The organism is Paenibacillus sp. 2003 (assembly GCF_031455635.1).
In the GTDB taxonomy this organism is placed as follows: Bacteria; Bacillota; Bacilli; order Paenibacillales; family Paenibacillaceae; genus Paenibacillus; species Paenibacillus amylolyticus_B.
Genome location: NZ_JAVDTB010000002.1, coordinates 346029 through 807401, shown reverse-complemented (window position 1 = coordinate 807401; position 461373 = coordinate 346029). Strand labels below are relative to the sequence as shown.

Below are 461373 nucleotides of genomic sequence, written 5' to 3'. Positions count from 1 at the left end.
GTGCCTCGAATAAAACTGGCTTTGGAGCGGGAAGAACATATTTTGATCTATGGGGATTATGACGCCGATGGCGTATCCAGCACATCCTTGATGATCCATTTAATGCGTCATCTTGGGGCATCGTACGATATCTATATCCCTCATCGCTCGAATGAAGGGTATGGGTTGCACAATCATGCGTTGGATTGGGCCCATCAACAAGGCGTTTCATTAATTATTACCGTGGACACCGGAATCAGTGCTGTTGAACAGATTGCCTATGCGGCAACACTGGGCATCGAAGTCATTGTGACAGACCACCACGAGCCGCCTGAAATTTTGCCAGAAGCCTTTACTCTTATTAATCCAAAACTTCCGGGATGTCCGTACCCTTTTAAAGGTTTGGCCGGAGCGGGAGTAGCCCTGAAACTTGCTCAGGCACTAATCGGAGAAGTACCCGGTGAATGGATGGAGATTGCCGCCATCGGTACCGTGGCCGATCTGATGCCTTTGGAAGGGGAGAACCGGGTTATCGTCAGTTATGGGATAGAATCGATGCGTGGTTCACGTCTTCCCGGTGTAAGTGCATTGCTGGAAATCAGTGGGGTGGACCAGAGTCAGGTGACTTCAATTAATATTGCCTTCGCCATGGCGCCTCGTATTAATGCCAGTGGACGTTTGGATCATGCTGGGAGAGCAGTATCTCTTCTCACCACCGAGAATCTGGATGAAGCTCATACGTTTGCGGGTCAGCTTGATCTATTGAATCGGGAGCGGCAGCAAGTCGTAGAGGGCATATTACAAGAAGCAACGGCACAGTTGGAACAAAAGATACAGCTTCGTTCAGGATCCGTTCCAGATGTAATCGTATTGGCTGGGGAGGGCTGGAACGTCGGAGTGGTTGGTATCGTGGCTTCCAAATTGCTGGAGCGTTATTACCGACCTACACTTATCCTTGGGATCGATCCAGAGAGCGGTGTCTGCAAGGGCTCTGCGCGCTCGATTGAGGGCTTGGATATCTATGAGGCACTCACAGTCAATAAACACACTATGGACCATTACGGGGGGCATCCTGCTGCAGCAGGTATGACCTTGCATCGGGATCAGCTGGAAGAACTTGAGGCTGGTTTGAATAAGTTTGCTGCATCTGTATTAACTGAAGAGGACTTTGTACCTCAACGTCTTGCGGATGATGAATGCAGAATCAGTGATGTTCCGCTGAAAGTGATCCAGGAGATCGACAGATTGCAGCCTTTTGGGATGAGCAATCCTTCGCCGCGGTTTGTATTGAGAAGTGTGACTGTGAAGGAAACCAGAACAATGGGACGAGAGAAACGCCATCTGAAACTGGTTCTGGAACAGGATGGTCAGCAACTGGAAACCGTTGCTTTTGGCAAGGGGGCGTTAGCTGAGTTCCTTCTCCCAGGTTCCGTTATTGATGTGATGGGAGAACTGTCCATCAATGAATGGAATGGGATGAGAAAACCTCAACTGATGCTTCAGGACATTCATGTTCCTCAGGTCCAAGTATTTGATTTGCGCGGTAATGCCGAGCCATTAAATGCGATGAAACATTTCTTGAGTTCACTTGAGGTGCATCTGCGATATAAATCTGGTTCTGTTGGTGCTATTGTTCGGAAAGAAACAGATGTTTCCGAGGGAAATTCATTGTATGAACCTTGCCTTTGGGTATATGATAGAAAGGTCGGGTTATTTCCGTGTAATGCTGCTGCACAGCATTATGGACAGGAACAAGTCCGGACGTTATTTGTGTTTGATACGCCGGAAACCCCGGAACAACTTGATGCCATGCTGGCTTTGTTCAGTGGAGCTGAGAATATCATCCTTCTGCACGGATCAGGCAACCGCCGAGATCGCCTTCAGATGCCTTCCAGAGATCTCTTTAAGCGTATTTATATGCAGGTGTTGAAATGGAAAGCTGAACCCGTGGAGGAACAAGAGATTACTCCTGTGCTCAGTCGTCAGTGTGGTTGTTCGTCGCGCATGATTACGATGATGTTGGATGTATTCGAAGAGCTTTCCTTCATTACCCGTGATAACGGCAAAATTGCGTTTGTGGATAACCCGCCTAAGCGTGAACTAACCGCTTCTCGTCACTATCAGGCGCTCGAAAACATGGCCGAGATAGAACAGGTGATGCTGGATGCAGCCACACCGCAACTGACACAATGGATGATATCCCGGATGAAGGGCGTATCTTAGATGGAAGTTTGTGTATTTATTTTAGGAGGAGATTATTTTGGATTTTAAAGATTATATTCGTGTCATTCCTGACTTTCCACAACCGGGAATCAGCTTTAAGGACATTACGACATTGTTGAAAGATGGAGAAATGTACCGCAATGCGATCAATGAATTGAAAGTGATGGTTTCTGATCTCAAAATTGACGTCATTGCTGGACCTGAAGCACGTGGTTTCGTTGTGGGCGCCCCTCTGGCGTACGCTCTTGGTGTCGGTTTTGCTCCGATCCGCAAAAGTGGAAAACTGCCTGGAGAGACGATTGAAGTCGGTTATGATCTCGAGTATGGCAAGGATACACTTGCGATGCACACAGATGCGATTGAAAAAGGTCAAAATGTCCTGATCGCTGATGATCTGCTCGCAACGGGTGGAACGATTGCAACTTCCATCAACTTGATTGAACAATTAGGTGGGAAAGTTGTCGGTGCTGCCTTCCTGATCGAGCTGTCTGATCTGAATGGTCGTTCTAAATTGCCTGAAATCGATGTATTCACATTGATGAACTATTAAGCTGAAATCTCCACATTTACCGCTGTGATTGAAACATGAATTGCTTTTTCCGTTTCCCGGGAAATAATATACAGCATTAATGATTATCAAAAAGCCTGTTCTTCCAACCGTAAGGTTAGGGAGAACAGGCTTTTTGATGTGTATATGATGGAATTAATCGGGCGTTTTTTCAGTGATAGGCTGTTTTTGTGAATCGTCATTCAACCAACCTAGGACTTCAAACAGTTTGAACAACAAACTCATCAGGATTCCGACAATGGTTGCCAGTGCCATCCCTTTCAGATGAATACCGTAGAAGGTAACTTCTGTACCACTTAACCCGATGACCAGTACAAGTGTAGTAAGCAACAGATTGGTCGGTTTGGCAAAATCGACTTTCTGTTCAACCAGAATACGCAGACCGGATGCTGCAATAACTCCGAACAGAAGCAGGGATACTCCACCCATAACAGGCACAGGAATGTTAGCTACAAGCGCCGAGAATGTTCCTGAGAAGGATAGTACGATTGCAATGACTGCTGCGCCACCAATGACATATGTGGAGTATACACGAGTCAGTGCCATAACACCGATGTTCTCACCATAGGTTGTATTTGGAGTTGATCCAACAAACCCGGACAGAATGGTGGAGACCCCATTACCAAGCAGAGAACGATGAAGCCCAGGGTCTTTCGAAAGATCTTTGCCTACAATGCTGCTCGTTACAAGCAAATGTCCAATATGCTCAACAATTACGACAAGCGCTACAGGTAAAATGGTGAAAATAACGGACCAGTCAAATGTAGGTGTTGTTACGGTAGGCAGTGAGATGAAATCTGCGTTTCCAATAGCCTGTTTATCAACCAGACCCATGGAATAGCCAAGGATATAACCAACTACGATACCGATTAGAATATGAATGATTTTGGGGAATCCACGGAACGTTACGGCTCCAATGACAGTGATACCGAGTGTGGCCATGGATAAAATAATGGGTTTGGCCTGAGGCACCCAGTTCGGGTTAGCAACAGGATCAGAATTAATCAATCCGGCCATTTGCGCTGCAACAGGTACAAGCTCCAGACCGATCAGGGCAACAATGGCACCCATAACCGCTGGTGGGAATACCACGTTGATCCATCCTGTTCCAGCATATTTGATAATAAGAGCCACGAGGCAGAACACAAGTCCTGTAATGATAAAAGCTCCAAGTGCCATGGAGTAGCCGTTCTCTGGATGTGTTTTCAATACTGAAGTGACAGGAGCAATAAAGGCAAAACTGGAACCAAGATATGCTGGGATCTTTCCTTTACACATCAGTATGTACAACAGTGTTCCAATCCCGTTCATCAGCAGGATCATACTTGGATCGACACCGAACAGGTTAGGTACAAGCACCGTACTGCCAAACATGGCGAACAAATGCTGAAGGCTAAGCAGTGAACCTGAGCCAAGTGGCATCTTTTGATTAACCTGAATTTCGCGTTGCAATGAATTTCATCTCCTTTTCCGAAACACAAACTTTCAATAGATTACAGAGTTTCTCTTAATTAAGCAATAACATTTTTGACGTAGCAGAGCGATGGAATTTATAATTTCATGAATTATCCTTCTATTTCAGCAAATAACGGCAATAATACATAAGAAATAAGAAATACATCCAATCCCCTGTGAGTCATAGGGAAATGGGTTAGAAGTAATTCAGATCACCAATATAAAAATTGGATAAGCGCTCTTATTCGTCAGCAGTTGACGGGAAACGGGCGAAGCGTCATAATTATAGGAAATTACTTTTACGGGGAACCTGTGTTGCAGCACTGTCACGGGTTCCATTTGGTATAGAAAGGACACGGAACAGATCAGAATGGGCATAGAGCAATTACTCGAGAAGGCCGGGGCATATATCAAAGAACCCGATCTGGTGCGCATACGAGAAGCTTACGAATTTGCTGATCAGGCCCACCATGGACAGACGCGAAAATCGGGAGAACCGTATATTCTGCATCCGCTTGCGGTTGCCGACATTGTTGTGAACATGCAGATGGACACCATCTCCATAATAGCAGCGCTTCTTCATGATGTAGTAGAGGATACTACGGTCTCACTTGAAGAGATCCGCAATCATTTCGGCAATACGTGTGCCATGCTTGTTGACGGCTTGACGAAGCTGGAACGTATTCAGTTTCGCTCCAAGGAAGAACAGCAGAACGAGAACTACCGCAAAATGTTCATCGCCATGGCGCAGGACATCCGTGTCATCGTGATTAAATTGGCTGACCGTCTGCATAATATGCGGACACTCAAGTTTCAGTCGGAAGAAAGCCAGCGCCGGATTTCATATGAGACGCTGGAAATTTTCTGTCCGATTGCAAACCGTTTGGGTATCTCTGCAATCAAATGGGAAATGGAGGACATCGCCCTCCGTTATTTGAATCCGCAGCAGTATTACCGAATTGCTAACCTGATGCACAAAAAACGTGCGGAACGTGAGCAATATATTGATACGGTTATGGATGGAATTACGAACAAGCTCGATGAGATGGGAATTCAGGCAGACCTTTCGGGCCGCCCGAAACATATCTACAGCGTGTTCAAGAAAATGACCACCAAAAACAAGCAGTTTAACGAAATTTACGATCTGCTTGCCATTCGTATTATTGTGGATAATATCAAGGATTGTTATGCTACCCTGGGAATTATACACACGCTATGGAAACCGATGCCTGGACGCTTTAAAGACTACATTGCGATGCCGAAGGCGAACATGTATCAATCGCTGCATACAACGGTAGTTGGTCCCAATGGCGAACCAACAGAAGTACAGATTCGGACATGGGATATGCACCGGACTGCTGAATTTGGTATTGCTGCCCACTGGGCCTACAAAGAAGGGGCTGCGAACGGAAATCATTTTGAAGATAAGATTACGTTCTTCCGTGAAATTCTTGAACTTCAAAACGAAGCACAGGATGCATCAGAATTCGTAGAGTCACTCAAAATGGATTTCTTCTCGGATCTGGTATTTGTATTTACGCCAAAAGGAGAAGTCATCGAATTGCCGATCGGCTCTGTTCCTTTGGATTTTGCTTATCGAATCCATACGGAGGTTGGTAATCGGACCATTGGTGCCAAAGTAAACGGTCGGATTGTTCCGCTCGATTATCATCTGAAGACAGGTGATATCATCGAAATTTTGACGTCCAAACATTCTTACGGACCGAGCCAGGACTGGATGAAAATTGCGAAATCATCTCATGCACGAGCGAAGATCAAGCAATGGTTCAAGAAGGAACGCCGTGAAGAAAACGTTGAAAAAGGTCGGGAGAGCTGTGAGCGTGAACTGAAACGCATGGGGCTTGATCCTTCTGCGTGGATGACGGATGACAAGTTGATGGAAGCTGCCAAAAAATATGCGTTTAACGATATTGATGACATGCTTGCGGCTGTTGGATTCGGTGGGATTACTGCTGCACAGATTGTAACCAAAGCAACCGAAAAACTGCGTAAAGAGCAGGAAGAGTCCAGTTTGCTGGAATTAAATTCCGAGATGCGCGAGCTGAAACCTGCGCCTGAGCGCAGAAATCGACCAACCAACGGTATTCGTGTCAAAGGCATCGATAATCTGCTTGTTCGATTCGCACGATGCTGCAATCCTGTACCTGGGGATGACATTATCGGATACGTTACACGCGGACGCGGCGTTTCCGTACACCGTAGTGACTGTCCGAATATCCCGACAAGTGCAGACGGTGAAGAAGCAGCACGTGTTATTGAGGTCGAGTGGGAAGAGAATATCGAAGCAAGTTACAGTGTGGATATTGAGATTACAGGCCATGATCGGAATGGCTTGCTCAATGAGGTGCTTCAGGCTGTATCTGAAAGTAAAACCAATATATCTGCCGTTACAGGACGGACAGATAAAAATAAATTAGCATTGGTGCACGTCACAATCCTGATTCGTAATACGGATCATCTGCAATCCGTTGTAGAACGGATCAAACGGGTGAAAGATGTCTATTCGGTGCATCGGATCATGCAGTAAGGAGCCTGTAAGATGAGGGTGCTTGTACAACGCTGTAAAGAGGCTCAGGTAACCGTGGGAGACGAGCTTACGGGTAAGATCGAATCCGGATTAATGCTGCTCGTGGGCATTACCCATGAGGACACTGAGAAGGATGCCCAGTATCTGGCTGACAAAATTAGTGGGTTACGGATATTTGAGGATGATCAGGAGAAGATGAATCTCAGCCTGCTTGATGTAGGCGGTGCTGTATTGTCTGTTTCCCAGTTCACCCTGTACGGAGATTGTCGCAAAGGAAAGCGTCCGAGCTTTGCGGCTGCGGCCCGACCAGAAGCGGCGGAACTGTTATATGAAACGTTTAATCAACTACTACGGGATAAAGGTATTCAGGTTGAAACCGGGCGTTTCGGAGCGATGATGGATGTAACATTTACCAACTGGGGACCCGTGACTTTGATGCTTGAAAGTCCGGTTCGTCAGGAACTACGTGCATAATTTCATGGGGTTCAGGCCATAATGAGGGATAATTCGTTGATGACTATTTCATGATCAAAGGAGCATCCATCCAATTATGCGCCAATCTGCGAAAGAAACACGTACCCGTTCAGAACCTCTGTTACTCCCTGGCAACCTGTATGAATCATTGCACCTTGCCCGTTCGGCTGCTGAGTATGTTGCAACGATCTGGGCACTTCAGGATTCGGACAAAGGAAAGCAGCGTCATCTTCCGCGATCTTGAATGTTTACACAGGTATATAATTATCCGATATTTGGATTATACAGATTCTGAAAAAGTCCTGATTCCTTACCGAATCAGGACTTTTTGTCGTGAGTAGATCTTTTTTAACTATTCGTTTGACGACTGCTTTACAAAATGAAATTACATTGAATTGTTATAAATTGCTCCGGTGAGGGTAATAACAAAACGAGGCACAACGAAGTGCCAATGTACTGCAAGACCCGATTTTATAAAGAAAGTTCGAACACGGAAAGGAGAACATACGTTATGAGTAAAGTTGCTTTTTTATTGGCGAATGACTTTGAAGATTCGGAGATGCAGGTCCCGTATGACGAAGTAAAAAAAGCTGGACATGAAGTGGAGATTATCGGATTAAAAGCCGGTGAGACCCTTAAAGGTAAAGGAGGAAAGGCCTCCTATACCACAGATAAGGCGATTGGTGATGCATCCGCTTCAGATTATGATGCAGTTGTGATCCCTGGTGGATCATCCCCTGAGAATTTGCGAACTGATGCGCACATCTTGAAGTTTGTCACTGAGATCAACAGTGCGAAGAAACCAATCGCAGCGATATGCCATGGTCCTCAGATTTTGGCTAGTGCCGGTCTGTTGAAAGGCCGCACCATTACATCCTATCCACCACTTAAGGATGACATGGTAAACGCAGGAGCAGAGTTCAAGGATCATGAGGCCGTTGTGGATGGAAACTATATTACATCTCGCACGCCTGATGATGAGCCAGCGTTTGTGCGCGAACTGCTAAAAGTTATTTAACTTCACCCGGTTTTAACTGACATACATTAAGTATTTTAACTACGTTACATCGTGACGTGTATAAACTTCACGTTTGCATTTCATTCCGAAAAAGGAGGGTTTGACATGACAAAACATATTCAGGCGTATTTTCGAACCGAAGACGAGGCGGAGGGAGCAAGAACTTCACTTCAGACGTTCCGTACAGAGCATTTGGAAGTAGGTCAACTCGATAGTGCGATAGGTAGAGACACGCGTGTTATGGTACCACTGGTGCCATATAATACAGCAGGTGGCGTAGGTACCAACGGAGCAATGGGTGTAGGTGCAGCCCCTGGTGTTCCAGCCAGCGAAAATGTGATCCCTGTGGTAGCCAATGTGGACCGTGATGCAGAACGGGATACTCGTGACAGAGTGAATGAGGATGGAGACCTGCTGCAAGCGGCGGATGTGTCTTCGGCCGATTATGATGATCTACACTATGTTCTGTCTGCCAAAGTAAGGGATGAGGATTATGACGAAATTGTTCATAAGCTTCGTTCCAACCATGCCTATGTGGAAGATTTGAATTAACGTGTAGATACCTCTTTGCCCTTGCACTGCTTGACTACAGAGTCGAGTGATGTGCAAGGGCTTTTAATCATAAATATATTAAAAAATTAGAATATAAAGCGCTATCATTATTGTAATATTACTGTAATATTAGTTACATAAGCCTTTAACATAGTGGGCTTATAATAACACACATGACCCCCTTTTTTTATATATCTTTTGAGCCTGCACACCGTGTGCAGGCTATTTTTTTGGGATGAAAATGTATATGTTTTGTGTAAAGCTTACCCCTTTATATAAATATGCTAGAATAGAGGAATGGATTCGAATATATTAAAGCCAGTTGTTTCATAGTTAAGCTTCATTGGATGGTACATCAAGCATTTAACGTTTGGGCTCAGGCGAATGCAAATCACGACAGTGTGTATGAGGAACACAACGCCAGAGAAATCCGTCTCATTCCACAAGAACAGTATAAAAGGAGTTTCAGGTCAGTCTTTATTCCTTCTAATACTCGCAGAAACGCCCCCGTCCTTATACAAGGGCGGGGTAGCCGTTCTGCTTGCTCGCTGGAAACTGTAAGTTATATAGAATGCCTGGTACGAGAAATGGCACCTAAATGTTAATGCAACTGTGTTCTCATACAACTGGCTAGTGACAGATTTAAGGGGGAATTAGTTTTGAGTAAGGTTGGAAGAAATGAGTTATGCCCATGCGGAAGTGGGAAAAAATATAAGAAATGTTGTCTGAATAAGGAGTCCTCACCCGCAGAATCTATACTGCGCCTGATATCAACGGAGCAGCCTGTCCAAGAAGCTACAGTTCAGCCTGAGAGCAAGCTGACTCTGACCAAACTGAATAGGATGGTAACGCAAGAACTGAAATGGGAACATCAGGCTCACGAACAGCTGGCCCTGGAGCTGATTGAGAACATGCGGAACCAATACGAGGGAGAGCTCATTTTGGAAGCTCTGATGTTATGGAACGGTTATTCACGCCAGACCCGCCCCACTGTGAAGAAGACAGGCTCCTTCTGTGCTGCAATTGAGTATTTGCTGTCCGAGGAGTATGGCTTCAATGTCTCAAAAGCTGAAATGGCTAGTAAATATGAGGTAACGACAGGTACGATCTCCCGAAAGGTCAATGAGATGTTCAGTTACATTGAAGAATACGGAATGGGCGGCGAAACGGACGAGTTAATGGTGCTGAACGGTCCAGGCACACCGAAGGACAAAGCGGAGGCTCTGCTACATAAGGCGAGGGAAGCCAGTTCTGCCAAACGCAGAGTACAACTGGCGAAAACGGTGCTGGAGGTGTATCCCGACAGCTCGGATGCATATCTTATTCTGGCTGAGGAATCGGACAATGAGTCAGATGCACGGGCGTACCTCAAGGCTGGAATCGCTGCTGGTGAACGCGAACTGGGTGAGCAGTTTTTTGAGAAGAACAAAGGGGACTTCTGGGGGCTTCAAGAGACTCGCCCATATATCCGGATATGCAAAAGCTACGCGGAATCTTGCTGGTTTGGTGGAAATACCCAAGAAGCGGCACAAACCCTGGAGCATATGCTGGAACTTAATACGGAAGACAATACCGGAGCACGTTACCTGCTCGCTGCTGTGTATTTGTACAGCAACCAATTGGAGCAGGCAGAACAATTGATGACTAAGTATGGAAAAGGTGGCGCCTCAACTGCCTTTGCCTATGACCAGATCATTCTGGAGTATAAGAAGAATGGGATCACCTCCCAGCTCAACAAGCTGTACAGTGTGGCTCGGGGGATGAACAAACATGTGCCGGATTACCTGCTGGGTTTGAAACGGCTGCCGCATAACCTCCCTGATTTTGTTGGAATGGGCGACTCCAACGAAGCGATTGAATATGTCATTATGCACTCCCGTCTATGGGCGAGCATGCCTGATCTGCTGAAGTGGATGCTGAAACAATAGAGATATAAGAAGGCAATAGAAGTTGGAATTCATTCGAGGAATCCAGCTTCTATTGCCTTTTGTACAGCTTCTTCCCGGTTACGAACGCCCAATTTCATATAGACAGTGGAGGCATAATTCCTCACTGTGCCATCAGATAAATATAATTTGGCGGCAATGGTTTTATAGCGTAGACCTTTGCAAACAAGCTGTAATATTTCCATTTCCCTTGAAGTCAGGCCGAAGTACTCCGTTTTTTTTGGTTTCAATACTCCGGTTCCAGTGTTGTCCATTTCGAGCTTCTCAAACAATTTATGCGACATCTCTTGATCAATCAGTGTACCCCCGCGATAGACAAGACGAATCGTTTCAGCAAGTTCACGGGGTTCAATAGATTTCAATAAGTAGCCATCTGCTCCACTTCGCAGAACTTCTAGGGCCTGTTCAGTATCCTGAAACGTGGTTAGAATTAGAATTCGAATGTGCGGCCATTTTTGTTTAATGATTTTGGTAGCTGAAATTCCATCCATATTGGGCATGTCCAAATCCAAGAGTATCACCTGGGGCTGATCCTGCTCACAGCTTTCAATGGCTTGTAAGCCATCCTCAGACAATCCGACCACGTTCAGATCCTTGTGCCCCTCCAGAATGGTCCGTAGGCTTTCCCGAATGAAGGCTTGGTCATCCACGATCAGTAAGCGAATAATCTCATCCGATAATTCCACTTGTCTTGGCAATGTGCAAGTCACGAGCGTTCCTTCCCCAGGCTCGGAATAAACGGACACTTGCCCTTGTAGATTCATGGCGCGTTCTTTCATCGCGTTCAAGCCAAAGCCATCCTGCCATTCTTCCATTCCTTTACCATTGTCCTGTATTTCCAGTCTAGCTTGACGCTGCTCAAATTTTAGCGTAGCGGTGATTTCCGTGGACTCCCCATGCCGTACGGCGTTAGTTAACGATTCCTGCAAACAACGATAGAAGGCCATCTTGGCCATTTTGGGTAATGGGTATTCCTCTCCAAAAGTTCGGAAATGAACGTTTACTTTTGCTTGTGCTTGAAAATCTTCAACTAATTGCTGCAATGATTGAAGCATCGGCTGGATCTCCTGCGGGGACTCTACCTGATGCAAGTATCCTCTGATTTCTTTTAGACTTCTGCGGGCTAGATTCAACAAAGAACTGACATTCTGTTTCCCTGCCTCTGTAGAAAGTTCAGGACGCAATGTTTCTAACCCCATGATGATAGAAGTATAGGAATGTCCGACAGTATCGTGGAGATCCTTGGACAGCCGGTCACGTTCTTCGGCTAGCGTGATACGTTCAATTTGGGAAAAATACTGTTGTAGAACCGTATTCTGTTCCCGGATGAGTTCACTCTGTCGATGATTGACCACCAGCAAATGAAAGGCAAACCCAATGGCATAAGCGAGTCCGATATGGATCATCATGACCCAATAATTGCTCTGATTGGATAATACATTAATCAAAATCGGCAAGAGCAGGATTGTTACGGGCCCTGTCCAACGATAGGATTTATGAGCGCTATTCACCGCAATCAGAAAAGCATAGGTCAGAAACGCGAGATAAGCTTCCGGAAAAAAATATGTTAAATACAAGCATAGTCCGCCCGAAAAAATAATTTCTGTAAGCAGATAATATTTATAGCTGAGCTGTAAACAAAGCCAGGGAACGGAAAAAGCGAAAATCTGCCAAACAATCAAAGCCCAAAGCGGCAGGGAGATCTGAGCATGAAACTGTACGGTTGTGAACATGAGAGAAATACTTAAAATAAGCCGAAATATGAACATGATCCAGTCATACCAGAACCACTGTTTTACCGTTTCAAACAAGTTACTCTCTCCTTACTAAAGTCTTCTATATCTTTTTACTTACAATTATGAATCGATTAAACGATAATTTCTCAAGTAAGTTTTGACAAGTGTAAATTGTAACACAGAAACTATCGGTTTAACCTTTTTGTCATTTGACGCGTATAGCCGCCAATTAGACGAACCAGAACGTTTAATAGCCCGGAACTAATAAAAGCAAAAACAACTCCCATAGCCATAATAAAAAGTGATTTCATGAAGGTATCTATCTGCATCCCGAAAAGATGGGTATCAAAGATAGGAAAGAACAGCGGAGTTAGCACTAACAAAAGAGGCATTACGCAGAGCAAAGCAGCACATAGGAGACATAGAAGACCAATCCATAACTTCAACATCAACCAACAGATCGCGACCCAGTTACGTGTATCCATAAGTTCCTCTTTAGCTTGCGCCCATAAAGGTTGGTCTGTTCTTATACTCCGTTCGTAAGGCTGGGTGGTGATATCGGTATAAATCTTCGTTTGTATACGTTCGAATTGCACGAAGGTTAGCGTGGTTCGCAATACTTGTGTGAGCAGGGGAATGCCTGCGACTGTAAAAGAAAGGCCTATGCCTAATGTCAGAGTAACCAAGTAAAAGCAAAAGTAAAATAATCCTGTAGCAAAAGTGAGCAGTAAGAAGTACCCATTTTGGAAAAAGCAACGGATCGTTTTATTCATGAATGTTCCATCGTCCCTTCAATGTAATAGACGTATCATACCGATTCTCGTGTCACTTCATCCAGTGTGAAAATGTCATGTGACATGATTAGAGAACCCAGAGAAGATGGTGACGAAATGCAACTTGTTCGTATGACAGGAAATTTGCAATACTCGGGTAGGCCTAGTGGTCATAGGCAAATATGATAAAGGGAGAGGAACCATGAAAAAAGCAATTCGCAATGCCAGTCTTGCAGTTCTACTATTATCTGCAAGTATCGTAACAGCATGTACAGCTACTAATGATGTAGCTGCATCAAATCAGAAATCAATAGAGAAAGTCAGCTTGGAAGGGCCAAAAGATTCAAAGGAAGTAGAGGCGTTCGCTAACGCTGTATTTGCGGATAAGATGAAGGAATTCAATACCGTTGGCTCCAATTTTGTAGTCGTTAAGGACGGGAAAGTGCTTTTAAGTAAAGGGTACGGTTATGCAGATAGAGAAAAGAAGATACCCGTTGATAAAGATACTGTTTTCCAAATTGGATCTGTTACCAAGTCTTTTACAGCATTGGCGGCTATGCAGCTTGTCGATCAAGGAAAAATTGATCTTAAGCATGACATCCAAGAATATCTCGGTGGAATGAAGGTACCAAACAAAACCGGAAAACCGCTGACGATGTTTGATCTGCTTACCTATACGAGCGGGGTAGACTTGCCGGATATCGTCACTGATTATTCGGTGGAGTATTTGAATAAGGACATTTCAATGAAGGGGTATCTCCATAAGAATATGCCAACTGTGGTAAGAACTCCGGGAGAAGTTTATACGTATGACAATTTTGGTTTTATGTTGGCGGGATATGCAGTAGAGAACGTGAGCGGCATGTCTTATTCTCAATATATGGAGAAAAATATATTCAAACCATTAGGAATGGACAAGACCAGTGTTAGATTAACTCCTGAGGTACTATCCAATATGGCTGCACACTATGGACCGAGCGGTGAGCTTCAGCCGACAATGGGAACTGCGCCTTCCGTGAAGCCTGAGGGAAGTATGACTTCAACAGGTGAAGACATGGCTAAGTACTTGATTATGCACTTAAACAAAGGAGAATTTGAAGGCAAGGAAATCGTCAGCAAACAAAGCGTAGATTTGATGCAAACCTATCAATTTTACGCTGATCCTACAATTCCTATCACAACCGTTGGATTCGAAGGGTATTTCAACAATGTCATGAACGGTCAGCATGTAATACTCAAGGGAGGAAATGTTCCGGGGCATTCCTCGTTAATTGCCATCTTGCCAGAGAAGAATACTGCCTTTTACTTGTCTTATAATAACGATTCAATGATGAGTTTAGGTGTGTATGAGGCATTTATGAATCACTATTTTCCTAAGACTGTAAAAACACAGCCATCCACCTATTCAAAAATAAGCAAACAAACCGCCCAAGCTTACGTTGGACTATACAGAAACACGCGTTTATATGGAGTAAGGACTAAAATTTCTTATGCGGATGGGAATTTGTTGATGGAAACGGGGACTACCGGCAAACATACGCTGAGAATGATTCATCCGCTTCTATTTGAAGATGAATCCGGTAATAAAATGGCATTCAAGAAAGATAAATCCGGTGATATCACCTATTTCTATTATACGAATCCCCAAGGAATGGATTTCGTTGCGCATGCCCAAAAAGTAAAGATGAAAACAGGATTCTCCGATGTGCCCAATGGCAGTGTATATAAATCGTATATTGATAATCTTAACAGCTTAGACATTATGGGAGCCAAATCAGGTAATCGCTTTGATCCTAAAGGAAAGATGACACAGGGAGAATTTGCGGATGTATTGCTGCGCGCCCATGGCATGCATACGTTTCCGGATGAATTCCGTGAAAATAAGAAACGGATGATAGCCGGAATCCCCCATTATCAACCAAAGTCCTTGATTACAAGACAAATGGCGGCAGTTATGATTCAAAATCTGAAGCATGCAGCGCCTGGAACGAATGTTAAACTGATCGGCAAAACGGATTCATGGGCGGTTGATGCTATCACTGCGCTTGTTTCTCAAGGTATTGTAGACCCGGATACGAAGATTAATTCGAATCAGACTGTTGATTTCCGGTCCACACAAACGTTGAGTCGCCAGGAAGCTAGCGCCCTGCTGGATAAAGCTTTTGATTACTACACCTTACCGATCAAACCCTGAATTTAATCGTATGAAAAGTGAGGCACTGGATGGAACAGCTCTCACCTTTTTATGCACCAAGGAGCGGTGTCGGAGTGGCCGTCAGGGAGAAGCCTTCCCCCTGCCCCCTGTTATGGCTACGGCTACTTTCAGCACCTAACGCTCCTTGGCATCTTTCATCTTAGGAAATACTTTGGCCCATTTTCGCGTGCGCAGGCGGCCGCCCGTTTGGCATCTATCAGTTGTTGGGCTTTGGCCCATTCTTTTTTCGTCAGTGTGATTAAATTTTTTGTGCTATCTTTTCATGTTAACCCTTGACTTTAGCACTGCGGTTCATTACAATCAGAAAATAATACGTTGACTATAGTCAATACAAGTCGTTTTTTGAACTATATTACTGATTTGATGACGGGACCAAGTACTCCGTGCCCACATGACCAGAGAGGAATCCCCAGGCTGTAAGGATTCTCTTGATGAGCGGACGAATGACTTCCCCGAGAACAGACGGCGAACATAACAGACATGATCTGTTGACAAGTAGCCGGCCTGCGCAGGACGTGCGTTACACGTAGAGCGGAATATCTGCTTGATCAGGGTGCACTAGGCAATCCTGAATCACCAGAGATCACCTGAACGGCTAAAGTGTCAGGTTTCCGGAATGTGGGTGGTACCACGGGTGAATGTATATTACACAATCTCTCGTCCCTTTGTTTGCTGTATACACAGCGACAGGGCGAGGGGTTTTTTTGTTATATAAGTTGATTTTAACATTTATACCATAACGGAGATTGTAGAACCAATCTGTAGAAGCGAAGCGTTCGCCTTTATCCCCGGATTTTCACATAGGAAAACTAAATCAAAGAATCTGGGGATAACAGCGATCGAAAGATGGTACTACAGTCGGAGTGACCAGGTGTAACATTTTTGGATTAACTGTAGAGAAAAAAATCAATGCTGGAGGGATCAAGATGGCTTTTCAAAAACCGACTGGAACGCAGGACTTACTGCCTGGAGTTGTCGAGAAATGGCAGTACGTAGAAGAAAAAGCAAGAGATCTGTGTCGACGGTTTAATTACCGTGAGATTCGTACACCGATCTTCGAACAGACTTCTTTATTTGTACGCGGTGTAGGAGAGACTACCGATATCGTTGAAAAAGAAATGTATACCTTTGATGACAAAGGCAATCGCAGCATGACTCTTCGTCCGGAGGGAACAGCGGGTGTTGTCCGTGCGTATGTAGAGAATAAAATCTACGGGGAACCGGATGTGAGCAAGTTGTATTACATCGGTCCGATGTTCCGGTATGAGCGTCCGCAGGCAGGCCGTCAGCGTCAGTTTCACCAGTTTGGTGTAGAAGCCATCGGTGCACTGGACCCGGCGATTGATGCCGAAGTAATCGCACTGGGCTACCAGTTGTGTGTAGAGCTCGGTTTGAAGGATGTCAAAGTGGAGATCAACTCTGTTGGTAACTCGACCAGCCGTGCAGAATATCGCGAGACGTTACTTGGATTCCTTAGACCGATGAAAGACAGCCTGTGCAAGGACTGCCAGTCACGCATGGAGCGTAATCCGCTGCGTGTACTCGACTGCAAAGTCGATCAGGACAAATTCGTAGGGGCACCGTCCATATTAGATAGCCTGGATGAAGAGTCTTTGAATCACTTTGCCAAGCTGCAGGCATACCTGGATGATTTCGGAGTGGATTATGCTGTGAACAATCGTCTGGTACGGGGCTTGGATTATTACACCCTGACTGCGTTTGAATTAAAAGCCCAAGGTATTGGAGCGATTGATACCGTTGGTGGCGGTGGTCGATACAATGGACTGGTCGGAGATATCGGTGGACCTGATCAGCCGGGCATCGGCTTCGGTATTGGTCTGGAACGTATTCAACTGATTCTGGAGCACCAAAATATTGAGGTGACTACGCTCGCTCCACTGGATGTGTACTTTGTTGCTCTGGGAGAGGCTGCTGATCGTGAAGTGAACCGTCTGTTGTTCAAACTTCGTCAGTCTGGACTGTCTGGTGAACGTGATTATCTGGGCCGCAAGATGAAAGCACAGATGAAATCAGCTGACCGTTTCAAATCCCGCTATACCGCCATCCTTGGTGATGACGAGCTAGAGCGTGGTGAGATCGCCCTCAAGTCGATGGATACGGGTGAGCAACAAACCGTGAAGCTTGATGATCTGGTAGCGGCAATTCGCGAAGGTAAATAAGCACGAAGTGTGACATTAAGATTAAAACTTTCGAGTAACACAATTGATCCGGCAAAATTACTGAGTTTCACCGACGATTCCAACGAATTGGAAGTTGGCGAGCCAGAGGTAACATGCCTTTTCGAATACATGGTCTACACGTAACCGGGCTGTTGAAGAGCAGGTACTAACTGCCCATACAGAACGGAAATTCACATAATGAGGAGTTTGGTTATGAAAAGAAGTCATCATTGCGGCGCATTAACACCCGCACACATCGGTGAAACAGTAACATTGAACGGTTGGGTTCAAACCCGCCGTGACCTGGGGGGCGTACTCTTTATCGATCTGCGTGACCGCAGCGGGATTGTACAAGTTGTCTTTAACCCGGCGTATTCCGGTGAAGCTCTGCAAATCGCAGATCGCGTACGTAGCGAGTATGTTATCGCTGTAACGGGTAAAGTTGTTAAACGTGATGCAGAAACAGTTAACAAAAACCTGCCTACAGGCGAAATTGAAGTTCAAATCACAGAAATCGAAGTGCTCAACGCAGCAAAAACACCTCCATTCTTCATTGAAGATGGTGTAGAAGTTGATGAATCCCTTCGTTTGAAATATCGTTACCTGGACCTGCGTCGTCCGGAAATGTTCGAAACACTGAAATTGCGTTCCAAAGCATCCAAAGTTTTCCGTGACTACCTGGATGGAGAAGAGTTCGTTGAAGTCGAAACACCAATTTTGACGAAGAGCTCCCCGGAAGGTGCGCGTGATTATCTCGTACCGAGTCGTGTGCATGAAGGTGAATTCTTCGCCTTGCCGCAATCACCGCAAATTTACAAACAATTGCTGATGGTCGGCGGACTTGAGCGTTACTATCAGATCGCTCGTTGTTTCCGGGATGAGGATCTGCGTGCAGACCGTCAACCAGAATTCACTCAAGTCGACATCGAGACTTCTTTCCTGCAACAGGATGACCTGCTGCCAATGATGGAAGAACTGATGGCCAAATTACTGCGTGAAACCAAAGGTATTGAGCTGGAACTGCCTTTCCAACGGATTACGTATGCAGATGCAATGGGTAAATATGGTTCAGACAAACCAGATCTGCGCTTTGGTATGGAACTGGTTGAAATGAACGATATTGTAGCAAACAGTGGAGTGAAAGTATTTGCTTCTGTCATCGAAAAAGGTGGAGAAGTGAAAGTGCTGAACGCTAAAGGCTGTGGCACATGGAGCCGTAAAGAGATCGATGATCTCGGACCATTTGCTGCACGTTACGGTGCGAAAGGTCTGGCTTGGATTCAAGTGAAAGACGGCGAGTTCAAAGGGCCAATCGTGAAGTTCTTCACGCCTGAAGAAATCGAAGCTGTCAAAGAACGTACTGGTGCTGAAGATGGCGACTTGTTGCTCTTCTCCGCAGACACCAAAAAAGTGGTTGCTGACGTTCTGGGCGCATTGCGTCTGAAAATCGGCCGTCAACTTGGATTGATCGATGACAGCAGATTCAAATTTGCTTGGGTTGTGGACTTCCCACTCCTCGGATATGATGAAGATGCGAAACGTTATGTGGCAGAACACCATCCGTTCACACGTCCAAAAGATGAAGATGTACATCTGTTCGACACTGATCCGGGTGCAATCCGCGCTCAAGCCTATGACCTTGTTCTCAATGGTTATGAAGTAGGTGGCGGTTCGATGCGTATCTACAAACGTGATGTTCAGGAAAAAATGTTTGCTGCCCTTGGACTCTCACCAGAAGTAGCGAATGAGAAATTCGGCTATCTGTTGGAAGCATTCGAATATGGAACTCCACCGCATGGTGGTATTGCCTTTGGTCTGGACCGTCTTGTGATGTTGCTGGCGGGTCGCACGAACTTGCGTGAAACGATTGCCTTCCCGAAAACGGCAAGTGCAACGGATCTGCTCATGAATGCACCTTCTGAAGTGGATGACTCGCAATTGGAACAACTTCATATCCGCGTAGCCCGTAAACCGGTAGCGGAAAAGAAATAAAGGAGGCATCGATTCTCAATGCTCCATCAATTTTCAAGAACAGAACTTGCGATCGGACCTGAAGGTCTGGACGCATTGAAGAATAGTACAGTCGCTGTGCTCGGTATTGGCGGCGTAGGTGGAATTGCTGTAGAAGCTCTTGCCCGTAGCGGCGTTGGGCGCATCATCCTGATCGATAAAGACGTCGTGGACATCACAAACATTAACCGCCAGATTCATGCGCTGACCACGACAGTAGGGCAGAAAAAAGCGGACCTGATGGTGGAACGTGTGAAACTGATCAATCCGGAATGTGATGCGATTGCCCTGAATATGTTTTACACGGAAGAGACGTATGAGGAATTGTTCAAATATGAACTGGATTATGTGCTGGATGCATCCGACACGATTATCTACAAAATCCATCTCATTAAAGAGTGCCTGAAACGTAAAATTCCGATGATCTCCAGCATGGGTGCGGCGAATAAAATGGATCCAACGAAATTCCAGGTTGCGGATATTTCGAAAACGACCATGGACCCGATTGCCCGTGTTGTACGTACGACACTTCGCAAAGACGACATCAAAAAAGGTGTGAAAGTGGTCTTCTCGACTGAAAAGCCGATGAAACCGCGTGAGGACGTAACACAAAAAATCGTTCCCGAGAATGCTCCGGAAATTCGTAAGGCTAAACAGCCACCTGCGAGTAACTCATTTGTGCCTCCGGTAGCTGGACTGATTATGGTCAGTGTTGCGATTAAGGATTTGTTAGAGATTGCAGAGAACAAGCAGCAGTAACTTGCTGCCAACTGAAGAAGCGTGGATGCTCATAAGGCATCTGCGCTTTTTTGTGTAATCAGACTTCGCAAGACCGGAGCGGATGGGACGTCAATCGTCTATGATAGCCGAACTGTATCCCTAGATAAATGTCAGAGTTACGTCATGTACTTCAAAGTCAAAACCGTGTATGATATTCACTGCTGCGCGAAATGATGATACATACATAAAGAATTGGCGGCCATATAAGCTGAATAAGATTTACACAAGAACGAAGAGGACAGAAGAAACCTGAAGAAGCAGAGCGTTCGCCTAAAAGCTTTCTGAAAGAAAGCTACATCGGAAGCATACGCTATCACCGGATTCGTACATTTAAAAAATTTGAACAAAAAATCTGGGGATAACAGCGATCGAAAGGTTGTTCTGTCCGCGTAGTGGTGGAGTGTAAATACTCAGTTATTCAGCCTATATAGAGAGAGGGGAATAGAACGAAATGAAACACGGATGGATGACCAGACGTCTTGGCATGGAGCCAGGAGACCAGTGGAAGAAGGAAGTTGTGGCGGGAGCCATATCCTATTTTGCCGTGGTCTATATCGTTATGGTCAATGCTACAATTCTTTCCGATGCCGGAATGCCCTTGCAGGCAGCTATGGTTGGAACCCTGCTGACATCCATTGCAGGCTGTTTGCTCATGGCATTTGGCGGAAATTCACCGATTATCGTGGTACCCGGAATGGGGATAAATGCATTTTTTACGTATACACTCGTACATTCCATGAAATTAAGCTGGCAAGAAGCGCTGGCCGTTGTAACCGTTACAGGTATACTGTTTGCCATTGTTGCGTTTACGTCACTATACAAAATGATCAGCGAAGCGATCCCGAAAAATCTGCAGCATGGCATTACGGTGGGGATTGGTTTGTTCCTCACATTTATTGGTTTGCAAAAAAGTGGAATCGTGATCGCGCATCAGACCACATTTGTCGCGATAGGGCACTTTAATGATCCGAATGTCATTACTGCCTGCGTTACGCTGGTGCTGGCCTTGATTTTATTTATCCGTAATGTACAAGGTGGACTTCTAATTAGCATTTTGGTTGGCACAGGCCTTGCCTACGTACTTGGAGCAGTGAACCCGGGTGAATCCGTATCTGCGATGGATGCGCTGCGTCAATATGGCGGTTTGTTTGGTGAATTGTCCTTGATGAAGCTGGCTGATGTAGCATTCTGGATCGCGGTATTTTTGCTACTGCTAATTGTGGTGTTCGAAAATATCGGTTTAATTACAGCTCAGACACAGATGATTGGTCGTCCGGAGCGATTCAAGGGAAGTCTGCGGGCACTATCGATTAGTACCGTGCTGGCAGGCATATTCGGAAGCAGTCCTCCAGTTGCCGCCGCCGAGACGACAGCTGGTATTGCCGCAGGTGGTCGCACAGGTTTGACTCCACTCGTTACAGCCGTGTTATTCGGGGCTACTTTTTTCTTCATCCCGCTGCTCGGTTACATTCCGGACAGTGCGATTGCACCCATTTTGATCATTATTGGTGGCCTGATGGTGCAAGGTGTGAGAGATATGGATTTTGGTGACTTCACAGAGGCCTTCCCGGCATTTCTGATCATGGTCATGATTCCATTTACATATAGCATCGTGGACGGTATGGCGTTTGGATTTATTGCCTATCCATTAGCGAAGCTGGCAGCAGGTCAAGGTAAACAGGTACCGGTGGTCATGTATGGCATTTCCATCCTCTTTTTAGCCAATTTTGTGTTACATGGTATCTTGTAAAGCTGTGTTAAACAACAAAAGGCACATCATGTAAATTTGTACGTATGATCTCTGGTGAGCAGATGGAGAACGGGAGGAACGGGAATGGAAGAGCAGCAACAAGCAGGGCAGAATGAACCGAAGGTAGGAAAAAAGGGATTTAAGGATTTCGTCAAGCTTATCGCTTCCACGAATCCGCCAAAACTGATTTTGATTCTTGCCCTCATCTTAACCCTGATTCAAACAACAGCCGGACTGATCGTGCCATTGATGACCAAAGGTCTGATTGATGGACTTACCACTTCGGCATTGAACAAATCTGTGATTTTGTTATTGCTTGGGGCATTTGTGATTCAGGCGATTGCCTCAGGTATTAGCATTTATATGTTAAATTACGCAGGACAACGCGTGGTCGCAACGCTTCGCACTAAGCTGTGGAACAAGGTCTTGTCGCTGCGAATGCCGTATTTCGATCGCAATCGGACAGGCGATACGATGAGTCGGATTACCAATGATACAAGCCAGATCATGACGTTGATCGCGGATTATCTGGTTTCCTTTGTGTCGAACATCGTTGCCGTTGTGGGTGGCGTGGCGTTACTGTTCTATTTGGACTGGGTGATGTCGCTCATTATTTTGAGTCTGGTGCCACTTACGTTGTTGATTCTGTTGCCGGTGGGTAAGAAAATGTACAAGATCTCCAAGAAGCAGCAGGATGAGATGGCAGGTCTTACGTCCGTGCTCAGTCAGGTTATTGGCGAGATTCGCTTGGTCAAAGCCTACGGCACGGAGAAACAGGAAGTGGAAGCAGGAGATTCCCGGATTCGTAAAATGTTCACTTTTGGTTTGCAGGAAGCACGTATCCTCGCTCTGATCGGTCCCTTGTTTACATTTGTCATGACTGCCGTGTTGGTCGTTATTCTGGGTGTGGGGGGAATGCGCGTAGCGTCTGGCATGCTGTCACCGGGTGAACTGGTCGCGTTCATATTGCTGTTGTTCCAGGTCATTATGCCAATGGGACAATTCACGACGTTATACTCCCGTTTACAGAAAGTTGTAGGTGCAACAGAGCGCATACAAGCTATCCTTGCCGATGAGGAAGAGCCACATCACAGCACCAAGGTAGCTCCAAAAGGAAATGAGACGATTGCATTCCATGATGTACACTTTTCCTATGTCACAGGGGAGGAAGTGCTGCACGGAATCAATCTGACGGTACCTACACAAAAAGTGACAGCGATTGTCGGCCCAAGCGGTAGTGGCAAATCAACACTGTTCTCCTTGATGGAGCAGTTCTATATGCCCGATTCAGGCCATATTTCATATGGGGGACAAGCCATAACGGATTATTCTTTGGCCTCCTGGCGTAGCAAGATTGGGTATGTATCTCAGGAAAGTCCACTTATGGCGGGGACGATCAAAGACAACATCACGTACGGATTAGGTCGTGAGGCCACGATGGATGAGATCCGGCGAGCTGCTGAGATGGCCTATTCTGCCGACTTTATCGACAAGCTACCACAGGGTTATGACACGGAAGTGGGCGAGAGAGGAATTAAGCTATCCGGGGGCCAACGTCAGCGGATTGCTATTGCTCGTGCCTTACTGCGCAGTCCGGATATTCTTATGTTGGATGAAGCCACATCCAGTCTGGACAGCACCTCGGAGTATGAAGTACAACAGGCTTTGTCCAACCTGATGGAAGGAAGAACTACGATCGTGATCGCGCACCGATTGTCCACAGTGGTGGATTCCGATCAGATTGTTGTATTGGAGCATGGACATGTTACCGGAACAGGAACTCATGCGGAATTGATCAGCAGTCATTCGGTGTATCGTGAATTAGCGCAGAAGCAGTTTGTCGCACAGGAAGGTCAAAATTGAAATCAGAACTAGATCAATTACTGTTTTTCAAAGATAAGGTTCAAATATAGTTTTACTTAAGACCGTTGTTCATTCGTTCAGTACGAGCGTGAGCAACGGTTTTCTTGTATGAGTTCATCCAGGTTGCTGTAGCTTTTTCCACAACAATATGATATAGTGGGTATCCTTTTGCGTCGTCAGTGATTGGCGATGCAGAGCAAAACATATTCTTAGGAGGTAACTGAAACATGTCAGACAGCTTTCAAAGTGCCTATCAAGAAGAAGAGTACAGGTTAGAGCGAACGATGGAGGAAGTGGACAGTCAGCTGGAACGACTGCAAAATATTCCGGTGTATACCGGCCACGACTTCACAGAACAAGTGCTGGAAGCTGGACGCGAAGAGCGCCGCACCGCCTTGTCCAAGAGCGCGCAGCAACCCTATTTCGGACGCTTGGATTTCGAAGAACAGGGCAGTGGTGCACGGAAACCGTTGTATATTGGTAAAATCGGCGTAGACCGCGAAGAGGTGGGAGAGCATCCGCTCGTCATCGACTGGCGTGCTCCTGTCGCCAGCCTGTTTTACTCATTTACAGGAGGCGAAGCCTCCGCGACGTATGAAGCCCCGGAAGGGCTTATTGAAGGTCTGGTGTACCTGAAACGAAACGTTGTCATTCGGCAGCGAATATTGGAACGTGTGGCGGATACATATAACCGTGATAGCGACCAGCCAGCGGTATCGGATGAATTCCTCGTTTATCGTCTGGGAGAGAACAAGGATAACAAACTCCGTGACATCGTATCTACAATTCAGGCGGAGCAGGATCTGATCATTCGTGCGGCGCGAAATACCGCATTGATCATTCAGGGTGTAGCTGGATCCGGGAAAACAACGGTTGCCCTGCATCGGCTTGCCTTTTTGCTATATCAGTATAAGGAGCAGGTATCTGCGGAGAAAATGGTTATTTTTGCACCCAACCATATGTTCCTGGATTACATCTCGGATGTGCTTCCGGAACTTGGAGTAGGGGACATTCAACAGCGGACATTCCCGGATTGGGCGATGAACCTGTTGGGGATGGAGATGCCTTTGGCGAATACGTCGGATACATTGAACACCTGGTTCGAAACACCTGATGCACGGCCTGAATTGAATGATGATGTACCTGGACGTTACAAAGGATCGATCCGTTTCATGGAGCTTATTCGAGAGTGGCTCTCGGGGATGGAAGCGGATTCCGTACCGGATATGGACTTCAGTCCATGGGATGGTAAGGTGCTCAGCAAGACGGAGATCGAGAACTGGTTCGGTGAGGAGTACAAACATTATCCGCTGGCCAAACGCAAAGAACGGGTCATGGCGCGGGTTCACCGCTGGATTGAGATGGAACTTAAGAAACCGATGCCAGAAGCTGTGCGCAAAGAACGCAAGAAAAAAGCATCTACTCGTGAGAAAGCTTATGCCAAAAAATGGCCTCAATACGAGCCGCTTACGTTATATAAACAGTTGTTCAAAGCTGCAAAAGGGGGGGCTGTGCCAGCTTCGCTCAGCGGGCTTATTCCAAAACTAGTCATGAAACAAACGGCAGCAGATCTGAAGCAGGATATCGTCCGTGAAGAGGATTTGCCTGCATTGGTATACATTCATACATTGGTCCATGATATTGAGGGCTCGGAGCGGTTTGACCATATTGTGATCGATGAAGCCCAGGACTTTTCACCTTTCCATGTGGCGTTATTGGATCGTTTCGTCAAAGGGCATTCCTTCACCATACTTGGTGACTTGTCCCAAGGGATTCATGAGTACCGTGGTGTTCATGCGTGGGAAGAGATGAGTTCTCTGTTTCCTGAGGAACAGAATGCATACTTTGCATTGACCCGAAGTTATCGTTCGACGATGGAAATTATCGACTATGCCAATACGATTCTGGAACGTGGTGTCAAGAGCGGAATTACGGCGATTCCTGTTTTCCGTAGTGGTGATCCGGTTCGGACATTGGCTTATGGAGGCGAAGGGCGGACGGCAAGTCTGGAGCAGGCTTTGAAGGTGTTAACCGTCAAAGACTACCGAACGGTCTCCATCCTGACCCGTACACTGCATGAAGCAGAGGAACTTCATCGTGAACTTCAGGACGCAGGCTGGGATCTAAACCTGATCGATGGTGGCAAAAAGCAGTACACGGGTGGACACTCCGTTTTACCGGTCTATCTGTCTAAAGGGTTGGAGTTTGATGCCGTTATTGTGGCAGACGTAGACCAGAAGCATTATTTGCCAAATGCAGGTGATGCAAAGCTGTTGTACGTTGGTTGTACACGGGCCTTGCATGAATTGTGGTTGTTCCATGACGGTGTACTGCCGATCTATGCGGCTGCAACACATAATCCCGACGGCGAGCCTGTAACCATTCAGGGTTGGCCTGAGATTGGGTAAATAAAGTTTGCTTAACCAAAGAAAGGCATGACGTTCATGGGAAATCCCATAAGCGCATGCCTTTTTCTGCTTTTGTGCGAGAATCGCTTAATTTTCCGAGAAAAAACGACGGAGGAAGTTCAAGTTTATGTTACGCTATTTCCCATTCTGGACGAGCGACGGTTTACCAGGAATATGCCAACACCAATGAATAAACCGCCTGCCAATGCAAACCACTGTACATGCTCTCGTAGCAAAATCCAACTCGACAATACACCAAAGAACGGTGCCAGAAACAGATACGAACTGGTTTGGGCTGGGTCACTATTCTGAAGCAGATAAAACCAGAGTGAGAACTGAATGATGGAGCAAACAAACGTTAACCAGAGCAGAGCCATAACCGAGGTGGTATTGACCATAAAGTGAGGCTGTTCAGTCCATGCGCTCAATAGAAGAAGCGCAGCACCTCCCGCGAGCATCTGATAGGCTGTTAAAACAAAAGTATCGTAGCCATCGCCCCAGCGTTTGATGAGCAATGTGGATACTGCAAAGGAGATCGCACCACCAAATCCAATCCAGGTTCCAGGACTAAAGCTCATCTGCCATCCAAAGGTTAACATAATCCCGATGAAACCGAGTATAACACCGGTCCACTGACTGAAACCGTAGGTCACTCTATATAAGAGAGCACTGAGGATAATGACCAGTAACGGATTGGTAAACGTAATAATGGCGGATTCACCGGATGTAATCCAATTCATGCTGTAGTAGGCGCAGCCCATCACTCCTGCGGATTGAAACAGACCAATGAGGATTATTTTCAACCAAGACTGCCACTCGGTAGGCAAAGGACGTTTGCGTAGAAACCAGGCCATCAATCCACCAGCCAGTACATAACGTATGCCCATGAGCAGGAAGGGTGGGGCATATAACATGCCGATCTTGCCAACCGGAAAAGAAGTGCCCATGATTAACGTTGTCAAAATGATCAATAGTGTATATTTCAATGGTTTGATGATCCGGGTATCTTTATCATGACTGGAGCTCATAAAGTCTGTCCGCTATCTACAGTAATTAGTTGCCCGGTCATGGATTGCTGTTCCAGCGCAGCACAGATCATGTGTGCGATATCTTCAGGTGAGGCAATATGCTGTAATAACACTTCTCCACCAAGACGATACATTCGCTCCTCATTTCCAGCCCACCACCTTGTAGCAACTGCGCCAGGGACGATAGCATTCACCCGAATATGTGGTGAGAGTGCGTGCGCAAGTGATAAAGTTAGACCGTGAACTGCCGCTTTGGAGACAGCGTATGGGAGAGAGGAGCCCGAACCCGTACTACCTGCGATACTGCCCAGATTTACGATAGAACCACCGCCAGCCTGTCTCATACCTTCCATCACTGCACGAGCGCAATGAAACATGCCTTTAACATTCACATCAACCAGCTCATTCCAGACGTCATCTGTAACTGACTCCAGATCGTGCATGGGGATATGACGCGTGATTCCAGCGTTATTTACAAGTGCAGTGATCGGGCCATAGGTTTCAGTTACTGTAGTGACCATCCGCCGGACATCAAGATCATTGGCAACATTAGCTTGAACGGCGAATGCATGGCCTCCCGTATCCAAAATGTGTTGAACAGTCTCTCTTGCTGCATCTTGTGAGCGGGAATAGTTGACAGCGACCAAGGCTCCGCGTTCAGCGAGCATCTCACTTACAGCACGGCCTATACCTGTTCCACCACCTGTGATCAGAGCAATTCTATTTTTCCAGTATGTCATGCTGAACACTCCTTATCATCATCCAGTCAGATGACTGGTTTGGGATCTACATGAATTGTAGTCCGGTTTACACATGAAGTATAATGATTGGTAATGAAGCGGATATCATTTTGAATGATGTCAGAGTGGGGGGACCATGGAGAGCGGGGATCTTAGAATATTTCAGTGTGTTGCACAGGAAGGGAATCTGACCAAAGCTGCTGCTAAACTAGGGTATGTGCAATCCAACGTAACGGCACGAATCCGGCATCTGGAAGCAGAAGTAGGTACAACGTTGTTCATTCGTCATAACCGAGGCATGACGTTATCTCCAGCCGGAGAAATGTTGCTGACCTATGCAGATAAAATTATTGGTTTGCTGAATGATGCTTCCAAGGCACTTCGGGCGACGAGCACACCATCGGGTCCAATGCGAATAGGGTCTACACAAACCGCAGCGGCCGTGCGACTACCTGAACTTTTCGTCAGATATTATAAACAGTATCCAGATGTCTCCTTGTCACTGGTTACTGGCAATTCGCAGATACTTATGGATCAGGTTATTGGGTATGAATTGGAAGGAGCATTTATAGGCTGTCCCTGTGATAATCCTGATATCGTTTCTATTCCCGTATTTGATGAGGAACTATTTGTTGTCTATTCTGGTATGGGTCCTACGGATGAAGATCTTAAGAGTAAACCCATTCTTGTCTACAGCATGGGGTGTTCCTATCGTCAGATTTTGGAGGAATGGTTAGAGGTGGGTGGTGTTACCCGCCCAGTAATTATGGAATTCGGAACCCTTGAAGCGATTATTAGTGGAGTTACGTCCGGCATGGGAATTTCCTTATTACCAGAGATTGTGATTAGACATCAGATCAAAAATGGATTACTGCGCACGCATACACTCCCCGTAGGTATGAATCGCATGATGACTCATTTTATTATTCGCAAGGATGCCTTTGTCAGCAGTGCACTTCATGCATTTATGGCTATGTTACCGCGAGAGTATGATATGATAGAGAGTGGAGAACCATCAGAAGTGTAATTGTAATCAAGGCAAGGCAATCCGTTAAGGAAGTGATGAGCAATGGATTTATTTTCGTTTCAACAAGACTCGAAACCACAAGCCAGATTGCTTGCGGACCGCTTGCGGCCAGAGCATCTGGATGAATATATTGGACAGGAACATATTATTGGACCGGGGAAATTACTCCGGCGCGCCATCGAGGCTGATCAGATTTCGTCCATCTTGTTATATGGCCCTCCGGGATGCGGCAAGACAACCTTGGCACATATTATTTCCCAGCAAACGCAAGGACAGTTTGTACGTCTGAATGCAGTGGAAGCTTCCGTCAAGGATGTGCGTGAAGTCATCGAACAGGCGCAAACGAACAAACAGCTGTATGGAACAAAAACCATTTTGTTCCTCGACGAGGTACATCGGTTTAACAGTTCACGTCAGGATGCGCTATTGCCAGCGGTAGAGAAGGGCACGATTATTTTTATCGGCGCAACAACAGAGAATCCCTTTCATTATGTCAATGGGGCCTTGATGAGCCGTTCTACTCTGTTCCAGCTGGAATCGCTAAACAAGGATCATTCCCTAATTGCGATGCGCAGAGCATTGAGTGATGCGGACAAAGGTCTGGGGTTCATGGAACTACAGGCGGATGATGAGGCGCTTGAACATATTGCTACGATGGCCAACGGGGATATTCGGCGTGCGCTTAACGCACTTGAACTGGCTGCATTGACGACGCCACCGGAGACGGATGGATCGATTCATATTACGCTTGGTGTAGCAGAAGAGTCTATCCGGCGCCCCATTGTGAAGGCGGATGAATCCACCCAATATGATGTGCTGTCTGCATTTCACAAGAGTATTCGGGGTTCCAGTGATGCGGCATTGTTCTGGTTTCTATACGCGGTGGAGAAGCTCGGTATGGACCCAATGACCTTCATTCGGCGCCTGATTGCAGCGAGCAGTGAAGATATTGGACTTGCGAACCCGCAAGCCATGACACAGGCTATTGGAGCACTTGATGCGTACCGGAATAACGGCTGGCCCGAAGCCAAGCTGAACATTGCACAAGCGATTCTGTTTGCAGTCGAAAGTCCAAAATCCAATGCGGTGTACACCGCCATTTCCAAAGCCATGAACGCGATTGATGAAGTGAAATCGGCAGAAGTTCCGCTTCACTTGCGAGATACGCATTACTCGGGTGCTGTAAAACTTGGACATGAGGGCTATCAATATCCACACAACTATCCAGGGCATTTTGTGAAGCAAGAATATTTGCCAAAGCAGCTCTCACGGAGAGTATTCTATGAGGCAACGGAGCAAGGCAATGAATCGAAGATCAGGCTGAACCAACAGCGGCGCAGAGAACTGTAAGACAGACAGATCACTCGGGAGATGCACATAACATGAAAGAGCTTTTGTATATAGGGGCGGGTGGATTTCTCGGTACAGTGACCCGATATGCCATACAGTTAGCGATACCAACTGTCCACGGAGGGTTCCCTTGGGCAGTGCTGCTAATCAATGCGATGGGCAGCCTTTTTTTAGGGTGGTTTTTTACCATAGCTGTTCCAGGCAAAATAACACCACAACTTCGACTGGCGATTGGCACAGGTTTTACTGGTGCATTTACGACATTCTCCACGTTTACACTGGATATTGTTCGTTTATCCGAAGGGGGCGAATGGATCAGTGCCGCTATTTATATGATCGTAAGTCTGTTGGCGGGGTTGTTGCTCTGTGCGCTGGGAATGAGCCTTGGACATCGTATGTTGGGAGCACAAAGACAAGAGGGTGATGCCTCATGATCCTGTGGATTGGTTTTGCAGGTGTGCTGGGTGCGGTACTGCGTTACAGTCTGGGAAAATGGGTCTCTGGCTTGCTGGGAACGGCTTTTCCATGGGGAACATGGATCATCAACATCAGTGGTTCACTGCTGCTTGGGTTGTTATACGGATGGCACCAATCTGCAATGATCTCGGATGCAATCTGGGTGATTTGGGGAACCGGATTTTGCGGTGCGTACACCACGTTCTCTACCTTTGGTTATGAGACGTTAGGACTTATGGGTCGACAACGATACGCAAGCGCGGCGCTTTACGTCGTCAGTTCGGTTGTAGTTGGGGTGTTGGCCTCCTTGGCAGGAGTCTGGTTGACTGCATAACGAACTATTTTTATTTTTTTTGCAAAGAAAGCAGGAAAAAAGCCATCCTTCATGGTATACATGAAAGACGGCTTTTTTAATAGGGATACACGGTATTGTGTATAATCCGCATTTTAATGGACAAGCTCTATTATTGCATTGCGGGTACAGGTACTTTTTGCACCTGATCGATCGTACCCCCACCCAGGCAGACCTCTCCGTCGTAGAAAACAACAGCTTGTCCTGGCGTAATGGCTTTTTGCTGCTGATCAAATTGTACATCCACACTTCCATCTTCCTGCCAGGTCAGTGTAACACCTTGATCCGGCTGACGATAGCGGAATTTGGCAGTACAACGGTATGGCACATTAGGCATGTGCTCTGTACCAGCAATCCAGTTCACACCCGTTGCGGTTAGACCAGTGGAGTAGAGGCTTGCATGGGCATCGCCCTGAACAACAAGCAGTTGATTTTTCTCCAGATCCTTGTCTGCCACAAACCAGGGTTCACCATTGCCGGAACCACCAATGCCAAGACCTTGGCGCTGTCCAAGTGTGTAGTACATCAGACCGTCGTGACGACCTTTGACTTCACCGGTCGCGATATCAACCATGTCTCCGCCTTTGGCAGGCAGATAGTTGCTCAGGAACTCTTTGAAATTGCGCTCGCCGATGAAGCAGACACCTGTGCTGTCTTTTTTCTTGGCCGTATACAAACCAGCCGCTTCTGCGATTTTGCGTACTTCCGGTTTGGGCAGATGACCAATCGGGAACATGGCTTTGGATAGTTGGTTCTGATTGAGTGCGTTAAGGAAATACGTCTGATCCTTATTGTTGTCTACACCACGCAGCAACTTTAACGTGCCATCTTCTTCAATCAGGCGAGCATAGTGTCCTGTAGCTACATAATCTGCGCCGAGATCCAGAGCTTTGTTCAGGAATTCACCAAATTTGATCTCACGATTACACATGACATCCGGATTTGGCGTGCGGCCCGACTTATATTCATCAAGGAAATAGGTAAATACTTTATCAAAATACTCTTTCTCGAAGTTGACAGTGTAGTAAGGAATGCCGATCTGTTCGCATACGCGGCGTACATCCTCTGAATCTTCTTCAGCGGTACAGTGGCCGAACTCGTCGGTGTCATCCCAGTTTTTCATGAAAATGCCGATGACATCGTACCCTTGCTCTTTCAGCAACAGCGCGGTAACGGAAGAATCGACACCTCCGGACATGCCAACGACGACCCGTGTATTTTCAATTGTTTTGGACATCGTTATCACCATTTCTATATATAAATGTGTTTCGTTTCTTATTCTAGCATAACCGGACTCAAGATACGATACACCCGGCCAATTTTGGATAGTGTCCACCACAGACGCACATTTTGGAATATCGTCAATCTTTCTTTTCCATAAAGCATGCAGATATGTTAACATTAGCTGAGGGTTATGATCGGAATACGGAGAATTAGAAAGTTAAAGATTAGTTCTATGAATCTCTGCTGTGGACAGATCGTGAAACAGACGGTCGTGGACCACAGGATTAAATATAAAGTTTCCAATCGTTTCTGAAAATTGAAAGAGGTGACTCCTTTGAAAATATCGACAAAAGGCCGTTACGGCCTCACAATCATGATGGAGCTTGCTGCCAGAACAGGCGAAGGCCCTACATCACTTAAAAGCATTGCCGAGCGCAACCAGCTCTCGGAGCATTACTTGGAGCAACTGATTGCTCCACTGCGTAATGCAGGACTGGTGAAGAGCATTAGAGGTGCTTACGGCGGTTATATCCTTGCAGGTGATCCTGCAACCGTAACTGCAGGCGATGTGATCCGTGTACTGGAAGGGCCAATCTCTCCAGTAGACTTCACAGAGGAAGATGATCCCGCGAAGCGTGACCTATGGTTGCGTATCCGTGACGGCATTGCCGAAGTGTTGGACTCTACAACACTGAAAGACCTGATTACATTCCAGGATCAAGAGAAAAAAGATAGCTACATGTTCTATATTTAACAATGACTGTGCGAGCATGACATGCCAACTTACTTGAGCCCCCATTTGGGGGCTTTATCCATGCCTTAACATATGTTCATACAAAGGCTTGAGGTTGGTTAGCATTATGAGGCTGTAAAACATATTTCGTAACAGCAAAATAAGATAATTTAACATATAACGGGGTGAAGATAAATGAAACGAATTTATTTGGATCACGCCGCATCGACACCTATGCATCCACAAGTCGCAGAAGCGATGATGAACGTCATGACAGGACAATTTGGCAATGCATCAAGTATCCATGCCTTTGGGCGTGAGGCCAAACGGACTGTCAGCGGAGCAAGGGATGTCATTGCGGCGTCTTTGGGCTGTTTCCCGGACGAATTGGTATTCACCGGAGGTGGCACGGAGAGCGACAATCTGGCAATCTTTGGAGCAGTCTCATCCAGGCAGGATAAGGGGAAACACGTCATTACGACGGCCATTGAGCACCATGCTGTGTTGCATACGTGTCAGGAACTGGAGCGGCAAGGTTATGAAGTAACCTATCTATCTGTTGATCGATACGGACGAATAAATCTGGATGAGTTGCGAGAGGCTATTCGTCCGGATACGGTGCTGATTACCATGATGTATGCCAACAACGAAGTGGGCACGATTCAGCCTATTCGCGAGGTGGGTGAGCTTGCTCGTCAGCATAATATCCTTTTCCATACCGATGCAGTTCAGGCTCTGGGCAGCCAGAATATTTCATGTAAGGAGTTGCCTGTGGATCTGATCAGCTTCTCTGCGCATAAAATCAACGGACCTCAGGGCGTGGGTGCACTCTATGTACGGCGAGGAATTGTGTTGGAAGCAAGAGCTCACGGTGGGTTGCAAGAGCGTCAGCGTCGCGCTGGTACGGAAAATATCGCAGGTATTACCGGATTTGCAGAGGCTCTCAAGATTGCATCAGCACAAACGGAGGCGCATCGTCAGCATGATTTGGAATTGCGTAAACTTTTGTTGGAACAGCTTGAAATTCATGTGGGGACGGAGAACTTTCACGTGAATGGACACCTGGAGCATACGCTGCCAAACATCCTGAATATCAGCTTTCCGGAAGTGTCCACAGAGACGATGTTAATGAATCTGGATATGGAAGGGATTGCTGTTGCAAGCGGTTCTGCCTGCACTTCCGGTTCACTTGAAGTCTCTCATGTGCTCAAAGCGATGAAACTGCCTGAAACATTTTTACACTCTGCGATTCGATTTAGCTGGGGATTGGGTAATACTACGGAAGAAATCATGATAACCGCCGAAAAAATTGGAACCATTCTTGGACGACTGCGTAATAGACCCTAAGGGGAACTTTACACATGGAACAGAAGGAGGGAAGAAGTTCCATTTCATCGGTTGGATAGAAGCGGTTTTGATGATCGGCGTCTGATTGCCACTCATCAACATTGGGCATACCTAGCAATAGCGCCGCGCCTATTTAATGATAAGAAGATGAGGGGGACCCAGCGATGAAGCTTCAGGAAATGATCGGACTTGCCGTTTTTGATGTTGAGGACGGGAAGCAGGTCGGTAAAATCCAGGATTTCATTGTGAATGATGATTGGGAGATCGAAGGCATTGAGCTTGAGAGCAAAGGTCTGTTTACCAATCATGTCAAAATCGTGCAGTGGCAAGATATCGTTGCCTACGGCGAAGATGCCGTCATGATCCGTAATCAACAGGCTGTCCGCAAGACGGGAGCCGACGACATAAAATACACGTACCTCCTCGGTCGGTCTAAATTGAAGGAGATGTCCGTGCTCACCGAAGAAGGTTTGCTGCTTGGGCGTGTCTCCGATGTTTATTTTGACCAAGAGTTGGGAAATACAATAATAGGGATTGAAATTACGGACGGTTTTGTGTCCGATCTGATCGAGGGCCGCAAATGGCTGCCATGTACAAGCGATATGTCCATCGGGGAAAGTGCCATTATGGTGCCGTCTCTGAGTGAACAACGCTTGGAAAATGCCATTCATTCTGTTAATGGATAGGTGAATGAATATGAAATGTCCAAACTGTAGTTCCAAAGATATCGGGAAAATTGGTTCCCACCAGTTTTATTGCTGGGGATGCTTTATCGAATTAACGGTGAACGGTGAGAAAATGTCTGTATATCAGGTGGAAGAAGACGGTACGCTGAGTTCCCTGGATGATTTGTTTTTCGGGGACGAGCTGCCACAAGACTTCCCTCATCTTCACGCTTCTTCTTAATAAGCAGAATAACTTCCTCTATATGCGGTTTCATGACAATGTCTGTCGTGGGAGACTGTCATTAATTGTTGGCAGATGTATATAGATGCGGTTACATAGTGGTTCGGCTGGTGTATGTATGATTATATGCTAACCCGTGCTGCAAAATGCGCTTCCTTCTCTGATGAAGGAGGCGTTTTTTTGGTTTAAGAAAAAATGTTGGATTGCTCCTTTCCACTTCTGCGCTGTGTTAATAAATATTACCTTTCCTACATATACTGACTCTCAGAGCCAGTCCAAAAGGAGAGATGCAAGTGGAGCAATTAACGAAAAACAAGCTGTTCCGTTACGCGATCTGGCTGCTGCTCGGATTGATTATTTTATATTTTATATGGCTGCTGCGGCCTTTACTGCTTCACATATATGCGTTCCTGAAAACAGTGTTGGCACCCTTTATCGTAGCCCTTATCATATCTTATGTACTCAATCCGATTGTCAGCATGCTGGGAGGGCGCAAGGTGCCGCGTACGATTGCGGTACTACTCATATATGCCTTTTTCCTGACCTGCATCGGTGTCATTCTGATGAATGTGATTCCGGTATTGATTGAACAGCTGGGGGAACTCAACGAGCATATGCCAGAACTGTCCATGCGTGCACAGAGCCTGATGAACAATATGGATCACAAATTAATGCCGCCAAGTGTGCGAACAGGCATGAACAGTTGGTTTTTTCAGATGGAGGATCGACTAACTCAGGGCATTACCGTACTAATGGACAATATCGGGGCGACCATTAATGTGTTATTTAATGTGTTTATCGTGCCATTTCTGATCTTTTATATGTTAAAAGACTTTGAGGTATTTGAGCGCACCATTGTGGCGTATCTTCCGCGTTCACGTCGTAAAGCGATTGTCTCGGTGATGAAAGAGATCGATACTGCACTGGGGAACTACATTCGGGGACAGTTTATTGTCTGTGTCATTGTTGGTATCTTTGCCTACATTGGTTATATCGTCATTGATATGCCGTATGCCCTGCTGCTTGCAAGCATTGTAGCTGTGTTTAACATTGTGCCCTACCTGGGGCCGTTCCTTGGAGCTGCTCCTGCTGTCGTCATGGCATCAACCGTATCGTTTAAAATGGTACTACTTGTTGTCATTGTGAACACACTGTGCCAAGTGTTGGAGAGTAATGTTATTTCTCCTCAGGTGGTGGGACGTACGTTGCATCTGCATCCACTGTCGATTATATTTGCACTGCTCGTCGGAGGTGAACTGGCAGGCATTGTAGGTTTAATTCTGGCAGTACCTGTTTTTGCCGTGCTGAAGGTGATTGTGCAACACTTTTTCGCCTATTACATCAAACGAAGGACCGACTAAATAACAGGGTTAAAACATCAACGCGGCCGCGTTGACACCCGCTTGTGCTACCGATATAATGATTGTGTATGTTTAGAACATGAAATCGATGATGAAATAAAGTACGCCGAGGGTTCCTTTCCTCAGAGAATAGACTTCATCGGATCAGGGTGAGCCTGAACTGATGGCTGGAAGAGTCTTGAAAGATGAAGCGGCGGAAAGCTAATTTCGGAGTGCAGGACAACCCTGCCGGGAGCGACCGTTATTTCGCATGAACGAGGAGATTGTTTGTTTGTCCGTGCAGCAAGGGATGAACAGCAATAACCAGGGTGGTACCGCGATAACATCGTCCCTGATTATTCAGGGGCGTTTTTTGTGTTTATTTTTACAAAAACAATGTTGACCAACCGGAGCGAATACGCAACGGACTATTATAATTAATGGGGGCATCCAGTATGAAAGCCAGTGAAATCCGGTCCAAATGGATAGAATTTTTTGCAAGTAAAGGTCACAAAATCGAGCCGAGCGCATCGCTTGTACCTCACAACGATCCTTCTCTTTTGTGGATCAATGCAGGTATGGCACCGCTCAAACCATATTTTGACGGACGTGAAAAGCCGGAGAACCCGCGTCTTGCGAACTCCCAAAAATGTATACGTACCAATGATATTGAGAATGTTGGTAAAACGCGTCGTCACCATACGTTCTTCGAAATGCTCGGCAACTTCTCCATTGGAGATTACTTCAAGGAAGAGACCGTAACATGGGCGTGGGAATTTTTGACCAGCAAAGAGTGGATCGGATTTGATCCGGAACGTCTTTCCGTAACGGTATATCCGGAAGATGAAGAAGCTTTCAAACTGTGGAACGAAAAAGTAGGACTGCCTGCTGAGCGTATCATTAAATTGGATGAAAACTTCTGGGATATCGGCGAAGGCCCATGTGGACCTTGTACCGAGATCTTCTATGACCGCGGCGAAGCTTACGGAAACGACATGAGTGATCCTGAAATGTATCCAGGCGGGGAAAACGAACGTTATCTGGAAGTGTGGAACCTGGTATTCTCCCAGTTCAACCATAACAAAGATGGTAGCTACACACCGCTTCCTAACAAAAATATTGATACAGGTGCTGGTTTGGAGCGCTTTGCTTCCATTCTGCAAAATGTGGATTCCAACTTTGACACAGACCTGTTCCAACCGATGATTCAGAGAACAGCCGCTCTTGCGGGTGTGAAATATAACGACAGCGTCGAGATTGATGTTGCACTGAAAGTCATTGCCGATCATATCCGTACGGTTGCCTTTGCAGTAGGTGATGGCGTTCTGCCAAGTAATGAAGGACGTGGATATGTCATCCGTCGCTTGCTTCGCCGTGCAGTTCGTTATGGAAAAGTGCTTGGACTTGACCGTCCATTCCTGTATGAATTGACAACAACCGTTGGTGAAGTGATGGGCATGTACTACCCTGAGGTAGTAGACAAACAAGAGTTCATCGCCAAAGTAATCAAAACCGAGGAAGAGCGTTTCCACGAAACACTAACAGATGGTCTGGCTATTCTGGCTGATATCAGCGGCGCTGCCAAATCCGAAGGACGCACCGTTATTAGCGGACCTGAAGCTTTCAAACTGTATGATACGTACGGTTTCCCGTTTGACCTGACAGAAGATTATGCTGCAGAGCATGGTCTGACTGTGGACCGTGAAGGTTTTGATGCTTCCATGCAGAAACAACGTGAGCTTGGACGTGCTGGGCGTCAAGAGAACGAGAGCATGAAAGTTCAAGGCGGACCACTTGCTGACCTGGAGGTTAAAAGCGAGTTTGTTGGTTATACTGACCTGTTGACGGAAGCAAAAGTGGTAGCCATCGTAGCTGGTGACGCCCTTGTTGAATCTGTAGGCGAAGGACAAACGTGTCAGGTTGTTCTGGACAAGACTCCGTTCTACGCGGAAAGTGGCGGTCAAGTGAGTGATCAGGGCTTGCTGCGAGGTGCTGGTGTAACAGCAAAAGTACAAGGTTTGTTCAAAGCTCCACTCGGACAACATGTACATCTGGTGACTGTGGAGTCTGGTGAACTGCGTGTAGGTGATGTGATCAACGCCGAAGTAGACTCAGCGAAACGTGGCGACATTATCAAAAACCATACAGCAACCCACTTGCTGCACAAGGCACTCAAAGATGTGCTCGGCACACACGTAAACCAGGCAGGATCGCTCGTAGAGCCACAGCGTCTGCGGTTTGACTTCTCTCACTTCGGCAGCATTACGCCGGAAGAGTTGACAGAAATTGAGCGTCAGGTGAACGAACAGATCTGGAATCGTCTGAACGTGAACATCGAGCTGAAAGCTATTGATGAAGCTAAAGAAATGGGTGCAATGGCCCTGTTTGGCGAAAAATATGGAGATATTGTACGTGTTGTTCAAGTTGGAGACTACAGTTTGGAACTTTGTGGCGGCTGTCACGTAAATAATACTTCAGAGATCGGAATCTTCAAACTGGTGAGCGAGAGCGGAATTGGCTCCGGCGTACGCCGGATCGAAGCTGTAACTGGCCGCGGCGCATATCTGTATGTGGAAAGCCAGTTGGAACTGCTCAAACAATCAGCAGCACTGCTCAAAGCAAATGTGGCTGATGTACCTAAACGGATTGAAGGTCTGAACCAACAACTGAAAGAAGCAGCCAGAGAGACTGAATCCCTGCAAAGCAAGCTGAGTGCCATGGAAGCGGGTCAATTGACGGATCAAGTGGTACAAGCAGGAAATACACAATTGCTGGCAGCACGCGTGGATGCTCCGAACATGGATGCGCTGCGTACAGTGGCAGATGAGTTGAAAGTAAAATTGCCTAACGCGGTACTCGTATTGGGTGCTCCAGCGGACGGCAAAGTGAATTTTGTTGTAGCTGTACCTGCTGAACAAGTAAAACAAGGATTACACGCAGGCAAAATCGTCAAAGAAGTCGCAGCAGTATGCGGCGGCGGTGGCGGTGGACGTCCAGATATGGCGCAAGCCGGAGGTAAGGATGCGACCAAGCTGGATGAAGCGCTGAAACTGGCGGTTTCGCTGGTTAGCGGGCATACTGCATAAATCGAACGAGGGCTTTCAAAGGGCCAAAATATAGTTCGAAAGGTTCTGTTTGTTTATACGGAGGTTGGATCGGGATGTTTCTTCCCGTCCAACTTTTGTACCTGAGAGCGAGTGGAATCGACTGATGCAATATGCTGAAGCCAGTAAAGGACAAGCAAAAAACACAATTGCCTTATCCTTTGTTTACTTGTGGCAGTCAGAATATGTTATTATATAAACAGAAATCAATTCGGCAGGACATGGTCCCCATGTTCATGCAGGAGCGAGGTGTCATCAATGGACTCCATGGATAAGACGGTTAAATTTAATGTGAAAGGTGACGAACAGGAAGCATCATCCAAAGAGATTCTTCTCACGGTTTATGATGCATTGGTCGATAAGGAGTATAATCCGATCAACCAGATTGTTGGGTATCTGATTTCCGGAGACCCGGCATACATTCCTCGTCACAACAACGCACGTAGTCTGGTCCGTAAAAAGGAGCGCGATGAGCTGATTGAAGAGCTTGTACGTTCCTATCTGGCCAATCACCGGTAATGTACGCCGCTTCCGCTGTGTTGCAGCCATGCAGACAGCGGGAAATGAACCGACAGAAGACAGCCTGAAGCTTGAGAAGGCGATTATTTGTAATCGATCTGAGCAGGCCCCAGGATGGGAGAGCATGGATGAAAATATTAGGTTTGGACTATGGGGACCGAAGAATCGGAGTTGCCGCGAGTGACGCCTTCGGTTGGACTGCCCAGGGATTGGAAGTGCTAGAACGCCGCCGTGATGAAGGCGAGTTCGCTCGGATTGCCGAACTTGTGCGTGAGCATGAGATTAGTGAGATCGTAGTCGGACTTCCCAAAAACATGAACGGCACCGTAGGACCGCGCGGTGAGATATGCATTGCTTTTGCCGAACGCCTGCGGGATGAACTGAATTTACCTGTTCACCTTTGGGATGAACGGCTGACAACCATGGCAGCAGAACGTACGCTGATCGAAGCGGATGTCAGTCGAAAAAAACGCAAGCAGGTTGTGGACAAAATGGCCGCAAGCTTGATTTTGCAAAATTATTTGGATGCCAATAGTAGAAGGTGAGGGGGATCAACAATGGCTGAAGATCAACTGGGTATGGAAGAAGAAGCGGAAATTATTTACATTGCGGATGACGAGGGTAATGAAGAGGAATTCGAAGTCATCATGAAGTTTGAAGTAGATGGATCGGAGGCCAAGTATATGATGGTTGCTCCGGTTGAACCTGAAGATGGCGAAACGGATGTATATGCATTCCGTTATGAAGAAGAGGGCGACGATATTAAACTTTTCGTCATCCAAGATGATGCCGAATGGGATATCGTCGAGGAGACGTTTAATACATTTCTTGCTGAAGATGAAGAGGAAGCGAACTAAATGACGGACTATAGCCGCAAAGACCTGAAATGGACAGATTCACTGCGTCTGGCATTCGGTGCTCATGTTGAGCTCGAAGAAGAGAACGGTAAATCACAACCGTATGACTTGTTGGCTGAGTTCGAAGTCGGCGGTCAGCAATACGCGGTGCTCCGCAGTTCGTTGCGACCTTATGACGAGGTTGAACTTCTGCGGGTATCACCTGGAAGTGAAGACCAGATCATGCCGGAGTTAGTTACGATCGATGATGATGATGAGTGGGAGAACATCTCGGAACTGTATGATGAGTGTACACTCCCCATTGACGAAGATTAAATCAGCTTCAAATTGAAGAAACCGGGAGGGCGGAGAAGTCCGCTCTTTTTGGTTGTGTAAAGGAGTTGTTTCTTTTTTGAAAGGGAAAGCAATTGTAGTCATACTGCTTATCATTGTAGTGCTTGTCGGAGGCGCAGGTGGATACGTATGGAGTATGATGCGTCCTGTGGAAGCTTCTACAGAACCGGTCGTATTCGAGATTAAGAGCGGATCGGGAACTTCGAAAATCGCGGATCAGCTTCAAGAAGAAGGCCTCATTCGAAGCGGGTTAACCTTCAAAGGGTATTTAAAGTGGAAGAAACTAGGTTCTAATTTCATGGCGGGTACATATTCTATGAATCCTGGCGTGACATATGATGAGATTGTTAGCAAGCTGAGTAGTGGTGAAGTTGTACCGGAGGAAATGGTGAAATTTACGATTCCGGAGGGTTATAACGTTCTGCAAATGGCGGGTAAACTTTCTTATGAGCATGTTGTAGATCGGGATGAATTCATCAAGCTGGCCAATGATCCTTCGGCCTTTGATGTAGATATCATCAAAGATATTCCAGTGGATGAAGAACTTCGCTACGTATTGGAAGGGTATCTATTCCCGGAGACCTACGAGCTGAAAAAGGGAAGTTCCACGCATGATGTGATGCAACGGATGCTGGAAGAATTCCAGACCAAGATTAATTCCATTCCTGATTTGGAAGCAAAGCTCCAGGAAAAGAACCTTTCCCTGCATGAACTGCTGACGATTGCGTCACTCGTGGAGAAAGAAGTTGTAGTGGACGAGGAACGTGCTCTGGTTGCAGGTGTAATCTACAATCGGATCAATCAGGATATGAAGCTGGAGATTGATGCTACCGTGCAATATCTGCTCGACAGGCCAAAGGAGCGATTGTTCTACAAGGATCTGAAGGTGAAAAGTCCCTATAATACGTATCTGAATAAAGGCTTGCCACCAGGTCCAATTGCCAGTCCAAGTCTTCCGTCCATTGAGGCAGCGCTAAATCCGGAAGCTTCGGAGTATCTGTTCTATGTGACAAAAAAGGATGGCTCGTCTGGACATCTATTTGCAAAAACGTATAAGGAACACCAGCAAAATATAGCCAAAAGTAAGGCTGCGCAATAAGCGGAGGGGATTATATGAGTAAGAAACATGAACTGCTCGTTACAGCAGCGAATGTGAAAGAGGCAGAAGTGCTGCTCCAGGCAGGAGCAGATGCTCTGGTCATTGGAGATGATCGATTCGGCATGCGTCTCCCAGGCAGCTTTAGCGTGGAAGAGACAGCAGAGGTGGTTGCCATTGCAGCCAAACATCAGGCACGTGTGTATGTATCCATGACTAATCTGATGTCCAACGAGCTGTTGAAAGAATTGCCTGAATATGTTCAAGCACTTGGCAGAATCGGTATTGATGGTGTGGAGTTTAATGATCCATCCGTGCTGGCTACCATGAAGGAATACGCGCCACATGTGAAGCTGCACTGGAATGCGGAGATGACTTCAACGAACTATGCTACAGCCAACTATTGGGGAACTAAGGGAGCGAGTCGCGTTGTACTTGCCCGTGAGTTGAATATGGACGAGTTGACGGAAATGGTTCCTTTTTTGAAGGTGGAAGCTCAGGTTCAGGTGCATGGCATGACGAATATTTATCATTCCAAGCGCAGTCTGGTGCAAAGTTATATGGCTCATCAAGGGCGGCCGGTTGAGGGACATCTGGGCAAAGAACGTGGATTGTTCCTGATTGAGGCTGAACGCCGGGATGAGAAATTCCCGATCTATGAAGACATAAATGGTACACACATTATGAGCTCAGAGGATATATGTATCCTCGAAGATCTTCATCTGTTGATGGAGGCGGGTGTGCACAGTTTCAAAATTGAAGGTATGTTAAAATCACTTACCTACAATGAAGCTGTTGTACGTGCATATCGGACAGCGATTGACAGTTATGTAGCCGATGCTGATGCATATGCGTTCTCTGAAGAGTGGCTCGCTGAGGTGCGGGAGTTACAGGACCCTGAACGTGAATTGTCGTTTGGATTTTTCTATAAAGAACAAGTGTATTAATAGACGAGGTGAACAGAATGGAAACAGTGGCGGTACAGCGGAAGTTCTCGGGTAAACGTAACCGTCTGGACAAACCGGAGCTGCTAGCTCCGGCGGGTAATCTGGAAAAACTGAAATTTGCAATTCATTACGGTGCAGATGCTGTATATATCGGTGGACAGGCCTATGGACTGCGTTCCAACGCGGATAACTTTAGCTTTGAAGAGATGCGTGAAGGTGTGGAATTTGCCAAAAAGTATGGAGCCAAAGTGTTTGTAGCGACGAACATCTATGCACATAATGAGGATGTTGAGGGTATCGAAACATACCTCCAAAACCTCTATAATGCGGGAATCTCTGCGATCATCGTAGCTGATCCAGCTATTATTGAAGTAGCCCTTCGTGCTGTGCCGGGCCTTGAGGTACATCTGAGTACTCAACAATCCACACTCAACTGGCAAGCGGTGAAGTTCTGGAAAGATGAAGGACTCCCGCGAGTTGTTCTCGGACGTGAGACCAGCTTCGAAGAGATTGAAGAGATCAAGGCCAATGTGGATATTGAAATTGAAGCCTTTATTCACGGGGCAATGTGTTCCTCGTATTCCGGACGTTGCGTGCTCTCCAACCATTTTACGGATCGGGACTCCAACCGGGGTGGCTGTTGCCAGTCTTGTCGCTGGAAGTATGATCTGTTCGAGGATGCCAGAGAAGATACGGTGTGGGTCAGCGAAGAGGACATGCAGATGAAGGCACCTGCGCCATTCAAACTGGGTGAGAATCAGCTTCCCCTGTTCCAGGAACAGGATAATTCATTCTCCATGGGATCTAAGGATCTGTGCATGATTGGTCATATCCCAGAGTTGATTGATGTGGGCGTGGACAGTTTCAAGATCGAAGGACGTATGAAATCGATCCACTACGTGGCAACTGTGGTTAACGTGTACCGTCAAGCTATTGATGCCTATATGGCCGACCCGGAGAATTATGTTCTGAAACCTGAATGGGTTGAAGAAATGAACAAAGCTGCGAATCGCCCGCTGAATACCGGGTTTTTCTATGATACACCAGACCATGAAGATCATATCTATGAGCCGGAAGAAAAGGCCGTGCCTTTTGACTTCGCTGGATTGGTCATGGGGTATGATGCCGAAACAGGAATGGCAACCATTCAACAGCGCAATCACTTCAAACCAGGACAGGAAATTGAATTTTTTGGTCCGGGAGGTCACTTTTTCAAACAGGTGGTCGGCGAAATACAGGATGAAGAAGGCAATGTTCTCGATGCTGCTCGTCACCCGTTGCAACTGATTAAAATGAAGGTGGATCAGCCGGTTTCGTATTTTGATATGATGAGAAAAAAGAAATAGGTTCAAATACCTACAATGTGGCAATATTGTATTATGATTTAACAAAATAATGTTATGAAATCAACATGTAGGACCTCCGCTTATCGGCATATGGGGGTCTTTTTTTTATAGAAAAATAGGAATAAAGTTGTAAAATATTTCTGGGATATGAAAGGGGAACGAAGAAAGCTGTCGAATACTACATATTTATAGGGGAGAGAAAGAAAAATCCAACAAGTAAATAACTGGCAGGTGAATGGGAATGGTTCAAAAGAAGCAGAAAGACAGTGGGGAGCAAGTGACAAAATCCGAGCAGGTTAATCCTGAGCAGGTTCAGAAAGTGAAGAAAGAAAAAGTAGGTAAAAGTAAAATTAAAGGGAATGGGAAAAAATTACTTAAGTTTGACCGTAGTAAATTGAAGCTGGGCTGGATCAAGACCGATTGGGTAAAAAAACAATTAAAAAACCGGGATTGGAAAAACCTTGGAGGGTCTTCTTTCAAACAAATTAGGAAGGCAAATCCGGTTAAATCCGTAGGGGTTAAACTGTTCTTGATCTTTTTTGCGGGGATCATGATTTTTGTAGTGAGTTTAGGTCTATTATCCTATTCAAAAGCCAAGGGTACGATAGAGAAAAATGCTTCGCGTGCCAATCAGGAGACCATTGATCAGACCAAACAAAAAATGGACATTATTTTGGAGAGATTTGTGGATACATCCACACAGATTTTCTTTGATCCGGAAATGCAGTCCTTGTTACAAAAAATGTCAGATCAAAATCTGACTGCGTATGATACATTCATAAATTCAAGTTCGATCAATAAACAATTGTCCAATATTGCATTTACGAATAAATCCATGGAAGCGATTTATTTGGTACCTACGGACGATACAAAGTCCATTATGGGTACCGGTAGCAACAGTTCATCCATGGGCAGCATTCGCCAGGAAGCATGGTACAGTGAGTTGATTGAGGCGGGCGGTTATCGCTGGCTTCCAACAGAGATCAAGGAAGATGGTTCAACGCCAACGTTCAGCATTGCACGTTCCATGAAAAACCTGCAAGGGACTACTCAGTCGTATGTTCTGGTTATTGAACTGAAACTGGAAGTTCTGGAGGAACAATTGAAATCGCTTGATCTGGGGCCGGGAGCTATCCTTCAACTGATTGCTCCGGATAATAAAGTGGTGGCATCCTCCATCTCGGATGGTACGGGACAAGATACAGAGCTTGCATTTGTCAAAGAGTTGACCGAACCAGCAGGTAGTACGAATACGGAGTATATGGTAGATGGCAAATCTACGGAAATGTTGGCTGTATACAGTACGATGGATACATCCAATTGGAAACTGGTTGGTATGATACCTACCTCTGTTTTGGTTCAGGATGCAAAAGGCATTCTGACCCTGACCTTGTGGATGGCGCTGATTGATGCGGGGATTGCAGTATTGATCGGGGTCTGGATGGTGCGTATGATCGCTCGTCCACTTGGTAAATTGAAAGACCTGATGCAGGAAGGTTCGAAAGGTAATCTTAAAGTTCGTACACCTTACAGCTCCCAAGATGAAATCGGTCAGCTCTCTACCGCCTTTAATCTGATGATGGAGCAGATCACAAAGCTGGTTGAACAAACGAATCGTTCTGCGCAGGAAGTATTGGATACGGCCTCTGAGCTGAGCAGTGCATCCAAGAAAACGGCTGTATCTGCTTCGGAGATCGCCGTAGCTACAGAAGAGATCGCAGGCGGTGCAGGCAGTTTGGCAACCGAAGCGGAACGTGGTAATGAATTAACTGACAATATCTCTCGTCAGATGCAGAGTGTAATTGCTGCTAATGAACAGATGGGTGATTCTGCTCGTCATGTAGAGAAGTCCAGTCAGACAGGAACACAACATCTGAATCAGTTGATGACCAAAACCCAGAAGACAGAAGAAATGATTGGTGCACTGGTGAATAAGGTTGATTCGCTGAAAGAGAGTACGTCTTCTGTTCTGAAAGTGCTTGAAGTGCTGCAAAACATAACGAAACAGACGAATATCCTTTCCCTGAATGCGACCATTGAAGCAGCACGTGCCGGTGCAGCCGGACGCGGATTCATGGTGGTGGCTGATGAGGTTCGTCAGCTTGCGGCTCAATCCAGACAATCCATTGAGATGGTTGGAGAGATCACTGACAAAATCATGACCGAAATGAATGAGACCGTGGATGCGTTGTCTGCAGCCTATCCGTTATTCAAGGAACAGATGGATGCGGTCAAAGACACCAACGTCATCTTCGCTTCCGTACAGGAACAGATGGGGGCATTTGTGGAACGTTTGGGCATGGTGACAGGTTCTATTGGAGATTTGAACAAATCTCAAGGTACGTTGTCTGAAGCAATGAGCAATGTCAGCGCTGTAGCTGAAGAATCTTCTGCAACGTCCCAAGAAGTAGCTTCCTTGAGCAGTGAACAGCAAAATATCAGTAACCAGCTGGTAAATCTGTCTGGCAAGCTGGAGAATGTGTCCACTGAACTGAAAGAAACCTTGTCACGCTTCACGGTGTAACAAGCCAACATTGAAATGAGGAGAACCTGTCCCGTACATGGGACAGGTTTTCTTTTGGTTTACCGGATAATTCCAAGCCTTATCAGCAATAATATGTCAAAACGACAAAAGGTGAGATTTAGATGCATCTCCTTGCGAAACGGCGAATCTATATAACTTGTATTCTTCTAACTCTTGTCTTTGGATTGCTTATATTGCGATTGGGATGGGTCCAGATCGTTCAGGTAAATCAGACCATGCCTGGATTTCACCGAACGGTACGTGAAATGTCCGTATTGCAGCGTGAACGCGGGGTGATGCTTGATACGGGCCGGGGGCAATTTACAGATTACAAGGGTGAGGCGTTGACGGGTAAGCTGCAATGGGGCTTGGTTCTTTTTCCACAGGCAGTGCCATTAGAGAAACTACGCAAGCAAGGGGCATTAGAAGGCTCAGAGATGACACAGTTGGCAGCTATATTACATACCGATTTGAATCAATTGAAGAAGGAATGGAATCAGGAAAGTGTACCTCATTTCTGGACAGCAGGTACACATCAGCCTGTTCATTTGACCGCTGCTCAGGTGGAGCGCCTACGTAGTTTGCACCTGCAAGGAGCTGGCATCTATCCAATGATGACAAGGTATCTTCAGGGGCATACAGGGATGCAGTGGATGGGTTATCTGGCTGAACAGCCTGAGTCCTCCAAAGTTCTAACTGGGCATCAGGATGAAGTAAAACAGCCATTTGCTATGAAATCAGGAGCAGCCGGACTGGAGAGGACACTTGAACCCCTATTAAGGGGTATTGGCCCTACGCTTGTATCACGCATGGTCTCGGGTGGTGGAGAGATTATCCCTGATATTCAGCCGCATGTCATTGCACCGACCAATAGCCATTATCCTTTACGTGTAGAAACCACAGTGGATGCTGAGTTACAGCGTGGGTTGGAGGAGTTGACGCAAGAATCTGGATTACAAGAAGGGGCCATTGTTGTGTTAGATGCCGCTAACGCAGATGTTCGCGCCATGATCTCACGCCCTTTCTATCAGCCACAACATGTGGACCCCAAGCAATCGGCCTGGGGGAATCGTGCAGTACAGGGAGCCGTACCGGGTTCCATTTTCAAAATTGTCACTGCCGCTGCTGCTTTGGAGTATCATGCGGTTTCTAACGGAGAAGAATTCCATTGCGGTGGTGAGTACGGAAGATATGGGCTGTCTTGCTGGAAGGAGCATGGTCATGGAGACCTGAATCTGGAGCAAGGATTCGCTGAGTCTTGCAACATCGTATTCGCTGAAACGGCGCGCAGGCTTAGTATGGAACAACTGGAGAACACGGCTGATCGTCTGGGACTCGCGCGTCCGATTGGCTGGGAGGGGAAGCAGATGGCAGGAATGCCCGTGTTACGACACTTTGATCATGAGGATCAAGGGCGTGTGAGAACAGAGGCTGTTACTGGTGCTGATGAAGGTGCGAAAATACAGACAGCAATCGGTCAGCGCGATGTCTTGGTCACACCGCTGCAAGCTGCCAATCTGATCGTTACATTGTTACATGATGGAAAGGTTAGTGCCCCACGTCTCGTTAAGCGCATCCGATATGCGGATGGTGGCACCATGCTGGAGATGCCCTTGCATGATTCACCTTCAGCATCAGGACAGATTGCTCCCGCAACAGCGCATAAACTGTTATCCTGGATGAATAAGGTAGTTCGTGAGGGAACAGGAAAATCCCTGCAGCGTGCACGGTGGCATGTTGCAGGGAAATCAGGTACAGCTCAGGTACAGAAACATGGAGAGAAGCGCAACAATCAATGGTTCATTGGTTATGGACCGGTAGAACAACCCAAATATGCTGTAGCTGTTCTTGTTCAAAATGTCTCTCCTGACAGCCAACATCAGGCGACGGCACTCTTCAGGAAGGTGATGGACTACTTGGCTGAGTCCTCATGATTCTTCGCAGGAACGGGACGTTGTACAGTAGATTCGGCAGAATTCGATGAGGCCTTATTAACGGGTGGGTCCATTACTAATGGAGAGGACTCAAATTCATCTTTTGGCAGGTGAATCCACTTTTGCAGGTACCCTTGTTGTAACAGTTCTTTCAGAAGGATCAGGAGCACTGGAGATAACACTACACCAGCCAGGCCAAAGATCGAAAGGGAGATCAGCATAAACGAAAGCATCAAGTACGCCGAAGATACACCAATCGAGTTACCCGATATTTTCGGTTCCAGCAACTGCCTTGTCAGCATCGTCACTGCCAGAATCACAATCAGGCCAATCGCCAGGCTGCTATTGCCAATAATGAATAAGTAGACGATCCATGGAATAAACACAACAGGAACGCCAAGCAATGGTACCAGATCAAAAACCGCACAGACTGCTGCAATGGTAAAGGCGTTAGAGGTTCCCAAAATCAACAAACCTGCATAAATCAATACAAACGTAATGAGCATCATGATCATCTGTGCCTTCAAATACGAGCGGATTGTCTTGAACACGTGATTACGCATGAATTCAATAGCTAACTTTAATGTTTTGGGCGTCTTCGCACGGGCGAACTTGCGCCAGGATTCAATCTCGATACTGAGGAAAAATGCCAGAATAATCGCAATTCCGAAGTTCGTAATAAACGAAGAGAATGAACTGAGGAAGCCTACGACGAATTGCGCTCCGCTCGTTACCCATTTGGACAGGAACCCGGTCAGTGTTGCAAAATAATCATTCGCTTTTTCCATAACTCCATCAGGGAGAGCGTCTGACTTGTCCTGAATGAATAACACCAGATTGGTGAATTCACGTTGTATCATTTCAATGTATACAGGGAAGTTATCTTGAAGATTGGAAATTTGTGAAATGATAATCAAGCCTACCCCAAAAAAGGCAGCGACAATCAATGCAAGAAACAACAAGACGGAGATGGCGGCTCCAAGTGTCTTGGGCAGTCCTTTGCGATGTAGAAATTTGGCCAGCGGCTCAATCATCCAATACACAATGAATGATAGAAAGACCGGTGCAGCCACATGGTATAATTGACTGAAACCGTACATGATCACATACACGGTTAATACGAGCAACGCGATGTCAAAGACAGTTCGCCCGTATTTTTTGTAAAGCGGTAGCATGGACATGGCTCCTTTGATGGCAATAATTAGATTGTATTTATTGTACACGATAGCTATCTTTTTGGGAAAACAGGATTCAAGAAAAGTCTGAACTATGATAAAATTAAAGGCGGTTTATTTTAGATAGTGCCATAGTGCACCGTAATTCAGCAGGAGAAGTGGGGAGCTTGCAACATGACAATGATACTTCAGAGTATTCTACTGTGGTTATTGTATCTTTCATCTTTTTACGCATTTATTCCAAGTTTGATTAGCAGGCTTTTTGGTTTTCGTGTATTTCGACGGGGAAGAAGTGATACACAATTTGCATTAACGTTTGACGATGGGCCAGATCCACATTATACGCCAAGATTGCTCGATCTGCTTCGTCAGCATCAAGCAAAAGCCACATTTTTTGTCGTTGGAGAACATGCTGCGAGTCATCCTGAACTCATACAACGCATACATGACGAGGGTCATCTTATTGGCATTCATAATTATATTCACAAGACGAACTGGCTCATGCGGCCGCGTACTGTTCGTGATCAGATTCAGCGAACAGGTCAGATTATCCATGAAGTAACCGGCGTGAAAACTTGTTATTATCGTCCACCGTGGGGGATTATGAATCTGTTTGATTTTTTCAGCAAGAAAGAACGAAAGATTGTACTGTGGTCTTCTATGTTTGAAGACTGGAGAAGCCGAGTAGGTGCCCAGAGATTGACTGAACGGATGCTGAAGGAACTGAGAGGCGGAGAGGTCATGCTGCTGCATGATCGAGGAACGACCCTTGGTGCAGATGCACACGCGCCGGAGCAGATGCTTCAGGCGCTGGAAGTCGTCTTGCAGGAAGCTGAACGGCTTGGGCTGCAAAGTGTACGCGTTGATACGCTGATGGGAGGTATCACAGTGAGTGAATCTCAGAACAAAACGCAATTACAAACACCATTGAAGCTATGGAAACGAATCGTTGTTGCCTTATGGTTGGGCTGGGAAAAGTTGTTCCACTGGGTATATCATCTACGGACGGCTTCGCCAGAGGACCCAATGCTGCACTTCAGATCACGTGTATACCACGGAGCACGGGTGGAGATGAATGATGGCCATGTCATTCAAAATGGAGATCCGGTGATAGAACTGCATTTTGACAATCAGAAGTTGTTTGAACTTGGAGTGACGTCACGTTCCAGTATGCATTTGGCTATTCGCATGATTCGGACCATGGAACAGCAATTGCCGGATCTGGCACGCATGGTGACACTCGAACCGGAGTTACGCTCTGCCAAAGCCATATACGGTGTGAGTATGATTAACAGAGGTCCGGAAAAATTTGGATTTACCGTACAAGAATTGCCCCCTGGACCGTTCAGTGCTGCATCCAAAGTATACCTGAAGCTACTGTTAAGTGTAATCCACCCGGCAGGAACCAAACGCCTGAAACAGCGTACAGAACAATTGGTACCCAAGATGATTGCCATGCCGCTGGATCTACTGTTGGAACGTTACGGTCAACATACGATGCAGGTGGCAGCAACGGTAGAAGAATCCGGAGATGAATCGTTGTTAATTGAACAAGAGATATTGCCAGAGCGGAACTAAACGGACTAATCATACCAACCAGCAAAAAAAAGGGTTGCCCTTCGCCAGATTTGGCAGAAGAGCAACCCTTTATTTATTAGATTGTTTCCGATAGGTCAAGTAAAGGAAAGCGTAAATTAGATACTCAGTACGCCACCGTTGCTTGCATTGGTAACCAGTTTGGAATAACGAGCCAGGTAACCGGTTTTTACTTTCGGTTCAAAGCCTTTCCAACCTGCGCGACGACGTTCAAACTCTTCGTCACTGATGTGCAATTCGATGATACGGTTGTTCAGATCCAGCTCGATGATGTCTCCTTCTTCAACAAAGGCGATTGGACCACCTTCAGCTGCTTCCGGAGAGATATGTCCGATACTGATTCCGCGGGATGCGCCAGAGAAGCGTCCATCGGTGATCAAACCAACTTTGGCGCCCAATCCCATACCTACGATCTGGGAAGTAGGAGCCAGCATCTCAGGCATACCTGGTCCGCCTTTAGGTCCTTCATAACGGATAACAACAACATGTCCTTCTTTTACTTTGCCGTTAGCAATACCTTCCAGCGCTTGTTCCTGGGAGTCAAAGCAGATGGCAGGACCTTTGTGGTATCCGCCAACCGAAGCATCAACTGCACCAACTTTGATGATAGCGCCTTGTGGTGCAAGGTTACCAAACAATACAGCCAGGCCGCCTTTTTCGGAATGCGGGTTATCCAAGTGGTGAATGACATTTGTATCCTGGATTTCTTTTCCTTCAACGTTCTCACGGATCGTTTTACCCGTTACAGTAATGCAGTCACCATGAATTGCGCCTGGTTTCTTGAGCAATTCGTTCAGCACTGCGCTTACGCCGCCTGCATTATGAACGTCTTCGATGTGAAGATCGGAAGCAGGTGCAAGTTTCGCCAGATGAGGAACGCGGTTAGCTACTTCATTGATACGCTCGATTGGATACTCGATGCCTGCTTCATGAGCCAGTGCCAGCGTGTGCAGTACTGTATTCGTAGATCCACCCATCGCCATATCCAGAGCAAACGCGTTATCGATCGCTTCTACAGTAACGATATCACGTGGTTTCAGATCCATTTTAATAAGTTCCATCAGTTGTTTGGCAGATTGTTTAACAAACTCACGACGCTCAGGAGCAACAGCCAGGATGGTTCCGTTACCTGGCATAGCCAGTCCCATCGCTTCAGCCAGACAGTTCATGGAGTTTGCAGTAAACATACCGGAACATGATCCACATGTTGGACAGCCGAACTGTTCAAGTTCAAGCAAGCTCTTATCATCGATTTTACCTGCTTGGTAAGCACCTACGCCTTCAAATACAGAGGTCAAGGACAGAGCTTTACCATTGCTGTCACGACCGGCTTTCATCGGTCCACCGCTGACAAACACGGTAGGGATATTACAGCGGAGTGCACCCATCATCATGCCGGGTGTAATTTTATCGCAGTTCGGGATACATACCATGCCGTCGAACCAGTGAGCAGATACAACCGTTTCCACGGAATCCGCGATAATGTCACGGCTTGGCAGCGAGTAACGCATACCAATGTGTCCCATGGCAATACCATCATCTACTCCGATGGTGTTGAATTCGAATGGAACGCCACCGGCTTCACGAATAGCATCCTTTACAATTTTACCGAATTCCTGAAGGTGGACGTGGCCGGGCACGATATCGATGTATGAGTTACATACGGCAATAAACGGCTTGCCGAAATCCTCTTCTTTAACGCCCGCTGCGCGGAGCAAACTCCGGTGTGGTGCACGGTCAAAACCTTTTTTGATCATATCGGAACGCATCTTCTTGGCTGACATGGTGTATTCCCCCCAAATATATAATATTGAGCAACATGAATGGAAAAGTAAATGGCAGTGCATCTGTCGTTTAATTTCATCCGTACTCTAAAAAAAGGACCGGCATGCCGGTGTCGAGCTCCCCGTAGTTTGTGAAATTCTTTGCTGCTTTAAACCCGTGAACACCCGGTTTTTCTATTGAGTCTATCACAACCGTCGTCATATTTCTACAATCAATAGAAAGAAGCCTCAAACCATTTTCATGGAATTAGACTTCTTGATTTACGGTAAAGCTATGATCATGTTTCGATGTGGCGAGCGGAATTCATTAGTTGCTTCCACCTTTGCGTCCAATCTCACGATAGAATTCCTTATTATGAGTTTCGGAGGTTGCTTCGCCGCCCTTGCGACCAATCTGCTTGTAAAAGTCAGTGTCATGGGCATCTGAAGTCGCTTCTCCACCCTTTTTTCCAATCATCTGGTAGAAGCTTCGATCATGGTTCTTGGAAGTCGCTTTGCCACCTAATCTGCCAGCTTCCTCACGGCTCATCTTGCGTTCTGACGTCGGTTGACGTGCCATTACAAATCACTCCTTACAACGATAAGTTGTTTTTTGTAGCGCGTATCCCTAATTTACCACCTTATTTCCAGCCTGAAACAACACACCAGAATAGAATCGATGGTGAAGAGATCCGTCAGAGCGTTAGGCCGATCGTTTAAACACCTCATGTCGATTGAAAGAAAATCGGGATATATCCGGTTCAATTAAAGGTTTGAACGTGTGACGTACAGCCGGCAGAGCCAGTGTGACTGCGAAGAGTATGGCAATGACCAGTATGACTGGAATATACGCCGAGCTTCCCATATAACTGTAGACTCCGGACCAGATCGCGAGACGAACGAGAAACCCATGCAGCAGGAATACATAGAGTGTGCGCCGTCCAAGGTCCGTCAGTCTGGAAGTCAAGGAAGGTACCCAGGCCAAGAACAGTGCTGCCGATGCGATCTCCAATAGGTAGACTCCAAGTCGGAAGATGCCGGCATACCATTCGTGGTGACCCAGTTCGGCGTACGTCATGCTGCCGAGTAACCATCCGGTTGAAATATTCAAACCCCCATACCCGATCCATACCAACAGTGCAGCAGAGAGGATGGCTGCGGTTTTTCGCCCCCAACCGGATAATAAACGTGAACGGATGGTTGCTCCATAGTCATAACCGATGACAAAGAACGGCAGAAATACAAACGTACGGCTGAAGCTGAGCCAGAACCCGTCGATGGGCAAATACCCGGCAATTATACCAAGCGCAATCGATCCAATCAGCCGATATATTGGTTTCCAGGAAATCGTCAGACGAAGCAACAGTCGCCAACAGAAATGACTCGCGAGAAACCATAACAGCAAGTAAGGTGCAAAGAAGGATAGCCGCATATGGGGTGTGTGGAATACGGTAAAGTCCATCAATGCGTATAAGGACTGAAACAGTACATACTGTAGTGCAATCTGCTTCAGGACGTTTCGCCCAGATGCACCTTGGAGTGAGTGTGTCGCAAAATACCCGGTTACCCATACAAAGAGCGGCATGTGAAACGTATATATCCACAGGAACAGAGCTTCCGCTCCTGCAAAACGTGTGATGAGTGGTTCAAGTGCATTACCAGCTAGGACACAGACGATAAGCATAAAGCGCAGATTGTAAAAGAAAGATTCCTGATCATCCCGGATCAGTGTCTGATTTTTCATGGTGTAGCCCCCTTATAGACCCTGGTTGCCAGGTCATTTGCATCTGTAATAAGGGTAATATGGATGTGCATTATCTATTGTGATTTAATTCACATTAGTAAGCGTTATCTTTTCTCAAAGCTGTGACAACAAAATGAACGCAACGGGATTGACAACGGTTGCATAGAGGATGACAATAGAAAAAGAAGATGAGGGAATGTAACTATAAGGAGGGAAGAAATCATGTCAACGAGTCCCTATCCAAGCCCGGAAATTATTACGTTTGGGGAGAGTATGGGTTTGCTGACTGCCAAGGATACAAGAGGGCTGGAATATGCAGCCACATTGGACAAGTCTTTCGGGGGTGCTGAGAGCAATCTGGCTATTGGCGTATCCCGCCTGGGGCATACTAGTGGTTGGTTTGGACGCTTGGGCAATGATCCGATCGGCAGTATGATTCTGAAAGCCATTCGCGGTGAAGGCGTAGATGTATCCCGGGTAAGGTTAAGTGATCACGAGCCCACTGGTTTGATGATTCGTGAGAACGCTTCCGGGAAAGCCTCGGTGCATTATTATAGGAAGCTATCTGCTGCAAGTGCGATCACACCTGATGATCTGGATCCCGACTATATTGCCGGGGCGAAGATATTGCACGTTACGGGTATAACGGCAGCGATAAGCCCGTCGGGACTTGCTACGGTAGAGGCTGCCATACATATTGCCAAACAGGCAGGGGTGAAAGTAAGCTTTGATCCGAATCTGCGTCTCAAACTATGGTCTGCGGATGAGGCCCGTCCGGTTATACTGCGTATAGCTGAACTGGCGGACTACTTTTTACCGGGGCTGGACGAGATGAAACTTCTATATAACGAAGAAAATGATCAAAAAGTACTTGAGCGTTTATCTGCCATGAATGCTGTGTGCATTGTGAAGGGTGGCCCTGATTTGACCTACGTATTGGCGAATGGTACCCTAACTGAAGTTCCGTACTTTAAGGCGGATCATGTTCTGGATACGGTAGGTGCAGGAGATGGATTCTGCGCGGGATTTTTAACGGGTATATTAAAAGGATACTCCCCGCAGGAAGCAACCCGTCTCGGCAATTTGACCGGTTCCATGGTTATACAGGCTGTTGGCGATTGGGAGGCGCTCCCGACGTGGGGGCAGGTCGAGGCCAAGCTGAACAATGTTGCCCATGTTGAGCGCTAGTCGCTGCTGAAATCATATATGGCTCATCTTCGTTCTTAAATGTAAGGCTTGTATACACAACCACCACATTGACAAGGGAGAGAATGAAATGAAGAAGCTTCAGCTGTTGCAAAAGATTACGGACAATGGGGTTGTGGCAGTTCTGCGTGCAGATTCTGCTGATCAAGTCATTGCCATGGCCGAGCAAGCGATTGCGGGTGGCATTAAAGTTATCGAGATTACGATGACCGTACCCAGTGCACTCAAAGCCATTGAAAAATTAAGCCGTGTATACCATTGGAACACACAAGATCCAGAGAAATTCGCGATTATTGGTGCGGGAACGGTGCTTGAACCGCAAACGGCGAGAGCGGCTATCATGTCGGGTGCCGAGTTTGTCGTTGGACCTTCCCTGAACCCGGATACGGTTCAGATCTGCAACCTGTATCGAATTCCGATTCTGCCTGGTGTGATGACGATTGCTGATGTTCAACGCGCCTTGGAACTCGGCGTGGACATTGTGAAGTTGTTCCCGGGTAATCTGTATGATCCTTCGATTATCAAAACGATGAAGGGCCCTATGCCTCAGGCTAATTTTATGCCAACTGGCGGGGTATCCTTGTCTAATCTGGGAGATTGGATCAAGGGTGGAGCAGTGGCTGTAGGGATCGGCTCCGACTTGACATCGGAAGCTGTGAAGACGGGTGACCTGAGTCATGTCCGTCGCAAAGCGGAACAATATATGGATGCTTACCGCAAGGCCAAGGCTGAATAATATTTTTTAATTCGTAGAAGGGGAGCCTGATGAATGAGGGCTCCCAATTCTGTGAGCCGCGGCACCTGCGGAAGTGAAGAAAGGTGATTAACGTTGAGAAATCGGTATAATACAGGGCGCAAGAAGAGGGGCATCGGGAAATTCCTGCTCGTACTTTTGGCGCTCATTGTCATTGGATGTGGATTTGTTGCGTGGAAATTATTCACACCCTACGGTCCACAGGAAACAGCTCAAACTGCCATGGAAACAGCCAATCGGGTGACTGTGAGCGAACAAGAGAACTGGATTGATTTTGCGCCAGACAAACCGGCGGGTAAGAGTGTTCTTTTCTACCCTGGCGGACTGGTAAAACCGGAAAGTTATGCACCCCTTGCGCATGAGCTGGCTGCTGCCGGTCATCACACCATTATTGCCAAGATGCCAGTTAATCTGGCAGTGCTCAAGCCAAACCTGGCAGATGAGATTCTGGCCGCATATCCAGATGAACAATTCGTTATGGGTGGACATTCTCTTGGTGGATCCATGGCTGCACGTTATGTAGCCGTGCATCCAGATGCACTTCATGGGATCTTCTTCTTGGCATCTTACCCGGATGAAAAAGGAAGTCTGTTGACATTGGGTCTACCTGCCTTATCCATTCTGGGTACTAAAGATGAGGTTGTGAATATGACCAAATATCAGATTGGACGTATGTATTTGCCTACGGAGACGGTATATTACACCATTGAAGGTGGTAACCACGCCCAGTTTGGTGATTATGGTCATCAAAAAGGAGATGGCGAGCCGGAAGTGAGTGGAGAAGAACAGCTGAATCAGACGGTCAAGACAGTACTGGGTTGGTTAAGTACGATCAAGTAGATTTTGATTATTCTGCATTAAGGGCTGTATGCATTTATAGCATAACTTGATGGAGGTGGTACGGATGGCTATCCTTCAAGTGAATGGAGCGCAGATCCCATGTAAAGGTATCCTATTTGATAAAGATGGAACACTGCTGGAATTCCTCCAACTATGGGGGCCGTGGGCAGAGACGTTGCTGAGTCAGTTACAATCACGTATGAATGAGCTCGGAGCTTCATTTACGGTTGAACTGGAGCATGTCCTGGGCACCATTCATAATGCAGAAGGTCACATTGTCGGCTATGATCCGCAAGGTCCACTTGCCATTGCGACTGTGGATGAGTGCACGGGATTGCTTGCCGGGCAGTTATATGCAGCAGGCATACCATGGAATGAAGCGATCACAACGATACGCCAATTTTCAAGTGTAGCCATGCGAGAGGTTAGGCAGAGGAAATCGGCTGAACCGATGCCAGGATTACTTGCTTTCTTACAGAGTTGCAGGTCAGCGGACATACCACTGGCAGTTGTCACTTCAGACAGTACAGCGGCAGCAGAAACACATCTGGATTGGATGGGGATACGTTCCTTTTTCACCTCCATTGTGGGCTGTGATCGGGTGACCCAGGGCAAACCGGATGGAGAAGCAGCACTCTTGGCTTGCCGTGAATTACATATCGATCCTGCGGAGGCCGTTGTAATTGGAGACAGCAATGGGGATATGCAGATGGGGCGTCACGCAGAGGTATCCTATACGCTCGGTTACTGTCCACAGTTAGATCAAGGATCGCACCTGGTTGATGCCCATGCCATTATTCGCCATTATAATGAGCTAAGTGTGATTATATAAGTCACTCTGGCCAAAAGGAGGAGAGAGGATGAACGCAACAGAACAACTGGCTGCCTGGATTCAGGAAAGCTCCCGGATTGTTTTTTTCGGAGGGGCCGGAACTTCAACGGAAAGCGGGATTCCCGACTTCCGCTCGGCTGCGGGTCTGTATCAGACGGAGCAGCATTCGCCTTATCCACCGGAAGAGTTGTTAAGCCGACATTTTTTTGATCAACATGCCGATATTTTTTATGATTTTTATCGTGGCAAAATGCTTCATCCAGATGCGGAACCGAATGGGTGTCATCGACTATTGGCCCGTCTGGAGCAGGAAGGAAAACTTCAGGCAGTGATCACGCAAAATATCGACGGACTCCACCAGAAGGCAGGCAGCAGCACTGTCTTGGAGTTACACGGCTCAATTCATCGTAACGGCTGCATGGATTGCAAGCAGTTTTATACGCTGAATGATATTATACAGTCCCAAGATACCGTGCCTCGCTGTACCACATGTGGTGGTGTAATCAAACCGGATGTGGTGCTGTACGAAGAGGAGCTGGATCAGACGACATTGTATCGTTCCATTGATGCACTGTCTTCTGCAGATCTGTTACTCGTGGGAGGCACGTCACTGACGGTATATCCGGCGGCCCAGTTAATTACGTATTTTCAGGGAAAACATACCGTTCTGCTCAACGCTACACCTACCGCTTACGACCGCAGGGCTGATTTGCTGATTACAGAGCCGATTGGTGAGGTAATGAATATTGTGGACCAGCTTCTTGGTTGAACGTATGGACTGAATAACCGCATTCTCCGGCATAGATCGGATACAAGAGGCGGAACCTGGGGAAAGAAGGGATTCATAATGGTCTACGTAGCAAGCGATACTCGCTATGAAACGATGAAATATAACCGCGTTGGACGTTCAGGTTTGAAACTGCCAGCGATTTCACTGGGGCTGTGGCATAATTTTGGCGGTATCAATAACGCTGAGAATGGCCGTAATATGATTACCCGATCATTTGATCTGGGTATTACACATTTTGACCTTGCCAACAATTATGGCCCACCGGCAGGTTCGGCAGAGCAGTTATTTGGACAGGTATTGGCCCAGGATCTGAAACCTTATCGTGATGAACTGGTGATCTCCACCAAAGCGGGTTATTATATGTGGCCCGGGCCGTATGGCGAGTGGGGTTCACGCAAAAATCTGGTATCCAGTCTGAATCAGAGCTTGAAGCGTATGGGCCTGGATTATGTGGATATTTTCTATTCACATCGTTATGATCCCGAAACACCTTTGGAAGAAACGATGATGGCACTGGATCATATTGTTCGCTCGGGCAAAGCCCTGTATGTAGGGATCTCCAACTATCCCGCAGAGCAGACAAGACAGGCTGCCGAAATTCTGAAAGGTCTGGGTACGCCCCTGTTAATCCATCAACCGAAATACTCGTTGCTGGACCGCTGGATTGAAGATGGTTTGCAGGACGTGCTGGATGAGTATGGAACAGGCAGTATTGCATTCTGTCCATTGGCACAAGGTGTGCTCACGAACAAATACTTGAATGGTATCCCGGAAGACTCACGTGCCAAAGGACCGTCGGTATTCCTGAATGAGAACAACATCTCTCCAGAGACGCTCCGCAAAGTGCGTGCGCTAAACCAGATTGCAGCGGCCCGCGGTCAGAGTTTGGCCCAATTTTCACTCTCATGGGTGCTGCGTAATGGCAGGGTAACTTCTGCGCTGATTGGCGCAAGTCGTCCTTCCCAGATTGAAGAGAATGTGGCTGCGCTCAGTCAACTGGATTTCTCTACAGAGGAATTGGAACGGATTGAATCCATCCTGTCTCCGGAGCCTGATGACAAATAAATAAAGTGCAAAAGGTGCATCTTAGCCATAATGGCGGAATGCACCTTTTTTTTGTCGTACGTGGTTCCGTCCGTTATGTTGCTCACCGTTTGTTTTGTTGAGCATTCTTCTGTAACCCCTGATGTAGTGGACGGGACAGTATCTTCTCTCGATACAGGCTGGGCGCTTCACCGTGAAATCGTTTGAACTGTTTGGAGAAATACAGCGCGTCTGGCAGTCCAACCGATGCAGATACCTGTTCGATGGACAGATCTGGGCGTTCTCTTAGGAGTTGGCGCGACTTGTCGATCCGCAGTTTTAGCAGATACGTGACTGGCGACAGTCCGGTTTCCTGTTTGAAAATACGGGATAGATAGGCCCGGTTGTACCCAAGACTCGCAGACATTTGTTCAATGGAGACAGGATAGGCATACTGGGTAGACATATATTGAATCATCTGTTTCACCGTACGTCGGATGGAGGATTCACCGGGAATTAAGGTTTGGCCCTGCGAAAGGTGATTCTGTGCTTCGGCTAGAATCATATATAACGTACCCAGTGATGTGAAATGGGAGCTTTCTTTGCGCTCGGCAAAAGCATCCTGCATCACGGATAACCAATCGGAAATTCCACAAGAGGGTCCGGCATGAAAGACGGACTTTTCCGTGCGGAATCCGGCTTCTTCGGTATATTGGGCAGCCTGGCTACCCGTGAAAGCGATCCAACGGTATTGCCATGGATTGCGGGCATGTGACTGGTAGCTTACCAGTTGCCCGGGATGAATGAGGAAACAATCACCTGCGGATAACTCGTAGGTGTGCAGCTCGGTGCGGAACGTACCCGCCCCATTTTCTACATAGTGCAGCAGATAATAATCAAACAATTTAGGTCCGAGGGCGTGACCCGGTAGGGTCTGGCTTGCTCCGGCAAACAGGACATGCAGTGCCCCTTGTTCATAATAGACCGGATTGGAGGCAACTGAATAACTGAGTGCTCCGCTTTTACCGGAAGGTGATTCCTGTATTTTTTCGTTAGAAGATGTAAGGGACTCTTTCTTGGCGTTGGATTGGTCTGTCATGGTCGTTTCCTACTTTCCGGGATGCTTCGATCATTATACGCCTTAAGGTCACATTTATCCATATGAAACACACATGGTTGCATTACATGAGGCACCGCTTTCTTATATAATAACATTAAGAAAACCACAACAACGAGGCGAGGTGCAGCAGCAGTGAACGTAACTGAATTGAAACAAAAGTTTATTGAGAAGTACGGAGAGAGTGGAGCGGACATCCGTGTATTTCATGCCCCTGGGCGTGTGAATCTGATCGGTGAGCATATTGACTATAATGGTGGATACGTGCTTCCGGCAGCACTTGAATTTGGAACAACATTGATCATTCGTGAGCGTCAGGACAACAAGTTGCAACTGGCTTCCACGAACATGTCTTATGAAGGGGCACTGGATACCACCTCGATCGGTAAGGAAAAAACCGGAGAATGGACCGACTATCCTGTTGGTGTCATGGTTGAATTGCAAGGCAAAGGCGTAAATGTAACAAAAGGCTACGACTTCCTGTACCACGGGGAGATTCCGAACGGGGCAGGACTTTCATCATCTGCATCTCTGGAGGTACTCACCGGATTTGCGATTCAGTCTCTGGAGGGTGTATCGGATATTGATACGGTTCAACTGGCGCTTTTGTCCCAGAAAGCGGAAAATGAGTTCGTAGGCGTCAACTGTGGAATCATGGATCAGTTCGCTGTCGCAAACGGTGCTCAGGATCACGCGATCCTGCTGATGTGTGACACACTGGAGTACGAAAAGGTTCCTTTCCGTACAGGCTCCTACAAATTGGTCATCGGTAACACAAACAAACGCCGGGGTCTGGTAGATTCGGCATACAATGAACGTCGCTCCCAATGCGAGCAGGCACTTGCCATCTTAAAGGAACAGCTGCCTGCACTGAATTACCTGGCTCAATTGACGCCAGAGCAGTTCGTAACACTACAGGATCAGATCAAGGATGAGAAAGTAAGACAGCGTGCACAACATGTTGTGGAAGAGAACGCTCGCGTGCTCGCATCGGTCGAAGCATTGCAGGGTAATGATCTGGAAAACTTTGGCAAGCTGATGGACGCTTCTCATGAATCGCTTCGCGATTTGTACGAAGTAAGCTGTGATGAGCTGGATGTTATGGTTGAAGAAGCTCAGCGGATTCCAGGCACGCTTGGTGCCCGGATGACTGGCGCAGGATTTGGCGGTTGTACCGTATCACTTGTGCATGAAGATGATGTCGAGCGTTTTGTGAATGAAGTGGGCGCTGCATATGAAGCGCGTACCAGTCTCAAAGGTGATTTTTATGTGTGCGGCGTAGGCGACGGTGTTAAAGAATTGAAGGAGGCGAAGTAAAATGGCAATTTTGGTGACAGGTGGAGCAGGGTATATTGGATCTCATACGGTAGCGGCTTTGTTGGAACGTGGAGAAGAAGTTGTTGTACTGGATAACTTGCAGACAGGGCATCGTGAGGCGCTGCTCGGCGGTAAGTTGTATGAAGGGGATCTGCGTGACAAAGAAATTCTGGCGAAGCTGTTCGCTGAGAATTCAATCGATGCAGTCATTCACTTTGCAGCCAACTCACTCGTAGGCGAAAGTATGAAAGACCCGGTTAAATATTATGACAACAACGTGTTTGGTACACTCTGTCTGTTGGAAGCGATGAATGCAGCGAACGTACGCCGCATCGTCTTCTCCTCTACAGCAGCTACCTACGGCGAGCCTGAGAAAGTGCCAATCGAAGAGAGTGATCGTACAGAGCCAACCAACGTATACGGCGAAACAAAGCTGATGATGGAACGCATGATGTCATGGTTCGATAAAGTTCAGGATATCAAATACGTTTCCCTGCGTTACTTCAATGCAGCCGGTGCTCATGACAGTGGCAAAATTGGTGAAGATCACCAACCAGAGAGTCACTTGATTCCACTGGTGCTGCAAACGGCTTTGAAACAACGTCCGCACATCGCCGTGTTTGGTGACGACTATGCAACAGAAGATGGAACATGTATCCGTGACTATATCCATGTGAGCGACTTGGCTGATGCACATCTGCGTGCAGTAGATTATCTTCGCAAAGGTGAGAACAGTAATGTGTTCAACCTGGGTAACGGCACAGGATTCTCGGTAAAACAAGTGATCGAAACAGCTAAAAAAGTGACCGGCCTCGATATTCCGGTTGTACAGGAACCACGTCGTGCGGGTGACCCGGCTGTGCTGGTAGCTTCATCTGCAAAAGCGAGATCTGTCCTGGGTTGGAATCCAAAATGGACCAATCTGGAAGATGTCATTCAAAGCGCTTGGAGCTGGCACCAATCACGTCCTGACGGCTACGGAAAAAACTAGGAGGCGAACACCTTATGTCACAGACTCATATTGCAGCAGGTGCCACAGAGCGGACACCGGAGCAGCAGGAAGCACTGCATGCCATTGAACGTCTGGTTGCATTTGCCTTGCAGAAACAATTAATCGAGGAAGCGGATTGGGATTATAGCCGCAACCTCTTGCTGGAACAATTCGGATTCTCGGAGCCTTATGCCGGCGAGTTGGACACAACTGTGCCCGATGGTCCACAGGCAATGCTGGATACGTTGATCGATTATGGGTTTACCATTGGACTCATTCCTGAAAATAGTGATACGTTCCGTGATTTGCTGGATGCCAAAATCATGGGTCATTTGATGGCACGCCCGTCCGAAGTGGTACGTGCCTTCCGCCACACCGAGCAGACGGAGGGTATTGAGGCGGCCACATCCCAATTCTATGACTTGTCGATTAACTCCAACTACATTCGGATGGATCGGATCGCGAAGAACGTTTACTGGACACAGGATACGGCCTATGGAGACATGGAGATTACCATCAACCTGTCAAAACCGGAGAAAAGTCCAAAGGAAATTGCCATGGCGAAATTGCTTCCGCCTCCGGTATATCCAAAATGTCAGCTGTGTCGTGAAAATGTAGGATACGCTGGTCGGGTGAATCACCCGGCCCGCCAGAATCTGAGAGTCATTCCGTTGGAGCTTAACAACGAGCCATGGTTGTTCCAATACTCGCCATATGTGTACTACAACGAGCACTGCATCATTTTCCATCATGATCATGTGCCGATGAAACTGACCAAAGATACACTGCGCAGACTGCTTGCCTTTGTCGGGGAGTACCCGCATTACTTTATCGGATCTAACGCGGATCTGCCGATCGTAGGCGGTTCTATCCTGACACATGACCATTTCCAGGGTGGTCGTCATACATTCGCCATTCAAAATGCACAGCCAGAGGCAGTCTTCCGTCATGCGGATGCACCTGGACTTACATTGAGTCTTGTGAAATGGCCAATGTCCGTCATGCGTCTGGCCTCACACGATCCTGCAGAGCTACTTGAAGCGGGTAACGCCGTATATGAAGCGTGGAAGGTCTACAGTGATCCTGCTGTGGATATCGAAGCATTCAGTGAAGTGGACGGGGAGCAGGTACCACACAATACGGTAACACCAATCGTTCGTCGTAGTGCAGACGGTGGCTACGAGATGGATCTTGTATTGCGTAACAATCGCACGAATGATGTGCATCCTGAAGGGATTTTCCATCCTCACCGTGAAATGCACCATCTGAAGAAAGAAAACATTGGTCTGATCGAAGTGATGGGACTTGCCATCCTGCCAGGCCGTTTGAAGGAAGAGCTGGACAGTATCGCGGATATTCTCGCGGGAGATGCCGAACTTGCTGAAGCCGCCAAAGCCTCTGATCATGTGTTGAACAAACATCTGGGCTGGGCCGAAGAATTGATTGAACGGTTTGGTCCTAACCTGGACAAAGAACAAGCCGTTGCCATTGTACAGCAGGAAGTTGGCTTGAAATTTGCTGAGATTCTCGAACATGCAGGTGTCTACAAATATGATGAAGCAGGACGCCAGGCTTTCCGTCGTTTTGTAAGCAGCATGGGATACACGGAATAGGAATCAACATAATTAACATAACCCAAGAACACCCGCCCATTCATGAGCGGGTGTTCTTGTCGTTCCTGACATTTGTGTGCATTGGAATGAACTTCCCAGCCAGTTATAATGGAGTGAAGTCCTGGAGTACCAAAATGAATTGAGGAAATGGGGTTAATAACTTGGAAAAGCAGACATTGGATATTCCGTTGATTACAGATGCTGAGGAATTGCAGGGCATGGTGGGTGAGCCGCATGAACATGTGCGTAACAAGGCAATCTCATTTGTGGATTCACATGTTCAGAACTTTTTATCCATGTCACCATTATTTTTCCTTTCCACGTCCGATCATGATGGAAAAAGTGATGTGTCTCCACGCGGCGATGGAGCGGGATTCGTAAAAGTGTATGATACATATCGACTTGTTTATCCTGAGCGCCCAGGCAATCGGCGGATAGACTCGTTGTTGAACATTTTGTCTGACCCTGGCATCGGTATGCTCTTTTTGATTCCGGGAATGAATGAAGTGCTGCGTATTAATGGCACAGCAACCATTACCAAGGATGAGGAATTCATCGCCAGCATGGGTTGGAGTGGTAAAACCATAGGTGCAGCTGTCATTGTGGATGTGGAAGAGTGTTTTATCCATTGTCCGCGGGCATTCAAACAGGCTGGGTTATGGGACCATGAAACATGGGTGGACGCTGAGGATTTGCCTTCAACGAGCGAGATGTTTAGAGCACATTTGGAGATTAACGGATTGTTATAAAGTGAGTGACTATCGATTTGTTTTTCTATAAACGGGGTACTATAATTGGAGTTGCACTAAAAATTCTAAACTCCCTTGGAGGCGACAATAGATATGAGATCTTTCCAATTCTATAATCCAACCCGGCTGATATTCGGTAAAGGACAACTGGAAGCATTAAAGACAGAAGTGCCGAAATACGGTAAACGGGTTCTGCTTGTATATGGTGGCGGCAGTATCAAACGCAGTGGGCTGTATGATCAAGTGATCGGATTGCTTAAGGAAGCTGGAGCAGAAGTGACTGAACTGGCAGGCGTTGAACCTAACCCACGTCTTTCTACGGTGCATAAAGGGGTAGACCTTTGCAAAACGAATAACATTGACCTGATTCTCGCTGTAGGTGGCGGTAGTGTACTGGACTGCTCCAAAGCGATTGCTGTAGGTGCTAAATATGATGGCGACATGTGGGATTTTGCTCAGCGCAAAGCCGTTGCACAAGACGCTCTTCCGCTTGGTACCGTATTAACGATGGCAGCAACGGGTTCGGAGATGAACTCCGGTTCGGTTATTACGAATCAGGATACACAAGAAAAATTGGGCTGGGGTAGCGCATATTCATTCCCTGCATTCTCCATCCTGGATCCGGTGAATACATACACTGTTCCACTGGACCAAACGGTATACGGTATGGTGGATATGATGTCCCACGTATTGGAGCATTACTTCCATCTGGATGCCAACACACCGGTTCAACTTGGCTTCTGTGAGACAATTCTGCGTACTGTCATGGAAGCAGCACCGCGTCTGGTTGAAGATCTGGAGAACTATGAACTGCGCGAAACGATTCTGTATTGCGGAACAATGGCATTGAATGGTGTGCTGAATATGGGTCTTGCAGGAGACTGGGCAACACATAATATCGAACACGCGGTATCCGCAGTGTATGATATCCCGCATGGTGGCGGACTGGCCATCTTGTTCCCGCACTGGATGAAGCATAATTTGGATGTCAATGTGGATCGATTCAAACGTCTGGCAATTAATGTATTCGAAGTGAATCCTGAAGGCAAGTCTGACAGACAGATTGCCGAAGAAGGTATCGATGCGCTCAGCAAATTCTGGACATCCATTGGTGCCCCTAACCGTTTGGCTGATTACGATATCGATGATAGCCAGATCGATGTAATGGCTGATAAAGCTATGCTGTTTGGTCCATTTGGTAACTTCAAGAAACTGCAACGTGAAGATGTTGTATCCATCTACAAGGCTTCTCTGTAATTCTATAATCACTGACAAGTGAACGGACACATCCTGTGGTCCAATAACCGCAAGTCTCCTTTATGGGGGCTTGCGGTTTTTTCATGTATTCGGACTGTACACGTGAATGATGGAGGAACATGAAGCATGAAGTAAAGAATGCCATGATAATACCCATTATCGGCTCCAGAATACATTTGAGGAAAGATTTTGAAACATTTTGATGTTAGTTACGTATTTATTTACATGTGGAATGCCCAGTTAGGATGAATTTGCGGCAGAGAGAGGAGGAACAGGGGATGGAGACGATATATTGGGGGTGTCTGATCGGAGGGGCCATATTTGCGGTTGTCAGCCTGGTGCTGGGTGACTTGATTGACGGCTTGCTGGACGGGGCTTTTGAGATGCCAGGTCTTGATTTTTTCAAACCCGTTGTGTTAGCTGGTTCCATTACAACCTTCGGTGGGGCAGGCATTATGCTGACACGTTATAGTTCATTAAGTGCGATGTCGGGTCTAATATTATCCCTGCTTATAGGTATTGCTGCAGCCATGCTGGTATTCTTCGCATATATCAAACCGATGCGTAACAGCGATGTCTCGATTGCCTTTTCAATGAAAGAATTATCTGGGAAAATTGGGGAAATTACCATTCCGGTGCCGGAAAAAGGGTTTGGTGAAGTGATGATCCGCTTTGCATCAGGTAGTACGATTCAAACAGCATCCAGTTTTGAACACCTCCCCATTGCGGCGGGAGCCCGTGTTGTTGTAGTGGATGTTGTAGATGGTGTACTGCGTGTGTCGGAATGGGATGAAAACGTACTTAAAGATTTATAAGTATTCTTACCACCTAAGTAGTTTAAGCACTCATCATAAATGAATAAGGGGAGAGATGTGGAATGAATTTAGATTGGGATGTGTTGTTGATACCTGCCGTTGTTGTTGGTGTGATTCTGATATTGGGATTGGCTTTTTGGGCGAGATACAAAACGGTTGGACCGGATGAAGCGATGATCGTTACGGGATCATTCTTGGGTAGCAAAAATATCTCTGATGATGATTCTGGCCGAAAAATTAAGATTGTTCGTGGTGGCGGTGCATTTATCCTGCCGGTATTCCAGCAATCAGAATTTATCTCCTTGTTGTCCCACAAGCTGGATGTCTCCACACCTGAAGTGTACACGGAGCAAGGTGTTCCGGTTATCGCTGATGGTGTCGCTATTATCAAGGTTGGAGGCGCTGTAGAGGACGTTGCTACGGCAGCTGAGCAATTCATCGGTAAACCTGTAGAAGCGCTGAGAAGCGAAGCACAGGAGGTACTGGAGGGGCATTTGCGGGCCATTCTCGGTACAATGACGGTGGAAGAAGTATATCGGAACCGGGATCGGTTTGCACAAGAGGTTCAAGGCGTAGCCGCTAGAGATCTGAAGAAAATGGGTCTGCAAATTGTTTCCTTTACGATCAAGGATGTTCGTGACAAACAGGGCTACCTGGATGCTCTCGGTAAACCGAGAATTGCAGCAGTGAAGCGTGATGCCGAGATTGCCGAAGCGGAAGCCATGCGTGATGCGCGTATTCAGAAGGCCAATGCGGAAGAACAGGGCCAGAAAGCAGAGTTGCTGCGGGATACCAATATCGCCGAGGCAGCCAAAGAGAAGGAACTGAAAGTAGCCACGTTTAAGCGGGATCAAGATACAGCCAAAGCGGAAGCCGATCAGGCGTACCATATTCATGAGGCACGTGCTAGACAAACCGTAGTCGAAGAGGAAATGAAAGTTGAACTCGTTCGTAAGGAACGGGAAATTGACCTCCAGGCCAAGGAAATCATCGTACGTGAGAAGCAATATGACGCCGAAGTGAAGAAAAAGGCAGAAGCAGATCGTTATGCAGTAGAGCAGGCGGCCGAAGCAGACAAAGCTAAAAGAATGCGTGAAGCCGATGCAGTACAGTACTCCATTGAAACACATGCCAAAGCGACAGCTGAACAGAAACGACTTGAAGGTCAGGCTATGGCGGATGCTGAACTTGCCAAAGGTACAGCGGACTCTGAAGTTATTCGTTTGAAGGGACTTGCAGAAGCAGAAGCGAAGGAAAAACTGGCTGAGGCGTTCCAGAAGTTTGGCGAAGCGGCTGTACTCGATATCATTGTCAAAATGCTGCCTGAGCTGGCTGGCAAAATTGCCGAGCCGATTGCATCCATTGATAAACTGACTGTGGTAGATACAGGTAAAGGTGAAGGTGCCACGCGGGTGAGTAACTATGTTACGGAACTTATGGCGACGGCTCCAGAGATGCTTAAGAGCGTATCCGGCATTGACGTTGAGCAGCTGATCAAGGGCCTTACCAAGTCCAAAACACCTGCACCGGTTGCCATTCAACAGAGCGAGCCTGTAACAACTCCTTCTATAATCGACAAGATTGTGGAAAGAGCTGGAGTTGACGAGTAAGAAGCACTTCGAATCTTGCATGGTTACTCTATTGACCTTAAGACGAATTTTTGTTACTTTTTAAGCGAGACGTCCGGCGCGGTTTGCCCGCTCCGGGTGTCTTTTCGTTCGTAACAGGGTGTGACTTAATCACACCTAAGATGGTGTGAAAAAGAGGTGCAAACAATGAGCAGCCTGCATGTAGATAAAGCGCTAAATAATAATGTAATCATTGCACAGCATCCAGAACACGGGGAAGTCGTTGTTATTGGTAAAGGCATTGGATTTAACCGAAAACCGAGTGATCACATTCCATTGATGGCTGTGGAGAAAATGTTTATTTTAAAAAACCAGCAGGAGCAAGAGCAGTACAAACAGCTTCTTCCACAGGTGGATGAAGCACTGATCGAGATCATTAACGAAGTTATTACGTATATTGCAGAGCGTACGGACGTTCCTCTGAATGAACATATCCATATTGCATTAACCGATCACATTTCTTTCGCGTTAAAACGCAAGGAGCAGGGCATTATCATACAAAATCCATTTTTATATGAAACCCGCGAAATTTATCCTGAAGAATATCGAATGGGAGAATACGCTGTTCGTCTGATCAAAGAGAAAATGGGTGTAGATCTGGGGATGGACGAGATTGGTTTTGTTGCCCTCCATATCTATAGCGCAATGACCAATCAAAATATATCCCAGGTACGTGAGCATTCACAATTGATCACTGATTTGGTGAACCTGGTGTCTGATCAACTCGATTATTCGTTTGAAGCGGAATCGCTTGATTACTCTCGTTTGCTGACTCATCTTCGTTTCGCCCTTGAGCGTGTTCGCCGTGGAGACAAAGTGGAAGAACTCCATAAGTTGGATTCCCTGCTCAAGTTGGAGTATCCCGAAATGTACTCGCTTGCATGGAAACTGACCAAAGTAATGGAGAAAAGACTGAAACTGCCGGTTTATCCTGCGGAGGTAGGTTATCTGACCATTCATCTGCAAAGGCTGAATCAGCGGAAGGAAGAAGAGAATAAGTGAGATCATTCCAGCGATGGAATGCGGAATTTATTTTTTTGGTGTAAAGGCTTGCAATAGATTAGAACTGGTGCTACAATGGTTTCCGTAATCAAGCAACTGAATAAACATAAGCGACGTGTTACTGACTCGATCAGGCATGAGTTAATTAAAGTGTGATTGTTCTTTCCTTGTACAGGGTATGCTATACCCCAAGGTTGGCACAGTTTACTTTATTAATTCATGCCTTTTTTGTGTTCCCTTGCTTGCATCACAACATATAAATTAGACGAAAGGGAGAAACGACGCGATGTTCAAAAAGCTTTTTGGTGTATTGCAAAGAGTAGGTAAAGCTCTCATGCTGCCTGTAGCCATTCTACCTGCGGCAGGTTTGCTGCTCGGAATTGGTAACATGTTGGTTAATCCAGATTTCTTGCAATATGTAACGGCGCTCGACACCCCTTGGGTGAACTCGATCGCAACAATTATGATGAACGCAGGTCAGATCGTATTCGATAATCTGGCATTGCTGTTCGCTGTCGGTGTAGCTGTCGGATTGGCTGGTGGCGAAGGCGTTGCAGGTCTTGCAGCGATCATCGGTTACCTGGTCATGAATGTTACATTAGGATCTGCGGTAGGTGTTACTCCGGCAATGATCGGTGAAGTACCGGGTTATGCCAGCATCTTGGGTATCCCAACATTAAGTACAGGCGTGTTCGGAGGTATAATCATAGGTATTGCCGCCGCGCTGTGTTACAATCGATTTTTCAAAATCGAACTGCCGTCCTACCTGGGTTTCTTTGCAGGTAAACGATTTGTACCGATTATCACATCGGTAGTATCCCTTGTAATCGGATTGCTTCTTGTGATTATCTGGCCTCCGATTCAAAATGGACTGAATGCTGTATCTCACTTCATGGTAGATACAAGTCCGACCTTGTCGGCGTTCATCTTTGGAGTTGTGGAACGGTCATTGATTCCGTTCGGTTTGCATCACATTTTCTACTCCCCATTCTGGTTTGAGTTTGGTGAGTATGTGAATAAAGCCGGAGATGTTATTCGTGGGGATCAGAAGATTTTCTTCAGCCAGTTACGTGATGGCGTTGCTCTAACAGCAGGAACATTCCAAGTTGGTAAATTCCCGTTCATGATGTTTGGTTTGCCAGCAGCGGCACTTGCGATGTACCATGAAGCAAGACCGGAGCACAAAAAGTATGTTGCAGGGATCATGGGTTCAGCTGCGCTGACCTCGTTCCTGACAGGGATTACAGAGCCGCTTGAGTTCTCGTTCCTGTTCGTAGCACCAATCTTGTTTGCAGTACACTGTATCTTTGCAGGTTTGTCTTTCATGACCATGCAGATTCTGGGTGTAAAGATCGGTATGACCTTCTCCGGTGGGTTCATTGACTTCCTGATCTTCGGGATTATTCCGAACCGTACACCTTGGTGGGACGTTATTATTGTCGGATTGATTCTTGCGGTGATCTATTACTTCGGTTTCCGGTTTATCATTCGCAAATTCAATCTCAAAACACCTGGACGAGAGGATGCAACGCCTGAAACCGAATCTGGCGGAGGCTCTGGTTCAACAGATGATCTGCCCCATAACATTCTTGAAGCTTTTGGTGGCAAAGAGAATATCAAACATCTGGACGCTTGTATTACTCGTTTGCGGATTGAAGTTAATGAGAAATCCAATGTGAAAAAAGATCGTTTGAAACAATTGGGTGCATCTGGTGTACTTGAAGTGGGTAATAATGTTCAAGCCATCTTCGGAACACGTTCCGACACGATCAAATCTCAAATGCAGGATATTATTGCAGGACGAACACCAGCACCAACGCCAGCAGCTGCCAAACCAACCCCTGAAGAGGAAAAGGCACAAGGTGAGCAAGGCGAGCGCATCGTTGCTGAGGATATTGTCATGCCAGTTAATGGTGAATTACTGGACATTACAAACGTACCTGATCCGGTCTTTGCTGAGAAAATGACAGGTGATGGATTCGCAATTTTGCCACATGATGGTACGATAACTTCTCCTGTGTATGGTAAAGTGTTTAATGTATTTCCAAGCAAACATGCCGTGGGCATCATGTCCGATGGTGGCAAGGAAGTGCTTGTTCATATAGGTGTTAATACGGTGAAGTTGAAAGGTCAAGGCTTTAACGTACTGGTACAGGAAGGTGATCTGGTATCGGCAGGTCAGCCGATTATGGAAGTGGATCTGGAGTATGTCAAAGCAAACGCTCCTTCGATCATTTCACCAGTTATTTTCACCAACCTGCCAGAGGGCTCCACGGTAACTCTGAAGAAGAGTGGAGTGCTGAAAGTTGGCGAACAGCCAATCATTGAGATAAAATAAGAAGTGTTACGACGATGGCAAGCAAGTGTAAATATATGCAATGCCTAAACCAAACTACTGAAAGTGAGATGATTGTAATGCAACAAACATTCAGAATTACAGACGAAGATGGTATCCACGCACGTCCGGCGACAGCCCTGGTAAATACAGCAAACAAATTCAAAGGTGCAGAATCCTTTGCAGAAGCTAACGGTAAAAAAGTAACGTTGAAATCTATTCTGGGTGTTCTTTCCCTCGGATTGGAACAAGGCGACACTATCAGCATCATCGTTGAAGGCGAAGGCGAAGCTGAAGCTCTTCAAGCTTTGACTGACGTTATGGTTAACGAAGGGTTGGGCGAAATTAATGCTTAATGTCTCCGGGATCGCGGCTTCGGCGGGTATTGCTATCGCCAAGGCGTTTATCTTGGAGCATCCTGATTACTCTGTAGAAAAACGCCAAATCAACGACGTTGACGCAGAGATCGCAAAACTCGACTCAGCTCTGGGTAAATCCCAGGCTGAGCTTGAGGCGATCAAAGAGCGCACTTTACAAGAGCTTGGCGAGAAAAAAGCTGAGATTTTTGCTTCGCATTTGCTCATTCTGAATGACCCGGAATTGATTGATCCGGTTAAAGCTAGAATTGCAGATGACATGATCAATGCAGAATTTGCTTTGAACGAAACGGCATCGCAATTTATCTCCATGTTTGAGAACATGAAGAGTGCTTACCTGCAGGAACGTGCTGCAGATATGCGTGACGTTACCAAACGTGTGCTAAATCACTTGCTTGGTATCGACTTCATGAGTCCAGCTGAGATCAATGAAGAAGTGATCGTGCTTGCGGAGGATCTGACACCTTCCGACACGGCTCAATTGAACCGCCAATTTGTTAAAGGTTTCGCAACTAACATTGGTGGACGTACTTCTCACTCAGCGATCATGGCTCGCTCTCTTGAAATTCCTGCTGTCGTTGGAACCAAGGACATTTTGGCTCAAGCGAAACAAGGCGATATGATCATTGTTGACGGTCTGGATGGTCACGTACTGGTTAACCCTACTGATGAAGTTATTGCTGAATACCGTGCCAAACAGGAACAGTATGATGCACAACGTGCAGAGTGGAGAAAACTTCGTGATGAGCCAACGGTAACGGTGGATAACGTTCATGTTGAACTTGCAGCCAACATCGGTACACCCAATGATGTAACAGGTGTTCTGGAGAACGGCGGCGAGGCTGTAGGCCTGTACCGTACCGAGTTCCTTTACATGGGCAGAGACAAGCTTCCATCCGAAGACATTCAGTATAATGCTTACAAAGCGGTACTGGAAAAAATGGAAGGCAAACCTGTCGTTGTTCGTACACTCGACATCGGTGGAGACAAAGAGCTTCCGTACCTGGATCTGCCAAAAGAAATGAATCCATTCCTCGGCTTCCGCGCAGTTCGTCTGTGTCTGGACCGTCTGGATATCTTCCGTACACAATTGCGTGCATTGCTGCGTGCAAGCGTACATGGAAACCTGCGTGTCATGTTCCCAATGATCGCAACGCTTGGTGAATTCCGTGAAGCAAAAGCTGTCTTGCTCGAAGAGAAAGAGAAGCTGGTTGCTGAAGGTATTGCTGTTTCTGACAGCATTCAACTCGGTATCATGGTCGAAATTCCTTCGACTGCAGTTCTGGCGGATCAGTTTGCCAAAGAAGTGGATTTCTACAGTATCGGAACGAACGATCTGATTCAATACACAATGGCAGCAGACCGTATGAACGAACGTGTGGCTTATCTGTACCAACCTTACAACCCAGCCATTTTGCGTTTGGTTAAAATGGTTATCGATGCAGCGCATCGTGAAGGCAAATGGGTTGGCATGTGCGGTGAGATGGCAGGAGACGAAACGGCAATTCCATTGCTGCTTGGTCTTGGATTGGATGAGTTCAGCATGAGCGCAACCTCCATCCTGCCAGCTCGTAGTCAGATCACCAAGCTGTCCCGTGCGGATATGCAGGAACTGGCTGCTAAAGCTCTGGATATGCAAACGGCTGAACAAGTCGTTGAATTGGTTCAAAGCATTCAAGCGTAATGTAATTTTACGGGGTTTCCACCCGATTTTAAGGGTTTCTTTTTCCGATAAAAAGCTGCAGTCGTGCAGCGATTTTGCCGGTATCCGCGATTCATTGTGGATATCGGCTTTTTTTGTTATCAACAGGGTAGTGTGATTCGGAGGGAAGGCAACATAAAAAGCTCTTGCTGATTGGAATGTCAGCAAGAGCTTTCGTGATAACAATGATTTGATTAACTGCAAGCGCAGTTTAGTACAGGTTTGCGGGCCGCGGTAGTCTCATCGAGTCGAGTAACCGGTGTTCCGTAAGGTGCGTTGAGTACCAACTCTGGTGTCTCTTCCGCTTCTTTGGCAATCCGTATCATCGTATCAATAAACCCATCCAGTGTTTCTTTGCTTTCGGTTTCAGTCGGCTCGATCATGATGCATTCCTCAACGTTGAGCGGGAAGTATACCGTAGGCGGGTGATATCCAAAATCAAGTAATCGTTTGGCAACATCCAGTGTACGCACACCATACTGCTTCAATCCCCGACCAGACATGACGAATTCGTGTTTGCATACCCCTGGATACGGAATCTCGTAGAAAGGTGCGAGACGGGCCATCATATAGTTGGCATTCAGTACCGCACACTCAGATACACGGCGCAAGCCTTCCGGTCCATAGGTGCGAATGTAGGCATAGGCACGTACCAGAATACCGAAGTTTCCGTAGTAGGCTTTCACTCGGCCAATGGATTGATCGCCTTCACGATCGAATGCATACATACCGTCATTGTTTTTGATCACCATCGGCTTAGGCAGGAACGGAACCAAACGACTCTTCACGCCGACTGGTCCGGCGCCAGGTCCACCACCGCCATGAGGCGTACTCATCGTTTTGTGCAAGTTCAGATGCACTACGTCAAAGCCCATATCACCCGGACGAGTAATGCCCATAATGGCATTGGAGTTCGCGCCATCGTAATATAGCAAACCACCAGCCTGGTGTACGATGGATGCAATCTCCTGAATGTCTTTCTCGAACAAACCAAGTGTATTCGGGTTTGTCAGCATCAATGCTGCTGTATCCGTACCAACGGCTGCACGGAGTGCATCCAGATCGACCAGTCCGTCTGCACGGGATGGAATCGTTACAGTTTCAAACCCTGCAACGGTTGCACTTGCCGGGTTGGTACCATGCGAAGAATCGGGCACGATGACTTTGGTACGTTGTTCGCCACGACCTTCGTGGTAGGCACGAATCATCATGAGTCCAGTCCATTCTCCATGGGCACCAGCGGCGGGTTGCAAGGTCACAGCGTCCATCCCTGTCAGACCTGCAAGGTCGTTTTGCAACGTATATAACAGTTCTAGTGCACCTTGAATGCTGGATTCATGCTGGTACGGATGGATTTTGGCGAATCCATTGTAACGGGCAACATCCTCATTGATCTTCGGATTGTATTTCATTGTACAAGAACCCAGTGGATAAAATCCGTTATCTACACCGAAGTTGCGACGGGACAGCGCAGTATAGTGCCTGATAACATCTACCTCGAACACTTCTGGGAGTGCTGCTGCTTCCGAACGGAGCATTTCCCGGGGAATCAACGTCTCGGCATCCTGACGAGGAACGTCACATTCTGGCAAGGAATAAGCGACACGTCCAGGGCTGCTGAGTTCAAAAATCAATGATTGTTCCGGAGCAGGAGACAGGGTCTGTGCACTGAATGTTGTATCCGTCTCAGGTTTAGGCGAAGTGGAGAAAGAGGTGCCTGTTTCCGATTGTCCTTGTGCCGGTGTTGTCGTTGTCGTCGTTTCCTGAGTCACAGCGATCCCTCCAATGCTCGTGCGAATTCGTCAATCTCTTCCTTACTGCGTCGTTCGGTAACAGCAATCAGCATATGTCCGGCAAGCTCCGGATAATCACGTCCGAGTTCGTAACCACCAATGAAGCCTGCATCCAGCAGTTTCAGTTGAAGAGCATCCACATCGGTTCCTTCAGGAAGTTTAATTACAAACTCATTAAATGTGGGTGCATTAAAAGTAAGGCTAACTCCAGGAATCGCAGTTAATGTATTCAGGGTGTAATGACTCTTTTGCAAATTCAGATCCGCGACATCGATCATACCCTGTTTACCCATGATGGACATATACACAGATGCGCTGAGTGCAAGCAAAGCCTGGTTGGAACAGATGTTGGATGTCGCCTTTTCGCGGCGGATATGCTGTTCACGTGCTTGCAGTGTGAGTACAAATCCACGTTTTCCGTTGCGATCCTTGGTCTGGCCTACAATTCGGCCAGGAATTCGGCGCATATGAGGCTGGGATACAGCGAAATATCCGCATGTCGGGCCGCCGAGTGAAGCGGCGATGCCAAGGGGCTGCGCATCACCTACAACGATGTCGGCACCCAGCTTGCCTGGGGCTTCCAGCAGACCCAGCGATAGCGGGTTGGCACTTACAACGAGCAGGCCCTTGTGCGCATGCACGAGGTCGGCAGCCTGCTTCACATTTTCCACGGCACCAAAGAAGTTCGGACTCTGGATCATGACAGCAGCGGTATCGTCCGATATGGCGGCTTGCAAGGCATCCCAATCAGTGACGCCATCCTTATAATCAATCTCGACAATCTCCAGACGGAGTCCGTGCGCATATGCCTGCAATACCTGGCGGGCTTCCGGATGAACGGTACGGGATACGATGAGCTGTTTGCGACGAGTTGCCGCTGCGGCCAGATTACCTGCTTCCGCAAAAGCTGTTGCACCGTCATACATACTGGCATTGGCTACAGCCATACCGGTTAATTCACAGATGTAGGATTGAAATTCGAAAATGGCCTGTAGTTCACCTTGGCTGATCTCAGGCTGATAAGGTGTGTAGGCAGTGTAAAACTCGGAACGGGAAATGACATGATTGATGACGGAAGGAACATGATGATCATATATACCTGCGCCGAGAAAGCTGGCGTGTGTTTCGAAATTGGCGTTGGCGCCTGCTTGTTTGGACATATGACGTGTCAGCGCATATTCATCAAGTTTGGAGGATACGGGCAGCTCGCCCTGATAACGAATCTCTTTTGGAATGTCCTGAAACAGTTCCTCCAGCGTATCCACACCGATGGTTGCGAGCATGGCATCCTGATCTTGCTCAGTCATGGGAATATAACGGTGCTTGCTCATGCTTGATCAGCTCCTTGAGTAGGTGTCTTAGACGTACGTGTCCGTTTATGAAAAGGGGTCTTCACGACCTCGGCTTTCAGTTTCTTCCCTCGGATCTCAATTTCAAGCGGGGTTCCCAGCGCAGCGTATTTGCTGTCGATGAGGGCAAGCCCCAGATTACGCTTCAATGTAGGTGATTGCGTGCCTGTTGTCACTTCACCGATTTGTACGCCTTCGGCGTAAATCGGATAGTGGGGGCGAGGAATGCCGCGCTCCAGCACTTCGATGCCGACCAGTTTGCGGGCGGGCCCGTCATTTTTTTGCTGTAACAAGGCTTCGTGTCCGATAAAAGGTCCGGCATTCAGTTTCACAAACATGCCAACGCCAGCTTCTAGCGGAGAGATCGTTGCAGATAATTCCTGCCCATACAGAGGCAGCTTGGCTTCAAAACGCAGCGTATCCCTTGCACCAAGTCCAGCCGGAACCAGCCCGTGCTCTTCTCCAGCCTGCATTAATCCATTCCAGACCATAGCGGCCTGATCCGCAGGAACATATAGTTCAAAGCCATCTTCACCTGTATAACCGGTACGGGACAACAGTAATTTTACTCCGCATATTTCAGCATCCGGCACAAAACGAAACGGTTCAATCGAGCTTACATCCGTATCTGTAACTTTCCCGATAATGTCTACAGCCAGTGGACCTTGTAAGGCGAGCAGCGCCGTCTGCTCCGAATCGTTGGTCATGCTTACGCCGGGGATCAGGTGCTCTTGCAGCCATGCCCAATCCTTGTCGATGTTGGAGGCGTTAACCACGAGCATATAATGCTGATCTTCCAGCTTATACACGAGCAGATCGTCCACCACACCGCCATCTGGATAACACATCAGGGTGTACTGGGCTTGACCGGGAACCAGCGTGGTCACATCATTGGTCGTCATTTGTTGCAAAAAAACTTCAGCCTGCTCACCCTGTACTGTGAATTCGCCCATATGGGATACATCGAATAGTCCAGCACGCTCACGCACCGCTTCATGTTCTTTCTGAATTCCGCTAAATTGCACCGGAAGCTCCCAGCCTCCAAAATCAATGCACCGTACGCCTTCGTATTGCTGATATAGTGGGAAGAGTGGTGTTCTAAGCAAATCGGACATCAAATCACCTCGTCATGGACCGTCAACCGGCCGGAAATATAATCGTGGATCAATGAAGCAGGGTATTTTTAAATTTTTCAGCTAGATATTTTCATCACATAAGTATGGTAAGCAGCTAGGGCAGCGTCGTTCTACATCCTGTTTTTCGTTTTTTGGGAAAAAGGAAAAGGACAGGCCAAAGAATCGGCATGCCAAGTAGCACGCTGTATTCTAAGGCTCTGTCCCTTGTACCTGAGAGTTACCCCGCTGCGGTTGTGCAGCAGGTTTCCCCTTGGGTGATCATAACGCCCGCACAGGGCGAATAGATGCTCTCCAGAGTTGCGTCCCGTAAAAGTCCTTTTGCCTGAGAGATTCACCCCCGCTTATCGGTGGTTTACTCCTTCGGCGTTACCTCATGTACATCCCGAATCGGGTGTCACGGGTAATCTCTCCCTTTACATTCATCCGCGGGTATATCATGGTCCAATAAACACATTTACTCCTCTCATTAAAACGTGAATCCACTACCGATGTCAAGAACGATATCATTGATAATGAATAAAAACCGAATGTTTAATTTAGATTTAATGTTATTGTTCGTGTATTTATAAAGAGTACGCTTACTATTCTAATATTCACCAGTATATGAAGAAAGAGTGTAATCCGGTTACAGGATTTAGAGGTCTTCAGCAAATAAATTGTGAGGTATCTTGACATTTGAATCAAAAATATCATACGCTATATTCTGGGAAAAAGGTTAAGGTCAAAGAACGCATGCACTCATTAATGAAAAGCGAGGCGGATATCGATGAGCGAATTGAAAAGTGATTTCCTGTACAGTGAAGAGCACGAATGGGTGCAAACCGTAGGGGAGGATACTGTACGTATTGGCATTACCGAGTTCGCGCAGCATCAGCTGGGTGACATTGTGTTTGTGGAATTGCCTGACCTTGAAACCAATGTAAAAGCAGAGGACAGCATCGGAACGATCGAATCGGTCAAAACGGTTTCGGACTTGTTCTCTCCCGTCACAGGTTCAATTATTGCAGTGAATGATTCGTTGCAGGACTCACCTGAACTTGTGAACAGCTCTCCTTACGAGGAAGGCTGGATGATTGAGATCCGTGTTGAGGGAGATCTGACAGCAGCATTGTCTACATTGATGAATGCAGACGCGTATCGTAAACATACGGAAGAATAGGATCAACGAACTTGTACTTATTAACATATATTTTATAACCAAAATGAAATGAGTTTCATATTTTTTTGACCTGTGTAAGCCGGATGCTTGCACAGGTTTTTTGTGCTTTCCAAGAATGGTTTTGAATAGGGATCGAGGCAGATTGGGGATGTAAATCACCTGATTGGACCAAGCTATAGGTTAGAAAATGATTCTGGAAATGATAAAAGTCATAGGCAAGAAAAACCTTGTGTACCAATGGGTTCAGCCATTATGCATCGATTAAAAAGATTACATAACCTAATGTTGTCATCATTGTTCATGACGAAAGTACGCTTTCATTTCATTGAACAGGAGAGCATTCTCGCTTAGGATTACAGCAGGGGAGAAATGATACCCCTTTCATAAATCATAATCACTTGATCCAAGGAGGATAATACAATGAGTAATTTGGACCAATCGTCCAATTCCAAAGGTGGGCTACGGGTAGGTGTGCAGCGTTTTGGCCGATTCCTGAGTGGTATGGTCATGCCGAATATGGGAGCGTTCATCGCCTGGGGATTAATTACGGCCATGTTCATTCCAACAGGCTGGTTCCCTAACGAGACACTGGCACAGCTAGTTGATCCGATGATCAAATATTTGCTGCCACTGTTAATCGGTTACACCGGGGGTACGATGGTGCATGGTCAGCGTGGTGGTGTCGTGGGTGCCATTATGACCATCGGGGTCATCGTGGGTAGTGATATCCCGATGTTCCTCGGTGCCATGATTGCCGGACCACTGGCAGCATGGATTATCAAAAAGTTCGATAAATCCATTGAAGGTAAAGTTAGAGCCGGATTTGAAATGCTGGTTAACAACTTCTCAGCCGGTATTATTGGCGGAATCTTGGGGATTTTTGCATTACTGGGCATCGGGCCTGCTGTAGAAGCGATTAGCAAAGTATTGTCTGCCGGGGTACAAGGCTTAATGAATCTGGGCTTGTTACCGCTGGTCAACCTAATCATTGAACCAGGTAAAGTATTGTTCCTGAACAATGCAATCAACCACGGGATTCTTACACCAATTGCAACAGATCAAGCGAGAGAATTAGGGCAATCCGTATTATACATGCTTGAATCGAACCCGGGTCCGGGACTTGGTATCTTGCTTGCTTACTGTTTCTTCGGACGCGGAATGGCCAAATCTTCTGCACCGGGTGCCGTTATCATTCATTTCTTCGGGGGAATTCATGAGATCTACTTCCCTTACATTCTGATGAGACCGATTCTGATTCTTGCTGCAATCGCGGGTGGCGTCGCAGGTACATTAACATTCATGCTAACCGGAGCAGGACTTGTTTCGGCACCATCACCGGGTAGTATTATCGCGTATTTCCTCTTAACACCAAAAGGTGGATACCTGCCGATGCTCGCAGGGGTGCTTGTAGCAGCAGTCGTTTCCTTCCTGGTTGCAGCAGTGTTGCTGAAAACGGGTAAACAAAAGGACGAAGATCTGGAGTCCGCATCCAGTCGGATGAAAGACATGAAGAGTCAAGGAACCGTGCCAAATGCTGGCATTACGGCTAATCATCGTGAAGCAGGCAGAGCCGCAGATATGGCTTCTTCTACAGTGAAAACAGATGTGAAGAAAATTGTCTTCTCCTGTGATGCAGGTATGGGGTCGAGTGCCATGGGTGCATCCATTCTACGCAAGAAGATGAAGGCAGAGGGGATTGACGTTACTGTGACCAATACGGCGATCAGTGATATTCCGCCGGATGCAGATGTGGTGATCACACAACAAACATTAACCGATCGTGCTCGCTCCGTTGCGCCGAACGCAGAACATATATCCATCGACAACTTCCTAAAAAGCCCGGAATACGATGCGCTGGTTGAACGTTTAAAATAATTGCGTGCATTCGTTTCCCCTGAGCTGGAGGCCGAGATATGAGTATTACCAAAAGACAACGTGAAATTGTGGAGTTTCTGCTGGAGCATCCACATGAAGTCACTGCCGGCGAAATTGCCGTTGAAGTAAAGGTCAGTACCCGAACGGTTCACCGGGAGCTGCAAATGATTGAACAATGGCTTGAACCTTTAGGCATGAGACTGGAAAAAAAATCAGGAACCGGTATCCGAATCGATGCCAGTTCCGATGATCTGGCTGTATTGCGCCAGCAACTAGAGGGTAAAGAATATGTAGAGTTTACGCCAGAAGAGCGTAAGCTCTTCATGCTTTGCATCCTGCTGGATGAACCGGAGCCTGTAAAGTTACTCGCCTTGGCTTCGGATCTTAAAGTGACCGTATCCACCGTAACCACTGATCTGGACGATCTGGAGTCACGGATTCGTCAGGCGGGACTAAAGCTGGTTCGTAGACGTGGATATGGCGTCAAGATTAACGGGAGTGAGACGATTCATCGCACAGCCATAGCTGCACTTGCTCTGGAATTTCTGGATGAGTCCGACCTGTTCGGAAGACAACCTGAACAAGGCGGCTCCATCGTAAACCAAAAATTGCTGGATATGATCGGACATGGTGATGTGCTTACGATCGAAAATGCGTTATGGCAACCAGACATCGAATGGCTGGAGAACATCCCGGAACGGCAATACATGAAGCTGCTGATTCAATTATCCGTCGCGGTAGTACGTATTCGTAAAGGCATTGGCATTGGCCGCATACCTCCCCTGGAGAACAAGGGAGATGAAGTCGCAAAGCAGGATGAGATGAAGGTTCCACCTTATATGGCTTCCCGCTTGTGTGGTGTGTTATCCACCCAGCTGGGGCTGACATTCTCCCAAGATGAACAAGCTTATTTTCATAGACTATTACTTGAGACAGAGCAGCGAATTCACTCTTCGAGGCTGTTGCCAATAGACGACTTGATTTTACTGGACAGGGTACATTCTCTGATTGATCAGATGCAGGCAAGAACGCATTACACCTTTCATGAGGATCGTCTGCTTCGTGAAGGTCTGCTTGGTCATATGCAACCTGTCATGGAGCGAATTGAAGGGCAACAGATGATTCGTAATCCGTTACTGCAGCAGATTCGCAAGGATTATGATTCCCTCTTCGAAGAGGTCAAACAATCCGTGCATCAAGCTTGGCCAGGTACAGACGTTCCGGATGAGGAAATTGGTTTCCTGGTCATGCATTTTGGGGCTTCCATCGAGAGGTTACGTGCATTGAAACGGGAGATCCGGGCGATCATCGTGTGTACAAGCGGAATTGGATCATCACGCATGCTTTCCAGCCGATTGTCCAAGGAGATTCCCGAAATTCGGATCATGGATAGCGTGTCCTGGTATGAAGCTGCCCGGATACCTACAGATCAATATGATCTGGTCTTATCCACTGTTGATCTCCCAATGGATGAGCATCAGTATTACAAAGTGAGTCCACTGCTTACGGCAGAAGAGAGCGAACGTCTGCGTCATTTTATTAGGACAACAACGTTACAACGACAGCATCACAAGCCGCATGAAACAGAGGTTCAGACGACAAGTCGTTACTCGGACCCTGATGGAATGGAAGCTATTTTAGTTGAAATCGTTCGAATCATTGGCAAGTTTCAGGTGTATCCGCTGGATAACCAGGATATCGGTTTCTATAAGACCGTATACGCGATGTGTAATGTACTCCATGAATCTGGTGTGCTTAAGGAACCGGAGGAGGTCGCAAAACGGCTGGAGGCACGTGAAGCAGTGGGGAGTCAGAAGATTCCCGATACAAGACTTGCGCTGTTTCATACACGTAGTGAGGGGATCTACAGGCCGTCCATCAGCTTGTTTCAGCTCACTGAGCCACTCCTTCGTACGCCGGATGATCCGGCAGGAGTTACCCATGTCCTCTTGATGCTCGGTCCCAGAGAATTATCCAAGGAAAGCCTGGAGGTTCTCAGTGAGATCAGCGCACTGTTATTACAGGAAGAAATGATTACATTGCTGGAAAAGGGAATCAGGGATGAACTCATTCATTACCTGTCCCAGGAACTTGTTGGATTTTATCGCAGTAAAACCGAAATTGGAGGTCAACCATTATGAGTATGTTAACAACAGATAAAGTCATCATGAATGCGACGGCTCAGGACAAATACGAAGCGATTCGTATGGCAGGGCAGATTCTGAAGGATGCGGGACATATTACCGCTGATTACATTGAGAAGATGATTGAACGAGAAGAGATTGTCTCGACCTATGTAGGGAACGGACTTGCGATCCCTCACGGTACGAAGGAATCCAAAGCTTTCATTTTATCCACAGGTATCTCTGTCATTCAGTATCCACAGGGTGTTGATTTTGGCGAAGAAAAGGCTTATATGGTCATTGGTATCGCGGCTCAAGGCGGGGAGCATATGGAAATCTTGACTAGCATCGCGGTGATCTGTGCTGAGGATGAGAATATGGAGGCCCTGCGTCTGGCGAAAACAGCCGAAGAAGTAATCGCTATTCTGGAAAGTGAAATGGAGCTATGAAGGCCCTACACTTTGGCGCAGGTAACATTGGACGCGGATTTATCGGCTTGATTCTGTCCCGCGCAGGGTATGAGGTGGTTTTCTCCGACGTGAATCAGACCCTGGTAACCGCTCTTCAGCAACGGGGGCAATATACGGTGGAACTGGCTAACGAGAGCAAGGATCAGGAGACCGTCACAGGCGTAAATGCAATCGATGGAACCCAACTGGAGACGGTTGCCCAAACCGTTGTGGAAGCTGATCTGATTACAACCGCAGTGGGTGTGAGTGTGCTGAAACATATTGCACCAGGGATTGCAAAGGGACTTGAGAAAAGACTGAATTCCGGTCCTGCTCAAAACCCGCTTCACATTATCGCTTGCGAGAACGCCATTGGAGCCAGTACACAATTGAAAGAGCATGTGTATGCTCTGCTTGATGAAAAGGTACGTTCACTTGCGGATCAGTACGTTTATTTTCCAGATTCAGCCGTAGACCGGATTGTGCCTATTCAGCATCATGAAGATCTTCTGCATGTACAGGTGGAGCCTTTTTACGAGTGGGTGGTGGATCGTTCCCAGATGGCTCCTGCATTCAAACCAGTTGAGGGCATTGTATATGTCGATGATCTGGAGCCGTATATCGAACGGAAGCTGTTCACGGTTAATACAGGACACTGCGTTGCAGCATATATCGGTAATGTGCACGGGTATGACACGATTCAGAAGGCTATTGCCGACGAGAAGGTGAAATCGATTGTCTACGGTGCTTTGCAGGAAACTGGAAAAGTTCTGGTGAAGCGCTTTGGATTTAATCCTGAAGAGCATGAGCAGTATATTGTCAAAATATTGGGACGGTTTGTCAACCCGTATCTTACCGATGAGGTTACTCGTGTTGGTCGTTCCCCGCTGCGCAAGTTGTCTCCGAATGATCGTCTGGTTCGCCCGGCCCTTCAGGCCTATAAGGATGGAACTGAAACGACCTATCTGGCTATGGGCATGGCAGCAGCCTGCAAGTTCGATGTCTCCGATGATCCGGAAGCAGTTGAACTGCAGAACATGATCCGCGAGAAGGGAATTACAGCAACCCTCCACCATTATACGTCCATGGATGAGCATCATCCGGTGCTTGAACAGGCTGTTGCCCAGTATAACCAAATGTAAGAACAGTGGTAGCCAGCTAACAGTATAGATGAGCCATAATGGAAGAAGAGCCATACAGTTGTTAACTGTGTGGCTCTTCTTTTGGTTGGAGTTTATCGGCATAGTCATCCAAACAGCGTTGACATATGCACGATTTTCGGCGTTGCTCTGGCGGAATGCGGTCAAACACACCTTCGGGGAAAGTAGCCCGGTTACACCAGCATTCCGAATGAGGATGTCCTGCGGCATAGGAACAGCGATTAGTTTCCCCGCATAATGGGCAGACAAGAACATCGATATGGATGTGCTCTTGATCGTCTTGTTCTGCAGACATACAGTTCTTCCCTCCCTGTGGAATAGCTACGAGCTGAAGTTAAACATACTGGTCCCAGTATAACAGAAATGTGCCGGTGATTATGGATTTCACTCTGTATATATGACTTCCAGTTCACTACATCTGTTTCTCCCATCGACTATTCTTCAGGCGGTAATTCGATCTGTAGGCCTTCCACATGTTTGCGTCCCATCAACTTACGTTTCTTTCGATTTTCCTTTGTTTCTAGCACAATGTCCAAGTCATAATCTTCACCCGGATAAAGCTCATTGGCAGATATATGCAGGGTCAGGCGTTTCTTATGGATTTTTACTTTGCGTCCACGTAACATGACCCCGATATTTCCACGGCTATCCTCCACATCACAGACGATGCCCGACTGATTAAGATAGGCTGCATATACCCGATCTCCTTTGCGAAAAGTTTTGGCAGGAGCAGGAGAATCCGACTCTCTGGTTGTTGTCTTTTTGTGGAGAGCGATTGAATTCTTTGAATGCTTCGACTGGTTCTTCCTGGATAACTCTACTGGGGCGTCTGCTTTTGTAACGGAACGCTCAGGCGTCATGGTCGGAGTTTCCAAAGGAGGTGACGTGAACACAAATGTACGATCTCTCGAAATACTTTGATCCGATAGGGACTTGGATCGCTCGATTATTCGCTGTGGCATGCCCAGCTTTAATGCGATGGAATAAGCATAGCTCTCACCAGCTTCTCCGATCCGCAATCGATACAGCGGCTGGAGAGAAACAGTGTCAAATTCCATACGGGCATTTTCGAATCCTGGCGTGGCCGCAGCAAAATGTTTGATTTCACCAAAATGCGTTGTCGCCACAACGGTTGCTCCGCGGCTGTGCAGTTCCTCCAGCATGGCGATGGACAGTCCGACACCTTCACCGGGATCTGTGCCGGAGGCCATCTCATCAATGAGCACCAGAGTTGACGTATTGGCCTGTTCCAGTATGCCAATCATATTGCGAATATGTGCAGAGAATGTACTGAGCGCCTGTTCCAAACTCTGCCCGTCACCAATATCAACTGCTACCTCGGTATAAACAGCCATCTCGCCACCTTCCTCCACCGGAATAAGCAAACCCGATTGCATCATCAGGGTTAACAAACCAAGTGTTTTGAGTGCGACCGTTTTCCCCCCGGTATTCGGGCCAGTAATAATGAGCGACGAGTACGTTCTGCCGATTGCAAAATCAAGGGGAACCATGGAAGAACCCATGAACGGATGACGTGCACGTTGAAGGCTGATATGGCCCTGAGTATTGACTCGAACGGTACGTCCGTCCATGGTGGCCGCATATTTGGCTTTGGCAAACAGGAAGTCTAATACACCTACCGTTTCGGTGTTCAGGGCGATTTCACGGTTATACGATTCGGCCAGGGAGGTTAAATCACCGAGAATTCTCATCTCCTCTCTAGACTCCTCCGCTTGTAGAGCCGCCAATTCCATCTGTAAATTTACTAACTCAACAGGTTCGATATATACGGTTTGCCCGCTCCCGGATTCATCCAGTACACTGCCTTTCACCTGTTTACGGAACTCTTTCTTAATGGGCAGAACGGTTCTTCCTCCACGTTGGCTGATGACATGCTCCTGCATAATCGAGCGATGTTTGCTCACCAGAGAATCAAGCTTTCGTTTCATGCGTTCTCCATTCACGGTCATTTTTTTGCGAATACGAGTCAGCTCCTTGCTTGCTTGATCCTGAATGCGTCCACTATGGATGCAGCGCTCGATCTCACACAGTAAAGGTTCGATCAGAATCATAGATGCAGCGTAGCGACTAACGGTGGGAGCGGCCCCGGATTTGCCCTCCATGTATTTCATAAGTTGTGCACAGCTCCGCAAGAACTGAGCGAGATGACTGAAGTCGCGTTCACTGAATAGATAACCGGTGCCAAGCAGATCCATAATGGTTTCCATTCCGTCGAGTGACGGGAGGGGGATGCTGGCCCCGAAGCGAATCAACGCAGCCGCTTCTGCTGTTTCTTCCAGGCGAATCTGAATCAGGTGAGCATCTGCCATCGGTTTTAGTTCTCTGGCATAACGTTTGCCCAGATATGACAGGGCGCAGTCTGCAACGTTTTTTTGAATTTGTGGATAACCCAGACTGTTTAATGTGTTCTCATTCATGCGTAATCTCTCCTTGAATTTGAATTGGGATTGCAGTTGGCATGCGAAACATATTCCTGGAAAACGCAAAAAGGGCGGAGAATGAACAAACGTCATTCTCCGCCCTAAACATATGGGAAAGCAAAGTCCACTACAGGTCTATAATAAAAAATCCGCGCTGAACTCAGCGCGGAAATAGACCCGGACAATGACAATCCCGGAGGCGATTTATGATATCCGCTGTTCTTAACTAAGTACAGGGATCTGGCGCATCATGAAATACACGTATGCCATATGGGCACAAGCGCAATGAAAGGCCAAACTCCTGAATATGAAACTTGGTTAGTTAAGAACATTCACCGACATTAAAAATCTCTCCTTTGATTGAGGAATATGCAACCAATATAAACTGGAAATTGGTTTGAAGTCAACCTTTAGAATAAATGAGTGGACTTGAATAAGAATGGGTTTTAAAATAACAATAGTAAAATAATCCAATGAAAGCGATTTAATTTAATAAACATACGTATAAAGGAGGATGCTCTTCTTGCCTAAGTATTTACTGCGTTTGCTCTGCTTTACCCTGATCCTCGGAGCCCTTCCAGTCATTGTTATTGGTTCGGTCTCGTATACGATTGCATCACGTGACATTGAACAGAAAGTACGTGAAAGCAACCTTCAGATATTGCATCAGACCCAAATGCGGGTAGAACAAGTTCTGCGCAGCCTGCAATTATCATCCATCCAGTATGTCAATTCGCCCTTGGTACTTCAAGCGATGAAGAAACCGCTGGACAGCAGCGAATTTCAAGAGATTCGTGACCTGACGTCAGGCTTTAACAACTTGCAAGCGGTTACGAACATTGACCAAGCCTATCTGGTTAATCTGGACGAAGATTGGGTTGTTTCGATGCGTTCTTTTGGCAAATTGGATGATTTCAGCATTCGGGACCGGATTGGTTCTTATCTGACCTACACTAACAGCCTGTTCTGGGTTACTCAGAATGCCAGTTCAGCCAAAGAAAGTGTACCCGTTTCAGCTGGCATGGGTGAACTGACACCCGAACAGGCACCTGCCCTTATATCATCGGATAATGTGGTCAGTATGGTATTCAAAATTCCGATGATACCAACCAATGTGAAACCAAAGGGATTTCTTGTGATTGATATCGCCGATACGGAACTGAGTACGTTTTTGAGCCGAAATACGAATTCTGGAGATATGTACGTTCTGGATCGGGAGCAAAAGTATTTTCTGAACGATATGCAGCAAGGCGAGAAATATGACGCGCTGAATAAGGAAATTCATGAAATGGTGCAAACGACGGGGGAGCCAGAAGGTTTCTTCAATGCAGAGGTGGAAGGTAACCAAGTGGCGGTTAGTTATAGGCAATCTCCACTCAATGGCTGGTTATACGTGTCCGTTGTATCTCTTGGACAGATCACGGCCCAGTCACAGAAAATTGCATTGGTTACAGGTGTTGCTACACTGGTCATGTTATGTGTAACGGGATTGGTCGCCATATACGGCAGTCGGCGGATGTATTCACCGATCTCCAGACTGCTGCAATTTACGAAGGGGTTGGATTCCCCAGTTGCTCCGTCAGGACGCCGACAGGATGAATTTATCTATATTGAGGAGCAATTGTCAACCTTGTTCAGCTCGGAGAAAACGATGCGTGAGCAGATGAAGGGGCAGCATGTGCACCTCCAGGAGTTTTTTATGACCAAACTGCTGACAGGCAAAATCTCGGAAGAAGATTTCAGATATCAGGGAGAAATGTACGATTTCCCGACAGGATGGGCAAGTCTTGGTGTACTCATGCTCCAGATCGATACGTTGGAAGGGACACGATATGAGGAACAGGATCGAGATCTGCTGCTGTTTGCTGTCAACAATATGGTAGGTGAGCTCCTTCCTTCAGGAGTTCGGTTCACGCCGGTTATGCTGGATGATGCTCAGGTCACCGTACTTGCCTCCGAACTCACGGATGAGGTGAAGCTTAAGGAATGGATGCACACCCAGGCAGACTGGATTCGCGAACGTGTCGTGACGTATCTGAATCTGCCCGTAAGCATTGGCATCAGTCGTTCTTACACTTGTATTGGGGATACGCCAAGGGCGGTTCAGGAGAGCCGAGAGGCTCTGCAAGGCCGGGTAAGTCTGGGCAGCCGTATTATTTTGCATTATGAGGATATACAGCCACGTGGTCAGATGGAGGCTGCGTTGTATACCCAGTTACGCATGATTGAAGATCAGCTGGCTTCGGCGCTCAAGCAAGGAGATGAAGAGAAGACAGACGCCTACTTTAAGCAATATTTGGGGCTGCTTGCAGACAAGAAGCTTCATTTCAGTGAATACCCCGTCATTATGGTTCAGTTATTGTCTCGTGTATATCAGCTTGTGCAGGAGCAAGGCGGGGATGTAGCCGAAGTACTGGGTGAAAAAGCATCCATGTCACATTTGCTGAAGTTGTCCACATTGGACGAAATGACCAATTGGTTCCGCAAGCGGCTGTTCCTGCCAGTCATCCGTTTCTGGCGAGAACAGGAAGAATCCCAATACATGAACATTGCGAGACGCATGATTCGTTTGATCGAGGAACGTTATGACCGTGAATTATCGCTGGAAGCCTGTGCCGCTGAGCTTAATTTTCATCCTGTCTATCTAAGTCGGGTATTCAAGAAGGAAGCTGGAGTCAATTTTACGGAATATCTTGCAGAGTATCGTATGGAAAAAGCAAAGACCTGGCTGCAAACAACAAATCTTAAAATATCGGAGATTGCCGAGAAATTAAACTATACCAATCCAACCGCATTTATTCGTACGTTTCGAAAAATCACAGGAACAACCCCCGGCAAGTACCGGGAGCAGCAGCGATAAAACAAACCTGCTCTGCCCGCCATGGCAGGCAGGCTTTTTTATGTTCGGATGAAGGAAGAAGACCACTTTTCTCCATGAAGTTAAGACAGGAATATGGAGGTTGAAAGCAGTCCATTACGCCTTTAGATTCTGTGAGGGAAATGAGCTAAACCCTTGCTACATAAGGAAAAACAAAAGGCTAAAACGAGACGATAGCCAGTCATTCGTTTATCCTCCACAATGAAGACATGAATTCAGGAAGTGATATTTTGTAATCGTTTCCAATGTGGGGAGGAAGACAATATGAAAGCCGAAACGGCGGCTCGAACACGGCCCGCTACCCGCAGTGACAAAAACCTGCTGTGGAGGGACATTATCAAAAACCGGTGGCTGTATATCATGTTAATACCGGGTGTGCTTTACTTTGTTATCTTCAAATACATACCCATGTATGGCATCACGATGGCTTTTCAGGATTACACGCCTTACAAAGGCATCTTGGGGAGTGACTGGGTAGGGTTCAAACATTTCCAGCGTTTCTTTGGAGAACCACAGTTCTGGACATTGTTTCGAAATACGTTTTTGCTTGCCATTTATAACATTGTGTTCTTTTTCCCACTGCCGATTGTACTGGCACTTATGATGAATGAGGTTCGCCGTGAACGGTTCAAACGATTTGTACAAACTCTTGTTTATGTTCCACACTTTGTTTCCTGGGTCGTTGTTGTCGGTGTGTTCTACATGCTGTTCACAACCGAGGGTGGTGCAATTAATGAATTGCTCTATAACCTGACTGGACAAAAAGTGGCGTTCCTGCTTGAACCCGGTTGGTTCCGAACGATGATTGTCGGACAATCCATCTGGAAAGAAGTCGGTTGGGGCACAATTATCTTCCTGGCTGCGCTTTCCGGTGTGGATACACAGCTCTATGAAGCTGCACGGATTGATGGTGCCAATCGCTGGCGCCAAACCTGGCATATTACGTTGCCGGCCATTCGCAGTACAATCGTCATTTTGCTCATTCTGCGTCTGGGCAATTTCCTGGATACAGGCTTTGAACAGATCTTCCTGATGCTGACTCCGACGAACCGGGATGTGGGCGAGGTATTCGATACCTACGTGTACACGAAGGGTCTTACACAGGCACAGTACAGTTATAGTGCTGCTGTCGGGTTGTTCAAATCGGTTGTCGGGCTGGCGCTTGTCCTTGGTGCCAATACGATGGCCAAAAAATTCGGGGAGGAAGGCGTCTACTAACCCTCGGGAGCAGACGTTCTTCACCAGACAGGAGTGAACATTAAGATGCAACAGGATAAAACGTGGGGCAACCGGATCTTTGATTTTGTGAATCACGGCTTGCTGTTGTTGATTGGAATTGTGACGGTCATCCCGTTCATTTATATTTTGGCCGTCTCGTTTACCAGTCCACATGAAGTGGCTAAGGGAGGATTCATTCTTTTTCCAAAAGAGTTCTCTCTGGCTGCGTACCGTTACATTTTCTCTACAGATACCTTGATTCGCAGTCTGGGTGTATCGGTCTATATTACCGTGATTGGTACCTTCATTAACCTGCTGTTTACGTCACTTATGGCCTATCCGCTCTCCAGAAGATACCTACGTGGACGCCAGCCCATATTGCTCGGTGTATTGTTCACGATGCTCTTCAGTGGCGGGATGATTCCAACATATTTTGTCGTGAAATCCTTGCACCTGACGGATACGTTGTGGTCGCTGATGTTACCTACTGCCATTAGTGCTTTTAACTTGATCGTACTGAAAAACTTCTTCCAGGCCATTCCCGATGAACTGGAGGATGCAGCCAAAATTGATGGATGTAACGATGTCGGCGTATTGTTCCGGATTGTCCTGCCTTTGTCCATGCCAGCGATGGCGACATTTTCACTCTTTTACGCGGTGGCCCACTGGAACAGTTTTTTCAGCGCTGTTATCTATATCAACGATAGTGAGAAGTGGCCTGTCCAAGTCTGGCTGCGTGAGATTGTCATTCTGGCACAGAGCCGAATCGGAGACACAAGTATCGAAGAGACCGAGATCCAGCCGCTTACCATTCGCATGGCGGTTATCGTATTCTCCACAATCCCGATTATGCTGGTATACCCATTCCTGCAAAAGCACTTTGCAAAAGGAGTGATGCTGGGTTCGGTGAAAGGTTGAGTCGTCACATGGTTCAAAGTCAGTTCACTACGACTGCATAAAAAAGGGAGGTTTTCATGTTATGAAAGCAACAAAAAAGAAAGCCGTAGCTGTCTTAAGCACACTGGCACTGGTGACAGGTTTGCTGGCAGGATGCGGATCAGACGAAGGTCAGGCTGCCGAGGGTGGCGTACAAAATGTGTCCATAGCCATTGCGCAGGTGGGTGATGTGCCAAGCAAAGGCAATGAAGTTCAACAAAAGATTGAAGCGTATACCAATACCAAACTGGATATCCAGTGGATTCCGGCTTCGGCCTACAATGACAAAATTAACGTGATGATCGCTTCAAGTGATATGCCGAAAATTGTGAAGGTGCAATATAACCCAACGGTGACCAGCGCGATGCGTAATGACGTGTTCTGGGAAGTGGGCCCATTGCTGAAAGACTACAAAAATCTGTCGGCACAGAATGAGCGTTTTTTTGACAACATCAAGGTAGAAGGCAAAATCTATGGGGTTCCTGTATTCTCGGATATTGCGCGGGCTACAGTGATCTATCGCAAGGACTGGTTCGAGAAGCTGAATCTTAAGGTGCCAACCACACCGGATGAATGGTATGAGACGATTAAAACACTGGCAACCTCCGATCCGGATGGAGATGGTCAGGATAATACGTTTGGACTGATGCTTTTCAAAAAATATAATGAGGACCAATATTCCTTCACGACGCGCCTTGGCGTAAGTTTTGGTGCACCTAACAAGTGGAAGGTCGAGGAGGATGGCAGCTTCACGCCGGAATTCATGACACCGGAATATATGCAGGTACTGGATCTGCTGAAACGTTTGTATGACGAGAAACTGCTGAACCAGGACTTTGCCGTATTCGACTCTACAGAAGCGGAGAAAAAGTATGATTCCGGCGTTGTGGGTATCCGTGTTGGTGTTGCGCAGAATGGAAAAAGTCAGCAAGAGCGTCTGTCCAAAAACAATCCGGATGGTGTGGTAGACATCGCTGGTTTGCTTGGGCCGAACGGAGATCGTGTGGCAGGACAGACGGGTAATTCGGGAATTCTGGCATTCCCTAAATCGACGGTGAAATCGGAAGAAGAACTCAAGAACCTGCTCTCCTTCCTGGATAAACTGATGGACCCTGAGATGGCTACCCTGTTGATGCGTGGTATGGAAGACAAACATTACACCAAAGTGGGCGAAGATCAGGTGGAGATGAGTGACTTCGATGCATTCCAGCGTGAAGTGAAACCTTACCGTGACAACCTTCCTTATGTCGAAGGGTATAACGTACCGAAATTGAAGGATACCGAACTGGGTGAAAAAGGTACGGCACTTGCCAAGGAACTTGCGGAGCACGCTGTGCCAAACCCTGCGCTGACGTTATATTCTCCAACGTATGGTGACCGTGGTGCGGATCTGGATCAGGTGATTGCCGATGCGCAGACCAAATACATCATGGGCAAGATCGATCGAAGTGGCTGGGAAAAGGAAATCGAGAATTGGGGGAATGCTGGTGGAAACAAGATTCGTGAGGAATATGCCGAAGATTACAAAAAACAGGCTCAATAAAGAGCCGGAAGCGGAGGTTTGATCATGAAGGAAACAATGCAATTCACATCCGTACGCATGGCACAGCAATTCATGGAAACTTATCGCAACCATGAGCTGTACTCCACGTGGCATTATGAAAACGGCTGCTTGCTGAAAGCGCTGGAGGAGCTGTATACGCACACGGGGGAGCAAAAGTATTTTGACTACATCCGTGAGCTGATGGATCATTTTGTTCAGGAGGATGGCTCTATTCGCTCCTATTCGGTAGAGGAATATAACTTGGATCAGATCAATCAGGGGAAATCGTTGTTCCTGCTGCACGAGAAAACGGGAGAAGAGAAGTATCGCAAAGCTGCGGATTTGCTGATGACCCAACTTAAGGGACAGCCACATACGAGTGAAGGCGGGTTCTGGCACAAAAAGATTTACCCTTTCCAGATGTGGCTGGATGGATTGTACATGGCTACTCCGTATCTGACCCAGTATGGCGCGGTGACGGGTGAAGAGAAGTGGTTCGATAAGGCGGCTCTACAGCTCTTGCTGGTGGAGCAACGTACACGTGATCCGCGTAGTGGTCTTTTGTACCATGCCTGGGATGAGAGCAAAGAGCAGCGCTGGAGTTCGGGAGAGACCGGATGTTCTCCGCATGTCTGGAGTCGTGCGATGGGCTGGTATGTGATGGCGGTTGTGGATACATTGGATCATCTGCCGGTAGATCATCCGCAGCGCGGGCAGATTGTGGGCATCTTCGAACGGGTAGCAAACGCTCTGCTGCATGTGCAGGACCAACAGACAGGACTATGGCCACATCTGCTGGACCAGCCGGGGCGCGAACGGAACTATCTGGAGGCTTCCGGCACCTCAATGTTTGTCTATGCATTGGCCAAGGGTGTACGTAAAGGATATCTAAGGGGCAAATTCAAAGCGGTTGCGGAAAAAGGATATCAGGGTCTGCTACAGCATCTGCTGCAAACGGACCGTGAAGGCGTGCTGTCCTTGACGCAGTGTAATGGCGGAGCCGGTCTTGGAGGAAGCCCGTATCGTGACGGGTCCTATGAATATTATGTGACCGAATCCATTCGGATCAATGATCCGAAGTCGGTTGCTCCGTTCATTTTGGCAGGGGTGGAGATTGAACTGGCGTAATGCTGGTTCTTCTCTTTAAATCATTTATGATAGCGCATACATGGTTGGTGTGAAATGAGGTAAGTTTGCTGAACAATTTGGCTATCCAAAAGGAGAGATGGTTCATGAGTCCAAAAGGTCCAATGTCCCGTTTAGGCGGAATCGTTGTAATTGGTGCAATGTCCGCTGGATTGCTTGCAGGTTGCGGGGGAGAAAAAGCGCCTGCTGCAGGGGAAGGTAAACTTCCCATATCCATCTCTTTAATGCAGGTAGGTGATATACCGGCCAAGGAGAACGGGATTGAACAGAAGATTGAGGAATATACCAATACGGATGTCAATGTACAGTGGATTCCACAGTCTGCTTTTGATGATAAGGTGAATGTTATGGTTGCTTCAGGTGAGATGCCGACCATTATGCGTGTGAATTATGTACCGACCACATTTAATGCCGCCAAAACGGGACTGTTCTGGGAACTGGGGCCTTACTTGAAGGATTATAAGAATCTTTCTGCCCAATCCGAAGCTTATTTTAACAATATCAAAATTGAAGGCAAGGTGTACGGTATTCCGAACTTCCGGGATATTGGACGGACTGCGATCGTATATCGCAAGGACTGGTTTGATACATTGAAGCTGGATATACCAAAAACGCTGGATGACTGGTATGAAGTGATGCGCTCCATTCGCAAGGATGACCCTGACGGGAATGGTAAGGAAGATACGTACGGCGCACTGCTCTTCAAAAAGTATAATGAGGGTGTCTCTTCCCCACTGACGCGGATTGCTGTAAGTATTGGCGGTGTCAACAAATGGGGTGTGGATGATGCTGGGAAACTTACCCCGGAGTTCTTGACCACCGAATATGTGGATACGATGAAACTTTTCAAGCGACTGTTCAGCGAGGGACTGATTAACAGTGACTTCCCTGCCCTTGATCCTTCTGATGCAGACAAAAAAATGGATTCGGGCCTGGTTGGCATGAAGCTGAATGGTGTGGCTCAGAACGGAAAATCTTCTCAGCAACGTCTTACGCCAAATGCTCCGGATGGAGAGATTGATGTAGCTCCGTTCCAGGGACCCGATGGTATTCGCATCGCCGGGGAGCCGGGAAACTACGGAATGCTGGTCATCCCGAAGGCATCCGTTACGGATGAGGAGCAATTGAAGCAGGTTCTTACGTTCCTGGATCAGTTGATGGATGAGGAATTAAGCACGTTACAGTTACGTGGATTGCTCGATGTGCACTACACCAAGACTGCGGATGGCAAAACCGAACTCAAGGATTTCGATGCTTATCAGCGTGAAGTGAAGCCATATCGGGATAATTTGTTAAGCATTGAAGGTTATAATGTACCTGAACTGGTCGATGTTCCGATTGGCATGAAAGGTACCAAGATGGCGCGTGAGAATGAGCAGTATGCCATCGCCAATCCGGCACTCACCTTGTCTTCGGCGATCTATACCGAGCGTGGTCAGGAGCTGGATCAGATGATCTGGGATGCGCAGACCAAGTACATTATGGGGAAAATCGATGATGCTGGTTGGGAGCAGGAAATCGCAGGCTGGAGAAAAGCTGGTGGTGATCAATTGATCACGGAATTGGAAGCATCCTACAAGGAATTAAACGGGAAATAAAGCGGGCTGAAATAAAAAAAGGTTGATCAAATGGAATGATATGGTTTATCCTATGAGTGAGTTCATTTTCCAATATCATAAGAAAGACCACACCCTTAAAGCATAAGGCTATGAATCTGCGGATTCATGGCCTTTTTTTGTGTTTTAGGCGAATGAAGTGGGTCTATGGAAGGAGGGGTGCACGCCTTGAAGTGATGGGGATGGACGAAAAATAATACCAATAGCCTAGTACAACATGGTAGAATATTGATTATTATGGCAAATTTAGGTTTTGGTTATGAAGAGAAGTGACTAGGTTGACCAAGTAAAGCATCCCCATACTAAGGTACATAGGAGCGTGAATAGATTGAAGAAGCAGATTGAAGGACATGAGAAGAAGAAAAAACGGAACGGTTGGATCGTCGGGTTGGTGACAACAGCATTATTGGCAGCAACACTATTACCCGTTGGCCCCGTACATTTAACGTCAACAGCGAATGCTGCATCGGGAATAAGTGACACTGCCCTTAGCAAGTTCAAAGATATCAAGGGCCACTGGGCTCAAGCAACAATTGCCAAAGCGTATGAAAAAAACTTGATCTCTGGATACCAGGATGGAACGTTTCGTCCCAATGGCAAAATCACGCGTGGGGAATATGCGACCATACTTGCCCGTGCGACTGGACTGGAGAAGGTAGAGGGGCAGAATCCCTTTGCTGATCTCAAGGGACATTGGTCTGAAGCGGCGGTTAGCCAGCTTGTAGGACAAGGATTCATTAACGCTGGCGATTACGCCAAAGGGTTCAATCCAAATGCGGAGCTAACGCGTTACGAGATGATGAAATGGATTGCAAATGGACTGATCAAGTCCGGAGCCAGCTTCCAGGATGCGTTTAATGACACAACAAATACGCTACTTCCTACACCAGAAGTGAACCGCGGCACCATTCGTGCCGAGCAGATTCCGTATCTTGCCCTTGTTCGTGGGACTGGCATTGTGGGTGGCTTCCAGGATGGCACATTAAAACCCGCTGATTCCACCACTCGTGCAGAAGTATCGGCCATTTTGCTGCGTTATATGGACGTGGAGGGCACGGATGCCGGGAAGTACAGTGACCTAAATGAGATGAGAGAGGTTGGTACGACGGGGACGAATTTAACGACAATTAGTAACTATAGGTATACGAAGAATTCAGTTAAAGTAAGTGATATATCAAAAGAAGAAATTAATTTATCCAATAAATCTGGTGTAGTTACACTCCATAGATATATCGTCGTGGATGTTACCCAAGGTAAAGTAAAAGGTATCTATGCACCATTATTTATTGGTCCAGAAACACATCTATTCAAAGGTAATTATATGGCTTTTGCAGATATATCTTTTACATCCAAAATTGATAAATCCAACTTAATCACCTTCAATGGCGGCCTATATAGTGGTTTTTTACAATTTAATCGATTGGATCTTAAGCACACCTCTAAGAACGGGTTAGTTACTATTCCGGAAAGTTCGAGAGATTTGATAAAAAAAGATGTGAAGAAGAGATTTTGGATCACATCCGTTTTAGTAGGGAAAAGTGGGGCATATATCTTTAATGAAAAAAGTGAAAATGTACTACAAATTCAGAATATGTAAGTAGTACTAAATGGTGGTGAAGTATTTTTGCAGGTCCATGGTGAGAAGAAATCCCTAATTGTTATCTTAATTTTTCTTATTAATATACTATGTTTGAATTTATCATCGCCTATAGAAGCTGCGAGCTCAGATTCGTATGGACCCAAGAAACAGGAAATATCAAATACAATACAGTCGTTAGAAAGGGTAGCGAATCCGGGTGTTTATTGGTATCAGCTTGATAATGGTAGCTTCAGGGCAGATCACACTAACGGACCAACTTTCTCGGATAACCTTAATAGTAATTCATGTTCTAGACCGTACCCAGCTGAGAAAGAAATACCTAACGAAGTGGATTTTTCCCGGTGGCCCGCTGAACATTGGCCAGAGTTTCAATCTCAAAGAATTACACAGCGAATGGTAGAAAATGTTCGTATTAAGAGTGTAGATTATCAAACAAGCGTGAAGCAGTTATTCTATACTGGGGTTGGTACTACGGTTATAAGAGAAGGTAGTACTGTCGTAAAGATCATTACCAAAACAGGGGGCTCACATCAAGTAACTGAGTGGAATGATTATGAGAATGGTGGTAGAACAAATCAAGGTTGTCTCAAGCAAATAGTAGCCTACCATACACCAATGGACATCATTTGGGAAGGCGATCTGGTTGAAGAAAAAGAAATCGATGTAACACCGGATTCGGTTTTGACTATTGGACAAACAAAGCAGATGAAAGCTGAAGTTAGCACAAGACATTATGGCGAAACAGATTTCAACACTGGTATCGACGTATCCCGAAGAGAAGCAGAGATCAAATGGTTTTCTTCTGACGAGACAATTGCGAGTATAGAGCTCAAAACAGGGATGTTAAAGGCCGAAAGTCCGGGCAGGGTCACTGTGCGTGCGATCTGGAACAATGGTACATATCTGATCTCGGATACCGCCACCATAACCGTCACGTCTGAGCCAGGACTCGTGGTGAATTTGCCGAATGCTTGTAAAGCTAATACGACACCTCTACAGGCAGAAGCAGTTCTAACCAAACCAGATCGCTCTGTTCATAAATTGACGGCTCATCCCAAATTGACGTGGCAAAGCTCGAATCCGGCTGTGGCAACGATCGGCGCTGATGGCAAAATCACGACAAAAGGGATCGTGGGTAGCACTACCATCAAAGCTCATTTTCTTGATTCTGCTCAGCAACTGGATGAACAAGGGACTCAGGTGCTTGAGGTGAAGGACTGCACGGATAATGGGGAAGGTGGTAATGATGGAGATCCGGGGGGCGACCCTGTGAACGCTTGCCCTGTGACCATCAGCCCACCTAGTAGAGGCACGGTTATCGAAGCATCGGTTATAGACCCATCTGTTCGAGGTGTGTTGAAGGCAGACGAGCGTGGATCTGAGAGGTTCGATGTTACCCGTGGTATTCCAACTTCGGAAGATCTCTATGCCAATGTCTTGGCCAAGGAATATCTGTTTCAGCACCGTTGGGTTAACATGACAGGAACGGTGACTTACACGGTTCCTGTGAAAAGGGTTTATCATAAAACCTGGACGATTCCGGGAAGAGCGTCTAGTGGTGAGGGGGATCCAGGAACACCTCCTGAGCCCAGAGAACTTGACGTCCCTGGGGATAAAACCATGCAAGTAACAAGGACATATAGCTATTGGCAGATCGATAACCTGGAGGTATACAAGTTAAATGAGGCCAAAGTATCTAACTATGCACTAGGCGGTTATGGTGACACCGTGACCCTGATGCCCAATGCATATACACCGCCGACTCTGCAATCAGCTATGGATACTGCGGTTACCAATCATGTGAAACCTGCGCCATGTCAAGAAATTGATCTTGGCATCAAAGGGGTTCCGGGTGGTTCCACTGAACCGCCTACGCCAGATGAAACGTCATTGTTTCAATCTGAAGCTGAAGCGAAGGTTAGAGAGAACAATGTTAATAACGACAAGGTGACCTTTAATGGAGCGACAATTATGGATCCTGCCCCATTGGAGAAAACCGCTCCAAGACCTGGGACGATCCCGCACCCTGGCATGATCGGAGACGATGTTCTGTACCAGAACCGGCTTACGATCAAAAACACATTGATGAACAAAGCTAACCAGCCAACCACGGGTGAGATTACGTATGGACTGCTCCCTGGCAATGTTAACGGAGGCCAGGATCAGAAGCTCCCCATTCTGGGCATTAATTCGGTGACAGTACATACTCCAGTTGTAAACTATGCCTGGGTGTCAGATGATCAGCCGCATAACCAGAAGACCACGCCTGATCCGACCAGAGCTGCACTTATTTTAGAGCGTCCGTTTATTGTACGAATCCCAACCTCAGGGCAGCATTTGGATGTAGCAAGTTATCCTGGGTATGGAAACCATGATTATGCGAAATATTTCCGGATCAAACAGGTTCGTTTTCCATTCGATGTTTATAATGCTGCCAAAAGCCAATTTATTCCGGCCATGACATGGGTGGATATTCCGGTAAATCAGTTGGACACTCCTTTTTATCTCCCTGTATGGGTAGATGAAGGGAATTACCAGGTCGAGTTTCGTAATATCGCCGAAAATGCACCTGAAAACTTCACAGAACAACAGGATGCCAACACCAATCTGACTCATCATGTCGCAGCAGATACCGTTGCTGTAGAGGTTATCGGACGATTGTATGATTTTCACATCACCGATATTTCAGACTACAACTGGGAGAATGTATTCCGCAAGCGGATGGGCAGCTCCGAACCAACAGGTGTGAGTTACTGGACCGGAGGAAACAGTATAGACGGAGATCCCCGAGGTAATTTGGCTCCCTTTGTACTTCCCATTCGTCCCGGCAGTCATCCGGTACAGGGGTTCCGAAATGCTGCAGTGAAGACGGGTTACCATTTCAAGTTTGATCTGAAAACCAAGGGTAATATGTTTGGGAAACAAGATGGTATCCGAATCACGCCGACGTTCTCTTTTGTGAGTAAAGATGGCACCACCCGGCAAGAAGTGGATTTATACTACCATCGAGGACAGGAACGACTCATTCGTATCGGATCGGCGCAAGATTTAGAAAAACGCTTTGTTGTCCTGAACTCACGGTTGCGGAATGTCCCCGGTACGGAGTTAGGTGATACAGCGCGTTATCAGTATACCTATGAACTGTCGGCGGAGGAACGAAATCAGGGTACAATGGCTGAACATATGGTTCGTTTCGTGGATCAGACCTCTCATCATAAAACGTGGGCAGGTCGTTATGACTGGATGATTCTTCCTCCACAGATCCGCACACTCATTGGCCCAAAAACAGATATTCCCTCCAGTGTTAATGTGGATCGGGCGAATGCAGCGATACAGCGCTGGTATGGGGAATATAGCTTGCCAGCGGATGTATATGCAGTGCCCAAAGAAACCGATCTCGAGTCGCTTGCCAGACAAAACCGGTTGGATGAGAAGGCAACGGTATTTCTGAGGGACGGTTATATTGTAGTAAATTTTAATATTGAAACTTTGCGCAGTGGCAATACGAATGCACCACATCTGCAATATATTCATGCACCGTTGATGAATCAGTGGCAAATGGAAGGTTTCGATAACAGCCCGGTAGATGGTCAGGGAAGAAGCTGGCCGATGAAAGATGGGGACGTGGTTTTGTACCACGCGGATCAATCCAGCCGGAATGATTTCCAATCCCAGGTACCGCATTAGAGAGATATCGTTTTACCCATAAAGAAGGCAGGCGTCATGTGAATCTACATGACGGTTGTCTTCTTTTGTGTAATTCGGATTATGGTTGGGCAGCAGAACGGGTATAAAGGGTAAGGAGCACTCGTACCATCCATGTTCATCAATTTTCTCAACGAGAGGGGAACAACACACATGATTGAAGAGGATAAGCAGGAACTATTGATTTCAGAAGATACATACAAAGGAAGAGATTTAGGTGTCACATTAGAAGCACAAACCTGTCACTTCAAAGTCTGGTCACCGTTAGCTGTTCAGATGGAACTACTTTTGTATCCACCTTTGACAGGGGGAACCCCGGAGGAAGAGCCCAATCAACGGAAACAGCAGACGTTACCTATGCAAAAGAAAGAACAAGGCATCTGGGTTCTGGAACTGGAGGGTGATTTAAGTAGCTACCGTTACATGTACAAGCCTACTTTCGAAGATGGACATTCAACCCATGCTGTAGATCCCTATGCACGAGCAGTGACCATGAATGGAGAAATGGGTGTAATTGTGAGGATGGAGCAGACACATCCGAATGGATGGAGTGAGGATATTCGCCCGCAATTGACCAGTCCTGTAGATGCAGTCTTGTACGAACTGCATGTACGTGATTTTTCCATTCATCCATCATCTGGTATAACGAATAAAGGCAAATACATGGCTTTCACCGAGACGGGTCTGCGTGATTCGGAGGGCAACACACTGGGGATTGATCATTTGGTTGAACTCGGGATTACCCATGTGCATTTGCTCCCCGTGTTTGATTTTGCGACGGTGGATGAATCCAGAGTAGATGGTGATACGACGGATGCCTCCAACTATAACTGGGGATATGACCCGCTCCATTATAATGTCCCGGAAGGTTCCTATGCATCACGTGCAGATGACCCGGAGACACGAATCCGTGAGTTCAAATCCATGGTGCTTGCCCTTCATAACAAGGGAATAGGTTTCATTATGGATGTGGTATATAATCATACGTTTGATACGGCAGGCAACTCTTTTGAAAAACTTGTACCAGGGTACTACTATCGTCAAAACGCCGATGGAACCTATAGCAATGGTTCAGGTACAGGCAATGAGGTGGCTACTGAACGCGCCATGGTTCGCAAGTTTATCATCGACTCGGTCCGCTACTGGGCAGAGGAGTACCATGTGGACGGTTTTCGCTTTGATCTGATGGGCCTGATCGACACCACAACGATGAAACAGCTTGCAGCGGAATTACACACCGAAGTGTCACCTTCCATATTGTTATATGGTGAACCATGGGGCGCACTGGATTCGCCGCTTGGGGATGATATGACCCTAAAAGGAACGCAACACGGGGCGGGTTTTGCTGTGTTTAACGATAATTTCCGCGGAGTGATCAAGGGAGACAGCGATGGAATGGGTACGGGATTTGCGACGGGGGCGGACGGGAAAGAAGACGAATTGTGGACTGGCGTCCGGGGAGCCATTCAGGATTTTACGGATGGTCCATCCGAGACGATCAACTATGTAACGGTGCACGATAATCTCAACCTGTGGGACAAAGTCGCACGTACACAAGGACTCCACGATACATTGAATTTCCTCACCTATGACGATGATGGACGTATTCGTGGTTGCGAAAGTGTGGAAGAGGGTGTAGAGAAGGCTAAGCCTTACCTACAGATTGATCCGGAACACATTCTGGAGAATGAGACCGTTAGGCGTTGTCTGCTTGCCAATGGTATCGTTCTAACCTCCCAGGGTGTTCCCCTGATCGCGGCTGGAGATGAGCTGCTTCGCAGCAAATATGGGGATGCCAACAGCCATCAGAGTGGGGACGCAGTCAATGCCATACATTGGGAGCAGAAGAAGCTGTTCAAGCCGGTATTTGATTATTATCGTGGGCTGATCCGTCTTCGGCGAGAACATCCAGCTTTTCGGCTTCGTACACGGGAAGAGATCGAGAAGCATGTTCGTCTGATAAAAAAAGGCAATGGGCTGCTAGCCTATGAACTGAACGGTACAGCAGCCAGCGATTCATGGGAACGCATTGTTGTCATCTATAACGCTGCGAAAGAAAACCGTGAAATCGCTGTTCCCACAGGGACATGGAATGTGATTGTAGAGAAAGGACAAGCAGGCGTTGATACGATACGTACCATACAGGACAGACAGGTACATGTGAATGCGATATCCATAACGGTGATGTATTCCAATTCCTGATCGACCCTACTTGCCAGGCAAGGAAATGTAGTGTGCTAGTAAGAGAATGAGTGCTTACAAGGGCATGTCCAATTTCCTATAGCTTGGGTGAAAAATGAAAATGAGTCGCCCTTCCAATCGGAAGGGCGATTTTTTGTAGAGTTAAAGAGTGATGGCTCGACCATAACAGGAGTTTCTTATACTCGGAAGTACTAGAACATCCGCCAGTTCAATGTGTAGTTAAGTATAGCTTTGTTTGGAAACCAAATGACATCCTGCATTATATTCTTGTATATTCCAAACTTTTTTTGTCAGGACAGGTACAAATGCTGTCAATCTATGGCGCTTGTTTTCATATCCTATATTTTGAAAGCGATTGCTAATTGAATACGCAAATTGGACCGATATGATGAGTACAGACAACCCCGGGTTGACAAAACACGTCCCGCTCCGTAACATCGGGACAACACGAAATCAATGGATATAAAGGCGGTGGGAACGATGCCGGAATGGACTTCTTTTCGTTACGAAGGCAACGATCTTGGCTTAACATATACTCGTGCAGCAAGTACTTTTAAATTGTGGGCACCTACGGCACAACGGGTTTATATATTGGTTTTTGACGATGAAGGGCACTACAACGAGGATGGTAAAGTACAAGATCATGAAAATGGGCAGGAACATACTCTGACGCGCGATGCGGACGGAATATGGAGTCTGAAGCTCAGCGGCGATTGGGCAGGACATTATTATATGTACCGAATTATCCATGATAATCAGCGGATTGAAGTGGTTGTTGATCCTTATGCCAGAGCGGTAACGGCTAATGGGCAACGAACGGCTATTATAGATCCTGAGACCACCAATCCGGTTGATTGGGACCTGGATGTCAAACCTGCTTTTCTGCGTCCTGTCGATGCCGTGTTATATGAGTTGCATGTTCGTGATTTCTCCTCGGATCCACATGCAGACATTCCGTATAAGGGAAAATATCTGGCATTCACGGCATCCGGTCTGACGGATAGAGCAGGCAATAGTATTGGCGTAGACCATCTTGCCGAACTGGGAGTCACTCATGTACATCTTCTGCCTGTGGCGGATTATCAGACGGTGAATGAACTCGCTACAGCAGATGTGGGTTCAAATGTCAGAGCACCATACAACTGGGGGTATGATCCCCAGCATTATAACGTTCCCGAAGGTTCGTATGCGACAGATCCTCGTGATCCTGCAGTTCGAATTCGGGAGCTCAAATCACTCGTTCAATCGCTGCATAGACAAGGCATTCGCGTTGTACTCGATGTTGTCTATAATCACACGTATAGCGTGGAAGAGGGGCCTTTTGAACGAGTTGTACCAGGCTATTATTACCGTTATCGGGAGGATGGCACCCTCAGTAATGGTTCTGGTGTAGGCAATGAATTGGCAACCGAACGTCCAATGGTGCGAAAATATATTCTGGATTCTCTCCGATATTGGGCAGAAGAATATCATGTGGACGGATTTCGATTTGACCTTATGGCCCTGATTGATACGGAAACGATGAATGAATTGACACGTGAATTGCGGGAGCAGATCGATCCGGCGTTTCTGATCTATGGAGAACCCTGGATGGGTGGAGACTCACCTTTGGAACGCAAAACATTAAAAGGAACCCAGCGTGGTCAGGGATTTGCTGTATTTAATGATCATTTTCGCAGTGCAATCAAGGGCGATAGTGATGGCAGTGGCAGAGGGTTTGTCACGGGTGCCGGAGGGCAGGAATACGAGCTTATTAGGGGATTAGCAGGAGCATTGGATGATTTCACATCTTCACCTGTGGAAGTTGTCAATTATGTAACTGCCCATGACAATCTCAATCTGTGGGATAAAATTGCGACAACAATGAACCTTAGACATGAATTAGGATTTCCCGTATGGAAGGACGGACAGCCGGTGGGAGGCGGAAGTGCTGAGTCGGCGGTAAAAGCAGCAGATCCATATCGGTATGTGGATGCAGATGATGTTTTGAATCATGAGATGGTTCGTCGCTCTTTACTGTCTTCCGGCATTCTGCTTACTTCTCAGGGAATTCCGTTTCTGCATTCAGGGGATGAGATGCTCAGATCCAAAGCCGGTGATCATAACAGTTATCGGAGCGGGGATGCGGTGAACGCCATCACATGGGCCAACAAATCACGCTTTAGACCGGTGTTCGACTACTATCGTGGTCTTATTCATTTGCGGCGAACACATCCCGCTTTTCGTATGATTGATGCTGAACAGGTACGAAATCACCTTCGTGTTATTCGTGCGGATGGCAATGTAGTTGCCTTTATACTTCAGGATGGTGCGAATCAGGACACCTGGAATCAGATTATGGTCATCTATAACGGAACGGAACATGAGCAGCATGTCGACCTGAGGGAAGGGGACTGGCATGTTGTAGTTAATGATCATCAGGCAGGCACAGACGTGATCGAGACTGTTCGTGGTACTGTTCAGGTAGAACGATGGTCTTTAATGGTACTGTATGACACAGAGCATGCTGGAGGCGCTGAACCATCAACAGTGGAGATTAGTTTTCCTCGTCAGGTATATAGTCCGAAGGAGACCACTCAACTGCGAGCGATCGTACGGGACAGCATTGGCAATGTGGTAGAAAAAGCTCCAGTTACCTGGACTTCTTCTGATCCGGATATTATTCAGATCCAGCCTGATGGTACAATCCATGCACTGGAACGAGGGGAAGCTTCGATCACAGTCCACTGTGGGGACATAACGGCAAGCTGTATGTTACAAGTGGACTATCGTCATGCTGAACGAATCGAAATTGTGGGCGAACCTGTCATGTACATGACTCGAATCAGTCGCTTCCGTGCTTTGGTTTTGGATCAATTTGGTCAGCCGCTTCAGGATTCAAATATACGCTGGAGCTCTTCTCATCCAGAAATTGCAGCGGTGAGTGCAGCAGGGATCGTACGTGCGATGACACCTGGAGTAACCCGGATTATTGCTGAAGCTGGAGGAATCCGGGCAACGCTTGGCGTAACGATTCATAAACAGGTTTCGCGAACTGTCACGCTTCGTTACGAACGGGAAGACCAGCATTATGAAGGTTGGGATGTCTGGGTATGGGGCACAGGTATGGAGGACGGAGCAGTACGGCTGGAACAAGTCGGAAATGCCGCCGAAGCCCGCTTCCGCGTTGCTCCGGGTCTGCATCACCTGGGATTGATCATTCGATTGAACGAATGGGAAGCTAAAGATACGTGCGGAGACCGTTACGTGGACATTGTACCTGAAGATGGGGATGTACACATTATTGTCCGTAGCGGATCAGACGAGATGCAGATCATTCGTGAAAGTGAAAAAACAGAGGATCGTAATAGCGCATAGTTTCTTTATTTATAACGTCGAATGTAGTTCGTCAAAACCTTGTTAAACCAGCAGTTGGAAGAGATTCCGACTGCTTTTTTGGTCTGATTATAAGCTGCATAACTTGCCAAAAAATAATTAATTGTCCTGTTTCGTGTTTGAGATCCTCTATCATTGGGGTAAATATAGATATGGCCCACGATTCGGCCAAAGGAAAAAAGACCATCATGGTCTATGAGATAAGCCTCAGCGCTTTCCAACAAATATAATGTAGTGATCCCTTGAAGGAGGATGTTCAATCATGAAATCCAACGGAAAAATGGCTCAACTTACAGCAACGCCAAGAACGGAAAAGAAAGGTGCAGCACTGCGCCTGTTAAGACAAGGCGGACGAGTTCCCGCAGTTGTTTACGGCCCGGGACTTGAAGGTGCTTCAATACATGTAGATGAAAAAGAAATGCTGAAAGTGGCACGCACAGGCCGCTCCGAAATGTTCAACCTGAATGTGGAGGGCGGTAAAACGGTTCCGGTGCTGATCAAGGATCAGCAAGAGCGTAACGGACGTTTGCTGCATGTGGACTTCCTGCAAATTTCCAAGAACAAGCCGATCAGCGTAAGTGTATCGATCGACTTCCAGGGAACAGCGGCCGGCTCGAAAGCTGGCGGTGTATTCCAGACACAGGAGACACAGCTGGAAGTAGAAGGATTGCCTGCGGATCTGCCAACGTCCATTGAGGTGGATGTCAGCGGGTTGGACATTGGCGATCGCTTGACTGCTGCGGATATCAAACTGGATAAAGGTTTGACGCTCGTAACATCACCTGAGTCCATCATCGCGTCCGTCATGCCGCCACAAGCGGCTGAGGAAGAACCAACAGCTTCTGCTGAGGAAGCTGAACCGGCAGCTGAAGAAAAAGCTTCAGAAGAATAAGCGAAGCTCAGGGATCTTGCCAGATCTCATGCTTAACCAAAGCCCAGTCCTCGTGACTGGGCTTTTTTTATTTTCCGAGCAAGAGAGTTCAATAGGCACATCGTTCGCATGAAAAATGAGAATGTACTACAATACATGTTAAAGGGTAAGAAAGTGGGTTTAATTCAATGTTTGATCCAACGGTGTATGACAATCTGAAAGTCGGGTTTGAGAATTATCTTTATGATATGGATAACCTTGACGAACGTATTCAGATTACGGGACGTAAAGATCGGCTGGAGATGGCGGTGATGTCCAGAGAGTTCACATTACAATTCTGTCTCAGGGATCGCCCGGAAGTAACAGGGGAAGTTGTATTAAGCAGTTCCCTTGAGGAGCTTGCAGCGGAGATCCTGGAGACGCCTGGTGCGAATCCAGGTTGCCGCTTGGAACTACGGTTTAGTATGGTTGTGAAGGAACCTGAGAAGCAGTGCTCGGTTATTCGTCCGATATTACAGAAGAGCTGGCCTGAGCAGAGGATGTGCCAGAACATCCGATATATCTTTGATGAACAGCCAATCATGTATAACGTCACGGCTCACGTTTATTTTGACCGCAGTGTGAATGAAGACCAGATGGGGGACATTGCTGAACTCTGTGAGCATATGGCAAATGTGATGAATCAATTATTACAGTTGCATAACCAGTAATTCCGAGAAAAGCCTTGTCTCTTTGTAGAGATCAGGGCTTTTTTGTATTATTTTTAGAAAATTGTATAGGCTTTCAGGCTTAGGTTTAAGGTCTTTTGGGTTAATGTTTTACGCAAGCAAGTAAGAGAATGTATATTAAAAGGGGGTAAGAGTGCAATTGGACTATACAAAAATGGTGAAATTGCGAAAAATAATATTGGGACTAAAGATTTAGTTCTGTACTAAAGGAACTAGTTTTCCTTGCCGATAAAATATCGAAGGGGAGAAACTACATGACAGAGAAATTAATTCGTCTGCTGCGTATACTTCAGGCTATACAAGCAAATCCTGGAATTTCGGCCAAGGAGTTGGCGCTGAAATGCGGTACGACTGTACGCACGATTTATCGTGATCTCCGGATTTTGGATAGGGTCGCCCCGATTATGAATGAAGGATACGGCAAGGGTTACCGATTTATTGGTGAGTTTGCGATGTATCCATTAGATTTTACTGAACAGGAAGCAATGGTCTTCTCCATGCTTCCGTCCGTAGTTGATACCTCCAAGTTACCTGCTGAGTTCGATTCAGCGTTTGACAAGGTTATGTCGGCTCATACCAAATTAAAATCAAGAAACAGTGACATTGTAGAGAATATTGCAGGAATTATTCGGATGGGCACGCCAGCTTATCGTGAGGAAGGAAAAGACCCGAATCTGCTGATTCCCATCATCGAGGCTATTCTAAGCCAGCAAACCATTCGTACTCAATATCATACGCTGACAAGAAATGAGATCACAGTCCGGGATATCGATCCCTATTATCTCATTCCACGTGACCAACGTTTTTATTTGATCGGATACTGCCATTTGCTGCAAAAAGTTCGATTGTTTCGGATCAGCCGTTTTTTGGATGTGACACGAACAAATGCCGGTTTTGACAAGGGTGATTTCAACATAACGCAGTACATGAAGAACACATGGTCTATTGACCGTGGTGACGAAAATATCCATTTCAAGGTAAGATTCTCTGAGAAAGTGGCCCCCTACATAAAAGAAGAAGAAATGTTTGTTCGCCCGCGAATGACAAATATGTCGGATGGGGGATTGTTATTTGAAGTGACACTGAACAGCAGCAGAGAATTTTTGAAATGGTTGTATCAATTTGGGCCCGAGGCAGAAGTACTTGAACCTCGTGAGTTTCGTAGAGAGATACGCAGGCAACTTGTCGAGTGGTTGGAACATTATGAAACGGATGTATCATTGTAAAAAATTTAATCATGGAGAAATACAGGAAAAGGAGCAGGTAATATGAGCACCAAATTATTCGCAGCTATGTATGGGATGGACCACTACCATGGAGTACAGGTTTTACAAGTGGGGGATACCGTGTATCTCGTCAAAGATCCAGATAATCGGTTGGACCATCAAGCGATTAAGGTTGTTATTCCCCCGATTGGAGCCGTAGGTTATATCGTTAATGATCCACTTGTCGTACCTCATGGATGTTGGACCGGGAAAGCATTCTACGATGTATTTCATCAACTCACGTGTGCCAAAGTACGATTCATGATGAGAGATATGGTTATTATGGAGTTAATTGAGATGAGTCACATTCCTGTTCCGCAGATGGATTCTTTGATTAAGGGATGGCAATTTCGTGAAAAAGCTTGATCATCGTAACAGAAGAAAGGCTCATTTACGGATGAGCCTGGTATAAGTGGCTTCCAGATGCATGGCTGTTCTTGCCCAACTGAAATGTGCCCTTGCGCTGTCTCGGCCAGCCTTCCCTAACATCTCGGCAAAAGTGGGATTGCTTGCAAGTTTGTACAGGTAAGAGGTGAAACGTTGGGGACGCTTATAAGCAGTGACAAGGTATCCATTGATACCTGATTCAATAATCTCACGAATACCTCCGTTATCCGATGCAATGACGGGTAATCCTGAAGCCATCGCCTCAACATTAACCAGGCCAAAAGCTTCATGTTCTTGAGACGGACAGACCAGACAATCGACTGCCCGATACAACTGATCGATATGCTCATGGTTTATCTGACCACGGAAGGAAACATGGACTTTTTGTTTTTGGGCAAGTTCGCGAAGTTTACGCATGTAATACGGAGGTCCTTTGCCTGCAACAACCAGTTGAACAGGCATCTGTTGCTGCAGGAGGGCAGTAGCACGAATTAATACGTCTACACCTTTTCCAGGGATCAGCCTGCCGACATACAGAATAGAGAATGGTTTAGTTACTCCAAATTGTGTACGCAGATGAATCTGTTCTTCGCTGGATTCAACAGGTCTGAATCGGCTTAGATCTGCACCCAATGGAATAACACTCATCCGGTGTTTTACCAACTGAAATCTGCGGCCTAACCTTTGTCTGAGGGATTTGCTATTGACGGCAATCCAATCAGCTTTTTTCATTAATGTGAGTTTGGAAGGTCCGGGCTGAGCAAATGTTAACGAGTGAAGATAGAGTACAACGGGAGTGTGTGGAAAAGCTCGTTTGATGGTAGCCATACTTCGTGGCCTGTTATCCACTTGAATTACATCGTAGGGTTGTTTGGATAACAAACGTATGACTGCTTTGGTGTACATGACAGGACTCGACGCAGGGACACGTTGAATGGTGATCCCGTCGATCTGTTCTGTGGCGGCGAGACCTTGCATTTGACGACTTATAATGGTCACCTGATGGCGATGGGCTAGTTCACGAGCGATGCCCAGGATACAGATTTCCACGGAACCATTACCGGGCAAAGGCAATTTCTCGGGTGCAACCATAGCTATTTTCATGATCAGGCTCCTCCTTGTCCGACATCTGTAACAATCTTCGTCATATATCTTATGAGAAGTTAATGCATTTGGCTCCTGCGAAATGGTAGATGAACCACCCATTAAGTATGCAGGAAAAAATCTGCTGCATGGCATTAAGCGAGATATTCAGCTTTTGTGATATACTGTACGGGAACAATTGAATTCGTTACATGTATAAAAGCAGGAGGAAAATAATGTTACATTCTACGCTGGGGCGCTTCCGGCTGATGTTGTGGTTGCAGGGCATTTCGTACGTGTTGCTACTGTTTGTTGCTTTTCCGTTGAGAGATGCCGGGGTTATGCCACAGGCTGTCACATGGTTTGGGAATCTGTACGGTTTTTTGTTTTTAATGTATTTGTTATTTATGGTGACTATGTACACCTCACAGAAATGGCGTCTGCGCCGTCCAATTGCTCTGTTCTTTGTTTCTTTCATTCCACTGGGGAATATGATCTACGATGTTGTCGTATTCCGTAAGCTGTATCGTCAACTAAATAAAGCTTGACTTTATTTAACGTTATGAAATATGATGAGTACAGGTTAAACAACCCGTTCCAACTAAAACTACATATTCCTGTTAAAGGGGAGTAGCTTTTACAGTAAAGTCGTCAATTCGGGATCATATCCCCGGCTTTATTGGCAGCAATTTTGTTGTTAGCGAGACCTTTACCAAGTTTTCATGCTCGGTAAAGGTCTCTTTTTGTGGATATAAAAGGACCTTACCAGTGATGGTAAAGGTCCTTTTTTTTGTACATCATAAGAATATTAAGGAGGAGTCAATGTTGGATGTTTCATTATTATTAGAATATGGGTGGGTGCTTGCTGTCTTAGTGGTCCTTGAAGGATTACTCGCAGCAGATAATGCATTGGTACTCGCAATCATGGTTAAACACTTGCCTGAAGATAAGCGCAAAAAAGCGTTGTTCTATGGTTTGATGGGTGCATTTGTTTTCCGTTTAGGTTCGTTGTTCCTGATCTCTTTCCTCGTCGATGTATGGCAGGTGCAAGCGATCGGTGCCTTGTATCTCCTGTACATTTCGATTAACCACATCGTTAAAAAGATACTGGGTAGTCGCAATAAGACAGATGAAGCAGCTGATTCAACGCCTAAGAAACCGAAAAAACAATCCGGTTTCTGGATGACCGTTTTCAAGGTCGAAGTAGCGGATATCGCATTTGCAGTTGATTCCATTCTGGCTGCTGTTGCTTTGGCCGTGGCGTTGCCACCAAGTGGATTGCCTGCAATCGGCGGACTCGACGGTGGACAGTTTATCGTTATCTTCCTCGGTGGATTCATCGGGCTTGTGATCATGCGTTTTGCAGCCTCATACTTTGTGAAATTGCTTCATTCCCGTCCAGGACTTGAAGTTGCGGCCTTTGTCATCGTAGGTTGGGTAGGGGTTAAGCTAGCAGTTATTACACTCGCGCACCCTTCATTGGGTGTTCTGGATGAGCATTTCCCCGAAAATAAAATTTGGAAATTCGGATTCTATATTGTACTGATCACCATTGCGGTATGTGGTTGGTTCCTGTCTTCCAAAGTTCCTGAAAAAGAAGACGAAAATCCGGTTGAAGAGTTGGAAAAACAAGCAGGACTGTAATAATCATGTTACGCTAACAACATCATTATTATTTGGAAAACAGGAGATTGTCCTAGGACAATCTCCTGTTTTTGTTTACATATGCAATATGCAACAGGGTCCAATTTCCAAGAAAAGGGTTGACACATGAATTCTAGTCCCCTTAATATAAGACTAACATTAACGAAGGGAGGCCGAGAGACATGATGCTTGGTTATGATTTGATTCAAACAGGGCGCAACGTAGACACAATAGCATATCCGGCTCATCGTTTCATTGGCCTCATACGGTCGACATAGGGGATAGGCATATCGTTTAGCGGTTTTTATAATCGATATGCGTTCTTCGCTTATATTATAGCGATGGATGACAGACACACAGCATGTTTATGCTGCTCTGTTCTCCGTTATTGTCATTCAGTAGAAGTCATGGGCGATTAGCCTATGGCTTTTTTTATATTTATTTTACAGCTGAATCAGCAAACCGAATTTGCTGAACGTACAGGAAGGAATAATACACTTTTATGAATACAGAATTTAATTTATTTACTAATCCAAATGAAATCGCAGGTGGCTACCGGCATGAAGTAAAATTGCCTGCAGGCGACCTAACCGTATATGCGGCGCAACAGCTTTTCTCCTCGCTCGATTACAAGGTATTCGAGATGGCAAACAATAATCTGCAGATTCCGGGAATCTCTTATATGAGTTACACGCCAGACGTACACATCGGTGTAGGTACATGCATTGGAACAACTGCCGTGTGGGATGCGCAGAGCGGATACGTTTCTCCCTCCATCGTGGGCAGTGACATCGGCTGTGGCATGCGAGTGCATATGACAAACTTGCACAAGGACGAATTGAAAGACATCAAGCTTCGCCGCAAACTCGTCAAGGCCATTGAGAAAGTATTGCCGATGGAGGCGAACCAGCGAGGTCATTACTCGGATATAAGACTGGAGCATATTGTTCGTAAAGGACTGCATGGTTTACCCAAAAAGTATGTTCCGGACAGCTATACACCGAAAAAATCAACCGCGTTGACACATGTGGAAAGCAGTAAGTTCAGTTACGATGAGGACGTGTTAAACCACGTTCCTGATATGACATGGCATCGTTCGCATCGTCAGCTCGGGACACTGGGTGGGGGGAATCATTTTGCCGAGATCCAGGCGATTGAGATCGCTGAAGAGAATCGTGAAATCGCTGAAGCTTGGGGATTGTATGATGGACAGATCGTGGTCATGATTCATTCCGGCTCTCGTGCATGGGGTGGTTATGTAAGTCAGACGAGCTCGTCAGCGATTGCCAAAGTCATGCAGCGGCTTAACCTGGGTACATCCGATCCCAGACTGGTATTTGCTCCACTGGAGCATGCGGAAGGTCGTCATTATGTGAACATGATGTATTCTGCATTGAATTACGCTGTTGTCAATCGGCACCTGATTGCGTATGCTATTCGCGAAGCATTCCGGGATGTGTTTGGCTCCAAATGTGAATTCCGTACGTTATACGATCTGATGCACAACTATGCCTGGGAGGAATCCCATGCAGACCAAGGTTCCGTTTTTGTACATCGCAAAGGGGCGACACGTGCGTTGCCGACAGGTCACCCGGACAATCCAAAGCCTTATCTGACAACAGGGCATCCGGCGCTTATTCCCGGTTCCATGGGAACTGCTTCATATATCATGGTCGGTCAGCCGCAGGGTGCTGATAATTATTATTCAATATGTCACGGTGCGGGTCGCATCCGTTCACGGACGGCAACAAAACGATTGATTAGCGTGGAAGATTTTGCTACGGCACTGGGTGTGGGTACAGAAGATGAGATCGTGGTAAACCAACGCTCACTTGAATCCATTATTGATGAATCACCTCAGGCTTATAAAAATGTAGATGAAATTATAGACAGTGTTACCGGCGCAGGCCTGGCTCAAGTTGTAGCCAAATGCAAACCGCTTGTAGCGGTAAAGGGAGCGAAATAATGACAATAAACGAAAAACAAACAGATCCAACCCAGGCGATCTATACCTATGACGAACAACATGATACCCGAATTCGAGTGGAAGGGTACGCCATCTATTCAAGGCTGATTCGTGGAATCAGTGAGGCGCTCCATAAGCGCTATGGAGTTGAGTACAAGCTGTATGCCAGTTCTGACCCGAACAATGAATATTGGGAGTTACTCCGGGAAGACCTGCAAAATGGCAGTGACGAAGTGGAATTGGTAGCCCGTATATTCGAGGATTTGGAGCTTCAGACGTTGCACTACGACGATGATGGAGATATACCCACTTATGGTGTGCATTACTCCATTCGCAATAACGTATTTGCTTATCCGAAATGGGGCGTAGCACTTGTGCGGGTTCCGTTTTTCCGAGAGAACGGGATCTATAGCGAAGACTTTGTCTTTGCCGTCGGTGATGAGGAGATGAAGCAATTTCTGGGAAGTGTCCGGGAACGGGAACGTCAGCAAAATATGAAAAAAGTGACGGTCTACACCGATGCCCGGAATGGCAGCGATCGCCATGTGGAATCGATCACTCGCTCCGTGGGACGAGAGGATGTTGTTCTCTCGGCACAGATCAAGCAGGATATTTTCCGCTCACTGGATCAGTTTTTTGAAGCGGATCGTTCTTTTTACAGAGATTATGATATCCCGTACAAACGGGGCATTTTATTGTATGGGCATCCGGGGAATGGTAAGACCACGTTGGTAAAATCCATTGCGGGAAGTATTCCGGGACCGGCTGCGTATTGGCAGATTACGGAGTATACCAACAGTGAATCGGTGCGTGAAGTGTTCGAGGCTGCCAAGCGGTTGGCACCGATGGTACTGATCATTGAGGACATCGATTCGATGCCGGATGAAGTCCGTTCCTTTTTTCTGAATACACTGGATGGAGCTACGTCCAAAGAAGGCATTTTCCTGATTGGGACAACGAATTATCCTGAGAAAATAGACCCTGGCCTCATGAACCGTGCTGGACGGTTTGACCGGGCTTACGAAATTCCGTTGCCAGATGAAGCGCTCCGCTTGCAATACTTGCGCCAACGAGGCTTCACCGTATTCGCGGGTGAAGAAGGCACGATAGAAGCAGCTCGTTTGACCGACACGTTTTCTCTTGCACAGCTAGGTGAGTTGTATGTGAGCGCTGCGCTGGAATGGCATCAGAATGGACAGACAGACATTGTGAAAGTCATTCAGTCGATACGTGGCGAGCTGGATAAGAGCCACAAACATACTTGGCTGGCACAGCCAGGTAAGGGCCGTGCAGGCTTTTATTGATCAGATCTAACCCATCCATCCTATAATATGATGCAATTTTATAAATAATCCTACCTCAATTGGTGATACTAACCTTGTCTGCTCTAACATACAATGACTTTCGGGAGGTACATAACGCAGCCCTGAGCTGGTGAGATGCCGGAAAGTAACGCGATCTGTTTCATACCTGACTAAGGCTTGTTTTGCAGAGGAAGATGCATGGGACAAAAGGTAATATGCAAAAAAAATTTATGCCAATTGTTTAAATGCTTCTGTAGCGGTTAATAGTAGACAGACAACAACAAAAACTTTAATTAGAGGTGAATGATATGGGTTGGTTATGGTCATTAATTATCGGTGGTATCATTGGTTGGTTGGCAGGTTTGATCGTTGGTCGTGACATTCCAGGTGGTGTTATTGGTAACATCATTGCTGGTTTCATCGGTGGATGGTTAGGTGGAGTAATCTTGGGCGATATGGGTCCTGAGATGGGCGGATTCTACATTGTACCTGCATTGATTGGTGCGATCGTTCTTGTAGCCATCGTAAGCTTGATCTTCCGTTCGATGGGACGTAGTCGCGGGTAACTTAATCAAGATAATTTCTTGAATTAGTTGTCAGCTAAATGTATTACCAATGAAGAGGTTGATTGAGAGCCATAACCATGGCTTTCAATCAACCTCTTGTTGTTTTAAAATATATAAAGATATGCGTAATAGCTATCTATATAAATTGGACTAAACATTTACACGAGAACGTAGAGGACAGAAATAACCTGAAGAAGCGGAGCTAAAAGCTTTCTGCAAGAAAGCTGCTTCGAAAGCATACACTCGCCTTTATCACCAGATTTTCTCCTTGTAAAGCCAAATATAAAAAATCTGGGGATAACAGCGATCAGAAGGTTGTTCTGTCATCGGAGTGGTAAGTGTAGAAGGTAGTTTAGATAAGAGGGGATGAACGGAATGGAAAAAGCTACATTCGCCGGCGGATGTTTCTGGTGTATGGTTACACCGTTTGAAGAACAACCGGGCATTCATGGCATTATATCGGGTTATGCCGGCGGTCACGTCGAGAATCCAACATATGAGCAGGTCAAAACCGGGGAGACCGGTCATGTCGAAGTGGTTGAGATTACATTTGATCCAGATGTATTCCCTTATGAACGACTGCTGGAGCTATACTGGCCGCAGATTGATCCCACGGATGACGGAGGTCAGTTCCAGGATCGGGGGACACAGTACCGTACGGCAATCTTTGTGCATAATGAACGTCAACGTGAGCTTGCTGAACAGTCCAAACAGGAACTGGCAGCCAGCGGACGATTCACTCAACCGATTGTTACGGAAATTCGGGATGCCGTCGTGTTCTATCCGGCTGAAGACTATCATCAGGATTACCACAAGAAAAACGAGAAACATTATAAGGAAGACCGTGCGTTATCCGGACGGGACGAATTTATAGACGAGAATTGGAAATAATGCATCAGATCACATGAAAAGCCGGGCGAGTTCCAGTTGGAACTCGCCCGGCTTTTTGGCTGTATGGAGGCTGAAATCAGCCATAACGGTTATCTGATTGTTCCCACCAATATTTCTACGTCAATGGTAATCTTCGACAAGGAAGTTTGAATGCTCACCAGGGATGATCCCGACCGATGCCAGGAAAGTGGTGTCATATGAACGAGTGAATCCAGCATGTTTGCGGTGACGGGGAGCGTGTAGGTCAGCGGAATGCTGGCGATGAGATGATGATGTTTGCGGAATCGGTCCAGCGTAAGTTCCCGGGCGTCTGCTCGATCAGGTCGATTCAGGAACAGCATTTCTCTTAGTTCAATTAAATATCGTTCACGGGGGATGACTTTGATGATCCATCCCCCATCCTTCAGAATTCGTCCAAACTCTTCATAGTTGGAAGGAGAAAATATATTCAGGATGATGTCCAGCTGACCTTCTGCAAACGGACTGCATGCCAGATCGCCGACAAACCAAATTTGCTGGTTGTAGGCAGAGGAAGCCATGGCAATGCCTTCTTTGGCAATGTCGATGCCCCAGCCAACGGCTGGAGTATTCTGCGTAATCTGCTGCAGAAATGTTCCCTCTCCTGTGCCTGCATCCAGAATATGCACGGGATAGCTGATGTCAACCGAATAACGTGAGATCCACCTGCGTAGTACTTCGGTCAAAGGAGCATAAATACCGGTTTCCGATAAGATATTCCTTTTGGCAGTAAATAAACGTTTGTCATAGTTGCCCTTGAAAAAACGTGTCATGAAATTGATATAGCCTTGTCTTGCAAAATCAAAGCTATGCCTGGACACACATTGAATGCTCCCTGAGTTAATGGTTGCCATAGGGCTATGACAGATGGGACAGTTCAACATATGGATGTATGGATTAATAAGCGCAGCGCTACGTTCTCTGCGATGGACTGACATGGAATAACACCCCATTCATTCAGATTTGGATAACTGAAGAAAAGGGCATAACAAATAAACCTCTGCACGAAATTCAAAAAAAGAGGTTTATGGCTATGCCCCAAGTTATCTATATCGAATGAACTGAATAATCATAGGAAGGTTAAGCTCCTTTTGCCTATCAAGATTAGGGTGAAGCAAGAGAACGTTACTAGTATAACAGGATGAGAAGAAATGACAAGTAAGGGGAGCCAGGCGAATTTGAAATAAAAGAGCGCCCTGTCAACCGTTTAGACGGTCATACAGAAGCGCTCTGTTCATTATTTTGCAGCAGCCTTTAATACATACTTGGACAATGTCTCATCGTTCATGGAATAGATGACATCATCCACATAGGTTGAAACACCTTCTAATGAAGGAACCGAGGCACTGGTAGTGTAGATATGCACGTCTTCCAGCGTCAGTGGATCAAGAATGTATCCTGTTTTGGCAAAATCAAGCTGATACTGACCATCCTGTGTCTGGTCGACATGCATCAATGCAGGCTGTGCGTCCTTGAACGTACGCTCAGTCACTTTGCCTTTCATCGTGTACAGTTCCAGCTTCTGCCCTGTAAAGACTGTATAACCGTTGCCAGCTGTCTGAATGTAGGCATCACCAGCAATGGCACGTCCCCAAGCAAGCTTGCCATCGATGCCAAAGCCCATCAGTCTGTTACCGGTTTTCTCAAAATTGGCACGCATAATGATGGATCCATCGTCGAGAATGGCCAGTGATTCACCGCCTCCATCCCCTAATGTATTCGCATTGGCTGGGAATTGGTAAAAGGACAGACGATTCAACGTACGATCATAGATCTCCACTTTGGGATTCGCAGCTTGCTGCCAGAAGTTGCCTACCTTGGTTTGTTTACTGGCATCCACTACAATTCGACCATGATCAGCCTTAAGCACGTTGCCGTTGATGGTCTTTTCGGTAATCAGCGTGCCCTTTTTGTCATATAACGAGATGGCGGAGCGAACCGAACCATTCGATTGTACGCCCTGACTTGAAGCAACCATCAGCGTATCGTTATCCAATAGGGATATGCTTGCAGGTGAATTCACCGTTTTGATCCAGTTGGTTTTACCGGATGTATTGAATGAGTACAATTTTTTGGTTTTGTCCGAATATTCCATATACACATAAGCTGTACCGTTGCTGGCATATACCGAATCGGAGTAAGTGGTATAAGGACCACTTTTCTCATGGAATATCGTATTCCACTTCAATTGTCCAGTTGTAACATCGAATGCTTGGAGAGAGTCCAGTTGCCAGTCGAGTGTTGTTTTGCTGCTTGTTTTGGTCACGGGCTGGGAGGCATGTACATATACAAGATTTTTGGATGGCACGGCATGGATTCCCTTGATCAGGACATCTTTCTCTGTATTAGCCTCAGATAACATCAGGGAAGATGACGTCCACGCCGGTTTGGGCATGGATTCGGTTGAAGCAGCGGCGTAACCTGTTGTATTCATGGTGAAGAGGAGCATGCCGCTGAGAATGAGGGCAGCCCATGTTTTGGACTTGTGTTTGGTCAATGTATGCAAGTGATAAACCACCTTTCTTCTTCGGTTCAAATAGAACCGATTGTTGAATTTTACCATTAAAGTCAAGCTGAATTCAACCGAACGAACTGTAACCTTTTATCATTGGTTTATCGAAATAACCATGTTTGGGGAAGTCTAACGGTTACAGGGAATTCATTTTCTTTCGATGAAGGTGGAAGTCTGATATATTTAGTGCGGTGACAAGCCATATCAGCGTAAGACGTTGGATAGAACATAGGAAATGAAACAAGGAGAATAGCTATGAACTGGAGTGAAAATGTGACCCTATGGGTCATTGGATGTATCATCATATTGTTGCTGCTGGCCTGGATTATTCGGCGAGTTATCGGGCGCGGGCAGCGGATCCGAAGTGAAGCCAATCCTCGTAAGATCACAATAAAGGACATCGACAAGATGGAGGATGGTTCGGAATTTGAATTATATCTCTATCATTTATTCGAAGAGCTCGGGTACGATGAGGTGCATAAGACAACGAGCAGCCGGGATTTTGGGGCAGATCTGGTGTTTGTTGATAGACTCGGCAGACGAAGTGTGATACAAGCAAAGCGATATGGTGCGAACCATCCCGTAGGATTGAGTGCAGTGCAGGAGATATATACATCCATGCGTTATTATGAAGCCGACCGGTCAATTGTATTAACGTCCGCTCGTTACACCGAAGCCTGTCGGACGCTTGCAGCGGTTAATGGAGTGAAACTGCTAGACCGGGAAGACCTGATGGAATTAATCCTGTTATTCAAAGCCAGAAGAGTGGAAGAAGCATTGGAACTGATCGAAGAAGATGATCACGAACCAATCGAGACGTGGCAGTCCCGGCGAAAGCGGCAATCCCGCTAGGTTGCATTGTGCTACTGTGCTTTAATGTAGATTTTTAAATATCGAAAGTAGTAATGTAGTCAGGATTAACGTTTTAAACCGTGGAGGCTCCCTCAAAAAAATGGATGATGCGACAGATGCAGATTTTAAAACAATTATAACCAATCGCTAGGTAAATATAGGCGACTGGTTATTTTTCTGGATAGATATTTAGAGCTCCGTTTGTTCATCTGTTGGTTGTAGCATTCCGAATATTTGATTCACCCACCCCTGGTATCGACAATGTTCACCTCAAGACCGTGACATTTAAAATTGTGGTTAGGATTTTTCCTAACCTCATCTTTTTGAAGTTCATACATAGCTAATTTATAATTTATTTCTTCCATATGTTTCAAACTTTCTTCGATTTTCTTTTGTAATTCAATTTTATGTTTCTTTAACATTTCCTCTCTTTCTAAATAGGTGGAGTTCCCCATCTCATAAGATTCCTTGTAGTCTTTAATTTTAGAAAGTGGCATCCCTGTTTCTTTGAGACAAAGAATAAAAGAAATCCAATCGATTTGTTGTTCGGTATAAACTCTATTCCCTTTTTCGTCGCGTGAAATATTCGGTAATATCCCTTGCTCTTCATAAAATCGAAGTGTCTTTGCAGTTATATTATAATTCTCCACCACATATTTCATTGAAAAAAACATCTGATCGCCTCCATAGTTACAGTTACTGTAACTGTTATTTTATCAAAATAGAAAATTATTAAAAGTAAATCCTTTTAAATTACGTATCAAATCCCTGCTTTACTTCCCCTTAGGTTAACCTGATATTCTTGAGTAGAACTTGTGGTTGGGCTGGATGAGATAGGGTTACCTTCATCTGTTCCATAAATAAGTACTTAGAAATCAAAATACAAAGGAGAACGTACAATGAGTAAATTTAATAACTTGTTTGAACCCTTTATATTCAATAAAGGGATTACCTTAAAGAATAGAGTGGTTATGTCTCCGATGACGACATGGTCAAGTAATGATGATTACACGATTTCCGATGAGGAAGTTGCATATTATAAAAAAAGAGTGAATGGTGTAGGTTTAGTTATCACGGGCTGTACTCATGTCCTACCCAATGGGATTGGATTTACACATGAATTCGCCGCATATAATGATTCATTTATCCCTAGTCTAAAAAAATTGGCAGATGCTGCTAAGAGTGGAGGAGCTCCAGCAATTCTTCAATTGTTCCATGCTGGAGATAAAGCGATTGCTGAATTAGTTCCTAATGGTGACGTGGTAAGTCCGAGCGGTGTTGCTCTGACTGAAGCAGTATCCCCTAGAGAACTCAAGCATGAAGAAATTCTGGAAATTATACATGCGTTCGGTGAAGCTACAAGACGTGCAATTGAAGCTGGTTTTGACGGTGTTGAACTCCATGGAGCCCACGGTTTTTTACTTCAAAGCTTTTTATCTCCATTCTTCAACAAACGTCAAGACCAATGGGGGGGATCACTGGAAAAACGTCTGAGTTTTCCAATAGCTGTTATTCGAGAGGTGAAAAAAGCTATTGAGAGATATTCGACAAAACCATTTATTTTAGGTTACCGCATTTCCCCAGAGGAACATCAACAAGATGCCCTTAGAATGAAAGATACTTACGCACTGATTGATAAACTGATTGAAGAAAATGTTGATTATGTTCATGGTTCCTTGGTACAAGCCCTTACATCAAAACCAAAATATAACCAAGATAACAAAAAAACGTATCTTGAGCTGATTGTTGAACATGCCAACAATCGGATTTTTGTAATTGCAGCGGGTTCCTTGGAAAGCCCAGAGGATGTCTCTGAAAGCATGGAGAAAGGACTCTCTTTAGCGGTAATTGGACGTGTATTAATCTCCGATCCAGAGTGGGTTGAAAAAGTTCAACAAGGAAGGGAGGCGGAAATCCAAAACGTGATTAAATCATCTAACGTTAGAGATCTTGTGTTGCCAGCGAAACTATGGGGTGTCATACAAAATGCAGGTCCATGGTTTAAAGTTGAACAATAAAGAAGATGAAAGATCAAAAAAGGCCGCTATTAATAGCGGCCTTTTTTGATTTCAAGAACTTTTGTATTAATTATATTGCAACAGGTTTTATTCACTCTTCTTGAGGAAAATGGGCAATTTACGTTGCAGTTTCCCTTTGCCATAGCTTAAATAATTATAATTTGGATGACATGGTTTACTTATCCTCTTCAACAAAAAAGCTTCACCTTCACTTGCATAGCTGCACATGATATATTGAGTGTATATCAACCAAAGGAGAGTGTGATCCATTATGGCACGTACACAAACACAAAAAGCATTACGTAAAGCAGAGCGGTCAGGTCAATGGTGCTCGGAACAGAGCCGAAGAGTTAACGGAGATTATGGTGCGTTATCCCAGCATGTACGGCTCATGCCTACGAAGCAGGAAAAATTGCAAAAGGTCAAACACAAGAAGCAGATCATCCAGGATGGTAGTGCTTCTTTTTATTTTGTCTATAAGGTACGGATTGCTGGATAAGTAAGACGATAGAATTCTTTCTTTGGTTGGAAAGTAATGATGTGGACTGTTAAAATCAATGTATCGTTATGAATTGGACTATTAATCCTTGTATATACAAATGAAGGGAAGAACCTATACATATGACAACAGCGCTGCACATGAATAAAAAAATCGTTCGGCGTTTTTTGCTTCAAACGCAAGCTTTACTGGGACGTTGGCCCGCCGTTTCCTTACCTTCGGGACCCAGCCAAGTTTTGAGTTTGATTCGCTCCCTTGGTTGCGTGCAGATTGATCCTGTGGCTGCTGTAACTGGAAACCAGCATTTGGTGCTGGGAGCCCGTGACCCTGGTTATACTGCTGACAGCTTAAATACGTTGCTGAGTGATCACAAGGTGTTTGAATATTTTGCAAATGCTGCCTGTGTCATTCCAATGGAAGACTATGCTCTCTTTGAACCTGTGCGTGCTCGATTAAGGGAGCGTCTGGCTCCGTCCTTGCAAGGTTTAGAGAAAACAGTGCAGCATGTGTTACAGCGTTTGAAGGAAGAAGGACCTTTACCTTCAAGAGCCTTTCGTGCTGTTGAGCGGGTTAGTGGTTATTGGGACAGTGCAGATGTGCCGAAGACCAAGGATACGACACTTGCTCTGAATTTACTGTTAGACTCCGCTGTAATTCGTGTGGTGGCGAGGCAGGGGAATGAACGTTATTTCCATATCACCGAATCCGGATTGCAGCAACAGGGACTTCCGATGAAAGAAGACATGGATGTGTTGGCCCAGAGACAGGCTCTGCTGGATAAATACATTTATGCGTATCGTGTCGTAGATGCCCGTGATCCCCGTCTCGGTTGGCTGAAATCTACAGCGGCTGAACGACGCGCCGATATTGCTGCCCGTGTGTCAGATGGGCTAATGATCCCGCTTAAGGTGGAGGACGTGGCCACGCCTTATTATATTCGTGCTGAAGATGAGGAATTGCTGCTGCACATGGAAAGGGAAGAGCCGCACTATGATCCGTCAGGCCCGGTCCGTTTCTTGCCGCCGCTGGACAATCTGTTATGGAGAAGAGAACGTATTGTTGATTTATTCGATTTTCATTATAAATGGGAGATTTATACCCCAGAGGTGAAAAGAACCTACGGTTATTATGCCATGCCTATTCTTCACGGTGATCGGTTGATTGGGCGTATGGACCCACGACTTGATCGCAAAACTGGAGTACTTACCGTTCGTTTGTTATCTATGGAAGAGACTGTTCCACCTGTGGAGGAATGGATGGCGGATTTTCGGGAGGGACTTCAATTCTTTGCGTCCATGCATGGAGCACGTTCCATTACTATCGAGAAGACGGTACCAAAAGAGCTGAAAAAGCTGCTTAAATCGATTTGATTAGGGGATATACGAAAGAATGTATGGATACGGAAAATTGGAATTGTTGAGGGGGAAAGGATCTAAAAGGGACAAAAAAGGAGGAGCCAGAGGGCCCTCCTTCTTCATTTGATTTTTAAATCACATCTCTAGAATTACATCAGAAGTGTTAACGAAAACGAAAACCTAAGCTCACGTCCACGCAAAAACTTCTTTAGTTCACCAGATGAGGCACTTCAACGTTTGGATCAACATCTGCTTCATAATCCACACCATCGGTTTCAAAACCAAACAGCTGGAAGAATTCGCGACGGTAACCTTCCAGATCGGACAGATCGTAGATGTTTTCTGTGGTCAACTCATTCCAGAGCTTCGCCACTTCTTCCTGAACGTCAGCTCTCATCTCCCAATCGTCAATGCGAATGCGACCTTCAGCATCGGTTGGAACTTCTCCCCCCGCATACAGGCGATCAGCGAACAAACGTTGCAATTGCTCGATGCAGCCTTCGTGCAAGCCTTTTTCTTTCATGACTTTGTACAATGCTGAGATATACAATGGCACCACTGGAATTGCCGAACTGGATTGAGTCACCAGCGCTTTGGCTACAGTTACGTACGCACGTCCACCTTTGGCACTCAGACGATCATTCAGCTTATGTGCAGTCGCTTCCAGATGATTCTTGGCTTGACCGATGGAACCATCACGATAAATGGCATGCGTAAGTTCAGGACCGATGTAGGAAAAAGCGATTGTTGTTGCATCGTCAGCAAGCACGCCGCCTTGTTGCAGGGCATCCATCCATAGTTCCCAATCGTCTCCACCCATAACGGTTACCGTCTGACGAATTTCCTCTTCGGTTGCCGGCTCAAGAGTAACAGAGCTGATTTCGCCTGTGTGGAAGTTTACCGTTTTGTTCGTGTAGGATTGTCCGATAGGCTTCAGCACAGAGTTGAATACTTCACCTGTGTTCGGATCGGTACGGCGTGCGGAGGCTACGCTGTATACGACCAGATCCACTTGACCGAGTTCACTGCGAATCAGTTCAACGGCTTTGTCTCGTGTTTCGTTTGCGAATGCATCACCTGTAATGCTGTACGATTTCAGGCCTGCTTCCTCAGCGGCTTTTTCGAATGCAGCGGAGTTGTACCAACCTGCTGACGCCGTACGTTTTTCTGTAGAACTGCTCGGACGGTAAATGCCGACTGTATTCGCTCCCGCTCCAAAAGCAGAAACGACGCGTGACGCCAGACCGTATCCGGTGGAAGCACCGATCACGAGTACATTACGCGGTCCTTTCAGCTCAGGCTGGGATTTCACATAATCAATTTGTTCCTGCACTTGCGCAGCGCAACCTACAGGATGGGAAGTGGTACAAATAAAACCACGTGTTCTTGGTTTAATAATCATTTATTTGCATCCTTTCATATTCAGCTCATGTTTCAGCATTTCGATAAAATGCTCTTACACATACTTTCTTATTGTAAAACAATTACCTCGGAAACGGAAACCGTTTCGTTTGATTTCGCCGGAAGGGTGGCGTTATATCTCTAATTTTGCGATGATGTGAATAGAATGTACTCGCTTGTTAGGATAGAAAGGATAGGGATACCATGCTGAAGGAACGCATTGAACTGCTAAGCAAAAGAAAACAAATCTCCCGTAAAGACCTTGTGGAAGGTCTGGTCACGCAGGCCCACTTTGCCAATATCCTGGCGGATCGTTATCCGCTACCTGAGGACTTGGCAGAAGCCATCGCCGGGCGTCTTGGGGTATCCCCTTCCTATATTCTAAAAGCTGCGGCACAGGACGAGGAAACACTCGAACGGGCAGAGGCCATCTTCGAACAAATGTCTGTTCCAGCGTCAGCGATATCCGAAGATACGGTGCATGCTCTGGCAGATCGGGATGACACGTTGACCGTAGAGTTGACAACGGCCTTGATGAAGGCGGTCTATTATCAACAATTAAACGATGCAACGGCTCATGAGTATATACATACGTCCTACCTCAATTTTTACCTGGAGAAATACGGTCGTCCAGACGATATTGATCTGCCACGTCCGTTAGTCAAGGCACTTTTATTCTATAAAATACAATATTATCGCTCCAAAATGGCTTTTGTGGATGTATTAACTCATGCAACCAGGCTCAGTGAGCTGGCGCTTCCTGGCAGTGAATTCTGGTTGTCTGTGCAAAATATCAAGATGGAAGCCTACATTCAGGTCAAACAGTATGAAGAGGCAAAACAGGTATTCGAGCTTACAATGCGTCATGTCTATGATCAGCGGATGTTCCATCGGTTGTCTGGGTTATATGTGGCATATAGTGGCTATTGTTTTGCGATGGGGCTGGTTCAGGAGGCACTCTCTGCATTGACAATGGCGGAGGCAAACCTCGTGTATGCGGGCAATCAGGGAGATCTGGTGACGGCGATTGCCAACAATCGGATTGTCATGCTGACGATGACAGGTGAACTGGATCAGGCACAGGCAGAGATTGAACGATTTGAATCGTTATTGCAGCAGGAAACGGAAGAAACTCAGCTCGCGATGCAGCCGCTCATCGGTGTATATCGATGCGAAGTAGCTCTGGCACGGAAGAACTGGGGCGTGCTCGCGCAGAGTGTAGATCAACTCTTGAAATGTGCAATAACACAGGACCAGCAGATGAGCGCAACCTTCTACCAGAGCCATCTGGCTCTTGCGCATGGAGAACGCGAAGTTTTCATGGAGCAGGCGCTTGCGTGTCTGCCTTATTTTGAATCCGCACAGCATGTCATGCGACTTGAACCGTTATATGAGGGGATGGCCGTAGTATCCGAGGATCAGCGCAAATACAAGGAAGCAGCCATGTATTATCGGAAGCTGGTATATTTGTTACGCAAAAAATAGAGTGAGGATCGGCCTGGATGGGTGCCCTTAAATGATGGGGCGGCAACAAGCAAGGAAATATGATCCAAAACGTGGCTGACTTTATTCTCTGCTCAAGTAGTGCTTCAGCAATACTTTTCATGGTCGGATCTAATCGATCTGGGTGGAAGTGTAGCGCAATACTTGCATAACGGGAAACGTTAGCCCGATAAAAACTAGGAAGAAGCTGATCATTATGATCGGCCACTTCTGCACCTTTTCTTGGCGGTTCATCGTTACGGCTCGCTTTATGAAGTATATTCATGCTTGCAATGGACCACGCTTAAAGTTAAATATCATCATATGCGGGAGGATCACTTCTTGAAATTTGAACTAGGACGTTGCTTACTGAATGAACGATTGATGGAATCCGGAAAGTCAGCGGAATGGTTGGCAAAAGACTTACTTTTTAAACCGGAACGAGTTTACGACTTTATTGAAAACAAAAGAGTGATGCCACTCAAAATTGCCATATCGATCGCCGATTCTATCGGTTGTGATGTTCGTACCCTGTATGAATTAATACCGAACGATAATGAAGTAAAGAGAGTGTGATGGAATGAGTGTAGGTTGCTCCTTTTTTGTTTGATCCGATGGTAGATGAGTGACTAAGTCATATCTAACAGAACACGTTTAGGCACAAAATATAGCAGTCAATCGTGAAATGAAGATCGGATAAAGAGATCTTTTTTTGCGAAATTGGCTTGAATCCTTACCAAAGAAACGATCATCCCGTAATTCAATTGCCGGATTTTTCGTTTTTTTTGTATGCCGCCAGAAGGGTATTCAAGGACAAGTCACGGTGTATATAATTTAACTATAATCATAAATAAAAACAATGAGGTGTTTACTATGGGATGGTTCGGTAAAAAGAACAAACAGGAAGATGCAATTGCTAAAGCGGATAAAATGATGAATAAAGGACTCACTGGCATGATGATGAAAGGTTTCGTATCCAAGGAACATCGGGAGGCCATCAACCAAAGTCTGGATTCGGCAAAGCAGGCACAGTTGGCGGCAAGTGGTTCGCTTCCGTTAACGGCAACAGCAACGGTGGTTACGATCACTGATACGGGGAAACTGATCAACTTTGATCCGATTGTCGTGCTTGTATTGGATGTGACAGAAACGAATGGCAACCAGTATCAGCGTACATTGGAGACACTGGTATCCAAAATGCAGATTCCACGAGTAGGCGATCGAGTGGGATTAGGTCAGAATCCAGCGAATCCGTCCGAACTGATCTATATGGGACTGGTTTCCATCTAGAAGGTTTTTGCTTGGAGGACAGTGTACTCCATTTATACAATACGTATAACAACTGATTACTGACATATCGTTAGAGGTTTGGATAGAGATATGAAGAGAAGGATTAAGAGAGGGTGGGCCATATGGTAGGTTTCCTGAGATTCATTGGCGTATTAACTGTGTTTGGAGTGGGGTTCTCCCCATTTCTGGCACAGAAGATGTGGGATGATCCGTTTATCATCATGCAAGCCTGGTGGTATAAACCGGCGATCTTTGCGGGGTTCGGGTTGATCTTTGTTCCTGCGATTTTGAGTAATATTTTTGGCGTAGGTCGAGTCAAGACAGGTTTACCGGCAGTGGGTGTCATTAAGAGCATACAACAGACTGGCACGTATATAAACGAACAGCCGGAGGTTCGATTGGGTCTAACGGTGTCGCGTAAGGGGCGCGAGAAATACGATACGGACATGAAAACCGTTATTCCCCTGACATCCATGGCACAGTTTCAGCCGGGCAGCTTCATTCCGTTAGTGGTCTCTGTGAAGGATGAACGCAAAGTAGGGCTTGATATGAAAGGACAGTTATCACAGGAGGATATGCAGCAATTGTTGGATGAAAAGATGGTACAACAAGGGGTATCCCCTGAGATGATGGATATTGCAAGAACAGGCGAAAAAGCGATGGCCAAGATCCTTGATGTCACTCCACTTGGGAGTGGAGGCAGTAATAAGATCAAGCTTCAGCTCAAACTCAGCATAACGAAAACGAACGGTGAAACCTTCAATGTGACAACGCAAAAAGAAATTTTGTCATCTGCGCTGCCACAGGTGCAGCAAGGCCATATCATTAACGTCATTTATTCAAGACAAGACCCGACAAAATTGGTGTTGGCATTGAATGTACAGGAGCGACAATTAAGTGACTTATTCTCTTCCTGAGGATATAGACAAAAGAAGGTCGTGCAGGTCATGGTTATGACGTGTACGACCTCCTTATTGTATTTGGTAGGTAGGAGAGATGCAAGCAACGGACTGTTTTCAAACAATACCAAGGCGCATGCGATAAGAAAAGAGTACTTTTCTGGATTCTCCGTCAAATACACGATTAGCCAGTGCTCTGAACTCGTCAGCAGCTGTTAATAGATCATCCGCTCCGAGCTTCAACGCCGTTTGCAGGCCGCCTTGGCTCAGGGCGAGATTGACGTATCGATCAGCAGTAAATGTCTCGTGGTGATGAAACACGATTTCTCGGACATATCGGAACAGCCCGGACTGCTGAATCTGCTGCAAATGCCCATCCTTGCTCCATTTGTGTGCGTGACTATCCTGGGGAGCCAGACTGGCTGCTCGTTGATCTGCTTCCTTATTCAGCTGCAGATAGGCTTGTTCTAACTGCCAGTCTAACATTGGCGGCCAGTCGCAATCGTAGGCTGCAAATATGCCGCCTGTACGAAGTACACGTGCAAACTCGCGTAGTGTGGGTTGCGGCTCCATCCAGTGAAACGATTGCGAGCAGGTCAGCACATCCACACTGCCATCTGGTAGTCCGAGGTCGTGAGACAAGCCGGACACAAACCGCAAGTTATCCGGCTTCCCGGCAGATTCCCACTTGGATTCTGCTACAGACCTCATGTCATCGCTGGGTTCGAAGCCGATGATACGTTCTGCCTCATTAAGCCAGATCCACGAAGATAAACCGGTGCCACAGCCAACATCTGCGACCATGCGCGGTGTGCTGCCAAGATATGTCGTTAGAATATCCACCACTTCAGTGGGAGCAGCTGGTCGGTTCTGATCGTATAACGTACCAAAACCTTTGAAACGTTCCACATTGTTGCGTCTAATGTCTTGCATGGATAAACCTCCTTCGGTCAGGTGGATGACGGAGAGTCAGCTGTGATCAAAAGTTGTATAGGCCTATATTATATCATTCATTGTTGGGAAGTTTGTTCATGACGTTCTGCAAATGTTCAACGGCTTGGATATGACGTCTGAGCAATTCCTGTCCAACATGAACAGGCTCGATTACGGTCAGCTCGGAACCAAACGACAGCAGGAAGGAGTAGAGCCATTCCCCTACATTTAATTCGAGAGACACACGGAGCCTGCCATCAGGCTCTTTTTTAATGAGGGAAGGTTCGAAAAAATCATACACTCGGTATGCAATATTGCTGGAGAACGAGAGTGTCAGAGGAGTCAGGACAGGAGCTACTTCTGATTCAGGGTCGTTTGATCCGGCAGTAACAGAGTGATCGTGTTTTCTCGCCAGAAAAGTCAACTGGGTGATCCGTTTCATCTTAAATGTCTCGAATTCTCTCCGGTCAGGGTCATCATGGATATATCCTTTGAAGTACCATGTACTGTTTTTGAATATAAGTTTCTGTGGCTCCACCGTTGGAATGCTCTTCTCTCCATCCGAATTAACATAATGAAACGTAATCAGTTGATTCGTTAATATGGCTTGTTTCACCTGATTGAACAGTTCTCTCTCCTGCAGAGGGATGCTGCCCCATGGTGAGAAATTGAATTCGATCCAATCCAGCTTGTGATCAAACAGAGCGGTCAGCCGTTGCAGCATATGAGCACTATTAAGGTGTGGGATCGCACTGATGCTGTATAGTCCCATCAAAATTTCATTCTGGTCTTCTTCCGACAGCAGGGACTTGTCCATGACATAGTTGTCCATCAGATGAATACCGCCATGCTTTCCGGTCGTGGTATAGACGGGGATGCCCGCAGCGCTTAGCCGATCGATATCGCGGTACACCGTACGTACAGAAATCTCGAACATACGGGCGAGTTCTGGTGCAGTGGCTTTCTTTTTCTCCAATAACAAAAGCAACATTCGAAATAATCGGTTATTTTCCATGCTCTGATTATACCATGACAATAGGTGTCAGGGTATGGGTGGTACACTGGTTACATAGTCTTGTTGAGATATGAAGGAGGAACTGGTCATGACAATGAAAGAAGGATTTTACTGGGGTGGCGCAACGGCTGCCAATCAATTCGAAGGTGGATGGAACCAAGGTGGCAAGGGGCCAAGCACGTCTGACATGATGACAGGAGGAACCCACACGATTCCACGCCGGATTACGCCTGTACTGGAAGAGGGCACGTATTATCCGAGCCATGAGGCGGTTGATTTTTACGGACATTACAAAGAAGATATTGCCATGATGGCAGAGATGGGCTTCAAAATGTTCCGCATGTCCATCAACTGGTCCCGAATCTATCCGAATGGTTACGATCTGGAGCCAAACGAAGAGGGATTGCAGTTCTACGATAATGTTTTTGCCGAGTTGAAAAAGTACAATATTGAGCCGCTCGTAACGATCTCCCATTATGAAACACCATTCGGTCTGACACAGAAGTATAATGGCTGGGCTTCCCGTGAAGTCATCGACTGTTATATCCGTTATTGTACAACCCTCTTTAATCGATACAAGGATCAGGTCAAATACTGGCTGACGTTCAACGAAATCAACTGTCTGACGATGCCGATGGGTGCTTATATGGCTGCAGGTATTCTGTTTGAAGGTAAAGAGACACTGGTCGACGGAGTGGATGATCCACAGACTCGTTTCCAGGCATTACATCACCAATTCGTTGCGAGTGCCAAAGCGGTGAAGCTGGGACATGAGATTAACCCTGATTTCCAGATCGGCTGTATGGTCGCTTTCATGACCACCTATCCAAACACATGTAACCCGGACGACATGTTGCTTGCACAGAAGAAAGACCAAATCTCCAATATGATCTGCGGTGATGTACAGGTTCGTGGAGCATATCCTGGATTCGCCAAACGTTTCTTCGCTGAAGAAGGTATCCAGATCGAGATGCAACCGGGAGACGAGCAGACCTTGCGTGAAGGCTGCGTAGACTTCTATTCCTTCAGTTATTATATGTCTTTGGTTGAAAGTGCGGACGAGTCCCTTGAGAGAGCAGAAGGTAATCTGCTGGGCGGTATCAAAAATCCATATCTCGAAGCTTCCGACTGGGGTTGGCAGATCGATCCAAAAGGATTGCGATATACGCTGAATCATCTGTATGATCGTTACCAGATTCCACTGATGGTCGTTGAGAATGGCCTGGGTGCTGTCGATGTGGTTGAGGAAGATGGCTCCATTCAGGATGACTATCGCATTGATTATCTGAAAGGTCACATTGAACAGATGAAAGAAGCGGTAGCGGATGGTGTGGATCTGATTGCCTACACGATGTGGGGATGCATTGACCTGGTTAGTGCGTCCACTGGAGAGATGAAGAAGCGTTATGGCTTCATTCATGTCAACAAGGACAATGATGGTAACGGAGACTTGAGCAGAACACCGAAGAAGAGCTTCCACTGGTACAAAAAAGTCATCGAATCCAATGGTGAAGAGTTATAAATTGGTGTGAAAAAAACCAGATCCGCCTGTTCCCTTAAATGGGACAAGCGGTCCATGTGGTCCTGAACGAATTCAGGACTACTATATATGAATATAAAAAATACCCGGTTATCCTTCAGTTAAGGAAAGCCGGGTATTTTCTTGTGTAGTTCAATAGCGGGCCGCCTAGGCCAGTCTTCTGCTTTGCAGTTGGGACATGCGCTCCAAATGCCGCCGATAAAACCATATGCATGTGGAGAGCCAGCAACCACTCAAGAAGTATCCGCCTACGATATCACTTGGATAATGCACCCCCAAGTAGATACGACTTATACCAATGGTCAGTATAAATACGGCGCTGGCAACAATCATCAGAACACGTCCTGTGACGGTGGGTACATGTTTCCAGATTAGAAAGGCCAGTCCACCGTACAGGCTAAATGCTGCCATAGAATGCCCACTGGGAAAGCTATAGCCGCTCACTTCGATAATCCGGTTAATGGTAGGTCTGGCACGCTGGAATACCAGCTTGAGCAATGCATTTAACAGGGTTGAACCGGCGAGCACACAAGCGAGGAAGAGTAGTTCGCGTTTGTGTCGCAGCCAAACGTATAACACAATCATGGAAATGATTGTAATGAAAACTACAGGCATTTCACTGCCGATCCAGGTGAAAAACTGCATGAATTGCGTCATGCTGGGGGATTCCAACCCCTGAATCCAGCCGATCAGCGTATCATCAAATCGATGAATCTGGTTATCGCTGATGGATAGGGCGATGCTTATAAAAGCGATCATGCATAACGCTGCAAAGAGCAGCGGGAATGAGATGTTCTTTTTCCAGTTGTGCATCAAATGTTGAGATCCTCCGTGATCGTTAATTTCGTATGTTGTCTTCTTGCGTATGTTGGACATAACGATATTTATATTGTGCTATAATTTTACAATAAATATAGCAGTAATAAAAATATGTAACCTTAACAACGCTTATTCAAGCAGAGAATGTAGGAGGGGGGCGGTCGGAATGAAACGACGTTTGGTGATGTTTATGTTGATCTTACTGTTGGTTACATCTGAATTAGCTCTATTTCCCGGAGAGAAAGTGTATGCTTGCAGTTGTGTGGAGAGTGGTGTTCAAGAGAGATTGAAGAGCTATGCCACGGTATTTACAGGAGAAGTGGTGAAAAAAGGCGAGTCTCAGCAATCGAAACATGATGGCTTATTAAGAGAGTATACCTTTGATGTAGATACGGCATGGAAGGGAGTTCATGCCAAAAAGATGAAGATCATAGGGAGTGACGGAGGGTCTGACTCCTGCGGAGTTGAATTTGAGAAGAATCGGTCCTACCTGATCTTTGCCAGTCTGGATGAACGAGACAACAGACTGCATACGAATCTGTGCAGTCGCAATGTTCCAATTGAACAAGCCGGAGACGATTTGAAATTGCTGGGTGCGGGCAATGTTATAAGTAAAGAAGATTTTGGAGAAACCAATGATGGTGGTGGGCGAAATGGGCCTTTCTATCTTATCTTATACGGTGCAATCATTTTATTGGCAGCATTGGCAGTCGTGTGGATATGGAAACGAAAGAAAAGAATCTGATCAGGTCTAATGTAAATTGAAAGTTGGATTGTATAACATAAGTTTTGTATGACGAAAAAGAAGCCAATCCCCGTACAGAGCGTTAAGAAAACTTTGACGTTCTATACGGGGATTTTCAGGAGTGACGTCAAAACTGTATCCAATTGGAGTCGAGATTATCGATCTTATGAAACTAGTTCAGCTGCAACATGTATTCATAAGCCGTGACACCAAATACCCGTTTGAAATGACGATTCAGATGGGTCAGATCAACAAATCCGCAATCTGCAACAGCAGCATAGACGTCCTTCTGCATTTCGATGGACTGACGGGCACGCTCTACTTTGCAGTTCAAGAAAAACTGGTAGGGAGAGATACCCGCTTGTGACTTGAATTCACGGATAAATTGAAACTTGGACATGCCAAATTCGGAACTCAGGTTGTCCAGCTTGAGCACATCTTCGGTGCTGCAAAACATGATTTCCTTGGCTTTGCGGACCAGGTTGTCCTGAGGCAACCAGAGCTTGGTGTCCATTTCCTTCTGAGCCAGAAGGTGAACGAGATCGAAGACCCGTTCGCTGCACTCGGCTTCGTCCTGTCTGAGTTGAACGGCATCGTTCAGCATCAGGATCTTACGTGCAAGCTCGGGATCATAGACGATGGGACTTCCAAAACGCAATTCCTTTTTGCCTATAATCTCCTCTACCAATTCAGGCTTCAAATACAGCATGACATAGTCAATCCCAGCCTTATCATAGGAACTTCCATCGTGGGACTGTTCACGGTTAAACAACATGACACCATTTTGGTGAGACGCCTGATATTGTCCGTCCAGGTTGTATTGTTGAATGCCACGCAGGGTTACGCCGACCGCATACTCTTCATGGCAATGTTTTTTGTATGCAAAATCAGTAAAGCTGGCGGATAGTGCCAGCACGTCTTGCGACTTTTTATAGTTAAACCGTTCCATGCAGCACACCTCCCAAGCTTTAGATTAATCCGGATACTATAATGGCTGAGTATAACAAAAAAAGTGCCATGAGAATACTCAGTAATTTTTGGTGCCGATTTAGCAACGTTTTAAAAACCGTACCAAAAACAACCCAACTGGAATAGGCCAGAAAACCAATGAAGGTAATTATCAGCACGAACAGAAACGATGAGAATGAACTTTGATAAAAGGGCAATACATAACTTGGAATGACAGTGAAAGTAAACAAGACCACCTTTGGGTTCACAAATTGCATGATGAAACCGTTCCAAAATCCGATAACTTGTTTCGGTGCATCCTCGGTGGTACCCGTCTTGTAGATCTGGTACGCCAGATACACCATGTAAAGGCCGCCGACAATCTGCATCACCTTCAGAATTCCGGGTAACACTCCTGCAAGAAGCTGATTAAGAAAAGCTGAAACGGTAAGCAGCAGACCAAATGCCAACGTAGCTCCCCAGACATAGCGCATTGTTTTTCGTGCGCCAACGATCTGTGTAGAAGAAAGAATTACGATATTGCTGGGGCCAGGGGTGAATGTAACGACGATGCAGTAGATTAAAAAAGATGCAAGATTCATAATGATGATGCTCTCCTCTGGTTGTAGTTTAGTTCCATGATCATACGTCCAGAGGGAGAAACCATATAGTACATTATTGCAGCAGGTACACCGTTAGCAACAGAAGTTTCCTTTTAAAAAGATAAGGGGGAGTTTTCTTTTTGAATGATTGCGTTTACAATTTAAACGAAGTACAAGGTGATCAGACAACTTGAGGAAGTGAACGGAATGAAAAAAATGCTGCTTGTTTACATTTTGCTAATCTCAGCATTTGCGTTGTATGTGTTGAGATTCGAATACACCAGCCAGGTAAACAGTTCATGGGAGGACCGTGGGCTGCGCGGCGATATCGGAGAGACGTATATCATGATTACATTCCAGTCCGGGCTGGAGTATTGGAAGAGCCCGCTCAAAGGCTTCGAGGATGCCGCGGATGCGCTTGGCGTGACCGTAGAATATCGCGGGGCTACCCGGTATGATGCGAAGGAGCAGACCATGGTAATCGAGCAGGCTATCGCTCGTAAGCCCGCAGGCATTGCTATATCTGCAATCGATCCTCAATCGTTAGTTCCAGCGATTAACAAGGCAATCAACGCAGATATCCCTGTTGTATTATTTGACGCGGATGCACCTGATAGCCAGGCCTATTCTTTTCTTGGGACAGATAATTACAAGTCAGGTGTAATGGCTGCCGATAAAATGGCTGAACTGCTGGGTCGTGAGGGAGAGGTCGCGGTATTAACCTTGCCTGGGCAACAAAATCATGAAGAGCGGACGAAGGGCTTCCGCGATACGATCAAGGAGAGATACCCTTCCATGCAGATCGTTGAAGTTGCAGACGGACACGGTGATGCGATGGTATCCAGAGACGAAACACAGAGAATGATGAAGGAACATCCCGAGCTGGCGGGTATTTTTGTGACTGAAGCCACCGGAGGAGCAGGGGCGGGGGAAGCCGTTCAAACTGCCGGGGACAGACATCCATTGCAGATTATTTCGTTTGATACAAATAAGGCCACATTGGATATGATCAAGAACGGTACGATCTCAGCTACAATTGCACAGGGAACCTGGAATATGGGATATTGGTCACTCCAATATTTGTTCCATCTGCATCACCAGTTAACGGTTCCTGCCCCATCCTCATCCGGTGAAAATGCACCGCTTCCCGTGATGGTGGACACAGGGATCTCTGTGGTGACACGCTCGGATGTGGATGATTACTATGCCAAATAACAAGGAGGACTTCAAGAGTCCAAGGCCTTGGAGCAGGAGAGCAATTCTCTCCACTTTTAAGAATGGGATTCGGCGTTTACGCTTGCGTAATATGCCCCTTCGGTACCAGCTGATGCTGCTTTTTCTGCTATTTGCCATTGTACCTTCCGTAGGGCTTGGGTTGCTTGTGAACTGGACGGTGGAGCGGGTAGTTGAGCGACAGGTTGAAGGGCATACCATGCAACTGATTGGCAAAGTGAATGAAGCTCTGAACAGCAAAATGGAGAATTTGCAGAATATGACCTATCTGATTGCATTTGACCCGAATATTGATGCTTTTATGAACGACAAAATGCCGTTGAATGATGATGATGCAGGCATCGAACCGATGACCATGGACACAATTACCGAAACGGAGCAAAATCGGTTATATGGCATCAAACAAACCTTGCAGGGATTCACAACATTGTATCCTGAAATCGCCGGGATTGTTCTCGTCAATGCAAGTGGTGACTATATTAGCAACGAGATGTATCCCCGAGCGGAACAGAGCCTGATTCAGGAAAATTGGTATCAAAAAGCTTCGGCCAATCCGGGCATCTTCATGGTGTTGGGTCAGCCGAAAGAGCGTAATCTCACGACACATGTACGGTACAAGGATGATGAGATTGTATCGGTTGCACGTTCCATAACGGATGAAGCGTCAGGACGTGTGCGGGGTGTTATTATGATTGATCTTAAACTAAGGTCCGTCTCTCAGGCTGCCCGTAATGTAACCTTGGGGAAATCCGGTTATGTGATGGTGACGGATGCAGAAGGTCAAAGTGTATACAAGCCGGAGCACCCGCTAATAGAACACATTCCCACAGACTGGTTCCCCTCCGGTGAGAGTGGAACATTTACCGCCGATACAGAAGGTGGAACGTTATTATTCATGTATCAGTCGTCTACCTTTACGGGTTGGAGAACGGTAGGGGTATTTCCCACGAAAGACTCGATATCCGAAGTACGCCAAATCCAGTTTTACGTGGTTAGCTTTGTATTTGTGGTGTGTTTGTTTGGCCTGAGCGCCTCTTCATGGTTCTCCCGTTCCATTGCTCAGCCCATTTTCCGGCTCATGTCCTACATGCGCAGGGCGGAGACCGGCAATCTCAGACCAGGACGCTGGAGCGATCGGGCTGATGAGATTGGCATGCTTGGTAACAGTTATAACCGAATGCTCGCGCAGATTCGACAACTGATATCACTAAATGAATTGCGGGAGCGGCAGAAACGCGACGCTGAAATGCGAAGTTTGCAGGAGCATATCAAACCACACTTTTTGTACAATACCTTGGATACAATTCATTGGATGGCACGCAAAGAGGGTGCAGAAGATGTATCCGGCATGGTTGGTGCGTTATCTCGATTATTTCGTATAGGGCTTAGTAAAGGACAGGATTACATTCCGCTGCATTCCGAGATTGAGCATATGACCAGCTATATGCAAATTCAGCAGACACGATACCGCGATCGTCTTCAGTATACATTGAATATTCCAGAGGAACTGCGGGATCTTTTTGTGTTAAAGCTGCTACTTCAGCCCCTGATAGAGAATGCAATCTATCATGGAATCAAGGGCAGGCGTGGGCCGGGACACATTCGGGTGGAGGCCAGATTGGAACATAACAGACTGCTGCTGACCGTTCAGGATAATGGAGCAGGCATGTCCAACGAACGGCTTGCCGAGATGCAGCAGCTGCTCGAAGCTCCTTTGGCAAGTTTGGAAGCGTCTTCGCCTGGGATGACAGGCAAAAGTTATGGAATGTTGAATGTGCAGGCCCGTCTCCGGCTGTCCTTTGGCGATGAGTACGGTATTGTGCTGGAGAGCCAGGAAGGGGAAGGAACTAATGTGACCATTATTCATCCGTTGATGCGAGAGCTCTCGGCAACCAAGCAAATCAGTAACGAAGAGAGGCAGGAGAGTGAATGGGAAAATTCATGAAGTCGACCGTGACAACTTCCACTGAAACAGATGAGACATCGGCATTGACTACAGTAATGGAGATTACGCCGGATAGCCATGTGGCGAAGAAATACCGCGTGCTTATCGCTGATGATGAACCGATCATTCGTGAGGGGATTCGGGATGCCATTGACTGGACAACTCTCGGGATGGAGGTTGTTGGTGAAGCGGAAGATGGCGAGGAAGCGCTGGAACGGGCGGCTGATTTGGGTGTGGATATTGTTCTCGTTGATATGAATATGCCATTCCTGAACGGAATCGAACTAATCCGTGCCCTTCAGCAGAAGTGCCCGGGCTGTCGTTACCTGATCATCTCGGGACATGATGAATTTGCATATGCGCAGGAGGCGGTTCGTCTTGGCGTAGAGGATTACATCTTAAAACCTGTGCAAGCAGAACAATTACATGCTGCACTTGAGCGATTACATCAGCGACTTACTGAAGAGCACCAGAGGACGGCATATGTACAACAGGCAGCTCATCAGATTGAACGTAATATTCCGTTGCTTCGCCAGCGATTTATGCTGGAGTGGCTGGAGGGGCAGGCTGAAGGGAGGGATCTGACCGAGCAGCTTGTGTTTTTGCGGTTACCCGCCGTCCCACCTGTGCAGATCGGGGTCGTACGCTGGCCTGCCGCTGAAGCTCGTCAGACGATACTGAGAGAGAATGATCGTCAGTTGTTTCTGTATGCAGTGGAAAATATAATCAGTGAACTGCTGGGGGACGTGCCACATGTCCTGTTTCGGGACGTAAGCGGGTTGATCGGCATGTGTCTGTGGCAGGAAGCCCCTGAAGAAATAGAGTCCCTTCTGGAACAACAGATTAGTTCTTGCCTGAATATTGCCATTCATGCTCATGTGGCGACACATGCAGGGACACTGGAAGAAACGCCGGATACGTACCGTCATTGCCGTGAACGGGTATACGGAGAAGTGCAGTTGTCGCCTCTGGTTCGCCGGGCAAGACAACTTATTCACGAAGAATATGCCGAGCGGGAACTGACCCTGGAATCGCTCGCTTCCCGTCTACAAGTATCTGCCGTATATCTTAGCCGTGTGCTGAAGAAAGAGTTGAATGATTCCTTTGTCACGCTTGTCACGCATGCTCGCATTCGCAAGGCTATACAGCTTTTAGACTCAACAACACTGCCGATCCACACCATAGCTGAGCGTGTAGGTTATGATACCCAGCATTATTTCAGCACTGCATTTAAGAAAACAATGGGCATTTCGCCAGTGCAGTATCGAAAGAACGGGGGAACGGCTTATCATCCTTCTGCGAATTAAATATCGTATTACAGTTGTTCATTCAGACGTGTGATAAATGAGATGGATGTGTTCTACTTCGTGTGAAGCGAAGTGGAGCATGTCCTTTTTTTTGACTCGGGTATGGTATCTCATGGGTCACACTTGTATTTTAAGCGTTTTCATCAAAAGTTAAATTTTTATAAAAAAGGTTCAAAACGTGCAAAGACCTTGCGGCATCTCGAATGCTACCATTGGTCTCAGACAGGAACACCAAGCAACAGAATGTACCATATGCATTGTAAGCGTTATCTTAGAACTCATTCAGAACCGTATGACGTGAGGAAAGGGGAACTTCATATGAAAAAAGGAGCAATGCTCATCTGGCTTCTGGTGATGACCTTGATGCTCTCGGCCTGTAATCTGGCAGAGAGCGGCCCAGGCAGCAAAGAAAAGGGATATGTCGGTATTTCGATGCCAACCAAATCATCAGAGCGATGGGTGGGAGACGGGGAGAACATGGTCCGTCTGTTTCAGGAGCAGGGGTACAAAACCGATCTTCAGTATGCTGAGGATGTGGTTGAAAATCAGATTTCACAGATTGAAAACATGATCACCAAAGGTGTGGATGTGATGGTGATTGCATCCGTGGATGGCAATACATTAACGGATGTAATCAAGAAAGCGCATGACGAAGGGATACAAGTGATCTCGTATGATCGGCTCATTCGCAATACGCCTTATTTAACCTATTATGCCACGTTCGACAATTTTAAGGTGGGGGTGCTTCAAGCCTCCTACATCGAACAAAAGCTTGGGCTCAAGGATGGAAAAGGACCGTATAACATTGAGCTGTTTGGCGGCTCTCCTGATGATAATAACGCCTATTTCTTCTTCGACGGTGCGATGTCTGTCCTAAAGCCGTACATCGATTCCGGCAAACTGGTGGTACGCAGCAAGCAGATGACGATGGCCCAGATTGCGACCTTGCGCTGGGACGGTGCATTGGCCCAGTCACGGATGGATAACCTGCTGAGTGCGTATTACTCGGGTGATCATCTGGATGCAGTATTATCTCCTTATGATGGAATCAGTATTGGTATCATCTCATCCTTGAAAGGGATTGGTTACGGTACTTCGAACAAGCCGCTGCCCGTTATTACAGGACAGGATGCCGAACTTGCCTCGATCAAGTCGATTGTGGCCGGGGAACAGACGCAGACGGTGTTCAAGGATACGCGGAAGCTAGCGGAGAAGACGGTAGAGATGGCCAATAGCATTTTGCAAGGAAAACAGGCGGAAGTTAATGATACAACATCATATAACAACGGTATTGAGGTTGTTCCGGCGTATCTCTTGGATCCCATCTCCGTGGATCGTACAAATGTGGAGCAAGATATCGTTGGTACCAAGTATTATACGAAGGAAGAAATCGGACTGAAATAATAAATGAAAGGAGCACATCCCATGGCCGGAATCATTCTGGAAATGAAAAACATCACCAAAACCTTTCCTGGTGTCAAAGCGCTGGAAAATGTCAATCTGAAAGTCCGTGAAGGCGAAATTCATTCCATATGTGGTGAAAATGGCGCAGGTAAATCTACATTGATGAAGGTACTGAGTGGTGTATATCCACATGGCACGTATGAAGGCGACATTTTATTTCAGGGCAAAAATTGTGAGTTCAAGGATATCAAGCAGAGCGAGGATCTGGGGATCGTCATTATCCATCAGGAGTTGGCCCTGATTCCCTACCTTTCAATCGCGGAAAATATATATCTGGGCAATGAGCGTGCCAGCAGAGGAATTGTCAACTGGAAGGAAACTTTTGTAGGTACACGAGAACTGCTCTCGAAGGTGGGACTGAGCGAAAATCCAAACACGCTGGTATCCAGCATCGGGGTAGGCAAGCAGCAACTGGTCGAAATTGCGAAAGCGCTCTCCAAAAAGGTTCGACTGCTAATTTTGGATGAGCCAACCGCTGCGCTGAACGAGGACGACAGTGAAAATCTGCTGCAATTGATGCTGGAATTCAAGAAACAGGGCATCGCCTGTATCCTTATCTCACACAAGCTGAATGAGGTATCCAAGGTATCCGATTCGGTGACTATTTTACGGGATGGCAAGACAATTGAGACGTTGGATATGAAGAAGGAAAAAGTGACGGAGGACCGGATTATTAGCGGAATGGTAGGGCGTGATCTCACCAGCCGTTATCCGGAGCGTCATGCGACCATTGGTGAAGTTATCCTTGAGGTAAAGGACTGGACGGTATATCACGAACATCATGCCGAGCGGAAAGTACTGGATCAGATCCATATGAATATCAGACGTGGTGAGATTGTCGGTATTGCCGGGCTGATGGGCGCTGGGCGTACCGAGCTTGCCATGAGTATCTTTGGCAAATCCTATGGACGGAATATTTCGGGTCAACTCATTAAGAATGGTAAACCGATCCACAACAATACCGTCACAGAGGCTATTCAGAACGGTTTTGCTTATGTGACAGAAGACCGCAAGGAATACGGACTCATTCTGATGGATGACATCAAGCGCAATATTTCCTTAACGGGTCTGAGCAAGCTGACGCGAAACGCAGTAGTGAACGAGCGTGAAGAAGTACTGGTGGCGGAAAAGATGAAGAAAAGCATGAACATCAAAGCACCAAGTATTTTGCAGAAGACCGGTAATCTGAGTGGAGGCAACCAGCAAAAAGTGGTGCTCAGCAAATGGATTTTTGCCGGACCAGATATTCTTATCCTGGATGAACCTACCCGCGGTATTGATGTGGGAGCGAAATTCGAAATCTATACGATTATTCATCGGCTTGCTGCTGAAGGCAAGGGTGTACTGGTAATCTCATCCGAGCTTCCGGAGGTTCTTGGCCTGTGTGACCGGATCTATGTGATGAATGCCGGACGAATCACCGGTGAAGTCAGCCGGGAGCAAGCATCGCAGGAAACGTTGATGAGATATATGACCAAGTCTGGAGGCGGCAAGCATGGAAATGATAACAAAACTGTTCAAAAATAATATCCGTCAATACGGTATGATTATTGCCTTGGTAGTGATTATGCTCTTGTTCGAGGTACTTACAGGCGGGCTGTTGCTCAAGCCGATTAATATTACAAATTTGATTTTGCAGAACAGCTACATTCTGGTGCTGGCGATCGGAATGGTGCTGGTCATCATTACCGGGCATATTGACCTGTCTGTTGGTTCCATTGCAGCCTTTGTTGGTGCCGTTGCGGCGATTATGATGGTTGATTGGCAGCTTCCGGCTTGGCTTGCAGTCATCGCTTCCTTGCTGGTTGGGGCTTTAATCGGTGCATGGCAGGGCTTCTGGATCGCCTATGTGCGGATTCCGGCATTTATCGTGACGCTGGCAGGGATGCTGCTGTTCCGCGGCTTGACGATGATCGTGCTGGAGGGGCAATCGATCTCTCCTTTCCCGGGTGGTTTCCAGAAAATAAGCTCGGGTTTCCTGCCGGATATTCACTTCTCAGGCTTCGGTCTGGTATCCATTATTGTGGGTCTTGTACTCACCGTCTGGTACATTGTCAATGAACTGCGGGAACGCCGTTCTCAGCGAAAATATGGCTTCGAGGTTGTGTCACAGGGACTATTTCTGCTCAAGTTGATTGTGGTGGCTGCCGTGACAAATCTGTTTACATTTGTACTCGCGAGTTACGCGGGAATTCCGAATATTCTGGTCCTGCTGTTTGTCCTGATCGTTGTGTACTCCTTCGTTATGAATCGTACTGTCATGGGACGGCATGTGTATGCGCTTGGAGGTAATGAGAAGGCCGCAGGTCTGTCTGGGGTCAAAACAAAAAAGGTAACCTTCTGGGTTTTCGTGAACATGGGTACACTTGCCGCGGTATCCGGGTTGATCTTCGCCGCACGTCTGAATGCGGCTACGCCAAGAGCAGGTACCAACTTTGAGCTGGATGCCATTGCGGCCTGCTTCATCGGTGGTGCTTCCGCTTCAGGGGGGATAGGTACGGTATTTGGTGCCATCATCGGTGGTTTGGTTATGGGTGTGCTGAATAACGGGATGTCCCTGATTGGTCTCGGTATTGACTGGCAACAGGGGATTAAGGGATTGGTACTGCTGCTGGCTGTAGCATTTGATATCTATAATAAAAATAAAAGATCAGCGTAACACTTGGTAAAATGAAAAAACAGACCTTGATCTCAGGATCAGGTCTGTTTTGCTGTATGCACAACTTAGTTACATCAAGGCATCGAGGAAACGTGTGGCGATGCCAAAATAGATAAACAGGGACAAGATATCATTCAATGTGGTGATTAGTGGGCCAGAGGCAACAGCTGGGTCGACTTTGAAACGACTAAGCAGAAGCGGGATGCATGTACCGGTCAGTGTACCAATGACAAGAGTGAGGAACAGAGATACCCCAATAATGGCGCCCAGTAGCCAGTCCCCTTGCCAGAAATAAGCGATGACAGTGATCAGTAATCCACATACCAAGCCAATCATGGTGCCTACTTTGATCTCCCGACCAATCAGTGCGAGTACGGTGGCTTTGTCGAGTTTGCGTCCGATCAGTCCGCGTACCACAACAGCCAGAGACTGCGTTCCTGTGTTACCGGTCATACCTGCGATCATCGGCATGAAAAATGCCAATGCCACAACCTGATTGAGTGTATCCTCGAAGAAATCCACAATACTTCCCGAGATTAGACCAATCAGCAGTAATAGAATGAGCCAGGGAAGCCTGCGTCTGACGGCCACGAGTGGTTTGGTATCAAAGTCGATATCCTTGCCGCCGCCCCCCATCTTGGCCAAATCTTCACTGGCTTCATCCATAATAATATCGATGACATCATCCATCTGAATGATACCGCATAACCTGTGATTTTCATCCACCACCGGAAGTGCAATAAACTCATAACGCTGTAGAAGCTGTGCTGCTTCTTCCTGGTCCATATCTACCGTTGCATGGATCACCCGCCGGGTCATCAGTTCTTCAACCTGGGTCTTATCGTCAGCCAAGGCAAGGGATCGATAACTCACGACACCGACCAGTTTGCCTTCATTATCGGTTACATAGAGATAACTGGAGGCTGAGATATGCATGGTACCTTGCGATTGTCGTAAGGCCTCCTTGGCTGTCTCATGAGCGAGCAGGGTCCGATATTGATCTGTCATGATGCGTCCTGCCGTCTCCGGCGGGTAATTAAGCACGGATCGGATAATAGCAGAGTGATCCAGGTTCATGTTGGACAGCAATTCTTCTCTGCGTTTGGCAGGCAAATCGTGCATGAACCGGATCAAATCACTTTTGTCCATCTGCTGCATGACTTCAAGTGTTCGTTCCGGCCCAAGTCGTTCAAACAGTTGAATCTGTTCGTGCAGCTTCAAGGTCTCGGCGAGATCCGCCAGAGCATCGGGTTTGAACAGGAGCAGAAACCGATTGGTTTCTTCTTCAGGGAACTTTTTATATACAAGTGAGAGGTCGTAGGGATGCAGTTCTTTCACCAATTTATAAAAATCGGGAAGGTTCCGGGATTGTACATGTTGTACGAGTTGTTCGGTGATCTCCTCTACGGAGAAATCTTTCTTGATATGAGGTCCGTTCATATCGACACTCCTTTCTATTCGGTCAGCTTCATATTTTTAAACGAAATGGGTTGGCAATTAAACAAATGGAGAAAAAAGAGAGTACCCAAAATGATATTGTAATCTTGCTCAAACATTCGATATGGGCTTACAAACAGCCGCTGCAAGGATATACTTGTTGTACAGCAACAGACGAGGAGGACATGCGCTAGTGGAAGTAGATATCAGAACACAATTGCTCAGCATGGTTGAGCCGGAGTATCAGAAATTCTCGGCTGCACTTATTCCCAACATCACGAATGTACTTGGTGTAAGGTTGCCAGCCTTACGAAAAATTGCCAAGCAGCTTGCCGCCGGGGACTGGCGCACGTATCTGGAAACGGCAGAGGATGAATATTTTGAAGAAGTGATGTTGCAAGCAATGGTCATTGGACATGTACAGGCTGATCTGGACGAGCTGTTAAAGGCTATTGAAACATTTGTACCCAAGATTGACAACTGGTCGGTGTGTGACAGCTTCTGTGCGGGACTGAAATATACGAAGGTCCATTCGGAGCCCATGTGGGCGTTCTTGCAGCCGTATCTGAGATCAGATCAGGAATATGAAATCCGGTTTGGTGTGGTAATGCTGTTGAATTTTTATCTGAATGAGAGATATATCGAACAGGTTCTATCCGCATTGGATCAGATTAGGCACGAGGCGTATTATGTGAAAATGGCAGTTGCTTGGGCCATCTCAATGGCTTATGTGAAACAACCTGAGGTGACAAAGCGTTATCTGAACCATAATACCCTGGACGATTTTACGTATAATAAGGCACTTCAGAAAATCACGGAATCTTATCGCGTGGATCCGGAGAGCAAGCAGATCATCCGCAGTATGAAACGTAAGGTGAAGAAGCAGGTTACCTCCTAGTTCTAGCATTAAGCATTCCACCGGGGAGAGGGCGATAAACGAATGAGAAAAAAGTTGATGTACACCACGATGCAGTTGGACGGTCGTCCATGGGTGCTGCTCGCTACGGAACAGGGATTGTGCCGAGTGGTCATGCCCAACGAAACACTGGAGGACTGGAACGGCTGGTTACAGAAAGTTGCACCTGGCGTGGAACTGGAAGAGAACGAGCATGCGCTGAAACGAACAGGCATGATGGACTGGTTGCAGTCCTATTTTGCAGGAGAACCCATGGCTTATACAGATGCAATCCCACTGGACTTGATCGGAACGAACTTCCAGCAGGAGGTATGGAGAGAGCTAGGGTGTGTGCCTTACGGTGAAATTCGGACCTATGGTGACATAGCCGCTGCGATTGGAAGACCTTCGGCTGTGCGAGCGGTTGGGGCTGCCAATGGGGCCAACCCAATTCCAGTTCTGTTACCATGCCACCGCATTATCGGGGCTAATCGCAAGCTGACGGGGTTCCGTGGAGGGTTGGAGATGAAGCGCAGACTGCTGGATATTGAACAGATTGAAGGCGTGACCGATGGAGGGCATGCGCGGTTTCATTTTTAATAGACTCACGTAATCAAGAAAATTAAGATGATTGGACAGGCAGGCACTTTATTGTGCCTGTTTTTTGCATGTATTAATGTAGCGTAATGCAAACGTTCCGCATATGGAACACCAACTTTTTACGTATTTTTGCCCGGTGAAACCGTATGGTACCATGGATCATAGATCAATCGGTATCCGGGGGACGTAATGCCGGGTAAGAAAAGAGGGATGACATGATGAAGCAGGCTTATTGGTTAACCAACCTGACTGTGGAGCGGGGTTATGTTCGGGAGGGAGAACAGGTGACGGGGACACGGACAAGCCCCGCTCATCTGCGGATTGAAGATGGAGTGATTGCGGAGATTGTGGAAGGAAACAACCGGCTGTCTAGCGATCTACCACAAGTAGATGGCAAGGGACTTCTGCTGCTGCCTTCGTTCGAGGAGGCACATATTCATCTGGATAAAACCTACTACGATGGGCCATGGACAGCCGTTAAGCGTATCTCCAGTATTTTCGAACGTATTGAAGAAGAGAAGGTTCTGTTACCCAAGCTGCTGCCAGATGCCAAGCGTCAAGCGGAGAGTATTCTGACCTTGATCCAGGGGTACGGTTCCACTCATGTACGTAGCCATTGCAATATTGAACCTGTCAGTGGCTTGAAAAGACTGGAAGCGACGCGGCAGGCTCTGGAATCATTTTCGGGCAAAATCTCTTCGGAGATCGTGGCTTTCCCGCAGCATGGACTGCTTCGATCCCATTCAGTGGAGCTTATGGGCCAAGCGATGAAGGAAGGTGCAACACATGTGGGCGGACTTGATCCTCATACGGTGGACGAACAGATCGAGAAATCACTGACCGCCATGGTTGAACTGGCTGTTCAGCACCAGGCGGGCATCGATATTCATCTGCATGATGGCGGGCAGGCCGGCAAACAAACGCTGCAGGAGCTCGCGAATCTGACCGAAGCAGCAGGGCTTCAGGGTAAAGTTACGGTAAGTCATGCATTCTGGTTCGCCCGCGCAGAGCAGCAGGAAGCAGAAGAAATGGCGCAGCGAATGGCTTCGCTTGGGATGAGCATTGCTTCCACGGTGCCCATTGGCAGAACGATGATGCCTCTTCCCATGCTCCACCGTATGGGCGTGAACGTGAAGCTGGCAACAGACAGCCTGACAGATCATTGGTCTCCTTTTGGCAATGGGGATATGCTTGAGAAAGCGGGACGATTCGCAGAACTGTACGGATATAGTGATGAATTGTCCTTGTCTCAATCTTTGGCTTTCGTAACAGGCGGTATCACACCGCTGGATTCACAAGGGGAGCAAGTATGGCCGAAGGTAGGCGACACCGCGAGTTTTGTATTGGTGCATGCGAGTTGTTCGGCGGAAGCCGTTGCGCGGCGATCTGCGCGGCAGGCCGTATGGTACAACGGGCAATTGGTGAGCGGATCGATATCGGATTGAGGAAAATAGAGCGGGTACAGCCACGGGAAACCGTGGTTTTTTGGCATGGGAAAAAAAGAGGAAAGAACTGTTCGCAACTACCACATTTTGGGTTATGATGGACGTAGTTAATGAAGGGAGCAATACGAATGAAGATTGAATATGCAACGGAAGCTGACTACGACTATATCATTGATAGAGATCGGCATATCCATCAGCCACTTGTGAAAACGAAGATTAGTGAGAAAGAAATATTCATCCTATGGGACGAGGACGAGGGATCAAGAGTTGGATGGATGAGGTACGGTTACTTTTGGGACAACCTTCCCTTCATGAATATGATCTGGATTGATGAACCCTATCGAAACGGCGGATATGGCAAAAAAGTCGTACATCACTGGGAAAATTTAATGAAGCAACAAGGCTTTGATACGGTGATGACTTCAACGCAATCAGACGAACATGCCCAACATTTCTATCGAAAGCTGGGGTATGTTGATGCAGGGGCTCTGTTGCTGGATACACAACCTCTGGAGATTATGTTGATCAAGAAAATCTAGTAAATAAGCTGCAAGGAGAGAGGATTGTGGATGTGAAGAAAGTAACCCTACAACCCATAACCAAAGAAAATGAACTTGTGTGCATCCACCTTAAACCACGGGAAGATCAGCTGGAGTTGGTCGCAAGCAATGCGGATTCATTGATTCATGCAACGAAAGAAATTACGTCCAAACCATACGGTATTTTGGCAGAGGATCAGATGGTCGGTTTTATTTTATTTGATAACGAGATCTACAATGACGGGTATTACTGGATTCTGCGCTTCATGATTGACGAGAAGTACCAGGGGAAGGGTTACGGCAAACTTGCTATTCAAGAAGTGGTTCGTATGTTGCAAGAGAGAAGTGACTGCCAGCAAATCAGGGTATCCCATGTTCCGCATAACATTTCGGCAAATGCGCTGTACAAACGTTGCGGGTTTCAGGACACGGGTGAATTCGAGGACAACGGTGATATCATTTTAAGTTATCAAGTGAGGTAACAGGAAGGGGAAGCTTGATGATAAGAGAGGCAGAAGCTAGAGATGCAACGGTTATCGAAAGACTGTATAAAGAATTATTGCCGAACAACTTAAACACGAAGGTACTGGTAGAACGCATTGAAGAAGTACGGAATAATCCAAACAGTTTCTTGTTCGTGTATGAAATGGGTGATCAGGTGATCGGAACGGCTCATTTACATATTTGTTTGGATGCTTTGGTGGAAAATAGACCCTTCGGCGTCGTTGAGCGGGTTATTATTACGGAACATGTGCAGAGCAAGGGATATGGATCTGAATTGATGAAATATGTGGAAGACATATGTGTACAGAAAAATTGTATGAAGGTGTTTCTTACCAGTGGATCATCCAGACATGAAGCACATCACTTTTATACGAAATTGGGGTACGACGGAGAATCCAGCAAGGCATTTAAAAAGTATCTATAACTTATAACATTCATCAAGGAAAAGGAAGTAGAAGCAAAGAAATGAAAGATAACAAACATCCAGTTCAAGATCTCCGACTCATCGTTACCTTGCTCGTGGCTACTTGTTGTTGTCTAGGTGTTGTGATGTATTTACGTGCCCAAACAGATACAAATATGTATCGATTTCTAAGTTGGGATATGTTCCTGGCATGGGTACCATTCATCATCTCATCCTGCATTAGATACATATTTAATAAGAAATTAACCACAACGAGCATGATATGTATGGGGCTGATGTGTGGAGTATGGCTCTTTTTTCTGCCCAATGCGGCCTATCTTTTTACGGAGATTCTGCATTCATTCAGATATTTTGATGCTCAAGGGGAGGTTAGATTTTGGGTTAATATTGATTTTTGGTATGGACTCACCCTGACGTTTGCCGTAGCAATCATCGGATTGCTGCTCTCGACTTGTTCGATCATTCAAATCCACGTAATGTTAAACCAATTAATAAATAAGTACATTAGTATGATGGTTGTCGGTGTTATTTTGCTATTGAGCAGTATAGGGGTCTACATTGGTAGATTTAATCGGTGGAATTCGTGGGATATATTATCCAGGCCCGGGAAGATCTTTGTGGATTTTGTGAATGATTTTAATACAACGAACAGCATAATGGTTGAGTTTGTCGCCATTGTATTTACGGTTCAACTTTTTGGCTACATTATTTTATCTTTGCTAACCGCAAGGTCTAGCAGTTCATCTTCATTTGAAAGGGCAAGGATCTGAAATTATTAAGGCGATAACGCAGGAAATTACGGAAGAATTGTTGGCTGTGATGGATATGTACCAAAGAATCACACGGCAATTAATCGACCAACTGATATTGGAAACCGATCAGCCTGATCGGACGGAAATTCTCGCAGGGGCGTACCATTTGTTGTCCAATGCGGATGTAATCCAAGGAGAAGAAGAATTAACGGGAAACTGGTATTTTGATGTTCACGGCGAGGCGTATAGAAAAATGATTTGATTGGTTGCCGTTTAATTAGAATTGAGGAGGAATTACGTATGAGTTTAACAGAATGGTCCATAGATATACTTCAATATGATCTGTCGGATGAATATTCGATTCGCAGAGCTGATTTTGCCGAATGGGGATTATTTTGCACGGTTTATTATGATATGCGTTATGTCGGATTTTTCAGGGAAGAAGAGTTCAGTTCTTCCAAGATCAGTGCCTACTGGATTTACAAGGGGGAAAGCAAAATAGGTGGCGTGAGAATGGAGCCTAACCGGATGTATCATTTGTTTTTTATCCCGCCATTCCAGCAGTGCTTTGATGTATTGAAACTTCTGAAGCATAAATTATTACAGTGGTCGGATCGCACGAAACGCATTCTGACCTTTGAGATTCTTCCAGACCAAGTCGATCTATACGCAAGAGCTGGATTCTGGCCAGTGGAGTTCAGATGTCGCTGGATGCAGCGGCCTACAGATCATTTTGAAATCGAATGGGACAGCAGGGTAACCGTGAAGAGTCCAGAGATTATTGAAAGTGAAACCGGCACTAGAAAATATGTGAATGAAGATGAGATTGCTCAATGTGACCTGGAGAGTTTTGCAGGAAGTCTTGAAGCTACACGAAGAAAACATACCACGCTTGCAGATTTTATCCCAAGCGATGACCCTAATTATACGAATGAGATTCTAACTCAGGCATCTACACTTGTCTACGATAAGGAGACGGGGCAGCTTATTGCCAACTGTCGTCTTTGTCTGCAGGATAATCAGGCTGCCGTATATAGCATAGGGGTTCGGCCGGCATATAGAGGCAGAGGTCTTGCTACACTGATGTTACAGAGAGCTTTGAATGAGCTTAAGGGTAAATATCCTGTTCTGCGATTGTATGTGATGCAAGGAAATGATGCGGAGTCCGTGTATCTGAATCTGGGCTTTATTCCGGGTGTGCAGGAGATTCAGACGATGTATATTCCTGAGGATGAATCACAATGAAGGTTGCCATCTTAACCGATATTCATGGGAATGTTCCCGCGCTTCAAGCGGTATTGGCTGATATGGATTCCAGAGGAGACATTGAGCATACATTTTGTTTAGGGGATATGATCGGTATTGGCCCTTACTCTAATGAAGTGATCGAGATGCTGTACAATCGTGAGAATATGATAGCGATTTCAGGGAATCACGAAGAAGCTGTATTGAGTTTGCTCCAAAATAAGGGTCCATTAGAAGGGCATAAAGGCATTGCTGAGCACCACGAATGGATTGGTCAACATCTAAGTGCAGAATCGATCAAGAAAATCCAAGCTCTACCGAAATTCGTTGAAAAAGAGGTAGAAGGACATCGGTTCCTTTTGACTCACTATCATATGAGCAACGACAAGTTGGATGTCATCGACAAAGAACCATCCGGATCCAAATTAGACGCGAAGTATCAGGGGACGGCCCATGATTTGGTTTGTTTTGGCCATCATCACATTCTTCATTATTATAAGACAGATCAACGAATTTATCTGAATCCGGGAGCTTTAGGCTGTAACGATCTTGCCATTGCCAGATATGGGATCGTGGATCTTCAAGAGGGCAAACTGGATGTGAGATTCATTGGCGTTCCATATGACAACAGGGAGTATCTGCAATCGTATGAACGGTTGAACGTTCCGGATCGGGCTTTTCTTTTGCAGGCATTCCATGGGAATCAGTTGGAGAGAGAGCATATAGACGACAGTGAACGTTCGTAGAACGTGTTGTTGCTTTGGAAAGGAGCGATGTACATGGGAATGATCATTATGTTGGTGGTGTATCTGTTCCTCGGTATTTATGTTGTGAAAGTTGGAATAGATAACTCAAAAAATAGCCAGCACACCAAAGAAATATTATCAGAGTTAAGGGAGATTAAGGACCTATTGAAAGAGCAAAGGTAAAGATTGATTAGGCTTGTGCTTCAAAAGTAGCTGAGGAGCAGCATTTTCGAAGCCTCCCTCTCCTGTAGGTCAGGAAAGGGAGGCTTCTTGTGCAGCTCAGCTAGCCACTTCAACCCAATACACGAATAACAATATCCTGATCATGGTTACCAAAACCGGCACCGTAGATCGTTAATCCGCCAACGTTGGGACTTTCCTCGTCAACTGTGAAACGAAGCGTCCAGAACGGTTCGCTAAGCTTAATATCCGCGAGAGTAACGTCTGACATCCGCTCACCATCCATATAGGTACCGTAGGCATCAATACGAATGGTCTTCAACAATCCATACTGATTCACATTGCGATGCCACCATTCTGGCGTATATTTGCCGCGTGCTGCTCTGCCAAAGTCGGCAGGGCTTGTCCACGTTCCGAGAGAAACGCCATTGAAGGTGAAACGAATATCGGAAGGCCAATGATCTCGCAATCCCGGAGCTTCAGACGCCAGTTCCATCGAAATTTCAATAGCATCGATTGTCTGGTCAGGAAGGACAAAGTTCGGTGTTTTATATTCAACATAGCCCTTCCCAAACCACAGGATAGCGGCGTGTACCCGCTCAGGATCAAGGAAGTAACGCGGATCATCCCATACGCCGATTTCTTTTTCAAGTGTTCCTAGCCCACAGGTAGGGTGAATATCAAAAGCAGTGTAGTGTCCCACGGCTATCGTCTGTTCTCTGGTTCGTGAAGTTTGGCTTGCGGATGGCAGCTCGATTTCAATCTGATTTTGCTTGAGGTAACATAATTTGTGCGTGCCTCCGTTGATCCGAACTCGTCTGCTGCCAATTAGACCCGCATCCTCCAATTTGCGAATATGCATCGTGACAATGGAGGGGCTAAGCTCCAATGCTGCGGCAATATCTTTCACATTCATTTCGCGATCTGCAATCATATCCATGATTCTCCATCTGACTTCGCTTGCCAACGCCTCATATAAAGGAAGGAACTGGGGCTCTCCATTTGCTTTGATCATCTGCACAACTCCCTACCATCACTCTTCTAAAATCATATATATATTAATTTAATAAAATTAGCTTCAAGATGCAATCCAGATTGATTGAAAGTTTACGCCCGATGGTGTTTAATTTTTGTAGTTGTTACGAAGTTGAATTCTTATATTTGTGAATTTTATAAAAGAGATGGAGTGGAGTAATGAAATACAATAACCCTGTTGTAAAAGGTTTTTATCCAGACCCTAGTGTGATTAAGGTGCACGATACCTACTATATGGTGTGTAGTTCTTTTCAATATTTTCCGGGCGTACCGCTCTTTGAAAGCAAGGATTTGCTGAATTGGAAGCAGATTGGTCACTGCCTGACTCGTAAAAGCCAGATTCAACTCGAGACGGTGAACAGCTCCGGGGGTGTATTTGCCCCAACCATCAGGCACAATGACGGGCGTTTTTATATGGTGACAACGAATGATACGACACATCAAAATTTCTATGTCTGGACGGATAATATCTACGGAGAATGGTCTGAGCCTGTCTATGTGGATCAAGGCGGAATTGATCCCGATTTGTATTTTGAAGATGGAAAGACCTTGTTTATGAGTAACGGGGTGGATGATGAAGGCGTTGGTGGAATTGTCCAGTGCGAGCTTGAAATTGAAACTGGCCGAAAATTGACCCCGAGTCGTTCAATATGGAACGGAACAGGTGGACGATATCTGGAAAGTCCGCATCTCTATAAAATAAACGGTTATTATTACCTGCTTGCAGCTGAAGGCGGCACCGAATATGGTCATATGGTTACGTATGCTCGGGGCACTTCTTCTTCGGGACCGTTCGAAGCCTATGCGCACAATCCAGTTCTGACCAACCGCAATCTGGGAGGTTATGAGTTGCAGGGAGTAGGGCATGGTGATCTGGTTCAGGATGATCGGGGGAACTGGTGGCTCTTTCACCTGGGATTCCGACAGATTGGCAAATGGGCTACGTACCATCATCTGGGTCGAGAAGTATTTCTGACTCCAATTACGTTTGGTGAAGACGGATGGTTTACAGCCGGGCATGAAGGCACAACGCTGACGAGTTTTGAGACGAATCGCATTCCCGACACGGTGATCCAGCAGGATAAGAAGCATTATACGTTTGCAAATACAGACTGGAACCTCGACTGGTGTTACCTTCGTCATCCAAATACAAAGCATTATCAGCTTGAATCAGATAAGCTTACGCTAACAGGAACCGATGTAACGCTGGACGTTCCGGCATCCCCAACGTTCATCGGGTTACGTCAAAAAGACTTTAATGCAACAATTTCAGTTGATGTCAGTGTAACGAGTGGAGAAGCCGGTATCACGATCTACATGGATGAGAATCATCATTATGAAGTGGCTATTCGTGGGCAGCAGGACGGTTATAAGGTGATCGAGCGTCTAAATATCAGTGATATCAAATCGATAGAACATGAAGTGGAACTGGGAAATAAACAGTATGCAACGCTGGTGATCCGCTCAAGCCAAGAACGCTACAGTTTCCTGTTTCAAGCAGATGGTGAAGAGATTCTGCTGGGCACGGCACAGACGAGATACCTTTCCTCGGAGGTGGCAGGAGGTTTTACAGGCGTACTTATTGGTTTGTACGCGAGTGGGCAAGATGCTTCCGCTGAGTTTACAAATTTCAAATGTGAATATCATTAAGAAGTTAAGGGGAGGGCCTCAGGGTCCTTCTCTTTTTTTTAATTTGTGTCAATATATAGATATATTAATAAATGCCAATAGAAGAGAGGTATGCAAACGTGGAAGTACATTATAGGATGCCGGAATCATTAGAAGGCATCGTTCGAATAGATATGGCATCACTACATAATCTACATGTAACAAAAGGGTAAAAGAACGTGTTATTTAATTATATAGCTTGATTGAATAACCAAGGAGGAGTTGTATGGAGGATCAATGGAGAATTGCAAAGTATGATCCGGCATGGCGTGATTTGTTTCTCGAAACGGGTTCGAAATTAAGAGAAGCGTTAGGAGAAAAGGCCGTGCGGATTGATCATGTTGGGTCCACTTCAATTGTGGGAATAGACGCGAAACCCATCATAGATATACAACTATCTGTTTCTAATTATGAGAATCTGTTGGACTACAAGTGTGAGATCGAAACCGTCGGATTTGTATTCAGAGCAGAAAATTCGGATAAGACTAAACGTTACTTTCGTGAAGAACCCGGAAACAGAAGGATACATATACACGTTAGACAGGTAGGCAGTTTCTCCGAGCAGATGACCTTGCTGTTCAGAGACTATTTAAGGGAGCATCCGGAAGATTGTTTGAAATATGCAGAAGAAAAGCACAGACTCATGTCATTGTATAAAGATCAGCGTCCCAAATATGTTGAAGGAAAAGGACCAATGGTGTGGAGCATATTACAGAGAGCACACAGTTGGTCTCAAGAAATCGGATGGCAACCGGCAAAATCTGACGCATGAGCACATCCAATGAATAGAGATAACTGTATTGGAGTGATGAGATGAACATGGGAAGAAAGCTGATAACAACCGTTCTAACCATCATTGGTTTTACTTTGGCTGCAAGTCTCATATCGATGAATGAATCCTACAGTTTTGATTTTTACATTGTTATTTATCTGGTATACGCGACTCCCTTGATCGTATTGATCGGGCTACCTTTATCGATATTGGTGGACTATCTGGTAAGCCGAATTCAATTCGACAATCATGTATTGTATCTAAGTACGAGGATATTAGGCTATGCATGTGCTGGAGTTTTAGGCATGTATATTTATTATCTGGTCATGGGCGCAGGAGAAGCAATCTTGGATTTCAAAGAGACGTTAGTTCTGACCTTATTTGGCGTTCTTGCTGCTATCCTATTTGTACTGATTGATATGGGATTGGAAGTTTTGTTAAAGATACGAAGAAGAAAGATTTGAATTAAATTGATTCGTCAGGAGGAAAGCAAAATGACAACGCATTGTGCACTTCTAATCATTGACGTACAGATAGCGATGTTTGATGAAACAGATCCCGTCTATCAGGGGGGACGATTGCTTCAAAAGATCCAGGTGTTAATTGCCAAGGCCCGTGAAGCAGGGCATTCCATCATATATATCCAGCACAGCGAAGGGGCAGGCAGTCCACTGGAACGAGGAACTCCGGGGTGGGCCATTCATCCGTCCATTGCACCTATAGCTGGTGACCTCGTTATTGAAAAGGAGACATCGGATTCATTTCACGAAACCAATCTGCATCTGAAATTGCAAGAAGATGGCGTGACGGAGTTGATTCTCGCGGGTATGCAGACCGAGGTATGTGTAGACACGACTTGCCGCAGAGCGTACAGTCTGGGTTACACGGTCATTCTGGTTCAAGATGCGCACAGCACATGGAATTCAAAGACGCTTCAAGCGGAGCAGATTATTGAACATCACAATACGGTACTGAGACTGTTTGCCAATGTGTTGGATACGGAGAATGCGCTGTAATGCTAGGAAAACGTAGGCGATTCTGGTTTTTCATAGGTGCGGCAATCCTGTTTCTGTATTTTCTAATCACGAGTAACCCTGATCCAAATAAGCCGATTTCGAGAAATCAAGTGATAAGCACAGAGATGAGCATAGTCGTGTACACCAGGACAGGCGATGGTGGAGCACACACTAGGATTGACAATGTTACGTTAAGTAAAGAAGACATTAGCCGTATAGTCGGCTGGCTGAATGCAGCCCCGGAATCGGCCAAAATACCAGTAGATGATGTCACAGGAAGCATTAGTGCAGGAATTGCTTTGAGATTTAAGCATAACGCTGAAATTACAATTCAATACAATCGGAAACAGATTATTGTATCCAGAAAAAGCAGATTTAATAGAGATACGAAATATATACTTGATCAAAAGGACTTAAGAGACTTTATGGATCAAAAGTTGAAAGGGACGTATTTTGGTAAAGATACCGTTAGTGTTGAATAGGGGGAGATGTATTGACGATAAACAAAAGAATAATGAATCTATCAGCCTGGCTTGCTGTATTAGCCATCCTATGTATTCCTGGAACTTTATATACTGAAGATGGACCGCTCCGAACAGAGTATGGTTTCCCAATCCGATTCTTTACGGATTATCATTATGCCAACTCGGACGGAACAATCTGGTTTATATCTGGCATCTCTTTAAATGTACTTCTATATTTGTTCAATGTCCTGTTTATTTATGCAGGTATTCATGTAATCTTATATATTAAAAAGAAATTAACTAGGACATAAAGATGGAGTGATTACGATGAAACAACTTCCAGTAGAATGGAAGTCAGACCGACTTATTATCTCAAATGTGGAAGAATCCGATATTCCTGAACTTGAGTCCATATATGAGACCAGTCGGTACTTGCATCAATGGGATGGACAAGAGCATGATCGGAACTATGTGAAAGAATGTTTTGAAGAAGGCCACCTTCCGCCGGGAGGCAGGCTGGAGAATTATCGAATTCAATCCATTCGTATGGCTGAGGATGACCGCTATATTGGTTTGTTAAGTGTATACCATGGGTATCCCTCCGAGGATTCAATCTATCTCGAATTTCTATATATCCAGAGCGAGATCCAGAAGCAGGGATATGGACAAGAATTAATTCAGGCACTGACTCTTCACTTTTCTGAGCTTGGTTACAAGGAAATTCGAATTAACGTGGCACTCAAAAATTGGCCTGCATTACGCTTCTGGATCAAATCCGGATTCAATCAGATGAGCGGAATTTATGGTGATCTTCAACATTCGGAGGATACCTTTGCCAATACAGAATTGATCAAATCTCTCTGAAAAATATGCTGATAAAGGGGAATATACCAATGGAAACATTCTTTCGTTATAACTGGATGGTGCGTGAGCAATGGTATGTGTGGTGTGAAGATGTACCGCTTGAAGAATTGCTTCAGCCTCGCACGGGCGGAGTAGGCAATATATTACAAACATTATTTCATATCATTGATGTAGAGTGGAGCTGGCTTCAGTTGCTTCAAAGCAAACCGGATGATGCGGAAGATTTTGCAAACTACCAGAATCTTGAGGCGGTAAGGCGACTCGATCGCAAGTTACGTCCTGATGTGGAGGCGTTTGTTAAAGCATGGGATTCAAGTATGGAAAAAAGAGCATATATCGATCATCGCTCAGCTGGCAAGGTCAGTACATATTCATGGGGAGAAGTAATGCGACATGTGATCGCCCATGAGATTCACCATATGGGACAGCTGTCGGTATGGGCCAGAGAATTGGGTAAGCAGCCTGTATCCGCCAATGTCATTGGCAAAGGCCTGATGATACCTGACTAACAGGGAGAAAGCGGCATGACATGAATGAACGGAGGAAAACGATGACAATTCAACTTAGCCAGATGAATTGGATAGAACTGGATGAATGTATCCAGCAGGTGATTGAACAGGAGGTTCAGATCATTCCCTTGCCACCTGGACTGGAAGCGAGTGTGATGAGAATTGAAATGGAAGATCAGCAGTACGTATTGAAAGTCTGGGACAAGGATTCCAAACCGGATATCGCCAAACAATATCGATTATTGTCCAAGCTTTATCAAAGTGGAATTCGTGTTTCCAAACCCTACGGTTGGGGATTAGACGAGCAAGAGAATCAAGTGCTGTTAACGAGCTATGATGGAAAGCCGCTTAACCAATTAACACAAACCAAACTGACACATTTGGCTGAGCGATTAATGGAGGTCCATCGTTATCCGGTGAATGAAGTGAGTACTGGAGAAGATGAAGAATACATATTCAGGTACGATTTTGTTCAATACTTTTTTCCTCAAATTGAATTACATGACGATATAAATGATCTTCTGGCAAACTTGATCCAGCAGGTCCAGATCAGACAGGACCGTTTGATTCATGGCGATTATAATCTGGGAAACATTCTTGAGATGGACAACCATTACACCATCATCGATTGGACTAATGGGCAGTATGGTGATCCAAGGTACGATATGGCATGGTCTGTTTTTCTGATCACCATCTATAATGGGAAAAGTTACGGCGACATGTATCGCGCTAAATTTGCACGTTCTGCAAGTTATGTGTACACGCTGGAAGAGGAACAGGTTTTTAGAGCGATAGCTTGCCTGCGCTGGATTCTGTTAAGACGCGTTGGGGATGTACCCATGGGGCCGGATGTAATGGAAAGGGTTCACAGCATGGCTGTCCATAATCCGTATTTGAATGAACACCTGCTGTTTAAATAAAATAAACAGCCAGTCCTAAACTAGCGATCCTCGCATACCTATGATAGTAGAGGAGCGTGATCGATATGGAGCAAAAAGTGCAAATTTACTTTGAACTGAAGCAGCAGCAAAAAGATATTGAGCAGCAGTTGTCTGTACTACGAGATGAGATTGTCGCGTATTGTGCAGAACAAGGGGTCTATGAGACGCAGGTTGGTGGTTACACCGTGAAAACAGTGCTGCAGAACCGGAAGGAATACGATGATCAGAAGCTATATGCTTCTCTTCCAGACCCGGACATCTGGCGATTGTTGTCCAAGGTAGACAGCCATAAGCTGAAAAGCCTGATTAAGCTAAACATTCTGTCCGAGGAGCAAATTAACCCGGCATGCACAGTGAAACAGGTGACCTTGTTACAGGTAGACAAGCTGTAACGCTTCGTACTCTCTTTGTATATGTGTTGAATTTAACTGAACCTCCCGATCACAAAACACCTTCGAAGAAATGTTCTGTTGCGATGAGCAGCGGAACAAACGTGGAGGTGTTTTTGTTTTGCGAACAGGTCCCAGGATCATAAATAGTTAAATATGAGGGGGAAGAAGTATAATTTGTTCATTGTAAGCGCATTCAACAAACGATATGATGGATAAAAAATGGCAGGGAGGAATTGTAAATGCCAACCGAAATTCCATCACTACATGCTGCGTACGCTAATACGTTCAAAATAGGTGCTGCTGTACATACCAGAATGTTGCAGTCCGAAGGGGATTTCATCGCCAAACACTTCAATAGCATCACGGCTGAAAATCAGATGAAATTCGAAGAAATTCACCCGGAAGAGAATCGTTATACTTTTGAGGCGGCGGATAAAATTGTTGATTTTGCTGTTGCTCAAGGTATTGGGGTTCGCGGACATACTTTGGTCTGGCATAATCAAACATCGAAATGGGTCTTTGAGGATACCTCAGGTGCTCCTGCTTCCAGAGAGCTGCTATTATCTCGCTTGAAGCAACATATTGATACGGTAGTAGGTCGATATAAAGGGCAAATATATGCATGGGATGTCGTCAATGAAGCGATTGAAGATAAGACCGACCTGTTCATGCGGGACACGAAGTGGTTACAGCTAGTGGGAGAAGACTATTTGCTGCAAGCATTCAGTATGGCTCATGAAGCTGATCCAAATGCGCTTCTTTTCTATAATGACTACAATGAGACGGATCCGGTCAAACGGGAGAAGATATACAATCTGGTTCGGTCTTTGCTGGACAAGGGAGCACCTGTACATGGAATAGGCATGCAGGGACATTGGAATATTCATGGTCCTTCGATTGAAGAGATCCGAATGGCTATTGAGCGTTATGCTTCACTGGATGTGCAGTTGCATGTTACGGAGCTGGATATGTCCGTGTTTCGTTATGAGGATCGTCGAACGGACCTCACCGCGCCAACTTCGGAGATGGCTGAGCTACAGGAGCGTCGATATGAAGAAATCTTCAATTTGTTCCGTGAGTATAAATCATCCATTACCTCTGTGACGTTCTGGGGAGTGGCCGACAATTATACTTGGTTAGACCATTTCCCGGTACGTGGACGCAAAAATTGGCCCTTTGTTTTTGATCAACAGTTGCAGCCAAAGGAATCATTTTGGCGTATCATTAACCCTATGTCCTGAACATCAGGGAAGTGGAGAGAATCGGTCACGATGTGGCCGATTTTTTGCTGTACTTAATATAGATTATACAGTACGGTTATCTCGTGAATGATAGAGGCGTTGATTTGTGTGGATGATAAAAATATGGTATTAAATGGAATTGTGTGATAGGGTTGAAGAAATGGTGAACCAAATTCTTTCCTGAAATGAGATGAGAAGATGGATTGCATCCGAAACTATTTAATTACTTTTGCCGGAAATTTTGCATTTAGTTATTATATCTTTGAAGAAGGTACTTTTGCCAAACCGCTGATGTTTGCTACATTCATGCTGTTGCTGATTATGACAATCGATTACATGAAAAGTAGAAATAAATATACATTGGATTAGGGTATGTCCATGTTTTTAAACGATTCTGGAGCATAGGGTCGTTTTTTTATTGTATGTAGAACAGCATCCATTTACATCAAGACCATTGTTCATTACACTTGATGAGTAGCACCTCATTAACTCAGTTTTTGTTAACTCAATTCAGATCATCAGGAGGATATCATTATGCATCAATCCGCACATATTCAGGAAGCAAGAGATTACATATTAAACCGAATCCATACCAAACCTGCCGTAGGCATGATTCTGGGTTCGGGACTGGGAGCGCTCGCGGACGAGATTGAAAATGCGACCGTTATTCCGTATACAGATATTCCGTATTTCGCTCAATCGGAGGCTATCGGTCATGCCAATGAATTGGTTATTGGTGAACTCATGGGCAAAACGGTTGTAGCGATGAAAGGCCGCCTTCATTATTATGAAGGTTTTACATTGGACGAAGTGACTTTCCCCGTTCGGATCATGAAGGCGCTGGGTGTCGAGCAATTGCTTATCACCAATGCCTGCGGAGCCATCAACACAAGCTTTGAGCCGGGTCAACTGATGCTCATTACAGACCATATTAACCTGGTAGGTAATAACCCGTTGATGGGACCGAATAACGCCGAACTGGGTGTGCGCTTCCCAGACGTATCACAGGTATACAATCGCGAACTGCGCAGCATTGCCCTTAAGGTTGCAGAAGAGCAGAATGTTGGCCTGCAGCAAGGTGTCTATGCATGGTGGAGTGGCCCGGCATATGAGACACCAGCGGAGATTCGTATGATTCGTACGATGGGTGCGGATGCAGTGGGTATGTCCACGGTACCTGAAGCCATTGTTGCCATTCATGGCGGTATGAAGGTACTAGGCATTTCCTGTCTGACCAACATGGCCTGTGGTATTCTGGATCAGCCGTTAAGTCATGATGAAGTTATTGAAGTGGCTGCGCAAGTGAAAACAACCTTTATCGGACTTGTAAAAGGCATTTTGAAAGAAATCTAATCGTTAGATGATTTTTTATCCAGGCCACGATGGATAGGATAGAGTTTTCATCCAACCAAATCGAAACCACAAAAAAACGTATGTTTCACGAGTTGTTACTCGTGAGACATACGTTTTTTTATTTTGCAGAACTATGAACCATTTGAGAATTATCAGGCATGATTGCTGGTGTAGACTCCCTGATGATGGGTTTGGTCACAATGTGGGAGACCTGATATGGCTGTGTCGGGCTATTAATCCGGGATAACAACATCTCTGCAGTCTTAATGCCCATCTCATTGCTATAAATATGAACCGTCGTTAATGCTGGCTCAATAATTCGAGATTGGGGTGCATTATCGAATCCGCATATCGCAATATCCTGTGGCACAGCGACATTTCTATCTTTTAACGCCCTGATCAGATCAACTGCTATAAAGTCATTAGCGCATACGTAAGCGGAAGGTAGGGAGGCCAGCTCTGCCACTCGCTGGTTCAACCATCCTGGCTTGGAGAAACACAGGCGATCATTATCTACGATGCAATGGGACAGGTCGACCTGCAACCCTGCCTCCAGCATGGCACGCTGATATCCAACCCATCGTTCATTAAAGCTCTTGCAGTGATTGTAATCTCCGACGAATCCAATACTTGTGTAGCCGCTCTCAATTAATTTTGTGGTTAACTGATAGATGCTATGTTCATTCTCCATGAGTAGCAAATCTGCTTGGAATTCGGGATAACATATGTTGGAAGCGCAATCGATAAAGATGGTGGGAATGCCCAGATCGGTAATCAGCTTTGTATATTCCAGATCAAATAATTCAATGCAAATAATGCCGTCTACTTTGGCTATATCAAAATTGTTGGGAAGTGTAAGTGTATCTTGATCGTCTTCACGCACGATATGAATCGAGAGATTGTATCCCTCCGCACTGATTCTTTTCTCCAAACCACTGATTAACAACGAACCAAAGTGAGATGTATTAGGCAGGTTTTCAGTTAACAGGGCGATATTGCCCGGAGGCTTGGTTAGAACATGCTCATTGTCCATATAGGCAAACTGTTTATATTTAAGTTCAATTGCTTTTTTAATTACACGATTTCGGGTCTCATCCGGGATGTTTCCGCTATCATTTAATGCTTTGGAAGCCGTATTTCTGGAGATCCCCAAAGCATCAGCGATGTCTTGTATCGTGACTTTTTCCTTTGCCATCTAATGCTTCACCTCTAATCCTCAATAGTCATCCATATTCTTCTCTAAGTCAAATGTATAATAGAACGGGACAAATAGCAATCTCTGTTTTACAAATGCACAATTAAATTTACATTTAGCTAGGCGAATTCTATTTTCATAATTGTTCCAGAAGTTTCGTTAACTAGTGTAACAAAGATGATCTATTACAGTCATGATGTAGAAATATCTATGCTGATATTAACGATTTAGTGCTGTATATATGCAAATCTAATCCTCTTTAGTTACATTAATGCAAAGATAAAATGATCAAATGCACAAATATTTTTTACAAAACGTATTGACTAAATCCGTTGAAACCTGATAAATTGTAAATTATTAAATAGGCAATTGTAAATATTGAAAGCCCTTACCGAAAACAATTGTCAACTTCTAGAATGAACGGGGGTATCGTGTTGGATAACATAGCCGACAGCAAAAAGGGCGAAGGAAGGGTACTGAAAGTGAGGACGACAAGCGGTCATAGGTTGCAGCAGCTCAAAAAAAATTACTTTTTATATATGTTGCTTGCACCAGCCTTAATTTTGACTCTTATCTTCAAGTACATTCCGATGTACGGAGCCATCATTGCGTTTAAGGATTTCAGTCCGATCAAAGGCATCATGGGAAGTGATTGGGTAGGACTGAAGCATTTTGAGAAATTTATAGCTTCACCCAATTTCGATATCATTTTAATGAATACGCTTAAACTCAGCTTTTTGGGATTGATATTCAGTTTCCCGGTGCCCATTTTACTGGCACTCATGCTGAATCAGGTACGCAAAGCTGGCATCAAGAAAAATATTCAATTGTTTCTGTACGCACCCAATTTCATCTCGGTTGTTGTTGTTGTGGGTATGCTGTTCATCTTCCTCTCACCGACAGGGCCAATTAATCAATTAGCCACATGGATTACAGGTCAGCCGATCATGTTCATGTCTGAACCGGAATATTTCCGCTGGATTTACATTTTGTCCGATATCTGGACCGGAGCCGGTTGGGCTTCCATCATATACGTTGCGGCTTTGGCCAATGTTGATCCGGAGCTTCACAATGCGGCTAATCTGGATGGAGCCAATCTCCTTCAGCGTATTCGCCACATTGACCTTCCAACGATTCGTCCGATTATGGCCATCGTCTTTATCCTTGCAGCTGGCGGGATTATGTCCATTGGATTTGAGAAGGCCTATCTGATGCAGACGTCCATGAACCTGCCTTCCTCCGAGATTATTGCCACGTATGTCTACAAGGTGGGGTTACAGTCTGGAGATTACGCTTATTCTGCGGCAGTTGGATTGTTCAACTCGGTTATCAATGTGATTTTGCTGGTGACGGTGAATCTGATTGTGAAGAAATTGAATGAAGGCGAAGGCCTCTATTAGGAAAGGAGTATTATCCATGGTTGTTAAACACACGGGAATGGATCGATTGATCCTCACACTTAATGCCATCTTTCTCACCTGTGCTGTACTGGTTGTGGTTGTTCCCCTGATTTATATTGTTATCGCCTCATTCATGGACCCCACTGTGCTACTGAATCGTGGACTGTCCTTTAATGTATCGGACTGGAGTCTGGACGGATATCAGATGATTTTGTCCAATCCAGCCATGATCCGGGGGTTTGCAAATGCGGTATTGTACTCGGTTTCCTTTGCACTGATCACCGTGACCGTATCCATATTTGCAGGTTATGCATTGTCGGATGATAGGCTAGCGGGACGTGGATTTTTCATGATTATCTTTATCATTACGATGTTTTTCGGCGGGGGATTAATCCCTACTTATCTACTCATACGTAATCTCGGCATGCTTGATACGGTGTGGGCGATCATCATCCCTGGAGCCGTTAACGTCTGGAACATCATTCTCTCCAGAACCTTTTTCAAAGGAGTCCCTCGAGAACTGAAAGAAGCTGCAAACGTGGATGGCGCCTCTGAGATGAAGATTTTCTTCCAGATCGTCATTCCGTTGTCGAAACCGATCATTTTTGTACTCGCACTTTATGCATTTGTTGGGCAATGGAATTCCTATTTTGATGCAATGATCTATCTCGATAATCCGAACCTGCATCCGTTACAGCTCGTTCTGCGTTCCATTCTGATTCAGAATCAGGCTGCACCGGGCATGATCAGTGATCAACTCGCGATGGCAGAACTGAAACGGCTCTCCGAGATGATTAAATACTCAGCGATTGTCATTTCGAGTCTGCCACTTATCATCATGTACCCGTTCTTCCAGAAGTATTTCGAAAAAGGTGTCATGGTCGGTTCCCTCAAATAGTGAACAGCCTGCGATACAGTAAGTTGATCCAATCCAACTCATGGAGGTCATTATTATGAAAAAAGTGAACAAGTCGAGAAAAGCCGTTACAACGGCATCCATTTCCATGTTATCTGCAATGCTCTTTCTAACCGCCTGTGGCGGGGGTGGAGGCGGCGCGGCAAGTGAGGCGCAATCCCCTGATGGCAAGGTGACATTGAACTTTATAACACAGAGCTCTCCGCTGGCTCCCGCTGATCCAAACGACAAGCTGATTAACAAGCGACTCGAAGAGAAAACCAATGTGCATATCAACTGGAAGAACTATACGAGTGATGTGTTTGCAGAAAAAAGAAATCTGGCGGTTGCCAGCGGTGATTTGCCGGATGCCATTTTTGATGCAGGTTACGGGGATTATGATCTCCTGAAACTGGCGAAGGACGGGGCGATCATTCCACTTGAGGACATGATTGAACAACACATGCCCAATCTGAAAAAGGTGCTGGAGGAAGCTCCCGAATACAAGAGCATGATCACGGCTCCAGACGGACATATCTATTCATTCCCATGGATTGAAGAACTCGGAAGTGGCAAACAACGGATTCAGGCAGTGGATAACTTGCCCTGGATTAATGTGGAATGGTTGAACAAGCTTGGACTGAAGATGCCAACGACAACCGAAGAACTGAAAGAAGTATTGATCGCGTTCAAAACTCAAGATCCAAATGGCAACGGTAAGGCAGACGAAATTCCGTTATCTTTCATTAACAAACCGGGCGGAGAAGATCTGACATTTCTCTTTGCAGCATTTGGACTCGGAGAGAACTGGGATCATACCGTAGTAACCAATGATGGGAAAGTGGTCTTCACGGCAGCTGATGAAGGCTACAAGGAAGCGGTTAAATACATTCATGAATTGGTTCAGGAAGGTCTCGTGGATGTCGAATCGTACCAGCAGGATTGGAACACGTATCTTGCGAAAGGCAAGGATAATAAGTACGGCATGTACTTCACATGGGATAAGGCTAACATTACAGGCATGAATGATACGTATGATGTTCTGCCTCCGGTTGCCGGGCCTAACGGAGAGGTCAATGTCACAAGAACAAACGGAATAGGACTTGATCGTGGTCGCATGGTCATTACCAGCAGCAATAAAAACCTGGAATCCACAGCGAAGTGGGTAGACCAACTGTACGATCCACTCCAATCTGTGCAGAACAACTGGGGTACCTATGGAGACGAGAGTCAGCAAAATATTTTTGAATTCGATGAAGCCAAAGGGATGCTGAAGCATCTTCCACTGGAAGGATCTGCACCTGTGGAACTCAGACAAAAAACCAGTATCGCAGGACCATTGGCCATTCTCGACAGTTATTATGACAAATACACCACCAAACCGGAAGATGCTGCATGGCGTATGGAACTGCTCGATAAATATATGGTTCCACATATGAAAGCGGAGAACGTATATCCAAGTGTGTTCTTCTCCATTGATGAACTGGATCGATTGTCCACCATTGAAACCGATCTCTTCGCTTACGTGTTACGTCTGCGTACAGAATGGTATCAGAACGGGAAAGTAGATCAGGAATGGGATGCTTACCTGAAAGAGCTGGATCGCCTTGGATTGCAAGAATGGCTGCAGATTAAACAAGCGGGATATGACCGTAATAACCAATAAAGAAAAGTACGGAGGAGAAACCATAATGTCGACGATTCAACAACAAGATTACCGAAATGAATACCATTTTTCACCGAAAGAGAAGTGGATGAACGACCCTAACGGCATGGTGTTTTTCAATGGAGAGTATCATTTGTTCTATCAGTACCATCCGTTTGGTACGACATGGGGACCGATGCATTGGGGTCACGCGGTAACCCGAGATCTCGTCACTTGGGAGGAACTTCCTGTAGCTTTGGCACCGGATGAACATGGGATGATCTTCTCCGGCAGTGCGGTGGTGGACTGGAACAATACTTCCGGATTTTTCGAAGATGAGCCGGGGTTGGTAGCCATTTTTACACATCATCTGGAAGTACCAAATGATCATCCTGTACAGCGTCAAAGTCTGGCGTATAGCAAAGACAACGGCAGAACCTGGACTAAATACGAGGGTAATCCGGTATTAAAGCATGAGTCCTTTGTTGATTTCCGTGATCCCAAAGTGTTCTGGCATGAGCAGACCAAGGAATGGATTATGATTATCGCTTGTGGTCAAACGGTATGTCTGTACCGATCTCCCAATCTGAAGGATTGGACGCTAGGAAGTGAATTTGGCGAAGGGATCGGTTCACACGATGGCGTGTGGGAATGCCCGGACCTGTTCCCGCTTGCAGTGGATGGAGATTCAGAGCAGGTGAAATGGGTGATGCTCGTTAGCATCGGTGCAGATCCTGCTTTTAAAGAAGGATCCAGAACACAATATTTTACCGGAGATTTTGATGGAAGTACATTTGTCCCAGATGAGGCATCCCATTCGATTCGCTGGATTGATCATGGCCGGGATAACTACGCAGGAGTTAGTTGGTCTGACATTCCGGCTGAAGACGGCAGACGCCTGTTTATGGGGTGGATGAGCAACTGGATGTATGCCAATCAGACGCCGACCAATGATTATCGTGGAGCAATGACCATTGCACGGGAGCTGTCACTCGAGACAAGAGTCGGAGAAGTAATACTGATTCAACGTCCTGCACGTGAACTTAAGCAAGTCCGTACGCCAGTATTGTCCCTACAGGATGCTTCGATTCAGCAAGTGAGTGAGCAGTTGAACACTTTGCAACTAGTGAACTATGAGATCCATGCAGAGTGGACTCCAAATCAGTCGTTCCATTTTGCCTTAAGAAGCGGAGCTGACAGCGAAACGGTTGTTGGCGTAGACGCCAACCAAGGGGAAGTATATATCGATCGTAGTGGATCGGGAATAGGCGATTTTCATGAACATTTCCTGAGCCGCCATACAGCTGAGTTAAAAGATGTAAATGCGAATCAAAGTTTGCGTATCTTTGTAGATCAATCATCTGTTGAGGTATTTGCAAATGATGGTCAGGCGGTTATCACGGATCTGATCTATCCGGATGTGGATTCCAAGGGCATCTCTGCTCATGCAGAAAATACCGATCTGGTCTTCTCTTCACTTCATATCTATGAGATATCATCAACCAAGGCTAAAGGTTAATTGTAATGAAGGAAAGGAGCCCAAAACGATGCGTATTGGAGCTATAGAAGCGGGCGGAACGAAGTTTGTATGTGGTGTAGGTAATGAGCATGGACAGATTGAAGATCGGATCAGCTTTCCAACAGAACATCCGGAGACCACTCTTGCCAAGGTGATCGACTATTTCAGGGATAAAGATGTGGAAGCCATAGGGATCGGCTCCTTTGGTCCGATTGATCTGCAACAGGATAGTCCCACCTATGGTTATATTACGACCACACCTAAGCCTGGGTGGGAAAACTGTAATGTGATTGGAACCTTGAAGCATGAATTTCCAGTTCCTTTTGGATGGGATACGGATGTGAATGCTGCCGCGCTCGGTGAAGTGACGTGGGGAGCGGCGCAAGGGCTGGATAACTGTGTATATTACACGATTGGCACAGGAGTTGGTGTCGGACTTGTGGCAGGGGGCCAACGAGTACACGGATTGTTACATCCCGAGGGTGGACATATTCGCACAAGACGCCATCCAGACGATCACTTTGCCGGATTATGCCCGTATCATGGCGATTGCCTGGAGGGAATGGCAGCAGGTCCAGCCATTGAAGCTCGCTGGCAGATTCCTGGCAGTGAACTGCCGGCAGATCATCCGGCGTGGGAGATCGAATCCTTTTACATTGCGGAGTCGATTACAACGGCCATCTTGCTTCATTCGCCGCAGAAAATCATCTTGGGTGGTGGTGTGATGCAGCAAGATCATCTGTTTCCACTGATCCGGGAGCAGGTAGTGCGGAATCTCAATGGTTATGTGAATGCAGCCCCAATCACGCAACATATTGACCAATATATCGTCCAGCCCGGATTGGGCCAGCATGCAGGTTTGTGTGGTGCGCTAGCATTGGGACTGAAAGCATTGCAACATGCAGCACAAGCTTCACATGTTTCCTAGTTTTCTATAATAATCTACATCCCAGAAGGGATGGCTGTGGGTTCGCTTATTTGTATAAGCAAGACTGCACCGTCCTTTTTGGGCTTTTTTATTTTTTGAGGAGTTTAATAGGTTTGAAAAAAATAGTGCGTTCTAAAATCCGATATTGCTCAAGTGAGCTGCCAAAGGTATGATTTTTAGTGTTCTACCTCTAAAAAGTGCGATAAGACATTCAAAAATTAACGTGTCTCTAATGGAAAGGAATTCATCAAATGAACCCAATAACAATGCGTCAAGCTGTAAAGGCAGACCAAGAGCAACTCGCTGATTTGCGAGCCTTGGTACTGTACGATGATCTAACCAGGCTGGGAAGGTACGATGATGTGAAGGTGCGTGAACGTTTCCGTAATACATTCAATCCTGCCCAGACACAGATTATTGAAGTGAAGGGTTCAATGGTAGGTTGTGTAGCGTTGAAGCCCAAGTCTGAGGCATATCTATTGGAACATTTCTATATACATCCCGATTATCAAGGCCAAAGAATTGGAACTCAGGTACTGAACATGCTGCTGGAACAGGATGAAGTTCAGGGGAAACGGATTAATTTAAATGTTTTGCAGGGAAGCCCTGCTCGGCGATTGTATGAACGATTTGGATTTATATTGGACAGTGAAGATGAGGTTGATGTGTTTATGTCAAAGCACCTTTGAGAGAATGAATCCTTGTTGCAAGATAGGGATATCATCTCCAAGGTGGAAACCTATTAAGTATTTGTGAATACATGGCAATAGTGATTGCTTGACTCAGGAAGATTATGATAGTATCGAAGTCAGAGAATATATGGAATATTTACAAAATGTAGGACTTTTCTTGTTCCGATTCCTATACTCTTAGGCAAACGTTCGAACAGAATCTGATCACAGAAATGGTGTCACAAAAATGGATTTTCAAAGATTACATGTCTCACATGGAGGAGGAATCTTTTTTGCAAGAATATCCTGTGGCTTATGATCAGTTTGATATTCACTTCTATCAGGTCGTGGAAATGTTTTCTGAACAAAAGCTGGATGTAGGTGCGTTAGATGAGGATTTAAGAGTTCTTGGATTAAACTCCATTTCATTTATCAAACTGATCATTGCCTTGGAGAACGAATTCAATATTGAGATGGACGATGAGTATCTTGAATTGGAGAACTTCACAACATTGCAACATTTGAAAGACAGTTTGCGTAAGTGCATCAATTATGAGATTCCCAATGAGTCATAAAGGGAAAATGACGACACAAGCTCATATCAGACAATCACAGCATCGAGTTCCGTTTATTGGACTTATAACCTCAAAATCAGGAGTGATATGTGATGAAAGTTGAACTGAATGCGGAGCAATTGATGTGGCAGGAACAATTCAAGGATTTTGTAGACAGCGAGATTATTCCATATGCTAGTTTAAATGACAGCGAAGAACGAATTCACCCGGAACTCCTTGCGAAAATAACGGAGGCTGGTTATCTGGGCTCCATGTTGCCAAAAGAATATGGCGGGATGGAACTGGACAATATCACTATCGGGATTCTTAACGAAGAGGTTGGACGTGGGTGCTCCTCTGTCAGAAGTTTGTTAACCGTTCAGGGGATGGTGGGTTTAGCGATCTTGCGTTGGGGAACGGAGCAACAAAGACAGTACTGGTTACCTGCATTAGCTACGGGAACAACTTTGGGTTCATTCGGATTGACAGAACCGAGTGTTGGAAGCGATGCTAAAAGCATTGAAACAACGGCCGTATTAGACGGAGACGAATACATACTTAACGGTCATAAAAAATGGATTACCATGGGGCAGGTTGCAGACGTATTTTTGATTCTTGCCCAATGTGAGAACAAGCCGACAGCGTTTATCGTTGAGAGAGATTCCATTGGGTTCAGCGTTGAACCTATGAGCGGGTTACTTGGAGCGAGAGCATCGATGATTGCTGAACTGAAAATGGATTCTTGTCGTATTCCGAAGGAAAACCTCCTGGGTCAAGTCGGTACAGGGTTATCACATGTTGCTTTACCTTGTCTGGATTATGGAAGATACACGATCGCTTGTGGCTGTGTAGGTTTAGCCAAGGCATGTCTGGATGCATCGGTACATTATGCCAATTCCAGAATCCAATTCGGAAGAGCTATACGCGAGAATCAAATGATACAAAAAATGATCACTGAAATGTCAGTGAATATGAAAGCGGCACGGATGCTGTGTTACAGAGCAGGATATTTAAGAGATGTGGGTGATCCAGAGAGCATTATGGAAACTTGGACTGCCAAATACTTTGCTTCAACCATGGTGAACAAAGTTGCCAGTGATGCGGTGCAGATTCATGGTGCCAATGGTTGCCATCGAGACTATCCCGTAGAGAGATATTATCGGGACGCCCGGATCAATGAAATTATCGAAGGCACGACTCAAATGCATGAGATTTTAATCGCAACACAGGAGGTTGTAACACACCGCCGTGAAATGAGACGTTCAAATAAAGCAGAAAAAGTTAAGGATAGCGCGAATCGAAACGTTTAGATTTTGCATTGCAGGACCTAAGGAAGAGCCCTTTTTTTGCATTAGGCAGGATCATTCATTATGCTATGAAAAAAGGGCTTGATCATTAGGTTCTTTGATGTTTTACCATAATTGATTTAGGAAAGATACGGAGTTGATTAGGATTGAAACGGATTGGGCAGGGACAGACAGCGGAAATATTCAGACATGGTGAAACTTCAATTTTGAAACTTTTCAGAGAAGATTTCTCTGCGGAAGCGATTCAGCATGAGTTTGATAATACTCGAATCGTTTTGGAACTTGGAGTTAAATGCCCACAAACAATCGATATGGTGACGATCAATAATCGTAAAGGTATCATATTTGAGTTGGCCAGTGGAAGAACACTTTTGGAAGAGATGATTATTAAACCATGGTCTATTGAGCGCAGAGCAAGGCAGATGGCAGCACTTCATCATCAAATACACCAGCAATCGGGTGAACAGATTCAACAAAAGCATAAGACTGTATTAGAGAAGAATATATCAAACGCAAGCGATCTATCGGACATTGAGAAACAACAGATTATGGACTATGTACATAGTTTGCCGGAAGGCAGATCTCTATGTCATGGGGATTTCCATCCTAATAATGTGATTACAGGCAAAGAATCCTGGATCATAGACTGGATGACAGGCGCATCGGGCTGTCCAGCAGCAGATGTGGCAAGGACGCTAGTATTATTAAAATACGGAAATTTGCCCAAAGGCGCTCCATTGATGATGAAAGTTCTGCTGAAGATAATCAAAAGCAGGATGAGTAAAGCGTATATCGAGTATTACTTGTCTCTCTCGGGCATGGACATTCGCGAGATACATCGATGGGTTCTTCCCATTGCTGCAGCCAGACTAACGGAGTGGATACCACCTGAGGAAAAAAAAGATTTATTGGATTACATTCGTAATCAGCTTAAAAAATTCAACACAACTTAGATCAAGATTAGGAATGAATGTATAGCACCGTACTTGTCAAAACCGTCCGAAAAACAATCAGGAGGTTAACGATAATGGATTTCCAACTACGTTCTGTTGTTTCTTATGATATGGTCGTCCGTGAAAAAAAACATCTATTTGACTTGTCTCTCAGAAGACAGATTGCCATATTTGAGGTTATGGATGCCTTGGAAATCAGTGTGTTTAGCAAAACGGTGCAGGTTAAGGCAGGGGCTGTGCTGCTGGCAAATAAAATAAGACTGCAAAACTACGATAAACCTGTTCTGAAAATGAGAGGTATTATTTTTGGATCGGATCTGCTTGAGCGACTGCCAAGCTGCCACATATTAAGTGAGAATGGTAGTAAACACTATGATCTTGCTGTAAGTCTGTTGAACCGAACGGTAGAGAGTAGAGAGGACATCGAAATAGCTGAAAGAGATTTTCTTGAAGTATACTCCAGTTACTATCAAACGAATCTGGCTAATTTGATGCGACCGGAAACGGATCGGGAGGACTCGGTCAAACGGAACTTGGTCATGATATGCAAGTATATCCAAAACAATTATGAGCAGCCAATTACTCTGCAATTTCTGGCGGATATGGTTGGTTATAATCCAGTGTATCTGTGTAATCTGTTTTCTAAGGTTTTCAATGTTTCGCCACTGAAGTACCTACAGCAGATTCGGGTGGATAAGGCACAGGAGTACGTAACCAAGACGGATCTTCCAATCTCTGAAATTACGACGAAGCTAGGGTACAGTTCTAGTACACAATTTAGTGCAATGTACAAGAAAAAAGTGGGCAAAAGTCCAACCGAACATCGCAATCAATTCAGAAGCAACAAGGGAGATTTCCCCCTATCTATTCAATCTACATAATGTATTCAATAACACAGAAAATATTGTATTTTTTTACGTAAAATGATAAATTACGATAAAAATAAGAATACGAGGAATGATAGGGCTAATGAAGAAAATTCAACTTTTTTGTTTGCCTCATGCAGGTGGATCAGCCATGATTTTTCATCGCTGGAAATCATCTTTAAGCCCTTTTATTGACGTAATACCGATCGAATTAAAAGGAAGAGGCGCTCGAGTGGGGGAACCATTCTATGAAAGCTTTGAAGAAGCGATTGAAGATATCTACCCTGCGGTTTCCTCGCTAATTCATGGGCCTTATGCTATTTTCGGACATAGCATGGGCAGCTGGATGGCGCTCGAACTATATTACCGACTTGCACAGTCAACGAAACAATTGCCTGAACATATGATGCTTTCAGGCAATCGTGCACCACATATTTTCAAGGATGAGAATATTCACGCATTGCCAGACGAAGAATTCAGAGAGACGATTCAGAACATGGGTGGAACGTCGGATGAGGTCTTTACCAATAAAGAGCTCTTTTCGTTATTTGCACCTGTACTTAGAGCCGATTTCAGGATTGTCGAACTCTATCGTTTTCAGCCTAAGCCTTTCAAGGTTCAGAGTGATATTACCGTGTTAACTGGCAGAAGCGATACTCGAGTGAAATCTAGCGATCTGATCGGATGGAAAAAGTACGCTGGTTCACAATGTGACATTGTCAAATTGGATGGAGGACACTTTTATATCCAGGAAAATATTCAGGAAACAACGAGAATTATAAATGAAAAACTGCAACCTTATGTAATCTAGTTGACAAGGAGTGTGTTCCAGTTATGTGCATGGATAACTTGGCTCAATTATTTAACTCCCTTGGTTCAGTCACAGACAGAGGTATTACTTTTCTGAATGGCAGCAAAGAAGAAAAGGTTGTATCGTACCAATCCCTTCTGCAATCAGCCAAAATCCGATTAGGAGAACTTCAAGCATTCGGGATGCAGCCGGGTAATGAATTGATCTTCCAACTGAACTCGGAAGAAGAGTTTATTGTCACCTTTTGGGCGTGCACGCTTGGAAAAATCATACCGGTTCCGATAACCGTAGGCGGTAATCAGGAGCAAAGAATGAAGCTTTACAATGTGTGGAAAACGTTGAACCATCCGTTTATTGCTGCTGATCAGGATCTCACGGAAAGCTTGGACAAGTTTGCCCGGAAGAATGGACTGGAAGCGGTTGTCCGTGAAATGCATGCCCGAATCTTTATAGTACAGGACATCTCGAACGTACGAAAAGAACCTATTGTTGAGGGGATTGAAGCTAGCATCCAGCCGGATGACATAGCCTTTATCCAATTTTCTTCAGGTTCTACGGGACAAACCAAGGGTGTAGTAATTACACACCGCAATGTCATGATAAATATACAAGCTATGAATATAGCAACCCAAATCTCCTCTAAAGACCGTTCTTTGAGTTGGTTACCCCTGACCCATGATATGGGTCTGATTGCGTTTCATCTTACAAGTACCTTCCAAGGTCTGCAGCAGTTTATTATGCCAACTTCCTTATTTATCCGTCACCCTACATTATGGTTAACCAAAACTTCTGAACACCGTGTCACCCAACTATATGCTCCAAATTTTGCTTATAAATATTTTCTGGATTCATATAATCCACTAACCTTTTCATCAACCGATTTGTCTACGGTACGTTTTATTATGAATGGTGCTGAGCCGATATCTCCGGCACTTTGTTTCAAATTTTTGGAGGCGATGAGTCCTTATGGACTGGCTTCCAATACAATGCTGACGGCGTACGGCTTGGCCGAAGCAACCGTTGGTGTTTCCTTTGGTAACGTCGGTGATTTGACTTGTTATGTACTGGACAGAAGATATCTGGAGACCGGGAAACCATTCATAGAAGTTGAACCGGGCTCAGAACATGCTGTTTCTTTTGTGGAAGTAGGCAAGCCGGTTCAATACTGTGATGTACGAATATGTGATGATTATGATAATCCGGTCGATGAATTGGTGCTGGGCAGTATTCAAATTAAAGGATTGAGTGTTACGAGCGGTTATTACAACAATGCGACAGCTACGGAAAAAGCAAGTACAGCCGATGGATGGATTCGTACTGGAGATATTGGATTTATGAATGATGGCGCAATAGTCATTACGGGCAGAACCAAGGACATTATCTTCATCAATGGTCAAAACGTATATCCGCATGATATTGAACGTGTAACGGAGGAACTGGAGCAATTTGATCTGGGGAAAGTCGCTGTATGTGGTGTCTCCAATCCACTTACAGGATCGGAAAGCGTTGTAATGTTTGTACTGTATAAAAAGGACTTGCCATCTTTTATTCCAAGAGTTGGAGAAGCCAAAGCACATATTCAGCAGCGGATGGGGATTGAACTCAAGTCCGTGCTGCCCATAAAGCAAATTCCTAAAACGACGAGTGGAAAATTTCAACGTTACAGGCTTCGGGAACGGTACGAAACAGGGGAATTTAGTGAAATGGAACAATCCATTCAGAGCATGTTAAGCCATATGCAGGAGATCAAAGAAGTACAACCAGCTCGTGATCATATCGAACAAAAGCTGATTGAGATTGTTGAGTCCGTAGCGGGACTTAGGAATGTCGGAGTAACGGACAACTTGGCTGAAGCTGGATTCGATTCACTCAAAGTAACGCAGATTCATCAGGCAATCGATGAAGCATTTCCAGACAAAATGGCAATTTCCAGCTTGTATTCACATACCTCTATTGTCTCATGGGCGAATCTGATCAGACAAGACAGAGTGGAACTGGAGCCTGTACGGATGGATCGGAGCTTTTTCCATACGGATCGAGGTTACGAAGCCTTATCGTATCAATTCACACTCCCAGCTTCATTGGTACAGGATATGCGACTGATTGCACAATCTGAAGCGATCAGTATTCATGTGCTGGCATCAGCTATGTATGCTTACTTGCTACACACTTTGTCAGAACAACCCTCTATTGATATGCACGTATCCTATGGCACAGCGAGAATGATCACACCTGTACGATTGAATTTCGATCAATACAAGACAATGAAAGAGCTCTTTCAAAATGTTCATCAACAGATCATAACAAGGCCTTCGGATCAAGCGTTTCCCGTCGAGCAGATGAGCCAGATCAGAACAAGCAACACGGAGTGGGCAATTATTCCTTTATATGGTGAACAGCATCTGTTCAAGGCATCGGACGATGTACTGAACTATTACGATCTGATTATCCTAGTGTCGGACGAAGGTGATATTCTGCAGTGCAATTGTCGTTTTAATGGACGTAAATTAAAACAGAGCCGTGTGAAACGTCTTATTGCCAATTATGTGAGAGGACTTCAACTATTGGTACAACCGGAATTGAAATGAAATTTCATAGGGGGACGGCCATGCTTGATCAATTGTTCGACAGAGAGCAATGGGGAGAAAAAGATGACCAGGACACTACTATTAAACTGGATATAACAACGGATAATAGACATGATATAGCTGTTATAGGTATCGGTGCAAAGTTGCCGACCGGAGAGTCGCTGGATGAATTTTGGAAGATGCTTGATTATGGAATTGATTGCATACGTGAATTGCCCAATCGTCGAAAGGGCCAGTTGGATCAATACTTGCTTCACAAGCAAGGTTCATTGGAGCATGTACGTTATTTGAACGGAGCTTATCTGGACGAAATTGATGAATTTGATTATTCCTTCTTCCGTATGAGTGTACAGGAAGCCAAGCTGATGAGTCCGGTCCAACGATTGTTTTTGCAAACAGTATGGCGTGCGGTTGAGGATGCAGGTTATGGTGGTGACCGTTTGGCCGGAAGTTCAACAGGGGTGTACGTGGGTGTAATCGGAGATCAAGAAGGTTACAAGTACAAACAGATGGTCGAGGAATTAAGTCCGGACATGTTACCAATCGCTACCGTAGGCAACCTTTCGTCCATCATTCCTGCAAGAATTGCGTATCTACTTAATCTGACGGGGCCGGCTATGGTTGTAGACACAGCATGTTCCTCTTCGCTGGTTGCTCTGGATATGGCAGTACGTGCGTTACGTGAAGGAAGCTGTGATATGGCTATCGCTGGAGGGATCAGGCTGAATATGATTCCACTGGATAAAGAGTATTACAAAATCGGTATTGAATCCAGTGATGGGACAACAAGAACCTTTGATGAAGATGCGGATGGGTCCGGAATGGGTGAGGGTGTAGTAAGTGTTGTACTTAAACCTGTGGAACAGGCATTGCGGGATCATGATCATGTGTATGCAGTCATAAAAGGCACAGCTGTGAATCAGAATGGGTATTCGGCAGGGATCACAACTCCCAATGCGGTAGCTCATGAAAAAGTACTGACTCATGCTTGGCGTGATGCTGGAATTCATCCAGAGAGTCTTTCCTATCTGGAAGCACATGGAACAGGTACGCTCATTGGGGACCCGATTGAACTGGAAGGTATCCAATCGGCTTTTCGCAGATTTACGGACAAAAAACAATTCTGTGCCATAGGATCGGTTAAGTCCAATGTAGGTCATTTGTACGACAGTGCAGGGTTAGCGGGTCTGTTGAAAGCGATTATGGCACTCAGATCCAAACGTATTCCCTCTACACTTCATTTTAATAAGCCAAACCCAAAATTTGAATTTGATAAATCACCAGTCTATGTCAATGTCATTTCAAGAGAGTGGGAAAGAGCGGCCACTCCTCGAAGATGTGGAGTTAGTTCATTTGGGTTAAGCGGCACCAATTGTCATGTTGTACTGGAAGAAGCTCCGAACATATCAGTGGAATTGGGGCGCGATGAACATTATCCCTTTTTGATCTCAAGTGTATCATCCCGAAATCTCTCCAGTCAGGTGCAATCATATGTGAAGTGGATCAATGAGAACCCGAAGGCCGATGTTAGGGATGTATGCTGCACAGCAGCTACTGGAAGACAGCATCATGCACACCGAGCAGTGTGGGTGGTCAATTCGTTGGATCAATTGCTGCAGCATTTAAACGACTTTCTTGCAGAACCCAAGACCGGTAAATATAAACAGGATACATTCAAGAACAGTAATCAGATATTCACTACGGAAGAACTTATCTCGAAGTGGCATATCGAAGGATGCGATAGAGCAACCGTGCTAAAGGGGTTGTGCACACATTATCAAGGCGGAGCTCAGATCAATTGGTCAAGAATCTATCCAGATGTGACCTATAACAAGTTGAGCTTGCCCGCATATTCATTTGAGGAGAGTAAGTGCTGGATCGATACTAATCCCGATAATTCGGTACAGACTGAGGAAGAAGCGATGTATTATTCATTGTCATGGAAGCCTTGGAGCGAGATCGACAAGACTAACTCATCCAGCATCCATAATGTTGAACGTATTTTATTAATAAGAGATGATACACAGCCACATGCAACCCAGTTGGTGAACCGAATTCGTGAAGCTGGAGTAGCAGTTATCGAAGTTATATTGGGAACATCTTACCTTCAACAGGATGCACAGACATATGTAATTCGAAATAACGAGAGTGATTACATGAAACTTTTGCAGGAAGTGTCCTTTGGAGGGTCCTATCGGATCGTGCATATAGCATCACTTGACCATGTAGAAACTAAGGAAAACAGGCTGGGCAAAGGTCTTATGTCTGTATGGAGACTGACCAAGGCATGCTCACACGTCTTTGCAGAGCAGGTTGAGATGATTTTGGTGACAAGCTTTGCTAATGAAGTGACGGGTGACGAGAAAGTTCTGTATCCGGAGAATTCAGCGATGCTGGCTTTCGGACAGACGGTACAGCGTGAGATTCAGAATCTCGAATGCTTCTGTATAGATGTTGACCAAGATTGGGATACCTCTCAGTATTTGCGCTACATTTTGGGGCCGTTGGAGAAGAAGTCTTTGGCGATTAGAAACGGACAAGCATATCAAGCTGAATTTGCACCTGCTGATGTCTGTTCCATGCCTGATGCTGAGATGAACTGGAAAGAAGACGGCGTATACATTATTACAGGCGGACTTGGTGGTCTGGGGATGGAGATTGCTGAACGCTTACTGTCATTAGGACGTATGAATCTGGCTTTGATTGCAAGAACGCCACTGCCCAAACGTCACAATTGGGACATTATTCTAAATGCAAAAAATACTTCACCAGTTCTAAAAAGCAAGCTTCTTCGGTTGCTTGATATGGAGAAACGGGCCGGAGAGATGACGTATCTTGGAGCTGATGTTGCCGATGCCGATCAGTTAAGTCGAGCCATTGAACAATTAAGAAGTCGATTTGGTTGTATACGTGGCATCATCCATGCAGCAGGCGTTGGTAGTACACAACATGCTGACCAGATGACCGAGGAAGAGTTTACGGCAATGCTGGCTCCGAAAGTGAAGGGGACTCATCTACTGGATCAGCTGACAGCCGAAGATCAGCCGGATTTTCTAGTCATGTTCTCGTCCGTCGCTACGTTATTTGGTTCTACTGGACAGGCTGCTTATGCCGCCGCGAATGCATATCAGGATGCCTATGCCCCGATGCGGAACCGCAAAGGGATGCGTACGATAACACTGAATTGGACTACTTGGAAAGAGGTAGGCATGGCTTCCAGAGCCGGGTTTGATTTTGACACCTTATTCAAAGCGATGCCCAAAGAGTGGGCATTGGATCGATTGTTCGAAATAATGGGAAAACAGACCGACCGTCTGCTGGTGGGGGAAATGAACTGGAATTCACCCTATTTAAACATTTTGAATAACTACCACTTTCATCTTGATGCCAACATCGGACAAAGGTTACAAACATTGATGAAAATACCGGAGAGGTCAAAGCAAATATCAATGAAGAAGGAATCCGCTTCTACTGTTCAGATCGCAAGGGAAGAGCATGAACTTGAATTGGAATCTTCCGTGGAGATGGACCGGACTATTGCGAATATAGTTGGACAATATTTAGGCATTAAAGAGATGAATGTGCATGACAGCTTTTTCGAACTCGGTGCAGACTCCATTATGATTAAGCAGATTTTCTTGAAATTGGACAAAACCTACCCTGGAAAACTCATACTGACCGATCTGTTTGAATATCCAAGTATCTCCAGACTGACTACTTATATGAGCACCACAGAAAAGCAGAAGCCTCACCAGTCTCCTCAAAAGGAAACTTTTGAAGAGGAACGGGATACAGATCTTGAGAATCTGTTCGATGAGATCGAACGTGGAGCAATGGATCTGGATGAAGCAATCATCAACCTTCAAAAGATGTAGGGGGACGTGAAGCGTGGAGAAAATTCTGAAGCTCCTGGTAGAGAGTGTCAAGGACCAGAAGATGAACAAAACAACGGCGGCTCAGATCGTGAAAATGCTAAAAGAAGGGGAAAAGAAACCCGTCAAGGATATCGCCATCATCGGTATTTCAGCCAAGTTGCCCAATATGGAAACACTGGATGACTACTGGGATAATATCCAAAGTGGTGTAGATTGCATACGTCCCATTCCCAAGACACGAAAATCGGATATGGACGCTATTCTCTCTTATATGGATATACCTGAGGGAGATATTCAATATTACGAAGCGGCGTACCTGGACAATATTGACCAATTCGACCATGAATTCTTTCGTTTGCCTCCCAAAGAAGCCAGTTTAACGGATGTTAATCAGCGTTTGTTTATGGAGACGGCATGGGATGCCATGGAGGATGCAGGATACGGTAACGATAAATTATCGGGCACCAATACAGGTGTCTATGTAGGCTTTTCCAACAATATCAAAGATATGTATATGCGATATATTACCGAAACGATGCAGACAAGTGCACTGTCCATTGTCGGGAATTTGGCTTCCATATTATCCAATCGAATCTCGTATCTTCTGAATCTGAAGGGACCCAGTATTGTTGTTGATACAGCGTGTTCCTCTTCACTCGTAGCTGTCGCCATGGCATGTCAGGCCATACGGAACAAGGAATGTGATATGGCAATTGCGGGCGGTGTGAAACTTCATCTCATGACACGCGAGAATCAGAATGAGAAAATCGGGATGGAATCTCCAGACTATCGGACCAAAACATTTGATGATTCTGCAAATGGGGCGGGAATGGGCGAAGGAGTCACTGCTTTATTGCTGAAACCACTAGACGCTGCAATGCGTGATGGGGATCAGATCTATGCGGTAATTAAAGGTTTGGCCGTCAATCAGGATGGAAGTTCTGGCGGATTGACTGTACCGAACCCGTCCACTCAGGCTGAGTTGATTGTAAAAGCGTGGGAGGACGGTAACATTGATCCCGAAACGATCTCGTACTTCGAACCGCATGGTACGGGGACAGAATTGGGAGATCCCATTGAGATTAAGGGAATTCAGAACGCGTTTAAGAAATATACTTCCAAGAAACAATTTTGTGCGATCGGTTCGGTTAAAACCAATATCGGTCATCTGTACGAAGCGGCTGGAACTGCTGGCTTAATTAAAGCAATTCTGGCGCTGAAAAATAAAAAACTCCCTCCAACCTTGAACTTTGAAAAGCCAAATAGAGCGATTGACTTCAGTGGATCACCCGTTTACGTGAATACTACACTGCGAGAGTGGACCACGGATGGAACAACTCCAAGACGGTGTGGTATCAGTTCTTTTGGAATTGGGGGAACCAACTGTCATCTTGTGCTTGAGGAAGCGCCGGATCGGGCAAATGCAGAGCATAAAGCGAACACTTCTGTAACAGATCCATCCATTCTGACGTTGTCCGCCAAGTCTGAGGAATCGCTGCGTCAGATGATCAGTAAGTATATCTATTTTCTTGAAAAAGATGAACTGCCAACATTACAAGATATATGTTATACCGCCAACACGGGAAGAGGGAAATTCCCATATCGGGTAGCAATCATAATGAACAGCAACATCGATTTGCATCAGAAACTTACCCAGCTGGAGCGTTCAAAGCAGCTATTTGGTACTTCACATGGTTCGCACATCTATACCGGTTTTCACAAGCTGGTTCAAGATGAGGAGGCAGCGGATCAGGAATTCAGAATGTCGCTCTCATCCAGACATGAGATGAGCGTATCGCTGGGACAAGCTCTTGGAAAATTCATGAACAGTGGGCAGCAAGACGTCAATGCGTTACATCAAGCTGCTTCATTCTATGTCTCTGGGGGCGATGCTGACTGGGAAGCGCTTTATGCGAATCAGAGTGTATACAAGGTCAGTTTGCCATCCTACGCATTTCAGACGCACAGATGTTGGATCGACATTCCAAAACGTAACAGAAGATCAGAAAAGGTACAGGCAGAGGGCATGTTTTATCAAGCTGTATGGCAACGATATAAGCCCGTATCTCGAGATTCTGTCGTCTCAAAAATGAAAGGCACCGTACTTCTCTTCCGCGGAAACGATCAAGTCAGTGCTGCCTTGACGGTTCGATTGGAGCGTGAGCCCGAAGCACGAGTCATTCAGGTAGCCTGGGGGGATCGTTACGAGAAGTATGATGATTCGCACTATGTGATTCGTGGCGATGAAAGTGACTACATTCAGTTATTGGATGATATTAAGGGTCAGGGGCTAACCAGTATTATTCACGGGTTTACTCTGGCAGAGAATGATTCAGATGATTATTTACAAAGCGAGGAACAATTGAAGTTAAGCCAGGACCGTGGAATTCAGAGTGCATTCTATTTGACCCGTGCCATTCTACATCATCATATGACAGAGGGACTTCAGCTTCAATTCATATCCTCTCTAGCGAATGCAGTTACGGGTTATGAAGGTCAGGTAAGACCGGAGAATGCAACGCTTAACGGATTCGCGAAAGTCATTGAACAGGAGTATCCGGAGATATCCTGCCGATTCATTGATGTGGATACAGATACCGATGCGGATACGATCTATGCAGAATTGAATGGCTCCCATGACCGTTTCCAAGTAGCGTATCGACATAATCAGTCATACGTAGAAGAATTGGATATTGCCAATATTCTGGAAGCCAGTCATGAGGAAGTAACTATTCGTGAGAACGGTTTATATCTTATTGCTGGTGGAACAGGCGGAATTGGTTTGCAATTCGCGAAGCATCTGGCTAATGAGCGCTGCATTCGTCTGGCGCTAATCAGTCGTAAGGCGATGCCTGATCGCACTGTGTGGGACAAGCTTATTCAAGAAAAAGATCCAAAGATAATATCCATAGAAATGATTGAACGAATGAAAACCATTATGGAGCTTGAAGCCGGAGGATCAAGTGTTGAATTAATCAGTGCAGACATCTCCGATCTGGAGCAGATGACTCAGGTTGTGCAGAGGTTGAGAACAAAATATGGACAAATCCATGGGGTAATTAATAGCGCTGGTGTTGCCAATGATGGCTTGATTATCCGCAAGGAAGAGGTTGCATTCCAAGAGGTTCTGAGACCGAAGGTTCAGGGAACCTGGGTTCTGAATCAAGTAACAGCGCAGGAACCACTCGATTTCTTCGTTATGTTTTCTTCTGGCATATCCATGTTAGGAGAACCGGGACAGAGCGATTATGTTGCTGCAAACTGTTTTCTGGATAGCTTTGCGTCTTACCGCGCAAATGGATCGGGCCGAACGCTAACTATTAACTGGCCTGCCTGGAAGGAAACCGGGATGGCTGCCAGATTTGGTCTGAATGTGGATACAGCTTTCAAGACGTTAGCGACTCATCAAGCGATCAGTGCTTTTGACATGGTATTGAGCCGTCGTATACGTCGAGTGTTGATCGGTGAACCCAATTATGCGAGTGAACTCCTACCGTTGCTAGAGTCGTCAAGGATTATTCGATTTTCGGAAGCCATGACAGCTCGAATTCAACAGGGACGTAATCATTTGAATCATCATAACAACCAGCTGACGAGAACTGAATATGAACAAAAGGTTGAACTGCACGGACGAGATAACGGTATATATACAACTACGGAGAAGGAACTTGCCCAACTGGTGGGACATGTTCTCGGGTTTACCGGGTTAGATGTATATGACAACTTGTTTGAACTTGGCGTTGATTCAATATCAATGATGCGCATTATTACTGAAATACGGGTACGCTACCATGTTCATCTAAACTACCACACTTTCTTTGAAGGTATGAATCTGGCAAAGCTTGCAATTCATCTGATTAGTGCACTCAAGGAAACTGGAGCGATATCCGAGTATCCCCAGCAAGAGCCGGATCCGGCGACCCTGTATGAGGACTTCCCTTTGACAGAAGTACAGATGGCTTATCTGTTAGGGCGAGACGAGCGGTTTGAGATGGGGGGAACATCCACTCACTATTATCTGGAATTGGAAACCAAATTGAACATGGCGCATTTCCAGACTGCATTGCAAAAAGTGATTCAGCGCCATCCAATGCTGCGAGCGGTCATATTGCCGGAGGGCATACAACGAATATTGCCACAGGTACCAGATTATCAACTGGAAATCGTTGATGTGTGCCATCTGAATGAGCAGGAAAAGTGGAAACACATTGAGGTGGAACGGGATCGAATGTCCCATCATGTGTTTGAGCCGAGCCAATGGCCGCTGTTTGAATTCAAAGCTTTTAAAATAGATGATACACGGCATTACCTGTTATTCGGTTATGATCTGCTGATCTGTGATAGTGCGAGTATCCAGATCCTTGGAGAGGACCTGGTGCATTATTGCCGCGAGCCGGAAACGGAACTTCCTGCACTGAAGTTTTCGTTCAAGGATTATATGATGGCATACGGACAACTCAAAAAAGGTGAGATGTACGCACGTGACAAGAAGTACTGGATGGATCAGTTGGACACTTTCCCTTCCGCCCCAGCACTTCCGTTGAAGCAGGAGCCCAGACATATCAAGAAACCGCATTTTTCACGGCTAAGCTGGATATTGGAACAAGATCCGTGGGACCAATTAAAGCATAAGGCACAGCAAAAAAATGTAACACCTTCCGCGCTTCTGTGTACTGCCTTTGCTCGAGTTTTGGCCCGTTGGAGCAATCAGGATCGACTTGCCATCAATCTGGCGGCGTTTAACCGCTTTCCATTTCATGAAGAAACCAATCAAATTATCGGTGATTTTACATCCATCATGTTGCTTGAAATTAACGAACAACAAAACAAACCTTTTTGGGAACAAGCAAGAGATGTGCAGAGTGGCATGCTCAATATGTTGGAACATCGACATTATGACGGCGTGGAATTCATACGAGAACTGGCCCGTCATCGAGAAGCGGGTACTTCCGCCATTATGCCGATTGTATACACCAGCACATTATTTGTGGATGCCATTGGAAGTTGGCAGCATATCGGTGATCTGAAAATGGGTATCAGCCAGACTTCCCAAGTCTACCTTGATAATCAGGTAATGGAGACTGACGGGAGACTGACCATTAACTGGGACTATATACAGGATCTTTTTCATTACGATACACTTTCCGCCATGTTCGATGATTATACAGCGATAATTACTCATCTGTGTGAGCAAGAGGATATCGAGTTTTTACCAGGTTTGCCTGAACAGGATAAGGCCATATGGAAGGCATTTAATGCAACAGCACAATCATTTCCTATATCTACACTGCATGGGTCTTTTATGGAGCAGGCGACCAAGACTCCTTATCAGACAGCATTGATATACGGTAATCAGCAATTGACTTATCAACAGCTGGATGAACGTTCCAATCAACTCGCTCATTACTTGACGCAACAAGGAATAACACGGGGAGACCGGGTGGGATTGCTAGCCAAACGTGGTATGGAGACCATTATGAATACCATCGGCATTCTAAAAGCAGGAGCGGTATACGTGCCTGTTGATCCCGATTATCCTGAAGATCGTCAGCAATACATTTTACAAAATAGTAACTGCAAAATGTTGCTGTTACCCGAACTTTATACGGTTGAGGGACTGGCTGAATTTCCGGTGGAGCCACTGGAAAATGGTGCAGCACCTGACGATCTTGCCTACATTATATATACTTCTGGCAGCACAGGAACTCCAAAAGGGGTAGCTACTGCCCATGGACCGGCAATGAATACCATTCGGGATATTAATATGAAGTTTGAAGTGACGGATCAAGATCGGATTCTTGGTATCTCTTCAATGTGCTTTGATCTGTCAGTCTATGATATTTTCGGTGCACTTGCGACGGGTGCAGCACTTGTGATCATTGCTGATCAGCGTGATATTCATGACATGTACGACGCGATACAACAGCATAAAGTAACCCTCTGGAATTCAGTTCCAGCCATTATGCAACTGATGGCAGATTACGTAACCGATCAAACCAATGAACAATTAAGACTCATCCTGCTCAGTGGGGACTGGATACCGAAGAAATTGCCAGAGCAAGTGCATGGGCGTTTTCCTTCAGCACAGGTTATCAGCTTGGGAGGTGCGACAGAGGCATCCATTTGGTCTATCTATTATCCCATTGATACTGTCAAGTCTGATTGGAAGAGCATCCCGTATGGAAGACCACTTGCGAATCAGACATTCTATACGCTTGACTACAAGGGTTGTCTGAGTCCAGTCGATGTCATTGGTGAGCTGTGTATCGGTGGAGCAGGATTGGCTCAAGGATACTTTAATGATCCGGTGAGGACCGACAATGCATTTTTTAATCATCCGGAATTGGGACGTTTATACCGCACAGGTGATTTTGGAGTCTTGCGAAGAGAAGGTTACATTGAATTCCTTGGCAGACGGGATTCCCAAGTGAAAATCAGGGGTTATCGGGTTGAACTTGGAGAAATTGAAAGCCGACTATCTACAGTTCCTAGCGTGAAGCAGGCTGTCGTTATAGATAAAGTGGACATGCAAGGAACAAAGGTACTGGTAGCCTATTACTCAGCGGAGCGAAGCTATGACGAATTGGAGATGAAGCGTCTTTTGGCAAAAGCACTTCCGGATTACATGGTTCCTCAGCATTTAATCCAGTTGCCTGAATTTCCACTTACACCCAATGGAAAGATTGATCGGAAAGCGTTACCGGAACCAACCTTTGGACAACAGTCCAGTGCACTTGCAGGAACGGAAAGCCCAACGGAGCAAAGGTTAATTGAACTCTGTGAATCGGTATTTGGTATGAATGGAATAGGAACTCACGACAGCTTTTTCCAGATGGGGATCAATTCAATTCTAATGGTGCAGCTGGTGAATCGGATTGGGCAGGAATTCAATCAGCGTCTCAGCTTCAAGGAATTTATGGCCCTGAGAGATATTTATGAACTGGCGGCTCTGCTTGAGAACTCTGTGGAAAATGAAGAGTCAGTGGGAACAATTCATTATCCGCAGCATGATCCATGCCCTGATCCTGAAGGCCGACCATTCCCGCTGACCGAGGTACAGATGGCTTATGTCGCAGGAAGAAGTCAGGCTTTTGAAATGGGGGGCACTTCTACACACGGTTACCTTGAATTCGAAACTCAACTGGAGATGACGCGCTTTAATGAAGCACTAATCAAGCTGATTGAACATCATCCTATGCTGCGGGCAATTATCCTGCCTACCGGAGAGCAACGAATCCTTCCACATGTACCTGTATACCGGATGGATATTGAAGATATCAGTGGTTTGAGTCCTGACGAGATGGAACGGGTGATCATAGCCGAAAGAGAACGCATGTCTCATCATATTTTTGAATTGGAGAAATGGCCTTTATTTGAGATACGCGCCAAAAAAATATCTACGGATACACATCTGCTATTGTTTGGATATGATCTGCTCATTGCTGATGGGGCAAGCATACAGATCTTCAATAATGATCTACTGAAATTCTATCATCATCCCGAGATTAATCCGGAGCCTAATCCATTTACATTCCGCGATTATATTCTTGCTTACAATGAATTCCGTAAATCGAATACGTATCTGGCTGACAAACAATACTGGCTTGCCCGAGTAGAGGAGTTCCCAGCAGCACCTGCACTCCCATTGAAGATAGATCCTGCACAGATCAGCGAGCCGAAATTCAAGCGACTTAATGAAGTGTTTGAACCACAGCGTTGGGAGATATTGAAAAAGATTGCTAATGGACACGGGCTAACACCTTCAGCGCTTCTCTGTGCAGCCTATGCCCAGATCTTATCGTACTGGAGCAATCAACAGAAGATTGCACTGAACCTGACAGTCTTCAATCGTTATCCATTCCACCCAAGCATACAGGATATCATTGGGGACTTTACTTCCATGATTTTAATTGATGTGGATATGGCTTCGGGGAATGATTTTATGGGTCATGTGCGTCATGTTCAGGACAGTATACTGGAGGCGCTGGAGCACAGGCATTATGAAGGCATTGAATTCATACGTGATCTCTCCAAGCATCATCAAATGGGGAACAAGACCGTAATGCCAATTGTCTTCACAAGTATGATCTTTAATGAACGTGAGACATCTGAAGCAACTCAGGGACTGATTGGAAAGGTTCGAACTGGGGTTAGCCAAACATCGCAGGTATATCTGGATCATCAGGCTTCGGATGCGGGAGGGCAACTAACGCTAACCTGGGATTACGTGGATGACTTGTTTGACCAACAGGTGGTCGAAACGATGTTTGCGCAATATATTGCGCTGCTGGATGGCCTAATTGTGGGAGAAACGATTACAGGGCCTGACATTCCTTCAGTCGATCGCAGCATTTTGGAAAGGTATAACCAATCAGAAGAAAATATCATGCCAACAACATTGCAACATTTGTTTGACCGGATAGCTAAACATTATCCAGATCAGGACGCACTGTTGTTTGAGGATGAGCGGATGACGTATTCGGAGCTGGACCGAAGATCCGGTCAACTGGCAGGATATTTACTTGAACAGGAGATCGGGCGAGGGGTTCGAGTTGGCGTTGTAGCAAGGCGCCGTATGGAGACCATTGTAAATGTAATGGCTATACTTCGCACTGGTGCGGCATATGTACCACTTGATCCGGATTATCCTGAAGATCGGCAAGCTTACATGCTTAAGAATAGTGATTGTCAAATTGTATTGGACGTGGATGCCTATGATCAGGTCTCGGCTTCAGGTTATCCTCTACTCGAAGGTGAGCCATCTGGAACACCTGATGACATTGCATATGTAATCTATACCTCGGGAAGTACGGGTAGACCGAAGGGGGTTGCCATTACTCATGGGGCTGTAACGAATACGATTCAGGATATGAACAGAAAGTTCGGTGTTCATGAGAAGGATCGCATGCTTGGCGTATCTTCCATGTGTTTCGATTTATCCGTATATGACGTGTTCGGTGCACTTTCCTCGGGTGCAGCTCTCGTAATTGTATCCGACCAAAGAGATATCCGAATGATGAAAGAGGCCGTTGATCGCCATCAGGTTACAATCTGGAATTCGGTTCCAGCAATTATGGATATGTTCATGGATCGCCTGGAATCCGATGCTGGACGAAGCTACCGTTGGGCAAGTGATGAAGAGATTCAGGCGTCAACCCAACTGGCTGTAGAGAAAGAGTCAGTAGAATCGGTGTACCACTGGTCATTCTCCACGCTGTGGCGAATGGATGGAAAGCATATCTACGTGGATGAGTTCAAATGCCCTGAATATGCAACAGGTATGTTCCCTGAACTGTATTTCTTGGCACAAAAGGGGATTCGGCAATCCGAGATTGCTTCTTTCTTCCCGAATGTACCTGCTAGTGAAGTGAATTCGCTCATGGAACTGCTTATTCGCAAACGTGCTTTGGTCAGCGGACTTATGGAGCCGGCAGAAATTTTCAAGAAGCAGACGCAGTTATTCCGCAATCCGTATGACGAAAAGGTGGCATACGATGCACAGGCATACGAAGCATTCAAAAAAATACAGTTGCATCGTAATTTCGGTGAGAACACCACACTTGAGGTCTCACTGGAGCGTGGTGTTGAATATCCTGATTTCATCTCCAAGCGACGTTCTCATCGTTCCTTTAAGGAGGATCAGCCTGTCACCATGAAACAGTTCTCCGATCTGATGGGAGTACTGGGTCAGTATGATCAAGGACAGGAAATTCGTTATTACTATCCTTCTGCGGGAGGACTATACCCGATAGATGTGTTTGTGTATGTGAAGGAAGGGAGAGTTGCGGGAATGGAGGCGGGCTTGTACTACTTTAGTCCAGTGGATCACACGGTACGCCTTATTCATGGGAACCAGTCATTCTCAGATGAAATGCACTATTACACGAACAGGTCCATTTATCAGTCTTCAGCGTTTACTGTTTTCTTCATTTACAACGCTGAAGCAACCATGCCGAAATATGGCGCGCAAGGCTATTTATACTCCCTTATTGATACCGGAATTATGGTGTCCACACTAAACAGTGTTGGAGAGATGTTGGGCATTGGGATGTGTTCGATCGGAGATATGCCTTTTGATAAAGTAAAACCGTTATTCAATTTAAATGAAAATCAGATCTGGCTTCACACGGTGGAAGCAGGATTGAAGCCAGACGATGAAATGGCTTCTACGGAAGAATGGAGCAGCAGAAATTATATCAGACAAAATCCAAGCGTATCGATATCCTATGGCGAAAACCCAATGGCTGCTGACCCATCCCTACTAACGGAACGTTCCGTAGCAGTCCTGGGTGCACAGACCGCTCCGCTGGCTAAGTTAAATATCCAAAGTTCTGATATAGAAAGAGCAGTAAACAACATAAACGAGGGTAATCATCAAAGCAGTCTTCGTCTTATACTACTCAGCGGTGACTGGATACCTCTATCGTTACCGGGCAAAGTCAGAAAACTGTGTCCTGATGCAAGCATTGTGAGTCTTGGTGGTGCAACAGAGGCTAGCATTTGGTCCATTTATTACCCTATTAAATCAATATCTGATGAGTGGAACAGTATCCCTTACGGGTATCCGTTGGCGAATCAAACATTCCATGTGCTCGATTATAAATTGCGTCCATGTCCGGTTGATGTTCCAGGTGAGATGTTTATCGGCGGAGTAGGTCTTGCAAATCAATATGTGAATGACTTGGATAAAACGGAGAAAGCATTCATTCAGCATCCGCTCCTTGGTCGTTTGTATAGAACGGGAGACCATGGCGTCATGCGCAAAGAGGGATACATTGAATTTTTGGGCAGAAAGGACAACCAGATCAAAATCAGGGGGCATCGCGTGGAACTTGGTGAAATTGAAGCCATATTCATTCAGCACCACGCCTTGAAGCGTGTGTATGTAATGGACAGGCAGAACGAGCAAAAGAAAAAATATCTGTGTGCCTATTATGTCTCTGATCAAGAAGTTTCCATTGCTGAATTGCGAGAGTTTCTGATATCCAGATTGCCGGAGTACATGGTGCCTGCATTCTTTATCCGTTTGGAAGCCATCCCTCTAACAGCGAATGGAAAAATCAATCGTAATGCATTACCTGAACCAACAGTTCTACACACAGCTCAGGTCCAGTACAAGGCTCCCGCCAATGATATTGAGAAACAATTGGTACAGATATGGAGCGAAGTACTTGGCAATGCTCACATTGGTGTGAATCAGCATTTCTTTGAGATCGGCGGCGATTCTGTTCTGATGATCAAAGCACATGCCAGACTTGATGACCAATATCCGGGAATTGTGAAAATAACCGACATGTTTAATTTGCCAACTATTTCGGATATTACCGCATTTATCGAGAATCAGTTGGACGAGATGGATGTAATCCATGTATCAAGATCCCGCATTCCTTTGTCCATGGATTATTTCGTGGAGGGAGATTCAACATCAAACGAAACAGAAGAGTTGCAGTTTGCCTTATCAGCAGAACTCTATGATCGTGTGGTGAATGCTGCCAGCAGGTGGGACGTGGAGGTGGATGATATTTTATTTGCCGGCTTTGCGTACCTTCTCGCACAGACCTCCAACAGTGATCGGATGAGTGTGCATGCAGCCATTGGGCAGTCCGATTATATTCAAGTATTTGATCTGGACTTCGGATCGTTGGAACAATTTAATGAATTATTCCAGCTTATCCATCAATCCAAGGGTCAAGATGGCAGAGAGACCTTCCACACCAAGCATGTTAGTACACTTTTGCAGGAACCCGGTACGGGAACTTTACCTTTGTTCTATAACGCTGGTGCAGTTGCTTCGGGAGTGCCGGTGTCAGAACTGTACGACTTAACGTTACAAGTGGTTCATCAGGAGGACAGCCTGCACTTTATATGTGGATTCCGTTCAATTAAATGGCGGAAAAGCAAGGTCGAGTCACTCTTGCAACTCTACTTTAAACTACTGAACCCGATACTCGAATGATCTCAAGCCGACTGTAAAGGAGAGCAAAATGAGAAAAGGATTAATGGGAAGTATTAAACTGGATGATCTCCTGGAATCCGGGGCAGAATCGGTCGATATCGAGAGTGTTTCGACTAAGGACATTGCCATTATTGGAATGTCCGGCAGATTCCCGGGTGCAGAGGAACTCGAGGCATATTGGAGCAATCTGGTTAACGGTGTGGACAGTATCAGCGATTTTCCCGCAGAACGACAATCTTTCACAGATTATTATATGAAGACACGGGGAGAGTCGGTCACATATACCAAAGCAGGGTTTTTGAATCATATTGACCGATTCGATTATCGTTTCTTCAACCTGTCTCCCCGTGAAGCTTCTCTCATGGACCCCAATCAGCGGTTGTTTCTTGAAACGGCCTGGCATGCCATTGAGAATTCGGGATATGGAGGCGGTAAACTTAAAGGAAGCAATACAGGTGTGTACGTTGGGTTTCGTAACGATGAAGTATATGACTACAAAAGATTAATTACTGACTTGGAACCTCAGGCAGATCCCAGTGCAGTTCCAGGTAATCTGGCCTCCATTCTGGCTAGCCGGATTTCTTACTTGCTGGATCTGAAGGGGCCGAGCCTTTGTCTCGATACAGCATGCTCATCTTCTCTCGTAGCCATCCATCTCGCGTCCCAGGCCATTCGAAACGGAGATTGTGATCTGGCTGTCGCTGGTGGCGTAAAGATACGTTTGTTTCCCCTGGATGAAGGGAACAAGCTTGGTGTGGAAGCGCCAGATGGCAAAGTGAAGGCGTTCGATGCAGATTCGGATGGGACGGTGTGGGGTGAAGGCGCTGCTGCTATTATACTCAAACCTTTGAACAAAGCACTCAAGGATCGAGACCATATTTACGCAGTCATTAAAGGAAGTGCTGTGAATCAGGATGGAACTTCCGTTGGCATTACAGCGCCTAATACCGCCTCACAGACAGATTTGCTGGTGAAAGCATGGAAAAATGCGGGGATTAACCCGGAGACGCTAAATTATATTGAAACACATGGTACGGGGACAGATATGGGAGATCCCATAGAGTTTGAGGCCATTCGCAGAGCGTTCCAAAAGTTTACGAACAAGAAACAATTCTGTGCTATCGGTTCAGTGAAGACGAATGTGGGCCACTTGGATTGTGTAGCCGGCATGGCTTCGCTTTTCAAGGTTATTATGGGAATGCGTGAAGGCATGATGCCACCCACACTTCATTTTCAGCGTCAAAACTCAAAAATCAACTTTGAAGATTCTCCGGTCTATCTCAACACACGCCCTAGAATATGGCATGCCGAAGGAGCTCCACGCAGATGTGGTGTCAGCGCGTTTGGTCTAAGTGGAACCAATAGTCACATTGTAGTTGAAGAGCCGCCACTTTATCACAGGGCAGATCCCGCAACGATCCCGGATATGCAAATTTTGACGATCTCTGCCAAAAGTGCTGCCAGCTTAACAAAGCTGGTGCATGCCTATCAGGCCTTGCTCGCTTCAGATCCTGAACTTTCGCTGGCAGATCTATCATTTTCGGCTAATACCGGACGGGGGCACTATACTCAAAGGCTTGCGATCACTTACAGTGATCGCAAGGATTTGGAAAGAAAATTGAAGCTGGTATCAGACGCGAATGGGGGTCCAGATCTCGAGATAAACGGAGTGCGTACAGGCATGCATCGGATTATAACAGCGGGTGCAGGGGAGTCCACGCGAAGTACAGGAGAAATCACGGAGCAGGAGGCCAGACTACTTGGACAGAAGGCCAAGGCATGGCTTGCTGAACCTCATCTTCATCCGAGGCAAGTGCTGTTGGAGGCCATTTGTGATTTGTATGTTCAGGGAGCCGATGTGAGTTGGGAGGATCTGTACAGAGAAAAGTCTGTGCGCAGAATTCCACTTCCTTCATACCAGTTTGAACCGAACATATGCTGGCTGGACTGGAAATCGGACATGGATCAAGGCCAGACAGCTGACATGGCTCGGAGCATGTATAGAACACGCTGGATCGCGGACTCTTTGGAACCACCCAAACCCGATGAGTCGCAGCAGCCAATTGATGATGGGATAACCCTGATATTGCGAAAAGCTAAAGACCTTGAAGGCGAAAGGCTCGAAACCACCTTGCGTAATCTGGGACGAAAGCTGGTATCCGTGACATTTGACGGAGATGTTGCTGTTATGGAAGGACTCTCAGGTCTAGTGCAACTTTCTTCAGAGGATGCTTATGATCACCTGCTTGGTGCACTGCCTTTCAATGATATAACCCGGGTTATTCATCTACTGAGTTCAACGCCCAGAATGCAGGTGCACAATCTGGCGGATCTTTCTCAGGCGGAAATAGAGGGTCCTCTGAGTCTGTTCAGACTGGTCAAATCCCTTGTGCAGAGAGCAGTGTCTGGCCCTGTAGAAATATCAATTGCTACGACAACTGCTTATCAAGTGACGGGGGACGAAGTGGAACTGTATCCTGAGCACGCTGCCTTGATTGGCTGGGCTAACGTTATAGGAAAGGAATATCCGCATATCCGTTGTCAGTGCATTGACAGAGATGAACATAGTTCACTTGAATCTATTCCGGAGTTGGTTGGTGGTATAGGCATCTCCAACGAGAATTCTGCCTATCGGAATGGGATTCGTTATGTTGAACAGCTGGATGAATGGAACACGGAGACTCAGGAAAATAGGGACTGGCAACTGGTTGAAGATGGAGTATACATCATAACTGGTGGAGCAGGGGGGATAGGTTCAGAGATTGGGAGATGGATGGCTGGTCAGGCAAAGGTACGAATTGTCCTACTGGGACGGACAGAATTACCCAACAGAGAGCAATGGCCAATGCTTCGTAAGAATGGGAAAGACCTAACTGCTATTCAGCAGATTATTCGTGAAATAGATGCCATGGAAAGTCTCGGAGCAATGGTAACTTATTTTAGCGTAGATGTATCCGATGAAATGCGTCTTGCTCATACGTTGGATGATATCAGAAAAACGTTTGGTTCTATACGTGGAATTGTGCATTGTGCAGGAACGGGCAGTAATCTGTCTACCGATCAGAAGAGTGAAGATGACGTCAAGCGCACGTTGGCGCCCAAGATCAGGGGGACATGGCTGCTTGATCAACTTACCCGACAAGATCAGCCTGATTTTATGCTGCTATGTTCTTCTGTCGCTACAACATTCAGCACGTTGACTATGGGAGATTACGTTGCAGCCAATGCCTACCTGGATACGTTCGCTGCACAACGAACCAAGCAGGGACTTCACACACTCGCCATTAACTGGGTGACCTGGAGGGAGCGGGGAATGGCAGCACGCTCGGGTTTTACGGCGGATACTATATTTAAGGCCATTTTGCCTGAACAGGCGATCCATACTCTCGCAGACGTTGTTACTCAAAAAGTAGACCGCGTTATTATCGGGGAATTAAACATAGATGGTGGGGGCATTCCTTTACTCGAGCGTTCAGGGATTCGGGTTGCTCCACCTTTGCTCGAAAGATTGAAGAGAATGAAGTCTAGGACCAGGTCTATAGCGGATATGGCTTCTACCCGATCACTTTCACAACATGGCACGGATCAGGTGATCCTCACTGGAAAAGAAAAAGAGGATTACACCGAAGCAGAACGACGTGTCGCTGATGTTTGCAGACAGGTATTGGGTTTCGAGGAAATTAACATCCATGAAAATTTCTTTGAACTGGGAGCCGATTCCCTCTTGTTAAAAACGATGCATGCCAGATTGGAACTGCTTGATCCAGGTTCGCTTATGATTACGGACTTGTTTGAGCACGCAACGGTTTATAAGCTGGCCCGTTTTTTGGTAGATAAACGCCAGGGAAGCAACAACATGACACATCATGCAACGATGAAAGGAACGGAACAGGACATAGCCATTATTGGCATTTCCGTCAAACTGCCTAACGCCAACAACACTGATGAATTCTGGGACAATATTCGCAACGGGTTGGATTGCAGGACCGCATTGTCTGCAGAACGAAAGGATGCCATTGATCGCTATATTCGATATAAACAGTTTCCTGAGGGCAGCGTTGCTATTGTGGAAGGGTCCTATATTGATGAGATTGATAAGTTCGATAATACCTTTTTCCGTTTGTCTCCCAAGGAAGCAAGCCTGATGGACCCGCATCAGCGTCTCTTCCTGCAGGCATGCTGGGAAGCAGTTGAAGATGCCGGTTGTGTAGAAGACATTAGTGGAAGTCATACCGGGGTGTTTGTTGGATACTCGCCGAATATTCGCGATATGTATTCACGCCTTATTTATGAAACCAATCCGACTCTGCTATCCAGCGCTATGGTGGGCAACACAGCAGCAGTTACCTCTGGAAGAGTATCTTATATGCTGGACTTGAAAGGGCCATCGATGGTCGTAGATACAGCCTGTTCATCATCCCTCGTTGCTGTAGATGCTGCTTGTCAATCGATTCGTAGCGGCAAGTGTGAAATGGCCATAGCTGGTGGGATTAAAATCCATACCATGCCGATTCATCACACGAATACACGCATGGGAATAGGCATGGAATCCATGGATGGAATCACTCGTGCATTTGATGAGGAATCGGAAGGGACGGGATTTGGCGAAGGCATTGGTGTAATCATGCTCAAACCACTCGAAAAAGCTAAACAGGATGGCGACCAAATCTATGCGGTCATTAAGGGATCAGCATCCAATCAGGATGGCAGTTCTGCCGGGATGACAGCACCAAATCCGGCGGCTCAGGAAGACGTGATTCGCAAAGCATGGGATGATGCCGGCATTGATCCTGCGACTATTGGTTATGTGGAAGCCCACGGGACGGGTACACCTTTAGGGGACCCGATTGAAGTAAACAGTTTGACGAATGCATTCCGTATGTTCACCGACAAACGAAATTTCTGTGCTATTGGATCTGTCAAAGCCAATATGGGTCATCTGCTTGAAGCAGCGGGAATCGTCGGGTTGATCAAAGCGGCGTTGGCTCTTAAAAACAAGGAATTGCCTGCAACGATTCACTTTAATCGACCCAATGAAAATATCCCGTTTTACGATTCTGCCATATACGTCAACACCGTTACTCGTAAGTGGGAGGTTGAAGGCCATCCGCGGCGAGCTGGCGTCAGTGCGTTTGGCATGAGCGGAACCAATGCCCATATTGTGCTGGAAGAACCACCGGCAGACTATACCCATAAAGAACTGTCTGACCATGTTCCTCACGTTGGGCCACAGTTGTTCATGCTTTCGGCCAAATCACGCGAGAGCTTGCAGCAACTTGTTACGAGGTACGTTGCATATGGTCCACAATTATTACAAATGGATCTGCAGGATATATGTTACACGGTCCAGGCTGGGCGCAGTCATTATCCGCATCGATTAATTTTTGCAGTGAATACGACAATGGAGCTTGTCTCCAGTTTGATTGAATTGAACCGGCTCTATTTTTGGGAGTCTGAACTGGGCGAAGCAGGCAAGGTTTTCTATCGTTATGGAGAACACCGATTGGTATCAGGTACGGATGGGATTAGACGTCCGGATGATCTTACTCTGGTTCAGAAGGAAAGTTTGAACGCCGAAATTCAAGAAGTCGCATTAGCGTGGAAGAACGGCCTCTACAGGGACGAATCCATGCAGGTCAAAATTAGTGAGTTGTATTCGGCGGGCGCAGATTTGCCACCATTATTATGGAATGACGGACAGGCACCTCGTAAAGTGCGGCTCCCGGTGTATGCTTTCGAGCGTAAGACACACTGGCTGGACATACCCGACGTCGCCCCGGTAAAAGTGGAACGTATGGAACAACCATTTCATGTTATTCGTTGGGTTAACACTCCATCCACCGATGGGACATCATGGATGTCCTCCGAATCTGGAGATGTATTATTGTTCACAGGAAAAACTGCTCTTTCGGCATCGATCTATGAGAGATTACTAGCTGCGGGTCGGAAGGTTGTAAGAGTAGAGATTGGACTTCAAAAGGATTCTACTCCAGACGATGGATGGTATGGCGTTGATTCAAATAAACAGGCGTATGAGGATTTGTTAACCGATCTTCAATCTGAGTATCAATTCACACATATTATCCATATGTCAACGACTGAGCAAGCAGTATTTCCCGAGAGTATCGAACAATTAGAGGTGACCCAGCAGCGTGGGGCTCGCAGCCTGATGTATCTTACACAGGCGCTGGCACATGTGGGTTATGAACGCGGACTGAGCCTTACGCTGGTATCTGATTATGTGAACGAAGTGACAGGCAATGAACGTGTCCTTCAGCCGCAACAAGCTCCTTTTATGGGAATGGGACGGGTTGTAGGTCAGGAATTGATGGGCATATCCTGCAAGTTTCTGGACGTGGATGATGTTGTCTCTGCTGAAGATGTGTTACAAGAGATCGGCCGAAAGTCTGAGCTATATCTTGTTGCTTACCGGGAAGGTACTCGTTATGAGGAACAGTTCGAGACTTTGGACGATACGACGGTAATCGGCCATTCGCCAGCAATTCAAAATGACGGTGTATACGTGATTACTGGCGGCACGAAAGGCATTGGTTTGGAAGTCGCCCAGTACTTGGCTGACAAGGGTGCAGGACATGTTGCTTTGCTTGCCCGTTCACCTTTTCCGCCGCGTGACCAGTGGACTGAATGGCTTGATCAGAACAGAGACAGGGAAGTGTGCGAGACGATAAATCGGGTGATGGATCTGGAGAAGAAAGGAACGTCATGTTCATTTTATCAAGTGGATGTCGGGCATCTGGATAGGCTACGTGAGATATTTGATGAACTTCGACATACCTGCGGTCCCATTCGTGGCGTAGTCCACAGTGCCGGTGTACCTGGTGAAGGCATGCTGATGCGCAAGACGGAGGAACAGTTCTCAGCGGTGACAGGTCCCAAAGTCCAAGGAACATGGGCGCTTGATCAGGTCACGCTTGAGGATAATCTTGACTTCTTCCTGCTCTTCTCCACGATCTCTTCGGTGTTTGCTGCTCCGGGCCAAGGGGACTATGCTGCAGCAAATGCATACCTGGATGCATTTGCTGCATATCGAAGCAAGCTTGGGAAACGAACCCTAACTATGAATTGGAACACATGGAGAGATACGGGGATGGGCGTTCGTTACGGTATCAATGTGGATGGCGTATTCTCCGCCATTCCTACGGAGCAGGGCATTGCATGGCTGGATCGTGCGATGGGAATGACCTTGAACCGGGTGATCGTCGGCGAGATCAATCGTGAAAGCAAATTGCTTGGTATGATGTCAAGTGTTGCTGTGAGACTATCTGATGACCTGAGATCCCTCGCTACTGATGAGAAGACTGTTTTTACTGAAACTCAGAACCAGACCGGTTATGCAGAAGTTACTCTGGATGGCAGGACAGGAGAAGGAGCATATAGCGATGCTGAGGATCTGATTGCCAAAATCTTCGGTTCGGTACTAGGGTTCAGTGAAATCAATATTTATGACAGTTTCTTCGAATTAGGGGGAGATTCGATCATGTTGGGCCAGATGCATGAGTTATTGGATCGGCATTTCCCCAATAAAATCAAACTGGTAGATCTGTTCGAATATACAACTGTAGACAAACTCAGCAATTACATTGCAGGCAATGAGCAACATATCCTGCAAGCTGCACCGATAACATCCGCATCAGAAGAGCAGGACGGAGATTGGAATGACTCATTAAGCCATATGCTGGACAAGTTGCAGGACGGGGAAGTATCTGTCGAAGACATTCTTCATCGTTTGGATGAAATACGGCCAGGGGAGTGAGCTTGTGGAGAAAGTCTACAAACATGTTGTTGAAAACATAGCCTCCGGCAAAATTGACAAAGTGACGGGGATTCAGGTCATCAATCTGCTGAAGCAGGAAGAAGCAAATCATCAAGAGGATATAGCAGTCATAGGCATGAGCCTTAAATTTCCCCATGCGAATCATCCGGAGGAATACTGGCACATTGTTGAGCAGGGGATTGATTGCATAGGTGATTATCCATCTGATCGAAAATCTGTAACGGATGAGTACCTCAGACTAAGCGGATATTCAGACGAATTCCTTCAATATCTGGATGGTGCTTTTCTGGATGAAGTGGATCAATTCGACTATAAGTTCTTCCGTCTCTCTCCAAAAGAGGCCAGTCTGATGGACCCTTGTCATCGTTTATTTTTGCAAACGGCATGGCATGCCATCGAAGATGCCGGTTACGGCGGGCAAAGGCTTGCAGCAAGCAATACCGGCGTCTTTACCGGATTTGCCAATAGCAACAACTATAAGGAAATGATCAAGGATACTAATCCGGAAGAGTTGTCTATTGCGATGACTGGAAATATCGCGTCAATGCTTCCTACCCGCATCTCGTATCTGCTTAATCTAAAAGGACCGACCATGGTAGTGGATACTGCTTGTTCGTCCTCGCTAGTATCCGTTTATCTGGCTTGTAAATCGCTGATGAACGGGGATTGCAACATGGCGATTGCCGGAGGAGTTAAGCTGGATATTTTGCCAGTGGATAATGATTTTCTGAAGATTGGGATTGAATCCACCGACTACCGGACAAGAGCTTTTGATAAAGAAGCAGATGGATCCGGTATGGGTGAAGGTGTGGCTGCAGTAATTTTGAAGCCGCTTCGTCAGGCTCAGAAGGATGGAGACCACATCTATGGTGTAATCAAAGGCATCGCCTTGAATCAGGATGGAACGTCCATGGGCATCACGGCCCCCAATCCGGTTGCTCAATCCGAAGTAATCGAGGAAGCGTGGAAGCGAGCAGGTATCCACCCGGAATCCCTGGCCTATATTGAAACTCATGGAACAGGAACGAATCTGGGTGACCCTATCGAAATTCAGGGGCTGGAACGTGCTTTTCGAAAATATACGAATAAAAAGCAATTTTGTGCAATCGGTTCGGTCAAAACCAATGTCGGGCATCTGTATGAAACAGCAGGGATGGCCAGTCTGATCAAGGGTCTTTTATCATTGTATCATCGGAAACTCCCGCCTTCCCTTCATTTTAATTGTCCAAACCTGAATATTGATTTTGGGAATTCACCCGTCTATGTCAATACAAGGTTAAGAGAGTGGGAGCGAGGTGCTGATCCGCGTAGATGCGGGATAAGCACATTTGGTTTGAGCGGAACGAATTGTCATATAGTGCTGGAAGAAGCTCCTGTACAGGCCACGCTGAACGTTACGGATGATGGGCATACGGGTGTTCATCCATTCACGTTGTCTGCGGGATCAGTTAATGGAATTCAAATCCTGATGAAACAGTATCTGGACGGAGTATCTACCTTCCCTGACAGGTATTCATTACTGGATGTGTGTCGAACAGCCAATGCATGTCGCGGACATTATGCTCACCGAGTGATCATTTTGGCTGAACATTTGGAGGATTTGCGCATTAAGCTAACCCAGGTTATATCTGGAGACTTTCACACGTTCACAGCACCTTGGTTTCATTATGGGGAACACCGACTGATCAGCGACAATCGGGAAGTTTCAGGGGGACATGATATTACCCAGAAAAACGTTCGTGCGTTAAGTGAAGAGGTCAGACAAAAATTGAACCAGATGAATGAGGCTACATTCGACTGGGGGCGCCTGTGTACTCTTTACGTGCAAGGGGCATCCGTGGACTGGTGGCGTCTGTATGAGGGCAAGTCTACGAAGACCGTACCTCTGGCGGGTTATCCTTTTGATCCGCAGAAGTGCTGGATTGACATGGGAAGCAGACCAGCAGAAGAGAGTGTCCACCCTGACAACGGATTGTTTTCTCTTACGTGGCATGAGCTTGAGGGAGAGTACGAGGATAACGAAGTTCATTCAAGCGAGAGAGTTGTACTCTTTACAGCCGATGACAAAGGTGGGGCTGACCTTGCATTGCTTTTGCAACAATCGGGTAAGGACGTCATTAAGGTTTGCCCGGGAGATTACTTTGAACAGAGGAACGATACTGATTTTCGAATTGGTTCGAAAGAGGTCGATTTTGATTCTTTAGTCAATGCTTTGGATTTAAAATCATGGTCACAGGTCATCTACGCACCTACCTTTGCTTCGGACACTTCTGTTCAGAATCTGGTGGAGTTGAATGAATCACAGGAACGCGGCGTTTACAGCCTGCTGTATCTGGTTCGTTCATTGACCAGACATGGTATTGATTATGATATGGATATGGTGATTTTGACCCAATGTGTCCATCATGTCACAGGCAAAGAACAGCTTCTTAGACCTGAGCTCGCACCGCTAGAAGGTCTTGCCAAGGTGATACGTAAGGAGCATCTGAACATACAATGTCGAGTTATCGACGTGGAAGATATGCTATGGAGCAAGGGGAGTGCAGAGTCTGTTTTCAGAAAAACAGATCACTTCCTTACCGCCATTCGAGACGGAAAACGGTATGTTCAGTCATTCGGTACACTCCAGCCTGTTGCAGAGTCGGACAGTAACAACGGACAATTTCCAGCTCTTCATTCAGAAGGGATATATCTTGTGTCTGGTGGAGCCGGAGGTGTCGGGATTGAAGTATCCAAATATTTGGCTGGCAGGGACAAGGTACATCTGGCCTGGATTAATCGTATTGCCTTTCCACCCCGGAGAACATGGGAAGCAATTTTGGAAGCACAGCAGGATCAGTCGTTATGCCGAAAGATTCAGGGAGTGCTTGATATTGAAAATATGGGAGCTACCGTTGAAATATACAGCGCTGACATTTCCAAAAAAGAAGAGATAGTTCCAATTGTAGAAGAGCTGCGTCAACGTCATGGGAAGATTCGGGGAGTTATCCATGGTGCGGGAATCGGAAGATCCGACTTATTAATGAATCGTACGGATGACCAGTTTAAAAGCATCTTCAACCCTAAGGTTATGGGTACACGCATTTTGGATGAAGTTACCCATTCGGATGATCTGGATTTCTTTATTCTGTTTTCTTCGGTAGCAACGATGTTTAGCGGAGCCGTTCAAGGAGATTATACCGCAGCCAATGCTTATCTGGATGCCTACGGGGAATATCGGAACAAGCTCGGCAGAAGGACACATGTGGTGAACTGGACGACCTGGAAAGAAACCGGTATGGCCCTCGAAGGTGGTTTCACAATCGATACCATTTTTAAGACGCTGCCAACCGGTAAAGCTCTTGAAGGGTTCGAGCAGGTGTTATCTCATAATGTACCGAGAGCACTTGTAGGTTATCTCAATTATGAGAACGGTGGAGTCTTTCTGCTCGAAAAATCAGGGGTGATGCTATCTCCTGTGCTGACTGCGCAAATTGAACTATTCAAGGAGAAAAAGAAGCAGGAAAAAGCGACCAAAGCAAAGAGTGCAGCGACAAATCCAGCAGGAGAAGTGAGTTTGACAGGAAGTCTCAACGAAGAGTTTAGTGATACGGAAAAACGTGTAGCCGAATGTTGCAGAAAAATATTGGGTTTTGATCAAATCGATATTCACGACAACTTCTTTGAACTAGGTGCGGACTCTATTCTGCTGATGAAAATTCAGAGTGAGATTGAGCGGATTTTTCCAGGAGCCATTAATGTTACGGATCTGTTCGAATACTCGAATGTTCATCATCTCGCAAAATTTATCGGTGGAAAAAACAAGAAGGAGGAACAGCGTCCTTCTCCAGCGATGCATCTCAAGAAGCGTACTGCGGCGGAACGAGATGGAGATATTGCGATTATCGGCATGGCTGTGAATGTGCCGCTTGCTTCCACACCTGAGGAGCTGTGGGCGCATCTCGTCAACGGCACGGATCTGGTTCGGTCGTTTCCGGAATCGAGAAAAGTGGATATTGACAAGCATTTTGCGTTCACAGGTCATGACCAGACACAGATGAAATACAACGAGAACGCGTATCTGGAAGACATAGACAAGTTTGATGCAGGTTTCTTTCGGTTATCGCCCAAGGAAGCAAGTCTTATGGATCCCAATCAGCGATTATTTCTTGAAGCTGCGTGGACTGCAATTGAGGATGCAGGGTATGGCGGCACCAGATTGAGTGGTAGTAAAACGGGCGTATATCTTGGATATGCGGCAACCTTGCGAGATCTGTATGCACGTCTCTTATATGAAGTTGATCCTGGGAGCGGTTCAAGCTCCATGGTGGGTAATCTGACAGCCATGATGTCTGCGCGGATCTCATATTTATTGGATCTAAAGGGTCCAAGCATGGTTATTGATACGGCCTGTTCATCTTCATTGGTGTCTGTAGACATGGCTTGCAAAGCTATTCGTAGCGGACAATGTGATTATGCACTGGCTGGCGGAATCAAGATTAATCTGTGCCCGGTGGATGATGAAAATATGAAACTTGGCATTGAGTCTACAGATCATCGCTCCAAAGCTTTTGATGATGAAGCAGATGGAGCAGGTATTGGAGAAGGGGTTGCAGTGGTACTGCTGAAATCACTTCAGCAGGCATTGGATGACCATGATTCGATCCATGCTGTAATTAAAGGCGGGGCTGTGAATCAGGATGGCAGTTCAATAGGCATCACGGCACCTAATCCGGCATCTCAAACAGAGGTAATTATATCTGCTTTGGAGGATGCAGGAGTTGAACCGGAGACAATCACCTACATTGAAACACACGGCACGGGCACGACATTGGGAGATCCGATTGAAATTAAGGGCATATCCGATGCACTGTCGAGCTACACAGATCGCAAGCAGTTCTGTGCGGTGAGTTCCATCAAGACAAACTTGGGGCATTCTTCGGAGGCTGCTGGAGTGATTAGTTTGGTGAAGGCGGTTATGGCACTGCGTGAGAAAAAGCTTCCTCCGACGCTGTACTTTAATCGACCTAATCGAATGATTGAATTTTCCAATTCACCGGTCTTTGTGAATACCCGTCTGCGTACTTGGCATTCCGAGGAAGGACCGCGACGTTGTGGGATCAGCGCGTTTGGGATTAGTGGAACCAATTGTCACGTTATCCTGGAAGAGGCCCCAGTACAAACATTTGTCCAAGCTGAGGAACGCAGACCTTATATTTTGCCTCTTTCCGCCAAAAGTAAAGACTCTCTGTCCAGATTGATCGCAGCTTATCATGATTATCTCGATAGTTACGATGAACTGGATTTGTTAAGCCTGTGCGGAACAGCTGCTCAGGGAAGAGGACACTACAAGTTGCGTATCGCCATTGCTTTTAAAGACAAAGAAGAGCTGTTAGCCCGATTGGACAAACTGCGTGAATGCCCGTTTAGCGAGATTAAACCGCCCGTTGCTTATGCATCTGAACATCGGATGGTTCCCGAGACGAAGGAGCCTGGTGTTGGCGAATTGACGGAACGAAAACTTCGTGAACTAAACGAGAAATCAGATAGGGTACTGAATCTCATTAAAGACCACGGATGGGAAGATCAGCACTTGGAGGAAATATCGATTCTTTATACACAGGGAGCCGATATTGACTGGTCCAGATTGTACGCAGAAGAGGAAACCTTCCGGCTCCATCTTCCAACGTATCCTTACGAGCGCAATCGTTGCTGGATTGATATTCCCGAACGAGTGGCGGTTCAACCAGCGGTTGTGCAGAAGGAAGAACCAACGATGCATTACACCATTGGCTGGGTGGAAGCGAATAATCCTGAGAGGCTTATTCCGAATCCGCAAACCGTCTTGCTTTTGAAGGGGACAATTCCTTTATGTGACAGTCTCTCCCGGGAACTTACTGAACGTGGAGCACATGTAATTGAAGTTACTCTTGGTGCAACATATGCGAAGATCTCTCCGGTTCATTATCAGATCGATGGTTCGGAGGATCAGTATCTGCAATTATTGAAGGCTACGAAGAATCACAGAATAGATCAGATTATTCACACCTTTACCATAAATGGTCATACAGCACCCGAGAGTCCGAAGGAACTGGAGGATGCCTTATCCCAAGGTGTGCATAGCTTGTTTTACCTCACGAAAGCCATTGCAGGTGCAGGATTGCGAAATCGAATGCGCATTGTTCTGTTATCCCAGTATGTTAACGAAGTTAGCGGCCACGAATTACACCTTGCTCCTGAATATGCAACGATGTTTGGCTTGGGCAAAGCGATTGGACAAGAGCATCCTCAGCTGGAATGCAAAGTCATGGATATAGATGATGACACCGCTATTCCTATTTTGCTTAATGCAATGAATGCAGATGATGTTTTCTACTCCACTGCTTATCGGAATGGTCAACGATATGTGGAAGAGTTTAGGAAAACAGATCTGTTGGGAGCTGAGCTCTCTGATGTAACCATTAAGGAGCAGGGGGTCTATCTCATCACCGGCGGAATGGGCGGAATTGGCAGAGCATTTGCAGAACACTTTGCCAACAGACACAACGTTACCTTGATTCTTGCAGGCAGATCGGATTTCCCTGATCGGGAAACATGGCCAGCCATTTTGGAGGATAACAAGGATCTGGAGCAATGCAACAAAATTAAATGGATACAGTCGATTGAGAACAAAGGTTCCACAGTAGGTCTCTACAGCGTGGATACAGGTGATCTTCAACAAGTATCAAGACTCATCGAGAACATCCGAGAACAGTACGGCAAAGTGGATGGCATTGTTCATGGCGCAGGTGTGGCCGGTGAGGGATTCCTCGCAGCCAAGGATGCCGAGACTTTCAACCGTGTACTGCTTCCGAAAGTCCAGGGAACCTGGAATATGGATCAGGCAACAGCCCACGACCCTCTGGATTTTCTTGTTCTGTTCTCAACCACTTCAACGTTGTTCAGCTCTCCGGGTCAAGGAGATTATTCAGCAGCGAATAGCTATCTGGATGCTTATGCAGCGTATCGCAATCGCAGGGGTGGACGAACATTAACGATCAATTGGGTGGCCTGGAAAGAGACCGGGATGGCCAAAGATTTTGGCGTAAATGACGACATGGTGTTCAAGTCTGTTTTAACAAAGTCTGCATTAAAGGCCTTTGACCAGGCTTTTCAGCGTAAAGTGCATCGGTCTATCATCGGCGAACTGAATTATGACTCGGAATATATGGCCTACGTAGGTGACATGCCAATGATGATGTCGGAGGAAGTATACAACACGATTCAGGATCAAAGTGCCAGCGTGATTGCTGAAGTGGAGATGAGAAAGGCAACGATGAACAAAGAAATCTCTTTACACGGCCGCAATGATGGTCAATATACAGCCATGGAACAGATGTTATCCCGGATTTGGTCACTTCATTTGGGACTGACAGAAATGGATCTGTATGATGATTTTTACGAATATGGCGGTGATTCCATTATTGGACTCAAGATGGCATCGGATATATACAGGGAAACGGGGATACAGGTTAATCCTTCGGATGTGCTGCAATTTCCGACGATCTGGGGACTGGGAGTGCACCTGCAATCTCTGGTCGATGTGGAGAATGCAACAGTCGGACAACAGTCTATCCCTCGTGCAGAAGCCAAAGAAGAATATCCACTTTCATCAGCTCAAAAAAGGATATTCTACCTTTGTACTCAGGACCCGGACAACATCAGCTATAACCTGAACAAGGCGTTGATTATGGAGGGGAATTTTGACCCTTTCACGTTGAATGGTTATATGAACACTCTGATTCAGCGCCATGAATCGTTCCGTACATCATTTCACTGGGAACAAGGAGAGCCGATTCAGAGAATTCACGAGAACGTGGATTTTTCGATCGAAACGTTGCCAGATGTCATTCGTGGAACGGAAGCAGTGGAGGATGTAGTGAAGCAGTTTGTCCGACCGTTTGATCTGGAAGCGGCACCGCTGATTCGCATGATTGTCGGTTCGTTGGATGACGGTCGTCATCTGTTGATGTTCGATGTGCATCACTTGGTTACAGATGGTATGTCGATGGACAATATGATGCACGAAATTACGTCAATGTACAGTGGTTCACCCCTGCCGGATATTCCTTATCAGTATAGGGATTACTCGGAGTGGAGCAACCAGTATCAGCAATCGGATTCGATTAAATCACAGGAAGCCTTCTGGCTGGAAACGCTGAAAGGGCCATTGCCCACACTTCAACTTCCAACAGACTTTATACGGCCTGATCGAAAAACCTATGATGGAGCCAAAATGACTTTTTATGCCGACGAAGCACTCACTGCTCGTATAGGCAAGCTTGGAGCACGTACAGGAACCACGCTATATATGTTGCTCTTATCCGCCTTAAATGTCCTGTTGCATAAATATACGAACCAGAGTGATATACTCATCGGTTCGCCTGTAACGGGTCGCCAACAGGGTAACTTTGATGCCACCATTGGCATGTTTGTGAATACAATCGTCCTGAGAAACGAACCTGTGCCTGATGACTCATTCAGGGAGTTACTTCTGGATGTGAAGCAGCGTACGTTATCGGCTTTTGCGCACCAGGACTGTCAATTCGACCGAATTGTGCAACTTGTGAATAGTACACGTGATCCGAGCAGAAATCCGCTGTTTGATGTGTATTTTGCACTGCAAAATGTAGGGATGTATACCGGAGAGATTGAGGCTTTCAAAGGCACATTAATTGATTATGACAGTGGAGTTTCACGGTTTGATCTGGCACTGGATGCGATTGAGCGGGAGGGTACGATCGAGTTTATTCTGGAATATAATACGAGCTTGTTCTTGCCTGGCACAGCTGAATATATCGCCAAAGATTTCGTGAAAATTCTCGAGATCATTTCAGAACAGCCGGATACATTGATCTATGATATTGAAGTTGATCGTGTCACGGATATCACGGATGAAGCTGTAGATGAAGAAGTGAATTTCAATTTCTAGCCAGATCACAGAGGGGCGTTGATAGGAATGAAGGTTGGTGTAATCGGAGCAGGCGTCATGGGAAAAGGGGTTGCGCAGAGCCTTGCCCAGTCCCGGCACAACGTGGTTTTGATCGACGTGAGTGATGAAGTTTTGGATCAGGCGAGAACAGCCTTGTTTACCAATATCCGATTTTCGGGATTTTACAACAAGGATACCGAAGCCGAAGACCCGGAAACTGTGCTTTCGCGTGTGGAGTTTACGACACATTATGATTCGCTCAGCGATGCTGATTTTATTATTGAGAACGTGCCTGAGCAATGGGATGTGAAAAAAGAGGTCTATGCACAGCTTGAAAACTATTGCCCCGATTCTTGCATTTATTTGGTCAATACATCATGCATTTCGATTACAAAAGTGGGTTCCATCACCAGACGGCCTGATAAGGTCATCGGTGTACATTTTATGAATCCGGTCCCGTTAAAGCCCGTAGTCGAAGCTATTCAGGGTTATCACACTTCGGATACAACGATTGAAGCGACCAGATCCCTGCTCCATACCATGGGCAAAGAAGCCATACTGGTACAAGATCTCCCCGGTTTTGTATCCAACCGAATATCCCATCTTCTAATGAATGAAGCTGCCTTTGTCGTTCAGGATCAGGTAGCTTCACCGGAAGAGGTTGATGACATATTCGTCAAATGTTTCGGACATAAGATGGGCCCGCTTCACACAGCGGATTTGATTGGTCTGGATACTGTGGTTCATTCATTGGATGTACTCTATGAGAGTTATCAGGACCCGAAATACAGAGTATGTCCCTTGCTTCGCAAGATGGTGGATGCCGGATTGTTAGGCGCAAAAAGCGGTCAAGGCTTCTTTGAGCACGTGATTCTGTAAGTGTATCGACTATAAATTATACGAGGTGACTGTGCATGGAGTCCAAAGTCAAAGTAAAAACATTTCTGAGTCGTTTCTATCGCAAACGTGAAATTCAGGATGATGAGGATATTTTTGAATTGGGTTTTGCCAATTCCCTGTTTGCGATGCAGATGGTGATGTTTCTGGAGAAAGAATTCAACATTCGGATTGAGACCCAAGATATGGATCTGAGCAACTTCCGTACGTTGAACAAGATTAATGAACTGATTGAACGAAAGACAGCATAGACTGCCTGAAGGTCTTGAAGCAATAGTTTGGAACAATATGCCAAGGAGGGGTTCAGGTATGGGTGATCCATCGGTAAGTTCGGTAATGGACAAGCAAAAGCAAGAGAAGGTGAAGCTGGTCGTCTGGGATCTGGATAATACAATCTGGGAAGGTGTCCTTCTGGAAGATGAGAATGTTGTCTTGAGAGAGGGAATTATTGATGTGATCCAGACACTGGACGAGCGTGGGGTTCTGCAATCCATCGCCAGTAAAAATGACCATCAGACAGCCATGGAGAAGCTTGAGGAATTCGGAATTCATGAATACTTCCTATACCCCCAGATTCACTGGAATTCCAAGTCGAGCTCGATTCAATCCATCATAACTTCCATTAATATCGGAGCGAATACGGTTGCTTTTGTGGATGATCAGATGTTTGAGCTGGAAGAGGTACAGTTTGAGCATGCTGAAGTTCGATGCATAGATGCTGCCCAGTACCTGGACATTCCCGATATGGAGATGATGAATCCCCGTTTTATTACAGAGGACTCCAGACTTCGCCGTTTAATGTACAAAAGCGATGAGATCCGTAATAAGGCGGAAGAGGAATTCACAGGTCCCAAAGATGACTTTCTGGCTTCACTTGGCATGACATTTACGATTTCTCCCCTCAAGGGAGATGATCTGCAGCGTGCAGAAGAGTTAACGGTGCGGACTCATCAGCTGAACACTACAGGGTATACCTATTCCTATGAAGATCTGGAACAACTCAGTCAATCTCCTAATCACAAACTTCTCATTACAGGACTGGAAGACAAGTATGGAGCATATGGAAAAATTGGACTCGCTTTGCTTGAGATGGAAGAGGAGTACTGGACCGTGAAGCTGCTGCTGATGTCTTGCCGTGTAATGTCGCGAGGGGTAGGCACGATTCTCATGAATTATATCCTGGAACAGGCGAAAGAAGCCGGGGTCAAGATACGGGCTGAATTCAAAATGACCGATCGTAATCGGATGATGTATCTGACCTATAAATTTGGCGGATTCAAAGAAATCCATCAGGAAGAGGACCTTGTCATTTTTGAACACGACATGAGCTATATTCAGAAAATTCCTTCATATGTGGAACTGAACATTATTAATAATTAATACACCAACCCTATTAATGGAGGTTACGATATGGAAAAAATAGCACTGCTGTTTCCGGGACAAGGTTCTCAGTATGTAGGTATGGGAAAGAGTTTCTATGATCAATATAGCATTGCCAAGCAAACGTATGAGGAAGCGAGTGACGTTGCAGGTGTGGATCTGGCAAAACTATGTTTTGAAGGAAGTCTATCTGAACTGAATCAGAATGAGAACATGCAACCTGCTCTTCTGGCAACGAATGTAGCGGCTTTCAGAGTGTATATGGAAGAAGTGGGGATTCGACCACAATTTTGTGCAGGTCACAGTATGGGTGAATATTCGGCGTTGGTATGTTCAGGTGCCATGACATTTTCCGATGCTGTTCGAATCACCAAATTGCGTGGTGCAATGATGCAGATTCATATTGATCGGGGCACAGGATCCATGACCATTATGGACGGTATTGACGCATCCATTGTGGAGCAACTCTGTGAACAATACAGCGGCGAGCAGGGTGTAGCTGTGGTCTCCTGTTATAATTCGCCAACACAAGCTGCCGTATCCGGTCATCAATACGTACTGGAGGAGATCGAAGCAGCCGTATTGGATGCCGATGGTCAGGTTACTCCCCTAATGTCCAGTGCACCCATTCATAGTTCGCTGATGGCGGAAGATGCAGAGCGGCTCGGTCAAGAACTGGCAAAGTATTCGTACAATATGTTCAAATGGCCGGTACTATCCAATGTTACAGGTCAACCTTATGGTGATGTGGAGCGAATTCCGGGATTGCTGACAGATCAGATGGTCAAACCTGTGCAATGGACACGGATTCTTCAATACCTTGAGCGTTTCGGTGTCACACTTGCCATCGAAATGGGACCCAAAAATGTATTGAATAAATTGACTAAAACGAACTGTCCTGATATCAATTCGCTCTGCTTTGGTGAAAAAGCGGAACGTCAAAAATTGATCAGCATGTTTCAATCGGATGGCAAGAAGAAAAAAGGAATACCCACAGTCATAACTAAATGTTTAGCCATTGCAGTGGCAACGCCGAACCAGAATTGGGATGAAGCAGAGTATCAACAAGGTGTTGTTCAGCGTTACAAACGAATCCAGGCAATTCAGGAGCAGGTTGAAAATGCGGGGGACAAACCCTCAAAAGAGCAAATGATAGAAGCGTTGGAACTGCTCAAGGGCATCTTTGAAACTAAAAAGTTACCTGTTAAAGAAAGAAATCAGTGGATGAATCATATCATTGATGATACTGGACATCACTACGAACTGGCTGAGTATCTGGTACACGAAGCTGTCGGCGTAAAGTGATTACATTAGGGGCGAAATACGCTGTAATAGCGTATTCGCCCTCCCATGAATTCAGCAATACAGGCAATACATAAAGGGGGAGAACAAGTGAGAGTGCTATCCGCTGAGAACGTCACTAAGTCCTATGGTAAACACCTAGCGTTAGATAACATGTCCTTTGAGCTTCGCAAGGGTGAGATCCACACAATTCTGGGGACCAACGGTTCAGGGAAAACAACATTTATTAAAGTCCTGGCGACTCTGTTGACCAAGGACTCCGGAATTGTCAATATCGGCGGCTACGATTTGGATACCGATGCGAACATCATCAGGAGACTAATTGGATACGTGGGTCAAGATACTGAACGCTCTGCGTATGCGAGATTAACTGTTCGAGAGAACTTAATATTCTTTGGAAGACTTACCGGACTTAGCAAACAAGAGATTTCTAACCAGATTGACAAATTAAGTACGTATCTGGATTTCTCGGAACATCTGAACAAGCAATTCATGCAATTATCGGGAGGCCAAAAGCAAACCGTTGTCATTATGCGAGCCCTGCTGCATGATCCTGAAGTGATATATCTGGATGAACCGACCAAGGGCCTGGATCCCGTGATCTCCAGACGTGTACGTGAGTTCATTAAAAGTTATGTGCGGGATGAGGGGAAATCCATTATTCTGACCTCTCACATTCTGACTGAGGTAGAGGACATGACGGACCGTGTGTCCCTGATGCGTAAAGGAACGCTCCTTAAAACAGGTACAATTGCAGAACTAAAATCCAACCTGGGCGCAGTTGAATTCATCGACATTCCCAGAGCAGACTTGCCCCCTTCCATTCAGGAGCGAATCACTGCTCTGCCGGAGGTAACTTCCACTATTATTCGTGAGGAGGAAGACACGGTTTCCTTCGGAATCACGAACCTGTACGACGGGATGGGCGCGGTTATTAGTGAATTAAAAGAAGGCAATATCCATACGACCATTCAGCATAGACAACTAACACTTGAAGATTTGTTTGTTCAGCTCTATGTGAAGTCTGATGAGAATTTAGAGTACACATTGGCAGGAGGCAGAGAACAGTGAGTATCGAATACGCTAAAACCGGGACAGGTCAGGAAACGCTAAAGCTGCAAGCGATAGGTAAACCTACCGGATTTTTCACCGTCGTGTGGGCAACAACCGTGAAGGAATTGCAGATTGCTGTAAGGTATCTGCCCAACTTCTTCGGTAACTTCCTACAGTTGGGTCTACGAGTACTCTTTTTCCTGCTGATGTCCACGTTTGTTGTATACGAGGGAGAGAATGTACTTCAAGGAGATAACCTGTTTATCTTTTATCTGGGTGCAATACTTGTATGGTTGTTCTACGGAGTAGCGTTAAACGCACCGCTCGGCGCCGTGACGAATGATCTCCATAACGGCACTTTGGAGTATCTGTACTGCAATCCAATCTCTCGTTATGCGTATTATGTAGGGACGGTTGTAGCCAGTGCATTAATGAATGTCATTGTGTTCATACCGATGTATATCCTGCTTGTTCTGTACGCAGGTCTCAACTTTGCTGAATCCATGATGATTCTAGTCACCTGTCTTGTGGTCATCGTTGCATTAATGGCGCTTGGCGTCATGATTGCACTACTGGGGATTCTGTACCGCCAGGTCTCATCCATTGTGGGTATTTTGTTTATCATGTTTGAATTTGTAGCAGGTGCTTATTTCCCAGTGGACCAGTTTCCGGCAGTCGTTCGTTGGATCGCATATCTCCTGCCTTATACCTGGGGGTATGATATGGTGCGTTATTACAGTTTCAAAACAGAGTGGGTACCCCTTGCACCGATCTGGATGGAATGGTGCATCCTCATCTTTTTTGCCATTTCGTATACAATCATCTCAATCGTTATGCTGCGCAAGGTAGAAAAGATGGCAAAGAAAAAAGGTCTCAACCTAATCTGATTATTCTTGATCCCAAAGAGAAGGGGAGGCGTGCTAATTGTCAGCAGAGCCAGGTGCATTCATGCAAAATTTGCTATTATCGAGCCGAAAGTTCGAAGAGGAGAAGCAATATTGGCTAAACCATCTCTCGGGGGACCTTCAATTCAGCATGTTTCCTAGTGAACAAACGAGGGCAACATGGGGTGAGCAAGTGTTTGAGGAGATGCAATTTGCATTTCCTCAACCTGTTTCAGAACAAATCTTTCGCATTTCCGGGAACACCGAAGCAGGGGCATTTATTCTTCTTCTGGCAGGTGTCACATACGTGTTACACCGTTATCTGGACAATGACGATATAACTGTAGGTATTCCCGCTTCATCTGGTGCAACAAATTCAAGTCAACTACGTGCTATTCGCATCAATTTTGGTGAAGAGTGTTCTTTTAAGGAAGTTGTTCTTCAGCTCAGGACCCTTGTGGGTGCAGCCAAAAAGTTTAACCATCTTTCGCTGGAGAAAATTCTTGAATTGCTTGGTCATGAAGGGACAGACTTGCCAAGGGTGGCCACTGTGGTTCGTATGGACAATATGCAGGAGAATCTACAGGAAACAGGCCCCCTAGCCGATATGGTGTTTTCACTTCAAATGTCTAAAGTGGGGCTGGCGCTACGCATGAATTACAATGCCGCAATATATTCTCCAGCAACTATTGAACAGATTGTAGACCACGTGATGCGTGTGCTCTCTATTTGTACAGCACATCCAGATGAGGGATTACATCATATAAAGATGCTCTCGCTCAAGGAAGACCAAGTTATTCAATATCTGAATGATACGGAGATACGTTTTCCTGAAGTTCGTTCAATCATCCAGATGATCCAGTCTTGGTCTGCGCAACAGCCGGATATTCCCGCAGTGATCTGCGGAGATAATATTCTTACCTATCGAAGCTTGGATTGCAAATCAGATCAAATTGCGAAATACCTGTTAGCTCAGGGAGTAAGATCAGGTGCTATTGTAGGAATTCTGTTAACCCGATCGGAAGACATGCTCTTGGCTATGCTGGGTGTACTTAAGGCGGGGGCTGCTTACATGCCGATGGACCCTGCATATGCAAATAATCGTTTGCAGTTCATGCTGGAGGATAGCCGGGCTGCGATTGTGCTAACGAAGCCCGATCTGATCGGCTCACTCATATACACAGGCCAAATAATCGATATTTCTCGCATGGAAGAATGGGATGACCAACATATCTCACTGCCAGTTGTTTCGTCGGAGCAGTTGGCTTATTTGATATATACTTCCGGATCTACAGGCAGGCCGAAAGGGGTCATGATTGAACATCGGGCACTAAGAAACTTTGTGGAAGGTGTATCCCGCAGTATTTCTTTTGAAGCTGGCAAACGAATTCTCACCCTCACAACATTTTCCTTTGATATCTTTGTACTGGAAACGCTCGGGGCACTCGCTAACGGGTTAACACTGATCATGGCAGTAGAGGAGGATCAGTTAAGTCCAAGCCGTATTGCGCATCTAATTGTTACTCACAACATTGAATTAATTCAAATAACTCCTTCTCGACTGCGGATGCTTCAGATTGGGCTTACAGTCGATTCACCGGTATGGAGCATGATTCAAATATTGATGATTGGAGGGGAAGCTCTACCGTATGCCTTGTATGAGGAGGTCGCGGGGATGACCTCTGCCCGCATCTACAATATGTATGGGCCCACAGAAACAACAATATGGTCGAGCATTAAGGAACTTTCCCCTACGGCGACAATTTCGATTGGTCATCCGATTGCCAATACCCGTATTTATATACTGGATAAGCGGTATCGGCATATGCCAATCGGAGCAACGGGAGAGTTATGCATCGCAGGAGATGGAGTAGCCAGAGGTTATTGGAACAGACCTGAGCTTACGGCCGAGAGGTTTGTAAAGGATCCTTTTCATGAAGGTGCTTATATGTATAAAACGGGAGATCTCGCACGTCTCAATGCTAATGGAGATCTGGAGTATCTGGGTCGTTCCGATTTTCAAGTGAAAATACGTGGTTATCGGATCGAACTCGGGGAGATCGAGAACAGGTTGCTCCAGTACCCGGCTATCTCGGCTGCTGCGGTCACAGTTCGGTCAGATCAGGATGGGCAGTCCCTGTTATGTGCCTATTACACAGTAACGGAGAGCCAAAGTCTCAATCAGGAGCAATTGCGATCTTTTTTGCTGACAGAGTTGCCTGAATATATGCTGCCCTCCAGATACACCATGTTGGATCATATGCCATATACGGCCAATGGGAAATTGGACCGAAAAGCTCTTCCAGATCCCTTGCTCTTACAGGGAGAAGGGGCAGATATTACACTTCCACGTAATGCATTAGAGCAGGTGCTCGCCGAATTGTGGTCGGATCTATTGCAATTGAAAGAGATTGACGTTCATGCCCGCTTCTTCGAAATTGGAGGACATTCACTGAATGTCATCAAACTTGAGGCGAATATGGAGAGGCAGAGTATTCCGCTTACTGCTGATGAAGTGATGCGGCATGAGACTATTGCATCACTGGCTGAAGTGCTTCGAAACAAGGGATATGCAGCGGATAAGTATAACTCTGAAAAAGAGATACTTCTTGAAGAGCAGGATATGCCAGAGACAGATGGTGCAATGAAGCAATGTACCGAGGAAGTCGGGGCAACGGCGGAAGCGGATCATCTTATATTACATCATTCCCATAGGCCAATAGTTATCATCGCAGGAATAGAGCCGTTTAATGATGTTTTCTACAAAAACTGCTTCTATAATTCACTCTTTCCCGTATTGAACTTCTATTCTATTGGTGTACTGCCTGTGATGATTAACGACCGAATGCACTATAGATTCGATGAACATCAGGGCATACTCCGATTAGAGTATCAAGCTGTATTATCAGATGACCAGCTAATTGAGCGTATGGGGATAACTTATGAATTGAAAACCTACAGCGGGGATGTACGAAAAGAGATTATAGAAGCGGTTAACTTGAACCGCCCAGTAATTATCCGAGTGGACTGTTATTACGAGTCCTTGCGCAAAGACATGTATTTACGTACCCACTGGCCTCATTCCTTATTAATCTATGGGTATGATCTCCAGCGGCAAGTGTTCCATGTAATAGAACATGATCACCGGGACAATCTCACGTATCAACCGATGGAGATGCCTATGAAAGATATTGTACAAGCTTACGAAGGATTCGTACGGCATTTCATGGAGGAAGAAGAAGTACCCACGTTCTACGCATTTTCAGCTTGTGAAACTGACTCACACAAAAGAAACAGCATCATGCTGGGAGAACTGCGTGATATGTTTATTGATCATGTGCGCGTTACACCAGGAGAGATTAATCAGGAACTGAGTCATCTTCTGTCCTTCATACAGAAGATGTATCAGTTCAATGAAGAAGATTCACCTGATATGGTCTATGCTGAACTTGTTCTACAATCCATTGTAGACATTGTGAATGCCAAAAAGGTCGAAACCTATCGTATGCAACGGTTATATGAACATCATACCGATCTTGTTTCTGCTGCTCAGGCAATACAGGATCATTGGGGTGAGTTACGTAATGTGCTGGCGAAGGCGGTATATCGGGAGAATATGACACATAATCAGTGGAGAAAATTCACAGGCAAGCTGGAAGCCATTCATGAACTGGAGAAGCATAACTTAATAAATTGCTCAGGATTGGAGATCAGTCATGATTAAAAAATTGCAAGTGAACGAGCCTTTAATGACTACCTACCCACATCACGCGAGTCTCTTTTCCATGCTGGACTTGGACAAGCGTTCACGTAGCTGGATTTATCATAATTATCTATTGGTCATCCTGCATCACAATGATGAAGGGGGCTATGGATTAGACGTCTGTTCACAGTATTATCCTTGGCACAAATTCAAAATGTCGACATGCCCCATGTTGATTACAAGGGTGTACGATAGAGATATGATTTTAAAACAGTGGGAACTGCAAGATTTTATAGTGGAACTAATTCAAAAGAATAATTATATTTATTTCCTGAGAAATATTCCTGGCGGTGGTAAACATGAGGTATTCATCTCTGGATTCGATTCGGATCGTAAAGAGTTTCTGTGCCATGATTTTTGGGATGGATTCTACGGTGAAAAATGGCTTCCCTATGATGAGATCACTGTTATTCAAGATTCGAATTTCGATGCTGAATGGTCTACGGATTACCTAAACGGAATATGGGCCATTGAAAAGACAGATGAGTACAAGGAACCAAGTGAATATTATTATGAAACGGTTCTCCAGTTCTCCAAAGAGGATCTAATGAATATTTTGAAAGAATACGTAGGAGAGACTAATCAAGTTCGCAGTATTCTGAGAAAGGATCACCGTTATCTTGGAAGTGAAATATACGATAAGATGATTGATATGCTGGGGATGCAGAAGAAAGGGATGCAAAATCAGCCGTTTGCTATACATCCTTTTCACCTGCTTTACGAACATAAACAACTGCTTGCTCAAGCCATACTTGACATTCTCCCCGATCCTTCGATAAAAATAAGGTTGGAAGAGCTGGTTAGCGAAGCTTTAAAACTCCGTAATCTGGTCATGTATATGAATCAATTCATCATGGAGCAGGGTGTATACAAAAAGTATGATGTCATGCTGGATAAAATCATTGAATTGAAAAATATGGAATTGGATATTATGAAACATGTATTCGAATACGAGTATCAATCACAGTTAGGACAATAACTAATACGATGTATAGCCGATAAGATAGACCCATTCATTTAATTCTTGAATGGGTCTATTGAACTTTTCTATTATACTTTCCGATGACGTTACCCTAATATGGATAATAACCTACTTTTTATATAGGAATTATATAGTATGGAGAATGCCCAGATGCCACAATGGAAGAGAAATCTGTATATTGTGTGGTTCGGCCTGTTTTTCAATCATATGGCGTACTCACTGTCCGTTCCGTTTTTTCCTATATTTCTGCAAAATGATCTTGGTATCCAGAGCGGTCTGGAAGTTTGGTCTGGTATCTCTATCTCCATCAGCTTTCTGATCAGCGGATTATGCGCACCCTTCTGGGGATCACTGGCTGATAAATATGGCAGCAAACTGATGCTGGTCCGTTCCGGAGTGGGGCTAGGCATTGCACATCTGGCTAACTTCTTTGTGTATGATCCGTATACGTTTATCGCCGTAAGGGTCTTTCAGGGACTCATGGCTGGTTTTCATCCCGCCTCGATTACACTGATCGGTACCAATACTCCGGATAAACAGGTGGGTTATGCACTTGGCGTGATCTCCACGGCCAGTGCTGCGGGCGGGATTCTTGGTCCTCTTGCCGGTGGTGTGTTGAGTCACTGGATCGGACTGCGAGGATGCTTCATTGCATCGGCTGTGATTACATTGCTCGCGGCTTTAATGGTCCTCGGTGTTAAGGAGTCACGACAAGCTCGTACGATAGTTCCAACGAGGATCATAGGGGATTTGAAAAGAGCAGCTTCCACGCAAGGTTTGATGCGAATCTACGGTTTGATTCTCCTAGTCTCGACCTCCGTGCTCATCATCGAACCGGTGCTAACGCTCTATGTCGTCCAGATTGGGGGTGATGTTGGCAGTGCAACACTTAGTGCGGGCATTGTCTTCTCGGCGATTGGTGTGGCTACCGTCATTATGGGACCGCGATGGGGGAAGATTGGTGGCAGGATCGGATACGAGAAAACCCTGTTTATCGGTCTGATTGGCGGCGGAATTGGCAGTCTGCTGCAAATGACAGCAACGAATCTGATTTATTTTGGCAGCCTGCGATTTGTCTATGGTCTGTTCTTTGCCGCGGTTTATCCGGCGCTTAATGCGCTGATCATCAAGTATGCTGATCACGACTTTCGTGGGAGGGCTGTCAGTCTGAGTCAGACGGCGAGCCAGTTCGGTATTGTACTTGGACCGTTAATCGGTGGTTTTCTGGGTGGATGGATCGGCATTCCGTTTATTTTTCTCTTCACAGGGATTGTGTTGCTGGGAGCGGCTTGGGCAGTCAGAGTTAGTAATGTGAAACAGGCGGACTCGAACTGAATGGTCATCACCACAACTTAGGGAGGGATATATATGTCACAACGGCAATTGAAGTTGGGAGCTAATCTGAACGGAGTGGGTAACAGCATTTCCTTTTGGCGTCACCCGGATATTCCCATTAACGCGAGCGTTAGTCTGGAGTTCTACAAGAAGCAGGTGCGTATCGCGGAAAAAGGGAAGTTCGATCTGCTCTTTATTGCAGATGGCCTCTTCATTAACGAGAAGTCCAATCCTCATTTTCTCAATCGCTTCGAACCTCTCACGCTTCTGTCCGCACTCGCCGGGGCAACTTCCCACATCGGGCTGGTTGCTACATTGTCTACTTCCTATAGTGAACCCTTCACGGTTGCGAGGCAATTTGCCTCGTTGGATCAATTAAGCGGTGGGAGAGCCGGATGGAATGTGGTTACTTCACCTCTGGAAGGTTCGGCCCTTAACTTTGGCAAAGGCGAACATCCCAACCATGCGCTGCGCTACGAAATTGCGGAAGAACATCTGAATGTGGTCAAAGGCCTTTGGGATTCCTGGGAGGGGGATGCCTTTATCGGAGACAAGGAACAGGGCGTATTTTTCGATCCTGCCAAGTTACATACGCTGAATCACAAAGGAGCGCACTTCTCGGTACAGGGTCCACTTAATGTGGGGCGTTCGAAGCAGGGCCATCCGGTGGTTTTCCAGGCGGGCTCATCTGAATCTGGTAAAGATCTGGCCGCCCGATCGGCGGATGCCGTCTACACAGGACATGAGACGCTGGAGGAAGCAAGGGATTTCTACCGGGATGTGAAGGCAAGAGCGGTGGCTTATGGACGCAAGGCAAAGGATATTCTGATCTTCCCGGGCATCGGCCCGATTGTGGGCAGATCGGAGGAAGAGGCGGAGCAGAAGTATCAGGAAATTGCCGAACTGGTGAGTATTGATCAGGCGTTGAACTATCTGGGGCGGTACTTCGATCATTATGACTTCTCCCAGTACGCACTGGACGAACCTTTTCCCGAGATTGGGGAGATTGGCAGCAACAGCTTCCGCAGTACAACAGACAAGATCAAGCAGCAGGCACGAGAACAAGGGCTGACCTTGCGTCAAGTGGCATTGCTGGCATCCACTCCACGTACATCGTTCATTGGTACACCGGATCAGATCGCAGATCGGATACAGGAATGGTTTGAAGGTGAAGCGGCAGACGGATTCAATGTTCGTACCGTGGTACCCAATGGATTGGAAGATTTCGTGGAGCTAGTTGTCCCGGTTCTGCAAGAACGAGGGCTGTTCCGCACGGAATATGAACATGGGACACTCCGAGAGAATCTGGGTCTTGAGATTCCGCGTAACCGGTATACGTTAGAGAGCGTGAGATAGAGAAGTTAGAGCGGTAATGACGTTAATATAACGTTGTTGCGGCTCTTTTTTTATGGTTTCTTTTTTGGAGAGTACTGCTATTATAAAATGATAAAGAAAATGATACACAAGCTGCAATTCCAGACGAGTCACAGGAGGAGATTGGGATGATTAGAGGGTTAACGAATGCGGGACTGGGCAACATCGAGTCTAATGAACAATATATCATAGATGCGGCCAAGCACGGATTCGGATCTGTAGATTTGAATCCGCTCTCATTGATTGAAACGTATGGCAAAGAACGGGCGCAACATCTGCTGGAAAGCAATCAGGTGATCATCGGTTCATCGGGCCTGACGGTAGAGTGGCGGACGACAGATGAGCAGTTTCGTGAGGGATTGCAATCGTTAGTCGCTATGGCTGAAGCCTCTGCTTCGCTGGACTGTTTCAGCTGTTGCACGTATATTTTACCCTCAACGGATCAACCGGCAGCGCAATTTATGGCTGCGGCTACGAAACGTTTGAGACTCTGCGCAGATATCTTGGACGCTTACGGCATTCGATTAGGGCTGGAGTTTGTTGGCTGCCATCATTTGCGGACGCAATGGAAGAATCCGTTTATCTGGTGTGTGGAAGATACGCTGGACTGGATCGAGACGATCCATGCGCCTAACGTAGGTTTGCTCGTAGATTCCTATCACTGGTATACGAATGGTCTACCGATGGAAGATCTGTTGAAGTTGAAGAAAGAGCAGATTGTTCATGTTCATATTAATGATGCTTATGATTTGCCGATCGAGGAATTACTGGATTATGAGCGTTTGTATCCCGGCGAAGGGGTCATTGATCTGGGCGGATTTCTGAGAAATCTGCAGGCGATTGGCTACAATGGTGTGGTGGCTCAGGAAGTACTGGCCCCGGCATCGAATCTTGGTTCAAGTGAGTTGTTCGCCAAGTCAAAAGCTGGATTCGATAAGGTGTTTGCGACAATATAAGCTACTGAAAAAAGGAGGACTGTTCCAGCCATGTTAAGGGCTATGGAACAGCCCTTTTCTGCTTTCTATTAATCCAACAAACCACGTTCTTTCAGTAATTGTGTCGTAACCACCCACAGTCTGTTTTGCATGGCCTCATCTCCGCCAGGATGTATAGGAACAATAGATGCTCCAGTTCCCACATTGAAATATCCTCCTGATACCTCGCCATACTTCGAATCCACAGCCAACCGAGTTATGATATCCGCACCCCGGCGCGGGTCGCCAATGTGCAAAAAGGTTAAAATGCGTTCAAGCACACTTGCAAACCATAGCTCTCGTCCAAGACCCGTAACATTAAAGCCAGGATTCAAGGCATTTACGCGAATTCCGTTTCCACGCCATTGTCTGGCTAGTTCACCAGTAAACATAATATTGAGCAGTTTGGTTTTGCCATAGATTGGAGAGGAACCACGTGCAGTAAAAGGAGTGATATCCGTTAAGTCATCTGGCAACACCAGGGTGCCGTGATTCCGCGAAGCTTCAGATCCAACATTGACGACACGGGCATGGCCCGACTGAATGAGGGAAGATTGCAATGTGTGCGTTAACAGCCAAGGTGCCAAATAATTCACGGCAATCATCTCGGCAAATCCTTCGGACGTGACTCTCTGTTCAAAAGCATGAAGTCCGGCATTGTTCAGAAGTACGTCTATACGTGGATAAGCGGCTGCAATCTCAAGCCCAACACGTTTTACATCACTCAGTAAGGACAAGTCTCCATAGAAAAATTCAATTTTGGCAGAAGGCATGATTTCCTTGATTTTGTACCTGGTAGCCTCGGCACGTTCCTTGCTTCGGGCGGTGAGTATAAGATGTGCCCCGCGTTTGGCGAGTTCCATGGCTGCAAGCTGCCCTAAACCGCTTGTTGCTCCGGTAATTACAATAATGGGATGTTTAGTTTTCATGAGAAGATCTCCTTTTGACACGAATAGATTCGGAATTATATAATGGACATAAATCAACTATAAATATTAATTGATATTTGTCAACTATATTTCGAGAAGTCTACTTTCATGTATCCGGGAGAGGGAGTTAACAATAATGAGTGAAAATCCAGTCAAAACCAAAGATAGAGCAGCCCTGGAGCTAGCGCTGGGTGAGCAGATTCATGCACTAATCAGTGCTTCGCATGCGCTTAACGTTCGGTCTGCCGAGCGTTTTGATGCGAACCTGCAACCTGCCGCTTTTCAACTGGTACGGTGGCTCTACTCCTACGGCCCAACAAGCGCGGCGGCTTTGGCAGAAGCGAATGCAATGGACCGCAGCTCGGTCAGCCGATTAATCAAACAACTCGAAAAGTCGGGATATGTTAGCAAAGAGCAAGATCCCAAGGATCGGCGCGGGGTGTTCCTGTCTCTTACGGAACTTGGTCAACAATCGACGGTTGATGCGCTCAAGGAGAAGGAGTCAGCTTTTTATGACCGTATATCAAGATGGGATGATAAGGAACTGGAGCGTTTCACCACCATGCTTCGGCAGTTTAACGGATTGGATGGTTAGTGAGAGGTTCTATGGTGGATTGTATTCGATACGCGAACTAAGTGGACATGTCACTATTGAGCGAGAAAGGCTATAAAATCATAGCAAAAGCGGACATCTAGTGATGTCCGCTCGCGATGTAGTACAATGATTTATAGTTTCCAAGGGAGCCGAGGCACCTTATAACGGAAACCCTCATTCTTTTCTTTTCTCACATATATCCAAGGTGGTGGGACAGGGGTGCCTAGTGCTTTATACAAGACATTCCCTTCATCGCTTACGGAATATTCTTCGATACTATTTTGCATATCCTCCCAATGAACCTTACCTTGGTAAGACAGTGTCTGGCCTTGAACGATAACATGAGGTGCACCTGAAATAACTCTCTGCGTTATGTTGAGAACCCCAACCTTTCCTGAGAACAACATCATCAATTCGCTCATGAAAAGGATGATAATCAAAATGACGATGCTCATAATCCATCGCTTTTTTCTCATTTTGTGACCTCCACTACCTAGGGGATCATTCCCTCATAGTTAATGTCTTTTAATGACATAATCTCGTCAGAGATGGTATTGATTTTGACTGAATAGGGCTTAATAGCTTGCAGGAATTCATTAATGGTTTTCTTGCGATCATTATCAAAGACGGCAGATGTTATGTGATTCTCCTTTAATACGTTATCGTTCATTATGACTTGTTTAGAATAACTATCTGAATTACTATAATCGATTAGATGCGTAACCCCCGTGAATTTGCCATTAGTTAATATACCTTTGGAGAATTCGGATGGTTTAATCCCAATATATTTTTCAGAAGAACCGTGTTTCTTGTTATAATTGATAATCGTGTCAAAAAAGTCCTTATCTCCGGTTAACTTTTCGTTGAAATAATCATTTTTGAGAGCAATCGTAGTCGTATGATCAGTATATCCTAGTGAGACAGTATCTGAAGAGTGGATTGCGTAATATCCCTGAGACATCTTGCCCTGATTGAATGTTCCATCGTTAATGGTGTTGTTGTAACGGTCATGTACAGGGTAAACCTTGCCATCAGAAGTAAGATACTGTACTTCTAACCATTGCGTAATTTCTTTTCCTTTACCATGATATGTATCATTAATCCATGATCCGGTGTAGGTTTTTGTAGTGAATTCACCTGTTCCATGGCCCATATTAGATTCATTGTAATCCTCAAAGGGGACACCTCCACCTTCAACTAATGTATATGTATACTTGCCTTTTCCTTGCCGCGTACCACTCACCCAATCTCCAGAGTAAACTTCGTTTTCTCCCCATCTTGCAGTTCCTTTACCATGAGGTTTCCCATTTAATACTTCACCATAGTACGTCCCTCCATCTGACAATTTTAAGTTTACTTTCTTCGATGCTGCTTCTGTTGGAGTAGAGTTTGATAATAGTCCAATGATAATGGTGATCGTTAATCCAAAACCTAGATAGAATCTTTTCAAAAGTGTGCAACTCCTTCAATGAATAATGATCTTTGCGTTGTTAGCCATCTTCAACATTATCGGTTTATGTATCGTATTTTTCCAGTTTAAATATAAAGTGGAGATCGGTCGGATTTCACAAACAACTCGCCCCCAGTTCACAAAAGCAAAGATGTAAAGGCTGAAAGAAAATCCCGCTTAACCCCAAGTACCTGCGGCTTCAGAGCATATTATGCCTATGGTTCGTGGGTACTTTTTCTATACTCAGCGTATACGTCATTCTGATTTTTTTACAAAACCCACTATTTTCTCCTTATCATCATTCCTCCTACGCCAGTTCTCCTCCTAATGATCCACAGCAGTGGTGGAACTTTCCTGAATCGTGAACAAACTCTGAATTTTGTATCACCTCCTAATCGCTTCGTTATCCCTAGATTGACTCTTCAAATATGGAGCAGTAAAGAGTATGACTTCGTCAGGATAAGTTAGAAAAACCTTTAACGGAATATGAAAGAATGCAGGTATATGTAAAATTTTAAATATATACTTCCAGGCCGTTGACCCTGTCCCAAAAGTCTCTTATATTTACTCCCGACACAACAACTCAGAACGGGTGGTGGGACGATTTTGTTCACTAATAAACGCAAGAAGATACTCGCTATGCTTACACTTATACCCTTGGCTACAGGGATGGTCATGGGAGCTTTCCCTGCTGCGATAACGTATGCAGATGCGGGGGATAACACATCGATCAACAGCTCGGCACCAGGTTCATGGCAAACGGGAGATTTGCATGTACATACGTTTGAGTCCGATGATGCACAGGTTTCACTGGAGAACGTGCTCGATGCGGGTTTAACCAAATATGGGCTGGACTGGATCGCGCTTACGGATCATTTGCGGTTATCCAAGCGAGATCACAACGGGAACGATATTTCGGGTGGACCAATACCGATGTCCCAAGGAATGAATGAATATCAGGTACCACAGATCAAGGCAATTCAGGATGCAGGCAAATACGCAGGGAAAACGATCTTTTCCGGTTTCGAATGGGACATGCCGACACACGAACACGTTGGGGTGGGGATTCTTACGGATGAGCCGAACTCAACCGAAGCGCTGAACGCTGCCAAGGAATTCGAATACCGTTTCACGAATCGCGCAGCGAACCTGTTTAATGCAGCGGACGTAACAAAATGGGATGAGAACGGAGGGCGTGCCTACACGACTCATCAGGATGCCTTAACCGCCATCAATTGGCTCGCAACGAACTATCCAATGACAAGTTATGCGATGATCAACCATCCTTCACGCGGCAAAAACAAATATACCATCGCGGACTTCCGTGAGTTCAACGATCTGGCTCCACAAGTGGTATTTGGTATCGAGGGCATGCTGGGTAACCAGATGGAACCGGATCGTGGAGGGTACAACACAAGCTACAATGTAGCTAATCCGACTGCTGATGATGGATACAAATACCGTACATACGGCGGTGTAGACTATATGGTCGCCAAGGTTGGTGGGCTATGGGATGCATTGCTTGGAGAAGGACGTCACTTCTGGAACTATGGTAATTCGGATTACCACTTCAAGACGATTGGCACAAATTCCAGTGGTTATTATCCGGGCGAATATGCCAAGACGTATTCCTGGGTTGAGGGTACAGGTATGCAGGCTGTTCTGGATGGACTGCGTTCGGGAAAATCATTTTCCGTATTTGGCGACCTGATCAACGCACTGGATTTCACGGCTTCCGGAGCGGGTGCTCAGGTTGAGATGGGTGGAGATCTGGGCGTGACCCAAGGCGATGAAGTTGAGCTGAAGATCCGCTTCAAGAGTCCAACGACAAGCAACAACTATGAAAATCCAATCAACAGCGGCACGTCCGCTGGACAAGTACCCGTGGTGGATCATGTCGATCTCATCGCTGGGGATGTGACAGCCAAGGCACAGAAGGGCACAGCCGCATATAACAAAGACACCAACGACTCTACCAAAGTACTGGCTACCTTCACATCCAACGATTGGACGACAGATGCCGAAGGCTATAATGTCATCACGTACAAGATCAAAGCCACAGATCAGGACAAGTATTTCCGCCTGCGCGGTACAAATCTGGGCATGAACGTGACCGGTGAGACTGTCAATGGTGAACCGCAGCTTGATCCGAAAAATACAACAGCTGATGCAACGACCCGTTTTAATCAAATTAATGATAGCAACTACCGCGACCTGTGGTTCTACTCCAACCCAATCTTCATGAGTGCCACACCTTACAGTGACGCACAGGCGGTAACCGATACGCTTCAAGCAATCGATCTGGGCGATCTGAACGCGGTCCATTCCGATCTTACCCTTCCTGTTGAAGGGAAGCATGGAGCAACGATTAGCTGGTCCAGTTCTAACCCGGAACTAATGAATAACGAGGGCAAGCTACTAGCCCAACCGGACAATAATGAGCGATTGGAACTGACGGCAATCGTGCAACGTGGCACGGAATCTCAACTCAAAACGTTCACTGTCATTGTGGAAGGCACGAATAATCAGGCGCTAGTGTTGAAAAGTAACATGACTACCGCTGACGGCCAGCCGTATCACACGGATACATGGACGAACCAGTCCGTAATCGTTAGTGTAACCGGAGCAGTATACGCACCTGCTACTTCTGCGATCATCGAGTTGTCCCGTGATGGAGGGCAGACGTATGAACCATATACAGAGAATACGACTTTGGAGGTAATGGAGCCGGGAGAGCATAACCTTTTATTCCGAGCAACCGATGATCTGGAACAAACGTATACTTTACCTCTGGTCATTAAAATTGACCGTGAGATTCCCGTCATCACCATGCAAGGTAGCAGCCAGATGACGCTGAACGTGGGAGATACATACAACGAGCCTGGAGCACAGGCTTCTGATAATGTCGGCATCCGTGGTTCCGTGCAGGTGGATGGCACGGTGAACACACAAGCAGCAGGAATCTACACCCTTCGGTATAACGTGAAGGATATCGCTGGTAATGAAGCACAGGAAGTTATCCGTACCGTGACTGTACAAGCCCGCTCAGGCAATGGTGGCGGGGGTTCAGGTGGAGGTAATGGAGGCAACTCTGGTGGGAATTCTGGAGGAAGTACACCAAGTGTGCCAACAACGCCTACCGTTCCAACCACACCAACCAACCCGGATACGGGGTCAGATTCATCCACTGAAGTGAAGGTTGAGGTGGAAGCGAATCAGCCGGTCCAAACGGGTTTGAAAGACATCGTGCAATTCAATGTTCCATTGGGAGCCATTGGTTCCAAGGATACGCTGCAATTGTCTGTGGTTGCCAAGGACAAGTTGCAGAATACAGCTTCCCTGAATGTACTTGGACAAGCTGTACAGATTAGCCGCAGTGGCGGAAGAACGTTGAATGATCAGGCGGCATTGAGCCTGAATGTGGACTCGGCAGTGCTGCCTAATGGCACCCAACCTGCAATCTACTATTATAATGAAGCTCGTCAGAGCTGGGTATTTATCGGTGGCAAGATGAATGCAGCAGGAAGTATAACAGCTAATGTAAATCATTTGGGTACTTTCGTTGTGTCAAGCTATGTACCAGTAAATCTGTCTGACCTGAATGGACACTGGGCTTCCGACTATGCAGATCGTTTGTTAGGCATGAATGTGATTCAAGGTTACACAGATGGTACATTCCAACCATCGAAGAAGATCACACGGGCAGAGTTTGTTACGTTGCTCAGTAAGGCGCTGGCATTGAAGTCCGTGGAGTCAGATCTGACATTTGCAGATCAAGAGAATCTGCCAGACTGGGCAAAAGGTGATATTGCCGCAGCCGTGCAAGCCGGAATTGTGAAAGGCTACGGTGATAATACATTTAAGCCCGATCGGACGATTACTCGTGCCGAGATGGCTGTCATGATGGCGAATGCGCTGAAAGTAAGTTCAGATGCACAAGCCGGAATGTCTGGTAATACATCCGTTAAACCAAGTTTCACCGATGCATCGCAGACCCCATCTTGGGCACAAGAAGCATTGGATGCAGCGGTGCAGGCCAAGATTGTGAGCGGATATACGGACCATACCGTTCGTGCAGGAAGTGAAACGACCCGAGCGGAAGCTGCGACGATGATCTATAACTTGTTGCTCGCCCTGTACGTGTAAGAAGTAACAAAGAGAATTAACCGTATATAAAACAGCAGATATAAAGTAGATAAAAAACTGATATCCTTTTGGGTATCAGTTTTTTGAGATTAAGACTTGCTCATCTTCGGGGGTGGTATGTAAGACGTTCCATTGCTGTAATTCGCGAAACGAAAGGGCAAGTTACTATGATAGAATAAGTTAGGTCTGGATGATGAAACAGTGGGGGCTTGGAACATGAACAAAACGGAGCGGCAGCTTGCGATTACGCTTGAATTGCAGCGAAGAAAGATGTTAAGAGCAGAAGATTTAGCTGCTCAATTCGAGACAAGTGTACGTACGATATATCGAGATATCCAGGCATTAAGTGAAGCTGGCGTTCCGATAATGGGAGCCCCGGGTCATGGGTATTCCCTGATGGAAGGATATTTTCTCCCCCCGGTAAGCTTCACCGCAGAAGAAGCCGTATCCCTGCTCATGGGAGCTGATTTTATCGAACAGAGATTGGATACAGAATACGCAATGGAGGCTAAGTCGGCTCAACGAAAAATTGAAGCGATTTTACCTGAATCCATTCGTAATGAATCCACACGTGTACGGGAAACGATGCGATTGCTTCATACGGTTGAACCTTTAACCCGAGCACGGGTGAAAACATACCTTAATCAGATACGTAATGCCATTCTGGATCAACGTAAAATCAGTTTTATGTATCTGAAAAAAATGCCAGGAACGGATGGAAATCGGTATAACATGCGTGAGGTTTCACCCTATGGCCTCTCACTGGTTCAGGAGAATTGGATGTTAATTGCACGTTGTGATCTGCGACAAGACATTCGTCATTTTCGTTTGTCACGGATGACTGAACTTTCCGTACTGGAGGATCAATTCCTTTTGCCACCGGATTTTGATCTAAACAGTTATCGACCTCCTGACGACCGTAACGAACAAGTATTAATCAGAGCAAAACCTGAAATTGCTGACAAAGTTATGGAGGCCCTTCATTTCTATATGGATGCATTTGAGGAGCGAGAGGATGGTGTGATTTTTCATTTTCGTGTCCGCTATCCGGAGGAAATATTGCATTATTTGCTTGGCTGGGGTGGAGATATCGAGGTCTTGAAGCCGGAGTCTTTACGCTTCCGAATGCAGGAAGTAGCCAAAAACATCTTAAAACACTACTGACATACACCTGTCAGTAGTGTTTTTTTATACTTTGGTATATCACAGATCAAGAGGAGTGGGTTGAAGGATGAGAAGTACAACGGAAGTATTGGAATCATTGGAAACGAGTGTAGAGAGATATTTGGCAGAACTAAGAAAATTGGATATGGATAGCTTACATAGAAAACAGAGTGAGGAGGAATGGTCCATTGGACAGATGTATGTACATTTGATTCAATCAGCGCTTTTCATGCATCTGTATAATATTGAGCAGTGTTTGAGCAGCAAGGATTTGACATTAAACTCGGATGAGGAAAAAACAGAATTAGGTAGGCAAGTGTTTGAATTAGGACAATTCCCTCCTATTCCCGTAAAGGTTCCTGCTTCTCCTCAATACACCCCGCAACCACCCGAGAGCAAGGATTCGTTGATAGATGGTCTTCACATGGTCGTGGAACGGATGAGGAGTACAGAACCTCTTGTATACCAAGCATCAGTAAACAACAAAATACGTCATCCAAGGCTTGGCGCTCTAAACGCTAAGGAGTGGTTTTTGTTGATAGAGATGCACTACAGACATCATTTTTTACAATTGGATCGATTGATATCGATTCTGTAAATGTAAACGAGAGAAGGGGATGGGATGTATTTATGAAACCAAATCAGGACAGTAGATATTGGATTGGTGTTGTATCAGCTTCTCATGTGAATGTAGCCGTAGAGGGAGGGTTTGCGCAGCTGTGCCATGGTAAGTCAGCGATGTTGAGACAGATGTCCCCGGGTGACTGGATGATATACTATTCTCCTCGCACAGACATTTCAACAGGCAAGCTGCTTCAGGCTTTTACCGCTATTGGTCAGATTATCGACGACAGGGTTTACCAATATCAGATGTCGGAATCATTTGTACCCTTTCGCCGAGATCTCAGTTATCTTCCATGTCGAGAAGTAAAGATCGCAACGTTGTTAGACCAACTCAGTTTTACACGGGGGAATCGCAATTGGGGGTTTCCATTTCGTAAAGGTCACTTTGAAATTGGGGCTGAAGACTTCATGATGATAGCTTCCGCGATGTTGGAAGATGAGACACAATCACTACTGGATGCTAGCTTAAACCAGACATGTTAACCGAAAAGGCCCATAGATTGTCTATGGGCCTTTTCGCTTTATGGATAATCATATCCTCCACCGTTGATATTACATTTGCGAAGACGATGGATGCCCAAGGAAAGACCTTTAATCGCCCCGTATTTCTCAATAGCTTGAATCATATACACAGAACAGCTTGGTTCAAAACGACATTTGTTCCTCACCTCAATGGGGGCAAAACGTTGATAAATTCTAATACTCCATATGAGGATTGCTCCAGCACGTTGTAGAACGATGAAAAACATACTTGCTATGAAAACAACCTGGGCACTTAGCAAAGCATATACTGGGGTGAATAGATTCAAGAGATAGAAACATATGATAGAGATGATTAGCCCTGTGAATAATGCAAGTGTAACGTTAAGCAAAGACTTCAACCAATCGATTTCTGGAATAACATGAGTTCTTATATAGAAACTGCTTCGAGGATCGTTTTCTTCATGATGTGTATGTAAGAGTCTAATAAGTTCTTCTTCGGATGGCATGTTATTATATATCAGTTCCTCAGATTCTGAGTTTCTCATGATTGTTGTGCGATTAATGCATCTCTCTGTAGAAAATCAGCATATAATGATGCGTTGTAACGGGTTGCTGGAGACAACCGGGCTTCTCGGTAACGGCTAGCGACTCCATGGATTGATAGATCCATCCGGATTGTGCTTTGTGATTGATGATATCAGCAAATAAATTAACAGCAGCCTGAGTATCACCTCGGTTTACTTGAACATTTTTCGGACCTGGAACGACTGTGTACTCTCTCATTTAAATTATCCTTTCGTATGTTGGAATTATGCCAGTAGACATTCCATTATTTTACTATGGGGACAGTAAACTGTCGATTGAAACTTATTAGATGAAATTGAATTAAATTATAGGCCATCGAACAGGATAGTCTTTGTTGTTATTAAGGTTTAAATTCAAGTGGAAAGGTCAATAAAAACTCTGTAAGCAACGCTGTACAATCCACTGAAAACCAGTACAATTGAACCTATAAGAACATGAGATAAAGAGAGGTACTTCTCCATGACAGAAACAAGTGGAAATCGCAAAGTTGACGGCTATATAAAGAAACTTAAATCGTGGAAGGAAGAGTCCGCGAAGCTGAGAGAGATTATTCGAGATTTTGACCTGACAGAGGATATGAAGTGGATGCACCCTTGTTACATGCTTGATGGGAAAAACATCGTTTTAATCCATGGATTCAAAGAGTACGTAGCCATTCTGTTTTTCAAAGGTGCTCTGCTGAAGGATACACATGGCATTTTGGTCCAGCAAACGGAGAATGTACAGGCAGAGCGCCAGCTTCGCTTCACCAGTCTGGAGCAGATTGTGGAGCAGGAGGCCATGATCAAAGCCTATATCCAGCAAGCGATTGAAGTGGAACAAGCCGGACTGCAAGTGGAGATGAAAAAGACTGCCGAATATAGCGTTCCTGAGGAACTTCAGCAGCAGTTCGAAGAGAATCCTGCTTTCCGAGATGCATTTGAAGCACTGACACCCGGACGTCAGCGGGCATATCTCTATTATTTCTCACAACCAAAGCAATCCAAAACAAAAGTGTCACGAATTGAGAAGTACATGCAGCCGATCTTGGAGGGTAAAGGGTTGAATGATTAATCTTATAACAATATATTTGAGGGAAATGAAGAGTTAAACGAATTGAAAGCCTTTCAGATATAATTCGAAAGGCTTTTTGCTGTTTTTGCTAAAGGTTTAGATAACAGGAGAGTGTCCCATATGATTCGAACTTACCAATACTACGCAATTTTTAATTTTGCTGAGGATGGAATTAATGTTACATTTCCTGATTTGCCTGGATGTATCACCTGTGGCGATTCAGTTGAAGAAGCATTATTGATGGCGAAAGAAGCACTTGAATTATTTTTGGATGGAGAACCTGTTGAAGATATTCCGCCACCTCAAAGCATAGTGCCTAAATTATTCAACTCTAAAGATAAAGCGTATTTAATTGAAGCAAATATTACGTATTACTGATGAATTCTATGTTTACATATCTGAATTCACCAAACTGAATTTAGAACATCGTCGACTTCTTTGATTCTTGTGACAGATGGTGTTTGAATTAGATTTCCTTTGACCATGATCATAGAGATGTCGGACAAGGCTTCGATATGTTCCAGCGGATTTTGCTCCATAATAATCAGATCGGCATGTTTTCCGATATCCACCGTCCCTGTAACATCCTCAACACCCAGGATCTTCGCATTGGTTCGGGTCACCATGTCGATGACCTGTTTGTTGTTCAGGTTGGCCTGTCTCATGTAGTGGTCCATCTCTCTCCATATATCATAGTGAGTCACGTAAGGCATAGCGGCATCAGTGCCTATACCAACGGTGATGTCGTTTTCGATCGCTTGTTTCACGCCTTTGAGCATGGAATCGTAGACGAGTCTGGAATTCTCTTTTACTGTTGCACTTACCTTCGTTACGCTGGTATCCAGTAAAGCGGATGGATAGGCGGCTTGCAGGGTGGGGATGAGTGCGGTGTAGCCATTCAGGGCATTGGGATTATTTTTGTACAAACGAATGATTTCGTCATCCATCTCCGAACCGTGCTCGATCGTATCGACGCCACCTTGTAACGCGACCCGTACGCCTTCCGTGCTCTCAACATGCGCTGCCACCCGCAAACCAATCTTATGCGCTTCATCACAGATCGCTGCAACTTCGTCAACCGTCATCTGTAAACGTCCAGCTTCGCCCACCATGTTCGCATCTGTCACGCCACCCGTCACACAGATTTTGATCAGATCTACACCGTGTTTCACATTCAGCCGTACATTTTTCCGTGCTTCCCACGGGGAATCGCCCACCAGAGCGAGGAATGGAGCGCCATGTCCGCCCGTTACACTTAGGAAAAACCCGGAGACAAGCAGATTAGGACCGACAAAGTCACCGTTGTTAATCTCATCCCGCAGCTGAACGTCGGTGTAAAAGAATTCCCCCACACTGCGCATCGTGGTCACACCCGCATGGAGTGCAGTCAGCGCATTGCGTTTCATGCGTTTTTTCAAAACGTTTCTGCCGAACTTCGTGTTCAATATCCGATCATAGGCAAACTGCAACAAACCCTCACTGACAGAGAGAGTGAACGGTTTACCATCTGCAAAGAGGTGCACGTGGGCGTTGGTCAGGCCTGGCATTACGTATTTCCCTGAGAGGTCGATTGTTGTGTAGTGACTCGGGATGATTAACTCATGATCTCGGCCGATATCCTGAATAATTCCTTGTTCATTGACGAGAATCGTCATGTTTTTTTGCAGATTGCGGCTTGAGTCGCCGTGGATCAGATTGACGTTTTTCAAAGCATAAGCGGTGTTCATATTGTGTTCCTCCTTAGAATGGTGAGTGAAGCTATGTAAGTTGAATGATGGGGATGTACACTTATCACTCCGATGACAGAACAACCTTCGGATCGCTGTTATCCCCAGATTTTTTTATACCCTCTTATTAGGGGAAATCCGGTGATAAATGCGAACGCTTCGCTTCCTCTAGTTATTTCTGTCCTCTCCGTTATCATGTAAATGTAGGTTCAACTTAAATAGTTTGGTAAATGGTAAATATTCAACTTAAAAATGAATAATTAATTCATTTTTGGATCAAAAAAATAGAGCGACTTAATGTTAGATATTTTTTTGTGTGCAAACCAAGTGAAAATGACCTGATATGCACGCTTTGTCTACCCGGTAAAAGTGATGAGAAGAAGCGTTATTCGTTGAGGCTCTTCATGCCGTATAGTCTGTATACATATAACGCTTCGAATATTTGCTTCCGGCTGTCCTCACTCATATCCCGCTTCAATAGATCCAGATTCATGTCGATCACGTTGTGTGCGAGGATGTTCAGTAGGATCAAGTTCTCCTCGGTGCCAATCTCATACCGTTTATATTGATTCTTGAGATAGGCCTTCTTGGTTTCGATCATCAGCTCGACAAGTTCATTTTTGGCGTTGGTGTAGATGGTTCCTTTATTCTTTTCAAAGATGATGACGATCTGATTCCGGTATTTCCGTAATACGTCTATCTGTTCTTGCAACAGCGCCGATTTTCGCTCACTTTCCGTTTCCTCGAACAAGGTCTGATTATCAAAGTGAATCGTCTCCACCAGCACATTTTTCAGATAATCCACCAGATCCGGCGGCACGACAGCGTAAAATAGTTCTTTCTTATTCTTAAAATAAGTATAGATATTGCCCACGGAAATATTGATCTCATCCGCGATATCGCTCATCTTGGCATCCACATAGCCCTTTTCAAAAAAGACTTTGAGCGCCGCATATTCAATCTCTTTCCTGACTTCGTCTTTCTTGGCTTGCACCATCGGGAACGACTCCTTAATAATGAATGGTTGGTTCGTTATTAGAATAGGCTTTTTTGGAGGGGGTGTCAAATTGAAACTGGAGACATTATTTTAAGTATATTTCAGTATTAAATCTATGAATATAAGATTACTAGATTTTTATATTTTGAAATGTGGAGGTCCTTCAGGCTCTTTCAAATTATTTTTGAACTTTGTAGAATGGTGATAACACCTTATTATTAAAGAATTAGTTTTGTATTAGTGCTATGTGAAAAGGGGTATGAAATAAATCCGTAAGTAGTTAATTAAAAGTTTTAAAGCAACATTAAGGTATGTTTAATAGATAATTAATATATATGTTTAGCTTAGTAAGGGATTAATATCATTTCAAACAAAATAAAGTTTTCAAGGAAGGAAAAATAAAAATGAATAGTTTAAAACATGAAAATTTTACAATAAAAGATTTATATGAATTACAAAAATACAATAAATTAACAATAAATAGAGATTACCAACGGAAACTGTTTTGGGATTCAAATGCGAAGGTAGCTTTAATAGATTCTATTATCAAGCGATATCCTATTTCAAATATAACTTTAAGTAAAAATGGAACAAATAAATTTGAAATTGTTGATGGTATGCAACGATTGGATGCGATATTTGATTTTATTGAGAATGAGTTTCCATACGACGAAAATGGAATAAAAATTTATTTTGATAATTTCAATGATACGGAATCAATGAACTTTCAGAATTACCTTATTATAGCATCGATTATTGAAAATAGTGGTATTGAGGAATCAAATGATGTCTTTCTTAGAATTAATTCATTCGGCAAATCTCTGAATCCTCAGGAAATAAGACAAGCTGCAAATAAATCTCATTTTTCAAGGATAGTTAAGGAACTAGCAACTTCCTTTAGGAAAGAAAAGACAATATCGTTAGAAACGAAAATAGATTTCGACAAAAAAAGGAATCTGCTTAAGTATGGGAACGAATTTCAACCTGATATATCTTTTTGGTCTTGTCAAGGTGTTTTTTCAACTAAAGAAATATTGCGTTTAGATGATGAGGAGTTTATTGCAGAGCTAATCTTAGCAATTATTCTTGGAAAACCGTATATTTCATCAAAGGAGCAACTGGACAATTGTTATGGTAAAGGAAGTGAAAACAAATTAAATGAAGTAGAGTATGCAATAGATGTTTATGGAGCTGAAAATATAGAAAAGCAAGTACGGCAGGTGTTTAAAGAGATTGAACAGATCTTCAGTGTATCTGATCAGAATTTTTATGAAGTTGTAAGTTATGAAAATTCGAATAATAGAGATAGCAGAGAGGCATTTTTTTCTCTATTCATGGCAATCTATGAATTAATGTTTAGTAAGGGCAAAGAATTGTTTAACAAAAAAGGAATCAATGATTCTCTAGAAAAGTTCACAAAAAGATTGAGCTATAACTTGGACAACCCTTCTAAAGCTAGAGACGAGAACTGCAAAGTATGTAAAGGTCTTATAGAAGAATTTTATAAAGGCTCTACAGATGCAGAAACTATTTCTAGAGTGACAGTATCACAGTTTATTAGTCATTTAGAAGTTTCAAAACTAGAGCCTCCAATGTTTGATTTTAAACAGGGGTTTTACAAGTTAGATGATTCAAGACAATTTGATTCAGAAATGCCTGATAAAATTAATCGAACCATTGCAGCCTTGGCCAACTTAGGGAAAAATAAAACCGGGTTTATATATATTGGAATTGCAGACAAAGAGGCAGATATAAAGCGCATTGAAGATCTGGATAAAATAAGTATTCCATCTGAACATGACTTTGGAATCGTTGGACTTGAGAGAGAGGCGAAACTAAAGGGTGTCTCATTGGATCAATATATTTCTTTTATAGTTGGTAAAATTAAAAATTCTTTGTTACCTGATTGGCTAAAAGTACAAATTTGTTCATCAATACTTCCCATAACTTATAGGAACAATACTGTTCTCAGAATACAAGTTAGGTGTGGTGATAATCCTGTTTGGTACAATAATAAAGTTTACTATAGAAGTGGAAGTTCAAACTTATATTTTGAATCAGATGAAGTAGATAGTATTTATCGATTATTTAAATGAGAAACTATATCACAGATAAGATTAATTAATATTACTTTAATTCCCGAATCTCAATAATCTCCCTTATGTCGTCAATATCCAGTGCTTCTGCAATCCGTTCAATATGAGCAAAGTTGATATTCTCCCGTTTACCAGACTGCAACTCACTTAATGCAGCGTGACGGATATCGGACAATCGGGCCAGTTCGCGCAGCGAGATATTATGTTTTTCTGTGAGTTTATGAATATTGACGACGACTTTCTTAGCCATGAGTATCACTCCTAAATTTTCCATATGGTCTTGACGTTACGCATGAGCGTACCATATACTTTTTGTATATCTGGTACTCTTATGCGTACCAATTTTAGGAGTGGTTACATGACAAGTACCAACAGCGAAGACCTCGCTTCGCAGTACGCACAACTCATCCAACAAGAAGACGATTACGTCGACCAACTGGTTACATGCAACAAACTCATCCTGGATGCCATGAACATCATCGCGAAGCAGGCGGGTGTGCTAGAGATGGATACCGTAAAACAAGCAGCATTTCACCTTCATTCCATGGAACAGGATCTAAACCGAAAGTTATTTAAAGTCCGATTGGAGAAGAGCATCTTGGCAAATCAAATGAGCCAGTCTACATAAAACCCCCTTAACTAAAGGACAGTGCAGGATCACACAAGATGATCTTGAACTGTCTTTTGTCTTTCCATCCAAACGTTTTCCACTTCCAATTAAGCATTGACTTTCCTGCCAAATCCCCCTACACTTCAATTATTAAAATACTTTTAAAAACATTCATCGAATGGTTCAAAATGAACGAAAGGAGGCATACAACTAACTATGCTACCCACATCACACAACACCCAGCAGGTGAAGCGCATCAACGTTGAATTGGTGAAGAACACACTCCGATCAATGGGCGTCGGCACGAAGGCTTCCATTGCGAACCTGACCAAACTCAGCGTAGCCACATGCGGCACGATCCTGAACGAATTACTCCAAACGGGTGAGATTATCGACCTGGGTCAAGATGAATCGAGCGGTGGAAGACCGGCGAGTCGTTATCAGTTTAATGCAGACTACGCTAGCGTACTGTGCCTGATTATTCGAACAGAGGGCGGCATTCACTCGATCACACATACATATGCCAATCTGAATGGAGAGATGGCGGATGAACACACACTCTTTTTGGATGAGATCAATGTAACGGTGGTAGAGGAGCTGATTGCAAACCTGATCGAACAGCACCACAATGTGCAGGCGATTGGTATTGGCATACCTGGTGTGGCGCACAACGGCGTTATTCGAATTTGCGATGTACCGGAGCTGATGTATCAGCCGCTCGGGCCAAGGCTCAAGGAGCAATATGAAGACGTGGAAGTGGTCATTGGCAACGACATGAACCTGACGGTCTACGGACTATACAACCAGCAGCAATTTGAGGAAGAGAAGAACTTCGCGGTGGTGACTTTTCCGGAGAACCATTTTCCGGGTGCAGGCTTTATCATTGATGGTCGTCCGCTGACGGGGAACACACAATTTGGGGGCGAGGTGTCCTTTTTACCTTTTGGCGTGTCACGGGAAGAGCAGCTGCGTATGTTGAAAACGACGGAAGGGTTGCAGGAACTCGTCACAAAGACGCTGATCTCCATCATTGCGATTATTAACCCGGCAGCGATTGTCGTTACGGGCGATACAATGGACCCGGCTATGCGGGATGACCTGTTACAAGGCTGTCTGGATCACCTGATCCCACAGGAGCATATGCCAGAGTTGATCATCCAAAGAGATACTCGGCGCGAATATGTTACGGGGTTGGTCGCGGTAACGCTGGAAAGCCTGACCTACCGCATTCAGGTGGTTGAAAAGCAGTGGTAGGAACTACTTATTATGAATTGAAGTTAAGCAAAATTTTTTACACGAGAATGGAGAGTGCGGAACCAATCTGAAGAACGCCTTTATCACTGTATTTCCACCTTTAGGAACGTTTCAAAAAAATACAGGGATAACAGCGGTCGGAAGATGGTACTGCAATCGTAGTTATAACAAGCAATCATTTTTCTGAACACACTGGAGGAACTTATTTTGAATCAGCAAGCAGGTACACAAGGGAACAAACGAAAGTTCAACAAGCTGTACGCCATGCAACTGGCAACGATCTTTCTGGGATTTATCGTATTTGGCATATCGGAAAATATTAAGGGGCCGGCTATTCCGCGCATTCAATTCGACTTCAATCTGGATGAGAAACAGCTCGGGACGTTATTGTCCCTGAATGCACTGGGTTACTTGATCGCCTGCTCGTTCACGGCTATTCTGGTACGCAAATGGGGCATCAAGGCCGTCAGCATTATTTCATTTGCATCGATGATTCTATCTGGTGTGTTCATTTACATGTCTCATAACTATCCGCTCTTTGCTTCTTCATACTTCTTCATGTACATCGGAAACGGCATGCTGGAGATTGCTTTGGCGATTCTGGGTGCACGGATCTTTGTGAAGAACACAGGTACGATGATGAACCTGTCCCATTTCTTCTATGGGTTAAGTTCAACAGTGGCGCCTTTGCTGGCGACAGGGGTGATGTCGTTGAGCGTGTTCGGACATGTACTGGACTGGCGCGGCATGTATCTCGTGATGTTGTCACTCTGTCTGCTGCCGATCATTGCGGCGCTGCGCAGTAAATTTCCGGGGGATGATCTTCCTCATGAAGATCGGACCTCGCTCAAGACGTTAACACGTGATCCAGCCATCTGGCTGATGGTGCTCATTCTTTCTTTTGGCGTGGTATCGGAACTGGCGGTTGGGGGTTGGCTCGTTAACTTTCTGGAGAAAGCCTATACGTGGGACACGGTGAAAGCTTCGGGGTTACTGTCAGCATTCTTCCTTACGTTCTCGCTTGGACGTTTGCTGCTGGGTCCTCTAACGGACCGGATCGGATTTGTACTGTCGCTTATAATCTTCTCTGCGTTCTCGGCCATTTGTACGTTCATTGCGCTTGCGGGAGGAGAGGGGCTCGCCATCTTCTTTGCCATCTCGGGTGCAGGTATAGCGATGATCTATCCAACAGTAATGGCGTTTATCGCACGCAGATATCCGAACGGCAGTGACACCGCGATTACGTTCACGGTTACCTTGATGGGGGTTGGTAGTGTCATCGGTAACTATGTGATTGGCTGGGTCATTGAAGGCGTGAAGCATATGTATGGGGCAACCACTCAGTTAGGACTGCTGCGCGGACTTCAGGCGGGATATGGATTCATCGGTTTATGTGCAGTGATCTGTGCGGCATCTGGAGTAGTATTGTATGTATATTTGAAAAGAAGGCAGGAACTGATTTAGTTGTTACGTAACACCAAGCTTTATAAAGAACTCTTTCTCACTCGAACTACTGAGTGGAAGGAGTTTTTTTTATACTGCGAGAGAGACTTTTCATACATATAGATCAGGATCAACTGACCAATTGGTACGATATAGACCTTCAGTCCGACCAGCTGGACAAAATGTTACAAAATAGCATCACGATTAAAAACACAGATGGAAAAGGCTCCCCAAGCTCCCGTTCGTTCGGCGGACATGGCAGTTATTCGGGTCCGGGAGTTGTCTCATTGATCACCGAGCAATTATCCATAGAAACGGGTAACACGATCGATCCGTTAAAGGGAGAAGCAGTCATGCATATTTTTGGAGTGTATCCTTCTCCGTTAAAACAAGAGTTGGAATTGGTTGAAAAAATATGATTAATCGATTGGATATTAGTCATCGTCCCCTGGATCGATTCGTCTGCATTCGTTGGTTGATTGGTCGGCGTTCCGGAGCACTTCCGCGGAGAGAATGGCCAAGCAACCATGAGCTTCGGTTATATCTTAAAAGTCTAGTGATCGTATCAATCGATGTAGGAAGTAGAGACCTCTTACCTGAAGATTAATCGTTTTGTTCAGGTAAGTTCGGATTTGTTCTGCAAGCTTGATCACCTGCTCGATGTTTTGGAATTCTAACAGTGCAATTGATTGCTTTAAGTGTACAGTATCCTCGGAATAAACAGAGCTTTGCAATATCTGGATCATCTTAATTTTAAGCAGGTGTGCTTCATTATATAGACGGTATTTGTTATCACAGTTACGTTCAGTAGTGAACAGGCCACTTTTCTCCCAGTATCGAATCGCTGATTTAGGGACCCCCGTCCGTCTAGAGACCTCGTGGATGCGGAAGCGCTGGTTCAAGTCGAAAACTTGACCTCCGTCGGCATACGAATTCAACTCCTCTACGAGTTGTTCCAAACTTGCTTTTTCCTGATGCAGTTTGACCTCGCTCTCCCTTACGACCCACAATGCGTCATCCAACTCATTTCTTTGGAGACCATGTAGTACCTCGGTCGTCACCTCCATCCCGAATGCAGGGGCCATGGCTTGAATACATGCCAGATAGGCTTCATGCCTTTCCGTATACATGCGATAACCATTGTCAGAACGCTCAGCAGGAGGGATTAACCCCTTCGCTTCGTAGTTTCGCAACGTGCTAGCGCTTATCATAAATTTATTCGCCAGTTTTTTTGGTCGCATTCCCATGTTATTCCGCCTTTCTAAAAATAATAACATTGGAACTATTATAACCTTTGCTCTATCCTTATGTTGATTTTACTTGTACTTTCCTAAAAAACCTTCCAATTGGCTTACATGTTGTATGATGAAGGTAATACAAATCAAGGAGGAATAAAATGACCTTTAATCCAGTATTCCATTACGAGATGACAATCGAGAAGATTAGCCAGGTAGGCAATCGGTATATTGAAACGGCATGGAAGCCCTTGTATGATTCTATGCACGATCAACTAATGGTCGCTTTTCATGAGATAGAAGATGCTGCCTATGGGTTGTATTTAGACAAGCTGATGCCTCTACTTTTTGATGGCCTTGAGGACGCCGGCTTTGAAGCAATGGAATCACTCGATGATCATGATTTCGTTATCGGCAAATGTTTACTATTTCGAAATTCGCTAGAAAAGTGGGGAACAGAGGAAAATAGGTCCAGGTTATTTTGGAATGTTGTACGTAGTAAAAAAAGCCAACAACCTATTGGAACTTTATTGACGGAAATTCCTCATTCCCATCTGAAATTTGAGATTCCTACAGCACCTGTACTCTATTCGTTGAGGGAAATTGAGAGAGAACAGATCGTGCAAGGAATCCGACGCATTAAGGGATGGATCGAGATTGACAAGCGCAGTGCCAGCATAAAATGATTCATTGGAAGGTGGGGTTGATTGGAACGATGTATGGAAAACTGGAGCTAGTGAACGGAAAATGGAAGTTAAGCGAAGTTCACCCGCATGTTGTAATTCGCTTGAAGCAGCTGTTTCCACGCGTTGCAATGAAACAAGCGGGCACATTTTTGTTTTCGAACAGATCGAATATATGTACGGATCTGGTCTGGTTTACTCAGCGGTTTCCGATGGAGATAACTTCTGAAGACAGGGTTAAGCTATTGCGTGGCCACGATAAGTTCTTTGAGAAGAAAGCGTACATGGAACAGATACTCACTCCTGATTATGACCCCATCTTACGCCCAGGCCTCAAACCTGGACAAAAGATTCGCCACTATCAATTACAGGCTATCGATCTGTGCTTGGAACGCCGTTCTCTGCTCCTCGGTGATGATCTTGGCCTCGGAAAGACGTACACAGCGGCTGGCATGTTGTTAGAACCGGATACACATCCCGCTGCCGTTGTCGTTCAGGCTCATCTCCAAGACCAATGGAAAGAGAAGATTGAATCCTTCACAGAGCTTATTGTTCATAAAATTGAAAGAACACGACCATATTCGCTTCCCGTTGCAGATGTTTATTTGTTCAAGTATAGCCAGCTTGCCGGTTGGAAGAACTTCTTTGCAGACGGCCACTTCCAATGTGTCATTTATGACGAAATCCAAGAACTTCGAACCGGTCTTACAAGTAATAAAGGAGAAGCCGCGAAAATTTTGTCCGATGCAGCAGAATTCCGGTTAGGTCTTTCGGCAACACCGATTTACAACTACGGTACTGAGATTTGGAATGTCTTACAATTCCTCGACCCCGACCTATTGGGAACCTATTCAGAGTTTATTCGGGAATGGTGCAGCAATGATCGGAAAGTTCATGACCCGGTTGTACTAGGTAGCTTCCTTCGGGAGCATAATGTCATGCTCCGGCGGACGAAAAGAGAAGTTGGCCAACAGTTGCCCCCCGTCAACCAGATCGTCGAGGTGGTCGAGCCCGATTTATCAAAGTTAAAATCGGTGAAAGCACAAGCAAAACAACTTGCCTTAAAAGCTTCCCAAGGGACATACCTGGAACGTGGTCCAGCAGCTCGTGAGCTGGACCTTTTGATGAGACAGGCAACGGGTGTGGCTAAGGCTGCAGGTGTTGCGCAGTATGCGAAACAGTTGTTGAAAGCAGGCATCCCCCTGCTTCTTGTTGGATGGCATCGCGATGTTTATGAGATATGGCTTAAGGAATTAGCAGATTATCGCCCAGCTATGTATACAGGCAGTGAGTCGGATATGCAGAAGATCGAATCCGTTAGGCGGTTTGTCCAAGGGGAGACAAATGTATTCATATTATCGTTACGTAGCGGTGCAGGATTGGACGGTTTGCAGTATCGCTGCTCGACTATATTGTTCGGGGAGTTGGATTGGTCGCCTAAGGTCCATGAGCAAATCATTGGTCGATTAAACCGTGAAGGCCAAGAGGAGAAAATCACAGTAGTATACTTAAATGCAGAGGAAGGTTCCGATCGGGTCATGCTAGACGTATTAGGCGTGAAGCATGCCCAATCGGAAGAAATAATCGACCCTCACGACCTAACGAACACTAAACCAATTCAGAAGCTAAACAGGACCCAAGCGCTTGTCAATCAGGTCCTATAAAGGAATTGAATTGTACGAACAGGTCGATGGAATGGAATTTGAAATTACAGGAGTTGATGACGGACTTAATTTCGTGAGCTATGGTTTGCAGATCAGGACAATAATTTAGGTGTGATTGTTTAAAAATATCTTCTTTGATTATATTCAAATCAAATAGAGCAGTTTGCAAGTTGTCAACTGCTCTATTTTTCGTTTAGCCGTTAATGAACTGGATCAGCATAGCATGACGTATGAGCAACATAAGTCTTCCAAAAATGTTGGGAAGCATCATCCAATCTACAAGTGCTTTTTCAGTTTTTCATATGTGCTGAGTTCGGTACTATGAAGGATACCGTAGTTCCCCCACCAGGTGTACTTTGTTTTTTTTTTCAGGGCTCGTATCATTAAAAGTACCGGGAACCTTTGTTGGATTTGCAATACTAAGCCTGTCACTAAAGGATACACGGGGAGAAAGAAAGATATCTGGGTGAAAGTTCCACTCCCGTTCAGTGTGATCGTCTGTCTATCATCAAATTGCCAACTGGATAAATCAAGTTCCCCTTGTACTGCATGAGGTTGACTTGGAGGAGAGTACTCCGTATACCACAACAGCCTCATTCCGATTAAAGCTGCTAAGTAAATTAGGACCCCTAAACCATTGTTGAATATCACTCCCGGGGGCATATCGTACTCCTCTTCTAGTACTGCTACGAGTTTTTGATAACACTCAAAGGCCTTTATTGGTTCGCCCATCTTGTCATAGAGCTTCATTAAAGAAAATGAAGAATTTTCCTCGGCCGGATTGAGACGGTTTATTTGTAAGTATGTTGTCAAAGCTTCGCTAAATTTCTGTTGATCTTCATACCACTGTCCTACACATAGAGCTGTATTAAGCCATAATTGTTTGAGTCTTTGTCGCTCTCCCTCTGCCCACCAGTAATCGTATTCTTGCAGATAATCACCTGTATAGCTGTTAATTTTCTTAAGGTAGGTTTCCAGATTGTCTTCCGAAATATCTTTAACGTCCGGAGAGGAATTCCACTCTGCTACATCCAGGATGACATTCTCTAGCTTCAATTACATTAGTCCATAGCGAGTCTACGATAAATGATTTTCGAACTAGCTGCCCTCTGTGCTGAAGTAGATACAGAAAAAGTTCCTGCGCTCTGGTGGTTCTCCATTGAATTAACGAGAAGTGGCCAGCTGTTTGCAGCTCTTCAATCATGACTTGTTTGAACAACGTCATCTTAAGTGGTTTTAGAGAATCAGCGTGATTAAAGCTCACGGTGTTACTATTGATTATTCGATTCATCGTTTTGGACAATCGATCGAAACGGACCGGTTTTAAAATATAATCAATGGCGTTCACTTCGAAGGCTTTTACAGCGTATTCTTGGTAGGCCGTGACAAATACAACGATCAAACCAGGTTCATGCTCCAGCAATCTTTCGGCTAACTCAATACCATTCATCTCTGGTAATTCAATATCAATAAAAGCAATATCCACCCTTGTATGTTTTGTTATATCTATGGCGTCATAGGGGTTTGTATATTTACCGATAATTTCAAGACTGAAGTTAGCCATCTTCATTAAATGATGCTCTAAATAAGACAAAGCTAAAAGTTCATCTTCAATAATAATAGCCTTCATCTTGGAATACTCCTTATTTAACTTGTGAGTTTATTTTAACTATATTGACTTTATCACGAATGTTGAAGAATGGAATTAAAACTCGAATTATGTAGTCACCTATACATATTCTTATACAAAGAGATGATGAAATAGAGATGATTTTGATAAAAGGACGGTTTTTTTTAGGTGTTACTCATCTGAAGATCTCATGTCAAATAAACCTTATATTTATAAGTAATGTTTCTGAAGGAATGGAGGTATACATTCCAAAATGGAATTTCTGAATGAATCACTTAACATTTTAACGTAGCTACCATGTACTTTGGTAACTGGTTTGAAATTTCATAAACTGATAAAGCCCCGCTAATCCTTAGGATCGGCGGGGCTTTGCATATGAATATACGAGTAGATTAGTACGGGTATATCATCTATACTAGTATCTTAACAAATCATAACCACAGGCCATGTAGAGTAAGGATTTTTTTAATCATATACCAGCTACTCTACTATACAGTCCGCATTCCTCAGGCAAGCCTATGACTTGTTCAAAGCCGCTCTTCTTTTCCAACGTTTCAAAAGCACGTACAATCCAAATGCGCCCAAGAAAACGACCGCTGCCGGAACGATATAAGGTTTAACAATCTCATCCACATGCTCCCATTGAGAGCCTAATTTGAAGCCTAAGTAAATGTACAATGAGGTGATCGGAAGCATGGCCAAGAAGGTAAAGATACTGAATTTAAATACATTCATCTTCGCCATACCGCAAGGGATGGAGATCACGGTCCGAATGCCGGGAACAAAACGGCCATAGAAAGCGACCCCGCTGCCATATTTCTCGAAGAATGTATCGGAAGCGTCCAGATGGTGGGGGCGAATCAAGAAATACTTGCCGAATTTTTCGACCATCGGTCTGCCGCCGTATCGTCCCAGGGCATATAACGTCAGAGGGCCAAACGTTCCACCTACGGTACCCGCTAGTATAGCCAGCCACAGCTTCATATCTCCAAGATAAACCCAATATCCTGCCATGGGTAGTACAAGTTCAGCAGGTACGAATTCAAACGACAAGGCAATAACGAGACCTGCGTACGACAAATCTTTGAAAAAAAGTATAAATTGCGTGATCCACTCCGTCATGCTTTCCCTCCACGAATCTATCTATTTTTTATAGTTAAGAAACACTCCTCTACAAAGAGTAACAATAGCGAATAGAGCTTGTCAAAACTCACATGTATATCCGATTTAGCCCGTCACGATGGGATATGTTAGACCATACATAAGATAACTGATCGCTCCTAACAATCTGACACCAATATAACACTCTGAAAATGTTTCCAATTATAGTATGATAAGACTATCACTAGCTTCTTCACCATCCTATACATACAGAGAAGGAGATCAGAACATGACCGTAACTTCGATTATCGATCAAATTCACATTATTGAATACGATCCCTCTTACGCTGCCGCACTCGCGGATATGTGGAACCGCAGTAATGAGAGCTGGGGAGGTGGCACCAACCTTAGAACAGAGGAAACGGTTCGCCGCGAGATGGAGAGTTCGTCCAATCTTCACGCATTTCTAGCCGTTCATGAGAAAGAGGTCGTTGGCTTCTGCAGTTTTGCTCATTACCGCTATGATGAGAGAGCCCTATATGTACCGCTGCTTAATGTACGCCCCGACTATCACGGGTACAAGGTCGGACGCAACCTGATCCTGAATGCTGTGCGCAAGACCGTAGAGGCTGGATGGCCCCGCCTGGATCTGTTCACATGGGCAGGCAATACGAAGGCTGTACCGATGTACAAGAAATGCGGATTCTTCTGGGAGAAAAAAGATGAGAATGTGCATCTAATGAATTTCATCCCCACCATCTTGCAGACCGAAGCACTTGCTCCTTATTTCGAGGAGCTGGATTGGTATGCAGACAGCACGCGTGAACTCGTCGTCGAGCCGGATGGCCGACGGGAGCGTGGGTTTGATTTCTTTGACTATACGTGGAAAAAGGGAGAGGTCTCCCTGCGGGCTGAGTTTGAAAAGTCGGGTCGCGGGCTGACTGCCCTCGAAACACCGGATTACGAAATCTCCACAGAGGTCGATGATCATGATCTGGTTTTCGGTTCCAGCTATAAGGTTCGCTATCGCATTAAGAATACATCTCCGTCTGATCTGGCGATTGAGATCAAGGGTGAGGACAACAAAAACATTCGATTTGCGCTCGACGTTGCACGAGCTGTGGCTTCGGGAGAAACCATCATCGTGGAAGGTGAATTTCACCTTGATCCGATTACAGAGGAACAGAATAACAACAAGACGCATCCCGTTGTCGCCAGCACATGGCTGATCGGTGGTAAGAAAGCGGAGTTCAGGTTGGGTATTGCCCCGAAATTCCCGGCCAAGATCAAGACCGTTTTGCCCGTGAAGGAGCTCTATCCAGGTATCCCCGCGGAGTTAATTCTGAATGTGGAAAATAATGTGGATGCAGAAACGGAGTTCAGCCTGAACCTGCCTGAGGATGAATTCCTTGAATGGGTGGATCGTTCGATACGCTTTACGGTGCCTGCCAAAGGCAAAGTGTCTGTGCCTGTACCCTTCACCTTGCGTTCATATGGTCTATATTTCCAAGAAGTGGAAGTGATGGCTGTCCCCGTGGGGAACAATGCGATATCTTTTACAAGCAAAATTTCTGTCCTGATGAAGGGAATTGAAGGCAAATATGGCGGGCAGATTGAGGATCAATGGGTGGCCGTCAATGGGGCATTCTCGCTCCATATGAACAAGCATGATAATGTCATGTGGATTGAATATCCCGGTTCCCGTCATTCATTCTGGTGGACTTATCCGAAGCTGGGTAAGCCGTTTGTCGAAGAGTTATCCAAGAAACAAGCAAAAGAAGTGAATATTTATCCCGAAGGGGAACGTCAGGTTCTTGAAGCACTGTATGACTCGGAGGATTTCCCTGGCTTGCAGATCAAGTCCGTGGTCAAGCTGTCTGCGAATGGAATCGCCGAATTCCACCACGAGGTGGAAAATACACGAGATACCGCCTGGGAAGAGGACTTGTATCTAATGAATAACTTCGGGTTCTATGGTAACAGGTTGATCCTTCCTTATCAGGGGCGCTTTGTGGACATGGGCGATGATTATGCGGGTGATCCGAACCATTGGAATAGCTCACAGATTACGGAGAACTGGCTGTTCTGCAAAGAAGAGTATGGCGCGTGCGGCATCTATTGGGACCCTTCCCTGAAGCTGCTTCGTCCGGAATACACGCTGGGGTTGCAGCATGAGCTGGGACGTTTGGAGGCAGGGGCTGTGGCGCGAACCAAGGAAACGGTGTTTGCTCTGAATACGTTTGCCAAATGGCATGATTTCCGTGCGTTTGCACGGAAACAGCGTAACCCGGTCATTCCATTGCTGGACAGTCATCTGGATCTGACACTCAGTGAGGGGAATCCATTTGCTCCGGATGTGCTGCAAGCAACGTTGACTGAACATAAACTGGTTCCGCTTGCGGGCAAGCTGGAGCTGTATGTGCAGCAGGGTAGCGAACCGGAGGTTATGGCAAAAGCGAAGGAATTCAATCCGGAGCAGAATCTAAACTCCGCCAAGCTGACATTTTCACCAGACGAAGTGGACCGCCACCAGCATGTGAGTGGTTGGAAAGTTCGTGGGCTATACCGGGGCGAAGATCGGATTCAGGAGCGAACGGCTCTTTGGTTCCCGCAGAGCCGAACAGAGGTGAAGCAGAAGATTGAAGAAGGTTCATCTGGACCTGTGTACACCGTAGACAATGAAGTATTGTCAATCTCCGTTGCTCCTGAATTCGGGAGTGTAGTACACTCTCTAAAGGTTGCAGGAGAAGAATGGCTGGACAGCTCGTACCCTGAACCGGCTCCACGCTCGTGGTGGAATCCGTGGTACGGCGGGTTGGGAGTGGGAGTTCCGGGCATGAATGGTTTCAGCCGCCAGTTGGAACAGATAGTCGCTTCCTGGACAGAGCAGAAGGATCAATACGGCAACGTCTGGAAGGGTATTAAGCTGACTACTCGAATTGAGAAGCATGAAGCGAATCGGGGAATCACAATCCACCAGCATTATCTGATGCTGCCGGGTGTTCCTGTGCTCTGCACGCTGCTTGCGGTGACAAACGAAAGCGGCCTGACGCTGACGGATTACTCGCTTGCGGAGGAACGTTTCCTCCAGCCTTCATCTGTATTTGCAGAAGGTTGGATAGAGCAAACAGGCAAAGATCGATTCCCGCTGGGCAAGGTGGATGTGGGTCTGCCACTTGAAGACCTTTTGCGAGTAGGATCGGTTTCGCGCGAGAACATGCTGCATGCGGTCCATCGTTACCCGAATCAGAGTGCATGGGCTTTTGCCAATAATCAGGTGACGGGTCTGAACGTAAATCATCATCTGACAATTCGTCAGGGGGAAACGGTCTGGACGGAGCCGACATATCTGGTTCTGGGACCAATCCGGCTGAGTTCAGCGGATGTGCATGACCTTCTCAAACTGAATTTTGCAACTTCTACCGAGGAAAAGGAGGCTTCACATGCCGATCATTGATATTCACATTCATCTGTCGGACATCGACAGCTTTCACCGAACAGCGATCGATCTATCGAAAGTGGATTACTCTGCCGCTGGTCTTAAAGCAGAGTTTGATAAGAATGACGTCATTCTGGGCATTGGAATGGGGGTTACGGAGCAGACGAAGGGAGCGTTCCCGGATTCCAGTTCCCCCAACCCGATGGGGCTTGATTTGGAAGAGAAGGTTCCGTCATTCCTCATGGAATGCGTGGGCATCAATCCCAATGCGCTAGACGGTAAACAAGCTCAGGAAGAGCTGGACCGGATTGAAGCTAGACTGCAATCCCCTGAGGTAGCCGGAATCAAACTCTATGCCGGATACTATCATCACTATGTGTATGACAAAATCTATACTCCGGTCTATGAACTCGCAGCCAAGTACAACTTGCCTGTTGTGATTCATACGGGTGACACTTACTCCATGAACGGGTTGCTCAAGTATTCGCATCCACTGACCGTGGATGAATTGGCCTTTCAGCAGCGCGGCGTGAACTTCATGATCTGTCATCTGGGTGATCCCTGGGTGATGGATGCAGCTGAAGTGGTGGCGAAGAATCCTAATGTGTATGCGGACTTATCTGGTCTTGTGGTGGGGGATCGGCCTCATTTTGAACGGTTCATGAACGAACCTTTATTCATGGATCATTTCCGCCGGGCTTTGGTCTATTCGGATCATTACGAGAAAATGTTGTTTGGCACTGACTGGCCGCTTGCACCCATCGATCTGTACGCCGAATTTGTCCGCCGGCTTGTACCGGAGCAGCATCATGATAAAGTCTTCTACGAGAATGCCTTTGGGCTGTTTCCACGTATTGGACAGCGGATTGCCGAGTTGGGTTAAAAGGGAAGTAATGAAACTTTAATATTTGAGGGAATATCATCCGTGTATGTCATTCAAGAAAGCATGCGATGTTCACGCTGAATTCCTGCCGTATAAGCTCCTGCCACTTTGCTGGCAGGAGCTTTTTGGGTTCAGGAAAACTGAATTTATCTTACGTCCAATCTGAAATGAAGGGATCAGGAGAACAAAGGTTCAGTCACCATTTTCATATACTTTTTTAAGTCGTCTTTGGCTTGGGGGGAGTGTTGCCAAACTCCAAGGTTCCAACTCATATAACGAATTCCGAGATATCGGGATGCCGAGGAGAAGTACTTTTCAAATTGATTTTGTGGAATATCGTATCCTTGAGAACTAAGAGCCTCACGATAGATCTCAACTTGTCTCATATGTGCACAGCGCAGAGGGATATCGAAGAACAGGGAGCCATACCTTGATTCCTCCCAATCGATAAAATAAACGTCCTCATTGTTGTGTACCAATACATTGCCGGGATTCAGATCATTATGAATCAGCGTATGCGTATGTTCGTCCTCGATAAGAGTTTCAAGATCATTTACGATGCTATTTGCTACAGCTTCAATCTCCCCAATGAGCGTTGAGTCAAATTCCTCAATGAATGATGGACTTTCTATGGCGTTTTTCCAAGAAGGTCTCCAACGAGTTTCTATCATATCAACGATATGAGATCGATCCACATTAGATATCCAGGGCATTTCTTTTTTTGCCCCCATATTCGTTCCGTGTATGTAAGCCAATGCTCGTAATTCTTTATTCTGAAGCAGATTTATATCCAAATGACTATAATCGGTTTGGTAGTCCACATCCTGGATAGAGATCAGGCTGCGATCCTTGTTATGAGGTTCATTTGTTAAACTATAAGGTACATTTGCTCCTTGTAAAAATAATCTGGACAAGGCAGAGCGTTCAATAAACGTGGCCTTCTTGGTCACGAGAGAAATATCCCTGTTCACTCCATTTATAAGGAATTCAATATAATGTCGAAGCAATTCAACGGCTTGAGATCCTGTACCGACAGGGTTACTTTTGATACTTCGAATGTGAACATCCGAGGATACATATTGATGAATGGTTTGTTTTATTAGTTGTTGTAATGTGATAGACTCCATGCTCATCTGTTATCTCCTTCTTGCCTGTATTTGTTTTTACGAATAAAGAGAACTATAATGGTGGATGCACAAAATTTCAGACTTCTTTGGAGGAACATACGTTATGAGATCTTTTCAGTTTTATAATCCGACCCGGCTGATTTTTGGCAAAGGGCAACTTCAAGCACTACAAACCGAAGTTCCAAAATACGGAAAGCGTATTTTGCTTGTATATGGTGGTGGAAGCATCAAGCGTAGCGGCCTGTACGATCAGGTGATCAGCCAGTTGAATGAGATTGGAGCAGAGGTGACGGAACTGGCTGGTGTAGAACCGAACCCGCGTCTGTCTACGGTTCATAAAGGTGTAGAGTTATGCAGAACACATCACATTGATCTCGTTCTTGCGGTTGGCGGCGGCAGTGTGCTTGACTGTGGTAAAGCCATCGCAGTAGGGGCCAAATACGATGGTGACATGTGGGATGTTGTTGTGCGCGAAGCAACTCCGCAAGGCGGACTTCCACTGGGTACAATTCTGACGATGGCAGCAACAGGTTCCGAGATGAATAACGGTTCAGTGATTACGAATCAGGATACACAGGAGAAATGGGCATGGTTCAGCGAATATTCTTTCCCAGCGTTCTCGATTCTTGATCCGGTGAACACATTTACGGTACCTCTGGATCAGACTGTATACGGCATGGTGGACATGATGTCGCATGTGTTTGAACATTATTTCCATCTGGATACCAATACACCGGTTCAGCTTGGATTCTGTGAGACGATTCTTCGTACCGTCATTGATACAGCCCCTCGCCTGATCAAAGATCCGGAAAACTATGAACTGCGCGAAACCATTCTCTACTGCGGAACAATGGCGCTTAATGATGTTCTGAATATGGGGCTTGCTGGAGACTGGGCATCTCACAATATTGAACATGCTGTGTCGGCCGTGTATGACATTCCTCATGGGGGTGGCCTTGCCATTCTGTTCCCGCACTGGATGAAGCATAATCTGGATGTGGATGTAGATCGATTCAAACGTTTGGCTGTTAATGTATTTGATATCAATCCTAATGGAAAGTCAGACAAACAAGTGGCTGAAGAAGGCATCGAAGCACTGCGTAATTTCTGGACTTCGATCGGTGCCCCTAGCCGTCTGGCTGACTATGACATCGACGACAGTCAGATTGACGCGATGGCTGATAAAGCGATGCGATTCGGCCCGTTCGGATTCTTCCAAAAATTGCAGCGTGAAGATGTCGTGCAAATCTATCAAGCGGCACTGTAATTGGAATTTCACTTATATAGTGAATGTAATAAACAAGGACCTTCCTGTACTTCTGAGGAAAGTCCTTGTTTTTATTTTAACATCATCTATTGTACGTTCAACGGTATATTCCAGATCATATCTTGCGAGCACTTTAAGATTGTTCAACGGCTGCCTCATTGCCACCAGTATACATCCGTTTCAGATACAACTTGCTTGGACGGTGCAAGAGCACGATGAGCAGGGCGAAGAGATGAATCAGGATAAACAGGTTACTTTCATTGGGAATAGCAACAAGTAGCGCCAAACTTAGAAATGTGACGGTGAGCTTGAACTTTCTCTTGGTAATGAATATAACGGCGAGCAGGCTTGGTCCAATCATAAACAACATCCTGCCTACGATTACGCCAGAGGCGTAAGCCAGATCATCTCCTTTGCGTGAGAAAGCAAGATAGGCCTCCATATTCTGGTTAAAATCGATGAGGAACACAATAAAGGACACCATCACGTAGATCAATTTTACACTCAATAAAATGCGCACGACATTTAAAAGTGTGGGTAAAGCTGTTTTTACCATACCACTACTCCTCTTCTACTTCGAACCTATAACCTCAGATTCTCCTGGTTGTCATCTCGCGAAGGAGCTTCCTGCTTCAGATACACCTTGCTGGGCTTGTGGAGCAACAGACAGAGCAACATGAAGATGTGAAACTAGACATGGAAATTCTGAAAGAACACAATGTCAAACAATAGAGCCTGGCTCATGAACGTAATGGTTAGCTTATAGCTTCGTCTTGTGATCCATACGATGGTCAGAACCGGGGGACGATATGTATTACAGACATTAATCGATGTTGATGTCATATTTTGTATTAACCCAAAGTCTACATTTTCCAATCGTCAACACCGATCTTGGACCTACAGATATCCGCTTCCAAAGCAGCTTCAATACCATGGCAGCAGGCAATAAACAACTGATCTCCAGCATGAACCATTCCATCGGCATCCTGAATATAAGTACATCCGAGCTGGAAAAGTCCACTCAGCAAACCTCGACCACTATTGCCGAAACAACGACAACAGCATTTGAGATTTCACGAGCTATGGAGTCCCAGGCGAACGATACCGAAGCCATTGTTGATAAATTCATGAATGTCGGCAACAAGATTGAGAACGTGAATGAGATGTCGCAGTCCGTTATGCTCAAGGCAGATGAAATTACGGATGCATTCAAAAATAATCATGAAGTTATTGATGCGCTCATTGCGGTGAACGGGCAGAACGAGATTGAAGTTGGCAACATCTCCAAAATTACAGTGCAACTCGCTGAAAGCTCCTCGGGCATTCACCAGATTACAGGTACCATTGCCGAGATTGCGAATCAGACGAAATTACTTGCGTTGAATGCTTCCATTGAGGCTGCAAGAGCGGGTGAGCAAGGGCGCGGCTTCGCCGTGGTTGCTTCCGAGATTCGCAAGCTGGCAGAGCAGACGACAGCGCAATCGGAGGATATCAACCGAATTGTCATGCAGACAATTAATCACGTGGAGCAGAATAACCGAAGTGTTCAGGCTATTGAGGAGATTGCGGAACAGCATAAGAGCAGTGTGAGCCAGACCAAGGAGACTTTCAATTTTGTCACAGAGAATATGAATGAGATGATGAGCCAGGTTCAGGCCATTGCCACTGAGATCCAATCCATTGAACGTGATAAGGATGACGTCATTGGAGCTGCACAGAATCTGTCCGCTTCCGGTGAAGAAGTATCCGCGTCTGTGGAAGAAGTCACAGCGACGATGCAGGAGCAGTCCGGTATGACAGAACATTTGGCGGATATGGTGCAGAGAATTGATGGACTGACCAAAGAACTTGCCGAGGAATCATCCCGATTCAAAATAAAGTAGCATAGCGGCCTCCTGCGTAGTGAGAAGCAGTATAGCTATTCTGTGAGACACAGCGTAGAATTTCTTCAGTTTGCACAGTTAAATGAATACGAATGAAACCCGTTTCTCAAAAGAGAACCGGGCTTTTCAAAAATGTGAGCACCTGTAGCCATTTATGGCTACAGGTGCTCTTCTGTGATATGCTACTCTCCTCGAATGGAAGGCGCATACGCCAGCACTTCCATTTCAATTAAATAAGGGCCTAACCCGCTGAATACGGTAATGCGGGCGGGATAGGGCTGCTTAATCATTCGCGCATACACTTCGTTGTATGCGGGCTGATCCTCCACTCGTGCCAGATGAGTCGTTGCCTTCACGATATGATCCAGTGTAAGTCCGGCTTCTTGCAGGATAACCTCGATATTGCGAATGCACTGCTCAGTCTGCTCCTTAATGCCGCCGATAGGCTCAAGGGTCTGTGGATCAACGCCTACCTGACCTGCGACGTAGACCAGATCTCCTGCACGGACAGCGTGGGAGAAAGGAAGTGGGAACTTGGGTGCTGTACTGGCATGTATGATGGTAGACATAGAAGTTATCATTCCTTTCCTAGTGAGGGTGTATATTGGGTGTTAACTGATGCCAGTTCGTAACCTGCTGATAATGATGAGCGATGGACAACAGGCGGTCTTCTCGGATGAGTGGACCGGCAAGTTGCATGCCGATAGGTAATGGCTTCCCTGAGGTGGTATCAAACCCGATGGGGACGGTAATGGAAGGTAGCCCTGTATTGGTAAAAGGTCCGTTGAAAATGGGACTACCGGTCTTATAGCCATAGGGGGCCACATACGGCGTGGATGGGGTCAATAACACATCCACTTCATCGAAAAGCATCATCATCTCGCTGCGGAATATCGTTCGAATGCGCTGTGCCTGCAAATAATCAACAGCACTCGTTTGAAAGCCGAGTTCAAGCTGCTCCCGCATCGTGTGACCGTAGCGATCGGAGGCTTCCGCAAAGCGTTCCTGATGGAAGGCGGCAGCTTCTGCCCGCATAACCGTACGATGAGCAGCAATGGTCTCTTCCATATAAGAAGGCAGATCTACTTTTTTCCATTGCATGCCCAGCTTCTCAAGTACAGCGAGTGCCGACTCTACCGCTAACAAGATTGCCGGTTCATCGGTCTGGAAGAAGTTGCTTGGCAGCCCGATCACCATTCCTGAAACAGGATGCTCAAGAGCGCTTGTTAAGTCTGGCTTGCCGTGAGGCAGTGTGAAGGAGTCCGGCTCATCCTGCCCGGCCATCACTTCCAGAACGATTGCGTTATCTTGTGCGGATCGAGTGAAGGCGCCAATATGATCCAGACTCCAACTGGCTGTGATGACACCGTTACGGCTAACCCTGCCGTAAGTTGGCTTCATACAGGTTAATCCGTTGTAAGCTGCGGGTCTGAGCAGAGATCCAAAGGTCTGAGTTCCGAGAGTGAAGGAGGCCATACCAGCCGCTACAGCAGCGGCGGAGCCTGAACTGGAACCGCCTGGGGTATGTTCTAGATTCCACGGGTTGCGGGTTGGCGGCTCTCCTCCCTGGAACGCATACTCCGTTGTTGTTGTCTTACCTAGGAGGATAGCGCCGGCAGCCTGCAACTTATCAATGACAGTAGCATTTGCCTTGGGTACGAAGTCAGGATAGGTGCTTGATCCAGCCGAGGTCCGTATGCCAGCGGTATGGATAATGTCTTTCGCTCCGTAGGGAATGCCATGCAGAGGGCCGAGATAGTTGCCATTCATTAGCTTACGCTCAGACTCTTTTGCGGCCTGAAAGGCTTGTTCCGCAGTGACTGTAACGAAGGCTTGCACAGCAGGCTCTACATTCTCAATTCGTTTCAAATAGGACTCTGTAAGCTCAACAGGAGATATCGTCTTGTTTTTAATCAATGTTGCGGCTTCCGCAATCGTCAGCTCGTTCAGTGGTTTCGTAATCATCGCAGAGGCACCCTCCTATGCGGAGCATTGGGGCCGACTTCTTCTGGCAGCTTGAAGCTTCGAATCAACTTCAAGTCGGCTGTATATAGGGCAAGCTCCTCGCTGGTAATAACTCCGTTCGCGTATTTCGCACTTTCCGTACGGCGGTGTGTGAGATAGTCGTCCTGTTTCAGAGTAATCAACCTTTCTCTCTCTATTTGGTGAAGCTTGAATCGATAATCTCCTCGTAAGCGACGTCTTCCTTCAGATTGCCAATGAAGCGCTGCATATCGATTGCTGTGTTAAAAGCTGATTCATTGATGAGTCCCTCCGCAGGATATACCTTGCTGTCGATCATGCGTTGTACCGCTTGCTCCACGACGGTTTTGTCCAGATTCGGGAATTCCTTCACGGCAAGTGCTTTTGCGCCTTCAGGATTCGATTGAATGTAGTCCAGGGCTTGCTCGATGGAGGTGACAAAGCGCTGGGTGAGATCAGGATTCTCCTCAATGAAGCTTGCGGTTGTATTCATCGTTGCAAAGGCGAAGTCAGGATAATCCTTCGTGAAATCATGGACGATATGCAGCCCTTCTGCAATGCCTTGATCCAACTGAGGCTCGTAGACGATAGCAATATCGGCTTTGCCGGCTAATACAGCACCAAGCTCGGAGCCATTCTGAACCTCGGTGATCGTCACGTCTTTGACGATATCAATGTTGTTGTCAGCGAAAAGCTTCCGCAGTAAGCTGTTGGAGCTTGTAGGTGCCAAACCTACAACAATGGTTTTACCTTTGAAATCCTCTGTTGAGTCCACCGTTACTCCTTCTCGTGCAACCGCCCAAACAGGAGCACTGCCGGACAGAAGGACCAGTGAGCGAGCATCGCCGCCCCTTGCATTCGCGAATGCGACATGCTCAGGACCGTGGAAGGAGAATGCAGACTCGCCTGAGATGACCGAAGACAATGCTGTTGGTCCACTTCCTGCAGCGCGGATAGAGGATAGCTCAATACGATTCTCCTCTAAGAATCCTTGGTTATTCGCTACATAGAGCGGAAGGTAGAGCAAATTGTGATACACCTCGGACACCATGATTTTATCCACCTTCGCAGTATCTTGCCCCTCATTACTGGATGTACCTCCGCCACTTGCAGGTGTTGCGGCATTGCTTCCGCATGCGCTGAGTAGTGTGGTCAATATCATCGTCATCGTTGCCAGAATAGCTATCTTTTTGAATGTACGCATTAGTCACCAGGCCCCTTTAATGGTTGTAGTTAAGTTAGTCGTTGCGGGTCAGTTTAGACAGATGTGGTTTTGCTGTTGGTCTTGTTGTCGTTCCATGGAAGAAGACGGGATTCAATATAACCGACACAGGTATAGAGGAGCATTGCGACAAGCATTAGCATGAACACGCCGACCCATACGGCCGGAAGGTTAAATAGGTTGCCTTCGACGAATACCATGTGTCCGAGTCCTTTGTCAGAAGAGATGAATTCTCCGCCTACAACAGATACCAGTGCCAGACCGATATTGATCCGGAAAGCTGAGATAATCCATGGCAGAGAGGAAGGAACGATAATTTTGCGGAAAATTTGTGATTTTTTTGCACCGAAGGATTTCATCAGATTAATCTGGGATTCGTCTATCTGATGAGTCGCTTGGTAGGCGGATAATAGCGCTACGATAAACGTTGCGACAGAGGCGAGAGCAATCTTGGAGAAGATGCCTGAACCGAACCAGATAATAATCATGGGGGCAAGGGCAATTTTCGGGATACCGTTCATGGCTACAATGAAGGGATCGAGTACACGGGCAACAGATTTGGAATACCACATGAGCAATCCTGCCAACGAGCCGATTAAGCTTCCTGCTACGAAGCCGATAACAGTGGCATTCACCGTTGCAAAAGCGTCTGTAAGCAGTTGCCCTGAGCTGGCCATCGTGATGGCGGCATCAAGAATGGCGCTTGGTGATCCCATGAGGAATCCGTTAACCAGTTTCAGACGAACGGCGGATTCCCAGATCACCAGGATGACCGCTACAATAATGAACCGCCACAGCATCGTTATGAGCCATTCTTTGGAGAAGGTGGACTGTCTGCGTTTGCTCTTCACAACTCCAGCAGGCTTTCCGGCAAGGGTAATTTCAGGTGATGTGCTCTTCATTAGCTGATCCTCCCCATTTGGATATCAAGCTCTGACCAGATCGATTCAAAATACTGCTTGAACTTCTGGTCGGAGCGGGCTTTCAGTGCTGAGCCATACTGAGAAGCGAGACCAATATCGTAGACCTGTTTCACGGTTGTTGGTCTTTTACTCATAACGGCAATACGGTCGGAGATGGCGATGGCTTCCTCAATGTCATGCGTGATAAGCACGCCTGTCTTGCCCTCGGATTTCAGGATGGACAAGATTTCATCTTCCAGAATGAGTCTGGTCTGATAATCAAGTGCGGAGAAGGGTTCGTCCAGTAATATAATATCGGGCTGGGTAACGAGGGTACGTATTAGGGCTACACGTTGGCGCATACCGCCTGATAGTGTGGAGGGATAGGCTTCTGCGAATGAAGCCAGGCCATAACGATCCAGATAATCCATGGCAATATCGCTGCGATCCTTTTTGGACATGCCCTTCACTTCCAAGCCTAACGTGACATTGTCCAGGATGCTTCTCCAAGGAAGTAACAGGTCCTTCTGCATCATATAACCGACATGCCCGGTGGTCTGATCGATCTCTTCGCCACAGACGATTACCTTGCCATTTGTTGGCTTGAGCAGACCTGCGATAATATTGAAAATCGTACTCTTGCCACAGCCGCTCGGTCCCACGATACTGAAGAACTCCTGTTTCTTGATTTGCATCGAAACCTCAGCCAGGACCTGGATATCTTCTCCGGTTGCACTGACAAATGATTTGGATACGCCTTGTATCTGTATAGCCATGATAGGTAGCCCCTTTCCTTCAGCCTGATGATGGTTTATTTCTTGATGTGAAATGATGTTAATTAATATAACATTGATAAATATATTCCTAATCATATAGACTGATTGACGAATTGTCATTAGTTACTCTGAACATAAAAATAGAATTAAATCAGTTAAAATGCACAATTCAGGTTGGGTTGGGAAAAGAAAAACAAAAGAGCGTGTCATTATACATGACACGCTCTCCGTTCAAGACGTATGATCAGCTTCGCTAAGGGCTGAATTAACATTCAGCAGCGACTCCAGTGCAAAGGCCAGACGGAAGCGCAGACTCTCCATCGGGTTCTTAATGTTCCGGCCGGTCAGTTTCTCGCATTTTTCCAATCTGTAGATGACTGTATTGCGATGTACAAACAATTCTTTCGCTGTATCGACGATCTGGCAGTGATTCTCATAGAAGGAGGACAGAGTTTTCATCAACTCGTTGCGTTCGTTTGGATCTCGGCCTTCGAAGGGTTTAAAGGTTTCCTGGTGGAATTGCAGCATCTCATCGTTGGGAATCATGCGCAACAGACGGCTTATATCCATGGTTTGATAGGAGTGAGCGAAGCGGGTTTTTCGTATCTGATAGCCGGATTGGAGCGCCTTGACTGCTTCTTTATAGGAGAGTCCAATATCCAGTACATTCGTGTAGGGATTGCCTATTCCGAAAGAAAGACTAAGCTGCGACGCCATATACAGATTGCCCGCAATCCACTCAAGCTGCTGAATAACAGTGTGTTCATCCCAAGACGATTCGGCCAAAAAGACGAGTATGCCGAACTGGTCATTCTTCGTGAACATGACAAAAGAAAGATCCAGTTTGGTGAACTCCTGCTTAATCAGCTCGTAATTAGCATCTCGTTCCGAGATGAACCGCTCTTCTCCTGAGGGAGTGAGAATGTGATTAGGTTTGTTCGTTAAAGGTTCATCCATCTTGGCGATGATGAGAACGGAACTTCCTTTTGCCTGCAGCCCGTATTTCTTGCCGCGATGCAGCGCTTCTTGTTCCGAACGAATGAAGCCTTGAATGAGATCGGAGAAATATTCATTTTTGTAACGACGGGAACGCTCTTTGACCGCTTGCTTCTTGGTTAACTCCAGACCGATTACATTGACGGCTTGTTCCAGTGCCAGAGTGGAGAGCTTAGAGCTTGCGGAACTGTCGTATAGTGCGATCAAATAGCCCTCGTGCCGATCCGTGAAGATGGGATGAAACTCGGCATGTCGATATTTCTCAGCGGTAAGCAGACAGATGGAGATTGTGGTATGGAAGGAAGGGTGCTCATCTATAAATGTCAGTAAGGGTGCGGCGAGAGATTGGTCATCCATCTGTTCTGCATAATGGGAGCTGGCTGTAATCTGCTTCTTGGAGCCAAGCAGCAGTACGGGTGAGGATAACAACTGAGACAACGTATCTACGATAGAGGGGATACCTTTTCCTTGCATCACCATCGTGGAAAATTGCTTATGAATAGACAAGGCATAGTGGAGCTCATGGGTTTTGTTCTGTAGGATGGCACTGATCGAATGTTGAAATATTTCACCGAGTGTATTGTCTATCTCAGACAGCTCAATGATCGGGAAGCCCAGCCTGTCCGCTGTCTCGAGCAGTTGCGGAGATAATTCAAGAGAGAAGCGCTGTGTCTTGACAGCAAGCGCCGCACAACCAATCGCATGCATGTCAGTAATGAATCCAAGATGAGCTTCGGGTCGGTCTTTCAGGATATAACCGTTGGTCAGCAGCATATCTCCGGGTTTCAGGAATTGTACAATATCTGGCGCGTCCATAATATTAATCGATTGCACCAAGCGATCGAGGCCACGATGTCCGGCAATAACCTTTGCTTTGGAGAGAATGGGGATAGTCAATAACTGTTGCAGATCCATCTTCAACCCACCGCTTTCGTCATAATATGTTATAAAATCTAACATTAAGTTAGGTGGGCGTAAAGAAGAGTTTGGATAAAGAGGCTAAAGGATAACGAATTTTTAAGCATATTGTACAAAGTGCTGAGGTGGACATGTGTCTTTGCGTAAACTATGACTCTTGTACATAAGCTAAGATTCACAACTGGTTAACTTTGTGAGAAAATGGAAATTAAAAGGCGGTGTAAAAATGCCAGCGACCTGGACATACAGTGCAAACAAAAAGAGACATTCTCCCTTATAAGAAAATAATCTTATACTAGGAGCTGTTCATACTATGAAAATTTCAGACCGACTATTAAGACAGTATTTAGATCATGTTTATTGGATATGTGGAGGCCCTTGCGGCGGAAAAAGCACGATGACAAAGTTACTTTCTTCAAAATGGAATATGAATTATTATTCTTCAGATGACCACACGTTCGATTATCAAAAAAAGGCTAATCCGCAGGATCATCCCGCAATATTACGACATTTTATTGATTGGGAATGGTTCTTTTTAGGACGAGGGAATGATAGAAATCACTGGTTAAATTCCGTGTTTGACGAAAGTGTGGAGTTTATCATCTTGGATTTGTTACAGATGGGGAAAGAGAAGCCAATCGTAGTAGATACTTTTATGGAACCTGCTTATCTAAGGGAGATTGCTGACCCCAACCGAGTTATTTATATGTTTACAGAAGATGACCTCATTCGAGAAGATTATCTGGGTCGAGATCATCTGAGAGGCATGGAGGGTTTGTTTCCTAGTTTATCAGATCCACAACGTGCACGGGACGAAACGTTAAACACGGTGGTTAGAGCATCGAATCATTACCTGCAACAAGCGGAGCAGTATCAATTAAAATGGTTTATGAGAACATCTCAATCCAATAAAGATCAGATGTTAATGGAAGTTGAGAAGCACTTCGGTTTTTCGAGAGACTGAAGGGTTAAATTATATCAGTCGTCGTTACACTTAAGGAATACGGTAAGTCAATAAACCACAGAAAGCAGCCGATTAACCTAATCGGCTGCTTTTGTTTCAGGTAAGAGGCAGGTTAACTCAATGTCATCTTGCGAATTACAAGTGTAACTTTTGACTAATTAATAGCGTTGTTAATAACGAGGAATTTCTTATGAGCTTTAATAATAACTAATAAAAGAATATGAGGGATGAAGTATTGAAGAAAAAGAGACTATTTTATATTGTTGTAACATTAGCCTTAACAACAGTGACCCTAACTGCCTGTGATTCAACAAGTCCAACTCAAGAGAATTTAGATACTCCAAAATCTAGTGTGTTATCAAGCGAGTCCCAAAGTGCAACCCTTTCTAATTCTTTAAGCGAACAAGAGAGCAAACCCTCCCACTTTATTGCTTCTGAAAGCGCGACAGTACAGCAATCCTTTTCGGTAAATCCGGAATTTGTACACATAAAATTGCTTATGAAGAACAATAGTAGCCATGAAGTCAATGTTAGTTTGACGCACTTAGATACTAGTAAAGTGTATTTCGCTAGAACGATTGCTCCCGGGGAATCTTTAGAGTGGATAAATATTAAAGAAGGTTTCACACAGCGAATGAGTACTGGAGGCTACTTGCTTCAATGGAATGGTGGCGGTTATCTCGTTGATGGGGAAGTATGGGGATCATTCGAACGAAGTTGAAAGGTAATACATAAATCAATTAACAATTGCTTGGACACTAATTGACTAAACCATTTCTTATCTGATGAACTAGTAAAAATGCTACAGAAAGTGGGAACAACATCTATGATTCCATTAGTATATGACCAGATTAACCATTGGGGAAAAGACGACGAGTTTTTCCTTGCCTTACTAAATAAATTAAAAGTTGAGTCTATCGTTGACTTAGGCTGCGGAACAGGAAGATGGACGACTCATCTTGTTCAGTACGGTTATAAAATTACAGCTATTGATCCCCATGAAGAAGCAATTGAAGTAGCGAGAATTAAAGATAATGCAGGCAAAGTGAATTGGATTGTAGGAGATAGCTCAAATTTACAAACCAATACCTATGACGCGGTTATTATGACTGCCAATGTGGCACAGGTATTTCTTACTGATGATAGTTGGAAGAAAGTAATCTCAGACGTATTCCGATCCCTAAAAGTTGGCGGTCACTTTATTTTTGATAGTAGAAACCCTCTGGCAAAAGTGTGGGAAGAGTGGGAGAAGGACAGGACTCCGGAATTAGCTAAAGATATGCGAAGTGGAGAACCTCTTGAAATCTCTACAGAATATGAAGGGTTTGAGGGGGATATCTATACTTTTTATGAAACTGTGAAAAATACAAAAACAGACGAAGTCCTAGTTCATGAAAAAATGCAGATCAGATTTCGAAATCAAGAAGAATTGGATGAGTCGCTGAAACAAACAGGGTTTTCGAAAATTGAAACATATGGCGATTGGGATTTTAAACAGGCAAATTCTAAAAGTCGATCCTTTATTATTCATTGTGTAAAATAGAGACATTAAAATGCAATATAATAGCGCTCCTTAAATGTCAGAAAGCAGCTGATCCATGTGATCGGCTGCTTTTTTTCAATTAAAGGGCAGGTTAATTCATATAGAATGCAAAGTTAACTTGACACAAAATGCAAAGTGAACTATGCTAAAAATGCAAAGTAAACATTGCAAGGACGTGATTACATGAAGACAAGAATTGCAGAACTGCGTAAGCAGCATAAACTGTCACAGGAAGAATTGGGACAAATTGTTGGCGTTACCCGGCAAACCATCACTTCTCTAGAAAGGGGAAAGTATACGGCTTCCCTTATTCTTGCTTACAAAATTTCTAATTTTTTTGGACTCGCTATTGAAGATGTTTTTGATTTCAGCGAAGTGGAGGAGATATAAGTGGACAAGTACAAGATTAAAGTAGAAACTCGCAAAAACGCACTGTCACTGGTAGCTGCTGCTACGATATTGATCTATGTAGCACTTATAGTTTACCGAGGTGGACTACCCGATCTGCCTAGTTTTATAAAGGGATTTCATACAGGAGCTTTTATCGGGGTTGAAGTGGTCGTCACTTATTTTCTTGTCAGGTATATAAAGGCCAGCAAAAGTGAAGCCGAGCTGAAAAAGCAGTTTATTGAGGAGAATGACGAGCGGAGTGTTACAATACTCCAGAGTGCAGGCACACTCAGCGTAGCAATTATTCTCATTAGTCTGGGCATAGCCTCCATGATCGCCGGTTTCTTCAATCCCATGATATTCTACACCTTACTAACTTGTTTATTATTTGTTTTAATCGTATTTTTGGCACTATGGATGTATTACGGGAGAAAAATCTAAGGGCAGGTTCATGATAAAATAGAGTATCTTACTAAATTTGGGGGTGGTGACGAGATGGCTGAAATTCTTGACAAAGGTCCTTTTTATCATGGGACACGAGCAGATTTGCAGATTGGAGACTTGCTCACAGCTGGCTTTCGCTCAAATTACAATCCGGATGTTGTGATGAATCACATTTATTTTACAGCTTTGCGTGATGGGGCCGGGTTAGCTGCGGAGTTGGCAAAAGGCGGTGGTGAACCGCGCGTGTATCTCGTTGAGCCGACAGGCGAATGGGAAAATGACCCAAATGTGACGGATAAGAAATTTCCAGGTAATCCGACGCGATCATATCGCAGCAAAGCCCCACTAAAAATTGTTGGCGAAGTGAAAGATTGGGTGCGACAAACGCCTGAACAACTCGCAGTTTGGCATAAACGCTTGGCGAAAATAGATAAAGGCGAGATTCTAAATTAGTCTAACTATTAAATGATCAGTAGACTTCATTGAACTAACGGGAAACGATAGCTAAATAATACAAAAAAAGTAGCTGATCCATGTGATCGGCTACTTTTATTTAACTAACGGGCAGTTCTAGGCACTCTTTTTATTCGTATGGAAGAGACTTGGGATGAAGATTGCCGTTAGAGCAATAGCGGATAATAAAAACGCGGAATGATACCCCTTTAAATTATTTACAATAGTTGGAGGCAATCCGTGTAGGGTAGCTGCGACGACGGTTGCGATAACAGCTGAACCAAAGCTTGAGCACAAGTTCTCTATAATATTAATCCCAACCCCTTGAGGAATTAACGCAAGGGCAGCTTCGGTCGCCGTGAAATGACGGAAGTTCTGAAAGTACAATGGAAGAATTAACATAGGTCCCATGATAGCGGCATTTGTCAAGAATAACCCGATACTGGAGGCTGTGAAGCTTTTATGTGCGAATAAGTTCAATGGCAGCACGGTTTGATTTTTTCTTACGAGATTATATACGAAATAGATGAAGGCTAAAACGAGGCCAATCCCAGCCAAAATAATAGTTTCGCTATTGTTAGATGAAGCATGTTCCACGGCTTTTGTAATTCCATAGATCATTACCGCACTCATTAGTGACAGATCGATAATCCCAAATAAATCGAGTCTACTATCTTTGTTGAAGGGTTCAAAATTGGGCATCTTTTTCATCATTGGCGGGGCAGCAATTAAACCGATGAATACGTTTATAAAGAAAATCCACCGCCAGGATGCCCCTTGAATAATGAATCCCCCAAGAATAGGTCCTAAGATGGGACCAAAGATCATTGGGGTACTGACAATAGCCTTGAACGTTTGATTGAAACAGAAGACATGATGCATTAATTAAAGAAGATGCAATTCAACCAACGGAAGTTTACATTACTGGTAAATGAGCAAAATTATAGCTTGACTCTAAAGGATAATGGTAGGTATTATTTCCATATATTGATGATTAGGAGAATGGCCTAACGCTATTCGCGCTTCCCATCCTGTGTTATGAATGCGCAGGACTTAGGTCTAGCGCGTTTTTTTATTTTTGTTACAAAAGAAATGGAGGAATGTAAATGGCAATCATGACAGATTCAAGAGGTAACATTTTTCTAGAATTTATTCGGATCGAGTACAATAAGGTCATTACAAGCACACTGGATGCTCCACTAACACATGCTCTAATTGTGGTGAAGTGCCAAGGAAAGTATCTATTCATGCATAATAAGTGGAGAAAAAACTGGGAACTTCCAGGGGGGATTATTGAAGCTGGAGAGCAATGTGTAATTAGAGAATTGTATGAGGAAACCAATCAAATTCTGGATACAGCTGAATTCAAAGGGCTAATGAAGTTTAGACTCCAGCCAAGTTTTCATGGACCGGAACGGATAGAGTATGGAGCTCTGTTCATGGGTGAACTGTGCCAACTTGATGATTTTGCTGAAAACGATGAAGCTTCTTCAATAATTCTTTGGGATGGCACATCCGAGATTGGTGATATCGCAGAAATAGATAAGAAGTTAATTGAATTTGTGTGATACAGGATTGCACTAACAGTAAGAGATAGTTCAGGGAAATCAAGGAACGAATTGAGCAACCCTTTCTATACATCATTCGTTAGAGTATGAGAGAGGTGATATGAAGTTAATAAAATGAGTAGTAGCGTCATAATGTTGGTGTTAGCGTTATCCATGATCTTTGCGGGATGTTCACCAAAAGAAAAAAATGAAGATACAATTACTGAACGTATAGTAACATCTGATTTCGTTCTTGAAGTAACAACACCAACTGTTTTAGGTACTGGTGAGAGAATGAAAGTAAAAGGAACTCTGAAATATAGAGGTATGAAACCCGTTGAAGTTTCCCATGGAAAACCTATAATTCGTTTCTCCTTCTCCGGTAGTAACGAGGAGCGTAATTATACGGATGTGGGATATGTAACTGAATTTAAATCAGGTCAAGTGGTTGAGGTTGAAGATGAATTTATGGTAACCAAAAAAGGGAAACAAAATCTCATTGTGGATATGACCGCGGATATCTCTTTAACCACGAATCCAATTGAAATTCTTGTGAAGTAATTTTAGTTACATTGATTTGTCGGGTAGATAATTACGATTAATGGATTTGTTTGTGAATAAACCAAAGCAAAAGAGAGCCAGACGTTTAAGTCAGGCTCTTCTTGGCGATATATTGTGTCTCTGTGTCATTTGAATCCTGGCGCTTTAAGAATATCTTACTTGGTCGATGTAAGAGCACAACTAACAAGGCGAATAGTTGAATAAGTCCAGTTAATAGTCCTTCATTCAGTAGTCCGATAAATAAAGCGATACTCAGGAACGTAACAGTCGATCTGAATTGTCGTTTGGTGATGCAAATGATAGCAAGCAAACTAGGAATGATCAAAAATATGATTCTCCCAGTAATTTCATTAGAGAAATTAATCAAATCATTGCCGTTCACTTGATAACCGGCAAAGGCTTCAGGATTTTGACTGAAAATATAGAGAAATACACTGAAAGAAACAATAAGGTATATAACCTTAATACTCAACAAGATGCGGACTACGTTCAGGATTGTGGGTAACTTCATAAGTTTCAATTTTCCTCCTCGACACTTCTAAACGGATACATTGTCTAACCGTGTTTTTGGTATAACTAGACTTATATCTTTAATTAGGTATTCCATTTTGTGTATCTCCCAAATTCATATGTGGTTATCTAAGTATACGGTTTGCTTGTAATTATTTGTATTAAACTAAAGTCCATATTAATTAATCAAATTTCCACCTCTTTTGTCCTGAAAAATGGTTGGAAATAGATTGGCAGAGGTACAGAGGCACTGCACGAATATGAAATCTTTACGAAAATAATGCCTAATGAACTCATTAAAATTGGATAAAAAACCTCCCGTCCCACGGAGCATCAGGGATTGGGAGGTTTAATTATAATGCTGATTCAACGTTTATCTTACAAACCATCCGGTAGGCTGAGGGGCTACGTCTGCGGTATCTCGTAAATCATGGACTTTGACATTACTCCCATAGATCATGGAATCACTACTCAGTCGGAATGAAGGGAAACTGTGCTCGGATTGCAGACGCAGAGAGGGTTCAAAGTAAATCTGCTGCTGTTTGTTGATTACAAAGGGAAGCGACCCCGCTTCTACGGTAACATCATCGCTATCCGGTTCGTTTAAGATCAGAAGTACCGCAATTCCGTCACAACCGCATCCATCGGTATCATAAAACAATTTGAAATAGCCTGGTCGATCTCCCAGCTTTTCAGTAAGTCTTGCTTCTGCCAGCGGACTGACTTGAATGATCATGACGTTGTTCACACTCCTCTAATCTCCAATGAATTCGCTTACAATTTAATATATGGACCATAAACGCAGATTAGAAGGTGAAATAAAGAAAAGCAAACATGTCCTGTAAAAATATTGACGCTAATGCGCAATGCAACGAACAATTCACGTATGATTGTCATACCAGGAACTTCTATGGGTTCAGTGTGAAATCATTCGCCCGTCAATGAAACCCATTTCATCGGCATTCCTTATCTGGTATGATAAGCAGGGAAAATAGGGAAAATTAGAGAAAAAGGAAGGTTCCGCTATGACACCGATCACCATATACGACATCGCCAAGGAAGCAAATGTATCTGTAGCGACGGTCTCCCGGGTACTGAATGATACGGCACCTGTGCGTGCAAGCACCCGAGAGAAGATTATGTCCATCATCGAAAAACACCAGTTTCAGCCCAATGCGCAGGCGCGCAGTCTGATCAAGAAAGAGACGGGTACCATCGCCATCATCCTGCCGGACATTACAAACCCGTTTTTCCCGGAAGTGTTCTGGGGCGCGGAGAATGAGGCTCGCGGATTGGGGTATACCTTCTTTCTGTGCAATACCGCAGGCGACTACAACAGGGAATCTGAATATTTGTCCATCCTGCGAGAGAAGCGGGTAGACGGGATTATTTTTCTCGGCGGTCGAATCAACATGCAGGTCTGTCCGGATGACATGGCTCAGGAATTGATTGATATGGGCAAACGTATGCCAATCGTGCTGGTCAATGGCAATATTGCCAAAGGCGGGTTCCACCGGGTGTACACGGATGAAGGTGCAGGGGCAGCCCTTGCAGCTGAGCATTTGCTTGAACTGGGGCATCGCGATATCGCCTTTGTTGGCGGCCTGAAAGAGTTGTCCACCACCATGGTCAAGGTCAGAGCTGTGCAGAAGAAACTTCGGGAGCATGGACTCGAAATACCAAAAGAACGGCAACTGCTCGGCAGCTTCTCCATCGACGACGGCAAACGGGAGATGTCCAAATTGCTGGATCGTGACAATCCGCCAACCGCAGTCATCTGCGTCAATGACAATACAGCGATTGGTGCCATCAAGTCGACGATTGAGCATGGGCTCTCGATTCCACAGGATATATCCATTGTGGGTTATGATGATACACCGCTCGCCAGTGCCGTTATACCGGAACTGACAACCGTATCCCAGAACACGTATCAGCTTGGCAAACAGGCTGTGGATGTACTGCATGAGTTGATTAACCAAGGCAAACCGAAGAAGCAGATCATTCTGCAACCGGAGCTGATTGTGCGTCAAAGTACAGGACCTGCTGCAAGATAAAGGGCCTGTAATTAGAAAAGAAAGCGTTGACATTTCCTCGAAGGGTGAAATATAATGAGTGCGTGAATGAAACCCCTTTCATAAAGTGGAACGGGTTTTATGTTTCAGCTTAATGAAACCCATTTCATGAAACGGGTTTCATTGTAGTCATCCATTCATTATATCAAGGGGGCGTAACGTATGAGAAGAAGTCTAAAGGTCATTTCGTTATTGATGCTGGTCATGGTAATGGGTCTGACAGCCTGTAGCAGCGGGAGTAAAAACGGTTCTTCCGGCGAGTCCGGTGGCAAGGTTGATTTGAGCATGACGATCTGGGGCTCGGAGGATGAGAAGAAAATTTATCAGGAGCGACTCGACATCGTGAAGCAGACGTATCCCGATATTAATGTGAAACTCAACGTGGTTGCAGGAGATTATGACCAGAAGGTACAGACCATGATCGCCGGAGGAACAGCACCGGACATCATGATGATTGCCGAGAACTATCAGGCCTACGCCTCCAAGAATCAGATTATACCGCTGGATGACATGATTAAGGCGAACAATGTGAACATGTCTGAGCGTTATTCCGATGATATTGCAAACCTGATGAAGTATGATGGCAAGCAATTTGGTTTGCCGGATCGGGCAGGCGCAATGGTCCTCTTTTATAACAAAGATCTGTTTGATAAAGCCGGGGTGGAATACCCAACCAAAGATTGGACGCAGGACGATCTGATGGCGGCTGCTCAGAAGCTGACGGTGAAGGAGAACGGCAAAACGACTCAATGGGGCTACTACCCAGGCAGCTGGTGGCCGCAATGGATGCAACTGATCTACCAGAACGGTGGCTCATTGTTCGATGAGAGTGGCAAACCAACTTTCGATACGGAGCCTGTGCGTAAAGCATTACAATTCATGAATGATCTGACCTTCACCCACGGTGCAGGACCAACGCCAACTGAGATTGCCGACATGGGGAATATCGGAGCCGATCCGCTGTTTGCACAAGGCAAGATCGCCATGGAAACAACCGGTTTCTGGAACATTGGTTCGCTTGCTAAGGTCGAAGGCATCAACTGGGATATTTCTCCGGTATGGGGCGAAACAAACGCATTCTTCAACGGGTTAACGATTACCAACGCATCCAAACACAAGGAAGAGGCATTCAAAGTGATTGAAGCCATGACGACACCAGAAGCACAGATGCCAATGGTCAAAGCCGGTCAGGATGCTCCTGCAACCAAAGCGGGTCTGTCCAGTGATGAATTCCTCAATGCTGAATATGGTGGCAAAAAAATTAACATGGCTGCGTTCAGTGAATCGACGATCTATGCAGAACCATTCAACCCGCAATGGAACGAAATGATGAAGCTCATTAACGATAAGCTGGGTGTGTACTTCAATAACAAAGCATCGCTTGATGATACCGTAACCGAAATTCAGAGTGGACTGGAAAGACTCTACAAATAGAGGATTTTCTGAACATGCACAAATAGCAGCGACAGCAGGACAGGTGGAATCGGCGTGAATGCGGATTCCATCTGCTCTCTGCGTCATGGGAGGGCTTAACGTGAGAAAAAAGGACGGGAAATGGTTCTACATCTTCATCTCGCCTTGGCTGATCGGGTTTCTGGGGCTGACTCTGGGTCCGATCCTGTTTTCCATCTATATGAGTTTCACGAATTGGGATCTGTTCCAGTCCCCTGAGTTCATCGGTATCGACAATTACAAAACGTTACTGACCGATGATCCGATCTTCTGGAAATCCGTCGGCAATACATTCTTCTATGCGCTGATATCCATTCCGCTGGGCATGTCGATCTCGCTCTGGATTGCATATTACCTGAACAAGAAGATCAAAGGTATCACCTTCTTCCGTATTCTGTTCTATCTGCCGTCGGTTGTTCCGGTGGTTGCGAGTTCATTGCTCTTCATCCACTTGCTTGCACCGACTGAAGGATTGATCAATCAGGCACTTGCGATCTTCGGTATTCAGGGTCCTGCCTGGCTTCTTGATCCCAACTGGGTTAAGCCTGCATTGATTCTCATGTCCTTATGGGGTGTGGGTGGTGGCGTGGTATTGCTGCTTGCAGGGATGAAAGGCATTCCACAGGAGCTGTACGAGGCCGCTGCCATCGATGGGGCGAAAAGTACACAATCGTTCTTCCATATTACATTCCCAATGCTGACTCCCGTCATTTTCTTCAATCTCGTGACTGGCATGATTGGAGCGCTCCAGACCTTCGCGCAGGTATTCATTGTTACTGCCGGGGGACCTGACAATTCAAGTCAGATGGTTGTTCCCTACTTATTCCAGAATGCGTTCCAATTCTACAAAATGGGATATGCATCGGCGATTGCCTGGGTACTATTCATCATCATCATGGCGTTGACACTCGTTGTATTCCGTTCATCGGCGCTATGGGTGCACTACGAGGAGGGAAAAGCCAATGAGTAATCCATCGACTGTGGAGAAGACGATATCCTATATTTTTCTGATTCTGGTCGGGGTGCTGCTTGCTTCGCCTTTCCTGTACATGATCTCCATTGCACTGGCAAGTGACGCAACAACCGTCAAATCAGCTTTTACCTTCGTTCCAATGGAGTTCCAATGGTCGAACTTTTATACGATTTTTACGAATAACAATCTTGGCACGTATCTCAAAAACTCGGTCATCATTACCGTCTTTACGATTGTCGGATCGGTATTATCAGCTTCGATCGTATCCTACGGCTTTGCCCGAATCAAGGCAAAAGGCAGCCGTTTCCTGTTTATCGTGTTGCTCAGTACGATGATGATTCCGGGTGAGGTGACGATGGTACCGCAGTTCATCATCTTCCGTCACCTGGACTGGATTAATACATTTTACCCGCTGATTGTACCGAGTTTCTTCGCCGGAGCGTTCAACGTGTTTCTGATTCGCCAGTTCGTCATGAGTATTCCAAAATCACTGGATGAAGCCGCCATGATCGATGGTATGGGGCACCCGGGAATCTACTGGAAGATCATCATGCCACTGACTTATCCGATACTCGCGGCCATTGCGATCTTCTCATTCTCCTATAACTGGGGGAACTTCATGGGGCCGCTCATCTATATCAATGATCCGGAGAAAATGCCGCTGGCACTTGGGGTGCAGCTGTTGACTACGGTAGGTGGCGGGCAAATGCCGCCATGGAACCTTGTTATGATTGCTTCCCTGTTCCTCACCATTCCGATGGTGCTGGTATATCTGTTCGGACAGCGTTATGTCTATGAAGCCAACATTAGCGGTGGAAGCAGCGGAATCAAGTAACTGAGGTGTCTGTAGTAGTTGTATGTACTGCACCTGATGTTCAGGGTCAACGGAATAATCAACGTACATGGAGAAGGGATTGTATAGCCCATGGCGCATGAAGAACAACGCAGCAGGAGCAAACGGAACTATATCCTCATGGGTGTAGCCCTGATTGTCCTGCTGGCAGGAGGAGGAATTGTTATCAATCATTATGCCAATGAATCATCCAAATCACTTGAGTTCCAAGGGGAGCCGGTACGTCTGAAGCTGGACCAGTCCTATGATCATTTTGAAGGCTGGGGCACGTCACTTGCCTGGTGGGCCAACAATCTTGGCGGTTGGAAGGATCAGGAAAAGGTTAGTGAAGTGATGGATCTGGTCTTTGACCCGGAGAAAGGGTTAGGTCTGAACATCGTTCGTTACAATATCGGCGGTGAGGAAAATCCGGAGATGAAAGCTCTTCGCCCTGGCGGTGATGTACCTGGCTTCCAACCTGAGCCTGGAGAGTGGGACTGGGAGGCTGATGCAGGTCAGCGGGCTGTATTACAAGGCTCGATGGAGCGTGGCGTGAACATTGCCGAAGCATTCTCCAATTCACCACCTTACTGGATGACAATCAGTGGATCCGTTACCGGAGCCGTGGATGGCAGCAATAACCTGCGTGACGACCAGTATGATGCGTTTGCCGATTATCTGACCGAAGTTGTGAAGCATTATCGGGATGAGTGGGGGATCACCTTCCGCACACTGAATCCGCTCAATGAACCTTCCTCCGACTGGTGGAAGAAGGGCAATATGCAGGAAGGCAGTCATTTTACGAATGAGAAACAGGCCGAGATTATCAAGAAAGTTGCTGCTTCGTTGAAGAGCAAAGGACTGGATGGAACCGTCATTAGTGCCGCGGACGATAACAGCATTGATGAGACGGTGTTTAATTTCAACCTCTATGATCAGGACACGCTGGACGTAATCCAGCAGATCAATACCCACTCCTATAATGGTAGCAAAATGGAAGAGCTGCGCACGCTGGCAGAGCGCCATGGCAAGAAGCTGTGGATGTCCGAGTACGGAACCGGCGGCAGCGAGCCGCACAGTCATGAGGATATGACCTCGGTGCAGGAGCTGGCAGAGCGGATCATGTTTGATCTGAAAATCATGCAGCCATCCGCATGGGTATACTGGCAGGCCGTTGAAGATGAAGGTGCCAATAATAACTGGGGCTTCATTCACGCCAATTTTAACGGAGAAGAGCAGTATGAGATGACCAAACAGTATTATGGCATGGCTCAGTTCACAAAGTTCATTCGTCCAGGCGCGACGATTATTCCAACGGATGGTGGACGCACGCTGGCTGCCTATGACGCGGAACATCAGAGATTGGTGCTGGTGATTCGTAACGAATTGTCAGCGGGTACAACAGCGTTTGAACTGGAAGGGTATACGTATGGAAAATCATCCGCCGCGCAGGTGTATCAAACTTCACCGGATCGGAACATGGAACAACTTGAAGACATACCGGTGTACGCTAACGGACTGGAAGTGCCTACGGCCGACAATTCCATCACAACCGTTGTACTGGACGGCGTAACGTTGCAGTCAAAGTGATAACAGTGATCTGAAAGTTGTTCTGTTATTGTAGTCTCGGTGTAAATTGTCATCTAGTTCAACGGATTTGGTTCGCCTTATATTTTAAAAGAGTATAGGACATATGAAACTATATAAATTAAACTAAACATTTACACCAAACGGAGAGGACAGAAAGGACCTGAAGAAGCGGAACGGTCGCCTACAAGCTTCCTACAAGAAAGCTACATCGGAAGCATACGCTATCCCCGGATTTTACCCTTTGAGAAGAGGGAATCAAAAAAATCTGGGGATAACAGCGATTGGAAGGTTGTTCTGTCATCGAAGTGTGCAGTGTAAATAATCTCTAGTTCAATTTATATCAATAAAGAGAAGGAGGGGATATCTTTGACAGAGAAAGCATCCCTTTTGCTGCAGGAACAGGATAAGAACACCGCCAGGGCTGAGAACAGTGTTCAATCTGAATTAACATACGATGCACGCAGTTTTTTCCTGAACGGAGAGCGTGTATTTCTGAACAGTGCAACAATCCATTATTTCCGTATGCCAAAGGAGGAATGGCGTGAGGTTCTGCTGAAGGCGAAGCTGGCAGGTATGAACTGCATCGACACCTACTTTGCGTGGAACGTGCATGAACCGGAAGAAGGACAGTGGTCCTTTGAAGGGGACAACGATTGCGGAGCATTTCTGGATTTGTGCGCAGAACTGGGCATGTGGGTCATCGCACGTCCGGGTCCGTTTATCTGTGCAGAATGGGATTTTGGCGGTTTTCCATACTGGCTTGGTACGAAGGACGGCGTGAAATTCCGGGAAAACAATGAGATGTATCTGCACTATGTGAATTTGTATTTTGACCGGCTTGTGCCAATTATTCGGGAGCGACAGTTATCAGCTGGGGGTACGGTCATTCTTGTGCAGGTGGAGAATGAATACGGGTATCTGATGGATGACGCTGCTGCAAGTGACCATATGAATACGCTGAGAGATGGATTGTTGCAACGTGGCATTGACGCTACGCTGATCACTTGCGTTGGCGGGACGGAAGGCACCATTGAAGGGGCTAATTTCTGGTCGGGTGCTGACGGGCATTATGAGAAACTTCGAGTCAAACAGCCGGACACCCCGAAGATGGTCACTGAATTCTGGACCGGATGGTTCGAGAACTGGGGAGGGCCTTCGGCCATTCAGAAGACAGCGCCTTTACTGGAGAGACGTATCATGGAGATTCTGCGTGCCGGGTATACCGGAATCAGTCACTACATGTTCTATGGTGGCACGAACTTCGGTGGATATGGCGGCAGAACGATGGGTAGCAGTGATATCTTCATGATTACGTCCTATGACTATGATGCACCGCTAAACGAATATGGACGGGTGACACCGAAATATGCGGTAACCAAGAATCTGTCTTACTTTGTCCATGCTTTCGGGGCCTTTCTGATGGAAACAGAGGAAATTCCAGAAGAACAGATCGTTGTACGTCATCCTGAAGGCATATCTGTACGAGGCAGACAGGCTGACAACCAGAAGATTTGGTTCCTGGAGAGTCACAAGGATGAACGGGAGACCATGCACATTACGCTGGAGGAAGGCCGGACTCTTCCCGTATCGCTGAATCCAGGACAGATTGTTCCGTTGCTGGATCGAGTACAGATTGCTGAACACGTATACCTGACTGCAGGAACGATGATTACGGGCAATGAAATGATAAACGGAGAATTGACCCTGTTCATCGTAGCTGCTGCCGGGCAGCGTTCTGTTATTGAACTGGAAGCTGGCGCATTGAACGTCACGGGCAGCACGGTACAAGTGCTCGTTGAACACGATTCGGCTAGGAACGTATACCGCTTCGATCTGTTCCATTTCCAAGAGACGGGAATGATGCAATTGGAAGCAAACGGCACACCGATCCGTTTCGTCATTCTGGATCAAGAGATGATGAATCGAACATGGCGATTGGAAGCAACAGATCAGAAGGGACTACGTTATGTGATCGGTTTCGATGACGTGGACGTGATGCCATCTGGTCAGGTCAAGGGCATGATCACGGATCCGGATCGCACGATTATGCTGCTTGGTGACTGGACAGATGGAGAACGGACGTTAACAGGTCACGAGTTCTTTGACGGTGAGGAGTCTATTACAGGTATACAGCAGCAGCGCCCATGGACATCACCTAGTGCGCCGACGTTATCTGCTTCTCCTGAGCTGTCTCGTATTACGTTAACTGCGAAGCAACGCTCGGCGAGTGGACAACCGGAAGACTTTTCCCGGTATGGACAAGATTTTGGTTATCTATTGTACGAATGCGATTTCGAGAGTGCAACCGAAGGAATCACCAGTCTCATTTTGCCAGATATTCAGGATACCGCCAGGATTATTGTCAATGGAGTACAACAGGTACTGGTTCGTCAGGTAGGTGCCGCAGGAGTTCAGTTACAAGTAGCCCAAGGGAAGAACACACTTCAGATTCTGGTGCAGCATATGGGCAGATTGAACTTCTCTCCGTATTTGGGTGAGAGCAAAGGTCTGGCTGGTGCTGTGTATCTGGATGGCAAGGTTCAGGATATTCGTCGGGATTGGCATACGGAAAGTGGACTTGTGCATCTGGATGAGGTGAACTCTCTCCAAGAATCTCCACTGCTGAGCAGAAGCTTTACGCTGGATGGCATGGATCGTGCGATTCTCGTGGGTGCACTGAGCAAAGGCCTTCGTATCAATGGCATCGAAGTTCCGATGGAAGGATATCAGGATTGGTTTGCCTTCCAGACGTTAAACATATCCTTGTATATCAAGCCCGGAGAGACAAATACACTGGAAATGCCGTATAGCCGCTCTTCGCTGGATCGACTGGAACTAATCACATATCCGAGTGAGGGAGAACTGAAGGATTGGCGTATGGCAGGGACGGATGCATTGCTTCCGCAACAATGGGTGAGCTACGAGGTAGGACAGGAATCGATCCATCATGGAGCACAGGGGTCAATCCAGCGTGCAGGACAGCCTGGTATCGCTGCAGGTGGCAATTGTACTGCCAATCTGGTGCCCCACACCACGAATGAATCGGTTAATCGTGCTACATTGAGTGAGAAGTCTCACCCTGTATCCAATCATACTCCAATCCGAGGATCGTATGGTCAGCCGGTCTGGTACCGCTGGCGTTTCGCGAAACCTACGGTTTCGGAGCATCATAAAGTGAATCTGATGCTTCGCCTGACCGGGATGAGCAAAGGAACCATTCACCTGAACGGACATCATCTGGGCCGTTACTGGCAGGTTGGTCCGCAAGAGGATTACAAGATTCCAGTAGCATGGCTACAGGAAGAGAATGAATTACTTTTGTTCGATGAAGAAGGCAGAACACCAGAACGGGTACGATTCCTGTTGGACGCATTATCCCGTTATCCGTGGGTCGCGGTGGAGTAGAAGCATGGCAGAGATAAATTAACTAGAAATGGAATGGGCTTGAAAATAGCAGCATACAACGCAACATTTCACCTTTTAACACAGTCACACTACCTCATTTTCTTAGTCAAATAATCCTAGCTTGTGAATCTTTGGATTCAGTCTTGTGAGTGAATTAGCTAAGGGAATGGGGGAACTGTGGTGATCAGGTTGGTACAACCCTAAGGTAACACTTGTAGTTTAATGAATTGTAACCGTTTACATATATAAAAAGTGTTCATCCATGATCTGTGGAGGGAGTGATGCTTCATGTAATTGGAATTTGAACAGGTAGTCGTGAGGTGTTGCTCATCAGCGGCAGTCCCAGGTACGCTTTGTCTTTGGTAATACAGTAAGGTAATCCTCTGTTCATCACTCATGGATAAGGAGATGACCCAATGTTGACGAAGAAGGAAGAGGGAATAGGAATAGGAGTAGGAGCAGGAGTAGGAAAGTCCAAAGGTTTCAAGGCCGGAATGATCCTGCTGTTCGGAACATTACTTCTATTAACAATGTTATTTCCCAATACAGCGAGAGCGGCGACAAGTGTATATACGATATCAGCCTTTACGAACACAAGTGAGTCCAATATGTATATCTACGAATCTTATAATGCGACCCACTATGGATTGCTGAAAGGGCCAGCCTATACACCTCCGGCCGATCTGATCCGCGATCCCAGCATCATGAAGCACACCGATGTTTTATATTACGTCATCTACACCACGAACTGGTCGGGTAACACCATTGGCATCGCCTCCAGCCCGGATAAGGTAAACTGGACATTTGTCCGTAACATTACATTATCCACACCTGCCACAATTGCACACACCTGGGCACCAGAATGGTTTAAAGACAGCAACGGCAGTCTGAACATTATCGTGTCCCTCTCACCAGGCAACTATGAGAATTTCAAACCTCATGTCCTCACAGCTTCAGGTAGCAATCTAGCGTCTACCTCATGGTCTGCACCTACTGAACTGGCAGGCATTGCTCCCAATTATATCGACACTTTTATCGTGAAGACAGGCTCAACCTATCATGCGTTTACCAAGAATGAGACCACTAAATACATTGAATATGCGACATCCACTTCGCTAAAGGGTCCTTATACCTTCAAAGGTACAGGAGATTGGGCAGGTTGGGGCTCTTGGGTGGAAGGTCCGGCGCTTGTTCAACTGGATAATGGTTCATGGCGAATCTACTTTGACGGCTATGCGACACAAAAATATTATTACAGCGACTCTGCTGATAACTTCCAGACCTGGGGTGCCAAACAAGAGATTGCGGGTCTTACCGGACTGGTCCGGCATATGACCGTATTGAAAGAGTCCGGACAGCCGGGTGATATCCGCAAGTTGGAGTCATTCAATGTGCCGGGCAGCTTCATTCGTCACTACAACTATCAGGCACGGATCGATGCCAATGTCAGTCCGGCGGAGGATGCACAATTCCGTATCGTTCCCGGGCTGTCGAATGCAACAGGCATTTCGTTTGAGTCCATGAATTATCCGGGTTATTTCCTGCGCAATAATAATGGCAACATCACACTCGTGAAAAATGACGGCAACACTACCTTCCGAAATGACGCCACGTTCAAACGGGTAAATGGACTTGCTAACACTAGTTGGACATCATATGCCTCGTTTAGTAACCCAAACCTGTATCTTAGACATTACAACAATGTGCTGAAATTGGAAGCTGTCGTTACCGCACTTGATAAGTCAGACGCGACCTTCCGAGAGGTTGCACAATAATGGGTGTTCGTTTTCTAAAATACAAATAAGTTAAACTATACATTTACACGATAACGGAGAGGTCAGAAATAACTTGAAGAAGCGAAGCGTGCGCTTAAAAGCTTTCTGAAAGAAAGCTGCATCGTAAGCATACGCTATCCCCGGATTTTCCCCTTTTAAAGAATAATTAAAAATCTGGGGATAACAGCGATCGGAAAGTTGTTCTGACATCGGAGTGCAAGTGTAAATAATAAGGAGTGAAGTGGATGAAGTGGTTAAAACGAATGAGCTCGCTGCTGCTGGCAGGAAGTCTGCTAACAAGCAGTTTAGGTCTGGGCACAGAGGTATCTGCTGCAGGAGCCTACACGGCTGTTGCCGATCCATCGAAGCAATATCAGACGATGGAAGGATGGGGAACATCCCTCGCGTGGTGGGGCAAAGTGGTTGGAGAATATTCCAATCGGGATGAGTATGTGGAGAAAATGTTCAACGCAAATACCGGACTGGGGCTGAATATCCTGCGGTACAACATTGGAGGCGGGGATAATCCATCATCCAATGTCCTTGAATATCGCAAAGCCGTTCCTGGTTACCAGCCTTCTCCGGGCGTGTATGATTGGAATGCAGATGCAAACCAACGATATATGCTGCAAGCTGCCAAAGCTCAAGGCGTGAATGTCATCGAAGCTTTTGCGAATTCCGCACCTTACTGGATGACCATCAGTGGTAATGTGTCCGGTTCGGCCAATGGAGGTAACAACCTCAAGCCCGATTACTACGATGATTTTGCCGATTACTTAACCGAGGTTGTGAAGCATTTTCGGGATAACTGGGGGATCACATTTGATAGTGTAACTCCGCTGAATGAACCGATCTCGACATGGTGGAAGCAGGGCAATGACCAGGAGGGCATGCACTTTGACCGGGCGGATCAGGACACAATTCTGAGTCAGGTACAAGCTTCATTGAATGCGAAGGGCTTGTCCACAAAGCTGAGCGCACCGGAAGAATACAGTATCGATGACACCAATGTGTCGTTCAACAGCTACAGCAATGCAGTTAAATCAGCGATCACTCAGATCAACACCCATACGTATGGCGGAAACAATCGTACTGCTTTGCGCAACACAGCGACGTCTGCGGGCAAACATCTGTGGACCTCGGAATACGGAGACGGGGATGCAAGCGGACTTACGATGTCACGGACCATCCTCAAGGATATTCGCAATATGGGTGCAAGTGGTTGGGTGTATTGGCAAGCCGTGGATAGTGCAGAAGGATGGGGATTCTTCAAGAACGTGTTGAACAATACACAAACGACCAGCTACACCGTGAACCAAAAATATTATGTCATGGGCAATTACAGCAAATTTATTCGTCCTGGATACAAGATTATCGGCATGAGTGATGCCAATACCCTTGCAGCCTATGATGCAGCTTCCGGCAAAGTTGTGCTGGTCACAACCAATTCGGATTCGACGGATACAACGGTAACCTATGATCTAAGTCGTTTTACTGACACAGGCACGTCTGCTCAAGTATATCGGACCTCTTCAACAGAGAAGTTGCAGCAACTGACCAATATTTCGGTGCAAAACAAAACCTTTACCGCTACGGCCAAGGCCAATTCGGTCACAACCTACGTCATTTCCGGTGCAAATTACAATGGTAGCACAGGATATGAAGCCGGGGCCATCTACAAATTAATCAACCGCAACAGTGGACTTGCACTCGATGTTAACGGTGCTTCTTCTACGGGTGGGGCAACAATCATTCAGTGGAATGATAATGGAGCAGCTAACCAGCAATGGAAGCTGGAGTCGGCAGGTAACGGATATTACAACATCCGCAATGTGGGCAGTGGGCTTTTGTTGGATGTGAATTCGAGTTCTACACAAGGCGGAGCCGCTCTGATTCAGTGGCAGGATAACGGGGGCAACAATCAGCAATGGCTGCCAATTGATGTGGGAGGATATGTGGTACTTGCGAATCGAAACAGTGGCCTGACGGTTGACATCAATCAAGGTTCTCTGACCGCGGGTGCCTCAACCATTCAGTGGGCCGACAATGGCGGAGCCAATCAGCAATGGAGCCTAGTCAAAGTTAATTAGTGTGAGTACGCATAAATTAACGCTCTTACGTGTCTTTCTTTCTTGGAGGTGCAGTGTTCTAAGCAACACCGCACCCTCTAAGAAAGTAGCTATTTAGACATACATATATTCTTATATTCATCCATCCGACTGGTACTTAACGAAAACGGGATAGGGCGAACCTGCTAATATCCTGATCCGTGTGCCCCGTTTGCACCAAGTCGGATAGAATCTGCCCAATGGCACTTGCAAACTTGAATCCGTGACCGGAGAAACCGCCTGCGAGCCACACACGTTCATGGGCAGGGTGTCGGTCGATAATAAAATCTTCATCCGAAGTGAATTCATACTTGCACACACTACCACGCTTCAATGCTCCTGCTGCCTGGGGCATATGAAGTTCGAGCAGCCTGCGCAGATCCCCCTCGTCCGTTTCTTCCGTACCAAATGGAGCCATTGTACTTCCTGGTGTCCACACCTGACCCGTATCATGACGACCCATCTTCAGACCTGATCCGTCAATGCTTGGAAATCCATAATATGTACCTTCTTTTCCTGCCAGTGTAAAACCGGGGAAGTGTGCCTCGCCGTATAAGGCTTCTGGTGCATCAAACCATCCAACCGTTTTACGCACTGCCTGAATGGGGAGATCCACGAAAGGTTTCAATGTCTGAAACCAGGCGCCAGCGCTCAGGATGATTTGATTCGCGTGGTATGTCTCACCACCTGAAGTCTGAACTGCAACGGAATGTGGTCCGTATTCGATATGCTCCACAAGCGTGTGCGTTAACAAGGTGGCACCGTGAGTCTCGGCTGCTTTGCGGAAGGCACGAATACAGGGTTCACTATACAGATAACCCGCATCAGGCTCATACATGCCCTCGTAATGTTCAGGTATTGTAATACCTGGCCAGCGTTTCATCACCTCGGCTGCGTGCAACGTTTCATAACGAATGCCTGCATCATCTGCATGGCTCAATCGGTTGTGGAAGGAATGAATCTCCGGATCAACCACATTTATTACACCGGAAGGAACAAACAGTTGGTCTCCGGTCGTTTCCTCCAGCTCGTGCCATAACTTCTGTGCAAGTAATGCCATGGCAATATAGTCAGGCCCACCACTGTACACATGGCGCATCAGTCTGGTATCCCCATGATGGCTTCCTTCCGTATGTGGAGGATCAAAGGCATCAATTAATAAAGTTTTGCATCCACTGCGAGATAGATAATATCCTGCACTCATACCCATGGAGCCGGCTCCAACGATAATAACGTCATATGATTGTGTGATAATAGCACGCCCTCTCCTATGTATCCTTTTCTACAGTAATGCCTTAATAGAACATATTAATAGTAAAAGCTTGATGAAGGCAAGTGTAGTAAAATGGACTTCTACAATGAATGTTGCAAAGGAGACCTCGCATGAGTGAGCAATTTAGGTTTGATCTATTTCCATTAATTCAGACAGAACGATTCATCCTCCGGTCAGCCGAGGCTGGGGACAGCCATGATCTGCTCGCATTATATTCCGATGAATCTGTGGTTCAATATATGCCATTCACTCCCTTTGAATCCGTGGAGGATACACAGGGTGAGATGAATTGGTATACGAAGATTTTCAAGGAACACACGGGTTTACGCTGGATGATTGAAGACCGTGAAGCTCGTAAAGTGATCGGAACCTGTGGGTTCCTGAACTATGAAGATGTACATAACCGTGCAGAGATTGGATACGACTTGCGTTCCTCTTTCTGGGGCCGCGGTGTTATGACGGAAGTGGCCCGTGCTGTGTTGCAGTTTGGATTCACAAGCATGCAGCTCAACAAGATCGAAGCAAAGGTTGAACCGGAGAACGAGGCGTCAATTCGCCTGTTACACAAGCTTGGTTTTCAACAGGAAGGTGTACTGCGGCAGCATGAGTTTGAGAAAGGCAGATATATTGACCTTGCGGTGTTCTCTAAGTTACGAAGCGAAATATAGGCAAGCTAGCCCCATAAGGATTCCAATGACTCCAACTCATCCCAAATTCGTAAGGCTTGTCCCTCTTAATGAGCCCGTGCTATATTGGAGAGATGTGAGGAGATGAGGATATGAAGCTGGTGTCCTGGAATGTGAATGGCTTAAGGGCATGTGTGACCAAAGGATTCATGGATTATTATCAAGAGAGTCAGGCGGATATTTTCTGCCTTCAGGAGACCAAATTACAAGCCGGACAGATTGAGATGGACCTGGGGGAAGACGTTTATCAATATTGGAATTATGCGATCAAAAAAGGATATTCCGGTACGGCTGTATTTAGCCGAATCAAGCCTATATCCGTTCGTTACGGGATGGAGGAGGACAGCGAACCGGAAGGCCGGATGATTACACTGGAGTATGATGAGTTTTATCTGGTGAACGTTTATACCCCTAACGCGAAGCGGGATCTGACCCGACTGCCTTACCGTCTGGAATGGGAGGATCGATTCCGGGGGTATATTCTGCAACTGGAGCAGACCAAGCCGGTTATCGTCTGTGGTGACCTGAATGTGGCTCATCAGGAGATCGATCTGAAGAATCCGAAGCCCAATCTGGGCAATTCCGGCTTTACCCTTGAAGAGCGTGGCAAGATGACCGAGTTGCTTGCTTCCGGGTATGTGGACAGCTTCCGCCATCTGTATCCGGATCGTACGGATGTGTACAGTTGGTGGTCCTATATGCCGAAAGTCAGAGAACGGAACGTGGGCTGGCGCATTGATTATTTTCTCGTATCCAATCAATTGGCACCCAAGGTGGTGGATGCACATATCGACTGCCATGTGATGGGCAGTGATCATTGCCCGGTGGGTCTTACATTGCAACTATAGGTAAGGATCGGCGTGAGATGAATTAGGTATGAATTTTAGAATACAAGTAGATGAGCTGCAAGTTTCCTGAATGGGAGATTTGCAGTTTTTTTGCGTCACAGGTAGGGGAATGAGACTGGACTTTGGTTGGGGAAAGGACTGGACTCGGGATTGTTTCAATCCCGCTATTTCTTGGGTACGATTGTAAGCATACATATATAGATGAACCTTGGGGATAAGGGGTAGAGAAGATGAAGAAGGGATTACGGAGAGGGTTAAAGGTGCTGGGAGGCATGATGTTTGCCACAGGACTTTTGCTGCTGGCAGGTACAGCGTATGAAGCGTATCAATCCACGCAGGATATGAAGTCCTATCCCCCGCCGGGCAAGTATTATGAAGTGAGTGGTCGCAACATGCATCTCTACACCGCTGGAAAAGGAGAAGTTACGGTGGTTTTTGCCTCAGGCTGGGGTACACCCAATCCGTATGTGGATTTCAGTCCGCTGTATGACAAGTTGAAATCAAAGGTGAAAATTGCGGTATACGATCGGTTTGGGTACGGATACAGCGACTATACGAATGAACCCCGTGATGTCGATACCATCTCGGAAGAGATCCACCAATTGCTGCGAACATCCGGGCAACGTCCACCATACATCATGGTAGGTCACTCTTTGGGTTCGTTGGAGACACTCCGGTTTGCGCAAAGGTATCCTGATGAGGTGGCTGGCATGGTCATGATCGATGGAGGCAGTCCTGAATATTACAGTACGGTGGAGATGGATACGCCCGAATGGTATTTTGCTTCAGCTCGATTCCTGGTGAAAACAGGTGTAGCGCGTACACTGCTTCATTCGGATCGGATGATGGCAACTCTGGTCATTGACCCGAAGTTGGTTTCTACGTCAATGAAAAAAGCCGCCACCATTTCTACACTGAAGCATGCTTACAATGATAACGTAATGGATGAGATGCGTCACTCCAAGATCAATGCATCACGTGTGCTGGAGAACAAAGAGCAGTTTTCTTTTCCTCTGACAATCCTGACGGCCGGATCAGATCAACCAAGTGAGGGGAGTCGGGCATGGCAAGCAGATCAAGCAAAATTTGCTTCATGGTCGAAACAAGGAAACCAGCAACTTGTTCCTGACGCCGAGCATTATATTCATAACAGTCAGCCGGATATTGTCGCTGCCGAAATCATGAAATTAGTGCCAACATCGAGTGACCTATGAGTGAGATGATCCCACAAACACATGATGAACAGGATAAGGAGGAGGGAAGGATGAAAAAGTTTAGAGTGATCACCCGATTCCTGTCCATACTGGTAGCCAGCTGTCTATTGTCTTTAAGTGTATTATCTGTATCTGTGATATGGGTCAAGAATAACGTTCATGCGGTGCCTGTAATCCAGTCGTTTGAGCGTGATTAGCACATAAAACGAACAATAAGGGGTGGTAACGGATGGTGAAGAGAAGGAGTTATGTATTGGCCTGTGCGGCACTGGCGATGATGGTGGCCTTGAGTGCTTGCAGCAGCGCAGCAGAAGAACCGACAGGTGAAACGGAGAAGGTAGACACCGAAGTTTCCTCCGGAACTGGTGAACAAGCGACTAATGAAGGTGCAAGCGAAGCAACAACAAGTGCAGTGACCGAGACGGAGGGTACGACTGCGCCAGCCGGCTCGGATTCAGATAGTGGTGAGGAAGCCACTGCTGGAACCAATGAGTTGCCGGAGAACTTGCCAAGTGATTTCCCATTGCCGGAAGATGCAACCATTCGTTTAGCCAATTCCGGTGAGAATGAAGGCAAGCAATCGGCCATGGTGATTTTCACCACGGAACAAGATATGCAAACCGTATCTGAGCTGTATAAAGATTACTTCGATGCCAAAAAGTTGACGAATGCGGGTCAGACGATTGACGACAAAAATATTATTATTCAGGGAACTGACCCGGAAACGCAGGATGTCTGGTCCTTAATTGGAGGGGCATTGGCGTCACAGGAAGGCGTCATTGAACTGACGTTGAGCTGGACAGAATCATAAGTACAAAATAAGGGCTATTTTTCTTTCCTGCTTTCTTTCTTCCTAAAATAACGAATGAACGCCATAATACCTTGCATACGGAGCCGCATTATTGCTGCACCGCTGCAAGGTATTTTTATTTCGAACTGGAAACCTGACAGGTTACATGGTATGTTATATCATTATAATAGAGTAATAGACAACTATAGAAGAAGACAGGAGAGGATTGAACATGATTAGAGTGGGTATTGTTGGTTACGGTAACTTGGGTAAAGGTGTAGAGAAAGCCATTTCCCAGAACGAGGATCTGGAATTGATTGCTGTGTTTACACGTCGTAATCCGGAGCAGATGGTCGCTGAAAGCACAGAAGTACGTTTTGAGCATATCTCTGCAGCGGAGCAATACATAGGCAAGATCGATGTTATGATCCTCTGTGGTGGCTCGGCAACGGACCTTCCGGAGCAGACACCAGCCATCGCCAAGTTGTTCAATACGGTAGACAGCTTCGATACGCATGCCAAGATTCCTGAATTCTACAAGGAAGTGAATGCTGCGGCAGAACAAGGTGGTCATGTAAGTGTCATTTCCACAGGTTGGGACCCAGGCTTATTCTCCATGAACCGTCTGCTTGCACAGTCCATCCTGCCAGAAGGTAAAGAGTACACGTTCTGGGGCAAAGGTGTAAGCCAAGGTCACTCGGATGCTATTCGTCGTGTTCCAGGCGTTAAGGCGGGTGTACAGTATACTGTACCTGTGGAAGAGGTTATCAACCGTATTCGTGCAGGGGAGACACCAGAGTTGTCTACACGTGAGAAACATCTGCGTCAATGTTATGTGGTAGCTGAAGATGGCGCCAATCAGGATGAGATTCGTGAGACAATTGTATCGATGCCTAACTACTTTGCTGATTACGATACGACAGTAACATTTATCAGTGAAGAAGAATTGAAATCCGAGCATGAAGGTATGCCGCATGGTGGATTTGTTATTCGCAGTGGGGTTACGGGTACTGGTCAAAAGCAAATTATTGAATTTGGTCTGAAACTCGACAGCAATCCTGAATTTACAGCAAGCGTACTTGTGGCGTATGCAAGAGCCGCACAACGCTTGAGCGTGGAAGGACATAAGGGAGCGAAAACGGTATTTGATATTCCGCTCGGTCACTTGTCTCCGAAATCGGCTGAAGATCTTCGCCGTGACTTGTTATAATTCTGATTCGTTCCAGTGATTTGTATAACAAACAGCTCGTCCTTGGATGTATAGGACGAGCTGTTTTTGTTGTTTTTTGCTACACCCAGTGTGAGGGATGGTTAAGATGATCCGGCAACTTGGTATTCACATTACCTTTGGCAGCATTAATCTGGGATTGCGTCAGGAAGATGCCACCTCTCAGGTCTGCATCGCTCAGATCCGTATCCCGCAAGTCCGCGCCAATCCAATCCGCATTTCGTGTGTCTGCATTTCGCAGATCGGCTGCGATCATTAAAGCCCCTCGGAAGCTTGCGCCCCGCAGGTCTGCCCCTTTTAAATTGGCACCAAAAAAGTCACTTCCGGTACGTTTTTTACTCTTCTTCGACTTCCCTTGTCCATGAGCGGTGGGTGGCACATTCGCGCGTACCATCTCACTTGCCTGGACCAAGAGTTGATTCACACTGGACCGATAATTGGCGATGTCCAGACGGAGAAGGGCCGCAGGCTCCAGATTGCTCAAGCGCTCAACCTCCTCATATAACTCACCAAATGCCGAGTGAAGGGATGACGTCTCCGGTCTCATCATCATTTCCTTCATATAACTGAGCAACTCGTGAAGTTGTCGCAAGGCAGGCAGACAATCGAACATCTCGTTTGCAGACTCTGGATGATCACGCCAATCTTTGCCCGCGTAGGTCACTTGGGACAGCTTCTGTCCAGCTCCGAAACAGTCGTATACCGTGCAACCTTTGAACCCTTTCTGCCGAAGCTGGGTATGGATACCGCAGCGATTGTCCGTGCGCAGATTTGGACAGGGTGTGCCACTGGCTTTATCAAAAGCAAAGTCAGATGACTTGCCATAGGGCAAGGCAACACAGCACAGGCCAAAACATTGCTCACAGTCTGCGCTAAGATGAGGACTCGCAGTGCTGGCAAATGGTTGGTTAGACAATGTAAACACTTCCTTATAATAGTACAAATAGATGGAATTACGTCACTACCACTTTACCATTGCCCTGCGATTAGAGCAATTGAAGACAAGGAAAAAAGGGCAGTTACCCAAATTGATGGGAACGCCCTTTGATCGTGGAGAATCACGTATTTAAATTAAACTACACCTTGAGCAATCATGGAATCGGCTACTTTGAGGAAACCGGCGATATTCGCTCCGGCAACGAGGTTGCCTTCACAACCATACTCTTCAGCAGCTTCTACACAGCTGGTGTAGATGTTCTTCATGATGTCATGCAACTTCGCGTCTACTTCTTCAAATGACCAGGACAACCGCATGCTGTTCTGTGACATTTCAAGAGCAGACACGGCTACACCGCCGGCATTAGCCGCTTTGGCTGGACCAAACAGGACGCCTGCGCCGTGGAAGACGTCAATGGCAGCCAGGGTGGAAGGCATATTCGCGCCTTCGCCAATGGCCTTCACGCCACCTTTAACCAGCAGGGCTGCAGCTTCTTCATCGATCTCGTTTTGCGTTGCACATGGAAGAGCAATATCACAAGGGATAGACCAGATGCCTTCACAGCCTTCGGTATATGTAGCATGCGGGTGTTCTTTGATGTATTCGCTGATGCGAAGACGATCAACCTCTTTCAGACGTTTCACGGTATCCAGGTTGATGCCTTGTGGATCGTGTATGTAGCCACCTGAGTCACTACACGCCACGACTGTAGCTCCAAGCTCCTGTGCCTTCTGAATGGCATAGATGGACACATTACCAGAGCCAGAGACAACGACTGTGCTGTCTTGGAAGCTGAGCCCCTTGGATTGCAGCATCTCCTTCACAAAGTACACACAGCCGAAGCCAGTCGCTTCCTTACGTGCCAAGCTTCCTCCGTACAGCAGTCCTTTACCTGTCAACACGCCTGCCTCATGCCCGCCATGAATACGTTTGTATTGACCGAACATGTAACCGATTTCCCTTGCGCCTACACCAATGTCACCAGCCGGTACATCCGTATCGGAACCGATATATTTGTACAGCTCTGTCATGAAGCTTTGCGTGAAACGCATGACTTCCAGATCCGATTTTCCTTTGGGATCGAAGTCAGAACCGCCTTTACCACCGCCAATGGGCAGACCAGTCAAAGCATTTTTGAAGATCTGTTCGAAGCCAAGGAACTTGATGATGCCCGAGTATACAGAAGGATGGAAGCGAAGTCCGCCTTTGTATGGGCCAATGGCACTGTTGAATTGCACCCGGAATCCACGGTTAACCTGAACTTTGCCCTGATCATCTACCCATGGGACACGGAATGTGATTACACGTTCGGGTTCAACAAGCTGTTCCAGCAGACTATGGTTCCTGTATTTAGGGTGTGCTTCAATAACAGGAATAAGGGAATCCAGAATTTCTTTGACAGCCTGATGGAACTCATCTTCGTGCGGATTTCTGGCGACAACCGACTCATAAACGGAATGAACATATTCTGCGGCAGTAACTTGAACGGACTCTGTAGTTTCTTTTGTTATCGTGGACACTTTTTCGATGCACTCCTTTATTGTGTTAAAGTCTGTAGAGGCTTATTTGCATAAATTGAATAAAAGTTTGTAGTTAAATATACAGGAAAGCAAATAAAAATACGAGATAAAAAACCATAAAATGTTTTTTATGCAGTAATTAAAATGTTCTATGGATCTACCATATGATGTGAAGAATTAAGTTATTAAATGGAAGATATGACCACAAATGATAATAAAAAAGCAAGTTAGACGAATATACTGGATTAAAATATTAGTTTTGGTAAGATGGTAAGAAGGTCTCGTATCCCGGGGTCTTTTTATAATAAAAAGGAGGAAAACAAGATGATGAAGAGAAACATGCCGATTAACATGGAGAACAAGGCTTGTATAGGGGGTGAAATCTACTATGAACCATAGGACTTCCCGCCATAATTGCAGAGAGAAGCTGGTGAGCCAGCTATTTACATTCGGTGAAGAGAAAAGAACATTTCTCGACGCCTATTTCGACGTGCGCGATCCAGAGCGGATACAATTGGAAAAACAACTGTCGGCATATACGGAGTATGTGGAAAAACTGCTCCTGGGCCCTGATGAAGATCTGGACTCGGCTGTATTGATCGGCAGTCATATTGATTTTGAATATCTCGATTTTCATACGTCAGATTCGTTCATGATTGTTATGCCAGAAGATACCGATCCTGATGAGGGGCGTATTTCCTTCCTCTCTCCAGTAGGAAGTCAATTACTGCTTGGCAGTAAAGGGGAAGTTAGATCTGTTCATACACCATCAGGTTCCATGAGAATCCGCATTACGGGGATTGAGCTGAGGAGCGAAACCTTGAACGAGTCGGCTCTAGGGGGTGCAGATCATGCACTTTAAAGAGACAGACTTACCAGGGATTGGGCGTAAATACTGGCTGCATACCCGTAGCGGTGAGCATTTGGTCATTGTGATCCATAACGACGAAAGGCGTGACCTGTTCCATATGGAGTCAGGGGATACGCCTGAAGAGGTGGGTGATATGGTATCTCTTGTCACCTTGGACGATGATGAAGCCCGGGCGGTTGCCGCTATCGTTGGTGGTATGACCTATAAACCGAAGTTTCAGGATGAGCGTGAAGTGATGCTTGAAGGGTTGTTAATCGAATGGCTACGAATTGAGCCTCACGCAGCAAGCGTAGGCATGACGATTGGTGAACTGGATATCCGTCAGGCTACGGGCGCTGTTATTCTCGCTGTTGTGACCAAGGATAAGGAGAAGCATTTTAATCCGGGTCCGGATTATGCTTTTACCGCTGGAGCTACGATTGTGGTTGCCGGTGAACGGAATCAGATCAAGCAACTCAAACAATTGTTGACTGATGGACGGACTTAGCCTATGGATATGCTCATATTTGAAGTGGGAATTGCCGTTGCGCTGATTACACTTACTGGGCTGATATCTTCACGATTACGATTTTCGGTCATTCCTTTCTATATCCTGATTGGTATGGCTGTTGGACCACATGCACCACAGATCGGCATAGTGGATTTACGTTTTATCGAAAGTTCGACCTTTATTGAATTTATGGGCAGGCTTGGCATTTTGTTTTTGCTATTTTATCTGGGTTTGGAGTTCTCGGTCTCCCGGTTATTAAAGTCTGGTAAAGCCATTCTGACCGGGGGCATGTTCTATGTTGGTCTGAATTTTGTCTCTGGATTGCTGTTGGGGTGGTTCATGGATCTGCCCCTTCAGGAGACACTCGTTGTCTGCGGGATCATGACCAGCTCTTCTACAGCGATTGTAGCTAAAGTGCTCGTTGATCTGAAACGAACGGCAAACCCTGAAACAGAGATTATCATGGGCATGATCATGTTCGATGACTTGTTCATCGCAATTCATATCTCCATCCTGACTGGGCTTGTGCTCAGCGGGGCAACTTCATTCTTAAGTGTTCTGCTGGTATCGCTGTCTGCCCTGCTGTTTATTGTGCTGTTCCTGATTATTGGCAGGAAAAGCATCAAATATATTGATAAGGCACTGAATATCAAGTCATCAGAGTTGTTTCTGCTTACCGTCATGACACTGCTCTTCCTGGTGGCCGGTTTCTCGGAGACGCTGCACGTAGCGGAAGCTATTGGAGCGTTGATGATGGGGCTTGTGTTGGGCGAATCAAGACATGTGAGTCGGATTGAACATCAGATCATGCCTTTCAAAGATTTTTTTGGTGCAATTTTCTTCTTCAGTTTTGGCCTGACCATCGAGCCGGCTTCACTTGGCGGAGCTGTTGGGATGACGATTATTGCCGTTATTCTGACGATTGCCAGTAACTATGGTGCAGGTATGATCGCTGGCAGACTGGCTGGAATGAGCCCTAAGGCCTCATTGAATGTGGGCTTTACCCTGGTCTCGCGGGGCGAATTCTCCATTATCATGGCGAACATCGGCAAGGCCGGAGGGCTGATGGCATCCATCCAATCGTTTGCCGTGTTGTATGTGTTAATTCTGGCTGTGCTGGGGCCTATCCTGACAAAAGAATCTCCGCGGATTTACGCATCGTATGAGCGACTAAGAAAGCGGATGAAACGAAGGGAAACGGGTTGAGCCGGTGCGGCTGTCGCTGGGCAGCCAGGGTATTCTGACCGTAGTGTTTAATAAGCGCCACACCATTTGGAGAGCGAAATTACTCCGGGGTGTGGCGTTTTTTTTATTACATGGAACCCATCCAATACATTCTTGTTATTATACTTCTTCTTCCACCAAATTATGGTATGTATCCATATCCTGTGCGTGGTCGTGAATGTTCAAGTCCAGAGGCAGGACTATAGATGTGATTTGGTAGATAGGGATTGATAATAAACAGTCATTATGTAAAATAATGTTATATTCAATTCTAGCAGTTGAATACATTATGTACACGAGAACGGACGAGGAGGAATAGCTCATGAACAAGAAAAGTAGATTTCAAAGGTTAAAATGGGCCGGTACAGCGATGTTGCTCAGTCTCGTATTATTTGCTCTACCTGCATCTGCTGCATGGAATGATACATATCAGGGTTATGCGACGTATACGGGCTCAGGCTACTCGGGAGGTGCAGTGTTGCTTGATCCCATCCCGGCGGACATGAAGATTACTGCACTTAATCCGTTCCAACTCAATTATAACGGTGTCAAAGCCGCTTTAGCGGGAGCATATCTCGAGGTGCAGGGTCCTAAAGGCAAAACAACCGTCTATGTAACAGACCTCTATCCAGAGGGTGCCAGCGGAGCGCTGGATCTCTCGCCGAATGCCTTTAACCTGATCGGTGACCCAAAGGTAGGCAAAATCAATATCAGCTGGAAAGTGGTCAAAGCTCCAATTCAAGGCAACGTCTCCTATCGGATCAAGGAAGGCAGCAGTCAGTGGTGGGCAGCCATTCAGGTTCGTAATCACAAATATCCGGTGCTGAAGTTCGAAGTGAAACAGAAGGATGGTACGTGGCTCAATCTTGAAAAGCAAGACTATAATCATTTCCTCGGAACCGGACTGGGCAAAGTAAAACTAAACGTTCGTATTACTGATATTCGCGGTCAGGTATTAAATGACACGATCCCGGCTCTGCCTAATGATGGATCGGGTGGTGCATATATCGTACCGGGCAATGTACAGTTTCCCGATTGACAGATATACGAAGGTGTTATAAAAAGAAGTATGGTCATAGACGTATTCTTAACGAAAAGTCGTACACTGTACGGCTTTTTTTGTATACGAAAAGAGGAGAATGTACCGTATGAAAAAAAGTTTGCCTTCATATCAGACAACACATCCCTATTGGAAACAGTATCAGTGCTTTTTCCCGGAAGAAGTGAGGTTAGGGGAGCATACAGTTCCTGAGGAAGAATGGTGGGAGTCAAATGGGGTTAATATGCATATCGATCGCTTACCTGCGCCGGAGTCTTCACTCAAAATTCTGTTCATTCATGGTGCGGGGGGCAACGGCAGGTTGCTCGCTCCATATGCCCGCATGTTGCAGCGACATGGATACGAGGTGGTATCGCCAGATCTTCCGCCGTATGGGTTAAGTTACGCAATGTCTGGTACACGTATTAACTACGAACTTTGGATAGAGCTGCTTGTGTCACTCATCGAACGGGAACACAAAAAAGATGGCAAGCCAATCGTTGTATTGGGAAGTAGCATCGGAGGTATGCTTGCCTATCACACCAGTGCACGCAGCAAGCATGTTAAGGGTTTGATCGCAACTACATTTGTTGACACGAGTAATCAGGAAATGCGAGATCAGCTTGCACCGAATCGTCTGGTGAGCCGGGCGGGAAAACGTATGATGGATATGTTCCCTGGTCTGCTGGATCATGTACGTATTTCGGTCAAACAGGTATCCCGTATGCAACTGATTACTAATAACAAGGACTTAACCCGGCTTATTATGGATGATCCACAAGCGGCAGCTACTCGTATTCCGTTGGAATTATTAAGAACATTTCTTAATAAAAAACCGGAGGTAAGCCCGGAACGGTTCAACCAGTGTCCGGTTCTGTTGGTTCACCCTGAACTGGACCCCATGACACCGATCAGGTTCAGCCAATCTTTTTTTGATCATCTGGTGGTGGACAAGGAATGTGTGATCTTGGAAGGGGCAGGCCATTTTCCTATAGAGCAGCCAGGACTGAACCAGTTGGAGGTAGCGGTACTACGATTTTTAGAGCAAATTCAATGATGACCACAGGCCAGGCTACTACACTGCTTCGCATAAGATAGTTTACATATCCTCAGTACGTAAAACACCTCCCACTAAGGGAGGTGTATTTTGATGTTTTCGATATGAACTGCGCTACCGCCAACCTGAATCTGTGTGATTTCATTAGAGCTATCCAGCGTTAATCGGGCTCGGATTTCGGAGGGGCGGTTCATGGTATACCCTTGTCTGATCGTGTACGTGTGATGATGAGGATCTGTGAGTTGGTTGTACTGGGATAAATAACAGAGCATGGCACCATTGGATGTGCCCGTTGCGCTCTCTTCCGGTATATCATAAAGTGGTGCAAAATTACGGCATTCTGCCAGAACGTCCATAACATCTGATTCGAGTGTAAACACGTGATAACCTATAGCGTGATGAGCCTTGCTTATTTCAGTGATACGCTGGAAGTCAGGATCGATTTTGGTCAGAACATCAACATCTTTAACGGCTATCATGATATCGGGTAGCCCGGTAGACACAATCTGTACAGGTAGCTCGGAATGCAAATCCTCCATAGAAATACGTAACGAATCGGCAATCTGCTGTCGATCCACGATCTCCCCAAACTCCGGCAACGTCTGAGACAGATAGACTTCTCCATTGACTTCGATATCAACTTTAAGAATTCCGGCCAGTGTCTCCAGTGTATATGTACCAACATTAACGAGCTTCTGTGTCTTCATTAGATAAAATAAAGCAATTGTGGCATGTCCACATAGATCGACTTCATCACTTGGGGTGAAATAACGAACGTTGAAATCAGCCTGATCCGAGGGCATAACAAATGCAGTCTCTGAAAAACCGACTTGTCTGGCAATCTCCTGCATCTGGGTTTCAGACAAATGCGCTGCTTGTAAAACAACACCTGCGGGGTTTCCGCCATAGGCCTTGTCCGAAAATGCATGTAATGTACTAACTTCCACTTCCATCGTGTTACCTCGCTTGTTCAAGTATTGGATTAAGGTTTAACATAATCGATAATCGACATTATATCACGATTGTTGAACTGGATAGTGAAACCCAGATTGCTGCGATTTTTTGAATGAATAGGTCAAGTGACCGCAGGGAAAGGGTAATGAAGGGAGAGAGCGTAACGATAATCCATTGGAAAGGCTGGGATCTCTAATGAAAGCAATTGTGATTGAAGAATTTGGTGGAGCGGAACAATTGAAGGAAAAGGAAGTAGCCAAGCCAGCATGTGGAGTGAATCAGGTGTTAATTCGAACACATGCCACGTCGGTGAACCCGGTGGACTTCAAAATCAGACAAGGTGATATGAAAGAAGCAGCGGAGAGTTTTCCGTTGATTCTGGGCGGCGATGTTGCGGGTATTGTGGCTGAAGCAGGTTCAAATGTCACGCGGTTCAGAGAAGGTGATCGGGTATTTGCGCGTCCGCGTCAATTCGGAACTTATGCAGAATATGTTGCTGTCGATGCAGACATTATTGCCCGTATACCGGAGAACTTGAGCTTCGAGGAAGCGGCAGCGATCCCGCTGGCTGCGATGACGGCTTGGCAAGCCCTTGTGGATCATGGACGTTTAGGCAAAGGGCAGAAGGTACTCATTCATGCTGGTGCAGGTGGTGTGGGAACGTATGCAATACAGATTGCCAAGTCCCTCGGCGCTGAAGTGGCTTCCACGGCAAGTGAATCAAACGAAGCGTTGCTTCGCTCGTTGGGTGTAGATCATTTTATCAACTATAAAAAAGAAGATTTCTCGGAGATTCTCTCCGGTTATGATGTTGTGCTGGACACCATGGGCGGTGATATTCAGCGCGATAGCTTCAAGGTGTTAAAGTCTGGCGGACATCTGGTATCCTTGGTGGAACAACCGGATGAGAAGCTTGCCAAGGAAGCCGGAGTAACGGCCAACGTTTTCATGATGGAGCCCAAAGGGGATCAACTGGATCAGCTGGCTGAACTGGCTGCGGAAGGCAAACTCAAATCGGTTATTGATGGAACCTACCCGCTAACTCAACAGGGAGTACGGGAAGCACATGAGAAGAGTGAGACCCATCATACCCGCGGGAAACTGGTTATTCAGGTGCAATAGAATTCATTAACTGGTAGAAGTATTTGGACTCATGAGTCTGATACAGATTGAACCAGGCCTGTAATGTTTCTGGTGCAAAGACATTCAACAGCTTCAACACATGCATCGTAAATTCTAACGGAGCTATTCCAGATGCAGTAACTACATTTCCATCGGTTACTGCTGGCTCCGTTACATAATAGGCCTCTCCAGTATAATCTGGGCATATCATCTTCAGGTATTCTAAATCATTGCTTGTATGCTGTCTGGAATCCAGTATCCCTATTTTTGCAAGTGCAACTGTGGCACCGCAAATCGCCGCAATAACCGTACCTTCTTCTATGGAGGCAGCAACTTTTTTTAATAGAGGATCATGGATGGTGTCCATCCAGGTGTTTCCTCCTGGAAGAATGATGACGTCGTTACCTTTCAACGTACATTCATCAATAGAAATATGTGGAAGGATATTTAATCCGCCCATGGTAGTTACCGGATGTTTATCTACACCTACCGTTACGACCTGCAAAGGTTCGATCTCTTTCCTGAAATACCTTCCCGAGTTCAATTCAGCAGTTAGATATCCTATCTCCCAGTCTGACATCGTATCAAATACATATAGATATACGTTCTTCGTTTGCATCATACATGCTCCTTTTGTTTTCATGATTGAATGGATTACTCTTGTATTATAAATAAACTTCACTGACATCTATGGTCAGTGAAGTTTTTAAATTTGAAAATTAGCAGCCCTAAAAACTTTAGGGATTGCTCCCCAATTGTATTGTAATAAGATATAATAGGAGAAATTTATTCCATTTTGTGCATGAGGTGATTAGGATGTCCAACGAACTCATTCAAGCCATTCAATTGTTAAAAGAAAAGAAATGGGTGGATCTGACCCATACGTTTGGACCGGACTCTCCACATTTTTCAGCTTTTGAGGCAGCACAATTCGATACACTGTTTGATCACGATCAAGGTTTCTTTGCCCAGAGCTTCAAGTTCCCAGGTCAATACGGGACACATCTTGATGCGCCGATCCACTTCGTTCGGGATACCCGGTATCTGGATGAGTTGGGCTTGAAGGAGCTTGTATTGCCACTTGTGGTCATTGACCAGTCCGCTGAAGTGCAGAACAATCCGGATTTCACACTGGATGTGGAGCATATTCTTGAATTTGAAAGAGAGCATGGCGTGATTGAAGCTGGAAGCTTTGTAGCCTTACGTACCGATTGGAGCAAACGCTGGCCTAGCCATGAAACATTTGATAACAAGGATGCGGAGGGCAACAGTCATGCGCCTGGATGGTCGGTTCGTGCGCTCATGTTTTTATTTGAGGAAAGAAAGGTACAAGCCATTGGGCATGAAACCTTTGACACGGATTCAGCGGTGGATTATCAGAAGAATGGAGCACTTCTGGCAGAATATTATGTACTCGCCCAGGATACATATCAAGTTGAGCTGTTAACAAACCTGGATCAGGTGCCGGCTAAAGGTGCGGTGATCTTCAACATCGTACCGAAGGCGGAGAAAGCATCTGGTTTTCCAGTTCGATCCTTTGCCATTTTGCCGTAAAACGGGGTAGATCAAAAGCTGAAATAGATAAATCAGGCACAGAATTCAGAATACTCAAGTAGACAGCCAGCTAAATAGTCGGCTGTCTTTCAGTTAAGCTAACGGGCAGGTTAGTTCAATGAAAAGGGAATAATATACCTCATATAGAATACTTTATCTTTAAAAAGGGAGGGGGGAACACATTGCATAGTATGATGAACAAGAAACAATTTATTGAGATGACAGTTAAAGAACAACATTCTGTAGTATTTAAAGTTAATAATCGAGATGAATTTTTCCGTGGTGTTGCTAAAGAATTAAAGGAAGGCCGCCTATTTGTTGAAACAGAAGAAGGTAAAAACTTTAAAGTTAAAATGGATGATATCATTGAGATTTATGCTATCAAGTCTTCATCTCCAAAGCATAGTGCTATCCAATCCCATAGTTTGATTAAAGGTAGCAAGGATGACCTTGAAAACCTTGTACTCCAGTTTGAAAGTTTAAATGACGATGTAAAGAAACAAATTACCTCTTCTTTATCAAAAGTGCTTAGTAAGCAAGTGATCATTTCGAAAATGGATATAACTTCATACAATGTATCTGAAATTGAAATGATTACTAATACGATAAATGGATATCTACTCACTATTAAAACACTGGATATTCGTTCCGAATTTTTCGAATGATACAACCAAAAGACCTTTTTTTGGGAAAGGGCTAGATCACAATTGAGAATAGCTTAAGGGAGGGGAAATTATAAACGCTAAAATAGCAGGTCCGGAACTGTCAAAAATCCTGGGAGGTGAGTATGTGAAAGAAGGTTTTAAAAATGTTCTGATAGGTTCTGTAGTTTTTGTTGTTGGCTTTTCCATTATTCTTCTTCTTACAAGCTCCGATATTGAAGCTGAACTTACATATTATGCTGCCATAGCATATGCTCTTTTATACTTAGCCAGTGTTATATCTGTCTGCACCGCGGTACTCCTTAAAAAGATGACTCAATTAAAAAAGTGAAATTATTCTTAAGCTAGCGGGGAACGTTAGCTCAATAAAACAAAGAAAGCAGCCGATCATTGTGATTGGATGCTTTGTTTAACAAGGTACTTAGATTGGTCGAACTGGGCGGTTTTGTACAGGCGAAGAAGTGATCAGCTAGTGGAGTTGGCAATGAGCTCAAGCTCGGTTACAACTTCATCAAGCGGCTTCCTGGTGTCGATCTCAACTGTAGCTCCAGCACGTAAGAGAGGCTCAACACTAGCGACGTTTTGTATAATTTCTTCACGTTGTTCGACAGTTTTTCCATAATCGTTCGTCTTACGGGAAGCTATACGTTCAAGGATTACTTCGAGGGGGGCACTTAACAACACTACTGCATCAAACATCGGGTAAAACTTCCCCTGATTTGATACACAACCCGAAATGAATAAAGTACCTTCTCTATGTTCAGTGAGCAGCTCATCCATTCGATTCTCGTTCCATAACCACCCAGAACCATCCACATTCTCACTCCAACCATCATAATCGGTATCGATAATTCTATGCCCCCTATGAGCAAGTTCGCCCAGAACTGTTGATTTACCTGTACCCGACATCCCTGTAACCAGAATCATCGTTTTCTTTTTTGATATTGAGCCCGAAGTATTTGTCATAATTTCGCTCCCTTTTTAAGAAAGTCCCTTGGACTACATTAACACATAAAGGTTATTTCACTCATGTAGTCGGGTTATTTTAACGCACAGTTTTCGTCAACTTCTCGTTATTTCTTATTGTGCTAACGGGAAACGTTAGTTCATATGGGTTAAGTCACAACTAACGAAGTCTAAATGATTCAAAAAATATGTAAATAGCAAGGGAGGCGTAATACGCCTCCTTTTTATGTTGTTACTTTTGATCCGAGTGAGGATCTTGATTAAATCTTTGAGAGATTTTTTTCTCTGTTTTCTTACGTCGTATCCAGCGCTTCAGCAAGCCCTCTCCTTTACGTTCTTGCAGTGTTTCCTTCAATCCTTGAATCATAAATTCCGATCTTCGTCTGTCATCCCGACTAATCTCGCGTAATTCCTTAATAAATTTGTCGTCCATATCTGCCTCTCGCTTATTCAGGATAATCCCATTATACCGAACGTACGTTCTTTTATCAAGTTTTTCCATTACAAATGATTTTCGAGATCAATATAGTGAAAAGAAGCACAGGAACAATACGCGGCATGTGTGAGAATGGTACTAGAGGGTTTGATAATAATCCGCCTAAGAATGACTGTATGAGGTTGAGAAACGAGAGGACGGAAGGAGCAATTCATGATGAAGCAGCGTATAGGCAGATCGTGGTTACTCATTTTGATGCATGGAATGCTGGGAATTGGGGCGATCGTTGGAGGCGTCATTTTAATCATAGACCCATCCGGAAGTATGGTGAATTTGCCCGCATCTTTGTTGGAGAATTCTCCGTTTGCCAGTTTTTTGTTCCCGGGGATCATCCTATTGCTGGTTCTTGGCGTGATGCCTACAACGATTGCTGTTTCGCTCATCCGCTACGTTCATTGGGGGCCGGCTGAGAGACTGAATCTCTATCCTGACCGCTATTGGGCTTGGACTTTATCCTTGTATACGGGGTTTGCTCTCATCATCTGGATTATGGTGCAGGTGTACTGGATTCAGGATGTCTCTATTATTCACTTGGTCTATTTTGCATGGGGAGTGGGTATTCAAGTTGTGACCTTATTGCCCGGGGTACAGCGAATCTATTCGAAATAAACTGCTCGCTTGTTGAACAAATAGCTGGCGACAGAATCGTTGAATGATTCTGTCGGCAGCTATTTATTATGGGCATCGAGATGATACGTGTTGTTGTAGTAATGCTTTCTACTTGTTTCTTGGACGGAAAGGGAATCGGATAAATTATATTGACAAAGAACTATTGTCCTCGCATACTTACGTAATACACTTTATAAAGTATATTTATTAACTGAAGGAATAGTCACATGTGGTAAGTATCGCAAAATTATAATCCGCATGAAACAGGGAGGTAAGTATGGATGGTCTACGTTATTATGGCAGTTATAATCTGGGCAGGTACCTATGCCAGTATGGTCTTGTCCAAGCAACCAATTGAAGTGAAGCCTGTGAAGTCTATGGATGATTTGTTTGAGTGAACCAAGTAGCTCTGCCGATTTCGATCCATCGCCAGCACGATGGAACTCATGTGTTCGAGTAAGGCATTATGTTATGATATGGTGTGAATGACATCCATACCATTGCTTTGGCTCCATTGAACCAGAGTAGAAACGAGAGGGTTATGAAAAAAGCCAACGCTACAATGATGAAATACATCAATTTGAATAATGTGCGTGAAGTCATGCAGCAGATTGAGACGGCGACCAAACCGCAATTAGCTTTACTAACCAATCTTAGTGTGGTTACCATTAATGCCCTGATTCAGGAATTATGTGATGGCGGAGAGTTGTTCCAGGATAAAGTGGTTCCCTCTAACGGCGGTCGTCCTGCTCAGGCATATCGATATAATTATAATTTCAAGCTTGCTTTGGTTCTTTACATCAAAGAGATGAAAGGCCAGGAGTTGATTTCGGCAACGGTCATGAATCTGGAGAATAAGGTTGTGTTGAAGGAAGAGAGCATCCTGCCTGCTTTTGATAAACAGCATGTGCTGCAACTTATCGCGCGTTTCGTTGCGGAGTACCCCTCCATTGATATGATTGGCATCGGTATTCCGGGACAAGCTGTGGACGGGGACATCACGGTGAGCAGTCATGAAGAGCTTATCCATTCACATCTGATACGGGAGATCGAGAGCGAGTTCCAACTGAAAGTTCTCGTGGAGAATGATGTGAATGCAGCGATTAGCGGATACTGTACACAGCATGCTGATATGAAGGAACAGAGTGTAGCAGGCGTTTATTTTCCGAACCGATATCCGCCGGGTATGGGCATGATGTTGAATGGACAGATGATCCGCGGGAAAAACGGGATGTTTGGTGAGATCAAGTATCTTCCTTATTCACCAGATTGGAAACGTGACATGAGCAAAGACGACTTAGTAGTGCAGGTATGTCATATTCTGCAAACGATCAATGCCGTCGTTGCCCCGCACCAGATTGTCATTTATCAGGAACGTGTGGAGAGAGAAGAACTGGACTTGGCGTGGAAACAGTACATGGAGCAGCATCCCATGCCGTCATTGCCCGAGATCGTACATCTGGACTCGTTTCAACATGATTTTGATGCTGGGTTAAGGGGAATGGTTCTTCAGGCGTTGAAATCAAGCATTCTATCAGAAGCTTTATAACCTCACAGGCCATGTCTGTGGCTTTTTTTTGATAAGCTAACTTGTGTTGAGGAGGATTCATCATGCGTGAAGAAGAGAGAATCATGAAGGGCATATTGTTTAGTCCAAGTGATCCGGAATTAAAGACCATCAAAAGGCGGGCCCATAATCTCAGTCAGCGTTACAGTCAGACCTTTGAGGAACAGACGGAGGAAAGGGATCAGATATTGCAACAGCTGCTGGGGCAGATCGGTAAAGGGGGATTCCTGCAAGGTCCCATCTTCTTTCATTATGGTGTGCATACCCGGATAGGCGATCACTTCTTCGGTAATTACAATCTGACGATACAAGACGATGCGCAAGTGACGATTGGGGACTATACCAGTTTTGGACCGAACGTTACGATTGTCACTCCTGTTCACCCCATGATTGCCCGTGAGCGGAGACGGATGATGGATCAGAACGGTGATGTGAAGTCGCTATGTTATGCCAAACCGGTCACGATTGGAAACGATGTATGGATTTCGGCAAACGTCACAGTGTGCGGGGGCGCAACGATTGGAGACGGCTGTGTGATCGGAGCAGGTAGCGTGGTGACCCGTGATATTCCACCGCATTCTTTTGCAGCAGGCGTACCGTGCAAAGTTATTCGCAAAATCACAGAAGCGGACAGCATGCGAAATTACCCCGATGTTCTGGCAGATTGCCGTGTGCTGGAAGAATAAAAAGGCTGTCACTAGGATCGGTAGATGATCCAGTGACAGCCTTTTTTGGTATACGTTTATTTGGAGGCGTTATAGTTGCTCAAGAATTCTTTTACTTTTGCAGGATCAGCTTTCAATTCATTCCCGGTCGGAACGAGCGGGCTTACTGTGGAGTATGCTTTGAGTTTGTTATTCTTGTAGAAACTCAAAATTTCATCCTGATTAATGGAGTACAGTACGGCTTTTCTCAAATCACTACTCTTGGCCACATCACGGTTGGCCGTGTTGAACAAGAGATAAGAAACGGCGTTGCTTGGAATGCTTTGCAGATGCAATTTGCTGTCATTTTTGATAATGTCATACTTGGTTTCAGGCACACCGTAGTATAAATGAATTTCACTGCTGCGAAGAGCAGAGAGGGCGCTGTCTGCATCCGCGATGAACCGGACATTGACCTGAGCAATTTTTGGTGCATATTCAGTGCCTTTGCGGTATCCCGGATTTTGCAAGAATACAGCTTCATAGTCATTTTTATAAGATAAAATATAAGGTCCGCTAGTATAAAGGGTGTTATTGTATGCTGCGCCTTCAGTCACCGTGTTCTGATCACCGTAAGGAATATCTTTGTTGACGTCAAAGGAAGCTACATCATATGTGTTGATGCTCTCCACCTGTTTTTTGGACACGATACCCGCAGATTGGTGAGCCAGGTAGTTCAGTACTTGCGGGAAAGGTTCAGTTGTTGTCAGTTTAACGACCTGATATTTACCTGCGCTATTATCTGCTTTGGTTTTGTCCGTTACGAGTTCTGTAATTTTGCTGCCCAATCCTTGTTCCAATGCTTCGAGGATCGTGCCGTTACCACTGGATTGTTTGATGGATTGTAATGCACTCAGATCCGTTACAACCTCAGCTTCTTTGATGTGTTCATGCAGACTGTACGTCCGGTGATCCGGAACGGAATCTTTATTTTTAGCACGATCCAGGGAGAAGATCACATCATCTGCACCGACACGTTCTCCTGTATCTACAGCTTTTTTGTTATCAATCTTCGCAAAGTTGATATCGTCTCTGAGAATGAAGTAGTAGTCCGAATTACCTTCAGCAATACTGAAATTATGGGACAGTGATCCTTCTGCTGTCAGCTGATCATCATCCGTCAAGTTAACGAGACGTACATACATATTGGTATTCAACTGGTTGATGGAGCCGTCGTTTCCTTTGATCGGATCAAGGGAAGTCAGTACGGATGCACTTTGCGTCAGAATCAACGGATCTTTGGCATTTTTGGAGCTGTCCTTGAACTCAATCGGTTCCCAAGCCATGGCGCGGGATTTGGAGAGACGAACCGTGTCAACATTCAGAATGTCTTTGTTCACAGCCTGACTTTTCAGGGAAATGTACAAAGGAGCGATATACGCCTGGTCAGTTACCAAGCGATCTTCCAATTGTTTGTACGTGTCTTTGTACTCATCTGGAGTTTGAGTAGCTGCCTGATCGATGAGCTTATCAAGTTCCCCATCTGCAAGGATACTGTAATCTCCACCTGTTTTGAAAAGGGAACGTACCGCATAATCGGGATTTCCCGTTACCGTTGTCCAGCTGGACAAGGCGATGTCATAATTCCCTGCATCCTGCTGGGATTTGAAGCTACCGTAATCAGGCTGCAGGTTCAGCTTCACATTGAAGCCGTTTTTAGTCAGCTGGTCGCGTACAATGTTTACATCATTTTCGGAAGAGCTCATGGCGAGCAGTTCAATGTCTACCGGTTTTTGTGCAGTTTCTGTTGTATCCGCTGGTGCCGTCTCCGCCTGGGACTCGGTTTTAGTTTTTACACTGCAGCCGGAAATCACAATGACGAGAATTAATAACAATGAGATTAGTGTACGTTTTTTCATGGGATTACCCTCCATATCTTGAATGTGTGATGTGTGATTTCTTTTTTCTATATCATTCATTTCAACAAATCATTTAGGCCTTTTCTAGCTTGGGATCAAGCGCATCACGAAGACCGTCACCGAGAAAGTTAAACGAAAGAACCAGCAGAATAATAGCCAAGCCTGGATAAATCGCCAGATAAGAGTGGGTTTCCAGGTATGTACTGCCGAGCTTCAGAATGTTACCCCATTCCGGAATATGCGGCTCCACGCCGAGTCCCAGATAACTCAAACTGCTGGTAGCAATAACGGCTCCACCAATCGTGAGTGTGGATTTGATAATCATGGGCGCAAGGGAGTTGGGAATAATGTGTTTGAAAATAATCGTACGATTGTTGTACCCCAGTGCACGTGCAGCTTCCACAAATTCAAAAGTAGAAACATAGAGCACACTGGCTCTCATGGTACGGGCGTAAGTTGGAATCGAACCCAGACTCAGCGCCAGAATGAGATTGACCGTATTGGCTCCAAACGCCGCAATAATCGCAATGGCGAGCAGAATTCCCGGAATGGCATAGAGAATATCGAGCAGCCGCATGATGATGTTATCCGTATGCCTTCCGTAGAAGCCGGAGAATGCTCCGAGGACTCCACCAATTAACACAGGAATGATGGTCGACATGCAACCTACGATTAAGGAGATTCGGGCACCAAATACAATCCGGGAAAATAAACATCGTCCGAAGTCATCCGTTCCCAAGGGATACGCGAGGGATGGGGATTGAAGCAGAGCCGAATAGTTATTTTCCACAGCCATGCTGTAGTCAAAGGTAAAAAAGCTGCAGATCGATATCGAGAACAGAAAAATGATAAAAAACAAACCGGACATGGCAGTCATATTTGGAGCAAGGCGCTCCCATAGATCGTTCCAAAAGTTTGATTTTTGTTTCCCCTGTCTGCGAATTCGTCCGATAATGGAAATGCCGAGCAATAGTGCAAATACATTGCCTGTAATCGAGGACAGAATCAGTACTACACTGACACCGATCATCCAGAGAGGGAGGATAGAGGCCGCGTTATATCGGGATACGATAATCAGTACGACCAGGTCAATGACGAGAATAAATATGAGCACTGCCATGGCTGGCAGAAAGTTATCAGCCACATAGGGTTTGAAAACATTTAACGCAGATACACCGATAACGAACAGCTGGGTTAACAGCATATACACCGCAAAGGTATACTCCACATTCCTGGCTTTTCGAATCAGATGAAAGGCTGCCGTTACGATAAATATATTGCCAGAAATGATAGCAAGTAGCTGAACCCAGGCGATCCTGCGAGTCAGAGCAGTGACCGTACCAGTTCGGATCAAGTCTTTTCGAATCCGAAGGGTGATGATACTTTGAACCAGTGTGAAGAATACATAGATCCCAAGTATCGTTAGCAGAAATGGTTTGAACGCCTGCCCGCTCCAGTCATAACTGTTGAACAGCAACAAGGCAGTCAAGAGAAGGGACGTGATCCAGGCGAAGCTGGCCTGACTGTATTCTCGAGAAGACTTAAGCCGGAAACGCATTTCTTGTGTTAAGGACGAGTTTGTCATAATACACCTGCTTTAAGAGGTAGTTCAACACACTTTAATATTGTTTCATCTTGGAGCGCACTCTTGGATCAATAAAAGCGTACAGCAGATCAACCGCTACATTGATAATGGAGATCGTAATTGCTGTGTAGATTACTCCGCCCATGATACTCGGAATATCGGGGATAAATTGTTTATCCACAATATAACTGCCGAGACCGCTGATATTAAATACTTTCTCCGTCACTGCTGCCCCGCCCAGCATGGCTCCGAATTGGAGTCCAACCACCGTTACAATTGGAATCAATGCATTACGTACAGCGTGTTTCAGCATGACCTGACGTTCGCTTAACCCCTTGGCGCGGGCAGTCATCACATAATCCTCATGAATGACTTCCAGTGTGGAAGATCGAGTCATCCGTGCCACCGCAGCCGTAAGTCCCGTGCCCAGCACAATGGTTGGCATAATGATCGAAAGCCAATTTTGCGGGTTGAAGGTAGCGGGAAGCCACTGCAATTTGATGGAAAAGTTCAGAATGAAAATAAGTCCTTGCCAGAAATTCGGGATCGATAATCCAATCAGAGCGATAAACATAAACGTATAATCGAACCATGAATTAGGCTTAATCGCTGAGATAATACCGATGGGTAATGCAATGACAAGTGCTAACAGCAGGGAGATGACCGCGAGAGTCAATGTAATCGGAAACTTTCTTGCAATCGTTGCTGTTACGTCTTCATTTCCTGCAAAAGACTTGCCAAGATCGAAGAGAGCAACTCCCTTAATATTGTTCCAGAGCTGTGTAAGATAAGGCTGATCCAAGCCATACACCTGATTGAATGCTGCAATCTGTTCCTGTGTTGCTGTCTCTCCGAGAATGTTAGCTGCCGGGTTGAACGGAGACAGATACAAAATCGTAAATACGAGTGTGGCTACGCCCAGAATGACAAATACCGTCATCAGTATTCTTTCAAATATGTACTTTAGATAAGGATTTCCATACAAAAAGAGGATGCCATACATGAGACAGCCGGGAATAATGGATATCGAGAAAAACCACGGTTTGTCGATAAGGGTGTGGAATATATCGGCCATCGTAAGACGTTGACTTCCCTGTTCCTGAAGTATGCGAGAAGTCCGCTCCTTCAACTCTTTCTGAACCGTTTCTTCCAACCATTCCTCGGTCTGACGTCTGAATTCTTCCTCACTGACCTGTTGCTGGAAAAAACGATGTTTGCGCCGCAGCTGTTCTTCCACTTCCAACTTCAGCTTGTTCCGATAGGAAGAAGCGAGCAGTTCTTGCTCAGCCGTCTGCCTGGCAGCTACCCAGCCGTCATTTTTTCGATTCGAACGCCATATTAGAAACACGACCAGATTGATCGGTAATCCAAGAATTAACAGAACATATCGGTAGGAAGGATGAAGCAGCATTTTGCCATAAATAAAACTTAAATTGTGCACCAACCGCGAGAGTCTGCTGCCTTCTGCAAGATTCAAACCAAGCGTGCCTCCTTTCATTCAGGTTTAAATTGCATTATTCCGATTGATATAGTATATATTATTTAGGGTCTAAACAATTGTCAAGGAATTAAATGGTATACATATGAGATGAGTGAATGTGAAAAAACGGATGAGAGCTGGTGATGACATGGAACCTTTACTGAAAGTTAATGATCTATCGGTCTCTTTTCACTCAGGAGAGAGTGAGTTTCAGGCAGTGCGAGAAGTGAGTTTTGAAGTGCGCAAAGGCGAGACGCTGGGCATTGTAGGAGAATCAGGCAGCGGAAAAAGTGTAACCGCACGTTCCATTATGAGGCTGCTTGCATCGCCGCCTTCACAGATGAAAAATGGAGAGATTCTGTTTAAAGGGGTCGACCTGGCCAATAAAACGCAGAAAGAGATGGAAAGCATCCGTGGGCGTGATATTGGTATGATCTTTCAGGACCCGATGAGTTCCCTTAATCCGACCATTAAAGTAGGGAAACAGATATCCGAAAGTCTGATCAAACACCAGAAGGTGTCCAAAAGGGAAGCCAAGAAACAGGCGATTGCCATGATGGAGCGGGTAGGGATAACTCGCAGCGAAATACGTTACAACCAGTATCCGCATGAATTCTCCGGAGGCATGCGCCAGCGGGTCATGATCGGTATTGCACTTGCTTGTCGCCCTGAATTGCTCATTGCCGATGAGCCTACAACCGCACTGGACGTTACAATTCAGGCACAGATTCTTAATTTGATGAAAGATATGCAGGACCAACTGGGCACATCGATTATCCTGATCACGCATGATCTGGGCGTAGTGGCAGGCATGTGTGATCGGGTTGTTGTTATGAAAGAAGGACAGATTGTGGAAACCGGGACTACAACAGAGATTTTTGCTAATCCCAAACACCCGTATACGATCAGACTTCTGAATGCATTACCACGTCTGGATCAGAAGAAAAAGCCCAAACCGGTATCATTGGTCCAGAGAGATCTGGAGGATGATCAGCCGTTACTTGAGGTGAAATCACTCAGACAACATTTTAATCTGGGGAAAGGCAATACCTTAAAGGCCGTGAATGATATCAGTTTCCATATTCGTCAAGGAGAGACACTCGGCGTTGTGGGAGAATCCGGCAGTGGTAAATCGACCACGGGGCGTGCCATTCTTCGATTGCATGAGCCAACAGGTGGGGATGTCCTGTTTAAGGGAGTTCCGCTTAATCGTCTGTCCGCTTCGGAGATGAAAACGATGCGCAGACATATGCAGATTATTTTCCAGGACCCTTATGCATCGCTGAATCCCAAAATGAGGATTATGGATATCATTGGAGAAGCCCTTGATATTCATCAACTTGCAGGTACAGCATCTCAGCGGGAGAAGCGGGTGGAGGAACTACTGGAGATGGTGGGTCTTGATCCTACCCATGCGCAGCGTTATCCACATGAATTCTCAGGTGGACAGAGACAGCGGATCGGTATAGCTCGAGCTCTGGCTGTGGAGCCGGAATTCATCGTATGTGACGAACCATTGTCTGCACTGGATGTGTCGATACAGGCTCAGATCGTTCAATTGCTTGAAGAGTTACAGCAGCGACTCGGATTGACGTATCTCTTCATCGCGCATGACTTGTCCATGGTCAAACATATCAGTGACCGAGTAGCTGTCATGTATAACGGGAAAATTGTGGAGCTGGCTGAGAGTGAAGAACTCTATTCCAACCCGCAACATGCCTATACCAAGGCATTGCTGTCCGCTATTCCTGTGCCTGATCCGGCGATCGAAGCGAAGAAAAAGAGGCATGTTGTCAAAGAAGCAGCCAGAGAAAATGTGGAAGTAGAGGACCGTTATAATCTGGAGCATTCCAGATGGGTAGAAGTCACGGAAGGACATTGGGTTGCCATATCTGGCTAGATAGTGAAATATATAGTCTTTTTCAACGACAAAAGAACCCCGACGATGATCTCCATAGATCGTTATCGGGGTTGAGTTATATGTTCTTCATATAATGGCAGTAATCAAAAGCGATTATTTGAATTGAACCGATTTCTTGATGGTATCAACCTCGGTTTTGGTCTTATCATCCATGTAAGTGAAGATGAAGTTGAAAGCATATCCTTCAATAATTGTACTATAGTAATCTTGAGTAATGGTTGAACCGTCACCTGGATCCATCGTGATTTGCATCAGATCCATCTCTTTACCACCGATGGTTTCCGTTGTCATTTCCTTATAATCATAAGGGAACTGGCTATCCACCATGAATTTTTTGGTTGCTTCCAGGTAGTCTTTACCTGTACGAATGCCTTGCAACAAGCTTACTTTCTCAGCAATGGCCATAGCGGAAGGGCCAACTTGACCTCCGTCCAATGGGTACTTTGAAGCCATAAGCAGATTCAATGTTTTGGTCTGAGACAGTTCAATTTGTTTTTTCTTTGTTTCATCATCACCAGCAATCGCTTCGGATGAAGCACTTGTCAGCTCATTCATGCCAGCAGCATCCTGGAACTCCCAAGCTTCCGGGAATTTCAGAGATACGCCGAAATAGTCATTGGTGTAAGAACCTTTTTCTGTAGTCCCCAGCTCAACGTCTTGTGAATTATTGGTTTCCTTGGACTCTTCGCTTGCTGGTTCTGTGTTCTCTGTTTCTTCTGTATTCGCTGTATCAGAATCAGTCCCCGTCGTTTTTTCTGTCGGGGCAGGCTCTTTTGTTGCGGCTGTGTTATCTGCTTTGTCACCGCAAGCGGCTGCAACCAGCATAATCATAATGAGCATGGCGAATAAAGAAGCTTTTTTTGGAATTGTCATATTACCCTCCTGAAATGTGTGTGTGTTTGTTTCTATCTCTCTACATGTTGCCTGCTTCCTAAATTGTAGCACAAACGTTCTCATATACTACCTATAGGAATCTATAGGGGTCTTCTATACATAAGACATTCGGCTGGCAATTGAAACAGCTTCTGTGCTGGATTGCACACCTAATTTGTTGAAAATTACTTTTTTGTGATGATTCACGGTGCATTCCTTGATCTTTAATTTCAAAGCAATGGCTTTTACCGTGAGGCCACCGGCTATCATCTCGAGAATGGTTAACTGACGCTCAGTGAACTCCACCGCCGGTTTGTGGCAAGGTTCAGCAGCCTGCTGATTCTGGTAACTGTTCTGCATATATGCAGGAATCAGCTTGGCAATAGCAATTAGCTCGCCCTGCATATCCGCGTTAATGGTGGATACATCCAGATAACCGAAATGCTGCGATCCCATGGACAGAGGGGCAGCGTAGCAATGCCAACTTTGAAAATAAGGACTTTCATGCTGCTCGGGTAGCAGGAGTGCAGGCTCGCTGCTGTCCATCGTTTCTGATATGGCGTTTACTCCACAGCTCTGTGCGGTGAAGATCATGCCCGGACGAATGGGTGAACCTTCTACGACAGTTTCCAGATCTGGACTATAATCCATGGAGAGAAGCACACCGTCCATATCTGTGAGTAGAAAAAGATAAGTGCCCGTTAAATTCTCTTTAATATCCGAGAGGCTGTTCTGGAATGCATGAATCAGGAAATGATTGATTTTGCGAAGCCTATCCAGACTGGATTTCGGTAAATAGTCGAACGGAGCCGTTCCTGCTGCATGCGAGCAAGTCGGGGGCTCTTCGTGTCGTGATGCAAATGTAATGGCAGGCATGTTGTTTCCTCCTTGCTGCACAGTTCTCACCCAATCGTTTGAATGACATGTCCTTCCTGGTCCTTGATTTCTGTTCTAACAATCTGAACGAGAATATGATCCAATGAAGTTATCTCGAATGTTCCTTCAACCGGGCGAAGGTTCTCTGCCAGCTCCTCAACAATTTGTTTGTTCACCGTCAGGGTAACTTGTCTGTCCGATTCCAATACGGCTGGTTGTTCTCCTGCTTCGAACAAAATATTAGTATCAGGTCCGATCAAGGATAGAGAGGCACCTTTCGAAATTCTGCTACGAAGGATGGTGCCAACTAATAAGGCTTGTTTGGCTCCAAGCTGGAGTTTGGCCGGAACCGATTTTTGCAGCAATTTTTTGCGAGGAGACTCCCAGGCCAGTTGTTGTATGAATAAAAAGGCTGTGCTGGACCCGTCCTGTTCCATTCCATCCTCAACCGCTTGTATAACCGAAGGAATATCTGCGTACGAATTTCTCATCAGATCGGTCACATATTTGGGCATGAACATGGAGGAGGCAGACAGGAAGCCACGAGCATTCCAGCTTTGAATCATTTCCAGTTCCCGACCTGTAATGCCAACCATCTGAATAAATTGCACTGAACCATTAGGCGTAGAGATCGCGGGTAGATCCGGGTCTTCAATAAACGAGAGAGCAGTCAGCAGTGTATCCGACTCTAGGCAGATCGGACCGTTGGCGTCCATGTAATCTCCTGGCTGAAAGATATTTCCGCTGTTGAACACGTAACGTCCTACATTCTGTAACAGATTCAGCGCCCAGGCTGGCGGTTCAGTTACTTCTTCAGTGCGCGTAAGACGAAAGGTGAGTTCGAATCCATACCCGCTCTTGGATGCATCCTGCATCTCTTTTTCATATAATTCAGAGAAACCGTAGGTGACAAAATGCCAGTGAGGCATAGGTGTGTTCACCTCATAAACGCTAATGCCATCGAGTGGATCGGGACCTCCGAGCATATACGGAAGGGCAGTGCCGTAGTGTTTTGGCTCTTGTTCCCCATACAATTCACGCATGGATTGATCAATCGCATCCCAACCGGATGTGTTTTCTTCCTGAGTCATTATTGAATCCTCCTTGACTGTTCTTTCCCCCGAAAAACATTTAAAATTAAGTCTACCTGTTACAGAAACGGATTCAAGCGGCTTAAGGATGAATTGTGTCAGATAGGACTTCGGTGTTATTAATTGCAATCCAGGGAGTGAAATTACATGAGTATGAAAGGTATCTATTTAAAGGAGTTTAATCAGGCAAGCTGGGACTCATTTTCCGAACTGTTTGAAGAACTTGGACAAAAGATGGACCCCGCGTGGGTAAAACGTGCGCGATTACAAGGGATTCCGGCAGATATAAGTCGGGTGCTTTTGTGTGAAATGGGGGAGTACGCTTTTGAATGGATGGCGAAAGATATCCCGGCTTTAGGGGACCAAAGTCCCGCTGTTTACCTGGAAACGGAGGAAGGAGCGCGGGCATTAAGGGCGGCGATTATGCGTATGCCGCGTTAATTTTTTCGATGGTGAGAGTGTGCGAACGATCCTATGATCCAGTGAAGTTGATTTTGCAAAATAGATATGTTACGCTTACATTACAAGAGCAAACACAACAGAATACGCAATAACATCTTTTGATGGATTGTAACTGTGAAGACAGGCAAAACCTAAACTGATGGTGAAATGAAGGCCCCTTTTTTTGGTGCTATTTTACCTTGAGTTTAGGTTTTTCTTGTTTTCTGCTCTAAATCACACCATTTTCACCTGGAAAAACCAAAATAAATTTCGAAAAGAGGTTGTTGTTTATGACCACGGCAAAAAAGGGATTCCCCGAAAACTTCCTGTGGGGTGGCGCTACAGCTGCCAATCAATTGGAGGGTGCATTCGATAAGGACGGCAAAGGTCTTTCCACAGCGGACATGATTGCTCATGTTCCGAAAGAGAAGCGTACAGGCGGACATGCCATGGAAATTTCCTCTTCCCGAATTGAAGAGATTCTCTCTGGCAAAATTGAAGAACGTTTCCCAAAACGTTTTGGTATTGATTTCTACCATCACTTTAAAGAAGATATTGCATTGTTCGCTGAGATGGGCTTCAAAGTATTCCGCTTGTCCATTCACTGGGCACGTATTTTCCCGAACGGTTATGATCAAGAGCCAAATGAAGCAGGTCTGAAATTCTACGATGAAGTATTCGACGAATTGTTGAAATACGGTATTGAGCCACTCGTTACATTGTCTCACTACGAGACTCCGCTTGGCTTGACGCAAAAATACAATGGCTGGGCTGGCCGTGAAGTAATTCAGCACTATGTTAGATATGCAGAAACGGTGTTTAACCGTTATAAAAATAAAGTGAAATACTGGCTGACGTTCAATGAGATTAACGTAATGCTGTTCAGCCCATACACTGGCGGCGGCATTCTGATCGATAAAGTGGACAACAAGCTGCAGACGACGTATCAAGCGCTTCATCATCAATTTGTAGCAAGTGCCATGGTTACGAAGCTTGCACACGAAATTATCCCTGGTTCCCAAGTCGGCTGTATGCTTGCTCGTATGGAAACTTATGCAGCAACATGTAATCCGGTAGATGTTCGTCTGGCTCAGCACGAGAATCAGATCAACCTCTTCTTCACGGACATGCATGCTCGTGGTAAATACCCGAACTACATGGCTCGTTATTTTGAAGAAAACGACATCGTGATCCAAAAAGAAGCAGGCGATGACGAGATCTTGCTGAACAATACCGTTGATTTCATCTCCTTCAGTTACTACATGTCCGTGACCAAATCCGCTTCTGCCAACGAAGCAGAGACATCCGGCAACCTGACTGGCGGTGTGAAAAACCCTTATCTGGAAGCGTCCGACTGGGGCTGGGAGATCGATCCGATCGGTCTGCGCGTAACCCTGAACAACTTCTGGGATCGTTACCAGAAACCATTGTTCATCGTGGAAAATGGTTTGGGTGCCTATGATAAAGTTGAAGAAGATGGTTCGATCCATGACTCCTATCGTGTGGATTACCTGAAAAAACACATCGAACAAATGAAAGAAGCCATCAAAGATGGCGTCGATCTGATTGGATTTACAGCATGGGGCCCGATTGACCTTGTGAGCATGTCCACTTCCGAAATGTCCAAACGTTATGGTTTCATCTACGTGGATCTGGATGACGAGGGTAACGGAACTCTCAAACGTTCCAAAAAGGATTCATTCGACTGGTACAAAAATGTAATCTCCAGCAATGGTGAGCAGCTGTAGTTCTCTCGTTTCCAGGATTGTTACCGCATAAAAAGAGCGGGCAAAACCTAACGCGAAAGTTGGCATTCAAGGAACCTGATGTTCCTGACTGCCCTTTTAGTTGGAGATTGTCCGCTTTTTCCTGTCGGCAAAGGATAGAGTAATGCGTTTAGACAAAGAATGAAAATATCGTTAATTAGAGAGGAATGATTGATATGACTACACCATTTCCGAAAGACTTCCTATGGGGCGGCGCTGTAGCAGCCAACCAACTTGAAGGAGCTTATAATACAGATGGCAAAGGCCTGTCTGTCCAGGACGTCATGCCACACGGGATTACAACACCTAGAACAGAAGCACCTACAGAAGATAACTTGAAACTGATCGGGATTGATTTCTATAACCGCTACAAAGAGGATGTTAAATTGTTTGCTGAAATGGGCTTCAAAGTATTCCGTACATCCATCGCTTGGTCCCGGATCTTCCCTAAAGGTGATGAACTGGAGCCAAATGAGAAAGGTCTGCAATTCTATGATGACCTGTTCGATGAGTGTCACAAATACGGGATTGAACCACTCGTAACGATCTCTCACTATGAGACACCGCTGCATTTGTCCAAAACATATGATGGCTGGGTTAACCGTAAAATGATCGATTTCTACGAGCGTTATGTAACAGTTCTTTTCAACCGTTTCAAAGGCAAAGTGAAATACTGGCTGACGTTCAATGAAATCAACTCCATTCTGGAAGAGCCATTCATGAGCGGCGGAATCTATACGCCAAAAGCAGAACTGTCCAAACAAGATCTGTATCAAGCAATCCATCATGAATTGGTAGCCAGTGCGTTAGCAGTGAAACTGGGACATGAAATTATGCCTGAAGCCAAAATTGGCTGTATGGTACTGAGCATGCCTACGTATCCGCTGACTCCGAATCCAGATGATGTGGTTGCAGCGATGCATGCTGAACAGCGCAATGATATTTTTGCTGATATCCATGCACGTGGTTATTATCCAAAATACATTAATCGTTATTTCAAAGCGAATAATATCAATATTAAGTTTGAAGATGGCGATGCTGAAATTCTGAAGCATACCGTAGACTTTATCTCGTTCAGTTATTATGTAAGTATCTGTGAGACTGGTGATCCCGAGAAACGTATCGAAGGAAAAGGAAACCTGTTCGCAGGTGTGCAAAACCCTTATCTGAAAGCGAGTGAGTGGGGCTGGCAGATCGATCCGCAAGGACTGCGCGTAACCTTGAACAAATACTGGGACCGTTATCAAAAACCATTGTTTATTGTCGAAAATGGCCTGGGTGCAGTCGATGAGCTGATCACGGACGAAGATGGCAATAAAACCGTGAACGATGATTACCGTATTCAATACTTGAATGACCATCTGGTACAGGTTGGCGAAGCTCTTGAGGATGGCGTAGAAGTGATGGGTTATACGTCATGGGGCTGTATTGACCTGGTAAGTGCTTCAACAGCAGAGATGAAGAAACGTTATGGTTTCATCTATGTAGACCGCAACAATGATGGTTCAGGAACATTGGATCGTTACAAGAAAAAATCATTCCATTGGTACAAGGAAGTTATTAGTACAAATGGCGCAAGTCTTAAGAACAGTAACGAGTAAATGCTAGTTCTATAAGCATAGTTGTACTAGCACCTTTTTATGTCACATTAACGCACATTAACCGCTTTCACAAAAACATTGTCATATGGATAATTATATGGTAAGATGGGCCTAAGGCTAATGAATACTGGATTGTTACTGTTCAATCAGGCAAAACCAGAAGCGGGGCATATTTCGTGACCTGCTTTGGTTTTGCCTTTTACTACTTTGACGGTGCAAGGTGATGTGAAGAAATGAAAATTGAGAAGGTGCTGAACAACAACGTAGTTACCGTAATTGATCCGGGAGGAAACGAACTGGTCGTTATGGGACGTGGAATTGCCTTCAAAAAGCATACTGGTGAATCGATTGACGAAAGTCTCGTCGAAAAAATATTCTCGCTTGAAAGTAAGGAAGTATCACAGAAACTTAAAACACTCCTGTCTGATATCCCGGTTGAATATGTCGAGTGCTCGGATGAGATTATCCGTTATGCCGAGACGGTGTTAGGTGAGAAGCTGCATGAGAGCATCTACATTTCACTGACGGATCATATTCATTTTGCCATCGATCGACATCGTCAAGGATTGCAGATCCGTAACGCATTGTTCTGGGAGATCAAGCGCATGTACCGGAAGGAATATGCCATTGGACTCAAGGCGCTACAGATTATTGAGGAAACGTTAGGTGTCCTGTTACCCGAAGACGAATGCGCATTCATTGCAATGCATCTGGTTAATGCCCAGATGAACGGTGAGATGAGGGAAACGATCAGTATTACAAACATTGTTAAGGACATACTTAACATCGTAAGACGTAGCTTTGTGATTGAACTTGATGAAGATTCATTGAGTTATTATCGGTTTTTAACTCATCTGAAGTTCTTTGCCCAACGTGTGTTGCAAGGAACGGCGATTGAAGATAAAGAAGAAGATAACCCGCTTCATGACTTGGTGAGCAAGCAGTATCCGGAAGCACATGCATGTGCAGTAAGGATCAGTGACTATACGCGTAAGATCTATAATCGGGTGTTGTCCAAGGAAGAAATACTGTATCTGACCATTCATATTGAACGAGTTGTCAGAAATGAACAAACAATTGAATAAAATTGGGATTGTTACTGCTAAAAAGGCAAAACCTAAACGTTGAATAATGATAAGCTTTTCTGCTTTGTCATTATTCAGTGTTTAGGTTTTTTTTTAACCTTCATTACACATAAAAGGAGCAAAACACAATGGATAAACAACAATTGTCCAAGGATATTTTGAAGCTTGTTGGTGGCGAAGAGAATATCGATCAAGTCACACACTGTATGACAAGACTCAGATTTAACCTGAATGACAACCAAAAAGCGGACAAAGCGACGCTAAAAAATACACCAGGCGTGATGGGCGTGATGGAAAACGGTGGACAGTTCCAGGTTATCATCGGTAACGATGTACCTATCGTGTATAACGCACTCGTTGGCAACATGTCCAAATCACCAACCGCAGATAATGCAACCTCAAGCGCTTCAACTGGGGAGAAGAAAAAGAGAAATCCAATAAGTGCGCTGTTCGACTTCATCTCAGGTATGTTTACACCAATCCTGCCTGCAATTACGGGTGCGGGTATGATCAAAGGGATCGTGGCCATCTTTGTCGCACTTGGATGGTTGTCCGACACCAGCTCGACCTATATCATTTTGTCGGCGATTGGTGACGGTGCATTCTACTTCCTGCCGATCATTCTGGCAATCAGTGCTGCCCGTAAACTGGGTAGCAATATGTATATTGCCGCAGCGCTCGCAGCAGGGATTATGCATCCGACCATTACAGCATTGTTGGCCGATGGTCACAACTCATCCTTTATGGGGATTACAGTCATAGCGGCAACGTATTCTTCTACAGTTATTCCGATTGTTCTAGCAGTTTGGATTGCTTCATATGTAGAGAAAGCCGTTGATCGTGTAACACATGCTTCACTTAAACTCTTGGTTGTTCCAACGGTTACCTTGTTGATTATGGTTCCACTGACATTGATGACAGTAGGTCCATTGGGTACGGTTCTTGGTAATGGTTTGTCCGGTGGTATTTCATGGTTGTTTGATAACATGTCTATCTTCGCAAGTATCTTGATTGGTGGTACGATGTCACTGCTGATCATTACAGGTATGCACTATGCATTGCTGCCAATCGTTGTTGGTTCAATGACAACACTGGGTTACGACTTTATCATTCCACTGATGTTTGCAGCTAACTTGGCACAAGGTGGCGCAGCATTTGGTGTAGGTCTCAGATCGAGAAATAGCAAAACCAAATCCCTTGCATATTCCACAGGTCTTACGGCTATCATGGGGATTACGGAACCAGCGATGTATGGTATCAACATGAAGTTCAAAAAACCGTTTATTGCAGCCCTTATCGGGGGAGCGATTGCCGGTGGATTCATGGGTATCTTCAATGTTAAATCGTACGTTATTACAGGGTTAGCAGGTCTGCCGAGTGTGGCAGCATTTATCAGTCCAGCAATTAGCACACTGCTCTATGCTCTGGCTGGTGGTTTGATTGCCATCGTAGCTGCAGCAGTACTGACGTACATTCTTGGATTCCAAGAAGAAAATGCATCGGAGCCAGCAGCACCAGCAGCTGAGCCTGCAAAATCAGCAACAACGACTTCTGTTGTAGCTGAAGAAGCAAAAGCACAAGATGAGCAAGTATTCAGCCCAATCACAGGTGAAGTTAAACCGCTGAGCGAAGTGCCAGACCCTGCATTCTCTGAAGAGATTATGGGTAAAGGATTTGCAATTCAACCATCTGAAGGCCGCGTTGTTTCTCCGATCAACGGAACTGTGTTCTCTTTATCGAAGAGTGGACATGCTATTGGTCTGGTAAGTGATACAGGCGCAGAGATGTTGATTCATATCGGGATTGATACCGTGAAGTTGAAAGGTCAATTCTTCTCGCCTAAAGTTCAAGCAGGTGTGAAGGTTGCCGTAGGTGATGTACTGATGGAGTTCGACCGGGAACAGATCGAAAAAGCCGGTTACACGACGATTACACCAGTCATTATTACAAACATGCATCAGTATGAGTCCATTGAGTCTGCTGGTCGCACTACGATCAAAGAAAAAGACTTGTTGTTCACAGCTAAAGCTTAACCATAGAAATGAAACAGCAGCTTCACCGGAATGTAATCCGGTAAAGCTGCTGTTTTTTTGCATATAGCCTTTTACATGGGAAGCATAGTCTGGACCAGTTGCACAAAGTGTTGTGCAGGCTTGGACAGATAACGGTTCTGCAGCCAGACCAGCGCCGAGCCAACCGTGGAATGCTGATCATGGATGCGATATACGTGGAATGGGTGTTCGTGATATAGCTGTAGTACCGTGTGAGGCACGATGGAACTGGCGAAGCCGAGTCGGACCAGTTCCAGCAACATATTAATGTCTGAGCACTCACCCATGATGGAGGGGGTAACCTGATGCTCCCGGAACTTGTCCAAAATTAGCTCGAACATACCGAGTCCTTCTGTGCTTGGCAGCAGTAGAGGGATACCTGTAAGCTGCTCAAAATAAGTCCCCATCTCCGCTCCTGGTCCCATCTCTGTCGGACTATCCAGCGGTGTTGAAGAAATATAGAAGAGTCGCTCCTGTGGCAGGTGCAGCACCTCATAACGTTCGGTCTGGACGGGCATGCGTACACAGGCGAGTTCAACTTTGCCATCTTCCAGCAGACGGCATAATTGTGCAGACTCATTTTGCTGAATTTTATAGGTAACCTGTGGATGGGTGGTGCGAAACTGTTGCAGTGCTTGCGGGATCAGGCGATCCGATATGGTATTGATGCCGATGGTGAGTTTGCCCCGTATGCCGTGACGGAAACTTTGCATCTCCATTACAGCTTCCTCCATATATTTGGTCAAGGTAACCGCATAATCATAGAAGCTGCGACCCGCCTGCGTTAGCTCCATCATGCGTCCTTTGCGTTCAAATAGAATCACACCAAGCTCTTCTTCCATTAACTTAAGCTGCTGGCTTAAGGGTGGCTGAGCCATGTGAAGTCTTCGGGCAGCGGCTGTAATCTGTTTTTCCTCAGCAATGGCAATGAAATAGCGACATTGTTTGATATCCAAGTGGTTGTTCTCCTTCGCTTGCAATGTATATGTAATTCGTATGGAAAGCCAACAAAACATGTATTTTTAATATACTACGATCTTATGTTACCATACATTAGATTTGCATACCTGACTAACAGAGTTTGGTTTCTATATGAATATTACTGCATGAGAAAGACCTTGAATTGGAGGATAAAACAACGTGGTTAGAACAATACATGATGCTGCGCAAGCGGGCCATACCGATGAGGTCATTCGATTTATCACACAACAGGGTAGCCGGTTGAATGAACGGGATGCATTGGGGCGAACACCTCTGCTGGCTGCGGTGCACGGTAACAAGATAGACACGGCAAGGATGTTAGTGGATGCCGGAGCCGACATTAATCTTCGGGATGCACGATTGGACAACCTGCTGTTATATGCGAGTGCTGAGGGTATGTATGACATGGTCGAATTGGCGATTACAGCAGGTGCAGATACGAGGTTAACGAATCGTTTTGGCGGTACAGCTCTTATCCCAGCAGCTGATCGGGGCTATGTGGACATTGTGGAGCTTCTGCTGAAACGCAGTGATGTGGATGTGAACCATATCAACAACCTGGGGTGGACAGCCTTGCTGGAAGCGGTCATTTTGGGAGATGGCGGGCCGCGTCACCAGCAGATCGTTGCCTTGCTTTTGCAATATGGTGCAGATCCAAAGATTGCGGATCGGGACGGGATTACACCGCTTGCACATGCGAGCCGGCATCGGTATGCCGAGATGGAACGACTATTAACCCAAGTCTGAAGAGACTTATACATTTATAATACAGAACAGTGAAAGGATATTCCGAACGAATGAACAGACATCAAGAGCATTTTTTACAAAAGAATATGAAGGACGTATCTTCACTGATTTTGGCAGGTATACAGTGGTTTTTCTTCCTGTTTACCAATACCGTTGTTGTTCCGCTATCCATTGGACATAATTTTCATCTGTCTCCGGATGCCATCGCTGCCTCCATGCAGCACGCATTTATCCTTACCGGAGCAGTGTGTATTCTTCAAGCCGTATTTGGTCATCGATATGCGATTATGGATGGTCCGTCAGGGTTATGGTGGGGATTGACGCTAAGTTTGACGGTATCTGCTTCATCGGCCGGTATGAGTCTGGAGCGTATTGGCGGTGGACTGGCTGCAGGTTTTCTGTTAGCGGGACTAACGATGGTGATTCTGGGTTGGCTGGGAGCAGCGCAAGTGCTGCAAAAGCTGTTCACACCTATGGTGAAGAGTGCCATGTTGTTTCTAATGACGATTCAATTAACCATGAATTTTTTCAAAGGTATGATTGGATATACGGAGTTTGGTCGTTTCGATCTGCCCGTTGCCGCATTGTCCGTTGTCATTGCATTTCTGGTGGCATGGATTCAATTAAAAGGTAGGGGGAAACTGGGGAACTACGCGATCCTGATTGGGATTGTGGCAGGCTGGATCGCTTATAGTCTATTGTTTCCTGGACAGCATAGCGGACTGCCTAATCAGGCCCCGGCAGGTCTCGAACTGTTTCCGTGGGGAGCACCCAGATGGGAACCGGGTATTGTCATTACTGCATTTTTCGTGGGGTTGGTGAACATGACGAATTCGATCACCACATTAAGCACAGTTGAGAAACTATACCGGACAGAAACAACAAGCCGTCAGTATAGGCATTCCTATGCGCTAACGGGTCTGTTCACGATGTTGTCAGCCTGTGTAGGTGTGCTGCCCTTTGGTTTATTTGCATCATCGATCGGATTCCTGGAGAGTACTCGCATTCTGCGTCGTGCTGCCTGGATAATTGGAGCGGGGATGTTATGTATGATAGGTCTTACACCTTCAGTGACAGCATTTTTTGCACAAATACCACCAAGCGTTGGCAGTGCGGTTTTGTTCGTGGCTTATCTTCAGATGTTCGGCACGGCACTAAGAACGCTTGAAGGTACAACGTTTAATTCTAAAACGATCTATCGTGTAGCGCTGCCGGTCCTCACGGGAGTTGCAGTCATGAATATTCCTGCTGAGGCCTTTCAAACCTTGCCCATGTACCTCATTCCGATCATAAGTAATGGTCTCGTCATTGGGGTATTGGTCTCACTGGTTCTTGAAAAAACCGTGAACTGGTCCAAAATGGAACAACCAGCGACAGTAAGTAAAGCGGCATAAAGAGTTTCATCTTGCGACAGTCCAATTTGATTGGGCTGTTTTTTTGTTTTTTTGCTATCAGGCTAGGCTATATGGCATCTAACTATTTCACAATAATTTTGCCTTGTCCTGCAAGCATTCGCATCTCTCTAGAGAGACGGTCCTGGTTCCCATCCTGCATTTCGAGTTGAACACCATAATGCCATGAGGTATTTTTTTCTTGACCCCAGCGGAGAGTGCCTTCCATATATAGAGGGTCTTCAAAGAGCAGCATATTCATTCCAATCCGAATATCGTTATTCTCTACAGGAAGGGACAGCGGAAATGACAGCTGACAGCCGGATCGACTGATATCACAGAGTTCGGCCTGAATGGGTTTGGCTGGTGCGTTAACCCCGTTGATGCTGAGAATATAGATCTCAAAGTGGATTGGTTCCTTCAATGTGTAGCGAAAGGGTTCTTTTCTATTGTTAATTGACATGGCTTGGCTTCCTCCATCAGGTTCAAAAAAAGTCAGTTATGCTTATATCGACCATTTGGAGCAAGAAATGAAGAGTTGCGCAAGCAGAGATGGTCCATGGGTTCCTTTTACACGTGTATCAGGCTTGATATAATGATGGAATATATTTCTGAGGTCAGACCTGGATCAGACAGAAGGGACGGGTGAATATGAGAGGAACATTTCAGATGGTTACAGATACGGCAACATTGTGCCTTTATGATCTAGCAGCGTTAAAACATCGTGCCGAGGATACTTCGGACTGGTGGTCCATTCCAGTGGATGAGCTGGCTGAGGTGAATGCAGGTCATTGTCTGTTCCTGAATCTGGGTGCGGATGGAGTGTATGAGGTGGAATGGAGCCTGGAGGATGTAGAGGAGGATTCAGATCCAGATCACGGAGCGGAACGGGAAAAGGTGTATCATCTGCAAGTTCCGTCTGGGCACGTCTATCTGGGGGCGGCGGATGATGTCACTGGCGGTGAATTAGAGCCGGATGAGACGTGTGAAGGGGTTCTGTTTCAGTTAAAGCCTGGAAATTATGCATGTATCGTCTCCAGAGAAGCCAGTCGGATCACCATTGTCATGACACCAAGTATTCAGGGAAATAACACGCTGGATGAATTAATCCGGATATAGTGTACATATACAAACAGGAGGGATTCATATGCAGGAATGGAACGAGATAACGATGATGAATGCAGATGCCCTGCGTAAACAAATGAGAATACTCGCTGCTTTGGATATTATCTTTTCGGAGGAAGAATGGCTACGCGTTCATCATTATGAAGCTGAACTTCAGCCAGGTGTGGCATGGGGAAGCATCAATAACGGTGCAGGTGATCATCTGCATGTCTTGTTTACGAACTCAGGCACGTTGATCAAAGGATTTGATCATGAGTCACCCTTGAGCCCACATGCTCGTGAGGACGGAGAAATCTATCGGGGCATGTACGATGAAGTGCCGGAGACGTTGATGGCTGTTCTGCGAGATGAGGAGGAAACATTGGATCTGGAGGATGTGACCTTTTGCCTATTGCAGGAAGGGAACGACTTGCCATGGAAGGTTGGTAACTGGATTCAGATGGCGATGGCTGAGGAAGACAAAGCGGACGCCAGAGGTGGCGCAGAATTTTTGCTGGGATATTTGGAAAAGAACCCGGAAGAATACGCTGATTGGGCCAAAGGGTACTATGACTTGCCGGATCTGCCGTTGGAAGCCGTAGCTGAAGTATATGAAGAAAAACCGATGACCGCCAGCCTGATTAAGCAGTTGTGTCCTGAGCGAGATGTGGCAGTAGTACTGGATGAGTTACAGCAACGCGGGTACGCCGTGGAACAAACGTAATACAGTAGCAAAGGTGGGAAAGTAAGCCATGTACAATGTACAACTTGAGCGTATGCGTGAAAAGTTGATCACTCTTCGAAGCCTGGACCCGGATCTGGACCTGTTTGGCGCAGAGAACCATGAATATGAAATGGCGTCTGTGTGGACGCAGAAGGATATTGCGCAATTTGAACAGAAATGGCGAATTGAGTTGCCGGAGGACTATAAGATATGGCTTCTTCATATGGGAACAGGTGGTGCAGGACCTTATTATGGTCTGGAAAATCCGGATGATGGCGTATACGCTGTGCTTGGTTATGACGATGAGCTGAACGCGGTCTCGGACCCTTTCCAATTCACGGAAGCATGGAACTGGAACTATGACTGGTTCGATGACAGCAAGGAAGAAGAGGAATGGGAAGCGCTGGAACATGAATATTTTGATCCAAAGTGGTCAGCAGGCATGTTGCGCATCAGTGATTTTGGCTGTGGCATATCCATGAATCTGATTGTTAAGGGAGCCTCCTACGGAGAGGTCTGGGTTGATGACCGGGCTAACCGTAATGGAATTTATCCTGATCAGTATTGGGGCAATTCGAATCGACTACATTTTCTCGACTGGTATGAGTTGTGGTTGGATCGTTCGATCCATCAAATGCATGAACAAAAGCAACAATCTGGAGCGAACGAAGTCTAAAGGAGGTTGTACATTGGGCTGGGAATATGGGATTAGAGCAACGGAGCCTGCGATTTTACCTGAAGTTGTGAAGCGTCTGGCAAGTGCATTAACGTTTACCAACATGTACAGCTTAGAACACCAAGCCAACGGTTTTGTACTGAAACGTGAAGATTCTTCCTGGCCGAGAGCCCTTGAAGTGTGGATAGAAGAGGCTTCCGGGTTAGAAGAGATTAAGGATGGGGAGTCGTATATCTACTGTTTATTTCATATCTGGGGTGAAGAGGCGCGGAGCTGGATGCAACAGATGGAGCGAGAAACCAGCCAGGTTGATGGTGATTTAATCTGGTTTGAACTCTGATTAGTAGCGAAATTGCTTGAACAGGAGTGATCCTATGGCTAAACAATCAAAGAGAACGATCCCTACGCTCATATATCAGTATCAAGGTCCACAGCGGAATGTGGGTTTTGTTTTATCCCCTTTATACATAGAAGAATCGGTTGAAGTAGAGATAGAAGACATGCTGTTCATATATAATGAAGACTTTGACTATATTCGTCCTGCATTGGATCGCGCATTTCCCTTAACTGATCCTCGAACTGGAGAAGAGATGAAGGCTCTTGATCCCTGCTGGGAGAATCCGATTACGAAGGAAGTGTGGGTGGGGATTTTATCAGAGCTGGATCAACAGCTGGTTACAGATCCTGAATTACGGATTTTTCTGAATCGGTTTACCGTGTGGGTGGGAAACCATCTGCAATTGGCTGACGGGATCGAAGTTATCGGTAATTTGTAAGTTAGTTGATCTTGTTTGGATTGTTCATGTGTGTCATCATTCGGTATTTTGGCGATGAAAGTCTTATGTAAAAAGCTCCCTCAGGTGTTGGCGGAGCTTTTTTTGATGAGCCAATAATAAAACCGTTTGCTTCACTCACCCGTCTTATACCACAGAAAGAGAGAGAAGGAGGGATGCGGGGTGGAAACAAAAGCAGAGACGAACCAGAGGATCTATGTACAGATCGAAGATGAGACGGTATTTGTGCAATCCATAATGGAGCATCAAGATACGCTTATTTCCATTGCCTACAGTTACCTGCGTAATCGGCAAGATGCGCTGGAAGCGGTACAAGAGATGACGTGCCGGGCTTGGATCAAGCGTCGAACGCTGAACAATGAGAAAGCGTTCAAGTCGTGGATCATTCGGATTCTGATCTATGTTTGCATCGATGAACAGAGGCGCCGCAAGCGGGCGACACCTCTGGCGAAGGAAGATCTGGAGGACAGCATTCCCGCGTCTTGGATGATCAGCGTTGATGATAATCGAATCGCTATGGAATCTCTTTTGCAAAAGGTGAAACCGAAATATCGCCATGTATTATTGCTGAAATATTATAACGACATGACACTGACGGATATCGCCTCCATCCTCGGCAAACCGGAAGGTACGATCAAGACCTGGCAGCACAAAGGACTCCAGCAGTTGCGCAAGTTGATGAAGAACAGGAGGGATTGGCATGACCACTAACCCGGAGGAGAAAGCACTTCTTGCAGACGCATTTCAGGTGAAAAGAGAGAAACAGCACTGGAATCCGGCGGACACGACTGCGGCAATTCAACTTGGTCTCGCAAAGGCCAGAACAAAACGATCAGGTAGGACCGTTCGTTTCAAATGGATCACGGCAGTGCTGGTCACAGTCCTGGCTACAGGTTGGTTCCTTGTGGGCCCGCTTGGGAGCTATGGGCAGGAACAGGCAACATATACTGAACCTGTAGCCAATTGGGGGGTACTTGAACCCTTTCGTGAGCTGGCAACCGATATGGAAAAGACCACGATAACATCCGCAATTAATAATGGGTACGTGCAATTTGTAGATCAGACGGTTACGTCGGGCATATATGCGTTTACTGTGAATGCAGTTATGGCAGATGAGAATAGAATAACGGTATTGTATACTGCCAAAACGGATGCTTCGCAGGAGATGTATTCGACTGTCAATATGAAGATGACGGATGCATCGACAGGCGATTTGCTTGACAACGGTAGCTCAGGCGGTGTGTATTTTTCGAAGGATAAGCATATCGTTTATGGTCGAAGTACAATTGATCGAAATCGAGACAAACCATTGCCTGAGCAAGTGAATCTACAATTTCAGCTATCTTCAGTTGTGCCAGATGTGGTGGGTTATAAAGACAACGGGGAGAAGGAACGAAAATATCAATTTTCCAAAAAAATGAACGTTTCTTTCCCTCTTGATCCCAAGTTTTCTATCCCTAAAACGGAAGTCATTAACGTTAATCGGACTTTTACTCTTGGAGGCTATGAGGTCTTGTTGTCGGAGGTGGAGGTGTCTCCGCTAGTAACTCGGGTCAAATTTGTCCATGCACCTAATCAAGAGATTGATTACAAAACGAAGTTGTCGCTCAACGAGATCGTTCGGCCTATCGAGATCATTTCGATCTCCAGGAATGGAAAGCAGACCAAGTTATCCTTGGCAGGCGGGAGCGGAACGGAAGATGGAATGATGTATTCTTTCAGCAGCAATCAGTTGGACCATCCGGAGTCAATGGTATTAAAACTTCGTGGCACACCAGATAAGGTCTATGATGATTTACAAGAAGCCAAGAAGGATGAACTGAAAATCAAAATCAAATAAGACAAACTAACTGGCAAAACTCTTATTCGAATTGGTGGACGTTAGTGAAATAAGAGAAGGGATGTCTCTCAAGGTCGTAAGCCTTGTGATACATCCCTTTTTAAATGTGAAAAACTGCTGATCTTATACAGTTAGAATATCTACTCCCAGAGCTGGAAGAGTCAACTTTTGATCCAATCTCTCGCTAGTCAACAAACTGCGATAAGGAACGTCCAGTGTAACCTCTCGTTGCTCATTCGTCAAATTGATCAGAAACAGGAAGTTTTGCTCCCCCTTCGTTCGAATCGACAGCTCGACACCTTCCGGCAACTGGATTTTGGGCGCCAATTCCTTTTCCTTCAATACGCCTTCAAACAACTGATAGAAATACGATGGCTCCGGCCAAGTGCCGACATAATACACTTCACCTTCACCAAACTTATTGACAGTAACCGCTGGTACACCCTCGTAAAAGTCGTTGTCATACCAGGCGATCGGCTCTGCACCTCGCAGTTCCAGTAGATCACACCATTGCTTCGCAGCGAATGTCTTGCCCTCCGCGTTCCGTATCCGATGCTCACTGTTGCCGATGGCATCATATTCACTTACGACAACACCCGCTGCTTCTGCCAGTAGCCCCGGTAGAGGAATCATCTCACATACATTCCTCATGTTCTTCACGCCAGTCCGATTGGTGAGGACAACCGTCCCTCCTTTAGCTGCGAATCGCTCCAGTCGCTGTGCTACTTCTTCACTTAACAGGAAGAGGGAAGGGACAATGACTAGCTTGTACCCGTCGAGCTCCTCGGTCCAGTTGATAACGTCTGTACCAACACCCATTTTCAGAAATGCATTATGCATAGAGGACAAGTTGTCTATATAGTGCATTCCTCCTTCCGCCTGCGGCTGAAGGGAAAGTGCCGTATGCTGATCATGCGAATGCAGAATCGCAACCTGGGTAACAATGGTTGAGTCGGCCAGCAGTTCTCCTAACTGGTTCACCTCGCGAGTAAGCTCGGCAAACTCTCTGAACCTGCGTCCAGGAACATTGCTGTGGTCGATCAGCCCATGCCAGAATTGTTCGGCTCCGACGGTTGCACTCCGCCAGCGGAAATGGACGACCATATCCGCACCGCGGGCGATTGTCTGCCAGGAGCGAGCTCGGATCAGTCCAGGATACGGGGTGCGCTGGATCGGCATCCAGGCTCCCTGTGCTCCGCTGAGCTGTTCCATTACCCAGAAATTCCGGCGTTTGATGCCGCGAACCAAGTCCAGCGTAAGCGCTCCGTTCCTCGGAAACCGATCGCCATAATCGCGATACAGCTCATTCGGATAATAATCAACAGAGACGAAGTCCAATTCGTTGTGCATATCATAATAGTCCAGGCTATTCGGATACTGCCACATGTTATGTGTCACGAATTGGTCTGGACAGTTACGACGTAAAATCTCAAGCTGCCATCCCAGCAGATAGCCTACGCTGTCAGAACAAAATCGCTTGTACTCCAGAAGATAGGAAGGATTCATCGGTTTGCTGGCACCGAGTGGTGTTGTTACCTCAGCCCAGCTGCTGTACTCACCACTCCAGACGACCGTACCCCACTCCCGGTTCAACTCCTCCAGATTGGAATAACGCTTTTGCAGCCAAGCAACAAATGCGCGATTACATGTATCACAATGGCATTCCTGGTAGTGCATCTCGTTATCGATTTGCCAGCCAATAACGGCGGGATGCTTACCATAGCGCTGTGATATCGCTTCCACAAATTTGGAGCCCAGCATTCTCAAGGAAGGGCTGTTGTTGCAGCGATGTCCACGGACACCTGGCCGAATGATGTGGCGTTGTTCATCCATGGGCAGCACATCCGGATAACGGGTAGTCATCCAGTTTGGCGGGGTATTGGTGGGGGTGCATAACACAATTTCCATACCACGCGAAGCGAATACTTCTATAGCTGCATCCAGCCATTCAAACTGATAATTACCCTCAGTCGGTTCCATTCGGCTCCAGGCGAACTCTGCCATTCGCACAACAGCAACCCCCGTCTGTTGCATAAGTATGGCATCTTTCTCCCATAACTCCGGGGTCCATTGCTCTGGATAATAATCAATTCCGATCTTAATTGTCATCCTGTGATCTCCTTTATTTATCAATATATTGCGATTATATGTTATATTAATTTGAGTGAATATCTTAAATAATTAATATGGTATAACAATATTAAGATCAGGAGAGTTAGACGTATGCCTCATCCCAATCGTAATTTTCCGGTGTTATCTGCCCGAGACAAGCTGCTCCCTTTTTATTTACTTGGCATTGGCCTGCATCATGAACAGGAGCATATCCGCCGAGACCAAGGCATTGAGGATTATCAGTGGATACAATGCCGCAGCGGTGTGGGTAAGCTCAAGCTCAGTGAAACGGAACATATCGTCAAGCCAGGTATGGGCATGCTGTTATTCCCTGGACAGAAGCACGAATACTATGCGCTATCCGACAGTTGGGAAGTCGACTGGATCATTTTCGATGGCAACGGGTCAGCAAACTTATTTGAAACCGTGGGCATTGTCGACACATGCGTATACACGCTTGCACAACCTGAATACCTTCTATCCCGAATGCGGGAGCTGCTGCAAGCTGCTTTAACACCACAAGAGCAGACATTAAGCAATTACGCCTGTTCCGCCATTCTCTATACCTTATTGACAGAGATTATTCAACGCGTATCTGTTGAGGGCAGCGATACGGTCGGGCAGCAGTATGAGCGATTAAAACCGGTTCTGGACTATATTGAACAACATTATGCTGAAGAGATTACTTTGCCAACGCTCGCTGGATTGATCTGTGTCACACCAGAATATTTCTGTCATTTGTTTAAGAAAACGACAGGTATTCGTCCCATCAGCTATGTTAATCAGGTAAGAGTCAACAAGAGCAAGGAACTGCTGCTTGATAATGTGCAGCGCGGTATGGAGGATATTGCTCGTCAAGTTGGTTTTGAATCGACCAGCTATTATGGAGCCATCTTCAAGAAGCTGGAACGAATTACACCTGGCTCCTTCCGCCGCAGCTATCAGAAGTCGTGACATATTATTATCCGCAAGCGAATGGTTTTTCGTCAAAGGCCTTAGGAACTGATCCGAGGGCAGATCAGTTCCAAGTTGGATCACATAGTACTCGTTAATAGAGCCGCTAATTAGCGGCTCTATTTTGTGTGAACGAATGGCCTGGTTTTACGTTTTTTCACTATATCTGATCTGCTGTTGCATAAAAATGATAATTGTTGTCTTTTTGCAATTTTTGTATTGTCACAGCCAAAGTTACACGATATAATCGAGTTGTCTTTGAGGATAATATTATAAAGGATGGTGAAATTTTGAAGAAATTTTCGATGCTTTTACTTGCTGTAACTCTATTGTTGTTAACTGTCTCCACAGCCCCGTCTACATATGGTGCGGCCAGTTATCCAAACACAGGTACGAACGGGCTGACTGGTTTTGCAGGCAGTGCCAAGAATGAGAATGGTGTATCCAAGTCAGCTACGACAGGTGGCAAGAACGGTCAGGTGGTTTACGTTAGTAATCTCAATGATTTGAGAACACACATGGCGGGCTCTACGGCCAAAATTGTCGTCGTTGAACAGAATATTTCCTCCTCTACGTTGCAAAAAGTTGAATTCGGAGCGAACAAGACACTGGTAGGTTCCTTTGGCAAACATACATTAACGAACATTCATTTCAGATCCACAAGCAGTTCAAGCAATGTGATTTTTCAGAATCTGACTTTTGAACACGCTTCCAATATTAATGCCAATGATGATATCCAGATGTATATCACTTCAGGCTCCAATTACTGGATCGACCATGTGACATTTGCTGGCCATAGCTACAGCTCTGGCGGTAGTGATTTGGACAAACTGCTGTATATTGGCGATCGCGCAGACTACATTACGATTAGCAATTCCAAATTTGCAAACCATAAGTATGGTGTTATCCTCGGTCATCCGAATGATGGTAATAGCAGTTACAATGGCGTCCCTCATGTGACGATGTCCAACAATTACTTTGAAAATTTATATGTGCGAGGACCTGGACTTTTAAGATATGGTTACTTCCATCTCAAAAACAACTATGCAAACAACTTTAATCAGGCCATTACCATTGGTGAAAAAGCACGGATTTATTCCGAAAACAACTACTTTGGTGCAGGTGCTGAAAAGGGCGGCATCCTGGATGACAAAGGAAAAGGTGAGTTTACGGATACGGGAAGTACACCAGCGCTTAATAGTCCGACTTCTCCTAAAACGAACTGGAGACCAAGCTCCAATTACAGTTATCAGGTAGAGAGTGCCAGCTACGCGCGTGAGTTCGTCACCAAGTATGCAGGCTCCTCCAATACAACACTTGTATTCGGAAAGTAAAAGTTGCTGGACATCCATTCACGACCAAAAAGGCCTGTCTTGTACGCCATAACGTATAAGACAGACCTTTTTTGTTTATAAAATGATATGCTTACATATCATTTTATATTTCATATTCATTTTAAATGTTGAATACCGATATACATAAAGTAGCGCTGATTTCATACTTGTGAAGTTAATATGTACTATGTTAAGGCGCTGCGTATTTGCGATTTGCACATAAGCAGGACCATAGACTACTAGATGTAGTACAGAAAGGCCCTACAACTCACATTTAACCTACTTAAAAGGACGGGGTATGCATGGATCGTATGGACGAAATTATTTGGAAAAGGAACAAATTAATCGGTATCATTTTGTGGATTATTATTGCCATTGGTATGGGTCTGGCCTTTACGATGCCGAAGTTACTTGTGTCCAATGGAGTAGCTCTGATCTTTGTAGTTTGGATTACATACGCTAATGCGAAAAAGAAACATATTCATCTCATTCCATGGCTGATTACCGTATTACTGACAATATGTGGAGTCTATGTCGGTTGGGGAACGGTCAATTTTGCGTTAAGTTTGGTCATAACCGCAGTTCTACTGTTATTTCCTAACAAGAAATTTTTTGTGGTTGGATTTTCGGTATTACTAGTCAACAGTGTTCTTCAGTTATTTGTTATGAATACCGTTGACTCTGTTGAGCTAATAGGTAATATCGTTAATGTGGGACTATTCGCTCTCACGGGAGCCATTCTGATGCTGGTCTCCCAGCTGAATCAAAGGCTCTTCCATGAAAGTGAAGTACGCCAGAATGAGGTGGAGCATTCTAAGCAAAGAGTGGAAACCATGCTGGAGCGTGTGAAGGAATCGGTCGAAGGTTTATCACGTTATACGGATCAATTGAAGGAAAAAGTGAATGCGACCGGCTCTATCACCAATGAGGTGACACTTGGGTTCAGTGAGGTTGCAAAAGGTGTTGAGTTTCAGGCGACCAGTGTAGCCGAGATCTCGGAATCCTTATCTGTGTCGGATCAGCATATCAAGGACGTTGCTTCGTATTCCCAACAGATGAAAGAGTTGTCCGCAAGTATGGCAACGAGCACGCAAACAGGAAGCACACAGATGGACCAGCTGAACATCCAAATGCAAGATCTATATGAAACGATTAATACAACTGCAAATGACATGCGAAAGTTCAACGAGGAAAGTGAATCCATGACACTTATGCTGAACAGCATAGCGGATATTGCGAGTCAGACCAACCTGCTCGCACTCAATGCAGCCATTGAAGCCGCTCGTGCGGGTGAGCATGGACGCGGGTTTGCTGTTGTATCAGAGGAAGTTCGCAAGTTGGCAGAGAACTCGGGTCAGTCCGCAAGTGATATCGGAACCATCCTGTCTCGATTAAAAGGGCAGACGCAGGCACTGACGGATCGATTCGAACGCATTCGTCAATCGTTACAACAAGGAAGAGATAGCGTCTATACGGCAGAGGAAGTATTCCGTACGATCAACAGCAACTCTCAGCATGTGTTAACTCAAGCGACAGATATCGAGACTAGTTCGGCGACCATGAAGGAATCATCCACCAGAGTTGTGAATGAGGTTTCCGAGATTTCGAGTGTGACTGAGCAATCCAGTGCAGCGACAGAAGAGATTCTGGCAAGCATGGAAGAACAACGCAACCTGACACAGAAGATGGTAGAGAGCTTTGGAGAACTGGAGCAACTGATTGTAGACCTGAATGAATTGGTCTCGGATCATCAAGCTTCTTCCGTTGTGAACAAACTTTAATATTAATAGTTGAGAGCCTGTCGGTGCGTATTTAGCGTACTGGACGGGCTTTTTTTCATGTGCCAAACAGCTTGATGCCGACATTTTTTTCCTATACAGTGTGATGTGTAGAGTATGAAGAGAGTAGAACTAACAATGTAAATGATAGTTAAAAGAAGATGTTACCTCATGGGGGAGTAAAAGGTTGAAGAATAAAGGAATGAAAGACAGCTCGGCCTACGATGACCGTACATATGAAGTTAGGAATGATAATCACGCTGAACGCGTGCGTCTTTATGATCAACATTCGTTCGAAGGCATGGACTGGCCCGATACGGAGGACGGCAGATATGCCAGAGCTTATCTGGAACCTATGATGCTGGACGGGACCCAAAGCTTTATGTCCAACGTGGAAACGACATTGTTGCTCGCCCGGATTGATGATCTCGTTATTCCGCTGACGGTGAATGATACAGAGTATGATAATGCTTACGTTTGTTCGCCATATACGCATTATGTGAGTTACGCCAAGGAGGAACTGACCATGTTGCAGAAGCCTGTGTTGGAAAAAGGTCTTTCTGTGCTGCTCAGTCTAATAGGTTGGGGAATGAAGCAATCGCAGATCAACAAAGTTGTGCATGTGAACAACTGGTTGTTGTCCACCAATCTGTATCCAGCCATGTCCGGTGAACAGGTAGAATGTTTGCTTACAGTGGTACAAGAGCGATACCCTGAGCATGTCATTGTGTTTCGCTCCTTGTGTCCGGGACTTCATCCCGATCTGACGGCGAGGCTAACGGAAGCGGGCTGCCGATTAATCCCGAGCCGACAAATCTATTTGTATCAAGCGCATGATCCGAATTTTGGCAACTCGAAATCGCGCTGGCTGTTGAAGCGGGATTACGAATTATTGGCCAAGCACGACTACGAATTCGTTTCCGAGTCAGATATGACGGATGCAGATATTCCGCGAATTGTGGAGCTGTACAAGCTGTTATACCTTGAAAAATACTCCTATCACAATCCGCAATTCACCGAGCGGTTCATTGCTGCTGCGATGGCATCAGGAACACTCAGGCTCTATGGACTGCGGAAGGAAGGGTGCCTGGATGCGGTGATGGGTTATTTCTGCCGAAATGGAATCATGACAACGCCGCTGTTTGGTTACGACACAGCGGTCCCCCAATCCGTCGGACTATACCGCATGTTATCGGCATGCCTGATCGGACAGGCTCGCGAGAACGGCCATCTGTTACATGAGAGCGCCGGGGCTGCACAGTTCAAGCGCAATCGCGGTGCTGTGGCGGATTTTGAATATTCCGCTGTGTATGAGCGCCAGCTTCCATGGGGCAGACGCTGGTGCTGGCTGCTGCTTGATCGGTTTCTGAATCGCATAGGTGTTCCGCTGATGCGCCGCATGAAGCTGTGAACAAACATAATAACGTTTTTGCGCTGCTTGATGTAGGTGTGAGCTTGCATCTGGTTTGACTGCACACTTGCACACCCAACTGGTCATCGTGATACGCACACTCATTTCGCACTCGCCTAGTTAGACATGCTCTGCGAGTTGTACCTCGAAGCCATCGGGATCTGTAATGTAAATAAACCGCAGATGCGGATTGGGCTGGATGGGGCCGCGCACAATCGGAATATTCAATTCTGCCAGTCGTTCCATGGCTTCATCCAGCGAGTTCACCTCATAGCCGATCGACACGCCGGCCTCTGGTTTAAGAATGGATTCACTGCCCTCAATCAGTTCCAACTTGGCTTCATTTTCCATGCCGAGCATTGCAATCTGCCGTCCACGGCTTTCGAATCTGCGCTGAATGGGAAGTCCGAGCATGTCGTGGTAGAACCCAAGCGAAGCTTCCAGATTACTGACCCTCAGCGTGATCCAGTTTAATTTGATCAACATGGGTGAATCTCTCCTTTTTCTTGCATGATATGTATTTTGGTTACGTTCATTATACGATAGGTTCTAACAGGAACCTACTCCTTATCAGCAAACAACAAAATAGCTGCCGAAATATCGGCAGCCAAATGGTGTAATCTCCGGTAGTTCTAACGAATTATTGAATCAGATCAACGGCCGTCTGTGGTACAAATGCCTCTACACCGTTATAAACAATGACACCCTCCAAAGTTGTCTTTTTGCCGTTTACCAGTGCAATATTTTTGTAGATTTGCAGTTCCAGCTTGGTGTTGCCTTTTGTAACGAGGATCTTCGGATTTTTGGCATCCGTCAGGTCCAGTTTGTACGTCGCGCCTTTGGTCGTAAATGCCTGTTTGGCAGGTACAAACAATTGTTTGCTCACGCTGTCGAGATCCAGATCCAGTACTCGTGCCATATATTTGGCGACATCCGTGTTATCAATTACACCGAATGGACGGTCATTGTTCGGAGCATACGTGTACAACACGACATCTCCACCTGTATGACCACCGGTTGTCCAGCCAATCCCTGCACGTTTGCTGATCATTGGACCGATTGCATAGTTAAGACTGCCTGGCTCGGCCGCTTTGATTGTGGCAATCTCTTTGGAAGTCAGATCGGTAATACCATAGTACTGTTTCATCACTGCTTTGATGTTTGTGCGCTTCGCATTCAGCTTCGCTTCAACGCCCTCGCCTGTCAGCTTGGCCTTTTTCAAAGGTCCGATAAATGTGGACAACGGCTCTTTATCGTATGTGCCGCTAGTTGCGTTGTTACCAATGGTGAGTCCACCATTACCATGGTCCGTAACAGCGACAACGGCAGTCTCTCCATCGGCTTTGGCAAAATCCATGGCTACTTTTACGGCATCGTCAAAAGCCAGCACGTCACTGATAATACCAATCGGATCGTTGGCGTGAGCTGCCCAGTCTACTTTACTGCCTTCGACCATCAGGAAGAAGCCGTCTTCATCTTTGGACAGAACTTCGATGGCTTTGGATGTCATCTCGGCAATGCTTGGCTGCTTCGCAGGGTCACGGTCCATATTGTAAGCCATGCTCGTGGGAGCGAACATACCCCAGAGTTTATTTGAGTCGGATGCTTTCATTGCAGCCGGTGTAGTGACGTAATCGTAACCCAGTGCCTTAATGGAGGAAACCAGATTCTCCCCGTCTTTGCGCCCCGCTGGCTCAAGGTACTTGCTACCCCCACCCAATACAACATCCATGCCATTGTAGACTTGCTGTTTGCTGAGCGCATCGTAATTTTTGCGATCCGGGTAGTGAGCAGAGAAGTCTGCTGGCGTAGCGTGCATAATCTCGGATGTAGCGATAATGCCAGTTGCTTTACCCGCCAGTTTGGAAGCTTCCAGCACGGATGCAACAGGTTTTCTTGCGTCTCCAGGCGCAATCGCCTTCTGTCCAGGCATGGTAGCCTTGTCCGGCAGTACACCGACAAATCCGGTATGCGATTTATAACCTGTTGCAAAAGCTGTTCCGGCAGGGGCCGAGTCCGCAATAGGCGCATCTGCAGAGTGTGTGCGAACCATACCACTTGCCATGGAGTCCAGCGTCAGGGAAGAGCCTTTGTACCAACGAGCCAGGGCAGTCGCATCGTTAGCCATGCCGTCAGGAATGAGAATGATGACATTTTTAATCGGTGATGCAGATGTCGTTGAGGTCGTGTCTTCCACAGCCCACGCTGCACTGCTTCCTCCGAGTGTAGCCGTAACAATCGTCGTCACCGCGAGCATCATTTTGGCTGCACGGATATTGAACCGGTTTAACATGAATGCATCCTCCTAGAATATATGTATAGTTTGGTATCTCAAACCAAGTGTATACAACAATTGCTAAACTAACGTATGAAATGGGTTAACTATATGTAAAATTTACGATTAATGAAGGATGATAGAGTTTAGGTAAACTGGACAAAATGAGGACCATTCTTGTATGTTAAGGGGAAAATCGGACCAGGGAATGACCCTCGTCTAATGATCGGCTTTGAGGTGGTTTGTAATGAAAGAATGGTTAGAAGCCATTCAGTGGTGGAATAAAAATCAGGTAAAGCTCATGGACATTCGTCATCTGGTCTTGAAGCCGGGACAGACGATTAGGCCGTATGTTCTGCCAGCCCATGCTTTTTTGCTGATGGTCAGAGGAGAAGCCATTGTTCATATGGGCAAAGAAAAGCTCAGGTCCACCCAGACGCAGGTTCTACATGGTGTCAAAGGAACAACTATACATATCCATAGTCTGGATCTCCCCTTGGAATATTATCTGATTTTATATAAACCCCAGCCAAGCTCCACTGGTACCGACCCGTCGAGAGTGGAAAACGTACAACAGGAGTATGAATTTTCCCCGCAGCAGTATTATTTTGCATCAACATATCCGCTGTCGCTAATTCCTATAATGGAGAGAATGCATGAATGCTGGGTAAGCGGCGAAGAATTGGACAGGTTGCAGGTTACAGGACTGTTGTATCAGTTTGTATACGAACAGTTTCGTCAATGGAGGCAGGCGAGTGATCAGGTGGCTGATCCTCCGGAATTAGCCGAGCAGATTGCAGCATACATTCAGGAGCACTACGCACATCCCGTGTCCATGGAGGATATGGCGGCCCAATTTCATTACAGCAGTCATTATCTGGCACGGGTATTCAAGCGCAAATTCGGATGCAGTCCGATGGATTACGTCATCCAAACCCGGATGAATCGAGCCAAAGTATTGCTTACAGAGACAGAGGCTCAGATTCGTGATGTGGCTGAGAGCGTTGGATATAAAGATTTGTACTACTTTAGCCGAATCTTCAAACGAATGATGGGAGAAACTCCCGCTCAATATAAAATGCACAGTCATCTGCTTAAAGGTTCAAATCGTACCAATAAGAAGTCGGAATCGTTCATTGCTGGAGAACTCACACAACGCTATATTGATAATAACGATAATCATTATCAATACAACACTTGGAGCGTGAATGACTTGAATGTTCGTTTTAAGCCTACTTTGGCGGTCAGTTTATTATTTAGTTTATCCCTGCTATTAGCAGCTTGCGGGGGAGGAGCTGATCCACAGTCAACAGCAAATGAAGATGCTTCACTGCCTGCAACCAAAATGTATACCGACGCATCGGGGAGAACGGTTGAGATTCCAGCCCAATCTGCCAAACCGGTTGTGATCACATATGGTGGGTATTTGCTGCCACTCGGAATGAAGCCGGCGGGTGCCAACAAGGAAACACTAGATCTGTACCCGGAAGAGATGGCTAATGTGCCGGATATCGGATCAGGAACGGGGAACGTAGAAATGGTCTCGGATCTGGAGCCAGATCTGATCATCGTACCTGATTATACAAGCACGGAAGTGATCGGCACCTATGAGAAAATTGCGCCCACGATTACGGTAGCCTGGGGCGGTGACCCGGATGTCATCAACACCCTGAGAACGATGGGTGAGATTATGGATCGGAAAGAGGAAGCAGAGCGATGGATTGCTACTTTTGAAGATAAATTGAATGGGATCCGAGATGAACTGAACATCAATATTGAACCGGGAACCACGGCCATGTCCTTCGTCATCTATAACAAGGAGGTATTACTTGGGGGAGAAGGTGGCACATTGGGCAAGCTGATATACCAGGATTTCGGATTTGATATGCCTGAACAGTACAAAGCCTATGCAGATGGTGGAACCGTGCTCTCATTGGAGAAGCTGGCGGATAAACCTGCAGACTACTTCTTCACCCAGATGGAAGATGAAGAGATGGAGCAGATGATGGAACTATTCAACGAGCCGGTGTATCAGAGTATTCCTGCGATCAAAAATCATCGGATCATTAATGTTTCTCGCAACTATTGGAATTATGGACCTTATCTGGTCGACAAGGGGCTGGATAGCCTGATTGAGCAAGTGAGCAAGCTGCAGGAATAGAGATCACTTCATTCAATAAGTGTGGCCCCCGAACACACGTTATATCAGAGTAGGTCATAGGTGAATTCACCTATGGCCTGTTTTGTTATATCGTCGGTTCTGTATATAATTAAAGCTTATAACCCACGGAACATTCGGAGCGATATGATATATGTTAAATTGTGGAGTGGAAGAAGGGGGTCTGTGAATGTATCGTATCGGAATTGTAGGACCGAAGCCGTCCATTGAGCGAACCATGAGTGCGTTGCTGGGTTACAATCTGGGGGCGAGCTACGAGCTATATGCCTATGAACATGCAAGAGAAACAGGAGACATTATTAGACGAAATCGGGAGAATGTACACGGGTGGGTATTTACGGGGCCGATTCCTTATCTGAGTGCCCAAGCTGTACTTCTTGAAAAAGAACATGCGATATACTGCCCTCCTACAGGGGCAAGCTTGTATAAGGCGATGCTTCAAGCCGTCTACACCTTGGACAGTCCGGTGAAAGATATCTCCATTGATATGACAGATAACGAGAGCTGGGGGCTGATGGACAGCCTGGAAGAGCTGAATTTCTCGCAGGAACAATTACGTAAATACGTGTTTTCTATCGATTATGATGTGGAGGCCATGATTGAGTTTCACGTCCAGCATTGGCAGGAGGGGCTTACCAAAGCAGCGATTACATGTCTGTATGCGGTGTATGAAGGCCTGTTGGAACGTGGGGTACCTGTCTTCAAAATTGATTCAACCAAGCAGGAAACGGTGCAAGCCGTACGCATGCTGATTGAACAAATTCGCAGTTCCGCGTTCAAGGACAGTCAGATTGGTGTACTTATGATTGAGATCGATCGATTGCATGAAGCTGGCGAACAATCGACAGAGCGTTACCAGTTGCAGCATATGGAGCTGAAGATCAAGGGAGTACTGCTGCGACACTGTGAACAAATCGATGGATCACTTCATCAAGACGGCACTGGGAGATATCTGATGTATGGTTCAAGAGGTGTAATGGCTCGTAATATGGAATCACTGCATTCGACCATGCATCAGTTGGAGCTGGATACAGACTTGCCCTCCTTTGCCGGAATTGGATTCGGGGAGACGGCGTTCGATGCCGAACGTCATGCACGCAAAGCCATCCAATATGCCAAGGATGATGAAGCAGGACGAATCATTATCTATGAGACGGATGGAACCATTGTGGAGGCGGCAGGAGAGGACCAAGAATTATCCTACGAAACGTATTCAAGTGACATCGAACTGCTGGAACAATTGAACAAAGCAGGCGTCAGTATCCGTACATTCCAGAAAATAAAGGCATACATACGTCGAATGGGCAAAGAAGAATTTACAGCCGGTGAACTGGCTTCCGGACTGTCGATGACCATCAGGCACGTACAACGAATTATGGGTAGCCTTACCGCATTTGCACTGGCAGAAATTGCTGGCAATGAGCTGAACACAAGGCGGGGAAGGCCTAGTAACCGTTATCGTCTTCTGCGTTAGGTTAACGAACATAGAACGAAACAATAAAACCGATGATGCAACCTTATGTCTCATGTCCGTGTGGAAAGGACAAGAACACAAGCGTGGCTCAGCGGTTTTTTTATTACAAGTGTTAAAATACATAACACAGGTATTGAACTTTATGTGGAGTTAATTATATAATGTCCTAAAATTACGACATTTTCGTTAAATGTACGTTAATGATCTGCTAACGGGGACAAGACCTCATCAGACTTGTTCAGTCAATCCAGAGGCAGTTCCATCACAGTCAGGGGGGAGTTTGCATGGTGAATGCGGACAGACAGGAGAACACAGGACTTTTTGGTTGGGTAGAGAAAGTAGGGAATAAGCTTCCCAATCCGTTTTTATTGTTTATCTATCTCATTGTCGCCCTGATGGTTGCCACATTGGTGTTATCACTCTTTAATGCGACGGCACATAACCCGATTGATGGGGAGCAGGTACACGTCAAGAACTTGCTGAGCAGAGAGGGGATTCAGTGGCTGTTGCCGAATGTGGTCAAGAACTTTGCCGATTTCAAACCACTGGCTTCCATCCTGGCTCTGGTGCTGGGCATTGGTCTGGCGGAGAAGGTGGGGCTTCTTGAAGCGGTTATGCGTAAAATGGCTGTTCGAGTACCTGTGCGTTACGCCAGTTATCTCGTTATTTTCATCGCGTTCTTCAGCCATGTATCCTCGGACGCAGCGCTTGTGATCATGCCTCCGCTTGGAGCGCTGATTTTTCTTGCGGTAGGCAGACATCCGGTTGCCGGATTGATCGCCGCGATTGCTGGTGTGGGTGCAGGTTTTAGAGCCAATATGCTCATTGTGACCACGGATGTATTGTTGTCAGGTATCAGTACCGAGATTGCGGCCTCTGTAGATCCCAATGTGGGTGTTACGGTTCTGGATAACTGGTACTTTATGTCTGCTTCGGTTATTGTGCTGACCCTCGTTGCGGGGTTCATGACTGACAAATTCTTGGAACCACGCCTGGGCCGTTACGAAGGGGAGCGGGTGTACAAGCTCGAAGCGCCGACACCTGAAGAGAACCGGGCACTACGTGCAGCGGGAATCGCAGCATTGCTTTTTATCGCCGTGATTGCATTCATGGTCGTGCCTTCCAATGGGGTGCTTCGTAACCCGGAAACGGGAAGTGTCATGGGTTCGCCTTTCCTGGCCGGGATTGTTCCTGTCATTTTACTGTTCTTCTTTACCGTAGCACTGACTTACGGCATTAAACTGAAAGTGATTCAAAACCAGAACGATCTGCCGAAACTGCTCATTGAACCGATCAAAACGATGGCTGGATTTATCGTGATGGTATTCCCGCTGTCTCAATTCGTGGCGATGTTCAACTGGAGCAACATGGGCAAATTCCTGGCATTGACCATTACGGATTTACTGGAAAAGACGGGCATTAACGGCATTCCAGTGGTGATCGGACTGATCTTCCTGTCGGCATTGCTGACAATGTTTATTGCAAGCGGATCAGCGATCTGGTCGATTCTTGCCCCGGTGTTTATTCCAATGATGATGCTGCTTGGATTCCATCCGGCATTCACTCAGGTTATTTTCCGGGTATCGGACTCGGTCGTTATTCCCTTGGCTCCAGTATCACCGTTTGTACCGCTGTTCGTAGGATTTCTGCAGGATTACCGAAAAGACGCGAAGCTGGGAACGTATTATTCACTAATTTTGCCGTATTCGATTGCGTTCTTCTCGGTGTGGGTGGTTATGGTCATTCTATGGTATGTCTTCAACCTGCCACTTGGTCCGGGAGTAAACGCAAGACTGTAGGAGATCAACAGGAGCAGGCTTAGTGACTCCTAACGTTGAATGAGTAGTGTAGAACTGTATATACGATGAAATAGATAGAGGTTGGAGAGAGGGGAATGACACATGATGGATATTATCGCGCTTCGCCGGGATCTGCATGAACATCCTGAACTGGGATTCACGGAATTTCGTACTGCGACCAAAGTGGTGCAGATGCTGACGGCACTTGGGTATAGCGTCACTTATGGAAAAGATGCGATCGACGACACATCACGGCGGGGTCTGCCCAAGCCGGAAGTGTTGGAAGATGCATATCAGCGTGCCCTCCGGGAAGGTGCAGATCCGGTGATTGTGGAGCAGATGCGAGGTGGATTCACTGCCGTTGTTGCTGAACTTCAAGGGGAGCAGGATGGACCAACGACGGCATTTCGCTTCGATATGGATGCACTGCCAATCCGTGAGAGCAAGTTGGAGCAACACGCACCGCAAGCGGGACAATTTCGTTCCAGTCATGAAGGCATTATGCACGCTTGTGCACACGATGGACATACAACGATTGGATTGGCGCTTGCAGAACGGTTGAGTAACCGTAAGTTTGCCGGCAAAATCCGGCTGTTGTTCCAGCCTGCCGAAGAAGGTGTACGCGGGGCATATGCCATGGTCGAAAAAGGAATGCTGGAACAGGTGGATCGCCTGTTCTGTATGCACTTGGGTACCGGTGTGCCATCCGGTCATATCAGAGGTGCGTCTGCCGGATTCCTGGCAACCACCAAGCTGGAAGCACACTTCACCGGTGTATCTTCCCATGCAGGGGCTTCGCCGGAGGAAGGACGGAACGCGCTGTTGGGTGCAGCGACCGCCATGCTTAACATTCATGCACTTCCCCGGTTCAGTTCGGCAGATACCCGGATTAACGTAGGCATTCTGGAAGGTGGAACAGGAGCCAATATTATTGCTGAGCATGCCCGTATGGTTATTGAGACGCGTTCGACGAGTGAAGAAACGAATCGGGAGCTGGAACGTCGCGTGCGGAATATCATTGAGCATAGTGCGGCCATGCACGAACTAACCGCTACCGTTGAGGTGGTTGGAAGTGCCATCCCGATTCGATGTGATATGGAACTTGCAGAGCTTGCGGTTCTGCAAGCGGAAGGCATCGCTGGTTTCACCCATGCAGAAGCCATATCGGATAGTGCTGCTCTCGGCAGCGAGGATGCCAGTTATATGATTCGGCGAGTACAGGAGCAAGGTGGCAGAGCTACGTATATGATTGTTGGCAGCGAGTTGCCTGCTCCGCATCATCATCCTGAATTTGATATTGATGAAGCGGTATTGACCCCTGCGGTGGAACTGCTGGAGAAGTTGGCACGCACGCTGTAGACAACCAGAGAAGTAGGCTAGCAGATATTGAGGGATTAAGAGATAGCTGTGCAAATCAGCATGATGTAAGTTAAGTTCGAACCCGCATGAGAATGCGGGTTTTTATTGTAACCCCTATTGGAGATCGTATGATGACGATAAAAAAAAAGATATTGCGAACGCTTACATTGTGTGCTAACATCACCATAACAACAGGATTGTAACCGTGTTTAGGGCAATACCTGTGTCAGTTCATTCGTTGGTTGTTTGTTCATCAAACGATTGATTGCGTTTACATTTTCATATGGAATGAACCTCATTCCTCAGGGTTGTTACTGATTGCAGGCAAAACCTGAATTGAGGGCAGTAGACCGCGCTAAAGCGATGTCTGTTTGCCTTCGGTTCAGGTTTTTTTATATAAAAAAATGCCTGATGGCATGATCGCAAGCGCGGTAGCAGATATTTCGAGCAGAAAGGAGCGAGCGAAACAGACCATTTTTCCTAAATAGAGATATAGACTCATCCAGACATTGGAATACTGATTCTTAGATACTGAACATTTCCAATGAACTTATCCCATCACACACTATTCGACAGCGAGGAGATTTATGACATGAAAACCATTAAACGTTCGATTGCTGTAGCAACCATTCTGGGGTTATGTGTATCCGCTCTACCAGCTTATGCAGCAGGCAATACAGGACCTACTTCTTCAGCAGCGATGGACAAGCTGATCCAATCCGAGCTTATTCGCGGCAGCGGTCAAGGTGTTAATGCAGCTTATCTGAACAAAAAGGCGACACGTATTCAGGCCGCAGTACTTTACTTGCGTTTGTCCGGATTGGAGAAAGAAGCACTCGCTTATCAGGGATCGGAAACGTATGACGATGCGGCTCAGGCAGGCAAAGTATTACAACCGGTCGTTGGTTACTTGAAGCAGCATCCGTATGTGGCTGAGATCGTAACAGGAACGGAGAAGTTTGAACCTAATGCACCCCTTACAGCGGAAGGTTATGCCGAAATGCTGCTGAAGGTGCTTGGATATGAAGCAGGTACGGATTATGAGCAGGGAGCGGCTTCCACCTACGCGGCTGGTAAAGGAATCAAGGCACTTCAAGGGAAGGGCGCGAGTCAACTTACCAATCGCCTGATGGCAGAGGCAACCGCACAGGCTTTGCAGATACAGCTCAAGAATGGCAGTGGAACTTTGGAGCAGAACTGGTTGAAACATAAAGAAGCTGGAGCGTTCAAACCTCAAACGGTGCAACAGACCAAGTATGGCGCGATTGATGGCAAAACCTATAAGCAATATGGCACGCTCGGCTGGCTTGGTGTTCCATACGCGGCACCTCCGGTAGGTGAACTGCGCTGGAAAGCTCCGCAAGAACCGGAAGCATGGACAGGAACGAGAGCGGCTAAGGAATTTGCAGCAAACAGCTTACAGATCTCCGGCAAGACTACAGCGGGAAGCGAAGATTCGTTGTATCTTAATATCTGGCGTCCCGACACAACCAGTTCGAAACTTCCGGTTATGGTGTTCCTGCACGGCGGCGGGAATATGACGGGATCAGGTAAAGATTTTCAAGGTGAACAGCTTGCACGGAGTACCAACAGCATTATCATTTCAGTGAATTACCGTTTGGGAGCCCTTGGATTCTTCGAGAATACAGCGCTGAAAACAGGCAATGCCCTGGATGACTCAGGTAACTATGGTCTGCTTGACGCATTCCGTGCATTGGAGTGGGTACAGGATAATATCGAAGGTTTTGGCGGAGATACAGGCAATGTTACATTAGCCGGACAATCTGCTGGTGCACGTGATGTGCTGGCAACTCTGATCTCTCCACTTAGCAAAGGGCTGTATCAAAAAGTTATTGCTTTCAGCGGAGGATTGACGACAGCATCACCGGAAGAAGGCGAGCAAAAATCCGAGGATGTACTTGTGAAGCTACTCGTGCAAGAGGGAAAAGCGGCTAATGCAGAAGAAGCAAAAGCATGGATTGGCAAGCAATCTCAGGCACAGCTGGAGAGTTACCTGCGTGCACTGCCTGCGGACAAGTTGGTCACTGCGTTTGGCGCAACGGCAATCCGTATGGACCCATTCCCGCATCTGTTCCGTGATGGCACAGTGATTCCAAAAGAAGGGTTTGACGCCATCAATAATGGCAATTATAAGAAAGTTCCTGTATTGCTCGGCAGCCTGGAAACGGAGTTCTCCGGTTTTGCCTTCGGTGATCCAAACTTCTCTCCATCCATTACGGACGAGACTCTGTTTACTGATAAAACCAAGGCGGAACAATATGCTGCTGCGTTGAAATACGGTAGCGAAGCTTATGCAGGCTTTAATGCAGAGCGTGTAGCGGAACAATTGACAAGTGAAGCAGGTCAGCCACCGGTATATGCGTATCGTTTTGCATGGGGTACACAACCTGGGGTCATCTCTGAGCGTTTGCTCACGTTACTGGGCGCACCACATGGTGCGGATATGGACTTCTATACAGGACACGCAGACGGAATTGCTGCCTATTTCCCTGATGGGTACTTTAGCGATACAAACAAACCAGGACGTGATCAGTTGTCCGCCGCGATGGCAGCATATCTGAAGCAGTTCCTGTACACAGGCAATCCAGGTACGGGTGGATCACCTGATCTAGCGGCATGGACACCTTGGACGAAAGATGCCCAAGCCCCAATCATGCGTCTGGATGCAAGTAATACAACCGCAGAGATTGGCATGTCCACACAATATAATCAAGGCAAAGAAGCCGTAATGGCGAAGATGAAAAAGGAATTGCCTGAAGAAACATACAAACTGTTGACGGAAAAAGTGTTCGCAGGCCGTTTCTTCTGGGAATAAGGATTACTGGGTAGGAAGGTATATATAGATAAAAGGTATATAGATAAATTGAAAGCCAAGGGAGCATGCTCTCTTGGCTTTTTTATACTGTTCGTTATGCTTAATTATGGTATTGTTGTAAATATAAATTAATAAGATATGGGAAAGGGGAAAACGTACATTATGGATGGAGCTAGTAATTTTGTTATTGCTGGGATTATAACTCTATTGATTTTCTTTATTATGATGGGCCTCGTATTATATCTGATCTTCTATCTTGTGATGAAGAGGTCTGGTGTCAAAGAGGAAGTATCCGCATTAAGGATGGAAGTACGAGTATTACAAGAGGAAGTAGAGCGGAACAAGCAGGAATTGGAAAATATAAAATCTCGTTAACTTTTCGAACCACTAGTTGTGGATACGCGGAATGGTGTGGATACAACAGTATGGGAGGATAGGGGCTCTTCGCCCCTTCCTACTCTATACAGCGTGAAACCATTCAATTCAGCCTTTGCATACCGAGGGCACTCGAACTATTTCTTGGCAAAAAAACTAAGTGTTCCCGTGCTTTCATCTGCACTCACAAACAGGCTTCGTCTGTTAACACGATGGATTCCCTCTGGTGATTCTCCGGCTGTAGGAATCAGACCCAGGTAGTCCGGATTGACCGGATCAGCAAGATCAAAGAACAAAATGGCATCTGCACGTTCGGAAGCTACCGTGGCATATGTTGTGCCGTCTACAGTAGCAACGGTCAGATTCTCCACTTCACTGCCTTTATTGGGACTGCGATCGTCCGGGTACAAACCAACCATGGCGGTTGCCTCGTCAATGAGGTTCTGGCTATCGTACATCCGCTGGCCTTGCAGATCCCAGACAGCAACATTGCGTCCGCCCGCTTTTACACCATCCTCAAATTCATTCTTGCCCAAGTCCCCTTCATTAGCTGTCAGCAGGTATTTACCATCTGCTGAGAAAGCAATTCCATCCGGTTCATAACGAGCTGTCAACGTCTCTTTAAACTGAACGATACCATCATCTTTCAGATCTGCTTGATGTGAAGTGGTACCCAGAGCGAAGATTGAGCTAATTTTTTTTGTCTCCAGATCTACAATGGCAACGACATTGTTTTCCTGTAACGTAATGGCTGCTGTTTTGTTATCTGGACTAATGGCAACATACTCCGGTTGTGGATCATGCGGATAGATGGCGCCTTCTACCTTGTCCAAAGAGACCGGCAAGTTGGTGATTTCACCCTCCAATACGTTCCCGCCAGCAAAAGATACTACCATAATACTACCCGGACGTTTGGTGTTGGCATAGTCAATTTCATCGGCAGCTTTATTCAGTTCTTCATCCTCTATCGCGATAACCGCATGCAGACCGTCAGGTGACAGTGCAATGGAGTCAGGACCAATGCCTAGTTCATATGTTTTGACGGTTTTGTAGGTTGTCAGATCCACAATGGCAAGCAATCCTTTGTTTGCTTCGCTATCTGTATCCCCTGTACGAATAATAGCAAGACCGTATTTACCATCTTTGGACACGGTTACGCTTGTGACTTCAGCTTTGGCGGAGAGGTCATGGAAGCTGACTGTCTTCAGGACGTTGATGTTTTTCAAGTCAGCAATATCCAGTATGGCAATGCTACCATTGTCTGCTTCGGTTACGAGCAGGCGCTGTCCATCTGGCGTAGAGGCTGATATTTCTGCTTTGCCACCAGGCATCTGAAACGATGCGGTCTGTTCAAAACCGGTTTTATTTTGTTTCAGGATCAGTTGATCCGTAATTAATTTTAGCGTTTGGGAAGATACATACGTTGTACCTTTGGTGATGTAACTTTTACTGTCCAAAGGAGTTTTCACACCGTTGATGGTGGCTGAAGACGTTCCTATTGGAAGTTGTACTTTAGTATCTGCGATCTGGATATCAACACTGCGACTGCTTCCGTTCCATGTGACCGTACCCTGCATATTTTGGATGGCTGTACGCAGTACGACATGATTATTGGTAGTTTTAGTTGCGTCAGCGGCATGAATCATTGATGTGTAGCTGGTTGCTCCTGCGGTAAGAATGGCAGTCATCGACAGAACGGCAAGCCATTGATTTCTCTTATTCAATGTTCCAGATCCCCTTTATCGTTTCGTGTGTAATGAGTTGTACAATTGTTTTAGTATAGGGAGCTAATGTTAAGGTGAGGTAAGAGAAGTCTGCGATTTGTGTAAAAGGTTATACGTGACCTTCATATATAGGACTGGTCTAAAAAAAGAAATTGCGGTAGAATTAATTGAGAATCATTATCAATTAATTCGGACTTTCTCTACTGATAAGTCTGATCAAGATATAGGCGAGGTGAATACCCATGCGCACGGATGATGCACTAGGCGTAGTATATCAGCATTACCTGACCCAGGAACCTTACAGTCAGCAAGATGAACACACGTATCTGCTCTCTCCCAAGGCGGGCAGTGGCAATATTAAAAGAGTAACGACATACAGTGGCATTGAGATTTTATATTCCCAGGTTGAATATCATCAGCCTTATCCTACGTATTTTGCTTCCGAGACACCCATTGTGGAATTGCAATTTGCCTTATCAGGAGAGCGACATGTGGATATATCCGGTCAGGATTATTCATTATCGCTAGGGCAAGGGGCCCTTATTTTTATGCATGATTTCGAAGCGTGGTTTCATCCTCCGGCAAGGGAACTGTATACGTCCTTTTCGCTGGGGATTCCGGTTTCTCTGTTCAATTATGCTGCGGCACAACTGGGCGGTTTCAAGTCGATTGCGTTTAATCAGGTGTTAGGACGAAAAGTGTTTAAGCCGATTGTATTTCATTTGGATAACCGGATACGAACGATGATCGACAGTTTGATTGTGGAATTAAACAACAGTTATCGATCATCCTTAATGATGGAAGCGACAGCCTTGGAGATCTTGAATCGATTTATGATCCAACTGTTTGATCTGGCGCCAATCCCCGCGGGATTCTCCAGAGAGGACATCCGGAAGTTACATACGGCACGGGAGATTATGGAGGCCTGTATGGTAGATCCTCCATCTTTGCTAGCATTGTCCAGACAAGTAGGTCTTAACGATTTTAAATTAAAAAAAGGATTCAAGGCACTTTTCGGAAGCACGGTGTTCGAATATTTGCGTCAGATTCGTCTCGACAACGCCATGAAGTTGCTGCGCAATCAGAATAACAACGTCACCGAGGCCGCGATTGCGGTCGGTTACAGCAATGTCAGTGCCTTTTCGCAGCAATTTTATCGCAAATTCGGCGTGAAGCCTTCCGAGATGAAAAAGATTTATTAATAAATCCGTCTTGCCGTGAATTGTTCCGTATGGAGGCAGTGGGGATTCTCTCAGCCTTGTATACTCCAGGTACAGTGGGTACTGTACTGAAATATAGAGGAGTGTATGAGCATGAACCGAATCAGAGGAAGTATTTTTTTTAGCGTATTTGCAGCCATGTTGGGTCTGATGCTGATTGCACCCATTATGCCGCCGCTTATTCGCGAGTTGGGCATGAAAGAAAGCCATTCCGGTCTTATTATCTCGCTTGGGTCCATTATGATGGCTGTTATGGCTCCGGTGTGGGGCAGATGGAGTGATATAAGAGGAAGAAAACTAGTCATATTGATTGGATTTATAGGTATGTCTGTGAGCTGTGCATTATTTGCACTGGCATTGTATGGGGGATTAAATGCATGGATCGGAGGGGGAGTATTGTTAACCCTTCTGATTGTAACGCGCAGTCTGATCGGCATGTTCATTCCGGCGGTGCTGTCTTCTGCCCAAGCCTATATGGGTGATGTGACAGAAGGGGAAGAGCGGGGAAGCGGGATGGCGATTATCAGTGCTGCGAATGGACTTGGCCTTGTATTTGGACCAGCGATTGCAGGAGCTTTTACCCTTATCGGTCTGCTCTGGCCGCTTTATTTTGGCATTTTTATAGCGATCGTTGCGTTTATTATTGCCTTGCTGTTAATCCCGTCAGCCAAACCGGTCATTCAGGCAAAACCGCCTAAAGTAAACCCGTTCCAACGTGGATTACGAATGTACCTTGCTGCCGGCTTAGTCACGATGATGGGCATCATGACACTACAGGTTGTCGGAGGATTTTATTTTCAGGATCAACTGGCTCTATCTCCAGCGGCGACTGCCCGAATGGTTTCGTTTGGACTCATGTTCTCTGGAGCAGCGATGTTGATCATGCAGATCATGCAGATGAAATGGTTGAAATGGCAGCCACGCCCAATGATTTTGCTTGGGTCCCTTTTCCTGATCGCAAGCATGATCCTTTTTTTGGTCTTCAATGTGTTATCCATGTATTATTTCTCGTTTTTCCTGTTTGGCATGGGTTCAGGTCTGATGATGCCCGGGTTCATGGCAGGTGCTTCGCTGGCAGTTAGCAAAGAACAGCAGGGAGGTGCAGCGGGATTGGTAGCAGCGATACAGGGGATATCCGCCGTCATTACGCCTTTACTTACAACGACACTCTATCAGGTGGACAAACATGTTCCATTTATGCTCGTAGCTTTTCTGGTTGTCTTGCTGGCAATCATGATGCTGGGAATGCGGAAGAATCAATCCAATACTGTAACGGACGCCATTCATTCGTTATAGTCAGACAAAGTCAGAAGATCAAATAAGGTCAAAACAAAAGAAAAAAGGATCTATTTTAAAATAGTGAATCATGATGAAAGAAAATCGGTTTTTTTCGTCTTTTACGGACTTTGAGCCTGATTTGCACGGGTATTATAATAATCAATGTAAGCAACACCAATAAACCAACCACACAAAAGGAGTTGATTTTCATGTTTGATCTGATTCCGTTTCGTAAACGAAATGAAGACCCGTTCGGACACATGTTGAAATCCTTCAATGACATGGTTGAGAACTCATTCTTCTCCCCTTTTGGAACTGGCTCCCAGCCATTCCGGACCGACATTCGTGAGGAAGAAGATAAATATTCGGTAGAAGCCGAGCTTCCGGGCATTGCCAAAGAGGATATAGACATTCAGGTTCAAGGTAATGAATTGATTATTCGTGCCAAACGCAATGATATAGTGGAGCAGAAGGATGACTCCAATCGAATCATACGGCAAGAACGCCGTTCCGGCGAATTTATCCGGCGATTCTATGTTGATCATATTGATGAGGAGCACATTAAGGCCAAATTGGAAGAAGGTGTGCTGAAGCTCGAGATTCCGAAACGTCCTGGTGATGATCAATCTCGCAGACGAATTCAAATTGACTAAATTGACTAATACACGGTGGGTAAAATAGTTTCCTTATATGGCAAAAAACATGCAGGAGACATCCATAAGGATGTTTTCTGCATGCTTTTTCATATGAATTGGACGATACATAACTGACTATCCATTGGGCTGGTTCCGAGTTATTTCTCTGCTGCTGCTTGCATCAGGGCATAAATCTTACGTGTGGTATTCACATTTCTAACCGTCATATAAGCATAGACTTTGGACCCCACAAGCTTGTTCATGCCACTTTTGGACGCATCTTCTCTGCTGACTGAATATAAAATCGCTCCGGGAACATAGATCAGTGTACCAATTTCCGGTTTGATGGGCAGTTGGTCCAGCACGGAGGGCTCATTAATCTCATCCCAGAGGAACATCACATCACTTTTGGCGGTGTCATCATTAACCCATTCTTCTGGCAGCGCCTGAATAACGCTATGGATTTCATCCATATTCCGCACCATCACCCTGATCTGTAAGCCAAAATCGGCGGCGATGGCCTGTTCTAACACATGGGATATCTCCCTATTTGCTTCGGCACGTTCCTGATGATCGGCAAAAATAATATTGCCAGAGTTGATGTAGGTAACAACATCCAGCATGCCTGCTTGTTCAAACGTTTCTTTCAGCAGCTTCATATTGATTTTATTGTTCCCGCCTACATTAATGCCTCGTAGCAAAGCCACATAGATCATATGGACGCCCCTCCAATTCCTTCAATTCACCGTTTTAACAAAATGACAGATATTCGAAAAGATGAGCAGTATACTCTTCTCCCAACAGATCTTGCAATAAAGGTTCCACTTGCTCCAGATACTCGGGCTTGGTTTCATAGGTTTCTTCATCTTTTACTTCTCCGGCATAGGTGCGCGCCGCTTCAATCAGGATGGCTAGTGCACTGAAAAAGTCTGACAGCGAATCAGCAACACGGTTTGGTTCTCCACCTGTAAAAGCGGCATATACGGGAGAGTTTGGTGCTTCCACATCTACAATTAACGGATCATCGTTAAAGTTTGCGATGACGACGTGATTTTTTGGCCAAGTGGAGGACTCCTCATAAGGTTCATTCATGCCAATCCAGCGAAACCCCAGTTGCTGACGAAGCAGATGTTCAGGTGCGACAAAGGAAATAAGTGCGGCATCACCGATTTCGATGGCGGCATTTTTCATTTTGAGTGTACCTTCCGCATCCGCATCCATCATGTCATAATGACTGTACAGATATTGAAGTTCTGGAGAAAGATGTATTCGTGTATCCACTTCCGGCTGGTGATGTTGTTCGCGGGGACGCAGATCATGATTTTTGAAAAGTCCATAAGCTTCATTATATAAATCCTGCTGTTCCACCAAACGGCTCAAGGCCGCATCCAGTTGTTGCATGATGTCTGAGTCCTCCTAATAACATTGATATAATAACAGGCCGATTCGTTTGATTCTTGGCTATAAGCATTATACTATATCAAAGATAAATTCAAAAAAACATTTGAATACGTTTACATTCATGAGTGGACATGATATACTTTCACTCAAATAAGGATTGTTACTGCTTCGGGCAGGCAAAACCTGAACATCACTATGCGTGGACTTTGTTCCATTCATATTGTTGTTCGGGTTTTTTTGCATTGATCCCAACCCAACTAACATCACGCTGTACAGAAGAAAGGGGAGCATTATGAACAAGAGAAAATGGTTAAACGGTTTTGCCGCAGGTTGTCTCAGTATCATCCTGGTGATCAGTGGATGCGCATCCAAAGCGCCACAAACCGCGAGTGACACACCGAATCAGCCGACAGAACAGACAGAGAATGAAACCCAGAAACCTGCAAACAACCAAGCTGCCAAAGGTAGAACAGTGATTACAACCGACGGTGAAGTGGATGATATGAACTCGGTCATTCGTTTCCTCTTATATTCGAATGAGATGGACCTTGCCGGAATTGTACTGACCAGCTCGGTGTATCATTATGCTGGAGACGAGGAAGCGGGGATCCAACCGTTCCGCTGGACAGGCACACAGTGGGTGTACGACATGATCGATGCCTATGGCGAGATCTACCCGAACTTGTCCAAACATGCGGAAGGTTATCCGGAGCCGGAACAGCTTCGAGCGATGACGAAGATCGGTAATATTTCCGATAAAGGGGAGATGGAGAAGGAAACCGAAGGTTCCGAGTTCCTCGAAACTCTTTTCCTCGACGATGACTCCCGAGACCTGATTGTTCAGACATGGGGTGGCACCAATACTACAGCCCGAGCGCTGAAATCGATTGAGGAACAGTACAAAGACACGGCTGAGTGGGAGACGATCCGCAAAAAAGTCAGCGACAAACTGGTCCTGTATATCATTCTGGATCAGGATGACAGTTACAACGAATACATTGCGAAGAATTGGCCGGATATCCGCATTCTCAACGACCAATCGAACTTCTGGCATTTTGCCTATGCATGGAAGATGCATGCCGAAGAAGTGAACAGCAAGCTTCATGGCGACTGGATGGTCAAGAATATTCTGAACGGACATGGCAAGCTGATGGATATGTATGCATCGATGGGTGACGGTAAAATGATCGAAGGCGAACTGGACGAAGAACAGCGGGGAAGTGCTGAATATCTCAAGAACAATCCACAATATGACAAGTACGATTTTATATCCGAGGGTGATTCTCCATCCTTCTTTTATCTGATCGATAATGGGCTGCGCAGTATGGAAGACCCTTCCTACGGCGGTTGGGGAGGACGCTTTGGCGTTGTGAACGACAAGCTGTATAGAAACAATGTGCTTGATTACGATCCATACACCAAACGATATGAAGCCGAATACTCTCTGATGAGATGGTTTGACGATGTGCAGGATGATTTTGCAGCACGTGCAGACTGGGCAGTTGCAGACACTTACGAAGGTGCCAACCATAATCCGTCTTTAACGATTAAGGAAGGGGTGGATCTAAGTGTTAGTCCTGGGGAGAAAGTTACTCTTCACGCGGAGGGTAAAGACCCGGATGGAGATCAACTGACGTATACGTGGTGGAGATATTTCGAAGCGGACACGTATGAGGATTCCAAAGTAACACTGAACAAAGTTCAGCCGGAAATGGCGGGAGACTTGTTACTTGGCTTGCATCGTGAACTTGCCAAGGATGAGCAGGTGGATACGATAAAATTGCAGGGCAGTGACACCGAAGCGGTGACATTTACCGTTCCTGACGATGCCAAATCGGGCGATACCATTCATATCGTTGCCGAAGTACAGGATGATGGAGAGCATCAGTTGAAGCATTATCAACGTGTGATCCTAACCGTGAATTAGAGAAATAGAGGGGTTGTCCCAAAAGTCATCAACATGACTGGTGGGACGCCCCTCTTACTTGTGTAATCTCATCGTAATCGATTCGTTAACGTTGGATGCCTGACCAGAAGACATTCCAGGTGATCGCCAAAGCTTGTTCATAGGATTGTCGTGTCTCATACACGAGCTGTACATCCAATCCATCCATCACGGTGACAAAAGCTACGGTGGCTTCTTCCGGACTCAGGCGTATATCGGAATGTCTGGTAAATACGGCTGCCAGCTCTTCCTTTAGTGTCCCGAGGTACGTTCGATATTGGGCCAGCACAAAATCATGCACCTCCAGCGGTGTGATAAAGGACAGGATATACATAAAAGCAACGTTTGGATGAGTCAGAAAGCGATTTTTGTGTTCATGCAAAAAGGCATATAGCTGCTGATCCAGAGTTTGGGTAACAGACTCACTGAAAAATTGGCGTACAAACTGTTGTTCCTCCTGCACAACTTCCTCATATAACTCCAGCAATAACGCTTTTTTGGATGAATAATGATAAGCCAGGGATTGCTTGCGAATGCCTGCCTCTTCGGCAATCTGCGCCATCTTGGTCCCCTCGTAACCCAGACGATTAAAATGTTGAATGGCAATTTCCTTGATTCGTTTTTTACTCAATGTCTACCTCCAGTTGGCGAGCTGTATACCTCTGCTGTTTTTGGGAGTATACCAAATATAACAAGATATATACCACAAAAATGCCTATAGAGACAGCATACACCACCGTATAGGAAAATGCAGAAGCCACCACGCCCAGAATCAACGAGCCACCACCAATCCCGAGGTCAAAAAAATTAAAGAAGGAAGCCATCGCATTTTCATGCTCATGTTCTTCTACAAGATTCACACACCAGGTCTGAATGGCCGGGAATATGGCACCAAAACCAAAGCCGTATAATGCGCCGGCGATCAGGAATTGCACATCAGTCTGGGCGATAATCAGAACCAGTAGTCCCGCGATTGCAAACACGGCAGCAGGTAACAACACGGAACCTGGTCCCCATCGATCAAACATTTTCCCCGAGAACAGTCGAACGGCGAAGCTGGCGATGGCGACGATGAAGAAAAACCAGGCTATATTCTCGAATCCTCTTTCGGCAGCAAATAAAGCCACAAAGGACATGATTGAACCAGCTGCAATACCAACAAGCATAATGAGAAGGGAAGGGAAGAGTACCTTCTTTTCAATCAGTTTCACCGAAGGTACATGAGTTTGCATGGACTCGCTACTACCTCCTGTTTTCGGCTTTCTGGATACAAACACTGTCATCAGGAGAGCTAACAGCAAAATGCACATACCTCCCATAAACAGGCTCTGGTAGTCGTACCTAAACAACAGGCTAGTTCCAATCAAAGGACCGATGGATATGGCGACCGTCTCCCCTACGCCGAAATACCCCATACCTTCTCCCCGGCGATCTCTTGGTATGTTTTCAGTGGCAATCGTTGCAAAATATGTTGTTGCCAAACCAAATCCGAATCCGTGGATCACTCGAAATATAAGAATCATCCAAATACCTGACGATAGGTAGTATGCGCCTGTCATTAATGCACAGATAGTGATGCCGATAATCAATAGATATTTTTTATCTATTCGAGCTGCCAAAACAGAAGTGAAGGGTCGAATCAAGATGGCAGAAAACATAAATACGCCGGTAACAAGCCCGATCTGGGAAGCATCTCCACCCAAGCTGGATACGAATAGGGGCAAGGTAGGTAGTAGCATTTCAAAGGCCATAAACAATAATGCGTTGGCTAACATGATGAAAATAAATGATCTTCCCCAGAGTTGCTGAGGTGTAGGACTGAATGTTGAAGTACTCATGGTTTTCCTCCGTAATGTTGATCTCTGTCGCGCGACATGTTGAACTGATTTTACCTGACGACAGTCAGATTGTAAAGCGCATATTCAGAACAGGGGTTCATGATTTTTTGGTGGTAGACATTGATCATTTCAAAAGCATTAATGATACGTACGGACATCCGATCGGAGATCTGGTGCTCGGCAATCTGGCAGGGCTGCTGCAATCGTTGTCGAGAAGTACGGATGTGGTTGCACGTTACGGCGGGGAGGAATTTGTTATCATTCTTCCAGATTGTGAAGAGGAGCAGGCGATTGGTATCGCAGAACGATATCGCTCACAGGTTGCTTCAGCCGACTGGGGTGAATATAACATTACGGTGAGTATCGGTGCGGCCACTGTAGTAGAGGAAGATACGGAAAAGTCCTTGTTCCAAAGAGCGGACAACGCCCTGTATGCCTCCAAAACTGGAGGACGAAACCGGGTGACACATGCAGCTCAGATGGTAAGAAGTTAAGAATGCTTTGCATCAAAAGAAAGCAAAAAGGAGCCTGCGCATGATGAGGGAGATGATCCCACATGCACAGGCTCCTTTTATTTGCGTGAAACAATTGACTAAGTTGAGATGGCAGACTCAGGGTTGATTTATCGCGGAGCAAGGTAACCATACGCCTTAGCCGGAGAATTCGCCTGAGGACGAAAATCCTCGTTGGGTTCATCCATAAATGCCGGGTTCACATATATGGAGTGTGCATCATTGCCAGATCCCTTGATGTAGGCGGCGATGCCGGAGTAGGATTTATTTTTCCAAACCCACAGGGCATCTTCCTGCTTACCTGGTGAATAATAGACATTATGGTCAAACACATTGCCGGTATTGCTAGTATATTCGTTGTATATTAGTACTTCCGAGCTGCCTGATACGAGAATGTTACGCATGAACGTATTGTTCTTTGTCCGTGACTGCATGAATAACTGTCCATTGCCTGCATTCAGGGTATCATTCCCCACAAGCGTGTTGTACATAATCTTGCTATCCTCGGTAGCTCCTCGTTCCTCGTCATAACCTCCCATGGCAATACCCGTCAATCTGTTGGAATAAATCAGGTTATCACGCACGGTAATGTTGCTGGTCGAACGTCCGGCATGTTCCGAGGCAATCTCAATCCCGATATCGCACCGATATACCCGGTTCTGGTCGATGATATGATCTTTCCCGCCATCTACATAGATGCCGCCCGCCGAGTTGGTATCATTGGGCAGGTCTGTACCGTAGGAGGGATTGTTATTGGACGTAATATCGTATACTTCGTTGCCTCGTACAATGCCGTTACGAGCCTGATCGTACGTGTCGTCCTCGGACGTACCCTCGTACCCGATCAGATCAATACCAATATTGTCGGAATCATGGATAATATTGTCCTGTATGGCAAAGGTATCGACATTACCGTTGACTGCAAGTGATTCGCTGGAACCAAGTGTAAGATCATACAATTCATTATCCTTGATGATGATATCGCGTAATGCTTGAGGGTGCTCTGTGCCATATATGGCAATACCGTGGGCATCCCTGTCCCGCAAATCGGGACCTTCAGGAGTTGCGTAACTAGCGATCGCGTGTATGGTGTTGCCTAACAGCTGAATATGCTCACCTGCTCCGTGGACATAGATCCCGGTTGGAACTTGGCCCCCAAGTGTGGTTGTAAAATTACGAATTTCGAGATTCTGAATCGTGATATAACTGGCATTTTCAATTTCAATTAACCCTTCAATGCCCCGAACAGATAAACCTTTACCATCAATGATAACCTGCTCCTGAGGATAACTTGAAAATAGGGTTGGATTAGCGGAAGAATTACCACTTCTGGTGATTTTGACTTTCTGATGATAGACACCTTCACGCAAATAGATCATGCTTCCTGGCGAAGCATGGTCTGCTGCGTGCTGCAACGTTTTCCAAGGAGATTGAATGGTTCCTTTATTCGAGTCGTTTCCTTGGGGTGATATGTAATGGATGACCTGGGGATCAGACTTTTGAACAGAAACGGGTTCCTTCATGGCAGATGTATGATTCTGACAACCGGATACGAGCACCATCAGAATCGGAATCATAAGTATAACTACGCGAATCAAATCGTTTCCCCCTTGAATTTAGCTTTGAAGATAGATTATAGCAGATTTGAACGGGTTAATAACCCATGATATGCTCTTATAAAATCAGCGAGGAGACTGCTCATGAATACATTAACGATAGCTGAATTAGTAGATCGGGAGAATCACGCATGGGAAGAACTTAAGGAACTCCTGGATAGTGGGCAAAATACATATGTGTATGTTCCAGCAAAACAAGAGGCTGGTGAGGATACCCTCTATCGTCTACAAATAAGCACCAAATCCTATTTGGGGGCTGTTGCTTATGAGACAGAAGGTATTGTACTGGACCATGGCTGGATCACGCTGCTTGGTGCGGGTGGTGACAGTACATCTGGGAGTCTCACCAGTTGGAATGGGGTGAGTGAGCAACCTTGGGTAGATGTGCTGGAGGGTATGATGGTCGTTGCATATGATGCGGCAGGCGGTTTCTTCGGACTGGATACAGGCAAGTATGGACGCACGGGACACATTTATTATTTTGCACCGGATACACTCGAATGGGAATCGACAGAACTGGCATATTCAGGTTTCATCAACTGGCTGGCGAATGGGGATCTGGGGCAGTTCTATCAGACCTTTCGCTGGAAAGGCTGGCAAGAGAATATGTCTCAGCTACAGACAGGGCAAGTATTCGCGTATTACCCACCACTTTGGACGCAGGAAGGTGGCGGCGAGAGCAGCAGTAAAGCCCCAATTAGCATAATGGAGGCCTGGAAGTTCGCACTGGACGGTAAATAGTTGGCATGCTGCTGTAGGATGAAATCAGGAAAGTAACCGGTAAGTTCAAGTTCATTGAGTGATCCACTTTTAAAAAAACGGCATTTCTGTTCCAAACTAAAAAAGGCTCGCGCTTGGCGCAAGCCTTTTTGTTCTGAACTTTAAACATCAATTGTCCAATGTAACAGATTTAATGCCTGAGCGTGAAGCTCTGCTATGCCAGACGGTCAGCCCGAGTGAAACAACACAGACGAACAACAGACAAGCATACACCACATGATAAGCTTCCTCGACCGAGACTCCCGGAATGCTGTGTAGCAGCAGCCCACACACAGCTACAGACACCGAACCACCGAAGAACTGAATCAATTGTAACATGCCCATACCGGAACCTATCTGGGCTTTGGGCAGCACTCGTGACGCTTCATTATTCAGTGAAGCCATGGAGGCTGAGAGTGCCGGTGAGAAAAAGAGATAACCACTGGTAATGATCAGGGCGGATTGATCCAGTTCGAGCATGAATAAAGCAAGTACCGCTGCGAGCAGGGTGTGTCCGATGATCATAAATCGCATATTGCCATAACGGTCGATCCAGCGTCCAACGAAACGGGTGCAGAATGCTGCAACGATTGCCCCAGGAGCAATCAGCAAACCAATGGCGAGCGAAGAGCGCCCATATAGATCAGCAAGCACAAGTGGCATCAAAAACAGATTGCCCAGATTCACCACCAGCACGCAGAATCCGATAAGGATCAACCGGGTGTATCCTGGCGTTCGGAATACTTGTGGATTCACAAACGGAAGACTCGCTTTCCGAATATACAGGAGATGTGCAACAAGTGAAATAGCGCCAATAGCAAACCATAACCAGGACTGCTGTGTGATCGCGACGAGAAGTGTAGTGGCATTAATGACGGTTAGTATGGCACCAATAACATCAAACGGCTGATCCGTTTTGACGGATTCACGGGGGAGAAAATAAAGCAATACAGGCAGGGCGAGCAGGACAAGCACGGTTATGGCAAAAAGTCTGTTCCAGCCCCAGTACTCGCTAATGAGTCCGCCGACAATGGGGCCAAGTCCAAAAGCCATGGCGCTACCTGATGAGATCAGTGCGATGGCAGCTCCGCGTCGTTCCACCGGGATGTAACGACTTGCAATGACGAGACCCAGCCCGGCCATCACCCCGGCACCCGCGGATTGTAGTATGCGTGTAAGTAACAGGATCGCGAAGTTATGCGCAAACAACCCCAGCAATGAAGATAACCCGAGGATCAGGAGCCCAACCGTTAACAGTTTGCGTACCGGGATACGGTCTGACAATCGACTGTAAATCACCGTCGACAGGGCGTAACCAATCGAATAACTTGAGATGACCCAAGACCCCAGGTCCGAGGTGATTTGAAGATCATGAATAATGACTGGCAAAGAAACATTGAACATGGTGGTGTTCATCACAACGATGAACAGGCAGCACGTCCAGAGTGGCATGACAATTTTATCTTTCACGGTACCATTCCTGTCTTGGGTATGAATATGAATTCGGTTAGAATCTTTAATAGATATTTGATGAAAAGCAATATATTATTCTACACTCTATTATGTCATATGGCAATAATATCATATTGATTCGTTCGAATGTGATGAGCATAGCAAGATATTATTAATAAACAATAGACGGATTTCCTGAATTTAACTAAAATGATCATTGAACATACATAAGCAGATGGATCAGCGGTTAGGTAACTAGATATGTAAGTAATTAGCATGTTGAAAATGAAGGAGATTATACCCATGACTCATGCATTATTAATGTCCCACAGCGTATTTCCGACTTTGGATATGAAGCGCACCGCGCAGTTTTATGAAGAAAAGATGGGCTTTCGAGTCGTCGAATATCTTGATGCTGAGGAACCTCATGTATGTCTTTATCGTGATCTTACCGAGATTATTTTAACCCAAAGCAATGGACAGAAAGTTATACCCAACAGAGAATTATATGGCTATGGATATGATGCATATTTCATTACCCAGAACCAGGAAGAGCTTCAACAGGAATTGATCAACGCAGATGTGAAAATCGTACGTGTCCTGAATCATACAGACTATAATAACAAGGAGTTTGTGATCGAGGATATCGATGGAAGATGGATCGCTTTTGGCATCAAACAGGGGTGATTTAGATACAGAAACAGGCGCTCCGATAACGGGCGCCTGTTTATGCATGCTTTAACTACAGATCTTATGCTGCAGTAACTTGTTTGCCGCGATTGCGAATCCACTTGATGACATCCATCAGAATGACGGCAGCAAGAGCAAGTCCGCCTGCAATCAGGAACTCATTCCAGCCGAATGTATCCGGGATAGCGAAGACGCCGCGAACACCTGGAATCAGTGTGATTGCATAGAGACAGAGACATACCAGAATGGAGCCAAGCACGAATTTATTGGTCATAAAGCCCACCTGGAAGATGGTTTGTGTGTTGGAACGTGCTGCAAATGTTTGCAGACTGCGTGCCAGAATCAAGGTGGTGAAGGCCATAGCTACGCTGATTTCCTCCGAGATGCCAAGCCCGATATATTGGGAGACGATTACAGCCGCACCGATCAGGACACCACGTGTAATCACAGCCTGCAGGGTTCCACCTGCGAAGATACCCTCGTTAATATCACGTGGTTTACGCCGCATGACATCTGGCTCTGGTTTCTCTGTACCCAAAGCAATGGCAGGCAGGGAGTCGTTCACCAGATTGATGAACAGCAGCTGAAGGGCCGTAAACGGATTAACCCAGCCGACGATCAAGGCAAACAAAATGGCGATAATGGCGCCGAGGTTACCGGCGAACAGGTAAGCGATAGCTTTTTTGATGTTATCAAATACCATCCGCCCAACACTGACCGCATTCACGATGGAGACAAAGTTATCATCCGTCAGAATCATGGCAGCCGCATCCTTGGCAACATCTGTTCCGCTACCCATCGCTACACCAATGTCGGCTTGTTTCAGCGCTGGTGCGTCATTAACTCCATCTCCGGTCATGGCTGCAACTTTGCCTTTACGCTGCCATGCACGAACAATCCGGATTTTGTTCTCAGGTGATACTCTGGCGTAGACCGAGATGTGTTCAAGTTGTTGATCCAGCTCTTCATCAGACATTTTGTCCAATTCAGCACCTGTAATGGCGAGATCATCCGGTTCGGCAAGGCCGATATCCACACCGATCGCCTGAGCCGTCGTTTTGTGATCTCCGGTGATCATGATGGTGCGAATGCCCGCTTTTTTGGACTCTTCAATAGAACCGTATACCGCTTCACGAGGTGGGTCAATCATCGCTGTCAGACCAACAAGTGTCAGATCATGCTCGTCATCAATGGTGACCTGGTTTTTATCATCGAATTTTTTATACGCATAGGCCAGCACACGGAAGGCACGTTTGGAGAAGGCCTCATTTTTTTCTTCAAACTGTGTGCGAATCTCGGGTGTGAGGGGCTGAACCTCACCGTTGATAAACACATGACTACAGCGACTGAACAGCACATCCGGTCCACCTTTGGTCAGCAAAGCCGTCTGTCCCTCGAAGGTATGCACCGTACTCATGAGCTTTCGATCCGAGTCAAAAGGAAGCTCGGCTTCACGCGGGAACTGGTCACGGATTTCATTGTAATCCTTGTTCACCCGGTTGCTGAAGGCAATCAGGGCCACTTCGGTGGGGTCACCCAGTTCCTTGCCTTCCTGGTTAATATTCGAATCATTGCAGAGCACTGCAATATGTAACAGACGTCGTTCCTCTTCCGACCACTGATCGGGATCATCGGGGAATTCGTCCTTGGTGCCATGGGGAATGTAATAATCAACGACAGTCATCTTATTCTGAGTTAGTGTTCCTGTTTTATCCGTACAGATGATACTTGCAGAACCGAGAGCTTCCACGGCAGGCAGTCTGCGAATGATCGCATGTTGTTTGGCCATCTTATTCGTTCCGAGTGACAATACGATCGTCACAATGGAGGATAACGCCTCAGGAATGGCAGCAACCGCAACAGCTACGGCAAACATCAGTGCATTTACGATGGAAGGCCCGATATTCTCCGTACCTTCGGTCAACCATACACGACCGGCTTCAATGCCAAAGATGAGAATCGATAAGCCCAAGATGAAAAAGCCCAGTTTTTTGCTGAATGATTCCAACTTGCGCTGTAATGGGGTGTTCTTGGCTTCGGCATTTTCAATCAGTTCGGCAATTTTGCCGATTTCGGTTTTGAGAGCCGTACCTGTAATGACAAGCATGCCTCGTCCATATACGACCAGTGAGCCACTGAAGGCCATATTGCGACGATCTCCGATTGGAGCTTCATCCGGGATGGCATCGGTGTGTTTCTCCGCAGCTTCGGATTCTCCGGTCAACATGCCTTCGTTGATTTTCAGACTTCCTGATTCCAGGATACGCCCGTCTGCGGGGACATAATCACCTGCATCCAGCATAACAATATCACCAGGAACGAGTTCCCTCGCTGGAATGGTTTTTTTCTGTCCGTCACGAATGACCTTGGCTTCGGGTGCAGACATTTGTTTCAGCGCGTCGAGCGAGCTTTCGGCTTTTTTGGTCTGCACTACACTGATCACCGCATTGAGCAAAATAACCAGGAATATGATCAACGATTCAATCAGATGTCCAAGTACAACCTGTACCGCGGCTGCAATCAGCAGCACGATGACCATCGGATCTTTGAAATTTTCGAGAAACAGTTTCCAGACTGGTGTTGCATCTTTACCTTTTAACTCGTTATAACCTTCCGTTTCAAGTCTCTTGGCAGCTTCGGAGGTTGTGAGCCCCTTGGAGGAACTCTGTACATCCTGAAGGGTTTCCTCCGCACTGTGTCTGTAATGTTGCAATTGACCAGCTCCTTGAATATTAGATTTCTCTGTGTATTACCCTTACGGGCAAAATCTAGAATCGTTTCATTTCCGTATTTTTTTAAGATTATGGATTTATACGTTTTTAGCTGTACACAGTATTTTTCATAATGATCCGAGATATGCCTTTTTTTGAATGTTATTATTTCCAGTTTGGATGATAGTCTGGAGAACCATATATAGATGTTAGATCAAAAACTGTGTGCACCATCACACTAGCTCATATCAGGGTCTGTTACTCTATTACATAACGAACTGCGTTTAATCTAAGTTTGGAGGGGAAACCATATGTTTTGTTATCAGTGCGAACAGACGCCGAGTGGCGGGTGTACTGTGGTAGGGGTATGCGGCAAAAACGAAACAATCGCAAGTTTGCAGGATACGATGATTTTTGCGTTAAAAGGCATCGCTGCCTATGCAACACATGCACGCCAGTTGGGATATCATGATCCTGAGGTGGATCGGATTACACATGAGGCATTATATATGACATTAACGAATTCGAATTTTAATGTACAGGAACATCTGGAGATGGCGATGAAGGTAGGTAATGCAGCAATCCGCATTATGGATGTGTTGGATCGTGCGCACACGGACCGCTTTGGTGTACCGCAACCGATTACGGTTAGTCAGAATCAGATCGAAGGACAGTGCATCGTGGTGACGGGACATAATCTGTATGCATTGGAGGAGTTGCTTCGTCAAACTGAAGGGAAAGGAATTAACATCTATACGCACTCGGAAATGTTGCCTGCGCACGGTTATCCGGCGCTGAAGAAATATGCCCATCTCAAGGGTAATATCGGTAAAGCATGGTACGATCAGCGCAGACTGTTTGAACAATTCCCGGGTGCTATTCTTGCAACAACCAACTGTGTCATGCCGATCAAAGGCACATATGCAGACCGCTTTTTCTCTTACGAAGTGGCGGGTCTGGAGGGGGTTGCCAAGATTATGGATGATGACTTCTCACCGCTGATTGAACGTGCATTGTCACTGCCTGCGGCTAATGTACAATCGGAGCAAGTCTTAACGACAGGATATCATCATGAGACCGTGATTGGGCTTGCGCCCGAGATTATTCAAGCTGTGAAAGACGGTCATATTCGTCGATTCTTCGTTATTGCCGGTTGTGATGCGCCAGGCAAAGGTGGCAACTACTATCGTGAACTCGCGACATCCTTACCGAATGATACTGTAATTCTGACGACATCCTGTGGTAAGTTCCGCTTCAATGATGTGGATTATGGTACGGTTGGAGACACGGGGATACCGCGTTATATCGATCTGGGTCAATGCAACAATTCCGGTTCAACGGTGAAAATTGCAATGGCTTTGGCGGATGCTTTTGGCTGTACTGTAAACGAGTTACCTGTCAGCATTGTGCTGTCTTGGTTTGAGCAAAAAGCAGTTGCGATCCTGCTTGGCCTGTTCAGCCTAGGCATTCAGGACATTCGCATTGGACCAAAACCGCCTGAGTTTATATCGGAAGGTGTCTTGGATGTACTCGTGGATATGTTTGGTCTGAAGTTAATTACAACAGCAGAAGAAGATATGAACGCGATGTTGGCACTGTCATAGGATGAGGATGTATATTTACATGTAGAGTATGACTCATAAGTAAAGATGGATAAGAGCCTACATAAGAGTAGGCTTTTTTGCTTTTTCGACCTTCATAGGTCCATATACCTTGTATAAATGAACATGCAATGTCAGGGAAATTAGTTTTTTTATCCTATTGAAGTTTTTTCATGGAAATGTGTATATAGATAGAGGCAGATTAGATCATAACACATCACAAAACACGGGTTTACCGTAACATGAGGAGATTGTACATAATGCATGACACACTGATTGAAGATTGGTTGAAACTCGCAGGTGGCAAGGAGAACATCAAGCTCGTAGAACATGATAAGGGCACAACGACACTGGTACTGAAGGACAGTACACAATTGAACATGTCGGTTCTTGCCTCCACATATGTTGTAGCAGATATTCAGGTAACAGGTGAGCAGTGTCATCTGACAATAAGAGATGAATCTTCCCTAATCTACAATGCGTTACTGGGTATGGACGCTTGGGATTCGACAGGGACAGCGTTGCAGGAAGCGGGACACGTGAAGAAGAACAGATTCTCGATCTTACATTTTGTATCCGATGTATTCAGGCCCTTGATGCCTGCAATTCTCGGAGCCGCTGTTATTAAAATTATAGTCGCCATTATAGCGTTAATGGATACGTACAGTTCTGCGGATTCTTCCGCATTGATGGACAGCCAGACCTTTACGATATTCAGGATCATTGGAGACAGTGTATTTTATGTACTGCCTGTATTGGTAGCAATCAGCACAGCGTATCGACTGAAGAGCAACATTTATGTTGCTGCATCTATTGGCGGACTCATGTTTTATCCGGAGATGACCATGCTGATGTCAGGGGAAAAAGAGGTTCATTTCCTGGGTTTGCCACTTGTGTCCCAGCCTGCTTTTTACTCTACGCCCATCTGGGTCATTCTCACAATCTGTGCAGCGGCCTACCTGGAAAGAGTCGTTGAACGATGGAGTCCAAAATTCTCCAAAGGGATGTTTGCTCCATTCCTGACGTTACTGATTCTTGTTCCGCTGGTATTGATGATACTTGGTCCAGTCGGCACCTGGATTGATGAATATCTGCCACAGGCATTGGATTCACTCGTAGCTAATGCTCCAGTGTTGTCGGTGATGTTACTGGGAGCGGTCTTCTCGCTAATGTTAATTATGGGATTACACTACTGGCTGATTGCCATCATCATTAATGAAATGGTTATGAATGGTGGTTCTATTGTGATTGCTGCCATGTTAGTGGCGATTGTAGGACAAGCAGGGGCTGCGCTCGCAAACGCTTTGCGTTCGAAAGAGCCAGCATCCAGAAGACTTGCTTTCTGGGCAACGGGAACAGCCCTTCTTGGAGTGGTAGAGCCTGCATTGTATGCGGTCAACATGAGAAAAAGATCCTCTTTCTACGCGGCATTGCTGGGTGGAGCTGCGGGTGGACTATATTTTGGATTGTTATCTGTCAAGGCATTTGCTATGGTGGGGAATCCAAGCTTGGTCAGCCTCCCGCTCTTCATCGGAGAGGGTAGCCAGAATCTGTTACACACATGCATTGGTGTGGTTATTGCTTTCGGTGTCTCAGGTGGACTGACGTATTGGATGGCGGGAAAAGGACAGAAACGGGGACAGGGGTCACCGAAGGCTAGCATTGAGTAATACGTAGAACGTAGCATTGAAAAGTAGCATTAAAGTTGTAAGAAAGAGCCTGTACCTGGTGGTACGGGCTTTTTTGTTGTGTTTTTTCTGATTAAATTAATTATGAGATGTATAATAGCTGTCCACCATTTTATTCAGGCTATAGCTTGTTGGTTATGGAGTTGTCATGTATTTTGATATAGTGAAACCTATAAATCTGGATTACTAATCCCTTTGAAAGGATAACCTATGTCTGACAACATGGAATGGATTGCTCAATGGAAGTCAACGAATGCACTAAGCAACGCATGGATAACGAAAGGTGAGCTGCATCACTTTCCCAGTCACACCTTGATATTTATCATTGATGGAAAAGCGATCTGGAATATAAATGGACACCGAGTTCACGTCTCCTATGGAGAATTAATTGCGCTTGAAGAGAACTCCGTAATGGAGGTCATTGAAGGTGGGAACCTGGATCTGGCAGGCTGGCATGTTCAGTTCGATACATATTCGGTGCTGCATGATAGACGGGAAGCTGAGAAGTTCGAATGGCGGTTACCGTCAGGAGAGGCGTATCAAAAAGTGCAACTGTCCGGTGGAGGTCTGGCAAGTATCATTCAGCATTGGAGTGAAGTGCATTCACAGGATCAGAGTGCAGAAAGGGTTGGCAATCAGCATTTGTTATATGAGTTGTTAAGCAATCTATATCGGAAACAGCCGGATAACGAGTTGAAGCCAGAACACGGTATACTTCGCTCTATTGACTACATGCAGCAGCATTATGATCAGGTCATTACACGTACACAGTTAGCTCAGATCGCCGGTATTAGTCCATGGCATTATTCCCGCAAATTTAGTGAGCGATATGGTAAGCCACCTCTGGATTATCTGGCCCACTACCGGATCTATCGCGCGCAGGAAGAACTGATATTAACCGCTGCAACCTCACAGGATATTGCCAAAAAATCTGGATTTGAAGATGCTCATTATTTTAGCCGACGCTTCAAACAGTTGACTGGCGTATCACCTAAGATATATAGGCAGACGATGACGCAGCGCAAGATCGTATCACTTTCTCCAATCTGTGCAGAAATTATGATTCATCTGGGTGTCATCCCCCATGCCGTAGTGGTCACCCCAATCCTGCTGTCCCCACATCACCATGAACAATTTATAGCGCATGGAGTGCAGATGCTGGAGGTTACACAGTATGAGGTGGAGATAGAACTTGTTCGACAAGTTCAACCGGAGATGTTGATAGGAAACGTATTGACGGAAGAGGTTAAAAGGGAGCTGCGCACAATTGCACCGATTCTTACCGGACTTCATCAAGATGTAGAACCAATGCTCGATCAATTGGCAGCCTGGGTTCTTAAAGAAGATGAGGCTTATAGACTGCATCAGCAGATGAAACACGAAGTCAGTGTAGCTAAGCGACAGTTGCAACCCATCATCCAATCCGAGGCCACAGTCATGTTGCTAAGGGTAGAAGCGTTTGGTTATCGATATCTGGGTGGGCATTCACACGGGGTATCACACTTGTTATATGAACAGCTTGGATTAACACTGCCGCAAGCACTTGATTCAGGTGCAGCTTGGTTTAATCCTTGTTCGCTGGACCTGCTCACACAAGCCAATCCCGATTATTTGTTTGTGGAGAAGCGGATCATGCAGCACTTCAGTGCTGAAGAAAATATGAGGAAACTATGGGAGAGTCCGCAATGGAATGACCTGAAGGCTGTGAAAAATAATCGGGTATTTTACGTAGATACTCACCTGTGGGTAGACGGTCACGGAATTACGGGACACACTCTGATTCTCAATCAGATCATTCGCCATCTTACGGAACCTCTTCATGAGAGAGCACAATAATCCAACGGAATACGCACGATATGCTATGGAAGCAACACTTCTTATTTGATACCATTTGATAATAATTATCATTATCAATATACATAAGGGGCGAAGTATATCATGTCACGAAGATTTAAAGGGTTGGGCATCATGCTGTTGGTGATCAGTATGATGCTGGCGGCATGTTCCGGTGGAACTACTGAAGAGAACGCTACAGCTGGAACAGCAGGTGCTCCAACTGAAGGAGCAGCGAGTACTGCAGAAGAAACAGCGACTGAAAGTGGGACTAAGGTGGTGAAGGATCAGTTTGGAGAAGTAACGATTCCAACTCATCCTCAAAATCTGGTTGTGTTTGATTCGATCTATGCGGAGTATCTGATTGAAATGGGTGTTACACCCCAAATCGTTTTGTTAACTCCGGAGGTTGAAGCGGAATACCGCCCTGATTATTTGAAAGAACATGGGGTCCAGATCATTGAAGTCGAGCAATATCAATATAATTATGAGCAGTTACTTGCGTTGTCACCGGATATGATCCTTGCAGCTGGCGAAGGCATGGAACAGGGCGTATATGATGAATTGTCCAAAATCGCTCCTACGGTGGCACTGGATGCCAACAGTGAAATGAAACGTGCTATGCCAAAGCTGGCTGCCATATTTGACAAGACCGAAGAATCTGACAAAGTACTGGCTGAATTCGATGAGAGAGCCTCACAAGCGAAAGAGAAAATCGCGGCAGCCCTGGGAGACAATAGCGTATTGGTTCTCCGGGTTGAGCACAATCGTTACCGTTTCATGGGTCCCAAAGGAGGAAGTAGCAGTGTTTTCTTCTATGATATCCTGGGTCTGAATAGTCCTGAAGCGATCAAAGACTCTACAGATTGGTTTAGTCAGTTCTCACTGGAATTCTTGCCTGAGATGAATCCGGATTATATTTTCCTGGAAGACAGAACCCTTGTAGGTTATGACACGAAGAAATCCATGGAAGATCTGAAATCAAGCCAAGTGTGGTCGAATCTGGAGGCTGTGAAGAATGATCATGTCTTCCCGTTGAAGACAAGCCAATTCGTATCGGGTGTGGGTCCGATTGGTTCTGTAAAATTGATGGACTACGTTGTTGAAAAGTTGGTGCCATAGATGAAGATGGAGACACAATTGGATATCTACGATATTACGATCATTGGTGGTGGGCCTGCTGGCATGTATGCCTCATTTTATAGTGGTATGAGAGCCATGCGTACCAAGATCATCGAAGCCAAGCAGGAACTGGGTGGATTCATGCGTACGTACCCGGAGAAGTTGATCTGGGATGTGGGCGGGATTGATCCGATTCGCTGTGAGAAGCTGATTGAATCGCTGGAGAGACAAGCGAGAACGTTCGATCCAACGATTGTATTTGGTCAGGAAATTGCCGAGCTTGAACGACGTGAGGATGGTGTACTTGTACTCATTTCCAAAACAGGCGAGCGTCATTACACACGTACCATCCTGTTATGTGCGGGCAGAGGTATGACTCAGGTGCAAAAGCTGGATATCGAAGGCGCCAATCGGTATGAGCTGACAAATCTGCACTATACGGTAACCGATCTGTCCCGTTTTGCCGGGAAGCGTGTTCTGATCTCGGGTGGTGGTGATTCCGCAGTCGATTGGGCGAATGAAATGGGCAAAATAGCAAGTGAAATTACGGTGGCACACAGACGTCATGAATTTACTGGACATGAGTCGCCTGTTGCCCAGATGAAAGCTCAATCCAACGTCATGACACCATATAGTATCTCTCGCTTATACGGTACAGGTGACAAAATCGATCGTGTTGAGTTGGCCCATGTAGAAACCGGTGAGACCACACATGTTGAGGTGGATGAAGTTGTCGTAAGCCATGGGTATGATCGTGATTTTGGCAACCTCGTGCAATGGGGACTGGCGCGTGAAGACTATGGTGTATCCGTTGATCAGCGTATGCGTACCAACATCCCAGGCATATTCGGAGCAGGTGATTTCATCACCTATGGAAGCAAAGTCAGGCTGATCGCTGGTGCTTTTAACGATGCGGTGCTCGCAGTCAACAGTGCCAAGACGTATCTGGAACCTGCTGCTTCCGATATGGCAGGTGTATCCTCTCACAACGCCCGGTTTTATGAGAAAAACAAAGCACTATTGTAAAATAAGAAGAACCTGTGTGAAAGGGATAAGCATCGCAAAAGCCAGTCAAACCTCGAGAGTATCTCGTGTTCGACTGGCTTTTTTATCTGCATTTTATATTGAAAATTGGTCTTTGCATTCACGTTATAGACTGGATTCATAGACCAATTTTCTCATTATGGGCACTAAAATTTTCTAATTTATAGTTAATAGTCTATGCCCCTCGTGATGGATACACATAGTATGTGGAGAAATATCACGGAGGTGAGTTCATTGTTAAATCGTCATGGAAAACGCATTTGTAGACGTAAATTTAAACAAAGCATGCATTGTCGTGTTAAGGTTAAGGTGGTAAAGGTTAGACCTAAGGTTGTTGTTAATGCACCGCAAGGCGCTCAAGGAATTTCTGGACCAGTAGGACCGATAGGTCCGAAAGGGGCAACTGGCGCTCAAGGGATACCGGGACCACAAGGACTGCAAGGGATTCCGGGTATACAAGGGCCAGTCGGGCCAGCAGGCGCGCTCGGAGCAGTGGGTCCAGTAGGTCTAGCAGGTCCAGCAGGTCCAGTAGGCCCAGTAGGCCCAGTAGGCCCAGCAGGAGCAACAGGTCCGGCCGGTCCAGTTGGGGCTGGAATATCCGATTTCCTAAGTGTTTTCCGAGCAGATCCTGGCACAGGCACAGACACAGTACCTGGCAACTCACCAATAACTTTAACCGGGGTTTTGGCTAATGTTGGAGGTGCATTCACTTTTGTGCCGCCGTCCTCCACGATAACAATCAATGAAACAGGAAGTTACTTGATCTCTTTTAGCATTCATAATCAGGGCGATGCGGATTTCAACCTCACGGTAAATGGAACGCCCATAACACCTGTGCCTTTCACAGGTAATGGAGGAGGACCTATATCTGCTGAAGTTATTATTACAGTTACAACGGTTCCGACGACGATCCAGCTGGTAAATGCGAATGCAACTCCTGCACAGTTGCATAACAATCTGAATACCACTGTGACCATTCTAAAACTGACTCCTTAATTCCGATTCTCAATATAGTCTATGTCTGCATAAAAATAAAAGTTTATGTCTTTTATCCAGTCAATAAGTCTATTTATCCAGCAAGATAGTCTGAACTAGTAGGCACTGGAGAGTGGCGGGACGATGAAGCGCATAGACTTCACCGCTGCTCTCTGCGTTTCCAGAGCCCAGCCCTACCATTCGAACCAATCAACTATGATGCGAAAAGATTCGTACCAATAATGTGATAATCTGGTGAATTGTTTGTTGTATAAGTCCATATTGCTTCGTTCTCCATTATACTTAATGAAAACGGACGAGGAGATGGACTCCAGATGAAAAAACAAATGTGGATCATTGCAAGTGTTGCAGTTGTGATTGTGATCGGAACATACCTATTTGCAAGCAATACAGGCAAGGAAGAGGCGGGTACAGCCAATGCGCCCAGCATCCGAAAATTGGTGGAAGATATCAGCACAGGAAAAGAGACACCGGAATCTGCCTCCATCAATGCTAAACAGTTAATCGTAACCGATCAAGATAAAAAGACCACTACATACGATTTGCCTGAAAATGAATTTTTCCTTTCCATTGCACCCTATGTGGACCAGACGCATCCCTGTGCAATTCACAGCTTGACCGGTTGTCAGGGGGAAATGAGCAATAAGGAATTCAGCGTTACCATTCATGATTCCCAAGGCAACACTTTTATGAAAGATGAAGTGATGAAGTCTGGTACAAACGGATTTATGGATTTTTGGGTGCCTAGAGACAGAACCTATCTGATTCGTATTGTTCAAGATGGAAAGGTTGCAGAAACGCAATTGTCTACATACGAAAATGATAATACATGCATCACTACGATGCAGTTGAGTTAGTGCAAACAGTAGAAGGGAAGGATGGCCTTTGAGCTCTCTCTTTCCTTTTTTATTTCATAAAAGAGTTGGAATAAGGTACTTTGCATTGACAAAAATCCATTCCTACGGCATAATCCAATAGTGATAATGATAATTGTTATCATATAAATACATACAAACAGGGGAGATCAAGATATGAAAAAAGGGTTAAATGCACTGTTGATCATGCTGGCATTTGTGCTGGTTTTGGCGGGTTGTGGTAAAACCACGACTACAACAGACACAAGTCAAGGTACTAATTCGGGCAGTGCTCCCGCTGAAGAGACAGCAGGTCCTGTTACCGTAAAGCATAAACGTGGAGAGCTTAAGCTGGACAAGCCAGCAGAACGTGTCGTTACGCTTGAATGGACATATACGGAAGATGTCGTTGCCCTGGGGGTTCAGCCAGTAGGTAATGCAGATAACGCTAACTATAAAGTGTGGGTAACATCCGAAGCAGCACTGGATGACAGTGTAACGGATATCGGAACACGCGGTGAGCCGAATCTGGAAGCTATTGCTGCATTGAAGCCGGATCTGATCATTGCTAACGCAGATAATAATAATGCGGTCTATGATCAGCTTAATGCTATTGCACCAACCATTGAATTCGATCCGTATGATGGCGATGGCTATAATTATGACAAAATGACAGAAATCTTTAATACCATTGCAACAGCTCTCGGTAAAGAAGACAAGGCTAAGCAAGTTCTTAGTGATCTCGATCAGCACTATGTAGAAGCCAAAGAAAAATTGGCTGCTGCGGGTAAAGAGAACTTCAACTTTGCACTGACACAAGCATTCACATATCAAAATGCAGTCAGCCTGCGTATGTTTACGGATAATTCGGTTGTTATCGGTACATTGGACAAAATTGGTCTGGTGAACGATTGGAAGCCGGATAAACTGGAAAACTACGGCTTCTCGACAGTAGGAATTGAGTCGTTGACCGCTGTTAAGGACAGTAACTTCATTTATATTACTCAACCAGACGATGACGTTTTTGGCACAGCCATGAAAGATAACTCGGTTTGGAACGGGCTGAACTTCGTGAAGGACAAACGCACCTATCAACTGGCTAGCACCACATGGACTTTTGGTGGACCGATCTCCTCCAAAGTATTGGTTGACGGTGTTGTTGAGGCGATTACCAAATGAGTTCGGTTCAAAGATCCAAGCCAACGATGAATTGGCGCACAATAAGCATATATGGGGGCGGTTTGACCGCTCTCATCGTGCTTTTTTTTGTAAGTCTAATTTATGGAGAGGCATCCATTCCTTTGCATGTCGTTTGGGATTCGCTCACAGGCAGACAGGATTCATTAGAGCATAATATGGTCTGGGATTTGCGGATGCCGCGTACGGTGATTGGTATTCTTGCAGGCGGTGCACTGGCTGTTGCAGGCGCTTTGCTTCAGACGATTACGCGTAATCCACTGGCTGCTTCGGATACGCTGGGCATTAATGCAGGAGCGTACTTTGTGGTGGTGTTGGGAGCTATCGCTTTTCCAGGTCTATTAAGTCAGTCGCCTTTTCTTTTCGCAGCACTGGGTGGTTTGCTGGCAGCATTTGCGGCTTATTTCATGGGCGGCGGACGAACATCAAGCCCGGTTCGACTTGCGTTGTCCGGTATGATTGTATCAATGGTGATTGGTTCATTTACAAGTGCATTACATATTTTTTTCTCCATGGAGACACAAGGGTTGTTCCTTTGGGGCTCCGGAACACTTGTCCAGAATGACTGGAGTGGTGTGTTTTATGCTTTGCCTTGGGTGGTTGGTATTACTCTTCTCACGTTAATCCTGTCCAGACAGTGGGATATGCTGGAGCTGGATGAATCAACGGCTTCTTCCTTGGGACAAAAGGTTGGATTGGCTCGTGCAGTGGGGTTAATTCTTGCTGTATTGCTGGCCGCCGTGATTGTCAGTGTAATCGGACCGATTGGGTTCGTGGGACTGGTTGCACCTCATCTGGTTCGATTGAGTGGTGTACGTTCTAATCGATTACTTTTACCCGGTGTGTTCATATGGGGCGCAGCGCTCCTGGTTGGAGCAGATGTCCTCGCCAAGATGGTGCATAACTCCAGCATGGAACTGCCAACGGGTGCCGTTATGGCGATTATTGGTGCACCGTGGCTCATCTGGCTTGTTCTTACACGCATGAAGGCTGCGAACGGATCAGGCATGTCTACTTCAATGAGCACAGGAGGAGCTGCGCGTCGCTTTGCATTTGGCCCTATGGCTGTATTATTCTCAGTCATAACGGTCGTGCTTATCTTGCTCAGTACAATGTTTGGCGGTATGCGAATCCCGCTGGCCGATTGGTTACCAAGTCTGTTCCAATCGGATGGACTGTTCTCCGCGCTGATTCAGCTTCGGATTCCGCGTACTCTTGTTGCCGCAGGTGCAGGAGCTGCACTGGCAATTAGCGGTGTGCTCATTCAGATGGCAGTACGTAACCCGCTGGCAGATGCTTCAATTGTTGGTGTGTCCTCAGGTGCAGGGCTTGGAGCGATGATGGTCATCATTTTATGGCCGGGTCTTCCGATATATTTGCTGCCAATTGCGGCAATCATCGGTGCAGCCATTGCTGCAGTGGTTGTGTTCTCCCTCGCTTGGAAGAAAGGACTGAACCCTTCGGCGGTTGTATTGCTGGGGATTGCGATGTCTGCGATTGCTGGAGCAGGTATTCAGATTCTGATTGTCCGAGGTGCGGTATACGGTAGCAGCGGATATATCTGGCTGACAGGAAGCACCTATGCTCGTACCTGGGAACAGGTGAAGGTTATCGGATTATTTTTAGTTATTCTGGTACCGGTGGCTTGGTGGCTGGCACGCAGATTCGAACTGCTGGTATTTGACGACAATAGTGCATCCGGGCTTGGTCTCGGAGTACGTCGTACACGTTTATTAGCCATGACAGTTGGTGTATTACTTGCAGCAGGGGCGGTTGCTTGTGTAGGAACCGTTGGTTTTATCGGCCTGATTGCACCACATATGGTACGGCTACTGACGGGGAATAAGTTAAGACGATCCATGTTCCTATCCGCATTAGCGGGTGCAGTCATGCTGGTGCTCGCCGATACAATCGGCAGAACCGTCATGGCACCGACAGAGATTCCATCAGGCATACTCATTGCGATTATTGGAACACCGTACTTCCTGTATCTGATGTATCGTTCTAACTGGCGCAAGTCTGTATAAATCGTTGAAACCAGAAGCCTGCTCCCCGAGCAGGCTTTTTGCTGTCACTTGGCACCATTCTGCCGTGAGCTTAAATCACCCAATGAATGTCTACTCCCGCACCAAATGACAAAATCCCCTCACGTCTACAAGAAGTAGAGATCACGTTATCAAACGTGATACTTTTACTCCCTGTGAACCTTGAGGGGATTTTTGCTTGAGCACATTCGAATCGTACTCCCGTTAGCTGGATTTCAGAATCCCGCTGTCATCGACGGATTGTACCGCTTGTTGCAATATTTCATTATCCTGAACGAGGGCGAAGCGCACATACCCTTCACCTGAAGGGCCAAAGGCACTCCCTGGCGTTGCGATGACTCCTGCATGTGTAACCAGATCCATGGCAAATTGTTCCGAGCTGTCGTAGTGCGCCGGAATCCGGCTCCAGACGAACATCGTTGCTTCAGGTTTGGCAATCGGCCAACCCAGACTGCTGAAGCCCTCACAGAGGATGTCTCTACGCTGTTCATAAATAGCTCTGACCCGTTCAACCTCCGATTGATCACCGGTGATGGCGGCAATTGCTGCTTTTTGGATCGGTAGGAACATCCCGTAATCCATATTGGATTTCAGCTTTTTCAGCATGGAGACCATGGTTGTATTGCCCACACAGAAGCCGATTCGAGCTCCTGCCAGTCCGTACGTTTTTGACAGGGAATTGAATTCCACACCGACGTCCATGGCGCCAGGAAACGCTAGGAAGCTTCCACATGACTTTCCGTCAAATACGAGTTCGCTGTACGCGTTATCGTGGAGCACGATAATATCATACTTCTTCGCAAAGGCAATCAGGTCAAGATAGAACTGATCCGGTGCCATCGCAGTTGTCGGATTGTTGGGATAGGAGACCAGCATGAATTTCGCTCGATGAGCGATATCTTCCGGTATATCCTGAAGCTGAATAACATACCCGTTTTCTTCTTTTTGCGGCATATAATACAGTTCTGCACCTGCCAGTAACGGTCCATCCGCGAAGACGGGATAGCAGGGGTCAGGGACCAGTACCAGATCACCTTCATCAACAATGGAGAGGGATATATGTGCCAGCCCTTCCTGTGAACCGAGCAAGGAACAGATCTGTGTTCTCGGGTCTAACTCGACCTGATAGCGCTGCTTGTACCAATCGCTTGTAGCTTGCAGCAACTCACTCTGATCATTCACTGCATATATATAATTAGCCGGATCAGCTGCGGCCTCACATAGTGCAGTTATAATATGCTGCGCAGGTGGGATATTCGGCGTACCCACACTGAGATCAATAACCGGCAGTCCGTTCTCCAGTCTGCGGCGTTTAATCTCCAGCAACCGGGTGAAAATTCCTTCGTTGAAATGATCCATTCGTTTGGCAAAGTTCATGATGATGATTCAGCCTCCAATCCTCTTCGTACGCATATTCATTAATAATAAATGGACAGAGACTAAAAGAGAAGAGCAGGGGAAAGCTTGCGGATTATGACTTTACTTTAAACTGGCTTAATTCGTCTTGCAGTTTGCCAGATAGCTGGTTCAACTGTTTTGACAGATCTGCTACCTGTTCGATACTATCCAGCTGCTCCTGCGTGCTGGCGCTTACTTCTTCCGTCGATGCCGAGTTCTCCTCTGTGGTAGAAGAGATAATCTCCAGTGCTTGGAATATCTCATCTTTGTGTTTGTGTACATTGGAGGTATTGTTGGTAATCTGCATCATACGCTGCTGAAGATCTTTCAGGTCTTTGTTAATACTAAAGAATACATGTTTGGTATCTTCTACGGATTTGGCATTCTCCTCCGCAATCTTCATACCGCGCATGGTATGTTCAACTGACAGGGTTGTTTTCTCTTCAATAACATTTACCTTTTTGTTGATTTCCTCTGTTGCCTGAGCCGTCTGTTCTGCAAGTTTGCGGACCTCTTCGGCAACGACGGCAAATCCTCTTCCATGTTCGCCAGCCCGTGCAGCCTCAATGGAGGCATTCAGGGCGAGCAGGTTCGTTTGAGAGGCAATTTGTTTGACCGTATCCACAAAACTGGATATTTCATTCCGACTCAGGTCAATCTCCTGGATAATAGAGGACATTGCTTGGGTGGACTGATGGTTTTCCTCGGACCATTTCGATAATTGTTCCACGACCGCAAGTCCTTGGCTGCTCTGATCAGCAGATGTCTGCACGACCGTTCCCATAGCCTGCGCATCGGTAGCAATTTCATCGATTTGGCTGGATAAAGAGCCTGTTTTTCGTAAAATATTTTCCGTTTCGATGGACTGATAATTCGTTGCATTGGCAATTTCGTTGATGGCTGTTGATGTGTCATTCATGGTCACAGCTGTTCGAGAGGAGATGGCTTGCAGATCATTCGACGACTGGTTCAGGATTTGCGCCGAGCTGCCGACCATTTGCAGCATGACCTGAATTTTCTGTACCATGGAATTCAAGCCTGTAGCGATCTGTCCAATTTCATTATTAGATTTGATATCCAGTTGGACAGTCAGATCACCTTGTTCAATCTGTTTAATCTTAGCCAGCAGCTGTGGTATGGAGCGTAACAGACGGCGAAGGGTAATGTAACAGATAATCACAAGTAGAAGGGTAGCTGCAGCAAAACCGCCAAGCGTAATCCACGTGAACGTTTTTAATTCCGCGAGAACTTCCTCTTCGGATATGGTCAGACCAACGGACCATCCCGTATCCTTGCTGGTAGCGTAGCCGATATAACGACGTTCCCCATTGTCGTTCATAAGCTGTACGCCGTTTTCACCGGCAAGCATTTTCTTGCCGATGTCCCCCATGTCCCCCGTACTGTCCAGGATGTTCTCCTTCAAAACCTTCTCTTGATCCGGATGGTACAGAATTTCCCCGCTCTTGGACAGCAACATGGAATAGCCCGTGCTTCCAAGGGAATAACTCTCCATAATCGCCGGAATATCCTTAAATGCAATATCCGCTGCGGCAAAGCCGATCGTGTTGTTGTTGTCGTCTTTGATCGGATAAAAGATACCCATAAGTACATTGCCTGCTGCAATATCAATGTACGGATCGGAGAAATAAAGTCCGTCTGCGGTGGTAACCGGCTTGTAGTATGGACGTGACTGGATATCAAAATCCGGTGCAGATACGACACCATCATTTTGAATCCAAAAGCCTTTTCCATCCAGACCCGCGACCCAGGCATCGGCAAACGAAGGCTCTGCCTTAACGATAGCGGCCAGTGTCGCTTGTGTATCCGCAGCGTAGGTAGAACTTGCCGCATCCGCAGCAGATGCTGTTGTTTTTATGTATTGCTGAAATAATGTGTTGGTGGACATTTGCTTGACCAGTGCACCTTTTTCCTTGAATAGTGCATCAAATTCACTAACAATGGCTTGTGTCTTGGTCTGGAGCATGGATTCCTGCTGTTTCACCAGAATGTTTCGTGTGCTTGCAAACATAAATGTTCCCAGCACGGCAAAGACAACTACGATAATGATCAGCAGCACAATGGACAACGTATTTGCCATACTGGATGTCCGTGCTCCCGGTTTCCCCCACTTGTTCAACATGTTCGACATATTCCATCTCCCCAGATGAGTAATAAAAGCTTAAAACGCCTTAGTTATATGTCGGTATAAGTTATAGTTTTATGTAGATTGCTGTCGAATAATCCTGAAAGCGACGGAAAGGAAAGGCATGAGTATGAGAAGGATGAAAGGGGCGGGATGAAAAAAGAGGAAAGGAATGAAAAAACGGGGATCGGTGGTGGTTCATCCAGGCGATCTTGTTTATAATGGAATGAATTGGAACTATGGGTGGAAAAGGGGGATTATCTGTGAGTGAGTTATGGCATGCTTCAATACAGGGGGCTCCATGGAATGCCGAACAGATGCACCAGGCGGTGCATCTGTTGCGCCGCAGAGCAACGGTTCATTTTCGCGTTGGCGCGGATACACACGAGGACCTTGCCGAGCTCGATGCCAAAGTATTCTTTGCCCGGCCGGATCTGATCCTACACATATCACATATGGACCCTAAAGGGGTATATTCATCCGGATTTTTGGGGCGACTGGCACAGTTGAAACATGTGTCTGCCTTGCAGCTTGATCTTTCGCAGGCACAGGATTTGACGATACTGGGTGCGATGGAGCAACTGCAGTTTCTAAGATTGAATTCACCTGCAAAGGCGACTGGGCTCGATTTTATTAAACACTACAAACGATTGACCTTTCTTGAACTGCGTGGCAAATTCAACGGATTTGCTTCCATTGCGGCGTGCCTCCAACTGCATACGCTCATTCTGAACTGCACGGTCGAAAGTGCTGATGTGTTGGCGGAACTGCCTATGCTTCAGTATCTATCCCTGGATCACTGTGAGTTAAAAGGGGGATTGGATGTATTGACACAGTCGACCATCTCCATGTTGAAGCTCAGCTCTGTTCGCAAACTGACAAGCATTCAGGGACTCGAACAGATGCGCGGGTTGGAATATCTGCATCTGTCCTTGCCCAAGCTGGAGCATTTATGCGACTTTTCCCATCTGAACTCTCTCAGACAACTCGAACTGGACTATATGAAATCGTTACGGGATACCAAACATCTATGGACAGCCCGTGCTTTGGAGTCTATTGAACTGAAAGAGATGAATACGGCGCTCAAGGCGGATTCATTTGCTGGACTGACCGGGCTGGAGCATTTGCGCCAAATCGATTTTCGTTTTATTGATGTTAACAAAGGACGAATTGCAGCTATGCGTGATCACCTGGACAAGGCCGGAAAATCCCATTTGTTATATGAAAATATCCCTGAGCATGAACGCCTGAATTCTATAGGTATTACGCACTTATCGCATGTATTAATGTAAACGGGCTTCTGTCCAGCGTGTGTATACAGAGCGCACTCCGGTGAACGGACCGATTGAGGCGTGTAGATGTCATTGCTATCTAGGTGTTCGTATCCGTTAATGCAGGCATGTTGATCTCTTTCACGCAGGCCGCTTTGGACAAGCTGATGATACATCGAACGATGGCGACCATATCCTGCAGAGGAATGCGGGTCCCATCATACTCGGCCAGTGCACGTTCCATCCCGTCTTCATACGGGATTTCTGCCGCCAGTTCTCCCGGGTTGATGCATGTCACCGCGATGCGGTCATTCCTCGTATGCTCTCTTAGAGCTTCCGTAATACCCCGTATGGCAAATTTGGAGGCGACAAAAGAAACCTGGCTGCTGCCTGCATTGCTCAAACCGGCTGTTGAACCGATCAGGATGATCTTCCCTGCTTCAGATTGGCGGAGCTGAGGCAGTAAAGCCTGTATACATACAATCGTAGAAGTCACATTCACATGGATCAGCTGACTGATATCTGCGGGTTCATCCTTATCAAACGTGTAGTGTTCTTCAAACCCTTCCTTTTCCCAGATTCCCACGTTATAAATAAGCACATCCAACGTCTCGCCTTGAAGCTGGCTGGCAATATGCTCCGCGGCTTGAAGCTCGGAAAGATCGGCCTGAATCCATATTCGCTGGACGCCATCCTCCACGGTCAGACTTTCAGGCTTGCTGCGGGACACCACCCAGACCTTATCACCGGATTGTGGCACACCTCTGACAAATGCATCGCCTAATCCCTTGCTTGCACCAAAGACAATTATATTTTTCAAATAAAGCCCTCCTTATCGATTAGAAATTAATAATTTTTACATTAATCTATATCTTACTATAGAGGTGATACATGGAACATGAAGTTTGAATGAGGTATGCTTCATCCTTGTCAAAGAAAAACCACCCCTGCCCCGCAAGGACGGGAGAGAGATGGTTGGAGAGATCATGATGACATTAATGGTAAAGTTTTAACTCGGCGATGGACCACCACCACTCGGGAGTGTCCGCGGTCAAAGCAATTTTGATGTATCGCGCCGTTTGTTTGGAGAACGTTTGTGAGATGGCAGGTCCTGTTCCCAGGGCTTCCGTAACCCCATCCCACTGTTCGCCATCATCAGAAGTGAAGAACTGGAAGCTGCGAGCATAATCGTTGCTGCTGCTGCCCGAGTCCATTGTCAAGCGGCTGAAGCTCTGCTTGCTTCCAAGATCAATCTGGACCCATTGATTGGCATGTTGACCAGATGAAGAGGTCCAGCGTGAATTCAGATCGTCGTCCAGCATCGCCGCAACATCTTCAGAGGTGGAGGCAGTCGCTGTCCATGATGTTCGATCCAGTTCAGCAGGTAGCAGATGATCCTGTTCCCCGGATATCCAGGGTGTCTGATCAACGGTATAGACCTCTAATTCAGCCACGGACCACCAATGAGAATCAGTACCCGTCTGTACGACCTTAATATAACGTGCCTCATGCGGTGTAAAGGCGATAGAAAGTAGCGCATCTGATCCTTTACCCGAAGCCAAAGCTTCTCCCCAATGCTCTCCATCCAGGGAAGTATATATTTCATAACCGCGAGCAAAGTCTTCCCGGCTGTGCGCGCTGTCCAGCACAATCCGATTCACTGGTTGCGAGGCTCCCAGATCAAGCTGAATCCATTCGCCTCCTGTTTGAGTCTGACCGGAGGTCCAGCGTGTTTGGTCCGAGCCGTCGACTATAGCCGCTGCATCGTCTCCGGAGGAAGTGGTCACGGACCAGCCGTCTGGCAGCAACCGCTTTTGTTTGCCCGTTCCATTATGATGAATAAACAACTCGGAGATAGACCACCATTGATCGGAATCCCCGATCTGTACCACCTTCATATAACGTGCCTGCTGTTCAGGGAAGGTGATGGACATGTGTCCAGGCGTGCCTTCGCCACCTGCAATGGACGTGCCCCAGTGTTCACCGTCATCCGAGACATAAATCCGATACTGTCTCGGATAGTCTTCTTTCGCATGGCCCGGATCCAATTCTATGGCATCGAAAAAACTCTTCTGGCCGAGGTCAATGGTAATCCATTGTCCTTTGGTTTGCTTCCTACCGTTTGTCCATAGTGTATCTGAACTTCCGTCCAGCATATTGGCTGTCACATCTGCTCCTTGAGTAGAGGAGGCGGTTACGATCCATGAAGAGCGATCTGGAGGCGGTACGGGCTGTGGGAGCTCTGGTGTTGCTTCAAATTTGCCAAATCGGGCCAGTTTGAGTTCAGAGATCGACCACCAGCTGTCTGCAGAGGAAGTCAATACAATTTTGACATAACGGGCGGTTTGCATGCCCAAATCAACGGACAGACTTGGAGATGTTCCTGCTCCCTCTGCGATAGGCTCGCTCCAGTTCTCGTTATCTTTGGATACGTAGATTTCGTACCCGTGAGCATAATCACCGCCGTTGTTGCCGGAGTTCATGAATACCGTATCCATAAACTGTTCGCCACCCAGATCGATATGCAGCCAATCGCCGGGCTTCTGAAGCTGTCCGGATGACCAGCGTGTAGTCAGATCACCGTCCACCATGCGCTCTACCGGCTCCGAACTGGAGGATGCCGTAATGGTCCATTGGCTCCGATCGAGATAGACTACACCCTTAGAGGCATCCGGCTGTTTAACGACGGAATGTTCCAGCGGGTTAACCTTTACTTGCGCTTTGGCATACACGGTAGCCGAACCCAAAGCGCCATTGGCATTGTAGAAATGAACTTTTTTGACAGTGTCGGACGGATTCCAGATTTGCGCTGTATAGACGCCGTCTTTTTCATACACGGTTGCTGCCGGATCATCTGCCCATATATCCATCGTGCGTGTTCCCGTAGAAGCCATGCTGTGCATGAACCAGTACGCGTTAAAGACTTCATTTTGCTGCATCTCGCTCGTATTCCATTTGGCCAGAGCACCTTGCGGGTCTCCAATGGACTGGAACGGCCAGATAATATGCTGCCATGTGCGTTCCTGCTGACCGCCCAGATCCTTGATGAGACCATTGTAGAGAGCCTTAGTATTCTGCGGATCACGTCCATAATAGGTCATCCATTCCGCTGGCGGCAGCCAGTGAATACCGTAAATGTGCTCGGCTTCATTCGAGAAGTACGTTCCATACAGGTAGGCACTGCCGTACACATGACCTACCGTAGCGTGTTGGTAATCCTCCAGCCAGTTATCCCCGTCATAGTTAAACCAGTATTGCTCGGCAGCCTTCTCTTCGGTCACGAAGCCCCAGATCCCGGTGTCGCGATAGGCTTTGTTGCCTGTCACCTCACCCCACATATATTGGCCGACCCAACTAAAGAGCGCTTCACCTGCGGCCTCCTGGTTATTCCCGCTGCGATTATCGGCGTAACCACCTGCCCAGGAGTGACCTGCGTACGGATCAAAATTGCGAAGCCATGGAAACTGATCATCTGTCCGTGAAGGATTGGCATAGTCCCGAATCAGAAGCTCAACCATGTCGCCGTAATCTTGCAAGAATGTTTTGTCATATGTGGCCAGTACAGCCGATGCAAAAACGTAATAACCGTAGGTAAAATGATGATCTGTCAATCCGGTATTAACACCGTATCCGCTACCGTAAGGGAAGATGGTTCCCCATTCATCCGAATAATAAAAATAATACGAGTGCAAAGGTTCATCCGGCGAATAGGTATACCAATCTGTCAAAATGGTTCGAAGCAGGGACAGATAGTGGTCTCGTCGTACCGTATCTCCGATCTGGTCGCTGATGAGTACACCCAGTGCAAGCGGATGAAGCTTTTTCCCTTGCCAGTAAGGATCCTCGCTCATCAGATTGCCTGCCGTATCCGCGTCAAGCTGATCCAGATAGCTGATTAATTGTGCACGCGAGTAGGTTGGATCATCTGGCTCCACAAATTGCGGAATAATGCCATAGAATCGATCCTGTGTCGTAAATGTATTGCCTTCACTTACTTTCATCATGCCGCGAATGGAAGGGTAAGCAAGCTCCGTTACCGGAGTAGTCGCTAGTTTCCATTGGTGCGGCAACAAGGCCATCAGTGTCTCGGAGGAAAAGCCTGCCCGCTTCGTCTGGGTTACCGAGTTGAAGGTAGTCGTTACCAATGAAGTGCTCTCATTATAATTGTAGTCCACTGTTGTATCGGTTACAAAGGCGTAGGCATGCCGGTAATAATAAGACAGTTCTGCCGCGGACGGCAGGGTAGCCAGTGACAGATAGTTTTCGCTCTGGCCCAGCTTGATTTTGAGCGTATTGCCAAGTTTCATAAATACGGTTCCTTCAGGTGCAAAGATCCCGTAGTTTCTTGTAAAGGTCTGAGGCGTGGGCGCTCTGTCCTGATTGGTTACTTCAATACCGATATGATCGGCCGTCAGCGATTCTCCATCATTCAGAACAATTTCACGGTTCTGATCATCGAAGAGACGTGTGATGTTGGGAGAACGAACAATAATGGTATCCGGGTTATCGAAGGTGTTGTACAGGAAAGGGGAACCCTTCACAAACGTGGTATTCATTTTGGCTGTGTCATCATCGCTCATGATGATCGTTGCGGAATAATCCCCATATCTCGCAACCTTGGTATTTACCTCCGCCGGGTTCATATTGCTGGTGCTCATGATCAGATCCGGTTCACCGTCAGCGTCCATAGAACCGCCATCAGCCGAAACATAACCAGCTCCGGGATTCAGAAGTTGAAGTCCTTGTTTGGTATATCTGCTTTTAAGCGGGAGTGTGACCAGACTGTTGCCATCCCCCAGATCGGATACAAGAATAGACTGCCACCAGTCATTGGAAGGGAGGGGCGCTGTGATGTCAGCCGTGCGATTTTTCGGGTTTTTCGGCTGCAGCATGGTGATGTCATTTACAGCGTAACTGCCGGAACCCACCTGTACCGAGGACGGTTCAGGGATATTCGGAATGGTATGCACAGGTTTGGCATCGCTTTCGATATACTCGTAGACGTCAAATGCGTACAGGGAGTATCCGTTGGTTGTTCCTCTGCCAAGTCCGGCCAATTTTACATACCGTGCTTCGGCGTATACCGGAATCTCATCCCGTCCACCGTCGCTGTGCAGTTCTCGGTATAATGTAGTCCACTGGTCTGCATCATTTGATACTTGAATATCGTATGCACGTCCAAAAGCGTTCTCCCATTGTAGGGATACGTTCCCGATTTCCCGGATTAGTCCAAGGTCTACAACAATCCATTCCTGATCCTTGTAGATGGAAGACCAGCGTGTATCCGGACGGCCATCCGTTACATTCCTGGCTTCGTAATTCCCTTTTTCCATTTTGGCTTTATCCTCGGCTGAACGGCTGGGCTCATCAATTTCTTCCGAAGACGCTGTAACCGGTTGTCCTAGTGCAAGGTTCATTGCTACTGGTTTGGGAGGTGGATTTGCTCCGCCCGTCCCATATACATTGAATTCGTATACAGAGACGCCATAGGCTGGCTGTGCTCTTTGATGACTGAACAAGCGCACATATCGTGCCTCCGCTGTAACCTCAATTTCTGTCAGGCCGCCTTGCCCCTTCGTTGTGGAGTAAACAGACTGCCAGTTAACCTCGTCGTTGGATACTTCCAGATCAAAGGCGGAAGCATACGCATTTTCCCACTGGATGGAGATGCCCGAGATGGAGGCCACCGCGCCTAAGTCAACATAGATCCACTGCGGATCTTGCTGCCATATGCTTTCCCAGCGGCTGTTTTTGTTGCCGTCAACCACATGATCTGCCGTATTGCCGCCCAGAGATGAGGAACTGTACACAGGCCGGTTCAGGGATAACAGATGATGTTCCTCATCTGCGGCGTGCACTTTTGAGATCGGCGACAGCGGGATGCTGCTAATCAATAACAGAACAGATAACATCAAGTTAATGTAGATGTGGCGTGTTTTTCCCTTTTGACTCGTTCTTACCTTCATATGACTCTCCTTTGTTAGCCCCTTCCATCTCACCAGATAGAGCTTATCTTTTTCCCTTACTCGCTACCGTATGTATCATTCTGTTCTCCCGTGTTGCGTTTGTGAGATGTGAATCCAATGCTCAACACGGGATATTCAGGTGCCCCATTTTGAATATCGATCATTTTGTCTGGAATATAAAGGTTTTTTAATCGTTTTCGTGGAAAAAGAGACATATGTCCTACATAATGTATGGGGGATGTGCAACTGTGAAATCAAGATTCGGAATCGTTGTTCTCCAACAATACGATATCTTCGCCCCGTTGTTGTCTGAGAGCAATATTGTCCCTCCCCCAAGCACACATGACATCCACGATGGTGTTGGCGGTAACGCCATATTCTGTAAGTCCGTATTCTACTTTGGGAGGCATCTGTTGGTATACATGTCTGATGACAAGGCCGTCCCGCTCCAGTTCGCGCAATTGTTGAATCAGTACTTTTTGCGAAATGCCGGGGATGCTGCGCCCTAATTCGCCCGTTCTCTTTACTCCGGACATCAATAAACAGACGATTAAGGCTTTCCATTTTCCACCTATAATTTCAAGCGTCGCTTCAATGCCCAGATTGTATTGTTTCATCCTGATTCACCTCAGTTTAAGTTTTACGTGTTTTATAGGGTGTAACTATTTATTTTCTCACGGTTCTGACACGGAAGTCCATACACACTTTGAGGTAAGTACCTTACTTCATTGTGTGTATTTTCTTTTGACTCGATGTGATCGATAATGGTCCATATTCAAGTATAGAAAACAACACCCTGGATGGGAAGAAAGGAACTTATGATGAAAACACTTGTTATTCTGGCACATCCCGATATGCAAAGTTCAAGAGTCAATCGTCGCTGGAAGGAGGAGTTGTTGCAGCATACAGATGATATTGTTCTTCACGAATTATATTCGGCCTACCCCGATTGGAAGATTGATGTATCCCGAGAACAAGAGTTGCTGGAGACTCATGATCATATGATGTTGCAGTTCCCGTTATATTGGTACAGTTACCCACCGCTGTTGAAAAAATGGTTTGATGACGTGTTCACTCATGGATGGGCGTACGGATCGAAAGGAAATCGATTGAAGGGAAAGCGGATGGGTCTGGCGATGTCCATAGGGGATAAGCAGGAGAACTATGCGAAAGATGGTTCTATCGGTTACAGCGTAGAGGAACTTGTTGCACCTTTCGTAGCAAGCATGAATCATATAGGGGTTCAGGCGCTGCCGCATTATGCAGTCTACGGTGCCTCGTTCCAGGCTACGGATGAAGAGATTAACCGAAGTGCTGAAGAATACATGAGTTATATAAAACAGTTCAGGGATTTTTAAAAGTTAAAAGCTGAAACTCTTCATAAGAAATGTACTGAAAAGGACCTGGCTCACATATGGTGAAGTCCAGGTCCTGATTAATAACCGAAAAATTAATAACCCAATAAAACCACATTTATTCTACGCGAAAATAATCAAAATCTGCATATCCTCCGGTAGACTTCGTTGCATAATTGAATAGTGCAAACCGGTATCCCATAAAGTGTGGCAGGGTGTAAGACATTTGAAGTGTATTGCCAATGGTTGTCCAGTTGCTGCCATTCAGGCTATAAGCAAAGTAGGCTTTGTCGGTTTGGTTCGTAAAATCACAGATGACGCGGAGATAGATTCTGTTCTGGTTTAATGGCACAGTTGCAACCTCAGTCATGGTGCCGGAACTGGCATTAGCCATAACGATGGATTTGGTGCTGCCCGTCATTTTTACGCCGACAAAACCATATTTGGCCTGAAAAGCAGCGAGTCCAGCATAATCACCATCCTTCATGCCTGCTGTATCCAAAGCGGTCATCCCCGTACTTTTTGGACCAAAGGTTCGTTGTGTCAGCGTGTTGCGGGCTTCTAACAGGTTTTTGCTGATTTTGCCTGCAGTTAACCGCATGAAACCGGGCCGCTGGAGCAGGGACCAGTTGGCAGTATCAGGGTTATGATTCCACTGCCAGTATGGAGCCAGACTGGATGTGCCGGTAGATGAATTGCTCGTCAGGGAGACGTCATCTACATAAAACGCCATCAGATCATTGGTAGGGTCCGGATTCGAGTTATACGGTGTTTCCACAAAAATAAAGCTTTGGGATAGGTCTGCATTCGACGGAACGGTATACGTACCTTGAATGGTACCCCACTGTCCGCGGGTAAGCGTCGCACTGCCCATAATGGTAATTCCGGTATAACTTGCACCATTCTGGATGCTAAGATTGAACGTTTTGGTTGCAGGACCAGTAGTGTATTTGATCTTTGCCGAAAAAGAGTACGTTCCTCCAGGTATCGGCTTGCCTGTAACCATCTGTTTGGCTCCGCCTGCTGTCTGCTGTCTGCCGCTGACGAGCAGGCTTTTTGTACCGCTGAACGCTTCGGCATTTGTTACGGTGATGTTCGCCGTATTGTTGCTGGTCCAGGGCTGAATGCTGCTCTCCTCAAAGCCGCCGTTCACTAACAGTTGCGTTACTGAGGGTGTGCCTGATGTGGTTGCGTTGAACTCATCGGACCCGTAGATTTTGGCAGCAGGCTGACCTTCAACGGGCATATTCATGTTAAGGGGAACCTTGCCGTTCACCCCAAACACAGGCCAGTTATCCGACCACGTCACAGGAGCGAGATAGGGGATGCGTCCAATGGCCCCGCTATCACGAAACAGCAAGCCGTACCAAGCGCCGGATGCGGTATCCACGATGCCTCCTTGGGCGATTCCCGAGTCTCTGAGTACAACTTTACCTGTGTATGGACCTGTCAATGTGTTTGCACGATAGGCAAGCTGAATGCGACCATCACCCGAAGGCCAGGCAATCAGGAATACATAGTACATACCATTGATCTTCTGAATGTGTGCTCCTTCTGCCTTTACAATCATGTTGGAGCCGGCAACACTGCTTGCGTTTGGAATCAGGACCTGATTGAGTCCGCCGGACTTGACGGCCTTGGCATCAGGCGTCAGCTCAACGATACTGATGTTATCACTGCCATGAACAAGAAAGGTTCGATTCCCGTCAAACAAAAGGGAGGGGTCATGGTAATAACTGTTCAATGTGTAAGGTGTCCATGGCCCTGTTTCAATATTGCTGGTCTGGTAAATATACGTCTTGCCCGTGGAAAGCGAGCCAAAGGCCACATAATATATACCGTTGTTGTACCGCAAGCTGCTCGCCCAGGAACCACGCCCATACTCGTATTGTCCATTGTTCAGGTTCTGTATATCCCCGTTTCCAAGCGTATCGTATACATAGTTTACGATGCTCCAGTTGACCAGATCATAAGACTTCATGACCGGGACTCCCGGATTCATATGCATCGTTGTACTTGTCATATAAAATGCATTGCCCACCCGAATGACGTCACTGTCAGGAACATCCGCGTAAATAACCGGATTGCTGAACGTTGCGGCTGAAGCTGCCGGACTTGTCAAAGGGAATGATGTTATAAGCAAAGGAATAGCGAGTAGAAGAGCACTGATTTTTTTCCACATATTCTATCCTCCCAATTGATCATGTCCTATGAATTAAAGCGAGTACTCCAGATAATCAATGTAAGCATCCCAAGTGCCATTATCCGTTGTTACGACCAGCTTGATTTCCTGGTTACCTATAGCGTGAGTGATGCCGGTGAGGGTTTGAACGGTCGGCTCCGTTCCCGTGAAGTAGAAAGAACCAGCGGTTACACCCCCGATGACCAGATCAACACGGGCTGTATTATTGTTGTTGGAAGCGCCGCGGACAGAGAATTGATGGGTTGGGAATGCAAAATATTGATTGTATGCTGCATAATCATTGTTCCCGTAAAGAGCGACTCCATTAAAAGGGGAACTGATTACGCCAGCGTATTGGCCGCCAAGCGTCATATTCTCGGATTCGTAACGGGTAACGTTTGGATTTGGATTAGGATTTGGGTTAGGGTTGCCGCCCGAACCGGATGTGAATTGCCAGTAGTCCAGTTTGAACAGATTTCCATTGCCCGAGCCTGTAAACACCAGATACAAACGATGTACCCCTGTAGCGTTGGTAACATTGGTCTCCATCTCGCGCCAAGTTTGCGAACCGCCAGTTGAACTTACGTTAAGTGTTCCAACTAGTGGGCCTGTCGGACTGTCCAGTCGGACCTCGATGTTGCCATTTCCGGTAGAAGCGACATTGGCCTTGAACTTGGAGGCTCCAGCTGAGCCAAAATCAACATTGCCGACCGCGATCCAATCCCCGTTATGAATATTAGTGACATTCTGATTGGCTACAGGTCCACCGCTTGCTTGACTCGGTTCAGTGTTAATTCCTGCTTGCCAGCCAATGGTTTCTGCTTCCACCCGGACATACGGGTTGAGGTTAGTGATCTGAGGTACACCTGTCATATTTCCCTGAACCTCCTGGATTGTTCCATCCGCATTATGTGTCAGTTTGTTGATATGTGTGGAACGGTACCCTTTACCATCACCGAGGAATGCCTTGCTTACCGTTTGTGCATGGTACGCCACATACCATTCGTTGTTGAACTGGAACACGGCATGGTGGTTATTGCCGCCTACGCCGAAGAACGTGCCAGGATTTTTCAGAAAGTGTCCTTTATACGTGAAAGGCCCCATCGGGCTGTCACTGACCATGTATCCGATCTCACCTTTTGGATATGCAGTGGGATGTGTTCCCGCGAAGTTGATACAGTAGGAGTAATAATATTTGCCGTTATACTTGTGGATGCCGGAATCTTCGAACATATAAGGAGAATCAATAGTCACAGCACTGCCCACCACACTGGTCATGTCGGCACCGAGACGAATGACCCGAGCTGTTTTGGGATTGGCAATGGAAGCAGCGTTGGTATCGTTCGGAATGCCGCCTCCAGCATACAAGTAAGCAGAGCCATCATCATCGACAAGGACAGCCGGATCAAAGAGCCAGGTTACGCCAGACATACCCGGTGTACTGTGAGTCAGGAGGGCACGACCAAGTGGATCGGACCACGGTCCAATGGGGGAATCGGCCGTGAGTACGCCAATACCTCCACCCGAGTTGGCAAAATAAAGGAAAAACTTTTCTTTGCCAGCAATGGTTTTCTTCGCCATGGCAGGAGCCCAGGACTGGGTAGCCCATTTGGCAATCCCTTGTCCATTATTGGCATTATTCGCACCCGCTACCGGGATTGAACCATGGTCTGTCCAGTTCACCATGTCAGCTGAGGAGATGACGTTAATTTTCCCGATCGTGCTGTACTGGTTCTCTCGGACAGAGCCGTCACTGTTGTACAGATATGCATCACCTGTCATGTAGACATAGACCCGATTGTTATGGACGAGCACATAAGGATCGGCTCCTAGTTTATGATCGATGAGGGGATTAGAGTTTCCAGGAAGTTTGGCAACGGCTGCATTGGCTGCATGGCTCGATTCAACGGGCAGGGTGACAAAGATTAGCAGACACGACAACAACAAAACTAGCGGTTTACGAATCATACGTTTCGCCTCCATGAGATTGGATTAGTTGGTGAGCTGAAATTCAGAATAGCAGTGATGATGAAATGCCCAAAACGAAGAGACTTTCCTCATGTCACCCCCTTCTTGAAATAATGGTTTGGTTGGCTGTTAAGTTAAGTCTTCATGTTGTCATATATGGTTTAAGCCAGACGACCTGTGCACCGCGTACGTGGTCACAGCGGCAAGGGGAGTGGCTAGAACCCGAAGTAAGCCTGCATCTGTGTGTGCGATTAGAAAAGCTATAATCTGTCAGGTTTCTTTTTGTAATCGCTTTCAATAAAATGGGTTAGAACACTGAAATTTGGCGAAGAAAAAGGTTTGGTCACATTTAAATGTAATTATTTTTCATATTTTCTTTTAAATGTTTATTAACTTGACGATATCATATCACAATTTTAAGATATTACAATCTTTTTCTATTTGGTGGAGAATCAAGAAGTATTACTATTCTATGGCTAAAATTCAAACGGATGGTTCAGCATCAACTGTACTATTATAGGGGGGAATACGGAGATAGAGCTCTGTTCCAGAGCCAGAAGGAGTAAAGGGCTTAGAACGGGTCACTATTTGGAGTTGGAGGTAGATGGGTTCCTGGAACGAAGCCCGTCATTCTGTTCATAATCTCATCAAATAAACACGAATATAAACACGTCTTAAGCAGCGGCCGTTTCCCTGTGATCGAATGGGGGATCGGTCGTTTTTTTTGCTGGAATCGAGTTAGGTCATTAAACAACAAACTCGCCTACTCGATGCTCAACTTTCACTAGCAAAATGTCTTCTCCCTGTTGTACATATTTCATTCAGTGTATAGATAAGCACGGGGCATACAAGGTTGTTGTTTATTGATAATGGTGAAATTGCCCCCTCTGTTTTGTCCACACCGTCGATTGAGTTTTTGAATATTACTATCAAGTGAGCTTATGCCAAATATTGATAGAGTATGAGGTTCATAAAAAGGTGGGATGGGGAAAAATGTCTATTTTATTAACAGGACCGATTGAAAACAACCCGGTTTCCGGAGTTAGACCGACACAACAGGTAACGATTAAATTGGTAAGTCAGACTGATGTGGATTCTGTAACAGTATCCATTCAGGGTTATGTGCTAAGCACAACGAGAACGTTGTATGTAAGTGAAGTGATTAGTATAGCCCCTAACGAAGCAGCGACCAGAGATTATTTTGCAGATTTAGATGCGTTTGAGTTTGTATTTGAAACAGATGTGGCAAGTGTGAAGGAAGTAGGGATTTCAGTGTGGGGCAAACAAGCCTCTGGACAATTGGTTGATGCACACCGGGTGGTGGAGCACGAAAAAACAGCTAATAACATTTAGAAGATAAGAAATAACCAAAAGAGGAGATGAAGCGATGAGCTTTTTATCTACAGGGCCGATAGAAAATAATGCTGTTAGCGGTGTAAGACCGACTCAGACAGTTACTGTCAGAATTGATAACCGTAGTGATGTGACAGCCTCAACCGTACAAATACAAGGGTATTACATGAGTGGTGGAATAAGAGTACTGTATGTCAGTGAGTCTTTTGACATCGTACCCAATCAAGTAATAACCAACAACTATTATGCCAATTTTGATGCCTTCGAGTTTACTTTTACAACACCAGCGGTAGGTAATGATCCTGTTCAAATATCCGTATGGGGTAAGAGCAGCACAGGAGCTTTGGTAACAGCCCATCGTTTGGTTTCTTCCGAATTGTTGGGTGAAATTCCAAGCATCACCGGGGCCACAGGTGCAACCGGTGCTACGGGAGCAACAGGGACCGCAGGTGTAACCGGGGCAACGGGAGCAACAGGGACCGCAGGTGTAACCGGAGTAACAGGAGCAACAGGCACCGCAGGTGCAACCGGGGCTACGGGAGCAACAGGGACCGCAGGTGCAACCGGGGCTACAGGAGCGACAGGCACCGCAGGTGTAACCGGGGCTACAGGAGCAACAGGGACCGCAGGTGTAACCGGAGTAACGGGAGCAACAGGGACAGGAGGTGTAACCGGGGCTACGGGAGCGACAGGCACAGCAGGTGTAACCGGGGCTACGGGAGCAACAGGGACGGCAGGTGTAACCGGAGCTACGGGAACGGCAGGAGCTGGAGCAATAATACCTTACGCATCAGGACTTCCAGTTGCGTTGACTACGGTATTAGGCGGCCTTCTGAATACCTCCAGTTTAGTTGGTTTTGGTAACAATGCTACAGGGGTAAGTGTTAATGGAGGAATTATTGATCTCACAGGCGCTGCTGGTACTTTGCTTAACTTTGCTTTCTCCGCATCGCGTACAGGAACGATTACTTCACTGGCTGCGTATTTCAGCACAACAGCTGGACTTAGCTTGGTTGGATCTACAGTAACCATAACTGCACAATTATTCCGTTCCACTACACCTAATAACTCCTTTACAGCTGTACCGGGAGCATTGGTAACCTTGGCTCCTCCACTGACCGGGGTTTTGGCACTGGGGACAATATCCAGCGGAGTGACTACAGGACTGAGTATTCCGGTATCTGCCGGTGACCGCCTGCTTATGGTGTTCTCAGCATCAGTAACAGCCGGAATTGATGTGGCTACAACCGTAGGCGGATATGCAAGCGGAGGTCTTACCATCACTTAACGAAAAATTATATATATCAAGTTGTTAGACAGGGACCCTTGCCAATATGGCGAGAGGTCCCTGTCTATGTGTGTGCACAACTAGGAGAGCATAGCGCTATTGGATCAGATCGAAGGCTTCGTCGGTAAACAGGTATGTATTCTGTCCATGCTTCTTCACATGCAACAATGCTATATATAAGTAGCGTTTTTGTTTTCAAACTCTCTTCAATTGAAAGACAAGAACTATACAAAAACATAAAAGGCGAGGATTGCTCCTCGTCTCGTACATTTCATGGTCTACTAAATTTGACTTCGTTTTTTTAGGCTGTCTACTGCACCATTCCAGATGAGTATGTGCTCTTGTACATTCAAGGTTTCTTTCAATAGAGGGTTGTCTTCCTTCTATGAGCTGTTGAAACCAGCCTGTTATGTGGGGAGGTTATTATATAATAATATTAGTGGCTTTTTGTCACTTTCCAAAACGTTCCCCGGTAGTACCGGATTCTTCTCATAACTTTCGAGTATAAAGCGAAAAATGTTTGATGTCATGACCTCTCCATGAGCGCATCGGTTCGGTTCACCGTTTCCTTTATAGTCTTCCAAATGCTACGATCAACGCAAGAACTATAAAAAAGATATTTACGCCGAGCTCCCGGTACTCTTTACGCCGAATATGAAACAGCATTCCAAGCAGTGTGACAACAGCCAAAGCGATTGCGGCGATGGGTGTAAGCACCGGAGTGATGTTCAGCGCCCAAGGCAAAACTAGGCCAAGCGCTCCTAGTAGCTCCGCGATACCGATCAGAACAACTAGACTTTTTGGCACATCATTGACCCAGGCCCAGGTCTTTTTTGACGACTCGATACGAATGGTTTTCATCCATCCTGAATATACGAAACCTAGTGACAATATGATTTGTACGATCCATAACGTTACATTCATTTTTCTTATCCCCTCACTTGTTCGATTTCAATATCTGCCTCTATACTAAAGTGAGAAGGCCCAATCTGGAAGTAGGCACTTAAACCTAACCAGGTAACCAAAAGTAAACCTTGGCATGATTAGAGAGCGAGGAATAAGAATGACGGTATATTGCAAATTCGGAACTGCCTTGGATATCCTCACAGGTAAATGGAAATCTTTGATTCTTCTACGCCTGCTGAGCAACGGTACAATGCGGTTCAGAGATTTACAAAAAGCCATTCCGGATATTTCGAAAAAGATGCTGACCCAGCAGTTAAAAGAACTGGAGTATCACGATATTGTGCATCGGGAAGTATATGCCCAAATTCCGCCTAAGGTCGAATACTCGATTACTGAGTACGGACAGCTCATGAAACCTGTGCTCCAGACAATGAGCGACTGGGGGGCCGGCCATATGCAGCATATGGAGAAGCTGTACGGCAAAGAAAACGAAAAAGGAGCAAACCCATCCGAACTTCGGAAAATTGATTCCTTGAGGTGATAGGGTAACAAGGGAGAGTTAGTATTGAATAAACAAAAAATTGTGATCATTGGTGCAGGCATTGTTGGGGCGTGTATGGCCTATCAACTAGCCAAACGAAATCAGGATGTAACTGTTATTGAACGGCACTCAGCCGCGGCGCGTGAAGTCACGGAAAAATCATTTGCCTGGATACATACGACGCATAGAGTGGCTCCTGAATACTGGCATTTGTACGATGCAGCTGTGGAAGAATATCACATACTTCAGCAAGAGTTGTCTGAACTGAAAATTCATTGGCATGGCGCGCTAACTTGGGACACTCCGCCTCTAAGGGAGCAACACTTTCAAAACTTAAACCGGGAGCAGCTTGAGGCATTGGAGCCCAATCTGAAGGAATATCCGGATGAAGCCATGTTTGTCAGCGAAGAAGGTGCGGTGGACCCTATTGCGGTAACGGAGCTGTTGTTGAGCAAAGCGCAAGAGTACGGAGCAAAAATTCAGTTCGACACCAACGTTACACAGCTGAAGCAAGAGGGTTCCCGTCTGGTTGGTGTTCATACGTCCAAGGGTTTTGTGGAGTCAGATGTTGTGGTATTGGCGGCAGGAACAGGTGCACCCGAACTTTGTAACCCGTTAGGTTGTCACGTGCCGGTAACTTCGTCACCTTCGATTCTGATTCGGATGAAAACTGCTAATAAACTGATACACACATTAATCTCCAATGCGCAATTTGAAGCGCGTCAACTGACAGATTATACGCTGTTGGCTGCGGAAGATTATATCGACGAGTCGGAGGAAAACGGACCACAGGCGGTCGGTAAGCGAGCTTACGACACATTGCGTCGCAGTCTCAAGCACGGAAATCAACTGGAACTGGAAAGCATAAAGGTTGGATGGAGACCCATGCCTGAAGATGGTTATCCGATTGTGGGCTTCCATGATCACATGAATGGACTTTATCTGACGCTAATGCATTCTGCAATTACGCTGGCGCCGCTGATTGCGAATCTGGCTGCAAGTGAAATTATTGATGGCAAATCAAGAAATGAATTAGACCCTTGTCGCGTCTCACGGTTTTAGAATCACCACACAACGAAAAGTACATCGCTCAAGTGGTGATGTACTTTTCGTTGCGTATATTTATTGGAGTCTTTTACACTTCCCCAGTAGCCACCGGATTCTCCTCATAACTAAGTCGCTTGCGATTGGCAATTCCATGCGAGCTATTCTTCTACCTGTGAGTCTCGCTAGCGGATTTGGCACCTTGACTTTCAAGCCACGGGATCAGTTCGGATGAAAAATTACGTTTTGCTGTGTCCAGTGGAGTCATTCCATCCCAGCTGGCTATCCAGTTCAGTTCGGCGCCTCGGTCAAGCAGGTATTCGGCTGTTTCTCTTTGACCTCCATGGCAAGCACACCAGAAGGCAACGGTTACTGCATCGGGAGGAGAAGGGGAGGTGCTTGTTCCCCAAGGATAACGTTCCGGGAGTTTGGCTCCGTTAAAATATTCTTGTATGGCGTGAATATCTCCAAGTGCGGCCGCATGCCAAAGGGCAAAGATCGCACCACGCTCAACCAAGCGCCGTGCTGCATCCCATTGTGCGAAAGCAATAGCATCGTCCAGCGGCGTGCCACCGGCGATCACCGCGCCAGGCGCTTCCTTGTCTGCGCCAGCATCAATAAGGGCATCAAGCACTTGAACGTCATTGGAGCTTGCAGCCCAATGCAAAGGTGTCTCGATGTTTGGACCAACCAAAGGAGCGTTCACCTGCGCACCAAACTTGGTCAATACTCGCACTGTATCCGCTCCATGAGGGAAGTGCCCTGGCCAATCCGTCACCACGTGCAGCAGCGTTCGAGAGATACTGGAATCTGCATCTACGTTGTCAGGCTTTCTTTCCAATATTCTTATCTTTGCCAATCCCGGATTCTCTGCCAGCAGTTGCTCTAATCTTGGAATATCTCCAGTGTGAATGGCTTGAATAACGCTCACGGCAAGTCTTTCATCTTCGTAAATAAATTCCATGTTCAAATCTCCTTTCAGACTTATATCCATATTCATGTTTGTGGTTCTTATCACATAAGCATCTGAACTGCGCATCTGGCATGATACTCCGCGAGGCCTCTTGCGAATTGCTGATCGGGGAATTGTCTGTGAAGCAGTTTCAATCCTCCTGATATCAAGGACAAATGATGGCAAAATCGATAAAATGTCATCCGCTCCGGGTCGAGATCATTATTTTTTAAGTAGTGATAAAAGTCTCCAAATCGAAACTCCAGAAAGCTATGCTCATGTTCGAGATCGAAGAATCCTGCACCCTCAATATCAATAAGGCATGGTTGCATAGCATGATCTATCCATATATGATCCGGACCTAACTCTCCATGAATGAAACTATAGAGATCTCTGGGTTGAATTGCTGCTTCCAATTCGTAAAGTTTCTCAAGCAGCCTTTCGTCATTATTCCTTATATCTGTCATGTGCTTGGATGCATAGGATAACGCTGTCTCGGCATCTAACCGCTGAACTTCGTAGCAAGGCCCAGCCTTTTTGCTGTTATCGTTGGCGTTTCCATAAACGTTTCTTTGGATTCCATGCATATTAGACAACATATCCCTGATCCGTTGAAACAACTCATCCCGATCTTTGTGATTTTTATGCTGGAAAAACGCTTCGGCTTTCTGTCCATCCACATACTCAACAAGAGCAAAATCATAAGAGTGCCGGTCTCTATCGTTATTTAGATCATACAAGATTGGTGTTCGAATTCCATGTTGAGCGAGAAAGCGAGTATTCAAAGAGAAAAGTTCGCTGCCATAGGAACTGTGGAAAGTGGGGTCATTCAAGATCTCTTCCTGAAAATAGTTGCTGGAAATATCCCAAACGTACAGCATACACGTGAAACCATTCGTGCAGTCAATTTTGTAAATGACTTTTTGTGCACCGCCATGAATTCTTGAGCACTGCGTTATGAAGTAACTGGCACCAAATACTTTGTGCACATAATCCTGTAATTCCTCACGAGTAAGATGGTTGTTGGACATCATCGACTTATACTCCGTTTCATCTGTATTTTGCCGGCCAGCAACCTAAATATATAGAACATTTTTCCAAAAATATAGACTGTTTCTTTTCGATCTGTTAAAGTGTTGATTAAGGTCTGTATATTTATATGTATATCAAAGTAAGGGGCTGGGTACTCGCGTTCGTGAGTGACCCAGCCCCTATTTTGCATGCAAGTTGACTCTCTATTGACATCAAATGAGACAATGAGATTATACTGTATAGCAGCTTTTTTCGTTTACATCTAGTCATATTTGGCCTACGGATTACACCGTATAAGCCTTTTACACTCCAGCTCCTGGAATACACTTCGAATTTGGTTTGGACGCTCTGCTAGATCTGGATGAACAGCAAAGATAAGCCATTATCCTCATAGTAGTGGTATTTACTGACCATTGATTTTGGAAAGTGAAGTGGTCACAATAGTAATATTGCCATAAATGACGGAATTGTTATTTTTGAAGAAGATCAATTTTCAATAGATAGATGGTCGATCCTTCGATGTCCGTTAAAGCTAAGGAACAGGGAGGAGCATCCATGCAGCAGGATGACCGGAGTGTCACAAAGAGGCACAGTTCCGCGAGGGTATTGGCCACGAAAATTATTGAATTGTCTGGAGGAACAGACAATATTATCGAAAGCACCCACTGCACGACGCGACTCCGACTCCGATTGCAGAACAGTGATCTGGTGGAACAAGAGCGTCTTGACGGTATACAGGAAATTCAAGGGGGGTACGTTCGTGCTGGACAACTGCAGATTATCCTGGGACCCGCTCTTGTCTCAAAGGTTAATCGTCAGGTGAATGGCATGCTTCAGTTAACTGCTTCGTCCATACCACAAGAAGACAGCCCGAATGGACCTGTCACATCAGGGTTGCACGAAGTGAATCGTACTGATTCCTATCCACTGCCGTCCGAGACTACCACCAGCAGGTCATCCAATGATAAGGGGCTGCATTCACGATCTCTGTTACACAGGTTGATGAACGCATTCCAATTTTTCTCAGATATCGTTGTACCCATTATTCCGCTCTTCGTTGGGGCTGGGCTGCTGTTGGGTCTCTTGGGACTTGCGGGGGCATTCGGTTGGGATGATCCGAGCCAAATGTGGTTCCGGATTCTGTCACTGCTGACGGGCTCAGCGTTCCAGCTGATGGCGGTTCTCTTCGGATACAACACGGCCAAGCGGTTTGGGGGAACCCCGGCGCTTGGTGCCGCTGTGGGAATTGTCATGACTCATCCGGGGATTCTTTCGTTCGCCGAAATCGGTGGAGAGCCAGGCTTGACTCAAGCTGTGCCCCTATCACCACAATTCGGGTATCAGGGAGCCATAGTCCCAACCGTTCTTGCGACGCTAATGCTAACGATAATTGAGAAAGGACTGCGCCGATGGTTACCGTCATCCGGAGCTGTTCTTCTCGTTCCATTTTTAAGCTTTAGCATCGCGGGAAGCCTGGCGGTACTGGTCATAGAACCCCTTGCTCTTGGTCTGGGCCGTTCGCTGGGAAGTACTCTGGAACACGTCTTCAACTACGGGAGCTTGCTTTTTGGTCTTCTGCTTGGAGGGGTTTACAGCTCCATTGTGATCACCGGCCTTCATCACGGGATTCAGGCTGTCGAAGTTGGACTGATTTCCAATCCGGATATCGGCTTCAATTTCTTGCTTCCGATCTGGTCCATGGCGAATATCGCGCAAGCAGGTGCTGGTCTTGCAGTGTATGCCAGAACCCGGGACGAAGCATTAAGGAAAATAGCATTGCCTGCCTCGATCACCGCGCTGTTCGGTATCACAGAGCCAATCACCTATGGTGTGAATCTTAAACTTGGGCGCCCCTTTCTGGGTGCCGCTGCCGGAGGAGCCACCGGAGGGGCATATGTCGCTTTTCATCAGGTTGTCGCCAATTCATTTGGGCTAACCGGATTGCCGATGATCGCTTTTAGCGTACAGCCAGGGTTGATGAATCTTGTTCATTATCTCATAGGTTTTGTCCTTGCTCTGGCTACGGCTTTTACCGTTACCTTATTGCTCGGTGTGGATCGTGTTGTTCGACCAGAAGCTGATAAACTTAACGAACAGGCATAGGAGACTAACATGAAGATCAAAAAAATACTCAACAATAACGCTGCTGTGGTTAACGATCATGGAGAAGAGAAAATTGTCATGGGACCGGGTGTTGTTTTCCAAAAAGGAAAAAATGATATTGTAGACCAAAGCCTTGTTGAAAAAGTGTTTGTGATGACTGATCCGAAACAGTACAACCACCTTCAGGAAATGCTGGGGACCCTGCCTGAGGAAGAAATTGCGGTCACCCAGCAGATCATCACATTTGCCGAGAAAGCACTGGGTGTCACGTTTCATGAGCATATCCATATTGCTCTTACAGATCATCTCTCGTTTGCCTTGGAGCGGATTGGCAAGGGAATCGAAATTCGGAATACGCTTCTTGAGGAGATTCGTATTCTCTATCCAAGAGAGTTCCAGCTTGGGCTTCATGCCAAGCGTTTGATCTACGAGAAATTGCAGGTGGTCATCCCGGATGATGAGGTTGGTTATATCGCCATGCATATTCATACTGCCTGGAAGAATGCGGGCATGCACCATAAGGCTCCGGAAAAGACGGCCATGATTAGGGATATCGCGGAAGGTGTAGGACAAGTTGCTGGTGTGCTGGATCGACGGTCTGCGAACTATGAGCGACTTTTGACCCAGCTTGAGAATATGCTGCAAACGGATGAATCAGGTAGACTCCGTAATGAACTGAATCCGGAGCTTGTAGCGATGGCAAAGATGAATTTTACCGAAGCATATACACAGGCCCGCGAGATCGGTGAAATGGTTGAAGAGGATTTTGGGTATGCCTTTACCGAAAGCCAACTGGTTGTGATCGCTATGGAGATCAACCGGATAGATCATCGACTTCATCCATCCTCAGAATGATTCTGATGCTTGGTAAACTGAGTCTCTGGTCCTTGATTAGAATCGGGAGTTTCGATCTATAGCCAAGTTTTGATCCGACCATATAGAATAGTTATCGACAGTTGAATATGTCGGGATTGTTACTGGTAAGCAGGCAAGACCTAAAAGTCCGTTGGGATCGGTGTATCCACCATACCCTAACGATTTTTAGGTCTTTTTCTGTTTTCCGGAAAAAAATGACAAGAGAGAGGGTTACATCTAATGAATTTCCAGAAGATGATGAGAAGAATGACAGCAGTAACGTTTGCAACAGCACTATTGGCAGGTGGGGGAGTTTCGGCTTTTGCAAAAGAAAGTTCAGACTACAAAGAGAGCTATGGTTTCTCGCATATTACACGCACAGACGCCCTGAAAATCCCTCAGGAACAAATCAAAGAACGATTCAAGGTTCCTCAGTTTGACGCATCTACTATCCAAAATCTTCCTTCTGCAAAAGGATATGATGAGAATGGTAATGTCATCGATATGGATGTGTGGGATACCTGGCCACTACAGAATGCAGATGGTACCGTGGCTGACTATCATGGTTATCAAATCGTTTTTGGCCTGGCGGGTGACCCGGATCGGGGATGGGACACATTCATCTATATGTTCTACAAAAAAGTAGGGGACACATCCATTGATGCCTGGAAAAATGCTGGCAGAGTGTTCAAAAACACCGACAAGGATGTTCCCAATGACCCAATTCTGAATCAGCAGGCTGAGGAATGGTCCGGCTCTTCTACGCTAACTACGGATGGCCATATTCGTCTGTTCTACACCAATCGTCATGGCTGGGACCCGGCCAACGGATTTTATGGCAAGCAAACCCTGACGACTGCTCAAATCAATGTCTCCGAACTTACAGAGGACACGCTCAAGGTGGATGGTGTTGAAGATTTCAAGTCGATCTTTGATGGTGACGGCAAAATGTATCAAACCGTGGATCAGGCTTTCAGCGGTGGGGATTATTCCGACAATCATACGCTAAGAGATCCGCACTACGTGGAAGATAATGGTCAAAAATACCTTGTTTTCGAAGCCAATACTGGAACAGAGACGGGCTACCAGGGCGAGGATGCATTCAATAACAGGGTCTTCTACGAAGGAAGCAAGAAATTCTTCCAGGCCGAGAGGGAGAGATTGCTGCAAAGTCCTAATAAAAAGTTGGCTTCCTTAGCCAATGGTGCTTTGGGGATCATTGAACTGAATGACGACTATAGCTTAAAACAAGTGATGAAGCCGCTGATTGCATCCAATACGGTAACCGATGAAATTGAACGCGCAAATGTCTTTAAGTTGAATGGAAAATGGTATTTGTTCACGGATACAAGAGGAGCCAAAATGGTTGTGGATGGTGTCGATGCTGAAGATATCTACATGTTGGGATATGTATCTGATTCTCTGACAGGACCGTACAAGCCGTTGAATGGTACTGGACTTGTATTGCATCAAGATCTGGATCCTAAGGATGTTACCTGGACTTACGCCCATTTTGCTATTCCGCAGGTGCAAGGCAACAACGTAGTGATCACGAGTTATATGACCAACCGGGGAATGTTTGAAGACCATCATGCTACCTTCGCACCAAGTTTCTTGGTGAATATCAAAGGATCCAAAACATCTGTAGTGAAGGACAGCATTCTGGCACAAGGACAATTAACAGTGGAATAAACAAATTTCACAGAGAGTCTAAAAGAAAGAAAATGTCGATATCTATTGGCATTTTCTTTTTTTTACAAACGAGGTATCTGTTATGAATAACAAAATAAGAAAGAAAATGGTCATATGGTCTGCTGTCTGTGCTGTGATCATGCTCGCTTTCACGGTCATTCCTATCCTGACCAAAAGCGTATGGCCTACAGTGGATACGGGAGTAGCCTCTCCTAGCGCGAGTCTGAGAGCCAGCTTTCATTTTACAACGCCAGACAAGTGGAAGAATGATCCCCAAAGACCGATATATCTGGACGGGAAGTACCACTACTATTATCTGTATAACGGTGATTACCCTACAGGCAATGGTACGGAATGGCGTCATGCAACATCGGTCGATCTGGTTCATTGGAAGGATGAAGGAGTCGCAATCCCCAAATACACGAACCGGAACGGTGATCCATGGTCAGGCTCCTTGGTTGTGGATGAGTCAGGTACAGCCGGTTTTGGCAAAGGTGCGCTTGTTGCCATTGTGACACAGCCTTCTGCGAGCAGTGGACAGCAGGAACAATACTTATGGTACAGTACCAATCAAGGGAAAACGTTTAAGTCTTATGGAGATCGACCGGTGTTAAAGAATCCGGAACAAAAGGATTTCAGGGACCCTAAAATCATCTGGAATGAGCAATCCAAAAAATGGGTTATGGCTCTGGCTGAAGGGACGAAGATTGGATTCTACGAATCAGCTAATCTGAAAAATTGGCGATATACCGGCGGCTTCTTCACGGAAAACGTGGGGTTGGTGGAATGTCCTGATCTGTTTGTGATGCGGGCAGATAACGGAACCTATAAATGGGTGCTCGGCGTAAGCGCCAACGGCAGATCATCTGGACAACCCAATACCTACGCTTACTGGACCGGAAGCTTTAATGGCAGAGAGTTTGTTCCAGACCTGCATGAACCACAATGGCTGGACTATGGCTTCGACTGGTATGGTGGGGTTACATTTGAAGATGGGGCAAGCACTGACAAAACCGGTCACCGCTACGCATTCGCCTGGATGAATAACTGGAGCTATGCCAACAATACGCCGACACTGCAGGAAGGTTACAACGGTATGGATTCGATTGTTCGTGAAATTAAACTTATTACATCAAAAACGGGTCAATATCGACTGACCTCAAAACCGATTGAGTCTCTGGAACAGGCGGTGGTCTCGAAGACTGCCTTTAAACCGATTACAGTGAAGGGATCTCATGCACTTCATGTGACGGGAGATTCATATCAGCTTGAGGCCGATATATCGTGGACCAAGATCAATAATATTGGTTTAAGGCTTCGTGAATCCAACGACCAGAGCCGACATGTGGATATAGGCGTCAATGTAGAAGACGGTTATGTCTATGTGAACCGGGCCTTTACCGGAAATCCTGACAGGAGTGGCCGATACCTGGAGAGTCAGGCGGCATTTGCTTCCGAAAAGAACAAGGTTCATCTCAAGATTCTGGTAGACAAGACCAGTATCGAGGTCTTTGTTGATGATGGTTCATTGGTGCTATCCAATGTCATTTTTCCAAAATGGGATGACCGTGGAATCTCACTGTATGCTGAAGGAGGGACGGCAGTATTTAGCAACATGCAGATGAAGTATTTTGATTAATCGGTAGCATGACGAGAAGCCCGCATCGTTGGATGTGGGCTCCTTTGCATTTACTCTATTCCTCTCCGGTATCCACCGAATCTCTATACACTAAGTCCACCATCTACAGGCAAAACTACCCCGGTAACAAAAGATGAATAATCACTAAGCAACCAAGCGGCTGCGTTAGCAATCTCAATAGGTTCAGCCGGACGTCGAAGAGGTGTCTTAGCACTAATTTGTTCAATAATGTCGGGGTTAATGGAAACCCACTGTTGAATCATATCCGTCATTGTGGTTCCCGGAGCAATTGCATTGACACGGATACCCGCTGGCCCATATTCGACCGCAGCCGTTTGAGTCAGACTGTTTACCGCTCGTTTAGATGCCCCGTAAGCTCCCAATCCCGGATTCCCCTTCAGAACTACCTACGCTGCTGGTGTTAACAATAGAGCCTGACCCCGAAGTCTCCATCATAGCTTTTGCTGCCTCAGCTCCAATGCCTCGCCCCGCACCTGTAATCATTACTACCTTGCTCGCCAACATTTGTCCTGCAATGGTTGTCATATTCATTCTCCTTGCCTGGAATTGTTGATCTCATCAACTGACTTAACTATACTTTGACTATTAAATGGTCACGAGAACCTGCTTGATGGTGGGTTTGCAAGTGATAGGATAAGGGGGAGGTTTTACTTGAACGATAGTGAGCGCCGTTTAGCGCTAGGTAATTTCTTAAGAGATTTACGCTCCTCTCTTTCTCCCCTTGATGTCGGCCTTTTGCCTGGCAATCGTCGTCGCACGCGAGGCTTGCGGCGAGAAGAAGTCGCTGGGATCGCCAACATAGGACTCTCATGGTATACGCGTCTTGAGCAAGGTCGTGATATCCGTCCATCGGTAGGTGTACTGGACAGCTTGGCTTCGGCGCTCAAGCTGACACCCAATGAGCGAAGGCATCTCTTTCTGCTTGCTGGAGAATCACTGCCTCCTCAATCAACTATTATTGAAGAGAAAATCAGCTCAACCATTCAGGACATGCTGAATGAATTGAACCCTAATCCGGCCTATGTAATCGGGAAAAAGTGGGATTTTCTCGCTTGGAATAAAGCGGCAGATGCTGTATTTACGATTAATAAGGTGTCACCTCCGCATGACTATAATTTGATGTGGCGCCAATTTACGGATCCTGTGTGGAAAGAGGGATCAGAGGATTGTGAAAGTGTCTCAAGGAGAATGATTGCCGAGTTTAGAACGTCAAGAGCACGCTATCTGAACGATGATTCATTCGACAAGTTAATCGAAGATCTGAAGGGGACAAGTGCTGATTTTACAAGGATGTGGCAGTATCATGAAGTGCCAAGCACCCTTGACGGATACAAGAGGCTTTTGCACCCCACTTTTGAAGTTATTGAATTTGAGCATGTCACCCTTCAATCTCCAAATGAACCAGATCAGCGAATCATGATTTATATGCCTCATGCAGCAACAAAATCCCGTTTAGAGCATTACTTCACGCACGAGTAGACAACCGTAAAAATTGAGAAGTACTTCATCCGGAAAGGAGACATCATTCTTTGAACTATTATTTTCTGGAATCTCAATATCCACGTAGAGGGTTTATTAGTGGTGGAACGATTTTCACTCCCCAATTAGATATGAATTATCTGGCAGTAGAGAATCCGTTGCCAGAGGGGACAACCGCAGAAGTTGAGTTACTGTCTTCGGTGCGCAACCTGAATGTAGATTATTTTGAGACGGTCACAGGCACAAGACACGTATCAGATCGTTTCAAAACGCTGTTGGAGGAAAAGCAAACAAAGATCCAGTTTATTCCGACAACGGTATGTTACCACGACGGTCGTTCGGTTGAAAAAACCTATTGGACTGCACATCAGCTTGATCGTTTGGATGTTTTTGATTATGAATGTTCGGAATATGGGCGCAAAGCAGTCATTGCTGCATCTGTACAACAGCCTCCACGTAAGATCGTCAAAGTTGTATCCTCCATCTGCCTTCATGAAGAGCGAGTTGGCGAGCATGAATTTTTTATGCTGGATTATATAAACATCTTCAAGCCCATTGTTTCAAAAGATTTTTACGAAGTATGCCGAAAACATAAGCTGAATCTAAACGTTACAGAAGTCGGAGAGGTAAGCCCCTAAAATGCATGGGTACAATGAAAGCGCAAAGAAGCCCGCGTCAACGCGGGTTCTTAGTCTTTATTTTTTCTCCAGTAGCCACCGGATTCTCCTATGTATTCTGCTTGGCCCTGGCCAACAGACTTAACTCCCCGATTACGCGTCAGGTTTTCCTTTAACGTATAATCCAATGGATATAGTCTTGTATCATTTCTTTGCTTCGTGTTCGATTTATCTTATGCGGCTCGAGATACAAATTGAGAGCCATCCCATTCATAAAGGCATACAGTTTTTCTTGTTCCTTCTCTTCATCGGTTGTGCGCAGAAGCCCTTCATTTTTTAAGTACATAATGCAGTTACTGATTGCGTTTTGCAGGTCCTCATAATTGGCATCGAACCCTTTTTGCGTTTTTCCATAGCTTACAAATGCAAACCAAACCTCCATTTCCAATAATGTTTGTTCATCAGTCGGCACTAGCTCGAGCAAGTATTCAACAATTCTTTCTTGAGGTGCCAGTTCTCTTGCATTTAGATTGCTCAGCCGAGTAAGTACCTTTTCTTTAACTAACTCCATTGCAAATGCTAGCAGGCTCTCTTGTTTGGAAAAATAATGTCTTAGAGCGCCTTGTGATAATCCGGCCTCCTTCGCAATTGTTCTTGACGTTGCATGATGAATGCCTTTCTCACTAATGATTTTCCAAGTAGCTTCAGCGATAATATTCTTCATCTTCTCATGGTCCACGATTTTTGGCATACACACAGAATATCATATTATTTAACTCAACTGAAATAAATAGACGATCAAGATGGAATGTGTTAGAGTTTATTTAACTCAACTGAAATAAAAAAAGATTGGGGCAAACGGGACATGCCACTCAAAGGAGTACAAGTAGAATGAATCAGCAATTCAAAGTAATGCTTCCAGCATGGGGAAAGGCAACCGGCATATTATGCATGATAATTATATTTGCTGCTGTATTGTGGTTAGTGTGGACTGGAAACTTGAATATAAGGTACACGGCTGATCGTGAGGAAGTAATCCCAATATGGCATAGTATGTTGCCGGCATTCCTTGGCATTTTTCTAATCCGTATGATTCCTTATAAAAGTCAATATCCCTCGTCTTTCCAACAAATGGAGAAACAGCACGTGGTCGTTCAATCGATTGTATTATTGCTGTCAGGCATTTTATTTGCGGTTTCTCTGATAACGATAGACCAACAAGGATTACATTTCCAACTATATTATTTGGCGTTCAAGTTGACGACACTATTGTTCATTCCGTTGATTCTATTGCTGATTTATCGCAAAATGACTGCCGGACAACAAGACAGTATTTCGGTAAATTCACGCTCCCGCAGACACGTCATCGCCCCACTAATAGTCATTGTGGTCTGGGGTTATCTAAAGTTTTATTCCCCCATTGCACAACCAGAAGGAGCAATTGTAGGAACCGATACGACAGAATTACTTCTCTTGGTGTTGATTGGTTTTATGATCAATAGCGTATTGGAGGAAGTTTTTTATCGGGTATGGCTGCAAACCCGATTGGAGGCGTTGCTTGGAAGATGGCCCGCCATATTACTAGTTTCAATACTATGGTCCATATGGCATATCGCCATTCAAGGAAATGGTCAGTGGGATATAGATGTGGCAACAGTGATTGCAAATCATGGGGTTACGGGTCTGTTTCTTGGTTATATGTGGGCCCGCTATCGTAAAATATGGGTGATTATCCTGATTCATGGACTCATGAATGCTTCTCCTCATTTTCTTTTACAGATTTTGTTTCATTAAGCGGGAAAGGATCTGGTTGGATCAGTCTTCCTGTGCAACGTTGCCTCTATCTCTCCTGTATTCCCGGGGTGATGCTAAGGCACGGCAAATACACCGCCCCAGGCATCAGCCTGCATGGCGGTGTATTTGCCGTTGAGATCCTGTAGACTTGTGCTCCGTATCTATCTCTTCTCCGGTAGCCACCGGATTTTCTTCGTAACTAATCCAGTCAATCCACCTTCCGGAATACAACTCGACATTCGTGAATTGCCTTGCATATGGTAAGAATATTGACATATCTTTTATTTTTATAAGTTCATTCTTAATACATAGCTCATTTATGTTATGTTTATTGACAAAAAAATATTGTTGTAAATGTATTTATATGTTAGTGCGTATTTATGTTAGGTAATATTACATGGTATAGAGGGGGAGCGTAATGTTTATTAACCGAACCATTAGAAAATTTGGGGTTTCACTAGGGATTGTAGGTATGTTTACATTTGCTCTACCTTCAGTGGGCTTTAGTATGCCGCTGCAACCAACAACCATCCATAAGGTAGAAGGTGATTATTATGTAACGTCTGCGATTGAGAACATTCGCTGGGGATCACTGCCTAATCGAGACAGCTCTCCGATTCTTACTGTACCATCAGGAAGTGCGGTAACATTTGATACGGTATCGCATGAGGGATTGATCGAGGATCAAGGGAGAAATCCAGTGGAGTACTTCGGCAAGTTCGGTATCTCACCCGATGGAGTGTTGGATGATGCGAAGGTAATTGCGGCTTCTGAGATTAAGCATGATTATGTAAAAGACGGACCTCATATTATCACTGGGCCAGTAGCGGTTGAGGGAGCGGAGCCAGGAGATGTTCTTAAAGTAGAAGTCCTTTCGTTGCAGACTCGAGTTCCGTATGGTGTCATTTCTAACCGCCATGGTAAAGGGGCCCTTCCTAACGAATTTCCAGAAAATACAGGCCCACAAGAGGGAGCTAGCGCAACAAAACCGGAATTATATAATAATGTATCTATATTTACGCCTATTGAAGAAATCAACGGCAATTGGTATGGAGTATTACCAACAAAAGCTGGCAAAAATGTACGTTTCCCAATTAACCCGTTTCTAGGTGTTATGGGGGTTGCACCTAATACCAGTGAAGTTGTGAGTTCGATCCCACCTATTGAAACAGGAGGGAATATGGATATTAATGAGTTGGGTGTGGGTGCAACTATTTATTATCCGATCCAAGTTAAAGGCGGGCTATTCTATACTGGAGATCCGCACTTTGCTCAAGGAGATGGAGAAGTGGCGTTAACTGCATTGGAAGCTTCCTTGAGGGGGACAGTTCGGTTAACGGTGTTGAAGAAAGGTGATCCATCACTACCGCATAGTGGAGAATTCACGCAACCTTTTGCTGAAACAGAGGATTATTGGATTCCAATTGGACTGGACCCTGATTTGGATGAAGCTATGAAAGAATCAGTACGTGAATCGATTCAATTCTTATCCGATAAGCTTGATATGGATAGAAGTGTAGCTTATGCGTACCTATCGGCGGCAACGGATTACGAAGTATCTCAGGTCGTGGACCGAACAAAAGGCGTTCATGGACTCATTCGAAAGACCGATTTCCTTGAATATGTTGACGTTGCCATGAATGTAGGTGGTACGTCAATCAAACAGGTTGTTCATAATGATGAGTTCTACGTACCGATTCGAACCATTTCGGAGCTATTGGGCGGTACAGTAGTATGGGATCATAAGACGCGTACAACGCAAATCAAATTAGGTACGAAAGATATAAGTGCTCAAATTGGTTCAGATGTGTATTCAATTAACGATAAACTGGTGTTCAATAGTAACGTACCAAAGCTTTTGAATGGCGAAACTGTCGTTCCGGTTGCTGTTATTAATGAAATACTAGGTGCTTATGTAAACTGGACGACGATCGACAAGACGTTGACAGCAAATGTATCTTTAAGTAAAAAGCAATAATAGATTTCATGATTCAACCGTGGTGGACAGATGCCCATTACGGTTTTTTTATTATCATGAATCAAAAAAACTTCCTGTTTATGTCTAATTCTGTATGCTTGTAAATTCTTGCAGGGTTGTGTTGTTGACTCGATGTTGTCTCCAAACATAGAAAAATACATCGCCGGGGCAGATAAGCCACCTGGCGATGTATTCAACATCGATACACTGCTATACGTCTTTGTGTGCTTCCGCATTACCTGTAGCCACCGGATTCTCCTCATAACTGATCCAGTCGCTCCAACTTCCGGCATACAACTTCACATTCGAATATCCCGCCTCTTCCAGCGCAATTACATTCGGGCAAGCCGAGACGCCAGAACCACAGTACACGATGATCGCCCCATCCTTGTCCAGCTTACTGAAACGCTCTTCTAACACCTCGGTACCTGTCCAACGTCCATCCCAATCCAACACATCTTTCCAAAAATAGTTCAACGCCCCGGGAATATGTCCGGCTTTGGCATCAATGGGTTCCTCCAGACCCGCATAACGGCGGGCATCGCGGGAGTCGATCAACGCAGCGCTGCCAGTTACCGAAGCCTGCTGAACATCCTCAACACTTGCCAGCATGGCTGGCTGCACATTCACCTCAAAGGAAGACGGGATCTGAACGGGCACATCCGCGGTCACCGGGAATTTTGCGTTTTTCCAAGCGGAGAAACCTTCGTCCATGATATACACCTGTTCATGACCGATATAGCGAAGCAGCCACCATAGCCGAGATGCATTCATCCCGCCTTGATCGTCATAAGCAACAATACGACTATTGGAGCCGATGCCCGCTTTGGAGAGTCGACTTGCGAGAACAGCCGGATCAGGAAGCGGGTGACGTCCTCCGTGCGCAGACACAGGAGAAGACAGATCTTTTTCCAAATCGAGATAGACAGCCCCTGGAATATGTCCAGCTTCATAGGCTTGTCTTCCAGCCTCCGGCTGACCGAGCAAGAATCGGCAATCTGCAATGACGACATCCGGTTCATACATTCTGGCGAGCAGCCAGCGCATGGATACAATATTTTTCATCAAAATACACCGCCTTATGAGAGTGGTAGAGTCGTTTATTACTATGATTTACGAAAAAATACGTTATACCGTTGTAGGTTCAATAGGCCCTTTCCCCGCAACAGAGGCTTCTGTTGAAGCAATCTGAGGTTTGGTTTTGCCATATCGAATGAAGATCCATACCCCGAATATAATGACGACCCCGGCAGACATCTGTACTGCACTGAGGGATTCACCGAGCAGCATCCAAGCCAATAATGAAGAGAATACGGGTTCCCCAAGTACGCCCATGGATACCGTCGTGGCATTCATATATTGAAGCAGCCAGTTGAAGAGATAATGTCCAAAGATCGTTGGCACAATGGCGAGTAGCAGGAAGATCCCCCACTCTGACGCAGCGTAACCTCCGAACGGATGGCCCATGATCAGATTATATACCGCCAGTGTGCAGGCAGCCACGAAGAACACCCAGAAGTTATACGAGAATGCACTAAGTCCCGCTCGCAAAAATTGACCCAACAACATATGGACAGCGACTGCAATTGTGCCAAGTAAAGACAGGATATCACCTTGCAGAGCAGTACCTGCCAACTGGAAATCTCCTGCGCCAATAACGATTGATCCAAGCAGGGCGATGCCCATGCCGATGATCATCATGCGGTTAATTTTGGCTTTGAACAGCCATACCGAACCGGCAAGAATCAGTATAGGCTCCAGCGCGAGAATAACTGTGGAACTGGCAACACTGGTGAGCCGCAGTGAACCCATCCAGAGCAGAAAATGAAGGGCCAGCATCACACCGGATGCAAGCAGCAAGCCCCATTGCCGCAGGCTCAGCCGCATCATCTCATGTCTGTATTTCCAGACAAACGGGAGCATCAGCAGATTGGTCAGAAATAGACGGTACATGGCAATGACCGCAACATCTGCGGTAGACCAGCGTACAAAGATCGAAGAAAAAGAAATGGCGATAATGCCGACAAAGAATAACAGATAGATGGATCTGCCGGCACGGTTCAAGCTTGTCATGGGTGTAGCTCCTTCTTGAAGTCTGATAGCGTAAATCACTTCATTATACAGGAGAAGGTAACCGTAGGAAAGATAAAGAGAACAAAGAGATAAGTAGATTGTAACCGGGCTTGTAACTATTCTGTCATTCTCCCGATCCATTTTTCTATTAATCTTCTATATAGAGACATGAAACGAGATAATATACCAATAATCGGGAAAAAATGAAAGTAAGGAAGTGGCATGACAGTGAGAGTTCAACAAGAGAGAGCGGGAGAACGTGGCAGTATTCCGCCTAGCACAAGTCGCACGAAAACACATAAACGAAGAAAAATCCGGTATGGAAGGGTAAGCATAGCTCTAATGCTTCTGGTTCTGTTCGTTACCGGTATTACATATGTATTCCTTGGCATGACGCATTGGATCAAAAGCGTTGTGGCGCCGCCTCCGATTACTGTAATAGAACAGCCCGCCAAGCTCGGCATGATACAAGTTACTCCGGATGCGAAGGAGGAACCGGCACGGTTCCAGGGTCAGGTTCGCAAATTGGCATACATAACGTTTGATGATGGGCCAACTGAATATACAGAACAACTGCTGGATATTTTGAAGCAGCATGAGGCAAAGGCTACCTTTTTCATGATCGGACGTCAGTTGAATCAGCATCCGGAAGCAGTGAAACGGCTGTTGAAAGAAGGCAGTTATCCTGGACTCCACAGCATGACGCATAACTATAAAAAGCTGTATAAGAGCGGCAACTCGGCAAACTTTGTGAATGAATTCAAGAAAGAGCAGAAGATGGTGCAGGACCTGATTGGTTTTACGCCTCATCTGATTCGTGCACCTTATGGCAGCAGTCCACAGATCGGTGAAAAGTTCAGAGGTGACATTGCTGCGGCCGGGTTCAAAATGTGGGACTGGACGACAGATTCACTGGATTGGAATCTCCCCGGTCAGCCGGATAAGATTGTGGCCCGCGTGAGCAAAAGTGTACATCGGGATAAGGAAGTGATTCTGATGCACGAGCGTGAGCAGACCGTTCAGGCTTTACCGCGTATTCTGAAGCTACTCGAGGATCGGGGTTACGAGTTCGAAGTATACGATCCGGATGCACACTGGGTAGCCAATTTTAGCGGAGATAGCCGTTTGTAATATAACAACAAGATGATGCAAGAGAGGAAGGACTTGAGTGCTAACGAGTAAAAAAGTGGCGCTTGCGGCAGTTAGTGTATTGCTAATTCTGCTGGTAAGTGGCTGTGGAGATCCGCAGGAGCCTGCGGCAAATCAGATAAACCAATTGGTGCTCAGTGGTCAGGAGATCGATCAGAGTTTGAAGACGCTGACCAGTCATGAGCAGGAAGATATAAAGTTATACAAGTCTATTTTGGACAAAGGCAAGAGCAAAAACAGTGATCTCGAAGCACTGCTGGATCAGGCAGCAGGTCATATTCATGAACGAAGAACGTTGTTGAAGCAGGCGGAAGAGGCCATAAAACAGACCAACGAGAAGATGGTGGCCCTGCACAGTTCATTGAAAGAACTATCATTTGAAAAAGAAGAAACGTTGGCGCAGGCTGAAAAGGTGCTGGATCAATATGAAGCAAGAGCGCGTGCATTGGAAAATTTTGTTGCTTCGTATCAGTTGAGTCTGAGTGCCGATGAGCAGTTGTATGATCTGATGAGAGAAAGTGCAGAACCTAATCTGGTTAAGATTAAGCGAGCCATTCGGGTACGGAATAGCGAATATGCGAAGCTTGCTGAATTCCGAAAGCAATTTAACCTCCAGACCAAAGCATTTAACGGAGCCAATGCCAAGCTGGTACAGATGGATCAGGCCAGCTAAGTCGAGAAACTCAGCACCTGTTCAGACATTTTGCATGATTGAGCTGCCTGTCTCCCGTGTAAGTACTAGTATACAGCCAAGCCAATGGATGAGAAGCAACATGGACAAGCATCATTGCGTATAAGCTAACGGAGGTGTTCATATGCGAAAAGGAAATACAATGAAAGTCAGTGCATCATTCCTGGTTTTACTTATGGGATTCGCACTTGTGGCCTGTGGGAACAGTAATCCTGCTGCACAGCCACCGGTGAATAATACGGAAGAACAGTCACCAGCACCGGAGCAACAACCAAATGAAAGTGCTGCAATAGAAGCAGAAGGTATTCTGACCGGCTGGGCTGATCCGCATACCGTTGAGATTCGAGTGAATGAGAAGCCGATGTCATTCCAAGTGAGCGAAGATCTGCAGAAGTCTCTGGATGATATCGATGACGAAGATTCCGTTCGTTTCAAATATGTAGAGAAAAAAATTGATGCAACAACAAAACAGTTGGTACTTACAGAGATTGCAAAGATGGAATCGAGTGATGACAATAACGGTTCCAATGCAGGCGGTACAGTAACGTCCGATCGTCCGAAGACATCAGAGCTGGAAGTGACGGTAGAAGGAATGACCGAGAAACGCCCAGTGACACTGGCACAAGCGAAAGGTTATTCACTGTATGTGTTTGAACCGATGGCTTTTGATGCGGAAGACCATGAATTAACAATGAAGATTGATCCGGATTATGAGGTAGAGATTGAGAAGTTGCCGGCGAATTACAATCTGGATGCGCTGAAGATGGATGCTAAGGAAGAGTTGTCCGAGACCGGAGAAGTGAAGCAGTTAACGGCTGAACAACTCAGCAACGGCCCGATGAAGGATGCAAGATTGTACATGATGTCCCAGAATGATAAGAAGACAGAGTATTTTATTGTGAAAGAACTGGACGGCAATGGTTTCATTTTCCACATCCAAGCACCTATTGGTGAACCTTCGGAAGGTTTCCTGCCAATGGCATATGCATCCCTCAATTCCATTATGAATGAGTAGAAAAGGGATGAGCCACAAGGCTGAGCCAAACGATGTAGTAAATTAAAAAGATTTCCTAACAGCGTGTTTCCTTGAGAGAGGAGATGCGCTGTTTTATTAACGTTACTACAATACAGATAGAATGTGCCGTGCCACGCCGTGCATAGACAAAGAGCCGGAAAGAGCGATGCGGCTGCATAGGTTCCTCCCGGCTTCTTAGCCGTGCTTCTATTCAGTTTGCAGGATCGAACCCATGCCCTGATCAGAGTTACTCAGGTCAGTATAGTCGATTCCTTGCGCCCTCTAAGTTCTTGATAACGGGCGATTACATTCTGATGAACGGGATGTTCGTCGGGAATTCCCATGCGTTCACGAATGAAGGCGGAGACGCCATCTTCGCGAATCATGTGTTGTAGCTTCATGGCTTCCTCGTCGCGTTTGTCATTAAACAGCATTGCGGCCGCCATAGCAGAAGTTAAATGAGGAATTTCAATTCCGAATTCACTGGCCTGCAGCGCTGGGCGAACAAGCCGATCATGAGGCGAAAGCTTGCGAAGGGGGGAACGTCCAACCCGGGTGACCTGATCCGTCAGGTTGGGATTGGCGAAGCGTTCCAGTATGGTGTCGATATATTTGTTATGCTTCTGTGCGTTGAATCCATGCTTCTGGATGAGCATCTGACCCGTCTCTTCCATAACATGGCGTACCTTGGCCCGAAGGGTGGAATTACTCATGACCTGTCTAATCGTGTTGAATCCTTCGATATAGCCGAAGTATGCGGCGACACAGTGGCCTGTATTGACCGTAAACATTTTACGCTCAATATAAGGTTCAAGCGAATCCACATAGTGGACGCCATCTATTTTCTTAAATCCATCCAGAAGTGCTGGACGATGAACGACCCATTCGTAAAAAGGTTCAACAGTGACCTGCAGCGGGTCTTTGTGGTTTTGAGCCGGAACAATCCGGTCCACAGCTGCATTGGGGAAAGAAACATAACGTTCGGCTTTTTTGCGAGTTTGTTCATCCAGAAATGGATAGATGCGTTTCTTCAGCCTGGTGCTACCACCGATGGCATTTTCGCAAGCGATAATATGCAGTGGAGCCTGATTATTGTTTTTCATGCGAAGTTGAATGCCTTTGGCGATCGGCTCGGCGATATCTCCGAGTGCAGATACACCCACCGCGGTTGTGATCACATCGGCTGAAGCGATCTCTTTAGCAACCAGATTTTGCTCATTCACATTGATCGCCGTCACGTTGTTGACAATCGTAGTGTCCTGATCGTTATTGGCAAGTGTAATCGGATATTCCTGTCTCTCTTGAAGCATGGAGATTTTCTTCGGGTTACGTGCGACAAAGCAGACTTCGTAGTCGGAAGCGGACAACATATGACCGATAAAACCGCGGCCTATATTGCCCGCACCAAAATGTACAGCTTTCATGTGTGAACTCCCCCTTTAAGGATTAAATCGCGAAATTCGTGCAGACCTTAGACGGTAGTGACGAGTGGCTTCGAAATCAAATCGTTAAATGTAAGGTCAGTCAAGCAAGACAGCCGTTGGTGAGGCATATCGAATTCCAGTGTTCCTGTAATGGTATTCGAGATGACTACGCAGTGCATACCAGCCGCAGCAGCTGCACGCGCGCCGTTAGGTGAATCCTCAATCGCTACGGCTTCGTCTGCAGTTACTCCAAGGGCTTCAAGCGCTTGAGTGTAGAGTTCCGGGTCAGGCTTCACATTTGCAACATCATCTGCCGTACGAATGACTTCAAAATAATCTTTCAGTTTCAGTTGTTCCAGATGCTGTTCAACCCACTCCCGTTTGGAGCTGGATGCTACAGCCAGTTTCAGTCCGGCTTCACGTGCTTGTTCAAGATATTCCTGAATACCAGGACGCACCTTTTCTTTGTTCATCAATGCAGCGTGCTGCAACTGAACGGATTCCCTGAACGCTTCCCGATCGATCGGAAGATTCAAATCTGTGATGAGGTACTCATACGGATTAAATGTTTTCAAACTGGTACCGATGCATTGTGAATACATCTCCAGGGTTAGATCCACGCCGTGTTCCTTGTAAGCATCACGAAAAGCAATATACCATGCTGTCTCTGTATCAATAATCGTTCCGTCGAAATCAAACACCAGTGCCTTGATCATAAATTTGTTCCTCCTGTTTCAGAATTAGTTTGGGGATAAAACAAAAATGAAAATTTCCTGCAAATTTTTTCCCTGTATTCATTAACCTGCGGGATATTAGTTAACGCAATAAATCGAAAAAGAATATTAATTTGGGAAAAAATATGCGTTTGAAGCTAATAAAACCGTAACATAGGACAAACCGAGGGGTCAAGCGCGTCATGATTGTTTACATTGAAAGTTTTCATATATATGATTTGTTTTCAGAAAGTGATGAACCTTGCAAACCTTTAACCCTTTTGCATGTAAGCGGTGTACTGAATAAACTGTATTTTCAGCTCAAAAAAATAAAACTTTTTTTATGAAAATTTGCTATTTTGGCCGTTCTACAGCTTTCGACACTTTTATAATAGAAGAAATGGAGATTAATTTATTGGATTTTATTAGCTTTACGCCAGATCAGGCCCTGTGGGAGAATGGAAGAAAGATTCTGAAAGTATATGGAGTAAGGGAGGAAGACAAGCATGTTGCAAAAGGACCGTTTCAATGGCTGCTTCATCGGGCTTGCAGCGGGTGATGCACTCGGAACTACCGTGGAATTCAGCAACCCGGGCACATTTGAACCTGTAACGGATATCGTGGGTGGTGGCGTATTCGGGCTGGAGGCAGGGCAGTGGACAGATGATACGTCCATGGCACTATGTCTGGCAGAAAGTCTGGTACGTAATGAAAACTTCGATCCTGCGGATCAGATGCGCAGATATACGAATTGGTACAGGGTCGGATATATGAGCAGTACAGGCGACTGCTTCGATATCGGCGGGGCCACGCGAAGTGCCTTGGAGAGATTTGAGATAACCGGGGAAGCCTACAGCGGATCAACTGACCCGATGACGGCGGGCAATGGCTCTATTATGAGGCTTGCTCCTGTCGCGATGGCTTACGCCAATCAACCAAACGAGGCGGTCCACTATGCCGGGTTGAGCTCCCGGACAACACATGCTGCAACGGAAAGTGTGGAAGCATGTGAAGTGCTAGCCGCCATAATTGTTGCTGGTCTGCGCGGAGCGGACAAAAACGTCATGCAGATGCCGGAGACATGCAGACAGTGGAGGGAAGACCCTGCTTTTTCGCCCGCTATTGAAGAGGTTGTTATGGGTTCCTATCAGAGCAAAGAACCGCCGGAAATTAAGGGCAGTGGTTATGTGGTTCGTTCACTTGAGGCAGCACTATGGGCGTTCCATAAGTCGTCAAGCTTTGAAGAAGGCGCGTTGTTAGCTGTTAATCTGGGTGATGATGCGGACACTACAGGTGCTGTGTATGGGCAGATCGCAGGTGCTTATTATGGACTGAGTGGTATTCCGGCACACTGGCGGGACAAGCTGGCCATGCGTGAAACGTTCAAACAACTAACAGATGCCTTGTGGTTGAAGGCGACAGAAAATCGTTGATTAAGAGACAGGAGAAGAGAACATCTATGAGCACGACTGGACACAAAACAGAATTAGAGGCTTCGCAGTCTGGTAAACGAGGGGCATTTCCATTGTCCCTGTTATGTCTGACGATTGGAGCTTTTGCGATTGGTATGACTGAATTTATCATTATGGGCCTGCTGCCCAATGTGGCAACAGACTTGAATGTAAGCATTCCGCAGGCAGGACAACTCATCACGGGATATGCGCTTGGTGTAGCGGTAGGTGCGCCGATTTTGACCGTATTTACACACAAGATTCCGCAGAAGAAACTGCTGGTATTGCTCATGTGCATTTTCATTATCGGGAACGCATTGTCTGTCATTGCTCCGACATACGGGTTGTTAATCTCGGCACGGATATTAACGGCATTTGCTCATGGTACGTTCCTTGGTGTAGGTTCAATCATGGCTACGCGGCTTGTTGCGCCCGAGAGAAGGGCAGGAGCGGTATCGGTTGTTCTCGCGGGGCTAACGATTGCCAACATTATTGGCGTTCCGTTTGGTACGTTTATTGGGCAACAGCTCGGATGGCGGTCATCTTTCGGGGCGATTACGATCTTGGGCATCATTTCGTTGATTGGTATCATTCGTTTCATCCCCGTCCTCCCGCATGGAGCACCAGCGAATCTCGGACAGCAATTCCGGAATCTGGTTCGTCCCCAAGTATTATTGGTTCTGCTTGTTGGCGCGATGGGCTGTGGAAGCCTGTTTGCCGTATTCACGTATATCACGCCGATGCTTGTGGACATTAGCGGTTTTGCCGAGCAAAATGTGACCTGGATTCTGGTGCTGTTCGGGTTCGGTGTTACGTTGGGCAACATGGTTGGCGGTCGTCTCGCGGATTGGAAGCTGATGCCTTCGTTGATCGTCAACTTTGGAATCCTGGCTGTTCTTCTGGCTGCACTAACGCTTACCCTAGAGAATCCTTATCTCGCGGTGATCACGATATTCTTCTGGGGTGTTGCGGCCTTTGGGATTATGCCAGGATTGCAGATTCGCATCATGAATATGACCCGTGAAGCGCCGCTGCTGGCGACAACATCAAGTCACTCCGCGTTTAACCTGGGGAATGCAGGTGGTGCCTATCTGGGTGGGTATGCAATTACCCACACGGGTCTTATATCCGTACCTTTGTATGCCGCAGTTATTGCCGGATTAGGCTTGCTAGGACTGCTCTTCAGTCTGTTCATGGAGCGTAAACATCATGTGCCAGAGGTTGCCCAGGTTGCAGAGGCAGCGTCGGCAAGCTGAATATGGAATCGGTTCGCCTCAATTCTTCCGTTGAACACGGAGAGTTGAGGCTTTTTTATATCATGATGAGATCCGGAGTAGGGGAGTGAATAGACGGTCTGGTGGTGTGAAGAAGTATACTTTTCAAACTATAAGATATAGTTATTTAAGTTTTTTGATGATGTACAGGCCTTGTGAGGTGATATAATAAAGATGTAATTGGAATTGATTGTAAATTATGGATCGCGGATGTTTACTTCCGTATTGGGAAAGGTCAAGGATAGCGGTCCGTATTCATGCGTGGAAAGGAGGAACTTCGCTTTAAAATGTAAGGGCTTTCAATTGGGGTTTGTGTGTATCTGAAAGACCTGTTATGAGGTTCGTACACGGTTTAAAATCATATTCCAAAGGAGATTGATATTAATGAAAAAACGTCTGTCCAAAATTCTTAGTCTCTCCATCACAGCAGCACTCCTTGTACCAACGATGGCGTCTGCAGCCGATATGCAGGAAACTGCAGCTCCAACCCCCAATCAGGCGGTTGTAGATCAGGGAGCGACCGGCACCATGGATAATACCGGGCAAAATGCGCTGGCTAACACTCCGGTGGTGCCGGCACCACCGGGTTATGATGGCTATCGAAACAATATTCCGCACGGAAATACCAATCTGATATCCTATTACTCCACAACGGTAGGCAATACACGGAAAGCGACGGTGTATACACCGCCAGGATATTCTCCGAATAAAAAGTATAACGTCCTGTATCTCCTGCACGGCATCGGCGGGGATGAGTATGAGTGGGTCAATGCAATGAAACCAAAGAACATTCTGGACAACCTGTATTCCGAAGGTAAGTTGTCCCAGATGATCGTTGTCATGCCGAATGGCCGTGCCATGAAGGACGATCGTCCAGTCGGTGACATTTTTGCTCCGGACAAAGTGGCTGCGTTTGAACGGTTTGAGCAAGACCTGCTCAAGGATCTGATTCCTCATATCGAGGCCAATTATCCGGTGTACAAAGACCGCAATAGTCGTGCGTTGGCCGGTCTGTCCATGGGTGGTGGGCAGTCGCTTAACTTCGGATTGAAAAATCTGAATACCTTCGCCTGGGTAGGGGCATTCTCGGCTGCACCGAATACGCAATCTGTATCGCAGCTGGTTTCCAACCCGGGACAAGTCGCTAGCCAACTCAAATTGTTGTGGATCTCCTGTGGATCAAGTGATGGTCTGTTATGGGTCAGCCAGAACTTCAAAAACGGCTTGAGCAGCATGAACATTCCGCATACCTTTTATCTGGATGTAGGTGGACACGAACCATCTGTCTGGAACAGCGGCTTGTATCAATTCTCTCAACGCATTTTCAAGTGAATAACCGGAATTCATATTGGATGAGCCGCAGCCTCAGTTCTGTTTCTTATAGAACTGGGGTTTTTGTTATGAATCGAGTCATCTAAAAGGAGCACATGGGTATTTTTAATTTTGGGGAGGGGGTTAATGAAAGTGTAAGTAATGGTTTAATTTATTACATAGGTAGTGTTATGAAGGAGAGGGATCTGATGTTTTATTATAAAGGTGCGTTCCGTGAAACGGACAATGTGATCTATTTTAAAAGCGATGTTTCATTAGCTCAGAATGATGTTGTCCTATTTGGTGAAAAGAAGTATTTTATCGAAAGTGTGGAAAAAGAATTTCTCCTGCTTCAGCGGGTGGGTTCCATTGTTTCTGTGAGTCTGTGAAATCTTCGCAAGATCATCCCCTTTTTCAAGTGTACGTGCACTTCTGGGCCTCTGCCTACATACAATAGATCGACCCTGTTCCCACACGTGCTCAGGCCAGATCGTTGTAAAACTGCAGGAGGTGTCATCTGTGCCCGGATTGTTTACCGCAATTGCTCTATTCATTAAAGAGTTAACGTTACTTGTCTCGTATGTCAAAAATAATGCGTTCCCCCAGCCACTGGCTGAGGATGATGAAGCCAAACATTTGCGCCTTATGGCTGAAGGCAATGCTCACTCTCGCAATCTGCTCATTGAACACAATCTGCGCCTCGTCGCGCATATCGTCAAGAAGTTCGACAATACGGGTGAAGATCAGGAAGATCTGATTTCCATCGGAACCATTGGTTTGATCAAGGCGATCGAAAGTTTTCAACAAGGCAAAGGTACAAAGCTTGCCACATTTGCGGCGAGATGTATTGAAAACGAGATACTTATGCATCTGCGTTCCCTGAAGAAAACACGCAAAGACGTATCCCTGCACGACCCCATTGGTACGGACAAAGAAGGCAACGAAATTACGCTAATCGATATCCTCGGAACAGAAGCCGACGACGTTGTAGATAAAGTGCAGCTCAAGATTGAAAAAAGCAAAATTTATCGCAATCTAGACATCCTGGATGACCGGGAGAAGGAAGTTGTAATCGGTCGATTTGGCCTGGAAGCAGGCGGGGAGGAACGAACTCAACGCGAAATTGCGAAGGAACTGGGCATCTCACGTTCATATGTATCACGGATTGAAAAACGAGCGTTAATGAAGCTGTATCATGAGTTTTATAAGCAAAAGTAGTTTTTAGTTAGACCAGAGGGCGCCTTTATCGGGAGCCCTTTTTACTGTGAAGATACTTAAAATTGGGTCTGAATAGTATTAATTATTTGGGATTATGACCTAAATAAAGGAATTTCCATTCCCGTTGAAGAATATCTTTTACACTGACCAATTTAATATATAAGGAGTAAATCATAATGAAGCAGCTTTTTCAGAAAACTCCACTGTGGTTTTTGTTGATCTGGATTGTAGGATTTATGATGATTGTGTTCAACTCGTTCCAATCAAACTCGGGTACCATTAACTTGCTTGCATTATTCATAATTAATGTTGCTAATGCTATTCGAATTTGGAAAAATGAACGTTCGTTAGCAATTACCTTTTTAGTTGTTGCCACTCTATGCTTGGCTTATATTTTAGTATACTTCTATAGATATGTATAATCAGCATGACATGGCATGGGAATAACAAAGGAATGTACATAGGCTGATGATAATATGGATCGGATGCAACTCAAGATTATAAAAGCCAGGGACATACGAGCGTATCAATAGGTCACCTCTTACAAAGGTGGCCTATTTGCTGTGCAAAAAAATATATAAATGAGGGATATGTATTCTGAGCAGATTATTATATGATGAGTAATATTATTTTTCATCGTAGAGAGCATTTGCAGAAAGAGAGTGGTGGTTGATCATGCAGCAAGAAACGTTAACAAGGGGATTAAAGAACCGACATGTGCAGTTGATGGCGATCGGAGGTGCGATCGGTACAGGTCTGTTCCTCGGAGCAGGCAAAACGATCCAGCTGACAGGGCCATCCATCTTGCTGGCCTACATCATTACGGGTGTTGTGTTGTTCCTGATCATGCGTGCATTGGGGGAGCTGCTGTTAAGCAACTTGCAGTATCATTCCTTTGTCGATTTTGTGCGCGATTACTTGGGAAATATGGCGGCATTTATTACAGGCTGGACCTACTGGTTCTGTTGGATTTCCATTGCCATGGCTGATATTACGGCAGTTGGTTTATATACGCAGTTTTGGTTTCCGAATGTACCTCAGTGGATGCCAGGGTTAATTGCGTTAGTCATTTTGCTAATCATGAACTTGGCAACGGTCAAGTTGTTTGGGGAGATGGAATTCTGGTTTGCCCTGATTAAAGTCGTGGCCATTCTGGCACTTATTGTTGTAGGTTTATATATGATCTTCAAAGGTTTTGCAACGGATCAGGGTCCAGCGAGCTTCACCAATCTGTGGAGTCATGGGGGATGGTTCCCGAATGGACTGCATGGGTTCATCATATCGTTCCAGATGGTAGTGTTCGCCTTTGTAGGCATGGAACTGGTGGGACTCACAGCAGGGGAAACGGAGAACCCGGAGAAGGTTATTCCGAGAGCAATTAACCAGATCCCGATCCGGGTACTGCTCTTCTATGTTGGCGCACTGCTGATTATTATGAGTATCTACCCGTGGAACGCCATTGTGCCGACTGAAAGTCCATTTGTACAGGTGTTTGCTGCTGTGGGAATTGCGGCTGCTGCCGGAATTGTGAACTTCGTGGTACTGACTTCCGCAGCATCGGCTTGTAACAGTGCCATTTTCAGTACAAGCCGTATGGTGTTCTCCATGGCAAAGGATCACAACGCACCCGAGTCATTTGCACGTCTGAATAACAGGAAGGTTCCTTCCAACGCGCTGTTTTTCTCCACGATTGTTATTTTGATCGCGATTGTTCTGAACTATATCATGCCAGAAGGCGTATTTACGCTGATCACGAGCGTGTCGACCGTGTGTTTCATCTTTGTCTGGGGTATCATGGTGATCTGTCATCTCAGATATCGTCGTACTCAGCCGGAACTGGCGAGTCGTAGCCGCTTCAAACTGCCACTATATCCGTTCTCGAACTACTTGATCCTGGCGTTTCTGGCGTTTGTGCTGGTGGTATTGGCATTGGCCGAGGATACGCGTGTGGCACTGTTTGTCACGCCGGTGTGGTTTATCCTGGTTGCCGGGATCTACCTTCTCAAAAAGAGAAATTTGAGCAGTAACAGATAGTAGGTCTTACCATTGTCGCCAAATAAAGCCGCCCAATGATATTGGGCGGTTATTCGTATTTAAATTCTTGCAGCCCCTTTGCTTTCACGAATGCCTGCGTAGATGGCATCACAGATATCGGTTGTATACTGGCCCGACATCCCTTCAAGTGCCGTGTTGGTGAATGCTGCAACACTAAGTTCTTCTTTTGGATCAACAAACCAGGAATGGCCGTAAGTTCCACCCATTCGCCACGTACCCGCTGATTCCGGTGTACCAGCTGCGACAGGATCTTTAAGTACGGTAAAACCAAGGCCAAACCCTCTGCCTGGCCAGTATGGCATCACGAGATCACCGATTTGATTGGTAGACATCTCAGCCGCAACGGCTTCTGTAAGGAGAGGCTGTCCCCCTTGTCGCAATGCTTCAAGTAAAGTAAGAAAATCTCCGGTACTTCCAACCATACCCGCTCCGCCCGAAAAGTAAGCAGAAGTATGGTTCGCACGATTGGGTGACAGTCGGAAGCCAGCAGTACCCTCAATAAAAGGAATCAGCTCCAACTCCTTATGAAGAAGACACGGTTCTTCAGAACCATTAACATATGCGGCTGTCAATCGTTCCGAATCCACCGCAACAAAGTCAGTGTCGGTCATGTGGAGTGGATGAGTAACCAGCGTTTGGACAGCTTCTCGTAGTGACATCCCAGTTACCTTTTCGATAACGGCACCAAGTACATCTGTCGCAATGGAATATCTCCACATGTTGCCTGGCTCATACAAAAGAGGAGCAGAAGCCAGCCTCTGCAGATTCTCCTCCAGACTCATTTCAGACCAATCCATTCCGTCCGATACTCCTGCAAGCTCATAGGTTCCCTGATCTTCTTGGAAGAAACGGTATGTCAAGCCTGCGGTGTGCGTCATCAACTGATGTACTGTTATTAAAGCATCCTGACCATTAGCAAGTTTGGGCCTGAATGCAGGAAGCCAGCGGGTCACCGGATCATGCAGACTCAGCTTTCCTTGTGAGATTAATGCCAGAGCTGCTGTCGAGACAATAGGTTTGGTTACGGAAGCAAGTCGAAACAGAGCGTTTTCCGACATGGTGCGTTTTTTCTCCCTGTCTGCGAAACCAGCAGCCCGGCTATATACCAGTTCCCCTCCTAATGCAACCTGTACAACTGTTCCTACGATTCTTTTTTCGCTTAGAGCGCGGTCAATGGCTTCATCCACATAATTATGCAATGTCGTCATGTCTTCTTTTCCCATGTTTATCTTCCTCTCACCAACTGAGGTATTTGATTTCTCGTGTTAACTGTGTTTATTATATAAATGATTGATCTTGTATTACATAGTTTGTTAAAGGCATTATAATGAATTGGCGAATATACTTAAGGTAATTTCTGAATATATCTTATGTATTTAAAGGAGTGGATCAAATGGACGAAATAGATCAGCATATTCTGTATCACTTGGAGAATCAGGCGAGATTATCCATGACCGAACTAGGCAAATTAGTAGGATTATCTCAACCAGCTGTTACTGAGCGAGTCAAACGAATGGAAGAAAAGGGGGTTATCGAGGAATATCGAACCGTAATCTCCCCATCCAAATTGGGCAAGCAGAGCACAGCATATGTTCTCTTTCGTACGCGGGATTGTTATCCCTTCCTGGATTTCTGTCGTGCGTCACCTGAAGTTGTGGAATGTTATCGGATAAGCGGGGAGTACAATTACTTGCTGAAAATCCTCACAGACACCATTCAGGGACTCGAGGAGTTTGAGAACAAGTGTGATCCGTACGGTACTTACATGACTTTAATCACCATGTCTTCTCCAATTGCACATAAGAATCTCGTGGAAGGACCAAATCTGTTGGCACAGGCAGAATAAGATTCTGGTCTTTAAAATGAAAAACAGAAGAGGAGTCCACATCAAGTGAACTCCTATTTCCTCCTGCGTGTAACCAATGCAAAATGCCTTCCTGTTAATTTGCTCTGGTAAATCCATATTTATAAGCACGCATAGCTACAAGCAACGCAGGAATGAGCAAGATAAACAGCGCCCCAGAAAGGTATCCTGCTCCAAATACTTCAAGAAGGATGCCCCCGATGATGCCTCCTCCGCCAATCGCCAGATTCCATGCTGTAACCAGCATCGATTGGGCGACATCTGTGCTTTTGCCTCCAGCTTGAGCGATGGCAGTCTGTAACAGTGTCGCGGCCCCGCCAAACGTAAGTCCCCAAATCATGATGCCAAGGATAATCATCACAGGTTGATCAGTACCGACTCCCATCACGACAGACGCGAGAGCGAATGCTGCCAGACTGATGATCACTAATCTTCTCAAAAATCGGTCAATGAGCATTCCGGTTAACCAGATTCCCATAATGGAAGTGATACCGAAAATGAGCAAAATCAAGTCTACTCTGTTTGCAAATACGGTCTGGGCAAGGTATGGGGAAATATAGGTGTAAAGGATATTATGGGCCAGCATCCAGGCCAGAACAACAAACAGAATGGGCCTAACTCCGGGAATTAAAAACACCTTATGCAGTGGAAGACGTTCCCCAGCCGGTTCTCCTGCAAAATCCGGCATTTTCCAGAGAACCCATACGATTAAAGCTGCGGTCAGAAGAGATACAATCCCGAAGATGAGGCGCCAGCCGATATAAGAACTGAGAAAACTGCCAATTGGGACACCAAGGGCTAACGCCACCGGTGTGCCGACCATAGCCACCGCCATGGCCTTGCCTTTTAACGAATCCGGGACCATCCGACGAGCATAACCTGCTGTCATTCCCCATAACACACCCGCAGAGACCCCGGCCATAAAACGAGCAGCAAGTGTCAGGATATAATCTGAGGATAAGGCTGTAACGGTGTTAAAGACAAGAAAGCCACCGATGCATACCAGCAGAAGAGGTCGGCGTCTCCATCCACGTGTAGCAGCAGTCAAGGGAATGGCAGCAACAAGTGATCCAATGGCATAAAGAGTCACCAACTGTCCAGTGAGGGATTCGGTGACCCCCAAGTCTTTTGCAATTTGCGGCAGCAGTCCCGCAGGCAGGCTTTCAGTGAGGATGCAAATGAAGCCAGCCATGGCTAAAGCAAGTAGTCCCGCCCACGGAAGGCGTTCTGAAGATATGGAAGGCAGCTCCCTTTGCTTGGGGAGGGATGTGTTAATGGCCATGAATTAAAACCTCTTTTCTTATTGTTTAATCCTATCCAGAACTATGCATATAAGCTTATCTAAAAAAAACAAACTTTTGCATACAGGATTAAAGGTAAGAAGGAGGTCTTAACATGGTATTTATTTTATTTTGTGAGTTTTTCCGTTAATTCAAAAGGGTGCTGTCTGTTCAACCATTCAAGAATGAGTTTGACAGGTTCCAAGTACCGTTGGCCTACCAGTAAACCCGTATGGGTTGTATCCCAAAGTCCGGCATATGTAGCGCCCAGCTGCTTGGCAGTTAATTGGCCTCTCTGATCTTCGTCTTCACAGGAAACAGCCTTGATCACCAAGCTGGGACAATGGATTAGGTCGCCATTAATGGATATTCCATCGGCTCCACACAGGGCTGAAAAGGTAGCAAATGCCTTCGCAGATTCCGTTTGCAGATATTTTCGCTGAAAAGCAATGTCTTCTGCCGTCTCATCTATACTGGTCAGTTCATCACGGACAGGTGCAGGCATGATGATGTCCGATACGGTGGCTCGATCTGTTTCAGGATAAGGCACGGCGTCGTGGACCTCTTTGCTTATACTGGCATCAATTACAACCAGGCCTGCGAGAGTAACGGTTTCGGCAATCTTTTGACTGAGAATCCCACCCATGCTGAAGCCAATAAGAACGGGAGGTTCGTTGATCCCGGCTAACACTTCACGAATATCCTCCAAATAATCGTCAAACGTAATCTTTGTCATGTCCATGACCCGACTCATGTAATGACTTCTCAAGTTCATGACATAACAGGTCCAACCCTGCTGGACAAAGTGGGGGATGTATTTGCCCCACATCCAGCTGCCTGTATAGGCACCGTGAAGAAACAGCAGTGGGGGCTTCTTGGTCACTGTTTCGGCATCATAAATCGGGGGTCCTTTGAATATTTCCAAGTGTAAATCATGTTCTCCGATCTTCTTGACCTCATGAATCGGTAATAATTTTGTGTAATCTGTCATACTAAAAACCTCCTCCAAGATATTTGTTTGATATCAAACTATTTCTCCAAAAAAAATTAAAAGTTGCCATGAATTTTCATTAAAATTCGAAGCAGTTCTTTTTTCTCCGCTTCCGTAACGTCCGCATAGAACGCGTCCAGCATGCGCTGCGATAGCTCTTCAAAGACAGGCTTTAATTCTTCTCCTTTTGTAGTCAACGCCACATGAACAACTCGTGAATCTGTTGCATCACGCTCCTTAACGACGTATCCTGTCCGCACCAATTTGTCCACAAGTGCAGTCACCGTGGATTTATCCTTGCCAATTTTTTTGGCGATTTCAGCCATGGTCATCCTATGATTATTGTACAGGGCATAGATAATATCCCCATGGGACGTGGCGAGATCCTGGATTCCCTGCTCAGCCATCTCGGCCAGGATGAAGCGGTTGACCTTCTCTTTAATTTTGGATATGAGTGAAATAGCGTCTCTTGTTTTCATATGTGTAATATAGTTTGTTATCAAACTAATGTCAAGCATTGATCAAGGAATTATTGCATGCGCAGTATAGTAAAGGAGCAGTGAGAGTTTCTTCTCCTGCTCCTTTGCTCCAGTTACTACTTGATTGGATTAGCTTTCATTTCCTGTCCCATTTTCTCAATACCATCCAGAATCTGATATCCATAACCCCAGAACTGGCTGAAATCTGTGACATAGATCTGTTTGTTCTTGATTGCATTCATACTTTGCAGGGCAGGATTGGCATACAGATTTTGAATCAGCTTGTCGATATCCGGTGAACCGGCATACGCAGACAAGAGAAGATAGTCCGGGTTCGCTGTGATCAATTGCTCAACACTAACCTCACCTTGCACACCATCAAACGTATTTTTCAACTTCAGCAGGCCAAGTGCATCAAGCTGATATGTATCTTTCTGCATGCTGCTTACCGTTATGGTGTCTTCCGTAGCAGGTACGATGTAGGCAAAAGTATGCTCAGGCTGATCGGCTACACTTGCCTTAATGGCTTCAACACGAGTCTTCAGACTTTCCGTGAATGTTGCGGCATTATCTTGAACGTCAAAGATCTGCCCAAGTTGTGCAATATCACTATACAGGCTATCAAGTGAGCCTTTGTGATTCGTCGTTTGCAGGAACGTGCGGATATTCATGTCATTCAATCCATCGACGGTACCCACGCCCCAGTCTGCATCAGCGAACAGGTCGCCCCGTCCGAGTACCAGATCCGGGCTTGCGCCTACAACCAGCTCTTTACCTACATAATCCTTGGATAGTACCGGAATTTTGGCGAAATCATCAGCCACATCTGGTGTAACCGAACCATATAGAGCAGCAACACCGACCATTTTATCGGTCAGACCCAATTTGATGAGCATCTCAGCCGCAGATTGGGTATTCGCAACAACACGTTCAGGTGCTTTATCGAATACTTGCACTTTGGGTTTCCACTCGCCGCCCTCACCCGAAATTGTGAAATTCTCAATGGTGAGCGGGTACGTCGTTTTATTTGTATTCTCAGCAGAAGCTGAAGTTTCTGTCGTGTTAGTTGTTGAAGTTGTTTCTTCGGCAGGGGAAGAAGTTGAAGCATTCGAACAGGCTGCAAGCAGCAGTAACAGGAGACTTAGAGCAGCGAAGCCAATGGTTCTGGATGTGAATTTCATTCAATGATGAACCCCTTTTCTATGTGTTTTGAATTGACAAAGATAATCATTCTCAATTATAATCCGAGAAAATGCTTTGTAAATAGCTAAATTTAATATGTTCTACATTTTACATGAATTGATGGGGGAAGAGATGGTACAGACTGTTCAGGTTCAGACGCAGCGTATGGGAAAAAGAGAGTCTCTGATTCATAGTAAATCCGGGTTTGCTTTACTGATTGCAGCTTTAATCATGATTACGCTTATATCCGTAGGTATTGCAGTTTCCATTGGACAGGTACAAATTCCACTGGCGGAGTCATATCGTATTCTTTTATACAAATTAACGGGATTTCAGTGGGGGACAACACCCATTGAGGCAGGTTCCTTTACCGATATCATTTGGCAGATTCGTTTCCCGCGTGTGCTGATGGCGATGTTTATCGGTGCAGGTTTGGCCTTGTGCGGTGCTGTTATGCAGGCTGCTGTGCAGAATCCGCTCGCTGATCCTTACATACTGGGTATATCCTCAGGCGCTTCACTTGGAGCAACCTTTGCCATTCTCATTGGATTCGGTGCGATTGGATGGCTAGGTCAGACGGGGGTGGCTTTCTGGGCCTTTGCCGGTGCGATGGGTGCGTCCTTACTGGTCCTGACTTTGGCAGGGATTCGGGGGAAAATGACGTCGGTCAAGCTAGTGCTTGCCGGAATGGTGATTAACGCGTTATGCAGCGCTTTTTCGAACTTTATCATTTATTTTGCCAACAATGCTGAAGGCATCAAAACGGTGACATTCTGGACTATGGGCAGCCTGGCGGCTTCCGGATGGAACAAGCTTCCACTCGTAGGGATTGTTGTACTGGTGGCGATTCTATTCTTCCTTTTACAGTCCAGAGTTCTCAATACGATGTTATTGGGGGATGAAGCGGCCGTTACACTGGGCATTAATCTGAGTGTGTACCGCAGGGTGTACATGCTGTTAACCGCTTTGGTGACAGGTGTTATGGTGGCGAGCTGTGGCATGATTGGTTTTGTCGGACTCATTATTCCGCATATCGTCAGAGGTCTGGTGGGTTCCGACCATCGTAAGGTGATGCCTGTATCCGTGCTGTTTGGAGCCATTTTCCTCATCTGGACGGATGTTATTGCACGATCCCTCATATCCAGCGTGGAGTTGCCAATCGGTATTATTACGGCCATGATTGGTGCACCAATGTTTATGTATATGCTGGTCAAAAAAGGCTACGGTTTTGGAGGAAATTAAACATGAAGCTGAACGTAGAAAATGTATCCATCTCTGTGCTGAACACGGACATCATCAAGGATATTTCATTACAGGTGAACGGTAAACAGTTCGTTGGACTGATCGGACCCAATGGTTGTGGCAAGTCAACGCTGCTCAAGAGCATTTATAAAGTGATCAAACCTCAGCAAGGCAAGGTTTTTCTGGACAATACCGATATTCTCAAATCCAGTCCAAAGCTTGTTTCCAGACACATGGGTGTTGTTGGCCAGTTTAATGAATTGAGTTTTGATTTTACGGTGCGCGAGATGGTAATGATGGGGCGTACCCCGCACAAAAAAATGCTGGAGACGGATAATGAACGTGACCATGAAATCGTCGAGCAGGCTTTGGAAAAAGTACATCTGACTGGACATGCAGACCGTAATTACGTGTCTCTGTCTGGTGGAGAGAAACAGCGTGTCGTATTGGCGCGTGTCTTGGCACAGCAACCCCAATTCCTGATTCTGGACGAGCCGACGAACCATTTGGACATCAAATACCAACTTCAGATTCTAAATCTTGTCCGTGGACTCGGCATTGGCATATTGGCAGCGCTGCATGATCTTGAACTCGCCGCAGAATATTGCGATTATCTCTATGTGGTGAAAAAGGGCCAGATTGTGGTCCATGGCAAACCGGCTGATATTCTGACTCGCGAGATGATTGGTGAGGTATTTGATGTCGATTGTGAAATCTATAAGAATCCGGTTACGGGTGGCCTGGGCATTGCGTACCTGAGTACACGTTGATTCGGACGGCAAAATTGGGTACCAAATCCCTGGGTTTTATGTGAGCCTTGGAAGTATCAATCTAAAGTGAAAATAGACCGTGCCTGTTGGAGCGATGTTGTTGAGTGCTCACAGGGCCGGTCTTTTGTTTTTAGGTGGGGGTAGGGATCAACTATTGAAGCTTCGGGTCGACGGGCTGAGCATGAGCACCTTTGCTGACTTCTTGGAAAATATCTGTGGAGTTATCGCTAGGCGTTGAAGACTTGCTACTGTTGTTTTGTTGGGGGTGTTCTCCCGTTGCTGGACTACTACCTGTAATCGCATAACTTCGCAGGATCTCCTCCAGATCTCCAATCGTCACGGGACGAGCATGTCGTTTCAGGACATAACCGAGTTGACCATTGGACTCCACGGTTGCCGTCTCCAGATCATCTACACTTGTAATTCCGTTTTGCCGCATATGCATCTCGAGCTGATCTATCGTATAACGCATGCGTTTCAGATTAGGGATAATGACCTTTCCGTTTTCTACCACGATTTTTGAACTGCCACTCACTAACCGTTCAAAAATATTAAATTTCAATTGCAGTTGTTCCACCACAAGCAATGTCGCGATAAATACCGCCGCCGATCCAATTGCTTTACCAAGCTCATGATTCGCAATAGGCTGCACTATCGTTGTTCCGATGGAGATCATGATGACCGTTGTGGCAACACTCATCTGCGAGATCGACTTGCGTCCTGCAATTCGCAGCAGAATCATGCCGATAAGTACAAGTAAAACAGATTTCCATATCCAGTCCATACGTATATTCCTTTCTATTACAGTATGCGCTTTGCTTCTTAGGCTGTTCTGGAGTTGGAGGAATTATGCAGATGGCTAAATCGATAGCTTTCATTCCCCCCACCGGATCGTTTACAATAGGGTATTGATGAAGTGAACAAAGGAGCGGGTCACAGTGGCAAAACAGAAATACTATGTTGTCTGGGAAGGCAAGAAGCCGGGTGTGTATAACACATGGGCGGATTGCAAAGCGCAGACGGATCATTATACTGGAGCAAAATATAAATCCTATGAGTCCAAAGCAGCCGCAGAAGAAGCGTATCGTGCTGGATGGAAAGGGAACTGGGGTTCAAGTGCAGGCGGAGCGTCGAAGACAAAGTCGGCTGGTAGCGGTAGAAGCGCAGGCATGGAAACGTCGGAGGAAGTGGATTATGACAGCATCTCTGTTGATGTGGGCACACGTGGTAACCCCGGACCTGTAGAATACAAAGGGGTAGACACCCGCACTGGTGAGATTATTTTCTCCGTTGGACCGATCTCCAAAGGCACGAACAATCTGGGCGAATTCCTGGCCATTGTACATGCCCTCGCACATCTGAAAAAAGAAGGCAGCAGCAAAACGGTGTATACGGACTCGGTCAATGCCATGAAATGGCTAAAGCAGAAAAAAGTAGCTACAACGTTACCAAGAGACAACTCCACGGAAGAAATCTGGCTGATGATTGATCGTGCGGAGCAGTGGCTCCAGACGAATACGTACAGCAATAAAGTGCTAAAATGGCAGACCAAGCAGTGGGGCGAAATCAAGGCGGATTACGGCCGAAAATAAGTATATTTTTTTTAGATGAGCCCTTTATTTCTGGTCTATTAGAATCGTTATTTACAATTTCCAGTTTCCGCTCTATAATCATCTGAATATGATTAGTTAAACATATGGAGGAGCCTGTCATCTGCAGGCCCTCTTTATCTTTTTGGTCCATCGATTAGCAAGTCCATTCAATAGAATGGGGTATTTGAGTATATATTGCAGGAGGCAGACATGGGTTCCATTTATAGAAGTGAAGAAGGCAAGAGCAGCATTCTTGAAGAGTATGAGATTTATTTGAACGAGTTGGGTGAGGAATTTACTCGGGAGTACGTAGAGACACGTTTTGGAAAGACGCATGTTCTACTAACCGGTCCTTTAGATGGCAAGCCGTTATTTATTCTCCAGGGCGGTAATTGTGTGAACCCGATGACATTGTCATGGTTCTCTTCTTTATTTAAAGAATACCGGATTATTGCTCCTGATACGATTGGTCATCCTGGTTATAGTGAGGAAGCGAGTATCTCCACACGGTTTGATAGTTTGGCATTATGGGTATCCGATCTGTTAGATCACTATGATATTGAAAAAAGTGCATTTATCGGTCCATCGTTTGGAGGAGGCATTATCCTCAGACTGGCTACCTATATTCCGGAACGCATCTCGTGTGCCGTATTGGTTGCTCCTGCGGGTCTTGCGGTCAATTCCAAAATTAAAACAGCTCAGGATATCACGTTGCCGCTCGTCAAGTATCGGATGACGTCTTCACCATCTTCCTTGCAAAAAATTACGGACAACATGTCGTGCAACTGCATGAAAGAAATGGATAAAAACATTATCGGTAAACTTTTTAAATACGTCAGCATAGATCAGGATCTGCCCAAGCTTACGGAGCGGGAAGAACTGGTGAATTATACGTCACCAACCTTGTTATTGGTAGGGGAGAAGGATGTCTTTTTCCCTGCAGATAAGTGTATTGAGCGAGCTCAAAAGATTATTACGAATGTAAAAGCCATCAAGTATGATACAGGACATTTCCCTTCACAGGACGTATTGGTTCAGATGAACGAGGAAATCGGGCATTTTTTACAGAATAATTATTAATAAAAGCTGCAAATGAAGGATAAAAAATGTTTTTCTCCAGTTTAATAAAGTAATTACATCCATCTGTCGATACTCTATATAAGAGAATACTTTTCTTCTATAGAATAGTGTGGATAGAGATTAGCAGTAGATCGTAGAAGGCTTGAACTCATTAATATTTAAATATTTCGCGTTAAGGTGTTTCAAATTGCATCATTTGGTTTATATGTATAGTTGGCAATGAATTGCTGACTGGTTGAACCAAATGATGCATTTACGCGGAAAGTCTTCCGATCGACAAGGTTGAAAAGAGGTCTGTTATGAGAAAAGACAATTGCAAAATGGCATTGCAGCGCAATGTAATTATAAATGATACATATCAGGTAAGACAGGTATTAGCCAGCAGTGAGTTGGCTATTGTATATGCAGGGCGAGATCGTAACACGGGTGCCAAGGTAGCCATTAAGGAATTCTTCCCACAGAGACTGGCTGAACGTCAGGCAGACAAGCGGAGAGTGTTCTGTTCTTCACGAGGATATGGTGGGCAATATCAGGAGTTACTGGCTGCATTTCTGCTCGAAGGTGAACTGTTATCGAAACTGGACCATCCTCATATTGTTTCGTATTTGGATCATTTTGAAGCGAATGATACGGGGTATCTCGTTATGGAATACTGCACGGGAATCACATTGACCGAGTATTTGAATGAACATAATCATGCTCTTGATGCTGCCTTCATAACGGAGACGCTGCTTCCACTGGTTGATACATTGGATTACATACATAAGCAAGGCATTCTTCACAGGGATGTGAAACCTTCCAACATTATGGTTATGGAAGATGGTACACCCAAACTTCTGGACTTTGGCTCAGCTACCCGTTGGCCTATGCAATCCGGAGAAAAACAGGTGATATTTACATCGGCAGGTTATTCTCCGCTGGAGTTCTATTCGGAGAAATCCAGTCAGGGACCGATGTCGGACATCTATAGTTTGGCAGCTCTGCTCCATTATTGGACATGCGGGCAACCCCCTATGGACGTGAAACAGCGGTTGTTCCAGGATGAATTACCATCTGTTCGCTCACATAATGAGTACGTGAATCCTTGGCTCGCTCGTGTTATTCATTGGGGGTTGACGGTTCGTTCTGAGAAACGCTGTGCTTCCTTAGCTTGGGTCAGAAGCTCGCTGCGAGTTCAAGCCTGGGTATGGAAAGTGCGCAAACCAGGTACAGTGGAATGGTCTTTAGCCGAGAATGAACATACCCAGGTCTATGAAGTGGAGTCGAAAAAGCAACATGAGACGGCTTGAATTATAACACCTCTTTTGTAGAATGGTATGTTAGATAAGCATATTCGTACAATAAATTAAACCAAGCCGACTTGTAAAAGAGGAGATTGGTTTTTTTTATTATTTATTATGTTATACGGAATTGTACCTCTTCCTAAGGATAATTTGAAACGAACACCCCAACTCCGATACAATGTTCTCATAGAGTCTGAGAGAATGGATCAAATACGGTGCAGAAATGGAGAAAACCAATATGACTGAATTTATCAACGCTGACGATATTAATGACGTAATTCTGGGTGCGGCAGCAAACGAGCTGGAGCAGATGGTGGACAAAATGTGTGAGCTGATTGGTACGCCATTGGAACAGACGACAGAACTGGAGCGTCAGGTAATGGCTGCTTTTGGTTTTGGCGCGGTGTATGGCATCACTCATCGGGATCAGCTAGCGGAGCCGCAGGCCCATGCCTTGAGCATTCGGATGCTGATTAAACCGTTTAATTACAGTGAGCAGCAGGCGGTTGATTTTGCCGATGATCTGATTCGGGTGGCTTCTGATCGTGAGGTTCATCCGGTGATGAATACGATTATCCAACGTGGGATTGATGGACACCGCCAATTCAATCAGGAAGACGCTGAAGGATTGGAACGTAACATTCAGGAGATTTTAACCGCGGTTAAATCGCAAAATTAGACGGTTTTATTAGATGTGGGAGATGATTGCATTGGATCTGATGAAATTAAGCAAGGAACTCTCATACGCTCTGCGACATGCACCATGGGAGTATGAGCTGGAACTGGACGAAGAGGGTTGGGTGGAAATCTCGCAATTGCTGGTGGCTTTACATGAAAATCCGCAGTGGAAGGAAGTCACACAAGCCGATCTGGAGCAGATGATTCAAGCCTCGGAGAAAAAGAGACATGAAACCCGTTCTGGCCGCATTCGGGCATTGTATGGACATTCGACACCTCATAAGATATCGAAAATATCTGCTGAGCCACCGGAAACCCTGTACCATGGGACCCCGGCACGCGCAGTGAATTCTATTATGGAACATGGCTTACAGCCGCGGCAAAGGCAATATGTACATTTGTCCGCAGATATCGATACGGCCAATCAAGTGGGACGAAGACGGGATGATCAGCCTGTCATTTTGAAAATCAATGCTGCTCAAGCGGCCACAGATGGAATCCTCTTTTATCATGGAAACGAAAATATCTGGCTGGCCGATCATATTCCCGCACGTTATATTCTTGAGCAGTGAGCAGCGAACAGTAACCAATGAGTGAGGAACTGTGTGGAAAGCATAAATACCTATCTCGAATTGCAGCAGTCGCAATCAACGGGTATATCGTTGTATTGATCGTTAGCTACACCAAAAAAAGGGACGCATCCAACATTGGTTGGTGTGTCCCTTTCTCATATCCAAAACTTACTTGCCTAAAATTGTTTTAATGCCTTCGCTAAGTGGCAGAGCCGGACGGCCAAGCAATTTCTCTAAAGTATCACTCTCTACAGCCAATGCGCCTTCACGGATGGCACTTTGCATATCAACAAGCATCGATACGACAAAGTCCGGTAGACCTGCGCCTTTCATGATGTCAGCGTAAGCGGCATCGTCCACGTTTTGCACGTTAATTTCTTGTCCAAGCACTTCACCAACAATGGCAGCCAGTTCAGCTTGTGTGCGTAGTTTGCCGGACAATTCATATACAGTATTCTCATGTCCTTCGCCTGCGAGTACAGCTGCAGCAGCATGGGCGTAGTCACTGCGGGTAGCCCAGCCTACTTGACTGTTGTTGGTGGCATGAACCCAAGGTGCACCTTGCGTAGCTGCTTGCACACTGCCTGCTTCATTTTCCAGGTACCAGTTGTTGCGCAGGAAGGAATACGGAATGCCGGATTCACGAATAGCTTTTTCTGTAGCGCGGTGAACTTCCGCCAGGGAAAGGGTATTTTTCTCTGCATTCACAACGCTTGTATAAGCGATGAAACCCACGCCTGCTTTCTTGGCAGCGTCCACGGCAGTCTGATGTTGGCGAATTCGCGTTTCATTGTCACCATCGGTGGAGATGAGCAACAGACGGTCTACACCGGCAAAAGCTTTCTCCAACGTCTCCGGTTGATCGAAATCACCGTGACGCACGTCAACGCCTTGAGTGCGGAGTGCTTCCGCTTTCTCTGGATTACGTACACTTACTGCCACATCCTTGGCAGAATCTGTTTTTAACAATGCCTCTACAACCAGTGAACCCAAATGACCTGTTGCGCCAGTAACCAAAATTTTCATTTTCTTTTCCTCCTATGATATGTGTTGTTGGTTGCATATGGATGTAATCAAAAATGTTATAACAGGTGTGATTACAACGAAAGGGTCAAAAAAAGCTCATAATGAGCTTTTTATTCAGAGACATGAATCTGATCCATCATCTGCTGTATGGTTACACGATTCAAGCGCTGTTCCATGGCTGTCTGAGCCTCAATGAGTTCGGCACGCAAGGTGTGTTCAATCATGTTGCCGACCGGACATTTCGGATTCGGATGTTTGTGAAAGTTAAACAATTCCCCATCCTCCACGACCTCTAGCGCTCGATATACATCGAGAAGGGTAATGTTCGCTGGATCTTTCAACAAGGAAGCACCGCCCACACCGGGTCTGACGTCAATTAGACCAGCCTGTTTCAGCTTGGACATAATCCGCCGAATAATCACGGGATTTGTATTCACACTCTGCGCGATCATATCTCCGGTGCATTCATTGGGCATAACAGCGATCAGGGACAGGGTATGAACCGCAATGGAAAAGCGACTGCTGATTTGTCTCATGGGATAATCACCACCGTTGTAACTATAATAGTTACAAAAGGATTGGTTGTCAATTCTTTTATATCAGATGTTAATTGATAGTTGCTGTTATCCTGTAATTGTATCTGACTAAACAGATGATAATTGAACTATCACCTATGTCAAATAAATGAGTTGTGGTTCTTTTGAAGCGTTAAAAAAGAAGTAGGTTTAAAACCTTTTAATGTAATAATAGGGCTAAATTCCTATTATTTTCAAGTCAAATGGAACTATATGGTTTTCTTGTTTGCGTACAGTAGAAGGAAAATGACAAAAGCTTCGACAAAATAGAAAATTATGTATTAATTGACAAATGTAAAAGCGATTATATAATGTGTGTATCTACAAGATTGTACATTTAGTTACAAATGATTCCAAATAACAAACGGCGGGAGTGGGACAGGCATGTGGTTTTTGGTTCTATGGTTGTTAGGTCTAATTTCAGGGGGAGTACACCTATATGTGTTAGGTTTTCCCGGGGAAATGAGCGAGATTAGCAGAGTATTGTTGCTTCATCAGTTTGTGGTTACGTTTGGATTGGTTGGAGTGATTGGTTATGTTGTCAACATTGCCAGAGCGGATCAGACAGCCAAAATGTTAGGATGGCCTGGTGGACCATTTCAGGTTAAATACGGTTTTTCCCAGGTAGGGCTTGGAGTTATGGGGATTATGGCCATATGGTTCCAGGGGAACTTTTGGGTTGGTGTATTGGTAACGATGTACATATACGGGTTAAGTGGTCTTTGGTCACATACTTATGTCATGATTAAAAATCGCAAGGCAGATGGAGACAGTATCGGGAATCTCATTATGGATGTGGTGTATCAAACGTTTATCACGGTTCTCTCCGTATTGGCTGGCGGAATCTGGGTAATGCACTAAGCTGTAATTGATTTTTTGCCTTACACAGCTTGAATCTCAATTAAACGATGAGGTGTGGTCGTGATGGTACAAAAAACCGTTGAACTTTCCGAAACACAAAAGGGAATCTATTTTGATTGTCAGGTGAATGATCCCACTTCGTATAACATCTCAGCTTCAATGCAATTTGATCATCTTCAAATGGAGATATTTCGCCGGGCCATCGAATTGCTTATGTATGAGCAAGTGGTGCTGCGTACTCGGATTGAGATTCAAAATGATGTACCCGTGTTATCCGTTCATGAAGATATGGATTATTCACTTGTCTTGTGGGACCTAAGTAGCGAGAATCAGGAGAATCCAAAGGAACAACAGTTAGAAGCACTGGTGGATGAATGCATCGGGACACCTTTTGAGCTGGAGAAAGGTCCTCTGTTCCGTATAATGATTGTTCAGATGGATAAAAGCCGATATATTCTGACCTTATGTATTCATCATTTAATATGTGATGGCTTGTCGCTTGAACTGATGAAAAACAAACTTATCCAGTCATATACATGTCTTCTTGAAGATCAACCTGTGGATGTCAAGCTGGATGAAGGATTCATCTCTTATGTTGAGGCAGAGAACAAGAAACTGCACGAAAACAAGTACTCCAAAGAGCGGGAATACTGGTTAAACAAAATGAAGGGAGCGGAACCTCTTTCTCTAAAGCACGACTTTCCAGCAGGTTCTTTACAAGAAGGAATTGGTCATGAACTGCGATTTGATATTTCGGAATCGTTAATGGCTGATATTACACAGATGTCCAAGGATAATGAAGTAACTGTTTTTATGTTCTTTATGGGTGCCTTTGGCATTCTTATGAGTAAATATGTCGGTACAGACGATATCACCTTTGCCTCCCCATATTCTCATCGTCCCGGTATGGACTTGGAAGAAACGATTGGATGTTTTGTCCATATGCTGCCTATGCGATTCCATATTGACCTCGAATCAACTCTAAAACCTCTGCTGCAACAAGTAGCCACAACCTGGATGGATACGTACAGGAACATCGGATATCCCAATAACCTCATTGTCAGAGACAGCATGTTACAGGCTCAACCCGGATCACCATCGTTGTTTGATATCTCCTTTGTTTATGATTCCTATGAGGAAGATATGCTTGGAACTCGTATTATGGATCAGGATAAGGTTACGTTTCCAGGAGATCTGATGGTGGTGTTGAGCCGTTTACCGCAAGGTGCGCAGTTGAAGCTGCAATATAAACCGAGCTTGTTCCGTGAAGATTCAATGGAGCGAATGGGCCAACGATTTCTATATTTGCTGAATCAACTAGTAACCAAATCTGATCAAAAAATCAGTGAGTTCAGCCTCCTGATGCAGGATGAGAAAGAAAACCTACTGTACCGATTCAATCAAACTTCTTATTTTCCCTACACTCCACAACATATTATGGATATATTTCACGATAAAGTAGCACGTTTCCCGGAGCGGGTAGCTCTAATGGAAGGCAAGCAGCATCAGACCTATGCGCAGGTCAACGCAAAAGCGAATCAATTGGCTAGGCAGATCGTTGCGAGTAAAAAAAGTGATAACGCGGCAGTTGGCGTGCAGATGCCACGTTCCTCGGATATGGTCATTGCCCTATTGGCTGTATTAAAAGCCGGATGTGCTTTTGTGCCTGTAGACCCTTCCTATCCTTTGTCCAGAAAGGACTATATTATATCGGATGCAGACATATCCATCGTGCTGGCTATGCAACCCGAAAAAGATGACGAGACGCTGGATGTCCAGTACATCTACGTTGAGGGCGATCAGGCCTATACGGGGGATGTCTCAAATCTCGAAAAGGCGCTGAATCCGCGTAGCCTTGCCTATATCATGTACACGTCCGGATCAACAGGCAAGCCAAAAGGAGTCATGGTTGAAAATCATAGCGTAGTCAATACACTGCTTGATCTGGAGCGTCGTTTTCCAATGCAGGCGCAGGATGTTTACTTGCTGAAAACAGCATATACCTTTGATGTGTCGGCCACGGAACTTTTCGGCTGGTTCATGGGTGAAGGCGCACTAAGTATTCTTGAGCCTGGAGCAGAAAAAGACCCTTCTCGTATTTTGTCTACGGTTGCATCACATAAGGTGACCCACATCAACTTTGTTCCAACGTTATTCCGTCTTTTTCTGGAAACGATGGAGCTTCGCTCCGATCTGTCAGCATTGGAAACGCTGAAATGGATGTTTGTTGGCGGAGAGGCAGTTACGCCTGACATCATTGAGAAGTTTAACAGGTTAGGCATTAGAGCAAGTCTTGAAAATGTATATGGTCCAACCGAATGCACCATATGGGTTTCTCATTATCCGTTAAGCCATTACGAAGGCTTGGGCAATGTACCGATTGGCTACCCGCTCAATGAGTCCAGATGGTATGTCGTCGGAAATCATGATGAGCTTCAGCCGTTAGGTATTCCAGGGGAGCTTTGTCTTAGCGGTGTTGGGCTTGCACGTGGATATTTGAATCTGGAACAGATGACCCGAGAAAAATTTGTCCCTAATCCTTTCTTTCAAGAAGGACAGGACGCAGCGCATTTCAGGTACATGTACCGCACAGGGGATCTGGTACGTTCACTCCCAAGCGGTACGATCGAATATCTGGGACGCATTGATTTCCAGGTTAAAATTCAGGGAGCCAGACTGGAGACAGGCGAAATTGAGAATACGCTGTCATCCTATCCGGGTGTCATCCAGACCGTGGTAGTCATGAAATCATTTGAAGGTAGGTCCGGCTTGCTGTATGCCTACTATCTGTCAGAGCAGGAGCTGCCTTCTGTCGGATTGAGAGAGCACCTGTCTCGTTCGTTACCGGCATACATGATACCATCCGTTTTTGTACATAAATCCGAATTTCCATTGAATAGCAGTGGGAAGATTGACCGGAAGGCACTTATGGCAGATATCACGCATGCTCACACTTCCAGTACGTTCTATACCGCCCCGTCTTCCGAACTTGAGAAGGTTATAGCCGAAGTGTGGGCCGAAGTGCTCGGTGTTGAGAGAGTAGGGCGCGATGACCATTTCTTTGAATTGGGCGGAAATTCATTTTCTGTCATTCAGGCTCACAATAAACTAAAACATTATACCGATGTGGAGTTCCCTGTTCCTCGTTTTTTTGAATGCCCGACATTGCGTCAATTTGCTGCGCTGGGTCCGAAGGATGAGGCAGTTCGGGTACCGACTGAAAGGGAACAATTGTTTCAACGAAAAGACGGCATTATGCGTGAGGACATTGCAATTGTGGGCATGGCGGTGAATGTGCCGGGCGCTGAGGATATAAGGGAGTTCTGGAGTAACCTGGTTGAACGGCGGGAAAGCATTCACTTTTATAGTGATGATGAATTGAGGGGGCTTGGTGTGGAGGAAGCGCTGCTGCGTTCACCTCGTTACGTCAAGGCAAAAGGACGTGCCAACGGCATCGATGAGTTTGACGCAGGGTTCTTTGACTATACTCCCGGTGAAGCCAAAATGATGTCTCCCCAATTCAGACTTCTGTATCAGGGAATATGGGAAGCGCTGGAGGATGCAGGCTGCAGACCGGATGAGGCGGGTAAGGTGGGAGTGTTCCTTGGCGGGTCCGATGACTTCGAATGGTACCGTCAAGTGCTTTTTAACGATGCTAACTATAGCAGTAAATACGAAGCATTTACCCTCAGCACCAATCATTTTCTCGCTACCCGAATGGCTTATAAACTTAACTTAAAAGGGCCTGCCTATACCGCTCTGACGGGATGTTCTACTTCATTGGTTACACCTCATCTGGCATGTCAATCTTTGATCGTTGGAGAATGTGATGTGGCCGTGGCTGGTGGGATTACCGTGGAGTTGCCCAATGAAGGGGGCTACATATTTGAGGATGGCATGATGTTCTCCACAGATGGACACTGTCGTCCATTTGATGCGGCAGCCAGTGGAACCGTCTTCTCCAATGGTATGGGAATTGTGGTGCTGAAGCGGGTAACCGATGCTCTGCGGGACGGAGATCATATCTACGGGGTCATCAAAGGCTCAGCAATTAACAATGACGGACAAGAGAAACTCAGTTTTCTTGCTCCAAGCGTAAGCGGACAGGCTGAAGTCATTCAGGATGCTTATAAGGTAGCCGGAGTAGACCCGGAAACAGTGAGTTATATCGAAGCACATGGTACGGGAACGTTGCTTGGTGATCCAATTGAAGTAAACTCGTTAACTCGGGCCTTTGCTTCCGACCAAAAGCAATTTTGTTATCTGGGTTCGGTCAAGGGCAATGTGGGACATATGGATACAGCCGCAGGTGTGGTTGGTTTAATCAAGGTAGCGCTCAGTCTTGGACAAGGTTATATCCCTGGAACAGCGAATTATGAGCAGCCTAATCCCAAGATTGATTTTTTGAATACGCCTTTTAAAGTTAATGCACAAGGGGTGGACTGGAAACAGGGCAATGTTGGAGTCATGCGCGCAGGAATCAATTCATTTGGTGTGGGGGGCACGAATGCTCACATGGTATTGGAGGAGGCTCCCGAGATGGAGAAGTGCAGTCCGGATGATGACGTAAATATATTGCTTTTTTCCGCCAAAACAGAGTACTCGCTGAACCGCACCGCTGAACGGATTATGGAACATCTGACTCAACATCCGGATCAATCTGTGTCGAACGCAGCGTGGACCTTGCAGTCAGGTAGATCTGTTTTTGCGTATCGTAAGGCACTCATTCTGGATAAGACATGGAAGGATAATCCGGACAAGCTGATACAGCAGCTGGGGAAAGCACGCGTATACCATTCGGCTCAAGGCACTCGTCCCGTATACTTTATGTTCCCTGGACAGGGCAGTCAGTATCAGGGAATGGGTGCGGAATTATACAGATCTACAGAGCAAGCAGGCCTGGCTCCAATCTTCAGAAGTTATATTCAGGAAATATTGGACCTTCTGCCTGCGGAAGAACGAGAAGATATGCTGTCCGTTGTATACGGGGATCAGCAGCCTGAGCGAATAAACCAGACGGAGTACAGCCAATTCGCACTGTTCATGACCAGTTATGCGCTGGCCAAGTCGCTGTTGGATCTGGGCATCAAGCCAGATGGCATGATCGGACACAGCATAGGTGAATTGGCTGCCGCTGCGGTAGCGGGTGTGTTCGAACTCGGAGATGCTGTCAAGTTAGTTCGGCTTCGCGGACGTCTGATGCAGCAACAACAACCCGGGGTCATGCTTGCCATTATGGCGGATGCACAGCAGGTGAAGTCACAACTGGAGGAAGACATGTGGCTTGCCCTGGTGAATACTACAGGTTCCAGTGTGATTGGTGGGACAGCTGAAGCCATTTCACGGATGGAAGCCAAGGCTGAAGGACTGGGCTGGAAGTGCATTCGTGTGAAGACTTCCCATGCATTCCATACGCCAATGATGAATCAGGCTGCCGAGGAATTTAGACGTTATCTAGCAGAGCATTCACTTCATACGCCACAGATCCCATTACTGTCCAACACCAGTGGAACATGGGCGCTTGGAGATGAAATCACACAACCTGACTATTGGTCCCGTCATATTTTACAGCCGGTGTTGTTTGAATCAAACCTGGCTGAAGTGTTGAAGGATGAGCGGGCTGTATTAATTGAAGTCGGTGCAGGACGAACGCTAAGTTCCTTTGCCAGACAGCATAGTCAATCAAGAGATTCCCAGACGGTACTGAATATGCTGCGTCACGTAAGGGAAACAGAGCAGGACAGTATCTATGTGAACCGCAGACTTGCGGAGTTATGGTGCGAAGGCATTGAACCGGACTGGAAGGTTCTCAAAGGGCAGACGGTACGACGCAAATGCTCTCTGCCTACTTATGTTTTCAACAAACAATCCTATCCTGTCAGTGTTTCTCTTTCTGGCTCATCAGCAGCGGAAGGAATGGGTACCGGGGATGATAGGCAACATGCAGAGCAGGGTAAGGGAAGTAGCTCTGCTCTAATAAAAGGGACAGTTTATACTGGTGGTTCATACCAACTGAAACAGATTGTCCTGGATGCATATCGAACGATTTTTGGCATCGATGATCTAGATGAAGAGGTTAATTTCTTTGCGGTTGGAGGAGATTCTCTCAAAGCAGTCAGCTTGTCTGCATGGATCCGGTCTCATTTAGGAATTCAGCCTGAGGTAGCAGATATTTTCAATCATTCAACGCCTATTCAATTGGCGGAGCATCTCTATGTCATTGCGAAACCAAAAGTGGACCAACAGACAATTCAATCTGCACCCACTATGGATGCGTATCCAATCTCTTCTGCACAGATGCGTATGTTCACACAAGCGATGCTTGATCCAGGCAATACGGCATACAACCTACCGTCTGCAACCATTATTGAAGGTGAATTGGACCGTATAAGAGTTGAGGCTGCTTTGCAGAAGTTGATGCAGCATCATGAGGCGCTCAGAACATCGTTTGAGATACGGGGCGTTGAGATCGTTCAGATCATCCAACCTTCGGTTCGCTTAAGTATGGGCTATGCAGAGCAGCATGTGGCAGATGACCAAGAGTTGCCTGCGATGATCGAGACATTGATTCGTCCTTTTGATCTGGGGAGTGCTCCGCTTATGCGGGTTGAACTGATTAAGATAGGCGAGCGCAAGCACCTGTTATTCTTTGATATTCACCATATTATCGCAGATGGTACATCTGTCGAAATCATTACTCGTGACTTCAATGATTTATATTTTGGCAAAGAGCATACAGTCCGATTACAGTACAAAGATTACGCGGTATGGCAGCAGCAGCGTCTCGCTTCAAATGAATACAATTCACATCAAACATACTGGCTGGACCATCTTGGCCCTTCTTTACCTGTGCTGGAGCTTCCACTTGACCATGAGCGTCCATCACAGCGATCCATGCAAGGGGGACGTCTCCATTTCACGTTGAATCGTTCGTTAACACAAAACTTGCACGAGCTGGCTTCCTCATCGGAAGCATCCATGTATATGGTAATGCTAAGTGTGTGGAATCTTCTTCTTGCACACCGCTCAGGTCAGCAGGACATTGTGGTAGGAACGCCTGTTGCAGGAAGGATACAAGAAGAGTGGAAAGAGACGGTAGGCATGTTTGTCAATATGATTGCGATACGGAATTTTCCAACGTTTGATCGTACGTACACTGATTTTTTACGCGAACTTAAACAACATACACTGGATGCTTTTGCGTATCAGGAGTATCCGTTTAATGAGCTTGTGGCACAACTGGGCGTGACACGTGAGTTGAATCGAAATCCGGTATTTGATGTTTGTTTCGATTATCAGAACATGGATTTGCATGGACTTGAACTTCATGGTTTGCAATTCAGTTCTTTTCCGGTGGAGACGGGTACGTCCACTTATGATCTGTTAATGACCTGTCAAGAAAACAGGGAGAAGCAGGTGATTGAAGGATATATCGAATACTCGATGGATCTGTTCCGCCGGGACACAGTTGAAGGTATGATGCAGGAGTTTATCGGACTCTGCCAAGAGGTTGTACAACAGCCCAATCTGTCTCTGAGCGAACTGCTTGAGAGAAACATTGGTTCTCATGAGCACCCAGTCCATCTGCTTGCTGGTCCACGTCTGGATTACACTCCTTCGGTGGGTCTGCATCGGCTGTTCGAGCTGCAGGCAGAACACACACCAGACAAGAAAGCTCTCCTTGTATCATCCGGAGCCGCTTTTACCTACAGGGAGCTTAATGAAAAAGCTAATACGCTGGCTTGGAAGCTTATTGATCAAGGTGTACGCCGGGATGAACCTGTGGGCATATTATCCAGACGTGATGAATCGTTGATCATTATGCTATTGGCAGTGCTGAAAGCTGGGGCGGCTTATGTGCCTCTGGACCCTGCTTTTCCGCCGCAGCGTATCCTGAATATGATCGAAGATAGCAGAATGAACGTATTACTGTGTACGCCTGATGAAGAAGGCACAGTGACTTTTAGCGGAGAGCGATTCGTGTATGATCCAACTGCCCAGGATGTGCGCTCATCCGTTAACCCGGACGTAAACTTCCTGTCTTCGGACCTGTCCTGTGTGATTTTCACCTCAGGATCGACGGGTCGTCCCAAAGGGGTCATGATTACTCATGAGGCGATGGTCAATTTTGTTGAGGACATCAGGCACCGACATATTTTTGCACATGAGACAGATCGCATCATCAGTGTAACGACCATATCTTTTGATATTTTCGGATTTGAAGTGTGGGCACCATTATGCACCGGATATTCGCTGTATCTGGCCAATGAGCAGGAACAGCTTGACCCGGCTCTTGCTTCACGTCGAATACGTGAACATGGTGTTACGCACATTCTTAGCACGGTCTCACGCATTAAGGCATTTGTCGAAAATCCGGAATTCGCTCAGGCGCTGGGCAATCTGCGGTGTGTTCTTACCGGAGGGGAAAATGTCCCTGTGGGACTCCTCACCGATCTGAAGCGGCTTACGCCCGCTCGAGTCTTTAACATGTATGGACCAACGGAAACTACGATCTGGTCAACGACCAAAGAATTGAATGACACAGCCGCGATTACCATTGGCAAGCCCATTACCAATACAGAGATTTATATTCTGAATGATGAAGGTGAAATACTGCCACCTGGAAGTTATGG

At 45.9% G+C, this 461373-nt stretch carries 370 protein-coding genes, 3 pseudogenes and 2 riboswitches (2 of these 375 running past the window's edge); of the genes and pseudogenes, 268 read left to right on the top strand and 105 right to left on the bottom strand.

What is annotated here, in order from left to right; genetic code table 11:
- Both recJ and J2X75_RS15450 read left to right on the top strand, forming a co-directional pair.
- Nucleotides 1-2202, top strand: partial view of a single-stranded-DNA-specific exonuclease RecJ gene (gene recJ, locus J2X75_RS15455; protein ID WP_310337624.1) — the 3' portion only. 207 nt of this gene lie to the left of the window's left edge; 2202 of the gene's 2409 nt are visible here — the last part of the coding sequence; its start codon lies off the left edge, out of view; its stop codon occupies nt 2200-2202.
- 37 nt (nt 2203-2239) lie between these two features.
- Nucleotides 2240-2752: an adenine phosphoribosyltransferase gene (locus tag J2X75_RS15450; RefSeq protein WP_145324024.1), complete on the top strand. Its 513-nt coding sequence runs from the start codon at nt 2240-2242 to the stop codon at nt 2750-2752.
- A gap of 153 nt (nt 2753-2905) precedes the next feature.
- On the opposite strand, the gene uraA is transcribed toward J2X75_RS15450, so the two are convergent.
- On the bottom strand, nt 2906-4222 hold the full coding sequence (uraA, locus tag J2X75_RS15445) for a uracil permease (RefSeq protein ID WP_310337622.1): 1317 nt from the start codon (nt 4220-4222) through the stop codon (nt 2906-2908).
- A gap of 373 nt (nt 4223-4595) precedes the next feature.
- Between uraA and J2X75_RS15440 the strand changes: the two genes are divergently transcribed.
- The 6 genes from J2X75_RS15440 to J2X75_RS15415 all read left to right on the top strand — a co-directional run bounded on the left by J2X75_RS15440 (nt 4596) and on the right by J2X75_RS15415 (nt 10745).
- Nucleotides 4596-6773 carry a RelA/SpoT family protein gene (locus tag J2X75_RS15440; RefSeq protein WP_036616894.1) on the top strand — a complete coding sequence of 726 codons (2178 nt, stop codon included), beginning with the start codon at nt 4596-4598 and terminating at the stop codon, nt 6771-6773.
- Between the two features lie 12 nt (nt 6774-6785).
- A complete protein-coding gene (dtd, locus tag J2X75_RS15435) occupies nt 6786-7247 on the top strand; it encodes a D-aminoacyl-tRNA deacylase (RefSeq protein WP_310337621.1) in 462 nt (153 codons plus the stop codon).
- Between the two features lie 76 nt (nt 7248-7323).
- Complete coding sequence (locus tag J2X75_RS15430) at nt 7324-7491, top strand: hypothetical protein (protein WP_310337620.1); 168 nt, start codon at nt 7324-7326, stop codon at nt 7489-7491.
- 267 nt (nt 7492-7758) lie between these two features.
- Complete coding sequence (locus J2X75_RS15425) at nt 7759-8265, top strand: type 1 glutamine amidotransferase domain-containing protein (RefSeq protein ID WP_310337619.1); 507 nt, start codon at nt 7759-7761, stop codon at nt 8263-8265.
- Nucleotides 8266-8370: 105 nt separating this feature from the next.
- On the top strand, nt 8371-8817 hold the full coding sequence (locus J2X75_RS15420; RefSeq protein ID WP_091020461.1) for a hypothetical protein: 447 nt from the start codon (nt 8371-8373) through the stop codon (nt 8815-8817).
- Between the two features lie 659 nt (nt 8818-9476).
- A complete protein-coding gene (locus tag J2X75_RS15415; RefSeq protein WP_310337617.1) occupies nt 9477-10745 on the top strand; it encodes an SEC-C metal-binding domain-containing protein in 1269 nt (422 codons plus the stop codon).
- 29 nt (nt 10746-10774) lie between these two features.
- Here J2X75_RS15415 and J2X75_RS15410 read toward each other — a convergent pair whose 3' ends face one another.
- A complete protein-coding gene (locus J2X75_RS15410) occupies nt 10775-12574 on the bottom strand; it encodes a hybrid sensor histidine kinase/response regulator transcription factor (protein WP_310337616.1) in 1800 nt (599 codons plus the stop codon).
- Nucleotides 12575-12684: 110 nt separating this feature from the next.
- Complete coding sequence (locus J2X75_RS15405; RefSeq protein WP_310337615.1) at nt 12685-13272, bottom strand: sensor domain-containing protein; 588 nt, start codon at nt 13270-13272, stop codon at nt 12685-12687.
- Between the two features lie 202 nt (nt 13273-13474).
- Between J2X75_RS15405 and J2X75_RS15400 the strand changes: the two genes are divergently transcribed.
- From J2X75_RS15400 to J2X75_RS15370, 7 genes are all read left to right on the top strand, one after another.
- On the top strand, nt 13475-15466 hold the full coding sequence (locus J2X75_RS15400) for a serine hydrolase domain-containing protein (protein WP_310337614.1): 1992 nt from the start codon (nt 13475-13477) through the stop codon (nt 15464-15466).
- A gap of 947 nt (nt 15467-16413) precedes the next feature.
- A complete protein-coding gene (hisS, locus tag J2X75_RS15395; protein WP_017686789.1) occupies nt 16414-17667 on the top strand; it encodes a histidine--tRNA ligase in 1254 nt (417 codons plus the stop codon).
- Nucleotides 17668-17880: 213 nt separating this feature from the next.
- The gene (gene aspS, locus J2X75_RS15390) at nt 17881-19659 is read left to right on the top strand and encodes an aspartate--tRNA ligase (RefSeq protein ID WP_310337613.1); all 1779 of its coding nucleotides are present in this window, start codon (nt 17881-17883) and stop codon (nt 19657-19659) included.
- Nucleotides 19660-19677: 18 nt separating this feature from the next.
- On the top strand, nt 19678-20436 hold the full coding sequence (locus J2X75_RS15385; protein WP_310337612.1) for a tRNA threonylcarbamoyladenosine dehydratase: 759 nt from the start codon (nt 19678-19680) through the stop codon (nt 20434-20436).
- A 472-nt stretch (nt 20437-20908) separates the two neighbouring features.
- On the top strand, nt 20909-22207 hold the full coding sequence (locus J2X75_RS15380; protein ID WP_310337610.1) for an NCS2 family permease: 1299 nt from the start codon (nt 20909-20911) through the stop codon (nt 22205-22207).
- Between the two features lie 84 nt (nt 22208-22291).
- Complete coding sequence (locus J2X75_RS15375; protein ID WP_310337609.1) at nt 22292-24070, top strand: ABC transporter ATP-binding protein; 1779 nt, start codon at nt 22292-22294, stop codon at nt 24068-24070.
- A 227-nt stretch (nt 24071-24297) separates the two neighbouring features.
- On the top strand, nt 24298-26478 hold the full coding sequence (locus J2X75_RS15370; RefSeq protein ID WP_310337608.1) for a HelD family protein: 2181 nt from the start codon (nt 24298-24300) through the stop codon (nt 26476-26478).
- A 125-nt stretch (nt 26479-26603) separates the two neighbouring features.
- On the opposite strand, the gene J2X75_RS15365 is transcribed toward J2X75_RS15370, so the two are convergent.
- Together J2X75_RS15365 and J2X75_RS15360 are read right to left on the bottom strand one after the other, a co-directional pair.
- On the bottom strand, nt 26604-27506 hold the full coding sequence (locus J2X75_RS15365) for a DMT family transporter (RefSeq protein ID WP_310337606.1): 903 nt from the start codon (nt 27504-27506) through the stop codon (nt 26604-26606).
- On the bottom strand, nt 27503-28246 hold the full coding sequence (locus J2X75_RS15360; RefSeq protein WP_310337605.1) for an SDR family NAD(P)-dependent oxidoreductase: 744 nt from the start codon (nt 28244-28246) through the stop codon (nt 27503-27505). The genes J2X75_RS15365 and J2X75_RS15360 overlap by 4 nt, the downstream gene beginning before the upstream one ends.
- Before the next feature lie 136 nt (nt 28247-28382).
- Between J2X75_RS15360 and J2X75_RS15355 the strand changes: the two genes are divergently transcribed.
- Genes J2X75_RS15355 through crcB form a run of 4 tightly spaced genes read left to right on the top strand, consistent with a single transcriptional unit; the run spans nt 28383 to nt 31413 of the window.
- A complete protein-coding gene (locus tag J2X75_RS15355; protein WP_310337604.1) occupies nt 28383-29273 on the top strand; it encodes a LysR family transcriptional regulator in 891 nt (296 codons plus the stop codon).
- A 42-nt stretch (nt 29274-29315) separates the two neighbouring features.
- The gene (locus tag J2X75_RS15350; protein ID WP_310337603.1) at nt 29316-30623 is read left to right on the top strand and encodes a replication-associated recombination protein A; all 1308 of its coding nucleotides are present in this window, start codon (nt 29316-29318) and stop codon (nt 30621-30623) included.
- Nucleotides 30624-30655: 32 nt separating this feature from the next.
- Nucleotides 30656-31057 carry a fluoride efflux transporter FluC gene (locus J2X75_RS15345; protein ID WP_310337602.1) on the top strand — a complete coding sequence of 134 codons (402 nt, stop codon included), beginning with the start codon at nt 30656-30658 and terminating at the stop codon, nt 31055-31057.
- The gene (gene crcB, locus J2X75_RS15340) at nt 31054-31413 is read left to right on the top strand and encodes a fluoride efflux transporter CrcB (protein ID WP_307542659.1); all 360 of its coding nucleotides are present in this window, start codon (nt 31054-31056) and stop codon (nt 31411-31413) included. Before J2X75_RS15345 ends, crcB begins: the two co-directional genes overlap by 4 nt.
- A gap of 130 nt (nt 31414-31543) precedes the next feature.
- Here the strand turns inward: crcB and mnmA are convergent, their stop codons facing one another.
- Complete coding sequence (gene mnmA, locus J2X75_RS15335) at nt 31544-32668, bottom strand: tRNA 2-thiouridine(34) synthase MnmA (protein ID WP_310337600.1); 1125 nt, start codon at nt 32666-32668, stop codon at nt 31544-31546.
- A 321-nt stretch (nt 32669-32989) separates the two neighbouring features.
- On the opposite strand from mnmA, the gene cymR reads away from it, so the two are divergent.
- The 15 genes from cymR to J2X75_RS15260 all read left to right on the top strand — a co-directional run bounded on the left by cymR (nt 32990) and on the right by J2X75_RS15260 (nt 49641).
- Nucleotides 32990-33409 carry a cysteine metabolism transcriptional regulator CymR gene (gene cymR / locus J2X75_RS15330; RefSeq protein ID WP_062835876.1) on the top strand — a complete coding sequence of 140 codons (420 nt, stop codon included), beginning with the start codon at nt 32990-32992 and terminating at the stop codon, nt 33407-33409.
- 174 nt (nt 33410-33583) lie between these two features.
- Complete coding sequence (locus J2X75_RS15325; RefSeq protein WP_307542663.1) at nt 33584-34735, top strand: cysteine desulfurase family protein; 1152 nt, start codon at nt 33584-33586, stop codon at nt 34733-34735.
- 164 nt (nt 34736-34899) lie between these two features.
- Complete coding sequence (locus J2X75_RS15320; protein ID WP_310337598.1) at nt 34900-35421, top strand: PRC-barrel domain-containing protein; 522 nt, start codon at nt 34900-34902, stop codon at nt 35419-35421.
- 10 nt (nt 35422-35431) lie between these two features.
- Nucleotides 35432-35641, top strand: coding sequence for a hypothetical protein (locus J2X75_RS15315; protein ID WP_017686815.1), 210 nt, complete (start codon nt 35432-35434; stop codon nt 35639-35641).
- Between the two features lie 293 nt (nt 35642-35934).
- Nucleotides 35935-37002, top strand: coding sequence for an AI-2E family transporter (locus J2X75_RS15310; protein WP_124115619.1), 1068 nt, complete (start codon nt 35935-35937; stop codon nt 37000-37002).
- A 434-nt stretch (nt 37003-37436) separates the two neighbouring features.
- Nucleotides 37437-40067 (top strand): alanine--tRNA ligase, encoded by a 2631-nt coding sequence (alaS, locus tag J2X75_RS15305; protein ID WP_307542667.1) that lies wholly within the window; start codon nt 37437-37439, stop codon nt 40065-40067.
- A gap of 276 nt (nt 40068-40343) precedes the next feature.
- The gene (locus J2X75_RS15300; protein ID WP_036616950.1) at nt 40344-40604 is read left to right on the top strand and encodes an IreB family regulatory phosphoprotein; all 261 of its coding nucleotides are present in this window, start codon (nt 40344-40346) and stop codon (nt 40602-40604) included.
- A 128-nt stretch (nt 40605-40732) separates the two neighbouring features.
- On the top strand, nt 40733-41149 hold the full coding sequence (gene ruvX, locus J2X75_RS15295) for a Holliday junction resolvase RuvX (RefSeq protein ID WP_062835871.1): 417 nt from the start codon (nt 40733-40735) through the stop codon (nt 41147-41149).
- Nucleotides 41150-41161: 12 nt separating this feature from the next.
- Nucleotides 41162-41461 carry a DUF1292 domain-containing protein gene (locus tag J2X75_RS15290; protein WP_017686820.1) on the top strand — a complete coding sequence of 100 codons (300 nt, stop codon included), beginning with the start codon at nt 41162-41164 and terminating at the stop codon, nt 41459-41461.
- Nucleotides 41462-41776, top strand: a complete 315-nt coding sequence (locus J2X75_RS15285) for a DUF1292 domain-containing protein (protein WP_307542669.1) — start codon at nt 41462-41464, stop codon at nt 41774-41776. It abuts the gene before it with no gap.
- 76 nt (nt 41777-41852) lie between these two features.
- Nucleotides 41853-42893, top strand: a complete 1041-nt coding sequence (mltG, locus tag J2X75_RS15280; protein WP_307542671.1) for an endolytic transglycosylase MltG — start codon at nt 41853-41855, stop codon at nt 42891-42893.
- Between the two features lie 14 nt (nt 42894-42907).
- Nucleotides 42908-43837, top strand: coding sequence for a peptidase U32 family protein (locus tag J2X75_RS15275; protein ID WP_124115621.1), 930 nt, complete (start codon nt 42908-42910; stop codon nt 43835-43837).
- Nucleotides 43838-43854: 17 nt separating this feature from the next.
- Entirely contained in the window at nt 43855-45183 is a 1329-nt protein-coding gene (locus J2X75_RS15270; RefSeq protein WP_076252944.1) for a peptidase U32 family protein, read from the top strand.
- 235 nt (nt 45184-45418) lie between these two features.
- Nucleotides 45419-47707 carry a methyl-accepting chemotaxis protein gene (locus J2X75_RS15265; RefSeq protein WP_397383705.1) on the top strand — a complete coding sequence of 763 codons (2289 nt, stop codon included), beginning with the start codon at nt 45419-45421 and terminating at the stop codon, nt 47705-47707.
- Between the two features lie 194 nt (nt 47708-47901).
- A complete protein-coding gene (locus tag J2X75_RS15260) occupies nt 47902-49641 on the top strand; it encodes a peptidoglycan D,D-transpeptidase FtsI family protein (RefSeq protein ID WP_310337586.1) in 1740 nt (579 codons plus the stop codon).
- On the opposite strand, the gene J2X75_RS15255 is transcribed toward J2X75_RS15260, so the two are convergent.
- Nucleotides 49620-50816: an AI-2E family transporter gene (locus J2X75_RS15255; protein ID WP_091020423.1), complete on the bottom strand. Its 1197-nt coding sequence runs from the start codon at nt 50814-50816 to the stop codon at nt 49620-49622. The two genes, J2X75_RS15260 and J2X75_RS15255, sit on opposite strands and share 22 nt — an antisense overlap.
- A gap of 174 nt (nt 50817-50990) precedes the next feature.
- Between J2X75_RS15255 and J2X75_RS15250 the strand changes: the two genes are divergently transcribed.
- A complete protein-coding gene (locus J2X75_RS15250) occupies nt 50991-52394 on the top strand; it encodes a polysaccharide deacetylase family protein (RefSeq protein ID WP_310337583.1) in 1404 nt (467 codons plus the stop codon).
- A gap of 116 nt (nt 52395-52510) precedes the next feature.
- Here the strand turns inward: J2X75_RS15250 and ilvD are convergent, their stop codons facing one another.
- From ilvD to J2X75_RS15235, 3 genes and pseudogenes are all read right to left on the bottom strand, one after another.
- Nucleotides 52511-54196, bottom strand: coding sequence for a dihydroxy-acid dehydratase (gene ilvD / locus J2X75_RS15245; RefSeq protein WP_074096200.1), 1686 nt, complete (start codon nt 54194-54196; stop codon nt 52511-52513).
- A gap of 316 nt (nt 54197-54512) precedes the next feature.
- Nucleotides 54513-54755 (bottom strand): annotated as a pseudogene (locus J2X75_RS15240) (KGG domain-containing protein); the annotation flags it as partial.
- 123 nt (nt 54756-54878) lie between these two features.
- The gene (locus tag J2X75_RS15235) at nt 54879-55919 is read right to left on the bottom strand and encodes an acyltransferase family protein (RefSeq protein ID WP_124115626.1); all 1041 of its coding nucleotides are present in this window, start codon (nt 55917-55919) and stop codon (nt 54879-54881) included.
- Between the two features lie 222 nt (nt 55920-56141).
- On the opposite strand from J2X75_RS15235, the gene J2X75_RS15230 reads away from it, so the two are divergent.
- The 6 genes from J2X75_RS15230 to mgrA all read left to right on the top strand — a co-directional run bounded on the left by J2X75_RS15230 (nt 56142) and on the right by mgrA (nt 61406).
- Nucleotides 56142-57107 carry a sugar kinase gene (locus J2X75_RS15230; protein WP_150364609.1) on the top strand — a complete coding sequence of 322 codons (966 nt, stop codon included), beginning with the start codon at nt 56142-56144 and terminating at the stop codon, nt 57105-57107.
- An 88-nt stretch (nt 57108-57195) separates the two neighbouring features.
- Nucleotides 57196-57861, top strand: a complete 666-nt coding sequence (locus tag J2X75_RS15225) for a bifunctional 2-keto-4-hydroxyglutarate aldolase/2-keto-3-deoxy-6-phosphogluconate aldolase (RefSeq protein WP_017686833.1) — start codon at nt 57196-57198, stop codon at nt 57859-57861.
- Between the two features lie 93 nt (nt 57862-57954).
- Nucleotides 57955-58719: an alpha/beta fold hydrolase gene (locus J2X75_RS15220; protein WP_310337577.1), complete on the top strand. Its 765-nt coding sequence runs from the start codon at nt 57955-57957 to the stop codon at nt 58717-58719.
- Between the two features lie 64 nt (nt 58720-58783).
- A complete protein-coding gene (locus tag J2X75_RS15215) occupies nt 58784-59551 on the top strand; it encodes an HAD family hydrolase (protein ID WP_310337575.1) in 768 nt (255 codons plus the stop codon).
- Between the two features lie 28 nt (nt 59552-59579).
- The gene (locus J2X75_RS15210; RefSeq protein ID WP_310337573.1) at nt 59580-60320 is read left to right on the top strand and encodes an NAD-dependent protein deacylase; all 741 of its coding nucleotides are present in this window, start codon (nt 59580-59582) and stop codon (nt 60318-60320) included.
- 78 nt (nt 60321-60398) lie between these two features.
- Nucleotides 60399-61406, top strand: a complete 1008-nt coding sequence (gene mgrA / locus J2X75_RS15205) for an L-glyceraldehyde 3-phosphate reductase (RefSeq protein WP_036616991.1) — start codon at nt 60399-60401, stop codon at nt 61404-61406.
- An 82-nt stretch (nt 61407-61488) separates the two neighbouring features.
- Here mgrA and J2X75_RS15200 read toward each other — a convergent pair whose 3' ends face one another.
- Complete coding sequence (locus J2X75_RS15200) at nt 61489-62463, bottom strand: AraC family transcriptional regulator (protein ID WP_310337570.1); 975 nt, start codon at nt 62461-62463, stop codon at nt 61489-61491.
- Nucleotides 62464-62616: 153 nt separating this feature from the next.
- Here J2X75_RS15200 and J2X75_RS15195 point away from each other — a divergent pair, with 153 nt between their 5' ends.
- The 11 genes from J2X75_RS15195 to ptsP all read left to right on the top strand — a co-directional run bounded on the left by J2X75_RS15195 (nt 62617) and on the right by ptsP (nt 76249).
- Nucleotides 62617-63798 carry a galactokinase gene (locus tag J2X75_RS15195; RefSeq protein WP_310337568.1) on the top strand — a complete coding sequence of 394 codons (1182 nt, stop codon included), beginning with the start codon at nt 62617-62619 and terminating at the stop codon, nt 63796-63798.
- 1 nt (nt 63799) lies between these two features.
- Nucleotides 63800-64789 (top strand): UDP-glucose 4-epimerase GalE, encoded by a 990-nt coding sequence (gene galE / locus J2X75_RS15190; RefSeq protein WP_017686840.1) that lies wholly within the window; start codon nt 63800-63802, stop codon nt 64787-64789.
- 14 nt (nt 64790-64803) lie between these two features.
- Nucleotides 64804-66402, top strand: a complete 1599-nt coding sequence (locus J2X75_RS15185) for a UDP-glucose--hexose-1-phosphate uridylyltransferase (protein ID WP_310337565.1) — start codon at nt 64804-64806, stop codon at nt 66400-66402.
- 161 nt (nt 66403-66563) lie between these two features.
- Entirely contained in the window at nt 66564-67151 is a 588-nt protein-coding gene (locus J2X75_RS15180) for an MSMEG_1061 family FMN-dependent PPOX-type flavoprotein (RefSeq protein ID WP_310337563.1), read from the top strand.
- Between the two features lie 93 nt (nt 67152-67244).
- Nucleotides 67245-68408 carry an iron-containing alcohol dehydrogenase gene (locus tag J2X75_RS15175; RefSeq protein WP_047844049.1) on the top strand — a complete coding sequence of 388 codons (1164 nt, stop codon included), beginning with the start codon at nt 67245-67247 and terminating at the stop codon, nt 68406-68408.
- A gap of 278 nt (nt 68409-68686) precedes the next feature.
- Nucleotides 68687-69223, top strand: coding sequence for an NfeD family membrane protein (locus J2X75_RS15170; protein ID WP_017686844.1), 537 nt, complete (start codon nt 68687-68689; stop codon nt 69221-69223).
- Between the two features lie 62 nt (nt 69224-69285).
- Nucleotides 69286-70833, top strand: a complete 1548-nt coding sequence (locus J2X75_RS15165; RefSeq protein ID WP_310337560.1) for a flotillin lipid rafts scaffold protein FloT — start codon at nt 69286-69288, stop codon at nt 70831-70833.
- Between the two features lie 165 nt (nt 70834-70998).
- On the top strand, nt 70999-71853 hold the full coding sequence (gene glcT / locus J2X75_RS15160; protein ID WP_105601796.1) for a glucose PTS transporter transcription antiterminator GlcT: 855 nt from the start codon (nt 70999-71001) through the stop codon (nt 71851-71853).
- A gap of 286 nt (nt 71854-72139) precedes the next feature.
- Entirely contained in the window at nt 72140-74191 is a 2052-nt protein-coding gene (ptsG, locus tag J2X75_RS15155) for a glucose-specific PTS transporter subunit IIBC (RefSeq protein ID WP_105601795.1), read from the top strand.
- Between the two features lie 77 nt (nt 74192-74268).
- Entirely contained in the window at nt 74269-74544 is a 276-nt protein-coding gene (locus J2X75_RS15150; protein WP_036617010.1) for an HPr family phosphocarrier protein, read from the top strand.
- Nucleotides 74537-76249, top strand: a complete 1713-nt coding sequence (ptsP, locus tag J2X75_RS15145) for a phosphoenolpyruvate--protein phosphotransferase (RefSeq protein WP_310337557.1) — start codon at nt 74537-74539, stop codon at nt 76247-76249. The genes J2X75_RS15150 and ptsP overlap by 8 nt, the downstream gene beginning before the upstream one ends.
- Nucleotides 76250-76461: 212 nt before the next feature.
- On the opposite strand, the gene gcvPB is transcribed toward ptsP, so the two are convergent.
- The 3 genes from gcvPB to gcvT all read right to left on the bottom strand — a co-directional run bounded on the left by gcvPB (nt 76462) and on the right by gcvT (nt 80524).
- Nucleotides 76462-77925 carry an aminomethyl-transferring glycine dehydrogenase subunit GcvPB gene (gcvPB, locus tag J2X75_RS15140; RefSeq protein WP_310337680.1) on the bottom strand — a complete coding sequence of 488 codons (1464 nt, stop codon included), beginning with the start codon at nt 77923-77925 and terminating at the stop codon, nt 76462-76464.
- Between the two features lie 110 nt (nt 77926-78035).
- Complete coding sequence (gcvPA, locus tag J2X75_RS15135) at nt 78036-79391, bottom strand: aminomethyl-transferring glycine dehydrogenase subunit GcvPA (protein ID WP_310337555.1); 1356 nt, start codon at nt 79389-79391, stop codon at nt 78036-78038.
- Nucleotides 79388-80524, bottom strand: a complete 1137-nt coding sequence (gene gcvT / locus J2X75_RS15130; protein WP_310337553.1) for a glycine cleavage system aminomethyltransferase GcvT — start codon at nt 80522-80524, stop codon at nt 79388-79390. Before gcvT ends, gcvPA begins: the two co-directional genes overlap by 4 nt.
- A gap of 216 nt (nt 80525-80740) precedes the next feature.
- Nucleotides 80741-80842: riboswitch (glycine riboswitch) on the bottom strand.
- 3 nt (nt 80843-80845) lie between these two features.
- Nucleotides 80846-80968, bottom strand: a riboswitch (glycine riboswitch).
- Between the two features lie 343 nt (nt 80969-81311).
- Between gcvT and gcvH the strand changes: the two genes are divergently transcribed.
- The 5 genes from gcvH to J2X75_RS15105 all read left to right on the top strand — a co-directional run bounded on the left by gcvH (nt 81312) and on the right by J2X75_RS15105 (nt 87293).
- On the top strand, nt 81312-81704 hold the full coding sequence (gene gcvH / locus J2X75_RS15125) for a glycine cleavage system protein GcvH (protein ID WP_047844042.1): 393 nt from the start codon (nt 81312-81314) through the stop codon (nt 81702-81704).
- A gap of 420 nt (nt 81705-82124) precedes the next feature.
- Nucleotides 82125-83579, top strand: coding sequence for a PTS mannitol transporter subunit IIBC (locus tag J2X75_RS15120; RefSeq protein WP_310337551.1), 1455 nt, complete (start codon nt 82125-82127; stop codon nt 83577-83579).
- 38 nt (nt 83580-83617) lie between these two features.
- Nucleotides 83618-85720 carry a BglG family transcription antiterminator gene (locus tag J2X75_RS15115; RefSeq protein ID WP_310337549.1) on the top strand — a complete coding sequence of 701 codons (2103 nt, stop codon included), beginning with the start codon at nt 83618-83620 and terminating at the stop codon, nt 85718-85720.
- Entirely contained in the window at nt 85717-86151 is a 435-nt protein-coding gene (locus J2X75_RS15110) for a PTS mannitol transporter subunit IIA (RefSeq protein WP_017686856.1), read from the top strand. The genes J2X75_RS15115 and J2X75_RS15110 overlap by 4 nt, the downstream gene beginning before the upstream one ends.
- Entirely contained in the window at nt 86148-87293 is a 1146-nt protein-coding gene (locus J2X75_RS15105; RefSeq protein WP_310337547.1) for a mannitol-1-phosphate 5-dehydrogenase, read from the top strand. Before J2X75_RS15110 ends, J2X75_RS15105 begins: the two co-directional genes overlap by 4 nt.
- Nucleotides 87294-87354: 61 nt before the next feature.
- Here the strand turns inward: J2X75_RS15105 and J2X75_RS15100 are convergent, their stop codons facing one another.
- Both J2X75_RS15100 and J2X75_RS15095 read right to left on the bottom strand, forming a co-directional pair.
- Nucleotides 87355-87606 carry a cysteine-rich CWC family protein gene (locus tag J2X75_RS15100; protein ID WP_310337546.1) on the bottom strand — a complete coding sequence of 84 codons (252 nt, stop codon included), beginning with the start codon at nt 87604-87606 and terminating at the stop codon, nt 87355-87357.
- Nucleotides 87607-87745: 139 nt separating this feature from the next.
- Entirely contained in the window at nt 87746-89749 is a 2004-nt protein-coding gene (locus J2X75_RS15095; RefSeq protein WP_310337545.1) for an endonuclease MutS2, read from the bottom strand.
- A 526-nt stretch (nt 89750-90275) separates the two neighbouring features.
- On the opposite strand from J2X75_RS15095, the gene J2X75_RS15090 reads away from it, so the two are divergent.
- The 14 genes from J2X75_RS15090 (at nt 90276) to J2X75_RS15025 (ending at nt 113201) form a co-directional block, all read left to right on the top strand.
- Nucleotides 90276-92612 carry an AraC family transcriptional regulator gene (locus tag J2X75_RS15090; protein ID WP_310337544.1) on the top strand — a complete coding sequence of 779 codons (2337 nt, stop codon included), beginning with the start codon at nt 90276-90278 and terminating at the stop codon, nt 92610-92612.
- A gap of 282 nt (nt 92613-92894) precedes the next feature.
- On the top strand, nt 92895-93848 hold the full coding sequence (locus J2X75_RS15085) for an ABC transporter permease (RefSeq protein WP_076212382.1): 954 nt from the start codon (nt 92895-92897) through the stop codon (nt 93846-93848).
- 45 nt (nt 93849-93893) lie between these two features.
- Entirely contained in the window at nt 93894-94766 is an 873-nt protein-coding gene (locus tag J2X75_RS15080) for a carbohydrate ABC transporter permease (RefSeq protein WP_133385864.1), read from the top strand.
- 61 nt (nt 94767-94827) lie between these two features.
- Nucleotides 94828-96327, top strand: coding sequence for an extracellular solute-binding protein (locus tag J2X75_RS15075; RefSeq protein WP_124115653.1), 1500 nt, complete (start codon nt 94828-94830; stop codon nt 96325-96327).
- A gap of 24 nt (nt 96328-96351) precedes the next feature.
- Nucleotides 96352-97455: a glycoside hydrolase family 88/105 protein gene (locus J2X75_RS15070; RefSeq protein ID WP_310337540.1), complete on the top strand. Its 1104-nt coding sequence runs from the start codon at nt 96352-96354 to the stop codon at nt 97453-97455.
- Between the two features lie 104 nt (nt 97456-97559).
- The gene (locus J2X75_RS15065; protein WP_310337538.1) at nt 97560-99071 is read left to right on the top strand and encodes an extracellular solute-binding protein; all 1512 of its coding nucleotides are present in this window, start codon (nt 97560-97562) and stop codon (nt 99069-99071) included.
- 337 nt (nt 99072-99408) lie between these two features.
- Nucleotides 99409-100686: an S-layer homology domain-containing protein gene (locus tag J2X75_RS15060; RefSeq protein WP_397383695.1), complete on the top strand. Its 1278-nt coding sequence runs from the start codon at nt 99409-99411 to the stop codon at nt 100684-100686.
- 396 nt (nt 100687-101082) lie between these two features.
- Nucleotides 101083-104376 (top strand): DUF5704 domain-containing protein, encoded by a 3294-nt coding sequence (locus J2X75_RS15055; protein WP_310337534.1) that lies wholly within the window; start codon nt 101083-101085, stop codon nt 104374-104376.
- A 171-nt stretch (nt 104377-104547) separates the two neighbouring features.
- A complete protein-coding gene (pulA, locus tag J2X75_RS15050; protein ID WP_310337533.1) occupies nt 104548-106596 on the top strand; it encodes a type I pullulanase in 2049 nt (682 codons plus the stop codon).
- 480 nt (nt 106597-107076) lie between these two features.
- On the top strand, nt 107077-109953 hold the full coding sequence (gene pulA / locus J2X75_RS15045; RefSeq protein ID WP_310337531.1) for a type I pullulanase: 2877 nt from the start codon (nt 107077-107079) through the stop codon (nt 109951-109953).
- A gap of 280 nt (nt 109954-110233) precedes the next feature.
- A complete protein-coding gene (locus J2X75_RS15040; protein ID WP_310337529.1) occupies nt 110234-110863 on the top strand; it encodes a 50S ribosomal protein L25 in 630 nt (209 codons plus the stop codon).
- A gap of 167 nt (nt 110864-111030) precedes the next feature.
- Complete coding sequence (locus J2X75_RS15035; protein ID WP_124115661.1) at nt 111031-111552, top strand: hypothetical protein; 522 nt, start codon at nt 111031-111033, stop codon at nt 111550-111552.
- Between the two features lie 272 nt (nt 111553-111824).
- The gene (locus J2X75_RS15030) at nt 111825-112796 is read left to right on the top strand and encodes a helix-turn-helix transcriptional regulator (RefSeq protein ID WP_310337527.1); all 972 of its coding nucleotides are present in this window, start codon (nt 111825-111827) and stop codon (nt 112794-112796) included.
- Between the two features lie 42 nt (nt 112797-112838).
- A complete protein-coding gene (locus J2X75_RS15025; RefSeq protein ID WP_310337526.1) occupies nt 112839-113201 on the top strand; it encodes an HIRAN domain-containing protein in 363 nt (120 codons plus the stop codon).
- A gap of 21 nt (nt 113202-113222) precedes the next feature.
- Here J2X75_RS15025 and J2X75_RS15020 read toward each other — a convergent pair whose 3' ends face one another.
- Entirely contained in the window at nt 113223-114326 is a 1104-nt protein-coding gene (locus J2X75_RS15020; RefSeq protein WP_310337523.1) for a glycosyltransferase family 4 protein, read from the bottom strand.
- Between the two features lie 215 nt (nt 114327-114541).
- Here J2X75_RS15020 and J2X75_RS15015 point away from each other — a divergent pair, with 215 nt between their 5' ends.
- The 6 genes from J2X75_RS15015 (at nt 114542) to msrA (ending at nt 120676) form a co-directional block, all read left to right on the top strand.
- On the top strand, nt 114542-114853 hold the full coding sequence (locus tag J2X75_RS15015) for a DUF3817 domain-containing protein (protein ID WP_036617062.1): 312 nt from the start codon (nt 114542-114544) through the stop codon (nt 114851-114853).
- Between the two features lie 274 nt (nt 114854-115127).
- Nucleotides 115128-115949 (top strand): TerC family protein, encoded by an 822-nt coding sequence (locus J2X75_RS15010; protein ID WP_083657153.1) that lies wholly within the window; start codon nt 115128-115130, stop codon nt 115947-115949.
- Nucleotides 115950-116451: 502 nt separating this feature from the next.
- The gene (locus J2X75_RS15005) at nt 116452-117915 is read left to right on the top strand and encodes an RtcB family protein (RefSeq protein ID WP_310337520.1); all 1464 of its coding nucleotides are present in this window, start codon (nt 116452-116454) and stop codon (nt 117913-117915) included.
- The gene (locus tag J2X75_RS15000; protein WP_310337518.1) at nt 117915-119219 is read left to right on the top strand and encodes an ATP-binding protein; all 1305 of its coding nucleotides are present in this window, start codon (nt 117915-117917) and stop codon (nt 119217-119219) included. The genes J2X75_RS15005 and J2X75_RS15000 overlap by 1 nt, the downstream gene beginning before the upstream one ends.
- 308 nt (nt 119220-119527) lie before the next feature.
- A complete protein-coding gene (locus J2X75_RS14995; protein ID WP_017686880.1) occupies nt 119528-119785 on the top strand; it encodes a GlsB/YeaQ/YmgE family stress response membrane protein in 258 nt (85 codons plus the stop codon).
- A gap of 375 nt (nt 119786-120160) precedes the next feature.
- On the top strand, nt 120161-120676 hold the full coding sequence (gene msrA, locus J2X75_RS14990; RefSeq protein ID WP_310337514.1) for a peptide-methionine (S)-S-oxide reductase MsrA: 516 nt from the start codon (nt 120161-120163) through the stop codon (nt 120674-120676).
- 89 nt (nt 120677-120765) lie between these two features.
- Here msrA and J2X75_RS14985 read toward each other — a convergent pair whose 3' ends face one another.
- Both J2X75_RS14985 and J2X75_RS14980 read right to left on the bottom strand, forming a co-directional pair.
- Entirely contained in the window at nt 120766-121578 is an 813-nt protein-coding gene (locus tag J2X75_RS14985) for a putative RNA methyltransferase (protein ID WP_397383730.1), read from the bottom strand.
- A 353-nt stretch (nt 121579-121931) separates the two neighbouring features.
- Nucleotides 121932-123200, bottom strand: coding sequence for a hypothetical protein (locus J2X75_RS14980; protein WP_310337511.1), 1269 nt, complete (start codon nt 123198-123200; stop codon nt 121932-121934).
- Between the two features lie 261 nt (nt 123201-123461).
- Between J2X75_RS14980 and J2X75_RS14975 the strand changes: the two genes are divergently transcribed.
- Entirely contained in the window at nt 123462-124058 is a 597-nt protein-coding gene (locus tag J2X75_RS14975; RefSeq protein WP_036617077.1) for a restriction endonuclease, read from the top strand.
- A gap of 239 nt (nt 124059-124297) precedes the next feature.
- Here J2X75_RS14975 and J2X75_RS14970 read toward each other — a convergent pair whose 3' ends face one another.
- A complete protein-coding gene (locus tag J2X75_RS14970) occupies nt 124298-124732 on the bottom strand; it encodes a MerR family transcriptional regulator (RefSeq protein ID WP_310337508.1) in 435 nt (144 codons plus the stop codon).
- 225 nt (nt 124733-124957) lie between these two features.
- Here J2X75_RS14970 and J2X75_RS14965 point away from each other — a divergent pair, with 225 nt between their 5' ends.
- The 3 genes from J2X75_RS14965 (at nt 124958) to J2X75_RS14955 (ending at nt 127945) form a co-directional block, all read left to right on the top strand.
- Nucleotides 124958-126076, top strand: coding sequence for an NADH-dependent flavin oxidoreductase (locus J2X75_RS14965; RefSeq protein ID WP_105601763.1), 1119 nt, complete (start codon nt 124958-124960; stop codon nt 126074-126076).
- Nucleotides 126077-126347: 271 nt separating this feature from the next.
- The gene (locus J2X75_RS14960; RefSeq protein ID WP_091020354.1) at nt 126348-126575 is read left to right on the top strand and encodes a hypothetical protein; all 228 of its coding nucleotides are present in this window, start codon (nt 126348-126350) and stop codon (nt 126573-126575) included.
- Nucleotides 126576-126697: 122 nt separating this feature from the next.
- Nucleotides 126698-127945 (top strand): DNA glycosylase AlkZ-like family protein, encoded by a 1248-nt coding sequence (locus J2X75_RS14955; RefSeq protein ID WP_310337504.1) that lies wholly within the window; start codon nt 126698-126700, stop codon nt 127943-127945.
- Nucleotides 127946-128138: 193 nt separating this feature from the next.
- Here the strand turns inward: J2X75_RS14955 and fabV are convergent, their stop codons facing one another.
- The gene (gene fabV / locus J2X75_RS14950) at nt 128139-129332 is read right to left on the bottom strand and encodes an enoyl-ACP reductase FabV (RefSeq protein WP_310337503.1); all 1194 of its coding nucleotides are present in this window, start codon (nt 129330-129332) and stop codon (nt 128139-128141) included.
- A gap of 203 nt (nt 129333-129535) precedes the next feature.
- Between fabV and J2X75_RS14945 the strand changes: the two genes are divergently transcribed.
- Nucleotides 129536-130816: an XRE family transcriptional regulator gene (locus tag J2X75_RS14945; protein WP_310337501.1), complete on the top strand. Its 1281-nt coding sequence runs from the start codon at nt 129536-129538 to the stop codon at nt 130814-130816.
- A 67-nt stretch (nt 130817-130883) separates the two neighbouring features.
- Here J2X75_RS14945 and J2X75_RS30420 read toward each other — a convergent pair.
- Nucleotides 130884-130976 (bottom strand): annotated as a pseudogene (locus J2X75_RS30420) (DUF3626 domain-containing protein); the annotation flags it as partial.
- 179 nt (nt 130977-131155) lie between these two features.
- Between J2X75_RS30420 and J2X75_RS14940 the strand changes: the two are divergent.
- From J2X75_RS14940 to J2X75_RS14930, 3 genes are all read left to right on the top strand, one after another.
- A complete protein-coding gene (locus tag J2X75_RS14940; protein ID WP_307542767.1) occupies nt 131156-131389 on the top strand; it encodes an XRE family transcriptional regulator in 234 nt (77 codons plus the stop codon).
- A 297-nt stretch (nt 131390-131686) separates the two neighbouring features.
- Nucleotides 131687-132103 (top strand): hypothetical protein, encoded by a 417-nt coding sequence (locus J2X75_RS14935; protein ID WP_074096159.1) that lies wholly within the window; start codon nt 131687-131689, stop codon nt 132101-132103.
- A gap of 122 nt (nt 132104-132225) precedes the next feature.
- Nucleotides 132226-133020: a hypothetical protein gene (locus J2X75_RS14930; RefSeq protein WP_310337679.1), complete on the top strand. Its 795-nt coding sequence runs from the start codon at nt 132226-132228 to the stop codon at nt 133018-133020.
- A gap of 99 nt (nt 133021-133119) precedes the next feature.
- Here J2X75_RS14930 and J2X75_RS14925 read toward each other — a convergent pair whose 3' ends face one another.
- On the bottom strand, nt 133120-133935 hold the full coding sequence (locus J2X75_RS14925; RefSeq protein WP_310337496.1) for a class I SAM-dependent methyltransferase: 816 nt from the start codon (nt 133933-133935) through the stop codon (nt 133120-133122).
- A 73-nt stretch (nt 133936-134008) separates the two neighbouring features.
- On the bottom strand, nt 134009-134950 hold the full coding sequence (locus tag J2X75_RS14920) for a helix-turn-helix transcriptional regulator (protein WP_310337493.1): 942 nt from the start codon (nt 134948-134950) through the stop codon (nt 134009-134011).
- Between the two features lie 88 nt (nt 134951-135038).
- Here J2X75_RS14920 and J2X75_RS14915 point away from each other — a divergent pair, with 88 nt between their 5' ends.
- Entirely contained in the window at nt 135039-136472 is a 1434-nt protein-coding gene (locus tag J2X75_RS14915) for a glycoside hydrolase family 1 protein (protein ID WP_036617092.1), read from the top strand.
- Nucleotides 136473-136637: 165 nt separating this feature from the next.
- On the opposite strand, the gene J2X75_RS14910 is transcribed toward J2X75_RS14915, so the two are convergent.
- Nucleotides 136638-137303 (bottom strand): phosphatase PAP2 family protein, encoded by a 666-nt coding sequence (locus J2X75_RS14910; protein WP_310337677.1) that lies wholly within the window; start codon nt 137301-137303, stop codon nt 136638-136640.
- 172 nt (nt 137304-137475) lie between these two features.
- On the opposite strand from J2X75_RS14910, the gene J2X75_RS14905 reads away from it, so the two are divergent.
- Entirely contained in the window at nt 137476-138054 is a 579-nt protein-coding gene (locus J2X75_RS14905; protein ID WP_310337492.1) for a hypothetical protein, read from the top strand.
- Nucleotides 138055-138226: 172 nt separating this feature from the next.
- On the opposite strand, the gene J2X75_RS14900 is transcribed toward J2X75_RS14905, so the two are convergent.
- Nucleotides 138227-139003 carry an AraC family transcriptional regulator gene (locus J2X75_RS14900; protein WP_310337491.1) on the bottom strand — a complete coding sequence of 259 codons (777 nt, stop codon included), beginning with the start codon at nt 139001-139003 and terminating at the stop codon, nt 138227-138229.
- A gap of 19 nt (nt 139004-139022) precedes the next feature.
- Nucleotides 139023-139604, bottom strand: a complete 582-nt coding sequence (locus tag J2X75_RS14895) for a LysE family translocator (protein ID WP_310337490.1) — start codon at nt 139602-139604, stop codon at nt 139023-139025.
- Nucleotides 139605-139811: 207 nt separating this feature from the next.
- Here J2X75_RS14895 and J2X75_RS14890 point away from each other — a divergent pair, with 207 nt between their 5' ends.
- The 6 genes from J2X75_RS14890 (at nt 139812) to mmsB (ending at nt 148212) form a co-directional block, all read left to right on the top strand.
- Nucleotides 139812-140819: a substrate-binding domain-containing protein gene (locus J2X75_RS14890; protein ID WP_310337489.1), complete on the top strand. Its 1008-nt coding sequence runs from the start codon at nt 139812-139814 to the stop codon at nt 140817-140819.
- 91 nt (nt 140820-140910) lie between these two features.
- Nucleotides 140911-142782, top strand: coding sequence for a cache domain-containing sensor histidine kinase (locus J2X75_RS14885; RefSeq protein WP_310337675.1), 1872 nt, complete (start codon nt 140911-140913; stop codon nt 142780-142782).
- 8 nt (nt 142783-142790) lie between these two features.
- On the top strand, nt 142791-144089 hold the full coding sequence (locus J2X75_RS14880) for a response regulator (RefSeq protein WP_397383727.1): 1299 nt from the start codon (nt 142791-142793) through the stop codon (nt 144087-144089).
- A 318-nt stretch (nt 144090-144407) separates the two neighbouring features.
- Nucleotides 144408-145493: a multiple monosaccharide ABC transporter substrate-binding protein gene (gene chvE / locus J2X75_RS14875; RefSeq protein ID WP_310337488.1), complete on the top strand. Its 1086-nt coding sequence runs from the start codon at nt 144408-144410 to the stop codon at nt 145491-145493.
- 21 nt (nt 145494-145514) lie between these two features.
- A complete protein-coding gene (mmsA, locus tag J2X75_RS14870; protein WP_047844003.1) occupies nt 145515-147080 on the top strand; it encodes a multiple monosaccharide ABC transporter ATP-binding protein in 1566 nt (521 codons plus the stop codon).
- Nucleotides 147049-148212: a multiple monosaccharide ABC transporter permease gene (gene mmsB / locus J2X75_RS14865; RefSeq protein ID WP_091020326.1), complete on the top strand. Its 1164-nt coding sequence runs from the start codon at nt 147049-147051 to the stop codon at nt 148210-148212. The genes mmsA and mmsB overlap by 32 nt, the downstream gene beginning before the upstream one ends.
- Nucleotides 148213-148281: 69 nt before the next feature.
- Here the strand turns inward: mmsB and mgtE are convergent, their stop codons facing one another.
- A complete protein-coding gene (mgtE, locus tag J2X75_RS14860) occupies nt 148282-149652 on the bottom strand; it encodes a magnesium transporter (RefSeq protein WP_310337484.1) in 1371 nt (456 codons plus the stop codon).
- 190 nt (nt 149653-149842) lie between these two features.
- On the opposite strand from mgtE, the gene J2X75_RS14855 reads away from it, so the two are divergent.
- The 11 genes from J2X75_RS14855 (at nt 149843) to J2X75_RS14810 (ending at nt 156982) form a co-directional block, all read left to right on the top strand.
- Nucleotides 149843-150547 (top strand): DNA alkylation repair protein, encoded by a 705-nt coding sequence (locus J2X75_RS14855; RefSeq protein WP_310337483.1) that lies wholly within the window; start codon nt 149843-149845, stop codon nt 150545-150547.
- 42 nt (nt 150548-150589) lie between these two features.
- Entirely contained in the window at nt 150590-151144 is a 555-nt protein-coding gene (locus J2X75_RS14850; RefSeq protein ID WP_310337481.1) for a methylated-DNA--[protein]-cysteine S-methyltransferase, read from the top strand.
- 218 nt (nt 151145-151362) lie between these two features.
- Nucleotides 151363-152589 (top strand): amidohydrolase, encoded by a 1227-nt coding sequence (locus J2X75_RS14845; RefSeq protein ID WP_310337671.1) that lies wholly within the window; start codon nt 151363-151365, stop codon nt 152587-152589.
- Nucleotides 152590-152717: 128 nt separating this feature from the next.
- On the top strand, nt 152718-153128 hold the full coding sequence (locus J2X75_RS14840; protein ID WP_310337480.1) for a GNAT family N-acetyltransferase: 411 nt from the start codon (nt 152718-152720) through the stop codon (nt 153126-153128).
- 26 nt (nt 153129-153154) lie between these two features.
- Nucleotides 153155-153610, top strand: coding sequence for a GNAT family N-acetyltransferase (locus J2X75_RS14835; RefSeq protein WP_310337478.1), 456 nt, complete (start codon nt 153155-153157; stop codon nt 153608-153610).
- 17 nt (nt 153611-153627) lie between these two features.
- On the top strand, nt 153628-154056 hold the full coding sequence (locus tag J2X75_RS14830) for a GNAT family N-acetyltransferase (RefSeq protein WP_310337670.1): 429 nt from the start codon (nt 153628-153630) through the stop codon (nt 154054-154056).
- A gap of 41 nt (nt 154057-154097) precedes the next feature.
- Nucleotides 154098-154826 carry a DUF1361 domain-containing protein gene (locus tag J2X75_RS30375; RefSeq protein WP_397383683.1) on the top strand — a complete coding sequence of 243 codons (729 nt, stop codon included), beginning with the start codon at nt 154098-154100 and terminating at the stop codon, nt 154824-154826.
- Nucleotides 154807-155070, top strand: a complete 264-nt coding sequence (locus J2X75_RS14825; protein ID WP_310337475.1) for a hypothetical protein — start codon at nt 154807-154809, stop codon at nt 155068-155070. Before J2X75_RS30375 ends, J2X75_RS14825 begins: the two co-directional genes overlap by 20 nt.
- 38 nt (nt 155071-155108) lie before the next feature.
- On the top strand, nt 155109-156053 hold the full coding sequence (locus tag J2X75_RS14820; RefSeq protein WP_310337473.1) for a GNAT family N-acetyltransferase: 945 nt from the start codon (nt 155109-155111) through the stop codon (nt 156051-156053).
- Nucleotides 156050-156799, top strand: coding sequence for a metallophosphoesterase family protein (locus J2X75_RS14815; RefSeq protein ID WP_310337471.1), 750 nt, complete (start codon nt 156050-156052; stop codon nt 156797-156799). Before J2X75_RS14820 ends, J2X75_RS14815 begins: the two co-directional genes overlap by 4 nt.
- Nucleotides 156800-156832: 33 nt before the next feature.
- The gene (locus tag J2X75_RS14810) at nt 156833-156982 is read left to right on the top strand and encodes a hypothetical protein (protein ID WP_310337469.1); all 150 of its coding nucleotides are present in this window, start codon (nt 156833-156835) and stop codon (nt 156980-156982) included.
- A 109-nt stretch (nt 156983-157091) separates the two neighbouring features.
- Here the strand turns inward: J2X75_RS14810 and J2X75_RS14805 are convergent, their stop codons facing one another.
- Nucleotides 157092-157994: an ArsR/SmtB family transcription factor gene (locus tag J2X75_RS14805; RefSeq protein WP_310337467.1), complete on the bottom strand. Its 903-nt coding sequence runs from the start codon at nt 157992-157994 to the stop codon at nt 157092-157094.
- Nucleotides 157995-158173: 179 nt separating this feature from the next.
- Between J2X75_RS14805 and J2X75_RS14800 the strand changes: the two genes are divergently transcribed.
- From J2X75_RS14800 to J2X75_RS14745, 12 genes are all read left to right on the top strand, one after another.
- Nucleotides 158174-159664 (top strand): glycoside hydrolase family 43 protein, encoded by a 1491-nt coding sequence (locus J2X75_RS14800; protein WP_310337466.1) that lies wholly within the window; start codon nt 158174-158176, stop codon nt 159662-159664.
- Between the two features lie 244 nt (nt 159665-159908).
- The gene (locus tag J2X75_RS14795) at nt 159909-160454 is read left to right on the top strand and encodes a GrpB family protein (protein WP_310337465.1); all 546 of its coding nucleotides are present in this window, start codon (nt 159909-159911) and stop codon (nt 160452-160454) included.
- Nucleotides 160455-160495: 41 nt separating this feature from the next.
- A complete protein-coding gene (locus tag J2X75_RS14790) occupies nt 160496-160918 on the top strand; it encodes a hypothetical protein (RefSeq protein WP_310337463.1) in 423 nt (140 codons plus the stop codon).
- A gap of 30 nt (nt 160919-160948) precedes the next feature.
- The gene (locus J2X75_RS14785) at nt 160949-161470 is read left to right on the top strand and encodes a cysteine hydrolase family protein (protein ID WP_310337462.1); all 522 of its coding nucleotides are present in this window, start codon (nt 160949-160951) and stop codon (nt 161468-161470) included.
- Complete coding sequence (locus J2X75_RS14780; protein ID WP_310337461.1) at nt 161470-161952, top strand: hypothetical protein; 483 nt, start codon at nt 161470-161472, stop codon at nt 161950-161952. Before J2X75_RS14785 ends, J2X75_RS14780 begins: the two co-directional genes overlap by 1 nt.
- 309 nt (nt 161953-162261) lie before the next feature.
- Entirely contained in the window at nt 162262-162798 is a 537-nt protein-coding gene (locus J2X75_RS14775; RefSeq protein WP_310337459.1) for a GNAT family N-acetyltransferase, read from the top strand.
- Between the two features lie 29 nt (nt 162799-162827).
- Nucleotides 162828-163307 (top strand): DinB family protein, encoded by a 480-nt coding sequence (locus J2X75_RS14770; protein WP_310337457.1) that lies wholly within the window; start codon nt 162828-162830, stop codon nt 163305-163307.
- Between the two features lie 41 nt (nt 163308-163348).
- On the top strand, nt 163349-164227 hold the full coding sequence (locus J2X75_RS14765) for an aminoglycoside phosphotransferase family protein (protein WP_310337456.1): 879 nt from the start codon (nt 163349-163351) through the stop codon (nt 164225-164227).
- Nucleotides 164228-164292: 65 nt separating this feature from the next.
- Nucleotides 164293-164640, top strand: coding sequence for a hypothetical protein (locus J2X75_RS14760; RefSeq protein WP_310337455.1), 348 nt, complete (start codon nt 164293-164295; stop codon nt 164638-164640).
- 239 nt (nt 164641-164879) lie between these two features.
- The gene (locus J2X75_RS14755; protein WP_091020286.1) at nt 164880-165881 is read left to right on the top strand and encodes an endo-1,4-beta-xylanase; all 1002 of its coding nucleotides are present in this window, start codon (nt 164880-164882) and stop codon (nt 165879-165881) included.
- A gap of 198 nt (nt 165882-166079) precedes the next feature.
- Complete coding sequence (locus tag J2X75_RS14750; protein ID WP_167483657.1) at nt 166080-166250, top strand: hypothetical protein; 171 nt, start codon at nt 166080-166082, stop codon at nt 166248-166250.
- Nucleotides 166251-166415: 165 nt separating this feature from the next.
- Nucleotides 166416-167234 carry a purine-nucleoside phosphorylase gene (locus J2X75_RS14745; protein WP_036617166.1) on the top strand — a complete coding sequence of 273 codons (819 nt, stop codon included), beginning with the start codon at nt 166416-166418 and terminating at the stop codon, nt 167232-167234.
- 118 nt (nt 167235-167352) lie between these two features.
- Here the strand turns inward: J2X75_RS14745 and J2X75_RS14740 are convergent, their stop codons facing one another.
- A complete protein-coding gene (locus J2X75_RS14740; protein ID WP_310337453.1) occupies nt 167353-168429 on the bottom strand; it encodes a LacI family DNA-binding transcriptional regulator in 1077 nt (358 codons plus the stop codon).
- A 539-nt stretch (nt 168430-168968) separates the two neighbouring features.
- Here J2X75_RS14740 and J2X75_RS14735 point away from each other — a divergent pair.
- The 27 genes from J2X75_RS14735 to J2X75_RS14605 all read left to right on the top strand — a co-directional run bounded on the left by J2X75_RS14735 (nt 168969) and on the right by J2X75_RS14605 (nt 229068).
- Nucleotides 168969-169829, top strand: a complete 861-nt coding sequence (locus J2X75_RS14735; protein ID WP_223200008.1) for an ABC transporter permease — start codon at nt 168969-168971, stop codon at nt 169827-169829.
- Between the two features lie 16 nt (nt 169830-169845).
- Entirely contained in the window at nt 169846-170727 is an 882-nt protein-coding gene (locus J2X75_RS14730; protein WP_036617174.1) for a carbohydrate ABC transporter permease, read from the top strand.
- Between the two features lie 55 nt (nt 170728-170782).
- Nucleotides 170783-172390: an ABC transporter substrate-binding protein gene (locus tag J2X75_RS14725; protein WP_310337452.1), complete on the top strand. Its 1608-nt coding sequence runs from the start codon at nt 170783-170785 to the stop codon at nt 172388-172390.
- A 25-nt stretch (nt 172391-172415) separates the two neighbouring features.
- Nucleotides 172416-173888, top strand: a complete 1473-nt coding sequence (locus J2X75_RS14720; protein ID WP_310337451.1) for a glycoside hydrolase family 32 protein — start codon at nt 172416-172418, stop codon at nt 173886-173888.
- A 28-nt stretch (nt 173889-173916) separates the two neighbouring features.
- Entirely contained in the window at nt 173917-174816 is a 900-nt protein-coding gene (locus J2X75_RS14715) for an ROK family protein (protein ID WP_310337449.1), read from the top strand.
- 251 nt (nt 174817-175067) lie between these two features.
- Nucleotides 175068-175505, top strand: coding sequence for a GNAT family N-acetyltransferase (locus J2X75_RS14710; RefSeq protein WP_310337448.1), 438 nt, complete (start codon nt 175068-175070; stop codon nt 175503-175505).
- Nucleotides 175506-175780: 275 nt separating this feature from the next.
- Complete coding sequence (locus J2X75_RS14705; RefSeq protein ID WP_165790030.1) at nt 175781-176062, top strand: acyl carrier protein; 282 nt, start codon at nt 175781-175783, stop codon at nt 176060-176062.
- A gap of 92 nt (nt 176063-176154) precedes the next feature.
- The gene (locus tag J2X75_RS14700) at nt 176155-177351 is read left to right on the top strand and encodes an acyl-CoA dehydrogenase family protein (RefSeq protein ID WP_310337444.1); all 1197 of its coding nucleotides are present in this window, start codon (nt 176155-176157) and stop codon (nt 177349-177351) included.
- Nucleotides 177352-177494: 143 nt separating this feature from the next.
- Nucleotides 177495-178301: a phosphotransferase family protein gene (locus tag J2X75_RS14695; protein ID WP_124115721.1), complete on the top strand. Its 807-nt coding sequence runs from the start codon at nt 177495-177497 to the stop codon at nt 178299-178301.
- Between the two features lie 74 nt (nt 178302-178375).
- Nucleotides 178376-179182, top strand: a complete 807-nt coding sequence (locus J2X75_RS14690; RefSeq protein WP_181155579.1) for a helix-turn-helix domain-containing protein — start codon at nt 178376-178378, stop codon at nt 179180-179182.
- 88 nt (nt 179183-179270) lie between these two features.
- On the top strand, nt 179271-179978 hold the full coding sequence (locus tag J2X75_RS14685) for a thioesterase II family protein (RefSeq protein WP_167483659.1): 708 nt from the start codon (nt 179271-179273) through the stop codon (nt 179976-179978).
- Nucleotides 179979-180001: 23 nt separating this feature from the next.
- Nucleotides 180002-182566 (top strand): non-ribosomal peptide synthetase, encoded by a 2565-nt coding sequence (locus J2X75_RS14680; protein WP_310337439.1) that lies wholly within the window; start codon nt 180002-180004, stop codon nt 182564-182566.
- A 20-nt stretch (nt 182567-182586) separates the two neighbouring features.
- The gene (locus tag J2X75_RS14675) at nt 182587-186441 is read left to right on the top strand and encodes a type I polyketide synthase (RefSeq protein WP_310337438.1); all 3855 of its coding nucleotides are present in this window, start codon (nt 182587-182589) and stop codon (nt 186439-186441) included.
- 13 nt (nt 186442-186454) lie between these two features.
- A complete protein-coding gene (locus tag J2X75_RS14670; protein ID WP_310337437.1) occupies nt 186455-198397 on the top strand; it encodes a non-ribosomal peptide synthetase in 11943 nt (3980 codons plus the stop codon).
- Between the two features lie 28 nt (nt 198398-198425).
- Nucleotides 198426-206171 carry an SDR family NAD(P)-dependent oxidoreductase gene (locus tag J2X75_RS14665; protein ID WP_310337435.1) on the top strand — a complete coding sequence of 2582 codons (7746 nt, stop codon included), beginning with the start codon at nt 198426-198428 and terminating at the stop codon, nt 206169-206171.
- A 4-nt stretch (nt 206172-206175) separates the two neighbouring features.
- Complete coding sequence (locus J2X75_RS14660) at nt 206176-215142, top strand: SDR family NAD(P)-dependent oxidoreductase (RefSeq protein WP_310337434.1); 8967 nt, start codon at nt 206176-206178, stop codon at nt 215140-215142.
- 27 nt (nt 215143-215169) lie between these two features.
- Nucleotides 215170-216021, top strand: coding sequence for a 3-hydroxyacyl-CoA dehydrogenase family protein (locus J2X75_RS14655; RefSeq protein WP_192133323.1), 852 nt, complete (start codon nt 215170-215172; stop codon nt 216019-216021).
- A gap of 35 nt (nt 216022-216056) precedes the next feature.
- Nucleotides 216057-216290 (top strand): acyl carrier protein, encoded by a 234-nt coding sequence (locus tag J2X75_RS14650; protein WP_017686948.1) that lies wholly within the window; start codon nt 216057-216059, stop codon nt 216288-216290.
- Between the two features lie 58 nt (nt 216291-216348).
- Nucleotides 216349-217419 carry an HAD-IIIC family phosphatase gene (locus J2X75_RS14645; RefSeq protein WP_192133325.1) on the top strand — a complete coding sequence of 357 codons (1071 nt, stop codon included), beginning with the start codon at nt 216349-216351 and terminating at the stop codon, nt 217417-217419.
- A 30-nt stretch (nt 217420-217449) separates the two neighbouring features.
- Nucleotides 217450-218724, top strand: a complete 1275-nt coding sequence (gene fabD / locus J2X75_RS14640; RefSeq protein WP_310337432.1) for an ACP S-malonyltransferase — start codon at nt 217450-217452, stop codon at nt 218722-218724.
- A gap of 87 nt (nt 218725-218811) precedes the next feature.
- Nucleotides 218812-219792: an ABC transporter ATP-binding protein gene (locus J2X75_RS14635; protein ID WP_017686951.1), complete on the top strand. Its 981-nt coding sequence runs from the start codon at nt 218812-218814 to the stop codon at nt 219790-219792.
- The gene (locus J2X75_RS14630; protein ID WP_310337431.1) at nt 219789-220661 is read left to right on the top strand and encodes an ABC transporter permease; all 873 of its coding nucleotides are present in this window, start codon (nt 219789-219791) and stop codon (nt 220659-220661) included. The genes J2X75_RS14635 and J2X75_RS14630 overlap by 4 nt, the downstream gene beginning before the upstream one ends.
- A 37-nt stretch (nt 220662-220698) precedes the next feature.
- The gene (locus tag J2X75_RS14625; RefSeq protein ID WP_310337430.1) at nt 220699-224382 is read left to right on the top strand and encodes an amino acid adenylation domain-containing protein; all 3684 of its coding nucleotides are present in this window, start codon (nt 220699-220701) and stop codon (nt 224380-224382) included.
- Nucleotides 224375-225400: a hypothetical protein gene (locus J2X75_RS14620; RefSeq protein ID WP_310337429.1), complete on the top strand. Its 1026-nt coding sequence runs from the start codon at nt 224375-224377 to the stop codon at nt 225398-225400. The genes J2X75_RS14625 and J2X75_RS14620 overlap by 8 nt, the downstream gene beginning before the upstream one ends.
- A 153-nt stretch (nt 225401-225553) precedes the next feature.
- Nucleotides 225554-226738, top strand: coding sequence for an MFS transporter (locus J2X75_RS14615; RefSeq protein WP_310337427.1), 1185 nt, complete (start codon nt 225554-225556; stop codon nt 226736-226738).
- 33 nt (nt 226739-226771) lie between these two features.
- Complete coding sequence (locus tag J2X75_RS14610) at nt 226772-228094, top strand: LLM class flavin-dependent oxidoreductase (RefSeq protein ID WP_310337426.1); 1323 nt, start codon at nt 226772-226774, stop codon at nt 228092-228094.
- Nucleotides 228095-228240: 146 nt separating this feature from the next.
- A complete protein-coding gene (locus J2X75_RS14605; RefSeq protein WP_310337425.1) occupies nt 228241-229068 on the top strand; it encodes a sugar phosphate isomerase/epimerase family protein in 828 nt (275 codons plus the stop codon).
- Between the two features lie 68 nt (nt 229069-229136).
- On the opposite strand, the gene J2X75_RS14600 is transcribed toward J2X75_RS14605, so the two are convergent.
- Nucleotides 229137-230015, bottom strand: a complete 879-nt coding sequence (locus J2X75_RS14600) for an SDR family NAD(P)-dependent oxidoreductase (protein WP_310337424.1) — start codon at nt 230013-230015, stop codon at nt 229137-229139.
- Nucleotides 230016-230151: 136 nt separating this feature from the next.
- Here J2X75_RS14600 and J2X75_RS14595 point away from each other — a divergent pair, with 136 nt between their 5' ends.
- A complete protein-coding gene (locus J2X75_RS14595; RefSeq protein WP_310337422.1) occupies nt 230152-230610 on the top strand; it encodes a MarR family winged helix-turn-helix transcriptional regulator in 459 nt (152 codons plus the stop codon).
- A gap of 131 nt (nt 230611-230741) precedes the next feature.
- Here J2X75_RS14595 and J2X75_RS14590 read toward each other — a convergent pair whose 3' ends face one another.
- Both J2X75_RS14590 and J2X75_RS14585 read right to left on the bottom strand, forming a co-directional pair.
- Nucleotides 230742-231086, bottom strand: a complete 345-nt coding sequence (locus J2X75_RS14590; protein ID WP_310337419.1) for a hypothetical protein — start codon at nt 231084-231086, stop codon at nt 230742-230744.
- Nucleotides 231087-231103: 17 nt separating this feature from the next.
- A complete protein-coding gene (locus J2X75_RS14585; RefSeq protein WP_310337418.1) occupies nt 231104-232060 on the bottom strand; it encodes an MORN repeat-containing protein in 957 nt (318 codons plus the stop codon).
- 606 nt (nt 232061-232666) lie between these two features.
- Between J2X75_RS14585 and J2X75_RS14580 the strand changes: the two genes are divergently transcribed.
- The 4 genes from J2X75_RS14580 (at nt 232667) to J2X75_RS14565 (ending at nt 238477) form a co-directional block, all read left to right on the top strand.
- On the top strand, nt 232667-236206 hold the full coding sequence (locus J2X75_RS14580; RefSeq protein WP_310337417.1) for an S-layer homology domain-containing protein: 3540 nt from the start codon (nt 232667-232669) through the stop codon (nt 236204-236206).
- 216 nt (nt 236207-236422) lie between these two features.
- Nucleotides 236423-237370 carry a helix-turn-helix transcriptional regulator gene (locus J2X75_RS14575; RefSeq protein WP_310337415.1) on the top strand — a complete coding sequence of 316 codons (948 nt, stop codon included), beginning with the start codon at nt 236423-236425 and terminating at the stop codon, nt 237368-237370.
- A gap of 67 nt (nt 237371-237437) precedes the next feature.
- Complete coding sequence (locus tag J2X75_RS14570; RefSeq protein WP_310337413.1) at nt 237438-237968, top strand: DinB family protein; 531 nt, start codon at nt 237438-237440, stop codon at nt 237966-237968.
- Between the two features lie 32 nt (nt 237969-238000).
- Nucleotides 238001-238477 carry an EVE domain-containing protein gene (locus tag J2X75_RS14565; RefSeq protein ID WP_310337412.1) on the top strand — a complete coding sequence of 159 codons (477 nt, stop codon included), beginning with the start codon at nt 238001-238003 and terminating at the stop codon, nt 238475-238477.
- Nucleotides 238478-238515: 38 nt separating this feature from the next.
- Here J2X75_RS14565 and yidD read toward each other — a convergent pair whose 3' ends face one another.
- Nucleotides 238516-238743, bottom strand: a complete 228-nt coding sequence (gene yidD, locus J2X75_RS14560) for a membrane protein insertion efficiency factor YidD (RefSeq protein WP_310337668.1) — start codon at nt 238741-238743, stop codon at nt 238516-238518.
- Between the two features lie 292 nt (nt 238744-239035).
- A complete protein-coding gene (locus tag J2X75_RS14555; protein ID WP_091020237.1) occupies nt 239036-239260 on the bottom strand; it encodes a hypothetical protein in 225 nt (74 codons plus the stop codon).
- Nucleotides 239261-239521: 261 nt separating this feature from the next.
- Between J2X75_RS14555 and J2X75_RS14550 the strand changes: the two genes are divergently transcribed.
- Both J2X75_RS14550 and J2X75_RS14545 read left to right on the top strand, forming a co-directional pair.
- Nucleotides 239522-240115 (top strand): YdeI/OmpD-associated family protein, encoded by a 594-nt coding sequence (locus tag J2X75_RS14550; RefSeq protein ID WP_310337411.1) that lies wholly within the window; start codon nt 239522-239524, stop codon nt 240113-240115.
- A 120-nt stretch (nt 240116-240235) separates the two neighbouring features.
- Complete coding sequence (locus J2X75_RS14545; RefSeq protein ID WP_310337409.1) at nt 240236-240493, top strand: type II toxin-antitoxin system HicB family antitoxin; 258 nt, start codon at nt 240236-240238, stop codon at nt 240491-240493.
- Nucleotides 240494-240519: 26 nt separating this feature from the next.
- On the opposite strand, the gene J2X75_RS14540 is transcribed toward J2X75_RS14545, so the two are convergent.
- Together J2X75_RS14540 and J2X75_RS14535 are read right to left on the bottom strand one after the other, a co-directional pair.
- Nucleotides 240520-241842, bottom strand: a complete 1323-nt coding sequence (locus J2X75_RS14540; protein WP_310337407.1) for an amidohydrolase family protein — start codon at nt 241840-241842, stop codon at nt 240520-240522.
- A gap of 385 nt (nt 241843-242227) precedes the next feature.
- Nucleotides 242228-242839, bottom strand: a complete 612-nt coding sequence (locus tag J2X75_RS14535) for a TetR/AcrR family transcriptional regulator (protein WP_310337405.1) — start codon at nt 242837-242839, stop codon at nt 242228-242230.
- Nucleotides 242840-243243: 404 nt separating this feature from the next.
- Here J2X75_RS14535 and J2X75_RS14530 point away from each other — a divergent pair, with 404 nt between their 5' ends.
- A complete protein-coding gene (locus J2X75_RS14530; RefSeq protein ID WP_310337403.1) occupies nt 243244-244935 on the top strand; it encodes a GmrSD restriction endonuclease domain-containing protein in 1692 nt (563 codons plus the stop codon).
- Between the two features lie 31 nt (nt 244936-244966).
- On the opposite strand, the gene J2X75_RS14525 is transcribed toward J2X75_RS14530, so the two are convergent.
- Nucleotides 244967-245185 carry a helix-turn-helix domain-containing protein gene (locus J2X75_RS14525; RefSeq protein WP_310337402.1) on the bottom strand — a complete coding sequence of 73 codons (219 nt, stop codon included), beginning with the start codon at nt 245183-245185 and terminating at the stop codon, nt 244967-244969.
- Between the two features lie 108 nt (nt 245186-245293).
- On the opposite strand from J2X75_RS14525, the gene J2X75_RS14520 reads away from it, so the two are divergent.
- The 4 genes from J2X75_RS14520 (at nt 245294) to J2X75_RS14505 (ending at nt 248661) form a co-directional block, all read left to right on the top strand.
- Nucleotides 245294-245563, top strand: a complete 270-nt coding sequence (locus J2X75_RS14520; protein ID WP_310337399.1) for a hypothetical protein — start codon at nt 245294-245296, stop codon at nt 245561-245563.
- Between the two features lie 198 nt (nt 245564-245761).
- Entirely contained in the window at nt 245762-246799 is a 1038-nt protein-coding gene (locus J2X75_RS14515) for an ROK family protein (protein WP_310337398.1), read from the top strand.
- Between the two features lie 264 nt (nt 246800-247063).
- Nucleotides 247064-248263, top strand: a complete 1200-nt coding sequence (locus J2X75_RS14510; protein WP_124116417.1) for an MFS transporter — start codon at nt 247064-247066, stop codon at nt 248261-248263.
- Nucleotides 248264-248424: 161 nt separating this feature from the next.
- Nucleotides 248425-248661 (top strand): hypothetical protein, encoded by a 237-nt coding sequence (locus J2X75_RS14505; RefSeq protein WP_310337397.1) that lies wholly within the window; start codon nt 248425-248427, stop codon nt 248659-248661.
- Between the two features lie 126 nt (nt 248662-248787).
- On the opposite strand, the gene J2X75_RS14500 is transcribed toward J2X75_RS14505, so the two are convergent.
- Nucleotides 248788-249489: a MerR family transcriptional regulator gene (locus J2X75_RS14500; protein ID WP_310337396.1), complete on the bottom strand. Its 702-nt coding sequence runs from the start codon at nt 249487-249489 to the stop codon at nt 248788-248790.
- 149 nt (nt 249490-249638) lie between these two features.
- Between J2X75_RS14500 and J2X75_RS14495 the strand changes: the two genes are divergently transcribed.
- A complete protein-coding gene (locus tag J2X75_RS14495) occupies nt 249639-250163 on the top strand; it encodes a DUF6022 family protein (protein ID WP_310337395.1) in 525 nt (174 codons plus the stop codon).
- Nucleotides 250164-250180: 17 nt separating this feature from the next.
- Nucleotides 250181-251824, top strand: a complete 1644-nt coding sequence (locus J2X75_RS14490; protein ID WP_310337393.1) for an SNF2-related protein — start codon at nt 250181-250183, stop codon at nt 251822-251824.
- 276 nt (nt 251825-252100) lie between these two features.
- On the opposite strand, the gene J2X75_RS14485 is transcribed toward J2X75_RS14490, so the two are convergent.
- From J2X75_RS14485 to J2X75_RS14475, 3 genes are all read right to left on the bottom strand, one after another.
- On the bottom strand, nt 252101-252880 hold the full coding sequence (locus tag J2X75_RS14485) for a bacterial transcriptional activator domain-containing protein (RefSeq protein ID WP_310337391.1): 780 nt from the start codon (nt 252878-252880) through the stop codon (nt 252101-252103).
- Nucleotides 252822-253454, bottom strand: a complete 633-nt coding sequence (locus J2X75_RS14480; protein WP_310337389.1) for a response regulator — start codon at nt 253452-253454, stop codon at nt 252822-252824. Before J2X75_RS14480 ends, J2X75_RS14485 begins: the two co-directional genes overlap by 59 nt.
- Nucleotides 253455-253970: 516 nt before the next feature.
- Nucleotides 253971-254576, bottom strand: a complete 606-nt coding sequence (locus tag J2X75_RS14475; RefSeq protein ID WP_310337388.1) for a DedA family protein — start codon at nt 254574-254576, stop codon at nt 253971-253973.
- Between the two features lie 268 nt (nt 254577-254844).
- On the opposite strand from J2X75_RS14475, the gene J2X75_RS14470 reads away from it, so the two are divergent.
- Both J2X75_RS14470 and J2X75_RS14465 read left to right on the top strand, forming a co-directional pair.
- Nucleotides 254845-258012, top strand: a complete 3168-nt coding sequence (locus J2X75_RS14470; RefSeq protein ID WP_310337386.1) for a GNAT family N-acetyltransferase — start codon at nt 254845-254847, stop codon at nt 258010-258012.
- Complete coding sequence (locus J2X75_RS14465) at nt 257999-258877, top strand: amidohydrolase family protein (protein WP_310337384.1); 879 nt, start codon at nt 257999-258001, stop codon at nt 258875-258877. The genes J2X75_RS14470 and J2X75_RS14465 overlap by 14 nt, the downstream gene beginning before the upstream one ends.
- Nucleotides 258878-259053: 176 nt before the next feature.
- Here J2X75_RS14465 and J2X75_RS14460 read toward each other — a convergent pair whose 3' ends face one another.
- Nucleotides 259054-260010 carry a phosphotransferase family protein gene (locus J2X75_RS14460; RefSeq protein WP_310337382.1) on the bottom strand — a complete coding sequence of 319 codons (957 nt, stop codon included), beginning with the start codon at nt 260008-260010 and terminating at the stop codon, nt 259054-259056.
- Between the two features lie 97 nt (nt 260011-260107).
- Between J2X75_RS14460 and J2X75_RS14455 the strand changes: the two genes are divergently transcribed.
- Nucleotides 260108-261271, top strand: a complete 1164-nt coding sequence (locus J2X75_RS14455; protein WP_105599980.1) for an iron-containing alcohol dehydrogenase — start codon at nt 260108-260110, stop codon at nt 261269-261271.
- Between the two features lie 133 nt (nt 261272-261404).
- Here the strand turns inward: J2X75_RS14455 and J2X75_RS14450 are convergent, their stop codons facing one another.
- Nucleotides 261405-261827 carry a hypothetical protein gene (locus J2X75_RS14450; protein WP_310337381.1) on the bottom strand — a complete coding sequence of 141 codons (423 nt, stop codon included), beginning with the start codon at nt 261825-261827 and terminating at the stop codon, nt 261405-261407.
- 376 nt (nt 261828-262203) lie between these two features.
- Between J2X75_RS14450 and J2X75_RS14445 the strand changes: the two genes are divergently transcribed.
- Nucleotides 262204-263154, top strand: a complete 951-nt coding sequence (locus J2X75_RS14445; protein ID WP_310337380.1) for a methyl-accepting chemotaxis protein — start codon at nt 262204-262206, stop codon at nt 263152-263154.
- Between the two features lie 182 nt (nt 263155-263336).
- On the opposite strand, the gene J2X75_RS14440 is transcribed toward J2X75_RS14445, so the two are convergent.
- From J2X75_RS14440 to J2X75_RS14410, 7 genes are all read right to left on the bottom strand, one after another.
- Nucleotides 263337-263723, bottom strand: a complete 387-nt coding sequence (locus J2X75_RS14440; protein ID WP_310337379.1) for a RidA family protein — start codon at nt 263721-263723, stop codon at nt 263337-263339.
- 19 nt (nt 263724-263742) lie between these two features.
- Nucleotides 263743-265119 carry an amidase gene (locus J2X75_RS14435; protein WP_310337378.1) on the bottom strand — a complete coding sequence of 459 codons (1377 nt, stop codon included), beginning with the start codon at nt 265117-265119 and terminating at the stop codon, nt 263743-263745.
- A complete protein-coding gene (locus J2X75_RS14430; protein ID WP_310337377.1) occupies nt 265116-265301 on the bottom strand; it encodes a hypothetical protein in 186 nt (61 codons plus the stop codon). Before J2X75_RS14430 ends, J2X75_RS14435 begins: the two co-directional genes overlap by 4 nt.
- An 11-nt stretch (nt 265302-265312) precedes the next feature.
- Nucleotides 265313-266341 (bottom strand): ABC transporter substrate-binding protein, encoded by a 1029-nt coding sequence (locus J2X75_RS14425; protein ID WP_310337375.1) that lies wholly within the window; start codon nt 266339-266341, stop codon nt 265313-265315.
- Between the two features lie 53 nt (nt 266342-266394).
- On the bottom strand, nt 266395-267261 hold the full coding sequence (locus tag J2X75_RS14420) for an ABC transporter permease (protein ID WP_310337373.1): 867 nt from the start codon (nt 267259-267261) through the stop codon (nt 266395-266397).
- Complete coding sequence (locus tag J2X75_RS14415) at nt 267261-268037, bottom strand: ABC transporter ATP-binding protein (protein ID WP_124115811.1); 777 nt, start codon at nt 268035-268037, stop codon at nt 267261-267263. The genes J2X75_RS14420 and J2X75_RS14415 overlap by 1 nt, the downstream gene beginning before the upstream one ends.
- 231 nt (nt 268038-268268) lie before the next feature.
- Nucleotides 268269-269948, bottom strand: coding sequence for a PucR family transcriptional regulator (locus J2X75_RS14410; RefSeq protein ID WP_310337371.1), 1680 nt, complete (start codon nt 269946-269948; stop codon nt 268269-268271).
- A gap of 316 nt (nt 269949-270264) precedes the next feature.
- Between J2X75_RS14410 and J2X75_RS14405 the strand changes: the two genes are divergently transcribed.
- The 6 genes from J2X75_RS14405 (at nt 270265) to arr (ending at nt 273745) form a co-directional block, all read left to right on the top strand.
- Nucleotides 270265-270915 carry a hypothetical protein gene (locus tag J2X75_RS14405; protein ID WP_310337369.1) on the top strand — a complete coding sequence of 217 codons (651 nt, stop codon included), beginning with the start codon at nt 270265-270267 and terminating at the stop codon, nt 270913-270915.
- 235 nt (nt 270916-271150) lie between these two features.
- Nucleotides 271151-271636, top strand: coding sequence for a hypothetical protein (locus tag J2X75_RS14400; RefSeq protein ID WP_310337368.1), 486 nt, complete (start codon nt 271151-271153; stop codon nt 271634-271636).
- 105 nt (nt 271637-271741) lie between these two features.
- Entirely contained in the window at nt 271742-272458 is a 717-nt protein-coding gene (locus tag J2X75_RS14395) for a class I SAM-dependent methyltransferase (protein WP_310337366.1), read from the top strand.
- A 183-nt stretch (nt 272459-272641) separates the two neighbouring features.
- Nucleotides 272642-272848, top strand: coding sequence for a helix-turn-helix transcriptional regulator (locus J2X75_RS14390; RefSeq protein WP_124115817.1), 207 nt, complete (start codon nt 272642-272644; stop codon nt 272846-272848).
- Complete coding sequence (locus J2X75_RS14385) at nt 272849-273289, top strand: DUF2178 domain-containing protein (protein ID WP_310337364.1); 441 nt, start codon at nt 272849-272851, stop codon at nt 273287-273289.
- A 54-nt stretch (nt 273290-273343) separates the two neighbouring features.
- The gene (gene arr, locus J2X75_RS14380; protein WP_310337362.1) at nt 273344-273745 is read left to right on the top strand and encodes an NAD(+)--rifampin ADP-ribosyltransferase; all 402 of its coding nucleotides are present in this window, start codon (nt 273344-273346) and stop codon (nt 273743-273745) included.
- Between the two features lie 117 nt (nt 273746-273862).
- Here the strand turns inward: arr and J2X75_RS14375 are convergent.
- Nucleotides 273863-274591, bottom strand: a pseudogene (locus tag J2X75_RS14375) (MFS transporter); the annotation flags it as partial.
- A 260-nt stretch (nt 274592-274851) separates the two neighbouring features.
- Between J2X75_RS14375 and J2X75_RS14370 the strand changes: the two are divergent.
- Nucleotides 274852-275313, top strand: a complete 462-nt coding sequence (locus J2X75_RS14370) for an NUDIX domain-containing protein (protein WP_310337360.1) — start codon at nt 274852-274854, stop codon at nt 275311-275313.
- A gap of 114 nt (nt 275314-275427) precedes the next feature.
- Nucleotides 275428-275853 carry a hypothetical protein gene (locus tag J2X75_RS14365; protein ID WP_310337358.1) on the top strand — a complete coding sequence of 142 codons (426 nt, stop codon included), beginning with the start codon at nt 275428-275430 and terminating at the stop codon, nt 275851-275853.
- An 85-nt stretch (nt 275854-275938) separates the two neighbouring features.
- Here J2X75_RS14365 and J2X75_RS14360 read toward each other — a convergent pair whose 3' ends face one another.
- The gene (locus tag J2X75_RS14360) at nt 275939-276178 is read right to left on the bottom strand and encodes a hypothetical protein (protein ID WP_310337356.1); all 240 of its coding nucleotides are present in this window, start codon (nt 276176-276178) and stop codon (nt 275939-275941) included.
- A gap of 558 nt (nt 276179-276736) precedes the next feature.
- Entirely contained in the window at nt 276737-277111 is a 375-nt protein-coding gene (locus J2X75_RS14355; protein ID WP_237177085.1) for an iron-sulfur cluster biosynthesis family protein, read from the bottom strand.
- A gap of 277 nt (nt 277112-277388) precedes the next feature.
- Here J2X75_RS14355 and J2X75_RS14350 point away from each other — a divergent pair, with 277 nt between their 5' ends.
- From J2X75_RS14350 to J2X75_RS14315, 8 genes are all read left to right on the top strand, one after another.
- Entirely contained in the window at nt 277389-278417 is a 1029-nt protein-coding gene (locus J2X75_RS14350) for a LacI family DNA-binding transcriptional regulator (protein WP_105599944.1), read from the top strand.
- Nucleotides 278418-278597: 180 nt separating this feature from the next.
- Nucleotides 278598-279869: an ABC transporter substrate-binding protein gene (locus J2X75_RS14345; protein WP_091013486.1), complete on the top strand. Its 1272-nt coding sequence runs from the start codon at nt 278598-278600 to the stop codon at nt 279867-279869.
- A gap of 100 nt (nt 279870-279969) precedes the next feature.
- Complete coding sequence (locus J2X75_RS14340) at nt 279970-280857, top strand: carbohydrate ABC transporter permease (RefSeq protein ID WP_036668619.1); 888 nt, start codon at nt 279970-279972, stop codon at nt 280855-280857.
- Complete coding sequence (locus J2X75_RS14335; RefSeq protein WP_017687022.1) at nt 280850-281695, top strand: carbohydrate ABC transporter permease; 846 nt, start codon at nt 280850-280852, stop codon at nt 281693-281695. The genes J2X75_RS14340 and J2X75_RS14335 overlap by 8 nt, the downstream gene beginning before the upstream one ends.
- Before the next feature lie 90 nt (nt 281696-281785).
- Nucleotides 281786-283282: a glycoside hydrolase family 30 protein gene (locus tag J2X75_RS14330; protein ID WP_310337351.1), complete on the top strand. Its 1497-nt coding sequence runs from the start codon at nt 281786-281788 to the stop codon at nt 283280-283282.
- Nucleotides 283283-283648: 366 nt separating this feature from the next.
- The gene (locus tag J2X75_RS14325) at nt 283649-286687 is read left to right on the top strand and encodes a beta-galactosidase (protein ID WP_310337349.1); all 3039 of its coding nucleotides are present in this window, start codon (nt 283649-283651) and stop codon (nt 286685-286687) included.
- Nucleotides 286688-287103: 416 nt separating this feature from the next.
- Nucleotides 287104-288462, top strand: coding sequence for an AbfB domain-containing protein (locus J2X75_RS14320; RefSeq protein WP_310337347.1), 1359 nt, complete (start codon nt 287104-287106; stop codon nt 288460-288462).
- A 245-nt stretch (nt 288463-288707) separates the two neighbouring features.
- Nucleotides 288708-290552: an RICIN domain-containing protein gene (locus J2X75_RS14315; RefSeq protein WP_310337345.1), complete on the top strand. Its 1845-nt coding sequence runs from the start codon at nt 288708-288710 to the stop codon at nt 290550-290552.
- 136 nt (nt 290553-290688) lie between these two features.
- Here J2X75_RS14315 and solA read toward each other — a convergent pair whose 3' ends face one another.
- Nucleotides 290689-291822: an N-methyl-L-tryptophan oxidase gene (solA, locus tag J2X75_RS14310; protein ID WP_310337666.1), complete on the bottom strand. Its 1134-nt coding sequence runs from the start codon at nt 291820-291822 to the stop codon at nt 290689-290691.
- 131 nt (nt 291823-291953) lie between these two features.
- Between solA and J2X75_RS14305 the strand changes: the two genes are divergently transcribed.
- The 6 genes from J2X75_RS14305 to J2X75_RS14280 all read left to right on the top strand — a co-directional run bounded on the left by J2X75_RS14305 (nt 291954) and on the right by J2X75_RS14280 (nt 296591).
- A complete protein-coding gene (locus tag J2X75_RS14305; RefSeq protein ID WP_150365968.1) occupies nt 291954-292511 on the top strand; it encodes a GNAT family N-acetyltransferase in 558 nt (185 codons plus the stop codon).
- 110 nt (nt 292512-292621) lie between these two features.
- On the top strand, nt 292622-293377 hold the full coding sequence (locus J2X75_RS14300) for an exodeoxyribonuclease III (RefSeq protein ID WP_310337343.1): 756 nt from the start codon (nt 292622-292624) through the stop codon (nt 293375-293377).
- A 230-nt stretch (nt 293378-293607) separates the two neighbouring features.
- Complete coding sequence (locus tag J2X75_RS14295; protein WP_124115835.1) at nt 293608-294591, top strand: alpha/beta hydrolase; 984 nt, start codon at nt 293608-293610, stop codon at nt 294589-294591.
- A 50-nt stretch (nt 294592-294641) separates the two neighbouring features.
- Nucleotides 294642-294788: a hypothetical protein gene (locus J2X75_RS14290; protein WP_165980244.1), complete on the top strand. Its 147-nt coding sequence runs from the start codon at nt 294642-294644 to the stop codon at nt 294786-294788.
- Between the two features lie 32 nt (nt 294789-294820).
- Nucleotides 294821-295402 (top strand): hypothetical protein, encoded by a 582-nt coding sequence (locus J2X75_RS14285; protein WP_124115836.1) that lies wholly within the window; start codon nt 294821-294823, stop codon nt 295400-295402.
- Nucleotides 295403-295613: 211 nt separating this feature from the next.
- Nucleotides 295614-296591, top strand: a complete 978-nt coding sequence (locus tag J2X75_RS14280; protein WP_397383653.1) for a diaminopimelate dehydrogenase — start codon at nt 295614-295616, stop codon at nt 296589-296591.
- A 79-nt stretch (nt 296592-296670) separates the two neighbouring features.
- Here J2X75_RS14280 and J2X75_RS14275 read toward each other — a convergent pair whose 3' ends face one another.
- Complete coding sequence (locus tag J2X75_RS14275) at nt 296671-297525, bottom strand: pentapeptide repeat-containing protein (protein ID WP_124115837.1); 855 nt, start codon at nt 297523-297525, stop codon at nt 296671-296673.
- Between the two features lie 155 nt (nt 297526-297680).
- Nucleotides 297681-299066: an NADP-specific glutamate dehydrogenase gene (gene gdhA, locus J2X75_RS14270; protein ID WP_190945345.1), complete on the bottom strand. Its 1386-nt coding sequence runs from the start codon at nt 299064-299066 to the stop codon at nt 297681-297683.
- Nucleotides 299067-299454: 388 nt separating this feature from the next.
- Between gdhA and J2X75_RS14265 the strand changes: the two genes are divergently transcribed.
- From J2X75_RS14265 to J2X75_RS14245, 5 genes are all read left to right on the top strand, one after another.
- A complete protein-coding gene (locus J2X75_RS14265; protein ID WP_124115838.1) occupies nt 299455-299928 on the top strand; it encodes a GreA/GreB family elongation factor in 474 nt (157 codons plus the stop codon).
- A complete protein-coding gene (locus J2X75_RS14260; RefSeq protein ID WP_190945346.1) occupies nt 299918-300424 on the top strand; it encodes a cation:proton antiporter regulatory subunit in 507 nt (168 codons plus the stop codon). Before J2X75_RS14265 ends, J2X75_RS14260 begins: the two co-directional genes overlap by 11 nt.
- A gap of 3 nt (nt 300425-300427) precedes the next feature.
- Entirely contained in the window at nt 300428-301633 is a 1206-nt protein-coding gene (locus tag J2X75_RS14255) for a cation:proton antiporter (RefSeq protein WP_076216431.1), read from the top strand.
- A gap of 340 nt (nt 301634-301973) precedes the next feature.
- Nucleotides 301974-302690 carry an expansin ExlX gene (exlX, locus tag J2X75_RS14250; protein ID WP_310337338.1) on the top strand — a complete coding sequence of 239 codons (717 nt, stop codon included), beginning with the start codon at nt 301974-301976 and terminating at the stop codon, nt 302688-302690.
- Nucleotides 302691-302799: 109 nt separating this feature from the next.
- Nucleotides 302800-303747 (top strand): alpha/beta hydrolase, encoded by a 948-nt coding sequence (locus J2X75_RS14245; RefSeq protein ID WP_310337336.1) that lies wholly within the window; start codon nt 302800-302802, stop codon nt 303745-303747.
- Between the two features lie 74 nt (nt 303748-303821).
- On the opposite strand, the gene J2X75_RS14240 is transcribed toward J2X75_RS14245, so the two are convergent.
- The gene (locus tag J2X75_RS14240; protein WP_310337335.1) at nt 303822-304700 is read right to left on the bottom strand and encodes a PhzF family phenazine biosynthesis protein; all 879 of its coding nucleotides are present in this window, start codon (nt 304698-304700) and stop codon (nt 303822-303824) included.
- 196 nt (nt 304701-304896) lie between these two features.
- Between J2X75_RS14240 and J2X75_RS14235 the strand changes: the two genes are divergently transcribed.
- On the top strand, nt 304897-305823 hold the full coding sequence (locus tag J2X75_RS14235; protein ID WP_310337334.1) for an NADP-dependent oxidoreductase: 927 nt from the start codon (nt 304897-304899) through the stop codon (nt 305821-305823).
- Here J2X75_RS14235 and J2X75_RS14230 read toward each other — a convergent pair.
- On the bottom strand, nt 305807-306442 hold the full coding sequence (locus J2X75_RS14230; protein WP_310337665.1) for a type 1 glutamine amidotransferase family protein: 636 nt from the start codon (nt 306440-306442) through the stop codon (nt 305807-305809). The two genes, J2X75_RS14235 and J2X75_RS14230, sit on opposite strands and share 17 nt — an antisense overlap.
- A gap of 197 nt (nt 306443-306639) precedes the next feature.
- On the opposite strand from J2X75_RS14230, the gene J2X75_RS14225 reads away from it, so the two are divergent.
- From J2X75_RS14225 to J2X75_RS14215, 3 genes are all read left to right on the top strand, one after another.
- The gene (locus tag J2X75_RS14225; RefSeq protein ID WP_310337332.1) at nt 306640-307377 is read left to right on the top strand and encodes a cyclase family protein; all 738 of its coding nucleotides are present in this window, start codon (nt 306640-306642) and stop codon (nt 307375-307377) included.
- Nucleotides 307378-307559: 182 nt separating this feature from the next.
- Nucleotides 307560-308042: a hypothetical protein gene (locus J2X75_RS14220; protein ID WP_310337331.1), complete on the top strand. Its 483-nt coding sequence runs from the start codon at nt 307560-307562 to the stop codon at nt 308040-308042.
- Between the two features lie 124 nt (nt 308043-308166).
- Nucleotides 308167-308370, top strand: a complete 204-nt coding sequence (locus J2X75_RS14215) for a hypothetical protein (RefSeq protein WP_310337330.1) — start codon at nt 308167-308169, stop codon at nt 308368-308370.
- Between the two features lie 134 nt (nt 308371-308504).
- Here J2X75_RS14215 and J2X75_RS14210 read toward each other — a convergent pair whose 3' ends face one another.
- Complete coding sequence (locus tag J2X75_RS14210; RefSeq protein ID WP_310337328.1) at nt 308505-309005, bottom strand: AAA family ATPase; 501 nt, start codon at nt 309003-309005, stop codon at nt 308505-308507.
- A 232-nt stretch (nt 309006-309237) separates the two neighbouring features.
- The gene (locus tag J2X75_RS14205) at nt 309238-309438 is read right to left on the bottom strand and encodes a hypothetical protein (protein ID WP_310337326.1); all 201 of its coding nucleotides are present in this window, start codon (nt 309436-309438) and stop codon (nt 309238-309240) included.
- Nucleotides 309439-309654: 216 nt separating this feature from the next.
- Here J2X75_RS14205 and J2X75_RS14200 point away from each other — a divergent pair, with 216 nt between their 5' ends.
- From J2X75_RS14200 to J2X75_RS14190, 3 genes are all read left to right on the top strand, one after another.
- Nucleotides 309655-310110 (top strand): hypothetical protein, encoded by a 456-nt coding sequence (locus J2X75_RS14200; protein ID WP_310337325.1) that lies wholly within the window; start codon nt 309655-309657, stop codon nt 310108-310110.
- 541 nt (nt 310111-310651) lie between these two features.
- Nucleotides 310652-311659, top strand: a complete 1008-nt coding sequence (locus tag J2X75_RS14195) for an ROK family protein (protein WP_310337324.1) — start codon at nt 310652-310654, stop codon at nt 311657-311659.
- Nucleotides 311660-311721: 62 nt separating this feature from the next.
- A complete protein-coding gene (locus J2X75_RS14190) occupies nt 311722-312363 on the top strand; it encodes a sugar O-acetyltransferase (RefSeq protein WP_124115848.1) in 642 nt (213 codons plus the stop codon).
- Between the two features lie 56 nt (nt 312364-312419).
- Here J2X75_RS14190 and J2X75_RS14185 read toward each other — a convergent pair whose 3' ends face one another.
- The 3 genes from J2X75_RS14185 to J2X75_RS14175 form a co-directional block, all read right to left on the bottom strand.
- A complete protein-coding gene (locus tag J2X75_RS14185; RefSeq protein ID WP_310337323.1) occupies nt 312420-314240 on the bottom strand; it encodes an ABC transporter substrate-binding protein in 1821 nt (606 codons plus the stop codon).
- A 73-nt stretch (nt 314241-314313) separates the two neighbouring features.
- Nucleotides 314314-315825: an ABC transporter permease gene (locus J2X75_RS14180; protein ID WP_310337322.1), complete on the bottom strand. Its 1512-nt coding sequence runs from the start codon at nt 315823-315825 to the stop codon at nt 314314-314316.
- Between the two features lie 34 nt (nt 315826-315859).
- Complete coding sequence (locus J2X75_RS14175) at nt 315860-317302, bottom strand: ABC transporter permease subunit (RefSeq protein WP_397383645.1); 1443 nt, start codon at nt 317300-317302, stop codon at nt 315860-315862.
- A gap of 151 nt (nt 317303-317453) precedes the next feature.
- Here J2X75_RS14175 and J2X75_RS14170 point away from each other — a divergent pair, with 151 nt between their 5' ends.
- Complete coding sequence (locus J2X75_RS14170) at nt 317454-319205, top strand: ABC transporter ATP-binding protein (RefSeq protein WP_310337661.1); 1752 nt, start codon at nt 317454-317456, stop codon at nt 319203-319205.
- Nucleotides 319206-319319: 114 nt separating this feature from the next.
- Here J2X75_RS14170 and J2X75_RS14165 read toward each other — a convergent pair whose 3' ends face one another.
- The 3 genes from J2X75_RS14165 to J2X75_RS14155 all read right to left on the bottom strand — a co-directional run bounded on the left by J2X75_RS14165 (nt 319320) and on the right by J2X75_RS14155 (nt 322066).
- Nucleotides 319320-320099: a hypothetical protein gene (locus J2X75_RS14165; RefSeq protein ID WP_310337320.1), complete on the bottom strand. Its 780-nt coding sequence runs from the start codon at nt 320097-320099 to the stop codon at nt 319320-319322.
- Between the two features lie 114 nt (nt 320100-320213).
- Nucleotides 320214-320975 (bottom strand): LuxR C-terminal-related transcriptional regulator, encoded by a 762-nt coding sequence (locus J2X75_RS14160; protein ID WP_310337319.1) that lies wholly within the window; start codon nt 320973-320975, stop codon nt 320214-320216.
- Between the two features lie 26 nt (nt 320976-321001).
- A complete protein-coding gene (locus tag J2X75_RS14155; RefSeq protein ID WP_310337317.1) occupies nt 321002-322066 on the bottom strand; it encodes a suppressor of fused domain protein in 1065 nt (354 codons plus the stop codon).
- A 147-nt stretch (nt 322067-322213) separates the two neighbouring features.
- Here J2X75_RS14155 and J2X75_RS14150 point away from each other — a divergent pair, with 147 nt between their 5' ends.
- The 5 genes from J2X75_RS14150 (at nt 322214) to J2X75_RS14130 (ending at nt 328992) form a co-directional block, all read left to right on the top strand.
- On the top strand, nt 322214-322507 hold the full coding sequence (locus J2X75_RS14150) for an MbcA/ParS/Xre antitoxin family protein (protein ID WP_310337314.1): 294 nt from the start codon (nt 322214-322216) through the stop codon (nt 322505-322507).
- A gap of 290 nt (nt 322508-322797) precedes the next feature.
- The gene (locus J2X75_RS14145) at nt 322798-324255 is read left to right on the top strand and encodes a glycoside hydrolase family 1 protein (RefSeq protein WP_192133469.1); all 1458 of its coding nucleotides are present in this window, start codon (nt 322798-322800) and stop codon (nt 324253-324255) included.
- A 194-nt stretch (nt 324256-324449) separates the two neighbouring features.
- Nucleotides 324450-325874 carry a glycoside hydrolase family 1 protein gene (locus tag J2X75_RS14140; protein ID WP_091014346.1) on the top strand — a complete coding sequence of 475 codons (1425 nt, stop codon included), beginning with the start codon at nt 324450-324452 and terminating at the stop codon, nt 325872-325874.
- 233 nt (nt 325875-326107) lie between these two features.
- Nucleotides 326108-326959 (top strand): BglG family transcription antiterminator LicT, encoded by an 852-nt coding sequence (licT, locus tag J2X75_RS14135; RefSeq protein WP_036668684.1) that lies wholly within the window; start codon nt 326108-326110, stop codon nt 326957-326959.
- Between the two features lie 128 nt (nt 326960-327087).
- Nucleotides 327088-328992 carry a beta-glucoside-specific PTS transporter subunit IIABC gene (locus J2X75_RS14130; protein ID WP_310337311.1) on the top strand — a complete coding sequence of 635 codons (1905 nt, stop codon included), beginning with the start codon at nt 327088-327090 and terminating at the stop codon, nt 328990-328992.
- 71 nt (nt 328993-329063) lie between these two features.
- On the opposite strand, the gene J2X75_RS14125 is transcribed toward J2X75_RS14130, so the two are convergent.
- Entirely contained in the window at nt 329064-329966 is a 903-nt protein-coding gene (locus J2X75_RS14125; protein ID WP_310337310.1) for a LysR family transcriptional regulator, read from the bottom strand.
- Between the two features lie 184 nt (nt 329967-330150).
- On the opposite strand from J2X75_RS14125, the gene J2X75_RS14120 reads away from it, so the two are divergent.
- Both J2X75_RS14120 and J2X75_RS14115 read left to right on the top strand, forming a co-directional pair.
- Complete coding sequence (locus J2X75_RS14120; RefSeq protein WP_310337309.1) at nt 330151-330738, top strand: ankyrin repeat domain-containing protein; 588 nt, start codon at nt 330151-330153, stop codon at nt 330736-330738.
- A 50-nt stretch (nt 330739-330788) separates the two neighbouring features.
- Entirely contained in the window at nt 330789-332132 is a 1344-nt protein-coding gene (locus J2X75_RS14115; protein ID WP_310337308.1) for a uracil/xanthine transporter, read from the top strand.
- 82 nt (nt 332133-332214) lie between these two features.
- Here the strand turns inward: J2X75_RS14115 and J2X75_RS14110 are convergent, their stop codons facing one another.
- Nucleotides 332215-332592 (bottom strand): PilZ domain-containing protein, encoded by a 378-nt coding sequence (locus tag J2X75_RS14110; protein WP_036617371.1) that lies wholly within the window; start codon nt 332590-332592, stop codon nt 332215-332217.
- Nucleotides 332593-332780: 188 nt separating this feature from the next.
- Here J2X75_RS14110 and J2X75_RS14105 point away from each other — a divergent pair, with 188 nt between their 5' ends.
- From J2X75_RS14105 to J2X75_RS14075, 7 genes are all read left to right on the top strand, one after another.
- Nucleotides 332781-333248 carry a DUF6386 family protein gene (locus J2X75_RS14105; RefSeq protein ID WP_310337306.1) on the top strand — a complete coding sequence of 156 codons (468 nt, stop codon included), beginning with the start codon at nt 332781-332783 and terminating at the stop codon, nt 333246-333248.
- A gap of 28 nt (nt 333249-333276) precedes the next feature.
- Complete coding sequence (locus J2X75_RS14100) at nt 333277-333957, top strand: hypothetical protein (RefSeq protein WP_310337304.1); 681 nt, start codon at nt 333277-333279, stop codon at nt 333955-333957.
- A gap of 28 nt (nt 333958-333985) precedes the next feature.
- Nucleotides 333986-334633: an SMI1/KNR4 family protein gene (locus J2X75_RS14095; RefSeq protein WP_310337303.1), complete on the top strand. Its 648-nt coding sequence runs from the start codon at nt 333986-333988 to the stop codon at nt 334631-334633.
- Between the two features lie 13 nt (nt 334634-334646).
- Nucleotides 334647-334973, top strand: coding sequence for a hypothetical protein (locus J2X75_RS14090; protein ID WP_310337302.1), 327 nt, complete (start codon nt 334647-334649; stop codon nt 334971-334973).
- 34 nt (nt 334974-335007) lie between these two features.
- Nucleotides 335008-335409 carry a hypothetical protein gene (locus J2X75_RS14085; RefSeq protein ID WP_310337300.1) on the top strand — a complete coding sequence of 134 codons (402 nt, stop codon included), beginning with the start codon at nt 335008-335010 and terminating at the stop codon, nt 335407-335409.
- A gap of 180 nt (nt 335410-335589) precedes the next feature.
- Complete coding sequence (locus tag J2X75_RS14080; protein ID WP_307533941.1) at nt 335590-336138, top strand: sigma-70 family RNA polymerase sigma factor; 549 nt, start codon at nt 335590-335592, stop codon at nt 336136-336138.
- Nucleotides 336128-337267: a DUF4179 domain-containing protein gene (locus J2X75_RS14075; RefSeq protein ID WP_310337297.1), complete on the top strand. Its 1140-nt coding sequence runs from the start codon at nt 336128-336130 to the stop codon at nt 337265-337267. The genes J2X75_RS14080 and J2X75_RS14075 overlap by 11 nt, the downstream gene beginning before the upstream one ends.
- Before the next feature lie 123 nt (nt 337268-337390).
- On the opposite strand, the gene J2X75_RS14070 is transcribed toward J2X75_RS14075, so the two are convergent.
- Complete coding sequence (locus J2X75_RS14070) at nt 337391-339376, bottom strand: beta-galactosidase (protein WP_310337296.1); 1986 nt, start codon at nt 339374-339376, stop codon at nt 337391-337393.
- A gap of 114 nt (nt 339377-339490) precedes the next feature.
- Between J2X75_RS14070 and J2X75_RS14065 the strand changes: the two genes are divergently transcribed.
- The 4 genes from J2X75_RS14065 (at nt 339491) to J2X75_RS14050 (ending at nt 344856) form a co-directional block, all read left to right on the top strand.
- Entirely contained in the window at nt 339491-340333 is an 843-nt protein-coding gene (locus J2X75_RS14065; protein ID WP_124115867.1) for an AraC family transcriptional regulator, read from the top strand.
- 290 nt (nt 340334-340623) lie between these two features.
- Nucleotides 340624-341667 carry a pectate lyase family protein gene (locus J2X75_RS14060; protein WP_036617386.1) on the top strand — a complete coding sequence of 348 codons (1044 nt, stop codon included), beginning with the start codon at nt 340624-340626 and terminating at the stop codon, nt 341665-341667.
- Between the two features lie 302 nt (nt 341668-341969).
- A complete protein-coding gene (locus J2X75_RS14055; protein WP_310337294.1) occupies nt 341970-343448 on the top strand; it encodes a methyl-accepting chemotaxis protein in 1479 nt (492 codons plus the stop codon).
- Nucleotides 343449-343632: 184 nt separating this feature from the next.
- A complete protein-coding gene (locus J2X75_RS14050) occupies nt 343633-344856 on the top strand; it encodes a GNAT family N-acetyltransferase (RefSeq protein ID WP_310337293.1) in 1224 nt (407 codons plus the stop codon).
- A gap of 120 nt (nt 344857-344976) precedes the next feature.
- Here the strand turns inward: J2X75_RS14050 and J2X75_RS14045 are convergent, their stop codons facing one another.
- Both J2X75_RS14045 and J2X75_RS14040 read right to left on the bottom strand, forming a co-directional pair.
- On the bottom strand, nt 344977-345342 hold the full coding sequence (locus tag J2X75_RS14045) for a VOC family protein (RefSeq protein WP_076328197.1): 366 nt from the start codon (nt 345340-345342) through the stop codon (nt 344977-344979).
- A 154-nt stretch (nt 345343-345496) separates the two neighbouring features.
- Nucleotides 345497-347149, bottom strand: coding sequence for an alkaline phosphatase (locus J2X75_RS14040; protein WP_310337291.1), 1653 nt, complete (start codon nt 347147-347149; stop codon nt 345497-345499).
- Between the two features lie 229 nt (nt 347150-347378).
- Between J2X75_RS14040 and J2X75_RS14035 the strand changes: the two genes are divergently transcribed.
- The 5 genes from J2X75_RS14035 (at nt 347379) to J2X75_RS14015 (ending at nt 356778) form a co-directional block, all read left to right on the top strand.
- Nucleotides 347379-349292, top strand: a complete 1914-nt coding sequence (locus J2X75_RS14035; RefSeq protein WP_310337290.1) for a helix-turn-helix domain-containing protein — start codon at nt 347379-347381, stop codon at nt 349290-349292.
- Between the two features lie 187 nt (nt 349293-349479).
- Entirely contained in the window at nt 349480-350784 is a 1305-nt protein-coding gene (locus J2X75_RS14030; protein ID WP_310337288.1) for a hypothetical protein, read from the top strand.
- Between the two features lie 284 nt (nt 350785-351068).
- Nucleotides 351069-352583 carry an AbgT family transporter gene (locus tag J2X75_RS14025; RefSeq protein WP_310337287.1) on the top strand — a complete coding sequence of 505 codons (1515 nt, stop codon included), beginning with the start codon at nt 351069-351071 and terminating at the stop codon, nt 352581-352583.
- A gap of 102 nt (nt 352584-352685) precedes the next feature.
- The gene (locus tag J2X75_RS14020) at nt 352686-353942 is read left to right on the top strand and encodes an amidohydrolase (RefSeq protein ID WP_310337286.1); all 1257 of its coding nucleotides are present in this window, start codon (nt 352686-352688) and stop codon (nt 353940-353942) included.
- A gap of 592 nt (nt 353943-354534) precedes the next feature.
- A complete protein-coding gene (locus J2X75_RS14015; protein ID WP_310337285.1) occupies nt 354535-356778 on the top strand; it encodes a carboxylesterase/lipase family protein in 2244 nt (747 codons plus the stop codon).
- Nucleotides 356779-357290: 512 nt separating this feature from the next.
- Here the strand turns inward: J2X75_RS14015 and J2X75_RS14010 are convergent.
- The gene (locus J2X75_RS14010) at nt 357291-358877 is read right to left on the bottom strand and encodes a choice-of-anchor I domain-containing protein (RefSeq protein WP_310337284.1); all 1587 of its coding nucleotides are present in this window, start codon (nt 358875-358877) and stop codon (nt 357291-357293) included.
- 242 nt (nt 358878-359119) lie between these two features.
- Here J2X75_RS14010 and J2X75_RS14005 point away from each other — a divergent pair, with 242 nt between their 5' ends.
- From J2X75_RS14005 to J2X75_RS13995, 3 genes are all read left to right on the top strand, one after another.
- Nucleotides 359120-360079, top strand: coding sequence for a helix-turn-helix transcriptional regulator (locus tag J2X75_RS14005; protein ID WP_310337282.1), 960 nt, complete (start codon nt 359120-359122; stop codon nt 360077-360079).
- A gap of 111 nt (nt 360080-360190) precedes the next feature.
- Complete coding sequence (locus J2X75_RS14000; protein ID WP_310337281.1) at nt 360191-361393, top strand: MFS transporter; 1203 nt, start codon at nt 360191-360193, stop codon at nt 361391-361393.
- A 191-nt stretch (nt 361394-361584) separates the two neighbouring features.
- Nucleotides 361585-362028, top strand: coding sequence for an Hsp20/alpha crystallin family protein (locus J2X75_RS13995; RefSeq protein WP_310337280.1), 444 nt, complete (start codon nt 361585-361587; stop codon nt 362026-362028).
- Nucleotides 362029-362168: 140 nt separating this feature from the next.
- Here the strand turns inward: J2X75_RS13995 and J2X75_RS13990 are convergent, their stop codons facing one another.
- Nucleotides 362169-362726, bottom strand: a complete 558-nt coding sequence (locus J2X75_RS13990) for a DUF1697 domain-containing protein (protein WP_310337278.1) — start codon at nt 362724-362726, stop codon at nt 362169-362171.
- A gap of 34 nt (nt 362727-362760) precedes the next feature.
- Nucleotides 362761-363411: a hypothetical protein gene (locus J2X75_RS13985; RefSeq protein WP_310337276.1), complete on the bottom strand. Its 651-nt coding sequence runs from the start codon at nt 363409-363411 to the stop codon at nt 362761-362763.
- A 292-nt stretch (nt 363412-363703) separates the two neighbouring features.
- On the opposite strand from J2X75_RS13985, the gene J2X75_RS13980 reads away from it, so the two are divergent.
- Nucleotides 363704-365338, top strand: a complete 1635-nt coding sequence (locus tag J2X75_RS13980) for a nucleoside hydrolase-like domain-containing protein (protein ID WP_310337274.1) — start codon at nt 363704-363706, stop codon at nt 365336-365338.
- 85 nt (nt 365339-365423) lie between these two features.
- Here J2X75_RS13980 and J2X75_RS13975 read toward each other — a convergent pair whose 3' ends face one another.
- Both J2X75_RS13975 and J2X75_RS13970 read right to left on the bottom strand, forming a co-directional pair.
- Nucleotides 365424-365987: a TetR/AcrR family transcriptional regulator gene (locus tag J2X75_RS13975; protein WP_047843882.1), complete on the bottom strand. Its 564-nt coding sequence runs from the start codon at nt 365985-365987 to the stop codon at nt 365424-365426.
- Nucleotides 365980-367194 carry an MFS transporter gene (locus J2X75_RS13970; protein ID WP_310337271.1) on the bottom strand — a complete coding sequence of 405 codons (1215 nt, stop codon included), beginning with the start codon at nt 367192-367194 and terminating at the stop codon, nt 365980-365982. The genes J2X75_RS13975 and J2X75_RS13970 overlap by 8 nt, the downstream gene beginning before the upstream one ends.
- On the opposite strand from J2X75_RS13970, the gene J2X75_RS13965 reads away from it, so the two are divergent.
- The gene (locus J2X75_RS13965) at nt 367179-367688 is read left to right on the top strand and encodes a GGDEF domain-containing protein (RefSeq protein ID WP_310337269.1); all 510 of its coding nucleotides are present in this window, start codon (nt 367179-367181) and stop codon (nt 367686-367688) included. The two genes, J2X75_RS13970 and J2X75_RS13965, sit on opposite strands and share 16 nt — an antisense overlap.
- A gap of 128 nt (nt 367689-367816) precedes the next feature.
- Here J2X75_RS13965 and J2X75_RS13960 read toward each other — a convergent pair whose 3' ends face one another.
- Nucleotides 367817-369304: a right-handed parallel beta-helix repeat-containing protein gene (locus tag J2X75_RS13960; RefSeq protein ID WP_310337268.1), complete on the bottom strand. Its 1488-nt coding sequence runs from the start codon at nt 369302-369304 to the stop codon at nt 367817-367819.
- Between the two features lie 102 nt (nt 369305-369406).
- Here J2X75_RS13960 and J2X75_RS13955 point away from each other — a divergent pair, with 102 nt between their 5' ends.
- Nucleotides 369407-370063, top strand: coding sequence for a DUF2625 family protein (locus J2X75_RS13955; RefSeq protein ID WP_307533983.1), 657 nt, complete (start codon nt 369407-369409; stop codon nt 370061-370063).
- Between the two features lie 147 nt (nt 370064-370210).
- On the opposite strand, the gene J2X75_RS13950 is transcribed toward J2X75_RS13955, so the two are convergent.
- On the bottom strand, nt 370211-371551 hold the full coding sequence (locus J2X75_RS13950) for an MFS transporter (protein ID WP_310337266.1): 1341 nt from the start codon (nt 371549-371551) through the stop codon (nt 370211-370213).
- 285 nt (nt 371552-371836) lie between these two features.
- Here J2X75_RS13950 and J2X75_RS13945 point away from each other — a divergent pair, with 285 nt between their 5' ends.
- The gene (locus J2X75_RS13945; RefSeq protein WP_179198419.1) at nt 371837-372220 is read left to right on the top strand and encodes a VOC family protein; all 384 of its coding nucleotides are present in this window, start codon (nt 371837-371839) and stop codon (nt 372218-372220) included.
- A gap of 64 nt (nt 372221-372284) precedes the next feature.
- On the opposite strand, the gene J2X75_RS13940 is transcribed toward J2X75_RS13945, so the two are convergent.
- Nucleotides 372285-374936 carry a cation-translocating P-type ATPase gene (locus J2X75_RS13940; protein ID WP_310337263.1) on the bottom strand — a complete coding sequence of 884 codons (2652 nt, stop codon included), beginning with the start codon at nt 374934-374936 and terminating at the stop codon, nt 372285-372287.
- A gap of 309 nt (nt 374937-375245) precedes the next feature.
- On the opposite strand from J2X75_RS13940, the gene hcp reads away from it, so the two are divergent.
- From hcp to J2X75_RS13895, 9 genes are all read left to right on the top strand, one after another.
- Nucleotides 375246-376538, top strand: a complete 1293-nt coding sequence (gene hcp, locus J2X75_RS13935; RefSeq protein WP_076328178.1) for a hydroxylamine reductase — start codon at nt 375246-375248, stop codon at nt 376536-376538.
- A gap of 257 nt (nt 376539-376795) precedes the next feature.
- Nucleotides 376796-378205 carry a PTS transporter subunit EIIC gene (locus J2X75_RS13930; protein WP_310337260.1) on the top strand — a complete coding sequence of 470 codons (1410 nt, stop codon included), beginning with the start codon at nt 376796-376798 and terminating at the stop codon, nt 378203-378205.
- 228 nt (nt 378206-378433) lie between these two features.
- Nucleotides 378434-380059: a helix-turn-helix domain-containing protein gene (locus tag J2X75_RS13925; protein WP_310337259.1), complete on the top strand. Its 1626-nt coding sequence runs from the start codon at nt 378434-378436 to the stop codon at nt 380057-380059.
- A 102-nt stretch (nt 380060-380161) separates the two neighbouring features.
- Nucleotides 380162-381178, top strand: coding sequence for an ABC transporter substrate-binding protein (locus tag J2X75_RS13920; protein WP_310337257.1), 1017 nt, complete (start codon nt 380162-380164; stop codon nt 381176-381178).
- 6 nt (nt 381179-381184) lie between these two features.
- Nucleotides 381185-382204 (top strand): NAD(P)/FAD-dependent oxidoreductase, encoded by a 1020-nt coding sequence (locus J2X75_RS13915; RefSeq protein ID WP_310337657.1) that lies wholly within the window; start codon nt 381185-381187, stop codon nt 382202-382204.
- Nucleotides 382205-382456: 252 nt separating this feature from the next.
- Nucleotides 382457-383218, top strand: a complete 762-nt coding sequence (locus J2X75_RS13910) for a collagen-like domain-containing protein (RefSeq protein WP_397383630.1) — start codon at nt 382457-382459, stop codon at nt 383216-383218.
- Between the two features lie 314 nt (nt 383219-383532).
- Nucleotides 383533-384075, top strand: a complete 543-nt coding sequence (locus J2X75_RS13905) for a CueP family metal-binding protein (RefSeq protein ID WP_310337255.1) — start codon at nt 383533-383535, stop codon at nt 384073-384075.
- 174 nt (nt 384076-384249) lie between these two features.
- A complete protein-coding gene (locus J2X75_RS13900) occupies nt 384250-385251 on the top strand; it encodes an ABC transporter substrate-binding protein (protein ID WP_124115888.1) in 1002 nt (333 codons plus the stop codon).
- Nucleotides 385248-387296 (top strand): iron ABC transporter permease, encoded by a 2049-nt coding sequence (locus J2X75_RS13895; RefSeq protein ID WP_310337251.1) that lies wholly within the window; start codon nt 385248-385250, stop codon nt 387294-387296. Before J2X75_RS13900 ends, J2X75_RS13895 begins: the two co-directional genes overlap by 4 nt.
- Before the next feature lie 222 nt (nt 387297-387518).
- On the opposite strand, the gene J2X75_RS13890 is transcribed toward J2X75_RS13895, so the two are convergent.
- Both J2X75_RS13890 and J2X75_RS13885 read right to left on the bottom strand, forming a co-directional pair.
- Complete coding sequence (locus J2X75_RS13890; protein WP_310337249.1) at nt 387519-388691, bottom strand: aminotransferase class I/II-fold pyridoxal phosphate-dependent enzyme; 1173 nt, start codon at nt 388689-388691, stop codon at nt 387519-387521.
- A gap of 94 nt (nt 388692-388785) precedes the next feature.
- Nucleotides 388786-390861 (bottom strand): methyl-accepting chemotaxis protein, encoded by a 2076-nt coding sequence (locus J2X75_RS13885; RefSeq protein ID WP_310337248.1) that lies wholly within the window; start codon nt 390859-390861, stop codon nt 388786-388788.
- A 257-nt stretch (nt 390862-391118) separates the two neighbouring features.
- Here J2X75_RS13885 and J2X75_RS13880 point away from each other — a divergent pair, with 257 nt between their 5' ends.
- Nucleotides 391119-392147: a leucine-rich repeat domain-containing protein gene (locus J2X75_RS13880; RefSeq protein ID WP_310337246.1), complete on the top strand. Its 1029-nt coding sequence runs from the start codon at nt 391119-391121 to the stop codon at nt 392145-392147.
- 79 nt (nt 392148-392226) lie between these two features.
- Here the strand turns inward: J2X75_RS13880 and J2X75_RS13875 are convergent, their stop codons facing one another.
- From J2X75_RS13875 to J2X75_RS13865, 3 genes are all read right to left on the bottom strand, one after another.
- Entirely contained in the window at nt 392227-392946 is a 720-nt protein-coding gene (locus J2X75_RS13875) for an SDR family oxidoreductase (protein ID WP_310337245.1), read from the bottom strand.
- A 175-nt stretch (nt 392947-393121) separates the two neighbouring features.
- Nucleotides 393122-398092, bottom strand: coding sequence for a discoidin domain-containing protein (locus tag J2X75_RS13870; protein ID WP_310337244.1), 4971 nt, complete (start codon nt 398090-398092; stop codon nt 393122-393124).
- A gap of 254 nt (nt 398093-398346) precedes the next feature.
- On the bottom strand, nt 398347-398709 hold the full coding sequence (locus J2X75_RS13865; RefSeq protein ID WP_310337242.1) for a winged helix-turn-helix transcriptional regulator: 363 nt from the start codon (nt 398707-398709) through the stop codon (nt 398347-398349).
- 204 nt (nt 398710-398913) lie between these two features.
- Between J2X75_RS13865 and J2X75_RS13860 the strand changes: the two genes are divergently transcribed.
- Nucleotides 398914-399450: an NAD(P)H-dependent oxidoreductase gene (locus tag J2X75_RS13860; RefSeq protein WP_310337654.1), complete on the top strand. Its 537-nt coding sequence runs from the start codon at nt 398914-398916 to the stop codon at nt 399448-399450.
- A gap of 115 nt (nt 399451-399565) precedes the next feature.
- Here the strand turns inward: J2X75_RS13860 and J2X75_RS13855 are convergent, their stop codons facing one another.
- On the bottom strand, nt 399566-401629 hold the full coding sequence (locus J2X75_RS13855; protein ID WP_310337241.1) for a beta-xylosidase family glycoside hydrolase: 2064 nt from the start codon (nt 401627-401629) through the stop codon (nt 399566-399568).
- Nucleotides 401630-401662: 33 nt separating this feature from the next.
- Nucleotides 401663-403597: a carbohydrate-binding protein gene (locus tag J2X75_RS13850; RefSeq protein ID WP_310337239.1), complete on the bottom strand. Its 1935-nt coding sequence runs from the start codon at nt 403595-403597 to the stop codon at nt 401663-401665.
- A gap of 993 nt (nt 403598-404590) precedes the next feature.
- Between J2X75_RS13850 and J2X75_RS13845 the strand changes: the two genes are divergently transcribed.
- Both J2X75_RS13845 and J2X75_RS13840 read left to right on the top strand, forming a co-directional pair.
- A complete protein-coding gene (locus J2X75_RS13845) occupies nt 404591-404950 on the top strand; it encodes a hypothetical protein (protein ID WP_310337238.1) in 360 nt (119 codons plus the stop codon).
- 34 nt (nt 404951-404984) lie between these two features.
- Nucleotides 404985-406238 carry an exosporium glycoprotein BclB-related protein gene (locus J2X75_RS13840; RefSeq protein WP_310337237.1) on the top strand — a complete coding sequence of 418 codons (1254 nt, stop codon included), beginning with the start codon at nt 404985-404987 and terminating at the stop codon, nt 406236-406238.
- Nucleotides 406239-406808: 570 nt separating this feature from the next.
- On the opposite strand, the gene J2X75_RS13835 is transcribed toward J2X75_RS13840, so the two are convergent.
- Nucleotides 406809-407162: a DoxX family protein gene (locus tag J2X75_RS13835; RefSeq protein ID WP_307534026.1), complete on the bottom strand. Its 354-nt coding sequence runs from the start codon at nt 407160-407162 to the stop codon at nt 406809-406811.
- 139 nt (nt 407163-407301) lie between these two features.
- Here J2X75_RS13835 and J2X75_RS13830 point away from each other — a divergent pair, with 139 nt between their 5' ends.
- Nucleotides 407302-407685, top strand: coding sequence for a winged helix-turn-helix transcriptional regulator (locus J2X75_RS13830; protein ID WP_307534028.1), 384 nt, complete (start codon nt 407302-407304; stop codon nt 407683-407685).
- Nucleotides 407686-407709: 24 nt separating this feature from the next.
- Nucleotides 407710-408747 carry an NAD(P)/FAD-dependent oxidoreductase gene (locus J2X75_RS13825; RefSeq protein WP_307534030.1) on the top strand — a complete coding sequence of 346 codons (1038 nt, stop codon included), beginning with the start codon at nt 407710-407712 and terminating at the stop codon, nt 408745-408747.
- 151 nt (nt 408748-408898) lie between these two features.
- On the opposite strand, the gene J2X75_RS13820 is transcribed toward J2X75_RS13825, so the two are convergent.
- Together J2X75_RS13820 and J2X75_RS13815 are read right to left on the bottom strand one after the other, a co-directional pair.
- The gene (locus J2X75_RS13820) at nt 408899-409693 is read right to left on the bottom strand and encodes an ankyrin repeat domain-containing protein (protein ID WP_310337234.1); all 795 of its coding nucleotides are present in this window, start codon (nt 409691-409693) and stop codon (nt 408899-408901) included.
- 50 nt (nt 409694-409743) lie between these two features.
- Nucleotides 409744-410715 (bottom strand): phosphotransferase, encoded by a 972-nt coding sequence (locus tag J2X75_RS13815; protein ID WP_310337233.1) that lies wholly within the window; start codon nt 410713-410715, stop codon nt 409744-409746.
- Between the two features lie 553 nt (nt 410716-411268).
- Between J2X75_RS13815 and J2X75_RS13810 the strand changes: the two genes are divergently transcribed.
- The 4 genes from J2X75_RS13810 (at nt 411269) to J2X75_RS13795 (ending at nt 417002) form a co-directional block, all read left to right on the top strand.
- Complete coding sequence (locus tag J2X75_RS13810) at nt 411269-412816, top strand: PTS transporter subunit EIIC (RefSeq protein ID WP_310337231.1); 1548 nt, start codon at nt 411269-411271, stop codon at nt 412814-412816.
- Nucleotides 412817-412825: 9 nt separating this feature from the next.
- Entirely contained in the window at nt 412826-413671 is an 846-nt protein-coding gene (locus J2X75_RS13805) for a PRD domain-containing protein (protein WP_310337229.1), read from the top strand.
- Nucleotides 413672-413911: 240 nt separating this feature from the next.
- Nucleotides 413912-415363 carry a glycoside hydrolase family 68 protein gene (locus J2X75_RS13800; RefSeq protein ID WP_310337228.1) on the top strand — a complete coding sequence of 484 codons (1452 nt, stop codon included), beginning with the start codon at nt 413912-413914 and terminating at the stop codon, nt 415361-415363.
- Between the two features lie 82 nt (nt 415364-415445).
- Nucleotides 415446-417002, top strand: a complete 1557-nt coding sequence (locus tag J2X75_RS13795; RefSeq protein ID WP_310337227.1) for a glycoside hydrolase family 32 protein — start codon at nt 415446-415448, stop codon at nt 417000-417002.
- A gap of 83 nt (nt 417003-417085) precedes the next feature.
- Here J2X75_RS13795 and J2X75_RS13790 read toward each other — a convergent pair whose 3' ends face one another.
- The gene (locus tag J2X75_RS13790) at nt 417086-417385 is read right to left on the bottom strand and encodes an SDR family NAD(P)-dependent oxidoreductase (RefSeq protein ID WP_307534045.1); all 300 of its coding nucleotides are present in this window, start codon (nt 417383-417385) and stop codon (nt 417086-417088) included.
- Nucleotides 417363-417548 carry a hypothetical protein gene (locus J2X75_RS13785; protein WP_307534047.1) on the bottom strand — a complete coding sequence of 62 codons (186 nt, stop codon included), beginning with the start codon at nt 417546-417548 and terminating at the stop codon, nt 417363-417365. The genes J2X75_RS13790 and J2X75_RS13785 overlap by 23 nt, the downstream gene beginning before the upstream one ends.
- A 126-nt stretch (nt 417549-417674) precedes the next feature.
- Between J2X75_RS13785 and J2X75_RS13780 the strand changes: the two genes are divergently transcribed.
- Nucleotides 417675-418502: a helix-turn-helix transcriptional regulator gene (locus J2X75_RS13780; RefSeq protein ID WP_310337226.1), complete on the top strand. Its 828-nt coding sequence runs from the start codon at nt 417675-417677 to the stop codon at nt 418500-418502.
- A 50-nt stretch (nt 418503-418552) separates the two neighbouring features.
- On the top strand, nt 418553-419140 hold the full coding sequence (locus tag J2X75_RS13775; RefSeq protein WP_310337225.1) for an imm11 family protein: 588 nt from the start codon (nt 418553-418555) through the stop codon (nt 419138-419140).
- 151 nt (nt 419141-419291) lie between these two features.
- On the opposite strand, the gene J2X75_RS13770 is transcribed toward J2X75_RS13775, so the two are convergent.
- The gene (locus J2X75_RS13770) at nt 419292-419870 is read right to left on the bottom strand and encodes a TetR/AcrR family transcriptional regulator (RefSeq protein WP_310337223.1); all 579 of its coding nucleotides are present in this window, start codon (nt 419868-419870) and stop codon (nt 419292-419294) included.
- Between the two features lie 140 nt (nt 419871-420010).
- On the opposite strand from J2X75_RS13770, the gene J2X75_RS13765 reads away from it, so the two are divergent.
- Both J2X75_RS13765 and J2X75_RS13760 read left to right on the top strand, forming a co-directional pair.
- Nucleotides 420011-420913, top strand: coding sequence for a CPBP family intramembrane glutamic endopeptidase (locus J2X75_RS13765; RefSeq protein WP_310337221.1), 903 nt, complete (start codon nt 420011-420013; stop codon nt 420911-420913).
- 418 nt (nt 420914-421331) lie between these two features.
- A complete protein-coding gene (locus J2X75_RS13760) occupies nt 421332-422891 on the top strand; it encodes an acetamidase/formamidase family protein (RefSeq protein WP_310337219.1) in 1560 nt (519 codons plus the stop codon).
- Nucleotides 422892-423101: 210 nt separating this feature from the next.
- Here J2X75_RS13760 and J2X75_RS13755 read toward each other — a convergent pair whose 3' ends face one another.
- Together J2X75_RS13755 and J2X75_RS13750 are read right to left on the bottom strand one after the other, a co-directional pair.
- On the bottom strand, nt 423102-423956 hold the full coding sequence (locus J2X75_RS13755) for a sulfurtransferase (RefSeq protein ID WP_310337217.1): 855 nt from the start codon (nt 423954-423956) through the stop codon (nt 423102-423104).
- 63 nt (nt 423957-424019) lie between these two features.
- Nucleotides 424020-424964 (bottom strand): DMT family transporter, encoded by a 945-nt coding sequence (locus tag J2X75_RS13750; protein WP_310337216.1) that lies wholly within the window; start codon nt 424962-424964, stop codon nt 424020-424022.
- Between the two features lie 228 nt (nt 424965-425192).
- Between J2X75_RS13750 and J2X75_RS13745 the strand changes: the two genes are divergently transcribed.
- The 3 genes from J2X75_RS13745 to J2X75_RS13735 all read left to right on the top strand — a co-directional run bounded on the left by J2X75_RS13745 (nt 425193) and on the right by J2X75_RS13735 (nt 427819).
- Entirely contained in the window at nt 425193-426095 is a 903-nt protein-coding gene (locus J2X75_RS13745; RefSeq protein ID WP_310337214.1) for a polysaccharide deacetylase family protein, read from the top strand.
- A 37-nt stretch (nt 426096-426132) separates the two neighbouring features.
- Nucleotides 426133-426786, top strand: coding sequence for a YkyA family protein (locus tag J2X75_RS13740; protein WP_310337212.1), 654 nt, complete (start codon nt 426133-426135; stop codon nt 426784-426786).
- 142 nt (nt 426787-426928) lie between these two features.
- Nucleotides 426929-427819: a hypothetical protein gene (locus J2X75_RS13735; protein WP_310337210.1), complete on the top strand. Its 891-nt coding sequence runs from the start codon at nt 426929-426931 to the stop codon at nt 427817-427819.
- Nucleotides 427820-428070: 251 nt separating this feature from the next.
- Here J2X75_RS13735 and J2X75_RS13730 read toward each other — a convergent pair whose 3' ends face one another.
- On the bottom strand, nt 428071-429243 hold the full coding sequence (locus J2X75_RS13730) for a mannitol-1-phosphate 5-dehydrogenase (RefSeq protein ID WP_307534067.1): 1173 nt from the start codon (nt 429241-429243) through the stop codon (nt 428071-428073).
- Between the two features lie 47 nt (nt 429244-429290).
- Complete coding sequence (locus J2X75_RS13725) at nt 429291-429959, bottom strand: HAD family hydrolase (RefSeq protein ID WP_047843848.1); 669 nt, start codon at nt 429957-429959, stop codon at nt 429291-429293.
- Nucleotides 429960-430462: 503 nt separating this feature from the next.
- Between J2X75_RS13725 and J2X75_RS13720 the strand changes: the two genes are divergently transcribed.
- From J2X75_RS13720 to J2X75_RS13695, 6 genes are all read left to right on the top strand, one after another.
- Entirely contained in the window at nt 430463-431389 is a 927-nt protein-coding gene (locus tag J2X75_RS13720) for an ADP-ribosylglycohydrolase family protein (protein ID WP_310337208.1), read from the top strand.
- Between the two features lie 26 nt (nt 431390-431415).
- Nucleotides 431416-432663: an MFS transporter gene (locus tag J2X75_RS13715; RefSeq protein ID WP_310337206.1), complete on the top strand. Its 1248-nt coding sequence runs from the start codon at nt 431416-431418 to the stop codon at nt 432661-432663.
- 402 nt (nt 432664-433065) lie between these two features.
- Nucleotides 433066-434013, top strand: a complete 948-nt coding sequence (locus J2X75_RS13710) for an alpha/beta hydrolase (RefSeq protein ID WP_310337205.1) — start codon at nt 433066-433068, stop codon at nt 434011-434013.
- A gap of 188 nt (nt 434014-434201) precedes the next feature.
- The gene (locus J2X75_RS13705) at nt 434202-434381 is read left to right on the top strand and encodes a hypothetical protein (RefSeq protein WP_036615241.1); all 180 of its coding nucleotides are present in this window, start codon (nt 434202-434204) and stop codon (nt 434379-434381) included.
- A 130-nt stretch (nt 434382-434511) separates the two neighbouring features.
- Nucleotides 434512-435210, top strand: a complete 699-nt coding sequence (sigK, locus tag J2X75_RS13700) for an RNA polymerase sporulation sigma factor SigK (protein ID WP_062329827.1) — start codon at nt 434512-434514, stop codon at nt 435208-435210.
- A 675-nt stretch (nt 435211-435885) separates the two neighbouring features.
- A complete protein-coding gene (locus J2X75_RS13695) occupies nt 435886-437244 on the top strand; it encodes an amino acid permease (RefSeq protein WP_310337203.1) in 1359 nt (452 codons plus the stop codon).
- Between the two features lie 59 nt (nt 437245-437303).
- On the opposite strand, the gene J2X75_RS13690 is transcribed toward J2X75_RS13695, so the two are convergent.
- Entirely contained in the window at nt 437304-438488 is a 1185-nt protein-coding gene (locus tag J2X75_RS13690) for a serine hydrolase domain-containing protein (protein WP_310337201.1), read from the bottom strand.
- Nucleotides 438489-438658: 170 nt separating this feature from the next.
- Here J2X75_RS13690 and J2X75_RS13685 point away from each other — a divergent pair, with 170 nt between their 5' ends.
- On the top strand, nt 438659-439111 hold the full coding sequence (locus tag J2X75_RS13685; RefSeq protein ID WP_310337200.1) for an Lrp/AsnC family transcriptional regulator: 453 nt from the start codon (nt 438659-438661) through the stop codon (nt 439109-439111).
- Between the two features lie 94 nt (nt 439112-439205).
- Here J2X75_RS13685 and J2X75_RS13680 read toward each other — a convergent pair whose 3' ends face one another.
- The 4 genes from J2X75_RS13680 to J2X75_RS13665 form a co-directional block, all read right to left on the bottom strand.
- Nucleotides 439206-440411, bottom strand: coding sequence for an MFS transporter (locus tag J2X75_RS13680; protein WP_310337199.1), 1206 nt, complete (start codon nt 440409-440411; stop codon nt 439206-439208).
- A gap of 125 nt (nt 440412-440536) precedes the next feature.
- On the bottom strand, nt 440537-441400 hold the full coding sequence (locus J2X75_RS13675; RefSeq protein ID WP_310337198.1) for an alpha/beta fold hydrolase: 864 nt from the start codon (nt 441398-441400) through the stop codon (nt 440537-440539).
- 56 nt (nt 441401-441456) lie between these two features.
- Complete coding sequence (locus tag J2X75_RS13670; RefSeq protein WP_310337197.1) at nt 441457-441879, bottom strand: MarR family winged helix-turn-helix transcriptional regulator; 423 nt, start codon at nt 441877-441879, stop codon at nt 441457-441459.
- A gap of 116 nt (nt 441880-441995) precedes the next feature.
- Nucleotides 441996-443060 carry an ABC transporter substrate-binding protein gene (locus J2X75_RS13665; protein ID WP_310337195.1) on the bottom strand — a complete coding sequence of 355 codons (1065 nt, stop codon included), beginning with the start codon at nt 443058-443060 and terminating at the stop codon, nt 441996-441998.
- A 166-nt stretch (nt 443061-443226) separates the two neighbouring features.
- Between J2X75_RS13665 and J2X75_RS13660 the strand changes: the two genes are divergently transcribed.
- Entirely contained in the window at nt 443227-444303 is a 1077-nt protein-coding gene (locus J2X75_RS13660; protein ID WP_211081028.1) for a FecCD family ABC transporter permease, read from the top strand.
- A gap of 2 nt (nt 444304-444305) precedes the next feature.
- Nucleotides 444306-445073, top strand: coding sequence for an ABC transporter ATP-binding protein (locus J2X75_RS13655; RefSeq protein WP_310337194.1), 768 nt, complete (start codon nt 444306-444308; stop codon nt 445071-445073).
- A gap of 151 nt (nt 445074-445224) precedes the next feature.
- Here the strand turns inward: J2X75_RS13655 and J2X75_RS13650 are convergent, their stop codons facing one another.
- A complete protein-coding gene (locus J2X75_RS13650) occupies nt 445225-445857 on the bottom strand; it encodes a DUF421 domain-containing protein (RefSeq protein ID WP_310337193.1) in 633 nt (210 codons plus the stop codon).
- A gap of 154 nt (nt 445858-446011) precedes the next feature.
- Here J2X75_RS13650 and rnhA point away from each other — a divergent pair, with 154 nt between their 5' ends.
- The 5 genes from rnhA (at nt 446012) to J2X75_RS13625 (ending at nt 450278) form a co-directional block, all read left to right on the top strand.
- Nucleotides 446012-446665 carry a ribonuclease H gene (gene rnhA, locus J2X75_RS13645; RefSeq protein ID WP_105599793.1) on the top strand — a complete coding sequence of 218 codons (654 nt, stop codon included), beginning with the start codon at nt 446012-446014 and terminating at the stop codon, nt 446663-446665.
- A gap of 210 nt (nt 446666-446875) precedes the next feature.
- The gene (locus J2X75_RS13640; RefSeq protein WP_310337189.1) at nt 446876-447745 is read left to right on the top strand and encodes an alpha/beta fold hydrolase; all 870 of its coding nucleotides are present in this window, start codon (nt 446876-446878) and stop codon (nt 447743-447745) included.
- Nucleotides 447746-448044: 299 nt separating this feature from the next.
- The gene (locus J2X75_RS13635; protein ID WP_310337188.1) at nt 448045-449034 is read left to right on the top strand and encodes a serine/threonine protein kinase; all 990 of its coding nucleotides are present in this window, start codon (nt 448045-448047) and stop codon (nt 449032-449034) included.
- Between the two features lie 232 nt (nt 449035-449266).
- Nucleotides 449267-449707, top strand: coding sequence for an Imm48 family immunity protein (gene imm48 / locus J2X75_RS13630; RefSeq protein ID WP_310337186.1), 441 nt, complete (start codon nt 449267-449269; stop codon nt 449705-449707).
- Between the two features lie 31 nt (nt 449708-449738).
- Nucleotides 449739-450278: an RNA 2'-phosphotransferase gene (locus tag J2X75_RS13625; protein ID WP_310337184.1), complete on the top strand. Its 540-nt coding sequence runs from the start codon at nt 449739-449741 to the stop codon at nt 450276-450278.
- A 168-nt stretch (nt 450279-450446) separates the two neighbouring features.
- Here J2X75_RS13625 and J2X75_RS13620 read toward each other — a convergent pair whose 3' ends face one another.
- Together J2X75_RS13620 and J2X75_RS13615 are read right to left on the bottom strand one after the other, a co-directional pair.
- On the bottom strand, nt 450447-451304 hold the full coding sequence (locus J2X75_RS13620; protein WP_310337183.1) for an SDR family oxidoreductase: 858 nt from the start codon (nt 451302-451304) through the stop codon (nt 450447-450449).
- 110 nt (nt 451305-451414) lie between these two features.
- On the bottom strand, nt 451415-451840 hold the full coding sequence (locus tag J2X75_RS13615) for an Rrf2 family transcriptional regulator (RefSeq protein WP_221821910.1): 426 nt from the start codon (nt 451838-451840) through the stop codon (nt 451415-451417).
- A gap of 423 nt (nt 451841-452263) precedes the next feature.
- On the opposite strand from J2X75_RS13615, the gene J2X75_RS13610 reads away from it, so the two are divergent.
- On the top strand, nt 452264-452740 hold the full coding sequence (locus J2X75_RS13610) for a DUF6790 family protein (RefSeq protein ID WP_026080959.1): 477 nt from the start codon (nt 452264-452266) through the stop codon (nt 452738-452740).
- Nucleotides 452741-452803: 63 nt separating this feature from the next.
- On the top strand, nt 452804-461373 hold the 5' portion of the coding sequence (locus tag J2X75_RS13605) for a non-ribosomal peptide synthetase/type I polyketide synthase (protein ID WP_310337653.1). 8224 nt of this gene lie beyond the right edge of the window; only the first 8570 of its 16794 coding nucleotides appear in the window; the start codon lies at nt 452804-452806; the stop codon falls past the right edge of the window.

What these genes read in the sequence shown, in the direction of transcription:
- J2X75_RS14715 (WP_310337449.1), top strand. Translation starts at nt 173,917, where the DNA reads ATGCGTATTGGAGCTATAGAAGCGGGCGGAACGAAGTTTGTATGTGGT.
- J2X75_RS15020 (WP_310337523.1), bottom strand. Translation starts at nt 114,326, where the DNA reads ATGAAAATAGCTATGGTTGCACCCGAGAAATTGCCTTTGCCCGGTAAT.
- J2X75_RS15170 (WP_017686844.1), top strand. Translation starts at nt 68,687, where the DNA reads ATGGAGACGATATATTGGGGGTGTCTGATCGGAGGGGCCATATTTGCG.
- J2X75_RS14765 (WP_310337456.1), top strand. Translation starts at nt 163,349, where the DNA reads ATGACAATTCAACTTAGCCAGATGAATTGGATAGAACTGGATGAATGT.
- J2X75_RS14245 (WP_310337336.1), top strand. Translation starts at nt 302,800, where the DNA reads ATGAAAAAAAGTTTGCCTTCATATCAGACAACACATCCCTATTGGAAA.
- J2X75_RS15035 (WP_124115661.1), top strand. Translation starts at nt 111,031, where the DNA reads ATGTTTGATCCAACGGTGTATGACAATCTGAAAGTCGGGTTTGAGAAT.
- J2X75_RS15110 (WP_017686856.1), top strand. Translation starts at nt 85,717, where the DNA reads ATGAGTATGTTAACAACAGATAAAGTCATCATGAATGCGACGGCTCAG.
- J2X75_RS14820 (WP_310337473.1), top strand. Translation starts at nt 155,109, where the DNA reads ATGAGTTTAACAGAATGGTCCATAGATATACTTCAATATGATCTGTCG.
- J2X75_RS14970 (WP_310337508.1), bottom strand. Translation starts at nt 124,732, where the DNA reads ATGTTTTTTTCAATGAAATATGTGGTGGAGAATTATAATATAACTGCA.
- J2X75_RS14255 (WP_076216431.1), top strand. Translation starts at nt 300,428, where the DNA reads ATGGATATGCTCATATTTGAAGTGGGAATTGCCGTTGCGCTGATTACA.
- J2X75_RS15400 (WP_310337614.1), top strand. Translation starts at nt 13,475, where the DNA reads ATGAAAAAAGCAATTCGCAATGCCAGTCTTGCAGTTCTACTATTATCT.
- gcvPA (WP_310337555.1), bottom strand. Translation starts at nt 79,391, where the DNA reads ATGAGCAAGCACCGTTATATTCCCATGACTGAGCAAGATCAGGATGCC.
- J2X75_RS14420 (WP_310337373.1), bottom strand. Translation starts at nt 267,261, where the DNA reads ATGAAGAGCACATCACCTGAAATTACCCTTGCCGGAAAGCCTGCTGGA.
- J2X75_RS13870 (WP_310337244.1), bottom strand. Translation starts at nt 398,092, where the DNA reads ATGAAGGTAAGAACGAGTCAAAAGGGAAAAACACGCCACATCTACATT.
- J2X75_RS14845 (WP_310337671.1), top strand. Translation starts at nt 151,363, where the DNA reads ATGAAGCAGGCTTATTGGTTAACCAACCTGACTGTGGAGCGGGGTTAT.
- J2X75_RS13770 (WP_310337223.1), bottom strand. Translation starts at nt 419,870, where the DNA reads ATGCCAAAAATCGTGGACCATGAGAAGATGAAGAATATTATCGCTGAA.
- J2X75_RS14285 (WP_124115836.1), top strand. Translation starts at nt 294,821, where the DNA reads ATGGTGAAGAGAAGGAGTTATGTATTGGCCTGTGCGGCACTGGCGATG.
- J2X75_RS15040 (WP_310337529.1), top strand. Translation starts at nt 110,234, where the DNA reads ATGAAATCCAACGGAAAAATGGCTCAACTTACAGCAACGCCAAGAACG.
- J2X75_RS13670 (WP_310337197.1), bottom strand. Translation starts at nt 441,879, where the DNA reads ATGAAAACAAGAGACGCTATTTCACTCATATCCAAAATTAAAGAGAAG.
- J2X75_RS14985 (WP_397383730.1), bottom strand. Translation starts at nt 121,578, where the DNA reads ATGTTGAACTGTCCCATCTGTCATAGCCCTATGGCAACCATTAACTCA.
- J2X75_RS13855 (WP_310337241.1), bottom strand. Translation starts at nt 401,629, where the DNA reads ATGTGGAAAAAAATCAGTGCTCTTCTACTCGCTATTCCTTTGCTTATA.
- J2X75_RS15025 (WP_310337526.1), top strand. Translation starts at nt 112,839, where the DNA reads ATGAGCACCAAATTATTCGCAGCTATGTATGGGATGGACCACTACCAT.
- J2X75_RS14260 (WP_190945346.1), top strand. Translation starts at nt 299,918, where the DNA reads ATGCACTTTAAAGAGACAGACTTACCAGGGATTGGGCGTAAATACTGG.
- J2X75_RS14610 (WP_310337426.1), top strand. Translation starts at nt 226,772, where the DNA reads ATGTCACAACGGCAATTGAAGTTGGGAGCTAATCTGAACGGAGTGGGT.
- J2X75_RS13610 (WP_026080959.1), top strand. Translation starts at nt 452,264, where the DNA reads ATGTGGTTTTTGGTTCTATGGTTGTTAGGTCTAATTTCAGGGGGAGTA.
- J2X75_RS15315 (WP_017686815.1), top strand. Translation starts at nt 35,432, where the DNA reads ATGAAATGTCCAAACTGTAGTTCCAAAGATATCGGGAAAATTGGTTCC.
- mnmA (WP_310337600.1), bottom strand. Translation starts at nt 32,668, where the DNA reads ATGTCCAAAACAATTGAAAATACACGGGTCGTCGTTGGCATGTCCGGA.
- J2X75_RS15255 (WP_091020423.1), bottom strand. Translation starts at nt 50,816, where the DNA reads ATGCTACCGCTTTACAAAAAATACGGGCGAACTGTCTTTGACATCGCG.
- ruvX (WP_062835871.1), top strand. Translation starts at nt 40,733, where the DNA reads ATGAAAATATTAGGTTTGGACTATGGGGACCGAAGAATCGGAGTTGCC.
- J2X75_RS13755 (WP_310337217.1), bottom strand. Translation starts at nt 423,956, where the DNA reads ATGAAAAATATTGTATCCATGCGCTGGCTGCTCGCCAGAATGTATGAA.
- J2X75_RS13660 (WP_211081028.1), top strand. Translation starts at nt 443,227, where the DNA reads ATGGGAAAAAGAGAGTCTCTGATTCATAGTAAATCCGGGTTTGCTTTA.
- J2X75_RS14830 (WP_310337670.1), top strand. Translation starts at nt 153,628, where the DNA reads ATGATAAGAGAGGCAGAAGCTAGAGATGCAACGGTTATCGAAAGACTG.
- J2X75_RS14710 (WP_310337448.1), top strand. Translation starts at nt 175,068, where the DNA reads ATGAACCCAATAACAATGCGTCAAGCTGTAAAGGCAGACCAAGAGCAA.
- J2X75_RS14450 (WP_310337381.1), bottom strand. Translation starts at nt 261,827, where the DNA reads ATGGTAAAAACAGCTTTACCCACACTTTTAAATGTCGTGCGCATTTTA.
- mmsB (WP_091020326.1), top strand. Translation starts at nt 147,049, where the DNA reads ATGGAAATGATAACAAAACTGTTCAAAAATAATATCCGTCAATACGGT.
- J2X75_RS15370 (WP_310337608.1), top strand. Translation starts at nt 24,298, where the DNA reads ATGTCAGACAGCTTTCAAAGTGCCTATCAAGAAGAAGAGTACAGGTTA.
- J2X75_RS14680 (WP_310337439.1), top strand. Translation starts at nt 180,002, where the DNA reads ATGTGCATGGATAACTTGGCTCAATTATTTAACTCCCTTGGTTCAGTC.
- J2X75_RS15095 (WP_310337545.1), bottom strand. Translation starts at nt 89,749, where the DNA reads ATGAATGAGAACACATTAAACAGTCTGGGTTATCCACAAATTCAAAAA.
- J2X75_RS14140 (WP_091014346.1), top strand. Translation starts at nt 324,450, where the DNA reads ATGACTACACCATTTCCGAAAGACTTCCTATGGGGCGGCGCTGTAGCA.
- J2X75_RS13905 (WP_310337255.1), top strand. Translation starts at nt 383,533, where the DNA reads ATGAAAAAACAAATGTGGATCATTGCAAGTGTTGCAGTTGTGATTGTG.
- J2X75_RS14775 (WP_310337459.1), top strand. Translation starts at nt 162,262, where the DNA reads ATGAAACAACTTCCAGTAGAATGGAAGTCAGACCGACTTATTATCTCA.
- J2X75_RS13805 (WP_310337229.1), top strand. Translation starts at nt 412,826, where the DNA reads ATGAAGATCAAAAAAATACTCAACAATAACGCTGCTGTGGTTAACGAT.
- J2X75_RS14395 (WP_310337366.1), top strand. Translation starts at nt 271,742, where the DNA reads ATGATTCCATTAGTATATGACCAGATTAACCATTGGGGAAAAGACGAC.
- J2X75_RS14000 (WP_310337281.1), top strand. Translation starts at nt 360,191, where the DNA reads ATGAACCGAATCAGAGGAAGTATTTTTTTTAGCGTATTTGCAGCCATG.
- J2X75_RS14535 (WP_310337405.1), bottom strand. Translation starts at nt 242,839, where the DNA reads ATGGTGCAAGCCAAGAAAGACGAAGTCAGGAAAGAGATTGAATATGCG.
- J2X75_RS14550 (WP_310337411.1), top strand. Translation starts at nt 239,522, where the DNA reads ATGACAGAAACAAGTGGAAATCGCAAAGTTGACGGCTATATAAAGAAA.
- J2X75_RS14470 (WP_310337386.1), top strand. Translation starts at nt 254,845, where the DNA reads ATGACCGTAACTTCGATTATCGATCAAATTCACATTATTGAATACGAT.
- J2X75_RS14780 (WP_310337461.1), top strand. Translation starts at nt 161,470, where the DNA reads ATGCTAGGAAAACGTAGGCGATTCTGGTTTTTCATAGGTGCGGCAATC.
- J2X75_RS14115 (WP_310337308.1), top strand. Translation starts at nt 330,789, where the DNA reads ATGAACAGACATCAAGAGCATTTTTTACAAAAGAATATGAAGGACGTA.
- J2X75_RS14165 (WP_310337320.1), bottom strand. Translation starts at nt 320,099, where the DNA reads ATGACAATTCCAAAAAAAGCTTCTTTATTCGCCATGCTCATTATGATT.
- J2X75_RS13920 (WP_310337257.1), top strand. Translation starts at nt 380,162, where the DNA reads ATGTCACGAAGATTTAAAGGGTTGGGCATCATGCTGTTGGTGATCAGT.
- J2X75_RS14905 (WP_310337492.1), top strand. Translation starts at nt 137,476, where the DNA reads ATGAAACGACGTTTGGTGATGTTTATGTTGATCTTACTGTTGGTTACA.
- J2X75_RS14555 (WP_091020237.1), bottom strand. Translation starts at nt 239,260, where the DNA reads ATGAGAGAGTACACAGTCGTTCCAGGTCCGAAAAATGTTCAAGTAAAC.
- J2X75_RS15285 (WP_307542669.1), top strand. Translation starts at nt 41,462, where the DNA reads ATGACGGACTATAGCCGCAAAGACCTGAAATGGACAGATTCACTGCGT.
- J2X75_RS14095 (WP_310337303.1), top strand. Translation starts at nt 333,986, where the DNA reads ATGTACAATGTACAACTTGAGCGTATGCGTGAAAAGTTGATCACTCTT.
- J2X75_RS15225 (WP_017686833.1), top strand. Translation starts at nt 57,196, where the DNA reads ATGAAGAAGCTTCAGCTGTTGCAAAAGATTACGGACAATGGGGTTGTG.
- yidD (WP_310337668.1), bottom strand. Translation starts at nt 238,743, where the DNA reads ATGTTTTTCATCGTTCTACAACGTGCTGGAGCAATCCTCATATGGAGT.
- J2X75_RS14350 (WP_105599944.1), top strand. Translation starts at nt 277,389, where the DNA reads ATGACACCGATCACCATATACGACATCGCCAAGGAAGCAAATGTATCT.
- J2X75_RS13900 (WP_124115888.1), top strand. Translation starts at nt 384,250, where the DNA reads ATGAAAAAAGGGTTAAATGCACTGTTGATCATGCTGGCATTTGTGCTG.
- J2X75_RS15360 (WP_310337605.1), bottom strand. Translation starts at nt 28,246, where the DNA reads ATGACATACTGGAAAAATAGAATTGCTCTGATCACAGGTGGTGGAACA.
- J2X75_RS14295 (WP_124115835.1), top strand. Translation starts at nt 293,608, where the DNA reads ATGAAGAAGGGATTACGGAGAGGGTTAAAGGTGCTGGGAGGCATGATG.
- J2X75_RS15405 (WP_310337615.1), bottom strand. Translation starts at nt 13,272, where the DNA reads ATGAATAAAACGATCCGTTGCTTTTTCCAAAATGGGTACTTCTTACTG.
- alaS (WP_307542667.1), top strand. Translation starts at nt 37,437, where the DNA reads ATGAAAGCCAGTGAAATCCGGTCCAAATGGATAGAATTTTTTGCAAGT.
- J2X75_RS13615 (WP_221821910.1), bottom strand. Translation starts at nt 451,840, where the DNA reads ATGAGACAAATCAGCAGTCGCTTTTCCATTGCGGTTCATACCCTGTCC.
- J2X75_RS14180 (WP_310337322.1), bottom strand. Translation starts at nt 315,825, where the DNA reads ATGACAAACTCGTCCTTAACACAAGAAATGCGTTTCCGGCTTAAGTCT.
- J2X75_RS14300 (WP_310337343.1), top strand. Translation starts at nt 292,622, where the DNA reads ATGAAGCTGGTGTCCTGGAATGTGAATGGCTTAAGGGCATGTGTGACC.
- imm48 (WP_310337186.1), top strand. Translation starts at nt 449,267, where the DNA reads ATGACTGAATTTATCAACGCTGACGATATTAATGACGTAATTCTGGGT.
- J2X75_RS13735 (WP_310337210.1), top strand. Translation starts at nt 426,929, where the DNA reads ATGCGAAAAGGAAATACAATGAAAGTCAGTGCATCATTCCTGGTTTTA.
- J2X75_RS15000 (WP_310337518.1), top strand. Translation starts at nt 117,915, where the DNA reads ATGACAATAAACGAAAAACAAACAGATCCAACCCAGGCGATCTATACC.
- J2X75_RS15430 (WP_310337620.1), top strand. Translation starts at nt 7,324, where the DNA reads ATGCGCCAATCTGCGAAAGAAACACGTACCCGTTCAGAACCTCTGTTA.
- J2X75_RS14070 (WP_310337296.1), bottom strand. Translation starts at nt 339,376, where the DNA reads ATGACAATTAAGATCGGAATTGATTATTATCCAGAGCAATGGACCCCG.
- J2X75_RS14965 (WP_105601763.1), top strand. Translation starts at nt 124,958, where the DNA reads ATGAGTAAATTTAATAACTTGTTTGAACCCTTTATATTCAATAAAGGG.
- J2X75_RS14915 (WP_036617092.1), top strand. Translation starts at nt 135,039, where the DNA reads ATGACAATGAAAGAAGGATTTTACTGGGGTGGCGCAACGGCTGCCAAT.
- J2X75_RS14675 (WP_310337438.1), top strand. Translation starts at nt 182,587, where the DNA reads ATGCTTGATCAATTGTTCGACAGAGAGCAATGGGGAGAAAAAGATGAC.
- J2X75_RS30375 (WP_397383683.1), top strand. Translation starts at nt 154,098, where the DNA reads ATGAAAGATAACAAACATCCAGTTCAAGATCTCCGACTCATCGTTACC.
- J2X75_RS14345 (WP_091013486.1), top strand. Translation starts at nt 278,598, where the DNA reads ATGAGAAGAAGTCTAAAGGTCATTTCGTTATTGATGCTGGTCATGGTA.
- hisS (WP_017686789.1), top strand. Translation starts at nt 16,414, where the DNA reads ATGGCTTTTCAAAAACCGACTGGAACGCAGGACTTACTGCCTGGAGTT.
- J2X75_RS14025 (WP_310337287.1), top strand. Translation starts at nt 351,069, where the DNA reads ATGGTGAATGCGGACAGACAGGAGAACACAGGACTTTTTGGTTGGGTA.
- J2X75_RS14195 (WP_310337324.1), top strand. Translation starts at nt 310,652, where the DNA reads ATGAAAAAAGCCAACGCTACAATGATGAAATACATCAATTTGAATAAT.
- J2X75_RS15420 (WP_091020461.1), top strand. Translation starts at nt 8,371, where the DNA reads ATGACAAAACATATTCAGGCGTATTTTCGAACCGAAGACGAGGCGGAG.
- J2X75_RS14750 (WP_167483657.1), top strand. Translation starts at nt 166,080, where the DNA reads ATGGATTGCATCCGAAACTATTTAATTACTTTTGCCGGAAATTTTGCA.
- J2X75_RS13800 (WP_310337228.1), top strand. Translation starts at nt 413,912, where the DNA reads ATGAATTTCCAGAAGATGATGAGAAGAATGACAGCAGTAACGTTTGCA.
- J2X75_RS14730 (WP_036617174.1), top strand. Translation starts at nt 169,846, where the DNA reads ATGGTTGTTAAACACACGGGAATGGATCGATTGATCCTCACACTTAAT.
- J2X75_RS14740 (WP_310337453.1), bottom strand. Translation starts at nt 168,429, where the DNA reads ATGGCAAAGGAAAAAGTCACGATACAAGACATCGCTGATGCTTTGGGG.
- glcT (WP_105601796.1), top strand. Translation starts at nt 70,999, where the DNA reads ATGAGCAGCCTGCATGTAGATAAAGCGCTAAATAATAATGTAATCATT.
- J2X75_RS15010 (WP_083657153.1), top strand. Translation starts at nt 115,128, where the DNA reads ATGTTGGATGTTTCATTATTATTAGAATATGGGTGGGTGCTTGCTGTC.
- J2X75_RS13730 (WP_307534067.1), bottom strand. Translation starts at nt 429,243, where the DNA reads ATGAAAGCTGTACATTTTGGTGCGGGCAATATAGGCCGCGGTTTTATC.
- J2X75_RS15215 (WP_310337575.1), top strand. Translation starts at nt 58,784, where the DNA reads ATGGCTATCCTTCAAGTGAATGGAGCGCAGATCCCATGTAAAGGTATC.
- J2X75_RS14005 (WP_310337282.1), top strand. Translation starts at nt 359,120, where the DNA reads ATGCGCACGGATGATGCACTAGGCGTAGTATATCAGCATTACCTGACC.
- J2X75_RS14230 (WP_310337665.1), bottom strand. Translation starts at nt 306,442, where the DNA reads ATGCAAACGAAGAACGTATATCTATATGTATTTGATACGATGTCAGAC.
- J2X75_RS13830 (WP_307534028.1), top strand. Translation starts at nt 407,302, where the DNA reads ATGACGGTATATTGCAAATTCGGAACTGCCTTGGATATCCTCACAGGT.
- J2X75_RS15375 (WP_310337609.1), top strand. Translation starts at nt 22,292, where the DNA reads ATGGAAGAGCAGCAACAAGCAGGGCAGAATGAACCGAAGGTAGGAAAA.
- pulA (WP_310337533.1), top strand. Translation starts at nt 104,548, where the DNA reads ATGATTGAAGAGGATAAGCAGGAACTATTGATTTCAGAAGATACATAC.
- J2X75_RS14410 (WP_310337371.1), bottom strand. Translation starts at nt 269,948, where the DNA reads ATGGATCTGCAACAGTTATTGACTATCCCCATTCTCTCCAAAGCAAAG.
- J2X75_RS15440 (WP_036616894.1), top strand. Translation starts at nt 4,596, where the DNA reads ATGGGCATAGAGCAATTACTCGAGAAGGCCGGGGCATATATCAAAGAA.
- J2X75_RS14480 (WP_310337389.1), bottom strand. Translation starts at nt 253,454, where the DNA reads ATGAAGGCTATTATTATTGAAGATGAACTTTTAGCTTTGTCTTATTTA.
- dtd (WP_310337621.1), top strand. Translation starts at nt 6,786, where the DNA reads ATGAGGGTGCTTGTACAACGCTGTAAAGAGGCTCAGGTAACCGTGGGA.
- J2X75_RS13945 (WP_179198419.1), top strand. Translation starts at nt 371,837, where the DNA reads ATGACTCATGCATTATTAATGTCCCACAGCGTATTTCCGACTTTGGAT.
- J2X75_RS13655 (WP_310337194.1), top strand. Translation starts at nt 444,306, where the DNA reads ATGAAGCTGAACGTAGAAAATGTATCCATCTCTGTGCTGAACACGGAC.
- J2X75_RS14725 (WP_310337452.1), top strand. Translation starts at nt 170,783, where the DNA reads ATGAAAAAAGTGAACAAGTCGAGAAAAGCCGTTACAACGGCATCCATT.
- J2X75_RS14795 (WP_310337465.1), top strand. Translation starts at nt 159,909, where the DNA reads ATGGAGGATCAATGGAGAATTGCAAAGTATGATCCGGCATGGCGTGAT.
- pulA (WP_310337531.1), top strand. Translation starts at nt 107,077, where the DNA reads ATGCCGGAATGGACTTCTTTTCGTTACGAAGGCAACGATCTTGGCTTA.
- J2X75_RS13715 (WP_310337206.1), top strand. Translation starts at nt 431,416, where the DNA reads ATGAGCACGACTGGACACAAAACAGAATTAGAGGCTTCGCAGTCTGGT.
- J2X75_RS14575 (WP_310337415.1), top strand. Translation starts at nt 236,423, where the DNA reads ATGAACAAAACGGAGCGGCAGCTTGCGATTACGCTTGAATTGCAGCGA.
- J2X75_RS13890 (WP_310337249.1), bottom strand. Translation starts at nt 388,691, where the DNA reads ATGAACTTTGCCAAACGAATGGATCATTTCAACGAAGGAATTTTCACC.
- J2X75_RS14320 (WP_310337347.1), top strand. Translation starts at nt 287,104, where the DNA reads ATGTTGACGAAGAAGGAAGAGGGAATAGGAATAGGAGTAGGAGCAGGA.
- J2X75_RS15200 (WP_310337570.1), bottom strand. Translation starts at nt 62,463, where the DNA reads ATGACAGACCAATCCAACGCCAAGAAAGAGTCCCTTACATCTTCTAAC.
- J2X75_RS14105 (WP_310337306.1), top strand. Translation starts at nt 332,781, where the DNA reads ATGAGAGGAACATTTCAGATGGTTACAGATACGGCAACATTGTGCCTT.
- J2X75_RS14160 (WP_310337319.1), bottom strand. Translation starts at nt 320,975, where the DNA reads ATGCCTGCCATTACATTTGCATCACGACACGAAGAGCCCCCGACTTGC.
- mmsA (WP_047844003.1), top strand. Translation starts at nt 145,515, where the DNA reads ATGGCCGGAATCATTCTGGAAATGAAAAACATCACCAAAACCTTTCCT.
- J2X75_RS15055 (WP_310337534.1), top strand. Translation starts at nt 101,083, where the DNA reads ATGGTAGAAAATGTTCGTATTAAGAGTGTAGATTATCAAACAAGCGTG.
- J2X75_RS15030 (WP_310337527.1), top strand. Translation starts at nt 111,825, where the DNA reads ATGACAGAGAAATTAATTCGTCTGCTGCGTATACTTCAGGCTATACAA.
- J2X75_RS14465 (WP_310337384.1), top strand. Translation starts at nt 257,999, where the DNA reads ATGCCGATCATTGATATTCACATTCATCTGTCGGACATCGACAGCTTT.
- J2X75_RS14145 (WP_192133469.1), top strand. Translation starts at nt 322,798, where the DNA reads ATGACCACGGCAAAAAAGGGATTCCCCGAAAACTTCCTGTGGGGTGGC.
- J2X75_RS13650 (WP_310337193.1), bottom strand. Translation starts at nt 445,857, where the DNA reads ATGGACTGGATATGGAAATCTGTTTTACTTGTACTTATCGGCATGATT.
- J2X75_RS15165 (WP_310337560.1), top strand. Translation starts at nt 69,286, where the DNA reads ATGAATTTAGATTGGGATGTGTTGTTGATACCTGCCGTTGTTGTTGGT.
- J2X75_RS14130 (WP_310337311.1), top strand. Translation starts at nt 327,088, where the DNA reads ATGGATAAACAACAATTGTCCAAGGATATTTTGAAGCTTGTTGGTGGC.
- J2X75_RS14955 (WP_310337504.1), top strand. Translation starts at nt 126,698, where the DNA reads ATGACAACAGCGCTGCACATGAATAAAAAAATCGTTCGGCGTTTTTTG.
- gcvH (WP_047844042.1), top strand. Translation starts at nt 81,312, where the DNA reads ATGAGCGAATTGAAAAGTGATTTCCTGTACAGTGAAGAGCACGAATGG.
- J2X75_RS13970 (WP_310337271.1), bottom strand. Translation starts at nt 367,194, where the DNA reads ATGAGTACTTCAACATTCAGTCCTACACCTCAGCAACTCTGGGGAAGA.
- J2X75_RS15115 (WP_310337549.1), top strand. Translation starts at nt 83,618, where the DNA reads ATGAGTATTACCAAAAGACAACGTGAAATTGTGGAGTTTCTGCTGGAG.
- J2X75_RS14100 (WP_310337304.1), top strand. Translation starts at nt 333,277, where the DNA reads ATGCAGGAATGGAACGAGATAACGATGATGAATGCAGATGCCCTGCGT.
- J2X75_RS15300 (WP_036616950.1), top strand. Translation starts at nt 40,344, where the DNA reads ATGGACTCCATGGATAAGACGGTTAAATTTAATGTGAAAGGTGACGAA.
- J2X75_RS13985 (WP_310337276.1), bottom strand. Translation starts at nt 363,411, where the DNA reads ATGCAACAACTGGATGCGGCCTTGAGCCGTTTGGTGGAACAGCAGGAT.
- J2X75_RS14895 (WP_310337490.1), bottom strand. Translation starts at nt 139,604, where the DNA reads ATGAATCTTGCATCTTTTTTAATCTACTGCATCGTCGTTACATTCACC.
- J2X75_RS14225 (WP_310337332.1), top strand. Translation starts at nt 306,640, where the DNA reads ATGTCCAACGAACTCATTCAAGCCATTCAATTGTTAAAAGAAAAGAAA.
- J2X75_RS14600 (WP_310337424.1), bottom strand. Translation starts at nt 230,015, where the DNA reads ATGAAAACTAAACATCCCATTATTGTAATTACCGGAGCAACAAGCGGT.
- J2X75_RS15075 (WP_124115653.1), top strand. Translation starts at nt 94,828, where the DNA reads ATGAAAGCAACAAAAAAGAAAGCCGTAGCTGTCTTAAGCACACTGGCA.
- J2X75_RS13815 (WP_310337233.1), bottom strand. Translation starts at nt 410,715, where the DNA reads ATGATGTCCAACAACCATCTTACTCGTGAGGAATTACAGGATTATGTG.
- J2X75_RS14665 (WP_310337435.1), top strand. Translation starts at nt 198,426, where the DNA reads ATGAGAAAAGGATTAATGGGAAGTATTAAACTGGATGATCTCCTGGAA.
- J2X75_RS14960 (WP_091020354.1), top strand. Translation starts at nt 126,348, where the DNA reads ATGGCACGTACACAAACACAAAAAGCATTACGTAAAGCAGAGCGGTCA.
- J2X75_RS14645 (WP_192133325.1), top strand. Translation starts at nt 216,349, where the DNA reads ATGGGTGATCCATCGGTAAGTTCGGTAATGGACAAGCAAAAGCAAGAG.
- J2X75_RS14720 (WP_310337451.1), top strand. Translation starts at nt 172,416, where the DNA reads ATGTCGACGATTCAACAACAAGATTACCGAAATGAATACCATTTTTCA.
- J2X75_RS13820 (WP_310337234.1), bottom strand. Translation starts at nt 409,693, where the DNA reads ATGGAATTTATTTACGAAGATGAAAGACTTGCCGTGAGCGTTATTCAA.
- J2X75_RS13725 (WP_047843848.1), bottom strand. Translation starts at nt 429,959, where the DNA reads ATGATCAAGGCACTGGTGTTTGATTTCGACGGAACGATTATTGATACA.
- J2X75_RS15325 (WP_307542663.1), top strand. Translation starts at nt 33,584, where the DNA reads ATGAAACGAATTTATTTGGATCACGCCGCATCGACACCTATGCATCCA.
- J2X75_RS14305 (WP_150365968.1), top strand. Translation starts at nt 291,954, where the DNA reads ATGAGTGAGCAATTTAGGTTTGATCTATTTCCATTAATTCAGACAGAA.
- J2X75_RS14085 (WP_310337300.1), top strand. Translation starts at nt 335,008, where the DNA reads ATGGCTAAACAATCAAAGAGAACGATCCCTACGCTCATATATCAGTAT.
- J2X75_RS13710 (WP_310337205.1), top strand. Translation starts at nt 433,066, where the DNA reads ATGAAAAAACGTCTGTCCAAAATTCTTAGTCTCTCCATCACAGCAGCA.
- J2X75_RS14745 (WP_036617166.1), top strand. Translation starts at nt 166,416, where the DNA reads ATGCATCAATCCGCACATATTCAGGAAGCAAGAGATTACATATTAAAC.
- fabD (WP_310337432.1), top strand. Translation starts at nt 217,450, where the DNA reads ATGGAAAAAATAGCACTGCTGTTTCCGGGACAAGGTTCTCAGTATGTA.
- J2X75_RS13845 (WP_310337238.1), top strand. Translation starts at nt 404,591, where the DNA reads ATGTCTATTTTATTAACAGGACCGATTGAAAACAACCCGGTTTCCGGA.
- J2X75_RS14690 (WP_181155579.1), top strand. Translation starts at nt 178,376, where the DNA reads ATGGATTTCCAACTACGTTCTGTTGTTTCTTATGATATGGTCGTCCGT.
- J2X75_RS14935 (WP_074096159.1), top strand. Translation starts at nt 131,687, where the DNA reads ATGGGATGGTTCGGTAAAAAGAACAAACAGGAAGATGCAATTGCTAAA.
- ilvD (WP_074096200.1), bottom strand. Translation starts at nt 54,196, where the DNA reads ATGTCAGCCAAGAAGATGCGTTCCGATATGATCAAAAAAGGTTTTGAC.
- J2X75_RS13980 (WP_310337274.1), top strand. Translation starts at nt 363,704, where the DNA reads ATGAACAAGAGAAAATGGTTAAACGGTTTTGCCGCAGGTTGTCTCAGT.
- J2X75_RS15290 (WP_017686820.1), top strand. Translation starts at nt 41,162, where the DNA reads ATGGCTGAAGATCAACTGGGTATGGAAGAAGAAGCGGAAATTATTTAC.
- J2X75_RS14615 (WP_310337427.1), top strand. Translation starts at nt 225,554, where the DNA reads ATGCCACAATGGAAGAGAAATCTGTATATTGTGTGGTTCGGCCTGTTT.
- J2X75_RS14240 (WP_310337335.1), bottom strand. Translation starts at nt 304,700, where the DNA reads ATGGAAGTGGAAGTTAGTACATTACATGCATTTTCGGACAAGGCCTAT.
- J2X75_RS15080 (WP_133385864.1), top strand. Translation starts at nt 93,894, where the DNA reads ATGCAACAGGATAAAACGTGGGGCAACCGGATCTTTGATTTTGTGAAT.
- J2X75_RS13955 (WP_307533983.1), top strand. Translation starts at nt 369,407, where the DNA reads ATGAATACATTAACGATAGCTGAATTAGTAGATCGGGAGAATCACGCA.
- aspS (WP_310337613.1), top strand. Translation starts at nt 17,881, where the DNA reads ATGAAAAGAAGTCATCATTGCGGCGCATTAACACCCGCACACATCGGT.
- J2X75_RS14975 (WP_036617077.1), top strand. Translation starts at nt 123,462, where the DNA reads ATGAACTGGAGTGAAAATGTGACCCTATGGGTCATTGGATGTATCATC.
- J2X75_RS13695 (WP_310337203.1), top strand. Translation starts at nt 435,886, where the DNA reads ATGCAGCAAGAAACGTTAACAAGGGGATTAAAGAACCGACATGTGCAG.
- J2X75_RS14840 (WP_310337480.1), top strand. Translation starts at nt 152,718, where the DNA reads ATGAAGATTGAATATGCAACGGAAGCTGACTACGACTATATCATTGAT.
- J2X75_RS15270 (WP_076252944.1), top strand. Translation starts at nt 43,855, where the DNA reads ATGGAAACAGTGGCGGTACAGCGGAAGTTCTCGGGTAAACGTAACCGT.
- J2X75_RS14800 (WP_310337466.1), top strand. Translation starts at nt 158,174, where the DNA reads ATGAAATACAATAACCCTGTTGTAAAAGGTTTTTATCCAGACCCTAGT.
- J2X75_RS14015 (WP_310337285.1), top strand. Translation starts at nt 354,535, where the DNA reads ATGAAAACCATTAAACGTTCGATTGCTGTAGCAACCATTCTGGGGTTA.
- gcvT (WP_310337553.1), bottom strand. Translation starts at nt 80,524, where the DNA reads ATGTCCGATTTGCTTAGAACACCACTCTTCCCACTATATCAGCAATAC.
- J2X75_RS15105 (WP_310337547.1), top strand. Translation starts at nt 86,148, where the DNA reads ATGAAGGCCCTACACTTTGGCGCAGGTAACATTGGACGCGGATTTATC.
- J2X75_RS14685 (WP_167483659.1), top strand. Translation starts at nt 179,271, where the DNA reads ATGAAGAAAATTCAACTTTTTTGTTTGCCTCATGCAGGTGGATCAGCC.
- J2X75_RS15265 (WP_397383705.1), top strand. Translation starts at nt 45,419, where the DNA reads ATGGGAATGGTTCAAAAGAAGCAGAAAGACAGTGGGGAGCAAGTGACA.
- J2X75_RS14565 (WP_310337412.1), top strand. Translation starts at nt 238,001, where the DNA reads ATGAAACCAAATCAGGACAGTAGATATTGGATTGGTGTTGTATCAGCT.
- chvE (WP_310337488.1), top strand. Translation starts at nt 144,408, where the DNA reads ATGAAAAAAGGAGCAATGCTCATCTGGCTTCTGGTGATGACCTTGATG.
- J2X75_RS14920 (WP_310337493.1), bottom strand. Translation starts at nt 134,950, where the DNA reads ATGGAAAATAACCGATTATTTCGAATGTTGCTTTTGTTATTGGAGAAA.
- J2X75_RS14700 (WP_310337444.1), top strand. Translation starts at nt 176,155, where the DNA reads ATGAAAGTTGAACTGAATGCGGAGCAATTGATGTGGCAGGAACAATTC.
- J2X75_RS13675 (WP_310337198.1), bottom strand. Translation starts at nt 441,400, where the DNA reads ATGACAGATTACACAAAATTATTACCGATTCATGAGGTCAAGAAGATC.
- J2X75_RS14205 (WP_310337326.1), bottom strand. Translation starts at nt 309,438, where the DNA reads ATGGACGACAAATTTATTAAGGAATTACGCGAGATTAGTCGGGATGAC.
- J2X75_RS14815 (WP_310337471.1), top strand. Translation starts at nt 156,050, where the DNA reads ATGAAGGTTGCCATCTTAACCGATATTCATGGGAATGTTCCCGCGCTT.
- J2X75_RS14425 (WP_310337375.1), bottom strand. Translation starts at nt 266,341, where the DNA reads ATGCGTACATTCAAAAAGATAGCTATTCTGGCAACGATGACGATGATA.
- J2X75_RS14760 (WP_310337455.1), top strand. Translation starts at nt 164,293, where the DNA reads ATGGAGCAAAAAGTGCAAATTTACTTTGAACTGAAGCAGCAGCAAAAA.
- J2X75_RS14110 (WP_036617371.1), bottom strand. Translation starts at nt 332,592, where the DNA reads ATGTCAATTAACAATAGAAAAGAACCCTTTCGCTACACATTGAAGGAA.
- J2X75_RS15065 (WP_310337538.1), top strand. Translation starts at nt 97,560, where the DNA reads ATGAGTCCAAAAGGTCCAATGTCCCGTTTAGGCGGAATCGTTGTAATT.
- J2X75_RS13860 (WP_310337654.1), top strand. Translation starts at nt 398,914, where the DNA reads ATGAAAACACTTGTTATTCTGGCACATCCCGATATGCAAAGTTCAAGA.
- J2X75_RS14510 (WP_124116417.1), top strand. Translation starts at nt 247,064, where the DNA reads ATGCAACTGGCAACGATCTTTCTGGGATTTATCGTATTTGGCATATCG.
- J2X75_RS13750 (WP_310337216.1), bottom strand. Translation starts at nt 424,964, where the DNA reads ATGACAAGCTTGAACCGTGCCGGCAGATCCATCTATCTGTTATTCTTT.
- J2X75_RS14770 (WP_310337457.1), top strand. Translation starts at nt 162,828, where the DNA reads ATGGAAACATTCTTTCGTTATAACTGGATGGTGCGTGAGCAATGGTAT.
- J2X75_RS15385 (WP_310337612.1), top strand. Translation starts at nt 19,678, where the DNA reads ATGCTCCATCAATTTTCAAGAACAGAACTTGCGATCGGACCTGAAGGT.
- J2X75_RS15100 (WP_310337546.1), bottom strand. Translation starts at nt 87,606, where the DNA reads ATGTCTGCAGAACAAGACGATCAAGAGCACATCCATATCGATGTTCTT.
- J2X75_RS15210 (WP_310337573.1), top strand. Translation starts at nt 59,580, where the DNA reads ATGAACGCAACAGAACAACTGGCTGCCTGGATTCAGGAAAGCTCCCGG.
- J2X75_RS14315 (WP_310337345.1), top strand. Translation starts at nt 288,708, where the DNA reads ATGAAGTGGTTAAAACGAATGAGCTCGCTGCTGCTGGCAGGAAGTCTG.
- J2X75_RS15380 (WP_310337610.1), top strand. Translation starts at nt 20,909, where the DNA reads ATGAAACACGGATGGATGACCAGACGTCTTGGCATGGAGCCAGGAGAC.
- J2X75_RS15085 (WP_076212382.1), top strand. Translation starts at nt 92,895, where the DNA reads ATGAAAGCCGAAACGGCGGCTCGAACACGGCCCGCTACCCGCAGTGAC.
- J2X75_RS13765 (WP_310337221.1), top strand. Translation starts at nt 420,011, where the DNA reads ATGAATCAGCAATTCAAAGTAATGCTTCCAGCATGGGGAAAGGCAACC.
- J2X75_RS14170 (WP_310337661.1), top strand. Translation starts at nt 317,454, where the DNA reads ATGGAACCTTTACTGAAAGTTAATGATCTATCGGTCTCTTTTCACTCA.
- J2X75_RS14885 (WP_310337675.1), top strand. Translation starts at nt 140,911, where the DNA reads ATGCCCCTTCGGTACCAGCTGATGCTGCTTTTTCTGCTATTTGCCATT.
- J2X75_RS14365 (WP_310337358.1), top strand. Translation starts at nt 275,428, where the DNA reads ATGAGTAGTAGCGTCATAATGTTGGTGTTAGCGTTATCCATGATCTTT.
- J2X75_RS15320 (WP_310337598.1), top strand. Translation starts at nt 34,900, where the DNA reads ATGAAGCTTCAGGAAATGATCGGACTTGCCGTTTTTGATGTTGAGGAC.
- J2X75_RS13680 (WP_310337199.1), bottom strand. Translation starts at nt 440,411, where the DNA reads ATGGCCATTAACACATCCCTCCCCAAGCAAAGGGAGCTGCCTTCCATA.
- J2X75_RS13620 (WP_310337183.1), bottom strand. Translation starts at nt 451,304, where the DNA reads ATGAAAATTTTGGTTACTGGCGCAACAGGTCATTTGGGTTCACTGGTT.
- J2X75_RS14945 (WP_310337501.1), top strand. Translation starts at nt 129,536, where the DNA reads ATGCTGAAGGAACGCATTGAACTGCTAAGCAAAAGAAAACAAATCTCC.
- J2X75_RS13995 (WP_310337280.1), top strand. Translation starts at nt 361,585, where the DNA reads ATGTTTGATCTGATTCCGTTTCGTAAACGAAATGAAGACCCGTTCGGA.
- J2X75_RS15345 (WP_310337602.1), top strand. Translation starts at nt 30,656, where the DNA reads ATGAAAGAGCTTTTGTATATAGGGGCGGGTGGATTTCTCGGTACAGTG.
- J2X75_RS14515 (WP_310337398.1), top strand. Translation starts at nt 245,762, where the DNA reads ATGCTACCCACATCACACAACACCCAGCAGGTGAAGCGCATCAACGTT.
- J2X75_RS14040 (WP_310337291.1), bottom strand. Translation starts at nt 347,149, where the DNA reads ATGTTAAACCGGTTCAATATCCGTGCAGCCAAAATGATGCTCGCGGTG.
- J2X75_RS13925 (WP_310337259.1), top strand. Translation starts at nt 378,434, where the DNA reads ATGTCTGACAACATGGAATGGATTGCTCAATGGAAGTCAACGAATGCA.
- J2X75_RS14075 (WP_310337297.1), top strand. Translation starts at nt 336,128, where the DNA reads ATGACCACTAACCCGGAGGAGAAAGCACTTCTTGCAGACGCATTTCAG.
- J2X75_RS14390 (WP_124115817.1), top strand. Translation starts at nt 272,642, where the DNA reads ATGAAGACAAGAATTGCAGAACTGCGTAAGCAGCATAAACTGTCACAG.
- J2X75_RS15425 (WP_310337619.1), top strand. Translation starts at nt 7,759, where the DNA reads ATGAGTAAAGTTGCTTTTTTATTGGCGAATGACTTTGAAGATTCGGAG.
- ptsG (WP_105601795.1), top strand. Translation starts at nt 72,140, where the DNA reads ATGTTCAAAAAGCTTTTTGGTGTATTGCAAAGAGTAGGTAAAGCTCTC.
- J2X75_RS14065 (WP_124115867.1), top strand. Translation starts at nt 339,491, where the DNA reads ATGCCTCATCCCAATCGTAATTTTCCGGTGTTATCTGCCCGAGACAAG.
- J2X75_RS14185 (WP_310337323.1), bottom strand. Translation starts at nt 314,240, where the DNA reads ATGAAAAAACGTACACTAATCTCATTGTTATTAATTCTCGTCATTGTG.
- J2X75_RS14335 (WP_017687022.1), top strand. Translation starts at nt 280,850, where the DNA reads ATGAGTAATCCATCGACTGTGGAGAAGACGATATCCTATATTTTTCTG.
- J2X75_RS14435 (WP_310337378.1), bottom strand. Translation starts at nt 265,119, where the DNA reads ATGATTACGAAACCACTGAACGAGCTGACGATTGCGGAAGCCGCAACA.
- J2X75_RS13690 (WP_310337201.1), bottom strand. Translation starts at nt 438,488, where the DNA reads ATGGGAAAAGAAGACATGACGACATTGCATAATTATGTGGATGAAGCC.
- hcp (WP_076328178.1), top strand. Translation starts at nt 375,246, where the DNA reads ATGTTTTGTTATCAGTGCGAACAGACGCCGAGTGGCGGGTGTACTGTG.
- J2X75_RS13930 (WP_310337260.1), top strand. Translation starts at nt 376,796, where the DNA reads ATGCATGACACACTGATTGAAGATTGGTTGAAACTCGCAGGTGGCAAG.
- ptsP (WP_310337557.1), top strand. Translation starts at nt 74,537, where the DNA reads ATGCTTAATGTCTCCGGGATCGCGGCTTCGGCGGGTATTGCTATCGCC.
- J2X75_RS13795 (WP_310337227.1), top strand. Translation starts at nt 415,446, where the DNA reads ATGAATAACAAAATAAGAAAGAAAATGGTCATATGGTCTGCTGTCTGT.
- J2X75_RS14405 (WP_310337369.1), top strand. Translation starts at nt 270,265, where the DNA reads ATGAAAATTTCAGACCGACTATTAAGACAGTATTTAGATCATGTTTAT.
- J2X75_RS14810 (WP_310337469.1), top strand. Translation starts at nt 156,833, where the DNA reads ATGGGAATGATCATTATGTTGGTGGTGTATCTGTTCCTCGGTATTTAT.
- J2X75_RS14045 (WP_076328197.1), bottom strand. Translation starts at nt 345,342, where the DNA reads ATGTTGATCAAATTAAACTGGATCACGCTGAGGGTCAGTAATCTGGAA.
- J2X75_RS14620 (WP_310337429.1), top strand. Translation starts at nt 224,375, where the DNA reads ATGATTAAAAAATTGCAAGTGAACGAGCCTTTAATGACTACCTACCCA.
- J2X75_RS14030 (WP_310337288.1), top strand. Translation starts at nt 349,480, where the DNA reads ATGTATCGTATCGGAATTGTAGGACCGAAGCCGTCCATTGAGCGAACC.
- J2X75_RS13850 (WP_310337239.1), bottom strand. Translation starts at nt 403,597, where the DNA reads ATGATTCGTAAACCGCTAGTTTTGTTGTTGTCGTGTCTGCTAATCTTT.
- J2X75_RS15185 (WP_310337565.1), top strand. Translation starts at nt 64,804, where the DNA reads ATGTCACAGACTCATATTGCAGCAGGTGCCACAGAGCGGACACCGGAG.
- J2X75_RS15070 (WP_310337540.1), top strand. Translation starts at nt 96,352, where the DNA reads ATGAAGGAAACAATGCAATTCACATCCGTACGCATGGCACAGCAATTC.
- J2X75_RS14540 (WP_310337407.1), bottom strand. Translation starts at nt 241,842, where the DNA reads ATGAACACCGCTTATGCTTTGAAAAACGTCAATCTGATCCACGGCGAC.
- J2X75_RS14930 (WP_310337679.1), top strand. Translation starts at nt 132,226, where the DNA reads ATGGTAGGTTTCCTGAGATTCATTGGCGTATTAACTGTGTTTGGAGTG.
- J2X75_RS14500 (WP_310337396.1), bottom strand. Translation starts at nt 249,489, where the DNA reads ATGGGAATGCGACCAAAAAAACTGGCGAATAAATTTATGATAAGCGCT.
- J2X75_RS14525 (WP_310337402.1), bottom strand. Translation starts at nt 245,185, where the DNA reads ATGGCTAAGAAAGTCGTCGTCAATATTCATAAACTCACAGAAAAACAT.
- J2X75_RS13635 (WP_310337188.1), top strand. Translation starts at nt 448,045, where the DNA reads ATGAGAAAAGACAATTGCAAAATGGCATTGCAGCGCAATGTAATTATA.
- J2X75_RS14545 (WP_310337409.1), top strand. Translation starts at nt 240,236, where the DNA reads ATGATTCGAACTTACCAATACTACGCAATTTTTAATTTTGCTGAGGAT.
- J2X75_RS14210 (WP_310337328.1), bottom strand. Translation starts at nt 309,005, where the DNA reads ATGACAAATACTTCGGGCTCAATATCAAAAAAGAAAACGATGATTCTG.
- J2X75_RS14995 (WP_017686880.1), top strand. Translation starts at nt 119,528, where the DNA reads ATGGGTTGGTTATGGTCATTAATTATCGGTGGTATCATTGGTTGGTTG.
- J2X75_RS13640 (WP_310337189.1), top strand. Translation starts at nt 446,876, where the DNA reads ATGGGTTCCATTTATAGAAGTGAAGAAGGCAAGAGCAGCATTCTTGAA.
- msrA (WP_310337514.1), top strand. Translation starts at nt 120,161, where the DNA reads ATGGAAAAAGCTACATTCGCCGGCGGATGTTTCTGGTGTATGGTTACA.
- J2X75_RS14805 (WP_310337467.1), bottom strand. Translation starts at nt 157,994, where the DNA reads ATGATCAAAGCAAATGGAGAGCCCCAGTTCCTTCCTTTATATGAGGCG.
- J2X75_RS14900 (WP_310337491.1), bottom strand. Translation starts at nt 139,003, where the DNA reads ATGGAACGGTTTAACTATAAAAAGTCGCAAGACGTGCTGGCACTATCC.
- J2X75_RS15355 (WP_310337604.1), top strand. Translation starts at nt 28,383, where the DNA reads ATGGAGAGCGGGGATCTTAGAATATTTCAGTGTGTTGCACAGGAAGGG.
- J2X75_RS14370 (WP_310337360.1), top strand. Translation starts at nt 274,852, where the DNA reads ATGGCAATCATGACAGATTCAAGAGGTAACATTTTTCTAGAATTTATT.
- J2X75_RS14530 (WP_310337403.1), top strand. Translation starts at nt 243,244, where the DNA reads ATGAATAGTTTAAAACATGAAAATTTTACAATAAAAGATTTATATGAA.
- J2X75_RS14235 (WP_310337334.1), top strand. Translation starts at nt 304,897, where the DNA reads ATGAAAGCAATTGTGATTGAAGAATTTGGTGGAGCGGAACAATTGAAG.
- J2X75_RS13810 (WP_310337231.1), top strand. Translation starts at nt 411,269, where the DNA reads ATGCAGCAGGATGACCGGAGTGTCACAAAGAGGCACAGTTCCGCGAGG.
- licT (WP_036668684.1), top strand. Translation starts at nt 326,108, where the DNA reads ATGAAAATTGAGAAGGTGCTGAACAACAACGTAGTTACCGTAATTGAT.
- J2X75_RS13785 (WP_307534047.1), bottom strand. Translation starts at nt 417,548, where the DNA reads ATGACAACCATTGCAGGACAAATGTTGGCGAGCAAGGTAGTAATGATT.
- J2X75_RS14020 (WP_310337286.1), top strand. Translation starts at nt 352,686, where the DNA reads ATGATGGATATTATCGCGCTTCGCCGGGATCTGCATGAACATCCTGAA.
- J2X75_RS15120 (WP_310337551.1), top strand. Translation starts at nt 82,125, where the DNA reads ATGAGTAATTTGGACCAATCGTCCAATTCCAAAGGTGGGCTACGGGTA.
- J2X75_RS14605 (WP_310337425.1), top strand. Translation starts at nt 228,241, where the DNA reads ATGATTAGAGGGTTAACGAATGCGGGACTGGGCAACATCGAGTCTAAT.
- J2X75_RS14655 (WP_192133323.1), top strand. Translation starts at nt 215,170, where the DNA reads ATGAAGGTTGGTGTAATCGGAGCAGGCGTCATGGGAAAAGGGGTTGCG.
- J2X75_RS15015 (WP_036617062.1), top strand. Translation starts at nt 114,542, where the DNA reads ATGTTACATTCTACGCTGGGGCGCTTCCGGCTGATGTTGTGGTTGCAG.
- J2X75_RS14330 (WP_310337351.1), top strand. Translation starts at nt 281,786, where the DNA reads ATGGCGCATGAAGAACAACGCAGCAGGAGCAAACGGAACTATATCCTC.
- J2X75_RS14495 (WP_310337395.1), top strand. Translation starts at nt 249,639, where the DNA reads ATGACCTTTAATCCAGTATTCCATTACGAGATGACAATCGAGAAGATT.
- J2X75_RS14265 (WP_124115838.1), top strand. Translation starts at nt 299,455, where the DNA reads ATGAACCATAGGACTTCCCGCCATAATTGCAGAGAGAAGCTGGTGAGC.
- J2X75_RS14755 (WP_091020286.1), top strand. Translation starts at nt 164,880, where the DNA reads ATGCCAACCGAAATTCCATCACTACATGCTGCGTACGCTAATACGTTC.
- J2X75_RS14925 (WP_310337496.1), bottom strand. Translation starts at nt 133,935, where the DNA reads ATGCAAGACATTAGACGCAACAATGTGGAACGTTTCAAAGGTTTTGGT.
- J2X75_RS14785 (WP_310337462.1), top strand. Translation starts at nt 160,949, where the DNA reads ATGACAACGCATTGTGCACTTCTAATCATTGACGTACAGATAGCGATG.
- J2X75_RS13685 (WP_310337200.1), top strand. Translation starts at nt 438,659, where the DNA reads ATGGACGAAATAGATCAGCATATTCTGTATCACTTGGAGAATCAGGCG.
- J2X75_RS14290 (WP_165980244.1), top strand. Translation starts at nt 294,642, where the DNA reads ATGAAAAAGTTTAGAGTGATCACCCGATTCCTGTCCATACTGGTAGCC.
- J2X75_RS14415 (WP_124115811.1), bottom strand. Translation starts at nt 268,037, where the DNA reads ATGGCTATACAGATACAAGGCGTATCCAAATCATTTGTCAGTGCAACC.
- J2X75_RS14505 (WP_310337397.1), top strand. Translation starts at nt 248,425, where the DNA reads ATGTTACAAAATAGCATCACGATTAAAAACACAGATGGAAAAGGCTCC.
- J2X75_RS14910 (WP_310337677.1), bottom strand. Translation starts at nt 137,303, where the DNA reads ATGCACAACTGGAAAAAGAACATCTCATTCCCGCTGCTCTTTGCAGCG.
- J2X75_RS14445 (WP_310337380.1), top strand. Translation starts at nt 262,204, where the DNA reads ATGGCAGCAGGCAATAAACAACTGATCTCCAGCATGAACCATTCCATC.
- J2X75_RS14150 (WP_310337314.1), top strand. Translation starts at nt 322,214, where the DNA reads ATGAGTATGAAAGGTATCTATTTAAAGGAGTTTAATCAGGCAAGCTGG.
- J2X75_RS14790 (WP_310337463.1), top strand. Translation starts at nt 160,496, where the DNA reads ATGAACATGGGAAGAAAGCTGATAACAACCGTTCTAACCATCATTGGT.
- J2X75_RS14570 (WP_310337413.1), top strand. Translation starts at nt 237,438, where the DNA reads ATGAGAAGTACAACGGAAGTATTGGAATCATTGGAAACGAGTGTAGAG.
- J2X75_RS14155 (WP_310337317.1), bottom strand. Translation starts at nt 322,066, where the DNA reads ATGACTCAGGAAGAAAACACATCCGGTTGGGATGCGATTGATCAATCC.
- J2X75_RS15230 (WP_150364609.1), top strand. Translation starts at nt 56,142, where the DNA reads ATGTCAACGAGTCCCTATCCAAGCCCGGAAATTATTACGTTTGGGGAG.
- J2X75_RS13840 (WP_310337237.1), top strand. Translation starts at nt 404,985, where the DNA reads ATGAGCTTTTTATCTACAGGGCCGATAGAAAATAATGCTGTTAGCGGT.
- J2X75_RS14650 (WP_017686948.1), top strand. Translation starts at nt 216,057, where the DNA reads ATGGAGTCCAAAGTCAAAGTAAAAACATTTCTGAGTCGTTTCTATCGC.
- J2X75_RS14850 (WP_310337481.1), top strand. Translation starts at nt 150,590, where the DNA reads ATGAGAAAAAAGTTGATGTACACCACGATGCAGTTGGACGGTCGTCCA.
- J2X75_RS14280 (WP_397383653.1), top strand. Translation starts at nt 295,614, where the DNA reads ATGATTAGAGTGGGTATTGTTGGTTACGGTAACTTGGGTAAAGGTGTA.
- J2X75_RS15150 (WP_036617010.1), top strand. Translation starts at nt 74,269, where the DNA reads ATGCAACAAACATTCAGAATTACAGACGAAGATGGTATCCACGCACGT.
- J2X75_RS14190 (WP_124115848.1), top strand. Translation starts at nt 311,722, where the DNA reads ATGCGTGAAGAAGAGAGAATCATGAAGGGCATATTGTTTAGTCCAAGT.
- J2X75_RS14520 (WP_310337399.1), top strand. Translation starts at nt 245,294, where the DNA reads ATGACAAGTACCAACAGCGAAGACCTCGCTTCGCAGTACGCACAACTC.
- J2X75_RS15175 (WP_047844049.1), top strand. Translation starts at nt 67,245, where the DNA reads ATGAGATCTTTCCAATTCTATAATCCAACCCGGCTGATATTCGGTAAA.
- J2X75_RS15350 (WP_310337603.1), top strand. Translation starts at nt 29,316, where the DNA reads ATGGATTTATTTTCGTTTCAACAAGACTCGAAACCACAAGCCAGATTG.
- J2X75_RS13760 (WP_310337219.1), top strand. Translation starts at nt 421,332, where the DNA reads ATGTTTATTAACCGAACCATTAGAAAATTTGGGGTTTCACTAGGGATT.
- J2X75_RS14035 (WP_310337290.1), top strand. Translation starts at nt 347,379, where the DNA reads ATGAAAGAATGGTTAGAAGCCATTCAGTGGTGGAATAAAAATCAGGTA.
- J2X75_RS13835 (WP_307534026.1), bottom strand. Translation starts at nt 407,162, where the DNA reads ATGAATGTAACGTTATGGATCGTACAAATCATATTGTCACTAGGTTTC.
- J2X75_RS13990 (WP_310337278.1), bottom strand. Translation starts at nt 362,726, where the DNA reads ATGATCTATGTGGCTTTGCTACGAGGCATTAATGTAGGCGGGAACAAT.
- J2X75_RS15275 (WP_124115621.1), top strand. Translation starts at nt 42,908, where the DNA reads ATGAGTAAGAAACATGAACTGCTCGTTACAGCAGCGAATGTGAAAGAG.
- J2X75_RS14200 (WP_310337325.1), top strand. Translation starts at nt 309,655, where the DNA reads ATGATGAAGCAGCGTATAGGCAGATCGTGGTTACTCATTTTGATGCAT.
- J2X75_RS13915 (WP_310337657.1), top strand. Translation starts at nt 381,185, where the DNA reads ATGGAGACACAATTGGATATCTACGATATTACGATCATTGGTGGTGGG.
- crcB (WP_307542659.1), top strand. Translation starts at nt 31,054, where the DNA reads ATGATCCTGTGGATTGGTTTTGCAGGTGTGCTGGGTGCGGTACTGCGT.
- J2X75_RS14590 (WP_310337419.1), bottom strand. Translation starts at nt 231,086, where the DNA reads ATGAGAAAAAAGCGATGGATTATGAGCATCGTCATTTTGATTATCATC.
- fabV (WP_310337503.1), bottom strand. Translation starts at nt 129,332, where the DNA reads ATGATTATTAAACCAAGAACACGTGGTTTTATTTGTACCACTTCCCAT.
- J2X75_RS15365 (WP_310337606.1), bottom strand. Translation starts at nt 27,506, where the DNA reads ATGAGCTCCAGTCATGATAAAGATACCCGGATCATCAAACCATTGAAA.
- J2X75_RS14735 (WP_223200008.1), top strand. Translation starts at nt 168,969, where the DNA reads ATGTTGCTTGCACCAGCCTTAATTTTGACTCTTATCTTCAAGTACATT.
- J2X75_RS13665 (WP_310337195.1), bottom strand. Translation starts at nt 443,060, where the DNA reads ATGAAATTCACATCCAGAACCATTGGCTTCGCTGCTCTAAGTCTCCTG.
- J2X75_RS14460 (WP_310337382.1), bottom strand. Translation starts at nt 260,010, where the DNA reads ATGAGCATGGAGTCTATCACATTACAACAACTAATAAAACAAACCATT.
- J2X75_RS14890 (WP_310337489.1), top strand. Translation starts at nt 139,812, where the DNA reads ATGAAAAAAATGCTGCTTGTTTACATTTTGCTAATCTCAGCATTTGCG.
- J2X75_RS14455 (WP_105599980.1), top strand. Translation starts at nt 260,108, where the DNA reads ATGAGATCTTTTCAGTTTTATAATCCGACCCGGCTGATTTTTGGCAAA.
- arr (WP_310337362.1), top strand. Translation starts at nt 273,344, where the DNA reads ATGGCTGAAATTCTTGACAAAGGTCCTTTTTATCATGGGACACGAGCA.
- J2X75_RS15250 (WP_310337583.1), top strand. Translation starts at nt 50,991, where the DNA reads ATGACAATGATACTTCAGAGTATTCTACTGTGGTTATTGTATCTTTCA.
- J2X75_RS14055 (WP_310337294.1), top strand. Translation starts at nt 341,970, where the DNA reads ATGGATCGTATGGACGAAATTATTTGGAAAAGGAACAAATTAATCGGT.
- J2X75_RS15235 (WP_124115626.1), bottom strand. Translation starts at nt 55,919, where the DNA reads ATGAAAAATCAGACACTGATCCGGGATGATCAGGAATCTTTCTTTTAC.
- J2X75_RS13965 (WP_310337269.1), top strand. Translation starts at nt 367,179, where the DNA reads ATGTTGAAGTACTCATGGTTTTCCTCCGTAATGTTGATCTCTGTCGCG.
- exlX (WP_310337338.1), top strand. Translation starts at nt 301,974, where the DNA reads ATGAACAAGAAAAGTAGATTTCAAAGGTTAAAATGGGCCGGTACAGCG.
- mgrA (WP_036616991.1), top strand. Translation starts at nt 60,399, where the DNA reads ATGGTCTACGTAGCAAGCGATACTCGCTATGAAACGATGAAATATAAC.
- J2X75_RS14440 (WP_310337379.1), bottom strand. Translation starts at nt 263,723, where the DNA reads ATGTCTACCATCATACATGCCAGTACAGCACCCAAGTTCCCACTTCCT.
- J2X75_RS14595 (WP_310337422.1), top strand. Translation starts at nt 230,152, where the DNA reads ATGAGTGAAAATCCAGTCAAAACCAAAGATAGAGCAGCCCTGGAGCTA.
- mgtE (WP_310337484.1), bottom strand. Translation starts at nt 149,652, where the DNA reads ATGAACGGACCTCATATCAAGAAAGATTTCTCCGTAGAGGAGATCACC.
- J2X75_RS14475 (WP_310337388.1), bottom strand. Translation starts at nt 254,576, where the DNA reads ATGACGGAGTGGATCACGCAATTTATACTTTTTTTCAAAGATTTGTCG.
- J2X75_RS13885 (WP_310337248.1), bottom strand. Translation starts at nt 390,861, where the DNA reads ATGTCGAACATGTTGAACAAGTGGGGGAAACCGGGAGCACGGACATCC.
- J2X75_RS13895 (WP_310337251.1), top strand. Translation starts at nt 385,248, where the DNA reads ATGAGTTCGGTTCAAAGATCCAAGCCAACGATGAATTGGCGCACAATA.
- galE (WP_017686840.1), top strand. Translation starts at nt 63,800, where the DNA reads ATGGCAATTTTGGTGACAGGTGGAGCAGGGTATATTGGATCTCATACG.
- J2X75_RS13720 (WP_310337208.1), top strand. Translation starts at nt 430,463, where the DNA reads ATGTTGCAAAAGGACCGTTTCAATGGCTGCTTCATCGGGCTTGCAGCG.
- J2X75_RS13705 (WP_036615241.1), top strand. Translation starts at nt 434,202, where the DNA reads ATGTTTTATTATAAAGGTGCGTTCCGTGAAACGGACAATGTGATCTAT.
- J2X75_RS15005 (WP_310337520.1), top strand. Translation starts at nt 116,452, where the DNA reads ATGAATACAGAATTTAATTTATTTACTAATCCAAATGAAATCGCAGGT.
- J2X75_RS13865 (WP_310337242.1), bottom strand. Translation starts at nt 398,709, where the DNA reads ATGAAACAATACAATCTGGGCATTGAAGCGACGCTTGAAATTATAGGT.